Annotated in this window: 325 protein-coding genes, 9 tRNA genes, 1 rRNA gene, 1 other RNA gene, 6 pseudogenes and 4 riboswitches (2 of these 346 only partly in view); of the genes and pseudogenes, 241 read left to right on the top strand and 101 right to left on the bottom strand. The window is 46.2% G+C overall.

Features of this window, described 5'->3' with window-relative positions; genetic code table 11:
- From QFZ80_RS32695 to QFZ80_RS32655, 9 genes are all read left to right on the top strand, one after another.
- Positions 1–1,299, top strand: a 23S ribosomal RNA gene (locus QFZ80_RS32695) (it extends 1,619 nt beyond the left edge of the window).
- Between the two features lie 79 nt (positions 1,300–1,378).
- A tRNA-Ser gene (locus tag QFZ80_RS32690) sits at positions 1,379–1,470 on the top strand.
- Between the two features lie 27 nt (positions 1,471–1,497).
- Positions 1,498–1,571 (top strand) — tRNA-Met (locus QFZ80_RS32685).
- Positions 1,572–1,590: 19 nt separating this feature from the next.
- A tRNA-Val gene (locus tag QFZ80_RS32680) sits at positions 1,591–1,666 on the top strand.
- Between the two features lie 13 nt (positions 1,667–1,679).
- A tRNA-Thr gene (locus tag QFZ80_RS32675) sits at positions 1,680–1,755 on the top strand.
- A gap of 10 nt (positions 1,756–1,765) precedes the next feature.
- Positions 1,766–1,842: transfer RNA gene (locus QFZ80_RS32670), tRNA-Asp, on the top strand.
- A gap of 46 nt (positions 1,843–1,888) precedes the next feature.
- Positions 1,889–1,961, top strand: a tRNA-Phe gene (locus QFZ80_RS32665).
- 46 nt (positions 1,962–2,007) lie between these two features.
- Positions 2,008–2,089 (top strand) — tRNA-Tyr (locus tag QFZ80_RS32660).
- A gap of 9 nt (positions 2,090–2,098) precedes the next feature.
- Positions 2,099–2,171: transfer RNA gene (locus tag QFZ80_RS32655), tRNA-Lys, on the top strand.
- Between the two features lie 115 nt (positions 2,172–2,286).
- On the opposite strand, the gene QFZ80_RS32650 is transcribed toward QFZ80_RS32655, so the two are convergent.
- The 4 genes from QFZ80_RS32650 to QFZ80_RS32635 all read right to left on the bottom strand — a co-directional run bounded on the left by QFZ80_RS32650 (position 2,287) and on the right by QFZ80_RS32635 (position 5,237).
- Positions 2,287–2,589: an MTH1187 family thiamine-binding protein gene (locus QFZ80_RS32650; protein WP_307562914.1), complete on the bottom strand. Its 303-nt coding sequence runs from the start codon at positions 2,587–2,589 to the stop codon at positions 2,287–2,289.
- 93 nt (positions 2,590–2,682) lie between these two features.
- Positions 2,683–4,245, bottom strand: a complete 1,563-nt coding sequence (locus QFZ80_RS32645) for a GMC family oxidoreductase (protein WP_307551344.1) — start codon at positions 4,243–4,245, stop codon at positions 2,683–2,685.
- Entirely contained in the window at positions 4,242–4,838 is a 597-nt protein-coding gene (locus QFZ80_RS32640) for a gluconate 2-dehydrogenase subunit 3 family protein (protein WP_307551345.1), read from the bottom strand. Before QFZ80_RS32640 ends, QFZ80_RS32645 begins: the two co-directional genes overlap by 4 nt.
- Positions 4,839–4,844: 6 nt before the next feature.
- Positions 4,845–5,237: a hypothetical protein gene (locus QFZ80_RS32635; protein WP_307562912.1), complete on the bottom strand. Its 393-nt coding sequence runs from the start codon at positions 5,235–5,237 to the stop codon at positions 4,845–4,847.
- 265 nt (positions 5,238–5,502) lie between these two features.
- Between QFZ80_RS32635 and QFZ80_RS32630 the strand changes: the two genes are divergently transcribed.
- The 24 genes and pseudogenes from QFZ80_RS32630 (at position 5,503) to QFZ80_RS32515 (ending at position 29,851) form a co-directional block, all read left to right on the top strand.
- The gene (locus QFZ80_RS32630) at positions 5,503–6,354 is read left to right on the top strand and encodes an NlpC/P60 family protein (protein WP_307551347.1); all 852 of its coding nucleotides are present in this window, start codon (positions 5,503–5,505) and stop codon (positions 6,352–6,354) included.
- Between the two features lie 141 nt (positions 6,355–6,495).
- Entirely contained in the window at positions 6,496–7,611 is a 1,116-nt protein-coding gene (locus QFZ80_RS32625; RefSeq protein WP_307551348.1) for a PucR family transcriptional regulator, read from the top strand.
- 111 nt (positions 7,612–7,722) lie between these two features.
- Positions 7,723–8,853, top strand: coding sequence for an ABC transporter ATP-binding protein (locus QFZ80_RS32620; protein ID WP_307551349.1), 1,131 nt, complete (start codon positions 7,723–7,725; stop codon positions 8,851–8,853).
- Between the two features lie 172 nt (positions 8,854–9,025).
- A complete protein-coding gene (gene hprK, locus QFZ80_RS32615) occupies positions 9,026–9,967 on the top strand; it encodes an HPr(Ser) kinase/phosphatase (RefSeq protein WP_171641333.1) in 942 nt (313 codons plus the stop codon).
- 41 nt (positions 9,968–10,008) lie between these two features.
- Complete coding sequence (lgt, locus tag QFZ80_RS32610) at positions 10,009–10,983, top strand: prolipoprotein diacylglyceryl transferase (RefSeq protein WP_307562910.1); 975 nt, start codon at positions 10,009–10,011, stop codon at positions 10,981–10,983.
- Entirely contained in the window at positions 10,961–11,620 is a 660-nt protein-coding gene (gene ppaX, locus QFZ80_RS32605) for a pyrophosphatase PpaX (protein ID WP_307562908.1), read from the top strand. The genes lgt and ppaX overlap by 23 nt, the downstream gene beginning before the upstream one ends.
- Complete coding sequence (locus QFZ80_RS32600; RefSeq protein ID WP_171641338.1) at positions 11,617–12,111, top strand: acyltransferase; 495 nt, start codon at positions 11,617–11,619, stop codon at positions 12,109–12,111. Before ppaX ends, QFZ80_RS32600 begins: the two co-directional genes overlap by 4 nt.
- A 207-nt stretch (positions 12,112–12,318) precedes the next feature.
- On the top strand, positions 12,319–13,536 hold the full coding sequence (locus QFZ80_RS32595; RefSeq protein ID WP_307562906.1) for an ATP phosphoribosyltransferase regulatory subunit: 1,218 nt from the start codon (positions 12,319–12,321) through the stop codon (positions 13,534–13,536).
- A gap of 179 nt (positions 13,537–13,715) precedes the next feature.
- The gene (hisG, locus tag QFZ80_RS32590) at positions 13,716–14,351 is read left to right on the top strand and encodes an ATP phosphoribosyltransferase (protein ID WP_307551353.1); all 636 of its coding nucleotides are present in this window, start codon (positions 13,716–13,718) and stop codon (positions 14,349–14,351) included.
- A 39-nt stretch (positions 14,352–14,390) separates the two neighbouring features.
- The gene (gene hisD, locus QFZ80_RS32585) at positions 14,391–15,677 is read left to right on the top strand and encodes a histidinol dehydrogenase (RefSeq protein WP_307562903.1); all 1,287 of its coding nucleotides are present in this window, start codon (positions 14,391–14,393) and stop codon (positions 15,675–15,677) included.
- The gene (hisB, locus tag QFZ80_RS32580; protein WP_307551355.1) at positions 15,677–16,285 is read left to right on the top strand and encodes an imidazoleglycerol-phosphate dehydratase HisB; all 609 of its coding nucleotides are present in this window, start codon (positions 15,677–15,679) and stop codon (positions 16,283–16,285) included. The genes hisD and hisB overlap by 1 nt, the downstream gene beginning before the upstream one ends.
- 2 nt (positions 16,286–16,287) lie before the next feature.
- A complete protein-coding gene (gene hisH / locus QFZ80_RS32575; protein WP_307562901.1) occupies positions 16,288–16,893 on the top strand; it encodes an imidazole glycerol phosphate synthase subunit HisH in 606 nt (201 codons plus the stop codon).
- 48 nt (positions 16,894–16,941) lie between these two features.
- Entirely contained in the window at positions 16,942–17,700 is a 759-nt protein-coding gene (gene hisF / locus QFZ80_RS32570) for an imidazole glycerol phosphate synthase subunit HisF (protein WP_057302627.1), read from the top strand.
- Positions 17,697–18,359: a bifunctional phosphoribosyl-AMP cyclohydrolase/phosphoribosyl-ATP diphosphatase HisIE gene (hisIE, locus tag QFZ80_RS32565; protein ID WP_307551358.1), complete on the top strand. Its 663-nt coding sequence runs from the start codon at positions 17,697–17,699 to the stop codon at positions 18,357–18,359. The genes hisF and hisIE overlap by 4 nt, the downstream gene beginning before the upstream one ends.
- Positions 18,360–18,385: 26 nt before the next feature.
- Positions 18,386–19,192 carry a histidinol-phosphatase HisJ gene (gene hisJ / locus QFZ80_RS32560; protein ID WP_307562899.1) on the top strand — a complete coding sequence of 269 codons (807 nt, stop codon included), beginning with the start codon at positions 18,386–18,388 and terminating at the stop codon, positions 19,190–19,192.
- Between the two features lie 75 nt (positions 19,193–19,267).
- Entirely contained in the window at positions 19,268–20,218 is a 951-nt protein-coding gene (locus QFZ80_RS32555) for a ribose-phosphate diphosphokinase (protein ID WP_307551360.1), read from the top strand.
- 310 nt (positions 20,219–20,528) lie between these two features.
- The gene (locus QFZ80_RS32550) at positions 20,529–22,265 is read left to right on the top strand and encodes a tetratricopeptide repeat protein (RefSeq protein WP_171641352.1); all 1,737 of its coding nucleotides are present in this window, start codon (positions 20,529–20,531) and stop codon (positions 22,263–22,265) included.
- A gap of 143 nt (positions 22,266–22,408) precedes the next feature.
- Entirely contained in the window at positions 22,409–23,356 is a 948-nt protein-coding gene (gene trxB, locus QFZ80_RS32545; protein ID WP_307551363.1) for a thioredoxin-disulfide reductase, read from the top strand.
- A 230-nt stretch (positions 23,357–23,586) separates the two neighbouring features.
- Positions 23,587–24,534, top strand: a complete 948-nt coding sequence (locus QFZ80_RS32540) for an ROK family glucokinase (protein WP_307551365.1) — start codon at positions 23,587–23,589, stop codon at positions 24,532–24,534.
- A gap of 76 nt (positions 24,535–24,610) precedes the next feature.
- Positions 24,611–25,498, top strand: coding sequence for an RNase adapter RapZ (gene rapZ, locus QFZ80_RS32535; protein WP_171641358.1), 888 nt, complete (start codon positions 24,611–24,613; stop codon positions 25,496–25,498).
- Positions 25,499–25,529: 31 nt separating this feature from the next.
- A complete protein-coding gene (locus tag QFZ80_RS32530) occupies positions 25,530–26,513 on the top strand; it encodes a gluconeogenesis factor YvcK family protein (protein ID WP_057302620.1) in 984 nt (327 codons plus the stop codon).
- 5 nt (positions 26,514–26,518) lie between these two features.
- A pseudogene (gene whiA / locus QFZ80_RS32525) lies at positions 26,519–27,452 on the top strand (DNA-binding protein WhiA).
- A gap of 147 nt (positions 27,453–27,599) precedes the next feature.
- Positions 27,600–27,869, top strand: coding sequence for an HPr family phosphocarrier protein (locus tag QFZ80_RS32520; RefSeq protein ID WP_028555561.1), 270 nt, complete (start codon positions 27,600–27,602; stop codon positions 27,867–27,869).
- A 212-nt stretch (positions 27,870–28,081) separates the two neighbouring features.
- Complete coding sequence (locus QFZ80_RS32515) at positions 28,082–29,851, top strand: copper amine oxidase N-terminal domain-containing protein (RefSeq protein ID WP_307562897.1); 1,770 nt, start codon at positions 28,082–28,084, stop codon at positions 29,849–29,851.
- A gap of 200 nt (positions 29,852–30,051) precedes the next feature.
- Here QFZ80_RS32515 and clpP read toward each other — a convergent pair whose 3' ends face one another.
- Positions 30,052–30,633 carry an ATP-dependent Clp endopeptidase proteolytic subunit ClpP gene (gene clpP, locus QFZ80_RS32510; RefSeq protein ID WP_029195996.1) on the bottom strand — a complete coding sequence of 194 codons (582 nt, stop codon included), beginning with the start codon at positions 30,631–30,633 and terminating at the stop codon, positions 30,052–30,054.
- Positions 30,634–30,864: 231 nt separating this feature from the next.
- Positions 30,865–30,936, bottom strand: a tRNA-Arg gene (locus QFZ80_RS32505).
- 304 nt (positions 30,937–31,240) lie between these two features.
- Here QFZ80_RS32505 and QFZ80_RS32500 point away from each other — a divergent pair.
- The 13 genes from QFZ80_RS32500 to QFZ80_RS39225 all read left to right on the top strand — a co-directional run bounded on the left by QFZ80_RS32500 (position 31,241) and on the right by QFZ80_RS39225 (position 45,055).
- The gene (locus QFZ80_RS32500; protein WP_307551369.1) at positions 31,241–32,263 is read left to right on the top strand and encodes a sugar-binding transcriptional regulator; all 1,023 of its coding nucleotides are present in this window, start codon (positions 31,241–31,243) and stop codon (positions 32,261–32,263) included.
- 85 nt (positions 32,264–32,348) lie between these two features.
- Positions 32,349–33,356, top strand: coding sequence for a type I glyceraldehyde-3-phosphate dehydrogenase (gene gap / locus QFZ80_RS32495; RefSeq protein ID WP_171641362.1), 1,008 nt, complete (start codon positions 32,349–32,351; stop codon positions 33,354–33,356).
- A gap of 122 nt (positions 33,357–33,478) precedes the next feature.
- Positions 33,479–34,660 (top strand): phosphoglycerate kinase, encoded by a 1,182-nt coding sequence (locus QFZ80_RS32490; protein ID WP_307551370.1) that lies wholly within the window; start codon positions 33,479–33,481, stop codon positions 34,658–34,660.
- A gap of 70 nt (positions 34,661–34,730) precedes the next feature.
- Positions 34,731–35,483 (top strand): triose-phosphate isomerase, encoded by a 753-nt coding sequence (gene tpiA / locus QFZ80_RS32485; protein ID WP_307551371.1) that lies wholly within the window; start codon positions 34,731–34,733, stop codon positions 35,481–35,483.
- A 1-nt stretch (position 35,484) separates the two neighbouring features.
- Positions 35,485–37,023: a 2,3-bisphosphoglycerate-independent phosphoglycerate mutase gene (gene gpmI, locus QFZ80_RS32480; protein ID WP_307551372.1), complete on the top strand. Its 1,539-nt coding sequence runs from the start codon at positions 35,485–35,487 to the stop codon at positions 37,021–37,023.
- Positions 37,024–37,057: 34 nt separating this feature from the next.
- Positions 37,058–38,350, top strand: a complete 1,293-nt coding sequence (gene eno, locus QFZ80_RS32475) for a phosphopyruvate hydratase (RefSeq protein ID WP_171641369.1) — start codon at positions 37,058–37,060, stop codon at positions 38,348–38,350.
- A gap of 117 nt (positions 38,351–38,467) precedes the next feature.
- On the top strand, positions 38,468–39,178 hold the full coding sequence (locus QFZ80_RS32470; protein ID WP_307551374.1) for a M50 family metallopeptidase: 711 nt from the start codon (positions 38,468–38,470) through the stop codon (positions 39,176–39,178).
- 103 nt (positions 39,179–39,281) lie between these two features.
- Entirely contained in the window at positions 39,282–39,518 is a 237-nt protein-coding gene (gene secG, locus QFZ80_RS32465; protein WP_307551375.1) for a preprotein translocase subunit SecG, read from the top strand.
- Between the two features lie 76 nt (positions 39,519–39,594).
- A complete protein-coding gene (locus QFZ80_RS32460; RefSeq protein WP_307562894.1) occupies positions 39,595–40,398 on the top strand; it encodes an alpha/beta hydrolase in 804 nt (267 codons plus the stop codon).
- Positions 40,399–40,436: 38 nt separating this feature from the next.
- On the top strand, positions 40,437–43,334 hold the full coding sequence (gene rnr / locus QFZ80_RS32455) for a ribonuclease R (protein WP_307562892.1): 2,898 nt from the start codon (positions 40,437–40,439) through the stop codon (positions 43,332–43,334).
- Positions 43,335–43,429: 95 nt separating this feature from the next.
- Positions 43,430–43,912: an SsrA-binding protein SmpB gene (gene smpB / locus QFZ80_RS32450; RefSeq protein ID WP_307562890.1), complete on the top strand. Its 483-nt coding sequence runs from the start codon at positions 43,430–43,432 to the stop codon at positions 43,910–43,912.
- A 173-nt stretch (positions 43,913–44,085) separates the two neighbouring features.
- Positions 44,086–44,450, top strand: a transfer-messenger RNA (tmRNA) gene (gene ssrA / locus QFZ80_RS32445).
- A 389-nt stretch (positions 44,451–44,839) separates the two neighbouring features.
- Positions 44,840–45,055: a hypothetical protein gene (locus QFZ80_RS39225; RefSeq protein ID WP_373460223.1), complete on the top strand. Its 216-nt coding sequence runs from the start codon at positions 44,840–44,842 to the stop codon at positions 45,053–45,055.
- Here QFZ80_RS39225 and QFZ80_RS32440 read toward each other — a convergent pair.
- The 13 genes and pseudogenes from QFZ80_RS32440 to QFZ80_RS32380 all read right to left on the bottom strand — a co-directional run.
- Positions 44,948–45,970: pseudogene (locus QFZ80_RS32440) on the bottom strand (recombinase family protein); the annotation flags it as partial. The gene QFZ80_RS39225 and the pseudogene QFZ80_RS32440 sit on opposite strands and share 108 nt — an antisense overlap.
- A 62-nt stretch (positions 45,971–46,032) precedes the next feature.
- Positions 46,033–46,455: a recombinase family protein gene (locus QFZ80_RS32435; RefSeq protein ID WP_307562888.1), complete on the bottom strand. Its 423-nt coding sequence runs from the start codon at positions 46,453–46,455 to the stop codon at positions 46,033–46,035.
- A 61-nt stretch (positions 46,456–46,516) separates the two neighbouring features.
- Positions 46,517–46,693 (bottom strand): hypothetical protein, encoded by a 177-nt coding sequence (locus tag QFZ80_RS32430; protein WP_307562886.1) that lies wholly within the window; start codon positions 46,691–46,693, stop codon positions 46,517–46,519.
- 110 nt (positions 46,694–46,803) lie between these two features.
- Positions 46,804–47,118 carry a DUF960 family protein gene (locus tag QFZ80_RS32425; protein ID WP_307562883.1) on the bottom strand — a complete coding sequence of 105 codons (315 nt, stop codon included), beginning with the start codon at positions 47,116–47,118 and terminating at the stop codon, positions 46,804–46,806.
- Complete coding sequence (locus QFZ80_RS32420; RefSeq protein WP_307562881.1) at positions 47,118–47,588, bottom strand: JAB domain-containing protein; 471 nt, start codon at positions 47,586–47,588, stop codon at positions 47,118–47,120. Before QFZ80_RS32420 ends, QFZ80_RS32425 begins: the two co-directional genes overlap by 1 nt.
- Positions 47,585–48,010 (bottom strand): hypothetical protein, encoded by a 426-nt coding sequence (locus QFZ80_RS32415; RefSeq protein ID WP_307562879.1) that lies wholly within the window; start codon positions 48,008–48,010, stop codon positions 47,585–47,587. The genes QFZ80_RS32420 and QFZ80_RS32415 overlap by 4 nt, the downstream gene beginning before the upstream one ends.
- Positions 48,011–48,456: 446 nt before the next feature.
- Positions 48,457–50,592, bottom strand: coding sequence for a DNA primase family protein (locus tag QFZ80_RS32410; RefSeq protein WP_307562877.1), 2,136 nt, complete (start codon positions 50,590–50,592; stop codon positions 48,457–48,459).
- On the bottom strand, positions 50,556–51,137 hold the full coding sequence (locus QFZ80_RS32405) for a bifunctional DNA primase/polymerase (protein ID WP_307562874.1): 582 nt from the start codon (positions 51,135–51,137) through the stop codon (positions 50,556–50,558). Before QFZ80_RS32405 ends, QFZ80_RS32410 begins: the two co-directional genes overlap by 37 nt.
- Positions 51,130–51,903, bottom strand: coding sequence for a hypothetical protein (locus QFZ80_RS32400; protein ID WP_307562873.1), 774 nt, complete (start codon positions 51,901–51,903; stop codon positions 51,130–51,132). The genes QFZ80_RS32405 and QFZ80_RS32400 overlap by 8 nt, the downstream gene beginning before the upstream one ends.
- A gap of 211 nt (positions 51,904–52,114) precedes the next feature.
- Entirely contained in the window at positions 52,115–52,747 is a 633-nt protein-coding gene (locus QFZ80_RS32395) for a hypothetical protein (RefSeq protein ID WP_307562871.1), read from the bottom strand.
- Between the two features lie 205 nt (positions 52,748–52,952).
- Complete coding sequence (locus QFZ80_RS32390; protein WP_307562869.1) at positions 52,953–53,624, bottom strand: hypothetical protein; 672 nt, start codon at positions 53,622–53,624, stop codon at positions 52,953–52,955.
- A gap of 384 nt (positions 53,625–54,008) precedes the next feature.
- Positions 54,009–55,367, bottom strand: a complete 1,359-nt coding sequence (locus QFZ80_RS32385; RefSeq protein ID WP_307562867.1) for a copper amine oxidase N-terminal domain-containing protein — start codon at positions 55,365–55,367, stop codon at positions 54,009–54,011.
- A 68-nt stretch (positions 55,368–55,435) separates the two neighbouring features.
- Positions 55,436–56,056, bottom strand: coding sequence for an EcsC family protein (locus tag QFZ80_RS32380; RefSeq protein WP_307562866.1), 621 nt, complete (start codon positions 56,054–56,056; stop codon positions 55,436–55,438).
- 226 nt (positions 56,057–56,282) lie between these two features.
- On the opposite strand from QFZ80_RS32380, the gene QFZ80_RS32375 reads away from it, so the two are divergent.
- On the top strand, positions 56,283–56,654 hold the full coding sequence (locus QFZ80_RS32375; RefSeq protein WP_307562864.1) for a helix-turn-helix domain-containing protein: 372 nt from the start codon (positions 56,283–56,285) through the stop codon (positions 56,652–56,654).
- Between the two features lie 42 nt (positions 56,655–56,696).
- Here the strand turns inward: QFZ80_RS32375 and QFZ80_RS32370 are convergent, their stop codons facing one another.
- The 5 genes from QFZ80_RS32370 to QFZ80_RS32350 all read right to left on the bottom strand — a co-directional run bounded on the left by QFZ80_RS32370 (position 56,697) and on the right by QFZ80_RS32350 (position 60,768).
- Positions 56,697–57,257 carry a hypothetical protein gene (locus QFZ80_RS32370; protein ID WP_307562862.1) on the bottom strand — a complete coding sequence of 187 codons (561 nt, stop codon included), beginning with the start codon at positions 57,255–57,257 and terminating at the stop codon, positions 56,697–56,699.
- Positions 57,258–57,415: 158 nt separating this feature from the next.
- Positions 57,416–57,628: a hypothetical protein gene (locus QFZ80_RS32365; RefSeq protein WP_307562860.1), complete on the bottom strand. Its 213-nt coding sequence runs from the start codon at positions 57,626–57,628 to the stop codon at positions 57,416–57,418.
- 3 nt (positions 57,629–57,631) lie between these two features.
- Complete coding sequence (locus tag QFZ80_RS32360; RefSeq protein WP_307562858.1) at positions 57,632–58,663, bottom strand: hypothetical protein; 1,032 nt, start codon at positions 58,661–58,663, stop codon at positions 57,632–57,634.
- A 332-nt stretch (positions 58,664–58,995) separates the two neighbouring features.
- Positions 58,996–59,469, bottom strand: a complete 474-nt coding sequence (locus tag QFZ80_RS32355) for a hypothetical protein (protein ID WP_307562856.1) — start codon at positions 59,467–59,469, stop codon at positions 58,996–58,998.
- An 864-nt stretch (positions 59,470–60,333) separates the two neighbouring features.
- Entirely contained in the window at positions 60,334–60,768 is a 435-nt protein-coding gene (locus QFZ80_RS32350; protein WP_307562854.1) for a very short patch repair endonuclease, read from the bottom strand.
- Between the two features lie 205 nt (positions 60,769–60,973).
- On the opposite strand from QFZ80_RS32350, the gene QFZ80_RS32345 reads away from it, so the two are divergent.
- Entirely contained in the window at positions 60,974–61,864 is an 891-nt protein-coding gene (locus tag QFZ80_RS32345; RefSeq protein ID WP_307562852.1) for a hypothetical protein, read from the top strand.
- Positions 61,865–61,893: 29 nt separating this feature from the next.
- Here the strand turns inward: QFZ80_RS32345 and QFZ80_RS32340 are convergent, their stop codons facing one another.
- Complete coding sequence (locus tag QFZ80_RS32340; RefSeq protein ID WP_307562850.1) at positions 61,894–62,805, bottom strand: DNA cytosine methyltransferase; 912 nt, start codon at positions 62,803–62,805, stop codon at positions 61,894–61,896.
- Between the two features lie 372 nt (positions 62,806–63,177).
- On the opposite strand from QFZ80_RS32340, the gene QFZ80_RS32335 reads away from it, so the two are divergent.
- Together QFZ80_RS32335 and QFZ80_RS32330 are read left to right on the top strand one after the other, a co-directional pair.
- Positions 63,178–64,332, top strand: coding sequence for a hypothetical protein (locus QFZ80_RS32335; protein WP_307562847.1), 1,155 nt, complete (start codon positions 63,178–63,180; stop codon positions 64,330–64,332).
- A 2-nt stretch (positions 64,333–64,334) separates the two neighbouring features.
- Positions 64,335–65,288 (top strand): hypothetical protein, encoded by a 954-nt coding sequence (locus tag QFZ80_RS32330; protein ID WP_307562845.1) that lies wholly within the window; start codon positions 64,335–64,337, stop codon positions 65,286–65,288.
- A gap of 87 nt (positions 65,289–65,375) precedes the next feature.
- Here the strand turns inward: QFZ80_RS32330 and QFZ80_RS32325 are convergent, their stop codons facing one another.
- Positions 65,376–65,561, bottom strand: coding sequence for a hypothetical protein (locus tag QFZ80_RS32325; protein WP_307562843.1), 186 nt, complete (start codon positions 65,559–65,561; stop codon positions 65,376–65,378).
- A 289-nt stretch (positions 65,562–65,850) separates the two neighbouring features.
- Between QFZ80_RS32325 and QFZ80_RS32320 the strand changes: the two genes are divergently transcribed.
- The 4 genes from QFZ80_RS32320 (at position 65,851) to QFZ80_RS32305 (ending at position 70,781) form a co-directional block, all read left to right on the top strand.
- Complete coding sequence (locus QFZ80_RS32320; protein WP_307562841.1) at positions 65,851–67,665, top strand: ATP-dependent nuclease; 1,815 nt, start codon at positions 65,851–65,853, stop codon at positions 67,663–67,665.
- A 363-nt stretch (positions 67,666–68,028) separates the two neighbouring features.
- Positions 68,029–68,985 carry a ParA family protein gene (locus QFZ80_RS32315; protein ID WP_307562839.1) on the top strand — a complete coding sequence of 319 codons (957 nt, stop codon included), beginning with the start codon at positions 68,029–68,031 and terminating at the stop codon, positions 68,983–68,985.
- A gap of 4 nt (positions 68,986–68,989) precedes the next feature.
- Positions 68,990–69,409, top strand: a complete 420-nt coding sequence (locus QFZ80_RS32310) for a hypothetical protein (RefSeq protein WP_307562838.1) — start codon at positions 68,990–68,992, stop codon at positions 69,407–69,409.
- Positions 69,410–69,758: 349 nt separating this feature from the next.
- Positions 69,759–70,781: a DUF4365 domain-containing protein gene (locus QFZ80_RS32305; RefSeq protein ID WP_307562836.1), complete on the top strand. Its 1,023-nt coding sequence runs from the start codon at positions 69,759–69,761 to the stop codon at positions 70,779–70,781.
- Positions 70,782–70,991: 210 nt separating this feature from the next.
- Here the strand turns inward: QFZ80_RS32305 and QFZ80_RS32300 are convergent, their stop codons facing one another.
- A complete protein-coding gene (locus tag QFZ80_RS32300; RefSeq protein ID WP_307562834.1) occupies positions 70,992–71,630 on the bottom strand; it encodes a hypothetical protein in 639 nt (212 codons plus the stop codon).
- Between the two features lie 457 nt (positions 71,631–72,087).
- Between QFZ80_RS32300 and QFZ80_RS32295 the strand changes: the two genes are divergently transcribed.
- From QFZ80_RS32295 to QFZ80_RS32265, 7 genes are all read left to right on the top strand, one after another.
- Positions 72,088–72,960, top strand: coding sequence for a hypothetical protein (locus tag QFZ80_RS32295; RefSeq protein ID WP_307562832.1), 873 nt, complete (start codon positions 72,088–72,090; stop codon positions 72,958–72,960).
- A 204-nt stretch (positions 72,961–73,164) separates the two neighbouring features.
- Positions 73,165–74,031, top strand: a complete 867-nt coding sequence (locus QFZ80_RS32290; RefSeq protein ID WP_307562831.1) for a hypothetical protein — start codon at positions 73,165–73,167, stop codon at positions 74,029–74,031.
- A gap of 251 nt (positions 74,032–74,282) precedes the next feature.
- The gene (locus QFZ80_RS32285; protein WP_307562829.1) at positions 74,283–74,693 is read left to right on the top strand and encodes an HNH endonuclease; all 411 of its coding nucleotides are present in this window, start codon (positions 74,283–74,285) and stop codon (positions 74,691–74,693) included.
- A gap of 538 nt (positions 74,694–75,231) precedes the next feature.
- Positions 75,232–75,924 (top strand): phytanoyl-CoA dioxygenase family protein, encoded by a 693-nt coding sequence (locus QFZ80_RS32280; RefSeq protein WP_307562826.1) that lies wholly within the window; start codon positions 75,232–75,234, stop codon positions 75,922–75,924.
- 33 nt (positions 75,925–75,957) lie between these two features.
- Positions 75,958–76,803 carry an AraC family transcriptional regulator gene (locus QFZ80_RS32275; RefSeq protein WP_307562824.1) on the top strand — a complete coding sequence of 282 codons (846 nt, stop codon included), beginning with the start codon at positions 75,958–75,960 and terminating at the stop codon, positions 76,801–76,803.
- A 219-nt stretch (positions 76,804–77,022) separates the two neighbouring features.
- A complete protein-coding gene (locus tag QFZ80_RS32270) occupies positions 77,023–77,436 on the top strand; it encodes a hypothetical protein (protein WP_307562822.1) in 414 nt (137 codons plus the stop codon).
- Positions 77,366–78,103, top strand: a complete 738-nt coding sequence (locus QFZ80_RS32265) for a hypothetical protein (RefSeq protein WP_307562820.1) — start codon at positions 77,366–77,368, stop codon at positions 78,101–78,103. Before QFZ80_RS32270 ends, QFZ80_RS32265 begins: the two co-directional genes overlap by 71 nt.
- On the opposite strand, the gene QFZ80_RS32260 is transcribed toward QFZ80_RS32265, so the two are convergent.
- Entirely contained in the window at positions 78,100–78,750 is a 651-nt protein-coding gene (locus QFZ80_RS32260) for a transmembrane-type terpene cyclase (RefSeq protein ID WP_307562819.1), read from the bottom strand. The genes QFZ80_RS32265 and QFZ80_RS32260 overlap by 4 nt on opposite strands.
- Before the next feature lie 339 nt (positions 78,751–79,089).
- Here QFZ80_RS32260 and QFZ80_RS32255 point away from each other — a divergent pair, with 339 nt between their 5' ends.
- From QFZ80_RS32255 to QFZ80_RS32230, 6 genes are all read left to right on the top strand, one after another.
- The gene (locus tag QFZ80_RS32255) at positions 79,090–80,100 is read left to right on the top strand and encodes an ABC transporter substrate-binding protein (protein WP_307551385.1); all 1,011 of its coding nucleotides are present in this window, start codon (positions 79,090–79,092) and stop codon (positions 80,098–80,100) included.
- Between the two features lie 64 nt (positions 80,101–80,164).
- A complete protein-coding gene (locus tag QFZ80_RS32250) occupies positions 80,165–81,175 on the top strand; it encodes a FecCD family ABC transporter permease (RefSeq protein WP_307562817.1) in 1,011 nt (336 codons plus the stop codon).
- Positions 81,172–82,215, top strand: a complete 1,044-nt coding sequence (locus QFZ80_RS32245; RefSeq protein ID WP_307551388.1) for a FecCD family ABC transporter permease — start codon at positions 81,172–81,174, stop codon at positions 82,213–82,215. Before QFZ80_RS32250 ends, QFZ80_RS32245 begins: the two co-directional genes overlap by 4 nt.
- 11 nt (positions 82,216–82,226) lie before the next feature.
- On the top strand, positions 82,227–83,093 hold the full coding sequence (locus QFZ80_RS32240) for an ABC transporter ATP-binding protein (protein ID WP_307562815.1): 867 nt from the start codon (positions 82,227–82,229) through the stop codon (positions 83,091–83,093).
- Complete coding sequence (locus QFZ80_RS32235; RefSeq protein ID WP_307562814.1) at positions 83,074–83,658, top strand: nitroreductase family protein; 585 nt, start codon at positions 83,074–83,076, stop codon at positions 83,656–83,658. Before QFZ80_RS32240 ends, QFZ80_RS32235 begins: the two co-directional genes overlap by 20 nt.
- A gap of 101 nt (positions 83,659–83,759) precedes the next feature.
- Positions 83,760–85,337: a helix-turn-helix domain-containing protein gene (locus QFZ80_RS32230; RefSeq protein WP_307562812.1), complete on the top strand. Its 1,578-nt coding sequence runs from the start codon at positions 83,760–83,762 to the stop codon at positions 85,335–85,337.
- A gap of 103 nt (positions 85,338–85,440) precedes the next feature.
- On the opposite strand, the gene QFZ80_RS32225 is transcribed toward QFZ80_RS32230, so the two are convergent.
- The gene (locus QFZ80_RS32225; protein WP_307564298.1) at positions 85,441–85,842 is read right to left on the bottom strand and encodes a CHRD domain-containing protein; all 402 of its coding nucleotides are present in this window, start codon (positions 85,840–85,842) and stop codon (positions 85,441–85,443) included.
- Between the two features lie 194 nt (positions 85,843–86,036).
- Between QFZ80_RS32225 and nikA the strand changes: the two genes are divergently transcribed.
- The 11 genes from nikA to QFZ80_RS32170 all read left to right on the top strand — a co-directional run bounded on the left by nikA (position 86,037) and on the right by QFZ80_RS32170 (position 97,412).
- Complete coding sequence (gene nikA, locus QFZ80_RS32220; RefSeq protein WP_307551394.1) at positions 86,037–87,656, top strand: nickel ABC transporter substrate-binding protein; 1,620 nt, start codon at positions 86,037–86,039, stop codon at positions 87,654–87,656.
- A 19-nt stretch (positions 87,657–87,675) separates the two neighbouring features.
- Complete coding sequence (nikB, locus tag QFZ80_RS32215) at positions 87,676–88,620, top strand: nickel ABC transporter permease subunit NikB (RefSeq protein WP_307551396.1); 945 nt, start codon at positions 87,676–87,678, stop codon at positions 88,618–88,620.
- Positions 88,617–89,459 carry a nickel ABC transporter permease subunit NikC gene (gene nikC, locus QFZ80_RS32210; RefSeq protein ID WP_307551397.1) on the top strand — a complete coding sequence of 281 codons (843 nt, stop codon included), beginning with the start codon at positions 88,617–88,619 and terminating at the stop codon, positions 89,457–89,459. Before nikB ends, nikC begins: the two co-directional genes overlap by 4 nt.
- 59 nt (positions 89,460–89,518) lie before the next feature.
- Complete coding sequence (gene nikD / locus QFZ80_RS32205) at positions 89,519–90,310, top strand: nickel import ATP-binding protein NikD (protein WP_307555868.1); 792 nt, start codon at positions 89,519–89,521, stop codon at positions 90,308–90,310.
- Positions 90,307–91,518, top strand: a complete 1,212-nt coding sequence (cntE, locus tag QFZ80_RS32200; protein ID WP_307551399.1) for a staphylopine family metallophore export MFS transporter CntE — start codon at positions 90,307–90,309, stop codon at positions 91,516–91,518. The genes nikD and cntE overlap by 4 nt, the downstream gene beginning before the upstream one ends.
- On the top strand, positions 91,515–92,315 hold the full coding sequence (gene nikE / locus QFZ80_RS32195) for a nickel import ATP-binding protein NikE (RefSeq protein ID WP_307551401.1): 801 nt from the start codon (positions 91,515–91,517) through the stop codon (positions 92,313–92,315). Before cntE ends, nikE begins: the two co-directional genes overlap by 4 nt.
- Positions 92,316–92,671: 356 nt before the next feature.
- Positions 92,672–93,604 carry a DMT family transporter gene (locus QFZ80_RS32190; protein WP_307564296.1) on the top strand — a complete coding sequence of 311 codons (933 nt, stop codon included), beginning with the start codon at positions 92,672–92,674 and terminating at the stop codon, positions 93,602–93,604.
- A gap of 155 nt (positions 93,605–93,759) precedes the next feature.
- Positions 93,760–94,272 (top strand): acyl-CoA thioesterase, encoded by a 513-nt coding sequence (locus tag QFZ80_RS32185; protein ID WP_307555870.1) that lies wholly within the window; start codon positions 93,760–93,762, stop codon positions 94,270–94,272.
- Positions 94,273–94,455: 183 nt separating this feature from the next.
- Entirely contained in the window at positions 94,456–95,124 is a 669-nt protein-coding gene (locus tag QFZ80_RS32180) for a gluconate 2-dehydrogenase subunit 3 family protein (protein ID WP_307562810.1), read from the top strand.
- Positions 95,117–96,820, top strand: a complete 1,704-nt coding sequence (locus QFZ80_RS32175) for a GMC family oxidoreductase N-terminal domain-containing protein (RefSeq protein WP_307551407.1) — start codon at positions 95,117–95,119, stop codon at positions 96,818–96,820. The genes QFZ80_RS32180 and QFZ80_RS32175 overlap by 8 nt, the downstream gene beginning before the upstream one ends.
- A 64-nt stretch (positions 96,821–96,884) precedes the next feature.
- Positions 96,885–97,412, top strand: a complete 528-nt coding sequence (locus QFZ80_RS32170) for a DUF3231 family protein (RefSeq protein ID WP_307562808.1) — start codon at positions 96,885–96,887, stop codon at positions 97,410–97,412.
- A gap of 135 nt (positions 97,413–97,547) precedes the next feature.
- Here QFZ80_RS32170 and QFZ80_RS32165 read toward each other — a convergent pair whose 3' ends face one another.
- Together QFZ80_RS32165 and QFZ80_RS32160 are read right to left on the bottom strand one after the other, a co-directional pair.
- Positions 97,548–97,826 (bottom strand): type II toxin-antitoxin system death-on-curing family toxin, encoded by a 279-nt coding sequence (locus tag QFZ80_RS32165; RefSeq protein WP_307562806.1) that lies wholly within the window; start codon positions 97,824–97,826, stop codon positions 97,548–97,550.
- A 30-nt stretch (positions 97,827–97,856) separates the two neighbouring features.
- Positions 97,857–98,663 (bottom strand): hypothetical protein, encoded by an 807-nt coding sequence (locus QFZ80_RS32160; protein WP_307562805.1) that lies wholly within the window; start codon positions 98,661–98,663, stop codon positions 97,857–97,859.
- A gap of 247 nt (positions 98,664–98,910) precedes the next feature.
- Between QFZ80_RS32160 and QFZ80_RS32155 the strand changes: the two genes are divergently transcribed.
- The 3 genes from QFZ80_RS32155 to QFZ80_RS32145 all read left to right on the top strand — a co-directional run bounded on the left by QFZ80_RS32155 (position 98,911) and on the right by QFZ80_RS32145 (position 100,407).
- A complete protein-coding gene (locus QFZ80_RS32155) occupies positions 98,911–99,666 on the top strand; it encodes a GTP pyrophosphokinase (protein ID WP_307555872.1) in 756 nt (251 codons plus the stop codon).
- 76 nt (positions 99,667–99,742) lie between these two features.
- A complete protein-coding gene (locus QFZ80_RS32150) occupies positions 99,743–99,970 on the top strand; it encodes a DNA-binding protein (RefSeq protein WP_307562804.1) in 228 nt (75 codons plus the stop codon).
- On the top strand, positions 99,967–100,407 hold the full coding sequence (locus QFZ80_RS32145; RefSeq protein WP_307562802.1) for a DUF6526 family protein: 441 nt from the start codon (positions 99,967–99,969) through the stop codon (positions 100,405–100,407). The genes QFZ80_RS32150 and QFZ80_RS32145 overlap by 4 nt, the downstream gene beginning before the upstream one ends.
- A gap of 130 nt (positions 100,408–100,537) precedes the next feature.
- Here QFZ80_RS32145 and QFZ80_RS32140 read toward each other — a convergent pair whose 3' ends face one another.
- A complete protein-coding gene (locus QFZ80_RS32140; RefSeq protein WP_307562800.1) occupies positions 100,538–101,467 on the bottom strand; it encodes a DNA-binding domain-containing protein in 930 nt (309 codons plus the stop codon).
- A gap of 4 nt (positions 101,468–101,471) precedes the next feature.
- Positions 101,472–102,743, bottom strand: coding sequence for a sensor histidine kinase (locus QFZ80_RS32135; protein WP_307562798.1), 1,272 nt, complete (start codon positions 102,741–102,743; stop codon positions 101,472–101,474).
- Between the two features lie 231 nt (positions 102,744–102,974).
- Between QFZ80_RS32135 and QFZ80_RS32130 the strand changes: the two genes are divergently transcribed.
- The 4 genes from QFZ80_RS32130 (at position 102,975) to QFZ80_RS32115 (ending at position 110,973) form a co-directional block, all read left to right on the top strand.
- Entirely contained in the window at positions 102,975–104,240 is a 1,266-nt protein-coding gene (locus tag QFZ80_RS32130) for a cation:dicarboxylate symporter family transporter (RefSeq protein ID WP_307562796.1), read from the top strand.
- Between the two features lie 26 nt (positions 104,241–104,266).
- Complete coding sequence (aspA, locus tag QFZ80_RS32125; protein ID WP_307562794.1) at positions 104,267–105,694, top strand: aspartate ammonia-lyase; 1,428 nt, start codon at positions 104,267–104,269, stop codon at positions 105,692–105,694.
- A 54-nt stretch (positions 105,695–105,748) separates the two neighbouring features.
- A complete protein-coding gene (locus tag QFZ80_RS32120) occupies positions 105,749–107,176 on the top strand; it encodes an NAD-dependent malic enzyme (protein ID WP_307551425.1) in 1,428 nt (475 codons plus the stop codon).
- A gap of 239 nt (positions 107,177–107,415) precedes the next feature.
- Positions 107,416–110,973, top strand: a complete 3,558-nt coding sequence (locus QFZ80_RS32115) for an Npt1/Npt2 family nucleotide transporter (RefSeq protein ID WP_307562792.1) — start codon at positions 107,416–107,418, stop codon at positions 110,971–110,973.
- A 270-nt stretch (positions 110,974–111,243) separates the two neighbouring features.
- On the opposite strand, the gene QFZ80_RS32110 is transcribed toward QFZ80_RS32115, so the two are convergent.
- From QFZ80_RS32110 to QFZ80_RS32080, 7 genes are all read right to left on the bottom strand, one after another.
- A complete protein-coding gene (locus QFZ80_RS32110; protein ID WP_307562790.1) occupies positions 111,244–112,203 on the bottom strand; it encodes a FecCD family ABC transporter permease in 960 nt (319 codons plus the stop codon).
- 41 nt (positions 112,204–112,244) lie between these two features.
- Positions 112,245–113,258 (bottom strand): FecCD family ABC transporter permease, encoded by a 1,014-nt coding sequence (locus QFZ80_RS32105; protein WP_307562788.1) that lies wholly within the window; start codon positions 113,256–113,258, stop codon positions 112,245–112,247.
- Positions 113,259–113,262: 4 nt separating this feature from the next.
- Positions 113,263–114,234, bottom strand: coding sequence for an ABC transporter substrate-binding protein (locus QFZ80_RS32100; protein WP_307562786.1), 972 nt, complete (start codon positions 114,232–114,234; stop codon positions 113,263–113,265).
- A gap of 103 nt (positions 114,235–114,337) precedes the next feature.
- Positions 114,338–115,141 (bottom strand): helix-turn-helix domain-containing protein, encoded by an 804-nt coding sequence (locus tag QFZ80_RS32095; protein ID WP_307562784.1) that lies wholly within the window; start codon positions 115,139–115,141, stop codon positions 114,338–114,340.
- Positions 115,142–115,281: 140 nt separating this feature from the next.
- Positions 115,282–115,659: a hypothetical protein gene (locus tag QFZ80_RS32090; RefSeq protein WP_307551432.1), complete on the bottom strand. Its 378-nt coding sequence runs from the start codon at positions 115,657–115,659 to the stop codon at positions 115,282–115,284.
- A 41-nt stretch (positions 115,660–115,700) separates the two neighbouring features.
- The gene (locus QFZ80_RS32085) at positions 115,701–115,910 is read right to left on the bottom strand and encodes a hypothetical protein (RefSeq protein WP_307562782.1); all 210 of its coding nucleotides are present in this window, start codon (positions 115,908–115,910) and stop codon (positions 115,701–115,703) included.
- Between the two features lie 166 nt (positions 115,911–116,076).
- Complete coding sequence (locus QFZ80_RS32080; protein ID WP_307562779.1) at positions 116,077–116,484, bottom strand: DUF1761 domain-containing protein; 408 nt, start codon at positions 116,482–116,484, stop codon at positions 116,077–116,079.
- A gap of 174 nt (positions 116,485–116,658) precedes the next feature.
- Here QFZ80_RS32080 and QFZ80_RS32075 point away from each other — a divergent pair, with 174 nt between their 5' ends.
- From QFZ80_RS32075 to tpx, 6 genes are all read left to right on the top strand, one after another.
- Positions 116,659–116,898, top strand: a complete 240-nt coding sequence (locus QFZ80_RS32075; RefSeq protein ID WP_307562777.1) for an HD domain-containing phosphohydrolase — start codon at positions 116,659–116,661, stop codon at positions 116,896–116,898.
- Between the two features lie 38 nt (positions 116,899–116,936).
- Positions 116,937–117,077, top strand: coding sequence for a hypothetical protein (locus QFZ80_RS39220; protein ID WP_483874744.1), 141 nt, complete (start codon positions 116,937–116,939; stop codon positions 117,075–117,077).
- 139 nt (positions 117,078–117,216) lie between these two features.
- A complete protein-coding gene (gene pdaA / locus QFZ80_RS32070) occupies positions 117,217–117,978 on the top strand; it encodes a delta-lactam-biosynthetic de-N-acetylase (protein WP_307564293.1) in 762 nt (253 codons plus the stop codon).
- A 305-nt stretch (positions 117,979–118,283) separates the two neighbouring features.
- Positions 118,284–119,213, top strand: coding sequence for a thioredoxin-disulfide reductase (trxB, locus tag QFZ80_RS32065; protein WP_307551439.1), 930 nt, complete (start codon positions 118,284–118,286; stop codon positions 119,211–119,213).
- 37 nt (positions 119,214–119,250) lie between these two features.
- On the top strand, positions 119,251–119,562 hold the full coding sequence (gene trxA / locus QFZ80_RS32060) for a thioredoxin (protein WP_307551440.1): 312 nt from the start codon (positions 119,251–119,253) through the stop codon (positions 119,560–119,562).
- 54 nt (positions 119,563–119,616) lie between these two features.
- Positions 119,617–120,141 (top strand): thiol peroxidase, encoded by a 525-nt coding sequence (tpx, locus tag QFZ80_RS32055; RefSeq protein ID WP_307551442.1) that lies wholly within the window; start codon positions 119,617–119,619, stop codon positions 120,139–120,141.
- Between the two features lie 558 nt (positions 120,142–120,699).
- On the opposite strand, the gene QFZ80_RS32050 is transcribed toward tpx, so the two are convergent.
- Positions 120,700–123,030, bottom strand: coding sequence for a UvrD-helicase domain-containing protein (locus tag QFZ80_RS32050; protein WP_307562775.1), 2,331 nt, complete (start codon positions 123,028–123,030; stop codon positions 120,700–120,702).
- A gap of 60 nt (positions 123,031–123,090) precedes the next feature.
- Here QFZ80_RS32050 and QFZ80_RS32045 point away from each other — a divergent pair, with 60 nt between their 5' ends.
- The gene (locus QFZ80_RS32045; RefSeq protein WP_307562773.1) at positions 123,091–123,954 is read left to right on the top strand and encodes a YihY/virulence factor BrkB family protein; all 864 of its coding nucleotides are present in this window, start codon (positions 123,091–123,093) and stop codon (positions 123,952–123,954) included.
- Positions 123,955–123,980: 26 nt separating this feature from the next.
- Here QFZ80_RS32045 and uvsE read toward each other — a convergent pair whose 3' ends face one another.
- Together uvsE and pyk are read right to left on the bottom strand one after the other, a co-directional pair.
- Positions 123,981–124,928 carry a UV DNA damage repair endonuclease UvsE gene (gene uvsE, locus QFZ80_RS32040; protein WP_307562771.1) on the bottom strand — a complete coding sequence of 316 codons (948 nt, stop codon included), beginning with the start codon at positions 124,926–124,928 and terminating at the stop codon, positions 123,981–123,983.
- Between the two features lie 170 nt (positions 124,929–125,098).
- Positions 125,099–126,511 (bottom strand): pyruvate kinase, encoded by a 1,413-nt coding sequence (gene pyk, locus QFZ80_RS32035; protein WP_307551451.1) that lies wholly within the window; start codon positions 126,509–126,511, stop codon positions 125,099–125,101.
- Positions 126,512–126,634: 123 nt separating this feature from the next.
- Between pyk and QFZ80_RS32030 the strand changes: the two genes are divergently transcribed.
- Complete coding sequence (locus tag QFZ80_RS32030) at positions 126,635–127,417, top strand: AraC family transcriptional regulator (protein ID WP_307551452.1); 783 nt, start codon at positions 126,635–126,637, stop codon at positions 127,415–127,417.
- A 25-nt stretch (positions 127,418–127,442) separates the two neighbouring features.
- Here the strand turns inward: QFZ80_RS32030 and QFZ80_RS32025 are convergent, their stop codons facing one another.
- Positions 127,443–128,174: a DUF3105 domain-containing protein gene (locus QFZ80_RS32025; RefSeq protein WP_307551454.1), complete on the bottom strand. Its 732-nt coding sequence runs from the start codon at positions 128,172–128,174 to the stop codon at positions 127,443–127,445.
- Between the two features lie 571 nt (positions 128,175–128,745).
- Here QFZ80_RS32025 and QFZ80_RS32020 point away from each other — a divergent pair.
- The 3 genes from QFZ80_RS32020 to QFZ80_RS32010 are packed head-to-tail and all read left to right on the top strand — an operon-like array spanning position 128,746 to position 131,631.
- A complete protein-coding gene (locus QFZ80_RS32020) occupies positions 128,746–129,342 on the top strand; it encodes an ECF transporter S component (RefSeq protein ID WP_307551456.1) in 597 nt (198 codons plus the stop codon).
- A 4-nt stretch (positions 129,343–129,346) separates the two neighbouring features.
- Positions 129,347–130,846, top strand: a complete 1,500-nt coding sequence (locus QFZ80_RS32015; RefSeq protein ID WP_307551458.1) for an ABC transporter ATP-binding protein — start codon at positions 129,347–129,349, stop codon at positions 130,844–130,846.
- Positions 130,837–131,631: an energy-coupling factor transporter transmembrane component T family protein gene (locus tag QFZ80_RS32010; protein WP_307551460.1), complete on the top strand. Its 795-nt coding sequence runs from the start codon at positions 130,837–130,839 to the stop codon at positions 131,629–131,631. The genes QFZ80_RS32015 and QFZ80_RS32010 overlap by 10 nt, the downstream gene beginning before the upstream one ends.
- 59 nt (positions 131,632–131,690) lie before the next feature.
- Here QFZ80_RS32010 and QFZ80_RS32005 read toward each other — a convergent pair whose 3' ends face one another.
- On the bottom strand, positions 131,691–132,086 hold the full coding sequence (locus QFZ80_RS32005; protein ID WP_307551462.1) for a YuzC family spore coat inner layer protein: 396 nt from the start codon (positions 132,084–132,086) through the stop codon (positions 131,691–131,693).
- Between the two features lie 97 nt (positions 132,087–132,183).
- Positions 132,184–132,870, bottom strand: a complete 687-nt coding sequence (locus tag QFZ80_RS32000) for an ArsR/SmtB family transcription factor (protein ID WP_307551464.1) — start codon at positions 132,868–132,870, stop codon at positions 132,184–132,186.
- A gap of 170 nt (positions 132,871–133,040) precedes the next feature.
- Here QFZ80_RS32000 and QFZ80_RS31995 point away from each other — a divergent pair, with 170 nt between their 5' ends.
- The 7 genes from QFZ80_RS31995 (at position 133,041) to ptsP (ending at position 139,843) form a co-directional block, all read left to right on the top strand.
- Positions 133,041–133,925: a DMT family transporter gene (locus QFZ80_RS31995; RefSeq protein ID WP_307562769.1), complete on the top strand. Its 885-nt coding sequence runs from the start codon at positions 133,041–133,043 to the stop codon at positions 133,923–133,925.
- A gap of 210 nt (positions 133,926–134,135) precedes the next feature.
- Positions 134,136–134,921 (top strand): DeoR/GlpR family DNA-binding transcription regulator, encoded by a 786-nt coding sequence (locus tag QFZ80_RS31990; protein ID WP_307551468.1) that lies wholly within the window; start codon positions 134,136–134,138, stop codon positions 134,919–134,921.
- A complete protein-coding gene (gene pfkB, locus QFZ80_RS31985) occupies positions 134,918–135,874 on the top strand; it encodes a 1-phosphofructokinase (RefSeq protein WP_307562767.1) in 957 nt (318 codons plus the stop codon). The genes QFZ80_RS31990 and pfkB overlap by 4 nt, the downstream gene beginning before the upstream one ends.
- Positions 135,875–135,888: 14 nt before the next feature.
- A complete protein-coding gene (locus tag QFZ80_RS31980) occupies positions 135,889–137,262 on the top strand; it encodes a PTS fructose transporter subunit IIC (protein WP_307562765.1) in 1,374 nt (457 codons plus the stop codon).
- A 72-nt stretch (positions 137,263–137,334) separates the two neighbouring features.
- Entirely contained in the window at positions 137,335–137,787 is a 453-nt protein-coding gene (locus QFZ80_RS31975; RefSeq protein WP_307562763.1) for a PTS sugar transporter subunit IIA, read from the top strand.
- A gap of 16 nt (positions 137,788–137,803) precedes the next feature.
- A complete protein-coding gene (locus QFZ80_RS31970; RefSeq protein WP_307551475.1) occupies positions 137,804–138,082 on the top strand; it encodes an HPr family phosphocarrier protein in 279 nt (92 codons plus the stop codon).
- Between the two features lie 39 nt (positions 138,083–138,121).
- Positions 138,122–139,843 (top strand): phosphoenolpyruvate--protein phosphotransferase, encoded by a 1,722-nt coding sequence (gene ptsP / locus QFZ80_RS31965; RefSeq protein WP_307564291.1) that lies wholly within the window; start codon positions 138,122–138,124, stop codon positions 139,841–139,843.
- Positions 139,844–139,893: 50 nt separating this feature from the next.
- On the opposite strand, the gene QFZ80_RS31960 is transcribed toward ptsP, so the two are convergent.
- Complete coding sequence (locus tag QFZ80_RS31960; protein ID WP_307562760.1) at positions 139,894–141,492, bottom strand: S-layer homology domain-containing protein; 1,599 nt, start codon at positions 141,490–141,492, stop codon at positions 139,894–139,896.
- A gap of 835 nt (positions 141,493–142,327) precedes the next feature.
- Here QFZ80_RS31960 and QFZ80_RS31955 point away from each other — a divergent pair.
- Complete coding sequence (locus QFZ80_RS31955) at positions 142,328–142,903, top strand: nitroreductase family protein (RefSeq protein ID WP_307562758.1); 576 nt, start codon at positions 142,328–142,330, stop codon at positions 142,901–142,903.
- Between the two features lie 142 nt (positions 142,904–143,045).
- Here QFZ80_RS31955 and QFZ80_RS31950 read toward each other — a convergent pair whose 3' ends face one another.
- The 7 genes from QFZ80_RS31950 to QFZ80_RS31920 all read right to left on the bottom strand — a co-directional run bounded on the left by QFZ80_RS31950 (position 143,046) and on the right by QFZ80_RS31920 (position 152,726).
- Positions 143,046–143,960 carry a pseudouridine-5'-phosphate glycosidase gene (locus tag QFZ80_RS31950; protein ID WP_307551480.1) on the bottom strand — a complete coding sequence of 305 codons (915 nt, stop codon included), beginning with the start codon at positions 143,958–143,960 and terminating at the stop codon, positions 143,046–143,048.
- A gap of 8 nt (positions 143,961–143,968) precedes the next feature.
- Positions 143,969–145,072, bottom strand: a complete 1,104-nt coding sequence (locus QFZ80_RS31945; RefSeq protein ID WP_307562756.1) for a carbohydrate kinase — start codon at positions 145,070–145,072, stop codon at positions 143,969–143,971.
- Between the two features lie 160 nt (positions 145,073–145,232).
- Positions 145,233–145,619 carry a hypothetical protein gene (locus tag QFZ80_RS31940; RefSeq protein ID WP_307551483.1) on the bottom strand — a complete coding sequence of 129 codons (387 nt, stop codon included), beginning with the start codon at positions 145,617–145,619 and terminating at the stop codon, positions 145,233–145,235.
- A gap of 143 nt (positions 145,620–145,762) precedes the next feature.
- Entirely contained in the window at positions 145,763–148,366 is a 2,604-nt protein-coding gene (locus tag QFZ80_RS31935) for an Ig-like domain-containing protein (protein ID WP_307562754.1), read from the bottom strand.
- 373 nt (positions 148,367–148,739) lie between these two features.
- Positions 148,740–150,029: a glycoside hydrolase family 18 protein gene (locus tag QFZ80_RS31930; RefSeq protein ID WP_307551487.1), complete on the bottom strand. Its 1,290-nt coding sequence runs from the start codon at positions 150,027–150,029 to the stop codon at positions 148,740–148,742.
- A 179-nt stretch (positions 150,030–150,208) separates the two neighbouring features.
- Positions 150,209–152,083, bottom strand: a complete 1,875-nt coding sequence (locus QFZ80_RS31925) for an alpha/beta fold hydrolase (RefSeq protein ID WP_307551489.1) — start codon at positions 152,081–152,083, stop codon at positions 150,209–150,211.
- Between the two features lie 61 nt (positions 152,084–152,144).
- Positions 152,145–152,726 carry a TetR/AcrR family transcriptional regulator gene (locus QFZ80_RS31920; protein ID WP_307551491.1) on the bottom strand — a complete coding sequence of 194 codons (582 nt, stop codon included), beginning with the start codon at positions 152,724–152,726 and terminating at the stop codon, positions 152,145–152,147.
- Between the two features lie 109 nt (positions 152,727–152,835).
- Between QFZ80_RS31920 and QFZ80_RS31915 the strand changes: the two genes are divergently transcribed.
- The 35 genes and pseudogenes from QFZ80_RS31915 (at position 152,836) to QFZ80_RS31745 (ending at position 200,647) form a co-directional block, all read left to right on the top strand.
- The gene (locus tag QFZ80_RS31915; RefSeq protein ID WP_307551493.1) at positions 152,836–153,609 is read left to right on the top strand and encodes a hypothetical protein; all 774 of its coding nucleotides are present in this window, start codon (positions 152,836–152,838) and stop codon (positions 153,607–153,609) included.
- 10 nt (positions 153,610–153,619) lie between these two features.
- Positions 153,620–154,078 carry a hypothetical protein gene (locus QFZ80_RS31910; RefSeq protein WP_307562752.1) on the top strand — a complete coding sequence of 153 codons (459 nt, stop codon included), beginning with the start codon at positions 153,620–153,622 and terminating at the stop codon, positions 154,076–154,078.
- Positions 154,079–154,172: 94 nt separating this feature from the next.
- Positions 154,173–154,325, top strand: a complete 153-nt coding sequence (locus QFZ80_RS31905; RefSeq protein ID WP_307562750.1) for a hypothetical protein — start codon at positions 154,173–154,175, stop codon at positions 154,323–154,325.
- 93 nt (positions 154,326–154,418) lie between these two features.
- Positions 154,419–154,619 (top strand): annotated as a pseudogene (locus QFZ80_RS31900) (YiaA/YiaB family inner membrane protein); the annotation flags it as partial.
- On the top strand, positions 154,611–154,877 hold the full coding sequence (locus QFZ80_RS31895; protein ID WP_307564289.1) for a YiaA/YiaB family inner membrane protein: 267 nt from the start codon (positions 154,611–154,613) through the stop codon (positions 154,875–154,877). The pseudogene QFZ80_RS31900 and the gene QFZ80_RS31895, both read left to right, overlap by 9 nt.
- 348 nt (positions 154,878–155,225) lie before the next feature.
- On the top strand, positions 155,226–156,836 hold the full coding sequence (locus QFZ80_RS31890) for a sensor histidine kinase (protein ID WP_307562748.1): 1,611 nt from the start codon (positions 155,226–155,228) through the stop codon (positions 156,834–156,836).
- A complete protein-coding gene (locus QFZ80_RS31885) occupies positions 156,833–158,389 on the top strand; it encodes a response regulator transcription factor (RefSeq protein WP_307562746.1) in 1,557 nt (518 codons plus the stop codon). Before QFZ80_RS31890 ends, QFZ80_RS31885 begins: the two co-directional genes overlap by 4 nt.
- Before the next feature lie 164 nt (positions 158,390–158,553).
- Positions 158,554–160,419 carry a 3D-(3,5/4)-trihydroxycyclohexane-1,2-dione acylhydrolase (decyclizing) gene (gene iolD / locus QFZ80_RS31880; RefSeq protein ID WP_307551507.1) on the top strand — a complete coding sequence of 622 codons (1,866 nt, stop codon included), beginning with the start codon at positions 158,554–158,556 and terminating at the stop codon, positions 160,417–160,419.
- Between the two features lie 24 nt (positions 160,420–160,443).
- A complete protein-coding gene (iolE, locus tag QFZ80_RS31875; protein ID WP_307551509.1) occupies positions 160,444–161,352 on the top strand; it encodes a myo-inosose-2 dehydratase in 909 nt (302 codons plus the stop codon).
- Positions 161,353–161,359: 7 nt separating this feature from the next.
- Entirely contained in the window at positions 161,360–162,370 is a 1,011-nt protein-coding gene (gene iolC / locus QFZ80_RS31870) for a 5-dehydro-2-deoxygluconokinase (RefSeq protein WP_307562744.1), read from the top strand.
- Between the two features lie 30 nt (positions 162,371–162,400).
- Entirely contained in the window at positions 162,401–163,846 is a 1,446-nt protein-coding gene (locus tag QFZ80_RS31865) for a CoA-acylating methylmalonate-semialdehyde dehydrogenase (protein ID WP_307551511.1), read from the top strand.
- Positions 163,847–163,884: 38 nt separating this feature from the next.
- Complete coding sequence (gene fba / locus QFZ80_RS31860; RefSeq protein WP_307551513.1) at positions 163,885–164,763, top strand: class II fructose-1,6-bisphosphate aldolase; 879 nt, start codon at positions 163,885–163,887, stop codon at positions 164,761–164,763.
- Positions 164,760–165,803 carry an inositol 2-dehydrogenase gene (gene iolG, locus QFZ80_RS31855; RefSeq protein ID WP_307551515.1) on the top strand — a complete coding sequence of 348 codons (1,044 nt, stop codon included), beginning with the start codon at positions 164,760–164,762 and terminating at the stop codon, positions 165,801–165,803. Before fba ends, iolG begins: the two co-directional genes overlap by 4 nt.
- 17 nt (positions 165,804–165,820) lie before the next feature.
- On the top strand, positions 165,821–166,645 hold the full coding sequence (iolB, locus tag QFZ80_RS31850; RefSeq protein ID WP_307551516.1) for a 5-deoxy-glucuronate isomerase: 825 nt from the start codon (positions 165,821–165,823) through the stop codon (positions 166,643–166,645).
- 77 nt (positions 166,646–166,722) lie between these two features.
- The gene (locus QFZ80_RS31845) at positions 166,723–167,742 is read left to right on the top strand and encodes a LacI family DNA-binding transcriptional regulator (RefSeq protein ID WP_307551517.1); all 1,020 of its coding nucleotides are present in this window, start codon (positions 166,723–166,725) and stop codon (positions 167,740–167,742) included.
- Positions 167,743–168,208: 466 nt separating this feature from the next.
- Positions 168,209–170,848 (top strand): transglutaminase domain-containing protein, encoded by a 2,640-nt coding sequence (locus QFZ80_RS31840; RefSeq protein ID WP_307562742.1) that lies wholly within the window; start codon positions 168,209–168,211, stop codon positions 170,846–170,848.
- A gap of 83 nt (positions 170,849–170,931) precedes the next feature.
- On the top strand, positions 170,932–172,080 hold the full coding sequence (locus QFZ80_RS31835) for a GntR family transcriptional regulator (RefSeq protein WP_307562739.1): 1,149 nt from the start codon (positions 170,932–170,934) through the stop codon (positions 172,078–172,080).
- Positions 172,081–172,661: 581 nt separating this feature from the next.
- The gene (locus tag QFZ80_RS31830; RefSeq protein ID WP_307562736.1) at positions 172,662–174,053 is read left to right on the top strand and encodes an ABC transporter substrate-binding protein; all 1,392 of its coding nucleotides are present in this window, start codon (positions 172,662–172,664) and stop codon (positions 174,051–174,053) included.
- Between the two features lie 74 nt (positions 174,054–174,127).
- Positions 174,128–177,079 carry an extracellular solute-binding protein gene (locus tag QFZ80_RS31825; protein WP_307562734.1) on the top strand — a complete coding sequence of 984 codons (2,952 nt, stop codon included), beginning with the start codon at positions 174,128–174,130 and terminating at the stop codon, positions 177,077–177,079.
- A gap of 66 nt (positions 177,080–177,145) precedes the next feature.
- Positions 177,146–178,069 (top strand): carbohydrate ABC transporter permease, encoded by a 924-nt coding sequence (locus QFZ80_RS31820; RefSeq protein ID WP_307555882.1) that lies wholly within the window; start codon positions 177,146–177,148, stop codon positions 178,067–178,069.
- A gap of 5 nt (positions 178,070–178,074) precedes the next feature.
- Positions 178,075–178,947, top strand: coding sequence for a carbohydrate ABC transporter permease (locus QFZ80_RS31815; RefSeq protein WP_307551527.1), 873 nt, complete (start codon positions 178,075–178,077; stop codon positions 178,945–178,947).
- Positions 178,948–178,962: 15 nt separating this feature from the next.
- Positions 178,963–181,026 (top strand): YIP1 family protein, encoded by a 2,064-nt coding sequence (locus QFZ80_RS31810; protein WP_307562732.1) that lies wholly within the window; start codon positions 178,963–178,965, stop codon positions 181,024–181,026.
- A gap of 75 nt (positions 181,027–181,101) precedes the next feature.
- The gene (locus QFZ80_RS31805) at positions 181,102–183,687 is read left to right on the top strand and encodes a DUF5696 domain-containing protein (RefSeq protein WP_307562730.1); all 2,586 of its coding nucleotides are present in this window, start codon (positions 181,102–181,104) and stop codon (positions 183,685–183,687) included.
- 1 nt (position 183,688) lies between these two features.
- The gene (locus QFZ80_RS31800; RefSeq protein WP_307562729.1) at positions 183,689–184,579 is read left to right on the top strand and encodes a carbohydrate ABC transporter permease; all 891 of its coding nucleotides are present in this window, start codon (positions 183,689–183,691) and stop codon (positions 184,577–184,579) included.
- Between the two features lie 15 nt (positions 184,580–184,594).
- Positions 184,595–185,548: a carbohydrate ABC transporter permease gene (locus tag QFZ80_RS31795; RefSeq protein ID WP_307551532.1), complete on the top strand. Its 954-nt coding sequence runs from the start codon at positions 184,595–184,597 to the stop codon at positions 185,546–185,548.
- Positions 185,549–185,578: 30 nt separating this feature from the next.
- Complete coding sequence (locus tag QFZ80_RS31790) at positions 185,579–186,595, top strand: family 20 glycosylhydrolase (protein WP_307562727.1); 1,017 nt, start codon at positions 185,579–185,581, stop codon at positions 186,593–186,595.
- Positions 186,596–186,654: 59 nt separating this feature from the next.
- Positions 186,655–189,423: an alpha-mannosidase gene (locus QFZ80_RS31785; protein WP_307562725.1), complete on the top strand. Its 2,769-nt coding sequence runs from the start codon at positions 186,655–186,657 to the stop codon at positions 189,421–189,423.
- A gap of 416 nt (positions 189,424–189,839) precedes the next feature.
- On the top strand, positions 189,840–190,694 hold the full coding sequence (locus tag QFZ80_RS31780) for an ABC transporter permease (protein WP_307555885.1): 855 nt from the start codon (positions 189,840–189,842) through the stop codon (positions 190,692–190,694).
- Between the two features lie 20 nt (positions 190,695–190,714).
- On the top strand, positions 190,715–191,587 hold the full coding sequence (locus QFZ80_RS31775; RefSeq protein ID WP_307551539.1) for a carbohydrate ABC transporter permease: 873 nt from the start codon (positions 190,715–190,717) through the stop codon (positions 191,585–191,587).
- Between the two features lie 57 nt (positions 191,588–191,644).
- On the top strand, positions 191,645–193,324 hold the full coding sequence (locus QFZ80_RS31770) for a type 2 periplasmic-binding domain-containing protein (RefSeq protein WP_307562723.1): 1,680 nt from the start codon (positions 191,645–191,647) through the stop codon (positions 193,322–193,324).
- Between the two features lie 129 nt (positions 193,325–193,453).
- Complete coding sequence (locus QFZ80_RS31765) at positions 193,454–194,533, top strand: Gfo/Idh/MocA family protein (RefSeq protein ID WP_307562720.1); 1,080 nt, start codon at positions 193,454–193,456, stop codon at positions 194,531–194,533.
- Positions 194,534–194,560: 27 nt separating this feature from the next.
- On the top strand, positions 194,561–195,580 hold the full coding sequence (locus QFZ80_RS31760; protein WP_307562718.1) for a Gfo/Idh/MocA family protein: 1,020 nt from the start codon (positions 194,561–194,563) through the stop codon (positions 195,578–195,580).
- A 109-nt stretch (positions 195,581–195,689) separates the two neighbouring features.
- Entirely contained in the window at positions 195,690–196,637 is a 948-nt protein-coding gene (locus QFZ80_RS31755) for a sugar phosphate isomerase/epimerase family protein (RefSeq protein ID WP_307562716.1), read from the top strand.
- 12 nt (positions 196,638–196,649) lie between these two features.
- Positions 196,650–198,386 carry a hypothetical protein gene (locus QFZ80_RS31750; protein ID WP_307562714.1) on the top strand — a complete coding sequence of 579 codons (1,737 nt, stop codon included), beginning with the start codon at positions 196,650–196,652 and terminating at the stop codon, positions 198,384–198,386.
- 14 nt (positions 198,387–198,400) lie between these two features.
- Positions 198,401–200,647: a glycoside hydrolase family 88/105 protein gene (locus QFZ80_RS31745; protein WP_307562712.1), complete on the top strand. Its 2,247-nt coding sequence runs from the start codon at positions 198,401–198,403 to the stop codon at positions 200,645–200,647.
- Between the two features lie 178 nt (positions 200,648–200,825).
- Here QFZ80_RS31745 and xylA read toward each other — a convergent pair whose 3' ends face one another.
- Complete coding sequence (gene xylA, locus QFZ80_RS31740; RefSeq protein WP_307562710.1) at positions 200,826–202,145, bottom strand: xylose isomerase; 1,320 nt, start codon at positions 202,143–202,145, stop codon at positions 200,826–200,828.
- 172 nt (positions 202,146–202,317) lie between these two features.
- Here xylA and QFZ80_RS31735 point away from each other — a divergent pair, with 172 nt between their 5' ends.
- The 3 genes from QFZ80_RS31735 (at position 202,318) to QFZ80_RS31725 (ending at position 204,838) form a co-directional block, all read left to right on the top strand.
- Complete coding sequence (locus QFZ80_RS31735; RefSeq protein ID WP_307562709.1) at positions 202,318–203,496, top strand: ROK family transcriptional regulator; 1,179 nt, start codon at positions 202,318–202,320, stop codon at positions 203,494–203,496.
- Positions 203,497–203,605: 109 nt separating this feature from the next.
- Positions 203,606–204,100 (top strand): hypothetical protein, encoded by a 495-nt coding sequence (locus QFZ80_RS31730; RefSeq protein WP_307562707.1) that lies wholly within the window; start codon positions 203,606–203,608, stop codon positions 204,098–204,100.
- A 234-nt stretch (positions 204,101–204,334) separates the two neighbouring features.
- A complete protein-coding gene (locus QFZ80_RS31725) occupies positions 204,335–204,838 on the top strand; it encodes a Crp/Fnr family transcriptional regulator (protein WP_307562703.1) in 504 nt (167 codons plus the stop codon).
- Positions 204,839–204,864: 26 nt separating this feature from the next.
- Here QFZ80_RS31725 and hmpA read toward each other — a convergent pair whose 3' ends face one another.
- Positions 204,865–206,079 carry an NO-inducible flavohemoprotein gene (gene hmpA, locus QFZ80_RS31720; RefSeq protein ID WP_307562701.1) on the bottom strand — a complete coding sequence of 405 codons (1,215 nt, stop codon included), beginning with the start codon at positions 206,077–206,079 and terminating at the stop codon, positions 204,865–204,867.
- Positions 206,080–206,371: 292 nt separating this feature from the next.
- Between hmpA and QFZ80_RS31715 the strand changes: the two genes are divergently transcribed.
- Together QFZ80_RS31715 and QFZ80_RS31710 are read left to right on the top strand one after the other, a co-directional pair.
- Positions 206,372–208,210 carry a beta/alpha barrel domain-containing protein gene (locus QFZ80_RS31715; protein WP_307562699.1) on the top strand — a complete coding sequence of 613 codons (1,839 nt, stop codon included), beginning with the start codon at positions 206,372–206,374 and terminating at the stop codon, positions 208,208–208,210.
- Between the two features lie 19 nt (positions 208,211–208,229).
- Complete coding sequence (locus QFZ80_RS31710) at positions 208,230–208,967, top strand: metallophosphoesterase family protein (protein ID WP_307562697.1); 738 nt, start codon at positions 208,230–208,232, stop codon at positions 208,965–208,967.
- A gap of 49 nt (positions 208,968–209,016) precedes the next feature.
- Here QFZ80_RS31710 and QFZ80_RS31705 read toward each other — a convergent pair whose 3' ends face one another.
- Positions 209,017–209,652 carry an FMN-dependent NADH-azoreductase gene (locus QFZ80_RS31705; RefSeq protein WP_307551563.1) on the bottom strand — a complete coding sequence of 212 codons (636 nt, stop codon included), beginning with the start codon at positions 209,650–209,652 and terminating at the stop codon, positions 209,017–209,019.
- Positions 209,653–209,883: 231 nt separating this feature from the next.
- Here QFZ80_RS31705 and QFZ80_RS31700 point away from each other — a divergent pair, with 231 nt between their 5' ends.
- The 8 genes from QFZ80_RS31700 to QFZ80_RS31665 all read left to right on the top strand — a co-directional run bounded on the left by QFZ80_RS31700 (position 209,884) and on the right by QFZ80_RS31665 (position 220,097).
- Positions 209,884–210,918, top strand: a complete 1,035-nt coding sequence (locus QFZ80_RS31700) for an agmatine deiminase family protein (protein WP_307562695.1) — start codon at positions 209,884–209,886, stop codon at positions 210,916–210,918.
- Positions 210,919–210,923: 5 nt separating this feature from the next.
- Positions 210,924–211,799, top strand: a complete 876-nt coding sequence (aguB, locus tag QFZ80_RS31695; protein ID WP_307551568.1) for an N-carbamoylputrescine amidase — start codon at positions 210,924–210,926, stop codon at positions 211,797–211,799.
- Positions 211,800–212,383: 584 nt separating this feature from the next.
- On the top strand, positions 212,384–213,328 hold the full coding sequence (locus tag QFZ80_RS31690; protein WP_307551570.1) for a DUF1861 family protein: 945 nt from the start codon (positions 212,384–212,386) through the stop codon (positions 213,326–213,328).
- Between the two features lie 125 nt (positions 213,329–213,453).
- The gene (locus QFZ80_RS31685; RefSeq protein ID WP_307562693.1) at positions 213,454–215,748 is read left to right on the top strand and encodes a helix-turn-helix domain-containing protein; all 2,295 of its coding nucleotides are present in this window, start codon (positions 213,454–213,456) and stop codon (positions 215,746–215,748) included.
- Between the two features lie 169 nt (positions 215,749–215,917).
- The gene (locus tag QFZ80_RS31680; protein ID WP_307562691.1) at positions 215,918–216,883 is read left to right on the top strand and encodes an ABC transporter permease; all 966 of its coding nucleotides are present in this window, start codon (positions 215,918–215,920) and stop codon (positions 216,881–216,883) included.
- A gap of 1 nt (position 216,884) precedes the next feature.
- Entirely contained in the window at positions 216,885–217,763 is an 879-nt protein-coding gene (locus tag QFZ80_RS31675; protein ID WP_307562689.1) for a carbohydrate ABC transporter permease, read from the top strand.
- 52 nt (positions 217,764–217,815) lie between these two features.
- Complete coding sequence (locus QFZ80_RS31670; RefSeq protein ID WP_307562687.1) at positions 217,816–219,363, top strand: extracellular solute-binding protein; 1,548 nt, start codon at positions 217,816–217,818, stop codon at positions 219,361–219,363.
- 299 nt (positions 219,364–219,662) lie between these two features.
- A complete protein-coding gene (locus tag QFZ80_RS31665; protein WP_307562685.1) occupies positions 219,663–220,097 on the top strand; it encodes a YkvA family protein in 435 nt (144 codons plus the stop codon).
- A gap of 184 nt (positions 220,098–220,281) precedes the next feature.
- Here the strand turns inward: QFZ80_RS31665 and QFZ80_RS31660 are convergent, their stop codons facing one another.
- On the bottom strand, positions 220,282–221,352 hold the full coding sequence (locus QFZ80_RS31660) for a branched-chain amino acid aminotransferase (protein WP_307562683.1): 1,071 nt from the start codon (positions 221,350–221,352) through the stop codon (positions 220,282–220,284).
- 127 nt (positions 221,353–221,479) lie between these two features.
- Between QFZ80_RS31660 and QFZ80_RS31655 the strand changes: the two genes are divergently transcribed.
- Together QFZ80_RS31655 and QFZ80_RS31650 are read left to right on the top strand one after the other, a co-directional pair.
- Positions 221,480–222,388 (top strand): LysR family transcriptional regulator, encoded by a 909-nt coding sequence (locus QFZ80_RS31655; protein ID WP_307551581.1) that lies wholly within the window; start codon positions 221,480–221,482, stop codon positions 222,386–222,388.
- A 30-nt stretch (positions 222,389–222,418) separates the two neighbouring features.
- Positions 222,419–223,426 carry a TRM11 family SAM-dependent methyltransferase gene (locus QFZ80_RS31650; protein ID WP_307562681.1) on the top strand — a complete coding sequence of 336 codons (1,008 nt, stop codon included), beginning with the start codon at positions 222,419–222,421 and terminating at the stop codon, positions 223,424–223,426.
- A gap of 2 nt (positions 223,427–223,428) precedes the next feature.
- Here the strand turns inward: QFZ80_RS31650 and QFZ80_RS31645 are convergent, their stop codons facing one another.
- The gene (locus QFZ80_RS31645; RefSeq protein ID WP_307562679.1) at positions 223,429–224,037 is read right to left on the bottom strand and encodes a DUF3298 and DUF4163 domain-containing protein; all 609 of its coding nucleotides are present in this window, start codon (positions 224,035–224,037) and stop codon (positions 223,429–223,431) included.
- Between the two features lie 705 nt (positions 224,038–224,742).
- Positions 224,743–224,910 (bottom strand): hypothetical protein, encoded by a 168-nt coding sequence (locus QFZ80_RS31640; RefSeq protein ID WP_307551588.1) that lies wholly within the window; start codon positions 224,908–224,910, stop codon positions 224,743–224,745.
- Between the two features lie 295 nt (positions 224,911–225,205).
- Here QFZ80_RS31640 and QFZ80_RS31635 point away from each other — a divergent pair, with 295 nt between their 5' ends.
- The gene (locus QFZ80_RS31635) at positions 225,206–225,775 is read left to right on the top strand and encodes a pyridoxamine 5'-phosphate oxidase family protein (RefSeq protein WP_307551590.1); all 570 of its coding nucleotides are present in this window, start codon (positions 225,206–225,208) and stop codon (positions 225,773–225,775) included.
- Positions 225,776–225,787: 12 nt separating this feature from the next.
- Here the strand turns inward: QFZ80_RS31635 and QFZ80_RS31630 are convergent, their stop codons facing one another.
- Positions 225,788–226,180, bottom strand: a complete 393-nt coding sequence (locus QFZ80_RS31630) for an acyl-CoA thioesterase (protein WP_307551592.1) — start codon at positions 226,178–226,180, stop codon at positions 225,788–225,790.
- A 199-nt stretch (positions 226,181–226,379) separates the two neighbouring features.
- On the opposite strand from QFZ80_RS31630, the gene fumC reads away from it, so the two are divergent.
- The 7 genes from fumC to dgoD all read left to right on the top strand — a co-directional run bounded on the left by fumC (position 226,380) and on the right by dgoD (position 235,968).
- Complete coding sequence (gene fumC, locus QFZ80_RS31625) at positions 226,380–227,771, top strand: class II fumarate hydratase (protein ID WP_307562677.1); 1,392 nt, start codon at positions 226,380–226,382, stop codon at positions 227,769–227,771.
- Between the two features lie 351 nt (positions 227,772–228,122).
- Positions 228,123–229,463, top strand: a complete 1,341-nt coding sequence (locus QFZ80_RS31620; RefSeq protein WP_307551596.1) for an ABC transporter substrate-binding protein — start codon at positions 228,123–228,125, stop codon at positions 229,461–229,463.
- A 95-nt stretch (positions 229,464–229,558) separates the two neighbouring features.
- Complete coding sequence (locus QFZ80_RS31615) at positions 229,559–230,443, top strand: carbohydrate ABC transporter permease (RefSeq protein ID WP_307551598.1); 885 nt, start codon at positions 229,559–229,561, stop codon at positions 230,441–230,443.
- The gene (locus tag QFZ80_RS31610; RefSeq protein WP_307551600.1) at positions 230,440–231,255 is read left to right on the top strand and encodes a carbohydrate ABC transporter permease; all 816 of its coding nucleotides are present in this window, start codon (positions 230,440–230,442) and stop codon (positions 231,253–231,255) included. The genes QFZ80_RS31615 and QFZ80_RS31610 overlap by 4 nt, the downstream gene beginning before the upstream one ends.
- 115 nt (positions 231,256–231,370) lie before the next feature.
- On the top strand, positions 231,371–233,092 hold the full coding sequence (locus QFZ80_RS31605; protein ID WP_307562675.1) for a sensor histidine kinase: 1,722 nt from the start codon (positions 231,371–231,373) through the stop codon (positions 233,090–233,092).
- A 30-nt stretch (positions 233,093–233,122) separates the two neighbouring features.
- Positions 233,123–234,739 carry a response regulator gene (locus QFZ80_RS31600; protein WP_307551604.1) on the top strand — a complete coding sequence of 539 codons (1,617 nt, stop codon included), beginning with the start codon at positions 233,123–233,125 and terminating at the stop codon, positions 234,737–234,739.
- Between the two features lie 80 nt (positions 234,740–234,819).
- Positions 234,820–235,968, top strand: a complete 1,149-nt coding sequence (dgoD, locus tag QFZ80_RS31595; RefSeq protein WP_307562673.1) for a galactonate dehydratase — start codon at positions 234,820–234,822, stop codon at positions 235,966–235,968.
- A gap of 68 nt (positions 235,969–236,036) precedes the next feature.
- Here dgoD and QFZ80_RS31590 read toward each other — a convergent pair whose 3' ends face one another.
- Together QFZ80_RS31590 and QFZ80_RS31585 are read right to left on the bottom strand one after the other, a co-directional pair.
- Positions 236,037–236,447 (bottom strand): hypothetical protein, encoded by a 411-nt coding sequence (locus tag QFZ80_RS31590; RefSeq protein ID WP_307551607.1) that lies wholly within the window; start codon positions 236,445–236,447, stop codon positions 236,037–236,039.
- Positions 236,448–236,510: 63 nt separating this feature from the next.
- Positions 236,511–236,927: a YtxH domain-containing protein gene (locus tag QFZ80_RS31585; protein WP_307551608.1), complete on the bottom strand. Its 417-nt coding sequence runs from the start codon at positions 236,925–236,927 to the stop codon at positions 236,511–236,513.
- A 261-nt stretch (positions 236,928–237,188) separates the two neighbouring features.
- Here QFZ80_RS31585 and QFZ80_RS31580 point away from each other — a divergent pair, with 261 nt between their 5' ends.
- The 8 genes from QFZ80_RS31580 to QFZ80_RS31545 all read left to right on the top strand — a co-directional run bounded on the left by QFZ80_RS31580 (position 237,189) and on the right by QFZ80_RS31545 (position 246,155).
- Positions 237,189–238,322: a PP2C family protein-serine/threonine phosphatase gene (locus tag QFZ80_RS31580; protein ID WP_307562670.1), complete on the top strand. Its 1,134-nt coding sequence runs from the start codon at positions 237,189–237,191 to the stop codon at positions 238,320–238,322.
- A 174-nt stretch (positions 238,323–238,496) separates the two neighbouring features.
- A complete protein-coding gene (glgB, locus tag QFZ80_RS31575; RefSeq protein WP_307562668.1) occupies positions 238,497–240,401 on the top strand; it encodes a 1,4-alpha-glucan branching protein GlgB in 1,905 nt (634 codons plus the stop codon).
- Between the two features lie 7 nt (positions 240,402–240,408).
- Entirely contained in the window at positions 240,409–241,593 is a 1,185-nt protein-coding gene (locus tag QFZ80_RS31570; RefSeq protein WP_307551614.1) for a glucose-1-phosphate adenylyltransferase, read from the top strand.
- 100 nt (positions 241,594–241,693) lie between these two features.
- Positions 241,694–242,848, top strand: a complete 1,155-nt coding sequence (glgD, locus tag QFZ80_RS31565) for a glucose-1-phosphate adenylyltransferase subunit GlgD (protein ID WP_307562666.1) — start codon at positions 241,694–241,696, stop codon at positions 242,846–242,848.
- A gap of 30 nt (positions 242,849–242,878) precedes the next feature.
- On the top strand, positions 242,879–243,568 hold the full coding sequence (locus tag QFZ80_RS31560; protein WP_307551617.1) for a hypothetical protein: 690 nt from the start codon (positions 242,879–242,881) through the stop codon (positions 243,566–243,568).
- A gap of 135 nt (positions 243,569–243,703) precedes the next feature.
- Complete coding sequence (locus QFZ80_RS31555; protein WP_307551619.1) at positions 243,704–244,036, top strand: STAS domain-containing protein; 333 nt, start codon at positions 243,704–243,706, stop codon at positions 244,034–244,036.
- The gene (gene rsbW / locus QFZ80_RS31550; RefSeq protein ID WP_373460216.1) at positions 244,033–244,467 is read left to right on the top strand and encodes an anti-sigma B factor RsbW; all 435 of its coding nucleotides are present in this window, start codon (positions 244,033–244,035) and stop codon (positions 244,465–244,467) included. Before QFZ80_RS31555 ends, rsbW (QFZ80_RS31550) begins: the two co-directional genes overlap by 4 nt.
- A gap of 290 nt (positions 244,468–244,757) precedes the next feature.
- Positions 244,758–246,155, top strand: coding sequence for an IS1182 family transposase (locus QFZ80_RS31545; protein ID WP_307564255.1), 1,398 nt, complete (start codon positions 244,758–244,760; stop codon positions 246,153–246,155).
- 302 nt (positions 246,156–246,457) lie between these two features.
- Here QFZ80_RS31545 and QFZ80_RS31540 read toward each other — a convergent pair whose 3' ends face one another.
- Positions 246,458–246,916 carry a Dps family protein gene (locus QFZ80_RS31540; RefSeq protein WP_307551622.1) on the bottom strand — a complete coding sequence of 153 codons (459 nt, stop codon included), beginning with the start codon at positions 246,914–246,916 and terminating at the stop codon, positions 246,458–246,460.
- Positions 246,917–247,083: 167 nt separating this feature from the next.
- Between QFZ80_RS31540 and QFZ80_RS31535 the strand changes: the two genes are divergently transcribed.
- The 10 genes from QFZ80_RS31535 (at position 247,084) to QFZ80_RS31490 (ending at position 255,169) form a co-directional block, all read left to right on the top strand.
- Positions 247,084–247,539 carry a DUF948 domain-containing protein gene (locus QFZ80_RS31535; RefSeq protein WP_307562664.1) on the top strand — a complete coding sequence of 152 codons (456 nt, stop codon included), beginning with the start codon at positions 247,084–247,086 and terminating at the stop codon, positions 247,537–247,539.
- Between the two features lie 14 nt (positions 247,540–247,553).
- On the top strand, positions 247,554–247,925 hold the full coding sequence (locus QFZ80_RS31530; protein ID WP_057304436.1) for an STAS domain-containing protein: 372 nt from the start codon (positions 247,554–247,556) through the stop codon (positions 247,923–247,925).
- A complete protein-coding gene (rsbW, locus tag QFZ80_RS31525; protein WP_307551625.1) occupies positions 247,922–248,380 on the top strand; it encodes an anti-sigma B factor RsbW in 459 nt (152 codons plus the stop codon). The genes QFZ80_RS31530 and rsbW (QFZ80_RS31525) overlap by 4 nt, the downstream gene beginning before the upstream one ends.
- Complete coding sequence (locus QFZ80_RS31520; protein ID WP_307551627.1) at positions 248,377–249,144, top strand: sigma-70 family RNA polymerase sigma factor; 768 nt, start codon at positions 248,377–248,379, stop codon at positions 249,142–249,144. The genes rsbW (QFZ80_RS31525) and QFZ80_RS31520 overlap by 4 nt, the downstream gene beginning before the upstream one ends.
- Before the next feature lie 12 nt (positions 249,145–249,156).
- Positions 249,157–249,966: a PPK2 family polyphosphate kinase gene (locus QFZ80_RS31515; protein ID WP_307562662.1), complete on the top strand. Its 810-nt coding sequence runs from the start codon at positions 249,157–249,159 to the stop codon at positions 249,964–249,966.
- Positions 249,967–250,066: 100 nt separating this feature from the next.
- Complete coding sequence (locus QFZ80_RS31510) at positions 250,067–252,850, top strand: CHASE3 domain-containing protein (RefSeq protein WP_307562660.1); 2,784 nt, start codon at positions 250,067–250,069, stop codon at positions 252,848–252,850.
- Positions 252,820–253,710: a CheR family methyltransferase gene (locus tag QFZ80_RS31505; RefSeq protein WP_373460447.1), complete on the top strand. Its 891-nt coding sequence runs from the start codon at positions 252,820–252,822 to the stop codon at positions 253,708–253,710. The genes QFZ80_RS31510 and QFZ80_RS31505 overlap by 31 nt, the downstream gene beginning before the upstream one ends.
- Before the next feature lie 191 nt (positions 253,711–253,901).
- Entirely contained in the window at positions 253,902–254,465 is a 564-nt protein-coding gene (locus QFZ80_RS31500; protein ID WP_307551632.1) for a DUF1003 domain-containing protein, read from the top strand.
- A 103-nt stretch (positions 254,466–254,568) separates the two neighbouring features.
- Positions 254,569–254,733, top strand: coding sequence for a DUF1328 domain-containing protein (locus QFZ80_RS31495; RefSeq protein ID WP_307551634.1), 165 nt, complete (start codon positions 254,569–254,571; stop codon positions 254,731–254,733).
- A gap of 55 nt (positions 254,734–254,788) precedes the next feature.
- Positions 254,789–255,169 (top strand): YflT domain-containing protein, encoded by a 381-nt coding sequence (locus tag QFZ80_RS31490; RefSeq protein ID WP_307551636.1) that lies wholly within the window; start codon positions 254,789–254,791, stop codon positions 255,167–255,169.
- 225 nt (positions 255,170–255,394) lie between these two features.
- Here the strand turns inward: QFZ80_RS31490 and QFZ80_RS31485 are convergent, their stop codons facing one another.
- Positions 255,395–255,595, bottom strand: a complete 201-nt coding sequence (locus tag QFZ80_RS31485) for a cold-shock protein (protein ID WP_082562262.1) — start codon at positions 255,593–255,595, stop codon at positions 255,395–255,397.
- 65 nt (positions 255,596–255,660) lie between these two features.
- Positions 255,661–255,861 (bottom strand): cold-shock protein, encoded by a 201-nt coding sequence (locus QFZ80_RS31480; protein ID WP_029196201.1) that lies wholly within the window; start codon positions 255,859–255,861, stop codon positions 255,661–255,663.
- 227 nt (positions 255,862–256,088) lie between these two features.
- Positions 256,089–256,185, top strand: a riboswitch (purine riboswitch).
- A gap of 62 nt (positions 256,186–256,247) precedes the next feature.
- Here QFZ80_RS31480 and QFZ80_RS31475 point away from each other — a divergent pair.
- Positions 256,248–257,603 (top strand): 8-oxoguanine deaminase, encoded by a 1,356-nt coding sequence (locus tag QFZ80_RS31475; protein ID WP_307562658.1) that lies wholly within the window; start codon positions 256,248–256,250, stop codon positions 257,601–257,603.
- Positions 257,604–257,668: 65 nt separating this feature from the next.
- Here QFZ80_RS31475 and QFZ80_RS31470 read toward each other — a convergent pair whose 3' ends face one another.
- From QFZ80_RS31470 to QFZ80_RS31460, 3 genes are all read right to left on the bottom strand, one after another.
- On the bottom strand, positions 257,669–259,270 hold the full coding sequence (locus tag QFZ80_RS31470; RefSeq protein WP_307562656.1) for a copper amine oxidase N-terminal domain-containing protein: 1,602 nt from the start codon (positions 259,268–259,270) through the stop codon (positions 257,669–257,671).
- A 176-nt stretch (positions 259,271–259,446) separates the two neighbouring features.
- Complete coding sequence (locus QFZ80_RS31465; protein ID WP_307551642.1) at positions 259,447–259,785, bottom strand: hypothetical protein; 339 nt, start codon at positions 259,783–259,785, stop codon at positions 259,447–259,449.
- 122 nt (positions 259,786–259,907) lie between these two features.
- Positions 259,908–261,461: a copper amine oxidase N-terminal domain-containing protein gene (locus QFZ80_RS31460; RefSeq protein ID WP_307562654.1), complete on the bottom strand. Its 1,554-nt coding sequence runs from the start codon at positions 261,459–261,461 to the stop codon at positions 259,908–259,910.
- Positions 261,462–261,659: 198 nt separating this feature from the next.
- On the opposite strand from QFZ80_RS31460, the gene QFZ80_RS31455 reads away from it, so the two are divergent.
- The 10 genes from QFZ80_RS31455 (at position 261,660) to QFZ80_RS31410 (ending at position 275,198) form a co-directional block, all read left to right on the top strand.
- Positions 261,660–262,178, top strand: a complete 519-nt coding sequence (locus QFZ80_RS31455; RefSeq protein ID WP_307551646.1) for an NfeD family protein — start codon at positions 261,660–261,662, stop codon at positions 262,176–262,178.
- Positions 262,179–262,215: 37 nt separating this feature from the next.
- Positions 262,216–263,661: a flotillin family protein gene (locus QFZ80_RS31450; RefSeq protein ID WP_307551648.1), complete on the top strand. Its 1,446-nt coding sequence runs from the start codon at positions 262,216–262,218 to the stop codon at positions 263,659–263,661.
- A gap of 169 nt (positions 263,662–263,830) precedes the next feature.
- Positions 263,831–264,727, top strand: a complete 897-nt coding sequence (locus QFZ80_RS31445; protein ID WP_307562652.1) for a HAMP domain-containing protein — start codon at positions 263,831–263,833, stop codon at positions 264,725–264,727.
- Complete coding sequence (locus QFZ80_RS31440; protein ID WP_307562650.1) at positions 264,711–265,307, top strand: HD-GYP domain-containing protein; 597 nt, start codon at positions 264,711–264,713, stop codon at positions 265,305–265,307. Before QFZ80_RS31445 ends, QFZ80_RS31440 begins: the two co-directional genes overlap by 17 nt.
- Positions 265,308–265,995: 688 nt before the next feature.
- A complete protein-coding gene (gene nirB, locus QFZ80_RS31435) occupies positions 265,996–268,428 on the top strand; it encodes a nitrite reductase large subunit NirB (protein WP_307551652.1) in 2,433 nt (810 codons plus the stop codon).
- Positions 268,429–268,442: 14 nt separating this feature from the next.
- On the top strand, positions 268,443–268,775 hold the full coding sequence (nirD, locus tag QFZ80_RS31430) for a nitrite reductase small subunit NirD (RefSeq protein WP_307551654.1): 333 nt from the start codon (positions 268,443–268,445) through the stop codon (positions 268,773–268,775).
- A gap of 20 nt (positions 268,776–268,795) precedes the next feature.
- On the top strand, positions 268,796–269,974 hold the full coding sequence (locus tag QFZ80_RS31425) for an MFS transporter (protein ID WP_307551655.1): 1,179 nt from the start codon (positions 268,796–268,798) through the stop codon (positions 269,972–269,974).
- A 59-nt stretch (positions 269,975–270,033) separates the two neighbouring features.
- Positions 270,034–272,418 (top strand): nitrite reductase large subunit NirB, encoded by a 2,385-nt coding sequence (gene nirB / locus QFZ80_RS31420; RefSeq protein ID WP_307562648.1) that lies wholly within the window; start codon positions 270,034–270,036, stop codon positions 272,416–272,418.
- Between the two features lie 9 nt (positions 272,419–272,427).
- Positions 272,428–274,563: an assimilatory nitrate reductase catalytic subunit NasC gene (gene nasC, locus QFZ80_RS31415; protein WP_307562647.1), complete on the top strand. Its 2,136-nt coding sequence runs from the start codon at positions 272,428–272,430 to the stop codon at positions 274,561–274,563.
- A gap of 107 nt (positions 274,564–274,670) precedes the next feature.
- A complete protein-coding gene (locus QFZ80_RS31410) occupies positions 274,671–275,198 on the top strand; it encodes a YfiT family bacillithiol transferase (RefSeq protein ID WP_307562645.1) in 528 nt (175 codons plus the stop codon).
- A 28-nt stretch (positions 275,199–275,226) separates the two neighbouring features.
- On the opposite strand, the gene QFZ80_RS31405 is transcribed toward QFZ80_RS31410, so the two are convergent.
- A complete protein-coding gene (locus tag QFZ80_RS31405) occupies positions 275,227–276,543 on the bottom strand; it encodes a hypothetical protein (protein WP_307551663.1) in 1,317 nt (438 codons plus the stop codon).
- Positions 276,530–277,096, bottom strand: coding sequence for an RNA polymerase sigma factor (locus QFZ80_RS31400; protein ID WP_029196193.1), 567 nt, complete (start codon positions 277,094–277,096; stop codon positions 276,530–276,532). Before QFZ80_RS31400 ends, QFZ80_RS31405 begins: the two co-directional genes overlap by 14 nt.
- Positions 277,097–277,427: 331 nt before the next feature.
- On the opposite strand from QFZ80_RS31400, the gene QFZ80_RS31395 reads away from it, so the two are divergent.
- Positions 277,428–279,047 carry a methyl-accepting chemotaxis protein gene (locus tag QFZ80_RS31395; RefSeq protein ID WP_307562643.1) on the top strand — a complete coding sequence of 540 codons (1,620 nt, stop codon included), beginning with the start codon at positions 277,428–277,430 and terminating at the stop codon, positions 279,045–279,047.
- On the opposite strand, the gene QFZ80_RS31390 is transcribed toward QFZ80_RS31395, so the two are convergent.
- Complete coding sequence (locus QFZ80_RS31390; RefSeq protein ID WP_307562641.1) at positions 279,015–280,295, bottom strand: hypothetical protein; 1,281 nt, start codon at positions 280,293–280,295, stop codon at positions 279,015–279,017. The genes QFZ80_RS31395 and QFZ80_RS31390 overlap by 33 nt on opposite strands.
- A gap of 179 nt (positions 280,296–280,474) precedes the next feature.
- Here QFZ80_RS31390 and QFZ80_RS31385 point away from each other — a divergent pair, with 179 nt between their 5' ends.
- From QFZ80_RS31385 to QFZ80_RS31370, 4 genes and pseudogenes are all read left to right on the top strand, one after another.
- Positions 280,475–280,924 (top strand): hypothetical protein, encoded by a 450-nt coding sequence (locus QFZ80_RS31385; RefSeq protein ID WP_307551669.1) that lies wholly within the window; start codon positions 280,475–280,477, stop codon positions 280,922–280,924.
- 186 nt (positions 280,925–281,110) lie between these two features.
- The gene (locus QFZ80_RS31380) at positions 281,111–282,376 is read left to right on the top strand and encodes an S-layer homology domain-containing protein (protein WP_307562640.1); all 1,266 of its coding nucleotides are present in this window, start codon (positions 281,111–281,113) and stop codon (positions 282,374–282,376) included.
- Between the two features lie 41 nt (positions 282,377–282,417).
- Positions 282,418–282,528 (top strand): annotated as a pseudogene (gene araD / locus QFZ80_RS31375) (L-ribulose-5-phosphate 4-epimerase); the annotation flags it as partial.
- Positions 282,529–282,660: 132 nt separating this feature from the next.
- Positions 282,661–283,152, top strand: coding sequence for a GAF domain-containing protein (locus tag QFZ80_RS31370; protein ID WP_307551673.1), 492 nt, complete (start codon positions 282,661–282,663; stop codon positions 283,150–283,152).
- Here QFZ80_RS31370 and QFZ80_RS31365 read toward each other — a convergent pair.
- The 5 genes and pseudogenes from QFZ80_RS31365 to QFZ80_RS31345 all read right to left on the bottom strand — a co-directional run bounded on the left by QFZ80_RS31365 (position 283,145) and on the right by QFZ80_RS31345 (position 286,250).
- Positions 283,145–283,594, bottom strand: coding sequence for a PilZ domain-containing protein (locus QFZ80_RS31365; RefSeq protein ID WP_307562638.1), 450 nt, complete (start codon positions 283,592–283,594; stop codon positions 283,145–283,147). The genes QFZ80_RS31370 and QFZ80_RS31365 overlap by 8 nt on opposite strands.
- A 93-nt stretch (positions 283,595–283,687) precedes the next feature.
- Positions 283,688–284,743 (bottom strand): polysaccharide deacetylase family protein, encoded by a 1,056-nt coding sequence (locus QFZ80_RS31360; protein ID WP_307562636.1) that lies wholly within the window; start codon positions 284,741–284,743, stop codon positions 283,688–283,690.
- A 159-nt stretch (positions 284,744–284,902) separates the two neighbouring features.
- A pseudogene (locus QFZ80_RS31355) lies at positions 284,903–285,088 on the bottom strand (helix-turn-helix domain-containing protein); the annotation flags it as partial.
- 194 nt (positions 285,089–285,282) lie between these two features.
- Positions 285,283–285,924 (bottom strand): thiamine diphosphokinase, encoded by a 642-nt coding sequence (locus QFZ80_RS31350; RefSeq protein WP_307551681.1) that lies wholly within the window; start codon positions 285,922–285,924, stop codon positions 285,283–285,285.
- Positions 285,925–286,016: 92 nt separating this feature from the next.
- A complete protein-coding gene (locus QFZ80_RS31345) occupies positions 286,017–286,250 on the bottom strand; it encodes a hypothetical protein (RefSeq protein WP_307551683.1) in 234 nt (77 codons plus the stop codon).
- Positions 286,251–286,373: 123 nt separating this feature from the next.
- Here QFZ80_RS31345 and QFZ80_RS31340 point away from each other — a divergent pair, with 123 nt between their 5' ends.
- The gene (locus QFZ80_RS31340; protein WP_307562634.1) at positions 286,374–287,111 is read left to right on the top strand and encodes a DUF554 domain-containing protein; all 738 of its coding nucleotides are present in this window, start codon (positions 286,374–286,376) and stop codon (positions 287,109–287,111) included.
- Here QFZ80_RS31340 and QFZ80_RS31335 read toward each other — a convergent pair.
- Positions 287,108–287,809, bottom strand: coding sequence for a response regulator transcription factor (locus tag QFZ80_RS31335; RefSeq protein ID WP_056833708.1), 702 nt, complete (start codon positions 287,807–287,809; stop codon positions 287,108–287,110). The two genes, QFZ80_RS31340 and QFZ80_RS31335, sit on opposite strands and share 4 nt — an antisense overlap.
- Positions 287,810–288,129: 320 nt before the next feature.
- Between QFZ80_RS31335 and QFZ80_RS31330 the strand changes: the two genes are divergently transcribed.
- Both QFZ80_RS31330 and QFZ80_RS31325 read left to right on the top strand, forming a co-directional pair.
- Positions 288,130–289,044 carry a sensor domain-containing diguanylate cyclase gene (locus QFZ80_RS31330; protein ID WP_307551687.1) on the top strand — a complete coding sequence of 305 codons (915 nt, stop codon included), beginning with the start codon at positions 288,130–288,132 and terminating at the stop codon, positions 289,042–289,044.
- A 128-nt stretch (positions 289,045–289,172) separates the two neighbouring features.
- A complete protein-coding gene (locus QFZ80_RS31325) occupies positions 289,173–290,816 on the top strand; it encodes an S-layer homology domain-containing protein (protein WP_307562632.1) in 1,644 nt (547 codons plus the stop codon).
- A 577-nt stretch (positions 290,817–291,393) separates the two neighbouring features.
- On the opposite strand, the gene QFZ80_RS31320 is transcribed toward QFZ80_RS31325, so the two are convergent.
- From QFZ80_RS31320 to QFZ80_RS31300, 5 genes are all read right to left on the bottom strand, one after another.
- Positions 291,394–291,843, bottom strand: coding sequence for a spore germination protein GerPE (locus tag QFZ80_RS31320; RefSeq protein ID WP_307562630.1), 450 nt, complete (start codon positions 291,841–291,843; stop codon positions 291,394–291,396).
- Between the two features lie 3 nt (positions 291,844–291,846).
- Complete coding sequence (locus QFZ80_RS31315) at positions 291,847–292,026, bottom strand: spore gernimation protein GerPD (protein WP_307551693.1); 180 nt, start codon at positions 292,024–292,026, stop codon at positions 291,847–291,849.
- Between the two features lie 4 nt (positions 292,027–292,030).
- A complete protein-coding gene (gene gerPC / locus QFZ80_RS31310) occupies positions 292,031–292,807 on the bottom strand; it encodes a spore germination protein GerPC (RefSeq protein ID WP_307551695.1) in 777 nt (258 codons plus the stop codon).
- A gap of 68 nt (positions 292,808–292,875) precedes the next feature.
- Entirely contained in the window at positions 292,876–293,085 is a 210-nt protein-coding gene (locus tag QFZ80_RS31305) for a spore germination protein GerPB (protein ID WP_307551697.1), read from the bottom strand.
- Positions 293,086–293,124: 39 nt separating this feature from the next.
- On the bottom strand, positions 293,125–293,349 hold the full coding sequence (locus QFZ80_RS31300) for a spore germination protein (protein WP_307551699.1): 225 nt from the start codon (positions 293,347–293,349) through the stop codon (positions 293,125–293,127).
- Positions 293,350–293,478: 129 nt separating this feature from the next.
- Here QFZ80_RS31300 and QFZ80_RS31295 point away from each other — a divergent pair, with 129 nt between their 5' ends.
- Positions 293,479–293,937, top strand: a complete 459-nt coding sequence (locus tag QFZ80_RS31295; protein WP_307562628.1) for an Hsp20/alpha crystallin family protein — start codon at positions 293,479–293,481, stop codon at positions 293,935–293,937.
- Between the two features lie 93 nt (positions 293,938–294,030).
- On the opposite strand, the gene QFZ80_RS31290 is transcribed toward QFZ80_RS31295, so the two are convergent.
- The 3 genes from QFZ80_RS31290 to QFZ80_RS31280 form a co-directional block, all read right to left on the bottom strand.
- Positions 294,031–294,549, bottom strand: coding sequence for a C40 family peptidase (locus tag QFZ80_RS31290; protein ID WP_373460213.1), 519 nt, complete (start codon positions 294,547–294,549; stop codon positions 294,031–294,033).
- Between the two features lie 240 nt (positions 294,550–294,789).
- Positions 294,790–296,157: a sensor histidine kinase gene (locus QFZ80_RS31285; RefSeq protein WP_307562626.1), complete on the bottom strand. Its 1,368-nt coding sequence runs from the start codon at positions 296,155–296,157 to the stop codon at positions 294,790–294,792.
- Positions 296,154–296,918 (bottom strand): response regulator transcription factor, encoded by a 765-nt coding sequence (locus tag QFZ80_RS31280; RefSeq protein ID WP_307562624.1) that lies wholly within the window; start codon positions 296,916–296,918, stop codon positions 296,154–296,156. The genes QFZ80_RS31285 and QFZ80_RS31280 overlap by 4 nt, the downstream gene beginning before the upstream one ends.
- 203 nt (positions 296,919–297,121) lie before the next feature.
- Between QFZ80_RS31280 and QFZ80_RS31275 the strand changes: the two genes are divergently transcribed.
- Positions 297,122–297,445 carry a hypothetical protein gene (locus QFZ80_RS31275; protein WP_307551703.1) on the top strand — a complete coding sequence of 108 codons (324 nt, stop codon included), beginning with the start codon at positions 297,122–297,124 and terminating at the stop codon, positions 297,443–297,445.
- 97 nt (positions 297,446–297,542) lie between these two features.
- On the opposite strand, the gene QFZ80_RS31270 is transcribed toward QFZ80_RS31275, so the two are convergent.
- Positions 297,543–298,508, bottom strand: a complete 966-nt coding sequence (locus QFZ80_RS31270; protein ID WP_307551705.1) for an aldolase catalytic domain-containing protein — start codon at positions 298,506–298,508, stop codon at positions 297,543–297,545.
- A gap of 175 nt (positions 298,509–298,683) precedes the next feature.
- Between QFZ80_RS31270 and QFZ80_RS31265 the strand changes: the two genes are divergently transcribed.
- The 4 genes from QFZ80_RS31265 to QFZ80_RS31250 all read left to right on the top strand — a co-directional run bounded on the left by QFZ80_RS31265 (position 298,684) and on the right by QFZ80_RS31250 (position 302,856).
- Positions 298,684–299,556 carry an inositol monophosphatase family protein gene (locus QFZ80_RS31265; protein ID WP_307562622.1) on the top strand — a complete coding sequence of 291 codons (873 nt, stop codon included), beginning with the start codon at positions 298,684–298,686 and terminating at the stop codon, positions 299,554–299,556.
- A gap of 65 nt (positions 299,557–299,621) precedes the next feature.
- Positions 299,622–300,038: a hypothetical protein gene (locus QFZ80_RS31260; RefSeq protein WP_307551709.1), complete on the top strand. Its 417-nt coding sequence runs from the start codon at positions 299,622–299,624 to the stop codon at positions 300,036–300,038.
- A 512-nt stretch (positions 300,039–300,550) separates the two neighbouring features.
- Positions 300,551–301,327: a hypothetical protein gene (locus QFZ80_RS31255; protein WP_307562620.1), complete on the top strand. Its 777-nt coding sequence runs from the start codon at positions 300,551–300,553 to the stop codon at positions 301,325–301,327.
- Positions 301,328–301,500: 173 nt separating this feature from the next.
- A complete protein-coding gene (locus QFZ80_RS31250) occupies positions 301,501–302,856 on the top strand; it encodes a dicarboxylate/amino acid:cation symporter (protein ID WP_307562618.1) in 1,356 nt (451 codons plus the stop codon).
- 322 nt (positions 302,857–303,178) lie between these two features.
- Here the strand turns inward: QFZ80_RS31250 and QFZ80_RS31245 are convergent, their stop codons facing one another.
- Together QFZ80_RS31245 and QFZ80_RS31240 are read right to left on the bottom strand one after the other, a co-directional pair.
- Complete coding sequence (locus tag QFZ80_RS31245; protein ID WP_307562616.1) at positions 303,179–304,438, bottom strand: BaiN/RdsA family NAD(P)/FAD-dependent oxidoreductase; 1,260 nt, start codon at positions 304,436–304,438, stop codon at positions 303,179–303,181.
- Positions 304,439–304,493: 55 nt separating this feature from the next.
- A complete protein-coding gene (locus QFZ80_RS31240) occupies positions 304,494–305,570 on the bottom strand; it encodes a permease (protein WP_307551714.1) in 1,077 nt (358 codons plus the stop codon).
- A 127-nt stretch (positions 305,571–305,697) separates the two neighbouring features.
- On the opposite strand from QFZ80_RS31240, the gene mnmH reads away from it, so the two are divergent.
- Complete coding sequence (mnmH, locus tag QFZ80_RS31235) at positions 305,698–306,747, top strand: tRNA 2-selenouridine(34) synthase MnmH (protein ID WP_307562613.1); 1,050 nt, start codon at positions 305,698–305,700, stop codon at positions 306,745–306,747.
- 277 nt (positions 306,748–307,024) lie between these two features.
- On the opposite strand, the gene QFZ80_RS31230 is transcribed toward mnmH, so the two are convergent.
- Positions 307,025–307,921 (bottom strand): FAD:protein FMN transferase, encoded by an 897-nt coding sequence (locus tag QFZ80_RS31230; RefSeq protein WP_307562611.1) that lies wholly within the window; start codon positions 307,919–307,921, stop codon positions 307,025–307,027.
- Between the two features lie 249 nt (positions 307,922–308,170).
- Between QFZ80_RS31230 and QFZ80_RS31225 the strand changes: the two genes are divergently transcribed.
- From QFZ80_RS31225 to QFZ80_RS31195, 7 genes are all read left to right on the top strand, one after another.
- Positions 308,171–308,854 carry a response regulator transcription factor gene (locus tag QFZ80_RS31225; protein WP_171644367.1) on the top strand — a complete coding sequence of 228 codons (684 nt, stop codon included), beginning with the start codon at positions 308,171–308,173 and terminating at the stop codon, positions 308,852–308,854.
- Positions 308,851–310,353: a sensor histidine kinase gene (locus tag QFZ80_RS31220; RefSeq protein ID WP_307562609.1), complete on the top strand. Its 1,503-nt coding sequence runs from the start codon at positions 308,851–308,853 to the stop codon at positions 310,351–310,353. The genes QFZ80_RS31225 and QFZ80_RS31220 overlap by 4 nt, the downstream gene beginning before the upstream one ends.
- 597 nt (positions 310,354–310,950) lie before the next feature.
- Positions 310,951–312,039 (top strand): hypothetical protein, encoded by a 1,089-nt coding sequence (locus tag QFZ80_RS31215; RefSeq protein ID WP_307562607.1) that lies wholly within the window; start codon positions 310,951–310,953, stop codon positions 312,037–312,039.
- A gap of 428 nt (positions 312,040–312,467) precedes the next feature.
- The gene (locus tag QFZ80_RS31210) at positions 312,468–314,150 is read left to right on the top strand and encodes a permuted SH3 domain-containing protein (protein ID WP_307562605.1); all 1,683 of its coding nucleotides are present in this window, start codon (positions 312,468–312,470) and stop codon (positions 314,148–314,150) included.
- Positions 314,151–314,184: 34 nt separating this feature from the next.
- Positions 314,185–314,910: an ABC transporter ATP-binding protein gene (locus QFZ80_RS31205; protein WP_307564284.1), complete on the top strand. Its 726-nt coding sequence runs from the start codon at positions 314,185–314,187 to the stop codon at positions 314,908–314,910.
- Positions 314,907–316,085: an ABC transporter permease gene (locus QFZ80_RS31200; protein ID WP_307562603.1), complete on the top strand. Its 1,179-nt coding sequence runs from the start codon at positions 314,907–314,909 to the stop codon at positions 316,083–316,085. Before QFZ80_RS31205 ends, QFZ80_RS31200 begins: the two co-directional genes overlap by 4 nt.
- Positions 316,086–316,106: 21 nt before the next feature.
- Positions 316,107–318,305: a hypothetical protein gene (locus tag QFZ80_RS31195; protein ID WP_307562601.1), complete on the top strand. Its 2,199-nt coding sequence runs from the start codon at positions 316,107–316,109 to the stop codon at positions 318,303–318,305.
- Between the two features lie 65 nt (positions 318,306–318,370).
- Here the strand turns inward: QFZ80_RS31195 and QFZ80_RS31190 are convergent, their stop codons facing one another.
- A complete protein-coding gene (locus QFZ80_RS31190) occupies positions 318,371–318,640 on the bottom strand; it encodes a LysM peptidoglycan-binding domain-containing protein (protein WP_307551728.1) in 270 nt (89 codons plus the stop codon).
- 60 nt (positions 318,641–318,700) lie between these two features.
- On the bottom strand, positions 318,701–319,687 hold the full coding sequence (locus QFZ80_RS31185) for a metallophosphoesterase family protein (RefSeq protein WP_307562599.1): 987 nt from the start codon (positions 319,685–319,687) through the stop codon (positions 318,701–318,703).
- 754 nt (positions 319,688–320,441) lie between these two features.
- Here QFZ80_RS31185 and QFZ80_RS31180 point away from each other — a divergent pair.
- From QFZ80_RS31180 to QFZ80_RS31170, 3 genes are read left to right on the top strand one after another with little or no spacing between them, the layout of a single operon-like run.
- Positions 320,442–320,810 (top strand): GntR family transcriptional regulator, encoded by a 369-nt coding sequence (locus QFZ80_RS31180; protein ID WP_307435581.1) that lies wholly within the window; start codon positions 320,442–320,444, stop codon positions 320,808–320,810.
- Entirely contained in the window at positions 320,810–321,706 is an 897-nt protein-coding gene (locus QFZ80_RS31175; RefSeq protein ID WP_307562597.1) for an ABC transporter ATP-binding protein, read from the top strand. The genes QFZ80_RS31180 and QFZ80_RS31175 overlap by 1 nt, the downstream gene beginning before the upstream one ends.
- Entirely contained in the window at positions 321,706–322,389 is a 684-nt protein-coding gene (locus QFZ80_RS31170) for a hypothetical protein (protein ID WP_307562595.1), read from the top strand. The genes QFZ80_RS31175 and QFZ80_RS31170 overlap by 1 nt, the downstream gene beginning before the upstream one ends.
- Before the next feature lie 42 nt (positions 322,390–322,431).
- Here the strand turns inward: QFZ80_RS31170 and QFZ80_RS31165 are convergent, their stop codons facing one another.
- A complete protein-coding gene (locus tag QFZ80_RS31165; protein ID WP_307562593.1) occupies positions 322,432–323,058 on the bottom strand; it encodes a DUF5701 family protein in 627 nt (208 codons plus the stop codon).
- Between the two features lie 183 nt (positions 323,059–323,241).
- Here QFZ80_RS31165 and QFZ80_RS31160 point away from each other — a divergent pair, with 183 nt between their 5' ends.
- Positions 323,242–323,955, top strand: coding sequence for a MerR family DNA-binding transcriptional regulator (locus tag QFZ80_RS31160; protein ID WP_307562591.1), 714 nt, complete (start codon positions 323,242–323,244; stop codon positions 323,953–323,955).
- Positions 323,956–324,262: 307 nt separating this feature from the next.
- Here the strand turns inward: QFZ80_RS31160 and QFZ80_RS31155 are convergent, their stop codons facing one another.
- Both QFZ80_RS31155 and QFZ80_RS31150 read right to left on the bottom strand, forming a co-directional pair.
- Positions 324,263–324,796 carry an SRPBCC family protein gene (locus QFZ80_RS31155; protein WP_307562589.1) on the bottom strand — a complete coding sequence of 178 codons (534 nt, stop codon included), beginning with the start codon at positions 324,794–324,796 and terminating at the stop codon, positions 324,263–324,265.
- A 2-nt stretch (positions 324,797–324,798) separates the two neighbouring features.
- Positions 324,799–325,146 (bottom strand): ArsR/SmtB family transcription factor, encoded by a 348-nt coding sequence (locus QFZ80_RS31150; protein ID WP_307562587.1) that lies wholly within the window; start codon positions 325,144–325,146, stop codon positions 324,799–324,801.
- Positions 325,147–325,620: 474 nt separating this feature from the next.
- Between QFZ80_RS31150 and QFZ80_RS31145 the strand changes: the two genes are divergently transcribed.
- The 7 genes and pseudogenes from QFZ80_RS31145 (at position 325,621) to QFZ80_RS31120 (ending at position 333,709) form a co-directional block, all read left to right on the top strand.
- Complete coding sequence (locus QFZ80_RS31145) at positions 325,621–326,310, top strand: 3D domain-containing protein (protein ID WP_307562585.1); 690 nt, start codon at positions 325,621–325,623, stop codon at positions 326,308–326,310.
- A gap of 201 nt (positions 326,311–326,511) precedes the next feature.
- Positions 326,512–326,606: riboswitch (cyclic di-GMP riboswitch) on the top strand.
- A 220-nt stretch (positions 326,607–326,826) separates the two neighbouring features.
- Positions 326,827–326,911: riboswitch (cyclic di-GMP riboswitch) on the top strand.
- Positions 326,912–326,971: 60 nt separating this feature from the next.
- A complete protein-coding gene (locus QFZ80_RS31140; RefSeq protein ID WP_307562583.1) occupies positions 326,972–330,970 on the top strand; it encodes an S-layer homology domain-containing protein in 3,999 nt (1,332 codons plus the stop codon).
- Positions 330,971–331,364: 394 nt separating this feature from the next.
- A riboswitch (cyclic di-GMP riboswitch) is annotated at positions 331,365–331,459 on the top strand.
- A gap of 46 nt (positions 331,460–331,505) precedes the next feature.
- The gene (locus QFZ80_RS31135; RefSeq protein ID WP_060646862.1) at positions 331,506–331,748 is read left to right on the top strand and encodes a hypothetical protein; all 243 of its coding nucleotides are present in this window, start codon (positions 331,506–331,508) and stop codon (positions 331,746–331,748) included.
- 36 nt (positions 331,749–331,784) lie between these two features.
- Complete coding sequence (locus QFZ80_RS31130; RefSeq protein WP_307562580.1) at positions 331,785–332,297, top strand: hypothetical protein; 513 nt, start codon at positions 331,785–331,787, stop codon at positions 332,295–332,297.
- A gap of 208 nt (positions 332,298–332,505) precedes the next feature.
- Positions 332,506–332,592, top strand: a pseudogene (locus QFZ80_RS39215) (stalk domain-containing protein); the annotation flags it as partial.
- Positions 332,584–333,285: a DUF6612 family protein gene (locus QFZ80_RS31125; protein ID WP_373460446.1), complete on the top strand. Its 702-nt coding sequence runs from the start codon at positions 332,584–332,586 to the stop codon at positions 333,283–333,285. The pseudogene QFZ80_RS39215 and the gene QFZ80_RS31125, both read left to right, overlap by 9 nt.
- Before the next feature lie 19 nt (positions 333,286–333,304).
- Entirely contained in the window at positions 333,305–333,709 is a 405-nt protein-coding gene (locus tag QFZ80_RS31120) for a hypothetical protein (protein ID WP_307562576.1), read from the top strand.
- A 69-nt stretch (positions 333,710–333,778) separates the two neighbouring features.
- Here the strand turns inward: QFZ80_RS31120 and QFZ80_RS31115 are convergent, their stop codons facing one another.
- Complete coding sequence (locus tag QFZ80_RS31115; protein ID WP_307562575.1) at positions 333,779–334,906, bottom strand: metallophosphoesterase family protein; 1,128 nt, start codon at positions 334,904–334,906, stop codon at positions 333,779–333,781.
- Positions 334,907–335,153: 247 nt separating this feature from the next.
- Here QFZ80_RS31115 and QFZ80_RS31110 point away from each other — a divergent pair, with 247 nt between their 5' ends.
- The 14 genes from QFZ80_RS31110 to nadE all read left to right on the top strand — a co-directional run bounded on the left by QFZ80_RS31110 (position 335,154) and on the right by nadE (position 348,790).
- The gene (locus QFZ80_RS31110) at positions 335,154–335,450 is read left to right on the top strand and encodes a LiaF transmembrane domain-containing protein (RefSeq protein ID WP_307562573.1); all 297 of its coding nucleotides are present in this window, start codon (positions 335,154–335,156) and stop codon (positions 335,448–335,450) included.
- Between the two features lie 43 nt (positions 335,451–335,493).
- The gene (locus QFZ80_RS31105; RefSeq protein WP_307562571.1) at positions 335,494–336,156 is read left to right on the top strand and encodes a PspA/IM30 family protein; all 663 of its coding nucleotides are present in this window, start codon (positions 335,494–335,496) and stop codon (positions 336,154–336,156) included.
- A gap of 2 nt (positions 336,157–336,158) precedes the next feature.
- Positions 336,159–336,614, top strand: coding sequence for a PspC domain-containing protein (locus QFZ80_RS31100; protein ID WP_307562569.1), 456 nt, complete (start codon positions 336,159–336,161; stop codon positions 336,612–336,614).
- A gap of 3 nt (positions 336,615–336,617) precedes the next feature.
- Positions 336,618–337,304, top strand: a complete 687-nt coding sequence (locus QFZ80_RS31095; protein WP_307562567.1) for a PspA/IM30 family protein — start codon at positions 336,618–336,620, stop codon at positions 337,302–337,304.
- 295 nt (positions 337,305–337,599) lie between these two features.
- Positions 337,600–339,102, top strand: a complete 1,503-nt coding sequence (locus QFZ80_RS31090) for a sugar ABC transporter ATP-binding protein (protein ID WP_307562565.1) — start codon at positions 337,600–337,602, stop codon at positions 339,100–339,102.
- 20 nt (positions 339,103–339,122) lie between these two features.
- On the top strand, positions 339,123–340,127 hold the full coding sequence (locus QFZ80_RS31085; RefSeq protein ID WP_307562562.1) for an ABC transporter permease: 1,005 nt from the start codon (positions 339,123–339,125) through the stop codon (positions 340,125–340,127).
- A gap of 119 nt (positions 340,128–340,246) precedes the next feature.
- Positions 340,247–341,221 carry an ABC transporter substrate-binding protein gene (locus QFZ80_RS31080; protein WP_307555894.1) on the top strand — a complete coding sequence of 325 codons (975 nt, stop codon included), beginning with the start codon at positions 340,247–340,249 and terminating at the stop codon, positions 341,219–341,221.
- A 106-nt stretch (positions 341,222–341,327) separates the two neighbouring features.
- Positions 341,328–342,944 (top strand): response regulator, encoded by a 1,617-nt coding sequence (locus tag QFZ80_RS31075; protein ID WP_307562561.1) that lies wholly within the window; start codon positions 341,328–341,330, stop codon positions 342,942–342,944.
- A complete protein-coding gene (locus QFZ80_RS31070; RefSeq protein WP_307551763.1) occupies positions 342,941–344,737 on the top strand; it encodes a cache domain-containing sensor histidine kinase in 1,797 nt (598 codons plus the stop codon). Before QFZ80_RS31075 ends, QFZ80_RS31070 begins: the two co-directional genes overlap by 4 nt.
- A complete protein-coding gene (locus QFZ80_RS31065) occupies positions 344,734–345,720 on the top strand; it encodes a substrate-binding domain-containing protein (RefSeq protein ID WP_307562559.1) in 987 nt (328 codons plus the stop codon). The genes QFZ80_RS31070 and QFZ80_RS31065 overlap by 4 nt, the downstream gene beginning before the upstream one ends.
- 237 nt (positions 345,721–345,957) lie before the next feature.
- Positions 345,958–346,845 (top strand): prolipoprotein diacylglyceryl transferase family protein, encoded by an 888-nt coding sequence (locus QFZ80_RS31060; protein ID WP_307562558.1) that lies wholly within the window; start codon positions 345,958–345,960, stop codon positions 346,843–346,845.
- Positions 346,842–347,249: a DUF3905 domain-containing protein gene (locus QFZ80_RS31055; protein WP_373460211.1), complete on the top strand. Its 408-nt coding sequence runs from the start codon at positions 346,842–346,844 to the stop codon at positions 347,247–347,249. Before QFZ80_RS31060 ends, QFZ80_RS31055 begins: the two co-directional genes overlap by 4 nt.
- A 121-nt stretch (positions 347,250–347,370) precedes the next feature.
- Positions 347,371–347,808 carry a BrxA/BrxB family bacilliredoxin gene (locus tag QFZ80_RS31050; RefSeq protein WP_307562557.1) on the top strand — a complete coding sequence of 146 codons (438 nt, stop codon included), beginning with the start codon at positions 347,371–347,373 and terminating at the stop codon, positions 347,806–347,808.
- 172 nt (positions 347,809–347,980) lie between these two features.
- Complete coding sequence (nadE, locus tag QFZ80_RS31045; RefSeq protein ID WP_307551768.1) at positions 347,981–348,790, top strand: ammonia-dependent NAD(+) synthetase; 810 nt, start codon at positions 347,981–347,983, stop codon at positions 348,788–348,790.
- 70 nt (positions 348,791–348,860) lie between these two features.
- Here nadE and QFZ80_RS31040 read toward each other — a convergent pair whose 3' ends face one another.
- Positions 348,861–349,838, bottom strand: a complete 978-nt coding sequence (locus QFZ80_RS31040; protein WP_307562556.1) for an aldo/keto reductase — start codon at positions 349,836–349,838, stop codon at positions 348,861–348,863.
- A gap of 217 nt (positions 349,839–350,055) precedes the next feature.
- Here QFZ80_RS31040 and acpS point away from each other — a divergent pair, with 217 nt between their 5' ends.
- Complete coding sequence (gene acpS, locus QFZ80_RS31035) at positions 350,056–350,436, top strand: holo-ACP synthase (protein WP_307562555.1); 381 nt, start codon at positions 350,056–350,058, stop codon at positions 350,434–350,436.
- 8 nt (positions 350,437–350,444) lie between these two features.
- On the opposite strand, the gene QFZ80_RS31030 is transcribed toward acpS, so the two are convergent.
- Both QFZ80_RS31030 and QFZ80_RS31025 read right to left on the bottom strand, forming a co-directional pair.
- Positions 350,445–350,777: a c-type cytochrome gene (locus QFZ80_RS31030; RefSeq protein WP_307551770.1), complete on the bottom strand. Its 333-nt coding sequence runs from the start codon at positions 350,775–350,777 to the stop codon at positions 350,445–350,447.
- A gap of 243 nt (positions 350,778–351,020) precedes the next feature.
- On the bottom strand, positions 351,021–351,686 hold the full coding sequence (locus QFZ80_RS31025) for a hypothetical protein (RefSeq protein ID WP_307562554.1): 666 nt from the start codon (positions 351,684–351,686) through the stop codon (positions 351,021–351,023).
- Between the two features lie 99 nt (positions 351,687–351,785).
- Here QFZ80_RS31025 and mutY point away from each other — a divergent pair, with 99 nt between their 5' ends.
- The gene (gene mutY, locus QFZ80_RS31020; RefSeq protein WP_307562553.1) at positions 351,786–352,910 is read left to right on the top strand and encodes an A/G-specific adenine glycosylase; all 1,125 of its coding nucleotides are present in this window, start codon (positions 351,786–351,788) and stop codon (positions 352,908–352,910) included.
- 21 nt (positions 352,911–352,931) lie between these two features.
- Here mutY and QFZ80_RS31015 read toward each other — a convergent pair whose 3' ends face one another.
- Positions 352,932–353,588: a Crp/Fnr family transcriptional regulator gene (locus QFZ80_RS31015; RefSeq protein WP_307562552.1), complete on the bottom strand. Its 657-nt coding sequence runs from the start codon at positions 353,586–353,588 to the stop codon at positions 352,932–352,934.
- Positions 353,589–353,642: 54 nt separating this feature from the next.
- Positions 353,643–354,767, bottom strand: coding sequence for an HD-GYP domain-containing protein (locus QFZ80_RS31010; protein WP_307562551.1), 1,125 nt, complete (start codon positions 354,765–354,767; stop codon positions 353,643–353,645).
- Positions 354,768–355,090: 323 nt separating this feature from the next.
- On the opposite strand from QFZ80_RS31010, the gene QFZ80_RS31005 reads away from it, so the two are divergent.
- A protein-coding gene (locus tag QFZ80_RS31005) for a LysE family translocator (RefSeq protein ID WP_307562550.1) crosses the window boundary here: on the top strand, positions 355,091–355,668 show its 5' portion. 58 nt of this gene lie beyond the right edge of the window; 578 of the gene's 636 nt are visible here — the first part of the coding sequence; it begins with the start codon at positions 355,091–355,093; its stop codon lies beyond the right edge, outside the window.

Genomic DNA, 355,668 nt, shown 5'->3' with positions numbered 1-355,668 from the left:
GCCAGGCGAAGGTGCCCGTACCGCAAACCGACACAGGTGGGTGAGAAGAGAATTCTAAGGCGCGCGGAAGAACTCTCGTTAAGGAACTCGGCAAAATGACCCCGTAACTTCGGGAGAAGGGGTGCCTCGGTAGGGTGAATAGCCCGAGGGGGCCGCAGTGAAAAGGCCCAAGCGACTGTTTAGCAAAAACACAGGTCTGTGCGAAGCCGCAAGGCGAAGTATACGGGCTGACGCCTGCCCGGTGCTGGAAGGTTAAGAGGAGTGGTTAGGGACCTCGGTTCCGAAGCTATGAATTGAAGCCCCAGTAAACGGCGGCCGTAACTATAACGGTCCTAAGGTAGCGAAATTCCTTGTCAGGTAAATTCTGACCCGCACGAATGGCGTAACGACTTGGGCGCTGTCTCAACGAGAGATCCGGTGAAATTTTAATACCTGTGAAGATGCAGGTTACCCGCGACAAGACGGAAAGACCCCATGGAGCTTTACTGCAGCTTGATATTGGACTTTGGTACGATCTGTACAGGATAGGTGGGAGCCTTTGAAGCCTGAGCGCCAGCTTGGGTGGAGGCATCGTTGGGATACCACCCTGATCGTATCGGAGTTCTAACCTGGTACCGTGATCCGGTATGGGGACAGTGTCAGGTGGGCAGTTTGACTGGGGCGGTCGCCTCCTAAAATGTAACGGAGGCGTTTAAAGGTTCCCTCAGAATGGTTGGAAATCATTCGCAGAGTGCAAAGGCATAAGGGAGCTTGACTGCGAGACCTACAAGTCGAGCAGGGACGAAAGTCGGACTTAGTGATCCGGTGGTACCGAATGGAAGGGCCATCGCTCAACGGATAAAAGCTACCCTGGGGATAACAGGCTTATCTCCCCCAAGAGTCCACATCGACGGGGAGGTTTGGCACCTCGATGTCGGCTCATCGCATCCTGGGGCTGAAGTAGGTCCCAAGGGTTGGGCTGTTCGCCCATTAAAGCGGTACGCGAGCTGGGTTCAGAACGTCGTGAGACAGTTCGGTCCCTATCTGTCGCGGGCGTAGGAAATTTGAGAGGAGCTGTCCTTAGTACGAGAGGACCGGGATGGACGTACCGCTGGTGTACCAGTTGTCTCGCCAGAGGCATCGCTGGGTAGCTATGTACGGAGGGGATAAGCGCTGAAAGCATCTAAGCGCGAAGCCCCCCTCAAGATGAGATTTCCCAGTATGTAAGACCCCTTGTAGACGACGAGGTTGATAGGTTCGAGGTGGAAGTGCAGCAATGCATGCAGCTGACGAATACTAATCGGTCGAGGGCTTAACCAATAAACCTAAAATTCTAACTTTACGCAAGTTTCGTATCTAGTTTTCAGGGAATAATATTTCCTGAGTGTATATATATCTTGGAGAGATACCCAAGTGGCTATAAGGGGACCCTCTGCTAAGGGGTTAGACTGCGTAAGTGGTGCGAGGGTTCGAATCCCTCTCTCTCCGCCAGTTTCCAAATATATATACCTTTTGTGTGGCGGCGTAGCTCAGCTGGCTAGAGCGTACGGTTCATACCCGTAAGGTCGGGGGTTCGAGCCCCTCTGCCGCTATCATAAAACCAATCCAGTCGGAGGCTTAGCTCAGCTGGGAGAGCATCTGCCTTACAAGCAGAGGGTCGGCGGTTCGATCCCGTCAGCCTCCACCATTTTTATCTTTATGCCGTTGTAGCTCAACTGGTAGAGCAACTGACTTGTAATCAGTAGGTTGGGGGTTCAAGTCCTCTCGACGGCACCATTTATAGTTTGGAGCTGTGGTGTAGTGGCCTAACATGCCTGCCTGTCACGCAGGAGACCGCGGGTTCGAATCCCGTCAGCTCCGCCATTTATTTTTTTTAGTAAATTAGGACAAGCTAAAGACAATTACATAAGGCTCGGTAGCTCAGTCGGTAGAGCAGAGGACTGAAAATCCTCGTGTCGGCGGTTCGATTCCGTCCCGAGCCATTGAGATGGTTGTGCTGCAACAATGCAGCATGGTTATCTCTCATCTGGAGGCTTAGTGAAGTGGCTAAACACGGCAGACTGTAAATCTGCTCTCTTCGAGTTCGGTGGTTCGAATCCATCAGCCTCCATTTTACCTTGAGTCATTAGCTCAGTTGGTAGAGCACCTGACTTTTAATCAGGGTGTCGTAGGTTCGAATCCTACATGACTCACTTTTATAAGTAAACGTTGAAGGCCGTGAGGTCTTTTTTTGTTTTATATAATCTCCAAAAGGCAGAGTTCGCCCCTTACATAAAGAAAAAGCATCCATAAGCAGGATGCTTTTTTCTATTTCAACTTGTCTGCAACGGACTTCATTTTTTGCTTCATAGAGGCCGGTTTGTCACGGCGATCGTCGATTTTGATAGATGTCGAGACTCGCTCTGCACCATTCGTAAAAGGGACTTCGTGGGCGGCTCGAATGACTTCAAGCAATCGATCTATGGGACCCTCTAGAATGGTACCCATAGGTGTCATTTCAAAAGCGATATCGGAATGTTTCTCTAGTTCTTTGTGCAGATCTGCAACATAACCGCTAAGACTGGTGGTAGCTGTTCCTATAGGGATAATGGTGAATTCTGCGATAGCCATGGAGGTCACTTCTCCTTTCATTGTCTAAAGCTCTCTTCCATTGTAGATGAGTAACTACAGGCAATGCAATTCACCATGAAGCTAGCTTGCCAATTAAGAGCTAGCAAGTTCAATAATATAATCGGCAGTTCTAGCTGCAAGCGCCATGACCGTGTTGGTGGGATTCCCTCCACTGGAGGTTACGAAGAGACTCGCATCGCAAATGAACAAATTCGGGATGTCGTGGCTTTGACCGTAAGAATTGACGACGGAGGTAGCTGGATTATTCCCCATGCGGCAGCCGCCCATGAGATGCTGTGTATCAGATACCACGTAGGCAACCTCGCCTCCGGCTGCTTTGAGGATAAGTTTCATATTCTCTACTGCGTGATCGATTAATTTAAGATCGTTATCTCCATAATTGAAGGTCACGGAGGCACGAGGCATTCCGTTTTCATCTTTTTCAGCGGATAAGGAGATATGGTTGTCCCATTGTGGTAGCACTTCACCAACCATGGTTAAACGTCCATAATAGTTGTAATCCAGCATGATTTGCCTAAGCTGTGGCCCCCAGACGGGCTCGTGAGACGCTTTGCTGATCCCTTGAGCCATATCTATAGGTCTCGAGCCATGAGAATGAATCGTATAGCCACGTGCGAAGCCTCTGTGCGGATCAGTTTCATAGAAATCTTGTGTAGAGGCTAACACAGGTGTGCCTTTGTACAATCGAACCTCTTGCTCAAATTTGGCGTAGACATCATTACTGCTATGCGTCATAATCGAACGGCCTACCCAGCCGCTGGAATTCGCTAGACCGTCAGGAAATTGAGGAGTAGCTGAGTGAAGCAGCAGGCGAGGTGTCTCGACAACATGAGCGCATAAAATAACCGTTTTGGCACGTTGGCGGTAGGTGGTTCCCTGGTTAACAAAGAGAACACCATTGACATGTCCCTGTGTATCGACTTCAATTTGTGTAACCATACAATTAGGAAGAATTTCGGCCCCGGCTTGAACGGCCTTAGGAATATGAACGATCAAGGTACTAAACTTGGCATTCGGCATACAGCCTTCGATACAGAAGCCACGATTGGTACATGGAGGACGACCTTCAAAAGGAGCAGATAGAATAGCAAGCGGTGTAACCGCGGATTGAATACCAAGTGCTTCGCAGCCCTTTTGAAATAAATAAGCATTAGGACTTAGGGGGTCGCGCTCTGGATAAGGGTAAGGCCCATTGAAATTTCCCCAAGGGAAATGTTTCGGTCCGGAAACAGCTATTTCTTTTTCGATTCTACTATAGTAGGGCTCAAGATCTTTGTAGTGAATGGGCCAATCTTCACCTACGCCGTCAATGGACTTTGTTTTGAAATCTGATTCATGGAAGCGCAAAAAAACACCGGTAAAGTTCTGCGTCCCGCCGCCTATTCCCCTACCCGAATGGTGGCTCCCCATTCCAAATGGTTCTGTCCCATCAACAATACGAGTATCCTCCCATGCTAAACTCCGCATACTCAGCTCGTCACTAGCGAAATCCTTCTGAGGATCCCGCCAAGGGCCAGCATCGAGTACAACAACACTAAGGCCGGCTTCACTCAACTCTTTGGCTAGTACACCGCCTGCTGCACCTGCACCTACAATTACGATATCGACAGCATCATGTTCATGTCTCCACTTCATGGCTTCCTCACTGCCTCCCAAGGATCAAGTTGGCCAGGGTCTGCTCTCACATATCCACGAGGATAGGCAGGGCCGCCAAAACCGATCTCCGACCAAACTAAAGGATGTGAGTAATAGGCCTCTACACTTAATTGAAGGAGTTTATGAAACAGTGCTTTTTGTGGAATGCCCTCCCACGCTTCTGTTAGAGGGTAGCTAGCATCGCTGATTTGGCGCATGATTTGCTTTTGAGCAGCTTCGTCTAATTGGAAGAAAGGTCGGCTATCGGCTATCCATCCAGCCTCGTCAATAGCTTTAAGTCCCTGACGCAAGAGTTTTTGAAGAGGGGGGACATTGACCTTGCGCTGTCCTTCCCCTTTATTTTCTGCTAACGTTTGATCAATATGAGTAAGAATCGCTTGAATAATATCTCCTCGATGATCATCCATCAGCAAAGCGCACCAAACCCGTAATGTTTCCGCTTCTACTGGCGTTAAAAAACGGTGCGAATGTTCACGCTGAAGTCGGGAGGTCACAATAGACCGTGTATGGGAATCCCATTCCTTTTGTTCATCCATGACGTTGTAGGTCGGATAATAGGTATGATTCTTCATGGTAAGTCAACCTCCATAAATAGCTGTAAGACCAAAAATGCTAATGACTGAAAATAGTAAAGGCATCATCACTGGCGGCCCCGTAAGAAAATTACGTAATGCTAAGCCGCCTATCCGTTTCTGAACACCCTTGATGTGAAAAATAAAGCCGATTATTCCTTGAATGACACCAAGCCAGAAGCAGATATGGGTCACTATATACCAGCCTTTGCTATTTAGCAGTGTACTGATGATGGAGACGAAACTAATAACAAGAGCCAGGATAACCGGACCCCACATAAATTTGTTATGAAAGTTTTGTCGATAATGCGATAAGGTCACCTGGACCCATATGAAGAGATAGGTTACTCCTACCAAGAAAATGATGACACGATCTAACGACCACTGACTCCAAACCATTTGTCTGAACCTCCTATAGGATGAAATCACCCCAGTACAATTATTTCCAAATTAACAAAGATTATGAGTTTGTTTTAATTAACCAAATTTGCCAAGCTCCTCATGATCTAAATTAAACCAATGATATATTTGGCAAACTTACCAATGGTATGCCTGAAAGGAAATAATTTAGGAATGAAAGACTTTTCATTACCATGGTAACCTTGTACAAGGAAGTGAGAACTTTCCCATTTCTACAAATAACATGATGCTGGAGGAAATATTTATGATAAAGAGTCTTGCACACCGTACTTTGGGGCTTACAGCGGCGATAACCATTGCATTATCTGCTGTTACAGCAGTTTCTGCTTACGCGGCTAATGATGATATGGACGCGGTTTCCCTGGCAAAGAAAATGACGGGTGTTGATTATTCCAAAAGTAATGAATCGCCTTCGGCAGGTTTTGATTCTTCAGGCCTGATCTATTACGTCTTTCAAACTCTCAACTACTCGGTTCCTAGATCACTGGATGAGCAGTTTAAGATGAATAAAACGAAGATTACGAACATAGCAAAAGCAGAGCCTGGTGACGTCTTGTTCTTTGGTAGTGGTGGGAAGCCATCGTATGCTGGGATTTATGTCGGTCAAGGCAAAATGGTCATGGCATCTCAGAGCAAAGACGAAGTCGTCACTCGCAATGTAAATGATGTTAAGAAGGATTTCATAAGTGGCCGGAGCATTCTATCCGCCAAGGATCGTTTGAAAGCTGAACTTATTTTAACGGCTCAGAAATACTTAGGTACACCATACGTCTTTGGGGCAAAATATGGACAAACTAAAACGATGGATTGCTCTTCCTTTACAAAAACGGTTTTTGCTGAATATGGCATTATACTGCCGCGTGTTTCCCGTGATCAAGCGAAGGAAGGTACATTTGTTAGCAAAAGTAATTTGCAGACCGGAGATCTAGTTTTCTTCACAACTGTGGATTCCGGCAAAAATATCGGACATGTTGGTATCTATGTGGGTAACGGAAATATGATCCATACGTATGGTGAAGGTGGCGTGAAATTCACTTCCATCAATAAAGAATGGTGGGCGGATCATTATGTAACGGCTCGTCGAGTGTTAAACTAAATCACCTAACGAAACAGATCCCTTTTGCAGCAGCTGCAGGAGGGGTCTTTCATATTCACATGAGTGGGGGGACATATGTTACAATTAAGAAGATAGATGAAGATAGATATAGAAGATATATAGGAGTAAGGAGAGAGGCAGATGGATTGGGAGCGTGTAAAAGAGCGTTTGGAAGCGGTTTTACAGTCGCCTATGCAGATTAACTTGATACCCGAGGCAGATTGGGAGCATTTGGCGGAAGAGCAGGCAGAGAATCTTGAGAGCTTTAGTCGAAGTGTTGTGCGTGGTCAGGATGTACTTTTTTATTTATCCAAAGAACACAAAGATATTCGCATTCTGCAGGTTTCAGAAGCCAAACTAACATCTTCAGAGCGCAAGCTTGTCGAGTTAACGGTAGAGTCTAAGATGACACAAGAAAAAAAGCAGTGGGGAGTCTTTTTATCTGAAGATGAAAGAAAGGCGCACCAATTAAGAGATTGGCTGCTGCAACAGATGGAACGCGGTTCAACCCATGCTGAGCTGCCAGATGCGCTTGCTTCACAATCCTCTCTGTATTCAACGAAAATTCCGCTGTTGTTATATGGGGACTATTCTCAGAATCAGCGCGTTTCCTATGCGGAACTGAAGAAACTGTTGGAGTCCTTCTTTGAATCGGAGATTATCCTGATTCCTTTACTAGAAAAAGAGTGGCTGATCCTAGCACCCGAAGGTCTACTAACTAGTGGTAGCGAAGAGCGAGAAGGGGATGAGGAAGAAAGCGTAGAGCAGATACTCGACGCTCTCGGCTCAGGGCTGTATGAAATGCTCGCTAATGAGTGGGTTGGCGAATGCCACCTAGCCATTGATTATCCAGTAAAGCCTTCGAAATCGCTGTTTGCCACGATTCTCAAGCTGAGGGAGACGATCATGTTAGGGCGTTCCTTTCATGTAGGCAGCTTTATTCATCTTCGTTGGGAGCTTCGTTTGGAGAAGCTGCTGCACTTGATTGATGAAGAGGAAAAGGCAGAATTCCTAGAGCAGGTACTTCGCGGCATAGACCATGTACTGGATGCAGAGACCGTAATCACGCTGGAACATTTCTTCACACTAGACTGCAACGTTAGTGAAACAGCGAAGAAGTTATATATACATCGAAATACCTTGCTATATCGTTTGGACAAGTTTAAAAATGAGACCGGACTCGATGTGAGAACGTTCAATCATGCGGTATTAGTGAGACTTGCATTACTATTGTACAAAGTAACGAAAAGAAAGTGATTTTTTTGTAGGGATTGTGCATAGTCAGTCCGGTCTTCGTAAGGTAAGATGAGTATATTGAAAAGTTGATCAGCAAGCATATGATCGATAAATCGTAGGGGGAATGAAACCATGGCAGGCGTACGTTTAAATCATATCGTTAAGAGATATTCTGGTGCAGAAGAATCCACAGTTAAAGATTTCCATCTTGAAGTTGAAGATAAAGAGTTCGTTGTATTGGTTGGAGCATCCGGTTGCGGAAAATCCACAACTCTTCGTATGATCGCAGGATTAGAGGAAATTACTGAAGGTGAACTTTACATCGGCGACCGCCTTGTAAATGACGTAGCTCCAAAAGACCGCGATATCGCGATGGTTTTCCAATCTTACGCTCTTTACCCACATATGACTGTATATCAAAACATGGCATTCGGCTTGAAACTTCGTAAATTCAAAAAAGCAGATATCGATGCTCGCGTTCGTGAAGCAGCGAAAATCTTGGATATCGTTCATTTGCTTGATCGCAAACCAAAAGCTCTTTCCGGTGGTCAACGTCAACGTGTTGCCTTGGGTCGTGCGATTGTTCGTGAGCCACAAGTATTCTTAATGGATGAGCCGCTTTCCAACTTGGATGCGAAACTTCGTGTACAAATGCGTGCGGAAATCACAAAATTAACAAAACGTCTTGGTGTTACAACGATCTACGTAACGCATGACCAAATCGAAGCAATGACAATGGGCGATCGCATTGTTGTTATGGATAAAGGTATCATTCAACAAGCAGCTACACCTGAAGAAATCTACAACTTCCCAGTGAACATTTTCGTTGCGGGCTTCATCGGATCCCCATCCATGAACTTCATGACAGGTACATTGACGCAAGAAGGCAGCGGTATTTTCTTCAAAGCAGGTACTGTGAATGTTGAAGTTCCAGCTGGTAAAGCACAAGTACTGAAAGACAAAGGTTTCGTTGGTAAAGAAGTTATTTTGGGTGTTCGTCCAGAAGATATCCACGAAGAGCCAGTATTCTTGGAAGCATCCCCGAAAACAGTATTCAACGTTAACGTTGAATTGACAGAGAACTTGGGTCATGAAATGTACTTGTACCTGCAAGGTATCGGCGCTAACACAGTTATCGCGCGTGTTGACGGTCGTTCAGGAATCAAAGAAGGCACAAACGTTAAATTAGCACTTGATATGAACAAAGTTCATTTCTTCGATAAAGATACAACATTGTCCATCTTGGTTAACCCTAACCTATAAGCTTTAACAGAAAGGCCAGCCGTTATCGGCTGGCTTTTTTGTATATGATGGTGATTAACGAACACTTTAGTTGATTTCAACTAGCTATTCCTTTACCATGAAACTATTGGAATAATAGCAAATATGCAGAGAAGCACGTTTTGCGCAGGCAAAACTCGGAGGAGACAGGACGATGGCCAAAAAAGTGAAGGTTTCCGAATTGGTAGAGGTACTCCATATGGAGGTTCTTGCAGGTGAATCTGGACTGAAACGTCCAATAACAACCGGTGATCTGTACCGTCCGGGTCTTGAGATGGCGGGATACTTCAATTACCATCCACGAGAACGTATCCAAATGTTAGGGAAGACGGAAGTCACGTTCATGGAGATGTTGACAACAGGCGTTAGAAGGAATCGGGTAGAACAGCTATGTTCACCGGAGGAAACACCTTGTATTATCGTAACAAGAGGACTTGATGTTCCAATTGAACTTCTGGAAGAAGCGACAAAGCGTGATCTCCCGGTCCTTCGCAGCCAAATGTCTACGACGATCTTCGCAAGTCGGTTAACTGGGTTTCTAGAAAATAAATTAGCTCCAAGTACAACGATCCATGGCGTACTTGTAGATGTATACGGTATTGGTATGCTCATTACAGGGAGCAGCGGCATCGGGAAAAGTGAAACAGCGCTTGAGCTTGTAAAAAGAGGCCATCGGCTTATTGCTGATGATGCAGTAGAAATTCGTCAAAATGGCGATAAAGTGCTGACAGGAAATGCTCCTGAGCTTATTCGCCATTTGCTTGAAATTCGCGGTGTGGGTATCATTAATGTGATGACTTTATTCGGAGCTGGCGCCATCCGTAACGTGAAGAAAATTTCGGTTGTTGTTAAATTAGAAAATTGGCAGCAGGATAAGCAGTATGACCGATTGGGTCTTGATGAGGAATTAACACGCATCATTGATACGGATCTGCCGCTAGTCACGATTCCTGTTCGACCAGGACGAAACTTAGCGGTTATCGTGGAAGTGGCCGCGATGAACTATCGTTTAAAACGAATGGGATATAACGCGGCACTTCAGTTTACGAATAAACTGACAGAGTCGCTGAATGAAGATTTTGAGGATTTCGATTGATTAAGTAGCATCTAATGTAATGATAATGAAGGAGTGAAACTATGCTCGAAAGTGTTGCGTTTTCCTTAGGACCGATAGACGTCCGGTGGTATGGCATTATTTTAGGTACAGCCGCATTAATAGGTTTGTTACTGGCAATCCGAGAAGGGAAGCGATTCCGAATCATTCCTGACTTTTTCATGGATTTATTGTTAATTGGGGTACCATCAGCCATTGTTGGCGCTAGACTGTATTATGTAGCCTTTCAGTGGGACGATTATAAGGACAATTTAGCTGAAATTTTTATGATATGGCACGGCGGTATTGCCATTTATGGAGCGCTTATTGGTGCTATTATCGGTACTTTTTTCTACGTAAGGGCCAAAGGGTACTCGTTCTTGAGAATCGCGGATATTTGTGCACCAGGTTTAATTGTGGGACAAGCGATAGGACGTTGGGGTAACTTCATGAATCAGGAAGCCCACGGAGGCCCTGTTACGGAGTCATTCTTACGTGACTCTTTACACCTACCTAATTTTATCGTGAATCAAATGAACATTGAGGGTACGTTTTATCACCCGGCATTTCTGTATGAATCGGTCTGGAATTTCTTAGGCTTGCTAGTTCTACTCTGGCTTCGTCGCAGACCTTTCCTGCGGGCAGGAGAATTATTTTTCAGTTATTTTATCTGGTATTCCATTGGTCGTTTCTTTATCGAAGGTGTGCGTACAGATAGTCTTGATTTCACAGGGCCTACGTGGCTTGCGTCGCTTTTGAATGCATTGTGGTCACCAATGACAGTTGTATTTGAACCGGGCGTACTTACCTATGGTGGCAATGTGAGATTCTCGCAGCTGTTAGCGCTTCTGATCGTGATTGGGATGGTTATTGTTATTATCGTGAGAAGGAAAAAGGGATACGCAAATGTGCGCTATGCAGATACGATTGTTTCCACGAAAGCTGAAGAGAATAACAAAGTAATGAAAGATCAAGATGTAGATAAAGGAGCAGACTATGATTCAAACCGTACTGTTTGATCTGGATGGAACGATTGTTGATACGAACGAGCTTATTGTGCAATCTTTTTTGCATAGTTTGGAAGGCGAGACGGCAGAGCCTGTCAGTCGGGAACTCATCATTCCGAATATGGGGCGTCCGCTTGTGGAACAAATGGAATTTTTTACAGGCCGAAAAGAGGTTGAAGAAATCATTAAGAAGTATCGAACCTTCAACTTATCCAAGCATGATGAGCTGGTCAAAGAATTCCCGAATGTACATACAGCGATGGCAAAGCTGCACGCAAACGGGATTAAAATAGGAATCGTAACGAGCAAGATTCGGCAAACCACTTTGATGGGCTTAAAGCTCTACGGACTGGATGCTTTCGTGAGTACCATCGTGACCGTTGAAGATGTAAAGGAGCCGAAACCGCATCCGGAAGGCATAATTGCAGCGCTTAAGATGTTAGGAAGTACTGCGGACCAAGCGGTGATGGTTGGAGACAGCCATTATGACATTGAGGCAGCCCATAATGCGGGCGTTATATCTGTTGGCGTATCTTGGTCATGGAAAGGGCGCTCCTACTTAGAGCAGTACAACCCGGATCATCTGATCAACGATATGCTAGACCTGCTTCCTATTGTGGGGCTGACGTCGGATGTGGATGCTGTTTGAGAAAAACGGATAAGTATCCGGTAGATGGACCTAATGCTTTGTGGCAAATCTATCATACCGTTAGCAAATGGAAGGCGATGCGGAATTTCGTATTCATTCAAATAACGCGGTACTCGCCTTCACTGCGTATGAAAAATTGGATCTACAGACACGTACTGGGGATGAAGGTTGGTGAGCATACCGCTTTTGCTTTGATGGTGATGGTGGATGTCTTTTTTCCAGAGAAGATTCATATAGGGAGCAATACGATTATTGGGTACAACTCGACGATATTGGCTCATGAATATTTAACCAATGAATATAGACTCGGGGATGTAAATATTGGATCGCATGTGATGGTAGGTGCCAATACGACGATTCTGCCCGGTGTGACGATTGGAGACTATGCCATTATTGGAGCGGGTTCGGTTGTGCACAAGGATGTAGCGCCGTATAGCTTTGTGGCAGGAAATCCACTTCAGACGATTCGTGAAAGAATGAATGAGAAATGAGAGTTGTATGCTATAGAGCCGTACAGCTCTTTTTTTTGCGTACGAATGAGGATATCTAAGAGCTGATAATCAGGGGAAAGACGATTGACGGTCCTAAGCTTACGTGATAAAATAGCCGTACATTCTTTATTTTGGTAGTATGGTAGCACGTTACTGTGTTAAAGTAAATAAAAAGGAAATTGAATTCCTACATGTTGAGGTGAGACGGTGTCAAAGCCAAAAGTATTTGAAAAACCGTTAGGGGTTAAAGATTATTTGCCCGAAGCGGTTACGAAACTGCGAAATATTGAATTCCGTGTATTGGCCTGTATGGAACGCTGGGGTTATAACCAGATCATTACGCCTACACTCGAATATTACGATACCGTTGGTGTTGCGAGCTCCACAGAAGATAAGAAGCTGTTCAAGCTGCTCGACCGTAAGGGAAAGACGCTTGTTTTGCGGTCTGAATTGACAGCGCCTATAGCTCGAGTAGCTTCTTCCTTGCTCAAAGAACATGCGTTCCCATTGCGCTTATCTTATCATTCGAATGTTTTTCGTTCGATTGAAGAGGAAGCTGGGCGGGATTCAGAGTTTTTCCAGACGGGCGTCGAGCTTATTGGAGATGCTTCATCCGAAGCGGATGCTGAGGTTGTAGCGTTAGCGATTGCTTCGTTGCAGGCGGCTGGCGTAGGCGCGTTTAAGATTGCGCTCGGTCACGTAGGCTTCCTGAACGGTTTGTTCCAGGAAACACTGGAAGGGCGCAGTGATGAACAGCTAGCGCTGAAAGAGCATTTACTTAGTCGGGATTATGTGGGATACCGCGAAGCCATTAAGTCGTTGGCTCTTACACCTGAAGTGGAACGTGAATTGAATGGCGTGCTGCGGCTTAGAGGCGGAGATGAAATTTGCGAGCAAGCTCGCATGGTATCACAGCACCCTATCGCGATGGATGCGATTCGTCATTTATGCGAAGTCTGGGATGTATTGAAAGCCTATGGGGTTAGTGAGCATGTTGTGATTGATTTAACGATGATTGGAGATTTCTCCTACTATACAGGTATGACCTTTGAGGGATATGCGTCTGATTTAGGCTTCCCAGTTTGCAGTGGAGGCAGATATGATAATCTGCTGAGTCAGTTTGGACGTCCGGCTCCGGCGACGGGGTTTGCGCTCAAGACGAATCGAATCCTCGAGGTTACAGGAAAAGAGAACGTGGAGCAGCCAGGTCGTGTGCTGATTGCTTATGATGCTGAACATCGTGAAGAAGCGCTGCAGCTGGCGAAAGCTATGCGCAGCAGTGATGATGAGGTTATCATTATCACACAATTAGTGAGCGAGTATGAAGCTTGGTCGAACGAGTTGTTGAACAAGGGAGACGGCCAGTACGAGCTTCACGGAACGGTTTATAGTGATGTTATTACGATGATTGATGTAGCGGTTTGATTCGAGCAAGTGCAAGAGCAAGAGCAAGAACAAGAACAAGAACAAGAGCAAGTTTAAGAGCAAGTTTAAGAGCAAGTTCAAGAACAAGTGCAAGAGCCGCAAGTGCAGAAGCAAAAGCGAAATCAAAAGCATGAAGGGATCTCGCTCCGTTGGTTGGAAGTTTAAAGGAGGTTGGAACGTTGGATGATATTCTAAAAGTAGCGATGCCGAAAGGCCGTATTTATAAACAAGCAGCGAAGCTTTTTCATAAAGCGGGTCTGCCAATTCCGGAGGACCTGGAAGAAGGACGCCGGTTAATCATTCCTGTCTATGAGGCAAGAATGGAATTCATTTTGGCGAAACCGGTGGATGTTCCTACCTATGTCGAATATGGCGTAGCGGATATCGGGGTTGTCGGCAAGGATGTTCTGATGGAGGAGAACCGCAACGTGTACGAGCTTCTGGATCTGGGCATTGCACGGTGCCGGATGTCGGTTATTGGACTGCCGGATTGGAAGCAAGAGATTAATCCGCGCGTCGCGACGAAGTATCCGAACGTCGCTTCTCAGTATTTTCGCGAGCGAGGGCAGCAGGTTGAGGTTATCAAGCTAAACGGCTCTATCGAGCTTGCGCCGCTTATTGGTCTTGCTGACCGGATCGTGGATATGGTCGAAACAGGAGAGACGCTTCGGGAGAACGGACTTGTGGAGCAAGAGGAGATTTTTCAGATTACGAGCCGCTTAATTGCGAATCGGGTGAGTTACCGCATGAAGAATGATTCTATTCAGCGGTTATGTGATATGCTGCAGGCTGTTTTGCCTGTAATGAAGGTTTAGAGGGATTAGATAAGTAACACTCAAGAGAGGATGATGAAGATGCGGATACTTCCCGCCTCGGAATATCAATTGAACCGCGAGGTCGAATACGGCTCACCCGAGCAAAATGAGACCGTCCGCCGCATCATCGATGAGGTGCGGCAGGACGGAGATGCCGCGCTGCGACGCATGGCGCAGGAGTTCGACCGCGTCACCGTCGTTGAGCTTCGCGTCAGCGACGAGGAGATCCAAGCGGCGTACGCGCAGGTCGACGCCGAGTTCCTGGCGGCGCTGCGACAAGCCGCCGCTAACATTCGTGCGTTTCATGAGAAGCAGAAACGCACGTCGTGGATGGACCTGCAGGCGAACGGCAGCCTGCTGGGCCAAATCATCCGACCGCTGAAGCGGGTCGGATTGTACGTGCCCGGAGGGAAGGCGGCTTACCCTTCCTCCGTGCTCATGAACGCCATCCCCGCGATCGTCGCGGGGGTGCCGGAGATCGCGATGGTGACGCCTCCGGCCACCGCTGGGGAAGAGGGCATCAACCCGCATATCCTCGTGGCAGCGGCCGAAGCGGGTGTAAAAGAGATCTACCGCGTAGGCGGGGCGCAGGCGGTAGCCGCGCTGGCCTACGGCACGGAATCGATCCCGCCGGTCGATAAGATCGTCGGGCCAGGCAACATTTACGTCGCGCTGGCGAAACGCTTCGTGTTCGGCGTTGTCGATATCGATATGATCGCCGGACCAACCGACATCGTCGTGCTTGCTGATGAGCACGCCGATCCTGAATATGTCGCGGCCGATTTGCTGGCGCAGGCCGAGCATGACGAGATGTCACCGTCGATTCTGGTGACACCATCAAGAGAGCTTGCCGAAGCGGTTCGGCAAGAGCTGTGGCGGCAGCTGGATGTGCTGCCGAAGAAAGCCATCGCCTCTGTGTCCACAGCGACCAAAGGAGCTATACTCCTTGTGGATAACTTGGACGAGGGCGTTGACGTTGTCAATCGTTTGGCGCCGGAGCATTGCGAGCTGTTGGTACAGGAGCCTTTTAACCTGCTGCCTCGCATTGAGAATGCTGGAGCTATTTTCCTCGGCGCCTACAGCACGGAACCCGTCGGCGATTATTTCGCTGGACCTAACCATGTGCTGCCGACAAATGGCACAGCCCGCTTTTCATCGCCACTGAATGTGGACGATTTCCTCAAAAAATCAAGTGTTATTCACTATAGCAAGGAAGCACTGATCGCAAACGGCGAAATGATTATGACGCTTGCCCGTAACGAAGGGTTGGAAGGTCATGCAAGAGCGGTAGAGATTCGACTCAAGAAGGAAGGGAAGTTGACATAATGGCTGAACAAGATAAAGGGATCACTCGCTCAGCGCGTGTAGCCCGTAAAACGAATGAGACTGACATTACCCTCGCGTTTCAAGTAGATGGAACAGGGGTCTCTGAGATCCAAACTGATGTTCCTTTCTTGAACCATATGCTTGATTTGTTCACGAAACACGGACAGTTCGATCTAAACGTAGTCGCTAAAGGCGATATCGAGATCGATGATCATCATACGGTTGAAGATATCGGCATTTGTTTAGGTCAAACCCTTCGTGAAGCACTAGGCGATAAAAAAGGGATTAAACGCTATGCCAGCGTATTCGTCCCTATGGATGAAGCCCTTGCTCAAGTTGTCATCGACATTAGCAACCGACCGCATTTCGAATATCGCGCGCAGTATCCTTCACAAACGGTGGGCAGTTTTGATACGCAGCTTGTTCAAGAGTTTCTGTGGAAGTTTGCTCTGGAAGCCCGTATCACGCTGCATGTTATTATGCATTACGGACAAAACACGCATCACATGATTGAAGCAGTGTTTAAAGCTTTAGGCCGAGCGCTGGATGAAGCGACATCGATCGATCCTCGTGTGCAGGGGGTTCCTTCGACGAAGGGAGTGCTGTAAGAATGATCGCCATTATTGATTATGGAATGGGTAATTTGCACAGCGTAAGCAAGGCTGTCGAACGTCTAGGCTACGAAGCTGTTGTAACAGGGGATGCTGAGAAGATCCTAGCAGCTGAGGGTGCTATCCTGCCAGGTGTAGGAGCATTCGGGGATGCGATGGAGCAGCTGCGTGAGTCGGGGCTGAATGATGTCGTCATCCGTTATGCGGCATCGGGTAAGCCTCTGTTGGGTATTTGCCTTGGCATGCAGTTGTTGTTCGCCAGCAGCGAGGAGCACGGGGATCATGAGGGGCTTGCCCTTTTGCCTGGCTCGGTCGTTCGCTTTCGCGGCGACTACAAGGTACCGCACATGGGTTGGAATCGATTAGTCCACAAGCAAAATGACAGTCCGATTTTTCAAGGTATCGATGAAGGGCACGTGTACTTCGTCCACTCCTATCATGCGAAGCCGGAGCGCGAAGGCGACCTGCTGGCGGTAACGGATTACCATCAGCCAGTGACGGCCATTGTAGGCAGAGATAACATATACGGCATGCAGTTTCACCCCGAAAAAAGTGGGGATATCGGCATGCAATTGCTTAATAATTTTCTGAAAATGTGCAAATAGTTTGCTCTTTTGCTTTTAGATAATCAGGTAAGGAAGGAAGTGCCCATCATGTTAGCCAAAAGAATTATACCTTGTCTAGACGTCAAGGATGGCAGGGTGGTCAAGGGCGTTAATTTCGTTAATTTGCGCGATGCAGGCGACCCGGTGGAGTTGGCAGCGATTTACGATAAAGAGGGCGCGGATGAATTGGTGTTCCTCGATATTTCGGCATCGGTGGAAGGTCGGGCGACGATGGTGGAGGTTGTCCGTCAAACGGCAGGGGAGATTACGATCCCTTTCACCGTAGGCGGCGGCATCTCCAGTGTGGACGACATGAAACGGCTGCTTCGCGCCGGAGCTGATAAGATCGGTATCAACACTGCAGCGGTTCGCAATCCTCAGCTTGTTTCGGATGGAGCGAGGAAGTTCGGTTCCCAGTGTATTGTCGTTGCCATTGATGCGAAATTTAATGCAGAGTGGGGCGAGTGGGAAGTGTTCACGCATGGCGGACGCAACGCCACTGGCATCAAGACGTTGGAGTGGGCGAAGCGTATGGAAGAGCTTGGCGCGGGAGAAATTTTGCTTACTAGCATGGATGCAGACGGAACGAAGGATGGCTTTGATTTAAAGCTAACACGTGCCGTATCCGAGCTGCTCACGATTCCTGTTATTGCTTCCGGTGGAGCGGGCAAAGCGGAGCATTTCTACGATGTATTTACCGAAGGCAAAGCCGATGCAGGGCTGGCGGCAACCATTTTTCACTATAAAGAGTTAACGATTCAAGGGGTCAAAGATGACCTTAAAGGTAAAGGGGTTGAAATCCGATGACATTTTCAATAGATCAGATTACTTATGATGCACAGGGTCTTGTACCTGCCATCGTGCAGGACGCAGTCAGCAAAGAAGTGCTCATGCTTGCTTACATGAATAGCGAGTCATTGCAGCGTACGATACAAACAGGTGATACTTGGTTCTGGAGTCGTTCCCGTCAAGAGTTGTGGAACAAGGGGGCAACTTCCGGTCACACGCAAAAAGTAAAATCACTGCGCTACGACTGCGATGCAGACACGCTGCTAGTTCTCGTGGAACAAGTGGGACCTGCTTGCCACAATGGTACTTACACGTGCTTCACAGCTAACATTCCTCTGGGAGATGAAGGTTCTGTGCAAGAAGCCGTACCTGCTGCCTCTGTAGGTGATCGTTTCGCGATCCTTGGCGAGTTGGAAGCTGTGATTGCTTCGCGTGACGCTGAGCGTCCTGAGGGCGCTTATACCACGTATCTTTTCGAAAAAGGTGTCGATAAGATTCTCAAAAAAGTAGGCGAAGAAACAGCCGAAGTGATCATCGCAGCCAAAAACAAAGATAACGAAGAGCTTCGCTATGAAGCGAGTGATCTTATTTTTCACTTAATGGTCCTTTTACGTAATAATAAATTGCCTTTGGATGATATTATGAAAGAGCTGGCCAATCGGCACGTCAAAAAGTAAATAAAACGACCTGGAGTGAATTCACGATGTTGATTGATTATCATACACATCATGTACGCTGCGGTCACGCCTCTGGGGAACTGGAGGAATACGTCAAACGCGGCATCGAGATCGGACTCACACAGTTGGGGCTTTCGGATCATATGCCGCTTTTGCATGTGGACCCTGCGACTTATTGGCCGGAAATGGCCATGCCGATGGAAGAACTGCCTCGTTATGTCGAGGAGTGTCTGCATCTTAAAGAGAAGTACAAAGATCAGATTGATATCCGTGTCGGGCTAGAGGGCGATTATATCGAAGGCTTTGAGACGGAGATTGCCGCAATCGTCAAAGCGTACCCATGGGACTATGTTATCGGTTCTGTTCATTTCCTTGGCGAGTGGGATATTTCTGATTTTAGGCAGCTTGCGGGTTGGGATGGCAAGGATATTTATGCCGTTTATACCCAATACTACGAGGCAGTGAAGAAAGCAGTCCGAACTGGACTGTATGACTATATCGGTCATATAGATATGATTAAACGATTTGGTTACGTCCCGGATCGTGATCCGTGGGAGCTGGAGAAGGCGGCACTGGACACTGTGAAAGAATGTGGGCTTGCGATTGAGCTGAATGCTTCGGGCTTGCGCCACCCGTGTAAAGAGATGTTCCCGAGCCGCCGAATGCTGGAATATTGTCATAAGGTGGGAATTCCATTGACGATAGGTTCGGACGCGCACCAGCCGGATCGGTTGTCCCAATATTTGGACGAAGCTAGGGAACTCTTGAAATCCATTGGATTTAACGAAATAGCCACATTTTCTGCCCGAAAACGACATCTTGTGACTTTATAATTTCGACATGTTTCATGTATAATGAGTAGGAACTGTATAATCTATTTAATGAACCTTCGGAGGTAACCATTAACCATGCATAGCGACAATGTTAAAATCTTTTCCGGATCTTCGAATCCGAAGCTTGCGGAACGTATTTGTAAAGAGCTCGGCCAGCCGCTTGGACAAATTAAGCTTTCCCGTTTTAAAAGCGGAGAAATTTACTGTCTTTACGAAGAAACGATTCGTAACTGTGACGTATTCCTGGTACAAACTTTTTCCCATCCGATTAATGAGCACATGATGGAACTTCTGGTCATGATGGATGCGGCGAAAAGAGCTTCTGCAAGAACGATCAACCTTGTCATCCCTTACTATGGTTACTCTCGTCAAGAACGTAAAGCTGCTCCGCGTGAGCCGATTTCTGCTAAATTAGTAGCTGACTTGTTCAGTGCAGCAGGTGCAACTCGTGTTGTAACGATTGACCTTCATGCACCTGCGATTCAAGGCTTCTTCAATATTCCGGTGGATCATCTGACGGCTCTTGATCTTATCAGTGATTGCATCAAGAAGAAAAATTTACCTAACCCGATCATCGTATCTCCGGATGCGGGACGTGCGACAACTGCTGAAAAAATGGCGAACATTCTCGATGCGCCATTCGCGATGATGATTAAGAAGCGCCCAGAACACAATGAGTCTGTGATTACCCACGTCATTGGCGATGTTGCAGGACGTACACCGATCATTATCGAGGATCTGATTGATACCGGTACGACGATTGTCAACGTTGTTGAGAGTCTGAAGGAAAGAGGAGCGCATGACGTATATATTTGTGCGACACATCCTGTGTTCTCTGGACCAGCCCTGCAGCGTTTAGATCACCCTAGCATTAAGGAAGTTATCATTACGGACTCCATTGCGATTCCGGAAGGACATTCGGAAAAATTCAATGTGCTTTCAGTAGCTCCGCTGTTGTCTGATGCGATTCGCATTATTAATGAAGGTGGGTCCCTATCCTCCCTATTCAAATACGGTGGCGTTTAAGCGGAAGCTTAAAAAATCGCCTTTGAAAACGAAGGTTACTCTGGAAGTAGCTCGGCGTCGAATCTTGAACGAAATCCGGGAACTGCGGTACTCACGTAGGCTCACCTACGCTCCGTTCCTCGTTCCTCGGATTTCGTTCAACCTTCTCGGTTTTGAAAGCCGACTTTTTAAGCCTCGATTGAAATAGGATCTAAGGCAAAGTTCAAATGCAAAAATTCAAGACCAGATCTTACCTTCGGATTATGTTTTTGGCTTCCAAGCGATCTATGGTATAATTTGAGTGTAATCAAATTGCCGGAGGTGTCTTGCTATGGAAAAGATTAAGCGTGTGTCCGAAGCGCCAAAGCCTAAAGTTATCTCAATTAACATGGATGCCGCATTCTTTTTCGAGAGAGCGGTTCAATCTTTGGATCGGTTTCATTATGATAAGGCATTGAAATATTTCCGGCGAGCTGCAGAGTATGAGCAGGATAACCCTGTGAATCACTGCAATCTCGCAGGAGTTCTCTCCGAAATGGGCAATTATGACGAGTCGAACCAAATTCTGCAGCATGTCCTTGATACGATCGATCCCGAGATGACGGAATGTCACTTTTATATGGCAAACAACTATGCCAACATGGAAAATTTCGAGCAGGCCGAACAAGCGTTGGTTCGATATTTGGAAACTGACCCAACAGGTCAATTCATGGATGAATCCGAAGAAATGATGGAAATGCTGAGCTACGAGCTTGAACGTCCCGCCCCTCTCACTAGCATTAAGAGTCGAGAAGGGCTCTTCGAGCATGATAAAGCCCGTGCGCTTCTCGAAGAGGGGAAATTCGCCGAAGCTGTGAGGCAGTTAGAGAAATTGGTGAAGAATCAGCCTGATTTCACAGCTGCCCGCAACAATCTGGCACTTGCTTATTACTATATGGGGCAGTTTGAGAAGGCAATGGAAACGATTCGTGCGGTGCTCGATATCGATGCCGGAAATCTGCATGCGCTATGTAATATGGCCATTTTCCATCAGCATTTCGGTAACAAGGAGGAGTTAGCTGAGCTAACATCTCTACTTTGCAAGACATTTCCTTTTCAGCAGGATCATGTGTTCAAGCTTGCTACAACGATGGGTATCCTTTCTGAGCATGAGAAGGCATACCACTTGTTTAAGCGCCTGCTTAAAGCAGGAGACGGCACAGCAGACCCATGCCTCTATCATTATGCAGCGGTAGCAGCCAGCCATATCGGTCGATTCGGCGAGGCTTACCGCTATTGGAAGCAAGCTGAGAAGCTTGATCCCGGCGCCGAAATCTCCAAGTTTTACTTGGAGCAGCTGCGCTCACGCGAGAAGGTCGAAGGGCCGTTAACGTGGAGCTATCATTACCATCTGCCCTTTGAAGAGCAGTTTAGGGTGTTGGAGAAATCCACGCAAGGAATACCAGATCAATTGAAGAAAGATCCGTTGGTGCGATCCTCTTTCTTCTGGGCTTTGCGCCATGGTGATATCGAGACGAAGCTGCAGGTGATCCAAGCGTTCGGCTTGATTGCTGATAATGAAGTGAGAGATGCTTTGCAGGATTTCATCCTAGATCGTCAAGAAGATGACTATTTGAAACGGGTTGCGATTTTCGTGCTTCGCAGCATGGGGATCCGAGAGTCACTTCCTGCCTATCTTGAGAACCAAGAGATTACGGTAGAGGCCTCTCCTTACTCGCCGCATTTGCCCATTTGGGATGCCAAATGGCAGAGTGTGATGGAAACAGCGCTTTCCCATATGCACAAGCGCTACGATATGGTTCAACAGTATGATTTGGAAATACTATGGGTTGAATTTCTGACGAAGATCTACCCAGGCGTGCCTAAGATTCATAAATCCGAGGGCTGGGCGGCAGCGTTAGAATATTTGATCGCCAAAATGCATCGCCGAGCTATTTCCTATCAGGAAGTATCTACACGCTATGGTGTTACAGTCTCAACAGTAAGCCGCAATGTAAAGTTGATTGATGACACGTGCGGTTTGCGTGAGAAAATGGAAGCTATTTTTAACAAATTCACGAGTATTTGATAGCCAGTCTTTTGCCTTGTCGAAAGACCTGGCTTTCATACATAAATAAAGCGGAGCATACGAGGGCTGTCTTGCTGAAGCAAAACGCAGGCGATGCTTACGTAGATAGCTTTCCTGAGGAAAGCACCTAGGAGGGAAACCATATGTACAAATCAGTCGTTGTAGGAACAGGACCATCCGGTCTAACAGCAGCCATTTATTTAGCACGCGCCAACCTTAGCCCACTCGTTATTGAAGGGCCAGAGCCAGGCGGACAGCTAACCACTACTACCGAAGTAGAGAACTTCCCCGGCTTCCCTGAAGGGATTATGGGTCCTGAATTAATGGAGAATATGCGTAAGCAAGCAGAACGTTTCGGCGCCGAATTCAAAACCGGTTGGGTGAACTCTGTTGAGCTAACGAATCGTCCGTTTAAACTGCAAGTTGAAGGTCTTGGCGAGATCGAGACAGAAACACTGATTATCTCCACGGGTGCTTCTGCCAGATTGCTAGGAATTACCAATGAGAGAGAAAACATCGGACGCGGCGTAAGTACTTGCGCAACGTGTGACGGATTCTTCTTCCGCGGTAAAAAGATTGTTGTCGTTGGTGGCGGTGACTCCGCCATGGAAGAGGCGAATTTCCTTACTCGCTTTGCATCTGAAGTTCGCTTAGTCCACCGTCGCGATGAGCTTCGTGCTTCGAAGATTATGCAGGACCGTGCTCGCGGCAACGAAAAAGTGAAATGGGCACTGAATAATACACCGCTTGAAGTTATAGCTGGTGAAAAAGGTGTAACAGGCCTGAAGGTCAAAAATAACGTAACCGGTGAAGATGAAATCATCGAAACAGATGGTATCTTTGTAGCAATTGGCCATACACCGAATACGAAGTTCTTAGGTGGACAAATCGATACGGATGAGCAAGGCTATATTATTGTGAAGCCGGGCACGACGGAGACGAATATCCCTGGTGTATTTGCTTGTGGTGACGTGCAAGACACGAAGTATCGCCAAGCGATTACAGCGGCAGGAAGTGGATGCGCAGCTGCCCTGGAAGCTGAAAAGTTCCTAGAAGGCAACATCGTACACGATTGGAGCCAGTCGCTGTAAGTGGTCTGGAGTCTTTACAGCAAACGTGGAGGGCTAATCTCTCCACGTTTTCTCATTTCTTTGGGAGCTGTTGAATCTTGACCAGTTCACAGGCTTGACTTATAGTTGGAACAGGAGCATAAGTAAACCCCACAAAGTGACGCATAGCCTTCGAAGCATATTCCAATTACTTTGCGGGGACCCCGGAAAATATCCGAAAATTATATGAATATTCATGAGGTGACCTTGCAATGTCAGATCAGATTTATATCGGTGTAGATTTAGGCGGTACGAATATCAAAGTGGGTATCTGCGACGAGCAGGGGAAGCTGCTGCAAACGTTTGAAGGCCCTACAGGCGCGGAGAATGGTTCTGATTTTGTAATTGAGCGAATTGCGCAGTATGTACGCCAAGTTGTCGAAGAGTCTCCGTTTGAATGGGAGCAAGTGGCTGGTATTGGCGCAGGTTTAGCCGGATTCATGGATATTCCGGAAGGCTTCGTCAAATTCTCTCCAAATTTGCTATGGCATAATGTCCCTGCGAAGAAGATGTTGGAAGAATTTCTTGGTAAAACAGTTAAGATTGACAACGATGCCAATGTAGCTGCTTTAGGCGAAGCTTGGGCAGGCAGCGGAGCAGGAATTCCAAATGTGGTTTGCTATACGCTTGGAACAGGTGTTGGCGGTGGTATTATTATTAACGGGAAAATTTATCAAGGTTCTACGGGTATGGCTGGAGAGCTTGGTCATATGTCCGTTGTGCCCGACATTGAAGCGATTCAGTGTGGATGTGGACAAATGGGTTGTCTAGAAACAGTTTCGTCGGCAACAGGCATCGTTCGTATGGCCAATGAAGCGGTCGAACGCGGCGAGAAAACGTCATTAGCTCTTCATGAGAAGATTGAAGCGAAGCATGTCTTCGATGCAGCCAAAAGCGGAGATGAAGTATCTCTGCGCATCGTGAACCGTGCTGCATATTATATTGGACGTTCGATGGCTGCGATGGCTGTTATTGTTAACCCGAAACGATTCATTATCGGTGGTGGTGTTTCTAAAGCAGGGGAAATTTTATTCCAACCGATTCGCGAAACCTTTAAGAAATACACGCCAGAGACAGCCTCAGAAGGTGTTGAGATCGTTGCTGCAACGCTCGGTAACGACGCTGGTATCGTAGGCGCTGCTGGTTTGAATTTAAGATAGACGTAAAACGTACTGTTCGTATGGTTAGCGGATCTGAGTTGACCTGCGAGAAGCACTCCAAAGGAAGGTGTCATTCATGGAAGAAAACCACCCTTTAGCGAAACTGGTCATAATTACAGGAATGTCAGGTGCAGGTAAGACGATTGCCGTACAGAGTCTAGAGGATCTAGGATTCTTCTGCGTCGATAATTTACCTCCTGTGCTGATTCCTAAATTTGCTGAGTTGATCGAGCAGTCGATGGGGAAAATCGGCAAAGTGGCACTGGTGATTGATTTGCGAGGGCGTGAATTTTTCACTGCACTTCAGGAGTCGCTTCGTTATATTCAAGAGAATTACACGCTTAGTTATGAAATTCTATTCCTAGATGCTACCGATGCGACGCTAGTACAGCGTTATAAGGAAAGTCGCCGCCGTCACCCGCTAGCTCCCGATGGAGCGCCGCTTGAAGGTATTGGTCTTGAGCGTAAACTGCTGGAAGAGCTGAAAGGCCTAGCCACACAGGTTATTGACACAAGCACGCTTAAGCCGGTGCAGCTCAAAGAAAGAATTATTTCCCGGTTTACCAATTTGGAAACAAACCGCATATCTATAAATGTAATCTCCTTCGGATTTAAGTATGGTGTCCCTATTGATGCTGATTTAATCTTCGATGTTCGCTTCTTGCCAAATCCACACTATGTAGAACAGCTTCGTCCACAAACAGGTCAAGATCCTGATGTGTATGACTACGTGATGAAGTGGAGCGAAACGCAAGAGTTCCTGAATAAGCTGCTCGATATGCTAAATTTCTTAATGCCTCAATATAAAAAAGAAGGCAAGAGTCAGGTTGTTGTTGGCATAGGTTGCACTGGAGGTAAACATCGATCCGTCGCCATCACTGAATATCTCGGTAAGGTGATGGGGAACAGCGAAACCGAAACCGTGCGTCTGAGTCATCGAGATGCCGAGCGGGACCGTGTATAAGCAGTCCTACGATTAAGAGGGTGAAAGAAGTATGGAACATGTTGAATTACAACGCAAGCCCAGAATAGTCGTTATTGGCGGTGGAACAGGTCTTTCGGTTATGCTTAGAGGATTGAAGGAGAAGCCGGTTGATATTACAGCCATTGTGACGGTAGCCGATGATGGAGGAAGCTCTGGTATTCTCCGGAATGAATTGCAGATGCCGCCTCCAGGTGACATTCGCAGCGTGCTAACGGCCCTTGCTGATGTCGAGCCCTTGTTGTCGCTTATTTTGCAATATAGATTTCAGGTGGGTACAGGTTTAGCTGGACACAGTCTGGGAAATCTAATACTAGCAGCTCTTACGGATATTACAGGTGACTTTGTCACTGCGGTTCAGGAGATGAATCGGGTATTTGCTGTCAGAGGCCGGGTGCTTCCCGCATCGAATCAAGCTATCGTGTTGAAAGCGATCATGGAAGATGGTACCTTAGTCGTAGGCGAGTCCAAGATTCCAAAAGCGGATGGACGCATCAAGCGTGTATTCATCGAGCCGGCCAACGTGACACCGCTAGCTGAAGCCGTTCAAGCTATACGCGAAGCGGATGCTATATTATGCGGCCCCGGCAGTTTATATACCAGCTTGCTGCCGAATCTACTTGTCCCTGGGATCGCGGAAGAGATTGTGAAATCGAATGCTGTAAAGTTGTTCATCTGCAATGTGATGACACAGCCAGGCGAAACCGACGACTACTCAGTCAGCGATCATCTGGATGCCATTTATGATCACTTGGGCCAACATTTGTTTGACTATGTGATTGTGAATAATGGGGAAATCCCTCCGCAAGTCCAGGCGAGATATGCGGAAAAGGGTTCGAAAGCGGTTCATTTGGACCTAGAAGAAGTCACGAAGAGAGGGTATCGGATTATCGCTGATCGACTCGTGCTATTTCGTACCTACCTTCGTCATGATGCAGAGAAATTGAGTGACCATATTTATCAGCTCGTCGAAAGCTGGATGTTAAGGAAGAAGTGAGTCCCTTGTCCTTTGCGGCAACAACCAAAAAAGAATTGACGCTAATTACAGATGCAGGAAGCATGTTGTGAAAAAGCGGAGCTGTCGGCATTGATTCGAATGAATGGATCTGTGCAGTTAACCAGCCAACGCGTCGTACTTGATATTTCAACAGAAAATGCAGCTATTGCTAGACGGATATACACGCTCATCAAAAAGACGTACAAATTGCACACCGAGCTGCTCGTGCGTAAAAAAATGCGTTTGAAGAAGAATAACGTGTACATTGTTAGAGTTCCTGGTCAGGTCCAGGAACTGCTCAGTGATCTGAAAATTGTTTCCGAAGGCTTCATCTTCACCACGGGAATTAACAAAGAGATCATTCGAGGCAACTGCTGCAAACGGGCCTATCTTCGTGGGGCATTCATGGCTGGAGGCTCGGTAAATAACCCCGAGGGTTCTTCTTACCATCTCGAGATTGCCTCGATTTACGAGGAGCATTGCAAGGCGTTATCGCAGCTTGCGAACAAATTCGACTTGAATGCCCGCTGCATCGAACGCAAAAAAGGGTTCGTCTTGTATATCAAGGAAGGCGAGAAGATTATCGAATTTCTAAGTATCATTGGCGCACATCAAGCGCTTCTGCGCTTTGAAGATGTCCGAATTATGAAGGATATGCGTAACTCGGTAAATCGTATTGTCAATTGTGAAACAGCGAACCTCAACAAGACGATTGGTGCAGCTGTTAGACAGATCGAAAATATCCGTCTCCTGCAAAGGGAGGTCGGACTGGATAGTTTGCCTGAGAAGCTAAGAGAGGTTGCCGAGATTAGACTTCAGCATCCCGATCTGAATCTCAAGGAGGTTGGCGACATGCTTAAGGGCAGTGTAAGCAAATCTGGCGTCAATCATCGTCTACGAAAAATCGATGAATTGGCTGAAAAACAGCGGAATTCGTAGATAAGAAGGCCCTGTACAGTGCATCTATAAGTTTTTCTCATTTTTTCTAGTGTACTTCAGGGAAAAATGCTATAATGTTAAAACATAGGTAAAGCACTGTTATCAATAGTAATTCATATAAGCTCCATATTAGGGGGAATTAGTTCCATGTCCAGACGTCCAGTCGTTGTGAAGTTGAGAACAGGACTTCATGCCAGACCTGCGGCATTGTTTGTTCAAGAGGCGAATAAATTTTCATCTGAGATCTTTGTTGAGAAAGATGAAAAGAAAGTGAATGCGAAAAGCATCATGGGAATTATGAGTCTTGCGATCAGTACAGGGACCGAAGTCTTCATAAGTGCAGAAGGTTCGGACGCCGAGCAGGCTGTAAACGCTTTAGTCACATTAGTCAGCAAGGAAGAATTGGAAAACCAATAATCCTTCAAAAGCTTCCTTTCGAGGAGGCTTTTTTGCGAGTGAAGTGGCCGTACCGTACAGCGAAGTTTAATAAGTGTCAAATTTGTTAACAATTAGGGAAATTAGCAACCTTTTTCTCTTGTCGACGTCTAATGAACGTGGTCAACGAAGGAAAGGGCTATTTGCCATTTCCACCGTGCTGCATTCAAATGTTAAAGGAGCCAGAGAAGAGAATGAAATTGAATTCGCTAAAAAAAGAGGTTACCCTCCTGCTTGCGTTGATCGTGTTTCTTGCTAGTACGATCGTAGCACCGGCAGCTCATGCGGTATCGACAAGCTCGTCCTTCATTTTACTTTATATCGATAAGTCAGAAGCGTTCGTGAATGAGGAGCAAATCCATTTGGAGTCTCCGTCTACGATTATCAATGGCAGTACATTCGTACCTGCTAAGTTTCTTGGGGATACGATGGGTTTCAAGGTGGAGTGGAATGATGCTTCACGGACCATACAGATGACTCCTCCGGGTTACGACATTGTTCTCGATGTTGATCATAAGACGGTGACGACTAATGGGGTAGATACACCTTTCGACACGGTTGCTGCGATCGTAAATGGGAAGCTTCTGGTGAAGCTTACTTGGTTGGCAGACTATATGGGCGCAAAGTATAAATATAACAACGAACTCCGTCGAGTGGAAATCGTACACTTTAAGTCGCCTGAGGGCATCTACATTGACCAGGATAGCAATTCCAGACCGGTAGCCAAGTTTACAACAGCGAAGCCTACATACCGTCTTGGAGAGCCTGTGAAGTATCTTGATCTAAGCTATGATCCCGATGCGGAAGGTATTGCGTCCTATGATTGGGCAGGCAATCAGGAAGCTTTTTTCAAACCAGGTAAATATCCGGTTACTTTGACAGTTAAAGATCGTCACGGGCATGTAAGTAAATTGTTCAAGAGCTTTGTAACGGTAGTTAACGAACCCTATTTGACTGAAGTGGAATACCCGATTTATACGAAGCCGGTTGGTGGTTTCATCAAGTCGGACTGGGGCACGATTTGGGCTCATTTCAATGAGATGCCTCTTTTGCCTAAGAAAGTAACTGAGGTTCCAGGACGTACGCTTCTAGTGAGTGACAGTCCGGAAGAGTTTTTTGAGAGTGGTATTTTGTACCGCGACAACATCAATGGTAAGGCACGACTGTATGCCGATCACATCAATGGTACGAAGCAAAAGATGACCATGGCCATATTTGCAACGAATAACTCGGATAAACCGGTTAAAATCAAGACAACGAACAAAGGAGAGGTATATCCTTCCGTTTATGCGAATTTGATCGGTAGTGAAGCGTCTGTTGACTTCCTTTTAGGCAATGTATACACGGACGAACTGACGGTTCCTCCTCATGAGACTTACGTGTATGCGAAGCTTCCGGACTTTTATCCGGGGCAGGGTGTGAACTTATTTTACGATGTGGAAACAGACGGTGAGCTGCAAATCTCATTCGGTGTAACGGATCGCATGCTGACGCCAACGATTGCACAAGAGCTTCCGTTATTGGGCTTCACAGGCCATGTACGAGGGACGTTCCCGATATCGGAGATTAAATGGGATATAGACGCCACAAGCTTCACAAAAACGTCGGTACTAACGATCGGGGATAACAAGACAGATCCGTTCGTTAAAGGGTATGACGTGATGCGGAAGCAGAATGTCGAGAACGGCGGTAATTATGGCGTAGTCTATAAAATCCATGCGGATAAGCCGCGCAAAATGGCTGTAATGATTATGGCCAAAGGCGGCGTGTTCAAAGGACCGTTCAAAATAAACGGTGAGATCATTCCGGTACCATATTCCGGTGTCATCACAGCATTTGACGGAATGCAAGTGCTCGCTCGTACAACGGGTACGGAAGATGCGCTGGACATCGAGTTCACGCCTCCGGCAGGCTCGGCTTTCCCGATTGACCTGATTTTCTATCCGATGGAAGATAAAAAATAAAAAAAAGTTTGAAAAGATAGGAGCCTTCGGAGACTAGTTAATAACACTAGTACTTCGGGGGCTTTTATTTTTATGTTTATGAGTTTACGGCAGCTGTGAGGAGTGGAAAGTGACGAATAGGGTTCCATACGAGGCGTAAAAAAACCAGCCGCACGGCCGCTCGTTTGAGCAATCATGCAGGCTGGTTTTTATTCTACAAATTAGACGCGCTCGATGACTTTATCGATGAGTCCGTATTCGGCCGCTTCCGCAGCACTCATGAAATTGTCCCGGTCTGTATCCTTTTCAATGCGCTCGAAAGTTTGACCCGTGCGCTCTGCTAGGATTTTGTTCAGGTTGTCTCTCATTTTCAAAATACGCTTAGCGCGGATTTCGATGTCTGAGGCTTGACCTTCAGCACCACCTAGTGGTTGGTGAATCATGACTTCACTGTTTGGCAAAGCATAACGTTTGCCTTTGGCACCTGCTGTGAGGAGGAATGCCCCCATGGAAGCCGCCATACCAACGCAGATCGTGGATACGTCTGGCTTAATGAACTGCATCGTGTCAAAGATGGCCATACCGGCTGTAATGGAACCGCCAGGGCTGTTGATGTAAAGCGAGATATCTTTATCAGGATCTTGTGCGGCCAAGAAAAGTAGCTGAGCAATGATGGAATTCGCCACAACATCGTTGACACCCGTGCCTAAGAAAATAATGCGGTCCTTCAGCAAGCGAGAGTAGATGTCATACCCTCTTTCACCGCGCGCGTCCTGTTCGACGACCATAGGAATAAAACTCATGAGAATGACCTCCTTGGGGTGGGTACATGGTTTAAAAGATTGATGCTTGGAGTCAATGTCATCATTGAATTATGAAATTGATCTCCTTTGTACATACTGTTTACAGTATCTACAAGTATGATAACGAAAAAACCTCTGAAGGTCAAGAAAGGTCAAACTAACAACAAAAAAAATCAGCAACAATGCTGATTTTGGCCATTCTGATGCTGATTCTGCTGAAATTCTTATGAACGCGCCCGAAAGGAATCGAACCTTTATCTCAGGCTTCGGAGGCCTACGTCATATCCATTGGACCACGGGCGCATAAAAAGTTAAAAAGTGAAGCAAGGGTTATTATATGTCAGACGCCCAGAAAAAGCAAGACAGTAAGCCCTTTCAGCCCAGATTAGTGAAAAATGTTTGAACAAATGTTGAATCTGGAAAGATTATTGGTTATAATGAAAAAGTAAGTTATCAGAAAACATTCACGCTTAACAATCTTCAGTGAATTCAACTTTCTGATGTGTGAATTGTGCAAGGAACTTTTTTTTCGCCCGGGTGGGACGCAAAATGTATACCCGGGACATAAAACGTCCATCGACGGATCAGGAGCGTTATAAGTCGTCATATGAGAGAAATACTTGACATTCAGAAACAGCTCTTGCCGGATCTCATGGACATCATGAAGAAGCGGTACTCGATCCTACATCATATCTTAGTCTCAGGTGTTGTCGGACGTAGAACGTTAGCTTCTTCACTCGATATGACTGAACGCGTGCTGCGCGGGGAAGTTGATTTCCTTAAGGAGCTTGGACTTCTCGAATCGGATGCCACAGGGATGAAGATTACAGAGTCCGGCCGTCAATTGCTTGAAGACATGCAGCCCATCATTAAGATGGCTTTTGGATTGACGGACTTGGAGGAAAGCATTGCTAAGTCGTACAGCATCTCGCAAGTGATTGTTGTTCCGGGAGACTCCGACACTTCGGTATTTACGAAGAAGGAGCTAGGACGTGCAGGTGCAGCAGCACTCCGCAAGTATGTGTCCAAAGATGACATCATCGCTGTAACCGGCGGATCTACGATGGCGCAGATTGCCAATAACCTGGCGATATCCTCTTCCATGAAAGGCAGCTGGTTCGTACCTGCTCGCGGTGGACTTGGTGAGAGTGTGGATATGCAGGCGAATACCATTGCTTCTATTATGGCCAAGAAAACAGGCGGTAAATACCGATTGCTGCATGTACCGGATCATCTCGGGGAGGAAGCGTACCAATCGCTTATCCAAGATCCGCAAATTCAAGAAGTTGTTGACGCAGTTCGCAGTTGTCGCATCGTTGTACACGGTATCGGGGATGCTATGGTCATGGCACGCAGACGTAAGGTCGACGCGGAGACGACACGCAGTCTGGAAGCCGAAGGTGCTCTCGCAGAGGCGTTAGGGTACTATTTTGACCGCCAAGGCAATGTGGTTCACAAGATGCCAACCGTAGGACTTCGTCTGGAGGATCTTCAGCGTATTGAAGTCGTCATTGGTGTAGCCGGCGGGAAGAGTAAAGGGGAAGCAATAGCTTCCGTGCTTCGTCATGGACAGGAAGATGTTCTTGTGACCGATGAGGCAGCAGCTTTGGAAATTATGAAGCATGTTTAATGAAGACGAAAGACATCATAACGTATGCCTTCATCAGCTGCGTTTTGAAATATAATTATTTATTTAATCTTAGGAGGAATTGGCTATGACAACAAAAGTAGGTATTAACGGTTTCGGACGTATTGGTCGTAACGTATTTCGCGCAGCTTTGAACAACTCAGAAGTACAGATCGTTGCAGTAAACGATTTGACTGACGTTAAAACATTGGCTCATTTGCTCAAATATGACACAACTCACGGTAAACTAGACGCTACAGTTGAAGCTGGTGAAGGCGAATTGATCGTTAACGGTCGTTCCATCAAAGTTTTTGCTGAGCGTGACCCTGGGAACTTGCCTTGGGCATCTGTAGGCGCAGAAATCGTTATCGAATCTACTGGTATTTTCACAGCTAAAGAAAAAGCATCCCTTCACTTGAAAGGCGGAGCTAAGAAAGTTATCATTTCCGCTCCAGCTTCCGACGAAGATATCACAATCGTACTTGGTGTTAACGAAGATAAATACGATCCAGCAGCTCACACAATTATCTCCAACGCTTCTTGTACGACAAACTGTCTGGCTCCTTTCGCGAAAGTTATCAACGATAGCTTCGGTATCGTAAAAGGTATGATGACAACTGTTCACTCTTACACAAATGACCAATCCGTGCTTGACGTTCCTCATAAAGATCTTCGTCGTGCTCGCGCAGCAGCTGAGAACATCATTCCTTCCAGCACTGGTGCAGCAAAAGCAATCGGTCTTGTTCTTCCTGAACTTAAAGGCAAATTGAACGGTATGGCTATGCGTGTTCCTACACCTAACGTATCCGTTACTGATTTGGTAGTTGAATTGAAAGTTAACGTAACAGTTGACGAAGTAAACGCAGCTCTGAAACAAGCTTCCGAAGGCCCGCTTAAAGGCATTCTGAACTACACAGAAGATGCGCTAGTATCCAGCGACTTCAATGGTGACCCAGCTTCCTCCACAATCGATGCTCTTTCCACAATGGTAGTTGGCGACAACATGCTGAAAGTGGTTTCCTGGTACGATAACGAGTGGGGCTACTCCAACCGTGTTGTTGACTTGGTAGCTTTCATCGCTAAAAAAGGTCTGTAATTTCATAGACATCACATGAAAAACCACATGAAGGGGAGAAGAGATTCTCCTCTTTATGTGCGATTTACCCATATAAAAGCTTGGCCGCAAGTATACCCTACACGTTCAGGAGGCTTTGACCTATGAGTAAGAAAAGTGTTCGCGATGTTGAAGTAGCTGGTAAAAGAGTATTTGTTCGCGTTGATTTCAACGTACCTGTAGAGAATGGTCAAATCACCGACGAAACACGAATTAGAGAATCACTGCCTACGATTAAATTCTTAGTAGAAAAAGGCGCGAAAGTCATCCTTGCGAGTCATTTCGGACGTCCGAAAGGTCAAGTCGTGGAAGAATTGCGTTTGACGCCTGTAGCCGCAAAGTTGGCTGAATTACTTGGTCAATCCGTGATTAAAGCGGATGTATCGATTGGCGAAATCGTGAAGGCGCAAGTGGATGCTCTTGAAAATGGTGACGTTCTCTTGCTTGAAAACGTTCGTTTCAATGAAGGTGAAGAGAAAAATGATCCAGAACTCGCAAAAGCTTTTGCTGAGCTTGCAGACCTGTTCGTTAATGATGCATTCGGTGCTGCTCACCGTGCGCATGCTTCGACGGAAGGAATCGCACACTTCATTCCAGCAGTTTCCGGCTTATTGATGGAGAAAGAGCTTGATGTTCTAGGTAAAGCATTGAACAACCCAGAGCGTCCTTTCACAGCCATCGTTGGCGGATCCAAAGTGAAAGACAAGATCGCTGTCATTGAGAACCTCCTGAACATTGCAGATAACGTCCTTATTGGCGGTGGTCTGTCCTATACATTCCTGAAAGCACAAGGTCACGAAATCGGTAAATCCCTCGTGGATAACGAGAAACTAGACCTAGCGCTTAGCTTCATTGAGAAAGCCAAAGAAAAAGGCGTTAACTTCTTAATTCCAGTTGATATCGTTGTCGCTGATAAATTCAGCGCAGATGCGAACACACAAATCGTTGACGTTGACGGCATTCCTGCGGATTGGGAAGGCATTGACATCGGACCGAAAACGCGTGAGCTTTACGCAGACGTTATCGCGAAATCCAAGCTGGTTGTTTGGAACGGACCGATGGGCGTATTCGAAATCGAGCCTTTCTCCCACGGTACACGTGAAGTAGCACAAGCTTGTGCAACTACTGAGGGTTATACCGTTATCGGTGGTGGCGATTCCGCTGCAGCAACAGAGAAATTCCACTTGGCTGACCAAATGAACCATATGTCCACAGGCGGCGGAGCTTCCTTGGAATTCATGGAAGGCAAAGCATTGCCAGGCGTAGTAGCCTTGAACGATAAATAATGATTTTCACGAAAAAGCTTATGCTTACGCCGTCAGTTATTCTGACGAATAACTTTAAGGAGCCTATCCAATGAGTAGAAAACCGATTATCGCGGGTAACTGGAAAATGTTCAAAACTGTTTCCGAAGCAATTAGCTTCGTAAATGAAGTAAAAGGCAGCACAGTAGAAGGCGTTGAGAGCGTAATTTGCTCCCCATTCACGAATCTGCCTACTTTGGTTGAAGCTGTGAAAGGTACTGACGTTCACGTAGGTGCGCAAAACTTGCATTTCGAAGACAATGGCGCATACACAGGCGAAATCAGCGGCGTTATGCTGAAGGATCTTGGTGTGGAGTATGTTATTATCGGTCACTCCGAGCGTAGAGCTTACTTCGCTGAGACAGATGAAATCGTGAATAAGAAAGTCGTTGCAGCTTTCAAACACGGCCTAACTCCGATCCTTTGCGTAGGTGAAAAGTTGGAAGAGCGCGAAGCGGGTCAAACGAAAGATGTTTGTAAAGTGCAAACAGAAGCAGCTTTTGCTGGCCTTAGTGCAGAACAAGCAGCACAAGTTGTTATCGCTTATGAGCCAATCTGGGCTATTGGTACAGGTAAATCTTCCACTGCTGAAGATGCACAAGACGTCATCGGCTACATCCGTCAACTTGTGAGCGGTCTATACGGCGCGTCCGTAGCAGATGCAGTTCGCATTCAATATGGCGGCAGCGTGAAGCCGAACAACATTGCTGAGTACATGGCACAGCCTGACATTGATGGAGCACTTGTAGGCGGAGCGAGCTTAGAGCCAGCTTCCTACATCCAGCTTGTCCAGGGGGCGAAGTAACATGTCGAGACCGAAACCGGTAGCACTCATCATTCTCGATGGCTTCGGACTCCGCTCGGAAGAGCAGGGGAATGCGGTTGCTCATGCCAAAAAGCCTAACTACGACCGTTACTGGTCGAGTTATCCACATACAACCCTTACCGCTTGCGGTGAGGCCGTAGGTTTGCCAGAAGGCCAGATGGGGAATTCTGAAGTAGGACACCTGAACATTGGCGCAGGCCGTATCGTTTATCAGGATCTGACGCGGATTTCCAAATCGATTCGTGATGGTGAATTTTACGATAATGAAACGATTCTAGGCGCTTTTCGACATGCAAAAGCAAACGGAAAGAAGCTGCACCTCTACGGGCTGCTCTCCGATGGCGGCGTACATAGTCACATTCAGCATTTGTTCGCTTTGCTGGACTTGGCTAAGAAAGAACAATTTGATGATGTGTACATCCATGCTTTCCTAGATGGCCGCGACGTGGCTCCAGATTCCGCAAAGAGTTATATGGCCAGCCTGCAGCACAAAATCATGGAAGTCGGCGTAGGGCATATCGCAACCGTTCAAGGCCGCTATTATGCGATGGATCGCGATAAACGTTGGGAGCGGACGGAGAAATCCTACCGTGCCATGGTTTATGGCGAGGGGCCTGCTTACACAGATCCAATGAAAGCTATTGTTGAATCCTATGAGAAATCGATCTTCGACGAGTTCGTTATGCCAACGGTTATCGTCTCCGATGATGGCAAGCCGGTAGGTCTTGTAGAATCAGGGGATGCGGTTATCTTCTTCAACTTCCGCCCTGACCGTGCGATTCAGCTTTCGCAAGTCTTCACGAATGAAGATTTCCGCGGTTTTGACCGTGGTCCTAAAGTAGCTAAGAACCTGTACTACGTATGTCTGACACTGTTCAGTGAATCCGTAGACGGCTTCGTTGCCTACAAGCCTAAGGATCTCGACAATACCCTTGGCGAGGTGCTGGCTCAGAACGGTCTGAAGCAGCTTCGCGCAGCGGAAACAGAGAAATATCCACACGTGACGTTCTTCTTCAGTGGTGGTCGGGATGCTGAACTGCCAGGGGAAACGCGTCTTCTCATTCCTTCGCCGAAAGTAGCTACTTACGATTTGCAACCAGAAATGAGTGCATATGAGTTGGCAGCTGCTGTAGTTAAGGAAGTCGAAGCAGATCGTAATGACGTAATCGTCCTCAACTTCGCTAACCCTGACATGGTAGGTCACTCAGGTTTGTTGGAGCCTACGGTGAAAGCAATCGAAGCAACAGATGATTGTCTAGGTCAAGTTGTAGAAGCGATCCTCGCCAAAGGCGGCGTGGTGTGTATTACAGCAGATCACGGGAATGCAGATCTTGTTACGAATGCAGATGGATCACGCAACACAGCACATACAACGAATCCTGTGCCTTTTATTGTTACGGACAAATCTGTTACACTAAGAGACGGCGGAATTTTGGCAGATATTGCCCCAACGATGCTAGACTTCTTAGAGGTTACACAACCGGAACAGATGACCGGGACAACCATCATAAAGCGCTAATTAAAACATACTATTAAAGGAGTGTTTTCTAACAATGACGATTATTTCTGATGTTTATGCACGCGAAGTATTGGATTCCCGCGGTAACCCAACAGTTGAGGTAGAAGTATATCTAGAGTCCGGCGCTTTCGGCCGCGCTATCGTTCCTTCAGGCGCTTCCACAGGCGCATACGAGGCTGTTGAGCTTCGTGATGGTGACAAAGGTCGTTACCTTGGTAAAGGCGTTCTGAAAGCCGTTGAGAACGTGAACGAAATCATCGCTCCAGAAATCATCGGTCTTGACGCGCTTGATCAAGTTGGCATCGACCACAAAATGATCGAGCTTGACGGTACTCCTAACAAAGCAAAATTAGGCGCTAACGCAATCCTAGCTGTTTCCATGGCAGTAGCTCGCGCAGCAGCAGATGCTTTGGATGTTCCACTTTACGTATACCTTGGCGGATTCAACGCTAAGACGCTTCCAGTTCCTATGATGAACATCATCAACGGTGGGGCACATGCCGATAACAACGTTGACGTTCAAGAGTTCATGGTTCTGCCGGTAGGCGCGCCTACTTTCAAAGAAGCTCTTCGCATTGGCGCTGAGATTTTCCATAGCTTGAAATCCGTATTGAAAGAAAAAGGCCTTAACACTGCAGTTGGCGACGAAGGCGGATTCGCTCCTAACTTCACATCCAACGAAGAAGCAATCACGACGATCCTTACAGCAATCGAAAACGCTGGTTACAAACCAGGTGTTGACGTATTCTTGGGTATGGACGTTGCTTCCACAGAATTCTTCAAAGATGGTAAATACCACCTTGAAGGCGAAGGCAAATCCTTCACATCCGCTGAGTGGGTTGACTTCCTTGCTGCATGGGTTGATAAATACCCAATTATCACGGTTGAAGACGGTTGTTCCGAAGACGATTGGGAAGGTTGGAAATTGCTTACTGAGAAATTGGGTAACAAAGTTCAACTCGTTGGTGACGATCTATTCGTTACGAACACTGAGCGTCTTTCCAGAGGGATCGAAGAAAACATCGGTAACTCCATCTTGGTTAAAGTTAACCAAATCGGTACGCTTACTGAGACTTTTGATGCAATCGAAATGGCAAAACGCGCTGGTTACACAGCAGTAATCTCCCACCGGTCCGGTGAGAGCGAAGACAGCACAATCGCTGACATCGCTGTTGCTACCAACGCTGGTCAAATCAAAACAGGTGCTCCGTCCCGTACGGACCGTGTAGCGAAATACAACCAACTTCTTCGTATCGAAGACGAGTTATTCACTGTAGCTCAATACGCTGGTAAAAAAGCATTCTACAACTTGAGAAACTTCAAATAATTTCAGCCATAATATAGGGATGTTTGGGCGGAGCTCAAATTTTATATAGGGATCTTTGAACTAGTTCAAAGTCTCTCAGATATGATTAATTAATTAAATACCGAAGGGGTCTGCTGTATGAGCAACTGGGTGAAAACTATTTTATTTCTGATAGGTTCCGCGGTGCTCACGCACTGGATCCCTTCTTCTTTTTTTCGCAACATAGACACGATGGTTCATGAATTTGGGCATGCTGTGGTGACCTTGGCGCTATCGGGGAAAGTGATGTACATCGAGCTCTATGCCAATCATAGTGGTGTGACGTACTCAGCCATATCGAAACCGTGGGCGATCATTCCAGTGGCCTTAGCAGGTTATGTGACGGCGTCTCTCTTTGCTTGGTTCCTGTTCTCGGCTTATTCGAAAGGCAAGCAGCGTTTAGGTCTACAGGTGATGATCGCGCTTTCTGCTCTCTCGTTGGTATTGTTTGTCCGTAACGGATTCGGGATTATGTTCTTAGTCGGTTTCATTGCGCTGACGATCATTGTTATGGCGCTTACGCCAAAGTGGTTGCGTGATTTCTACTACTTACTGCTTGCTTTCTTATGCTTAGAAGAGTCTGTATTTGGCCCCTTCTCTTTGATCATCTATGCATGGGGGAATGCACGGCAAGCGGGTGATGCCTCCAATTTGGCGCAGCATACCGGCATTCCGGCTATGGTGTGGGCCGTCCTATTTACGCTTTTTGCTTTGTGGTGTGCTAAACAGGCCGTGCAAGCTTTTCTGGGGCGAAAAAAACGCGCTAAAAGTTGGGGTCAACAATCACCAACACCATCCTACCGCGACTAGAAGAGCACCACCAAAGTGGCCCTTTCTTGTATTCTAGGACGAACTGTGTTAAAATACTCATGCTAGTTGTATAAGGCAAAGAATAGGCAATTGGGGTGCTAACATGGTAATCTTTACGAAAATTTTGTTAATCATAGCTTCGGTTGGATTAATTGCGATTGTACTTTTACAAAAAGGCAAAAGCGCAGGTTTGTCCGGTGCCATTTCCGGTGGTGCAGAACACTTATTTGGTAAGCAAAAAGCACGCGGTTTGGAACTATTTTTGTCCCGTTTTACAATGGGGCTTGCTGCTGCATTTTTCATTCTTTCCATTGTCGTAGCATACGTAGTGAAGGCCTAACACACATAAAACGATAACAGCAGGGGAAATCTACTCCTGCTGTTTTTTCATTTTAAATGGGTGTTAGGAGTAGGAGTTGGTTACCATCGAGAGCAGAATTTACAAGTCGACAGAACCATTCTTTTGGTCAGGAAGTGGAGATAATCAAGAGACAGGCATACTGATGATCCATGGATTCACGGGGTCGCCCTCGGAGTTTAGACGGATTGGGTATGTGCTCAGAGATGAAGGCTACACCATCCAAGCTGTAAAGCTTCCAGGACATGGTACCTCACCCGAAGAAATGATACGAACCGGATGGACGGATTGGTATGGGCATGTGCTGGAGAGTTATGACGAGCTTGCAGCGAAATGCAAAAGCGTTGTTGTTATGGGACATTCAATGGGCGGACTGCTTGCCTTGAAGCTAGCTGTGGAACGTCGTACGGCTGGTGTTATTTCACTGGCTACGCCTATTTTTCTGAGATCAAGGAAGTCGGCGCTGGCCGCACTGCTGCAATATTTTATCAAATATGTAGCCAAGAAACCCAAACAAATCTCCACGTTATTAGATGAGTCATGTGCATATACCAAAACGCCGATTCGTTGCGTAGTAAGTTTACGTAAGCTGTTAAAACAAGTAAAAAGCTTGTTACCTCAAGTCGAAGTACCGATATGGATCGGTCAAGGGAGCAAGGATGGCGTGGTCCATCAGGAAAGCGCAGCGTTTTTACATAAGCGCATTAGTTCCCAAGTGAAAGAACTTCGTTATTACCCAGAGTCATCCCACGGAATGCTGCTGGATCAAGAGAGAGAGCTTATCTATGCCGATATCACTGCGTTTATCCTTTCTCTGAAAGTGGCATACTATGGAGTAAAGGAAACAAGTACGGCGAATTAGAAAGCTAGGCTCAACAACAACAAGAAGGTGAAGAGAGTATGATGACAGATAAAGAAATCATAAGTTTGATGCAAGAAGAGGCTTATAAGCCTATGTCCTATAAGGAACTTGAGAAGCATTTTGGGATTGAAAGTGCGAATGAGTTTAAGGATTTTATTAAATTGTTAAATCAATTAGAGGAAAGTGGTCACATTGTCAGAGGCGGAAATGACCGCTACGGCGTTCCTGAACGAATGAATTTGGTGAGAGGTAAGCTGCAAGCTCATGCGAAGGGCTTTGGTTTCTTAATTCCAGATGATCGGGACCACCCGGACGTATACATTAATGCACATGATCTAAATACCGCGATGAATGGCGACATTGTCTTCGTAAAGGTGACTGCGAGGAGTCAAGGCGGAGGCCGTCTGGAAGGCGAAGTCGTGCGAGTAATTACGCGTGCGAATACGCAAATTGTTGGCGTTTTTCAGAGTCAGGAGACATTTGGTTTCGTGATTGCGGATGATAAGCGTGTGTCTCGGGACATTTTCATCCCTCAGCATGCCTTCATGGGAGCTGTTACGGGGCAAAAAGTCGTTGTCAAGATTGTTAACTATCCAGAGGGCCGTTCTGCGGCTGAAGGGGAAGTTATCGAGATCCTTGGTCACAAAGATGATCCAGGCGTTGATATTTTGGCTATCGTACGCAAACACCAACTGCCAGAAGCTTTCCAAGAGGACGTGCTGGCGGAAGCAGATGCCGCACCGGATTCCATTACGGAAGAAGAAATTATTGGTCAAGGACGCCGCGATCTTCGTTCGAAGCGCATTGTAACGATTGATGGTGAAGATGCGAAGGACTTGGATGACGCGGTAAATGTGGAGCTTTTGGAAAACGGCAACCTTCGTTTGGGCGTGCATATTGCCGATGTTAGCTATTATGTGCGTGAAAGTACTGCTCTGGATATTGAAGCATATAATCGCGGCTGCTCCGTATATTTGACTGATCGTGTTATTCCGATGCTGCCTCATAGATTGTCTAACGGAATATGCTCGTTGAATCCTCGTGTAGATCGTTTAACCATGTCTTGTGAGATGGAGTTCGATGAGGATTTAAAACTGGTGAACCACGAAATTTTCACGAGTGTTATTAAAACTAGCGAACGCATGACATATACGAATGTGCGTAAACTTCTGAAAGGTGAAGCTGAGCCGGAAATTGTCGAGAAATATGCCTACTTGATGGAAGATTTCAAACGAATGGAAGAGTTGGCTGCAAGGCTGCGTTCTAGACGGATGAAGCGAGGGGCGATAGATTTTGACTTTGAGGAGTCTAAAATTATCGTTGATTCCGAAGGCAAACCTACGGATATCGTGAAAAGAGAACGTTCCGTCGCCGAAATGATGATCGAAGAGTTTATGTTAGCCGCTAATGAAACGGTTGCTGAGCATTTTTCATGGATGAAAGTGCCCTTCCTATACCGTGTTCATGAAGACCCTGATGCTGAGAAGCTGATGAATTTCATGGAGTTTGTGACGAACTTCGGGTACTCGGTTAAAGGTAAAGGGAATTCGGTACATCCACGGGCTTTGCAGGCGCTTTTGGAAGAGATTAAAGGGACTCCCGAAGAGACGGTTCTTAGTAAGATTATGCTTCGCTCCATGAAACAAGCTCGCTATGATGCGCAGAGTTTGGGGCATTTTGGTTTGGCGGCGGAATTTTATTCGCACTTTACATCGCCGATTCGTCGTTACCCCGATTTAATTATTCATCGGGTGATTCGCGAGGTGCTGGAAAGCGGCGGTACGTTATCCGATAAGCGTCATGAATATTTATCTTCGCGGATGAGTGATATTGCGCAGCAATCCTCAGAACGTGAGCGAGTTGCCGTTGATGCTGAACGTGAGACAGAAGCGCTGAAGAAAGCTCAATACATGCTGGATAAAGTCGGCGAGGAATTCGAAGGCATTATCTCCAGCGTTACCGGTTTCGGAATGTTCGTGGAGCTCGACAATACGGTTGAAGGCTTGATTCGCCTTAGCGATTTGACCGACGATTATTACAATTTCCATGAGAGACAGTTTGCTCTCATTGGTGAACGTACGTCCAAGATCTATCGAATCGGTGATGAGATCAAGATTCGCGTTGCTCGTGTCAATATGGATGAGCATACGATTGATTTTGAACTGCTCGATATGAAGCCTCGCAAAGAGGGCGGGTTTAGTCGCGGTGGAAAACCTCCATTTAAGGGTGCAGCTGGATTTAAAGGCTTCCGCGGGGGATCCGATAAAGGCAAACCTGAAAAGGGTAAAGGCGGATTCGCCGCCAAGGGTAAGGGCGGCTATGCGAAGGCTCAGGGCTCTGGTGCTGCTGGTGGAGAGCGCAGTAAGGAAAGAGCAGGAGTCGGAGGTACAGCTGAAGGCAAGGAAAGAGCTGAAAGAGTTGGTCAAGGGCGTGGCGGGGCTGGAGGCACAGGACGCGCTGCAGGTGGCGCTGCTCGCAGAATAGAAGCCGCAGCGCGAGTCGAAGGCGGAGCTGGGCAAGGGCGCGGTGAAGGCTCTGGGCGCGCAGAAGGTGGAGCAGGCCGTGCAGAGGGTGCCGCAGGGCAAGGCAAATCGCGCCGCGGTAAGTCTGGAAGCACGCCGTGGAGCGAGAAGCGCGGCAAAGGTGGAACTGGACGCAGCAAAGCGGGCAGTCCTAAGCTGAGCGAAGGCGGCAGCTTGAGCGCAAGGCTTGAATCTGTCGGCGCGGGGCGGACAGAGAGTGGTGCGGCTCGCAGCGAAAGCAAGCGCGGCCGCGGTGGGATTGCGCTTGGGAGCGAAGCCCAAGCGGGTGGTGGTTCGTCTGCTGCTCCGCGCAGCACAGGCGGCAGTGATTGGGCGAGCGGCGTGAACGCGCTAGCCAAGGGTGGTCGTCGTCGGAGTGACGACGGCGATGATAGCAAGAAGCGGCGGAGATAACGCCGCTTCTTGCTTTTCCGCCTTGATCTTGCTACAATAGGATGCACATTGTAGCAGTTTTTACCTGCATTGAACGTGCGGGAGGAGGATCTCACGTGGCAACGAAAAAGGCAGATGGCAAATTACTCGCCCAGAACAAAAAGGCTTCTCACGACTACTTTATTGAAGAAACGTATGAATGCGGTCTTGTCCTGACCGGCACGGAGATCAAATCCTTACGGGCAGGTAAAGCAAACATAGGCGATAGTTTTTCGACTATTCGCAATGGCGAAGCATTTGTGCACAACATGCATATAAGTCCTTTCGATCAAGGCAACCGAAGCAATCCGGAAGACCCAACACGGACGCGGAAGCTGCTCTTAAAAAAGGCGCAGATTGCCAAGATGCTAGGGCAGGCGAAGCAAGAAGGTTATACCCTCGTTCCATTGAAGGTGTATATCCGAAATGGTTACGCTAAGCTTTTGGTTGGCATAGGCAAAGGGAAAAAGCAGTACGACAAGCGTGAATCCGCAGCGAAAAAAGATGCACAGCGAGACATTCAACGTGCTCTGCGTGAGAAGCAGAAGATTGCCAGATAGTTGGCCAGCCCATACTGGAAGGCAACACCTCAACTTCCATGAACCTAGTCGTTCATTTTTCTGTAGCATGTGTTATACTAATTTAGCAGCAAAGATTTGAAAGCAATTTGGCTCAAATGATTATCCTGCTTTTCTTTTACCTTCACCGTCTATGACGGCAACGAAGGCAATCCGGGGGTGTTCTTGGATTCGACGGGGATAGTTTGGGCACGGGTTGCGGGTAGTGGGGCCGCGTCCACTATAAAACGCTAAAGCCTATTAAATGGCAAAACACAACAACCTTACGCTTTAGCAGCTTAATAACCTGTTAGCGTGCTCCTCCTCAGCATCGCCCATGTGACTGGGATAGGGGCTCAACTATAGTGGGATACGACGTTTGGTCTCCGCCTGGGGTCGGACGTAGGAAGACAATCAGGCTGACCCAACGCATAGCCGGTTACGGGGCGATGCTCGGGTGACATCAAAACTGTGACTACACCCGTAGATGCCTGTGTGGCGATATTTTCGGACAGGGGTTCGACTCCCCTCACCTCCATCAATCAAATCCACAACGGGGACCTTAAAGATAACTTCTACATGCTTTTCGTAGACGATTACCTTTTCCACATAGCTAGCGATGAACTTCTTGATCTCAGGAATGTCTCGCTTAGCGACGTAGTCCTCGAACTGAGAAAGCAGTTGTCGCAGAGTATCCTCTGTGATGGCTGCTTTTTCTGTTATGTCCTTAGTTGCAAGTAGCTTTTGCTCGAACTGCAGCTTTTGCGACTCCAGTTCCTCTAGTTTGCCTAGCAATGTGGCGTTGGAAGTGCCGCTGGCGATGGCATTGACGATGTTGGTGATCTGGCGCTCGATGCCTTCAAGGCTCTTGGCTAGGCGCTCTTTCTCATCTTTCACGCTGGATTCCTTAGAGTTCTGGTAGTCGTTCAGTTGTTTGGCAAGCAATGGAATAGCCTCCTCGTTAAAAATTTTCTCCTGCAATTGGGAAATGACGTAGCTTTCGATGTACTCTCGACGGAGTTCGGGGTTCTTACATTCCTTCGTCCGATCACGATTGCCGCAACGGTAAGTGACATATTTAATTTTGTTCCGACCGCTGAACTTGGTATTACCCATCAGGGCATACTGGGTGCCGACGTTTTTTAGGCACTCTCCGCAAACGATCAGGCCGCTCAGAAGGTACATCTCCTTTGCCTTATATGCTCCGGGCTGGCGCTTGTTGTCGTCCATCTTCTCCTGCGCTTGCTGGAATACTTCCTTCGAGATGAGGGTAGGCATTCCGCCTTCCACGCGAATCACGTCCTCGTCGGCTTTTTTTCGGTTGCCATTTCGCTTTCCCTCAAAATCTTTTCCGTCCGTGAGATTGAAAATGTAGGTTCCAGTGTACTTCTCGTTACGGAGAATGGTTCCTAAGGTTCCCTTGCTGACGGGCTTGCCGTACCGGGACTTGTAGCCCTTCTCGGCCAATTCTCGAATGATCTGATTGTAGCCGTGGCCTGCGAGAAACATAGAGAAAGTAGTCTCCACGATGCCGCGCTCATCTTCGTTAATGATGTATTTTTTCGTTATCGGATCAACCGAGTACCCGATAGGTGGGAGGCCACCAGTATGTTTCAACTGATACGCCGTCTCCCTCATTCCTTTCATTACCTCTCTTGATAAATTTTTGGAGTAGTATTCAGCCATACCTTCGAGAAGTGATTCCAGGATGACGCTCTCAGGTGAGCCGTCAAGGTTTTCAGTGACGCTGAGAAGTTTTACGCCATTCTTCTTTAGAATGCGTTTATACTTAGCGCTATCATACTTATCGCGACTGAAGCGATCCAACTTGTGAACCACGACTACATCAAATAGACCTTTCCCGCTATCCTCAATCATTTTTTGAAACTCAGGCCGTTTGTCTGAAGTTGCTGATTTAGCCCTATCAGGGTATACTCTGACAATTTCAAAATCGTTTCGTTTACAGTATCCCTCCATAGCTCTAACTTGTGCTTCTATCGACTCTTCGCGTTGATTATCACTGGAATATCTCGGGTATATAGCTGCGCGTGTGCTGGTCATGGTTAATTTTCTCCTCTCAATTTTTGTTACGGTATTTAAGGTGCAATTAACGTTTCATTGACCTAAGCGTACTTGTTCATCTCTTCTAAACGAGTGATTAAAGGACCGATGAGTAATTCGAGAATAGATTCTTGGATACGTTCTTCTGCGGATGCTTTCATCGTCTGTTCAGCTATCACAAGCTCTACACCGTTGTTCATTAGACGCTGCTTATAAATCGCTACATCCAGCATGTCGCGTCCGATGTTCTCTGCACGTTGGACGATTATTACATCAAAGAGCCCTTTCTTGCTATCCGAGAGGAGCTTTTGGAACATCGGCCTTTGAGTCAAAGTGGTGGAATGAGAGACGTCGCTGTAGATTTTCACGACTTTAAGCTGAATGGATTCTGCGTGATTTTCACAGGCGATTTTTTGCTGGTTGATAGCTTCTTCGATTTGAGATTGCTTTTCGATGCAAATGTAGATGGCTGCTCTTTTTGTCATAGTGTAGTTCTCTCCTTTAAGATTTATTACCCCTCCGCAGAGGGGAGGATGATGGATTTGATTAGTTGGATGAGTGCTTTTTCATTACGGCATCTAAAAGTATGACGGCGGGCTGGTAGTACGATTCGGGTGTCTCTCGGATTTGTTGGACAGATTCCCAACAGCTCGTGTCAGGGTCGATGCAGGATTGCTTGAGTTTCGTTCGGGAAATGCTTGTGAAGTAGCGTGAATGTTGCATGTTGTTTCCTCCTTAGTTATCAGCGTTTCTTGCGGTGTTCAATGATTTCGAGAATGAGCTGGGCGCTTGCCATGACGAATGAGATGATGGCTTTTTTCATACAAGCAGCCTCAGTATTCACTCGGCAACAGCATTGTGCAGTAAGTGCCGTTGTCGATGATCCAAACGATAATGTTGGATAAGGAATTAGATGAGCCTAAGATGTCGTGAACACGCTCGGTTTTTGGCTGCTCTTGCTGTTGTCGGATGCGTTGAATTACTTGCCCACGACTATGAACTACCGAAAGCGTAAATGTTTGTAAGTAGTCCAATTGCTTGTCTTCTTCCAAGTCTCGGTCGATGAGCGCCCACAGCGTGTTTTGCAGGCTTTCGGAAAGTGATTCCTCGATACCATGTGTTTTGTAACGTGTATGTTTTGGAAACATCACATCATCCCCCGTTCTTTCAAACTTACGAAGTTACCGTCGCCAAGAATGATGTGATCCAGTAGTTCAATGCCAAGTAATGTCCCGCTATCCCGAAGCCTCTCCGTGAGTTCTACATCCTCTGGGCTTGGGTCTGGCTGACCGGACGGATGGTTGTGGCAAGCAATGATAGAAGCTGAATTAGCCAGAATCGCTAGTTTAAAGGTTTCTCTTGGATGCACGATTGAGGCGTTTAATGACCCACTAGAAACCTGATGAATGGCGGTAGGCTCGTTCTTCGTATTCAGGCAAAGAATACAAAAGGACTCCCGGTCAAAATCACCTATGAACTGCTTGAAAAGGTCGGCAGCATCCTTAGGAGATCTAATGACTCGATTTGGGTAAAAAATGGACGTTCGTTCGCGCACCATACGGAGAGAGACGACTTCAACCCGTTTTCGTTTAGCTGGCTTTTTCATTTGGTCACTCATTGTAATCCCTCCGCCGCCGAGAGACCGGCCCGTTCCGCCAGCCATTGCCCCAGTTTCAGGTCTAAGGAATCATTTAAGATGTACATGAGTAGACAGCTTTCATTGTCGAACATGAAGCAGATTCGGTACATAGAAAGTTCGTTGGGTAGAGAGGTAAGCTCCACGTACTCAGGATTAGACTCTAGCAGATCAATTTGACTCGATCCAGGGCCGACGATCGGCAGACAGCGGAAGTTATCACTTGGCTCCAGCAGGACTATACAGTAGCCGTGTGAGTCCAGAGAAAGCGGCTTGTGATCGTCTTGGTGAAGCATAGTTTTTATTGTCTCGAACTGGGTAATGATGTAGTGTGAGGCGGCAGCTGGCAGTAGGCTGCTTTCTTGAAGCTGTTCAATATGAACGTGATTTGAAATGGTAAGCAAAGGACTTATCCCCCTTAGAATTTTACTGGAAAATTATGTATTCTAAGGAATAATATAAGCTCCAAGATTGTTTTCTTTCGTTCTGGCTGTCGCCGTGGCACGCTCTCCGTGGCAAGGGCCTGCCCCTGTTTCGGGGCCTTGCAACCCTTTGGACTCTTTACACCGTGAGATTCGCCCCGCATTTGGAGTGAACGATCCCAGTCCTGCCCGGTTTGCGAGGCGCAGAGCGACAGGCATGGCATCGAAATTTTTGTGCTGTTTAAGTGGGGCAGAGTGGGGGAGCGGAGCGGAACTTTTTCTCTCAGCACCTTTTTTTTCAACTCCCCCTCAAAAAAAATTCTGTCTCGCGAAAGTTCAGAAACCTCCACCACTTTCCGCCACTGTCAGCGAAAAAACTTGGGGCAACGCGGCTCGGGCGGCGCTTGGACCCAGCGTGGAAGGGGACGTCACTCTTCGTCATCCGGCTCCTCCTCGAAGACCTTCGACAGCGAGGAATCCTGTCGAAAGTATTTCTGTGGTCCGGTATTCTTCATGGAAATACCGACAAAACAATCGAGACCATTGCTTTTGGATTCGGTGTATTCGATCCGCTCCTCGTCCAGAACCTTGCGAAAAGCATCCCAAAACTTTTTGGTGGTCATTCCTGCAAGTCCGGTGTGCCCATTATCCCTGCACCAGTGCTGGAACTCTTCTCTCAGCCGGGTTCGCCCAACCCTTCCCGTGCCTGGGGTCGGCTCAATACAGTCCTTAACAAATGAAAGCATGGGGTTGATGGTCGCGCGGTACTCGGTCAGCATCTGTTCAGCCGCCTGAGAATGGCTGAACACGTAGTTTTGATCTCTCAGTCGCTTCAGGCCTTCCAAGGCGAAGTTCAGAATGCCAGGAAGTTCCGCTTCCAGCTTCTCGCGGAGATGTTTGTCAGCCGTCTTACTGCTGAATTTTGCACGGAACGGAAAGATGATCAGCCTGCGCGGGAATGCGTGAGACTTATCCCTGCTGTACGGCAGCCTGTTCGTGGCGAAGACCAGCTTGCAGACAGGCTCGTACATGAAGCCCTTGCCGTACTTTACGTCTACGTGAATGGGATCGCCGGAAACGATGGCCTTGAAATACTGCGTGTTCAGTCCTTTTTCGTCCACCTCGTTTTCCGCTGCGAGGTTCAATGTTTTTCCTACGATCTCATGCCTGGCGAACGCGTTTTCCAGTTCGGCAAGGGGTACGCTGCTCGTATTCTCCCTGCCGCAAAGCAGCTTCAGCACGTTAAGAAGGACGCTCTTACCATTGCTACCCTCTCCGAAGAGGACGAAGCATTTTTCCGCCCTAGTCTCAGCGGTCAGGCAGTAGCCGAACATTTCCTGCCCGACGCGAACCAGTTCTTGGTCTCCCAGAAAAACTTCATTCAGAAACTGCATGAACTGTGGGCACTTCGCGTCGGGAGTGTAGGGTATTCGGATTTGAATGGTCGAATGGTAACGGCGATCATGCGGCAGCAGTTCGAAGCTGCCTAGTGAAAGCATACCGTTCTGAAGGTTGATGTAGTCGCGTTGTCCGTCTATCTCATCCAGGTACTCGGCCTCGCGCAGAAGCGCCCCTACGTACTGTTCCTCTAGTTTCTCCGTCCAGAAGTCGGGTACCAGATCATGGAGATAATCTCGCAGCTTTCGCTTGATGGCTAGATCATTCAATTCTCCCCAAACCCCGTTTTCGTAAAGGTAAAAGCGCTCACCTTCCGCAACACCGAGAGCGAGCTGGGTCAGCACGTATCGAGCGTATTTGTTCTGGTTCATGCCGTTTGGCGTTCCACTTGCATCAAGGTAAAAACCCATTTCAGCAAGCGCACCGCCGACTGACTGTGTCTGGGCATACTTGTTTTGGGCGTCCTTGAGTGCCTGATTGAAGGTCCTCATTGGGACTTTGGCGGCGCGAAGCCGCTGTTCCAGCCGGGCGTATTCGGCGGGAGACTGGCTCCTCAACCTGAGAAATGATTGCAGGACTTCTGGCTCTAGATGAGCTCCATGGTCCCCGGATTCCACCAGTTTGAGAGCACTCTGCGCCACCTGCAGGGACTCGCTTGTTTGATCTGGCATCAGAAGTCTTGCGGGACTGTTCACCACGTCGTTTTCCGAGTTGCGCAGTACTTTTCCATGACAGCGTTCGATCTGCTCCAGCCCGCAGCCGAAGGTCGTGCAGCGGGTCGGGCCGTAGGACGCACTTTGACCTTCAGCAATCATTTGTCGGATGCGCTCCTCGCTGTGTGAGTCGTGTTTGGCGCTAAGCATGGAAAAGGCGAGAGCGGCTTCGGGATGTCCCGATCGGGCAAGCATCGATACGATTAAATGCCACGTCTGCTCATCACAGCCACCGCCAACCAGTTGGCAATTAGTGTGGATGCAGACTTTTTGGCACTTTTTTGTTAGCTTAACTAAGTCAGGATCGCTGTCTTCTATCGAACATGTTGATGCTTGTTCGATATGAGCTTCCCCGAAGTTGTTTTGAATTTCTGACGATTCCGCTTCTCTTGCTGGACTCAGAATCATACGTTTCATCATCCATATTGGCTGGGCTGGTAGTTTAATTCCCAAGGGCTACTTCCTCCTTTCCATTCGTAGAGGCCTCCGTTGGCGTGACGGGAAGGGGGAAGAACCGTTTGCTGGCCATCACCGAGCAAGGCACATTCCTCATGAGGTTTGCTCGGGTGGCTTTCCCCGCATTTCTTGGCTTTTACGCCGAGGGAAGCGGCATACATCAGCCGCCTTCCGCCTCCAGGGGTTGTAAACTCACACGTTTCGGGAAGATCGCCGTTGCTCCACTTCTGAAGTAACTCCTCGCCGTATTCCCCGTCTACGTCAATGGCGACGATGCCAGAACTGGAACCAAGAACAAGCCCAACGTTCAAGTTAGGCCATTGCTGCACCCATTTATTGATGGTTTCATTAGAAGGTACAGACCCTTGCGTCCAGTCTTTGATGAGCGGGACTTTCCCTGGCTTAGAGCAGTTGATTCGATGGTACTCACTCATCCCACTATGATCGCATGAACACAATGGAATGACGAACCAACCTAACGCTGCGTAGGCTTTCATTGCCTCTGCAATGTTGCTGTATGGAATCGATACATTGTCAGTCATCCAAGTCACCTGCCTTTAACAACTGCAACTGATCTATCTCATACAGGAATTCTTCTTTTTCATAAAGATCGTAGTAGGGACCGAAGTCATTTGAGCAATCTTGACCAGGATTCCAGAATACGCTACTCAACATTTCGTTGCTTGCAGCATCCTCCTGAAAGTGCCAAGTTACTTCAAGATGGTCTTTCGCTTCTGATATTGAGAAGGGAAGGGGTTCTCTTGTACGAATCCCCTCAATCATGTTATCTATCCAGATGCGCCGCATGTGTCGAGGCACGTCTCGTAAAAGAATGCCTTCGAACGAATCCACCTTAGCAGTGATGGTGGCTTGCCGCGCTCCCCAGGTATTGTGGAAAGCAGGGAGTGGATGCAAGAAATACGGTGTTTCCATTAGCACATCACTTTTATCAAACGCATGAAGTATTATTTCAAAATCACAATCGTGGAGACATAAACGATAGATTGCTGCCGAAAATAAATGGTGCCAACGAAGAATTGCTTGTTCATCCTCCACTTGAACTGGATTCACTACATCCCAGATAGCAGAGAAGAACTTAGCTCCAACACGTAAACTAAATGCTGAAGATATGGGACGGGAAGGCTCGGGCAGAATTTCGGACAGGAATTCTCCAAACTTCGATGCAGAGAATTCTTCAGAATAGCACCTAATTTCACAAGATTTGAGAACAGCATTCTTCTTATCAAGCGATTGGTAGAAATCGATGATGTCGCAATATTTTTCATTTAGCAATCGGAAGATTCGCAATTTATTACACTCCTTTAAAGTTAATTATAGGGCTAGTTGAGCAATGCCTAGCGTCTTTGCGGCTAAGGCTTAAACGAACTGCGTGGCTGTAAGGGCGAACAAGCAACTTACTAAATCCGTGTGGTTTCGGCCGTTGCCTCAACAAGGGTAAGGGATCGAATAGTTGGTTTACCAATCCAGCCACGCCCGACAAAATCAAAGTCCAGACGTGTTACTCGTCCAAATCTTGATCCTGATCTAGTTGTTGATGCTCCGTGACTTCAAGTTGCTCTTCCGCGTCGGCTTCTTCTGCGAAAGTGGAGGTGTCGTTGGATTCTTCTGGCTGCGCTTCGTGCTGCTCCGATTTGGTTTCAGGTTGACTCAATCGCTGGATCGGCACGAAAGCGACAGCCAATCCATGATTATCGAGGTATACAACTTCCTGAAAGGAAATGGTCGTTTTATTGCTAAAGTCAAGATTGAAAATCTCTATTAACTCGGAAATTAACGGAGTTGAGTACACCTTGCCTTTTTTCGAGTCCCTTTCTTTAACTGGGAAGGATTCGTCGCCGTCTGGCAAGTTCTTTCCGAAGGCGATCCCTTGGTCATTCACAGAAAACTGTAGAAAGTCCTCAACGCCGATATGGTCAAGCACTTCAGATTCGACTTCAATGCGCTTGCCGTCTTTCGCAAAGACAATGGAGCACTTGCTTCTCATTCCTGCTGTTCGGCTAGTGTGTTTGCTTTTTACTGGCTGAAAGCCGAGAGACGCGTAGCTGGCTCCGGTGGGCGCCGCTTCGGGGCGGATGCTTTCGGTGGGTTTCTGGACCTTATTTTCTAGTGCTTTCTTCATAATTGGTGGCATTTAGATTTCCTCTTTTCTTAGGTTTAGTTTTAGGAGTTCTCTGGATTTACTAAATCGCTGTTCGATATTGATACAGCTGTGATTGTATATTCAGTTTTCAAAGAGCAATTATAAAGTGCTTGATTATCTGTATAACTTCATTGGAGATTTAAGGTACCAGTGGAACACCTCCTTCAATTGATAGTGCTGATGTTGTTTACGAGACTTATCGTACGACAAAAAGCGTCTCGCAAAAATGCGAGACGCTTGACATGTAACTTTCTATTGACAATACCAGGTTAGTTGTGGTATTTACTTTCTCGTTAGTGGTGTTAGTCGTTTTTTCGACCCATGCATCTAAACCAGCATGAATGTCATTCAGCAGTTTCAAATGTTCAAAGTAGTTCAAGTTTAGTCCTGTCACTTGATCGGCAATTGCCTTGATTTTTTCCATCAAGTTTGTATTCAAATCATGAGCCTGCTTTCTGCTTAACAGGTCAATCAGATTGAGCCATCCCACTTTCATATCCTCGTGAGGTATATTTTCAGCAACAGTTACCATTCGTTCATGAAATTGTCTGGAATTTTCAATCACTTCAGCTGAATTTTTTCCAAGTTCTTTACTCGATGTAATTTTGATTAGATATGATTCGCCCATCTCTTTCAACAGCTGAAGTATCATTCCTCTTTCTTCTTCATAAAAGGATATTTCACCAGACTTGTCTTTGAGTTGGTCCATCTTCAGTCCGATATAGTCCATAAATTTCTTGAGGCGCTTGTACAGGACGTCGTATTCACAGAATAATGGATCACAAAAATCTTTCAGCTTTACTGGTTTTTCTGGCTTTTCAGTTTTTTCTGGCTTTGCGGTTTTTTTGGATTTTGTGGATTTTCCCAAATCTATCAGCGCCTTTTCTCGAAATATGACAATGACACTTATTCTATCACAAATTATTTTTGGAAGTCGATATCATCAAACATTGATTGGAGTGACAGGAGCGACGATTGCGGATATGCCACCGACATTTTCGTAACTTACAATTTAAACTAACCTAGCGATTGTAAGGCAAAAAAATAAAGCATTGCCCGACTGACGATGCCTCCCTGTAAAAACTATTGTTATTTCAATCGACTTGGAAGCCGATTTTCGAACAGAAAAGCCCCTATCCACAATTTCGAGGATAGGGGCAACATTCGAGTTTCATTTTAGGTTAGATTGCTTTATGGTGCCAGATCAAGCTTTATCTCAGGGCTGTCAGATTAAAGGATATACCCTCACTGTTTACTCAAAATCGACAAACTTGATAAACTCACCGTAATTGGTCGTAATCTTTACAAAGAATGAACCGGATTGAGCTGTCATCGACTTTCCTTTGCTGTCTTTAAATGAGTTCAAAGGAATGGTCAGACTGCCGGAAGGCAACACAGTCTTGCTTGTAGGCACATATTCGTAATCCTGAATTTGTGCTTTAGTGATCTCTAGTCCATAAGTATAGGTCCGGTCGTTGATAAGCAACCCATCCTTGTTTAACGTTACTAGTAACAGTCTTTCAATACGTTCTTGAGTTTCTTTGTCTAATGCCGACCAATCGATCGTGCCGCTTTTAGACTGCTCCACACGAATGTCGTAATCCTCAGAGGTGCTTAACATATTACCAGCCACAATGACATACATCGGGGGTGTTGACTTCACACCCAAGGGGTTGGTCAATTCAATGGTTGTCTCTCCGACCACTACGCCGTTAACCGTCGCAGAGTCGCCTTTTGTAAGGCCATTCTTGCCCAAGTAGAAGACTTGAAAATAAGTTCTATCCTCCACTGTCTCCGTTATCTGGTTGTATTTTCCTCCGGTGTGCCCGACCGCTCCTGTAAAAGTTTGGTCGTTGCCCATCAGCAGTTCGCGAATCGAATCGATCTCCATGAATGTAAGGTTGACGATGCTTCCTGCGTAACTGGACGGGGATTTCGCAATGTTACCAGGTAAAGCAGCCTTTGCGATCTTGTCAAGAGAGAGCTTGGAGCGGTCCGCTGAAAAGAACGCCTGCTCGTTCTGCTCAAGCACCTTGACGGTCGCGTTGCTGAGGCTGACTCCGTCCGTGTATTGCTTCAGGGCAGATTTCATGGTCTCGATGCCGATGCTGCTGCTTGCCGAGGTGGGCCCATTATCGAAGTCGTCCGCCTTCACTCCACCGCCAAACGGCACTTCTTGCACGAGGATGGTGCTCGACTCGGCATCGAAGCCGACGAAGTATCCAAGTGCTTCGGCTACTGCTCTGGCTGGAAGGAAGACTCTGCCGTTCACGTTTTGGGCAGGCACCTCCAGCGTCGCGTGTAATTTGCCGTTCAAGTAAATTTGCTTACTTCCTACGTAAAGAGTTACTTCTTTGCTGTCTTTCAAGATCGTAACGCTCTGAACCTTTTCGTTCCAGCGGATGTGTTCGTCGTCGTTTTTAACGCCGAGCGCGATAAGCAGATCGCGAAGGGGGAGCAGGCTGCTTCCGTTGTCTATGAATGGGGTGCCGTATTGGAACTGAACAGACGTATTGTTTACCTTCATGTTTAGGTCGGCAGCAAAAGAGACATTGGCGAATAACATGGAAGAAATAAGTGCGCTTGCTATAACTTTAGATAGTTTTTTCATGTGGATGTGCTCCTCATTATGATTTATGTAACTTAATAAAACTCAGTGGTCGTCTTAGTTATGTAACCTCATTCAACGAATAATCTCTTAGCAATCTTACCTATCCCACTTGTGGAAGCGCCGTCTACAACTGCCCCTGTGATCCCTCCAACAATCGGGATTGCTTTAGATAGGTTGATGATTCCTTTGCTGCCAAACTTCGTCAATAAGCGAAAGCCCACTTTTTGATTTATTTTCTTGATGACTTCATAGGAAAGTTTCTTTAGTCCTTGCTCAGCAAACTTCTTACCAACGGCAATGCCGACATCTTTCAGGATTTCCACTGCTGCATTCCCACACAGACATGCGTAAGCCATTGCTCTTACCTTATCGTCTTTCACGTCATGTCCGGCTAAGGTTGCGATTGTCGCGATCATCCTTAGCTGTATGTAGAGAACAGAAGCAAGATTTGCTGGAATTGCAACTGGTAGGGTCACAATCCCACCTAAGCCTGTAATAAACCCAGATGTTGCACTCTTTCCGCTCTGCCACCGAATGAGCGCGTCTACCTGCGTCTGCACGTCCCCTCCTTTTTTGGCGTACTCCTCTGCCAACTCGTAAGCGTCGCTTGTTCCTGGCAATCCCCCTGTGATTGCCTTCTCGTACGCCCAATCTAGTGCCTTGCTGATTGCCCCCTGTGTGATAGCCATTTGCCGTTCCCCTTCCCGAATTTCACTACTAACGAGCGTGAAGTAACACCGTTCGTCAAAAAGTGATTCGCAACTGAGTTCCCAAACCCTACTCTGCGCTTCCAAATAGTTCCTTTGACCTATCATGATTATACTAGACTAATAAGTACAAAAACAACAATAAATGAATGTTTGATGACCTTCTTCGTAAAGATTCCCTTCTCTACCATTAAAGAGAGAAGGACAGGTGAGATTAGTGGCGGAATTGAAGATATTAGTAGGGAAGCGTCTCCGTCAAATGCGGAAAGAGAGAGGACTCACGCAACTCACTGCGGCTGAGAGATGTGATATGGAAAATACGTATTTAGCTGGGGTGGAGAGAGGCGAGCGTAACATTTCTCTTGAGAGCTTAGAAAAAATTGTTACAGCGCTTGGTGCAGAGCCAATTGACGCATTTCGCTTTGGGGATTTGGAGATGGGCAAAGGCTTAGAGGGGAAGCGAGACGCAATCAGGATACTCGCGGCTTTTCTGGAGGAACGTAGCATGGAGGAGATAGAGCTTATTCGCAAAATGTCGAAAGACGTTATGGCAACGATTGATTCGGAGAAACGAAAGTAAAATTAAACGTACCCGGTTCCTTTCGGAATCAGGCATTTTGGATTATGCGCTTGGGTAGTGCTGGTTAAGGTACTCTTTGACTGCCGCATTCAGGAGGTTGGTAATCTTGTTGATCTCACCGCGCTGATGCAGATCGTGTACACGTCGAAACAGCGGCTTTTCCAGGTAGGTGGTGATCCGTTCGTACCTTTCTCCAAAAGGTGCTGCCTTTGCTTCAATGCGTTTACTTGTTAAGGTTAGACTATCCGTAGGATTAGGATAAGAGTGGTCTTGTTTTTCCGTTGCTCGTTCAGTCTGTTGGGGTTTAGGCTTTAGGACTGGTTTGGGTCGCAAAGGGTTTTCAAGAGGCTTGATTGCTGTCGAGTTTTTGACGGGAATGGCTTTTCGTAACCTTGGGGTTTCGGTATTAAAGTTCTGTTCGTCTTCGGGACTTGAAGAATTCGATACAGCAGTACCTTCGTCCTTATCCAAAACTTCCGTAGTGCTTAACTTATCTGGGTTTGGCTCAGAAGAGGAAGGAAGCTGCGGTTCAGAAGCCCAAAAGTTCAGTTGTACTTTCGCTTTTTCTGCTGTGTTTGCAAGTTTAAATGATCGCTGGCTCATGTAGAGTTAACTCCCTCGAGGATTATTGGGCGATGGTTTTTATCTATGCCGGTGACTACGTATACATCGACATTTATGTAGACGTCTACATCTACCCTAATGCTTTGTTCCTTGAGGGGGATCTTTTTTACTTAAGTAGCGAATTGTATGAGTTCCAATCATACATCCAACAGTTCATCCTCGATGCTTCGTTCTACTGTGCGCAAAGCAAGCAACATTTGCTTGGCGGTAGGAAAGTGAATCGGCTCTTCAGACGACCAGAATAATCTCCAAGATGCTGAAAGTAATTGCTGGTATGTGTCGATCTGCTCAAGAAGGGTATCTTCTCGCTCGATGAGAGAAGTTTGCTTCTTAATTCGGTTTTGTTCCATCCGTTACCCTTTCACTTTGACGTATTTGGGATTAATGGTTAGCGGCTCCAAAGCGTGCTTGAGGTAAAATTTCATGTCCCTCGTGGATTGATTGGCCTGTTCAGTGAAAGCCTCTCGCAGCGCTGGACTCTCCAGTTGGAAATAGTCTCTGCCTTTTTGGTTGCCGAAGAGGGCAATCATGGCGTAGTTGAAGCTGGCTGGATTGCAGATGCCTGCGGTGCCAATGGGGATATGCTCCCCAATCTGTCCGATGGTGAACTTTTCCCAGTCGCTATTCTGCTTCTCCAGGGATAGGAGGAGACAGGCGAACAGGACGTCGGCGTTGGAGCGCAAGGTGATCTTCTTGAGGTCAAAATGCTGGGCTTCGCAGTCGCTCCATGAGAAGTTGCGGATGGTAGGCTCTTTGGTTAGGTAGGTTTCTTTCACATTCTTGTATGCATGGCGGTTACCGTATACCTTGAGTAAGCGATCCAATTTGGTGCGTGAGTCTACTCCTGGGATCTTCTGGAGGATAGCACGGAAAAATGCGCTGTATCGTTCCAGATCTAATAGTGAGTAAGTTGGCATTTGGTCACTCTCTTGATGATTGATCTCTTTGAGAAATTCTGTCATTGCATGGATTCGATGCTGATCTGTAAGCTCAAAGCTGTCGGGGCGCAGAAGATGGAGCAGGAATGCCGCCGCGTTGAAGCCATGGTTCCAGTCCGGGAGCTTTTGCTCCCAAAAGCGAAGAGATTCTGCAGGATCGATCGAGACGTTTTCGGAAAATTCAGGCCATGCTTTGATGACAGCTGTGATTGTCCGCTTGTGGGCGCTGGCAATATCTTTCCGCTGCCAGCTACCGAAATGCCATCCGAGCGACTGTTTGAGCGTGTCGGCAGAAACAGCTTTTGGATCACAGAAAATCCGCTTCCACTCCTCATGTGGTTCAGTAGGGTATCTACTGTATGGGAATCGGGATAGGTGCTCTTCAAATCGCTCTTGGATGAGTGCCGCGATAGCTCGTTTTTCTTTTTCGTTGATGTTAAGACTCATGTTAAAAAACACTCCAATCATTAATATGTGAGAATGTAGCGTCATGATAATAGTCGCAACTGATGCAACTTTTGCAGTGGTTAATACCTTGAAATTTTTCGTAGGCTGATGCAGATGTTTAATCGTAGAGGAGGGATAATATGTTTTGGAGGAAGTTAATAGTCACCAGCGGAACTAAACCAGCCGCTCAGGAGTTTGTTGGTAAAGCTGCGGGGCTCATAATCAAAATCATCAAGAGCATTAAGTAGCTCTTCTTTGTTAATACGATAGTCGTATGTTGGTGGAGCTTTCCTGTTTGATGCACTTTTCGGGACTAGATCTACTTGTTGGTATCATGAAATCGAATGGTCAGGGATCATTTCCTTAACTTTTGGTAGAACGTAGTCCTCGTCCTCGTCGTTCAGTGCTATCCGCTGCTCCGGCGTCAGGAACGGGTCCTTGAGCTGGAGGTAGAAAGGCTCGGCAAGCTCCCGAACCCAAGCGAGAGCGGTGGGAACGGTGCCGCCATGAAAAAGGGGAGGACCATCTATCCAGAGGTCCTCCCTTGCAAACTCGACTTTTTTACTTTTTTCGTCTACGTATACGTAGACGTCAGTTCCATCGACGTATGGATTGGTGCCGCTCCTATCGGTGGTCCTTAAGACTAGCCTTAAAGTTATCGTCCCATCCTCCTGTATACCATCGGGTAACGCTGCCATTGCGACAGCCATCACCCAGACATTGGTTCCCTCCTGGTCGAGCAATATGTTTCCGTTGTGTTCGAACTCCTCTTTGAGCTTGTCTAAAATGAGATATGCTGCTTTCATTTAATCATCCCTTCCAAATGAGAATAACCCAAGGATGAGATCCTTGGGCTTCAATATTATAGTACTTGTTTATGATTCTAGACCTTACGCTTTCCGTGAAAATATTGGTTGGTAATAAGATTCTTGAGTTATTTTTTATATAGTTTCCTGGATAGACGTACTTCCTTTGTTATCCGTATAGCTTCACGCTTTTCCAACTCGTAATCGATCAAACGTTGAATGTACAGTACCGGTTTTATTCTTCCTATAAGTTTAGCTATGGTCTGAACTGTAAAAAGAGCAAAACAGCAAAAGAAGAAGATCAGGAAAATCGTTATTCCTGCTGATACTTTTGCGTTTATCAGCATTGTGATCAAAGCCGATATTATAGTTATCATCGAGAAAATATAACTTAGTTGCTTAGAATTCTCAATCCAAGCACTAAAGATTACCCTTAAATTTTTAAGCTGGGTATTATTAAAATTGGGAATTTCCTGAGCAGTAATTTTTATATCGGTTACAAGTCTAGAAACTTCCGCATCTGAAAATCCTAAAAATATGTCAGGTTCTTTTGTTTTCCGTCGAAATAAGATCAGAATCGCCTCCTCACTATTTTGTTCGACAAAAGAGTATTGGCCTCCTTTTAATCCGTCAATAATGCAATTAATAATTACGACCTTAGAATTGATGGATTTATTATGGAATTGAAAGCAGATAGATTTTGATCTTGTCCAAAACGAGATAAGCTGCTTTCATTGCATTCATCCTTCCAAATGAGAATAGCCCATGGACATTTGCAGGGAATCGCCAACAAAAGGAAACTGATGCAAACCCTCCTTTATGGACGTATTACATCGGTATTATTACTGAGCATTAATGTAACTATCATGTTGATCTATCTATCTCCTTTGCTTTCCAACTGAGTATGTAATCAGCGATCTTATCTATTGCCACTTCAAAATTTTGTTTTGCTTCATGCTCCCATACTCGTAAGACATGCCATCCTTTTTCTAGATAATAATTATTGACTTGAATATCTCTTTTCTTGTTTCTTTCGATTTTCTGTATCCAGTAATTTTCATTGCTGGTTGGGATCCTCCCGTGGATGTCACAATGATGCCAGAAACACGAATCAATGAAGATTACAATTTTGTACTTTTTAATGGAGATATCGGGCTTGCCAAAAAGACCAGGACTATTAGTCCTAAAACGAAAACCCAAATTCCAAAGTGCTTTGCTGATCCGTTTTTCGAGGGAAGAGACAGATTTTACGGATTTCATCATTTTGCTTCTAGTTTCTTTTGAAACCCTATCGGTCATATTATGCTATGCTCCTCAAAATAGAGTTATTTAGGGCTACAAACCATTTTTATCATGCCACACGGAGATGAAACTTAGAAGTTGAAATGCGTTTTTTGTTTCGGATGTTTTTACTGACAGTAAAGACAGACAGTATTGACAGACAGTGCTGGTATCCGATATTATGAAATAAATAGTTAAAAATTTCCTTTAGGAGTTGGTTTCAGTGGGAGTTAGCGTTGCGGAGTATCTTGGTCAAAGAACTGATATTGATTCCTACACAATTGAGCCTGCTGAAGCAGGAGCAATGTGCCCTTTTATGAATTCCTACTGTTCGAAACTTCAGCAAGGGTATGAACCAGTTTGTTCGGTACGCAAACGTACTGGAGAGATGTGGATTACTTGCAAAAACAGATTGTGTGCAACTTTGAAATCAGTAGAGCTACATCCTCACCAGATTGGTATGCTTACAAAAATTGCAGATGCAGTTTACGATCCTCACCATGTTGCGTCTAGTGACATTCTTGTGAAACGTGAGGAACCTTTGAAAGCAAGTAGTAAAGCCAACTATAACGCTGACTATGTGATGGTCCGAAAAGGTGATACAAAAAAGCTTGTTATGGAAATGCAAGGTGGTGGAGAGACATCGGGAACTGGGGCTATTACTAAACAGGTTCTTAAATGGCGTAACACTCCGAATAGATCTAATCGTATCTTACGCGAGGATGTGGCGAAAGCTGGAACAATTGAGACCAATGCTTGGCGTCGACAACAAGAGCAGTTTATTGTTAAAGGGAATGTCGCTCAGATGAGCGGTGGTGCGATCGTATTTGTGGTTGGAGCACCACTTTATGATTATTTAAGGTCAAAGCTAGATTGGGGACAGTTCAAAGAACTTCGCTATCACACATGGAGTTTGGCTATTATTGGTATTAGCGAAGATAAACAAAATATTCCGAACGAAGGTCCTGTTCCTTTAAAGGTAGATGAAGACCGGATCTTGTTTACAAATTATAGCTATTTCCTCCAAGCTCTAACTAACCAGGGCTACCCGACTCCTGGGGCGTTTACTGGGAATTTCTTGTCACTTGATGGCTCGGTAGAAGTTGTAAATTAATAAAAAAGCCAGGCCTTGTTGGCCTGGCTTCAATCTTCATTTTGCATTGGTAATGAGCTTTGTTCTACTTCAATTATTCGCTTGCCAATCCAATTAATTACTGGTACGGCAACAGCATTCCCTAAAGTTCGGAATCTACTTCCGTCCATCCCTCCGGAAAACCCTGCAGCTTCTCGTACTCCGAAGGCATCATCCGTCTGACAAACAGCGTCCGAGCTGCCTCTTGAGTCAAGCGTATAGGTTTCTCCATCATTTCGGTAGCCTTTAGCTTGGGGTCCTGCTGAAGCTTTTCTTCCAATTCCGGCATGTTGGATAGAGTAGAGATTTGAAGTTTGAATGCTCGCTCCAGGTCTGGATCTAGTGGTTTCCCTCTGTCCGAGGCCCTGTCTAGAAGCGATTGCAATTGTGCCTTGTTCAAAAAGTACTTCAGAGGCACGGTTGCTTCGATAACTTGCGACAATATAGACTCTTCGACGTCTTTGGGGTGTTCCAAAGTATTTTGCATCCAATACTCGCCATGCCACACCATACCCGAGTTTTTCCAATGTACTGATAACGACTCTGAAATCATCTCCGTTGTTACTGTTAAGGAGTCCGGGAACATTCTCGACAAGAACCCACTGAGGTCTTCCTTGTTCAATGAGTTCTGCATACTTATAGAAGTGTCCACTTCGTTCTCCTTCAAGGCCTTTCCTTTTTCCTTGGTTGGCAAGAGATACATCTTGGCAGGGGAATCCTCCGCACCAAACTTCTGCAGCTGGGACATCGTCGATTGTAACTTCATTTATATCACCCATTAATTTAACATTTGGCCAGTGTTTACGAAGAACTTTTTGACAAAAAGCATTCCATTCACACTGGAAAACAACTTCCATTCCTGATCTTTCGAGGCCAAGATCAAAACCACCTATACCACTAAAAAATGAAGCTACTTTTAACATTCAATCAACTCCAAATAGAACATTAGTTCTATATTCGTTACTTAATGAGAGTTTCCTTCTTTGAGAGAAAATTTTATTTTCAAAGATAAGTATAACATAGGCTTGTATAATTGGCCAGCAAAATGATATTTGTAAATATTTGAATATGCGTTAAAATAAAAGTGAGTTTGTACGATTGAGAAAACATGCGCTTTTATAAAACCTTTTTAAGGGAATAATTGTAATAGTCAATCTAGAATTCATGACTACTTAATTTAAGATTATTTAAAGCTTTTACTTAATTGTGGTTTTTTAATTGATATTATTAGCTGGATTTGATAAATAACAAATTTTTTGAGGTTGTTTATTACACCTGAATTAGGAGGAATCTCCATGGCGAAATTAGTATTCGTTAGTTTGGATAAACTGCATTTCGATCCTCAAAACCCGCGTTTACCCAAAACGTTAATTGGATCTGAGGATGAATTAAAAGTAATTGATTATTTGAACCGATACGGAAATATTGTAGAATTAATGCAATCAATTGGAGAAATAGGGTATTCGGAAGCAGAGCCTTTATTGGTGGTTCCTAAAATTGGATACCCAGAAAATTTTATTGTTGTAGAAGGAAATCGTAGGTTAGCAGCATTAAAATTATTATCAAATCCAGAATTGACAACACTGCGTAAGAAGTCAATTGCTGAAGCAAAAGATTTGGCTAAGAGTATCCCAACTGTTATACCTGTCATACTTTACAATAATAGGGAAGAGATTCTAGATTATTTGGGATATCGTCACATAACTGGAGTTAAGGATTGGGGTTCTTTAGAAAAAGCGAGATACCTTGATCAACTTTATGTATTACATATTAATGAGGTTGGGCAGGAACAAATTTATTCAGTGTTAGCAAAAATGATTGGAAGTCGCACAGACTATGTTGCTAAACTACATACTGCTTTAAAACTTTATGAAATGGCGAATAATGATGCATATTATGATGTGGATATTGAAGAAAAAGATTTTAACTTTTCATGGCTAACAACTGCATTATCTTATAGTGATACAATTGCTTATCTTGGTCTTTCTTCAGCAGGAGATTCTTCATTAACCAACCTCAATAAAGAACATTTTGCTCAATTATTTATATGGTTATTTGACCCAGTAAAAAGAAAAGTTGAAGATTCTCGTAATATATCTGAGTTAAATAAAATACTTGAATCTCGACCTGCATTAAAGAAGCTAGAGCAAGGGAGTACTATTTCTGAGGCCTTGCTTTATACTTCTGCTCCTAATGAAACCTTTCATTCTTTAATAGAAAAAGCCAGAACAAGTATGCAAAGTTCGAAAAATATGATCGAGCAATTAAGTATGTATCCTGAAAATACTATTGCTGTAATTGAAGATATTGAAAAGCTATGCAAATCTATAAAAGGTGCTATTAGTGAAAATTTTTCATCTAATGGGGGTGGCAAGTTGGCTGGGTTGGAGGATTTAACTCCAGACCAGTTACAAAAACTTTTGAGACTCATCGAAAAGCAAGGTGAATAGCAATGGCCCTTTCAGATAAAATCAAACAACTGCCTAAATGGTCGAGAAATGAAGCTAATAAGTGGGCGGATTTCATAGAGCTGTCTTGTATGAAAAGCGATGATAAATTCATGTCTATTGATGATATGCTGGATCATTATGCCGATGAAAATCCAGAAGAAATGGATCGCGGCAGCTGGGAACACTCATCAAAATATGATAAAATTTATTCAGATATAGAAGGATATTTTTCATTGATTGAATTTCGAGCAAGAACCCTCGGGAAATATTATCCATTTGAAATAACTAGTGATAAGTCTATAGCTCTTAAAAGCAATCAATTAAGGCATCATACATTTTATTTCTTTCTTCTATGCGCATCAAACCTTTCTTTTTTTGATAAATCAACAGGCTATTATTTGACGCATGCTTTTGAAGATATAAGTTGTTATATTTTACGTGCAATTTCTTCTCCCTACGCAAATACCCATGTATTTGGAACCTCAAGAAGCGATACAAACAACTACTACGAAGGTAATTTGAGGCAAAGAATAAGTACTTTAGCTAATAATTTATCTGCTATTACATCTAAGCCCTTCGATATGGATTCGAAGTATGATGTGCCAGCCGGTGATGGGGGACTCGATTTAGTTTCTTTTACTTCTTTTGACAATATGCCATTTATACCATTTTCATTTGGTCAGTGTGCTTGCAGTAATGAGGAGTGGGAGGAAAAACAAAGTTCCATAAAGCCTGATACGTGGCTTGCGAGGTTAAATAATATAGCGCCATATTTGCAATATACATTTGTTCCTTTTTACTGTCGACGTGCCAATGGTGAGTTTGAAAATGTTTCAGTTATTAATACATGTGTTATTGATAGACATCGAATCTTTAAGATTGCTAGAAGAGCGTTTTTCAAGAAATTCGCAAAACACTCTATTTTTAATAAAATAGAGGAATTAGTTAATAATTAGGTAGCCAATGGAGTTTTTATAACTTTTGGAGGTCAATTTTGACCAAAAGAAAAGTACTGTCATTCTTGTGACAGTACTTTTTTTGTCTTATGAATTGTTATTTAGTTTTTCGCGCCATTCAATTAAATCGTGTATGACTTCATTAAAGTCCTTATTGAAAGGATAGCCTTCTGATAACTTGTCTGAGTAGTTTGGTTCTATTAGTTCCCATTCCCTTGATAGTTCTGACCAAGAACTAATAGCTTGGTTCAATGCTTTCAAAAAAGGTTCCATTAAAATCCCTCCAATGTATTTTTTATTATATCAGATTTTTCATTGCACTTAAATTGCTGCCTTAAAGGCAAGCGTATTATTAGACTATCGAGTCTAAAATTTGCCTTACCATACCACAAGTGAGTGCCATCAGTGGCGTTATCGAGACGCTCTCTACCCTACCGTCGCTTTTTTTAGTCGGCACTTTGAGTACTAGAATCACTTCCATTAATTGAGAACTCTTGTTCCTATTAATTACTTATGATATGATCGAAATATCTTCAAATATTTGGAAAAAGGGGCGATTTTAGTGGCAAGAAAGCCAGCATCAGAAGTAGGAGAGGATTTGTCCAAATGGTTTGAATCAAGTCAGCCCAAATTAAGAAGAATGATTATTAGGAATTTCAGGTGTATTGGAAATAATCCAGTGACTATCGATTTGGATGACATAGTGGTTTTGGTTGGTCCAAATAATGCAGGGAAAAGTTCTATTCTCAAAGCATATGAAATTGTAATGAATCATGGATCGAATAAGTGTAAGTTAGCTGAAAGTGATTTTCCGAATGGGAAAATTAATACACTAGAACTACCTCAGATCGAATTACATACAATTGTTGATGGTGACACAACTCCAGCAAGACGATGGGTACAAGTGGAAGAAGGCAAAGCTATTGTCATGGAACGGTGGACTTGGCATGCAGCAAATGCTGACCCCAAGAGACAAGGATTTGACACTGATAAACAAGATTGGGATGATCAAGTACCATGGGGAGCTCCGGGAGTTGCTCAAGCAAAGCGTCCACAACCCCATTTAATTGAAGCTTTTGCTCAACCGCATGAACAGGAAAAGCAGGTTCTTGAATTACTTAATACAATAATTAAAGACCGAATTAAAGGAGTCCAATCCTCTGCACTCAAAGATGGGGAAGAGATATCTGATTATTCAAAGTTACTACAGCAAATAGCTGATTTACGAAAAAAGATTTTTAACGATTCTAAGGAAGAAATAGATTCAATTGAGACCGAGCTATCTTCCATAATATCAGGCATTTTTCCTGGGTATGTGATTAAGTTCGATCCCAGAGCTGAAGATGATATTGAGAATGATGTGTCGCTGTTTAAAAATTCAGCAAAATTGTTGATGGGACCAGGACAGGGATATCAGAGCGCTATCGATAAACAAGGAAGCGGGGCTCGAAGGACTCTGCTATGGTCTGCTTTAAGGCTGTTAGTTCAAAATAACGCGAGTAAAAAGGCAGGAAATGACCGACCACATGTTTTATTATTGGACGAGCCCGAGCTTTGTTTACATCCAAATGCTGTTCGGGAAGCTTGCAGGGTTTTGTATGATTTACCTAGACAAGGAAGTTGGCAAGTGATGGTAACCACTCATTCGCCTGCATTTATTGATTTGTCAAGAAACAATACAACAATTGTGAGGGTCGAAAGATCTGAACAGGGTGATATTTTTGGAACAACCGTTTTCCGTCCGGAGAAAGTTCAACTGGATGATGATGATCGTGAAAGGCTGAAATTATTGAACTTATTCGATCCACATGTTGCTGAGTTCTTTTTTGGTGGACAAACTATAATTGTTGAGGGTGACACCGAGTATACTGCCTTTAAATACATAATGTCCAAAGCATCTGATAGATATAAAAATATACATATCGTAAGGGCAAGAGGAAAGGCGACAATTATTTCTTTGTGTAAAATACTGAATCATTTTGGAAGTGGGTATTCAGTTTTGCATGATACGGATTCGCCTAGGGTTGAGAATAGTGGGAAAAAGAATCCAGCTTGGCCCCACAATGCAAATATACTTAAAGTAGTCAAGCAAGCAACCCATCCCCAGAAGATTCGACATTTATCATCCCTTCCTAATTTTGAAGCCGCTTATTTTGGGCAAACCATAAAATCAGGAAAACCATACAATGCATTGACATATCTAATGAATAACAATGAAGCTTTTGCAAGAGTTGAAAAATTGCTTCAGTGCTTATTAGATTCAAATAGAGAGTTCCCTGATGGATGCATTGTTTGGGGCGATGAGGAAGAATTACTTCAACTTGTGACGTCTTTGGCAGAAGTAGGCGTGGCAATAGAAGATCCTTCCGAGGATTAGGCTACCTCCCCAAACAATCTCAGCATCAAGCTGCGACGAATTGTGGATTGTACAGCCGCGGCTCGCTTTTAAGAACCCTTGTCCAGATAAAACCACATCAAAGAGTGCAGAGAGAGGGGTTCATCGTAAAATATTTAGAACAGGCGTATCCGTTCATGGATACGCCTGTTTTCAGTGCTTACTATCCATTTATTAACTAAATCTGATGGGTTAATCGTTTCATTATTTCAAAGAGGATATGATGTTGTTTATGTCAGCGGAGTGATAGTGATTTGAATACATAATAATAAGTCAAGCAAATAATGGTTAAATCTGGTATCCTTGTTATAAGGTACAGAATTCTCTTGCTTGATGAGGTGTAATATGGGGAAGGTTATTAGTGTTATCAATTGGAAAGGTGGAGTTGGAAAAACAACAATTACCCACCACATTGCAGTTGGTTTGCAAAAATTGGATCACAGTAAAGATTTAGGACTCGATAATGCCCCGAGAGTATTACTTTTAGATGCAGATGCTCAATGTAATCTTTCTATTGCATGCTTAGGTGATAATCAATTTGAAGATTTGACTTATAAAAGAGATACTCCCATTCCCACAATAAAAGATATATTTGAGCAATACTTAGATAACGGTGCATTTAATATTGAGAATAAAATAATTTTAAAAGAAAAGGTTCGGAGTCGTGAGCCTAACTATATTTTTAAGTATATTGATCTGGTGCCGTCCCACCCAGATTTAATTTATACAGATATGTTTATTGCTCAACATGATTCTAAGCCAAAGCCTAAGATAAAGCCCAATTTACTCCAAACTGATGTTTATAAATTTCAAATACTCGATACAATTTTAGAAAGTGTCCGTGATAAGTATGATTATATACTAATAGATTGTCCCCCTAATTTAAACTACATAACTCAAAATGCTCTTTATGCTAGTGACTATTATTTAATTCCAACAATTGCTGATAAATTGTCTTCATATGGTATAATGGCAGTGTCAAACGCAGTTAACAATTTGAATAATAATTTCGTGGCAGTTTCACAAGATTACAATGAAACTAAACTTTTAGGTATTGTATTAAACAACATTCGTGAATATAGAAGAAAGCCTAAAAAGTCACAGTTCAATATTATGCAATCGCTTCAACAACTTTTTAAAAATGATGTTTTTAGCCAATACTTAACTTATGGTGATGGAATCCCCAGAGCATCTGCAATGGCATATCCTGTTTTTGCACTAGAAGATAAGCTCGCCAATGCAAAAAGACAAAGTGATTTCTTGAGGGAAATAAGTATTGAATTTGTACAAAGGTGTAGGTGAGCCAATGAAAGTAAGAAATTTAATTAATCTGATTTCAGTCGTTTCTGATATCCTTGAAGTATATAAAGATAATACAGTAGATGAAATGTTGAAGGACATTCACTCAAAGGTTACAGGACAACCCGTAACTTTGAAAAGGGTCAAGCAAAAGAAACATTTTGATCTGGATGAGGTATTAGAATATCTAAAAACATCAAATCGTGACGATATTGTCACACACCTTAGCGGATATGAAAAGAAACAAATTGAATCGATTTGTACAGCATCTAATTTGGTTTTTGCACAAAAGGAAAATAAAGTGTCTCTGATTGACATGTTGGCAAATCACTATAATATGGTGAGTTTAAATAATAAAATGTCAGAGAGATATTCAAATCATTATTCTATAGAAGAGGTTGCTCAAAGTTCAGATCCCTATAAATGAAGTAATATTATGCCGCCTGTCCAAACATCCGAAGCATCACGCGGCGGCGAATTGTGGATTTAACAAGCCACGGCTCAGAAAATCGAACCCTTGTCCATACAAAACCACAATGGTTAATGTAGGACAGGGGTTCGTTACACTCTAAATCCCAATCCAGAATGTTTTTAAATTTGAAAGTACCGTCAGTTGCGTCTCGATAACGCTTTTGACGGTACTTTCGCTTTTTTGGATTCCTGCAGTCTTTAACTTCAATTATAAAAAGTCGATTTATCGCATTCTATATCTTACATTTGTCATATTTTATATAATAGACATTGAGAAATACGACTGCAGGATGGAGGCGGAAACCTTGACAGATTTACCACACTACAGTGGACCTACTGAAGAAATTGGACTTATGTTAGTTAACAATATTGTAACAACTCAAATCGGATGGATATTCCGTGAACAACCCAAGAAAGACTTTGGAATTGATGCTCACATTGAAATTGTAGGAGATAGCTTAGTAACGGGGAAATTAATAGCAGCACAAATAAAAACAGGTCAAAGCTATTTACGTGAAAGAACGAATAATGGATATTTATATCGTGGGAAAATGAAGCACTTGAATTATTGGAAAAACCATTCGCTACCTGTAATCCTAATATTATGTGATGATATTGAAGGGGAAAGTTATTGGGTACAGATAACTGATGACAATGCAATTGTTTTAGAAAACCACTGGGCAATACGCGTTCCATTTACACAGCAGTTGAATATTTCCTCAAAGAGGAAACTTGAACTGATTGCAGGGAATCAAACCGATTACGAGAAAAGACTTCACTCATTAGTCCTCGCTAGGCCCTGGATGGAAGAATTATCAAAAGGAAACTCTGTTATTCTTGAATCAGAAGAATGGGTAAATAAAACCTCAGGTCGAGGTTCCATAACTTTGAAAATTATAGACTCCCAAACCAATAAAGAAACGACGGCATTAAATTATCCTATGATATTTCTGGGGCTAGTTTCTTATGAGGAAGCCTTCAAGAAGCTATTCCCTTGGGCAATCATTTCTATTGATGAAGATTTTTATTTACAATACGATGAAGATGATTATTCGATGGAAGAGGAAGGTTGGGATAGTGAAGAAGATAGATTGCCGTTAATTAGACCATACGAGAATCCTTCAGGGGAAGTTGCACGGTATAGGTTAAAATTTAGCTTAAACCAGACCGGAAAAGCATTCCTGTTACTTGATGATTATTTAAAAAGTGGAATAATTAATGAGGAAGTTACTACGAGAGAAGATAATGAAAGATATTTTGATGAGGAAGAATGGGATGAGGTGGATAGGAGAATTGATCGGGAAGACCCGGATCGAAAAAACTACTGAATTTGTTAACGGAATTATCAAGCTATGCCACCTCCCCAAACATCTTCAGCATCACGCGGCGGCGAATTGTGGATTTGTAAAGCCACGGCTCAGATACTTGAACCCTTGTCCATACAAAACCACAATGATTAAATAGAGGCAGGAGTTCGATTTTCATAAAACAAACATATTCTCTTTCACCCTCAATAACATCTGATTCACATTTATCTATCATTTACCATTAATATTATTACTTTTTGAACTATCAGGGTTTGACCTTATATATCCATTAACTTGTGTCCCATCGCTACGAGTGTAGGGTCTTACATTATGATATCCTGACCCCCCTGTACCAATATCTTGATCGTAGTCATCACCAAAACTACTCATACACCAAGCGAAGGATGCTTCACTAGTAGCTTGACTTTCACATAAATCTGCTCTTGTTGTTCCTCGAGTATTCCTAGGATCATTTTCTGGGTCTTGCTTTGCTATATAAATTCCAACAGCAATAATTGGTCCTATTAGAAAGAGGAGACCAATCAAATTAAAAAATGATTCCGTTAATTTGGAATAAATTAACGAATTATTTTCTTTTTTTCTTTTTACAGAAAAATCTGTTTTACATTTAATACATTTATAAAAATGTATATTATCTTCCTTGATTTCGTTGACTGAATTACACTTTCTACATTCTAAATATACTCTGTACCTTGGTATTTCTAAATGAGAATAAATTTCGACAATATTCTTGTTGCAATTTGTACATTTGGTATATTTCGTTTCGACTAATTCATTGATATCGATATTGTTGGAAAAACTGCAGTTCCAACAAGTAGCATTATATAAATTTCTTGTAAGTTTCCCCATTCAATTTTTCCCTCCCCAGTTGTAAATACTTTATCATGTCAACAGTAATTTTTCACGAAATAATTATAAATTTTGGAATCTCTTTAAACCTTAGATACGATGCTAAAGAGAATTTTCAGCCTAAGCCACCTCCTCAAAAATCCTAATCATCACGCGGCGACGAATTGTGGATTTGTAAAGCCACGGCTCGCTTTTATGAACCCTTGTCCGTGCAAAACCACAACATTTAATGCTGGACAGGGGTTCAACACGTTTAAGTTACTATTTACCTAAAAGAGTATCGTTAGTTGCGTATCAGTGGCGCATTTGACGGTACTTTCACTTTTTTTGACTAAAACGGGAATTTACCTATGTTGGGAAGGTAATTGTTGAAAAATATCGAAATCATGTTGATGGTCATAGATAAGAGTAAATCCATAATTCGGAAATTCATATGGAGTATAGGGGATGATGTGAGTTGCCTGGAAGGCCTAATCTTATTCCAATACAGCAAAAGTTGGAGATTGAGAAGTTTTGTTCTGAATCGACCCTATCTGCGAAATTATTGAATGCCCACCCCCTTGTTCATGATACTTTGCAATATAAAAGAGCGAGGAAAGAGTCGACTCGTCCTGCTTCAGCGAATTGTCTCGATGTGAATACGTCAGATGAACAGTTCGAGAGGGCGTTGAAAATTTTTGATGCTGTTCTCAAAGCTATTGAAAAGTTTGGTGGGATAATAAAAAACAAGCAGCGTGAGACGAAAATTTGTGTGGGAAGAGAAGAAGTTAAGATAGGCATTAAAGAGAAAAGAAAACAAATGCTGCATGAGAAGACAAAAGAAGAGTTGAAGAGTGAAGCAAGGTCAGGTTATTCATGGGCTCCGAAATTCGACTATATTCAGACAGGTTACTTGCATTTTTTTATTGATGAATGGTACGCACCACGTAAAAATTGGAATGATATTGAAAATAAGAAAATTGAACAAAGCATCAGTGATATTGTAGTAGCTATCTTTGAGACGGCTGAGAAATTGAGACTTGTTCGAATAGAGCGAGAAGAGGCTGAAAATAGAAGGAGACAAGCAGAGTTAGAAAGAAGAAAGATTATTGAACTTAGAGAACAAGAACTATTAAGGATTCAAGACTTGGAAGACCGAGCAAATGATTACCAAAAGGCTGAATTAATAAGGAAGTATATACTTGCTTTATCCGTTAAGCAGCAGGGCATATTGGATCAGCAAGAAAGGGACGATTTAGAATGCTATATTTTATGGGCTCAACAGAAAGCAGCTTGGTTGGATCCTTTTATTAATAATGATGATCCGTTGCTTGGTAAGAGGCGAAAATAGCTATAAGTCAAAGGGAAATGGGGAAGCTAAGCCACCTCGCCAAACATCCGCAGCATCGCACGCCGACGAATTATGAATTTACTCAGGTTCGGGAAAAAGAGCCCTTGTTCCTTCAAACCACAATGGTTAAGATAGGACAGTTTCATAATGTTTATCTATAAACTATGAAGTATAATAGATTGCGAATAGTTTAGGAGGAATATTATGGATAAATTAGTGTTTGACCGGTTTAAATACTTTATGGAGCGTGAAACACCTGTTTTCAGGTCCTATGTAATGAAGAAGGCAAACGGTGAAATACTGGACATCGAAACTCTTCCTCCAGATGATTTGCAAGAGATGTTTATAGACGAAGTAATAACTGATGGTGTGATTGCTGATCTCTTTGATGTAGAGCAGAAAGTTGTAACAAGGAAGAGGTATAAGCACGGGATTAAACTCGGACAAACTTTATCCAGCAAATCAATTGAACTAATTGAAAATATGTCAAAATTAATTGAGACTAGAGATGTATCTGAAGGTATCGAACTTGTACTGATTCCAATTAACATAATTATTCATCCGGACGATGATCTTATTTTCGCCCCTTATCGTGCTTTTGAAAATGATGGAAGGCAGTATCCTTTTTACGATTATGAAGGTTTGAAAGAAGTTGATACTGAAGCTTTTTGTGTAAGGATTAGTCGGGTAAAGCGAGAGATCGTGAGCCTGCTGGATGAGATTATTGAATTTTTATGGGAATATGAATGGGAAACCGAAGTATATTTTGAACGAGAGAATGATAACAAGGTAAACGTATCAGCAATTCTTTTCGCGGATGAGGATCCCACTGCCGTTAAAATTAGCTTGGCGGTATCACTTCAGATTTCCGGTCTGCATAAGTCGGGAGATCTTATTTTTGATACGGAGTACAATTTGCGTACAGGCAGCCTTAGCTTTCAGACGGAAGGATGCGATTTTGAAATAGATGTTGACGATACTCGGGATTTATTTTTGGAATGCTGGAGCAATGTTGACCATTATGTTCAAATTCAGAATGAAATTGAATCGGAATTGGAAAATGAGAGTTAGCTTAAGCTACCTCCCCAAACAATCTGAGCATCACGCGGCGGCGAATTGTGGATTTGTACAGCCACGGCTCACCTCCATTACTGAAAACCTGCTCCCAGAGCGGGTTTTCGCCTTTTCAAGGAAGACATTTATTGGTCACGCTTTAGGCAGATATCCGATACTCGTCTCGTCTCCAATATACATAACCACGAATCAAATAATCAATTGGTCTGTGGTTATTATCTAACTTTAGCCTTAGGAGGCGATTGACTATGATAACAGTGTTCAATCTGGATGGCCAAAAACTAACCCCATGTTTGCTTCACCGGGCTTGGAGGGAAGTTGATCGAGCCCGTGCCGTCTGGATCGACGAGCAGACAATCCAATTACTTTACAACCCATTTGCATTTCGAGACTATCGAAATGCTGCATTAAAACGGGATCATTACAATTGTTTGTGGTGTGGGCGTCACGCAACGACAGTAGATCATATTGTTCCCTCAAGTAAAGGCGGTTCGGATCTTCCCCAAAACTTACTCGCTTCTTGCATGGAATGCAACACGAAACGAGGAAACCGTTCAGCATTCTCATATCTTATGGAAAAAGTACTTTCCGTGCCGAATCTTATTAAGCTCTGTTACCGCATTATTAAAGCTAAACATAATCATCGTCAAGCGAACTGACGTAAGTACTCATTCGGGGTTCGCCCGCGCGGACCGTAGCGTATGCGGAGGGAGCACGGCATTGAAATGTACCACTAAGGGAATCATCGATGAATGAACTTCGGAGCAATTTAAATGGACATTTCAATACTCCCCTCACCTCCATACAAAATGAAGAAGCACCTGAAAGAGTGCTTTTTTCATTTGTAGTCCGCGATAACAGAGTGTGAGCACTCGCCTCCACCAATACCATCAAAGGGGACACCTCAAGCGAACCTCAAGCGGTGTCTTTTTTGCTTTATATGGGGATGTCTTCCTATGTAGTGGTTGTAGGGAATTTGGAACAAACATTTGACTACCAACTTCAATTCTTATAGACGGGGTGCTGTCGGTGAACGTTTTTCGACCCAATCTTGGGCATTTTTCAGACCGTTTTCCGCTTTAATGCGATATCCGGAGACATCCGATTTGTCCAGATTGCTTATCGTATTTCTCCATGGCAGAGTCGTAAAGCCAAGTGCTACAATACAATCAAGCGATTAATAAGGGAGTGAATCAGGTGGGAAAATTGACGATAAAAGAGAAAAAACATTATGATGAGCTTGGCTATGTGGTCGTTTCGAATCTATTTTCGGCGGACGAACTAAGTGAGATTAACGAAGAACTTGATGGATGCGAAGAGCCAGTCCAAACGTCGGGGGAACACGAAGGATTTACGTACCAGCTGGCGATGTTGACCGACAAGACGAAACAATTCGCTCACGACGAGCGGATCCTGAACTTGATAGAGGACATCGTGAAGCCGGGCATTTCCATCTTTTCCTCAAAGCTGTTGACCAAGCTGCCGCACAGCGCATCTGTCTGTCACTGGCATCAGGACGACGCATACTATAACGAAGTAGTGAACAGCGATACTCGGATGTCGATCTGGGTACCGCTGCAGGATACCGACGAGCTGAACGGTTGCTTATGGATCGTTCCCGGAAGTCATAAGCAAGGGCAGCAGCCATATACCGTCAAAAATAACGGCACTTGTCGGAAGGCGCTGGACGAGGAGCAGGTCGACTTGTCCAAAGCCGAACCGGTGCGAATGAAGGCGGGCTCCATGCTGCTTTTTAACTCGTTGACTTGGCATTCCTCGAAAGGCAACGAAACGGATCAAGTTAGAAGGGCGTTCATCGTTTCGTATCAGGAGGCGACGGTGCCGATCGGGCGGGGGAAGCAGCACATCATTCTGCGTCCTGCGAACTGAGCACGTTCCTTATCTGCAAGGAGAGAGTAAGCATTGATAAACGCGACCCAACTGGCCGATTATCTTGATAAATCCGTGTTCTCGATTACTTTTGCTGGAAATACGATACTCCAGGCCGGTACGTATCAAGCGCCGTACGTTCATAACATTCATTCCATTCACTACATCGTAAGAGGCGCGGGTTACTACGTGATGAACAACGTGAAATATGCTCTGGAAGCGGGAGCCGTCATGATGTTCGTTCCCGAGACGACGTTCGAATGGTCGGTCTCGGAGGCAGAAGACGTTGAAATTTACCATGTCCGATTCGACTACCGAATTTGTTATAAAGAGAAGCAGGAGTGGATTTCACAGTCTTCCGACAGCTGGCTTGCCCCTTTGCGCGGCATGCTTAAGACGGTTCGGCCGGCTGAAGTTCGTAGATGCTTTAATAAGGTGTTTCAACTATGGAAAGCCTACGATCCCATATCGCAATATCGCTGCAATTTGGCGTTTCGGGAGCTATGGCTTTCCTTGATCGACAATATGTACGATCAACAGTACAGCAGTGATGCGGATTCGGCGATTCAGTTCACATACCGGTATATCGCGGACCATTTCCAGTCTCCTTTAACCGTTGAGCAGTTGGCCAAGAAGGCCGGGCTCAGCGCGGGCTATTACACCCGGCAGTTCAAGCGGCTCACCGGATTCGCGCCAAAGGACTATATCATTCGTCTGCGGGTTACTAAAGCGAAGGAACTGCTGGGACGCTCTGGGTTGACATTAACCGATATTTCTAAGCTCGTCGGCTACGAGGACGAATTTTACTTCAGTCGGATTTTCAAGAGGATTACCGGAATGACTCCTTCGTCCTATGCAAAACAATCGAAGAAGCTGTAAACTTTTGGCTTGCCATCACAGGTTCTAAAGGTACGTCGCGGGGGAGTACATTTCCCTCTCCTAGCCAAGCCTTCACCGTTTCAACTCTTTGCAGACTTTCTAGACAGCCACAAGCATTGTCGAAGACGATAGGGAAATTCACGAACTCCTAGTGACCTGTTACATAAAGAAAACTATCAAACTGTATCCGCGTATGATGGAGAAGCAGCGCTGCATCAGTTGAATCCCGGTCATCCAGAATGGTTTAAAGCTTTACTCGACATGAAACTTCAAACGGATAAGGTATCGGGAATCAAAGAGCTTTTGACCCACGACTCTATTCAAGGTTATGGTTGTGACGGGTTGTTTTTGGACACTTTGGATACTGCGGCACCAAACTCTTTTACCAATGCATCCAGTTCCAATCAAGGTCAATTTGAGTGGGTTCAGCCTGGGATGAAGCAATTAATTACGAACATTCGACAAGCATATCCGGATCGGTTTTTGTTAGCGAATCGCGGGCTTTTTTTCTATAATCCTGACTTGACAGCCTATGCGTTCACTTTACGAGGATTAGTTGATTTTGCTTTATTTGAAAGTTATCGGCTGGATAGCAGCCAGGCGCAGTGGTTTAACGAAGCTACATTTATTTAATGATAATAAGTATAATTATGTACAAAAGCTTTTAGCCGAATCGGATCGTACTGACGGATCTCGTGTTCTAAGCCTTGGTTATGCGGAAGGACCGAACGGTGATTTGATGAAAAAAGCGCTAAATGGAGAACAGAATGAAGCATCAAAAATGTTACTTGCTGATGTACAAGAAGCAAATGACTTAGGGATGGTTCATTACATATCCAATGCTCAGGTTGCAGCTATAGATACTTATGTCATTGATCATCGGGATGCTACGGCTAAACCGCCAATTTGGGGAAATACAATGACACCTCCGTTCGGTAAACCTTACTCTGAAGCGAGAGTAGGTATTCAGAATATAGATATCCGTGGGAAAAATGTTTTTGTTCAGTGGGATGTGGCACATTCTCAGGCTCGTCCTATTTCGTACATGCTTTATGTGAAAGAGGGTCAAGATTTTGATTTTAAACAGGACATGAAAAATCCAGAGATACAGGCTGTTCCACTGCATTTGGGCATTCCATTAGACTATGCTGGACGAGGTGATCGTACCAAACGATACCCCTACGAGGATAAGGTGGAAGGGTTAACATCCGGGAAAACCTATTATTTTCTCATTAGGGCTCGCAATGCGGCCGATCAATTTGACAACAACGAGAAATCAATGAAGATTATAGTCCCTTAATAGAAGGCACGGTGAGTTGTGGAGGATCTAGGAACGATCTTTACTGACTTGTTATAGACCAACAAGATGTAAACGACATCTAGAATAAATGTAAGTATGTACATTATATTTAACAAAATTGAATGTGGGTATAGGGAATAGCACCAAATAGATGCACACAGGGTACCGACCATTTTAGAGTAGGCGATGTAGATGGATTGGCCTTGTAAATCTTGTTTCAGCAGCATTTTTATAAATAGCATGGACATCATTAGATTGATTCCAAATGCGGAATACTTGCCTTCAGGATCCTGAAATTCGACAGCCATTCCGTAGTGAAGCAGCAGAGCAATGCCAAGTGAGGAGAAGACTATAGGTTTTATAGGCCATTTTGGAGAGAGGCTTTTTGAAAAATAGAAAAATTGAAACAGGATGATGCAGTCTAATAAAAACCATAGTAGTGTTACGATTTGCTGGAGCGGGTGGAAAGGCATGACGAAGGAAAACAGAAATTCCCAAGTGATATTTGCACATAGAGCGGCAATTGGCATTCCGTAGGTTCGATCCCGGAACCCTTTATAAATAATCCAAATATATGTGATTGTCCAAAAAAAGGCTACCCCAAACTGCAGAATAAGTTCTATTTGTAGTGGTAAAATGTGTTCCATAGGGAGTAAATCGCATCCTTCCAAGTAATCTCTCTCATAAATATGATTCACACAGCTCGTCTATACCAAATACACAATAAGCACTCTCGGAAAGGAATACTTTTCGCGAAGTGCTTGTTTCTATTTGTACAAGTACGTTATGTAAGAACAAAGGTAAGACAAATTAAGTGAATGAAACGGATAAAATTAGATATGTACAATGTAAATGATGAACCTTATAATTGAGACTGATAATTATTATCAATACAAAATATAAAGGGAGTTCAGCATCCGCATTCCAAATAGAGATGGCTTGATCATCAACTGTGTTTGCTTTGCTGTACAAGGAGGAAGAAACAGATGAGGGCTTTACAAATGATGATGGTACTGTTATTAACGCTTGCAGTTACTGCTTGCGGAGCATCGACAACAGGCGGAAATGTAAGCACCGGTAGTGCGACAACTTCGCCAGAAGCTGCAAAACCGAAAGATCAAGCTCAATCAACTGCTGCCGCTACTGGAGAGAAAACGATTAAGCATGCTATGGGTACAGCCACTTTGAAGAAAAAGCCGGAAAGGGTTGTCGTTCTATTCAACGGGATGACGGATATTGCTACCCACCTGGGAGTAAAGCCCGTTGGTTCTGTTGAGTCATGGGAAGAAAAGCCTTGGTACAACTATTTACGTGCCAATATGGAAGGTGTAAAAAGTCTTGGAGAAGAAACGCAGCCCAATGTGGAAGCCATTATTGCGTTAAAACCAGACTTGATCATCGGAACCAAAGCGCGTCACGAAAAAATCTATCCCCAACTGGCAAGCATTGCTCCCACGGTCATCACGGATGAGATTTTTGATTGGAAAGCGAACCTGAAGATTGCTGCTGATGCGCTATACAAACAGGATGAAGCAGCGAAAATTTTAAGCGATTGGGATAAACGTGTTGCTGAGTTTAAACAAAAGGCGGGCGATAAGCTGGCTAAATCCGAGGTATCGATTGTCCGGTTTGAGAAAGACGGCAGTGCGCGTTTTTACGCGACAGGGTTTGCCGGAACCATCTTCAAGGAACTTGGGTTACCGCGTCCAAAGGCTCAAATGGTGGAAGGTAAGGCTGTTGTCAATATAACCACCAAAGAACAAATGCCGCAGTTAGATGGGGATTATATTTTCGATATTACCCGGCTTAATCCTAATGATCCTACGGTAGAGAAATCTCTAACAGATTGGACCTCCCACCCGCTCTGGAAAAATTTGAAGGGTGTTAAGGCCGGCAAATATTATAAGGTGGATACGATTACTTGGAACTTAGCCGGAGGCTCCATGGCAGCTAAAGCCATGTTGGATGATCTGTACAAATATTTTGACATTAAATAAAAGGAATGCATAAAGGGATGAACGTTTCGTTCATTCCTTTGTAGATTACAAGGAGATTTTCACAATGAACCTTATAAATACGAGCTTATGGAGAGCTGCCGGGCTATTTGCTTTCGTCCTAATCCTACTTTGTAGCTTTGTCTCAAGCATACTTTTTGGTGCAACGCAGTATGATTGGCATACCGCATGGTCTTCCGTCTTTCATTATGATGAAAATGTGAGCGACCAAATTATTATTCGCACAACACGAGTGCCAAGAGCTTGTATTGCAGCTGCTATTGGAGCCAGCTTGGCTATCGCAGGTGCGCTGATGCAAACTCTGACACGCAATCCGCTTGCTTCACCAAGTGTACTTGGGGTCAACGCTGGAGCTACCTTTTTCGTTGTGCTTGCTGCAGTCGCCTTCTCTGTTTCATCTATGCAATTACTTATGTGGATATCTTTTCTGGGAGCTGCAATAGGGGCAGTCTTTGTCTATATTTTGGGCTCGCTTGGAAGAGATGGACTGACTCCGTTGAAAATTGTGTTGGCAGGTGCAGCTATGACTGCCCTGTTTTCTTCTTTTACACAAGGCATACTGGTGCTGAACAAACAAGGTCTCAGCACGGTGCTGTTCTGGTTGACAGGTACGATAGCAGGGCGCTCTCCTGAAATGATTATTTCTGTATTTCCTTATATGGCGGTAAGCTGGGTAGCCGCATGGTTCATCGCGAGAGATATGAATCTGCTCATGATGGGAGAGGATACAGCCAAAGGCTTGGGTCAAAAAACGATATGGGTAAAATCGGCTGCAGGCATTATCGTTGTCGTACTGGCGGGTTGCTCGGTGTCTGTTGCCGGTCCGATCGGATTTATCGGCATTGTGATCCCGCATATCTCACGGTTCTTCATTGGTATTGATCATCGTTGGGTGATTCCCTATTGTGCGGTGCTTGGCGCCATACTGCTGATTCTGGCTGATTTAATTGCCAGGTTTATTATGATTCCTGAGGAAATGCCGGTTGGTGTTATGACGGCTATTATAGGTGCCCCGTTCTTTATTTATATTGCTCGGAGGGGGCTGGTTAAATCATGAAGCTGCATGTTCCTATTCGATTCAAGCGCGGAGAAGTCTCTTTTTTAGTACATAAGAAAGCGGCAGCGATGACCGTGGTTTTACTAATTGTTTGCGCGGTCATTGCCATTGTAAGTACAGGGTTGGGAGAAATGTACATCTCTCCTACCGATGTAATTAGAGGCATTATGGGGATTGGGGCAGAAGATCATGCGATGGTCATTCAAAAACTGCGGCTCCCGCGCATTGTCGTTTCTATGCTAGTAGGTGCTTCACTGGCTGCAGCTGGAGCTATTTTGCAGGGGATTATTCGTAATCCATTGGCTTCACCCGATATGATGGGCATTACAGGGGGAGCTTCCGTTGCAGCAGTAACCTTCCTAACTTATTTCGCTGGCATAGTAAGCATTCGTTGGCTGCCTGTCACGGCGATGATTGGCGCAGCAGTCGTATCAGCTATTTTGTATTTGCTTGCCTGGAAAAGAGGGGTCACACCCATTCGGCTTATTTTGGTGGGAATCGGGATGTCATCTCTGATGTCTGCTGCTACAACGATGATGATTGTTTTTAGCCCAAGTTACGATCCAAGCCAAGCCTATTTATGGCTTACGGGGTCGGTCTACGCTTCTAACTGGGAAAATGTATTCACTGTACTACCTTGGACGGTTATTCTGATCCCACTCGCCTTTCTGTTAGCTCGCCATGTCAATATTGGACAACTGGGGGACGATATAGCGGCAAGCACAGGAAGCGCGGTCGAGGTTAATCGTTTATTGCTGCTGCTTATCAGTGTGGCATTAGCGGGTTCGGCAGTTTCTGTGGCGGGTGGCATTGGATTTATTGGTTTAATAGCACCGCATATGGCACGTAAGTTGGTCGGTTCGAGCTTCGAGAGTGTATTACCTGTATCTGCTTTGCTCGGGAGCGCTATTGTCATGCTGGCTGATCTGGCAGGGAGAACGTTTTTTTTACCATTGGATGTTCCGGTCGGGGTGTTCACATCAGCTGTAGGTGCACCTTTTTTCATCTATTTGCTGTACACGAAACGCAATTCAAGATAGGAGTGATCGTGGTGCAAACATTAGAGACAAGAAATCTAAATTTAACCTACGGAAACGAAAACATAATCGAACAGCTAAACCTGTCTATTCCAAAAGGGAAGATTACCGTATTTATCGGTTCAAATGGCTGCGGTAAATCAACGCTCCTTCGTGCGATGGCTCGTTTAATGAAGCCTGCAAAGGGAGAAATCATTCTGGATGGCAAGCATATCGCGGGTATTCCAACCAAGGAAATAGCTAAGAGTCTATCCATTTTGCCGCAGGGCCCGATTGCTCCGGAAGGGTTAACCGTGTTCCAGTTAGTTAAACAAGGACGGTATCCGTATCAGCATTGGTTAAAGCAGTGGTCAGATGAAGATGAGCGTCTTGTGAAAGAGGCCTTGCGCGTAACCAAAACAACAGAATTAGCTGAAATGTCAGTCGATTCCTTGTCAGGTGGACAACGGCAGCGGGCGTGGATAGCAATGACATTGGCTCAAGGGACACAAACGATATTGTTAGACGAACCGACAACGTATTTGGATATGGCCCACCAAGTCGATATTTTGGATTTGCTATTTGAGTTAAACGAACGAGAACAGAGAACAATTGTTATGGTTCTTCATGACCTTAATTTGGCTTGCCGGTATGCCCATCATCTGGTTGCTATTAAAGATAAAACCGTTTACGCGCAAGGGAAACCGGAGGATGTGATCAATTCGGAACTTGTCCGGCATGTGTTTGGAATGGAATGTGAAATTTTGTTGGATCCATTCTTTGCTACGCCAATGTGCATTCCCAAGGGTAAAGGAAGAAGGTCTGACAAGCTCGAATCGAAAGCAATCGAATTTATAAATGAAGCCAAGGAGGAATCGAAAAATGAACTCATTAGAATATAAAGAAGCTGGTACAATTGCACATTTAATTAAAGAAAGAAGAACCATCAGAGATTTCAAAAGTGATCCCGTATCCAATGAATTGCTGTTGGAATTATTGAATGTGGCGGTTTGGGCGCCAAATCATGGCAACAGACAGCCTTGGAGGTTCATTTTGTACAAAGGAGAGGGTCGGATTACATTAGCTGATGCAATGCTTCAGTCCTACTCTGCCGAAGAAAAGGAACGATATGGAAAGCCGAAATGGGATTATTTCATGAAGGTACCGGCTCATCTCGTCGTTATATTAAAGGAAGACCCACGTCAAAAGCAGTGGGATGAAGACTATGGAGCAGTCTGTGCCTTAATCCAAAATTTTCAGCTGGCTGCTTGGGAACAAGGACTGGGAGTTGTGTGGAAAACCAATAGTTATAACTATGCCCCTAAGTACCATCAAGCGGTGGGTGTGCAACCAGGGGAGAAGATCGCCGGCGTCCTGCACATCGGATATCCGGAAACGGTACCAGCCAAACAGCCGCGTAAAACAGCGGAAGAGATGCTGACTGTTATTGATTTTAAGTCGGAGTAACGAGCCATTTAAAAAAACCTTTTCAAGTGTATGGAAACAATTTATACTAAAATGAATGATAATGATAATCGTTATTACTTTAAGAGGGGGTGCAGCAGCATATGGTGCCGGTTTCTGGACACGAATATTCCCTATTACTGCTCTCTTCAATTCGCAAACGCAGATATCAAAAGTGGAATATATTGCAGACGAGGCATATTCCGGGAGATATGCTCTTTGTTGTGACTCAAGGTAACGGTCATCTTTGCATAGATAAGCAAGCTTTCCAAATCTACCCGCGCCAATCTTATTTCCTTACACAAGGAATGAGTATAGAAGTAATGTCAGAGTCTGAACTTATAGAATTTTATATCATGATCATTAAAAGGGTAACGATTTCAAAGCGGAAAGGCGGCTGGAGTCTTTCTAATGAGGGTGCTAGCCCCTCTTTATTACAGACTGGCAGAATTCAACTCAAAAATGCCAAACAAATGCTTGAAGTTGTCGAGCAGCTGTATGAGGAAAGCAGAAAAAAATGGGTAGATGATACCGATTTGCAATTAAAATTTCAAAGCCTTATCCATTGTATCGTACATGACCAGTCGGATCAGGGTGAAAAAGAGGAAGCATCTAAAGGGATCGATCAAAGCATCGGCTATATGCTCAAGCATTTTCGTCATAAAATTAAGCTAGAGACTTTGTCGGACATCGCTGGATTAACGCCAACCTCATATTCAAGGAGTTTCAAGAAAACAAAACGGATGTCTCCTGTTGAATATTTAAATCATATTAGGATTGATTCTTCTAAACAGTTGCTGCAGCAGCAGGAATTTTCTATCAAGGATGTTTCGACTTCTGTCGGTTTCGGTAATGAGTTTTATTTTAGCAGAACGTTTAAAAACACAGTGGGTATATCTCCAACGATGTATGTGAAGAGGAGACAGTTGAAGATAGCCGTTGCTTCCTGCTTCCGTTATAAGGATTGTTTGCACTCTTTAGGTGTAGATGCTCCTTTTGAAATGAATGGGTATAGACATTTGGAATTAGGTGTTGAAGAGAACAAGCGGCTCATTCAAGTTCAACTGACTGAATTGCGTAAATACCGTCCGGATTTAATTATTGCAGATTACAGACATCTTCCTTTCTATGAGCAGCTAAAACAGATTTCCCCAACAGTCATCATAAATTTCACGATGGATTGGCGCATCAATTATATGAGGATTGCAGAATTGGTCGGAAGGGAAGAAGAAGCACGGCAAAATTGTAGCCAACTGGAGTTAAGGGTGAAATATGCTCGTAATCTATTAACTCAAACGATTGGTAATAGAACGGTGTCAATAATAAGGCTTTACAGCGGGAAGATTCGCGTGCAGGGACTGGTGGACCACCCATTAAGTAACTTACTTTATTCAGAGCTTGGGTTGAAACCTGGAAGCTGCGTGCCCTTAAACGAAAGAACCAAGGAGTTCGCACTGGGGAGCTTGCCTCCGTTTGAAACGGACTATTTGTTTATTTATAAACATCCAATTCAGTCAGAGGAAACTGATATATTTTCGGGGGTACTGAAGGGCACTTCCTGGAATGCGATGAAAGCGGTAAGGAACAATCAGACACGAATGATTCCGAATTGGATTAGTATGAGCTGGGCACCAATCGGACAAAATCAAATTATCGATGATTTATTGCAATGGAAAGCATAAAAAAAGAGCCGTTGAGCTTTATCAACAGGCTGAAGCACCCGAGAGGGTGCTTTTATATTTGAATGTTAAATTTGAATGTTTAGGAAAATCTGCGGATAGTATGTTACCTTCTGATTTGCCCACGAATTTCTCCGTTTGGATTTTGAATGGTGTGTACATTAACGTAGGCGTTGCCGCTTTCGAACTCACGGATTAAATCTCTAAGCGTCTTGCCTTGCAGAGAACCGACTAAATCTTGATTAGTTAGAACACCTCGAACAACACCACGTCTAACTGATATGCCAAATTTCGACGGACCAAACAGGAAGGCAACAACGGGACCGTTTTGACCTATTCGTCCAAGATGAATATGGGCTTGCGTGACGCGAGAAATATTTCGGATGATAAGCACAAATCTTAATTGAGTTCCGCTGTTGTTTAGCTCGAATAACGCATTTCCAGAGGCTATAGTTCTTACAGGAGGTACCTCATTTCGACCTCTTAACAGTGCCCTGAATGTTTTGATAAGTCACCACTCTCCTACTCTAGTATTACTACTATGTATTCTTTGATAGAAAGAATGGTTTGTTGATTTACCTATTTAAGTGAAATTATTCTCAGAAGTAACAATTTTATTGACAGGAAAGTGCCTATCGTATAGTATTCATTGATAGTGATAATCATTATCATGGGTGGATGTCGAGAGGGGAAATTAATCTAATGTTTGAATCAAAAGGTAAAATACTAGTCATTATGCTGCTTATTTTGACTATTACACTTGTAGGCTGCTCCAAACCAAACGCAGCTCAGAACTCCGGTGCTGAAGTGGTTCAGAAGGATAAAACGATTACTGTCTCATTGCCAAGGGATATCGGACCGATGAACCCGCATGTTTATAATCCATCGCAATTAATTGCGCAATCAATGATTTACGAACCGTTGGTTAGCTATAAAGAGGGAGGCAAGCTTGAACCTCATCTGGCGGAATCGTGGATTATCTCACAGGATGGGAAAGAGTACACCTTCAAGCTCCGTCAAAATGTGAAATTCTCCGATGGAACGGTGTTTAACGCCGCTATCGTCAAAAAGAATTTCGATGCGGTGATGAAAAATTTTAAAAATCATAGCTGGCTAGGTTTTATTAATGTGCTTGACAAGACCGAAACCGTGGATGAGTATACATTTAAATTGACACTGAAGCAGGCCTATTATCCGACCATACAGGAGCTGGCAGTCGTCCGTCCGGTACGCTTCCTTGGGGAAGCCGGATTCCCGGATGATGGCGATACGTCCAAGAGTGTAAAGAACTCGGTCGGTACCGGACCGTGGATGCTGACGTCCTATAAGAAAGACGAATATGCGGAATTCACCCGTAATCCGAATTACTGGGGAGAAAAACCGAAAGTCAATAAAATGGTCATCAAAATTATTCCTGACGGAGAAACAAGCGTACTTGCCTTTGAGAAAAAGGAGCTCGACCTGATCTATGGAGAAGGCGTTATCAGTTTGGATGCCTTTAAGCAGCTGAAAGCTTCCGGTAAATATGAAACAAGCCTTTCCGAGCCTATCGCAACAAGAGAGGTGGTTATGAACACCACCAAGGATATACTTGCGGATTTGCGAGTGCGTCTGGCACTCCATCACGGCTTTAATAAACAGGCGATGGTGGATGGGATTACGGCTGGCCTTGAGGAAAAAGCAGATAATATTTTATCCAAAAACTTGCCGTACACGAACGTTGACGTTAAGCCGCTGGAATATAACGTGGACAAAGCCAAAGCATATTTGGAAGAAGCGGGCTGGAAGCTGCCTGCTGGGAAAACCGTTCGCGAGAAAGACGGAAAACCGCTTGAGCTGGAACTGTTGTATGAAAAGTCGGATCAGGTTCAAAAGCCGATGGCTGAAACGCTGCAGGCCGAATGGGGAGCGATCGGCGTCAAGCTGAACATTACAAGTCTGGAGCTCACTGCACAAATAAAACGCTTGCGGGCAGCGGATTTTGATTTGTACTTCTGGAGCAACTACGGAGCGCCGTATGATCCACACTCTTTCATTAATGTTGTAGCTACAAAGGGCTTCGGTATCTCAGAGTCGCTCTCAAGCTTACCGATGAAAAAAGAACTGGATCAACAAGTAAATGACACTGTCCTCTCAACCGATGAGAACAAGCGCCAACAACTGTACAGCTCTATTTTGAAGACACTGCATGAGCAGGCATCATTTTTGCCGATCTCTTATATTAAGAAAACGGCAGTTTATCAAAAAGACGTGAAGGGCTTCGTATTCCCGGCCAATCGGGATGACAACCCGTTCCTCGGGCTCGACACTGTGAAAAAGTAAATGGCAGGGAGGTTATGATTTGCGCAGCTATATCGGGAAACGGCTCCTTGCCATCATTCCCATCTTTCTCTTTGCCACCCTTCTTTCTTTTGTACTGATCCATCTCTCGCCCGTCGATCCGGCTGAAGTCTATCTGACTGTAGCCCATATTCACCCGACGGAAGAGCTGCTGGCCGAGGTAAGACATGAATTCGGTCTGGATCAGCCGCTGCTTGTCCAATATGTGGAGTCCCTTATGAAGATGTGCCGACTTGATTTCGGCACATCTTATGTTACGAAGGAACCGGTTTGGCAGGAGGTCGCGCATCGGATGCCTGCAACGCTCCAGCTTGCCTTCAGCAGCATTTGTCTGGCCGTGCTGATCAGCGTGCCCATCGGCTTTCTATCGGCGGTTTATAAAAACAGCGTGATCGACCATTTCAGTCGGCTGCTTGCTTTTTTTGGCGCTTCCATTCCGCAGTTTTGGCTCGGATATTTATTGATTTTTTTCTTATCCGTCAAGCTGGATCTATTTCCCGTACAAGGAAAGGGCACATGGGCGCATCTGTTTCTGCCGTCATTAACGCTTTCTTTGGGGTTGATCGCCATCTATACCCGCCTGTTGCGAACCAGTGTGCTTGAGCAGATGCAGGAGCCATATGTGCTATACGCCAGAACCAGAGGCATCAAAGAGAAGGTCATTATGGGTAAGCACGTGCTGAAAATTGCGATTTCGCCGATGATTACCGGTCTGGGTATGAATATAGGTAAATTGCTTTCCGGTACGATCATCGTGGAAGTCGTCTTTTCTTGGCCCGGATTCGGCCGTTATTTTGTTGAGGCGATTTTAAACCGGGATATACCGGTCATTCAATGCTATGTGTTCCTCGTTGCTTGTATATATATCGTGTGCAACCTGATCGTGGATCTTCTGCAAATGGTAATGGACCCGCGGATTTCTTGGAAAGGAAGAACCAGCCCATGATCGCGAGTATACGTACTGGCCTTAGGAGTCAGAAGACCGCTCTGGTATGTTTGGGTCTTTTGCTCACTCTCTTTATCCTTACCATCTTGGCTCCATGGATCGCTCCGCATGATCCGATTCATGTGAATTTGGCACTCAAGCTGCAGCCACCTTCGTTTGACTATCCATTGGGAACCGACCACTTGGGACGCTGCACGCTATCTCGCCTTCTATACGGTGCCCGCGTATCATTAGGCTTTGCATCCCTGATCTTCATTTCTTCTTTAGGAATTGGATTGTTCATCGGAGCGATTGCCGGTTACAAAGGTGGCTGGTTAGATTTTGTACTGATGCGGTTCTGCGAAGGGGTGATGTCCTTTCCGAATCTCGTGCTCATTCTTGGGCTGATAGGGATTTTCGGGCCTGGACTGACGCAGGTTATTTTGGCAATGATGCTGGTGCAGTGGGTGTATTACGCCCGGATGTTTCGAGGTATGGTTCTCAGTTTAAAGGAACGGAATTTCATCACCGCTGCCCGAATAAGCGGATCCTCGCAATGGAAGATTATCAGGCAGCATATTATCCCCAATGTGCTTCCCCCGATTGTTGTTATGGGAACACTGGAAATGGGTTGGGCTATTATGGATATCTCGGCCCTCTCATTCCTGGGGCTCGGTATTCAGCCGCCCGCGCCGGAGTGGGGCGCCATGATCCATGAAGGAAAATCGTTTATTCGCAGTAATCCGGAATTAATGATATATCCGGGGATTTTGATTTTGCTCGTAGTTGTTTCGTTTAATCTACTGGGCGAAGCTCTGTCGGAGCGGTTTGGCGTTAAGCGACGTTTTGAAAAGGAATGAGACCATTGAGAGAAGAATTGCGCAATGTGTTGCAGGTGAGCGGCCTGCACGTAAAGGTAATGACGGAGCAGGGAACGCTTTCCCTTGTTCACAATATCGATTTAGAGCTGAAACCTGGTCGTGTGCTTGGTCTTGTCGGAGAAAGCGGCAGCGGCAAATCAGTCACGTGTCTTTCCATCTTGCAGTTGCTGGACCAAAAAACAGCATGCATGGAAGGTAGTATCCGATTACACGGTCGCGAGTTGAATGGGCTCAGGGCCGAGGAGATGCGGTGTATTCGTGGGAAAGAGATCGCCCTCATTATGCAAAATCCGATGAATGCCTTCTCTCCTGTGTTTACGATCGGCGATCAATTCGTCGAAACGATCCGTACGCATACCGCTCTAACCAAAAAACAAGCGGTCGATTTGGCGGTCGACTCTTTACAGGATGTGAACTTGCCGGATCCTTTCGGGCTCATGCGGCGGTATCCGTTTCAATTGAGCGGGGGGATGCTGCAGCGGGTTATGATTGCTGTCGCGATGTGCCTGCGGCCCTCTGTCCTTATTGCTGATGAACCGACCACCGCACTGGATGTGACGAATCAACTGCAGGTGCTGCGTCAACTCAATCGCATTCGTTCCGAACATGGTACGTCAATTTTATTGATCTCTCATGATTTGGGGGTCATTGCGGAAATGGCTGACGATGTGGCCGTTATGCAGCATGGACGGATTGTTGAAAAAGCAGATGTCTACGAGCTATTTGATCATCCGCAGCATGCGTATACGAAGGAATTGCTCGATGCCAGACCCAAGCTGCAGATTAACCAACAGATCAACCAACCGACCAAGGAGTTTGTATTGTCATGAATGCTATGCAGCAATCTGAGATTGCTTCGCAGGGTAGTCCCTTTGGTGCGAAAGCGATGCAGATTTACCTCGTTACCGCCTTATTTTTCACTAGCAGCCATATCCTTCTGATTCTGCTGCCGCTTAGCTCGCACAAGCTTGGAGCAAGCCCGTCGCAGATCGGACTGATCATGGGTGCTTATATGTTTACTTCGATGTTTTTACGGCCCGTTGCCGGTAAAATTGTTGATAAACTCGGTGCAAAGCGGATACTCGCCGCAGCGTTAATTCTTAATGTAGTAGTCATCTCCATGTATCTTATTCAGGAGCTATGGGTTTACGCTCTGCTTCGAATTGCTCAGGGCGTGATTCTTGCTTTCTTCTCCATGGTATCGCACCTGATGATCATCGAGGCCTTATCGGAGAAAGCTCGCGGGCAGGGGCTCTCCCTTTTCTCACTCTCGTCGATGCTGCCTTACACGTACGGACCCTTTCTCGCTCTTTATTTTGCAGGAAAAGTTCCCATACCTTACATCTTAATGGCCTTGATTCCGATCAGTGTGATAACACTCCTCATTGGTATGAACGTCAAGCTGCCTGAGCGTCGAAATAATAAGCCTATCGGTTCGCAAGCTGCTGCGAATTTGCGAAGTGAGGAGCTTTATCAAGGATGGAAAGATCGGAAGCTGCTGCTTCCATCCCTATCGATGCTGCTAGCTTCGGCGATCATCGGAACGGTGGCGGCTTTTCTCCCGCTTTATCTAGAGAGACGCGAGTTGCCGTATGCAGGATATTATTTCATGACCGAAACCGCTGTTCTTATTACATTACGCTTCTTCGGCAGAAAACTCATTCCGACAAACGGTCGTTTTCCTGTTCGTGCAGCTGCTCTCCTCATATTCCTCATAACGGTCGCCGTGTGTTTGGTTCGAATGGCTGAATCGCTGCCTGTGATCCTGCTTGCCGCAGTTTGCAATGGAATAGCCTTGTCGATGCTGTATCCAACACTGCTGACCTATGTTTCGTTCATTGTGCCAGAACGGTTCAGAGGCAGGGGGATCGGGCTGTTCATCGCAGCCGCCGATTTCGGAACATCGGTAGGTATTTGGGGGATGAGTCTGATTGCGAATGCGTATTCGTACGAAGTCATGTTTTCCGGTTGTGTGGTTATCGGGGTGGCCGCCCTGCTGCTTATCCTACTAATGTCTAAACAGGAGGTGAAGAATTGAGTTTGCTTCAGGTGAAGGACGTTACTCATAGTTATGGAGCACCCCATCTGTTCTTTAAGGAGAAGAAGCGGGCAACAGTGCTTTCCGGCGTTACTCTTTCCATCGAACATGGCAAGTGCTTAAGCCTTCTCGGAACGAGCGGAGCAGGTAAAAGCACGCTGGGCAAGGTCATCTTGGGACTGGAAAAACCGCAGAAAGGGCAAGTTTTTTTTCAGGGGATTGATGTTTACAACACGGACTCGTCCACCCGCAGGAGACTTCGTCGAGATCTTCAAGTGGTTTTTCAAGATTGTTATTCGGCTGTTAATCCGCGAATGAATGCGGAACAAATTATCGGAGAGCCACTGCAAAACTACGAGACATTATCCCAGAAGGAGTACAAACGAACGGTCGGAGAGCTTCTGGAAACAGTCGGGTTGAAATCGGATGACAGGCACAAGTATCCTCATCAATTTAGCGGCGGACAACTGCAAAGAGTCAACATTGCGAGAGCGATTGCCTTAAAACCGAAGCTGATCGTACTCGATGAGGCGGTAAGCAGCCTGGACATGGTGAATCAAACGAAAATTTTGCAGCTTTTGAGCGACCTGAAATCGGCGTTTGGCCTCTCTTACCTATTTATCACTCATGACATTAAAGCAGCTTACTCTATTTCTGATGTTCTGGCCGTGATGGAGAAAGGGGAAGTGGTCGAGCTGTGCGAAGATAAATCGCAGTTTTTTCAATCGCCACACCCCAGTGTGAGGAGTTTGGTTAGCTCCATTCTTTCGGAGCATCCGCGTAATCGTTCCGTCTAACTTCCCACGAGACAACCTTCACGCCGTGACGAATTATGGTCGAACAAAGACACCCGAGAGGGTGTCTTTTGCTTTATGAGGTACTTAATTGGGAGGATAGGGTAGGATGTTTTCGCTATACAGAGAAGTTAGGACGCAGGAGCGAAATTTTGAAATGTATCATTGGAAATCTGATTATTAAAGATAAACAGTTTGGTTTGAGTGAACAAGAAAATAATTGTAATGATCTAATAGAATGGAAGCAAAGAGTGTAGTAAGATGATAGGTACTAGAAGACACCGTCTTAGGTGTCTTTTTGTGGTGTAATAAGATTATATTAGTTAATAATCGATAGAGAGTAGGCGTGCATCATCTTGGTGAAGTCGGAGAAAACCATTTATTTTATTTTAGCTATGGTGGTCATTTCGTGGGGTTTAAATATTGTAATGGTTAAATACCTTACACAGTTTATCTCTCCCATGCTTGTAGCTGCAATTAGGATGCCGCTCGCTGGAATTGTGTTGCTTCCGTTTGTATTTAAAAAATATGGATTCTATAAACCTAATGCAAAGCAGTGGGGACTTCTTTTTCTTATAGGGCTAACATCGATCTTCTTTCATCAGTTGTTTTTAGCTTATGGGGTTGTAACAACTACAGCTACAAATGCATCGCTGATCCTAGGATTAAATCCGCTAACTACCGCGCTGCTTGCATCCATTTTCATTGGGGAAAAATTCAGTATGAGATTGGGCCTCGGTATTCTGTTTGGATTTTCAGGGGTCGTTTTGGTTGTAACCTCCAAATCGGCAGATAGTTCGGTTGGTTTATCTGGATGGGGTGATGTCATCATGCTTCTATCCATGTTAGCTTATGTTGTTGGTGCATTGTTCATCAAGAAGTTGTCGACAACCTCCATGCCAACTTTAGTTGTCACTACCTATTCCACGCTAATTGGGGGAGTCATGCTAAATCTGGGTACAGTGACTTTCTTTGGGCCTTCGTCGTATGCACAGATTCATTTGCCAGCCATGGCTTGGGCCGTTATGTTGATGTCAGCTTGGATAGCATCTTCACTGGGTACACTAGGGTGGAATCAGGGTATTAAATTTCTAGGCGCCAATAAAACAGCTATGTTTCTAAACGGGCTGCCTTTTGCCAGTATGGTTGGGGGAATTATTTTTTTGGATGAAAAAATTGGCTGGATTCACGTTGTGGCTTTTATACTTACTACGGTTGGTATTGTGATAGGGACTTTAAAGAAAAGAGATAGCAGGCTTCCCTCTGTAGGTGGAAAATCTGTTAATACCTAAGCGAAAGCGGAGGGAGCATTACTCCATACAAAACAAATAAAACACTATCCATTTATATGAATTGGGTAGTGTTTTTTTATCAAAGCATAGCGGCATCATGAACGGGGAAAAATGTCCGAAGTGACTACATTTTGTAAGAAAGTTGTGTGAATATGTTGGAAAAGAAATATGTAAGAGAAACACGATGTTTTAAAATTTCCAGAGTTTTTCCAACGGATGTCAATAACCATAATACCTTGTTTGGAGGCAAGCTAATGTCTTATATCGACGATATTGCTTCAATATCTGCTACCAAATTATGTCGTGTGACAACTGTGACAGCTTCTACGGATTCCGTTGATTTCCTACACCCTATTAGGCCAACGGATTCTGTATCCTTAGAGTCTTTCGTCACATGGACGGGCAAGAGTTCAATTGAGGTATTTGTGAAAGTGATCAGGGAAGATTTAAGAAGTGGTGAGAGGAAGATCGCCGCGACCTCTTTTCTTACTTTTGTTGCCTTGGATGAGCAGAATAAGACGATACTTGTACCTCGTATAATACCTGAGACGGAAGAAGAAATAAAGCTGCATGAAACGGCTGAGCATAGAACGGAAATGAGGAAACACCGCCGTGAGGAAAGCAAGAAGTTCGCTGACTATTTGGTAACTCAGTATCCATGGGAGTAATATTTCTTAAGCTGCAAAAAGAGCTTTGCCAAGTGATCGTTGGCAGGCTCTTTTTATTGTGTTTGGCAACAAATAGGAATATTTCGATTTGCCTGCAGCTAATGTCTATTATTTTGACATAGTGAGCACAGATTCAAATATATGTAGATAGTAACGACTCGACTAAATGGGGTGGTGAGTTTAATGTCGCGTTCCAATGGAAGCACTGGCACAGGGGATATGAACATCAAAGCGACCTTTCAAGCGCTAGTAGATACGATTATTCCGCCTACCCTTCGACAGGCAGAAGCGATAGGAGCAATCCCTATAGCCGGGGCGGTTCAGCTTTGTGTGGATGAATTCGTGATGAACGAAATCGATCATTCGCAATTTGTTCCTATAAACGATGAGCATCGAATTCAGATTCCTCTTTCGAGGTTAACAGCTCAATTACTTGATATGGGGGCTGAGCAATTAATTCGGAGAGGGCTAGCTCAACATCCCTTAAGCCCTTGGATTTTCCCCGGAGGCGGACTGTTTTCCGCTCTGTCCCGCGATGATAGGCTGCAAACATTGGCTCTACTAGATCGGCTCGAGATCCCTCTCCACTTGATGCCTCCTCCTTATCAAAACAACCCCGGAATGATACAAACCATGATAGATTCGTTAACTCAATTAACGATGTTCGGTTACTATTCAGAATGGTTCGGGTATGGAACAACCCGTCTCTCTCCTCCGGCCTACCGACAGGTTGAGTTTTTTCCTCCGGGTTGGCGTATGATTGGTTATCCCGGGCCGGCATTCGGATACCGTGATTTTCGTGGATTTTTATTAAAATATCCGCATGCTAAGGGGGAATATTCGAATGACTGACCCTGATGTTATTGTGATCGGTTCGGGTGGCGGTGGAGCCGTGATTGCCAAAGAGCTTGGGGAAAAGGGCCTTCAGGTCTTGGTGTTGGAGGCAGGTCCCTGGTATGGGAATTCACAGTGGCCTGATCCGAATACGAACCGCGGAGCTCAAAGCAGCTCCAAACCGGATGATTTGAATATATTCCTTTTCAAGGAGCAGTACAACAAGAATGAAGATGAAATGAATGACTTGATCACAGGGAGACTTCGCTGGGGGCCTGCGGATAGAAATCGCCCTCCGTGGTTCCGGAGTGTAACGGAGCGAGGGTTTGTTTGGCAAAATTCCGGCGTAGGAGGGACGACGCAATCTTATCTTGCCAATTCGCCCCGCGCTTTTCCCGTGACGGTTGATCATGTTTGGCCGATTTCTTATCGCGAACTTATTCCTTATTATGAAAAAGTCGAAGCGACGCTGCCGGTTGAGTTTGCTCCAATGACTTCCAAAGAGGAGCTGTTTTTTTACGGTGCAAAAAAGGCCGGCTGGCAGCTGATTCCCACATTGAATGTGACAGTTCCTGGCTATCGCCCGCAGCCCAACGCCATTTTGCCTCCGAATAAGAACCTTACCAATCCAGATTATTCCGTTGAACAGTTGTCTTGGATGCAAGGTTGTACTCTTGCCGGTCATTGTATCAACGGATGCCCGCACGGGCCTTCTGTGGATAAAATTGCAAAGCGTTCAACCAACGTTAGCTATGTCCCGCTAGCCTTAAAGACAGGCCGTGTAACCATAAGGCCCAATGCCTTTGTCACCCAAATTTTGACGGAAACTCATCTGACGGAAGGCTTGCGAGCAATTGGCGTGCGCATACGGGAAACATGGACAGGGGAGACAGAAGAGATTAGAGCCGGAGTCGTGGTCATGGCTACGGGAACGATCGAAAGTCCCCGGCTTTGGCTAAATTCTGGTTTGCCCAGTAATCCATGGGTTGGACGGGGGCTGGTTAATCATTATTTTGACTGGGTCACGGGTATGTTCGATGAAAAAGATCTGGTCGCCATTCTGGGAAGTCCGGATATCAATCCCTTTGTTGGCCATACATCAGGGGGGAGGCTTGACTATCCTGGACTTGGATCCATTCAGGTTACAGGGATGAGCCCCGGACTAAGCGCCTCTATGAGCTATGGATTAAGTCAGTCTGGATACAGCTCCATGCAGCCGCCCCTTACCGGTATGCCATGGTATGCTAAAGGCCGAGTTATAGGGCCTGAGCTGCAGCAATGGATGGAAAACTATCGAAGAACGTTAAGCATAGTTATATTTGCAGACGATGAGGTTAATTATAGAAACGGGGTTACGGTTGATCCTGCAAATAAGGATGAAAATGGACCTGTCCCGAAGGTGAGCTATGTTCCCGGACAACGGGGGAGTTGGAACCGTAACGAACTGGTTAAAATCGCCGTGGAAATTTTGCGGAAAGCAGGAGCCAAGAAGGTGCTCCGGACCGACTGGCCGGCCTCTCTGATGATACATATGGAAAGCACCATGAGGATGGGGTTTGTCGTAGATGACAGCTGTGAATCCTATCAGACAAAGCGGTTATATATTGCTGATAATAGTGTGCATTTTAACGCATTGGGCGGGGCGAATCCAACGCTTACAACGCAAGCTCTCGCTACACGAACAGCTGACAAACTGGTTGAAAAATATTTTTAATGAATGAAATGAAATAAAAGCCAAACAAATGGGAACGCTAACTAGCAAAAAAGGAGCTGCGAACATGAATATCATGGAAGTACTCAATGATGCGATTAAGCCGTTTCTGGATGGTGAAAAACCGCCTTTAAACGTCGGAGAAGTCATGAATCTGTGGTTTTATTTGACTGCAACGGATCAAACAATGCGCGGTGAAAAGGTGTCTTTTAATATTGTAGAGGATCTAGAACTTAAGGAGAAGCTGAAAGAAGTCATTAACGATGTTCATGGTCCAATTTTTGCAGAGCTAACTGAGTTTTTAAAAGCAGAAGGCGTCCCGGTGCCCGAGGCAACGCCGGTTATACCGATTGGCGATTTTCGAAATATTCCGGAGGGCTCCAAACTGTCTGATGAGGAAGTAGCGAATCTTCTCAGCTTCAATATTGTACTGGGAATTTCTTATGCTTGCCGGGGCATGACAGAGGCAGTACGGCCGGATGTTGCGGCAATGTTCGCCAAATTTCAGATGAAGAAGTTTACATACGCGATAACGTTAAAAGATGTATTAATGAGAAAAGGGTGGTTTAAAGCACCTCCGTATTTCAAACCATAAGCCTTTGCAAGGTAGTTTAGGAAGCGTTAAGCAGTACTTTGCTAGTATAAGCATAAAAAGCACCTGAGAGGGTGCTTTTTTGAGTTGTATGGGTGTTAAAGCGAGGGGAGATGATGAACTTTTGGGGCAGCCTCATTAGTCAATGGGCACTGTATGTCTCCTGAATATCTCAGCTACGTCATCGAAAGAATATTGGTGGTTAACCATGTCTACTGTCAAATCTTCCGCAGCCTTGTTATCCATCGAGAAACGATAATCGTTGTAACGGAGAAAGGTGACTAGTGCAGTAAAGGCTGTACGTTTGTTCGCATTTTGAAAGGGGAGATGTTGTCCCAAGAATTCGAACAAAGCTGCTGCTTTTTGATAGATGCTTGGATAAGCAACATCTCCAAAGGCTGATGATTGCGGGGGCAATAAAGCAGACTCCTTATCAGCGACTCCAACCTACGGGATCTGAGCCTTAATCGCTGTGAGTGCATCACTTATCTTCGTTTCAAGCTTAAAGATGCTTTCTTTTTCTGCATTCATTTGACGGGATAGAGAAATCATGGAGGTGAGTGAGCTTTGAACAGCATTCGTATCTTCTTTTTTTGCTCCTTGTTTAAATGCGGTCCATATCGGGGAGAGGCTGTTTTGGATCGTTTTGATAGCACCTTGCTTAGCTTTGATTTGTACGTTTATGGGGTCAATGTCATTCAGGCTGCTGCGGATTTTTTTCGTCGCCTTGGATGCTTTGTCTTTAGCGGCTTGGGAAGCTTTTACCTTGGCGCTGATGTCGAGTCGAGCTAGTTGTACGGGTATTTTCATAGCAGCAGCTTGGAATCTTAGCAGTGCGCTCAAGCTCTTGCTTTTCAGCGCTCGGGCGGCTTCGATTTGTTTGTTTAGCGCGGCGTATTGAGATAATAAGGGCTGGTGCCGAGCTCTTGTTCGCGTGACCTCCTCCTCCAATTTCGCCAATTTGGCGGAATCGATATCTTTGGCCTGTTTGCTAAGCTCTGCCGATGTATCCTTATTTCTGCTATGCAGCGTATTGATCTTGGCTTCCCAGTCCTGTTCTTGCTTCTGAAGGTTGAGGAATTCGGTGTATAGCGAACTGATTTTACTAGCTTGGGTTTGAGGCGCGCCGGCAATCGTTTTGTCGAGAGAGGATTGAATCGTGGTTGTGATTTCGAATGAAGCGGCTGAAGCCAATTCGGCTGGAATGGCCGAGGCGAGGGCTAAAGCGGTGAGCAAAGCGGTGAAATTTTTCAATAGACAACCTCCTTCAAATTTGGAAATGGATATGAATACAACAAAAAAAGCACCTGCAAGAAAGGCCATCGGCCTTATCTTACGGGTGCTTCCGTCGTAAGTATTCACTCGAATATGATAGGAGTACTATACCAAGACGCCACAGAAGATGTCAATACGAACACCAAATTTGCACCAAGTGATACATGTGCATTACACTAGCTAGGACTGGTAAAATAACCACGACCAAAGGATGGAAACAACCATGATGAATCAACTTTCGATCAATGATTTAAAACGATTCAAGAACGAACTGACACGATTTATGATGACGTATAAGTTCGCACTGGATGAGATAGAGACCAGAATTGAAATTCTTGTGCAGGAGTTCGAAATGCTGCATGAATATAACCCGATTGAACATACTAAATCACGCTTGAAGTCCCCGGAAAGTATCTTTCACAAGCTCAATAGAAAGGGAGGCGATCTCTCGTTCTCAGGGATTAAGGAGAGTATTAAGGACATCGCAGGGATGCGGATTACGTGTTCGTTTGTCTCTGATATTTATGTCATAAGCCAGATGCTGAAGAGTCAAGGCGACCTTAAAGTACTAGATGAAAAGGATTATATTAAGAACCCAAAGCCTAATGGCTACCAAAGTCTTCATTTGATCATCGAAGTGCCTGTACATATGTCGGATCGACTAGAAAGTGTGTGCATCGAAGTTCAGATTCGAACGATTGCAATGGACTTTTGGGCAAGTTTGGAGCATAAAATCTATTATAAGTTCAATCAAGGCAATCAAGCTGTACCAGCGCGGCTTCTGGATGAATTAAAGCAAGCGGCTGCAGCCGCGTCAGCTTTGGATCTGCAAATGGAACGCTTGCATGCCGAAATTGAAGTCATTAAAGAAGAGCATTCGGAAACAATGGACGATAAGTTGAATCGAATTATTATTAACAATCAGCAATTTGCCCTGCCACAAGCGCTGCTGGAGCTTTTAAACGATGAGGATGTGAAGTAGTATCCGCTAATTGGATGATGCCTCTTTTAATTTCTGTGGTATAATTAAAGTAACGGAATTAGAAGGGTGCGAGCATATGAATACTTTTGAAGACTGGAATCAAAAAGTGAAGTCAACGTTCAACGCTACAAGTAATGAAGAAGTACTAACCGTTATGGAAGCGGGAGAATCATTAGGTCTTTCTAAAGATCAGATGAAACTGTATGTGGACAAAAACAAATTAACCAAAGTGCCAATTATGAGAAGTGTACATCGGTACCTTTTATTAAAAAGTGAGATTGATGAGATTGTGGGGAAATCATGAAGAACGACAATCAAAACTATGCGAATCATCGTAGAATACACCCGCTGTATCACTTTGTATTTACTTTGCTTTCGTTAGGATTGGTGATTTTATCCGTCACCCAGCTTATTAAGTCGGTGCAATCCGGGGATCAAGTGCTGCCCGCGATTCTTTTTCTACTCATTTCGATCAGTATAGTCATTGTACTTATAATTGTTCGTACCTATCCTTTAAAAGCGCAGGATCGCGCGATACGGGCAGAAGAAAATCTCAGGCATTATGTGTTGACCCAGAAGCTGCTGGATACCAAGCTCACGATGGGGCAAATTACAGCTTTGCGCTTTGCTTCCGATGAGGAGTTTCCTACACTTTGTAAGAAAGCTTCTGCTGAGCAGTTATCGCCTGACGCGATTAAGAAGTCGATCAAGAGCTGGAGAAGCGACAATTACCGAGTATAGTGCGGCTCCTTTATGTTAGAAAAGTAGAAAATGGTGGTGCAAGGTTTATTCTTGCTCCGCCATTTTTTTTTGCGATCGCATCGTTGACTCCCGGATTGAATATTCCGGGTCAAATGATACGGAACCTACCTCACAGCTGGCTAATCAATTTTTTGGCTTCCAAATAAAGCACCTGAATAAACTTTTTTGTATTTTGTCGGATGATACTTTGAGATTCATCTTCCTTATTCTCCAATTCCCTCATTCTTTTGCGGACATCGCTTAGATCAAAAAATTTGTTCGAGTATTCCTCAAACTTAGGATTCGAATAATCAAGCAATCCAAGGGAGGCTAGGTTTGTTAGCGCTTGGTTCACAGTCCGTCGTACCCGCTGCTCGGCTGCTTTGACTTCTTTTCTCAAATCGCTGTCGGAGGCTGAGGGAGTTAATTTTTTTTCGGCGACGTTTTGAAAAATTTCATGAAGCGGTGGAAAGTTAAGCGCGAGCGGTTGATTCATATCGGCACGATACAAATAATCTAGCATCTCCAATAAATCTTTGCAGCCGGATTCACCGATTAATCCAAGGTCCGATAAGACATAATTCCCGCTTGTTACTATTGTTTTTGCACTGGAAGTCGGATCTTTCTCCGTAAGGACGCCGTTCATGCCGATGGCGCTTAGTGATTTCTGAATGTTTCTTATGGATTGGTGCAGCCTAAGCAGCTCGGAAACCTTACGAATAACGGCGATCAATTCCAATCGGTTGATCGGTTTCGTGATATAATACTCAATTCCGCAGGAATAAGCCAACCCAATCATTTCCTTCGACTCTACTTGAGAAATCATGATGATTTTGCCTTCGAACTTACCGGAAATCTCACGAACGGTTTCTATACCGTCACGATCAGGCATCAATAAATCGATAAGAACGATATCCACTTGTTTGAGGGCAAGTAGATCGCTGTCAATGTGTGCCCCATCTGGGGCTTCACCTACGATACTTCCCAAATCCTCATCCTCGATAATTTGCTCCAGCATGTAACGTACGGCCGGATCGTCATCGATAATAAAAAAACGCATAAGGCTATTCCTCCTTTCCTATCTGGCTCACTGGCAATGTGATGATGAAATTAGCACCAACCCCATCACTGCCGGCTTGAACCCGTATGGTTCCATGAAGCAGCTCGACTTCTTGTTTCACGAAAGCGAGCCCTATACCCGTGGAAGGGTTGCCGGATTCATCGTATTTCGTAGTAAACCCTGGCATGAAGATCCGTTCATGATGCTTAGGCGCAATACCCGGACCGTTATCAATAACATTAATAACGATATCATCTCCGTTTCGTATCACGCTAATCCTGATACAGCCCGACTCCCGAATTGCTTCAACGGCATTAGTCACTAGGTTATTGAGCAAGGATAAGGTGGCATACACGTGACATAATGGGAATTCGCCATCGATCTGGAGTGAGAATGCAATCTTCTTGCTGAGGGATCTGGCATATTTCTCATTAGAACGTAAGACGATTCCGGCCAATTCATCCATGGGTAAGTAATCGCTATCATGTGAAATTAAACCGGACAACCCCGCATAAATCCGTTGATTATCTTTTTTGATTTCATGAACCTGACCGGCGATTCGGAGTGCTTTTTGCGACAAGTCATCGATCCCCTGTAGATGTACATCCTTTAAAGACCGATAGAGTTCATAGCTAACCCGCGTTATATATTCCGCATTGTGCAGCGTTTTCTTCAACTGAATAGATTCTTCATAAAGCTCGGAGATAAGCATGATCATCTTCTCGTTTTCTTTGCGCTGTTGCTCTTCGGCTGCCCTCGAATGTCGCAACTTCACGATATTGAAAATACCTAGCACGAAAAAACTGCGAAAAAAAGCAATTAATGCAATCTGATTCCAGGTGGTAAGAGAAGTCATCTCGGTGATGGATGTATATCGAAATAGTAGTTCCGCCGACGTCGCGGCGATTTCAATCGAAACGCCCAGAAAGCCGACTATAAGCGGCCGATTATGATACCGGTTCATACGAACGGCCGTGAAGACGATTCCATAGGTCAGGTAGTAGAAGAATACCGGATAATGATGATGAAAGGAAGCGGACCAGTTCCAATCTGAGTCAAGGAACGCCTGAAGCCCTGTGCGAAAGAGTGCAACGGATATCCCGACAAGAAGACCTGAGATAAGAGGGGATGGAGTCCGCAGCCACAACAGGAAAAGGAAGAAGGTGGGGGTGCCTAAGCTAACCCGAAACTCATCTCGAAACGGATAGAAATTCAACTCGCCTGCGATGGGAACCGAAATGATCATGAGTATGAGCAGGAACCATTTTTCCTTCAAAGTTCTTGTTTCCCTCCTTCTCACATGAAGTAAAAGTCATTCGACATAGTTTGCGTTATTCCTTCTATACCTATAGCTTACTTTTACACACGTATATTTTTTGAAAAAATAAAAAAGAGAAATTGTAGATTCGTCTAGCTTTCTGTAGATTCCCCACTAAGATGAAATCTATTAAAGCGTAACCAAAAGCTTTCATGAAAAAGAAAGCGCTTAATAAAAGGGGGAATCATAATGAAAAAATTCGGATTAGCATTTCAAATTTTGTTTGGTCTCATTTTGGGGATTATCGTAGGAGCTATATTTTTCGGAAACCCAACTGTTGAGAGCTACTTAAAGCCATTGGGCGATATTTTCATCCGTTTGATTAAAATGATTGTCGTTCCTATCGTCGTTTCTTCGCTTGTTGTCGGAGTAGCGGGCGTTGGGGATATGAAAAGGCTGGGCAAGCTTGGCGGAAAGACAATTCTTTATTTTGAAATCGTAACGACGATTGCCATTATTTTTGGATTAGTCGTGGCCAATATATTGAAGCCTGGAGCAGGCGTCAATATGTCTACGCTTGCCAAGACGGATATTAACAAATACGTCGAAGCGACGGAGAAGGTGACCAGCCACAGCTTCATTGATACGTTCGTCAATATCGTTCCAAGAAACGTGTTTGAATCTTTTGTTGCAGGGGATATGCTGGCAATTATTTTCTTCTCGGTATTTCTTGGCTTGGGCATTGCCGCAGTTGGTGAGAAAGGGAAACCGGTTTTATCATTCTTTCAGGGGCTCTCCGAATCGATGTTTTGGGTGACCAACCAAATTATGAAATTTGCACCTCTTGGTGTTTTCGGATTGATTGGTGTGACGGTATCCAAATTCGGGATAGGCTCCTTGGTTCCACTAGGTAAGTTGGTGCTTGCTGTGTACCTTGGAATGTTCCTGTTCGTGTTCGTCGTACTTGGCTTGATCGCAAAGCTTTGCGGCACCAGTGTAATGACCATTATTCGCATACTCAAAGATGAGCTGATCCTCGCTTTCTCTACAGCAAGCTCGGAAACGGCCATGCCTAAGATGATGGAGAAAATGGAAAAGTTCGGTGTACCGAAAGCCATCACCTCTTTTGTCATTCCTACGGGCTATTCATTCAACCTGGACGGATCTACGTTGTATCAAGCCATAGCTGCTCTATTTATTGCTCAAATGTATGGCATTGACATGTCGATCAGCGCTCAGATCACTTTGATGCTTGCTCTGATGCTCACTTCCAAAGGGATTGCTGGTGTGCCGGGTGCATCTTTTATCGTGCTGCTGGCTACCCTGGGATCGGTTGGGATTCCGCTCGAAGGACTTGCTTTTATCGCAGGAATTGACCGTATTCTGGATATGGCCCGTACGGCTGTCAATGTGATCGGCAATTCGATTGCCGCGGTTGTCATGGCGAAGTGGGAAGGGCAGTACGATAACAAAAAAGGAAAGCAATATGTAGAGTCTGTTAAGAAAGCTGCGTAATTGAAATCACTTTGGGGGATACGACAATGACAACAGCTCAGTTAAGGGTGGAAAAAGACTTTCTTGGTTCAAAGGAAGTACCTATAGATGCTTATTTCGGGATTCAAACACTGCGTGCAGTCGAAAACTTCCCGATAACAGGTTACCGCATTCATGAAGAATTAATTCGTGCTATGGCAACTGTGAAAAAAGCGGCAGCGGTGGCGAACATGGAGATCAGGCAGTTGAACCCTCGCATCGGGAATGCTGTCGTTCAAGCGGCACAGGAGATTATTGATGGTAAATGGCATGATCAATTCATCGTCGATCCGATACAAGGCGGAGCGGGTACATCCATCAACATGAATGCCAACGAGGTCATCGCCAATCGGGCTATCGAACTGCTCGGGGGTATAAAGGGAGATTATTTTGCAGTAAGTCCCAATACGCATGTGAATATGGCTCAGTCAACCAATGATGCGTTTCCAACCGCGATTCATATTGCCGCACTCTCTCAGATTGAGAAGCTGCTGGTGACGATGGAACAGCTGCTCGAGGCGTTTCGCAACAAAGCCGTTCAATTCGACAGTATTATCAAAATGGGCCGGACCCATCTGCAGGACGGCGTACCCATTCGACTGGGACAGGAGTTTGAGGCATACAGTCGGGTGCTGGCTCGCGATATGAAGCGGATTAAGCAAACACGTGATCATTTATATGAAGTCAACATGGGCGCAACAGCCGTTGGAACTGGTTTAAATGCAGACCCGCGCTACATTAAGCGGGTTGTAGAAGTGCTTGCTGAGCTGAGTGGACTGCCGCTTATCAATGCCGAACATCTGGTGGATGCGACGCAGAATACGGATGCTTACACCGAGGTGTCGTCTGCATTGAAGGTGTGCATGATCAATATGTCCAAGATTGCCAATGACTTGCGATTGCTCGCTTCAGGACCTCGCGCCGGTCTCGGGGAGATTCAGCTGCCTGCACGCCAACCGGGTTCTTCTATTATGCCTGGCAAGGTGAATCCAGTGATGGCGGAGGTCGTCAATCAAGTAGCCTTCCAGGTCATCGGCAACGATCACACGATATGTCTGGCGTCCGAGGCGGGACAGCTTGAGCTTAATGTGATGGAGCCTGTGCTGGTGTTCAATTTATTGCAGTCGCTTAGCATGATGAATCAAGTATTCCAAGCATTCCGCGTGTATTGTTTGGAAGGGATCGAAGCTAACGTGGAGCGCTGCAAACAATATGTGGAGCAAAGTGTAGGCGTGATTACGGCGCTTAACCCACATCTCGGCTATGAAGTGGTGGCGCGTATTGCGCGAGAAGCCATTTTAACAGGAAAGCCTGTTAGAGAGCTCTGTCTGATCTACAATGTTTTGACGGAAGAGGAACTGCAGATTATTCTTGATCCTTATGAGATGACAAACCCGGGGATCGCGGGAGCTGAGCTGCTGGAAGGCAAGCAATAATGCTGAAAGGAAAGGCTCGATTAGAGCAAAATTAAAGGGAGAGTGAACAGGAACATGTCAGTTCCAAGCGGTGCAACGACTTATATGATTTTTCGGCTTCAAATAGATAAAGAGTTAACCTCGCTCGGCGATATCGCTGCTACCATAGAAAAGACAGGGGGAGACATTGTAGGCATAGATGTCATTTCTTCCGGTCGCACGAGTACTGTCCGCGATATTACTGTGAATGTTTTCGATCAAACACATAGCCAGCTTATCGGCGAGTCTCTTCGAAGTCTAAGCGGTGTAAAGGTGATTCACGTATCGGACCGTACCTTCCTTGTCCACTTAGGTGGGAAGATTGAGATAAATTCGAAAATTCCAGTCAAAAACCGTGACGATTTGTCCCGGGTGTATACCCCTGGGGTCGCTCAAATTTGTACCGCCATTGCGGAAGAGCCAAGCAAAGCCTATTTGCTGACGATCAAACGGAATATGATCGCAGTGGTATCCGACGGTACGGCTGTACTTGGGCTTGGCGACATCGGACCGTTGGCCGCGATGCCAGTGATGGAAGGCAAAGCGATGCTGTTCAAACAATTCGCGGGCGTGGATGCATTCCCAATCTGCCTTGACACGAAGGATCCGGACGAAATCGTCAGCATCATCAAAGCGATAGCTCCAGCGTTTGGAGGCATCAATCTAGAGGACATATCGTCGCCTCGCTGCTTTGAGATCGAAGAACGGCTGAAGCGTGAACTCGATATTCCCGTGTTTCATGATGACCAACACGGGACGGCTGTCGTGCTGCTTGCCGGATTGTTGAATGCGCTGAAAATAACAGGCAAACAAATGTCGGACATTAAAGTTGTTGTTAACGGCATTGGGGCGGCAGGTATCGCTTGCTCTAAGATGCTGCTCGCCGCTGGCGTGCGTAACTTAATCGGAGTGGACCGCTATGGCGCGATTAACCGAAATACACAGTACGACAATGCGCATTGGACCGAGTTTGCCCAGATGACGAATCCGAACTTGGAAGCAGGGAGTTTGTCCGACGTTATCCAGCATGCGGATGTATTCATTGGCGTTTCCGCTCCTAACATTTTAACAGTAGATGATGTTCGATCCATGGCGAGGGACCCGATTGTCTTCGCGATGGCGAACCCCATGCCGGAGATCGATCCCGAGCTTGCCAAGCCCTATGTGAGAGTGATGGCTACAGGGAGATCTGATAAGCCGAATCAAATCAATAACGTTCTTTGCTTTCCCGGTATTTTCCGCGGCGCTTTGGATTGCAGGGCGAGTGAGATCAATGAGGAAATGAAGCTGGCGGCTGCTCAGGCTATTGCATCCGTAGTAACCGATGAAGAATTGAATGAGACTTATATTATCCCAAGCGTTTTTAACCAGAAAGTGGTGGAAAAGGTAAGGGAGGCAGTTGTTGAAGCAGCCTATCGTACAGGGGTGGCACGCAAGAGCATGAGAGATCCCAATAAGGAGTAGAACAGTCCCCAGTTCTTCGCCTTAAAAGAGAAGATCTGCAAGGAAATCGTCATAGCATAGAACCGTTCCATTGCTGGGGCGGTTTTTTTGCATTTTTTAGCTGATTTAATTCGGTTGAGTTTCGTAGTATTGTGACGGATTGTGTCTCTTTTTTTTAATAAATTAGTTATTTAATCCTAGGACTTCTGGTACAATTTCATTAGGCGTCTTTAAGCGTCGATTCTAAAATGAGGTGTATCATGAGCCGTATGATGTTTAGCAAAACTTATCAGATCTTTTTACATAAATTCGCTGAAGATAAGCAAGAGTATGGGAAAGTTTTTCTCTTATTCGCTTATTTATTTTGTGTCGTTTCAGCCTCAACCATCGGGAGAACCGCGGCAGATACGCTTTTTTTAAGCCGGTTTGATAATTCCTATTTATCTCTGATGTACTTGCCTCAGGCCCTGGTCATGATCATGGCGGGGATCCTTTTTCAGCGATACTCACCGAAGGTTCGGTTGGAAAGCCTCATGAAGATCCTAATTCCGCTAATCTCCGTACTGGTTCTAGTTTCTAGGTTTGGTGTGGGACTAGAGCTGCGTTGGGTGTTTCCTGTTATCTACATCGGCTATGACGTGTTTAATTTCCTGATGATTGTTTGTTTCTGGCAGTTCGCCACATCAGTGATGAATCAGAGGAAAGCCAAGCAGATGATTGGAATCGTAGGAAGCGGGGGGATTACGGGGGGGATTTTAAGCGGGTTTGGGCTAAAAGCACTCGTTCCGCTCGTAGGCACAGCGAATCTGATTTACTTTTATGCGGGTCTACAGCTGCTCGGTTTGGTGGCCGTTTATTTGATCTTAAGTTTCGCTAAGGAATCGATAGAAGCCAAACCGGCTCAGCCTAGGACAACAACGGCGAAGCAGGCCGTACGTCGGAAATCAGGTTTATTCGCGAGCGTTCCTCATCTGAAATATGTCGCCATTTTATCTGCAGCACTCGTATTATCTCTCACATTAATTGATTATCAATTCAAGGTGATCCTGAGAGGGACCTTACAGAATGAGGCCTTGGCTGGGTTTATGGGCAGCTTCTATGGGTTCTCCGGGTTGATTGCTTTATTTGTTCAATTGTTTATATCCAGTCGCATCTTGACGCGATTCGGCGTGATGACCGCCTTGCTTGTCTTCCCGATTACCTTAATTGCTGGCAGTTTTGGTATTTTAGTCCTGCCTGTACTGGCTATGGCTGTAATCGTGAAAGGAAGCGATAAAGTTGTCGGGGATACTCTCTACTCCTCAGTGAGCCAATTAGTGATGTTCCCTGTTCCACCGGAGTGGCGGGGCAGAGCGAAGAGCTTCCTAGATGGCATTGTCCGCAATGGGGCCAAGGGGTTGGCTGCCATTTGTTTACTTATCGTAACGCGGCTGCTTGCTCCTGAACAATTGAGTTATATCGTGCTGGTTTTGCTTGTGATTGGAATCGTTGCGGGGATAAAGGTCAAGAAAGCCTATCTGCATACCCTCTTATCTAATCTCAAAACAGGGGGAGACGATCTCCAGAAGGTTGAACTCAATCTAATGGACCCTGCTAGTCGGCAAATCCTGATTGATGCGCTATCCAGCTCAGATAAGCAGCAAGCTTTGTACGCCTTCGGTCTTTTACGAGAGATGGACTCCTTCGACCTAACGCCTCATCTAGACGGACTGCTGCATCATTCAATTCCTGAAATGTGTATGGAAGCCTTGGCCTATGTGGAGCAAAAGGTGCCGGACGGCTTCGAACCTATCTTGCAATTCTTGGTGGCAACCGAAAACAATCAGGTGAAAGCTAGGGCAATAATGGCGCTAGCAGCGTATGCCAATGAGGAATATGTAGATGAAATAACCGTTCATCTAGAAGATCAATCAGTGGAGGTACAAGCAGCTGCCATCGCTGGTTTGGTGAAATATTATAGTATTGAAGGTATGTTTCGAGCGGTCGGGAAATTGAAACAAATGATGGAAAGCGGGCATGAAGAAGAACGGATTGCGATGGCTGCCTTATTTGGACAAATTCGTGTGAAAAATTTCTATAAACCGCTAATTTCTCTCTTACAAGACAGCAGTCCGCAGGTTCGAATTCGCGCTTTAGAATCTGCCGCTATTCTGCATGTACCTCCGTTAATTGTACCGATAGTTGCGATGTTAAAAGACAGCCAAACCCGGCGCTACGCCACCCAGGCCCTCGCTGCTTATGATGAGCAGGATATTTTGCCACAGTTAGCGCCTTATTTGAACCAGAGAGAAATTGGCTTGTATTTACCAGCCGTATTCGAACGAATCGCTACGCAGAGAGCCTTCGATATGCTGTTCGACTGCTACGAGGCTGCCAACTACGACATGCGTGATCGCATTTTGGAATCGCTGCTTCGTATGCATAAGAGACTACCTTTTGTGGACAGCCACAAAGTAGAGACTTATATTCTCCGGGAATTAAAGCTGCATGGGCAGTTTGCTGAACATGGGGCGAGCATTGTTGGGATAGAGGGCTGCTCGGACATCAAGAATATCATAAGAGAAATTCGAACAGCGATCAGTCGACGCATCTTCCAGTTGTTATCGCTCATCTATGAAGAGAAAACGATGCAGGCCGTCTATATCGACTGGTCCGAAGGGGATTCCAGGCAGCAGGCCAATGCGGAGGAAGTGATCGATCAAACGCTTCGAGGAAGCCTGCGCACGGAAATGACGACATTTATGTCAGGCTCAAGCGTGGTGGTTAGGAATTCCGTAACGGACATGCCACTAAGCGAACAGTTGAACTGGTTATCCGCGCAAGGGGATGATTGGCTCAAGCAAGCGATACAGCATCTCACCATGGACAAGCCCAGAACTTCACCAAATGAGGATCTCTCGGATTTGATGCATCGCGTGCATTTGCTCCGCCATGTATCTTTGTTCCAAGGGATGATCAGCAGAGATCTCTCTGTTATTGCACGGCGACTACATAAACTGAGTGTTCAGAAGGGGGCAGTCATCATTCAGGAAGGGGATCTAGGAGATTCCCTGATGATTATGGATGGAGGTCGAGCCGGCGTATACCGAGGTGGGCAGCCGCTAGGCGAGCTGAAGCGGGGAGAATGCTTCGGTGAAATGGCGATTCTGACTCAGGGAGCCCGAACAGCAACCATTAAAGCCGAGGAGGATGTTCTTCTGTGGCGACTGGATTCCTCTGTTTTCTACGATATGATGTTCGATCAGACCAGCATTGCGGTTGAAATGATGAAGCTGCTGTCCCGCAGGTTGCGATCCGAATTGGAGCGGGGACAGACAGCGGTTAAGTCTGAACTGGAGCAAAGTCACGCAGAAGTCGCAGCCACCCTGCAATTGCCTGTAACCAAGACAGCAGAAGGCTTAACGAAGGACGAAGTCATTTTACGGCGGATTCTCGTGCTGCAAAAAGTAGATTTGTTCGTGCATCTAGCTCCTGAGGATTTCATTTGGCTCGCTCAAATGGTGGAAGAAGTTGCCTACGAACCTGGAGAAGTCATCTGCCGCGCAGGTGATTTCGGAGATACCATGTATGGCATTATCGAAGGAAGCATTCGTGTGCATAGAGGCAGTGAAGAGTACGCGGTTCTACAGGAAGGCGCGTTCTTCGGTGAGATGGCGATTATCGACAGCGGTCCTCGTTCGGCTGACTGTACGGCGAAGGAAGCTACCGTCCTGCTGCAGCTTCATCGGGATCTGGTGTTGACCTTTTGCTTCCAGAATATTGATGTTCTGCGAAGCATGATGAGAGTTATTGCGGATCGGCTGCGTGGTATGAGTTAAGGTAGACAGTAACCCGCAAAGGAATAGGGACCATATACGGCTTATGCTGATCTTTTGGATGAGAGCGCTAGTCCAGGTTGATGCGTAACATGCAAGGGATGACTCCTGGTCAAGGGGTTGTTGTATTTTTTACAACTTTAGGCCAGCTAATCCGCGTTTTCCCCAGGAATGTTGCAGTAAATACAACAATTTCTCCCCAAAGTATCTGACTTTACTCACCGGCAAAAAAGGATGCAAACCGTGAATCGGTTTTGCATCCTCTTTGGTGTATTACCCTCTACGCAGACGCTCCCTACGCAGCAAGTAGATAAAATAAGGTGCGCCGATGACGGCGGTCATGATGCCCACAGGCACTTCCCGCGGGAGGATAATGATGCGGCCGAGCAAGTCTCCCAGCAGCATCAAATCGGCGCCGATCAAGGCGGCTAGCGGGATCAGCCATTGATGCCGAGCGCCGACGATGCTCCGCGCGATATGGGGCGCGATCAGGCCAATGAAGCCGATCGCGCCAACGGCCGACACGGAGATGCCGGCGAGAGCAACGGCAAGCAGCAGCAGCCAGAAGCGCTGCTTCGCGATGTTCAGCCCGAGCGAGGTGGTGATATCGTCACCAAGCTGAAAAATATTCAGCTTCGCAGAGTTCGCCCACACGATAGGCAGGAGCCCGGCGATCCACGGCAGCAGCGTGTACACATCGTGCCAGCTTCGGCTCCATAAGCTTCCGGACAGCCAGAGCAGCGCCATGTTGATGTCGCTTGGGTGTCTGATAATCAAATACTGTGTGCCGGCTTGAAACACAGTCCCAATGGCAACGCCTACCAAGGCAAGAGAGGCCGGAGGGAGTGTTAATCGCCGACTTAACAGCAGTAGAAGAAGGAATGCAGAGAAGGCACCGACGAACGCAGCAATCGGCAAGAAGTAACTTGGCGATTTGGGAAAGAGAAAGATAACAGCCGCAGCCATGAATCCAGCCCCTTTGGTAATCCCAATAACATCAGGGCTGGCAAGCGGATTTCTCACCAAGCTCTGTAGAATAACGCCGCCAACCGCTAGACCAAATCCCGCTAAAATTGCAACCAAGATGCGTGGCAATCGAACCTGATGCACGATGAAATAAGACGGACTCTTCTCATCCATGAATCCTGCCCATACATCTCCAAGCGGGATCCGCACGGCGCCCACATGTGCATAGATGATAGCGAGCACTATCATAATTGCGCATGCTGACATCAGGGAAAAAACAGGTTTTCGCATTGTTCGTGCTATCCTCTTCACCGCGCACCTCCTTGCTTGCGAGCTAAGTAGATGAAGTATGGCGCGCCAATCGCAGCTGTCACAATGCCAACCGGTGATTCGAATGGAAAAGCGATAAAGCGGCTGAGGAAGTCGGCGTATAGAAGCAAAATCCCCCCAAGTAGAGCTGTAAACGGGCCAAGAATCGTTAAGTTCGGGCCGACCATGGCGCGAGCCATGTGCGGAACAAGGAGACAAACGAAACCAATCGGACCACATAAGGCTACTGCGGATCCGGCGAGTACGATGACGAGTAGAATACTGATTCCACGCACGAGGTTAACACGTTGGCCTAAACCTGCCGCAATGTCGTCATCCATTAGCAGCAGCTTGAATGAGGGGAGCATGAAGCTGAATAGCATCATGCCGCCTACAAAAAAAGGTAAAATGATGCGAACTTCCGTCCAAGCCGCTTGATTCAAGGAGCCAACAAGCCAGAAGATCATGCTGTCAGTGGCATGCTGATTCATGATAATGAAGCCTTCCGTCAGCGAAGACATGAGGAAGTGGATGGTTATCCCGGCTAGGGCTAAACGCACGTATTGCTGACGTCCCGTTCCTGCTAATGACCAAATGAGCAGCGCGCTTAGGGCTGCCCCTGCGAATGCGAAGCCAATTAGGCCTATATTGCCAAAGTGGGGTAAAACGACAAGTCCCACCACCACGGCCAAAGCCGCTCCGGCATTAATTCCGAAAATGTGTGGGGATGCTAGTGGGTTCTTGGTTGTTAGCTGTGTAAGCAATCCTGCTAAGGCTAACTGCATGCCTACGATACATGCCATGATGGCACGTGGTAAACGTAGTGTTTGGATGTAGAGGTGAGCTTTGTCATTGCCTTGGTAGGTCACGGCCTCGATCAAGGTGCGCCAGGAGACCTGAGCCTGGCCCCATTTCAAACTACAGATCACACCCATCATCATAATGAGAATAGAGATAGAAAAAAGGAAGAGCAGAGGCCATTTACGGCTCTGCTTCTCATATGTAGGATTCATTGGACTATTGCCCCAAATTCTTCACGATATCCTCGAGGATTTTCTCAGATCCGAGGAATCCACGCGATAGAGACCAGTCACGTCGTTCTACAGTGAACACTTTTTTGTTCGCTACAGCGTCAATTTTTTGCCATAACGGGTTTGTTTCCCATTGTTTGATGATGGTTTCTTTTTCCGTAGGCAGCAGGAACAGGACTTGCGGATTGGCTTCAACCAGTTGTTCTAGCGTGATCTGCGGATAAGCGGCAGTATTTTTAATAGGGTCCGTGTACCCTAGCATCGCTAGGAAGGAACCGCTATAAGCGTGATCAGAATGAGCGAAGAATCCTTTGGGATTCACAACTGCGGGAAGAACACGAAGATTCGTTGAACCTAGTTTCTTTTTCAAAGACTCAACCATTGTTTGATGCTCAGCTAGGCGTTTCTTGCCTTCTTCTTCTTTGCCAACGGCTTTAGCGATAATTGCAACGTTCTTGAGCATTTGATTGTAATCAGCTTGGAAATCATCTAACACCAGAACCGGAGCAATTCCTTTGAGCTGGGGAATGGCATTCTTGTGTTTGTTTACGTCGACAATGATCAAATCGGGTTTAAGTGAACTAATTAGCTCAATGTTTGGCTCATAGCGGGAACCAACAGATTTGTATGTTGTCAACTGACTTTTTACTGAGTCCATGAATAGATCAGGGCTGTTGTCGTCAGCAATACCAACAGGCTGTACGCCTAACGTGACGAGGATATCGGTGAACCCGAATTCCATCGTAATAATGCGTTCAGGTTTCTTAGGTAGTTCGACGGTTCCAACCGCATCTTGAACCGTAATTTTACCCTCGGATTGAGCACTAGGCTTCTGGCTTGCTGCAGCCGGTGTTGTTGCAGCTGATTCGGTATTCGTCGTTTTGCCACAAGCTGCAAGGCTTATTGCAAATACGCTGATCAGTGCGATAAGACAAAGACGAGCGATATGGTTTTTCATTTTCGGTTTCCCCCGTGACAATGATTATTATTCTCATTTGGAATCATACCGAATAATTCCGTTTTAGGACATGTCTAATATGTATAATGAACATGTCCTATTATTAGATTTTGTTTTGGCTTGCAAGGAATACGGAAGGAGAATAGCCTGTTTTTTTCTTGAAAACCTTGCTGAAATGAAAATAATCAACAAAACCGACGCGTCCTGCAACTTCTTTGGCAAGTAAATCGGTGTGGAGAAACATTTGTTTAGCTTTCTCAATACGCAGTGTGTACAAATAATTCATCATCGTAGCACCGGTATGCTTTTTGAATAGAACCGTAAAATAACCTACACTCATGCCTGCTCGTCTGGCCAACATCGGAAGTGAAAGCTCAACCATATAATGTTCATTCATATAGGAAAGAGTCTCTTCAATCGATTCGGCTGAAGACTTTTTCTCTTGGGTCAATTGAGATTCATATAAATAAATGAAGAGAATGCGCTCCAACATGATTCGCTTACGAAATATATGGGCAGCCTCTTCTTCAGCCGTGAGTGGATGAAGATCATGAGTTGTTCGGATAAGCTCATCCAGCATATAGTGAATTTTGATCTCGCTGAGTGTGGTAAGTGGGCCTTGTAACGTCCACGTGTTTTCGTCAGGGAGCATTCGGTAAGTGATGATAACGTACTCCACGGTTTTGGTTTTGGGAACTTGGATGGAATAGGTACCTTGATCCGGATGGCAGGCATAGGCTTGTGAACAAACCGTCGGTTCTTGATCTTGGCCAAGTATCGTGATGTGTCCACGGCGTACGATAATAAGCTGATACTTATTGGCCGGGCATTCGGCCGTAAGAGAGGAACTATTCGTCTCGATCTGTTCAATGAGAGGGACAAGCGGAATAAGTTGATGAAAGTTCATGATCAAGTCGTAATCCTTTCCTAATGAGCTTCTCTTCATTTGATAGTGACATAGTTGTGTGTTCACAACAAGTTAGTAACATAAAAAAACGCCCATGCGGGCGTTTTTTAGTTGTCCCTGAAGGACGACGTTGTCGTTTTTTACATGGCGTATACACTTTTGATAATAATTTCAGGTAATTCAGCACGTTGTGCTTCATATTGCTCAGGCGAAATGCTGCCGCTGGACAGCCGTAAATTTAATTGTTCGGTTAACTCTGCTAATTGAAGCTCAATGACTTTCTGAACATCAACTTTGTTGGCTTCGGCTATATCTGCAAGAGATAACCCATTATACTGGGCAATGTAAATGTCTTCCTCAGAGGATAGCCCCAGGACATGCAGCAGATCTTCTTTTATAGGAACAGTATTCTGTTTATTTGCAATTGGACTAGCTCTTAAAGGATCAATCCATGTGGTTCCCCCCATGCTTAAGGTAAGGGCCATTGTACTGATCAGGAGCATTTGCTTCCGGTTCATTGTATCCTCTTTTCTAGTGATTAAACATTTGGTCATCATACTTAACGCCGCACAAAGGTCATGTGCCAACTATCTGAACGACTCAAGGATCTCGAGTTCTTGGCTTTATTGTTAAACAAGAAGTTGATATCCCTCAAAATTAACTTTTGTTTACTTTTCACACGAATAAGTATTTGCTGCAGCAGTATCGTTTTTCCAGCGCCAACCGAGATTGGTGAGCTACCGCCAACGATTCCATTAAGTTGAAGCACTATCTCCACCCCCAAAGATCTTGTGCTCCAGTATATTCGAGTGAATGCCAAGTGGAATGGGGGGATATACCTGAATAAACGATTTAGACGATTTTGAAACACGTTAGAGGCAATAAAAAAAGAGCGTCTCCTGTGGAGGCGCTCTTGTTAGTCTATCCCGATGACATTAGGACTGCCAGGCTCCAATGATAATGCCAGCAATCAAATAGGATACCATGTGGTAGCCGATGGTGATGAAATACAACTGCAGCTTGCTATTCTCAAACAAATAATTCATCCCGATTTTCAGCGAAATGCTTAGGCCGATAAGTAGGCCAATCGTAAGCCCTGTCAACCAGGTTGTCTCATTGCCAAGCGTCAAAAGAAGTGCCAGGATAAAGGCGCCCCCTAATGCGGTTAGTGCCGTAAGGATGTAAGTGATGGGGCCTCCGCCTTTCATCTCTTCCATTTTCATATTTCGCAGCTTGACCCATGCATTTCCGAATAAGACCGGCGAATACCACAGGAAACCAAGTACCATGGTGCTTAATGTCGCAACAAGTACGGCCAGGTAGTTTACTTCTAATAAATTCAAGATTATAGCCCCCATTAATCGTGGATTAGGTGTGTATCTGGTACAAAAGTATACCATAGGACACTGCGAAAGTAGTAGGTATAAATTACTCTAAAGGACGAAGTCACGAATCGTATGGCGGGATACAATAGGTTTGTAAGCGAGATCAGAACAAGAAGGAGGCAGGGCAGCACGATGATTCGTTTGAAACGCAAAGTGATGATCGTTTCACTCAGCCTCTCCACTTTCCTCGTTATGGGTACGGCTTACGCCTACTCGGAGGGGCCGGATTATATGTTTGAAAAAGAAGGGAAATTGACAGAGTTTGAGTTCGAAGTGGTACAGGAGCACTGCTTCATGGCGAAGGAATTGTGCGAGGGTATCCCCGATTTTCAAGAAGTCGAGAAAGCGTTCCTTTATCATCATGAAAAGTAGATGGCACTGGCTATCCGTATCGTCTCACGGGCGATCAAATACCGCTGCTTTCGCAAATGCTCGGCTTAGTGGAAGTATTCCTCGCCATGACGACGCCGCGATCATACCGCCAAGCCACGTCGCCGAGAGAAGCGTACGCAGAAATTCAGAAGCTAGTCGGACACGCTTTTCGGGGCTGACATTGTGGATGCTTTTGGGAAAGTGATAGATTGAAAAAGAACACATAATCTCCGTCTAACATGTGGCATATTAGTAACAGTCTATGTAGGCTGTACCAATCCACAGAAGGCAAGGAGTGAATGTTTAACCGTGAAATACATGCGAATTCTGACGATCGTGCTCGCCATACTGTTCGGACAAGCGACGATGGCATCGGCCGACGGGTCTTATCATTTTGGGTTTAAGAAAAGCTCAAACGGACAAGCCCCGTCCATTGACCAAGAGGGCTTCAAAGCTCTGTTGAAGCAGCGAGGGGCTATTTTTACAGGAGATCCAGCTGTAAAGGAATTGTACTTAACCTTCGATAATGGTTATGAGCAGGGCTATACCGGTAAGATTTTGGACGTGCTAAAGGAGAAGCAAGTACCCGCGATCTTCTTCGTGACGGGGCATTATATCAGGACGGAGCCTGAACTGTTAAAGAGAATGGCACAGGAAGGCCATTTGATCGGCAACCATTCTTGGAGCCATCCGGATATGAGTCAAATATCGGCAGAACGCATTCAGAAAGAATTAAATCAAGTGAAAGATGAGGTCAGCACTCTTACTGTACAAAAGGAAATGCGCTATCTTCGCTCGCCGCGGGGGATATTTAATAGCCAATCGTTAGCAGTTAGTCAAGGGCTTGGCTATACGAACGTGTTTTGGTCCGTCGCTTACCGCGATTGGGAGCCAAAGCATCAGAAGGGCTGGGAGTATGCCTACAAAAATGTGATGGCGCAGCTGCATCCAGGTGCTGTCATTTTGCTTCATTCGGTGTCCAAAGATAACACGGAGGCACTGGCCAAAATCATTGACGATGCGAGAAGTCAGGGCTACCAGTTCAAGAGTCTCGATGAGATGAAAAGCCGGACGCCATAAGTAAGCTGTACAAAGTGAAAACTCCTTAGCTCAGTTAGTACAAGGCTAAGGAGTTTTTTATTCGATTCCAAAAGTCTTTGGATTTCACTTTCAAGGTTAAGCTGCGACAGCGTTTGTCGCGGCTTTTGCTCGTTTTTATGGACCAGATAAAGTTTTAAGTATTTGAATTTATATTGTATGCAAATTAATTGTTGACAATATTAAATGGAATTGGTATGATTCATTCATAAAGTTGTTTCAAATTAAATTGCTAACAAACAATACAAAATCATACAAATAACATGAAGCATCAAGGAGGCGTTCCTATGCATCACAAAGCGATCATTATCGGAACTGGACCAGCCGGGTTAACCGCAGCGATTTACCTGGCAAGGGCGAACATGTCGCCTTTAGTCATAGAAGGTATACAACCTGGAGGGCAGTTAACTACCACCACAGAAGTAGACAACTTCCCAGGGTTCCCGGATGGCATCACGGGGCCGGAGTTGATGGATAATATGCGTAAACAGGCCTTGCGTTTCGGTGCTACGATTCAGCCAGGTCGGGTCTCAGAAGTCGATATGTCCAAACGTCCATTCACCTTGTTTTTAGAGGATGGAGGTCAATTGACGGCGGATTCGCTAATCATTTCAACAGGGGCAACGGCCAAGAAACTGGGCATTCCCGGTGAATCCGATAATATTGGTAAAGGCGTTAGCACCTGTGCAACTTGCGATGGATTTTTCTTTAGAAACAAGAAGATTATCGTAATTGGCGGTGGGGATACCGCGATGGAAGAGGCACAGTTCTTGACTCGATTCGCTTCCGAAGTGCGCGTTGTGCATCGCCGTGACGATCTGAAAGCATCGAAAATCATGCAGGATCACGCCCGCAGCAATCAAAAAGTTGCCTGGAGTCTCAATCGGACACCGCTTGAAGTTGTAGCTGGCCCTCTTGGAGTGACCGGACTTATGGTGCTCAATAACGTAACTGGTGAGGAAGAACTGCTGGAGGCCGATGGAATTTTTCTTGCGATTGGACATACTCCGAATACAGGCTTCCTAGGCGGACAGCTGCCAACAGATGAACTCGGATATTTGCAGGTTATTCCCGGAACGTCACAAACGACTGTGCCTGGTGTATTCGCCTGTGGGGATGTGCAGGATCGCATTTATCGCCAAGCGATTACATCGGCAGGAAGCGGTTGTATGGCCGCACTAGATTGTGAACGATTTATTTCAGAACAGCATGCTTAATGCTTTTAATAATAAAAACCTTTAGGAGGAATTAGCCATGTCAGTTAAACAAATTTCCGATGCTACTTTTAACAATGAAATTGAAGCAGGTACTGTACTTGTAGATTTTTGGGCCCCTTGGTGCGGACCTTGTAAAATAATCGCTCCCATCCTAGATGAACTATCTGCTGAGATCGGCGATGCAGCCAAGATTGTAAAAATCAATGTGGATGATAACCCAGAATCCGCCTCCAAATATAACGTCATGAGTATCCCTACTCTGCTCGTTTTCAAGGATGGACAATTGGTTGATCAGATGGTTGGGGTACAACCTAAAGAGAAGCTTAAAGCAGTTATCGAGAAGGCATAACATACAACGAATCTAATTTGTTAAAACATATAAAATTACAGGAGGAATACGAATATGACACAGGTACAAGAACGCACAGGGGTAGCAACAGCAGGAGGGAATCCAATTACTTTGCTAGGACCGGAGATTAAGGTTGGGGATCAAGCGCCAGATTTCAAAGTGAATAAGGATTTAATGACAGAGGTCAGCCTATCGGATTATGCAGGCAAAGTGAAGCTGATTTCAGTCGTCCCTTCCGTGGATACGGGCACATGCGATGCACAGACGCGTCGTTTCAATGTGGAAGCAGATAAGCTAGGCGATAATGTCGTCATATTGACGATTTCCGTGGATCTTCCTTTTGCACTGAGTCGTTTCTGCGGGGCTGCAGGCATTGATAAAGTCGTAACCTTATCTGATTATAAAAGCCGTGCTTTCGGCCAAGCATATGGCGTTTTGATTAAAGAGATTCAGCTCGATCAGCGTGCGATATTCATCTTGGATGAGAACAATACGGTTCGTTATGTGGAGTATTTAACGGAGATGAAGGAGCATCCGAATTATGATGCGGCTTTAGATGCTTTGAAAGAACTTGTGTAACAGAAAAAAGAGCAGCATTCCCACTAGGGATTGCTGCTTTTATTTCTGTTATGGGGTAAGGTGAAGCTTACCCCTATTTAGCATGTTTAGCTATGGATTTGCCGCTGAGCTGAGTGAGATTGTAGATAAATGCATAATCATCGGCTCGGTAAGTGACTATTGGAAGATTAGGAAGGCAAGTTGTACAACGTACAACAATTTCCTTGATTTCTTCTGTGCAAGCTAAAGATTGTTGTATGTTGTACAACAATTCTATTTAGCCTCATCCCATGCTATAGAGCTACTTTTGGCTGTAATTGTTGTAATTTATGCAACAATCGCGTGGAAAATGGGGATTTGCTTGCCTAAAGTTGTACAATGTACAACTTTCACGGATGAGCAAGTGAATGTTTCAATACATTCGACTTGGGTGTACTTGATTTTATTGCATCAACATTGACAAACATTGTCGCCAAAGGACAGCATAAGCCGACAGCAGTAGAGTAGCCTAGGTAATCCCTCCAACAAATACGGGTGAATTCTACCCGTGTTAGAAGGGAGCATGTAGGCAATGCTCGGCTAACGCGTGAGCGAAACCATGCGGCTGCCCTTGACCATGGCTGTGCTGCACAAGGGGCACGCCTTCGCCGCAAGCTTCGCTTCCTGCGGCGAAGAGATGCGTGACCAGGCCTTGCAGCCGGCCTGCTCGCAGATCCACGCCGCGACCCGCTCAGTCGCGGCGGCGGGTTTCCCAGCGGCGGCCGGTCGCCGCGCCGCTGCTGTACCCACAGCCGCAGCGGGCTTGCGGCTGTCCACCGTGTCCGCGCCAGAGAACGCGGACAGTAGGAAGCGGGAAGGCTCCGCCTTCTTCCCGCGATAAAACGCCGGCGAGCTGATCAGCAGCTCGGCCTTGGCGCGCGTGACGGCGACGTAGGCGAGTCGCCGTTCTTCCTCCAGCGCGGCAGTTCCCTTGTCGCGCCCTGTAACACCAGCCATCTTCACATCGTCCAGATGGCTGGCATCGAGTGCCGAGCTATGCGGCATATTGCCCTCAATTGCACAGAGCAAGTACACGATCGGGAACTCCAGTCCCTTCGATTTATGAATCGTCATGAGCGAAATTTTATTCGCGAATTGTTCTTTTTGGAGCCGGCTCATTTCGATGCGTTTTTCCGCCACCTCATGGATAAAATAAAGAAATTGCTCCACCGTATCGAACCGCTTGGCCGAAGACTCCAGCTCGTCCAGCGTTTCCTTCAGCATCTCTCTGTGACTCGTCAGCTTGCTGCGCTTGTTCGTCTCCAGGAAAGCATCATAGAAATCCTTGCGAATCGCCTGAACGGCATCCAAAGGCTTCATTTCAGCAAGCGATTTAATGAGTCGGATGCGGTTCTTCAGCTTTTCTTTTTGAAAATCCTTCAGCTGCGGCAGACCGAGCAGGTGGATGAGCGGCCACTTTTTCGCCTGAATCGCTTCCTGATCTTGAATAATCCGCATGCCTTGGTCTCGTCCTATATATAATGAAGGGAGTACACCTTCTATGGCTTCGAAATTGCGGCGTTCATGGGCAAGCCTTAAGTGATCGATAATCGGCTTCACCATCCACTGATCGTAGAAGGAGTCATTGCTTCCGTAGTCCACAAAAGGCAAATTATGAAGAATTAACTGCTCGATAATCGCTCGGCTGTTGCTGGCTGTCCGATACAAAATAGCGAAATCGCCATACTCGCTGCCACCCTCGGCTACTTTAATCCGAAGATCGTTAACTAACCAATCGGCCTCGTCATCACTATTCATAGGTTTCACATATTGCGGCTTGGTCTCACTTTGTTTGGTTGCTAGAAGGGTCTTACATTTACGCTGCATGTTGTGTTTGATGATCGCATTCCCTAGACCGACGATACTTGAAGTAGAACGGTAATTAATATCAAGAGTAACCGTCTTCGCAGCAGGATACTTTTCATGGAACTGTAGAATAAATTCATTTCTCGCGCCATTAAACGAATAAATCGTCTGGTCATCATCACCAACAACCATCAAATTCCCGTGGTCCTTTGCAATCATTTGAATGATTTCGTATTGCACGGTATTCGTATCTTGGAACTCATCGACACTGATATAAGTGAATTTTCGCTGCAGCGAGCGCAAGACATCGGTATTTTGCTGCAATAGGTGGTAGGCTTTGATCAAAATATCATCAAAATCAATCTTTTGCTGTTCCATTTTCCACTGCTCATACTGCATGAAAATCCGCTTCACTTCTTTATCTTCTTCCGTTCCTTCAGGGAGGTCTTCGACCTCGATCAGCTGCATTTTATAAGAGGAAAGCAAGGAAATGAGCACTTCGGGTTGGTATGTATCCTGCAGCCCCATGCCCAGCATGATGCGCTTGAAGACAATTTGCTGATAGCGGCCATCACTCAGAATCTCTTGTTGTAACCCGTTCATTCGCAGTAATCTTAGGCAAAAAGCGTGAAATGTCCGAACTTGCATCGTATTGGTCATACTATGATCAAGACCCGGCATGGACGTGAGACGTTCCCGCATTTCTTCGGCGGCCTTTTTCGAAAAAGTAATCAATAACAAATTCGACGGATGGACCCGGTGGACACGCAGTAAATAAGCAACTCGGCACACCAGAACAGTTGTCTTCCCGGAACCGGCTCCCGCCAGGGTAAGTAGGGGACCTTTGAAATGGCGCACAGCCTGTACCTGCGCTTCATTCAGGAGAATCTGATGGCTTTCCAAGTCGCGGAAAAAGTAAGCGTCACGATCGCTATCTGACACAAAATCGGAACTATTCGTTAAAAGCGCCATACGCGCATGCGGGATAGGTCGCTCCGTGGTTTGTTTCGTACCTAATGGTGTAGGGTAAATAGAAAGAGAAGTCAAAATCATCACCTGTTTCATAGCAATACTGGACTACCTATTCTATCACATTTATAGACCGATGAAAGGACATATATGTACATGGGGATATCTTACTTAAAATTGCTTTGGAATCAGTTCGAAAAGCACGATGCCACAGGGCTTGCTGCCCAATGTGCCTACTATTTTCTGCTATCCCTGTTCCCCTTTCTGCTGTTTATTCTGAGTTTATTGGGGTATTTGCCGTTCTCCTCGGATGATGTCATCGGACTCATTAAAGAATATATTCCGGGGGCAGTCTCCGGGTGGATCGAGGAAACGCTTAGCAACCTGCTTGATGTGAAAAGAGGAGGCACACTTTCCTTCGGGTTAATATTGGCTTTGGTGAGTGCCAGCGCAGCGATGAATGCGATCGTCGTCGCGGTAAACAAAGCATATGGGCTGCCGGAGCGAAAAAGCTTTATACACTCGCGTTTTCTCGCTGTAATGCTGACCCTGGGCATGCTCATTGTCATCGCTTCAGCGTTGCTGCTTAGTGTGTTTGGTCATTGGATCGGGGACTGGACGCTTGCTAACATTTCCATTTCATCTAAACAAGTGGATCTGTGGAACAACCTACGCTGGATCGTGAACTTTGTGATCGTATTTGTCGTCTTCATCGGAATTTACTACATAGCGCCCAATACGTGTTTGACCTGCAAAAGTATCCTTCCTGGAGCGATATTTGCGGCAGCAGGGTGGCAATTAACATCCTTCGGATTTTCCTTCTATGTCAATCACTTCACGAATTATAGCGCCACTTACGGCAGTGTCGGGGGCATCATCGTGCTCATGACCTGGTTCTATATTTCTGCGCTCATCATTATCATTGGTGGTGAAATTAATGCGATAAAGCATGTGAAGAGCTACATTCATACGGTTTCATTGGATAAAAAGGATACGACAGCGAATAAAAACCGCTTCTGATTGTTGGTCAGAAACGGTTTTTTGTTCTACCACGTCAAAACGCCGCCATCCACTCGTTTCACGCCGCGAATTTTTCCAAGCTGCTCCGCGAGCCGGAACAAGGCTAGATCTTTCATTTTGGCTTCAATCATGACGTCGATACGGGGGAGGCCGACCTCCTTACAGCTCTTCAGAAAAGGGATGAGCTGATCGGGTTCAATGTAGTCGGAATGAGATCGGAACTCTTTCTCATCCTTTGGCGAGGAGACGTGAATTTTCATCGGAATGTCACCCCAGGTCTTAGCGATGTCTGGCAGTAGTTCGATGGGGGAGGTTGCGGATGGATTGCACCAATCATGGTGCAAATCCAGCATGCATGGGCGCTGCAGCCTTTCGCTCACGGCCAGCGTTTCCTCTAGCGTGTAAGTTTTGTCATCATTCTCAAAAGTAAGACGCCGCATAACATGTTCAGGCACATCCGGTATCTTAGCAAATAGCCGCTCTGTGGCGGCTGCTTTATCTCCGTACATACCGCCAACATGGATATTGATGATAGCTGACTCATCAAGTCTCATCCCATCCAAAATCGCCGCGTGATAGAACAAGTCCCTAATAGCGGCCTCCACAACCGAGTCACTCCCGTTTAGCAGCGTGAATTGATTAGGATGCATACTCAAGCGGATTCCCTGCGCGTACGCGAAGTCGCCGAGCTTTCGAAGCTCATCTTTATATTCGGTGGCCACATCAATCTGCACATCCGGATGAGTAGCGAGAGGAATGAGCGACGACGATAGTCGAAATAAGTGAATACCATGAGCGGCATTATAGTATAGGATCCGCTGAGTCGCTTCGAGATTTTTGCGTCCGATCTCAATGGCTCGCTGCAAAGCTTCCTCACGCGGACGCTGTGAGAACAGTTTGTATGTAAAGGTGGAGCTAGGGGTATTATTAAAAATCGCCATCGCCATAGACACGAATCCAAGTCGGATAATCATGGGGCCTCCGTTATTCCATCATCATTTAGCCAGATTAGTTTGCCCCAAAAGGGAGTAATGACTTTAGGCGAAATTCAGGGAAATTCCCAAGCCACCAAACAAAAAAAGACACCCAGAGGTGTCTTTGCTGAACATTTCGTATAAGTCTGGTGAAGGACACAGCAGACGGTCTAAACCCGCTCAACCTTCAACAGGTTAGTCGTTCCTGATTTCCCCACTGGGATACCGGCGGAGACGACAGTGATGTCACCCTTCTTCACGTAGCCGAGTGTCTCAGCTTGACCGATGGCAGAGCGGATCATCGCGTCAGTGGAGTCGCAGAATTCGCCAAGGATTGGGATAACGCCCTGCACCATGCTCAAGTAGTTGATCGCAGATTCATTGGACGTCACCGCGATAATCGGTGCTTCCGGGCGGTACTTCGCGATCATCCGAGCAGTGAAGCCGCTCTCCGTTGGCGTCAAGATCGCTGCAGCGTGCAGCTTGTTAGCGGATGATACAACCGCTTGACACAGCACCTCAGTCACTTCGTTGTTCGACTGAAGCTGCGCGTCGATCAAGGAGCTGCGCTCCATGGTTTGCTCTACGCGCTCAGCGATCGTCGCCATCATCGTTACGGACTCGATGGGATACTTGCCTGCAGCTGTCTCGCCGGAAAGCATGACAACGTCGCTTCCATCAAGCACCGCATTCGCCACGTCACTCACTTCTGCGCGTGTTGGGCGAGGGTTGCGCTGCATGGAATCCAGCATTTGCGTTGCCGTAATAACAGGCTTGCCAGCTAAATTACAAGCGCGAATCATGTCTTTCTGCGCAATCGGAACTTCCTCCGTCGGAATCTCGACGCCTAGATCGCCCCGCGCAACCATGATACCGTCGGAAGCTTCAAGGATCGAAGCGAAGTTCGTCATGCCTTCTTCGTTCTCAATCTTCGAAATAATCGGCGTAAACGCAGCGCCATGCTGTTCCAAAATCCCGCGAACTTCTCTAACATCGTTTCCGTTACGAACGAAAGACATCGCGATGATGGAAATATTCTCTTCAATTCCGAACTTAATATGCATCACATCGCGCTCAGTTACACCAGGCAGGGAGGTACGCACGCCCGGTAAATTAACACCTTTACGCTGCTTCAAGACACTTTGATTCAAGACGCTGCAAGTAACTTCGGTACCGTCAATCATTTCTACACGCAGCTCTATAGAGCCGTCATCGATAAGAATGAGATTCCCAGGCTTAACATCCTGCGGAAGACCAGGGTAATTGACGGAAACACGGCTAGAATCGCCGATAATTTGTTCAGTTGTGAGCACTATGTGATCGCCGCTTTGCAAATCGTAGGAAGCATCTTTCAATTGACCGATGCGGATTTCCGGACCTTTAATATCCATCAGAATAGGGATGATGACACCAAGCTCCCCAGCTGCTTGTCGTACGCGCTGAATGCGTACCCGATGCTCATCTAAATCGCCATGAGCCATATTCAATCTGGCGACGCTCATGCCCGCGTGAATTAATTCTTTAAGAGTAGGGACGGAATCACAAGCGGGTCCCATGGTACAAATGATTTTTGTTTTACGCATGGTGTTTAGGACTTCCTTTCAATAGTAACGAATGAATTTTGGCTTCATTATATGCCTAAATGAGCCGAAGTTCTATGAACTATAGTATGATATATGTACTATAGTATGCAGAGGGGTGCCGTTATGCAGGTGATAACCTTTACTTATGATAAGAGCAGCAATTGGTACAAGGAAGAGTTAGACGGGTGCCCCAATTGGACGCTTGTTCTCGTTACCTATGGCCGATGTGTGTATTGGATCAATGAAAAGAAGCAGGTAGCTGAGAAAGGGCAATGGCTGCTCATTCCGAGCAAAACTCCCTTTTATGGAAGAAGTGTACCGACCCAGATCCATGAAAAGTACGTGGTTCAATTCACCGCTGATGCAGCAGTTGAGCTGTTCCCACTCCTCCAGCTGCCGCATTATACTAGCCGATTAACGGGTAAATACGAGTTGATTGTCGATCGTTTGCGGCTTATCCATCAGCAGTGGCAAGACCAACAATCCTATTACCTAACGCTGTGTGAAGCGCTGCTCAAAGAGCTGTTTGTCTATCTCCATAGAGAGTGGGACCAAGATACGACAACGACCGCTACTGCGCAGCTAGTGGAGCAGATGAAAAGCTACATTCAAAACCATTACCGTGAACACGTTACCAAAGACGAGCTTGCCGCTTGTATAAGCCGATCTCCGAACTACACTGCGGTACTTTTTCGCAAAGTAACAGGTCAAACGATCAGCGAGTTCGTCCATGCTACAAGGATCAAAACGGCGATCTACATGCTTAGACATTCTGCGCTGTCAGTGACCGAGATCTCCGAGTTCATCGGGTACAATGATCCATCTTATTTTTACCGTGTATTCAGGCGTCTAACCGGCTTAGTACCAACGGATTTAGTATCCGACCGTGAAACGATTCGAAAGTAGTACAAGTAAAACCTATCAAACTCAATTACATGGTACCGCCGCCGCGACGTATTTCGGAAGGAATTTGTTCAGGTCCTTTATCAATGTTCTGGTAGATGAACGTTCCCACACTTGCTTCGTCAAACTTCGTAAGCTGCATCGTTTTCGTCCATGCGGTTACGACGACCTCCTGATCACTAGGTACATCTGGATTCGGTACAGCTAGTACACCAGCACCGGCTTTCTTGAAATGCGCCAAGTAGTCGAGTCGATCTAGCAGTTCTTTAGGAGCATCAGGGCGGTAGTGAATAATGATATCGCCGTGCTCTAAATTATGAACAAGCATTTCATAGGAGGGTCTGTCCTTATAAAAGCCGAACTTTAAGTCATGTGGACTATGTGTACCAGAGGTCGGGATTTTCATCTCATAGGATAGTGTGCCCTCAGCATGCCCTCGTCCATAATCTTTATCTGTCACGACCTGGATAGGAGCATTAAAATTCAGTTTTTCTACACTGTATTTGCTGGAATTTTGCTGAATAAGCGAGGTTCCCACACAGCATATCGCGATAATAACAAGGGTGTGAGAGAGAAGCAGCCAGGTCTTTTGCTTTTTTTTCAGAGCCTGTTTCTCTACTTTTTTCAATCGACTTGTGTTTTGTTTGTGCGCTTTCGCGGCCAACACATAGCCAATAATCGACAAAACAAAAATGGCCAAGCCTATGTAAAGCAAAATAGCCATAAAATCAGGTCCGTGCTGCATAGTTGAATGATCCATTATAAATGTCTCCTTTAGAATAAATTTTAAGTATGAACACTACGTATTGTAGTTTCATTATTAGCTAGAAGTCAATTTCTTCGTGAAGATTATCTCTTTATCATTCCAAATAGAGGGTTATTCATCCCTTTACTTGAATGATGTAATAAAATGTCATTTGATGTAGAAAAAAGGAGAGAAGTTCCAGTGTCAGAACAACGATTGGAATTGCACAGAAGAAATGGATTAATGGTGAGATATCGTAGACAGCATTCGCCAACTGAACGAATTGACGCATGATTTGCAGCATTTGATTGAAAAGTAGAGCGAATGCCCCAAAAAAAGGATTGCTAAAAAGTTGGCAATCCGCTACAGTTAAGCCAAATGAATAGCAACACGGGTGCTTGATGAAGTCAGGCTGAGATAGTGGCCCCATGCCACTGACCGTTAATCTGATCTGGGTAATGCCAGCGTAGAGAATGAAGTGCCTTTTTGCACTAATTTTATGCCTGCCGCTACCCGGTGGGCTTTTTTTTCGTGTTTGCCTATCTCATTTTACACATTTATATATGTAAAGGAGTCGAACAAACAGATGGCACAAAAAGAAACAGCAGCAAAGGGTTTGAAATTGACCGATATTTTGATCACCATTGTGATCGCAGCGGTGTTTGGTGTAATTTATCGCGTATGGGGGCCGATGTACGATGTTTTGAAACCATTCGGTCTTCACGCGGAGCAATTGAGCTATGGCATGTGGTTTATGGCAGCGACCTTCGCGTTTCTGGTTATTCGCAAACCCGGCGTTGCCTTATTGGCTGAAGTAGCGGCTGCCACGATTGAGGCGCTTTTTGGTGGCTCTTGGGGTGTATCAACGCTAGTATATGGGTTGCTGCAGGGGCTTGGTGCTGAACTCGTTTTTGCCCTTTTCCTTTACCGTCGTGCAAATGTTGGCGTGACCATCCTAGCCTCATTCGCATCCGCAGGGTTATCGTTGGTTGTGGATAATTACTATGGCTATATTGATCAACTCACGTTCTGGAACTACTGTTTGTTTATTGGACTTCGTCTACTGGGCAGCGCTTTGATCGCGGGCGTATTCGCTTACTATTTAGCGGGTGCATTGGCTCGTACCGGTGTGCTAAGTCTTGTTCGTCCTGTTTCGAAGAAAGATTACGACGTATTGGGGTAACGTGATGAGCGAAGGAATGAGCGTTACGAATTTAAGGTTAAAATATCCTGGAGAAGACGCCCCCCTGTTATTTCAGGGGGTTTCCTTTTCGATTGAGCTTGGAGAGAAGGTACTGCTTCTAGGGCCGAGCGGCTGCGGTAAATCAACCCTGCTTCAAGTGCTAAGCGGTATTGTGCCTGATATTGTAGAGATTCCGCTCAAAGCAGATGACATTCAAACTCCAAGCAGCTCTGGCTATGTCTTTCAAGATCCGGAGACGCAGTTCTGCATGCCTTATGTGGATGAGGAAATTGCTTTCGTCTTGGAAAATTTACAAGTCCCTCGTGAGGAGATGCCTGCTCGTATCGCGTATTATCTGGAGTTGGTGGGACTTCAACTTAGAGATACCCATACCCTGATTGGGAATCTGTCGCAAGGGATGAAACAGCGGCTGGCTATTGCGAGTGTGCTCGCACTAGAGCCGGAAGTGCTGTTCCTTGACGAGCCTACGGCGCTTCTGGATGAAGAAGGTACTGAGCAGGTATGGGAAACGATTCGAAGGATTAGTGCTGAGAAAACACTGGTTATCGTGGAGCATAAAATAAGCGGCATCCTAGGATTCATCGACCGCTTGATCGTCATGTCACCAGATGGAGGACTGCTTGCGGATGGCTCGCCTCAAGAGGTATTCGAAGCTTACAAACAGCAAATGATCGACTATGGGATCTGGTACCCTGGTGTTTGGGACGATAATGGGATGGAGCTAACGTCTGGGAACAAAACTGAGGACAAAAAGGCCTCCGTCATTCAGACTGCGGTGCCGGTCATGACCCTTCGCGATTTTGTAGGGTTACGCGGAGGGCAGATCAAGACCTCTGTGGATAACTTGAGCGTCTATCCGGGCGACTGGATTACCGTTGTCGGTGCCAACGGCGCTGGCAAAAGTTCGCTGCTGCTAGCGATCATGCGGCTCATTCCGACCCACGGCAGCTGCTGGATCGAGGGGGTTAAGGGCAGCAAAGTCGAGCAGCTTGCGGAGCAAGTCGGCTTTGTGTTCCAGAACCCCGAATTCCAATTCGTCACGAATTCGGTGGAGGAAGAGCTTGCCTACTCCTTGCCGGAGGCGGAGCAGGGGCAGGAGGTGCAGTGGGCGGCTATAGAACTGCTGCTTAGGGAATACGACCTGCTCGCGCTGCGCAAGAGGCATCCCTTTCAGTTGTCGATGGGCCAGAAGCGACGCTTAAGCGTGGCATCCGCGATGGTGCGCGGCCCCCGCATTCTGCTGCTGGATGAGCCCACCTTCGGGCTCGATGCGCGCGGTACGCTGCATATCTTGCAGCAGCTGGAGCGGCTGCGAGCGAGCGGAACTGTGATCGTGATGGTTACGCACGATCCGGAGATTGTGAAACGCTGCGCCACTCGCGTTTGGCAGGTTGAAGCAGGATATGTGGAGGAATGGCCAGCTGGGAAGCTGCCGGCCTCCGCCGCACATGCTCCGGAAGGAGCTCCGCTGCTATGCAAATAACATTCACGTATCGTGAAACCTGGCTGCACCGGGTGAATCCGGGTGTGAAGCTTATCCTGTCCATCCTTCTGTTTATTGTTGTCGTGTTCACGCATAATCTGAATGCCATGATGTATTTGACCTTGGGCGCACTGGTGCCGCTATTCTTGTTCTCAGGCCATCCAATGAAGCGCCTGCTGTTGTATGCTTCACCGTTCCTGCTTATCTTCCTATCCTCTTCCACGGGGATGATGATGTTCGGCAGCGGAGAAACGCTGTGGTACCAGCTGGGCTTCATCCGAATCACCGAAGAAAGCTTCTATCGCGGCATCCATCTGGGCTTTCGAGGCCTTCAGGTTGCCGCGGTCGGGCTGCTGTTCAGCTTGACCACACGGCCGGTTGCGCTGTTCTATGCCATGATGCAGCAGTGGAGAGTCGCGCCGAAATACGCCTACAGCTTCCTCGCTGCGATGCGCATGCTGCCGCTCATGCTCGAAGAGTTCCAAACTCTTCGCTATGCGCTGAAGGTGCGGGGGAAGAAGAAGCGTAATCCCATCACCGGTTGGTATACGACGCTGCGGATGTATGCCATTCCGCTGCTTGCTCAGAGTATTCGCCGCGCTCACCGGACGGCTGTGGCAATGGAAGCGAAACGTTTTTCAGCGCAAAAAAAACGAACTTATTATTACGTATCTTCCTATTCGATGTTAGATGTTTACTATATCTTTTATTGGACTATGCTAGTCATTCTAGCTGGTTGGCTGGGGAAGGTATGGCCATTCTTAAATGCAGCGGACGTCCGATAAGAACTATGCAGAGCAATCCAAGCCAACGAATAAGTTGGTTTAGATTGCTCTTAGTTTTGTCATTCGCCCCATTTAAGCGACAATACAATTTCACAGCACGGTTTCTCCGTGACACGAGGATCGATGGTGAAACGAACAGAGCTAGGTGAATAACTGGTCAAGATGATGGACTCAGTGCCGAAAGTGTGGACGATCCGATCCACTTCTTTCTGATTGCCGCTCTGGGCATTGGTCATCAATTGGCGGGCTATAGTTGGGTCAGCTAGCTTTTGGAGTAAGAGAGAGGCGTCTCTAAGAAGTTTTTGAGAGGATGCAAGCGAATGTGAGAGTATTTTCGTATCGACAGGAGGAAAATCACGATGCCAAGCCCAGTAAACAGGATAGTAAGCAGCAGGAATAGGGTAACGATCATAGGGTGAATAGGGAGATGTGTAATAGGTAGGAGGATAATTCATGGATGATCTCCTTAGAGTTTTTTGCCAGAAATAGGCTACACCAATATATGTGGCTGGTGGTTGGTGTGGTTCCTGAAATTTATGTATTCGTCAGGAGTCACAGCACGACACCGAATTCATCGCGAAGTCCTAACAGACCTTCAGGGGTGATGCGCACAGCCCGACTATCGGGCAGCCGTTCAATCCAGTGAAGTTCGAACAGCCGGCGTGTGAGCGCAGCGCCAAGCGTACCCGAGATATGATGGCGGCGCTCGCTCCAGTCGAGGCATTGCCGCGCATAATGGCGCCTGCGTTTGCGGTCTTCCTCGACCTCGACGCCGAATCGCTCCAGCCGCTGCTTACCCGCTGGGCTGAGGATGAAATCCTTGCCTGCCTCCTGCAGCAGGCCTAACTCAAGAAGCCGGTCCGTTAGGGCTACGCCAATCTGGCCGGCTATGTGATCATAGCAGGTGCGCGCATATCGAAGCGCCCTTAGTTGATCCGATTCGCGGAGTGAGCGAATCGGCTTCGGGGAGGCGATCGTTTGCAGCGCCTCCAGGGCGTAGGCCACCTCGGCGCTTGCCAGCCGGTAGTACTTGTGCCGTCCATACGACTCATGGACGAGCAGACCGCCTTCCACCATCTTCGATAGGTGGGAACTTGCTGTCTGAGGCGTAATGCGCGCGAATCGCGCGAGTTCGCTTGCGGGCAGCGACTTGCCGCCGAGAAGATTCAGCAGAATCGTGATACGTGATGGTTCGCCTATCAGTGAAGCCACTTCCACAATATTTGGATTTGTACACATCCATATCAGCCTCCGCTTCATACAATCATACTTCGATACAGAACGAAATCATTTCAGTTTATAATCGATATATACAACGATTAGTATTACAGTCATACTTCGATAATAAACGAAATTTGAGTGCGAAGACAACAGATCCTGAACGTATATGTGGCCAATGGGAGGGTAATATGAATCGCTATTTATTTGGATTAATAGTTGTTGTCACAACATCACTGATGGGATCTTCCTTTGCAATCGGTAAAATGGGTTTGACGTATTTCTCACCTCTTCTGTTGGTTGGCTGTCGCTTTACGCTTGCGGGACTAATTATGGCTCTGTTTGTGAGAAAAAGGCCGCGTCCAGGTGATCTTCGAGACTGGGGCAAAATCATGAGCGTGGGGCTGTTTCAAACAGCTGGCGTCATGGGCTGCATTTTTCTAAGCTTACGCACGATTACCGCTGGGGAGTCATCGATTTTGACTTTCACCAATCCACTGCTCGTCATCGTGCTGGGAACGCTGTTTCTAGGCGCAAAATACCGAATTTCCCAATGGATTGGAGTCATGATCGGCTGTGCTGGCGTGTTTATCACGCTAGGTGTTCACATGCAGTTGCAAACGGGTACGCTGCTTGGGATGGGATCTGCGGTTTCGTGGGCTATCTCCACACTGCTCGTTAAGAAATGGGGAGCCAGTTTCGATGTGTGGGTCCTTACCTCTTACCAAATGCTGTTCGGCGGTCTCCTTCTCCTTGTTATGAGTCTGACCATGGAAACTCCGAAGCTAATCCTAGGAGTATCTGCCGTGTTGATTCTATTATGGCTTGCAATCATGGCCTCTATCGTGCAATTCGCTTCATGGTTCTTCTTATTGAAACAAGGGGATCCTGGTAAAACGAGCGCCTTCTTATTCCTCGCCCCGTTCTTCGGGGTTGTATCAGGATGGCTGCTGCTTGGAGAAGTCATAGAATGGTTCGTATATGTAGGGGGATCACTCATCCTGATCGGTATTTTTTTCGTGAATTGGACGTTTTCAGCCCGAACTCGGAGAAAAGCGAAAGTGACCTCATCATAAAAGCTTCTAAAGCCCACCCCTTAGAGGGTGGGTTTTTCATGCTCGACAGCTTATTATGTTGTGATCAAATATGACTAGTATGAAAGATATTACCTCTGGAAAGCGCTTTACAAATAAATATCGATCACATATAATCATAAATGAGATCAAACGATCAAACGCATGACCGTATATGCGCAAATCTATGAAGTGGAATAGGGGGGGGTCGTGATGCTGTTTGAGGAAGAACGTCAGCAGAAGATCGCCGATTATGTTCAAGTAAAAGAGCGTGCGTCCGTTCAAGAGCTGGCTCAGCATTATCAGGTGTCTGAATCAACGGTCCGCAGAGATCTGAAGATCCTTGAGGAAGAAGGCAAGCTTCGCCGTACGCATGGAGGAGCTGTAGCTTTTGTCAGTGACAATTCAGAGCCTACGTTTGTGGAAAAAGAAGATCGCTATCGTTTACAAAAGGAGCTGATAGCCAAAGAAGCCGCTTCTATGGTTCGAGAAGGCGATTCCATCATACTCGATTCGGGAACTACAACTTATTATTTGGCTAAGGAATTGAAAACATTCAAAAAGCTTACAGTAGTAACCAATTCCGTTGCGGTAGCTCAAGAATTATCTGCCAACACAGGAATCGATTTGATTCTTACGGGCGGCACCTTACGTCATGAAACGTTGGCGATGGTAGGTCCGTTAGCTGAGAAAGCGCTGGAATCCGTACATGTCGATAAAGCCTTCGTGGCTATCAATGGTCTAGACCCTGTCATTGGATTGACAACGCCGAATATGTTGGAGGCTTCGACCAAACGGGCTTTTTTCCGTTCAACCAAGCAAGTGATTTTACTCATGGACCACAGCAAATACGGTAGAGTATCTTTTGCTAAGGTTGCGGCATTGTCCGAGATTGACCAACTGTTGACGGATGACGGTATATCGGACAACGCGCTGAAAGAGCTTGATACGGCTGGGGTTACCGTTACCGTCGTACAGACGGGTGGGAGGAAGTCATGAAGCCTGTCTTGACGATTACATTGAATCCAGCCTTGGACAAGACAGTAACGGTGGAAGATTTTGTTCTTGGCGGATTGAACAGAATTAAAGAATGGCGAATGGATGCTGGAGGAAAGGGTATCAATGTTGCCAAAGTACTGAAGAATTTTTCCCTTGAGGTGGCGGCTTGGGGCTTGTGTGCAGGGCGCCAGGGGAATGTGCTAACGGATACACTTTCGAGTCTAGGTATTCCGAATTGGTTTGTTCAAGCGAAGGGTGAAACGAGAACGAACCTGAAGTTGTATGTGGAACAAACCAGGGAAACAACGGAGTTGAATGAGCCAGGATTCACTGTAGATGATGACGTTTTAAGTCAATTTCTTGATCATTTCAGAACCGAGGTTCGTCATGTTTCGTTGGTTGCCCTGGGGGGGAGCTTGCCAAAGGGAATACCGAGTGATTTCTATAAGACACTTATTCAGATTGCGAATGAGGCAGGTGTTCGGACCGTATTGGATGCCGATGGCGAGCCTTTCGTCCATGGTATTGAGGCTGTTCCCTACGCGATCAAGCCGAATATTCATGAGCTGGAGTCGTTCTTCGGAGAGTCCTTCCGGACGGATGAAGAGATTATCGATGCGGCAAGAAGATTAATCGTTAAAGGAATTGCTTACGTGGCCGTTTCTTTAGGTGGAGAGGGATCGATTCTTGTAACGGAGACGGAGGCGATTCGCGCTAAGCCTGCTCCAATTAATCCGCTAAGTACAGTGGGGGCAGGGGACTCTATGGTAGCCGCGCTCATTTATTGCATGCTGCATGGCATGTCGCTGGAAGAAGCCGCGAGGTGGAGCTCAACGGCAGGAACTGTTACGGCTTTGAAACCAGGAACACAGGTTTGTACACTTGCTGAAGTGGAACAAAAACTAGGCAGTGTGAACATATGGTCTATACCAAAAACAATAAATTCGAATTGAAGGCGGGGGCGTCTATGAAAAAGATTCTTGCTGTTACTGCTTGTCCAACCGGTGTTGCACATACGTACATGGCTGCTGAATCCTTAGCAAAAGCTGCTAGAGAAAAGGGTATTACGATTAAAGTAGAAACCAGAGGAGCTGTCGGCGTAGAGAATGAGTTTACCGAGCAGGAGATTGCCGAAGCTCATGCCATTATCGTAGCTGCGGATACGGATGTGTTAGAATCCCGTTTTATTGGTAAGCCGGTTGTTAAAGTCCCTGTGGCGCAGGCAATCAAAAATCCAGCAGGCCTTCTCGATGAAGCGTTGAACAAAGAAGCGGCTTCTGCGGATGATTATCTAAAGCAAGTAGAGCAGTCGAAATCTCAGCGAAGCGCTTCACGAACAGGCGCGTATAAGCATTTGATGACTGGTGTTTCAAACATGCTTCCTTTGGTTGTTGCTGGCGGATTGCTCATTGCACTCTCTTTCATTTTCGGAATTGAGGCATTTAAAGAACAGGGTACATTTGCCGCAGCTTTAATGGACATTGGCGGCGGAGCAGCTTTTGCGCTAATGGTACCGATCTTGGCGGGATTCATCGCCTTCTCCATTGCGGAAAAGCCGGGCTTGGCGCCAGGTCTTGTTGGTGGGATGCTCGCATCAAAAATGGGAGCAGGTTTCCTTGGCGGAATCATTGCCGGATTTCTCGCGGGTTATGTCGCGAAGCTGTTGAAAGATTATATCAAGATGCCTAAGAATTTTGAAGGCTTGAAACCTATTCTAATCATTCCTTTATTGGCTACTGGAATTACTGGACTTTTAATGATATATGTCATTGGCGAACCCGTAAAAGCAATTATGGATGGTTTGACGGTATGGCTCAAATCGCTCGGATCCACGAATGCCGTATTGCTAGGTCTTCTGCTGGGAGCGATGATGGCCTTCGATATGGGCGGCCCTGTGAATAAAGCGGCATATACGTTCGCGGTGGGTTTGTTGGCCAGCAGTGTATACGGTCCGATGGCAGCAGTGATGGCTGCTGGTATGACACCTCCGCTTGGTTTGTGGTTGGCAACAATACTGGCTCCGAAGAAATTTACGAAGGAAGAGCGAGATGCCGGTAAAGCGGCTTCTGTTCTGGGAATTTCATTTATCACGGAAGGTGCCATTCCGTTTGCCGCAGGCGATCCGTTCCGCGTGATCCCTTCGATCATGGTTGGCTCTGCTTTAACAGGCGCTTTATCCATGCTGTTCGGCGCTACGTTGCGCGCTCCTCATGGAGGGATCTTCGTCCTGCCGATCCCGAATGCCGTCGGCCAACTGGCTATGTATGCTCTAGCTATCGTAGCAGGAACGCTTGTTACAGCCATCATGCTGAATATATTGAAGAAGCCTGTAAGAGACTAAAATTTTACACCAATTAACCGAGCACAGGGGGACTGAACATCTTTTCCCCTTTACATTTAGGAGGATACCCATATGAATATTAAAGAATTGCTGAATGAGCAAAGCATTTTAATTCCATTGGAAGCAGCAAGCAAAGAAGAATGTATGAAATCCATGATCGACGGACTTGCAGCCGCTGGCTGTATTACGGATAAAGCAGCATACCTGGAGGCGGTTTTGAAACGGGAAGAGACCGGTTCGACAGGTATAGGCTTTGGGGTCGCTATTCCTCACGGGAAGTCGAACGGAGTCAGCAAGCCGGGTGTTGCTTTTGCCAAGTTGACTGGGCCTCTTGATTGGAAATCGCTGGATGACCAGCCTGTTAGGATCGTCTTCATGATCGCTGTGCCGGAGGCGGCCGCAGGCAATGAGCATCTCCAAATTCTGATCGCGCTCTCCCGTAAGCTGATTAACGAGGAGTTCCGTGAAAGCTTGTTGAAAGTGACTGAAGCGCAGCAATTAATAACGATTTTAGAAACCATTTAAGAGGAGAACAAAAAACATGATTACGAAAGAACTTACAATCCGGAACGATTCCGGCTTTCATATTCGCCCTGCCCAACTGTTTACGGAAAAAGCGGGATCATTTCAATCAACTGTAAAGCTTGAATATAAGAGTGAACCTGATATCACGATCATAGACGGGAAAAGTATTCTAGGTCTTATGACGCTTGGGTTGGAGAAGGGTTCGGTCATTACCCTGACAACAGAAGGACCGGATGAACAAGCGGCATTGGATGCTTTGGCTGAATTGGTGGAAAGCGGCTTTGGAGAAGCATAAGAGCTGCCTATTGCAGCTTGAGGGATAGGAGGAACTATGATGACGGAGAGAGTACTGCAAGGGCTTGGGGTTTCCGCCGGCATTCGCACAGGCAGAGCATTCGTGTACGCCCCAGTGCGACTAACGGATGTAGAGAAAAAGAAAACCCAAGATGTCGATGCCGAGGTTGAACGGCTTCGGGAAGCCAAATCTGCTTGCCAGGCTGAACTGCAAGTTCTGATTGAGAAGGCGCAGCGTACGCTTGGGGAAGAAAAGGCTGTGATTCTGAAAGGGCAGATCAGCTTTCTGCAAGATCCAACCTTTTATCCACCCATGGAGAAATTAATCGTGGGCGAGCAGAGGACAGCGGAAAGCGCGATTCATCAAGTGGTCACGCAGATTGCTGCTTTGTTCGAAAGTATGAAGAATGAATATATGCGGGAACGCGCGGCAGATGTCCGCGATGTAGGAAACAGGATGTTCGCTCAGCTATGTGAACGCAAAGGAACACAACTGTCCGATATCGGGGAGCCTGTTATTCTCGTAGCTGATGATCTGACACCTTCCGATACAGTTCAATTGGACAAAAATTTGGTACTCGGCTTTGTCACTCGTATAGGTGGAAAGACTTCCCACACCGCTATTTTGGCCAATTCATTAGGAATCGCAGCGATCCTAGGATTAGGGGATGGGATTGATCAGATTCAGCATGGAGATGAGCTTCTTATTGATGGCTCGACCGGAAACTGTATCTTAAACCCATCGGCCCCAACCAAAGAATCCTACCACGTTCTCATACAGCGTGATGAAGCCGAGAAGGCTGAGCTGCTGGCGTATGTGGAACGAAATGCTGTCACAAAGGACGGCTTCCGTGTCGAATTGGCTGCAAACATCGGTACAGTGGAAGAATCGGCAAGCCTGCTGAACCAAGGGGCTGAAGCGGTAGGACTGTATCGTACAGAGTTTTTATTTATGGGACAATCTCAAATGCCAGACGAGGAAACCCAATATAAGGCTTACCGGGCCGTGACAGAAGCAATGAAAGGACGTCCTGTTGTTATTCGTACACTCGATATTGGCGGCGATAAGGAGCTTCCTTATCTGGATTTGCCGAAGGAGATGAATCCCTTTCTTGGCTACCGAGCCATTCGACTTTGTCTGGACCGTAAGGAGCTGCTTATTACCCAGCTTCGTGCGGTTTTGCGAGCAGGAGTTCACGGTGATGTGAAAATCATGTTTCCGATGATTTCGGGCATGGAAGAATGGCGTCAGGCGAAAGAAATCTATAAGCAGGCTCGCGAACAGCTCAGCCAAGAAGGAATCCCTTATGCGGATTCAATAGAATTGGGGATTATGATTGAAATTCCGTCAGCGGCCTTGCTTGCTTCCAGATTTGCTAAAGAAGTGGACTTCTTCAGTATCGGGACGAACGATCTTGTGCAGTACACGGTTGCTGTCGATCGTATGAATGAGAAGGTAGCTTATTTATACGATTATTTCCACCCCGCCGTCATTCGACTGATCAAGATGGTCATCGATGCTTCTGACGATGTAGGCAAATGGACCGGCATGTGCGGCAGTATGGCCGGTGACCCGATTGCTGCACCGCTTTTGCTCGGCTTAGGTCTGCATGAATGGAGCATGGCGGCTTCATCGCTTTCCAAGGTGAAGAAAGTGATTACGGATTTGAATCGCAGCGATTGCGAGGCGCTAGTTGAAAGGATTTTGGAGATGGACACGGCGGCCGAGGTTAGAGAAGCATTGCTGGCGTTTAAGCCATAATTTAAAAAGACCGTCAGGGTGCTATCCCTGACGGTCTTTCTTTGGTTCTACTATCGATTAAGCGTCACGTAGCTTGTTGCTTTTTCACCTGTTGAAGTTACTGCTGTTAATTCGAAAGAAGTCACATTACCAGTCACAGTAACTTTTCCGGCCGCGTCAACTGCTACGGTACCTGCAGCATCCCCCTTAATATCATTCGTGATGAAAAGGGTGCCTAGTGCGAAATTGTAGCCTTTAATGTCCGCACTTTTGTACTTAATGCCGTAGTTATCTGTGATGGAAAGATCCATTTCCGTAAAAGCATCGAAGGAGTAGACGCCACCTGTTACCGTCTTCTCGATGGAAGTTTGTCCTGCTTTTATTTCCTTGGCAGTGATCGCGTCGCTTTTAACCGTGACAGTAACGTGTAATTGCTTTGCGTCGCCATTTCCAATTTGAACAAGGACACTGATGTCTGCAGTTCCCGGCTTGTTGCCAAGAACGTATGCATGATGGTCTGAGGTAAGAGCAACTTTAGCAATGCTAGAATCAGAGGAATGAACGGATTGAACAACCCCAGGGATAGCAATGGGATCTCCACTTGCCGATGTCACCTTAATTTCAATTTCTTTAGCTAATTTACTTTGTGTTGGGTCTTCAGCTTTTGCTTTGTCAACGAGACCGTTTGATCCTGTTGCTGCATCTGTTAGACCGCTATCGAGCACACTTGCTAATGTGTAGGTGCCGACAATCGAAACGTTCCCTGTGCTAGGAGCTGTAACGCTAAAGCTCCCGGTTGCAGTTTGAACAGTAGAAGCATCGAGTCCACCGAGCGTAACCGTGTAATCGCCTGCTGCGAGCGCAATAGTAGTCGTTAATGTTACTGATTGACCATCACTAGCCCATTCAGTTGTCGTAGGTACGACAGTTGTGCCATTTTTCAAAGTGAGTGTTGCTTTGCTGGCATCCACTTTTTTATTGAAAGTAACTTGAACCTTCTTATTGTCGGAAGAAGAGGCTTGCGTTTTTGTAATCGATATGCGTGTTTGGTTCCCGAAAGCTTGCTGAGCTGTGTAGGAGCTTAAAACAAGGTCAGCGCGATTAGCAGACTGGTCGCCAGATTTATTAGTAGGGTGAATACCAAGCTCGGTTGCTTGTTTCACAGCATCTGCGTACCAAGGTGAGCCTGTCATGGAAATCTTTTTGCCTAAACCTTTAAGCAGTACGGTATCCAGCTGAGCTGTCGTTACAGAATCGCCGGGAACGAAAGTAGTATCTGTAACACCGTCTATGAGGCCTGCTTTTTTGGCTGCTTCAATATAAGGGATAGCCCAGCCATTTGCTGCATCATTGGCATTAACATCTGAGAAACTGGACACCTTAACAGTAGGATCAACGGTGATGTTATAAATCAATGTAGCTACTTTAGCAAATTGAGCACGGGTCATATTTTGCGTAATGCCAAATGTGCTGTCCGAGACACCTTCAAAAATACCAGCTGCAATCATCGCATCAATCTTAGCTTTAAGCGCGGCATCACTACCGGCCAAATCTGTAAAATCAGCACTTGTTTTGGCTGCAGCGGAAGCAGTGTGAGAAAGTGTAGCCGAAGTAAATAAGGAGAAAGCCATTGCGGCCGTCGCGATCATCGTGAGTTTAGTGGATTTCATAGTACCTCCAAGGGTTAATTATATAATTTGAAACTAGCAATCTATCGTGCTTGTTATGTTGCTATAACTATACCTTGCATGATGGAGTACGTCATTGTCAAATTCTTGGCAGTCTCGGTGGGAGAGTGCTAAGTGAGAATGATAATTAAACTCATTCACTAACTTTTATTTATTCGCTTTACAATTGTAAGTATAATGGATATAATTACCTCAGCACCACAAACAAGTGAGGAGGCTGAGAACATGGGTAAATGCGCATGTGGTAACACACAAAACACGGAAGGTAACTGCGATGGTTCACACGCTAAAAAAGATAAATAAGTCTTATAAATATAGGTGGAAAAGGACTTCCTCGAATGTTAATTCGATGAAGTCCTTTTTTTCGTGCAGCCTAGTGAGAGTTTGATTGAAATTAAAGCTAAGAAGTGTGGCATGCTGGAAGATCCTTGGTTCGATGCAGTGTCCAATGAAAACAATCTCATGATCCAGTGACTATTTTTCCTGGTGGTTTTGTTTGTTTTCTGCTTTTGAGAGGGGAAGAGGGAATTAGGAAGGCAAGTTGTACAGCGTACAACAATTTCCTGAATTTCTTCTGGGAAAGCTCAGGTTGTTGTATATTGTACAACAATGTAGCCGTTTTAGAGGCTTTAGAGCTACTGTTGGCTGAAATTGTTGTATTTTTTTCAACAATCGCGTGGAAAGCAAGGATTAGCTTACATAGTGTTGTACAAAGTACAACATCAGTATGAATAAGCTAGCGAATGTAGGTTTGCAGAGGGAGCTTGGGTCGTGTAACAATAGAGATAGAATAGCAAAAGGGAGAGGAATGGGATTCATGGATATAAACGAAGCGATTCGCCATCGCCGCAGTATCGGGAAGGTTAAACAGGATCCTGTCGACAAATCACTTATCGAAGAAATCCTTGAAGCGGGTACTTGGGCGCCTAACCATTGTCATACAGAGCCATGGAGGTTCTGGGTCATGACCGGTGAAGGCAGAAGATTGTTGGGCAAAGGCTACGGTGAGGTAGCCTTTGCGGAAGCGGATCCGACGCTTTCTGAGGAGGAGTTATCCAAGCTGAAAAGCGCTCAGGAGAAGAAAGCGTTCCGCGCTCCTGTTGTTATTGCTGTGGCCGTAACACCTTCAGTGAAGGCTATAGTTCCGGAGATCGAGGAATATGCGGCCGCGCATGCCGCAGTGCAAAATATGCTGCTAACAGCTCACGCATTAGGCCTAGGAACGATATGGCGGACGGGTGCACCTACCTATCATCCGAAGATGCGGGAGGCGTTCAGCCTAGTGGGAAAAGAGGAACTGGTTGGATTCATCTACATCGGCTACCCAGACATGGAACCACCGAAGGCAGCGCGGGTGCCGTTCGCTCAAAAGACAACATGGGTAAACGAGTAAGCGTAAAGATTTATCGAACCTAAATGAACCGTCAGGGGATAGGTGAAGTTACCCCTGTCAAGTAGATGGCGACATTCAAAAAACGAGCCGCCAGAACTTCTGGGGCTCGTTTTTTTGAGAAGTCGAGGTCAGATGGACTCGACTACTTGTTCTTAAGGGCAACTGCAACCTGCGCGGCCGTTTGCGCGTTGTGGTAAACGAGCGCGATGTTCGTCTCCAAGCTGCGACCTTCGGTCAGCTGTTTGATGCGCGCTAGCAGGAAAGGCGTGACCTTCTTGCCGGTCACGTTTTGATCTTTGGCCTCAGCCAGCGCCTGCTGGATGACGCCTTCGATCGCGAGATGGTCCATCGCGGATTCCGCGGGGACCGGATTGGCGATGATGGCGCCACCGGCGAGGCCCAGCTCCCACTTGGTGCGCAGCATAGCCGCCACCTCGGCTGCCTCATCGAGACGGAAATCAACGCCGTAGCCGCTTTCGCGGGCGTAGAAGGACGGGAACTCGCTCGTTTTGAAACCAACCACGGGTACGCCGTGGGTTTCCAAATACTCGAGCGTACGGCCAATATCGAGGATCGACTTCACGCCTGCGCAGACGACGGCGACGTTCGTTTGTGCCAGCTCCGTTAAGTCGGCGGAGACGTCCATCGTTACTTCACCTTCGCGGTGAACACCGCCGATACCGCCGGTAGCGAACACTTCGATGCCAGCAAGCGCCGCGCCGATCATCGTTGCCGCTACGGTCGTTGCGCCGATTTTGCCGGATGACAGGATGTAAGGGAAGTCACGACGGCTGACTTTTTCTACATTGGCCGTTGTCGCAAAAGCTTCTAACTCCTGCTCGTTTAAGCCGATTTTGATTTTGCCATCCATAATGCCAATCGTTGCTGGAACAGCGCCGTTGTCGCGGATGATTTGCTCAACCTTTTTAGCCATTTCAATGTTCTGCGGATAAGGCATCCCGTGGGAAATAATCGTTGTCTCCAAGGCTACGATTGGCTTATTGTTCGCCAGTGCATCTTTCACTTCGTCGGTAAATGTCAGGTAGGAAGTATTCATAATAGGGATCAGACTCCTTTAGTTATCGATTGTATGGTTTGTTGCAGTCGTTCTTCGGTTAGCTCACTAGCTACGGATTGATCGGTTTGAAGCGTAATCTGTGCCGCAGCGAGACCATAGGAGCAGGCGTCCATATAGGTATGTTGATGCATCACACCATAAGCGATTCCAGCGACGAGAGCATCGCCTGCTCCGGTTACTTCCACGACGTTGGTAGGAATAGGAGGGAAAAGCTGCTCGCCTTCTTCGCCAACATACATCACACCCGCGCTGCCGAGTGTAATGAATACGTGTTTCACGCCCCGTGCCTGAATAGCTCTAGCCAGCTTGTCGTAATCTTGATCTATTATTTCTATCGAGGCACCGGCAAGCTGACAGGCTTCCTCAAGGTTAGGGAAGATCGCTGTAACACCATGAAGCTCCTGCGGGAGCTTTTTCGCTTTTTCGGAAGAGACAGGATCTATGAATAGCGAGATGCCTTCGTCCTTACAGCGCTTAATTAATTCTTGGAGCGTACCTGCAGGCAAATTTGTATCGGCAATAACCAGCTGGGAAGCAGCAATATGGGACCATTTGTCCATCAAAAGCTGGGGGGTACATTTATCGTAAATTTCCATGTTGGCAAAAGCCAAAAACATCTCGCCCGTGGTATCGAGCACAGCCGTGTAGGTTCCCGTGCTCTCGCCCTGCAGGACAATCGTTTGGCTAACGTCGACACCGCGTTTTCGTGTTTCTTCAAGCACCCACTGGCCAGCCTTATCGTCACCGACAACCGTTAGGAGTGCTGTCCGGCAGGATAAACCAGCTAGTGTTTCTGCGATATTGCGCGCAACACCGCCGCAGGAATCGGTGACCGTGACCGGATTCGAGGAGCCCAGTCGAATGGTCTGCTTGCTGACCGCTTTGCTGTCGAGGTTCGCGCCGCCGATACACATGATTGTAAGTTCATCAGATGTGACATAGGCTCGGCCTCGGATCGTCCCTTTCTTGGTCAACGCAGCGATATAGCCGGCAACAGCAGAGCGTGAAATACCTATCATACTGGCTATTTCAATTTGGGAAATGAATGGATTTTGACGTATGAGTGCTAAAATTTGCTGTTCACGATCCATGAAAAGCTCCTTTCAAACGAAGAACTGCCTTTAGTTTAATGCAAACAAAAACAAATGTCTATGTAATAAACAAATGTCCGCAAACAATCTAACGGAACAGAAAAAAGCCTTCCCCTAAACCGGGAACAAGGCCTCTTTAACCAACCTTCAAATTTTCACATTAAGTCCGGGAACGTTTGCGGAGTCCGAGCAGTCCGAGTAAACCAAGCAGACCGAAGTAATTCCACCAGGGCGGAGCTTCGTCATTCGCTCCACTTGCTGCCTGGGCATGGACCGTTAAAGCCTTCATCGACGTTGGCGGTGTAAGTCCATATGCCGCTGCATGACTGTTCATGTTGTCCATTGTACGTAAATGAGCATCCGCGCCAGGCATGCCGAAAGGATTCGTTTCAAAGAAAGTTGGTGAGCCTTGTTTGGCTGCTTCCCAACTATCTGCTTGCGAAATCATTTGCTGGTCATGAGAATGCATACGATACTGATGAGCCCCAAGGAGGGCTGTGATTGACAAAAAAGATACTATCCCCAACTTCATAAATCTAGAAACCATGATCCATACCTCCAAGATTTGTTGAATGGGTTCTGTAAGTGTAGGTATGGATATATTCCCCTATGTGCAAGAACTTATGCTGCTTTCTGTAAAATTGAAAAAAACCGCTGTCCCCCAAATTGGGAACAACGGTTTCATTGGTATTACTTCGTAACTGTCACTTGTACGGTCGTTCTCATGTTGGAATACGTGACCGTAATTCTAGCAGTCCCTTTACCTGTTGCTCGGATGATACCATCCTTCACATCAGCAATCATGATGTTTGATGATGTCCATAATGCAGGCTTGGTTACATCTTCTTCAGACCCGTCTGTGTAGGTTGCCAAAGCCTCAATCTTAGCCGTTTTGCCTTCTTGCAGCTCGATTTTGACGACGTCGGTTTTCAAATATTTCAACGAATCGATTTCCACGGGAATAGCGACCATTTTACCGCCGAAGGACCCGGTGATCGTTGTTTTACCTGAAGCAGTTGCTGTGAAAAGCCCATCCGTAACGGTTCCTAGCTTATAGGCCATGACTTTCCAAGTTGCTGTTTCCGTGACATCTTTGGTCGTGCCATCCGCTAAAGTAGCGGTTAATTTCACTTGAACTTGATCACCGCGTTTGGTGACGATGAAAGTTTTATCAGCGACTAGTGTCTGAATCACGCCGATTTCAACCGGAATGGATACACTTTTACCGCCATAAGTTGCCGTTATGGTTGCTTTACCTCGGGAAACCGGTGTTACAACACCCTTGGATACTAGCGCGATCGAGCTGCTGCTTGATTTCCACTCAGCCTCATTGGTGACAGTGCGAGCTGCGCCGCTAGCATCTGTTGCTGTCAGCACGATAGATCTTGTTTCATTCATGTCAAAAACTAGATTGGCGACATTCGCCGATAGATCACTGGCCATATCCACTGTGACCGAGATTGTAACTGTCTTGCTATCTAGTTGAGCAGTGAGGGTCGATTCTCCAGAAGCTATAGCTTTTACTTTACCTCCGTCAACCGTGGCAACTTTGAGATTACTGCTTGTCCAGATGACATCTGCGGCTGCATTGCTATTTTTTGTATCATCGGTATAAATAGCTTCTGCTGTCAAAGTAACAGAGTCGCCTTTTTTCATCACTAGCTTTTCTTGACTGACTGTCAAACTTTTCAGTACGCCAACCGATACTTGAATGCTGGTTGTGCGTGTACCATATTTCCCTGTAATCGTTGCTGTGCCGGTAGAGATCCCTGTGATTTCACCGTTGCGGACTTCGGCGATATCTTTGGAACTGGTCGTCCATTCTGCCAGGGATGTGACATCCAATTCTCTGTTGTCTTTGAAATAAGCGGTCAACGTGACTTTATCGGACCCGCCTTTTTGTAAATTAACAGCTTTTTTATTTGCTTTGATGGTCGTAGGGATATCGACTTCGACTTTGGTTGTCGTTGTTTTGCCGCCGTATTTAGCGGTTACCGTGGCTTCACCGGATTTATAAGCTTTAACTAAACCTTTACTGACAAATGCAACGGCGTCGTTATCCACGCTCCAAGTCGCGCTATCTGCGATGGTATTGTCGCTTGTACCATCGGCATAAGTAGCAGTCAGAGTAAGGGCGGGAAGCACTTGACCTACTTGCATAGAGAGTAGGTCGGTACTAACGACTAAACGACGAGGAACTTCAACGTCAACGTTAGCTGTAACTACTTTATCACCGTATTTGGCATAAATCGTCGCCTCACCAATGGATATGGCAGTTAGCTTACCTTTGGTGACTTGGACGATATCTTCATCACTCGAAGCCCATTCGGCGCGATCTGTAAAGTCAACCGGTGTAGCGTTGTCGATGTAGGTAGCTTCTAATTTCAGATCTTTCATTGCATTTTTCTTCATTAAGACATTTGGTTGATCTAATGTGAGTTTCAAAGTACTGTCTACATCAACTTTAACCGTTGTCGACTTAGTACCGTATGTAGCAGTTAAATTAGCTGTACCTACACCGTAACCTTTAACTGATCCATTTATTACATCAGCAACGTTCGGTTTGTCAGTGGTCCATACTGCTTTAGCGGATACGTCAGCATTTGTACCATCTGGGTAGGTAGCGTTCAGTACGATTGGTTCCGTTCCATTAAGCAGTAAGGATATACTGGATTTCACAGCATCAATACGTCGTACAACTTCAACATCGACTGGCAATGTCAGGGATTGATTCATGTATTTGATCGTAATCGTTGCACTGCCGGGATTTTGTCCCTTCACTAAACCATTCGTTACCGTCACAATTGAGCTCGTATCGACGGTGTAATCAGCCTTGCTCGTTACATCTTCGGAAGTGCCGTCATCGTAAAAGGCTGTAATCATAACTTGCTCAGTCGCATTAAGGCGAAGAGCCATGGACTGTTTATCTTTGGTTAATGATTTCACCTTTTTGCTAACATCGACGTTCACGATTACGGTCTTACCCATATACGTGGCAGTTATCACGGCCTTGCCTTCTTTTTTGGCTGTTACCACACCCGCATAGACGGAGGCAACATCGGTAGAACCTGAATTCCAATCGGTTTTGACGGTCGCATTCTCGGTAGAGCCGCTTACGAAAATGGCGGTTGCCGTCAGATTGGCTGTATCTCCGACTTGCAAGGCAAGCTCGTTTTTATTTAGGACGAGTTTAGAAATCTCATCAGCTGCAAAAGCGGTTCCTGTTACTAAGGATTGCGTAGCTAGAATAAAGATAAATACCATGGATAACCACTTACTGTGTCTAGACTTCATTTCTCTCGTTCCCTCCATTGTTGTTCCTCTACGATTTAAAAATGTAAATTATGGAACGCTACTATTATCGGAAGCTAGGGGTTTAAAATGAATAGATGTCACAATAAATACCCAAATACATCCAATAGTTTTACTTCCATACTTACCAGCAAGTTTGTGCGTCACGCCCTTCCCATTTGGATGATCATAAGGATAACTGATAAAAATAAGTTCAATCTATGTAATTGGTAAAAATTACTTAAGCTTAGACGGGGGGCTGCGAATAAAGGTTGCAGCAAGTTGTTATTATTTACGGAGGCAGGCGAAGACTACAAAAAGGAGGGTCCACCAAGGGATCCTCCTTTCTTTATGAGTGCGTCGCTTCAATCCGATGCTAAGATCGCTTCACGACTTTGAAATTTTCCTCAAGGAGCAGCCAGTTTTGCGGAAATTTAAGACCAAGCTTCCAGTAACTAATCCCGCGTAAGCCGAGCTCTTTCATTAAACGGAATTTCGCTTGAATGGAGCGTGCGTCCTCGAACCAGACGGTGTGTTCCTTGCCAGCATCGTCCCAATAGTTGAAGTGCGGGGCTTGCGCCGTGTAATCATATAGGATCTGCGCATTATGCTTGCGAGCCAGGTCAATAGCCGCTTGCGGAGAAACAGCCTTAGCATAAGCACCCCCTGGGACAAAGGGCAGCGTCCAGTCGTAACCGTACAGATTTTGGCCCATCATAACTTTGGAAGCAGGCATCTCGCTTATGGCGTACTCTAGCACTTTGCGCACGGGGCCGATGGGGGAGACAGCCATAGGGGGGCCGCCGCTGTAGCCCCACTCGTAGGTCATGATGACGACGAAATCGGCGATTTGGCCATGCGCTCTGTAATCATGCGCAGTGTACCAGGCGCCGGTTTGAGCGGCGCTTGTTTTCGGCGCGAGCGCCGTAGACATCAAGTAGCCCTCTTGATGAATTTGTGCGGCTGCTTTCCGAAGGAAGCGCGTGTAGGCGTCGCGATCATCGGGGAACAGATGCTCAATGTCGAAATGGATATCGCGGAATCCATATTGTTTGGCGGTGCTTTTAATGGTCTGAAGCAGACGATTCTGAACGGTATCGTTGGTGAGGATGATATGCCCGAGCTCAGCGCTGAATTGGTCCTTTTCCAGATTGGTCACAACCATCATCAAGGTGACGCCATGCTGCGAGGCAATCCCACGAAGATCGTCCAGCGGTGGGGCTTGAAGGGTGCCATCCCGATTGATGCGGAAGCTGAATGGAGCTAAGTACGTAAGATGAGGAGCGGCTTCCTTGGCGGATTGAATGAGAACGGGCGATACGTCAGTCCCGCGAGGCTCTATATAAGCATTCACTTCTGCCTGCGTACGAGGCGTTGGCGGAATATAGAGGCGAAAGCCTACAGGTAAAGATTGATACAAGGTTAGTCTATTGACAGAGGCGAGGGTCTGCAGGTCGATTCCGAGCTTTCGGGCAATCAGATAGAGCCCTTCACCTGGCTGTACCCAGTAGTACGAGCCAACAATCGGAATGACCAATGCCTGTCCGATGACCAGGGATTGGCTGGGGGTCATCTCATTGGCTGCTGCGATTGTATCCACCGACACTCCGTACGTTTGCGAAATGCGGTATAACGACTGTCCCTTCTGGATAACGTGAATTTGCATAGGGGTTCCTCCCTTTCTTCGTAAGCAAAGGCGTTACATCCGAGCCTACTTTTTCTTTACCTTATTCCAAGGAAAGGAATTGGGTGTATGTCTACTTGAAAATGTCTACTGGAAAAGCAAAGAACCCTGACAACCATGCCGCGCTGCGGTAGGAAGAATCGAGTTCTTGTGATTAAAGATTATAGACCTTGCTGCCTCAGGAGCTGAGCGGTCAGCGCCGGATGCGAGATAGGGAAGTAGTGAGCAGTCGCTATCTCCGTCGTGCGCGCGGAGCGAAAGCGCTCCGGCAGGTGGTACGCCCGATCCTGGGTTCCCCACAGGATCGAGGGCTCACACTGCAGCGGCACACCCTGCTGCTGCAGTGTGAAGCTCTCTGCGCGCGTCAGCGCAGAGAGGGTCTCCGCAGTCGTCTTCCGCACACGCGGCGACTGCAGCTCGGCCAGGACATAAGTGACATACGCAGGCGATATGTCACTTATGTCCGTGAAGCAGCCTTGCGCGAGCAGCTGCTTCCGCAAGTTAGCCGCGCGCAGCATGCGCAGCGCGGCTTCGTTGATTCGCGCGCTGCGGAACCTCCGCGCAGCGCTGTGCAGTACAGGCTGCAGCAGATGCAGCCTGTGGATCTGTTCCGGTACGCGAGCATAGGCGTGGGCGGCAAGCAGTCCGCCCAGCGAGTGCCCCACGAGCGTAACCGGGGTCTTGAAAGACCGAATCGCCTGGACAAGCGATTCGGTATGCCCCTCTATCACGTCCGCACCGTGGTGATAGGGCGAACGACCGAAGCCTGGGAGATCGACCAGGCAGACGGAAGACTCAGGGAATTGTTCAGCTAGCGGGAGCAAGCAATCAGCTCCGCTTAGAGTGCCGTGAACGAACAAGATCGGAGGCTTCCCCTTGTCTGATCCCAGTCGTTCCAGTGTGGCCAAAGGCCCTCTTTTACCCCGTATATAGCCATCTGCCTGAGAGTGGGAATGAACGAGACGAAAGTCAAGATCCGAGATGGTATAGGGCATAATCGAGGCGTTTATCGCGTGCTCCAATCCGTACTTCCGCTGCATGTCTTGTGCGGCAGTTAGGGGATAAGCCTGATTGACGTTTACGATAAAATCGAGGGACTCCTTAGGGATTCCGATTTTCCGTCCAAGCGGACTCCCAAGAACCTTTGATAACCATTTAGGTGAGATTGCTCCCCATGGTTTACGGACACGCAGTTCCTTGGCTATGCCTGACACGAGCTCTGTCATCGAGGGACTTTGCTTCTTATCATCCAGTAAGTAGTAAGTTTGGCTAACGGGATTCGATTCCTTCGCCAGAGCGCTAATGAACTCGGCGGCGTGATTAACATGAACAAGTGGAAGCCAATGGGATTTACCGCCGGGTACGACGCTCATCAACCTACGCCCAGTGGCTCGTACGAGAATACCTAGTCCGCCTGTTTGCGGGGTGTCCCCGTGCTCGGAACTGCCAATGACAATGCTTGGATGGATGACAGATAGAGGAAAACTGAGCTGCTTCGCTCCTTGGCGAATGCGCAAATCAGCTAGAAATTTCATGGTCTCGTAAGGAGATTCCTGCTCTAAACTAGCGATGATAGGTGCTGGATCGTGGAAATTATCATCTGTAAAGGGACTTTTGAAGCCGACAAGATGGATGAAATGCTGCAAACCCTTGCGAGTTTGAATTTGCGAAGCCAAACTTAGCAATTCCTCGGCGGCTTGCAGGAAAACCGCACGGGCCTCGGACTCCCCGATCCGAATATCCATCGGTCCACCCGCGTGAATGATTACATCTGCCGTTAGCACTGACGCCATGTCAGGTGCGCTTAATCCAAGGCCGGGTAAGCTTAAATCTCCTATAACCGGGGAAAATCGCTCATTTCCCACGCTAGTTTCCCTCTGACCATCACGGCTGAGCCAACCTAATTGTTTGCGGATCTGCTCCCATCGAGCTTTGGAACGAACGAGCACCGAAACGGTATGATCCTCACGGGATAGCTGCTCTAATGTTTGTGTTCCTATGAACCCTGTACCGCCTGTGATGAAAATATGTGTCATTTTAATTGCCTGCCCTTCATTGTTAATTAGTACTCATCAGTACTAATTGTGATTAAAAAAATTACTTTAGCAACATGGCTAAAGTAGAAAGAGTTTGATCCAACATGGCTGGATCTTGGTTTGCATGCTGTAGGAACAGCCCGCCTTCAATCGTCGAAACGATCAATTGAGCGGTGGCTTTTGTCGGGAGGGTGGATGAAAACTCCTTGTTACGAACGCCCTCGACGAGCAGGGCTTCCACTGTAAGCATTTGTTCCCGAAAAAAAACGCTCACTTTATCCCGCAGTACGTCTGCATCCTGCGGCATCTGTGTATAGAGAGTGAGAAACGGGCACCCGCCTAATGAAGTCCATTCAAGTCCTGTCAGCACTTGTAGGAGAGCGGTGAAGCGCTCCTGCACACTTATTTCCGAACGTGACACGGTCTTCTGGATCATCTCGTTATAGGTGTGTATAAGCTGTTCAAGAATTGCTGCTAGCAGGTCTTCTTTACGTTTGAAATAATAATAAATATTCGTTTTGGATACTTTGCTCACTGCGACGATTTCGTCCATGCTGGTTGCTAAATAGCCTTTCGTCAAGAACAAGTCTGTTGCCACTTGAATCACAAGATCACGGTTGGTTAATTTCTTTTGTTTTTTCATAAATAGTACTATACGGTACTAAAAATCAATTGTCAAATCCGAAATGTATATCTTACATTTGAAAGAAGATAATAGCATTATTGGAAACTGATTCATAAGGATGCTGCACATGAGAACCAAGCCACGCCGTCAAATTGCTTTTGTCGGTTTATTAGGGATTACCCAGTTGCATTCACGCAATCCACTCATTATTGTATGGTGGTCCGCAGCCTTTCCGGGCTTTGGTCATTTACTGCTATCTAAGTACTTTCGCGGCTTTATCCTCATTGGATGGGAAATGTTCATTAATACCCAGATGCATTTGAACGAAGCGATCGTATACACCTTCACTGGTCAATTCGAGCAAGCGAATGAGGTGCTCAATATTCGGTGGATGTCACTTTATGCACCTGTTTATTTATTTGCGATCTACGACAGCTATCGAACTTCCGTGGATTTGAATCATCAATTTATTTTGGCCAAAAGGGAGAATGCCCCGATTAATTCTTTCAAAATGGCTGGTATGGAAATTAACTACCTAGATAAACGCTCGCCATGGTTAGCGATGGTCTGGTCTCTGTTAATGCCGGGAATGGGTCAGCTTTACTCCCATCGGATAATCAATGCTTTTTTTATACTGGGGACCTGGATTTTGCTTTCCTATTGGTCTCATTTGCTCGAAGGAATTCACTATTTACTCATGTGGGATTTAACGCAGTCGGGTCGTGTAGTGAATATGCATTGGATTATATTTTTACCCTCTCTTTACGGTTTTTCCGCCTATGATGCTTATGTAAATACGGTAGAATATAACAAGCTATTTGATCACGAACAGGTTTGCATGCTGCAAGAGGACTATCAGCATCCCCAATTTCCATTTCCTAAATCTTCGCTTCGAAAATGAGGGTGACACCATGCATGTAATCGCATCATTTGAACATTCGATCTATTTGGAGCTGGCGATAACGGCCCTTGAAGAGGCGGGTATCCCAAAGGAACACATTTATGCGGTTTCATTGCAGGGGAGACCCAATAAACCGAAGATGTTCGACACGATCCATCGCTCCGATGGCGTTAGTTTATTTGATGCCGGGACTGCCCTGGCAACGGCGCTTACTGTAATTGGCTCTTCCTATGGCTTTATTTTAAAAGGAGGGGCCATTCTTTGGGGCTTTATTGGCGCTGTTGTGGGTTTCACCATTGGAGTCTTAATTGATATTGCTCATAAAAAAAGGAAGAAAGCGAATCTTCTCCCATCCCGAGATAAAATGACGGAAGTTATTGTGCTTGTCGCCTGTGAGAAAGAGGAAACCAAGCACATTCAGGCTGTCTTCTGGGAGCATCATGCCTTTGGTGTAGCCATATGTGAATGAATTTTTGCTGGGAAAAAACCAGAAGAAAACCCGTGCTGAGTCAACACTCGAACGGGTTATTTTTGATATGTTGGGGTAGGGGGGAAGGCGGAAGTTGTACAACGTACAACATTACCCGGATAAGCCAGTGGATGCTTTCTACGTCTTGAGCGGCGTAACCTGCTTTGCATCAATCCTTACAAGCACTCTGCTCAAGAATGATGTAATTCGTGTCTTAGATGAAGCATTGGGTACTATTGGCAAATAGTACTATCTGGGAGGAGAGCTATCTCATATACTATGTAACAAGAGCAAGACACTAAAGCGTTGCGGCAGCAACCACAGGGGGCTTTCTGAGATGATGGATAATCGGAGACGGAATACGACAGCATTCACTTTTATGGCATGGGCATCATTCATTGGGGCATTCCTGGCGATGTTCATCGGGATTTATACATTGGAAGAATCACTGAGTGTCAAAGGTTATTTCGCCGTCTGCGCGTTATTTCTCACGATGTCGGCTTTTGTCTTACAGAAGGTCATTCGTGATAATTTGGAGGATGGCTACGGTTCACGCAAACGCAATACAGCGGCTTTCACCTTCTTGGCATGGAGCTCTTTCGCTCTAGCGCTTCTGGGTATGTTTATCGGCATAATTAATCTAGAGCAGCTGCTTTCTGTCAAAGGCTATTACGCTGTTACGGCCTTGTTCCTGACGATGTCTTCCTTTGTTCTCCAAAAAACGGTGCGTGACAATAACGATGATGAGCTCCTGCAGCCGATTGAAAATAAATCCGAAAATAAATTCGAAGAGCTGTAGCACACAGCACTTTACCAAGAAGTTTAGTTCATGATCGATGAACTAAACTTTTTTCAATTTCTTCCTTTGTGACTAAAAGGATGGCAGGAACACGAATGTTGTTGCTATAATGTCGTCAAGGGACTGGCCAATACTAAGATATAGGGGTTAATGAGATGAGATCATGGAGTCGACTTTTACTAAGCATTAACCGCCAGCTTCAGGGTAAAACTGATTCTGAGCCTATCCGTCATCATATTGCTGACCTTCGGTGTAACAGGCTATTTAACTTATCGCTATAACTTGTCACTGTTTGAAGAAGAAATCAGTAAGCAGTTCTCGAGTACGAACGAAGAGGCACTGGCGAAGATGGATCTAAAAGTGCAAGAGGTTGTACGGATCTCACAAACGGTTGTATTTAATCCTGAAATCGAAAAGGTTATTACACGGATCAATACAAGTGAAGATTCCGATCCATTTAATCTGTATTATAATAAAAGGCAAATCGAAGAACAGATTTTCCAGATTAAATCCGATGCGCCCTACATTACCGGTATGTACTTATATGACCTCAAAGGGAATCCTTCTTATTTCAGCTATACCACCTCGTCAATAAATGTGCCGGATGAGAATGTATTCAGCGTCATTCGTTCTAAAATCAACGAAACCTATGGGGATCTCGTATGGATGAGCATGCCGCTCTCATCTTCCGTTGAACCAAGCGGGTTCAGAAACACAATCATTGTGGCCCGATGGATGAAAAATAGTGATTTGAACACGTATGGTGTGCTCGTGATGGCTTTTGACGAGTCGTTTTTCTCAGGTTCTCTTAAGGAACTAACGAAGAATGGAGAGGGCGAAGTCTATTTGTTCAATAAGAATAATGAGCTGTTATTTAGCAATTCGCCGGAGAGTTCGGTAGATAAACGGGAACGGCTGAAAAATTTAAATGAAACTCAGACCATGGATCAGCATTTGTTCGTTCAAGGACAGTCGCAGGTGACTTCCTTCAAGCTGGTCAGCGGAACTTCGCTTGCGGCTATTCAAAGCAAGAATCGGGAATTATTTCAGAAAATCGTATACTCTGGTCTGATCAGCATTTTTCTAACCAGTGTGTTGATCGTACTCTCCACGGGCAATCTGCTGCGGCCGCTCAAGGATTTGCTGCAGGGTCTGCGCAAAGTAAGATCTGGCGATTTTGATACGCGCATTGAGATTCGAACCAAAGATGAGCTGGCTTATATCGGAGAGAGCTTTAACGCAATGGCCGAGCAAGTCGGCAGGCTAATTAAGGAAGTGTATTTGACGCAGTTAAGTGAGAAGGAAGCGGAGCTTAAAGCTCTTCAAGCCCAATTGAATCCACATTTTCTGCATAATATGTTTAACGAAATTTATTGGAAGCTTTATCTGCAAGACGAGACCGAAACAGCGGCCTTGATCGCGGCCATATCGGAGATGCTCAAGTATTCGTTGATGCCTGTGCGTACCCTAACTACTGTGAGGGAAGAACTTCAGCAGATCCGTAACTATTTGAAGGTGCAGAAGGAGCTCTTTGAAACGGACTTGGAGACGATTATTCAAGCGGATGATGATGTCCTAAATGGCCAGGTTATGCGTTCTCTTCTCCAACCCTTGGTAGAAAACGTGTTTATGCATGCCTTTCGCAACAAAGTGTCGCAAAAAGTGCTGTTGATTAAAGCGAGCAGTCGCGATGGCTTTCTTGAGATTGAAGTTACGGATAATGGCTGCGGTATGGACGGAGTGGACGTTTCGCAAATACTGGGCTTCCAGGGCTCCTCTTTGCCGCAGCGCTCAGATGGGCGAGAAAGTCTCGGGGTTCGCAGTGTTGTAAGGAGAATCGAGCTGGTGTATGGTACGCCTTATCGTTTGGAAATCAATAGTGTGATTGAAAGCGGTACCACCATGCGTCTTGTTCTGCCTTTTGTAAACAACGTCGAGACAGGAGGTTCAGTAGCATGAGAATCGGGAGAGTATTAATTGTGGAAGATCAGCCGAATTTTCGAAAAGGGCTGATGAAGATGTTAGAGGGCAGAGAATTGGGCTGGGAAGTGGTTGGCGAAGCTAGCAACGGGCAGGATGCATTGGCTCTGCTGGATGAGCTTAAGCCTGATTTGGTGTTGACCGATATCCGAATGCCCATCATGGACGGGATCGAATTCGTAGGGCATTTGCGACAGAACCATCCCGACATGCTTGTCATCATTTTGACGGGATACAAAAATTTTGAGTATGCACAAGCAGCCGTTCGACATGGTGCGCTGGATATTCTGATCAAACCATGCACGGAACAAGATGTTCGTCAGGTGATGAATAAGGCATCCGAGCGGTTCTATGTTAAGTATGCGCTGCAGCAGAAGCAGCAAGTGCAGCTGCGGCTCCAGCAAGATCAGGAGCTTCGAGCGGCTTTATTGGACTTGCCTTATGAGAAGAGCATAGCAGCAAGGCTCACTGATGGTCTGGCTGGTAAGGAGCTATGGCTTCTGCAAATGAACAGCGAGGATTTGGTAAATAAAGCGTATGGGAAAAGCGATATGAGCCTGCTGCAGTTTGCATTCTCCAATATCGTAGAGGAGCTGCTGAATGGAGCGGGGCTGGAGGCGCAGCTGCTTTTGGTAGAGCATGACAGCTTTGTATTGGTTTCGGCACAACATGATGTCGAAGAGAGCTTGCAAGAAGCCATTCAAAGTGCTTCCTTCGAGTATTTGAAAATTCGCTTACATATGGTTTCAATGGGGCTCGCTCCTTCTGCCAATGAGTTAGCGGATTTGTATAACTTGACTAAAGGGATTGTTTACGGACCTGTTGCCAGCCTTCCTGAGAGTGGAAGTGAGACAGGATCCGGGATTATGCTGTCGCTGAACCAGGCGAGGGTTAGAGAGATGGAAGTTCAACTGATGTCTGCCATTCTAATCGGACAGGAGGACAGCCTTCAGCTTCTTTTGGATCGGGTGCTTGCAGAACTGCCTTTTTCATCGCCAGAGGAAATGCGAATAGGGGCGTTATCTCTCTCCATTGCTATGCTTGGAACGATACAGAAGCAATTCGATCCCGATGATAACAATGCGCTAGCTAGGATCCCTAACGAAATGCCGCAGACGCATTGGACATCGGAGGAAGTCCTTCAATGGGCTGCCGAGCAAGTGAAGAACTTCTTGCAGCAATTTAACAACTGGCAGGCGGCCAAAAGTGACAATCTAATCGAGAGGGCCGTCAAGTACATTGAGGAGCACTACAATGAAGAATGCCGCTTGACCGATGTGGCATCGCATATTCATTTAAATCCAAGCTATTTCAGTGTCGTATTTAAGAAAGCTACAGGGGAAAGCTTTACGCGCTTCGTTACCCGTTTCCGTATGGATAAGGCAGCTTTGCTGCTCCGAAATACCGATATGAAAATATTCGAGATCGCTTCTGCCATCGGGTTTGATGAGCCGAATTATTTTACGAATGTCTTCAAACAGCAGTTCCAAATGTCACCTAAGGAATATAGGAATGGCAGAGCGTCATCATAAGGTTAAGAGCTATAGGATGACACTGTGCCATTGCCATTTCTTCGTCTATGAGTTTTTTTTTTGTAAAAGGCATTGCGGTCGAAATAAATATGTTGTACTATCGGATTAAGCGCTTAACCTCGAGAGATTAAGCGCTTAACCTTTATCGTGAAAGGAAGATGGTCATGAGTACGATTCGACTAACGATGGCACAAGCGCTGCTTCGGTTTCTGGACCAACAGTACGTGTCAGTGGATGGACAAGAGACCAAGTTTGTACGTGGTGTCATGGGGATTTTCGGTCATGGCAATGTGACAGGACTTGGAGAAGCCTTGGAACGGAGCGCAGGCGACCTTACTTATATACAAGGCAAGAACGAACAAGGGATGGTTCATGCAGCTGCGGCTTACGCCAAGCAGCAAAACCGTCGGCAAATCTATGCCTGCACCACATCGATTGGACCAGGTGCTCTGAATATGGTGACCGCCGCGGCAACAGCGACAGTCAACCGGATTCCGGTGCTGCTGCTGCCAGGAGACAATTTTGCCACAAGACAGCCGGATCCAGTGCTTCAGCAGCTTGAGGTTGTGGGCGATTATACGGTGTCGGCCACCGATCCTTTCAAATCAGTCAGTAAATATTGGGACCGGATTGTTCGCCCAGAGCAGTTGATGAGCGCGGCTGTACAGGCGATGCGCGTGTTAACTGACCCAGCAGAAACAGGAGCGGTTACGCTAGCTTTACCCCAAGATGTGCAAGCTGAGGCGTACGATTATCCGGAAGCCTTTTTCGATAAGAAAGTTCACTATCTAGATAGACGTCCACCAGCAAGAGAAGCAGTGAATCGTGCTGTGGCCTGCATGGTAGGCAAACAGCGTCCGTTGATTATTGCAGGCGGCGGAGTCCTTTATGCAGATGCGACGAAGGAATTAATGGAATTTGCAGCTGCCTTTGGGATTCCTGTAGCAGAAACGCAAGCAGGTAAAAGCTCGCTGCCTTGGAACCATCCGCTTAATGTTGGTGCGATTGGTGTTACGGGTGCACTCGCAGCGAATGTGCTGGCGAAGCAAGCAGACTTGATTATCGGCGTAGGTACGCGGTATTCCGACTTTACAACGGCATCTAAATCGGCTTTTGCAAATCCGAAGGTGCAGTTTATTAATATAAATGTCAGTGGGTTTGATTCTTCGAAATTGAGCGGAATTGGCATTACCGCTGATGCGAAGGAAGCGTTAAGTGCACTGAAAGATGCATTGACGACACAGCACTATGTTAGCGGTTACGAAAACGGTTACATAGGTTCTTTGAAGGCAGAGTGGGATAGCGAGGTTGACCGTTTGTACAATGCGGAATGTGAAGAGGGCTTTGCCCAAACTCGCGCGCTTGGTGTGATTAATCAAACGATTGATCCTTCAGCTGTTATCGTTTGTGCAGCAGGAAGCCTGCCGGGTGATTTACACCGCTTATGGCGATCATCGGAGCCTAAGACCTATCATATGGAATACGGCTTCTCCTGTATGGGTTATGAAGTTAGCGGCGCTTTCGGGGCAGCATTGGCTGAGCCGAATCGCGAGGTCTATGCTGTGGTCGGTGATGGAAGTTACCTGATGCTGCACTCCGAGATGGTTACAAGCCTCCAAGAGGGCCGGAAATTCACTGTGCTGCTGTTCGATAATCATGGCTTCCAATGCATCCATAACTTGCAAAGGGGTCACGGCAGCGACGGGTTCGGGAATGAGTTTCGATATCGTGAAGCCGCTACGGGCAAGTTGACAGGCGGATATATGCCAATTGATTTCGCAGCGCATGCTCGCAGCTTAGGTGCGAAGGCGTATAAAGCAAACACACCTGAAGAACTAAAGGAAGCGCTGCTTAAAGCGAAGGAAGAAACAGTCACGACGCTGATCGAGATTCCTGTTGTTCCTGGAACCAACACACAGGGTTATGAATCCTGGTGGCAGGTTGGTGTCCCTGAAGTTTCTGAGAGCGAGAAAGTGATTGCAGCGCACGAAGAGATGAAGAAAAACATACAAGCGGCGAGACCCATTTAACGATATAGGGGAGGGCACATATCTATGAAAGATCTGCCATTTAAGCTAGGTATTCATCCAATAAATTGGGTGGGAGAAGACGTCAAAGAACATGGCGCGGATACCACATATGAACAAATTCTAGATGATATTCAGGCGTTGGGTCTGAAAGGTACCGAGATGGGCCGCAAATATCCGACCGATATTGAGGTGCTGAAGCAGGAGCTGGATAAGCGGGGAATAAGCCTCGTGTCTCAGTGGAAATCCGTGCTATTCTCTGATCCTGCTTACCGGGACGAGGAACTGAAAGCCTACAGGAAGCATGCCCAGTTTCTCAAGGAAATGGGCAGTACGGTCATCAGCACAGCAGAAGTTGGGGGCTCGCTCCACTTCGACCCGCGCCGCTCCCCGAACGAGAAGGAAGTGCTGCGTCTGGACGAAGCTGGCTGGCAAAGCTTAGCCGAAGGACTGAACCTTGCGGGAGCAATCGCGCAGGAGTACGGCCTAAAGCTGACGTATCACCATCATGGTGGAACGGTTGTTGAAAGTCCGGAGGAAATCGATAAGCTGATGGAGCTCACGGATCCTTCTCTGGTATACCTACTCTTTGATACCGGTCATGCCTATTACGGAGGAGCGGACCCGCTCACTGTGCTGCGTAAGCATGAGAATCGGATTGCTTATATTCACTTAAAGGATATTCGCCAAGCCGTGTTAGATGAAGCGCGCGCCGAGAAGGTCGACTTCGTGACTTGTATCCGCAAAGGGGTGTTCACCGTTCCTGGTGACGGCTGTATCGACTTCGCTCCTATATTTGAGGAGCTGCTATCTCAAGGATATGCGGGTTGGGCGATGCTGGAAGGCGAGCAGGATCCGGCTGCACACAACCCTTATGAATACGCTAAGAAAGCACTTCAACATATAGAATCCCTTATTCCACAAGAAAGAAGGTAATGATCCTATGACCTATGTTTCCTTTCCACAGGCGAAGCCGCTGGATTTTGTAGCCATTGGTAGACTATGTATTGATTTGAATGCGAATGAAATTAATCGTCCCATGGAAGAGACCATGACCTTTACCAAATATGTAGGGGGTTCTCCCGCTAACATTACGATTGGCATGGCAAGACTGGGCATGAAAACTGCCTTTATTGGTAAAATCGCCAACGATCAAATGGGACGTTTCATCGCTGATTATTTAGGGCGTAACAACATCGAAACAACGAATGTCGTGACAGATAATACCGGCGCGGTTACAGGACTAGCCTTTACAGAAATCAAAAGCCCATCGGAATGCAGCATTCTTATGTACCGCGACAATGTGGCTGACCTGCTGCTAACACCAGCCGAAGTACAAGAATCACTGATCGCTGAAGCGAAGGTACTTCTAATCTCTGGTACAGCACTTGCGCAAAGCCCGTCCCGCGAAGCTGTCTTTCAGGCGTTAGAATACGCGAAGAAGCATGGGGTCGTTATCATTTTTGATCTGGATTACCGTCCATATACTTGGAAGACATCAGAAGAAACAGCCGTTTACTACAATCTGGCGGCCGAGAAATGTGACATTATTTTAGGTACCCGCGAAGAATTCGATATGATGGAACGCTTTGAGAACAATCCAGAGAAAAATGACCGGATCACGGCTGCTAAATGGTTCGACTACTCAGCGAAAATTGTCATTATTAAGCATGGCAAGGAAGGCTCTATCGCTTATACCCAAGATGGTGTTGGTCATCGTGCCAAGAGTTTTCCGGCTAAGGTGGTCAAGACGTTTGGTGCAGGCGATTCTTATGCAGCCGGCTTTATTTATGGCATCATGCAAGGTTGGACGATTGAGAAAAGTATGGAATACGGCAGTGCCGCAGCTTGTATCGTAATCTCCAGTCACAGCTGCTCTGATGCGATGCCGACAACCGATCAAGTAAATGACTATATCGAGCGCTGCAACCGCGGTGAAATTACAGCATCTTAACTAAATTGAACAACTAAGGAGAATCCACATATGACAACAACTTTGAAAAACTGGATCGGCGGCGAATGGGTCGCTTCAACATCCACACAAACAGAACCGGTGTATAACCCTGCAACAGAAGAAATTCTTGCTCATATTCCATTTTCAACGAAGGCAGATGTGGATCAGGCGGTTCGTACGGCTCAAGAGGCATTCCAGACCTGGAGCCGCACACCTGTACCACGGAGAGCCCGCATTTTGTTCAAATACCAACAGCTTCTGGTGGAGCATTGGGATGAGCTGGCGCGAATCGTTACGCAAGAAAACGGCAAAAGCTACAACGAAGCTTACGGAGAAGTACTTCGGGGCATTGAGTGTGTAGAATTCGCCGCTGGGGCTCCATCGTTGATGATGGGCAAACAGCTTCCAGACATTGCGTCCAATCTTGAATCCGGCATGTACCGTTATCCAATCGGTGTTATTGGTGGTATCACACCATTCAACTTCCCAATGATGGTGCCTTGCTGGATGTTCCCGCTTGCGATTGCCTGCGGCAATACTTTCGTGTTGAAGCCGTCTGAACGCACACCTCATCTTGCAAACCGCTTGGCTGAGCTGTTCCATGAAGCGGGCTTACCAGCTGGCGTGCTGAATATCGTTCATGGCGCGCATGATGTGGTTAATGGTCTTCTTGAGCATAAAGAAGTTAAAGCCATTTCGTTCGTTGGCTCCCAGCCGGTTGCCGAATATATTTACAAAACAGCTTCTGCCAATGGGAAACGCGTTCAAGCACTCGCTGGCGCTAAAAACCACTCGATCGTTATGCCGGATGCCGATTTGGACATTGCTGTGAAGGAAATCGTTAATGCAGCCTTCGGTTCTGCTGGCGAGCGTTGTATGGCTTGTTCTGTCGTGGTGGCAGTCGGAGAAGTGGGCGATACGCTTGTGGGCAAGCTGCTTGAAGCCGCTGATCGGATTACGATTGGCAATGGTTTGGAGGAAGGCATTTTCTTAGGGCCTGTTATCCGCGGTCAGCATAAAGAAAGAACGCTAAAATACATCGAAATCGGCGAAACCGAAGGAGCGCTTTTGGTCCGTGACGGACGTAAGGACGCTGCTTCTGAGCAACAAGGTTATTTCGTTGGACCTACGATCTTTGATCAAGTTGAGTGCGGTATGAAAATTTGGGAGGACGAGATTTTTGCTCCTGTTCTCTCCATCGTTAGGGTGGCTACTCTTGAAGAAGCGATCGAGCTTTCCAATCGCTCCGATTTTGCCAATGGCGCATGCCTCTTTACAAAGGATGGCAGCAATGTACGTCAATTCCGTGAAAATATCGATGCCGGTATGCTCGGCGTTAACCTAGGCGTTCCCGCACCGATGGCTTTCTTTCCTTTCTCTGGCTGGAAAAAATCGTTCTACGGCGATTTGCATGCGAATGGGACGGACGGCGTGGAGTTCTATACGCGTAAGAAAATGGTCACTGCTCGCTGGTAACAGCGGGTTAGACCTTATCGACAGGAGAGATGAACTTCATGACGCTCGTTTCAATGAAAGAGATGCTGCAGCAAGCTTTGGCAGGCAAATATGCTGTCGGTCAGTTTAATTTGAATAACTTAGAGTTTACACAAGCGATCTTACAGGCTGCTCAGCAGGAACAAGCACCTGTCATTCTAGGCGTGAGTGAAGCTTATATTCCTTATATGGGTGGATTGCCTTGTATTGTAGGAATGGTGAAATCGCTGATAGAGCACTATGGGATAACCGTCCCAGTAGCTCTTCATCTAGATCATGGAACTAGCTATGACCTATGTATTCGAGCGATCCATGCCGGTTTTACCTCTGTTATGATCGATGCTTCTCATCATACGCTGGAGCACAATATCGAGGTCACTCGTCAGGTGACACAAGCCGCACATGTGCTGGGTGTATCGGTGGAGTCCGAGCTGGGCCGGATCACCGGACGCGAGGATGACTTAGTCGTAGATGAAGCCGAAGGCATGTACGCTGTTGCTGAGGACTGCGTTCGTTTAGTAAGGGAGACGGGGATCGATTGTTTAGCTCCTGCCCTTGGATCCGTTCACGGTCCTTATCGGGGACAGCCTAAGCTCGGTTTCGATCGAATGGCGGAAATTAGAACACTGACTGAACTGCCGCTTGTGCTTCATGGCGGAAGCGGTCTGCCAGATGAAGAGATCCGTCAAGCGATCGCTTGCGGAACAGCAAAAATCAATGTAAATACAGATAATCAAATCGCTTGTACAACCGCTATCCGTTCGTTCTTGAATGAGCATCCGGAAGCATACGATCCAAGGAACTATTTAGTGCCGGCACGGGAAGCGATCATCGCCTCCGTTAGAGCCAAAATTCAATTATTCGGTTCAACAGGCAAAGCGGGAGGGAACGTAGGATGAATAAAATTAAAATCGGTATTATTGGTGCTGGCAGAATTGGTAAAATCCACGCAGATAATTTGCTGCGAATACCTCAAGTTGAAATCGTTGCGGTGAGTGATTTATTTGCAGGTCCTGAGTTAGAGGCATGGGCTGCTTCTCGTCAAATTCAGACGGTTACAAAAGACAGCCATGAGCTTATTGATAACCCAGACATCGACGCCATCTTTATTTGCTCATCCACGGATACGCATGTCCCGCTCATTCAACTGGCGGCACTGGCGGGTAAACATATTTTCTGCGAAAAACCAATCAGTATGGATATCACTCAAACTGAAGCGGCCATTGCTGCGGTTAATCAGGCAGGTGTGAAGCTGCAAATCGGCTTCAATCGCAGATTTGACCACAACTTCAAGCGCGTTCGCGAGGTTGTTCAAGGAGGAACAATTGGCGATCCGCATATCGTGAAAATCACGTCCCGTGATCCGAATCCACCACACGCTGATTACATCAAGGTGTCGGGCGGCATTTTCATGGATATGATGATCCATGACTTCGACATGGCTCGCTATGTAGCGGGAAGCGAGGTTGAGGAAGTGTATGCGCAGGGCAATGTGCTCATTAACCCGGTTTTCGCTGAGCACGGCGATGTCGATACCGCAATCGTAACACTGCGGTTCCAGAACGGTGCTCTCGGTGTCATCGATAACAGCCGTCAAGCGGTATACGGCTATGACCAACGAGTTGAGGTATTTGGCTCCAAAGGCAGTGTAGCGGTTGCCAACGATCACCCTACTACGGCCGTAGTTAGTACAGCGGATGCTATTGTTAGCGATAAGCCGCTGCATTTCTTCCTAGAACGCTATCAAGTTGCTTATATGGAAGAAACACAAATTTTCATCGATTGTCTATTGAATGATAAGCCTGTACCCGTGAGTGGCTATGACGGTATGCAGGCGGAGCGGATCGCTTTAGCCGCTAAGCTGTCTTCCCGTCTGGGCCGGCCGGTGAAAGTAAGCGAGGCGTTAGATTTGCTTAAACAGACCTCGGTAACTCAGTAAGGGAGGGAGACGTTAACATGAACAGGTCCAAACTGATTGTAACGCCGGCTTCCTCCCCGAATGAGGAAGGCAGCCTTTTGAAAGTGACTCCGGAGTCAGCAGGATGGAAGTATGTAGGTTTCGAAGTTGTACAGCTTGCAGAGGGGCAATCCTTGAGTCGCGAGACAGCTGGGCTGGAAGTTTGTCTGGTCCTGCTTAGCGGCAAAGCCGATGTGGCTACCAAGCAAGCGGAGTGGAAAAATATTGGGCAGCGGATGAACGTATTTGAGAAAATACCGCCATATTCCGTCTATGTACCTAATGATGATCGCTACGAGGTCACCGCGCTGACTGCAGTGGAGCTTGCTATTTGCACTGCTCCTGGTGCTGGCAACCATAAGGCACGTCTGATTGCACCTGATCAGGTGGGGGTAGAGACGCGTGGTTATGGCAATATAGAGCGCCAAATTCATAACATCTTGCCAGAGCAGGAGCCAGCGGATAGCTTGCTAGTGGTTGAAGTCTTCACACCGAATGGGCACTGGTCGAGCTATCCGCCTCATAAGCATGATCGCGATGCGCTTCCGGACGAATCGTTTCTGGAAGAAACGTATTATTATCGCGTCGATCCGGGGCACGGATTTGCGGTTCAACGTGTGTACACGGACGATCGGTCGCTCGATGAAACGTTGATTGTTAAGAATGGCGAAACCGTGCTCGTTCCGCGTGGTTATCACCCTGTTTCGGCCCCTCCAGGCTATGATGTGTATTACCTGAATGTTATGGCGGGACCTACCCGAACATGGAAGTTTCATAATGATCCGGAACATGCCTGGATCATGACGAAGCCGCGCGAAGCGTAAACCGGTTTGCAAGTTCCCGTCAGCCCCTTCATAATGGAAGAAAAAAAGTATCCTTCAAGAAAAATGGGGTAGTAGGAATGAAGGCAACCATCTATGATGTGGCTAGAGAGGCCGGTGTGTCCATTGCGGCGGTCTCGCAGGTCATGAACGGCAAAGGAAAAATAAGCGAAGAACGGCGCGGTGAAATCATAAAAATTATGGAGCGGCTCAATTATCAGCCTAGCGTGATCGCGTCAGCGCTGACTGGTAAAAAGACCTATACATTAGGTCTGCTTGTGCCCGATATTTCCAATCCTTTTTTTGCGGAAATTGCTCGAGCTGTAGAGGACCAAGGCCATCAAATGGGCTATAGTCTGGTTATTTGCAGCAGCGACAATAAAGATGAACGGGTAGAGCGATATCTGAATTTGCTTCAGCAAAAAAGTGTGGATGCCATGATTATTGGTACGGGGATGGACAATAAAGAGATGCTGACTCCATTGATGGAGAGAGCGATCCCCATTGCTATGATTGCAAGGGAAATGCCTGATATCGACGTTCATACTGTCGTGGTGGATGACTTTGTCGGAGGTGCGTTGTCAGCAACGCATCTGCTCGATTTGGGTCATCGGCGCATGGCCATCCTGGCTGAGCACTCGAAAGTAAGCAGCAGCCGTGAAAGGGTGCGGGGCTTCAAGAGCAAGCTGGAAGAAGCGGGAGTTCATCTGCCGGAAAACAACGTACGCAATTGCCACTACGTTGTAGCGGATGGAAAGCGTGAAGCGCTTGAACTGTTGGAACAATCGAACCCTGATCGGCCGACTGCACTGTTTTGCTGTAACGATTTGCTCGCAATCGGTGCGCTTCAGGCAGCTAAACAGCTTGGCTTGCGCGTGCCAGAGGATCTGTCTGTGATCGGTTTCGATAACACGATTCTGGCTTCAGTGACAGATCCGCCGCTTACGACAGTCGCTCAGCCGATCGAGCCGATGGGGAAAATGGTTGTCGATTTGCTGATCCAGGAACTGAAGAAAGAATCGAAAGCCAAGCAACGTGTTGTGATGCGTCCCGAGCTGATTGTTAGGCAATCCACTGCGGCTCCAACGGAATGTAATTAATATATGTGTAGCTATAACAGGCTGTTTCCCTTTGTGGGAAGCAGTTTTTTTGCATTTATAAGAACTCGTACTTTTTTGAGTTAGGGGGGGGGAGTATTTTTTGCAACAATCGCGTGGAAACCGTGGATTAGCTCGCCAAATGTTGTACAACGTACAACATTACATGGAGAAGCAAGCGAATGCTTCAACATATACGTCTTGAACGTACTTGTTTTTCAAGAACGGCGTAAGTCATTTTTCCGTATTATCAGGTATCCAGATATATCTACTTGGCTGCCACGTTCATGTAATAACCACGTTTGAGTTGGCAGAGTCACAGATCTCAGCAGCAGCACCTAAATAAACTACTGAGAGAGGTATTAAAAAATATATTTAAATTAGATATACTATATTGTAATATATAATTCAAAAGATATACCATTATGGATGTGACACTTAAAAAATTACTAAGGGAGTGGGCACAACGATGACGAATGTTTTTTCGTTAGACAGCACTACGATCACGAGAATCGAAGAAAAGATGCGATTCAAACGAGGGGTGGCGCAAGCGAGGGAGAAGGAGCTTTTTGCCATTTTTGAGAAGCCAATGAGTGAAGAAGAAGCATGGGCTCTTAAATTTTTATACGCGTACATGCCGCTGAATGATTTGGCGGATTATGAGGGATGTCTCTTTTTAAGCCACGTGCGAACAACTCTTGAAATCCGTGAAAATGTGCAATGGGGAAGTCGTGTGCCCGATCATGAATTTCTGCATTTTGTGCTTCCATACCGAGTAAACAATGAAAACATTGAGGACAGCAGGGGATGGTTCTTCGGACAATTAGTTGATCGGGTCAAGAACCTTTCGATGGAACAGGCCGTATTGGAAATCAATCACTGGTGTCATGAGAAAGCGACCTATGTCGGATGCGACCCGCGAACGGTTTCCCCACTGACGATGGTCCGCAATACGCTGGGAAGGTGCGGAGAACAGTCGACTCTATTGGTGGCAGCACTAAGGAGTTTGTGCATCCCTGCTCGCCAGTGCTATACACCGCGATGGGCACATTGTGATTCCAATCATGCTTGGGTGGAGGCCTGGGCCGATGGGAAATGGTATTTCCTTGGCGCATGCGAGCCGGAGCCTCGACTGAATGAGGGGTGGTTTCGTGGGCCGGCTAAGCGGGCGATGCTCGTCAATACTCGCGTTGCAGCCAACTATCCAGGTCCGGAGGAGCTTACATTAGCACATCCTTGGTACTCTGAAATCAATTTATTGAGCCCTTACGCTCCAAGCAAAAAGATTACAATCAGGGTTAGAGACGATAAGGGAAACCCGGTGCCTGGCGCCACTGTCATTTTCCAAGTATACAATTATGCTGATTTTTCACCTATTGCTACTATACCAGCAGATGAGCGAGGGGAAGCATTCTTAACCGCAGGCCTTGGTGATTTGTTGATTCATTCGGTCTCGGGAAATCTTTGGGGGACGAAAAAGATTAGTGTGAAGGATGCCGATGTATTTGACATTCAATTGTCCGATAAATTGCCGCAGAATGGGATCAGCGTCTTCGATATGGTTCCCCCGCAGGAACAAGCAGATGCCAATGAAGCCGCTATCACCGAAGCCGAAAAACAAGAGAATAACCGTCGTATTCAAGAGGGCGCGAGCATCAGGAAAAAATATGAAGCTTCCTTCATGGATGCCCTTCAGGCAGAAGTATTAGCGAAAAAGTTGTCTTTGCCCGCGAGCAGGGTCAGGGACATATTGGAGAAAGCGCGTGGTAACAGTCACGAAATCGCTGCTTTTATACAAGAATATACGCCGAAATACGGCGAATGGACGTTGAAACTGCTAGAGAGTTTGAATGTTAAAGACTTGACGGATACAATCGGGTCAACGCTTGCAGACCATCTTATCCAGTCCGCTATGTTTAAAGGAAAGTTTGATGAAGAAACGTTTATACGTTACATCCTTTGTCCAAGAGTTCATTTTGAAATGATACGGTCTTATAGGAAATTTTTTCTGGAACAATTCACAGATTCGGAGCAGCGAAGTTTCCGGGAGGATCCAATTAAGTTGGTTGGCTGGCTTTCGGAGCACTTTGAGATTGTGGAAGATTTGAATTATTATCAGGGAATGGCTACACCTATAGGGAGCTTTCGATTGCAAAAAGGCGACCGTTTGAGCCGCGATATTCTTTTCGTAGCGTTGGCACGAAGCCTAGGGATCCCTGCGCGTCTTGAACCGAGCGAACGGAGTCCTCAATTTCGGGCTGGTGAGTCGTGGAAGGACGTTGTATTTTTACACCAGGGCGACCAAGAACGGGTGGACTTAACGGATAACCAGGAAATAGGGAGCATAAGGTTCATCTCCAATGCCTCAGCCGATAATGATTTGGAATATTTCCGTAACTTTTCTTTGGCTCGCTTTGAAAATGGCCAGTACAAGACGCTTCAATTCACAGCTGGCCAAAAGGACTTCTATGAGGAGCCCCTTGTTGTGAAGTCCGGCAGTTACCGATTAACGACAGGTACGCGATTGCCGGATGGGACGGCTAGGGTCCAATTCGCGATGTTTACTGTATTACCAGATAAAACAACGGAAATAATACCTGCTTTTTCCAAGGAATCCGTTCAAGCACCTGTATTGGGATCGGTCGATCGAGATATGTCTTTCTCCTTTTTCAATGGTAAAAGAAGTACGCTAGGCGAATTGGCCGAACGTCGCGGTCTACTCATGGCTTGGATTGATCCGGATAGGGAACCTACGAAGCATTTAATTAGGGAACTCCGAGAGGTTTCTAAGGAGTATGATGATTGGGGTGGCTCCATTTGCCTAGTTGTTGAGGATGATAAAGTGACTGCTGCGTTTCAGCCGAACGCTTACGAAGGCTTACCTGCCAAAACAGGTTTTGCAGAAGACGTCTCCAGCGAAGGCCTGCAATTCGTGCTGTCTGGCATCCAGTCGGGGCTTCAACCCAATCATCCGCTTGTTTTTGTGGTAGACCGCGAGTGCCGCATCCGGTATCTGTCTGCCGGCTATAAGCTGGGTATCGGTAAAGAGGCGCTGCAAGTTGTAAGGCAGTCGGATGAAGAGTCGTTTGGGCCCAATAAGCACGCTTGATAATTTGGTATATTTAATTTACAATGTTGGTATATATTTTTATATCAAATAGTCTACGAGATGCATGGACAACTGGAAGTGATGTGTTGGAATTGGATACTAAACCGCTTTATATGAAAATTTTGAGCGATTTGAAAGAAAAGATTAGATCAGGGGAGTATGTGCCTGAACAGCAGCTTCCGACCGAAGTAGAGCTTGCGATGCAGTACGGCGTCAGCCGGATTACTTCCAAACGCGCCTTGATCGAGTTGGAGCGGGAAGGCATGATCTACCGCAAACGTGGCAGCGGAAGCTACGTGAAATATCCGGAAGAGGCTGTTGATACGGGTATTCCAAACGCAACGAACCCCATCATCGCAATGATTTTGCCTTATATGGCTACAAGTGAGCTTGATTATATCAAAGGTGCCCATGATTACTTGGACTCCAAAGGTTATTATTTGAGCATACACAACAGCAACTGGAGAAAAGAAAAAGAAAAAGAGATACTTGCTAAGGTGCCGAAAAGCGGCCTGAGCGGTATCATCTTGTATCCAATTAGCACCATCAGCAACATCGATGTGATCAATGCACTCTATTGGAACGATTATCCGATTGTGACGATCGATCAATATTTCGATAGCTTGCCTATCAGCAGTGTCGTATCCGACAACTTTGAAGGTGGGTATCTGACGGCCAAAAGATTGATTGAACTCGGGCACGAACGGATCGCTTTTGTTTCCAGTGTCAGCATTGAATACCGCAGTTCTGTAAGAGACAGGTACCTAGGTTATTGTAAAGCGCTAAAAGACCATAAGATGTCAATCGATTCTGATCTCGTGCTAACGGATTTCTATCGTGAGCTGAGTGGGGCAAACGCGAAAGGATTTTACAAATCGTTGATTGCGAAATTGAGGCATATGAAGGTTACCGCTCTTCAGGTCGAGCATGACCATCTTGCTGTCGAACTGCTCAAAACAGCTTTGGATATGGGGATTGGCGTTCCCGAACAGCTATCCATAGCAGGCTTTGACGACCATGAAATAGCCAGGCATGTCGAAGTTCCATTATCTTCGGTCGGCCAAGACTATTACTCGATTGGGCGCCAAGCGGCGGAAATCATCATTCGGAGGATTGAGAACGCCGATACCGAACAATACAAAATTAAAACTCCGGTACGATGGGTTGAACGCGAATCCACTGGGCCACGCCCGAATCCATATACGACGGATCTGCCAGCCATACAACTATAAACAGCGAACCTTCCCAGGTATCATGCCTTCCTATGGGAAGGTTTTATATTTACACGGCATTTTGGGGAGTAAGGTGACGTAAGGCAAGTTGTACAGCGTACAACAATTTCCTTGATTTCTTCTGGTAAAGTATAGATGTTGTATTTCATGCAACAATCGCGTGGAAAACGCGGATTAGCTTACCTAAAGTTGAACAAAGACAACTTTTACATGCTCAAGTAAGCATTAGGTCACTTAGGCATAGCTTGCTTTGCATCAGATAAACAAGCTCAACCAAGGATCGCGCAAGCCGGTTGTACAACGGACGAATTGAGTATAACCAAATTTATTGGTTTTAACAAAAGATATATTAACTATTTACAAAGATAGGTCATTTCGCTATAATCTTATTAAAGAACGAGGTTAAAGATATATCTAATTGTGTCGATTCTCCTGATTAAGGAGGATTAAACATCCATTGTACTATTTTAGTTGGCATACATAACTCGGGTGTTCACAATGGGATTCAACTTGTTCTTGTAAAGAGATCGTTTTGTAAGCGTTTTAATTTTTTCAAATCCAAAGGATAGTGAGGGGTTCGAATGAAAGCGTTTAAATTACTTGCAATTCCAGTAGCTCTTACGATGGTCGCGGGTGTAGTTGGTTGTTCACAGGGTACGGACAACAAGACATCATCGCCGACACCACAGCCAACTGCACAAACAACAGCGGCGCCGCAAAGTGCGAAACCAGACGAAAAGAAAGTCGATTTGAATGGTCAAAGCATTAAAATTGGTGTCTGGTATGACGGAGCCGACCCGAGAACAGCGAAAGAGAAAGGCCCGGCAGAAGAAGCGCAAATCAAATTAATTGAAGCTGCTGAAAAGAAATACAACTGCAAAATCGAGTTTGTTAAATTCGGGGATTACAACAAATACGTGGAGAATTTCACGACTACTTCTCTCTCCGGACAGCCGTTTGCGGATATCGTGCGCATGGAATTATTTTGGGCGTTCCCGCAGCTTGCGAATAAAGGATTTGTCCAGCCGATCGATCAATGGATCAAAGTATCTGATCCTAAGTATATCGATTGGATGAAAGCAGGCGGCAGCTACAACAAACATCAATACGGGTTGATTGATTCCGCACCGTCCCCGTACGGTATCTTCTATAATAAAACGTTGGTACAGAAGCTTGGTTTGGAAGATCCGTATGAACTGCAACAAAAAGGCCAATGGAATTGGGAGAAATTCCGCGAGTTCTCCAAAAAAGCGACACAGGACACGAATGGTGACGGTAAAACCGATGTATGGGGCATCACTGGCGCTTATGGCAAAGTGAAAGCATTCGCGGAGCAATTAGTTTACACGAACAAAGGGGCTGTGGATAAAGATTCGAGCGGAGCCATCAAGTTCTCTTTGAACAGTGAAAATGCCATACAAGCGCTGCAATACGCATCTGATCTATTCAACGTAGACAAATCAATCGAACAGCCGATTCCAGAAGATGCCAGCAAAGAGTTTGTAGCGGGCAAAGGCGTCATGTACGCGGGCTTCAGCTGGGAACTCGGTGGTTTGAAGGACAACATGAAGGGCCAAGAACTCGGCTATGTGTTCTTCCCGAAAGGTCCGAAGGCCGACAAGTATGTGTCCTACACGCCATTTGGCAACATGTGGATGGTATCTAAGTACTCGAAGAATGCGGAAGTTGCTTTGCATATTATGGACGAAATCAGCTTGAATGAAGAAGGCAGAAAGCTTTCCGAGCAATCTTGGCAGCAGTCCTACCCGAACAAAGAGTCCATGGATACACGTAAGCAAATGGATAAAAGCATTAATTACATTTCTTACTATGGGATTCCGGACGGAGAAAAATTGTTCGAAGGTATTGTGAAGGACATCACAGAAGGTAAAGTTTCTCCGGCAACGGCGGTAGACAAAGTGAAACCTCAATTCGAAGCGAAGATCAGTAAACTGCTCGAGGAAAGCAAATAAACAGTTATGATGCCATGCCCCTAATTCCATGCTAGCAGGGATTAGGGGCAAAGTTAAGAAAAGGGGGAAAACCCATGCGCCGAGCATTCGCCAAAGTGTTCCTCATATTCGTTTTGTTTTTTGCAACCGGGTTCGCAACGTATCAGTGGCTCGGCGGCGGTTCCCGCCAAATCGTTACAGCGGAAGAGAGTCCAATAAGCGGTACAGCGTTATCGGCATTGGCAGATACATATAAAAAAGGCAGCTATGCGGAATATTTGGCCAAGTACAAACAATCGGTGCGCCCAAGCGCTGAAACCGTCATTCCCACCGAACAATTCAGTTCGACCCAAGGCATGAGCGTTTCTGTTCTAGACAATTATCAAGGGGAAAACGGGAAGTCCATTCTGACTTCGGATGTGGGGTCCATTGAATGGCAATTTACAGTCGAGCAAGAGGGATTGTACAACATTGGCATCCATTACTACACAGTAAGCGGGAAAGATTCGGATATAGAAAGAGAATTGCGAATTGACGGTTCGGTACCATTTACCGAGGCGAAAAGCATGACGTTCCAACGAATATGGAAGAACGATAAAAATGAGTTCGAGCGTGACGAGCAGGGCAACGATTTGGTTCCATCGCAAGTGGAAGAACCGATGTGGCAGGCATCGTTATTAAAGGATGCGACCGGATTTAATGAAGATCCTTATTTGTTTTATTTTTCAAAAGGCAAGCACTCCATCATGTTTACTTCAGTAAGAGAACCGCTCATTATTCATTCACTTAGACTTACAAACTCGGCAACAACGCCTTCGTATGATACGTTGGCGAGCACGTATACGCAAAAAGGTTACCAGCTTGCGAAAGATGTGATGCTGCAAGTTCAAGGCGAACACGCCTTATATAAATCTTCTCCAACACTATTGCCTTATAATGATCGTTCCAGTCCTGCGGTAGAGCCGTATCACGTATCTAAATTGCGGAACAATGCAATGGGCGGGTGGGCTTGGAGGCTTCCTGGCCAATGGATCGAATGGGAACTGGATGTACCGGACGACGGATTGTATCAAATAGCGGTGAAAAATCATCAAAACTATTTGCGCGGGATGGCTTCGCTTCGAACGATGTACATCGACGGCAAAATGCCCTTTCAGGAGCTTCAGCATGTCGGCTTTCCGTTCAATAGCGAATGGCAGACGACGGTGATCGGCCAAGATGCTGAGCATCCGTACTTGTTTTATTTCACGAAGGGTAAACACAAAGTCCGGCTCGAAGTGACATTGGGGGATTTGGCCCCGATTCTGAATGCGGTGGAAACGAGCATTTTGGACTTAAATGCGCTGTATCGTAAAATTATTAGCTTTACGGGGACGGTGCCCGATTCGTTTCGGGATTATCAGCTCGAGCAAAGAATTCCCGAGATGGCTGGGGAGTTTCGCAAACAAAGCGACTTGCTCCAAAAAATTACGAAGTTGATTCAAGGACAGAATGGAAAGAACGATGAGCGTACCGCGATATTGAATACGCTGGCTTACCAGCTCAGTGATATGGCAGACAGACCGGATACGGTGCCATCTCGGATTGATCAGTTCAAAACCAATGTAGGGGGACTCGGGGCGTGGCTGCTTTCGGTGAATGAACAACCGCTCGCCATCGATTATCTGACGCTAAGCTCGCCGCAAGCCAAGCTGCCGAATCCGGAAGCGACTGCGTGGCAGAAATTCAAAAGCAGCTCAGCAGCTTTCTTTGCTTCCTTCTTTGAGAATTACGATCAGTTATCGCACACAAAAGAGGGAGCTGATTCAGTTTCGGTATGGGTGACCTCAGCACGTGACCAAGCGCAGACCATCAAGAAATTGATTGACGAAACCTTTACGCCAAAGACAGGAATAAAAATCAATTTGAAGTTGGTATCAGCAGACATTTTGCTGCCTTCTACGGTAGCAGGTAAAGGGCCGGATGTAGCGCTGCAAGCTCCCAACGATTTGCCTGTCAATTATGCAACCCGCAATGCGATGCAGGATCTATCGGTGTTTCCAGATTTCAACAGCGTGAAATCACGCTTTAACGAGAGTGCGATGGTTCCGTATGAGTTTTCAGGAAGCTATTACGCGCTGCCGGAAACGCAAACCTTCCCAGTTCTCTTCTATAGGAAAGACATTTTGGAAGATGAGCTAAAGATGAAGCCTCCGCAAACGTGGGAAGACGTGTATGATATGCTGCCTCCCCTACAGAAGCATAACTTGCAGTTCGGGCTGCCGCAAAAACCGTTGAACACATTTGGGAATGATTTGGAAACGACCAATATCATCACGCTTCCGCCGAACCCAGCTTTAGCCATGTTTTTATACCAGCATGATGGACAGTTTTATACTAATGACGGAGCCACCAGCGGTCTTGATTCGGAAACGGCGATCAAGGAGTTCAAGCAGTGGACCGATTTTTACGTGAATTATAAAATTCCGATCGCAGCGGATTTCGCCAACCGTTTCCGTACAGGGGAAATGCCTATTGGCATCGCAGACTATACGATGTACAACAAGCTGTCAGTTTTTGCCCCAGAGATTAAAGGATTGTGGGAATTTGCACCTGTTCCTGGAACAAAAAAGCCGGATGGCTCCCTTCGTCGCGATGTCGGCAGTGGGGGATCGGGCGTTGTCATGTTCAAACGTACGAAAAATAAAGATGCCGCATGGAAGTTTATGGAATGGTGGACCAGCAAAGAGACGCAAATTGCGTTTGGACGTCAAATGGAAATTCGCATGGGATCTTCGGCTAGGTATCCGACGGCCAACATGGAAGCTTTAGCTGCGCTGCCTTGGCCTTCTAGAGATTTCGACAGATTGAAGGAGCAGATGAAGTGGGTAAAAGGGATACCCGAGGTTCCGGGCGGTTATTTGACGGGACGCAACATTGATAATGCCTTTCGTAGAGTCGTCGTACAAGGCGACGATCCACGCGAAACGATGGATTATTACGTCCGTTATATCAACGACGAAATTGCTTTAAAACGGAAAGAGTTTAATCTTCCCTACGAGAAATGAGGGGGCGCCATGAAACAACAGCCTGCAGTGAACCCTAGCATGCCACGTGATACTGGAACATCCGCAATGAAAACCAACTCGGCGTTCCAAGGTAAATTCGGCCGATTGGGTAGTGATGTCAAAAAACATAAGCATGCCTATATGTTAATAGCGCCATACTTTCTTATTTTCCTTACATTTACGGTATTTCCTGTATTAATGTCCGTCTGTTTAAGTTTCACGAGCTACAATATGCTTGAACCGCCCAAATGGGTTGGCTGGCAAAATTTCGCCAGATTGTTCGTACAGGATGACATCTTTTTGATCGCACTCAAAAATACGCTCCTATTTGCATTAATTACGGGGCCGATCAGCTATATGGCTTGTTTCCTGTTCGCTTGGCTGATCAATGAGCTGCGGCCTAAGCTGCGCGCTGTGCTCACGCTAATCCTATATGCGCCTTCGATTTCGGGTAATACGTACCTGATCTGGCAAACCCTGTTTGCGAGTGATTCTTACGGGTATGCCAATTCATTCTTGATCAAATGGGGGATGATCCTGGAGCCGATCCAGTGGTTGCAGGATCCGAGGTTCGTTCTCGCGATTCTAATCCTCGTACAGCTGTGGCTCAGTTTGGGAACATCCTTTCTAGCCTTTATCGCTGGTCTGCAAAATGTAGATCGTACGCTGTATGAAGCCGGTGCCATCGATGGCGTACGTAATCGTTGGCAGGAGCTATGGTTTATCACACTGCCGGCCATGCGGCCACAGCTGCTGTTCGGCGCGGTTATTCAAATCACGCTCGCTTTCTCCGTGGCTGAAATTTCTATTTACATGATTGGCTTCCCGAGTGTAGATTACGCAGCACATACGATTGTGACCCACTTAGTCGACTATGGTTCGATCCGTTTCGAGATGGGGTACGCCTCCGCGATCGCGACTGTTTTGTTTACCATCATGTTTGTAACAAACCTCTTGACGCGTAAGCTGCTAGGAAAAGTGGGTGAATGACCGGAATGAAGCTGACATTAAAGATGCCAAAGCGTTTGAACCGTTCTTGGGCGGTTGATATTTTACTTTTCCTGCTGCTTGGCGGCATAGCCTTCTTTATGGCACTGCCGCTGGTTTTTACCATTAGCAATGCGTTTAAACCAATCGATGAAATATTCGTGTTTCCACCAAAGCTATTAGTGCGAAATCCTACATTCAAAAATTTTACCGATTTGGTGAACATTTTTTCCGATTCATGGGTGCCGTTCTCTCGCTATGTGTTCAATACGTTCTTTATTGCCATCGTAGGCACTGTGGGTCATGTCATCATCGCATCCGCTGCTGCTTATCCGCTGGCCAAAATCAAGTTCCCAGGCAGGAACATCCTGTTCAATATGGTCGTTATGTCGCTTATGTTTACGGCTTATGTGACACAGGTGCCCAATTACATGACCATTTCTTGGCTTCATCTAATTAATACCTATTGGGCGATCATCTTGCCGTCCTTCGGTATGACACTCGGATTATATCTGATGAAACAGTTTATGGAGCAAGTTCCAGACTCTCTTCTGGAAGCAGCGAAAATCGATGGGGCCAGCGAATATCGGATTTTTTGGCAGATCGTTATGCCAATCGTTAAGCCTGCGTGGCTGACGCTGGTCATTTTTTCGCTGCAAAATTTGTGGACGAATGGTTCCGTGACGAGCCATAAATATATTTACAGCGAGCAGTTGAAGACCGTTGATTATGTGTTCGGGCAAATAGCTAGCGGTGGATTGGTGCGAACGGGACCAGTGTCAGCCGTTACCCTGCTAATGATGGCCGTGCCGATTACCGTGTTTATTGTGACGCAAAGCAACATCATCCAAACCATGTCCACTTCTGGTCTGAAAGAGTAAACAGGGGGGAGCCACTTGAAAAGAATACTTATCATGATGTTCGCCGTTGTGCTTTTCATCGGTATGGCCGCTCCTGTGATTGCCGCACCTAACAACGATACGTACAATTATAATTTTTGGGGACAGAGCGTCCCGGCTCCGAGTCCTTATGAGCTGGAGCGGGTCATGTATGGAACAGACATGAAAACGGGCAATCTGTTGTCACCCCAGGATCTATTCATCGGCAGTGATCGTCGAATCTACATTGCGGATACCGGAAATGATCGAATCGTCGTATTGAATGATCAGTTTCGGGAAGTTCAGGTGATTTCCTGGTTCGAAAATAACGGAAGCAAAGAAACGTTCAACAAGCCGGAAGGCGTGTTCTACAACGGAACCGACGGTCATCTTCTTATCGCGGATACGCAAAACAAAAGGCTGGTGGAATTGAACGGTCAGGGAGCGTTGGTGCGTGTAATGGGGGAGCCGAAGTCTTCCCTGCTGCGCGAAGGATTTCAATACATGCCAACTAAGTTAGTTGTCGACAAGGCACAGCGGATCTATGTCATTAGTCGCGGATCCTACGAAGGAATTATGGAATTTGATACCGATGGCGAATTCAATGGGTTTATCGGCACGAATCGCGTGAAGTTCAATCCCGTAGATTTGTTTTGGAAACGGATCTCAACTAAAGCGCAGCGCGAGCAAATGCAGCTGTTCATTCCGCTTGAATTTAATAACTTGGACATGGATGAAGACGGTTTTATTTATACGACCACCTCAGAGGAAAAATCGGATCGCCCGATCAAACGGTTGAACCCGTCTGGTGTGGATATTTTAAGGGATAAAGGGTATTTCCCGCCTAAAGGGGATATCCAAACGCTGGAAGTCGGTAGCGCGCCTGGAAGCTCCATTTTCATCGATATTACTAAGGATGAAGGCGGCATGTACAGCGCAATGGATTTGAAAAGGGGCCGTATTTTCACTTATGACAAAGACGGCAATCTGCTGTACGAATTCGGCGGACTTGGCAGCGAACAGGGGAAATTCCGTACGCCTTCGGCGATTGCGATGCTCGGGGACAAGGTGCTGGTGCTCGATAAAGACAATAACCGTTTGTCTGTCTTCCAGCCTACACGTTACGGAAGCCTGATACGTGAAGCAGTTAAATCGCTCTATAACGGGATAACGGATGCATCTACCGCTTCATGGCAGCAAGTGCTTCAAATGAATGGCAACTTTGAGGTAGCCTACATCGGGATCGGTAAATCGTTATTGAAAAATGGCGATAACCGCGGGGCGATGAGCTATTTCAAATTAGGAAATAACCGTGACTATTATTCAGAAGCTTTCAAACGGTACCGGAAAGAAGTTGTGTTCGCACATTTTGGCACCATCGTATTCGGCTTTGCGCTTGTCTTCGGTCTTGGTTATACAGCTGTGAAGCTTGCTGGCAGAAGAATGCGTGGAAAGCATTATACGGAAATCGGTGTGTTGAAAAATCCTTTTTATACGATGCTGCATCCGTTCAACGGATTTTGGGAGATGAAGTACGAACAAAAAGGCAGGTTAAAGGTTGTGGTCATCTGCTTACTCCTCCTCGTGGTCTTCACCATTTTGAAACGACAGTACAGCGGGTTTGTTGTCAATATGAACAATCCACTCGAGCTGAACAGTCTCAATGAGCTGAAATTCATCGTTCTTCCGTTTCTGCTCTGGTGTATGGCGAATTGGTCATTGACTACTTTAATGGATGGGGAAGGCAAGTTTAAAGAAATCGTCATGGCAACAGGCTATGCGCTGATGCCGCTCATCCTGATCTATCTGCCGCAGACGCTTTACAGCAATGTGATTACTGGAAGTGAAAGCACGTTTTATTATTTGCTCGATGCGATTGCATACATCTGGTTCATCTGGCTGCTGTTTGTAGGCACCATGACGGTTCATCAATATTCAGCTTCCAAGACGGTGGTCACGATGATTCTGACGCTTGTTGTTATTGGTATCATCATCTTCCTCGGCGTATTGTTCTTCAGCATGCTGCAGCAAATGATCAATTTTATCACTTCCATTTACCGCGAACTCTCATTCAGATTTTAGCGGAACACGATAAATTAGCTAAGATTATGCTTACGAAGAAAGTTTTCCATTGGAAAACTCTAAGGAGGGATGAAGGTGTCCAGCAAGATGAAAATATCCCTTGGCATCCTGAGCGCCGGTTTGGTGGCCTGCAGTCTGACCGTGATCTACTCGCAGGATCAATCTATAAGTATGGCGGAAGCTCAATCCCAGGTCAAATCAGTCCTTTCAAATAATTCCGTAACTGCCGCAAGCGCGGAGGTTCGTGCTGCAAGTGGAGCGGTTGCAGTATCATCTAACACAGCGGAGGAGCAGAGGGCTCTTGAAGCCATGGAGCTAATAACCCAGAACGAATTTCTGATGCTCTACGTCAAACGCGAGACGGCCGAGGTTGCTGTCAAGGACAAAAGAGATGGCTATATTTGGTTCTCTAATCCAGTGGATCGAGAGAAAGATCCCAAGGCTTCTCCTTTGTATAAATCAGAACTATCGTCCCAACTGTTAGTTACCTATTACAACGAAAAAGGGCAGCTTAATACGTTCAACAGCTACGACGATAGCGTAAAAAAGAAACAATTTAAAATCAGCGGCGTGGATAAAGGCATCAAAATCGTATACCAGCTGGGAAATATTCCAAAAGATTACGGCAATATTCCTAAGGTAATCGGTAAACAGCGGTTTGAGGAGCGTATTCTGGGGAAGCTGCCGGACAAGGACACCCGTGAAGATGTCGCTTTCAAATTCCGATTGGACGAACAGAAGCAAGTATATGAAGTTCGAAAGCTGCAGGATTTTGTGGCGGAGGAACTGTCCCAAAAACTAGAGGCAATTGGTTACACAAACGAAGAAGCCGCTAAGGACAATAAGGACAATGGGGCGGGAAGCAGTGCCCAAGAGGAAGGTCCAAGGTTTACGGTTCCGCTGGAGATCACCTTGGATGGAGAGCATCTTGTTGTCAAGACAGCTGGCGAGGAGCTTCAGTATACAAATGCTTATCCGATTGCCATGCTGCAGCTGCTCAAATATTTCGGGGCTGCCGATGATAAAAAAGACGGTTACATGTTCGTCCCTGACGGGTCTGGCGCCTTGATTCATCTGAATAACAACAAAAAGAACGCGGAGGCATACAACCTTCCGGTTTACGGTTCCGATGGCACTTACGACGTCAAAGAAAAGATTCAAACGAATGAGACCACGAGACTGCCAGTCTTTGGCATAAAGCAGAATGATCACGCTATGCTTGGCATGATTGAAGGCGGAGACGCGATGGCCAATATCACGGCAGACATCTCCGGCAGAAACGATTCTTATAACACGGTTGGCGGGAAGTTTAAAGTCATGGACATGGACTTCTATACGTTAACGTCAGGAACCAAAACGAGCTCCGTACCGATGTTCGGGCAGAAGCCTTTTCAAGGGGATTATCAGATTCGATATGACTTTTTGTCAGGACCTTCATCCGACTATACGGCTATGGCAGGCAAATATAGAGAGTATTTGGTGAATAAATACGGTCTGAAAAAGCTGGAGCCAGCTAAGGCAAGTCCTTTCCTGCTTGAGGTGGAGGGGGCGTTCCAGAAACAAGCGTCTTTTGTCGGTGTTCCGTATCAATCAACGGAAGCGCTGACCACCTTTGCTGAAACGCAGTCAATGTTAACAGCTCTGAAAGAAAAAGGAGTCAAGGATATCGGGCTCCGCTATGTCGGTTGGTTTAATGACGGGATTCGGCATACGTCTCCATTGAACGTTGACGTAGTCGGTGAGTTAGGCGGTAAGAAGGGATTCCGCAAGCTGATCGATTATATGTCAAAGGAAAACATCCATCTATTCCCCGATGTAGCTTTTCTTGAGAAATATAAAGGAGCTTCAGACGCAGCTTCCTTTTTAGACAGACAGAAGGCCAAAATTTACAAGTATGACCCCGTGATGTATGTCAAAGATACAACGAAATTTTCACATTACTTATTATCGCCGTCTGCGCTGGCCAAAACAGTGGATGGATTTGCCTCCGACTACGCGAAGTTTGGCCTTACAGGCTTGTCTCTTAGGGATTTAGGGAATGAAGTGAACTCAGACTTTAACCCGGATCATCCTATTAACCGGCAGGAAGCATTACACATTGCCGTTGACGGAACCGGCAAGCTGAAGCAGCGGGCCAATAACTTAATGGTGAATGGCGGTAATGCCTACAGCCTGCCGTACGCCAATATCATTGTGAATGCTCCGACCAAGAGCAGTCGCTTGAATCTGACCGACGAAGACGTACCCTTTTATCAAATCGCACTTCATGGTTTTTATGATCTCGCTGGAGAGCCGTTTAATATGCAGAGCGTAACCAATTCACGCGTTTCCCTGCTGAAAGCGCTGGAGACTGGATCGAATATTTATTACCAGTGGTACTACAGCGATTCGTCAGCGGTTAAGGATTCGGATTATAACGAACTATATGCGCTGCATTACGGGGATTGGCTGGATCAAGCGGCCAGTTTCTACAAAGAGGCTGGCACTGTGCTGAATGAGGTTCGGTCATATGTGATTACCGATCATCGCAAATTGGCAGAGGGTGTGGTTCAAACGACCTTCGAGAATGGGAAGAAGATTGTTATCAATTATAACGCTACTACGGTACAGGTGAATAATAAACAGCTAGAGGCCATGAGCTACTGGGTAGGAGGTGAGTGATTTGCGGAAAAAAAGATTATCGTTGGAACAGACGAAAGCGTGGTACGGCGTATTGTTCGTATCTCCCCTCATCCTGGGGATGGTCATGCTTTTTCTGCTGCCGCTCATTCAGTCGTTCCGGTTCAGCTTAAGTACCATACAAATGGTAGAGGGCGGCTTTGCCGTACTGCCTACTGGATTTAGCAACTACGTCAGCTTATTTGCCTCCAATCCGGATTACCCCCGGTTATTGGTGGAAGGTGTCGTTAACATGGTTGTGAATGTGCCGATCATCATTATTTTCAGCTTGTTCGCAGCGGTGCTATTGAATCAAAAATTTAAAGGGCGCGCCCTTGCGCGCGCGATCTTCTTTTTGCCGGTCATTCTGGCGTCGAGCGCCCTCGCTAATCTAGATATCAGCAGCTTTGTGGGAGGTTCGGCTCTGAGTGGAAGCGGAGACGGTTCTAATATGCTGCAAAGCTTTGAACTCAAAAAAATGCTGCTGGATTCGGGCATGGCTCCTATCGTAGTCAATTACATCACGAGTGCTGTAGATCGGATTTATGAAATTATCAGCTCTTCTGGTGTGCAAATTTTGATTTTCTTGGCAGGGCTTCAATCGATCTCCCCTTCCTTGTACGAGGCATCCAAAATCGAAGGGGCAACGGGATACGAGATTTTTTGGAAAGTGACGTTTCCGATGATGTCCCCGCTCATATTAACGAACCTGGTCTATTCCATTATTGATTCCTTCAGCAGAAATAAAATCAATACGCTCATTTCGCAAACGGCGTTCAAAACCTTCGATTTCGGTTTAAGTGCGGCAATGTCTTGGGTGTACTTCGTTGTTGTGGCTATCATCCTTGTCATCTCCACTGCGCTTGTCTCAAGAAAAGTATTTTATTACGACTGATGGAGGGATAGGACTATGAAATCGCAGGCTGTACGTATGGACGGATGGATTAGCAGGCGCAATCCGCTGGAAAAGGCGAAAAATTGGACATGGCAGATCATACGCGCCATCTTGGTGATCGGCTTTTGTTATATTATTTTGTTTCCCATATTTTTAAGACTATCGGTTGCTTTTCGTGACAGAGTCGACATTTATGATCCAACTGTGCTGTGGATTCCCCGGCATTTTACACTCGAAAATTTGGAGATTGCCATCTCAGCAACAAACTATTTGTCAGCTTTATGGAACACGTTCCTTATCTCGTCTACGACAACGTTGATTCAGGTTTGTTCTTGCGCGTTGGCGGGATACGCTTTTGCGAGGTTGAAATTTAAAGGCAGCGGACTGTTGTTTGGTCTGGTCATTTTCACCATCGTCGTGCCGCCTCAAACGATCATGATTCCGCTCTATTTAACATACCGGTATTTTGATCTTTTCGGATTAGTTGGCCTATTTTCAGGGAAGAGCAGTATCAATCTGATCGACACGTTCTGGCCGTTCCTTATCTCGTCTGGCACAGCGATGGGGCTGAAAAACGGGCTTTACATTTATATTTTCCGTCAATTTTTCCGGGGTATTCCCAAAGAAATCGAAGAAGCCGCCCTCGCGGACGGAGCGGGAATTTTCAAAACCTTTTACAGGATTATGCTGCCTAACGCCATACCTGCTGTAGTCACTGTCGTTTTATTCTCGTTTGTATGGCAGTGGAACGATAGCTATTATGTATCCCTGTTTTTGAGTAAAGTGAAGGTGCTTTCGACACAGCTGACGGATATGGGGCCAGCTCTAGGCAAAGAGCCGGATCCGGTATACCAGTCTATGCTGCTCAACACAGGCGTACTGCTGATGATGGGACCTTTGATTGCGTTGTATTTGTTTGTTCAGCGTTATTTCGTGGAAAGCGTAGAGCGTACCGGTTTAGTAGGGTAATAAAGATAAAGACAGGGTGGAGGAGAAACAGTGAACAAAGATGGATGGCAGCTGAAAGGATTCCATATGCGCTTCGGATCGCATGAGGATGTCGGTAATCTAAAGCGAGTGATTGAGGAAGCGTTGGCGCCTATGGGTGTGAATGTTTTGATATTGGAATGCAACACTTCGTTTCAGTTCCAATCTCATCCGGAAGTATCGGGCGGCAGCTTGACGAAGGAAGATGCGAGGAAACTGTCCAGCTTATGTAAGCGGTACGGCATCCAGTTAATCCCTTTGTTTGATTGTTTGGGGCACCAAGGCTGGGGAGGAGCGAGGAATTCGTTCCTGCGGGCGTATCCGGAGTTCGACGAAACCCCGCATGTGCCGACGGATGCTAAGTGGCCTGAATTTTACTGCCCGAGCTGGTGTCCTACCCATCCGGACATTAATCCGATTGTGTTTGATCTAATGGATGAGCTGATCGATGCTTTTGAAGCGGATGCGCTGCACGTTGGCATGGACGAAGTGTTCGCCATCGCGGATGATGGGTGCCCTCGATGTCGTGGGAAAAATAAGGCGAAACTGTTTGCAAAAGCAACTACCGATTATTACGAGCATTTGGTCCGTAATCGTAAGGTGCAGATGCTCATGTGGGCTGATCGGTTGATTGACGCCAAAGGCATGGGGTATACAGAGTGGGATGGCGACATTTACGGCATTTGGCCGGCTGTGGATCTTATTCCGAAGGATATTATATTGTGCGATTGGCACTACGATAAATTGGATGCTTATCCATCTGTCGGGCATTTGCTCGACAAAGGATTTGAAGTGTGGCCCAGCTGCTGGAAAACACCAGAAGCGGCCCTTGATCTGCTCGAGCAGTCTATCCGCCAAGCGGAAGAGCGAGGGGCGATTGACCGCATGCCCGGCATGTTGGTGACCGGCTGGAATGCCAACGGCGCCAAGCTGGTGACAGCGCTGCTGGGAGATGGGGACTTAGGCGAAGATACGGACGATATTAAGGGCATTGCAGATACGCTGAAAACGGTCATGGAGGCGCTCTGACTACGGACAGAGCATCTTGAAGCAAAGAGTTGACATTACATAGAAATGGAGACAACGCCATGACACAGTCCAAAACCGTACATATCATTTCGCATACACATTGGGACAGGGAATGGTATTTGCCCTATGAAAAGCATCACGTATTGCTGATCAAGTTAATGGATACGCTGATTCAGACCCTCAGCCAGGATGACGGATACCGCAGCTTTCATCTGGACGGTCAAACGATCATCTTAGAGGATTATTTGCAGATACGGCCGGAAATGAAGGAGACGTTAGAGCAATTGATTCGCGGAGGGCGCATCCACATCGGCCCGTGGTATATACTGCAGGATGAATTTCTAACGAGCAGCGAAGCGAATGTGCGTAATCTGCTAATTGGGCACCGTGATGCTAAAGCTTATGGCGTCATTTCGAAGTTGGGTTATTTCCCGGATTCCTTCGGCAACATGGGGCAGGCGCCGCAGCTGCTGCGGCAAGCAGACATTGAGAACGCCGTGTTCGGACGCGGTGTGAAGCCGACGGGATTTAACAATGAAGTATCGGAATCTCAGGCATATGAATCACCGTACTCTGAGATGTTTTGGGAAGCGCCTGACGGCTCCAAGGTGCTGGGCATTTTATTTGCCAATTGGTACAGCAACGGGAATGAGATTCCTGTGAATCCAGAAGCGGCATCCAAGTATTGGGATCAAAAGCTAGCAGAAGTATCCCAATATGCTTCTACGCCGCATTGGTTGTTCATGAACGGCTGTGATCATCAGCCTGTGCAGACCGATCTCACGGATGCAATCGGAACAGCTGAGAAGCTGTATCCGGACATCCGATTCATCCACGCCAATTTTAAAGATTATTTAAGTGAAGTGAACCGGACGATCCCGAGTGACCTATCCGTCATCCGCGGAGAGCTGAGAAGCCAGCATACAGATGGCTGGTCTACGCTCGTAAATACGGCATCTTCCCGCGTTTATATCAAACAAAAAAATCAAGAAGGCCAGACACTCTTGGAAAAAGTGGCGGAGCCTTTGGCTGCCTTTGCTTACCAAGCAGGATGCCCATATCCCCATCATCTGTTTACCTATGCCTGGAAAACATTGATGCAGAACCATCCGCATGACAGTATTTGCGGGTGCAGTGTTGATGAAGTGCATGCCGAAATGATGACGCGTTTTGAGAAAAGCAAGCATGTAGCCGAATCTATCGTTCAGGATAGCCTGACTTGGTTGGCGGAACGAGTGGATACATCTGCGTTTTCCGGTTACGGCAAAGAGGCGGCGCCTTTTCTGGTAACGAATACGACAGGGTGGGAACGCAGTGGCACCGTAACTGTACAGCTGGAATTAAACAGGATCTATTTCCGTGATGGCAGGGATTTCCGGGATATGAGACAGGACTTGAAGCATAAGAACTTGGACGATTATGTGTTGGTTGATGTGGATGGGAAACCTATTCCTTTTGGATTAAAGGATATGGGAATTCACTTTGGGTACGATTTACCTGACGACAAGTTCAGGCAGCCTTATTTCGCGCGTGCCGTCCATGTGACCTTCGAAGCAGCTAATGTGCCTGCTTTGGGGTACAAAACGTATGCATTGACCCGTGATGCCTCATTAAAGCTTCTGCTTTCGCCGACTTCGTTAATCGTTGGTACACACGCGATGGAAAACGAATATTTGAGTGTCCAAGTCGCTGATGACGGCTCGTTTACGGTAACGGAGAAGCTTGAAGGAACGGTCTACAAAGGCTTGGGCGTTTATGAAAATACGGGAGATATCGGCAATGAGTATATGTACCGCCAAGCTTGCGGAGACACGGCTGTGACTACACGAGGTATACCGGCATCCATTCGTATTCAGGAAGATACGCCTTACCGAGCTAGCATAGAGATCGTTCACGAGTTAGAAATACCGGCATCTGCAGAGGAATTGCTGGAAATGGAAAGGAAGGAACTGGTCTGGTTTACTGGGCGCAAGTCGGCGCGATCTGATGCAAAGATTGTTTTGAAAATCACGACCGTGGTATCCTTGGATAAAAACGGAAAGCGCGTTGATATTGCGTCAACCTATAACAATCATGCCAAAGATCACCGTTTGCGAATGCTGTTTCCTACTGGATTGGAAGCAGAAACCCATTATGCTGATTCCATCTTTGAAGTGCCGGAGCGGAGCAATACAACGACAGCCGAATGGAAAAATCCGAGCAACTGCCAACACCAGCAAGCATTCGTAACCATTGCAGGTGCGCGGCAGGGGCTTACTATCGCCAACCGCGGTTTGAACGAATATGAGATCGTTCGAGAAGATAGCGGCCAAACCATCGCGGTCACACTGCTTCGAGCTGTAGGGGAATTAGGCGACTGGGGGTACTTCCCAACGCCAGAAGCACAGTGTATCGGCGAGCATACTGTGCACCTATCTGTTATCCCTTATGCGGTACCTATCGAAACGATGGAAGAAGATCCGCTAGTTCATGGCTCCGGTGCTATACAGGCTGCCCATCAATATCAAGTTCCTTGGTCTGTAAAGCAAACTGAGGTTCATCACGGAGAACTGCCACCGACATACGCTTTTGGGGGCTGGGAAGGTCAAGCTATGGTCTTCTCCACAATGAAAGTTTCCGAGGAGACAGGAGATTTGATTGCGCGTTGGTATAACATCTCTGCACAGGAGAGAGTTCTGAAGATGGACCTCCCTGAGAAGTTCCATAATGCGTATAAAAGCGATATTCTGGAACGGCGTTTGGATCGTCTGCAGCAGGAGGGATCGGGGCGATTGTCCGTATCCGTTCGTCCAGCAGAAATCGTTACGATTAGTTTTGAACGACTATGAAAATTGTAGAAAAAAGACTGTTTCAGAAGCGGATGACGAGTCCGTACATGAAATAGTCTTTTTTATATGAAAATTTTTTGGGTTAGGAGGTAAGGGGGATGCTTATTTACTATATTTTCCTGGTGTTTTGTGTTCAGGTTTTTGAGAGAATTGGAGAATTAGAACTAAGGATGGCGTAAGCTGTCTTTTTTTTATCTGGACACATACCCAATGAATTTATAGATTTTCCTATAATTTTTTAAGGGTTTTTTGGATCAAAACTTTTATTATAGGTTTATAACATTGAAGTAAGGAGTGAAGCAGCCTTGAACGGAAATACCAATGAAGCTCCTAGACTACCCATAACGACAATTGAGCATAAAGCTTTGCAGCTGAGACGAAGAAGAAGATTGAAACAAAACATTCCGCTTTTTATCATGCTTGTCCCTGTCTTTGCTTACTACATTCTGTTCAAATATTGGCCAATGGGCGGACTTATTATCGCTTTCAAAAGCTACAATTTTGCTGATGGTATTTTGCACAGTCCATGGGTTGGCCTGAAAAATTTTAAAGTTTTATTTTCCAGCTCCAGTACGCTCCAGATTATATGGAACACCTTTTGGCTCAGCTTTTTGAATTTGCTTGTCGGGTTCCCGGTACCCATCTTCCTCGCCATTCTGCTTAATGAAGTGAGGAAGACATGGTTCAAGAAATGGGTTCAAACGATCGTCTATCTGCCGCATTTTTTCTCTTGGGTCATCGTCGGAGGTCTCGTGTTATCCTTATTTGCAACCGATTACGGCTCGATCAACAAGGTACTCATGCTATTCAATATTGAACCTATAACCTTTCTTTACGAGTCAAAATCCTGGGTTGCCGTATTCGTTGGTTCGGGGGTTTGGAAGGAGATGGGGTTTAGCACAATTATTTATTTGGCCGCTCTAACGAACATAGATCCTGCCCTTTACGAGTCAGCAGGTATGGACGGCGCTTCGAAGTGGCGGCAAATTTGGCACATTACGATTCCGGGCATTCGTCACACGATCATCCTGCTGCTCATTTTGGCTATGGGTCAATTGATGGAGGTCGGCTTTGATCAGATATATAACCTTCAGAACTCAGCGGTTGCTGATGTGTCAGAGGTCATAAGTACTTATATTTATAAAATAGGTTTGGGAAATGCGCAATTTAGCGTAACTACGGCGATGGGGCTGTTCGAATCCGTCATTGGCTGTGCGCTCGTACTGGTAGCTAACAGGATCGCCCGCAAATTCGACCAAGCTTTATTCTGATAACGAGGAGGGGCGTCCGCATGAAAGCGACAAAAGGTGAAAGAATTTTCTACGCAGTCAATTATGTTATGCTCGGGGCAATTGCCTTAACCTGTATACTGCCATTTATTCATATTATAGCGCTATCGATGAGCGAGCGTTCGGCCGTAGATTCGGGACATGTTTTCTTCTGGCCGGTAGGCTTGGATTTTACGGCATATAAGGTTTTCTTCCTAACAACTCCGGCTTTCTCAGCATTTAAAAATAGCATTATCATTACGCTTGTCGGTGTTGCACTTAGTATGGCGGGGACGGTATTGGCAGCCTATCCGTTGTCGAGAAGCTATTTGATAGGACGACGCAAGTTTGTGCTTGCCATGGTGTTTACGATGTTGTTCTCAGGAGGGTTGATCCCTACTTATCTCGTCGTAAAGAACCTGTCTTTAATCGACTCCTATTGGTCTCTGTGGCTCACGGGGTTTATCAGTACCTATAATATGCTGCTCATGAAAAGCTACTTTGAGAATATTCCTCATGAAGTGGAAGAAGCAGCGCGAATTGACGGATGCAGCGACGTATCTCTCCTCATTCGAATCATATTGCCGCTATCGCTTCCGATGCTGGCCACTTTAGCCCTGTTCTATGGGATTAACTATTGGAATGCGTTTATGAGCGTTCTGATGTACATCAATAAGAGTGACATGCAGAATTTGACGGTCATTGTCCAAGCGATGCTGCAAAAAAACGACATCCTGAATTCACCTTCCCTAGCACCAGAGGAGCAGCTAATGGTTGCTACTGAAATGGTCAAATCTGTCGGCGTTGTCGTTATGGTGGTTCCGATGCTGGTCGTTTATCCGTTTCTGCAAAAATATTTTGTCAAAGGCGTTATGCTTGGTTCTGTAAAGGGTTAAACCAAATGGAGTTCCACGTTTACCAAAACTTTTCAATATAAACAGGAGGGTTTGCGCATGAAAAGAAAGTTGTGGATGGGTATGACAATTGGGGTCGTAGCATTAGGGGCAACGCTTGTTGGTTGCAGCAGCGACAAGAAAGAAGGAAAGGCAGCCGGTACCACGGCTACGAATGCTCCGAAGGAGACAGCGGCAGCCAAACGAGGAAATGTTACCGTTTCCATGTATGATCGAGGTGGTGTACCTGCGTCGGAGGGGAACTACGAAGAAAATCGTTGGACCAAATGGATCAATCAAAACGGTCCTGTGAATGTGAAATACGTTCCAGTCCTCCGAGGCGAGTCTACGAAAAAAATGAATGTTCTTTTTGCCTCTGGTTCTGCGCCTGATATTGTGAACGAGTACAACACGCCGTTCCGTAACAGTCTGTACGATCAGAAGCAGCTGCTTCCCATTGACGACATCTTAAAATTCATGCCTGAATACCAGAAGCTGCTGGACCAGTATCCTCAGTTGAAGAAAGCGGGGACGAAGCCGGACGGCAAGATGTATGAAGTCGGTAAAGTAAAAGAAGCTACAATACAGCACATGTTAATAATTCGTACCGACTGGTTGAAAAAGCTGAATTTGAGCATGCCGACAACAACGGAAGAGCTTATGAAAGTAGCCAAGGCATTTGCTGAACAAGATCCTGATGGCAACGGTAAGAAAGATACGTACGGGATGAACATGAGCTACTATTCTGAACAAGCCATCAACGAGATTTTCGGTGAAAATTCGTCCAAGGATTTGATTGCCTGGGGAACTAAGGATGGAAAAATAATCCCTCTGTGGGACAATCAGCTGGCCTCCCTGACCTTCAAGAAGAAGCTCTATGACGATGGCCTTATCGATAAAGATTATATCAATGATAAAGACGGCGCAAAGGCCAAACAAGACTTCCTGAACGGCAGAATCGGCATTTACGTTAAATTTTCCGGCGGCATGTTTGACTTTGTTATGAACGACTTTGCTACGCTGAAGAAAAATGTGGCAAGTGCGGAAATTGCTCCGTTAGGCTATCCGAAATCACCGCTGGGGACATTTACCGGTGTATTAGATAATCCAGTGCAAATGACGACTGTTGTGAACGCCAAGGCGAAGGAGCCGGAAGCTGTCGGTCGCTATCTGGACTTCATGATGAAACAGGAAACCGCTTCGAAGGTTATTAACGGAGACGAAGGGACACATTGGAAGAAGAGCGCTAATGGCTGCCGTGAGACCATCGATCCATTGAAATCGAAAAATGAAGTCGGCTACGCTTTAGACTATGAAATGTTCTACTCTACAGGAACAGATAAGTGTTTCTTTACTCTAAACGGATTTAATACTGCGGTACCTGAACAGAAAGCCGGTTCGGACATGTATAAAGAATTGCAGAAAATTTATTTCGATCCGCAAAGACAATACCCTGGATTGACCCATGGGGAACATATGCCGGTCTATCCTGCTGATCTCCAAACGATTAACGCAACAATTCTTAAAGAGCAAACCGACTTATTTGTTAAGGCCATCATCAGCGGTGCGAAATACAGCCCGGAACAAGCGATTAAAGACGCACAAGCGGCATGGGATAAAGGCGGCGGCAAGCAGCTTGATGACTTTATGAACAAATGGTATGCGGAAAATAAAGATAAAGCGTTCCTTGCTAAGGATATTATGACAATTGCTAGACAACAAATGGAGCAAGTGAAGTAACTGATTTTGAAGGAGGAGCTGGACATGGATATGCGATTGCCTGCCCTTGCAGACAACGCTTGGATGTCCAGCTTCTTTCTTTATTTGTATCATCAGATTGATGGATTTACATCATAGGAGGAAATAGGAATGAACAAGGTGAAAGTCGCCATCATTGGCTGCGGCGGTATTGCAACAGGTAAGCATTTACCCAGCTTAGCAAAGATAGAACAGGTCGAAATTGTTGGTTTTGTTGATGTCATGTTTGAACGTGCTCAGCAAGCTGCTGAGAAATTTGGCGCTCCTGGAGCGGTGGTGTTTGAAACCTATCAAGAGCTTCTTGCTGATACTTCGATTGACATTGTTCATATCTGTACCCCGAATGATTCGCATTCGGAGATTTCGATCGCAGCTATGGAAGCAGGCAAGCACGTCATGTGTGAAAAGCCGATGGCCAAAACAGCCGCCGATGCTCGGCGTATGGTTGAAGCCGCTAAGCGTACAGGTAAGAAGCTGACCATTGGCTACAATAATCGTTTCCGTGCGGATAGTCAGTATTTGAAGAAAGTGGTTGAAGACGGTGATCTAGGCGAGATTTATTTTGCCAAAGCGCACGCCATTCGCAGGCGTGGGGTTCCAACTTGGGGTGTATTTCTGGATGAAGACAAACAAGGCGGAGGTCCGCTGATTGACATCGGTACACATGCTCTCGATTTAACGCTGTGGATGATGAATAACTACGAACCTAAGGTGGTGCTTGGCACCGCTTATCATAAGCTTTCACGGAAAGAAAATGCCGCTAATTCCTGGGGTCCTTGGGATCCTGAGAAATTCAAAGTGGAAGACTCCGCATTTGCGATGATCGTGATGAAAAACGGCGCGACTGTGATGGTGGAGGCGAGTTGGGCCTTAAATACATTGGATACGAAGGAAGCAAAGTGTACGCTTTGCGGTACAGAAGGCGGAGCCGACATGCAGGATGGCTTACGCATAAATGGTGAAAACCACAGTCGTTTATACGTCAATCAGCTGCAGTTCGATGCCAAAGGCGCAGACTTCTACGAGGGTAAAAAAGAGAGCATGTCGGATAAAGAAATCCGTACATGGATTGATGCTGTAATGAACGATAAGCAGCCTATAGTAACGGCCGAGCAATCGTGTGTGGTTTCCGAAATTCTTGAGGCTATCTACGAATCCAATAGAACGGGAAAAGCGGTCTATTTTGACTAAAATAACCGGAAATGAGGCCATTCTTTCATGATTAGAGTAGCGATGTTGAGTTTTTGGCATGTTCATGCAAAGGATTATGCACGTCTGGCTGTCGAGCACCCGGGTACCGATATCGTGGCTGTATGGGATGAAGTTCCAGAACGAGGACGACAGAAAGCTGAGGAATACGGCATCAAGTTTTACGAAGATTTGCATGAACTTTTGGCAAAACCTGATATCGATGCGGTTATTGTGGATACTCCAACGAATAGGCATCGTGATGTCATTATCGCAGCGGCTGAAGCGGGGAAGCATATCTTCACTGAAAAAGTTATAGCTACCACGACGAAGGAATGTAAGGAGATATTGGCTGCTGTAGAGACTGCTGGGGTTAAATTAACCGTATCTCTGCCGCGTCTTTATATGGGATTTACGCAAGCTGCACAAAGCTTCATTCAGGAGGGGCTGCTTGGAACGATAACAACGGTTCGTATACGGCTTGCTCATAACGGTGCACTGCGAACAGAAAAACATCCAAATGGTTCGCTCCCATCCCATTTCTTCAACTTAGAGGAATGCGGGGGAGGAGCATTGATGGATCTTGGATGCCATCCGATGTACTTGACACGCTTATTTCTAGGTTTACCGGATAGTGTTAGTGCGAGCTTCGGTTATATCACGGAGCGAGAGGTAGAGGATAGTGCGGTAGCGACATTACGTTATCCAAATGGGGCGCTAGGCATAGTTGAAGCGGGATTTGTTAATAGCTATTCCCAATTTGATATGGAGGTGCAAGGAACCAAGGGCAGCCTGATATACACCAGAACAGATGATAAACTGTTGATACGCAGCACTAAGCTGGAAGGCGAGCAAGCAAAAGGGTGGCAAGAAGTGACGGATCTGCCAAGTCTGCCTTCGGCTTTTGAACAATGGGTCTCCCATATTACATATGGAACAACGGCTTCTGAAAATATACAAATAGCCCTTGATTTGACCCGTTTAATGGAAGCTTCGACTTTATCGGCACGCTCAGGTGCTGTATGTAGGCTGAGTGACCTTGCGGAATAAGGAACTTCCTTAAGGAAAGGCCAGATCATCCCCTGCAAAGAAATAAGGGTAATCTGGCTTTCCTTTATTTAAGGGATAGGCGACAACTAAGTTCTAAGGAGGAACAGACATGCTGGATAAAGGGGAATATTCATTTTCTACCTGCTGGAACATTAAGAAACACACGATTGGGCGGAACATGATAGAAGAGATCAAGGAGCTCGGCTTTCGTCAGGTGGAATTGAACTATAACGTGACGGAAGAGATGATGAAAACGATTGAGCCGATGATTGAAAAAGGGGAAATTGGCGTATCCAGTGTACACAATGTGTTCCCTTTCATCGATGATAAGGATTACGATACAGATTCCGTCATGCTTGGTTTCGATGATGAGGCAAAACGCAAGCGATCGGTGGAGCTGTTGATCCGGTCAATGGAATATGCGAACCGCTATGGAGCGAAGGCCGTTGTCGTGCATCCAGGTGAAGTGCCTTTCGAATATAACATTGATTTGGATTTGAAAAAGCTTTACAGGGATCACGGTAAGGACTCACCGGAGTATCAGAAGCTGTGGAAGGACATGTCCGAAAGACGGGAACGATTGAGTCCGCTCTATACCAAACGGATTCAAGACAGTCTGGAGGAAGTGAGCGAGCATGCAGCCAAACAAGGATGGTCTGTAGCCATTGGCATCGAAACACGCTCAAGATCGTACCAGATGCCGACCTTAATGGAAGCGAAGACCATTTGCGAAAATCTGAAGGGTGGTCCGGTTTATTTGTGGTACGATATCGGCCATGCCATGATGATGGATCGAATGGGCTTGTACGATAATCTCAAGGAACTGCAGGAAGTGAAACGCTACATTTATGGCGTACACATCCATGAAACACTAGAACTGTCTGATCATTGGTGTCCTTACGTACACAGTAAAGATCTGCAATATTTTGATCATTTTCTTGAAGCGATTGATTTCGCCAAAGTCAAAGTCTATGAGTTGAAGGCGGTATGCCAGCCGGACGAGATTGACGAAAGTCACAGACTTATTACAAGTAAAATTGCAGCTATGAAAGGTTAAAAGGTGATCAGCATGGACGCTACTTATAAACAGTTGGTACACATTTATGACGAACATTCAGCAGCTATGCTGCAGCGGCAGGTGCTGGATCCAACATCGAAATATGTTGGCGGCATTATTGATGAAACGGGCATCGCCCGTGTCAATCATCTAAGCACGCCGAGCGTTTTGGCCGTCTGGGCTTCCGCATTAGTTAATCCAGATTCACGTTACTACCATGATGGGACACTTTTGTCCGCTTTCGACAAAGCAGCGGATTTTATTTTGAACCGTCAGCATGCCGACGGCACGATATCGTTAGGTTCAACAAACTATAATTCCCCTCCAGATACAGCCTTTGTCGTAGGCGGAATTACGCAAGTTTACCAATTGCTTGAGGCGCATGACTGGGCGGCTGTGAAACCTGCTTCCGCCAAGCTGAAGGTCTTCCTGGAGCGTACGATCCCTGCCATGCTAACAGGCGGATGTCATACACCGAACCATCGCTGGGTTATCACAGCAGCACTCTCGCTGTTGTATGAGATTTTCCAAATGCCTGAGCTCATAGCTAGAGCGGATGAATGGTTGGCAGAAGGCATGGATATCACACAGGACGGCGAATGGACAGAACGCAGCAACGGCATCTATAATGCCGTCAGCGATATTGCTTTATACCATACAGGACGTGTGCTTAACCGTCCAGAGTTACTTGAATGTGTGCGTCGTAATCTGCGCATGATGGTGTATTTGATCCATCCATCCGGTGAGGTGGTAACCGATTATTCGGGACGCCAGGATTTCGGACAGACGTTTGATATGGCGACTTACTTCCTAATCTATCACTTAATGGCTGCACATGATAAAGATCCATTGTTCGCTGCGATGTCAGACTACGCTGGCACTTTTATTAAGCGTCCTGAGGCGGTAAATAACAATGCGCTCTTGGGTTTATTACTGTATCCCGAAGCAGATATTTCCGATTTGGAGCGTACTCCGCTTCCTGATCGTTATGTCCAAGTTATCAATGAGCACCATCCGATCAATGAGCATTTGGCGCAAATCGATGGCGTGGGCCACCATATGAAAATCGAGCATAGCAGCATGCACCTAGCTTTTGGTGCCCCGCTTGTACGCATACGGGAGCTTGATCAGAGCGTGACGATTATGCCACAGACACCGTCATTCTTCTCCCTTCGTCATGGCAAAGTAAGGCTGCTGGGCATTAAGCTGTCTACATCTTTCTCACCTGGGATTGTGAAGTTCGCACACCTAACTGCTGAGGAAGGTGTTTATAAACTAGGAGTTGTATTGGAAAAAGGATATAACGGACCGATTCCGCGTCAATTTTTGCCGGAGTCAGCGGATAGATCGACGCTCAGTCCATGGTACTTGCTTCCGCATCAGCATCGTCCGATGACACATCTGCAAACCCTTGAGTTTCAAGCGGAAATTAGGCAAGGAGACGGGGAATGGAAGATTCGTATCCTTTCCGATGAGCGAGAAGATGTTTTCACGCAGTTATCCTTTATTTTTGGAGATGAGGGTACGGTTAGCGGCAATGACCTCGCCCAAGCCGAAGAAGGAAAATATTTCTTGAAAAATGGATCTATGAAATATGCCGTGGATGAAGATGCGATTGAGATTTCAACAGGCGCCTACGAGCATTTGCTGCCCGTGCTTCGTGAAGATCAACATCCGACCGGCTGCAAATACGTCCATGTGAACCTGGTGACGCCGTTCGACCGAACATTTACGGTACGTCTACTGTAGAAAGGAAGGCCGAGATGACGACTTATTTTAACGAACAAGAGAGTATACAGTCCCGCTTAGGAGACGACGATAACCGAACATTGAAGGTGCTTGCGGACCGCTACATTGGTGCAAATCCGCCCGTCCCATTTGCTTACCGGGCCTTTTACCGATCTGGTATTTTGCAGAACGAGGAAGGGATGTTTGATTTGAATCTGGGACGGAGATTTCCCGAAGCAAGACCAGGCCAATTTTCATATGCCTATGGTTTAGTATGGAGCGATGGTGAACGAAACCTGGATGTGTTGTTCCGCTGTTTGGGGCCGATTGAGTTCTATTTCAATGATGAACGTGCCTATCGTTCTAACGTAATAGATGAAATTAAGCCAGATGCCAGCGTTAAGCTTAATCTGAACTTTGTGAAAGGCTGGAACCGACTTTTTATCAAAGCCAAGCATACGGCTGCGGGCTTCGGCTGCTTGTTCGGATCTGATGAAGCCAAAGTACGGATTCTGAATGTGCTTACTCCATTTGCCGAAAGGCAAGGACAGGCGGGATGGGTGTACTCTGCACCGACTGACACGGATATATTCGAGGGCAGTCCACTGCCTGATGGTTTGGCGTCAGAGAAAGAGTACGGGCTGCGCTGGCTGCCGACCTGTGAGTGGAGTGAAGGTGATCTTGCGAAGCCTGTTTGCGAGCGTTTATTCGGCTTACAGAATGGTAAGCAAGCGTACGCGTGGACGAAGCTGGACAAAGTGAGCTCAGGTGAAGAATCTTGTCTGCTGAAGGGCTATACGGCAAGCCCGTTGACCGTTTGGCTGGATGGGAGGCAGGTATTGGAGCTCGCGGAAGAAGGCGGCTTTCAGGTGGAAGTCCCGCTATCTTTTGGCAAACATGATCTGTTAATCCGCAGTATTTGTGGAAATAACGCTTGGGGTTTCACACTTCATGCTTATGTTAAGGGACAGGTTGTCCCATTAAGCGCTCCTCAGAAGGTTCACGGATCAGCTGAGCCGTGGTTCTATGTTGGACCACTGGATGCAAGTGTTGAGCTTGCATATGAGGAATTATTAAGAACCGATCGCATTTATGCTAAAGGTTCAGAGTCAGGTGCTACAGGTGACAAGACGTACTGGCAGTTAGACCGTCCTGACGCCTGGATACGTCCTTATTATGAGAATGCCATGCTGAGCAATAAATGGACTGTCGGCAATGTTACGAATTATGCCCGCTGGGATTATCCGCTTGGTGTGACCATTTATGGACTGCTGCAAGCAGGTCGGTTGCTGGAGCGGTCTGATATTATCGGTTACGCCCTTGGGCATGTTCAAAGCTGCACAGACATGTTCGACTACTCGCTATGGGATCGAGAGCAGTACGGGTTCCCTGCGATCAATCAACAATTGGTCATGATGAAAATGCTGGATAATTGCGGCTCCTTTGGCTCCGCGATGTTGGAAGCCTATCAGGAAGAGAAGGATCCGGGCTTCTTGCCGATTGCGCAGCGAATTGCCGACTTCATACTCACGCGGTTGGAGCGTAAGGAAGACGGGGCATTTTATCGGATATGTCAGGATGAATATTCGGAAAATACGATGTGGGCCGATGATTTATACATGAGCACGCCGTTTCTCTGCCGCTATGCGGGGATAACCGGCAGCAGCGAGGCACTGGATGAAGCAGCGAAGCAATTTCTGTTATTCCGCAAGTATTTGTACATGCCGGATCAGCGCATCATGTCGCATGTATTTGATTTCAAATACGGCATGGCTACCGGCATTCCTTGGGGACGTGGGAATGGTTGGACACTCTTCTCGCTGACAGAAGTGCTGGAGGTTCTACCTGCAGACCATGAAGCTCGCCCGGAGTTAGTACATTTCTTTAACGAACTTTGCACGGGATATGCCGATTTGCAAGCTGAAAGCGGGCTGTGGCATCAGGTGTTGAACGATTCTGACGCCTATCAGGAAGCCTCGTGTACGGCAATGTTTGCCTATGCCTTTGCGAGAGGCGTGCGATTCGGCTGGCTCAAGGAACCAAATCGGTTCGTCGATGCTTCGCTGAAAGCATGGGACGGTTTGACCCGTCTGGCCATCGACGCCCAGGGCAATGTGCATGGCGTTTGCAGCGGCTCGCGGTATGCCTTTACCGCTGATTATTATAAAAAGGACCTGCTCACCGTAACCAATGATAACCACGGGGTTGGCATTATGATGCTGGCTGGGACAGAAGTCGTGAAGCTGAAGCGTTGGCTGTCGCTCCCGGAGGAGCGGAGATAGCGAGCTTGGTGGTGGGGGTAAGCGTGTTTTAAAGCGCTAAGGAGGCAATTTTCCGTGTTCCCCATCTGTTAGCGATGAAAAACATTGTTACAGATGGAAGGGGCGTTATCCACAAATGCTAATAGACAAATAAAAAAATCCCGCTCACGCCTAATGGCTGGAGCGGGATTTTTGACGATTACGTGTTAATGAGGTATTGGTTAACTGTGGCTTTAATCAATTCCAAACGGCCGGATTGGTTCACGATGGTGCTGTTGTTCTCAAGTGCATAAGCTTCAAGCGACTTGAAATCCGCTTTGCCGGACACGATGTCAGCGCCGATGCCGGATTTGAAGGAAGCATAGCGCGTGTCGAGGATGTTGTCGAATACGCGGTCTTCGATCAATTTGGCAGCGACTTCTAAGCCGCGAGCGAAAGCGTCCATGCCTGCGATGTGGGAGTAGACGACATCGATAGGCTCGAAGGAAGTACGGCGAACCTTGGCGTCGAAATTCACGCCGCCGCGGCCGATGCCGCCTTCGTTCAAGAGGATTTCGTACATCGCGAGTGTCGTCGAGTACAGGTCTGTCGGGAACTCGTCGGTATCCCAGCCGAGCAGCAGATCGCCTTGGTTCGCATCGATGGAACCAAGAACACCGTTGATGCGCGCGACGCGAAGCTCGTGCTCAAAGGTATGACCAGCAAGCGTGGCATGGTTCGCTTCCAGGTTTAATTTGAAATACGGCAGCAAATCGTATTTTTGTAAGAAAGATAGCGTCGTTGCCGCATCGAAGTCGTATTGGTGCTTGGATGGCTCTTTTGGTTTAGGCTCGATCAGGAATTGACCGTCGTAGCCGATTTCTTTGGCATAATCAACCGCCATGTGCAGGAAGCGAGCAAGGTTATCAAGCTCCAAGCCGAGGTCCGTGTTCAGCAGAGTCTCGTAGCCTTCGCGTCCGCCCCAGAAAACGTAGTTTTCGGAGCCGAGCTCTTTGGCATGATCTAATGCTTTTTTCACTTGGGCAGCAGCGTAAGCAAATACGTCTGCATTGTTCGTCGTAGCGGCGCCGTGAACAAAGCGCGGGTTAGTGAACATATTAGCTGTGTTCCAGAGCAGTTTCTTGCCGCTGGATTTCATTTTGTCTTTGATCAGGGCAACGATCTCGTCGAGGTTCTTGTTCGTTTCTTGCAGCGTGCTGCCCTCAGGTGCGATATCGCGGTCATGGAAAGCGAAGTAGTCGACATCCAGAATGTTCAGCAGCTCGAAGCAAGCGTCAACGCGAGCTTTGGCCAGCTCAAGGCCGGAGTATTGATCCCAAGCGCGGATCGCTGTGCCACTGCCGAATGGATCGGAGCCATTAGCGGAAAAAGAATGCCAGTAAGCGATTGCAAAACGTAGATGTTCACGCATAGTTTTGCCTAAAATGACTTGATCGGGATTATAAAATTTAAAAGAAAGCGGGTTCGTCGATGTGCGGCCTTCGTACTTAATTGGTTGAATGTTGTCAAAGTAGCTCATGAATTCAGCCTCCATAAATTAAGGAATAATTGCTTATGCAGTCATCATAGCACCAAATGAATAGTTTGTAAATTCATTAAACAAACTTAGTTAATGCGTGAAAATGTCTTTCATGTTAAAATCAGTTCATTAGAAAAGAGCGACAAGCAATTAGAGCAGTGTGGGGGCAAACATGAAGCAAACAGGCGATTTGAATCTCGTTAAAAAAATAAATAAATCCATCGTACTACACCATATTCGCACGAATTCTCCAATATCCCGAGCACGGATTGCAGAAATTACAGGGCTGACAAAGGCGACAGTTTCGAGTCTTGTTAACGAATTGATCGAGAGCAGTGTCGTGGAAGAGATTGGCGTTGGTGAATCAAGCGGAGGGCGCAAGCCGATGATGCTGCTTTTTAATGGAACGGCTGGCTATGCCATTGGGGTCGATCTAGGGGTTACTGATATTCTCGCGGTGCTGACGGATTTAAGCGGTAAGAACATCCGGGAGATAAGAGTGCAGCATGACAATTCTTCCGTAGAAAAGGTTGTCCAGCTGTTGAAAACGACCATCCGCGGACTGATAGAAAACGCGCCGGAGAGCGTCTACGGTATTATAGGAATCGGCATCGGAGTGCCGGGTATTTGTGACGAGAGCGGCAATCTGCTGTTCGCGCCGAATCTTGGCTGGGAGAACGTGCCTTTGCAGCAGCAAATCGAGGAGACGTTCAACATTCCGGTTGTTATCGATAACGAAGCGAACGCCGGAGCTGTAGGGGAGAAGCAGTTCGGAGCCGGTAAAGACACGGCGAATCTGGTGTATGTGTCGATCGGCATCGGGATTGGTGCTGGGATCATCATTAAGGGCGAGCTGTACCGCGGGGCGACCGGCTTCTCTGGTGAGATCGGGCACATCTCGATCCAGCACGACGGGCCCAAGTGCAGCTGCGGCAGCTTAGGCTGTTGGGAGCTGTATGCGTCTGAGCATGCGCTCCTCACGCAGGCGCGCCGCGAGCTTAACGATGACGCTGCGGATCTGGAGGTTTTGCTGAGCAAAGCCGAAGCCGGAGATCCAACTGTGATAGCGCTTTTTGAGCGCCTTGGATATTATCTCGGTGTAGGCGTAGTTAATATTATCAACGGATACAATCCCGAATATATTATTCTCGGCGGCCGCTTAGCAAGTGCCGAGAGATGGTTGATGAAACCGCTGCTGGCCCTGCTCGAGAAGCGTTCCCTGCCGCATCCGCGAAAGCAGCTGAAAGTGGCGTTCAGCGAGCTGAGCGATCGGTCGACGGTGCTCGGGGCGGCATCTTTTGCGGTGGCCACATTCTTCGTGGAAACAACGGTTTCGGTAGAGCGGAACTAAATAAGAAAGTTCAGCCGCGATTTCGGCCATCTGGTTGACCAAAGGGTGCTCCCTTTTGTACAATGAGAAAAGTGTCTAAGAATAAGAGAATAAAGGACGGGAACCAACGATGTTTCTACGTTCACTAGTGATGTGCTGCTACCTCATGGGAGCTTATTGGGCTTCCTATCATTTCCCATCAATGAAGATGGTATTTTATCCGACGCTTGGGGCATTCAGTTTTCTTTTTATGCATCGGGTGGACCAAATTAAGGACATAGGACGTATCACGATGGGTGCCATCATTGCAGTGACAATTGGCAGTGTGATGTATGCGATTAGCCACGGTGCAATGTCATTTTTCATAACAGCTATTTTTACCATCACTCTCATTCAGTGGTTCAAATGGAACGCGGCCCCAATTCTCGCCGTTTCGTTCATTCCATATTTTGCGCATCCAGTCTCATTCTGGGCGCTGCCTGCAGCTGTCCTCGTTTCTCTCCTGGGACTGATGGGGTCGATTTGGCTCATTGGCAAGGTTGAGCAGTTGAATTGGGTTGCCAGATTGACACTGGCACTTACTCCGCTTCGTACGAAGCTGGAACCGTTAAAAAAAGAGATGTAGCTGGTCAGCAGCTAGCAATCATAAAAAAAGCGATCAGCAGGTGAATGCTGTCGCTTTTTTTTCACCACATAAGAAAGTATAAGTTTTTTCTAACAGAGAAAATTGACTTTCTTATTGGCGATAAAACCTAATATAGGGATCTTTGGTCGTAGACCAAAGTCTCTCCTCGTTAAACGCGGTCGCTCATCTTCGAAAGGCCTCGATAGAGGTTTTCTCATATGAAGGAGAATAAAAATGAAACTGCACAAAGGAGAAATACTATTCCGCCAAGGTGACACGGGACCGCTGTACCAGCTTCAAAGCGGTCTGTTGAAAATTGTTCGTGTCCATGAGGACGGGAATACGACACTCGTGAATATCATAGTGCCAGGCGAAACGATTCCACATCATTCGCTCATTAGTCCAAGTCCGTACTACGGAACTGCAATTGCGCTTATCACTTGTGACATAGAAGTGCTTCCTGCTGCGAAGTGGTACGAGGAGCTGGAGCGCAGCCCGGAGCATTTCCGCGTGATTGCGCGTCAATTGCAGGATAAACTGCGCATGATGCACCAGCGTATCGATCAACTGACGGAAGTGACTCCCGCTGCCAAGCTGATGAAGATGGAAAGCTGGTTCCAACACTACCTGGGAGCCTCGAAGTTGACAGACGTGCTGACGCAGGAGGAAATCGGTCAGTTCATCGGGCTTCGCCGGGAGACAGTGAATCGTCTACTGAGGGAGAACATAAAACTGTAAAAAGTAGAATCCAACCGCCCTTCCGTTTACAGGGTGCCCGCAGGACCAAAAAATTCATAATGGCGGTCCGAGTCGGGAACACCCCATTCACGGAGCGCTTGGTTCACTGCTTTCATAAACGGTACGGGTCCGCAGAAATAAAAGCTAGCTTCCACAGTCGGTACAACGCTTTGGATCCAAGGCAAATCGATATATCCCTTTTTATGAAAAGCTTGTTCCGCTGCATCGGCTTCTGTCGGCTGCTCATAGCACCAGGCAACAGTCAATTGCGGTTGCTGCTTGGAAAGTTCTTCCACTTCTCTGCGCAGCGCGTGATGCTGACCGTTCTGAGCCGCATGGATAAATGTAACCTGACGATTCGGCGACGTGGTTGCAAGGCTATGAAGCATGCTGACCATTGGTGTCAGCCCAACACCACCGCTGATAAGTACGACAGGCCGAGTATCCTTTTGATCCAGTGTAAAATCACCAGCTGGCGCGGACAACCAGAGCACATCGCCCTCTTGCACCTGGTTGTGCAGATAGACCGAAGCCTTGCCTGCAGGAATAGCAGGATTGTGATCCTCGCGTTTTACTGAGATCCGATAGTAAATCTCCCCGGGTGAATGCGAAAGGCTGTACTGCCGAATATGGGTATGATCTTCCCCTGGAATTTGAATTCGGATACTCACATACTGCCCTGGTTCAAATGCTGCGAGTGCGCCCCCATCTTGGGGTGCCAGATAGAAGGAAGTGATGACGTCGCTTTCTTTGTTTTTGCGTTCGACTCGGAAGGGTCTGAAATCCTTCCAACCACCGGGTTGTTGCGCAGACGTATCATACATCTCGGCTTCAATACTGATGAAAGCATCTGCTATGACCCCATAGGCTTCAGCCCAAGCTTGAAGAATTTCGTCAGTTGCTGCATCGCCAAGCACTTCTTTGATGGCTGCAAGCAAATGTTGGCCGACAATCGGATAATGCTCCGCTTTAACGCCTAGGCTGCGATGCTTATGGGCAATTTGTTTCACTGCAGGCAAAATGGCCTCGAGCCGATCAATATGGATGGCTGCCGCATACACAGCGTTGGCTAGAGCGGTTTGCTGCCGGCCTTGTTTTTGGTTCGCATGATTGAATAGATTCAGCAGCTCGGGATGAGCTGTGAACAACCTGTCATAGAAACGTTTAGTTATCGTTACACCGTGAACTTCCAGTACGGGGACTGTCGATTTAATAACTCGGATGGTTTGCTCGGTTAACATAAAGGATCGCCTCACATCACATAGATTAACTTGATGCCTTAAGTATAGTGAAAAGAGTGTGGAGACTGTGTGATTATAATCACAGGGAATAGTAACAATCTGTGACGTAGGCACGATGCCGAATACGCGGTATACTGGATAAAATAAACAAATACAGGAGTACATATCGATGCCTGATTGGTCTTATCACACGATATTTCGTCCGTTGTTATTTCGACTGCCGGGGCGCTTAGCCCGGAACATGACCCTACATGCAATAGGTGGATTAAGCCGTGTCCCAGGCGGAACATTCGTGATCAAAACAATGGGTCACATGGAGCTGTCGCCGATCCTCGAGGATAATCTGGCGGTGGTGCCGATTCTGTGTCCCATCGGCCTCAGCGGCACGCTTGATCCTCACGGCACTGCGCACAAGGCGCTAGCCCAGTTCGGGTTCGGCTTCATCGAGATCGGACCCGTGACGGTCCGAGAAGTGCATAACGACGCGCCGATCGAGCGTGACGTGATGCAGGAAGCCATCGTGTACCCCGATGGCTGCGTCAACGACGGCGCGGACGCAATCGTCCAGCGCCTGCGCAAGGGCACGGGGCATCGCCTGCCGCACTTCGTGCGGCTGCGGCCGATGCCGGGCAGTTCGCCGCGCGAGGCGCTGCTTGAGCAGCAGGAGCTGCTCTCGAAGCTGGCGCCGTACGCGGCGGGGTTCTACATCGATGGCCTCGCCGAAGGCTGGCCAGCGGAAGAAGCCCTGGCGTACCTCCGCGAGGTACGCCTTATAGCACTAGCAGCGGCCCCGGGGAAGCCGCTGCTGCTCTACCTGCCGCAGCCAACTCCCATCGGGATGCTGCGTGAACTCACCGACACCGCCAAGAGCTTCAGCGGTGTCGTCGTCGGCGAAGCGCTGCGCGAGCCGGGCACCCGCCGCGAACGCATCGGCGGCGGTGCGGAGGCGCTGGGGGCGCAGCTGAGCCAGGTTCGGCTGCTCCGCGAGTCGTTAGGCGAGCGGAGCACGATTGTTGCGGCCGGCGGCGTTCATCAGCCGCAGGATGCACTAGAGCTATTGGCAGCCGGAGCGAATAGCATCCAGCTGCATAGCGGGCTGGTGTACGCGGGGCCAGGGCTGCCCAAGCGTATCAACGAAGCGATCATTCATGATCGCATCAAGCAAACAGCTGAGCCCCAAACGCCTTCATTCTGGGCCAACTGGGGCTGGATGAGCCTGCTGGGTATCGGCATGATGATTGGTGGGGTACTCGCATGGTTTATTGCGTCCACAAGCGTCCTCTTGCCTTACGACGAAACTTTTCTTGGCGTGAGCCGAAGTGTCATAAATCGTTTTAATGGGCATATTATACATTTCATGTCCCACGACCGCATTACTTTAGCCGGAACGATGATTTCGATAGGGATCTTTTATTATCAACTGGCCCGTCATGGCTTGCGTTGCGGGCTTCACTGGGCGCGAACTGCGGTAGTTACTTCGTGTGCGGTGGGGTTCAGCAGCTTTTTCCTTTATCTCGGCTATGGTTATTTTGATCCTCTACATGCCGCAGCTGCTGCCGTGTTGCTGCCAATGTTGCTGCTGACCTTACGCGGATTGAAAGATCATCCCTCTCGGAAAAAGCCAGGCGTGTTGAATGATTCTGTTTGGCTCAGAGCGCAGTGGGGGCAATGCTGCTTCGTTGTACTCGGATTTGGTTTAGCAATCGGAGGCTTGACAATATCTTTCGTCGGTATCACTACCGTGTTCGTACCATCTGATTTAGCCTATCTCGGCCTGACAGTCCAGCAGCTTGATGCTTGGAACGATCACATCATTCCGCTCATTGCTCATGACCGAGCAGGATTCGGCGGAGCGCTCTTTTCATTAGCGGTAGCGATTACAGCCTCCGCTTTATGGGGGGTCAACCAAGGTGAGAGCTGGTTGTGGTGGACGTTTCTCTGGGGCGGTCTTCCTGGATTTACTGCCGGTCTTCTGATACATGTTCACATTGGCTATATGGACTTCATTCATTTGTTGCCTGTTTATATAGCAGTTTTGCTGTATGTGGTTGGATTGTATCTGATGTATCCGTTTTTGGTTGGCAGAGCGGGTGAGAGAGAAGCATCCATTTCACGTGTTCAAAAATATTAACATAAAGGCAGGTGGGTCGATGGAGAAACTAGCCATTATTTCAGATATCCATGGTAATTTGCCTGCATTCGAAGCGGTTATGAAGGATATTCAGCATCGGCATGTTACAGAGATCATTTGTCTAGGGGATTTAGTAGGAAAGGGACCCCATTCGGATCTCATTGTTGATCACGTGCGGGAAGTTTGCAACACGGTCATTATGGGAAACTGGGATGATTTCATCGGTAACCCTACCGAAGATCTGGTTTTACTTTGGCAACAGGCTAGGCTTGGGCGCGAACGGATGGCTTATTTGAAAGGGCTGCCTTTTTGCTATGAATTTTGGATGAGCGGGAAGTTCGTGAGGTTATTCCATGCTTCGCCAAGAAGCGTTTATGAACGTATTCAACCGTGGGACCAGATGGAAAGCCGAATGTCGATGTTCGAGTCCTCAGACTTGTGCGGGGAGCCTTTACAAGCCGACGTGGCAGGCTATGGTGATGTTCACAACGCCTATTTGCAGGTTCTTAGGGGTAAAATGCTTTTCAATACCGGAAGCGTAGGGAATCCGCTGGATTTAACACAAGCTTCCTATGTCCTTCTTGAGGGGAATTATCACAGCAAACAGCCTGCGACGTTCAATTTACAGCACGTGAGAGTGCCTTACGACATCGAACTCGCTGTACAGCAAGCGAAGGATGAGCGAATGCCGGATTCAGACGCCTATATCTTGGAATTGCGGACGGGTCAATATCGCGGGAAAAAGACGAAAGAGTAATAAAAAAGCTAAGTAGACCTTAAACGGTTTACTTAGCTTTTATCATTTGTTAGAACGTTTTAGCTAATGCTTGGGCACGGCTAATCGCTTCCTCTTTAATTTGCGGAGCCTTGTCCGGTGTCTGAGCCACACCCTCAACAAAAATTCCTTGGAAATCCGTAATGCCGAAGAACGCCATGATGATACCTAAATAACGATGTCCCATTTCCATAGAGGCAGCAGGTCCTTCCGAATAAACACCGCCGCTTGCTTGGATATGCAGTGCTTTTTTATCAGGTAACAAGCCTACGGGGCCGGTTTCTGTGTACTTAAAAGTCTTGCCAGCGATACAAATAGCATCGATATAGGCTTTCATAAGCGGAGGGAAAGAAAAATTCCACATTGGTGTTACGAATACATATTTATCCGCTGCTACAAACTGATCCGTTATTTCGCCGATTCGACCTACTTTTGTTTGTTCTTCCTTGCTCAAATCTGAGAATTGTTGACCGCCTCTTAATTTTCCCCATCCACTGAACACGTCGGCATCAATGTGCGGCAATTGAATGCTGTACAAGTCCAAAGGGATAACCTCATCATTAGGATTAGCTTCCCGATAGGTATCAATAAAGGCTTTTCCTACAGCCATACTGAATGATGTTTGGTGGTCATGGGGATGTGCTGTGATGTGTAAAACAGTTGCCAATGTGATCCGCCCTTTCATTTGGTTGCGTGGTAAAGCATATATAATGTTCATTAAAAGCAAGTAAAATATACGGGGCAGAAGAAATGGGTTTATAAACGATTGCTAAATTTGTAAACCTATGTACATTGAGCCTAAGCTCCTTTTGGTATATGATGAAAGACGGTGCATTTGACTTCAATATTTGCCCTTCATATGGCTGCCAACAAATTTATATAAAGTGAGATGGATGAGATGAAACCTAATGATTTACACTATAGAATGCCAGCAGAGTGGACAACACACGAACGTACCTTTATTTCTTGGCCTGTTCAATCTTCCATGGTTTATCCGGAGGATCATGCCGTTGTATCAAAAGGTTATGCTGATTTGGCCAAGGCCATTGCTGAGTTCGAGCCAGTGACCGTGATCGTGAACCCGGCGGATGCTGAGCAAGTTAAGGCAATGTTTGATGAGACGAACGTTGATTTTCTGATCATTCCGCATAACGATGCTTGGTTCCGTGATAACGGGCCGACGTTTTTGTTAAATGAGCAGCAGGAAATCGCAGCTGTGAATTGGAAATTCAACGCGTGGGGCGGCAAATATGCGCCTTGGGATCTAGATGATAACGTGGCTCCGCAAATTTTGGAGCATCACGGTGTGAAGCGTTTTGATGCTCCGCTCGTCATGGAAGGCGGCTCCATTCATGTGGATGGAGAAGGTACGCTTTTGACAACGGAGGAATGTCTCCTGAACACGAACCGCAATCCAGACCTAAGCCGTGAACAAATCGAAGAGTATGTGAAAAACTTCGTCAACGTCGAGAAAATCATCTGGCTGAACAAAGGGCTTGACGGCGATGAAACGGACGGTCATGTCGACAATATTGCTTGCTTCGCGGCTCCAGGTAAAATCATTTTGCAGGTTTGCAACGACCCAGAGGATGCGAACTACGCGATTACACAGGAGAATCTAGAAATTCTGCGCAATGCGGCGGATGCTAAAGGACGTTCTTTTGAAATTATCCAGATCGAGCAGCCTCCTTTAACGTTTTTTGAAGAGCAGCGTCTGACGCTGAGCTATTTGAACTTTTATTTCGTAAACGGCGGCATTATTTTGCCGGTGTTCGGCGGAACGGCAGAAGAGACAGATCGTAAGGCGGAAGAAGTGCTAAGCGCAGCTTTCCCAGATCGCAGAATCCGCACAATAAACGGCATGTCCATCATCAAAGAAGGCGGCAACGTCCATTGCACGACACAACAAATGCCAGCAAGCAAGAAAGGGTGATTCCATTGAGAAATGTCACAGTAGCAGCAACGCAAATGAGCTGTTCCGATAATATAGAAGAAAACATTCGCCAAGCAGAGACCTTGGTTCGCCAAGCAGCCGCGAAGGGCGCTCAAATTATTTTGATCCAAGAGCTGTTTGAGACACCGTATTTCTGCCAAAAAGAGAAGTCCGACTATTATCATTACGCGACGGAGCTGGAGAACAACAAAGCGATCAAACACTTTCGCGAAATTGCTAAAGAGCTTCAGGTCGTACTGCCGATAAGCTTTTATGAGAAAAAGAATTATGCGCGCTACAACTCGTTAGCAGTCATCGATGCAGATGGTGAAGTGCTTGGCCTTTATCGCAAAAGTCATATCCCTGATGGTCCGGGGTATGAAGAAAAGTTCTATTTTAACCCTGGTGATACCGGGTTCAAGGTTTGGAAAACACGTTATGCCAAAATTGGCGTAGGCGTTTGTTGGGATCAATGGTACCCGGAAGCTGCAAGGGTTATGGCATTGATGGGTGCGGAGCTGCTGTTCTACCCGACCGCTATCGGCTCCGAGCCGCAGGACGGTTCGATCGATTCTAAGGATCACTGGCAAATGTGCATGCGCGGCCACGCCGCGGCGAACTTGATGCCGGTTATCGCGTCGAATCGAATCGGTAAGGAAGAAGATGAAGAATCCAGCATCAACTTCTATGGTTCGTCTTTTATCGCAGGCCCGCAGGGCAATATGATTGAGGAAGCTGGCCGCAATGAGGAAACGGTGCTTGTTGCCGAATTTGACCTCGATCAGCTGGAAGTTCAGCGTATCGAGTGGGGCATTTTCCGTGATCGCCGTCCGGATCTTTACAAGAAAATTGCTACGTATGATGGTGAGCAGGTACTGTAATAACGATGCTCATTCCGTTGTTGAAGGGGATTTTACTGGGGCTTTCGATCACTGCACCGGTCGGGCCTATCGGTATTTTAACCATGTTTGGTTTGGTAGCAATTATAGGGCTGCTCCTTGGGGAGCAGCTCTTTTTTTGACTAGATTTTATGCCAAACCGAAAGCCTGCCTCCGATTTCATTGTCGAACAAAAGCGGTGGTTGGAGCCGCTCATTTAGGGAATGCTAGCAGGGCTCGAAAGCGGCAAACGGAATTACGATGTGCTATTTATCAAATTCCAGCTTTTTTGAGCGTAAAGGGGACCTGGACACCCTATTTTGCCATTTTTGACAGAAATATTGCCTTCGGAGGTGAAATAAGGGAGTGACGTGAAGCATTTAGATAAACGTACCCTGTGAAAGCATAGGGAAACGGCAGAGAATAGCTGGCTAGCTACGAGATGCTAAGGAAAGAGAAATAGTGATTTCCTATAAAAATCAACGATTGCAAATTCTCAATACTCATTCCTAAAAATCGAAATTTACATTTCTCTATGCCTACTTTATGATCAAAAACATCACAAATAGGAATGGGGAGAAGGTACATTGACACTTTCTTTGCGTAATGAAGTAAAGTCCTCCAAGCAGCTGCTGGAGGCATTCAACAAGAAAGCTTACGGTGCAGAAAAGCTTGTCTTCGCAGGCGTTGGCGATAAGGATGTTTATAATATTGCGGCTCCTTTTATGGACGGCGGAGAAATGGTTCTTGCTGGTCGTGTGGAGTCCCGTGATTCTGAACGTTCAGAGGTTATGTTTTTCGTGAATCGCGGCGGCACATGGATACCGAGGGCAGGGACCATTACCTTTGATTTACAGGATCCTTTTTTCACGTTTATTTCCGGAGAGTTAGTTTTCGGTGGTGTCGAGGTCGTCTTTGATACGGGGAATCCTAATCAGGTCAAAACATGGCGTACCTTGTTGTTTAAGGGGAAGGATATTCAAGATTTAACTTACTTTGCCTGCGGTCCTGATCACATGAAAGATATCCGTCTTATCGAATATGCAAACGGACGAATAGGTGTATTTACACGGCCATTTGGTGTTGAAGGAGCCCGGGCTGTCATTGGTTATACAGAGCTTGAAAAGCTCGAAGATTTGAATGAAGCTGTGATCGATGCAGCTCCTGTATTCACGGATCAGTTTCAGAAGGATGAATGGGGAGGCGTGAATGAAGCACACGTGTTAAAGAACGGGCTTGCGGGTGTTCTTGGTCATATTTCTTACATGGAAGAAGGCGAGATTCGCCATTACCATGCCATGACATTTGCTTTCGATCCGAAGACTTCGGAAAGAAGTCCAATTAAGATCATCGCCACGCGTGATCAATTTCCTCAAGGACCTGCCAAGAGAATCGATCTCATCGATGTCATTTTCAGCGGAGGTCTTCATCGCTTGGAGGATGGCAAGGCAATGTTGTATGCAGGTGTAAGTGATGCAGAGGCACATAGACTGCTTATTGATGATCCATTCGTGGAATATGAAAATAGATGAATACATGGCTCCACCTGATTGGTCTTCAGGCGGGGCTTTTTGCTGATTTTTGAAATTGAGTCATCTTTTTTAAGATACATTAGTGAAGATGAATAAGTTATGATGGAGTCAAGGAGGACTACATCATGGGATTTTTAAAGCGTATTCAACATTATCGCGTATATAGAAGACTAATATTGTCCTACTTATTTTTAATAATGGTGACGATCAGCTTATTATGCACCATCTTGTATTCGATGTTCTCGACTAGAGCCGTCAAAGAAATCGATCTCTCCTCTCGGGAAATGCTCTCGCAAGTGAGCTATACGGCGAATGTCGTTTTTGAACAAGTGCAGAACATTACGAACCAACTGATGAGTGATAACCAGATCATCACCTTCATGAATGCTAATGTGGATGATAAAGTTGCAAATTACAACGCTAATCTTCTATTAACGAAGATGCAAAGCGTTTATCCTTTCTTAGCCAATATCAGTATTTATAATTTCACCAATATGGCTTATGTTGATGTCGCTTCTCTGCCTGCAGACCCGCAAATGGCGGAAAGAAGACAGACCGGTTATCTTGGTTTTTATCCTCGTAAAGTTTTAGATGGAAATGGCCATTCGCTTCAACTACTAACGTTCAAGATTATTCCTGAACCTGTCTTTTCGGGGCCGACGAAGTCAGCCATCGTACTCGATTTAAAAGAGACATATATTCAAAATACGATGAGCAGTATTAGCAGTTCGTCCAGCGATACAAGTACTTTTGTTATGGACTCAAAAGGCACGGTGATCTCTCATTCGGATTCCGAACAATTTATGAAGAATTTCTCGGAAAACGATTATGTTCAACGCATTTTATCCGATGAGGGAAGTCAGGGCAGCTTTGTTCAATCACTTGAACATCATAAATTCCTCATTACTTATGTGAAGTCAGAAACACTGGATTGGGTGTTTGTTAGTGCTCGCCCTTACGATCAATTGCTTTCGAAACTTTATGAGCTTCGTAATTTGATGCTCCTTATTGCGCTATTTCTTTTCATTACAGGAGCTTGCATATCATTAATTGTCACTGGCAACCTGTATAACCCAATCAAGGCACTAGTAGATAAGGTGACGGAAAGTGGAACTTCTGAAACCAAACCTCTTCTTCGTTTGGATGAGTACAAGCTATTATCGGAAGCATTCTCTAACTCCATACAGGTGACCAAATCAATGGAAATGACGCTGTCACGGTCTTCTGATTTACTGAAAAACGGCTATATGTACAACATGCTGAAAGGACGTTCGCAGTCATCTGGCTATACGGGGGATATTGAACAGCAGTTACTTTCTCGTATGCAAGGTCCTTATTTTGCTGTTATTCAGTTTCAAATCGATCAATACCATAGTTTTAAGAACACGTACAGCGCTCTTGACAGGGAGCTCATTCGTTTCGCCATAAGCAATATTGCACAAGAGATGATTAGCAAGATCTATCGAAATGATGAGGTTATTCTCGAGGAAAATGAAATTACGATGATTGTTCAATGGGATCAGTCTGCACCGGACGAGCAGTTATATTTCATCCTGAACGAAATCCAGGCGGCTGTTAAAGACTATTACAAGACATCTATATCGGTAAGCATTGGTGATGTGGTTTCGGCTATAGGAGACATAGAGCGCTCGTATCGATCTACGCAACGGTATATGGCATTGAAGCTGTTTTGGGGGTACGGCAGTTTGCTTGATGCGACGAGATCTATCCTTCCTGACGAACATACGCGTTACCCAGCAGCAATGGAGCGCAAGATCATCGATGCCATCAAACTTTGTCAGCCCAGGACCATTCAAAAAGAGATCGCAGAATGGACGGCCTTATTATCCCGATGTGGTTCTCCGTCACTAACTTTACAGTATGCAAGCTTTTTACATCTGGCTATAACGAGAGAATTTGAAAGTATCGTGGAATGGTGGGATGCTGATCCCAAGGAGCTATATTTGGCTATGAATGAACTTCCACAGGCAGAAACGCTGGATGAAATTCAAACCATGATGAAGCTTTTTTGCTTTCGAATTGTAGATATGATCGAAGAAAATAAAACGAGTTTGGCCGCTTTGAAGAACTCCAAGGTGATTGAAGAGGTTAAGCAGTACTTAGAGCAGCATTACCACGACCCTAATCTCTCACTGGAGATCGTATCAGATCAGGTAGGATTAACTTCAGGATACATCGGTAAAATGTTCAAAAGTATGGTGGGTACGTCTTTTAATGATCATGTTACACATATTCGCATGGAGCATGCAAAATCGCTGCTTGCAGGAACGAGCGGTACCGTTGCTCAGATTGGCGAACAAGTCGGGATTTATAATGTCTCTTACTTTTCAACGGTATTTAAGAAAAAATACGGAGTTACGCCCTCCCGCTATCGAGAACAAAATCAAAAGAATGCGTAAAAATAAGGACGATTGGGGCCTCAATGGGCACTCAATCGTCTTTTTTGATAGCATTTCTTATTTTTAATAAGTCGCAACACGAATTATCGAAAGGAATACCAATACTCGAAATTTACAGCACCGCTGCAATCTCCTATGCTGAAGTCAACCCGAAAGTGAGAGGTGCTGCATGCAGACACGAACATGCTTAAAAAAAGAGAGCGTTTCCAAAGTCAAGAAGAAAACAGGAGTACTGCACGAGCTTTTCAGCAATCGGTTCTCCTACTTATTAATTGTCCCTGCCCTCCTATATGTTTTTATCTTCTCGTATGCCACTTACCCCTACCTGTTGATAGCCTTTCAACATTTTAATTATCAGAAGGGTGTGTTCGGCAGTGAGTGGATAGGCTTCAAAAACTTTGAATTCTTCTTTAAGACCAACGATGCGCTGTTAATTACCATAAACACGGTGAAGTTAAATGTCATGTTTCTCATTGCTGGCACAGTTAGCGCCGTATTCATCGCGATCTTATTTAACGAAATAAGAAGCCGTTTGTTTCAACGATTCGCACAGACAACGATGATATTTCCGAATTTTCTTTCGTGGATTATTGTCAGTTATATGATGTACGGACTTTTTTCTACCGATTTTGGCATGATCAATCAGATGCTTACGTTCTTCGGGATGGAAACGGTGAATTGGTACACCAAAGCGGAGGCCTGGCCATGGATTCTCGTGGCTATGAAGATTTGGAAAGAAGCGGGAATGGGCTCGATCATTTACTTGGCAGCGATAACGGGAATCGATCATTCGCTTTATGAATCTGCTGAAATCGATGGGGCTACGAGGTGGGACAAAATTTGGAGGATTACAATGCCTCTCTTGGCACCGACAATTGCCATATTGACCTTATTAAACTTAGGAAAAATCTTCTATGGGGACTTCGGCATGATCTATGCCATCATCGGCGATAATGGTGTGCTCTACCCGACGACGGATGTTATTGATACGTATGTGTTTCGATCGCTTCGGCAAATTGGAGATCCTTCCAATGCAGCGGCTGTAGGCTTATTCCAATCAACAGTAGGATTACTGCTCGTTTTCATTGCGAATTGGTTTATACGCAGATATTTCAAGGAAGGGGCGCTTTATTGAGATGAAGACACTGAAACGCTTCGATCCGGCGGGGATGTTGATCTATATCGTGCTGGCGATCTATGCCCTCCTATGTATTCTGCCTATGTTTCTTACGGTGATGGTATCCATCTCGGATGAAGACAGTATTATTCGGAACGGGTATCAGCTGATACCCGAGCATTTTTCACTAGAGGCTTATCGCACTTTACTCAACAATAAGACTGTATTGCTCAAGAGCTATATGGTGACGATCACGGTAACCGTAGCCGGCAGCCTAATCGCTGTGATTATCACGGCTATGGCCGCCTATACGCTCTCCAATCCAAAAGTGAAATACCGTGCAGGACTTAATTTATACTTTTTCATTACACTGCTTTTTAATGGCGGTTTGGTTCCATGGTATATCATGTGCAAAAAGCTAGGATTGGTAGACAATCTGTTTGCTCTTATTGTTCCTATGCTGTTATTCAATGCATTCAATATGTTTCTAGTACGCAACTTTATGGAAGCACTGCCGGGTGCGCTCAGGGAATCAGCCTATATGGACGGAGCTAATGATCTGCGAATTGCTTTTCAGATTTACTTGCCCTTATGTGTCCCTGTGTTAGCGACCATTCTTCTTTTCTATGCGCTGGCCTACTGGAATGATTGGTTCAATGCCATCATGTTAGTTGATAATAAAAGCTTATACCCTCTTCAGTACGTTTTATTTAAAATCCGGTCCAACATTGAAATGCTCAGCATGATTCCGGCAGGTGCAAGCAGTCCATATACCGCTCCTGCAGAATCCGCGAAGATGGCAACCGTAGTGATAACACTTGGCCCGATCGTGTTTTTATATCCATTTCTCCAGCGATATTTCGTTAAAGGACTTATCGTAGGTTCAGTTAAAGGTTGATATTTTCCTCGGAAGAGGTTTATATAAGATTAACTCAAAGGGAGAGGGTCACATGAAAAAGCTATCCATGGTTTCAATATCCAGTCTATTAGCAGTATCCTTTATTGCAGGCTGCGGAACAACAGATGAAAAGCCTGAAGCTTCTGCATCAATAAAACCAGAAGACAAGAGTGTCAAAGAATCAGCGAAACCGGCAGAAGTCGTCACTTTGAAATATGTTTTACCTGGTAATGAACCGAAAGAGTGGGCAGCCGTTAAAGATGCTGTTGATAAGAAACTGCAGGCTGACGGCGTGAATGTGAAAATCATCAAAGAATATATCGACTGGGGAGCCTGGGAACAGAAGCTGAACCTCAAGCTTTCAACGGGTGAAGCGTTTGATATGTTCCATGTCATGAATGACTGGATTTCTTTGGCCAATTATATTGGTCGCGGAGCTGTCAAAGATGTTGGACCCGAGGTTGCAAAATATGGGCCTGAATTAAAGAAAGCTATACCTGATTCAGTATGGAGCGGCGTACAAAAAGACGGGAAAACGTTCGGTATTCCATCCTATTGGTATGAACCTGCTGTTGACGGTTCCTTCACAGCAAATCGCATCTTATTGAATCAAGCAGGTGTCAAGGAAGTTCCTAAAACCCAGGAAGAAATGCTGGCAGCTATGGAAAAGGTAATGGCAACAGATCATGGAGCTTCCAAGCCGTACCTTCCTATTCGCGGCGGATTGCGTGATGCATCCGATGTGCTGCACCGTGCTTATGATTCGTATCCGTTTGCAGTGAAAGATAAAATTGCTTTCATTGATCAGGACGGCAAAGTGAAGAGCTGGGCAGAAACAGAGGAGTTTAAGAAGGATGCGGCATTCTTCCGTACGGCTTATCAGAAAAAACTTACGAATCCAGATATTCTCGTAATTAAGCAGGAGCAAATCGATAAGCAAATCAATAGTGGCATTTATCCGTTCTTATTCGGTACACCTAATAACATTAATGAAATGAAAAAGACGTATCCAAACATGAAAGACGAAGATTTCACCCTTCAGCGATTAAATCCTGATAAACCGCATTACAGAATGTTTAACGCGAAAAACGTAAATGCCGTAGCAGCAAACAGCAAACATCCTGAAGCCGCCGTAAAGTTCTTGAATTGGTTATACACCTCACAGGAAAATTATGATTTGTTCATGTATGGCATTGAAGGCAAAACGTACAAGAAAATCGGTGAACGCGGTATTGAATACCTAAAAGATGCAGATGGCAAGACAGATCTGTATAAGCAGGAAGACTGGATGATCGGGAACCTGAAGTTCATTCGTATCGATCCGAATACGTTAAGCGCTAACAAAGCATTATTCGTCGCGGATCCGAATGCGAAAACATTCTTCGCAGCAGACTTTTTCTTCGATCCAACCGCGGTGAAAGCCGAGATGTCCAATATTCAGGCTGTCTATACATCCGATGTGATGCCTATCTACGATGGTGTGCTGGATTATGACCAGAAGAGCAAGACAGCCATTGATAAGCTGAAAGCAGCTGGTATTGATAAAGTGATAGCTGAGTATCAAAAACAACTAGATGCTTATAAAGCATCCAAAAAATAATGAACTACGGTGGGCTACTCCAAGAAGAAAAACGGGAGTAGCTGCACGTCTTAGAACTAGGTCGGGGAGAAGTCGCTCTCCGGTCTAGTTCTTTTTTCCTTCAAGGACGCTTGCCAATGTCCTCACTTCTGTGACAAAATCAACATAGACTCACTGAATGAGAAGCAAGCTTGGAAACGGAGTTTCTTGGCGTTGGGGTGAGCACACTAACGGCATAACACATATGAGTATCATAAAGGGATGCTTGATCTCTGTTATATATGGGTTATATATAAATAAATGATTGGAGTGATCGTTCGATGGACTCTTCCAAATATCAGAAATATTTCTCTACCGACGACTTCTGGCTGAAGCTGAAAAAGGGCGCCAAAAAGGCAGGCAGCAAAGTCATTTACAGCGGACTGCTGCTCTTCTACGCCGTTGAAAGTCCGAAAACACCGCTTAGAGCAAAAGTTCAAATCTATGGCGCACTGGGTTATCTTATTTTGCCGCTGGATATCCTGCCCGATTTGCTGCCGATTGTTGGATATGTAGATGATTTAAGTGCTTTGGGGTTAGCGCTGGCATCTGTCGCAAGGAGTATCGATGACGATGTGAAGCGCAAAGCGAAGAACAAGCTGAGGAATTTTCTTGGTGATGATGTGATGAACAGCAAGGATATTATCGATATCGATGGGCAGCTTGTAGAGCAGAAAGAGAAGGATCCACAGAGTGACGAGCAAGGAGTAAAATAGGAGGATACGTCTGACTATTCGAGGGCCGTTTGCGAAGTGCTAGCTGCTCCAAGCAAGTAAGAGTGATACGAACTGACAATGCCTCTGCACGTTAGCATGCATACATGGTTATACATGTGAGAGCCTTAAGCCTGCATATGAGAAAAGACACCCATGAGGTGTCTTTTTTATCGAAAGCTGGAATTCAGCAAGAAATCGTCCACCCGCGAGAATCCTCGATCCTTCCGTACTGAATCCCGGTAATCGTATCGTAGAGCCTCCGAACCAGATCACCAATGTTACCTTGGTTAATTACCATGGGCGTACTGTTCCACAGGAGACTGCCAATAGGGGAAACGACGGCAGCCGTACCTGTACCGAAGGCCTCCTCCAGGGTTCCGTTCTCATAGGCTAGAACAATGTCATCGATCGGAATTTTCCGCTCTGTAACCGGAATGCCCCACTCCTTCAGCAGGTGAATGATGCTGTTTCGCGTGATGCCATCCAGAATACTGCCGCTAAGACTTGGGGTCACAACTTCCCCATTGATTTTGAAAAAGACATTCATGCTGCCTGCTTCTTCTATATAAATTTTCTCGATGGCATCCAGCCAGAGTACTTGAGCGCAGTTGTGTGCTTTGGCGAGGGCTTGTGCCTTGAGGGTTGCGGCGTAATTGCCAGCTGCTTTGGCACTGCCCGTACCACCTTGAACAGCCCTGGTATAATGGCTTTCTACAAGGATGTTGATGGGCTTAAGCCCTTCCTCATAGTAGGAGTCAACCGGCGACATAATGATAACGAACGAATAGCGAGATGAGGCACGAACGCCTAAGCCGGCTTCGGTAGCTATCACAAAAGGACGAATATATAAAGAGGACCCCTTCTTTCTGGGCACCCAATCGGCATCTACACGAACGAGGGCTTGAATGGCGCCAACGACGAAATTCTCATCCATTTGAGGCATTTGCAGCCGGTCGGAGGAACGATTTAGTCGCTGTGCATTTTGGTCAGGTCGAAATAGAACAATCTCATCCAATTCCGTACGAAAAGCCTTTAACCCCTCGAACACGGCTTGCCCATAATGAAATACCATCGCTGAGGGGTCATGGGAAATGGGTCCATAAGGAATAATACGCGGATCATGCCAACCCTTTCCTTCCTCGAAATCCATCATAAACATATGATCAGTAAAATGACGACCAAATCCTAAGTCCTCTTCAAACCGGGGCTTTGTTTTACAACTCAGATTGTGTTCGATTCGAATCTGTCCATACATCGCCATCAACCACCTTTTCGATAAGTTCTAACTTGTTATTGTTACTATAGATAAATAACAATCATTGATCAATTGCGAATAATCAATTACCATCATAGTTAATAACTATGATTGGAGGCATACCAAGATGGAGCATCGATTATTGGAATACTTTTTAGCGGTATGCGAAGAACTCCATTTCACGAAGGCAGCGGAAAAGCTTGGTATCAGCCAACCCACACTTAGCCAACAGATTCGTCTATTGGAGCATCGGGTAGGATCACCGCTTTTTCAGCGAATCGGAAAAAAGATTTACATCACAGAAGCAGGCGAGATCCTTCATAAACACAGCAGGAACATGTTCCATGAGTTGGATCAAGCGCAGGCGGCCATCAATGAGATCCAAGGCATGCAGCGGGGACGTCTGCGTATTGGCTGCTCCGGTAATCATTTGCTCACCGCGACGATTATTGCCTTCCATGCTCTTTACCCGAAAATCGAGCTATCCGTGACGGAACTCGCTACCGAGGAAACGAAGGAGCGTCTGCTGAGCAACCAGCTTGACATAGGCGTGGTTTTCCTGCCTGATGAAGATGAACAGTTTCATTACATCCCGATGTACAAGGAACAGCTGCGGCTTGTCATTTCGGACAAGCATCCGCTAGCCCAGGCGAAAGCCATTCGTTTGGCGGACTTGGCCCAGCTTCCAATCGCTATGCTCCAGAAAAAATTTTATGTTCGGCAAATGATGGATGATTGTTGTGAGCAGTCCGGCTTTGAATGGAAACCCGCGATAGAGCTCTCAACCTTGGAATCACTGCTTCAGATGGCCAAAAATAATGTAGGCGGAGCTATTTTGCCACAGTCCTATGTGGACAGTATCCGCAGCAGCGGCATCCGGAGTATCCCGATTATAGAGCCGATTCCCCAGAAGGACGTGGGCATTATTTATCGTAAGGATATGTTTTTATGTAAGACGATGGATATGTTTATGAAGCAGTTGATGCAGCAGATAGGTGCTGGAAAGAACGGGAATTTAAACGCAAAACAGATTTAGGCATTTAACATGTAAAATGAGGGATGATGTATGGAACATATATACGTATACGCCTGCCACGAAGACGAGCAGGCGCTGTGCCAGTTAGAACTGCGCACCTTGCTGGGCGCAGAGACAATGCTTGGCGCACGCTACGCAATTAGCGCGCGTCGTGTGGAGCCGAGCCGCAGCCCGTTTTTGAAGCTGCGGCTGGATGTGTTATTCGAGGCCGGCAGCTTGCCGGAGCTGGCCTCGAGGGTGGAGACGTTGACCGTACAGGGGTCAACGTTCAAGGTTGCGTTCGCGGAGACAGACGCTGCGGTCAGTACGGACCGCCAGCGCGAGGTCGCTCGCGAAATAGGCCGGCATCTTCGCGGCAAAGCCGAGATGCGGCGGCCGGAGCAATGGTTCGCCGTGACGGAGCTGGGAGGCCGATGGTTGTTCGGCCACTGCAGCTACGGCGAAGCCGTGTGGCTTCAGCATCAGCAGAAGCCGCAGAACTACTCCACCGCCCTGAGTACGCGCATAGCGCGGGCGGTGGTGAACATTGCCGTGCCCGACGTAGCGGGCACGAAGGCCATTGACCCGTGCTGCGGCATCGGCACGGTACTGGTGGAGGCGATGTCGATGGGGATCGACATCGTGGGCTGCGACATCAACCCGCTGGCGGTGCGCGGCGCGCGGGTGAATCTCGAACACTTCGGCATGCCGAATGTGGTCAGCATCGCGGATATGCGGACCCTAGGCTTGGTAGGTGAGCAGGTGAATTTGTCACCGACCAGCCTTGAACGCATAGGCGAGCAGGTGGCGGAGTCACCGACCAGCTCGCAGATCCGCTACGATGCGCTCATCCTAGACATGCCGTACAATCTCTGTTCGAAGCTGCCGGAGGACGAGCAGCTGCAAATGCTCCAAAGCGCACGCCGATTAGCGAAGCGCGCGGTCATCGTTACGACGGAGCAGATCGATCCACTCATCGCGAAAGCAGGATTTCGCATTTCAGAGCGCTGCACCGTCAATAAAGGTAATTTCAGCAGACAAATTATCGTCTGCGTCTAGCACTAATAAAGCATGTTACCGAGCGGTCCATCTTCAGCGATGATATCTTGGATGGCATACACAGAAATAGGAAAATACAAAAATCCGTAGACATAAGCGGCCAGCTCATACACTTGAAAATAAACCACCAAAGCCTTATCAGCGATATAAAAATCCTGATCTGGTCTAATACTATTAAATTCAACCAACAAAGGAATATCCCGTGTTTTAAGCTCAGCCTTAATGATGGCACTAAGCTTGGCAACGTAATCGCTGCCGGGCTTAAACAGATCTTTGAGCGTATAGGCCTTGCCTGATTCTGTGTTGAAGGTCAGTGCGTTTTGGATCGTTAGTCCATGAGCTCCGCCCGAAAAAGCATAATTCCATAAGGTTAAGCTAAGGATACCTCGTTCATTCGTCTTTAGCTCGTAATGAGCCGTCACATCTGTCTGCGGATTTTGCGGATAGCCTTGCTCGTGAAGCTGTTTATTAACCGCGTTAACAATCGCTGTGTTCATTGCAAGCTCTGCCGGGTAAGGCGTATGCTGCACAACTGCTGGGTACAGCAGGTTTAATTTATCACGAAGCACTCTATACGTCTGTATACTAACGGGTTCATGTAATCCGTTCATCTTCATCATCCACCCATACGTTTTTGCTACAATTTATTCCGTGGGTGGGCGTTTGGTTCAACGTTCTTGGGAATGTTTGTGGAATAAGAGTCTCCAAAGGCTCCTACTGCGGAAAAAAGCATTTCAAACAGAGGAATAGAAGCCTTCAAAGACTCCTATTTCCCCCATATACCCACTTAACCCCCCATTTTTTCGAGAATAAGAGTCTCCAAAGGCTTCTATTTGTATCATTAAGGATGAAATCGGAGAAATAGCAGTCTCTAGAGACTCTTATTACATTTAGCGGTAAAGAGGAAGTGGATGTGTGAAGTGTGAGGGAATGGAGCAGAGTAGAAAAGCAGTAGAGTGAAGGAATGATCGGCACAAGAGGGAGTAGAGAAGCAGCAGAGTAAAGGAATAGGTTGCACAAGAGGGATCGAAGAAGTAGGAGTGTCTAGAAGTGAGTAGTGCAAATTGGAGCAGAGCAGCAGAGATTTGGAGAAATGGAGCAGAGCAGCAGAGATTTGGAGAAATGGAGCAGCTTAAGCACTCTAATAGTCAAGGATTACTGCAGAACTTACCCAGCTCATCAGCCCAAAAATCCTATAATACCCAAAAAAGAGCTCTTCCTCGGTCTCGGTAGACCAGCAGGAAAAGCTCTTTTTGTTGTACTTTATAGTTATCTTATGGTGCTAATTCTTAATCATCTTAAATAATTTGCAGCAGTTACTCCTGTGATGACATATCTTCATTGGCGGTGGAGTTTGTTGCTGTACCTTGAAGCAAGGAGTTTAATTCCTCCACTTTTTGTTTTGATTCGCTATCTTCCGCGTTGGCCTGTGCGGCATTAATGCCATGGCTCACCACATCATCACTACTGTTGGTCGTTGACATTTGAAATCACCTCCTCTAAGTTTCAGTTGATCGGTAAGTATAAATAGGCAAGCTAACTTACTTTGTATCAACTCTGGCAAACGTAATTGTCCTTAAGGGACAGCGTAAGCCATTTATCTTTGACTAATTAAGTATGTCTCTATTTTCCAGTAAACATACAGTTTATTTATTTGATATTAGAATGCTCTAGCTCTAAATCATAGGTAATGACTATAAAGGATGTCTATTTTAACTATTTTACAAATATCGTAAGGGAGAGCATAATAGAACAAAATGGAAAGGTGATGATTGGCATATGGGGAAATCATTCGAAGCACTGCTGCCGGAACATGAGGCTTTTATCGCGAAGCAGCACATCTTTTTTGTGGGGTCGGCACCACTAACGGCGGAAGGGCACGTAAATCTTTCACCGAAGGGTCATGATGTACTGCGTATTTTATCAGCGAATGAAGTGGCCTATTTGGACTTAACCGGAAGCGGGAATGAGACAAGTGCGCATTTAGAGGAAAATGGACGAATTACATTGATGTTCACGGCTGTGGAAGGGCCACCTATGATACTGCGACTGTATGGGAAGGGGCGTGTTGTTCTGCCAGGGACCCCGGAGTGGGAGAAGTTATCTTCGCGTTTTACGCTGCTGCCTGGAGCTCGGCAAATCATCGTCGCCCACGTTCATGAGGTCAAAGCATCATGCGGCTACAGCGTCCCTTTTTATACCTATGAGGGAGAACGGAATACCCTGCAGAACTGGGCAGCGAAACAAGGAGAGCAAGGGTTGAATAACTATTGGCAAGAAAAAAACATGACGAGCATGGACGGACTGCAGACGACAATCGGTCAAAAGTTATCCACAGACACTGTGTAAGATCGCACTTTTTTATTCAAAATGTTTCCGCAACGCCTCCGGCGCTTCTCGGCTTTTACGCGTCGTGCTATCCATTGTTACGCTGGTGACAAGGGCGTCAGCACATAGGTCACCTTGCTTGTTGAAAATCTCTTGCTTCAGCATATAGCTGGAGCGCCCCATTTTTTCAGGGCGGCAGGTGACCGTTAAGTGATCTCCTTGTTTGCATTCTTTTTTATAATTGATGGTGATGTTCACCGTAACAGTTTGAATCCCCATCGTGCCAAAGGTTTCATAAGATAACTGGGACTGCTCATACCATTTCTCGCGCCCCCATTCTAGGTACTCCAAATATTTGGCATTATTGACGTGTCCGTTCACATCAATTTCCGTTGATCTGACGATAATATCCAGTTTGGATTCCATGAAAATGAGCTCCTTCTTTTACACCTGACATGGGCAGGTGTTTTTGTTCATTATAGCTCGTCTATGGGTGTGAAAACCAGTAAAAGGCTCATACTGCTCCACAATGTGGGCAAACTATGCCTTGCGTGTTTGATGATGTCACTAGATTGGTTAACTTATTTTATCTGCTTATAAAGCTAGGTCCAGGAGGCGGTACATAATGGCGCAAGATTATCGTATTGAAAAGGATACGATGGGTGAAATCAGAGTACCTGTGGATAAGTTGTGGGGGGCTCAGACGCAGCGCAGCTATGAGAATTTTAAGATTGGCACAGAACGGATGCCGGTGCGGTTGATTGGGGCTTTTGCCTTGTTGAAAAAGGCCGCCGCGCAGGTGAACCGAGAGCTAGCCGGATTAAATCCAGAGAAGGCGGAGGCGATTGCGCAGGCTGCTGATGAAATCGTGGAGGGCCGCTGGAACGACGAGTTCCCGCTCGTCGTTTGGCAGACGGGCAGCGGGACGCAGTCGAACATGAACGTCAATGAGGTGATTGCTCACCGAGGCAGCGAACTGCTGGGGGATGGCGTGGAACGCATACATCCCAACGATGATGTGAATCGTTCGCAAAGCTCGAACGATACGTTTCCAACGGCGATGCATGTCGCTGGAGTCATCGCTGTGGAGGAGGAGCTTTTGCCTGCGATGGAGCTTTTGCAGGCTACGCTCCACAGCAAGATGACGGCCTTCGCCGACATCGTGAAGATCGGCCGCACGCACCTGCAGGACGCCACCCCGCTGACGCTGGGGCAGGAAATCAGCGGCTGGTGGGCGATGCTGGAGCAGACGGCGCGCATGGTGCGCAGCAGCGTCGATACGATGCGCGAGCTGGCGATCGGCGGCACCGCCGTCGGCACCGGGCTGAACGCGCATCCCGAGTTCGGCGCGCGCGTCGCCGAAGCTCTGTCTCGCGAGACGGGCACGCGCTTCGTCTCGGCCGCGAACAAGTATCATGCGCTGACCAGCCATGATCAGATCGTTTACGCCCACGGAGCGCTGAAGGCGCTGGCGGCGAACTTGATGAAGATAGCCAACGATGTGCGGTGGCTATCGAGCGGTCCCCGCTGCGGGATCGGTGAAATCACGATCCCGGAGAACGAGCCCGGCAGCTCGATCATGCCGGGCAAGGTCAACCCCACGCAGAGCGAAGCGATGACGATGGTCGTTTGCCAGGTGATGGGCCACGATGCGGCCATCGGCTTCGCCGCCAGCCAGGGCAACTTCGAGCTGAACGTGTTCAAGCCCGTGATCATACACAATTTCCTGCAGTCCGTGCGGCTGCTGGCTGATAGTATGCGCTCGTTCAATGACAACTGTCTCGTTGGCATGGAGCCGAATCGCGAGGTCATTCAGCGCAACCTTGAGCAATCCCTCATGCTGGTTACAGCGCTCAACCCGTATATCGGGTATGAGAAAGCGGCCAGCATTGCGAAGCAAGCCCACAAAGAAGGGCTGACACTGAAGGAGTCAGCCGTGCGCAGCGGCTACTTAACGGCTGAGCAGTTTGACAGCTACGTGCGTCCGGAAGACATGGTGCATCCGAAGACAACGTGAATAGCTACGGGGACGGAGTGTCTCCACCACAAAAGAGGTTGGGCCGCAGTTAAAGACTGCAGCTCAACCTCTTTTTGTACCTGTCTACCCGCACCCAACTGCAAAAAGTGCAGCAAATTCGAGTGAATTTCTCACGTAATTAAGATGCAAAAGTACATCAATTTTAACCTGTAATTTGCATAGGTCTTCAGCTGTCTGTCACAGATAGTCCCATCAATGGACCTATCGACCTTTTCCCTTCACATGTAGTTATGCATGTTTAATTTTCGTTATATAACGGAATATAAGAATCAAGTACTCTTAGATATGTAAGCACATACATTTAAGATTACCTGGGAGGTCACATATCAGATGAAAAAATCATTGAAACAATGGGTCGGTGTTGGTACTACAGTTATCATGGCAGCAACGGTTGTTGCAGGATGCGGGAGCACGCCGGAGAACACGCAGCAGCCAACGCCTGCAGCGGGCGCAACGGCTAATGCAAAGCCTTTTGCAGGAAAGTCGATCAATTTAGTAGCAGCTAACCATCCTTGGGCGGATGCGATCAAGCCTTTGCTTCCTGACTTCGAGAAGGAAACGGGCATCAAAGTCAATGTTGAGAGCTTTTTCGAGGATCAGCTGACACAAAAATTAACCGTACAATTTACATCCGGTTCTGCAACACCAGACGTTTTCATGTACCGTCCGCTTCAAGAGGGTAAATTATTCTATAAAAACGGTTGGGTTCAACCGCTTGATGATTACGCTCAAAAAGCAAAGGATTATGATTTCGCCGATTTTGCTAAATCAGCTGTTGGTTCCACAACGGTTGATGCGAAGCTAGCTGGTATTCCGATTATTACCGAGCAAGAAATTTTGTACTATCGTAAAGATTTGTTGCAAAAGGCCGGTATCGCAGTACCGAAAACGTTAGATGAGCTGCAAGCAGCAGTTAAGAAGCTGCATGATCCGAAAAACGAAATGTACGGCTTTGTGGCTAGGGGCCAACGTTCACCGCTAGTTACGCAAGTTTCTTCCTTCTTATATTCAGAGGGTGCAGACTTCACGAGTGGCGATAAAGCAACGATTAACACGCCAGAAGCGATCAAAGCATTTACAACGTACGGCACTCTACTTAAGGATTATGCGCCTCCAGGCGTACTCAATATGTCTTGGCCGCAAGCTTTCGGTATTTTCGCTCAAGGGAAAGTTGCTTTCTTAACGGATGCGAACTCGCTCTACAAAAATGCGACAGATCCAGCGAAGTCCCAAATTGCCGATCAAGTTGGCTTTGCTGTCATGCCTGCGGGTAAAGCAGGTTCCAAACCGTATAGTATTACATCTTGGGGTCTTGCGATGAACGCCAAATCGGGAAATAAAGATGCAACTTGGGCATTCATCGAGTGGGCAACAAGCAAAGATGTCGTGTTGAAAACACAGCAAAAAGGGAACCCGGGCGCGCGCGCATCGGTTTGGGATAAACCAGAAGGTACGACAGGCTTCCCAGCGGATCTCGTTCCTATTATTAAAGAGAGTTCTAAAAACGGTGTAGACCACGACCGTCCAACGGTAATTAGCGTAGGTGAAGCTCGTGATGCCGTTGGTGAAATCGTACAAAAATGGATGACTGGTGAAACAAACATTCAGCCGGTAGCAGATAAAGCGAATGCAGCTCTGCAAGCGATTATGGATAAAGATAAAACGAAATAAATACAGCGCGATTGTTAGCAATGAGGGTCATCTCAAGTGGCCCTCTTCACCCTTTGCATAAGGGTACAATTTCATCAGGAAGGGTGAATGAAGTCATGCAATACAGTTGGTTTAACCGCAATTTAAAATGGATTTATACGCTTCCGGCGGTCATCTTCGTCCTGTTGATGATGCTGTTTCCAATCATTTATACATTCCGAATCAGCTTTTATGAGTGGAGCATGTCCGCGACAACACCGCCACTTTTTGTAGGGTTGTCGAATTATATTGCCTTATTCAAAGATGAGCGCTTTTGGCATGCAACAGGTTCAACGTTCTACTTCACGATCATGGCCCTTGGGCTTGAAGTTATCCTGGGGATCGCGATTGCCTTGCTGCTGTCGAGGGAATTCAAAGGAAAAAACATCGTAAAAACGGTATTCCTGCTGCCCATGGTAGCAACACCGGTAGCCATGGGCTTGGTGTGGATGCTTATCTACGAGCCAACGATTGGGGTAGCGAATATGATGCTCAAATCGATGGGCTTGCAGCCTTTGTTATGGCTAGCTTCGCCAAATCAGGTTATACCGTCATTGGTTATCGTAGACGTCTGGCAATGGACACCGATGATTGCTCTGATTATTATGGCAGGCTTAGCTACACTCCCAACCGATCCTTATGAGGCGGCGGATGTAGACGGTGCAACGGCATGGAGAAAATTCGTTTCCATTACGCTGCCCTTGCTGAAACCAACGATCATTGTAGCGGCGATGCTGCGCTTAATCGATGTGTTGAAGACGTTCGATATTATTTATGCGACAACACAAGGCGGACCTAATTTTGCTTCAGAGACATTGAACTTGTATGGGTATGTGCTTGGTTTCCAATACTTTAAGCTAGGTATGGCTTCATCGTTACTTGTTATCTTCTTTGCTCTGGTGATGGGACTGACTTTATTTATGATATGGATGCGTAAACGATTGGAGGGAACCTCATCATGAAGCCAAAGAAGGGCTTAAGATTTATACAAATGCTGCTAACGTTCCTAGTCCTAATCGCCTTTGGTTTTCCATTTGTTTGGATGTTACTGGCTTCTTTCAAGACACAGTCACAGATTTTATCGACAGGTGATATGTTCATCTTCAAACCAACTTTTCATAACTATGTCAGTGTGTTCAAAGAATACGACTTCCTGAAGTTTATTTGGAATAGTTTCCTTGTAGCAGCTGGTTCGACGCTTTTGTCCCTTGTTTTAGGGCTTCCGGCAGCTTATGCCATTGCAAGGCATCACCTTCACAAGCTTGGGCTTCTTATCTTAGTCGCGAGAATTATTCCGGGAATCACATTCTTGATTCCTTGGTTCATCCTGTTCTCCAAGATCCATTTGGTAGACACGTATACAGCGTTAATTCTAAGTCATATGCTTGTTGGATTACCGTTTATTATTTGGATAATGATTTCCTTTTTCGAGGCACTTCCAACGGAAATCGAAGAGTCTGGACTTATCGATGGATGTACGCATCATCAAGTGTTTCTGCGCATTATTTTGCCGATCTCAGGACCAGGTGTTATTACAGCTTCGTTACTCTCCTTCATATTTTCGTGGAACAATTTTATGTTCTCGGTTATCTTGGCAGGGGACAAAACAAAAACGTTACCGATCGCTGTGTTTAACTTTATGTCCTATTCCGAAATCAACTGGGGCGCGCTGATGGCTGCTGCCTGCATCATTACACTTCCGGTTCTCATCATTGCTTTAGTGTCTCAACGGTACGTGGTAAGCGGACTTTCTGCTGGTGCAGTGAAAGGCTAATAATGAAGACATAACGAATACGAGGGTAGTCGTCGCCTTTTCTTTGGATGACTTCTCTCGCAAACGTTAATTCTAAGTTAGAAAGCTTAGCAGAAGCATGGAAGGTGAACCCAGCGTGCCGTATAAACTTAATATTTTCAGCAAAATTCTCGTTCTATTAATTCTACTCCTTATCCCTATTGTACTGCTCTACAGCTATACGAATCGGATAACGAATAATGTTGTTCAAGACCAGATTCAGTCATCGAATTTAAACCAGCTGTCTTTCTTCATGCATCAATTGGATGCGGACGTAGAGCGATTAGCGATGTCTCCGGTCATTCTCGGCAGCGATCCTTACATAAGGGAATTTATCGACAGGAATGAGTCGCCCGATTATGACATGCTGAAAGAACAGTCGCGAATTATACAGAAGCTTAGCCTTCAAAGTGTCTCCAGCGGATGGGTCAATGAGCTGACGATTGCCATACCGAAAGGGAAGCAAGTGCTGTCCTCTAGTATATTTGTCAACGGAACGGATGCGTGGCCTTGGGATAGCCCGATTAAGCGAACGTGGACGTATGAGGAACGCAAGGGTGACAATGGGATAGGGTCGTTCAGTAGGGAAATTAGTGAGCCTATACGTGCCCAGGTTGCCGGTCAAGCTAATGTGCTGTATCAAGTAAGGTTCAGCGTGCAGAATATGATTCAACTGCTTGATGTGTACAAGCAAGATAAACGAAGTGATCCTTTTTTGGTTGATGGGCAAAATAGGGCGATTTTCAACAGCTCGTCGAATCCGTCGATTACGCATACAATTCATGAAAGATTGGCTGGTCAAGGTTTACCGCTTACCGGCCAAGTTCAATTTGAAATTGCAAATCAACAGTATTTGATCAGCTTTGTGAAGTCGGAACAGTTGGGTTGGTACTTAGTTGATTATGTGCCTGTGGAGAAGATACTTTCTCCTATTACGATGACGCGTAAATTGTTTTACGTTTCTATTGCTCTGCTGCTTGGGATGAGCATTCTGGCTTCTTTCTTGCTGTATCGCAACGTGCAAATTCCTATTGGCAAGATGATTCAAAGTGTGCAGCAAGTGAAGCGAGGCGATTTATCGGCTCGGATCGCGTATAGAGCCAAAAATGAATTTGATTTCCTCATCCAGCGATTTAATGAGATGGCCGAGCAAATTCAAGTGCTTGTAGAGGATGTTTATGCGGAGAAAATACGCTCACGTGAAGCAACCTTGAAACAGCTGCAATCGCAGATTCACCCGCATTTTCTGTATAACTCCTTGTTCTTCATTATCAATTCAGCAGAGATGGAAGATAAAGAATCAGTCGTGGCCATGTCGCAGAATTTAGCCGAGTTTTATCGCTACACCACTAGAGTGGAAAAACAAAGTGTGCGGTTGCAGGAAGAACTGGATTTGGTAGGTCATTATTTAACGATTCAGAATCTCCGCATACACCGGTTAAAGTACGAGATATCTGTGCCAGATGAGATGTTAGATGAGCGGGTTCCCCGACTTATTTTGCAGCCGCTTGTAGAGAATGCCATTGTCCACGGGATTGAGCGCAGCGCAGAGGGGGATTTAATCACGATTACAGGTGAGCAGAAAGATGGCTGGAACCGACTAATTGTTGAAGATAACGGCGGAGGGCTGGATGAAGCGGGATTAGATAAGCTGCTTAAACAGCTGGAGGCTCCAATGTCCGATGAGATTGGCTGTGGAACATGGAATGTCCACCACCGATTGTATTATCAGTTCGGGGAAGGCTCCGGACTTACTTTTGAGCGAGTAAATGACGGTGGTTTAAGAGCAGTGCTAACGTTGGAAACACAACTCCCATGAGAGTGATCTAGCCACCGAGGTGATTAAACGATGATTCAATTATTGATTGTCGATGATGAAGCGCATGTCGTGGATCGGCTTCAGTCTACGATTGACTGGGCATCTATCGGGATTGAGCAGGTGTTTAAGGCTTATTCCGGTAAAGAAGCGCTTGAGCTGCTCGAACAAATGTCGATTAATATCGTGATTACGGACATTCAGATGCCCGGTATCTCCGGTTTGCAATTAATTGCTGAGATCAACCGTCGCTGGGCGAAGACCAAATGTATTCTCTTATCTGGATACTCGGACTTCAACTATGCCAAAGAAGCGATTCTACAGGGTTCGGAGGATTATTTGCTCAAGCCCGTCACGGAACAAGCTTTATTAGCTACGGTCAGCCGGGTGATGGAGAAGCTGCAGAAGGAATGGGAGACCGTCATCTCTACGCAGCGTTTAACGTATACTCTCAAGGAAAATCTCCCTTTGCTTAGGGGGAATTTATTGAATGATTTACTTCAAGGTCATAAAATATCGGAGCATTCACTTCGAGAAAAAATGCAGATTCTAGAGCTCCCTGATTACCACGAGCATGCTTGCGTTTTGATGATGGTCCGGTTGGAATCGGATTTTCTGGAATATGATACCGGACATTTATCGTTAATAGAATATGCCATTAGCAACATGGCCGACGAATTATTTGCGGAGAAATTCGATAGCTGGCATACGAAGGATGCTCACGATTATTTGGTATTTGTGATGAAGCATAAGCAGGAAACACCCGACAAGGAAGATGCTGCTTGGCTGGAACGTACGGCTGCTGATCTCCAATCGGCCGTGAGCAATTATTTGAAAGGCAAAATCTCCATCCTTCTGAGCAGTTGGGGCGAGTTCCCGGCCGAAATAAATGCGCTGTACAATAGCTCGCTTAGCGCTTTTCGCAAACGTATCGGGAGTGAGCACGAGCTGTTCATGCGACTTGGCGATGAGTCTGTTCAGACCGAACTGTCAGCCTTGCAACGGCTATATGAGCCGCCAACGCTCAATCATCTATTGGAAGCAGCAAGATGGGAAGATACAGAGGAGAAGCTGTCCCTGATTTTTGATGAAATGGAAGTTAGATTTTCTGAATCTCAGGAACATCTATTAGAAGTTTATTTCTCGATCGCATCCGCTTTTGCTTATATTGCGCATAAGAATGGCCGACAGCTGCATCAGCTCATTGGCGGTGATTACGAACGAATGATGGAAGGTATACCTTTTCGTACGGTGAATCAGCTGCGTGAATGGTCGATTCGTTCTTTACAACGCATGAAGGAGGATATGGATCAAGAAAGGCAGGACAGCCGTGCAACGCTGATCAAGGATATTAGGTCTTTCATCGATCAGCATCTGGCTAGCGACGTCTCCTTACAATCGATTGCCGATCATGTGTACATGCATCCGGTTTATATATCGAAGATCTATAAACTTGAAACGGGTGAAAATTTAAGCGACTACATCAATCATGCCCGGATGGATAAAGCTGCGTATTTGCTGAAGAATGGTCAGGATAAGATTTATGAAATCGCCACACAGCTTGGCTATCAACGCCCACATTCCTTTAATCATGCGTTCAAGAAGCATTATGGCATGACTCCGCAAGAGTACCGAGATCAATATTCGTAGCGAACAAATCGTGCTGATTGGTGAGAGGAATTTGGACTTGCCCAGCGAATTTCAACAAGGGATAGAGGAGGACGATAATCATGAAAATTACGAAGTTGGAACTGTTTAAGGTGCCGCCAAGATGGTTATTTCTGAAAATCGAGACGGATGAAGGCATTACGGGATGGGGAGAGCCCGTCGTAGAGGGCAAGGCGGATACTGTTGCAGCAGCGGTGATGGAGATGAGCGATCAGATCATTGGCAAGGATCCGATGCGGATTGAGGATATGTTCCAAGTGCTGTACCGCGGCGGCTTCTACCGCGGAGGACCGATCTTGACCAGCGCAATCTCAGGCATTGAGCAAGCGCTCTGGGACATTAAGGGCAAATTCTACAATGCGCCGGTCTATGATCTACTTGGCGGTGCTTGCCGCGACAAGACGCGTGTCTATTCGTGGATCGGCGGGGACCGCCCGAGCGACGTAGGCCAAGCGGCCAAACAGCAGGTCGCAGCTGGATTTACGGCGGTGAAAATGAACGCCACCGAGGAAGTGCACTACATTGACTCCATCAGCAAAGTGGATGAAGCTATTGCGCGCATTGCCGCGGTACGCGAAGCCGTCGGCAAGGACGTTGGCATCGGCATCGATTTCCACGGCCGCGTGCACAAGTCGATGGCCAAAATCATCGTCAAGGAACTAGAGCCGTACCGGCCAATGTTCATTGAAGAGCCTGTTTTGCCTGAAAATAATGAAGCGCTTAAAGAGATCGCTCGTTACACCTCGTGTCCGATTGCCACGGGAGAGCGGATGTATACGCGCTGGGGCTTCAAAGAGCTGTTGGTCCAAGGAATCGTGGACATTATCCAACCCGATCTTTCCCATGCTGGAGGCATCTTGGAAACACGTAAAATCGCCGCGATGGCGGAAGCCTACGATATTGCAATTGCGCCGCACTGTCCGTTAGGCCCTATCGCCTTGGCAGCATGCCTGCAGTTGGATACGTGCTCTCCGAATGCCTTCATTCAGGAGCAAAGTCTCGGCATTCACTACAATCAAGGCAGTGATTTACTCGATTATTTGAAAGATCCTTCTGTGTTTAAGTATGAAGAAGGCTTCGTAGCCAATCTAACAGCTCCAGGTCTTGGCATCGAGATCAATGAAGATAAAGTAAGAGAAATGGCTGCAATTGGTCATAACTGGAAAAATCCAGTTTGGCGTCAAGCCGATGGTACAGTAGCCGAGTGGTAAGTGAAACAGCACGAAAGAGCCTCAATTCCATCTTCATGGAATTGAGGCTCTTTCGGTTTATCCTTGAGCTACTGAATCGGATCAGGAATCATATTCTTTTCCAGCAGTTCGCTATTCGTTTTCATATGTTTCATTTCATTACCCAGCTTCTTCATCTCATCCATATCCTGCGCCATGGAGCCATTGTTGGCTTCCATGGATTTGCCGGCTGAGCCGTTACAGATCCGCTCTAATTCAATTAATTTGTCCAGTGCCGTCCGGCGAACTTGCAGAGGAACGAATTCGTTTTCTTGAAAGTCGGCTTCATGGAAATGAACGGTTGTATTCCCGTGCTCAGAGGTGAATGTGGTTAACGTAAGTGGGTAGGCGGCTGATGTGGCATCGTGATAAATATCGAATTTATAGACCGATTTCTCCGTGTATTCGATACGATCTAACCCCAGATCGGTTAACTGTTGATGCAGAGTGCCTTTATCCATTGTAATTCCTCCATTCAAGCATACGTCAAAAGCGTACACCGTCCTTGCGAATCTATGTGATACTTAATGTTGATTATTTTGGTAATTCGTTTTGGCAGCCTGTAAAGACTCAGCTGCAAGCTGTTTGCTTTCTTTGGCCTTATCAGCGGCTTCTGAAGCTTGATGGCTAACGGAGCTGGCCATATCCTTTGTTTTCTCACTAACTGCTGAAGCAACTTCCTGCGTCTTCTCACTAACAGCTGATGCGATATCTTGTGTTTTGTCACTTACGGTTGAGACAATATCCTGTGTTTTCTGACCTACAGCGGAAGCCAATTGGCTTGTTTTATCATTGAACGTGCGGTACGTATTCGACAAGTCTTCACGCAGCTCCGACCCGGCTTTAGGGGCTAATAACAATGAGGTTACCGCGCCTACAGCGCCGCCGATTACTAAACCTAACAATAGTCCGCCTTTGTTTGTTCCGACTGCTTCACTCATGAGTCATCTCTCCTTTAGTTTGGGTGTTGTGGTGTTGCCATGCTTCATACTAGAATGTAACCTTCTTTCTTTTTTTTGAAACATAAAAAACCCATTTTTATTTCCGTTTCATTATAGAAGCGAGGAAGCCCGAGCAGCATTGTGATTGAATTTTTTTCAAATGGGTAGTAGATAAAATAAACGATCAACATGTTTGATAATAAATTATGTTAAACTACGATGAGGGTTTCCGTTATCTTTTACCCGAAAGGGGTTCGAGCAATGAGTATTGTGATAGTAGACGACAACGCGACGAATTTACTTATTATTGAAAAAATCCTGCTTAAAGCCGGTTACACCGATTTGGTTATGGTGTCTTCTGCCAGAGAGCTGTATCAATTATTGGATATGGATTCACCAAGCACGGTTGAAGTACCGGTTGATTTGATTTTGATGGATATGATGATGCCGGAAATTGATGGGGTGGAAGCTTGTCGAACAGTTCAAGCCGACGAAAGGTTCCGGGATATTCCGATTATTTTCGTGACGGCGATGGGGGATTCCAATAAACTGGCTGAAGCGCTGGATGCCGGGGCACTCGATTATGTGATGAAGCCGATCAATAAGGTGGAGCTGCTTGCGCGTATTCGTTCTACGCTCCGCTTGAAATATGAGAAGGATTGGCACAAAGAGCGGGACAAGCGGATTAAGTATGAGCTTGATTTGGCCAAGCAAGTCCAGCTTAGTGTACTGAGCAGCCCCCTTAAGGATGAGCATATCCAGATCTCAGCGGTCTATAAGCCTTCCTCTGAGCTTGCGGGTGACTTCTATGCCTGGTATTCGATCGGGCCGAATCGGCATGGGATCATTTTACTGGATATGATGGGGCATGGCATTTCGTCTTCGCTTGTTTGCATGTATATTTATTCCGCTTTGAAGGATACCATCACGAACATCTGTGATCCGGAAGGCGTGATGCGTGAGCTGAATGGGCGGATGAATCAGCTGCATCAATCAGATAACCTGATTAATTACTATTTTACAGCGATTTATATGGTCCTGGATACGGAACGGCGCACGATAGAGTATGTGAATGCCGGACATCCCGCAGGCATCGCGCTTCTAGACGGTGAAGTGAAATTGCTGACAGAAGGCTGTTGTGCCCTCGGCTTTTTTGAGGGGATTGAGATTACCAAAGGTGTTATTCCCTATGAGAAGGAAGCCCGAATTGTCTTGTTCACTGACGGTCTGTCGGAGTGGCTAGATGATGAACAAGAGGACGGCATCACCAAAATCATGGGAAGCTTGAAGGAGACGACGACGCACGATCCAGACGGCTTGGTTGAGCGCATTTATCCTTATGCCAAAACGGGTTCTCCGCAAGACGATATGTGCTTGGTTATGATAACAACGTAGTAGTTAGCGGCGAAAAATATCGTCTCCGATAGCAGATTGGCGAAAGTGGTTTATAACGTCACGGACGCACAAGTTTTATCCCAAATGGGGAATAAAACTTGTGCTTTTTTTGTTTCAATAGACCCGAAGGCGTGTAATAAGGAGTATTAGTCCAACACGTTGGGAGGAATTGGGATGACGACATTGGCATCGGAAGCCAGTCCAGACGCTTTGTATTTATTACATGAGGGGACGCAGTATCAAAGTTATCATTTTCTGGGTTCCCATGTGGAAGAGCGCAGTGGTCAGATGGGGGTTAACTTCGCAGTTTGGGCGCCAAATGCCAAACAGGTTAACGTTTCAGGCAGCTTCAATGGATGGAATGGCAGCAATCACGAGATGTCGCTAGCAGATGGCGTATGGACGCTGTTCATTCCGGAACTAGGTGAAGGCACACTATATAAATATGAAATCGTCACTTTGGACGATGAATGCTATCTAAAGTCAGATCCTTATGCGTTTCATTCCGAGCTTCGACCCGGAACGGCTTCTATTGTGACCTCACTGGAAGGTTATGAATGGCAGGACGAGGCGTGGTTGGCGAACAACACGTCAAACCAATTCCTACAACAGCCGCTCCTTATCTACGAGGTGCATTTGGGCAGTTGGAAGCGCAAGGAGGACGGCGGATTCTACAGTTATGTGGAATTAGCTGATGGGCTAGTCGATTATGTGCATGAACGGGGCTATACCCATATTGAGCTGATGCCGTTAGAGGAACATCCTCTGGATGCGTCTTGGGGCTATCAGGTAACCAGCTACTTCTCAGTGACTAGCCGATTTGGATCACCGAAGGACTTCATGTACTTCGTAGACCGCTGCCACCAGAAGGGAATTGGGGTCATTATGGATTGGGTGCCCGCACATTTTTGCAAGGACGCTCACGGCTTGACCCGATTCGATGGGACACCGCTTTATGAATATGCAGACAGCCGAAAAGGTGAACATCCTACTTGGGGGACGCAGGTATTCGATTACGCAAAGCCGGAAGTTCTTAGTTTCCTAATCTCTAATGCCCTATTTTGGATGGATGTCTATCATATTGATGGGTTAAGAGTGGATGCGGTTTATAGCATACTAACGCTGAATTTCGATCGAGAAGAAGAGGAGCGTATTGTGAATGAAAAGGGCGGCGATGAGAATCTCGAAGGAATTGCCTTCCTCCAGAAACTGAATGCCGTCGTATTCTCCAGGTATCCCAATGCACTGATGATGGCAGAGGATACGAGCTCTTATCCAGGCGTAACCGCTCCCGTCGAGAATGGCGGACTAGGCTTTAATTACAAATGGAACTTAGGCTTTACGTGGAACACGCTTACGTATATGAAGAAAAATCAGGAAGAACGCAGAAGTCAGGAAGATCAATTGACGAATTCGCTGCTAAATGCTTGGGATGAAAATTATATTCTCCCCTATGCGCATGATGAAGTGGTTCATTCCAACAAATCCCTTCTCGGTAAAATGTCAGGTGACGATAACTGGCAGCGTTTCGCTAATCTGCGAGTGCTGTACACCTATATGATGGGTCATCCGGGCAAAAAGCTGCTTTTTATGGGGAATGAATTCGGTCAGATCGATGATTGGAATTCGGAAGCTTCGCTGGAATGGGATTTATTGAAATTCGAAGAACATCAGCAATTTGAGCATTTTGTGAAAAATATGAATCACTTCTACATAGCGGAGAGAGCCTTATGGGAGTTGGATTATGAACCGATCGGCTTCGAACCGATTAACGCTGAGGATAAAAGCGATGGACTTGTGTCTTTCATTCGAAACTCGGAAAACGGCAATGAACAGCTCGTCATCATCTGTAATTTTAAGCCTGAGGCTCATGAGGGATATCGACTAGGGGTGATGAGGCCCGGGCGTTATCAGGAGGTCTTTAATAGTGATAAGCAAGAATTCGGTGGATCGGGCGTGACGAATGACAGAACGCTAGTCTCCGAAGAGTGGACATGCCAGGATTGTCCGCACAGCATAACGGTATCGATACCTCCCCTGGCAGCAATCGTACTCAAATATATTCCTTCGGAAGGATGAGATGACTATGAAAAAGCGGGAATGTGTAGCCATGTTATTAGCTGGCGGTGAAGGAACTAGATTGGGTCCTTTAACTAAAAATGTCGCTAAGCCGGCTGTTCATTTTGGCGGAAAATATAGAATTATCGACTTTACCTTGAGCAATTGCCGTAATTCCGGTATGGATACGGTCGGTGTGCTGACGCAGTACAAGCCAGCTGTTTTGCATGCCCATATTGGCAAAGGGGAAGTCTGGGGCATGGTGAATGAAAGCGGCGGCATCTCTATTCTGGAAAGGCAGGTTAGCGCTCCGAATGCTTATTCGGGAACAGCGGATGCCATCTATCAAAATATATCCTACCTTCGTGCACATGATCCAAGCTACGTGTTAATTATTTCTGGTGATCATATTTATCATATGGATTACAGAGCTATACTCGAGCATCATAAAGCTTCTGGTGCCGATGCAACGCTTTCGGTTATTCCAGTGAGATGGGAAGAAGCGAGCCGATTCGGCATTATGAATACGGACGAGCATCACCGGATTACCGGATTTGCTGAGAAACCACTCAAACCTGTTAGCAATCTGGCTTCCATGGGCGTTTATATATTTAATTGGGAAGTGCTGAAGGCATGCCTGGAACAAGATGCGAAAGATATGACATCGAGTCATGATTTTGGTCATGATATTATTCCTGGACTGTTGGCGGCAGGTGCCTATTTATCCGCTTATCCATTTAAAGGGTATTGGAAAGATGTCGGTACGATCGAAAGCCTATGGGAATCCCATATGGATTTACTTGGTTATACGCCAAGGCTGCATTTGGATCATGATACATGGCCTGTACTGACCCAAGAGCGTGATCTTCCGAAAAGCCATGTCGCCCTAGGTGCTAGAGTGAACAATGCAGTGATAGGAGACGGCGCAACCATTCATGGTCATGTGAATCATTCTGTTCTATTTGATGGTGTTAGAGTTGGAGAAAATAGTAGAGTGCTGAACAGTGTCATTATGCCAGGTGTACAGATTGGAAAAAATGCACTTATTCTTAATGCTGTTATTGGAGAAGGATCCATTATCAAAGATGGAGCTATTGTTGGTAAGCCAGGTGGTGCAGAGATTATTGCAGTAGGTGAGAAAACAGTGGTAGGACGTCATTATCCAGCTAAGATACCTGCTAAGCTGACGGATACGAGGCTGAATTTCGGTTAATTGAGGTAGTAAATGCTTACGATGCTAGTCTTGCTAAAGCAAGACTCAGTTAATGCTTACGAAGATAGCTTTGCTGAAGCAAAGCTCTAAGGAGGAGTGTATGATGAAAGATGTTCTTGGCATGATCAATCTCATGAATGAACAGGATGATTTATCAACGCTAACCCGAAATCGTTGTGTCGCTGCTGTGCCTTTTGCGGGTCAGTACCGACTAGTAGATTTTGCGCTTTCTAATATGAGCAATTCGGGCATTCAGAAAGTCGTCGTTTTGGCTAATTCGAAGGCGGATTCACTGCTTGAACATGTGGGTGACGGGCATCACTGGGGGTTAGATGCTTCGGATACAGGAGGGTTCTCTATTCTCCCGCCTTTCTCCCTGTGGATAGATCCCGCGAGTGATACACGAGATTTCGACCATGGCGATCTCCTTCATCTCTACAGTCATCTCGATTATTTAAGGTCGTGCACCGAAACCTATATTTTGCTTGCGCCTAGCAGCGTTATTTATCGTTCTAATTTCGAAAATATGGTCGATTTTCACCTCAGCAGTGATGCGGAAATTACGGTACTTTTTAAACATTTGACAGAGATTGACCGTCATGCTCATATTGGTCGCGCTTACAACTTGGAGATGAATGATCAAGGCCGCGTGATTAGCGCCTCTCAGACTTATCACGCACTGCCGAGCTTAACACCGCAAAATATCGATTTGGATACGATGGTTATGGAACGGAAGCTACTGATCGATCTCATTGAGAAGAGCTTGAAGCGCGGGAGCGAGATCTATCTGAAAGAGGTCATCTGGGCTCATCTGGCCGATATTCATGTACAAGGCTATGCCAATCATGGGTATATGGCGATTATGGATTCCGTGGACAGTTACTATGTGCACAGCATGGATCTCCTGCAACCGCAAGGTTGGAAGCAATTCATGATTAATCAAGAGTTTGTCTATACGCGAAAAGAGGTAGAACAAGCAACGGCCTGTAACCATGACGCGCTGATCCGTAATTCGTTCGTCGCTCATGGCTGCCGGATTGAAGGCTATGTGGAGAACAGCATCTTGTTTCCAGGTGTGACGGTAAGTAAAGGTGCCAGTGTTAAGAATAGTGTCATCATGCATGATTGTGCAATTGAAGCAAGCGTGTATTTGGACCGTGTTATTTTGGACAAGCAGGTCGTTGTAGAGCAAGGGGCCGTGTTATGCGGTCAGTACGCACATCCTTTTGTGGCTGAGAAAAGTGAAGTAATCTAATCCAAAGGTGCGAGAGTAGGAGGATCGGTTATGAACGTAATGTTACGTGACAAAGGTGCTAAGCTGCTAACACACATAACGGGTTACCGCAGCCGTGTCTATAAGCTAGCTTTGTTCTTTTTAGTCTTTATTCTAGCGATAATTGTCGTCAGATGGACAACTTCAGAACAAATCGGTGAACCGGAGATCATCCTTTCACCGGAGATCATCAGTCTGAATCCGGAAGGATCAGATGACACTTTCCTACCCGTTCTGCCGCCTACTCTTGCCGCTGCCCAAGCGGAGACTAGCAATGATATTAGTACTAGTATGCAGGCAGCTGAGGCTAATTCTTTGGTGCTTATACTCCATAGCTTAGAGGGAATATCACTATACGATGATACAGAGTCAGTCATTGCTAAGAAAGGGTATCCACTAACGATTGTCCAAGATCCCCGCTTTATTGGAGCCCTTACGTATGAATATCCGGATATGAATATTGGTTTCCAAGATGATATCGTGACTTTTGTTCAAATTCCAGTCAAGGCTGGGCACGTTCAAATCAATGATCAACGGATTCCATTGACGATAACAGATGTGAAGCGGCTGCTAGGGGAACCCGATTACGCAGCGGAGGATGGTATCGTCTTTCAGCGGAGAGAAGCACTGATTAAGCTTTTTATTGAATCAGAGACACAAGAACTGATATCCATCGATTATTATCATCTTTCAAGCACCTAATGTCTTCAGCTGGCCTCTGTGGTCAGCTTGAAGGCTTGTGTAGGGATATCTTCCTATTTTAGACAAAGCTTGTGTAAAAGGTAGAGGCTTGTTACTATTTAGAGAAAGAATAACGTAAGGGAGTGTGTGTGGCTAATGTCAACAGAGAAGTTCCAAGTTGATCAAGAAGAATTGGAGAAATCTATACAGCTTCGTATCAGTGGGGAGCTCGATTTGGCTGCGGCCTTAACGTTCCGTCATGCGCTCGAAGCGGTTGTTCATCGGGCGGATAAGGCGTTAATCCTCGATGTCGGGCAGTTGAGGTATATTGATAGCACGGGGATTGGCATTATGGTCTCAGCCTTGAAAATTCGGGATGAGTTGAAAGCGCCGTTCACGGTCAGTAATATCCCGGACGGCATTAAGAGGTTGTTTGATCTTACGGGAATCTCAGGATTCCTGAACGAAGGGATCGAAGGAAGCGCATGAATGTGATTCGTTTACAGATACCCGCGGCAGCGGAATACTTGGATATTGTAAGGCTCAGTCTCTATGGGGTTGCTACCAAGTTAGGTTTCACTTATGAAGATATCGAGGATATGAAGGTAGCGGTTTCGGAGGCTTGCAACAATGCTGTACTTCACGGGGAACCGCAGAGTGGCAGTGGGCAAATTGAAATTAGCTATGAGCCCGGAGACGACAGGTTGACTGTGAAAGTGAAAGATGATGGCACAGGTTTTAATTATCAAGAACGCCCCGAGCATACGGTGCCTTTGTCTGGGGCTTCGCCAAGTGAACTACAGTCTGGAGGCCTTGGCATTTATCTCATGCAAGCGCTGATGGATGAAGTTATCGTGAAAATAGACCGAGGAACCGAAGTCACGCTCGTCAAATATGTCCAAAACAAAACCACGGATTGACGGGAAACCGCCGATCCGTGGTTTTTTGCTAAGCGAAGTGAGGTTGTATATACAAGTACAATCTCTCAGTAAGAGACTATTTTCACCTACATTTTTGTTTTCTGGATTTGGGAAATGGACAATTAGAAAGCAAATTGTACAGGGTACAACAATTCCCTTGATTTCTTCTTAAAAAACTCAGGATGTTGTATGTTATCAACCTGTCGAAAAAGTACCTTATAGTATCATCATCAAATTAACGCGGTAATGTAGTATAATATAAGGAATAAAAAGAGAAAGCGGTGGTCGTATTGTTGCATAGCGATAAGGAAAATCCTCAGATGAGTTACGAAATGGTTTATCTGGATGAACTGGTACCAGATAACCATCTCGTTCGCTTGCTTCAGCGACATATTGACTTCTCTTTTATCACGGATAAAGTAAAGGATTACTATCATCCGACTCACGGGCGACCATCCATTGACCCAATTCGATTGTTTAAAATGATGCTGATCGGCTATCTATTTGGTGTTCGCTCGGAGCGGCAGCTAGAGCAGGATATCATAGTCAACAACGCCTATCGCTGGTTCCTCGGTCTTTCACTAAGAGATCCTGTTCCGCATCACAGCACCATTAGTTGGAACCGGCACCACCGCTTTCCGGGCAGTGTGTTTCAAGATGTGTTCGATGAAGTTGTTCGACTGGCAATTTCCCATCGTATGGTTGCAGGAAGACTGCTTGTAACAGACTCCACTCACATGCAGGCGAGTGCGAATATAAACAAGTACACGATGCAAGAACTCGCCAAAGCGCCCTCTGCTTATCTAGAAGAGCTGGAGCAGGCGGTAAATGAAGAACGCAAGAAACATGGGCAAAAAGAACTGGCACCGGACTCATCCGAACGGCCAAAGGAACGTCACATAGTAAGCAAAACGGATCCGGACAGTGGTTATATGAAACGTAAAGGAAAACCAGAAGGTTTCTTTTATTTGGAGCATCGGACGGTTGATGCTAAATTCAACATCATCACGGATTCGTTTGTCACCCCTGGAAATGTGAACGATTCTACGGTTTACATTGACCGATTACAGCGCCAGCAAGAAACGTTTGGCTGGCAGGAAAACATTGAAGCCGTCATACTAGATTCCGGATACAAGGGTGCGTACGTGTGCAAGAAATTAGAAGAGATGAGCATCATGGGTGTGATTGCGCCGCGTAAAATACCCGCTCGTAAAGGAATTTTTTCTAAAGAACAATTTACCTATGACGCTGACAAAGATGTCTATCGCTGTCCTGCAAACCAGGAGATGATCTATTACACGACGAAGCGAACAGGGGAGAAGATATATCACACGGAGGGGGAAACATGCAAGAACTGCCCACTCTTTGGCCAATGTACAGCTTCAGAAGAACGTCGAGAAATGGGACGACACGTATGGGAAGTGTACAAGGAACATGTGACCGCACACACACAAAGCGAGGTCGGCCGACAACTTTATGCTAAACGCAAGGAAACCATTGAGCGAAGTTTCGCAGAGTCCAAAGAACTCTACGGGCTTCGCCGTTGCCGGTTCCGGGGACGAAAAGGTGTGCAAGAGCAGACCTTGATGACAAGTGTCGCGCAGAACCTCAAACGAATAGCCAGGTACCTGGCTAGGCTAGGAGGGTGTATTTGTGCTGCCCCTTTTCGAACAAGATGCTCTGGATGAAACACCTTCGTTCCCTTTTGCAGCCAGTTCACATCTGATGAAAGCGCTTTTTTAGACGGTCTGATGTTATACAACAATTTAGCCCTTTTATAAGCAATTTAGCTACTTTAGGCTGGAATTGTTGTATTTGTTGCAACAATCGCTTGGAAAACGCGGATTAGCTTGCTTAATGTTGTACAAAGTACAACAAGTACGCGGGTAGCAAACGAATGAAGAACAATTACGTGTTGGGCAGCATAACTTGCGGCACCAACCGTTACCAACTCTCTCGAGCAAGGACGGCGTAAGAGTGCTTTTACAAACTATTTGCCAAGGTACGCATCCAGCATCCAGCTGTGCTTCTCGAGCGATGAGCGAATTCCGATGAGCAGATCGGCTGTCGGTTGATCTTTTTGCTCTTCAGCAAGTTCAATTCCCTCTGTCAGCTCCGAGCAAATGCGGGTAAAGTCACTCACCAGCTGCTTCACCATTTGCTCAGCCGTATCCTCATTCTTAGCTTCCTTAATGGACGCTGTGGCCAAATGTTCCTGCAAGGTAGCTGTCGGAATGGTACGAAGTGATAGCATTCTCTCCGCGATGACGTCTAGATGCAAGGCAGCCTCTGTATATAATTCTTCGAATTTGATATGTAGGGTAAAGAAATTCTCACCTTTCACATACCAATGATAGTTATGCAGCTTCATATAGAGAATCGAAAAGTTAGCGACCTGCTTGTCAAGAATCTCCGTAATCGGACTTGCTTTCGTTGCGGTTTTGACCATTATGAAATCCCTCCACTTAATTAGTATGGTTGTGCTTACGTATAAGTACCCTGTCATATTCCGCTTGAAACAGAAAGGAAAGTAAATCGAAAATTTCAGCATACATTGTTTCAGATGCCAAGAACGGGGGTAAGCAATAAGTAATTAAGCAGATAGGGGTGATTGAAATGTTAGTACAAATTAGTGCGATCATTGCAGCCGTTGCGTTTGTATTCCTTGTCTTCTATTTGATTCAAACTTTGAAATCACTGAAAAACTCATTAGATGAGATCACATTAACGATGGGCCAAATGAAGGATGAAGTCACACAGATCAGTTCGGAAGTACAGGACGTTATTCTCAATACCAATGAGATGGCCATAGATGTGCGTGTGAAGCTGTCGAAGCTTAATCATCTGTTCAGCTCGGTTAACGATGTAGGACAAGTGATTCACGAGTTAACATCGTCGGTGAAACAATCAGCCACGAGTTTAATCTCAGCCGTTAAACAAACGAATTTAACCCAACAAACTCAGCCGCTTAGTACGAAATGGAAGACGATCTTGCAAGGAGTTACCATCTCGTATGAGATGTTGCAAAAAATGAAAGCCAAGAAATCACCGCAAACCGGTGTTACGAAATAGAGAGGGGTCATCTTGTGAACGCTATACGTAAATTTACTGTCTACAAACAATCGAATGGGAAAGAAAATATCATATACTTAAGTGGAGAACTCGATTTATCTGCTGCATCGGAGCTGGCCACAGCGCTTGACTCGGTCGTTCATAAAGGAAATGAGATTCTAACGTTAGATTTAAAAGAGTTGCGTTATATTGACAGTACCGGAATTGGTATGATTGTTTCCGTGCTTAAAGTGAGAGCTGCGATGAAGGCAGCCTTCCGTATACATCACATCCCTGCCAAAATCCAGCGACTATTCGAACTAACTGGCATAGCCCGCTATTTGGTAGGTCGTGAAGACCAAAGTCAAAACAAAGGTGTAACAGAAAGGAAAGAAGAAATCATATGAGCCCATACATTGGCCTTACGATACCGGCAAAGGCAGAATATCTAGATATTGTTCGACTCACTTTATATGGCGTTGCCACCAAAGCGGGCTTTTCCTTCGAAGATATTGAAGATATGAAGGTTGCTGTGGCAGAAGCTTGCAATAATGCGATCCTGCATGCTTACTCTCATGACCAGTCAGGAACCGTGGAGGTTCAATTTGAACACAGCAGCGGATTTTTGAGGATTTCTGTGAAGGATGAAGGCAATAGCTTTAATTATGTTCAAACAGATGCCGACGCAGCCTCGCTGCACCATAAATCCATCAGTGAAGCGACGGTGGGGGGACTAGGTTTGTTCCTGATGCAAGCTTTAATGGATGATGTACAAGTACTGACGCATAACGGTAAAGGAACCGAGGTTATTCTGACGAAGCAACTGGCAAGCCAGCTGAATAGAAAAGAGGAAATGGTATGAATGCGAATGCATCATCCTCGAAACCGTTATATGAAATGTACTCGAAAATGAAGATCTATAAGGAAACCGCTTGTCAAGAGACGGCTACGGCGCTGCTACTGCATTATGAACCCATTGTTCGTATGGCCGTAGGCAAGATGTCGCGGAGCCGTCCTGATTTATATGAGGATTTATTTCAAGTTGGACAGATGTCGATGCTGCGGCTTTTTGTACAGTATGACAGCACCATGGAGATTCCGTTTGAAGCCTATGCCATGAAAAGCTTAATTGGTCATCTGAAAAATTATTTGCGTGACAAGTCATGGTACATACAGGTTCCAAGACGAATTAAGGAGAAAGGTTCGCTTGTCCAGCGTGCCCTGGATGAGCTAACTATGAAGTTTGAACGTTCGCCGAGTATCGATGAGATTGCGGCTTATTTGGAGCTGAGTCCGGAAGAAACGATTGAGATTCTGGCAGGCCGCGATTATTATAATTACACTTCACTGGATACTCCGCTCACGAGTGATGGGGATAGTGCGACGATTGGCGATATGATCGCTGGTCCAACGGATGACTATCAAACCCTCGAGAGACGTATGGATCTTGAAGAGGCGATGACTTGTTTGAAAGAGGAAGAACGCACTGTTATTGGTCTTATCTATCATGAAGGACAATCGCAACGGCACATTGCTGACCAATTAGGGATTTCTCAGATGAGTGTATCCCGGATTCAAAAGCGGGCGATTGATAAGCTGAAGACTGTCTTAAACCAGAGCACGTAAGGGGGCTACCGGATGCCGGGCAACCATTTTCAATTGGAATACGGGAAGAAAGTACGCTTAGAAAGCATTGATCCTAATGAAACTGGAGCCCTTCACGATCGGGGAGAGGCCGAACCGACTATCGAGTTTCTGAGTGAGCGATTAGAAACCTTGCAAAATATCCTGTACGCCGAGAAGAAGCAGTCTGTTCTTTTTGTGATTCAAGGCATGGATTGCAGCGGCAAAGATGGCGTCGTTAAGCGTGCGCTCGGAAGACTGCATCCACAGGGCTTTCAAGTAAGCAGCTTCAGAACGCCTACCGAAGAGGAAGCCGCTCATGATTTCTTGTGGCGCGCTCATAAGGTTGTGCCTGCGAAAGGAATGATCGGGGCTTTCATTCGGTCTTATTATGAGGATGTACTGATAACCCGAGTACACAACTCGATTACCGATTCAGAAGCGAAGAGTCGATTTAAGCACATTAACCGATTTGAGAAATTGCTGGAGAGCAGCGGTGTGAAAATCGTTAAGATTTTCCTGCATATCTCGAAGGATTTCCAACTTGCAAAGTTGCGGAATCGGCTAACGGATCCAACCAAACGTTGGAAATTCGACAAGAATGATCTCGTGGAGCGAGAATCTTGGGGCGAATACCAGAAGGCTTATGAAGATGTGTTTAAGCAGTGCAGCTCGGCTTCTGCTCCGTGGTATGTCGTGCCTGCTAATCATCGCTGGTACCGAGATTGGGCCGTTCTACAAATTGCTGTAGAAGCGTTGGAAAGCATGAATTTAGCTTATCCGGAATCCGATCCGGAGCTCGATCAGTTGCTGGATCAATTATAGAAGCAAGCGCAAACTATCTCTCTAGCTCTCTTAATGTGGTATAGTGAGAATAGTAGAATGTTAACATAACATTCGCTACGAACTGTACTAGGAGGCAAACATGTTTAAATCTATTCCTGTCAGCATAAAGGCTAAAATTACTTTAGGATATGTCTGTATTATTCTATGTTTAGGGGCAGCCCTTTTAGTTGTGAGTGATCGAATAACCTCTCTTCAGAAGGAAGTAGACTTCATATCCACGCATGACATTGAAGTACGCGATCTCCTAAACGTTATACAGAAAAATATGATCGATATGGAAACGGGGATGCGAGGCTACGTCATTACAGGGGATGAGCAGTACTTGGATCCCTATGAGGCCGGAAGCCGAGCATGGCTCGATAATTATAATAAGCTTCATCTTTTAATAAGTGAAAATCCTGCACAACAGAAAAGCTTGGAGCAGATTAAACCAACGATTCAGAACTGGATCCAGAATGCTGGCGAAAACGTTGTTAAGTTGAAAAAAGAAAACAATACAGCAGCCATTAATGATTTATTTAAACAAAATTCAGGAAGAAAATGGATGGATCAGCTGCGTACGCAGTTTGATTCCTTTCTTAGGGTTGAACAGCAGTTAACGGCTGCAAGAGTCGATCAACTAGCGAAAAGCAACTATAATCTTAGAGTTGTTCTTTTTATTGTTTTGGGTATTACTTCCATTTTCTCCGTTCTGGTGGCTTTATTTTTGTCCAATTCGATAACTAGCACGATCAATCGAGTCATTAAGACAATTCGAGATATTACAGCTTCTGAAGGAAATCTAGATGCTAGAATCGAAGTGACAACCAATGACGAGATTAGAGTGTTGGTGGAAGCAACGAATGATTTGCTGGCAAGCTTAGATAAGCAAAACTGGATTCAAACCAATATAACTGAAGTTTCGATCTTGTATCAGGGGATTAACGATATCACTGAATTGAGTGAAACCTTTGTGAGTAAGCTAGCTCCTATGCTGGATGCCGTCTATGGTGTTGTATACCTCCGTAATAACGTTGGGGGCGAGACTCGGTATGTGAAAATAGCAGGATATGCGGCATCCGGGGTAGATCCCTCATCTGCTAGCTTTCAACTAGGGGAAGGCTTAGTCGGTCAATGTGCCGTAGATAAGCGGATTTTCCTGATGGACAATCTCCCGGAGAACCATATTAAAGTAATGTCAGGCTTAGGCGTCTCCACACCTCAAAGCCTACTGGTTGCTCCTATCATTGTGGAGGGCAAAGCCGAGGCAGTTATTGAGTTAGCTTCTCTTCAGCCCTTCCAATCGAGGCATCTTACGTTGGTTGATTTGCTGCAAGAGAAATTCGGAACGGCGATTACGAGTGTGCGAAGCCGAATGGAAGTAGAGCGTCTGCTTTCGGAGTCACAGATGTTGACGGAAGAGCTGCAGTCACAATCGGAAGAACTGCAAACACAGTCAGAAGAGCTCCAGATGCAGCAAGAGCAGCTGCGGATGACGAATGAGTTCCTAGAGGAACAGAACCATTTCGCGGAGCAGAAAGCGTTAGAGTTAAAGAAAGCGAAAGATGAGCTGGAAGAGTTCTCGCTTAAGCTTCAGACAAGTTCGAGGTACAAATCAGATTTTCTTGCAAATATGTCCCATGAGCTGCGAACACCGCTCAATAGCATTATGATTTTGTCGCAAATGCTTGCGGAAAATAACGGGGAAATGCAAATGTCGGAGGTCGTGGATTATTCACGTGTCGTTTATGCTGCAGGCAATGATCTGCTCGCGCTGATTGACGATATTCTTGATTTATCCAAAGTCGAAGCGGGTAAAATAGAAATTATGACGGATGAGGTCAACGTGACCGAAATTCCGCAACAAATGAAGCTGATGTTTGATCCTGTAGCGGATAAGAAGGGGCTGGATTTCGAGGTCATTTTGGAGCCTAATGTGCCTAATGTGATTCTGACGGATGGCCAACGCCTGCAGCAAATCGTGAAGAATCTGTTATCTAACGCTTTTAAATTTACCGAGCAAGGCTCTGTAACCATGAAAATTGCGCTCGCTGACCCTTCTCGAGTCAAAGAGCTGCTTCATAGAGATCCGGAAGAAATCGTACTGGCTATTTCGATTACAGATACCGGAATAGGTATCCCAATCGATAAGCAGCAGGTTATTTTCGAAGCATTCCAACAGGTGGATGGTACAACGAACCGGCAATACGGCGGAACAGGACTTGGTTTATCGATATGCCGCGAGTTTACGCGTTTGCTTGGTGGGTCCATTGTCGTGAAAAGCGAGCTTCATAAGGGCAGCACGTTCACCCTCTATGTGCCTAATGCGTGTGAATCTGAGCCTGAGGTTCAAGAGAACGATTATCCGCGAGGGGAAATTGCAGCAGCTAGCGAGGAATTGAAACTCGATACCATGGTAACCGTTTCGACGGAACCTAGTTCCTTGATAGCGGAGCAGCAAATGGCTGAGCCCATAAGCTCAGATTCGCAATTGTTTCACGGTAAAAGGGTGCTTCTCGTAGACGATGATGCGCGTAATGTTTTCGCACTAGTCACAGCACTTGAGACGAAGGGAGTTACCGTGGAGATTGCTGATCATGGCAAGCATGCCCTGGAGCTTTTATCCGTAGATTCCGATTACGACCTTGTGTTAATGGACATTATGATGCCGGTCATGGGGGGCTATGATGCGATGAAAGCGATTCGCGGTCAGCTGCAGCTGCACGATTTACCCATCATTGCACTAACGGCGAAAGCAATGAAGAGTGAGAAAGAGAAATGTCTGGAGTCCGGCGCTTCCGACTATATCACCAAGCCGCTGAATATGGATCAACTATTCTCCCTTATGCGGGTATGGTTGACGAAGCAGGTGAAGAAACATTGATTCGCCAGTCCTTGGATCATTACACCGAATTAGAAGAACTGCCCCACGATGAGCTGCAAAATATCGAGATTAATCTGCTCTTGGAAGGCTTATATCAAATGTATGGTTTCGATTTCCGCCATTATGTGCGTTCATCCTTACGCAGGAGAATTCTCAATCGCATGAAAGCAGAGAAATTGCCATCCATCACAGCGCTGCTAGAGAAAGTCCTGCATAAACCTGGCTTCGTGGAACAATTATTGAACGACATGTCGATCCGAGTGACAGAAATGTTCAGAGATCCAAGCTTTTTCAGCGCTTTTCGAAGTCAGGTAGTTCCCGAGCTTAGGAAGTATCCTGAGATACGGATTTGGCATGCAGGCTGTGCCACCGGAGAAGAAGTGTACGCGATGGCGATCCTGATGCAGGAAGAAGGCTTGGCCGAAAGAACGAAGATATATGCGACGGATATGAATGAGAAAGCGATTGAGAGCGCGCAAAAAGGCGCTTTCCCACTGAAGCAGATGCAAGTCTATACGAAGAACTACTTGGAATCTGGCGGGACCAAAGCCTTCTCCGAGTACTATACAACAGACCATCAATATGCTTATTTTCAGCCGCTGATGAAAGAAAATCTGATGTTTGCGCAGCACAACCTCGTAACGGACGGCTCCTTTAATGAATTCCATGTCATCCTATGCCGCAATGTCATGATCTATTTCGATACGAAGCTGCAGCAGCAAGTGCACAGCCTATTTCATGGCAGTTTAATTCCAGGTGGGTATCTAGGCTTAGGAAAAAAAGAATCCATTCTTTTCGTGCCCGAAGGGGTGCAATATGATGATTTCGTACCACTGGAACGAATTTATCGTAAGAGATAATTTTGCTGGACACTCTCCCTTGGAGAGTGTTTTTTTTGTTTTGAATATGGGAGGAGGCGGCGAGTAGCCCAACCCAACCCACAATGCTAATTATGGATTTAAAGTTGTGAAAATAAGGGTTGTTTCATCCTCAGCGTGGAATGTTTAAATATAAAGTAGATTGTACTTTGACGCAGAAAGAAGGGAAGCCAATGGAAGAAGATATCGATGAAAAGAAATCTACAGGCGATTGTACACCTGAGAAGTTGTTTCAGGAACTGGACAACGATCCGAGTGCCAAACTAGATAATGACCAGTTAGATCGCATAACGGCCATGGTGAATGAATATCAAGGGAATATTAAGTCCCATTTGATTGAACAGCAGGAAAAGAAGTCTTCAAGGGCTGATCGCCTTGCTGATCATATTGCCTCTTTTGGCGGGAGTTGGACGTTTATTGTGTTGTTTTGTTCGTTTTTGGGGGTTTGGATGATCATTAATCTGATGAGCTTCGCATTTGATAAACCGCCATTCATCCTGCTTAATTTGATTCTATCTTGTATTTCGGCCTTGCAGGCTCCGGTCATTCTGATGAGTCAGAATCGTCAAGCGGCGCGAGATAAGCAGGAGGCGATCCTTGATTTCGCGATCAATTACCGAGCCGAACAAGAGAATATGGAGCTAAAGGCAATGCTCGAACGTCTGGATAAAAGGCTGGAAAGAATGGAACAGCAGGGCTTAACGCGGCAACTTGAGCAAGGGGATGCCAAGGGATGAATTCATATTTTTCAGCTGAAATGTGTTTCATTACTAGGCGATGTGGTTAATAGATGACATAGCAAGAACAACCAATATTCGATGATAAGAAAGGGTGTTTCCTATGTTAGGTTGGGCAATTATGTTTCTAATCATTGCACTTGTAGCCGGTGTTTTTGGATTTTTTGGGATTGTCTCGGCAGCGGTAGGGATTGCCAAAGTCTTATTCTTCGTATTCCTGATTATGTTCGTCGTATCCTTGATTTTCTCAAGACGAAGAGGCTTTTAGCAAAAGTTTAATCATGCACTAACCCAATAAATAATAGCCAAAGAGGAGGATTACCATGAATACTTATACCAGAGTGAGTGTGACATCGAATCTTCAAGAGGCACAGAATAAAGTGCAGCAATTGTACAGAGAAGGCTTTGAGCGAGAGCATATTTATGTGCTGACTCATAGTGCTGAGGGTACTGATTTCGTCGCTAACTATACGGGCGCTGAGCAGATCACCATGGCGGAGGAGGGTGTGCTGACGTCGATCGCTAATCTGTTCCGTTCTCGCGGCGATGAGCTGCGGGCGAAGATGAGAGCGCTCGGTGTGCCTGACGTGGAGGCAGGTCGTTTGGAAGGCGAGCTGGATAAAGGGAAAATCCTTGTTCTGGCTACCCCTTCAACGGAAGTTAGAGACTATGACGGCGCAGATTTTCAACGCACTATTTTATAAGAAAACGTTAAAAAGGGGACTCCTTCAAGGAGTCTCTTTTCTGTGTAGATAAGAAAGTATAAGTTTTATACTTTTGCATCGCATCTACCTTGACAAACGCGCTCGTCCCTAAGGACGACGGAGTCGTTTATCCTTGCCTCATGCAAAAATAAAAACAAAAACCCTGAACGCCTCCATTCGGAGACGCAAGGGTTTCTTGTGAAATCAATTGCTACCTTCTTGCATTCATCGCCTGCTGCTTGTGTTCGATAAGGTTGGGAGCATCTTTAAATCCTTGACCATGGATGAATTGCAAATTGGACATGCAGGACTATCAGCGAATGAAAAATTATCTCTCATCCAGCATGAGCACTGTTCTGTGCTGCAGGTCCAGATGCTGGTTTGCTCCTCGGGGACAGGTTCCAACGATTTCTTTGAAAAGTACAATCGAACTCCTCCTTGTCATAATAGACTCAGACTCGCAAGCAGTTAAAGCAATATGTGGTGAAGGACTACAGCTTGACTACATTTTCAGCTTGCGGTCCGCGGTTACCTTGAACAACTTCAAACTGTACGCTTTGGCCTTCATCCAAGCTTTTGAAGCCTTCCCCAGTAATAGCGCTGAAGTGAACGAAGACATCTTTGCCGCCTTCCATTTCAATGAAACCAAAACCTTTTTCTGCATTAAACCATTTAACCGTGCCTGTTTCCATGTATACAAAAACCTCCAAAAATAATTTGTGCCTGCGCTCCTGTTTCCGAAGATCACGTAGATCCCGATAGCTTGTTAACGCAGCTTTGATAATATATCCATTTATAGGGGAGCTTATTCCATTTTTACTAAAAATTCATTTATCGAAAAATTTATCACAAAGTCGTTGCGTCAATAAGTATTGACGTGCCGCCATTCTCTGCTCTATACTGGGGCTAATTATAAGCCGCAAGACACAACTTCATAGTTCGTATAACCTCGATAATTCGGTTCGGGGGCTCTACTGGGAACCTAAATCCTAACTACGAACACAATATATGCTCATATATTGTGTTTGTTGTTAGGATTTTTTTGGTTTCCTCATTTACGTTGAGGAGGAAGAAAAGGATGGGTTCATTGTTGATTTGCAATGCAAAAGCAATTGTAACGGTGGATGAGGAGGATCGTGTGCTGGAACAGGCGAATATCCTGATTGAAGACAATCGGATCGTGAAGATGGGGAAGGACCTGTATGAGGCAGATCAGGTTATTGATGCGTCTCAGATGTTCGTGTATCCCGGTCTCATTAACGTGCATCATCATTTGTATCAAACGTTCACGCGCAATCTGCCGCAGGTGCAGAAGCTGGAGTTATTCGACTGGCTGCGTTATCTCTACGAAATTTGGAAAGGAATTACGCCGGACGCCGTGTATCATAGCTCACTTACGGGGATTGCGGATCTGATGAAAAACGGTTGTACGACCGTTTTCGACCATCACTATGTGTTTCCACAGCAAAATAGTGCCCATTTTGTAGATAAACAGTTTGAAGCCGCGGAGCGTCTTGGTATCCGATTCGTTGCTTCGAGAGGATCCATGACGCTGGGCAACGATCAGGGAGGGCTGCCTCCCATGAGCGTTGTTCAGGACATAGATACGATTCTAGCCGATAGTGAGAGGCTAATTGATCTCTACCACGATGCCAGCACAGGCTCAATGCGGCAGGTAGTGCTTGCTCCGTGTTCACCGTTCAGCGTATCAGCGGATATCATGCTTGAATCGGCGATGCTCGCCAGGTCGAAGGGTGTGCGGCTGCACACGCATCTAGCTGAGACGAAGAACGAGGAAGCCTACACGCTCGAACGTTTCGGGATGAGGCCTTTGGCCTACATGGAGAGTCTGGGCTGGTTAGGCTCCGATGTGTGGTATGCGCATGGGATACATTTTAACGATGACGAAATGAAGCTGCTTGCACATACCAAAACAGGAGTCGCGCATTGCCCGATTTCGAACATGAAGCTGTCGTCCGGCATAGCCAGGGTTCCCGAGATGCTTGCGATGGGGATTCCCGTGGGCTTAGCTGTTGATGGCAGCGCATCAAACGATGGCTCGAATCTGCTAGAGGAACTCAGAGTCTCGTATCTCTTGCACAGACTTCAGTCTAGCAGTCAGGCGCCGACCGGATATGATCTCTTGAAGGTAGCAACCAGAGGCGGCGCAGAAATATTAGGAAGAAGCGACATTGGTTCGCTGGAGGTTGGTAAAGCAGCTGACCTGTTCATGGTACGTGTAGATCAAATTGACGCTGTGGGGACTCAGACTGATCCGAAGTCGTGGCTAGGGACGGTAGGGCTCAAACGTCCGGTTGATTATACGATTGTGAATGGGAAGGTTGTCGTCGAGAACGGCAAACTAGTTGCATCTGACGAGGAGAAATTAGCGAGAGAATGTCAGGATTCGTTCGAAAGATTCATTCAGCAATGAGAAAAGCTCGCTCCGCACCGGTCTTATAGACCGAATGAGAGCGAGCTTTTGGCTTAGGAGCAGGGCTATTCTCTTGTAATGGTTACACTACCAGTTTTATTATCGAAACCAACCTTACAGCCAAGCTGCTCGGCGATAAAACGAAGCGGTACGAAAGTGGAGCCATTCTTCAGGATCGGGGCGCTGTCCAATTGAACAGGGGATCCGTTAACGCTCGTTGTTTTACTGTTAAGGGTCAGAATAATCGTCTTGTCGTTAAGTTCGTCTTTCACAGTGATTTGCTCTGAGGCTGCGTTCCACTTCACTTCCGCGCCTAGCCTCTCCGAAATGAATCGAACTGGCACCATAGATACTTGATCCTCATTGATAAAAGGATGGGAGGAATCGAACTCGTATTCGTCATCGCTATCCTGATTCATCAGCAAGTGAATGTCTTTTTTGGCTATTTTCAAATCTTCTCTCAGAAATGAATAGAACTTAGAATCTTTGTTGAAATAGGTTAAGAAGGAATCGGTGTTGGCTGGTTCCTCACTTAGGTTCAATACCCCGCCAGAGGTATCAATTACACTAGCTGTAACAGGCTTATTGATATTCCATATTTCACTGGTGTAAGTAAATTTAAGCGCACTGACTCCAGCACTAACATCTGTGATGGGGAGTGTAAGCTCTGCATTTACTTTGCGAATCTGTTTATCGGTATCGATGAAGAAGTCTGTTTTAAGTATGGTTTTATCACTCAGTAATGCCTTCACTTGGGAGTCGGATACAGAAGAAAGAGTCTCCTGCATGTTCTCATCCCACTCGTCAAGAGCTTTCCGAAGAAATTGCTGAATGGTAGTGTAAACAAACTCAACAGCTAACGTTTTGTTATCAAAATAAGACATCATAAGGTCTGGCAATTCAGAACTGAACTCACTCTCGGAGGAGGAGGCTTTCATTTCTTCTTTGATAACAGGAACCAGTACATCATAGAGCTGACCAATCAATTCCTTCATTCCCTTTTCATCAGCGAGGATGTTCGTTAGGAATGTTTTCAGTAGGCCTACGAGTTCATTACCTTTCATCTCTATGTGAGCCTTTTGCATGGAAAGTATTTCACTATTCACAGGCTCGGACACGGAAGATACGGCGAAATGTTCCGGGTTAGGAGCATTGGTTAAGAAGAATTTGAGCAATGAAGGCCATAAATCTTCTGCTTTCTTGAGAAGCTGCTGCTGCATATCGGATGATAGCCCTGCAGAAGATGAGCCAGCCAAGCCAGCTTGCGCTCCCATCAGATCAAAGAAAAGCGGTTTCTTAGCACCTTCGATATGTATAGTGAATTTGGTCCCATTTACGTTGAGCTGGAAGGGGATAGACCCTTTGCTGTAAGTAAGAGCACCGTCTACAGAGATGTGTTGCTTATCTTGCATTTTAGCGCTCTTCAGCTCTAATTTTACATGATTCAAGACGTCAATTATCCGTTTCTCGTCAGCCGACAAGCCATCAGTGTTACCTGTGATAATGTCCATTTGAAGTGACCCTTTGGATTCGGCAGATTGAATGGTGGTACTATTTTGAATAGCTTGCCCCAAATCTAGCCCTTGAACAGCCTGACACCCGGTTAGTGCCAAAAGCATAATAACTAATGCAGTGGAAATCCACCAAGTAAATCTCTTTCTTTGCATCTACAAATCTACTCCTTAGATATAATAGCTAGTAAAAAATAGCAGTGATAGATTATACGCACGAAAAGAGGGAAAGATGCGCTTTGATTAGAAAATTTTTACAATGGTTTAATAGACACGAATAAAAAAGCTCGATTCTCAGAGGTCTTAAAGGCCTGATGAGAACGAGCTTTGTCTTAGGAAAGCAGTACGATAACCAATAGTTCGAAGAGGACAAGCGTCATGATTTGGTTGTATTGTGCTGGTGTATAGACGGGTCTATGCTGACCATGAGGATGCCCGTGCGGATTCACTTGAAGGTAAGCGTGATGTCCATCCACATTAACCAAAACACCTTCATGTGTATGCCCTTCTAACGTCGTGACACGAATGTTGCGACCGATATGCGGGTGGAGTTCACCTAAGATCGTATCTCTTTTCTGCTTGAGCATGTGCTGCCAATTTGGATCTGCCTGAAAGAGAACGAGAGGCCCTTGATGACCATGATGATGCGGTGGATTCGGATTCGTATACATATTGTTTCGCTCCTTTTTCGTGCGGCTGCACATAGCAGCAGGCTTTTTGCCTAGGTTTACTACTAGACTATTCAGCCGCCCAAAAAAGGTGCTATAGACCACTCGCGTCTAATTCAAACAGGTTAGTCGCGTTTAATCGTGACTACACGGGTATCGTCATTGAAGGAGACTTTGCCTCCGAGCTGCTCTGCGATGAATCGAATCGGCACGAAGGTGGATTCGTGATGGAGTGTAGCCGCACTTTCCAACTCGACAGAAGCGCCGTTCACACTTGCGGTTTTACTGTCTAGCTTCAGGATAACCGTCGCACCAGTTAATAAATCCTTGATGGTTACTTGCTGAAGATCTCCGTTCCAGCTAACCTCAGCCCCAAGCTTTTCAGAAATGAATCTCACAGGCACCATTGTTGTGCCATCTGAATTAATAAAAGGCTGCAGTTCATCGGAGGCGGATCCAGTCGTACTCAGATTGACTTCTTTTTTCGTCACTTTCAAATCTTCCTTGAGCAGCTTGTAAATGAGAGACTGCTTATCTAGGTTATTCAATAAGCTATAGATAGAAGAAGCTTCCAGACCTACATTTAGAGCACCGCCAGAAATGTTAATGGTATTCGCTGTGACCGGCTTATTAATATTCCACGTCTCACTTACGTAGGATAGCTTGAGAGCAGCAACGCCTGAGCTCGTATTCGTAAGAGGAACATTCCATGCAAGGCTTTGCTTGCGAACTTGCTTATCAGCATCAATGTAAATATCTGCTTGAAGGGTTGATTTGCTGTTAAATAAATCCTGAATCGGCAGAATGCCCTGTTCGTTGGAAGCATCTCCGGCAATCATTTTATCCAAGGACGCAGCTGTTTTCTTCAGGAAATCTTGAACAGGTGGATAGACAAGTCCAACGGCTAACTGTTTATTACTTAAAATCTTTAGAGAAAAGTCAGTAGATCCGCCCTTGATTTGCTCCTCAATTATGGGTGAAAGGGCATCGTACAATTGGCTGATCAGTTCTTTCAATCCAGCTTCATCAGCGAGAACATTGCTCAGCAGCTTTTTGATAAGGGAAGCCAGTTCCGTGCCGCTAAGCTCGATATGCGCTTTTTGCAGAGAGAGGGACTCGCCATTCACTTTGTCCGTAACAGGTGTAACGGATATGTTCGACGGATTAGGTGTATTAGCTAAAATAAGTCCAATAATCGCAGATTTAATATCCGCAATTTTGTTGCCGAACTGTTCTTGCACGGCTGCGGGTAACAGCTTCGTAAACGATAAATTAGAACCTCCTAAGACATCGAAAACAATCGGTTTCTTCGCGCCTTCGACACTCAAAATGAACTTAGTGCCCTCAGTTGCAAGTTTGAAAGGAATTGTGCCTCTACTGTATGTAATCGTACCATCTGCCGATAGGTGCTGTGCATCTTGTGCTTTTACATTGGTGAGTTCGATTTTCACGTTTTGCAGAGCGGTTAGTGCCTTCTGTTCCTCAGTGGATAGCTTAGAAGTGTTGCTGGGCACAAACTCGAGCTGCAGGGTACCTTTGGATTCTGAGGACTTCACGGCCCAGTCATTCTGAATGGCCCCAGCAAGGTCCAATCCTTGCGCAGCCTGGCAGCCTGATAAAGTAAACATCATTAGAACCATTGCGGCGGAGATCCACCAAGTCAATTTCTTTTTGTACATGTGATAATCTACTCCTTAGGTTTAATAAAAATAGTAAAAGACGTCCAATGATTATACGCGAAATAAAGCCGAAGGATTCGCTGTTAAGAGTAAATTTTTTTGAACGAAACCTTTTATTACCAAATTCGTCTATATTTATGAGGCGTACTGCGTACAAGGTAAATTTACTAAAGCAAAACTCTTAGGAGGTAATTGTCTATGATGACGTTGTTTGCCATATGTTTCTTTGTAGGCCTTGTACTTACGGTTCTTATTACGTTTTTTGGTGGCGAATTTCATGCGGATAACGGGGCTGCCCATGCCCATGGTGGACCGTCTTTTTTTAACTTATCCTCCATTTTAGCTAGTTTGACGGTGTTTGGCGGCATTGGTTATATGCTGAATCAAGTTGGGATGACAAGTGTGTTGCTCATTCTGCTTATCGCAATCGGTGCCGGTCTCTTCATTGGATGGCTCTTCTTCCTTCTCTACGCCAAAGTTATTTATAAGCATGACCACAGCATGAAAGAGAGCGATTTTGACCTGAGTGGTCAGTTAGGAAAGCTGTCTGTGCCGATTAATGGAAAGGGTATGGGCGAAATGATGTTTGTGATGCATGGCACTACGCGTTCTATCAGTGTTCGCTCTGAGAATGGGGAATCCATTCCGAAAGGGACGAAGGTCGTCGTTTTGTACATGAATAAAGGGATTGCGACGGTAACGGGGTTTAACCAATAATAGCAGCTGCAATTAACTACTGGGAGGTTATGCGTTTATGTTGGGAATTTTGTATACGGTTGTTGCGATTGTTGTTGTTGTTTTTATCTTACTGGCTTCTATTGTGAGAGCGTACAAGAAAGTGCCACCGAATGAAGCCATGATTGTGTATGGTTTAGGTGGTAAAAGGGTCGTACAAGGTGGAGGGACGTTCGTCATCCCTGGTTTTCAAAGTTTTAAAACGATCTCTATGATGCTCATGAGCTTTGATGTGAAGCCGGATCAACCTATGTTTTCCCAGCAGGGAATACGGCTCAAAATTGAGGCGGTGGCTCAGATCAAGATTCAAAGTGATCCAATCGCGATTGGCACAGCCTCGGAACAGTTTCTTGACCACACACTGCTGGAGCGGGAAATGATGATTTTGCATTCTGTAGAAGGGCATCTTCGCGGGTTGGTTGGGCAGCTTCCAGTTGAAGCTATTCTCAAGAACCCGGATGAACTCAACAGCAAGATGAGGGAAACTTGTTCGGAGGATTTGGATAAAATGGGGCTGAGCCTTATCTCCTTTGTACTCAAACGAGTGGCCGACGATCAAGGATACATTGAGAACCTGGGCGTGCCGGAAGTGGAGCGTATCCGCAAAAGTGCTAGTATTGCCAGAGCTGAAGTGGAGCGGGATATTCAAATTCGTCAGGCAGATACGGAGAAGGAATCCGCGATTCGTCGAGCGGAAGCCCATCAGTTAAAGATTGAGGCGGAGAGCGCTGCTTCGGCGAAGGAAGCGCAGTACCGCAAAGAGCTCAGTATGAAGGAAGCCGAGTTCAAGCAGGAAACGACGAGCCGGCAGGCTGAAGCGGATTTGGCCTATGAATTGAAGCAGAATCAAATTCAACAATCACTCGTGACTGAACAGGTGAAGATCAAGCAGATGGAAGCGGAGGCGAACAAGACAGTTCGCCAGATTGAAGTCGAGCTGAAGGAGAAAGAGCTCGAAGCGTCGGTCATTAAGCCAGCTGAAGCGGAAAAGCTAGCAGCTATTATGCGCGCCGAAGTCAATAAGCAGAGGCAAATTCTCGAAGCCGAGGCGGATGCCGAGTCGACGAGAAAACGCGGCGAAGCGACGGCCGAAGCGGAGCTCGCGAAAGGGAAAGCGAATGCGGAAGTCGTCCGCTTGGCGGGACTTGCGGAGGCTGAAGCGTTGGAGAAGAAAGCGGAGGCTTACAAGCAGTATACACAGGCGGCGGTTACAGTGGAGATTCTTCGCATACTGCCGGAATTGGCTGAGAAAATTGCGGCCCCGCTGAGCAATGTAGATAAAATTACGGTAATTTCGCAAGATGGAACGACGTCAGGCGTGAATCGGATTACAGGCGATATTGCCAAAATGATCGCGCAAGTACCGGAAATTACACAGACGCTAACAGGCAAAAGCGTGACGGATCTTGCGCGTGCATTCCTAGGCAAGGATAACGAACTTATTTTGAATAAGGAATCGGAATAACGTGAATGCGCAGTATTATTGAGCAATGTCCTCAGCTTCCAGGCTGGGGATTTTTTTATTAAAAGCGTTTTAGATTTAAAGCGAAAATGGTTGAATTGCTATACAATGAGAAAAACACAAGAATTAAGTGAAATGGTAGATAGCTTCAAAGAAATGAGGACCCTACATCGTGCAGATATACAGAAAGTTTCTATGGAATTTATTGTTAAATTATATAATGGGGTCTGGGATCGCTGTTGTTGTGGTTGGCGGAGTCATCATTTCTACAACTCTAACGATTTCGAATGCGGAAATGGTGCGAGTATTCTTCATTATGGTCACCTCGCTATGCGTGATGATGCTTGCTGAAATCGCGGTGTTTCGTAGGCATATGAAGCCTATTCGCGAGATGCTGGAGCAGGAGACTCCGGATCTGGCAACCATCCGAGAAGCCTATTTACAAACGCACCGATTTCCGGCGCTTTCGGTGATGCGGATCATGGGGCCGCACTTTCTTGGCTTATCGATCCCTGCTATGACGATGGCTAGCATCGGGATTGCGAGAGGTTGGTTATCTCTTCCGGTTTTTTACATAGGGCTTGCCGGTATTGGTGCAGTGCTTGTGGCGAGCATGCATGCTTTACTAGAGTTCTTCACAACAGCTCAGGCCATCAGGCCGGTGCTCATACATATTCGGAAATTGGGACAGCGCATCTACGGTGAAGATGTTTCCTTGGATGGAAGAGTCATCGTTTCGATTCAACGAAAGTTTCAGCTAAGTGCTTTCCTCATTGGAACTATGCCGCTCTTTCTGTTTAGTTTAGCAACTCAAATTCGTTTGATTTCGCAGTCCTCGGATATGACGGTCGATTATTGGAAATGGGCGGGTATCATTCTACTGCTTGGAGTCGGCTTTTCCTCCTTAGGGGCACGCATGCTGGCAAGAGACATCCAACAGCCAATTGGAGATTTATATAGGGCAATGAAAGAAGTTCAATCCGGCGATCTGCAGGTAAGAGCCTCAGATTTATTTTCGGATGAATTTTCGCGGCTAGTCTGGTTTCAACCACATGGTAAAGGGGCTTGAAACGCGTGAAAAGATGAACAACCAACTGCTGCAGAGCTACTATTCCACATTAGCGGCTGCACTCGATGCTCGGGATGCTTATACAGCAGGTCATTCGACGCGTGTCGCCAAGTATTCCTTGTTGATTGGACGAGCTGTAGATTTGAACGAACAGGAGCTCGATCTATTGAACAAGACCGCTCTATTGCATGATATCGGCAAAATCGGTGTGCGCGACGATGTGCTGCTGAAGGAAAGTCGGCTCACCGACGAGGAGTTCGAGCAGATCAAGCTGCACCCTGTGCTCGGCGAATCGATTTTGAAGCAAATCGAGCCGGCTGAGGCTATGGCGCCCCTGCTTCCAGGCGTGCGCTCGCATCATGAGCGCTTTGATGGCTGCGGGTATCCGGATGGCCTGAAGGGCCTGGATATTCCGGAGTTCGGCCGCATCATTGCGGTTGCCGATGCCTTCGATGCCATGACCTCCGATCGTCCCTATCGGAAAGGGATGCCGGTCGAGAAGGCACTGGCCATTCTCGCTGAAGGAAAGGGGACCCAGTGGGACCCAGTGGGATCCCTGGTTCGCTCAAAGGTTCATTGAAGTTCTATAAGGTTTAAAACGTATGAAGGAAAGGCCTTACAGCCGCGGAACTGCGGGTTGTGAGGCTTTTTTTGTTACCACAATAGAAAGAAAGTATAAGTTTTGGAATAGACGTTGAGGATTCCCACTTACTATGCACTCTCGCACCGCTAGCCCCAGCAAAACCTCACTGAGAAGCCCGATTCGGCCTTCTCAGATCTAAACCCCAGCCTATCGTGCGGAAAAGGCAGCTGAGGGTTCCTACTCGTCCTTCTCATGTAGTTAACAAAATCATGAGGATAATATGTTGGGGTACTTTGGATGTATAGATAGCAATTTGAAAAAGGTGAATGACTAGTACAACTAATTTCTATGTTATTTAATATAACATTAAAGCGTTTTCAATTATCGAAGTAATAAACTAATTGTTCGTATTTTCCACAATATAACTGTTATTAATTTGTAAAACCGAACAATTAATTGTAATTTACGTTAAATTGTTCGTGAAATAAAGAAACGTTTGTTGGTTTTACTAAGTGAAACTGCAAATTTTTGTTGAAAAATACGAATTTCTGAGTTACATTAGTAGTAATTATTCGTATGTTAGATAATTTGACGTAAAAATTTACAGTGTAACGGATATTAAAGAATTTATTAATTAACTAACATTCAATGTAAGAATATAACCGATACAGGAGCGTGAATCAAAATGAAGAAAAAAATTGTTATGGTAGGAAACGGAATGGCTGGAGTCAGTTGTATCGAGCAAATGCTAAAGCTTGCGCCGAACCGCTACGAAATTACAATCTTCGGAAGCGAACCGCACCCGAACTACAATCGCATCCTGCTTTCATCGGTTTTGGCAGGCGATGCCGATATGAAGGACATTGTTATCAACGACTGGTCCTGGTACGAAGAAAATCACATCACATTGTACACGGGACATACAGTCAACAAAATTGATACGGAACGCAAGCTCGTTAGAACTGACGGAGGTGTTAGCGTCCCTTACGATGAACTGATCATCGCAACAGGATCGCTGCCGTTCATGCTTCCGCTGCCTGGCGCGGACAAAGAAGGCGTCATCGCCTTCCGAGATATCAAAGATTGCGAAACGATGATTGAAGCCGCTAAGAAATACAAGAAAGCGGTCGTGATTGGCGGAGGGCTTCTCGGTCTGGAGGCAGCGCGTGGCCTGCTAAATCTGAATATGGAAGTATCGGTTGTACACATTAACGAATACTTGATGAATCTACAGCTCGATAGAACAGCTTCTCTATTGCTGCAGCAAGAATTGGAACGCCAAGGCATGAAGTTCTTGTTAAAGAAAAACAGCGAATCGATTCTCGGAAAAAAACGTGTTACGGGACTTCGTTTTACGGACGGATCGGAAATTGAAACGGACCTCGTGGTCATGGCCGTAGGGATTCGCCCTAACATTGCGCTTGCCAAAAGCAGCGGAATTGAGATCAATCGAGGTATTGTTGTCAATGACCTTCTCGAAACGAACGTGCCTAACATCTATTCCGTCGGCGAATGTGCCGAGCATCGCGGTGTAGCGTATGGCTTAGTCGCTCCGCTCTACGAGCAAGGCGGGGTGCTTGCCAAACGGCTCGCAGGCATAGAGACCGCTGGTTATCAAGGCTCCGTCGTATCGACCAAGCTGAAAGTATCGGGCGTGGACGTGTTCTCGGCAGGTGAATATGCAGATAAACCTGATACCCGTGCCGTACGCGTGCAGGACGATTTCGAAGGTATTTATAAGAAGGTCGTTATTAGAGACGGCAAAGTCATCGGTGCTGTTTTGTTCGGTGACATCAGTGACGGCTCTCGCCTGTTTGCGATGATTCGTAACGGAGAAGATGTAACTGGTAAAGAAAAGACGGTTCTGCTCGGTGAGGGTGGAGGTAAAGCGAAATCCGGCCTTGATTTGGTTGCGTCGATGAGCGATGACGAAATTGTTTGCGGCTGTAACGGTGTATCCAAAGGCGCGATCGTTCAGGCTGTTCAAGAGAAAGGCTGTTCCAGCATCAATGAGATAAAAGCTTGTACCAAAGCTTCCGCTTCCTGCGGCGGCTGTAAGCCTCTTGTAGCTGATGTGCTCACTTACGTACTCGGCGCAGACGGTGTGAAAACCGTAAAAGAAGGCATTTGCGGCTGTACGACACTTGGACGTGATGAAGTGGTGGAAGCGATCCGCGGTATGAGATTGACGACATCGAAGGAAGTCATGAATGTACTGGAATGGTCGAATACAGAAGGCTGCTCCAAATGTCGCCCGGCGCTCAACTATTATCTGGCCATGGTATGGCCGGAAGAGCATGAGGACGAAAGAGAGTCCCGCTTTGTGAACGAACGCAATCACGCGAATATCCAGAAGGATGGCACGTACTCGGTTGTTCCGAGAATGTATGGGGGTGTCACGACACCGAAGGATCTGAAAAAAATCGCGGAAATCGCAGAGAAATACGAAGTGCCGCTCGTGAAAGTAACAGGTGGTCAGCGTATTGACTTGCTCGGTGTGAAGAAGGAAGACTTGCCAGGCATGTGGGCTGATCTCGATATGCCTTCAGGCTACGCATATGGTAAGACACTGCGTACAGTGAAAACGTGTGTAGGTTCAACGTTCTGCCGCTTCGGTACGCAAGATGCTATCGGCATGGGTATTCAGCTAGAGAAGAAGTTTGAGCGTCTGGGCACGCCGGCAAAAGTTAAAATGGCCGTATCGGGCTGTCCACGGAACTGCGCGGAAGCCACGATCAAGGATTTTGGCGTTGTGGCGATTGACGGAGGCTGGGAGCTGCATGTCGGTGGTAACGGAGGAACAAAGCTTCGCGGAACCGATTTACTGTGCAAAGTGAAAACCGAAGAAGAAGTACTGGAATGGTCCGGCGCTTACTTGCAGTATTATCGCGAAACAGGGAAGTACAACGAACGAACTGCCGAGTGGGTAGAACGTGTCGGTTTAGATACGATCAAAGTGGCGTTGGAGAGTAAAGAAGACCGCACCGCTCTAATTGAGCGGATTGAGAAGGCGTTGGATCTGATGAAGGATCCTTGGAAAGAAATCATTGAACAGCAAGAGCTGCGCAAGACGTTCGTTCCGATGGAAGAGCAGTCGGCAGAGTCTATTTTGAAATAGAGGGGATGAAACATATGAAACGTATTCACGTTGGGAACATTTCGGAAATTGCGGAAAAAAGATCGAGGGTTGTCCGAATCGGAGCATTGGAAATCGCCGTGTTCAAGTTTTCAGGCGGTACGGTCAGAGCCATTGAGAATCGCTGCCCGCATAAAGCGGGTAAGCTTTCCGAAGGTATCGTGTGTGATCATCATGTATTTTGCCCGCTGCACGACTGGAAGATTAATTTGCACGATGGAGTCGTTCAAGCGCCGGACGAAGGCTGTGTAACAGCTTTCCAGGTGGAAGTGGATGAGAGCGGAGATATGTATCTGCACATCGAAGAGGAAAGTATCAGGGCATCCTAGCCTGAGGGAGAGTACGAGCGATGCGACAAAATGGATCCGCCCTTGCACTAGGGTTATCGACAATGGCTATGATGGCTTCGTTCATCATCTGGAGTGTATTCGCTCCGATTGCCGGACAAATTCAGGAACTATTTCATCTCAGTACCATTCAAAAAAGCGTGCTGATCGCCACGCCGGTTCTACTCGGATCGATCCTGCGAATCCCGATGGGGATTTATACGGATCGCTTCGGCGGTAAGCGAATATTTGCGGCAGTCATGCTGTTTCTTGTGATTCCTCTGCTGCTTGCTGGATGGGTCAAATCTTACTGGCTGCTGCTGCTGTGCGCGCTGTTTATCGGGATGGCTGGGACGACTTTTGCCGTTTCTCTGACGTATGTATCGAGATGGTTCCCGCCGGAGAGACAAGGTCTCGTATTAGGATTAGCGGGACTGGGCAACTTGGGTGGTGCGGCGGCAAGCTACACGTTGCCTTTTGTGTTTAATCGTTATGGTTTGCCGTGGGTATTTTGGAGCTTGGCGATCATGATTGTGATCGTGACTATTATTTTTTGGATCGGAACAAAGGAATTACCTGCACCTGCCAAGGTGAAGACGTTCAAACAATCAATGGTCGTACTTAAGGAACCGTCGACTTGGTATTTATCGGTCTTTTATTTTCTGACATTCGGCGGTTTCGTTGCTTTCAGCGTTTACTTGCCAACATTTCTCAAAGATTTATTTCAATTGTCGGCAACGGAAGCGGGCGTGAAAACAGCTGGGTTTGTCGTTATATCCACGCTCATTCGCCCTTTAGGCGGATATTTGGCGGACCGATTCGGTTCACGCATAGTTCTGGCGGCTGTGTTTGCAGGAATCATCGTCACTTCGCTCGCGATGGCGGCATCCTTGCATCAATTTACCGGGTTCAGTGTGAGCTGTCTGACTGCGGCCGCCTTACTTGGAGTAGGGAATGGGGCTGTGTTTAAAATGGTTCCGGAAGTTTCCTCGGGCAATACTGGAGCGGTAACGGGCATCGTTGGCGCCGCAGGTGGTGTGGGCGGTTTTTTTCCGCCGATCGTACTCGGCATTATTAAAGATTTGTCAGGCGCATACACACTTGGGTTCGTCATGCTTATGCTCTTTGCATGCGTTTGTCTATATATGAATCATGCGACTAAACGTATGGTGATCAACAAACAGGGCGCGACAGCAGTTTAGTAGGGAAAAACTTTTGGTGGGATGGAACTTCAGCATGGGAACGTGGAGGTCAAGCATATATGGGGAAACAAAAACTAGTCTTAATAGGTAACGGTATGGCCGGAGTACGCTGCGTGGAAGAAATTCTGGGGCTTGCTCCCGATCGTTTTGAGATTACGATTTTCGGCGGCGAGCCGCACCCGAACTATAACCGCATCATGCTGTCCAAGGTGCTTCAGGGCGACACAACGGTAAATGATATTACCATCAATGATTGGCAGTGGTATAAAGATAACGGCATAACGCTGTATGCAGGTGATCCGGTCGTCAGCATCGATACGGCAAAGCAGCAGGTAATCAGTGAAAAGGGGCGTACTGTCGAGTACGATCAACTCATCCTGGCCACTGGTTCATTGCCGTTCATGCTTCCGCTGCCCGGGGCGGATAAGCCGGGTGTGACAGCTTTCCGGGATATTAGCGATTGCAACAAAATGCTGGAAGCTTCCAAATCATATAAAAAAGCCGTCGTTATCGGAGGCGGTCTTCTTGGATTGGAAGCAGCGCGTGGTCTGCTCAATCTGGGCATGGAAGTCCATGTGGTGCATATTTTCAATTATTTAATGGAGCGCCAACTAACCCCGACGTCAGCGAGTATGCTGCGTAAGGAGCTGGAAAAGCAGGGTATGCGTTTTCTGCTTGAAAAGCAGACAGAAAAAATCATCGGTAAAAAACGGGTGGAAGGTCTGCAGTTCAAGGATGGAAGCAAAGTAGAGGCCGATCTTATCGTTATTGCGGTAGGTGTGCGTCCTAACATCAAGCTTGCAGCAGACAGCGGCATTGAGACGAATCGGGCGATTGTCGTTAATGATTTCATGGAGACGAATGTGCCTAACGTTTATGCTGTTGGGGAGTGTGCGGAGCACCGTGGAATGGTATACGGTCTCGTAGCACCATTATATGATCAGGGCAAAGTGCTGGCGAAGAGAATTTGCGGTGTTGATACGGAAGGCTATTCAGGCTCCATTTTGTATTCGCAGCTGAAGGTATCCGGGGTAGAAGTGTTTTCGGCCGGGGAGATCCGCGATGCCGAGATTACGACCTCGCTCAAAGTGATTGATGGCGTCAATAATACGTATAAAAAAATTGCGATTCGCGACAACAAAATTGTCGGAGCGGTATTGTTCGGAGACAGCAGTGAGGGCAACAAGCTGCTAGGTTACATCAAGCAGCAAGCAGACGTGTCCGTACTGGAGCAGGAAGTGGCAGGAGGAAGCGGTGCGGATGAAGCGTATGCGGCATCGCTATCTCCCAACGCGACCGTATGCTCCTGTAATGGTGTAACGAAGGGCGCGATCATGGATGCGGTTCGCGAGAATGGCTGCGAAAGCGTCGAAGACGTTCGTGCCTGTACGCGTGCATCGAGCACTTGCGGCGGATGTAAGCCGCTCGTGTCCGCGATGCTGCAGCTAGCACTGCAGAGCAAGGATGCGCCGGCAGCGCCGAAGGAGACGGTTTGCGGCTGCACAACGCACAGCCATGACGAGCTGCGCGCGGCTGTGCGCAGCGCAGGGTTTGCCACGGCGCACGAAGCGATGAGCGCGCTGGGTTGGAGCAAGGCGGACGGCTGCGCAGCTTGTCGTCCGGCCTTGCAGTACTACGTCGGCCAAGCGCTAGGCGCTGTGACCGGCGATGCGGGAGCTGGAGCGGCGGCTGAGGCAGCTCTGGCGGCGAGCCTGCTCAAAGGCGGCACGTACGCCGCACGGCCCCGTATGTACGGCGGCGTCACGAGCGCCGAGCAGCTAAGGCAAATCGCGGATGTGGTCGACAAGTTTAACATCCCGCTGGTGAAGCTGACCGGCGGTGCGCATCTGGATCTGCTGGGCATTGATGCAGAGCATGTACGCTCCGTCGGTGCGGAGCTCGGACAGCCAGATGCAGCGACTCCGGCCTATGGCAAAACCATCGCTTCCGTTGCAACATGCACTGGAATCGGATACGATCCCAGCGCTCTGCGGGATTCCATCGGGCTAGGCGCCAGCCTCGAATACAGATTGGAGCGCCTGCAAATGCCGGCTGTCGTGAGCGCAGCTGTCTCTGCAAGCCCTCTGCACCGCGCGGGGACGCTTGTCAAGGATCTTGGCGTCGTCGGCGTGCCGGGCGGCTGGGAAATCTACGTGGGCGGCAGCGGGGGGGCAAAGCTCCGTCAAGGAGAGCTGCTGTGTATGGAACCTTCGGAAGACGCGGTGCTAGAGCTGTCAGCGGCTTTCTTCCAGTGGTATCGTGAAGAGGCGAATTACGGTGAAACGACAGCGCATTGGATCGAGCGCATAGGTATTACACAGCTGCGAGAGGGATTGTTCAATCTCCTGTTCCGTGCTGAATTGATCGCGAGAATGAATGTGGAGCTCCAGGTTACGAAACAGAAGCAAATAAATCCGCAGCCGACGGCTGCTTTGATAAGGTGAGCTGAGCGTATGAATCAATTATTAGAACAAGAACAAGGTGGTACTGGTTCTCTTCGTGTAATGGATACCCAGTGCCCTTTCTGCAGCGTGCAGTGTAAAATGCAGGTGATAGAAGAACGGGGCGTCGATGATGGGCGTCCGACTTATTCCGTCGTTCCGAAACCGAATGCGGCTTCGGAAGGGCGACTTTGTATAAAAGGCATGAATGCTTACCAGCACGTACTTACAGGAGAGCGTATTCTTCATCCGATGATGAAGAAGGATGGTCAATTCGTCCGTATATCGTGGGAGGACGCGTATGAACAGATCGTGAGCAAGCTTACTGAGCTTCGCGGTCAGTACGGCAATCATACGGTTGGTCTTTACGGAGGGGGCTCTCTGACGAATGAATCCGCTTATTTGTTGGGGAAATTCGCTCGTGTTGCGCTTCAAACCAAATACATTGATTATAACGGCAGGTTTTGTATGTCGGCAGCAGCTTCGGCAGGTGTCAAGGTGTTTGGCATCGACCGTGGTTTGACGAATCAACTGTCGGACATTGAATTGGCTGATTGCATGATACTGGCAGGGACGAATATTGCGGAGTGTCAGCCGACACTTATGCCTTATTTTACAAGAGCAAAAGAAAAGGGCGCCTTTATCATAGCGATAGATCCGAGGGAAACCGGTACGACCCGTATCGCGGATCTACATTTGAGAGTGAAGCCGGGTATGGATGCGACATTGGCTAACGGTATGCTGAAGATCCTTCTAGAAGAAGGGTTGATTGATCGAGATTTCATCCAGCAGCGTACCAAAGGCTTTACAGAACTGCAATCTCACTTGGAATCGCTTGATCTCGCTGAGATTGTTGAGTTAACTGGTGTCTCCGCTGAGTTGATACGCAAAGCGGCGCTGGCTTACGGTAAAGCGGCCACAGGCATGGTGTTCACGGCAAGAGGCGTGGAGCAGCAAACCGACGGGCATATGGCGGTTCGCAACTTCCTAAACCTTGTTCTGCTGACAGGGAAAATCGGCAAACCGGGCTGTGGCTACGGCGCAGTCACCGGTCAAGGAAACGGTCAGGGCGGACGGGAGCATGGACAGAAGGCTGACCAGCTTCCGGGCTACCGCCTGATCGAGAACCCCGAGGATCGTGCTTATGTCGCGAGTGTTTGGGGGATTGATCCGAGTGAGCTGCCTGGCAAGGGTGTCTCCGCGTACGAGATGATGGAGAAAGTTCACGAGCAGGAGATTCGCGCCTTGTTCGTGATGGGCTCCAATCCGCTCGTCTCCAATCCGAACGCTAACTTCGTCGAAGAAGGGTTGAAGAAGCTTGATTTTCTTGTTGTAGCCGACTTCCTGATGTCTGAGACAGCGCTGCTCGCGGATCTAATTTTACCGGTATCTACTTATCTGGAGAACGCAGGAACACTGACCAACCTCGAAGGACGCGTTCTGCTGAGGGAAGCCGGCCGTCCTGCGCCGGGTGAAGCGAAGCATGACTGGCAGATTCTCTGTGATTTGGCTGATATGCTGGGCAAGGGTCAATACTTCAACTATGCAGATGTCGAAAATATCTTTGATGAGCTTCGCTTAGCCAGTCGCGGTGGTGCAGCGGATTACTACGGCATAACGTATGACCGCTTACGGAAGGAAGAGGGGGTATACTGGCCATGTCCGGAGCTGGAGCATCCCGGCGCGAAGCGGTTATTTGAATCATCGTTTCCGCTCCCGGAAGGCAAAGCGCTGCTAACTTCTGTGGAGAATCATCTTCCGAAGGAGCGAGTTTGCGAGGAGTTTCCGCTATACCTGACTACCGGTCGTGTGCTTACGCATTATTTGACTGGCGTGCAGACAAGAAGAAGTCATTCTTTGGCGGCGCATGACGTGGAGTCTTTCATGGAGATTCATCCGAAGACGGCCAAGAAGTACCGCATCGATGATGCCACTCTCGTCAAGTTGGAATCCAGACGCGGCACGATCTATGTTCGCAGCAGGTTCAGCAGCGACATTCGTGAAGACACCGTATTCGTGCCGATGCATTGGGGCGATACACAGAACGTCAATAAAATTACACATGACGCACTCGACCCGACCTGTAAAATGCCAGGTTTTAAAGTTTGTGCAGTAAATGTGAGTTCGTTAGTTTCGGAATATGCTTAATATCATGAAACCGATCCTGTTGGGGCTTAGTTAGCCTCCACAAGGGTCGGTTTTATCTTGTTCAAAACTCAGATATAATAGAAAAAAAGATGCAGGAGGCATGTCATATGGATGAGTTACGCTACCCTATTGGATTGTTTGCACACGATGGTGAAATTTCACGGGAGCAGCTGCAAGAGTGGATGGCTGACCTCGAGTCGACGCCAAGCAGGTTGCGTGAGGCGGTTGCTGGGCTGTCTGACGAGCAGCTGGATACGCCTTATCGCCCAGGAGGGTGGACGCTGCGACAAGTCGTGCATCACGTCGCAGACAGCCATATGAACAGCTACACAAGGTTTAAGCTGGCACTGACGGAAGAAGAGCCGACGATCAGACCCTATTACGAGGATCGCTGGGCTGAGCTCAGCGATGGTAATTCAGCTCCGGTGGAACTGTCGCTTACCTTGCTTGATGCTTTGCACAGCCGCTGGATGATCGTTCTGCATGCTATGCAGCATGAGCAGTTTGCACGTGCATTCGTACATCCAGAGTCAGGGAAGACGATTCGACTGGATTGGAACGTTGGCAATTACGCATGGCATGGTAATCATCATATTGCCCACATCACGAGCTTGCGCGCTCGCAGGGGCTGGTAAACAACGAAAACCCGTTAAGTCACAGGACTTAGCGGGTTTTGCTATATCTATCATTATCCGCTTCATGACTGAAGCTCGATTCAGCCTGATCATCGTTCAAATAGCGACCGACTTTATCGATCCACTCTTGTACGTAGTGATCGGTTGCCCACTGTGCCATAACGAGCTTCTCGCCGGGCTGTAGGTCCAAGGTTAGTTGTGGATCATTGCCAGGCGCCTGCCCGTAAGGGTAGAACTTGAGCTTGCCGTTCTCGAAAATGACGATCATATCATTCAACGGCGATGTTAACGCATCGGTTGCTAACGGCCACGAGGACTGGATAGAGCTCCATGAGCAGCAAAGATCATCATGATTGATGACTTTATCAGGCAGCTCGCGCGGGAAGTCGTGTAGAACGTAGTTGTCAGGTTTCGCTGCACTAATACGCGGCGTCTCAGCGACTTTGCCGACCCAGCGGCCTGGTTCACGCTGGACGGTCCAGCTTTGGCCTGTAATCTCACCGAGCAATTTGGTAGAGCTGCTCGGTATATTTGTAAGGATGCTGCTACTGCTACTGCCATATAAATCGGTGATCGAAATATGGTTCTTGTCCACCGGTTTGTTATAGAACTGCACAGTATGCCCTTCTTTTAATTGTGGGAGGGTACGAACCCAGATGCGTTCCGCTTGATAAGGGGCATTACCTCGCCAAGCCTCCTCCGATTCAGCGATGGAAACATATTGATTCCCGGCAAATAACAGGGTCTCTACGCGATTTAACTGTTCGTCAGCTTGATCGGGGAACACTTCTGGTTTCACAGGCTGATCAGCTAGATGAGCGGATAAATAGTGGAACTCGTCTGTTTTCGTTTTATGAACCAAGGAGTCGATTTTCCAAAAATTTTGCTTATAAGGCATGAGAATTCCCGTGCCCTCGGACGTCTTCTGCAGTTGACCGCGAACCGGCGCGATAAGCATTGTTCGATAGGTACTATAACGAATGGGGCCTAAAGCATGCTGTGCATCCGTATTGTTAGATTCACGTTCGGTCCTCAGCCCAATAAGCAGTGCGGTGCTTATTGGGGCAGGGGATGAGCTAGTGGACGCTGCAGTCGTAACAGAAGCATCCATTGCAGGAGCTGCATCACTTCGCGTATGGATTGTACTCCATGGAAAGAGTAATAACGCAGCAGCTATCGCACCGAGTCCGGCGAAACAGAGTAGGGGCTTTACCCTCGGCTTCGCTCGTTCCTTCCGCTCAATGGCTTCCTCGATGTCGCCCTGAAGCTTGGAAGTAAAGCCAGATTGCTTAAGCGGTCCTGATTCCAATTGCTTATGTAAATCATCCGGATCAGGAGTTTTCAAGCGCTTCACGCTCCTTCAAACTGATCACCTTGAGTCTGGCGTGGTGAAGTCGGGATTTAACGGTTCCCTCCGAGATGTTAAGGATGGCAGCCATTTCTTTCGTTGAGAGCTGATAATGGGCATGTAAAATTAAAATTTCTCTATATTTGGGAGACAGAGATATTACTTTTTTCCATATATCACTAGCATATAATTTCTCCATTGCTTCTGTTTCTGCTGATTGTGATGTGCCTGCAGATTGAATGAAGCCAACAAGTGTAACTTTGCGCCAAAATGCTTTACGTAGGTAGTCATACGCGGTATTGCGTGTAATGGTAAGCAGCCAGGTTTTGACCGAAGCTTCACCGCGGAATGTAGTAAGATTGCGATATACTTTTAAGAAAGCATCCTGCGTAATGTCATCAGCTAAATCGGAATTACGGCAAATGCTAAACGCATAATTCCATACATCATTACCATAAGTTTCCATTATATTGCGAAGAATCACTTTCTGATCCGTTGTTTCAGATACGTACTTTAAGTAATCAAATACATGGACACCGGTCGTCTCCATTCTCTCACCTCTCTGAATTAGACGTTACAAGTACAAAAAAGTTCGTCATTTTATAAAAAAAATCATGCCTTATAGGATTCGAAAGTGAACTGGCAGATGAGTCGGACTTCTACGTGTAGTTTGAAAAATAGCTATAGCTCGAAATCTGGAGGAGATTTGCTTCAAGGGAGAGAATCGAAGAGAGACATCTTTTTTTCAGCAGTAGACTACTATAAAACCCTTAAGGCGGTGGCTCATGGTTTCTTTTATGCATTCAATACGCTTTAAGTTTCTGATAAGTTTTGTCTCTCTGATCTTGCTTTTTATGATTTCAGCTGGACTATCCTATCGAATGGTACAATCAACTAAGCTCAGTGTAAATGAACAAACGACTAGTGTGACCAACGAAAAGATTGCCTTATCTTTAAAAAGTATGGTAGGCATTCTATACAGTAATCAAGCTGATTTGATCATCAACAACAATAAAGAGATTATTCAGGAATACCAAGAGAACACGAAGATATTTCTTGAAATGGTAGAAAGTATAAGTGCATCGGCTAGAACGGATGAAGAGCGCCAGTGGGCTGGGAGTGTTGTTAAGCAAAGCCAGCTGTACATCGCGATGTTCGATAAGGTGGTTGCAGTCTATAACAATCAAGATAAATACACAGCTCAACAGTTGAAAGCGGAATACAAGAAAGTAGACGATGAAACCGATGAAGCCAAAAATCAAATTTACGAGTTAACAGATAAGCTTGTGCTTGCTTATGACAAGAAGTATGCAGAAGCGCAAAGCAATTTAGATAATCATATGTCGCAATTGGTGAAGACTTTGATCATATCTAGCGTAGCTGTTGTTGTGATTGGTTTATTCCTAGCTTTTACATTAGAACGGATGATCACGAGGCCTATTACGAGAGCGGTAGGTTTCTTGCGTCGCGTAGCAAATGGCGACCTTACCTCGCGTCTGGATGGGAAGATGAGTAAGGACGAAACGGGGCAATTAATTGATGCTTGCAATAATATGGTCGGTCAGCTTCGCTCCCTTCTGCATGAAGCCGCAGTGAATGCGGACTCGGTTCAACAATCTGGGGGTCAGCTGGGGAACCACACGCGGCTTACCATACAAGCTACAAGTGAAATTGCTCTTTCGATTGATGTGGTTGCTGCGGGAAATGCGGCACAGGATCAAGGTGCATCCGAAAGCGCTAGAGCCATGGAAGAGATGGCAGTAGGGATTCAGCGTATGGCTGAATCCTCCTCTACAGTAGCGGCAGCCTCCTTAGATGCTAGGGAAGATGCGAAGCGAGGTCATGCGACCATTGCAGATTCCATTCAGCAAATGAATCGGATTGAGCAATCCGTGGAAACATCTACGCAAATTATTGATCGTGTAGGGGGAAGATCGCAGGAAATCCATCATATTGTGGATGTCATTACAGGCATTGCTTCACAGACGAATCTACTAGCGCTTAATGCATCGATTGAAGCCGCAAGAGCAGGGGAGAATGGCAGAGGCTTTGCTGTCGTGGCTGCGGAGGTAAGGAAATTGGCTGAGCAAGCGATCCAGTCTACGTCGCAAATCAACGATATCATTAAAGGGATAAAAGAAGACGCCTTGGCTTCCATGACTTCTATGCAGGAGGTGAAGGATGAGGTGAAGCACGGTGTGCAGCTGATTATACAATCGGGTGACATGTTTGGAGGGATCCTTCAAGCCATCGCCAACATCTCAGAACAGGTGCAGGATCTTTCCTCTGCCACGGAAGAAATGTCTGCTGGAACCCAGGAAGTGTCTGCTTCCATTGCGGAGATGGCTCATCTAGCCAAGCAATCGTCGCAGCAATCTCAAACCATTGTGTCACATACGAAGGAGCAATTGTACGCGATGGAAGCCATTGATAAATCGGTAATAAGTCTTAGCGAAACGGCGGAAGCCTTACAAAGCGTTGTTGGACGGTTTAAAGTGTAAAGGATGTATGGGTTTTTCTATTTTACCTACAGTTAAGGCTTTGTACTTCCAAAAAGTTTGCTTGATCAAGGCCTCATCTTCTGCAAGCTCATATTGGACAAGAACAGTCACTTCAGGCAATATATTCGGTTTATTGTAGAAGCGATGTTTGTTTTTTAAGACTAATCCAATACTAAAGCCTAATAAAAATCCACCTATTCCTGAGATAATACCCCAAATAATGGGACCCCATGCGAGGATGAAGCCTACACTAATGCCAAAAACACCGCATGCTGTAGCACTGGCTAATCCAATTTCGACGGCTTTGGCGGTTTTATCGAACCGCTGGTCTACAATGGAGAGAGACTTATCCGCATCAATGTCCATGAGGATAGGGATGATCCGACTGGAATGAATTCCACTATGCTCAATAATGCTTAACGCTTGCTCCAGTTCGGTTGAATGTTCAAAAGTACCTACAATCCACAAGGGATGATTACCTCCGGAAGTGACGTCATATACGCTGCTCCTCGCTAATCTGTAATAGTCGGTTAAATATTGGCGCTGTGAGATGCGGAATAATCGGTTCTGCTCAATTGCACTCGTATAAGAGTGATAGATGGCACCTCCGAGCACAGAAGGCATGAACAGCAACCACTGGGGATGTAGAATATTGGAAACTAACCGATTATGTCCCAAAATAAGAGCGAGAACAGCTTCGTAAAAGTGCGAGAACGTTACATAGACCCACCACCAGAATATGCCGTAAAAGCCAAGCCAAATATGTTTATTATAAAGCTGTCCAAGACCTGGGAAAAAGAATGAACATAAAGCGGCAGTGAGGGGGCTTTTCTTTTCAATAAATTGGATACCGGTTGCGCGCATCAATTGATTAGGAAAGCGTGCGTTCTCGAGAATGGCTAGTTCATAGTGCTTATTGGTCTCAAGAGCGCAGCGATAACTATCCCATATAGCAAAAAAATAAATAATCATATAGCCGTACACCCATAAAGGCTGTAAAACTTGCTTAGCCATTTCAAACTTACCGCAGAAAGAATACACCATGGCCAAATTGATGGAAGCTAGTGAATTAATCATAACCTCGGAAAGAGTTAATAAGACACCCATCGTATTTTTGTACATGAGCAGATGACCGAATCCTGGGAACGAAGCTGACCACCATGCGACTAGATAAGGGTTTCGTCGCTGTGCATAGATAATATCAAACCTTCTAACAGATGCCAACGACCATCGGGGAGTGGAATTCATATTCAAATAAATCCTTTCTCTTGGTGATATTTTTTTCATAGCATGGCAGTAATTGGTTATTTGTATGCGATAGGGGTAGGAATTCGTCATGATGTGTCTTGACAATAGAAGGCCTTAACACGCAATATGAAGAAAGGACATTGGATGAAAGATCAGGTCCTTCGGAGAGGGAGAACACCATGAATTTCGTTGAGTATATAGTGGATCATTTGCGGTCTGGACAAATCAAAAACTTTCCTCAGCCGATTGCTCTGAACTTGGGCTTAGCTTATACAGTTAAACTGGAAGACAGGAAGACGAATTTAATTTGGCTGCCTTTCGAATTTACAGGTCTCGCTTACATTGATATGGGGCAACAAGTGAACGTACATCCCTACTATCGAGGCGTTATTATTGAGGAAATCGAACTCTCGCGCGGAACGGATCTGCATAAGCCGCAAACGGAGGAAGCTTTCATTAAAACTATATTTCAGAAAAGCTGGGAGATGCATCAACTGCTGCAGCAGGAAAAGTATGCGAGTTTGCAGGGGAATGCGCCAGACTTCCTGACCAAAATGTTGTACATAACAGATTGGCTGCGCTATTATAATTCAGTTATAACAGTGGGTGCTGGGAAAAAGATCGGCTAAATGAACCATTTTTTCGATGGAAAGTAAGGACTGTGTTTTCTACATATGTAGAAGCATGGTCCTTTTTCATACCCATCCCTATGGCTATAGTCCCATGATGGATAGTTCTTGGCACCTTGGATCACTAGGCTTTAAGCCTGTTCTCAAAGCATTGTAGAAGGCTTATCCTAAAGACTGGTGTAAACGATGCCAAAAACTCATGGAGAAGCGGAGAGTAATAAGATGGTACAGCTCAAGAAATGGATTACGATTGCAACGGTATGTTGCGTAATGACAATAGGTGTCGAACAAGGGAAGAGTGAAGCAGCCGGTATGACGGACGTTCGGGGCCATTGGGCGGAGCAGACGATTAGTCAGATGGTGCAGCAAGGGCTGCTAGACGGCTTTCCTGATGGAACTTTTCGACCAGATGATTCTGTGACGGCTGATCAATTTGTGAAAATTGTCTTGCTCGCTTTTACAGATAAATATCCGAATGGTGAGCGCAAATGGAAATCAAACTTTCTACAAACGCTTAGCGCGAGCAACCAAAGTATTTTGCAGCAGGATTATCGGGATTTCACGTTCAAACCGAACACAGTCGGATATTGGGCAAAGCCTTATTTGGATTTGGCCAGTGATCTTCATTTTATAAGCAAAGGTCAGTTCAGTGACTACAAGGCAATGCTAAAACGCGAAGATGTGGCTGAAATTCTGTACTATTTACTTAAGGAAACCGAGTATTTGGAAGATGAAGTGTACAGTCTCAAAGCAGCTTCCCAATTCGGTGATCTTCAAAGTGCGACGGCCAGACAGCAGAAATTTATCGGCGAGGCCATGACGAAGGGAATCATGGAAGGCTACCCGAACGGTTACTTCGGCGTTGGACGAACGGTTACCCGAGCAGAAGCGCTGCAAATCATTGCTCGTTTGCAGACGAAGTCGAAGCGTATCAGTGTGAACAGCGGAAGTGAAGCGTTCATCAAAGTCGTGCCTACGAAGGATGGCAGCTATAAGAAGCTGGTATTCCCCGATCAGCGAATGCTGCAAGCTTACGATGTGATGGAAGAAGCGGGTAAGCTGCGAGGTACAAATTATGATCTTGAAGAAACAACGCTGCGTTTATTCCGAGATGCCGAGGCTAAAGGGCTGGCGATGAGCGGTGCGACCACCGAGGTGCGCAACAGCAATGAAGTGTCCTTATGGTTAGATCCGCAGTTTATAACCTATGGCGTGACTGTGCACCTAGAAGACGGGACACTAGCCCGTAATATGGAGAGCATCCGGAAGTTCACGGATTTCCTTTTTGGCTATGACGCAGACATCTTCTATCGCCATTTTACTGACGCTTGTGAACGCGCAGCGGCTAAAGGTGTTCTCGAAACCACAACGAAACAAATCGGCAGCTACTCTGTTGAAACACGGTTAGAAGCGGATGGGAAAACGATCATTTTTTCAATTATTCATTCCTAGATATACATACAATCAGTACAAGCTGTACATACAAGTTAATCGTCGCGAAGATTGCCTACCGGACTTACAACTTGAACCCCGCGGTAGAGCCAATGGACCAAACGCTGCTGGATCGCCAATTCCTAAGAAAGCACGGAGCAAACGCTTATTACGCGGTTTCTGAGCCTATTCTCCGAGCCTATACGGTTGAGACGAACTCGCCCTTTTTTTTGCATTTGGGTAGGAAGGTTATCTTTTGGTATGATAAGCAGGTAGGAATGATTTGGGAAAAGGGATGATGAGAGATGTTTGCGAAATCAAGTTATGAGGGAACAAGAGAACATAATTATGCCTTGCTGATTCAGCAAGTTGAAGCTTTGATACATGATGAACCAAATCGCATAGCGAATTTGGCTAACGCCGCTGCGCTGCTCGGACAGTTTCTGAGTGATGTGAATTGGGTGGGTTTTTATTTATTAGATGAGACAAGAGATAAGAAGGAGCTCGTACTGGGGCCGTTTCAAGGACTTCCGGCTTGTGTACGGATTCCACTGGGTAAAGGTGTTTGCGGTACATCAGCAGAACGCCGTGAAACGGTACTTGTTCCAGATGTGCATGCATTTCCAGGACACATCGCCTGCGATGCGGCATCACAATCGGAGATTGTGGTACCGATCCTTGTAAGCAATGAGCTCATCGGGGTGCTGGATATTGACAGTCCTATCAAGAGCCGATTTGATGACATAGATCAGCAGTACTTAGAACAATTTGTACAGAAGCTTGCAGCTGCTATGTAATCTCATAGGTGGTAGAGAAAATATCTGCTATATCTTCATCGGAACAGAAGCTGCAGCTGGCCAGCATGTTGTTATGTTTTAAACGAGCACCTAATAAGATCAGATGACTGGTAAGCTGCTGTTCCATGATTGGATCTGCGATGCTGAATTCAATCCCGTATTCATAAAGGGATGGCTTCAGCATCGTTTTTCGTGTGAGGACACCTAATACTTTGATCTCTTGATAAAAAAGATGAAAAGTGAATTCCAGCAGCAAGCTCATATCGATAGGAAGATTCAATGGGGTGTGAATGCGTATACCGCCTGAGCTAATATCTCTTATCATAATCTTAGAATGTTTGGTGTCAGCTGCCTTGTTTTTGATCCCAATGATTTTGAACATGGCTGATAAAGGAATTTGAAGATTGAGTCGGAAGCTGGAGCGCTTATTTGCTTGTGACATACGAATTGCTCCTCCTGGTTGATAGGCCTATTATACTATATCGATGATTAATTTGAACTATCTTTCATTTGATGAATTTGAAAATATTGCTCACTAATCGCGTGTGGAAAGCTTGCGAATGAATGATTTCAAGCCTTCTTCTCCGTTAATAAAATGTCTTTTGAGCAGATAAGGGGACTGCTGGTTTGTTGCATTGCCTTGTTCAATTGTAAAAGCATAACGAAATCCATGATCTTTAAGAAGCTTCAATGTTGTTTTGTTATATTCGCCATAAGGGTAGCAATATACATCGGCTTTGGTTCCGAGCTTTTCCTCGATTTGCTTTCTGGCTTCTAAGATTTCGAAGGCTTGTTGATCCGCTGAAAGCCGCGGGAGATGGGGATGTGTCATCCCATGAGGTTGAATGTCCCAGCCGGCTTCTTGCAGCTTCTTGATCTGTTCCCAGTTCAGGTAACCTTCCTGATTGTTCATACCTGGCGATATAAAGAGGGTAGCCGGGAAGGCATATTTGGCAAGAAGAGGCATCGCTTGCTCATAATTATCGATGTATCCGTCGTCAAAAGTCAGCAGTACGGGTTTCTCAGGAGCCGCCTCGACGTCTTCTCCTTCAATAAGGCTAATAAATGTAGCGAGAGAGACTGGGGTGTATCCATGATCGTGAAGATACGCCAGCTGCTCCGCCAGCTTGGCTGGGGAAATAACGACGACATTCCCGGGATCAATCGTGACACTGTGGTAGTTGAGGACGGGTATGCTAATTTTGGACGGCAGAGGTGTTGGTCTTGTTGTAGATTGAACTGCCCCTTTAACTGCGGAAGCAGTCGGAGGAGCGGGAAGGGGGACGTAAGTATTCAAGGTAACAGATGATGGCTCAGGCAATTTGGGTTCCTCTAGAAGAGGCGGAGCTGGAGTCAATTCTACGCTTAGAGCGGGCTTGTCCTCGACCAAAGGATAGACTTCGACCAGAGCTTGGGATGGAGATTCGACGATCTGAGCATCGACCTGATGAGGGATCAATGCCGGAGTTGGTGAGGATCCCTGTAATGGATACCCCGAGGAATTCAGACCGATGGATACGAGTAGGAGAAGTATAGTAAATAGACCTGCTAGCACCGAATAAAGAAGGATTCTCTTTCTTTGGTAGTTCATAGGCACACCAACCATTTCTAGAGGAATAATCTATTACTCTATTTGTAAGCAGAGGTTGGGAGAAATATACCTAAATTTAACCAGTTAGAGAGATTCTCTCATATAAAAAACGGCTATCCAAACTGTTTCCAGTTCGAATAGCCGTTTTTGGCGCGTGGGTTAAACCGCCTTGCTGATGATGGCAGCTAGAAGCTTGCGCATCGATCGAGTTCCAACTTTATCCATAATTTTATCAATATGGACTTTAACTGTTTTTTCGCTAATGTTGCAGTGATCAGCTATTTCTTTGTTACTGTAGCCGTGGAGCGCGATAAGACCTATTATTTCGGCTTCTCGGTTCGTAAGTAAATGTACGGCTGCAAATTAGGTTATGACGGATTGCACACTCTTATGATGAAGGTTCTTTACCGGATTCTCTTGCACATGCTGCATGCTTGAACGACCTCAATATCTTAATTAATATATGGCGTACAGCTTATTGTAACAGAGTAAACCTCTGTATGATTCATAGAAGATTGTCTAATTTTAAAATTTTTTGCTTAATCTTTACTTTGGATAACAAGTAATAAGCCTGTTTGGAGTTCGATGAGACCTTCCGATTCCTTAAGTACATTACTAATTCCAAGGGACTGTCCAATCTGAAGAGTCGCTTGCTGAAGCGGATATTGGAAACCGTGCAGCGTAATGCCGGTTACTTCCAAACTAAGCGGCAGCAGCGATATATGTGTATAGCTCCCCCGTAAGATACGAGTGGACTGATTAATGACAATGATTTGGTTGTTGGCATCCACAATGGAACAGGAGACTCCATGCTCAGTGCCTTTGCGAAGCAGATGTACGTTGGCTAACGAGTGATCAAAGCGTGTGCCGAGCGCGCCAAGTAGGACGATATGATCTGGCAGCTGAGCCAGTGCCCAGTTAAAGGCCATTTCGGTGTCGGTTAAATCCTTGAAGACCGGATCGCAATCGATGAAAGTGAGACTGGAAGAGCGAATACGGCTCAACTCTTCGGGAGTGACAGAATCGAAATCACCGAGTGAAATATGCGGCGTAAAGCCATGTTGAATCAGATAAAGGGCACCACGGTCCGACCCTACGAGAACGTCATCTTCATGAATGTCTCCAAGGGCCCAATCTCCGAGTGTCCCTCCGGTTACAATAATAATTCGTTTTCCGTTCATGCTTGTTCCCCCAACGCTTGATATATCATCCCCTTAGTATATCATACGCAGGCAAAAACCGAGCTGCATTTCATCGCAGCTCGGTTCTATGATTAGGTTCTCGCGTCCACACGCTTGCGCATAGGGTTAAGCTCAGACTGGTCGTGATCAATCACGGCTTCATCGGCGAAGCCCTTCAATTCCCAAGTCGTTCGTCCCAAAATAAGATCGGCGGGAAACTCGTCGCCGCGCTTGAGCGTAACCTCTCGTCCTGCTTCATTGGCATAAATACCATCCGTCTCCACCGTGTCGCCAGTCATAGGATCCATCGATTTGTCATTAGACATGCTGTATTCCTCCTTTCCTGTTGCTTATTCATACCATTTCCAACGATGGAGGAAATTATGAGCAGAATCATGTAGAATGAGAAGGTTGTCACAGATCAGAAGGCAGAAAGGGAATGAATTAGCATGGCTTTATGGGGGACGATTGTGAATGCAATCGCCATTATTATTGGGGGAATATTAGGAATGATGCTGCCCCGCATCTCAGAAGGCATAAAAAGCACAGTCATGCAAGGCCTTGGGCTTGCCATTACTGTGCTGGGCATTACTATGGCATTAAAATCGAATCAAATCGTACTGGTCATTATGAGTGTGGTTATTGGAGGGATCATTGGAGAGTTACTTCGAATCGAGTACAGACTTGGACAGTTAGGTGACTGGTTGCAGGCTGCACTACATAAAGGTGATACTGCTCATCGAACAAGCAGTATCTCGGAAGGCTTCGTGACATGCACCTTGGTATATTGCATTGGAGCTATGGCTATTCTGGGTCCACTGGATGGCGGCCTTAGGCATAATCATGATATTTTATATACCAAATCATTGCTGGACGGGTTCTTATCCATTATCTTCGCGTCTACCCTTGGGATAGGTGTGATCTTCTCGGCTGTATCCGTGTTCGTGATGCAAGGGGTCATCGCTCTGGCAGCGACGTTTATTGCCATGGCATTTAGCCAAGCTTCCTTAGATGCAATGATTGTCCAAATTACAGCCGTGGGTGGCGTCCTGGTTATCGGCGTAGGCCTCAACATTCTTCAAATTAAAAAAATGAATGTTGCCAACATGCTTCCGGCACTTGTCATAGCGGCAGCAGCGGTTCCTCTGCAGCATTATTTCATTGTATGGTTCAGCCGACTGTTCTAAACAGCCGAACCGTTAAATTTGTATCCGACACCACGAACCGTAATAATGTAGCGAGGTTCGGCTGGGTTAGATTCAATTTTCTTACGCAGATTACTAATATGTACAATGAGTGTTCTTGGATCGCCCATGCTATCCAGGCTCCATATAAGTTCAAACAGGTGCTCGATTTTGTACACTCGATTAGGGGTCTTAGCCATTAAGGAAAGCAAATCGAATTCTTTGGCCGATAACGATATGGTTTGTCCATTCACGCGAACGATGTGGCTGACCAGATCGATTTCGAGGCCAGGGAATTTCACCAACTGAGGATCATCCTGATGCTGCTCTCGAATGGAATTTCGACGCAAATGAGCTTTGACTCTAGCGACGAGCTGACTAGGGCTGAAAGGCTTCGTCATATAATCATCGCCACCCATGCTTAATCCGAGAATAATATCAATATCCTCACTCTTACAGGAGATGAACAGGATCGGCGTATTGCTCGTTTTGCGAAGCTGTCGGCAAACTTCTATACCATCAAGTCCTGGCAATAGAATGTCCAGAATAATAAGATCGGGCTTATGTTCCTTCACGATCTCAAATACATCGTGACCGTTATTGGCGCTGATGACTTTGTAGCCTTCCCGCGCTAGGTAGAGTTGAATCAATTGGACAATTTCTTGCTCGTCATCTACGACTAAAATAGTTTCTCCTGCCATACTAGAAATCCTCCTCAGTAACGGAACAGCTTGGTAGAGAGAACGGTATTCCCGCTCTAACCTGTTACCTTCATTATAGAACGATTCTCCTAGACATTTCTATCCTTTTATTGACAGATAAAGAGATTTGGTACGGTTCTTACTCCAAAGTAGGTAATTTGATCTGCTTCTCTATCCCGGTAAATGTAAAAAGTGTACAAAAAAAGTCATATTTCGACTTCAATTGACGAAAATTTTGGCTGAACTTAATTGAATCTTTATGTTCCCGTGCTAAGCTACCTAAGTCTCTATGTAAAAAGCACGAGAGGGGCTGCGAAGTAATGAGTCATAAGGCTGATTCGGATATTGCCAAACATTCATCGTTACAGAAGGATACATTCGTACGCCAATTCATCGAGCAAGCTTGGGATCTGTTTAGCACATTTGATGTTTATGGAAATTTGACCTACGCCTCTAAGAACTTTAGTGAAGTGATAGGATTTATACCTACTGACTTTCAGCAAATAGTGGGCTTTATCGATTCGGAATATGGTATGGATTTACATAAAATGTTTATCAAAACCTTGCAAACTTGCAGCAGCAGTAAGCTGGAATTCCGAGCGAAAGGTGCAAGTAAGAATATCATCTGGTTTGAGTGCACCGCGATTCCAATTCGTAACGACGAGGGTGTTCTAGCTGAGATTTCTTTCGTTCTAACGGATATCACGCTGCGCAAAAATCAAGAGAGCCGTCTTATTGCCATGGCTTTTCATGATCCTCTAACAGGATTGCCTAATCGGCGAATGTTTAAGGAGCATCTGCAGCAAATGCTTTTGCAAGCCAATCGAACGAAGAGACCGTTTGGACTTTTATACTTAGACATAGATGATTTCAAAGTGATAAATGATACGATGGGCCATGATGTAGGAGATGCCTTCTTGCAGGCTTTCACTCACCGCATCAAAGGGTGTCTCCGTGAGGTTGATATGTTCGCCCGCATGGGAGGCGACGAGTTCACCATTTTATTACCCGCGGTGAATTGTAAGGAACACGTGGAAAACGTCGCCCAGCGCATCATTCAGTGTTTTGAACAGCCGTGGGACATACAGGGGCAGCAGTTTCGCGCAACAGTGAGTATGGGGATTACGATGTACAGCTCGGATGAAAGCGATGCGACTAGTATGATGAAAGAAGTAGATATTGCTCTATACAAAGTAAAGGGCAAAGGCCGTAACCACTACCAGTTTTATTACTAACCGTTACTTGGAGCTGAACGCTCTAAAGTAACGGTTTTTTCGTATCCCCAATATTTACTCCTAGCACATTAGAATTCTTTCTAGCAAAATAGAGGAAGCAGCTAGATGCTAGAATTGGGAGGTGGCCGATGAATAAAACCAAAAATCGATGGTACAAGTTCGTGATATTACTAGCCGCGGCTGGGATTTTGACCATAGCAACAAACTCAGAACCTAGTGTTAAGGCTGAAGCTAGCTCGTCTCAAGGGAAATTTACGATGTCTTATCTCTTCTTTGGCAATTCGAATTCCTATACCTCGCAAGTGGATAAAAGCGGTCAAACACTCGATGTCGTTTCGCCTAGCTATTTTCATATAAATGCAGATGGTAGTTTGCAATTATCAGACTCGATACAGGATTCATTTATTACCGACATGCATAATCGAGGGAAGAAGGTTGTTCCTTTTCTTAGTAACGATTTCGATAGAACCCTAGGTGAGAAAGCGATTGATAATCGAGAAGCGCTTGTGAATCAAATTGTTGAAGCTATCAATGACCATAAGTTGGACGGCATCAATATGGATATCGAGAATGTGGATGCAGCTTACCGGGATAAATATACGGATATGGTTAAAATGCTGCGCGATAAACTCCCGAGCGGGAAGGAAGTATCAGTGGCTGTAGCAGCGAATCCTACAGGGGCTACTAAAAGCTGGATTGCTTTGTATGATTACAAGGCATTAGCCGCAGTAAGTGATTACTTAATGGTTATGGCTTATGATGAAAGCTATCCTGGAGATCCGACCCCAGGACCTGTGGCAAGTTTACCCTTTGTCGAGAAATCGATTCAATACGCAGTAGCCCAGGCACCAGCTGATAAAATAGTTCTAGGTGTTCCGTTCTACGGGCGGTACTGGAATCAAAATGCTGCCGCTAATGGCTCAGGTGTATCCGCTCAGATGCTAATTAAGCTGATTGACACCTATAAAGGGACTGTACGGTATGATGCTGCTAGCCAATCACCGGTAGCTACATTCACGATAAGTCCAACTGATGCAGCGTCTAGCGTATATGGCAATAAGCTCGGCCCCGGCGATTACACCGTGTGGTTTGAGAACGAACAGTCGCTCAAAGAAAAGCTGAAATTGGTAGGTAAGTATAACTTGAAAGGGACTGGAAGCTGGAGCTTGAATCAGGAAACGACTGATACTTGGAACTACTATAGCTTATGGTCGGATGGGTTTTATTTCGCCGATATGCAGAAGCATTGGGCGCAAGCTGACGTGCTTGCCGCGGCGAACCGAGGCTGGATGCTCGGCATAGCCTCTGACCGGTTCGCACCGGACGCGGCGCTCACGCGAGCTGAAGCCGCGACGATTATCGTGCGCGTGCTGGGCTTGAAGGGCGAGGCGTCATCAGTGCTCAGCGCCTCGTTCAGTGATGTCCCTGCCACCCACTGGGCGTGGCAGGATATCCGGCTCGCGAAGCAGAGCGGGCTGATCCAAGGGATCAGCAGCGATCGCTTCGCGCCGGATCAGACCATGACGCGGGAGCAGATGAGTGTGCTGCTGTCCCGCGCCTTGTACTTGACTTCGCAGGTTGGCGGCGTAGCCGCTGCGAAGGGCTTCACCGACGTGCCGGCAGGAAGCTGGTCGGCGGGGGCCATCGCTGCGATGAGCAGCAATGGCCTTGTCGACGGCTTTGCGGACGGCACGTTCCGCCCGGGCGCGTCACTGACGCGCGGGGAGATGGCGGCGCTGCTCAGCCGCGCACAGCCGCTGCTCACGAAGTGAGCCGGCTCTAGCAGAGAACCGCACCTACTCCGGCTTGCCGAGTGGGGTGCGGTTCTTTGTTTTGCTATCCGTAGCTGCTAGCGCTTAGGTTGCCTTGTCTTGCTCACGCCACTAATACTCGGCCGCCAACTATAATCGAGCATTATCCTAGATAATTTAAGCTGATAATGCCTTCAACGCTTGGACCAGCAAAGAAGCAGGTAATGCCTCTAGCGTCAGGACCAGCACTGAGCAAAGGAGGGCTTCCGTCAGATAACCAGCCATGAAGCAGTTACTGCCTCCAACGCCAAGTATCCAGCGTTCCCAGCAATACTGGCTCCCTGCAGCTCAGAACAAATTTAATTTAAAATCATTCGGATCTTTGTGAAAGATTATGGGTTATTGTGATTACCAATGTTGTAATTTCTACAACAATTCGCACGCCAAAAGGCTATTTGGCAAATTGAAGTTGCAGTTCATACAACATTTTGAACCCATTTGTGGCAAAATCGCCTTTACAGGCCCCAATTGTTGTACATTCTGCAACAACACCTCAATGTAGATCAAGTTTGCGATAATGAATCGACACTATCCTAAGTTATCGCTTGGGAGTTGCTTCGAAGAAACCGATGCCTTCTTCTTTGCCCAGTTGGACGAAGGTTGTCTTTTCTTTGGGGCCGGGTTTATCTGTGACGAATTGGCGGGTGTTTTTGATGTGGGCTTCGGCACTGGTGATACGATTACTGCCGATCTGCAGCACAGCGGATGAGGAAACGCCTAGAATACGGATATTCTGCACACGAATAAATGAGCCTAAGTTATCCACACACATTGTGAAGGGTTCCGGAGGCTGGGGGATGGGAAAGGGTCTTTGATAAAAGGGATAAGCCTTGAAGCTTCCCTCATTCCCGTAATAGAAGGGAACTTCTCGCTGGACAGCGAAAACTTTTGTTTTTAGGGCAGTGTTGATGTTATCGCCAACATGCACGACACTGCTCGAGCTTATGTCATTGATATCGACATTGCCGACGATGGATAAGCGAAACATGGGTCATTCCTCCGATGGAAGAGGTACGAATGGTGAAATGATGATTGATTCGGGAGGCGTGTCGAACATGGAGGACAATGAAATGACTTCTGTATCGCCAATGAGAAATATAGAAGAAATGGCTACCCCGATGATTCGCACGTCACCTACGAAAAGCTGCTTGTTTTCCACATGTAAGTTCATTATTTTAACCTTCCTTCCTTGGTAAACTGGATATGTAACTATCAATTGCACTGATTATATCTTTTTTTGTTTTCTCAAAGATGCTGGTTGTAACGGCCTCCATCGGTTCTTTGAAACCAACACCGCGGTACTGATTGACATAATGCTGAATGCGTGTGTCTAACTGTTTACGGATATCATCGATAATGAGGGCTTTGTAATCCTCGTCCAGTGGATATTGATATTTGTTCTCCAGATTTTGCATATCGGCATGAACACCATATTGCAAATATTGTTCGATCCCGCTAGAGATCTCCTGCTGAATGCCAAAAGCAGAAGTACTCCCTTGCCCCTGATCTTGTCCTTGATGCCCCGTCCCTTGCCCTTGCCCTTGCCCTTGCCTCTCTTCTTGCCCTTGTGGTCTCTGTCCTATTCCGTGCCATTGGCTTAGTCCTTGACCTTGCATTTGCCCTTTCATTTGCCCTTGCCCCTGAAAAAATGCATTCGCATCAGCACCAGCATATTTGCCCATCGAGGCACCATTCACTGATAAGTCATCGATATTATCAAGCGAGCTGGGGCTAATACCGATTGTTAGTGTCCCGTCTAGCTTTTCGACTTTGAGTTGATCGAAATTATATTCAATTTTATCAATGTGGACGCGTTTTTGATCTTTCAAGGCGTTAAGTTCCATTTGCAGTTTGGTTACGGTTTGTTCGAGCGTATCGATTCGCTGTTTCTGCATTTCAATATAGGCGGAGACCTGCTGGGCCCATTGCTGCCAAGTAATACAATTCTGCATCTAGGAAAGGCACCTCCTTCCGGCTTCAATCCGTTGTAACTTCGTGTTTCCTAATAACAAAGTCTATATCAAGTTGGTGGCGGTAAAGGAACCAGAGAGATTGGGTTCGTTGCGGTTGTTCCCATCTCTGGAGCGGATTCAACGAAGCCGCCTGTATTGTAAAGATTAGATAATGATCGGATAGATCCGGCGGTGCCAATTTGCAGAACGGAGGAGTTAGCTACGGAGTCCACTTTTAAATGCTGAATCATAATGGTTTGATGGATGGTCCAGTTCATTTTGGAGGAACACCTCGCTCAGGTTAATAAATGAATGGATTAAATGATTACTTTGTTGGCATTGTTTTCGATAAGGTCGGAATCGTTGGTTACGGTGGTGCTGTAGGCATTATAGATGCGAGGGAAATCCCCGGTATTAAATGAGCCTGCTCCGGCAAAAGTTTTGGCGGTGCTGTTAGGTGCGATGATAAAGGAATCGCCGAAGTGGACGACGGAACTCGACCCCACGCTGATGATTTTGACATTCCCTACGATAGATGGCATACTCGACCCCCTTGCGCTTACCACAACTATAGTATATGAGGGTATTCGCCTAGAGGTGCCCTGTTTTTCATTTGGGTGTCACATCAGGGAGTAGGCACATATACTGCTAGTGAAAATGAGGTGATGGGCTTGAGCGGGTTTAATCGCCATCCTTGGCTAAAGTGGGAGCAAGTTGAGAAGTTCCTTGGGCAAAAGCTGCCTTTCGGTGAAAAAGGGCAGACCTTTCTAGATAATATGACGTGGGCCGAGGGATATGTACAGGACATGCTGAAAAAAGCGATGCCGGGTTTAGATGCCAGTCTCTCTTCCCAAGGATATGCGGGCTCAGAAATCTTTGAGACGCATGAGCATGTCATTATTAAGGTGAAGATTGCCAAAGATGAAGATCCAAGAGCGCTGCAGGTGTTTGTGAAATCCAATCAGATTAAGCTGACCGGCTTTCTCAGCGGCAAGAACCGAATCATTAAGCTACCGACCCTTGTGCAGCCAAGGACGGCTAGAGTGAGCTACAAACAACGTCTGCTGCAGATCAAGGTGCGCAAGCGAGGCTTAAGGGAGAACTATGTTGAGGCGTATATCCGTTACTAGTGAGTCAGGAGGGCGGAATACATTTTGGCCTGCACACTCCTAGTGAAAAGCAAAAACCCTCAAGCCATATGGCTGAGGGTTATCCTTGTTGGACTATAGGACGCGGCGAGCGGTCATGTAACGGGAAGACCAAGTTCCGCTGTGAATGTTAGTAATACGGACTCCGCCTGCACCGTATGTTTGCAGCAGGTTGCCGTTACCCATATAAATGGCTACATGGTTAATGACGCCGGGTTTGCCCGGAATAGAGAAGAACACGAGATCGCCTGTGCGGAGGTTGCTTCTGGATACGTATCTTCCGACATGGGATTGCTGTTTGGAGGTCCTAGGCAGGTTTACGCCAACCCGCTTGAACACGTATTGTGTGAAGGAAGAGCAGTCAAATGTTCGCGTTTGCCCCGCTTTAGCACCGAATTGATAAGGTCTTCCCAAATAGTTTTTACCGATCGAAATCACTTGACTGGCACGAGAAGTTGCTGTGATTGAAGCATCAATGGCTTCCGCTGCCCCGGCTTGATGAGGCGCACTCACCATTCCTGCAGAAAGTCCTATGGAAACGGTCAATGCCGCTACGACTAGTTTCTTGTACCACGTTTGTTGTTGGTTTTTCATCTGGTTTGCCTCCTTAGATTTTTCGTAAGTAAACTTACGTCGTAAGCCTATGCTGAGTTTTCATAGAAAACTTGATTTGCATGACTCTTCTATTGAGCTAACTTGGGTGTTCGTCCTACCTAAGCCCAAGTATACCAGATGAAATTCCACCTAATATTTACCTTGCAACCTTGTGACCTGTGGTATCAAAGGTGTTCAGGCGAATTCTGAGAATATGATGAGAATCCCATTATAATGTTTTTATTGACACGTTTTTGGCAGCGTAATCAATGCGGTAGTACCTTGACCTAAGCGGCTTTTGAGCTGAATGGTCCCCTCATGCTTCTGAACGATATTTTGGGCAATAGCCAGTCCCAGACCCACTCCGCCTTGCTTGCGATTCCTTGCTTTATCCGTCCGATAGAAGCGGTCAAATAGGTGCGGTAAGTCACTTTCCGCGATGCCAATACCTTGATCAATGACTTCGATGTTGACCCATTTATTCTCTGTGGCGCCAATTTTCAACACGACTATTTGTTGGCTGTATTTGAGTGCATTATCTAATAAAATAATGAGAAGCTGCCTGATCTTATAAGGATCTCCGTTCATTTGAAGCTCTTTCAGGTCTTGCGCAATCAGCACGTCAATCTCTCTGCAAGAGGTGACCCTAAGCGAGGAGGCGGTTTGCTGGGCAATCGGAAGGAGGTCAAAGGTGCTCTTTTGTTCACAATCTTCTCGCTCTTTATCTGTTAGGGAAAGCAGATTTTGTGTGAGAATCTTCAGCTGAGCTGATTCGGAGATGATGGTTTCGAGCGCTTCCTCACGCAGCTTATCATCCCGGAAAGCCCATCTTCGCAATAAGCTAGCGTAGCTCTCAATGATCGTGAGCGGCGTACGCAGCTCGTGTGAGGCATCCGCAAGGAATTGCTCCTGCTTTTGAAACATTTCCTGCAGCCTATCAATCATTCGATTAAATGTTGCGCCAAGCATCGTTAACTCATCATTCGTGAGCTTGTCAGGCATGGGGATATGCCTAAATGAGCCGCTTTTCTCAATGTTTTGCATGATGGCAACTAACTGCTGAAGCGGACGAAAGAGCACATTCGTATAGAAATAACCCCCAAGGAGAGCTAATATCAGTGCACCTGTGGAAGTTAATAAAAGAATAGAGATGAGCATGCGTGAGTATTCGCCCAACCTCCGCAAATTGCGTCCAATTTCTAAAATAGCAACCTGATGGCCTTCTTTGAACACAGGCATTTTCACGAATATAAAAATTCCGTCAGGCGCTGTTTCTAAGATAACCGTTTCTTTGTCTACATAATTGGCAGAAAAGCTGAGCAGCTTGGGGTCGGAATATATTTGGTAAACAACCTTTGAATCGGGAGCAATATACCGCACCATTTCTTGCGGAATGAGGAGCTCTTCCATCTGTGAGTTATTCTGCCAATACTCAGGATGATTAGGTAAATCCTTCAGAATCAGCGTGCGTGCTTTTTCTTTCAGTAGATCGACTTCGCCCTTGGTTGTAACTCGAATGAACATGTAGTAGACAAAAGTGAAGCTGAAAAAAAGAATTAACATCAGCCCTGCAGAAACCCATAGTGTGATTTTCAGCTTAAGGCTCATGAGGGTGTTTGCCCATCTTTGGGGACAGCTTCATCTGCTGAATCGTCCGCCTCTTTGCTTGAGGAAGGTTCAACTTTCAGCAGGTAGCCGATACCGCGTATCGTCTGAATGAGCTTGGAGGAGAAGGGCTTGTCCACCTTTTGCCGCAAATATCGGATATACACGTCGACCACGTTCGTATCGCCAACGAAATCATATCCCCAAACCTCAGAAATGATCTGCTCCCGCGACATCACTTCGTCCTGGTGTTGAATCAGGAAGCGCAGTAAATCAAACTCCGTAAGCGTTAATTCGATCGGTGTACCTTCTCGGGTAACGGCTCTACTCTTTAAATCCATGCTCAGATCATCGACTTTTAGCAAATGAGGCCGCTCTGCTGACTGGTCCTGCAAGCTTCTTTGACGAAGTAGACTGCGAATACGGGCGAGCAGCTCGATCGTGGCGAATGGCTTCGTCACATAGTCGTTAGCGCCTTGGTCAAGTCCGCTGACTCGGTCCGGGACAGCATCGCGTGCTGTCAGCAGGATAATGGGAAGGGTAGCGTTTACCTGCCGTATGCGGCGAAGCACCTCTAGACCGCTCAACTCTGGCAGCATGACGTCAAGCAGGATAAGCTCCCAGTCCTCTGACTCGTCTAAGGCTGCATTCAGTCCAGAGCGTCCATCTGCTCTTGTATGTACCTCATAGCCTTCATGCTCCAGCTCCAGCTGAAGCACCCTGGCGATGCGTTCTTCGTCCTCAATTAGCAATATGCGGCTCATGGCGGATAGATTTCACTCCTAACGGCTCGCTGATGGTCAGCGGTGTCGATTCGTTCTTTATTTTCTCTATTCGCTACATTTACATACATATGTGAAAAGCCCAGTCTTTGGGGGAGTATCTCGTTAGCGTTCATTAGCCTAGTCCACGTTTACCCTTTATGACATAAAATAACGCATAGAAGACTGATGAAGGAGTAGGACAAATGAGTATATCTCCAAAAAAGAAGGTGCGAATCAAATCTAACCAGAAAGTAGCGATTTTACTGCAAGACCATGATGCTACCGCAAGAGTCTATGTGGAGATTCAAGGGGAGCTCAAATCGCGTGAGGTTATGGTTGAGGCGCTAAAACGTTTAGAAGACGGATTGATCTACGCAGACGAGAATTGTACCGAGTTAATCGAGAGTGAGTATATTGAGGTTTTTCGTAAAAAAAACCCGTATCGCCGAGAAGAAGAGGATTTCATCTTCCTCATTGACCGTGCATATGCAGAAGAGTACGTCGTATCCGCCAAAATCATCAAATAATGTGAAGGTTAAGGCATATGAAAAACCCCTTATCGATAGATCTGAAGGCCAAAGCCTTCGAGAACTGTCAATAAGGGGTCTTTTTCAATTGCGAATATTAGTTTTTATTAACAATTGGGGCTGTCTCTACGGAAGTCAAACGGTCATAGAAATCTACAAAGTTATTTCTTTCATCTGAGCTAAGCTGAGCCATAGCCGTACGAGGATGCTCATCAAGCGCTCCTACGATCATGTACGGAATGAGATAGCCCCAATCCCATTTTTGACGCATAGTAATCATGTGTTTCTCGATAATTTCCAGTACGGGACGAACGTCGTAACGTGCTCCTTTTAAATAGCTAAGAAGTAGTTCCGTCGTACAGTTCCCTGCCGCGCGGCCCATTCCATAAACGGAGGAATCAAGGAAAGTCACGCCTTTGGAAGCACCGGCAATTGTGTTTGCGAAAGCAAGCTGCAGGTTGTTGTGCATATGTAAACCAAGTTCTTTCTCAGGAAGCAGGCGTTGGAACTTCGTTACGAGGTAGTCAATGTCTTTATGATCCATGCTGCCGTAGGAGTCTACGATGTAGACAACGTCAACAGGGCTTTTATTGATTTCTTCGAAAGCTTCAACCAGTTCATTTTCCATTACGTGGGAAAGCGCCATAATGTTAAGTGACGTTTCGTAGCCCATGTTATTGAATTTTTGAACAAGCTCAAGACCTTTATCAACGTCTTTGATGTAACAAGCAACGCGGATCAGGTCAAGTAAGCTGTCTTCACGAGGTAAAATGTCGTTCTCATCGACACGGCCGATATCTACGAGAGCAGATAGCTTCGTATCGGTCTTTTTGGTAATAACGTCACGAAGGAAGGATTCATTCAAGAATCTCCAAGGACCGGATGCTCCGCCTTTAAGCAGTTTTTCCGAGTTTTTATAACCAATTTCCATATATTCTACACCGGCTGCGCTTAAGCCACGATACATGTCTTTGACAAATTCCACGCTAAAATCCCAATCGTTCACCAAACCGCCGTCCCGAATCGTACAATCCAAAATCTTGTGTTGATGCTGCTTAACCATACTCGTATTGCCCCTTTCGACTGCTTATATCGCTTCTGATTTTGCTATATTATCACTTATGTAGAGGCTGCTTGTCAATGTAGCAGTGTGCGTTTGTGACAACTTTTGCAGGGAACATATGGTAAAATATGAGGAGGAGTAACTAGATTAAGATTACTTGAAGGGACTTAAGTGGATGAATCGTAACGAGTGGTCATTAGCAAGAGAGGTTGCTGTTGAAGCGGCAACGAAAGCAGGAGAACTGGCAAGAGAGCGTTTCGGAGGTAAGCTGGCCATTCAGCATAAGGATGATCGTGGCGATTTGGTCACCGAAGTGGATGTGCAGGCGGATCGTTTGATTGTGGAAGACATCCTGGCGGTATTTCCGAGTCATCGTATATATAGTGAAGAAGCGGGTGAAGGAGGGGCAGCCAGCGATTGGGTATGGCATGTCGATCCGTTGGATGGAACGAATAATTTCGCCTTGGGCATACCGCTTTATGGCGTTTGTATCTCATTGAGCTATCAAGGACAAATTGTCCTGGGGGTAATCCGTGATTCGGCTTTGGGGCTAAATTACGTGGCTGTTAAGGATGAAGGTGCTTGGCAGGAGGATGTGAAGCTTGAGGCGAAGCCGAAAGGTCCGTTGATCAAGTCCACCATTTCATGGATTCAAGGCCATGGGGTTGGCAAAAACGAGCACAGAGCCTTGGAACTAAGGCATCATCTAGAGCATTCGGTTAAAAGAGTGCTGCGCTTGTGGGCACCGTCCTTGACCTGGGCGATGCTCGCCAGAGGCGACCTGCATGGTGTCGTGCTGTACAACTCCGAAGGTGAGGATTTGTACGCGGGCTTGCTGCTCGCGCAGGAGGCTGGCGTGAAGGTGACGGATTTCGCCGGTAATCCGGTAGCTATGCTTGGGGGCTCGGGTACAGGTACAAATGCAGGTGTAAGTACAAACTCAGTAGGGGGGACAGAGATGGCACATGCGGTTTACTTGGTGGCTGCTGTGCCGGAATATCATGCAGAGCTGCTGGCATTTGTGCAGGAAGCCATCAAAGTAGAATAATGTAGGAACAATATGCAAATGATAATGGCATACTTTGCATGTTGAGGAAGAAAGGATGCTATGCGATGAAGAGCTTTGTTCCTATATTTTTTGAATTTGATAAGGAGCGGGATGCGCTCCTTGCGCTTGATACGCTGGACGAGCTCGGCTACAAGCCGGAATTACTGGGCGGAGAGAGGTCCACAGTGCACATCCATCTTGATGCACAGGAGATAACGTCCGCGCTTGAAATCGCGCAGTCACACGGTGGGCGCTTAGTGGACCGCCCGCAGGCTGAGTCTGAGCCAGCGATCTACAGCATGGCGTACGATCTGGAGGGTTCCATCCGCATACCGGCCCACACCGTGAATGAGGATTGGTCCGAGAGCTACGCCGAGGCGAACGCATCACCTGTAGCCGACGCAGTACCGAGCGAGGAAGAAGCGGCCTTTGACCCGTCCACTGACGACTACAACCATTTCAGCGCCGGTATCCGGTTGTGAAATGGAGCGGGGGAGGCTGCGCGGAAGTGAAAGTGAACGAACTTCGCGCGAATGAGCGCCCGCGGCCGAGAAACCCCTCATAAGGATAAAAATTTGGTGGACCAGCTTCACCTACCCTCAAAATCCTACGTGTCCACTCATCCGTGGACGTTCCCGAGCACTAGCCCGAAGCGGGTTAGTGCTTTTTTGGTGGAAAATAGAAATGGAGAATTAGGAAGGCGAGTGGGAAAACGTGGATTACTTGTCTAATTTTGTACAACGTACAACATTACATGGATAAGCAAGCGAATGTTTACTCCTATTCGTCTTGGGTGCAATTTGCTTTGCATCAACCTTGCAAACACTCTCGCCCAAGGACTGAGTAAGCCGTTTTTTTTTAGTCTGTTTATTTCATCTTTCACTTCTTTCTAGGCATACGCCTTTTTATTGTAGATACCTCAGAATTCGTAACCTTTACCATCATTACTGCGTCTGGTGAAATAAGGAAGTAAATTTGTGGAGGAGTGATTCGGATGAGACGCATGATGGGGATCGTTTTGATGGTAGCAACAATAAGTGTGATGACCGGATGCATAGATGAGCAAACAAAAGGTGCCACGGGCACAAGCAGCAGCAGCCCACAACCGACATCAATTGTCCCTCCTACAGCATCCCCAACACAATCGACGCCAATCTCCCCAACACCGGCACTAACGCCAGCTCCAACTATACAGGTGCCTCGCCCTACTGCTACGCCTAGTATCAAACCAAGTCCAACTTCGTACGCCAAAGAAGCCGACGCGAAAAAAGCAATCGAAAGCCGAGCCAAAGAAACGATACAAGCGCTGAAGAAGCAGGATCTGAAAAAGCTCGCGGAGCTGATCCATCCGAAGAAAGGTGTACAATTCTCGCCGTACTCCTATATTCATGTGTCGAGTGATGTCCAGGTTCTAGGCAGCGGGCTTACAGCCCTTTGGGCAAATACCAGCACGACACATTGGGGCGATTACGACGGTTCAGGTGACCCCATTGATCTCACTTTTCCTGACTACTGGGATAAATTCGTATATAACGAAGATTTTGCAGCCGCACCACAAATCAGCTATAACATTATTCTTGGCAAAGGGAATATGATTAATAATGTATTTAGTGTATATCCGACGACTTCAGCGATTACAGTGGAGTATCATTATCCCGGTCTAGATCCGCAATTTCAGGGGATGGATTGGACCAGTCTGCGGCTTGTTTACGAGAATTCAGGTACTCAGTGGTATTTAGTTGCAATTGTGCATGACCAGCATACGATGTAGTTCGGTTTTTCAATTTAGTAAACGTCTAAAAGCCGTATTAAACCTCGATTTTTTCGTGGAATAGTTCGGTTTTTTCATTTTTTTTTAAATAAATCATTGACAGGTTCCGTCTAATGTCATATTCTTATCCCATAAAACCGAGTAACATCGTAGGAATTAAGGAGATGATTCTAGTGAATAACAACCTAGTGACTGCATTTCAATCCAACTGGGTCAGCCTAGTCGTATCAATTATCATTATCGGGGTCCTCGTCTTATTGGCGAAAAAAAGAGTAAGCTTTGGTAACCGTGTTTTCATTGGTTTAGGACTTGGTTTAGTAGCAGGGATAGCTTTTAATCAATTGGGGCTCCAATTTAAAAGTGTTAGTACGATCGGAACGATCTATGTCAATTTGATCAAAATGCTCGTTATGCCTTTAGTACTTATTCTAGTCATAAACAGTATTTCATCGTTATCCAGTCTAGGCCAGCTGCGTAAACTGGGTTTGAAAACGATCGGTTGGTTCTTGCTAACAACAGGAATCGCGGCACTGATCGGTTTGGTTGTCGCCTTGGTGATTGATCCGGGTAACGGAATTGCACAGGCTGTACCGAAAGATTTTAAAGTAAGAGAAATTCCTACGTTTTCACAGGTTATTTTGGACTTGGTACCTTCCAATCCAATTAACGATATGGCAACTGGGAAAGTAGTACCGGTTCTGATCTTCGCGATTTTTGTTGCCGTAGCGATTGTACACGTAGGCTCTAAAAAGCCGGAAAGTGTAGCAGCCGTTAAATCTTTTATTACATCAGCGACAGCTGTGATCCACCAAGTCGTTAAGTATGTTATTCGTTTGACACCTTATGGGGTGTACGCGCTAATCGCAGGTATGGCTGCCAGATATGGTTTGGAAACACTTGCTCCTTTGGCTAAAATTATCGTTACTTCTTATGTAGCATTGATCATTCACTTCGTGTTGATCTTCGGTGGTTTGGTTCTTTTCGTGGCAAAAGTAAACCCAATCAAATTCTTCAAAAAAGCTTATCCGACCATTGCTGTCGCATTCACAACACGAAGCAGCTATGCAACGCTGCCTGTGAATTTGGAAGTAATCACGAAGCGCCTTCGCGTATCACCGCGTATTGCAAGCTTCGTGGCACCGCTCGGGGCAACAATGAACTTCAACGGCTGCGGCGGGGTTTGGCCGGCGGTTGTGGCTATTTTCGTAGCGAAGGTTTACAATCTTCCGCTTGGCATTCCTGAATACTTTATTCTTATCTTGGTAAGTGTGGTTTCCTCCATTGGTGTGGCTGGCGTTCCAGGTCCAGCTGCAATTTCGACAACAGTTGTACTAACAGCTTTAGGCTTACCATTGGAAGGTATGGGTCTTGTACTTGGTGTTGAAGCACTAATTGACATGGGTCGTACAGCGGTAAATGCTACAGGAACAACAGTTACGGCATTGCTCGTAGCTGAGTCTGAGGGAGAATTTGATCGTGCAGCGTTTGATCGTGACGAAGAAGATGACCTCGATGCGGCTACTGCTTAATCGAATGTAAAAATAAAGAACCTCCAAAACCACAATGATCGTGGTTTTGGAGGTTCTTTATTGTACTAAGCCGTAATCTTCAAAAGATTACTTAATGTAGCATCATTCTAGCTAGCTAATTAGATGGAAATCCTCCTGCTAACTTTACTCAGATGAGTAGGGCTAGTCTACTTAACTGGAATTCCTCCAGTCCCTTTGTTTAAGGAAAAGAGAGGGATTTAACTGGAGGGAATACCGTTATATGGAAGGAAATAATGAAATGCTGAAATCAGCAGGATTTTTTCCATTTAATTGTGACGAAACCTTGTGACAAAGCCCCTTTTCATGCCTGCTGAGCAGCATTTTTACCAGCCATATAGCCTGTAGAAAATGCCGCGGTAATGTTATAACCGCCTGTATAGCCGTGAATATCGAGAATCTCACCGCAGAAATAAAGCCCGTTAACCAGCTTAGACTGCATCGTGCTCGGATCGATTTCCTTAAGCTGAACGCCGCCGCCTGTGACGAAAGCTTCCTCTATAGAGAGTGTTCCTTTGACGATAACAGGGAAGGCTTTCATCAGTTTGCAGAGCTCGAGCCATTTTTGCTTCGGGATGTTGTCGTACGTTAGCTGATCATCTAAGCCAGACTTTTCGAGCATGATCGGGATTAATCGATCGGACAAAAGAGTCTTAAGCACGTTTTTGATCGCTTTCTTGGCGTCATCTCTGGCGAGAGCCATGCTTTGGTTGTAAACTTCATCTGTGCTTTGATCCGGGAAGAGATCTACGGTTACGAGTACTTCTTTGCGCTCTGATTTGGCGAGTTCTTTTACGACGAATTGACTGCAGCGCAGCGCAATCGGCCCTGACAAGCCAAAATGAGTAAATAACATATCGCCGCGATGTGAAATGATCGACTTCCCTTTGGCGTTCCACACGCTGAGTGTCACGTCCCGCAAGGAAAGTCCTTGCAGCTCACGGCTGCGGATAAAAGACTCCTTCGAGGTTAACGGAACCTCGGTCGGGAAGAGCTGCGTGATGGTGTGCCCACCAGCTTCAGCCCAAGCATAACCGTCTCCTGTCGAGCCGGTATGCGGCACAGAGCATCCGCCGGAGGCAATGATGACAGCTTTGCTGTTCATCGTTTCGCCGGAATGCAGACGAACGCCTTGGACGCTGCCGTCCTTATACAAGACCTGCTTGACCGGACTATTCGTCCGGATCTCGACACCCTGTCTGCGAACTTGGCCGATCAACGCGTCTACGACGGTTTTGGCCTTGTCGCTGATGGGAAACATTCGACCGTTGTCTTCTTCCTTCAGGCGGATGCCGAGATTTTCAAAGAAATCAATGATGTCCTTGTTGCTGAATTGGGTTAAAGCACTATATAAGAAGCGCCCGTTACCCGGAATATGCTTGATTAATTCATCCATGTCTTTGTTGTTCGTAACGTTGCATCTGCCGCCGCCGGATATGCCGAGCTTGCGCCCCAGTTTGTCCCCTTTATCCACCAAAAGTACCTTCGCGCCATCCATACTCGCGGCAATACTGGCCATGAGACCAGCTGAACCGCCGCCAATTACAATTACATCATATGTCATTCGAATAAAGCCCCTACATCGCATATTTTGACACCATCATAGCATGCAAGGCGTCTTAAAGAAAAATAACACCTGCTATGCCGCTTAATATACCAAGCGCTACTACTGAAACGGTAACAAACAGAATGACTTTCTTAGGAAATGATTTCGAAATCATTAGCAAAGAAGGTAAACTGACGGAAGGCAGCGTAAGCAGTAATGCAGCTGCGGGACCTGTCCCAAGGCCAAAGGTCATTAAAGATTGGATAATCGGTATCTCTGCCGCTGTAGGGATTACGAATAGCATACCTGCAATAGCAAAAGCAATAATAAGAAGAATGCTATTTCCGGCAGTTTCTCCGACTGCAGGAAATAACCACGCTCTGCTTGCTCCTAATAAAAGTACCGCGATGATGTAGGCTGGAACAATATGAAGAATCATCGACCAAATACTTTTCAGCCATCTTTGTAGGAATGAGCCAGATTGTTCTTCTTTTATTTCCTCAGGTTTAACAGTTAGATTCTCTGGAAGTTTCGTTTTTCCCGCAAAAAGGTTGGCATAATAGCTTACACCAAAGGTTAATATTAAACCAAATACGAGTCGGATTAAGGTGAACTTCCAAGACAAAACAAAGGTCATAAACACTAAGGTTGCCGGGTTAATGGTCGGGTTTCCAAGCCAAAAAGCTAGGCTTGCGCCTACGGATACATTCTTTTTACGTAATCCTACTGCGAGAGGCGCTGCGCAGCAGGTGCACATCATACCTGGTATGGAGGAAAACCCTCCGATTAAAGTACTTCTGAAAGAAGTTTTACCAAGCACCCTTAGAAGCCATGTAGACGGTAGAAGTACCTGTAACAATGAACCAAGGACAATGCCTAGTAGCGCGGCCTTCCAAACTGATTTGTAGTAAGTCAGCGCATAATCCCATGCAGCTTGCCAAGAAGGGGCGGGGGCTGTAGGATTTTTACCGGAAATTATGGACGACCCTATAGAATGTTTAGTCGCAGCATCGAATGCTTTATGATAGTAAGGCCACCATTTCACGTACGTTAAGCCAACAATAGCAATTATTAAAAAAACGATAACATATAGTACAACCCTTTTGTTGATCGGTTCTACATGAGGTGATGAATTACTGGTATGTGTCATTTTATTCTCCAGGCATTAGATTTTGACAAGTTAAATAGGTTATCATTATAACATATCCAAAAAATGAGAATGACACATATTTTTTTGTATACGAGTCGCTGGCGTAATTTAAAGGAGCGAAACCCCATTGTTTCAAGATATCACCATAGAAGAGTTGTTATCCCTTAGAGACAAGAAAGAGATTGTGATGATAGATGTTCGTTCACCCTCGGAGTATCAGGACTCTACAATTCCAGGAAGCCTTAATATCCCATTATTTGATGATGTCGAACGTGCAGAAATTGGTACCAACTATAAGCAAGTTAGTGTTCAGGTCGCCAAGGATAGAGGGCTTGAAATCGTGTCGGCAAAATTGCCGGCTTTTGTGAAGACTTTTGAGCAGATTAAGGAGAAAAAGGCACTTTTCTGTTGGCGCGGTGGAATGCGTAGTAAAACGACTGCGACAGTTCTATCGTTAATGGGCATCCGGACTTACCGCTTAACAGGAGGCTTTCGTGCCTATCGTAAATGGGTAGTCGCTACACTTGAGAAGATGGATTTCAAACCTCGGGTATGTGTAATTTCTGGTAATACCGGAGCTGGGAAAACAGCTATTCTAAGGCGCCTCCATAAAGATGGATACCCGGTATTGGACTTAGAAGCAATGGCTGGGCATCGGGGATCTATTTTCGGACATGTCGGGCTTCAAGCAAACAATCAGAAAACATTCGAAGCCCTTCTTGTCACTAACCTTCTGAAGTTGGAGGATTCACCCTATATTCTGATAGAGGGAGAAAGCAAACGAATTGGAAAATCAGTCATTCCTGAGTTCATTGTTAGCAAAAAGGATTCCGGTACACAACTTTTTATTGAAATGCCCATTGATGAACGTGCTCGTCATATTATTGAGGATTACCGACCTTGGGAAAACAAGCAAGAATTGCTTCAAGCTTATAGTCATATCAAGGATCGAATCCACACCCCAATCGCCAAAAGTATCGAAATAGCTCTTAAGGAAGAACAATTTGAGCATGCTGTTAGCCTCTTGTTAGAGCACTACTATGATCCACGCTATGAACATGCTATGAATAAATACGAACAAGAAATAATTAATATTAAAGCAAATACGATCGAAGAAGCCGTTAAGGCTGTAAAGGAATATTTAATATCGGTAGAAGCAGAGTGTTTAAAGGTTTAAATGAAACGTATTTTCAATTGATGCGTTGATTGCGGATATTACGAACGGACATGCTCGAACATTGATTACCACTACATCGCATATTTCTCACCATCAAATATAGGTTTTAACAAGGGAATACAGAAAAGATGCACACAGGCTGTGGATAACATGTTGATAAAATGCACTTTTTTGTGAATAAATTGTAAGAGTTCTGTGGATAAAGTGTAGTCGAATGTGGACAAAGGTCGAAATTCGAAAAAAGTAATGGCTAAGACCTGTGTTTAATCGTAACTCTTCAAGACACCATGTCCTGAAAGTGGTAATGGTCAATGTGCATGTCCAGCCATCTTCTATTAAGAGATGCCTTTTTCCCAAAGTAGTGCAGCTCCTGATTCGTGGAGAGCACAATTGCTTCGCAAACGGAGGTGTGCTTGGCAAGCAGTGCCAGCCCTTCTTCGACGCCGAGTGTACACAGTATTCTTGCCCACACTTGGCACTCAACCATATCTTGGCCAGCAACGGTGCACTGCACGATATTGCTGCTGGGGGTGGACGTTTTATCCTCAAATGGACTGTAAGTGGACAGGGAGCCCTCCGGCATGGCGATGGCGCCCAGTTTGGTGTTCGTGTTCCAAGGGTTTTGAATGCCAATGACCCAAGGATCAAGTTTCTGAGAATTGCGGCCCCAAACCGTTATATCCCCACCAGCGATGATTAGGCCTTGATCAAGCGACATGTTCTTTTGCATATATTCAGCTAGGCGTTTTATTGACCAGCTTTGTTCTATCCCTCGTAAATCGATGTTTGTATGATTAGGAAGCTTAATTGATTTCATAGCTGGATCTACTTCCCATTCTAATGTGGCAGGAGCTTTCTTAAGGCCCGTTGGTGCACCTTTTTGCTGGAGAGGCATATAGTTCCCATCTGTTATTGCTTGATAAGCCTCAGCTAGAAAAAGCACCTCTAACATCGTAGTAGAAATCCTGCAATTTTCACCGGCTAATGTATTCAGAAGACTGATTTCACTGTCGACGAGATAAGGGTTGAAACGCTTTTCCACACTTCGAAACCAATCTATGGCCAGCTTCTTAATGAGAGCACTATCGTTCTCTTCACAGAGGAGCAGCAGTTCGACATCAAATTCCCTAGTTTGGAAGTGAAACGGATGCAAGGATTGTTTGATTTGCTCCATAAGGTTTTCCTCTCTTCTATATGTCCTTAAGAATATAAACCCTATTATAGAAGTGTTAACTGAGATTCAATTGATAATTGGCTGAAAGATTGCTGAAAAATCAAGTCAGGAGCTGCTGGCGTATCTGAATATTCTTTTGGAAGTCGAACATTCAGCAACCTTTCAGCAACTGCTCAGATTGCTTTTAGGGAGGATATGGGATACTGACTGTAGAAAACGTGTACAATGAACTTCGGGGGGACTAAAACTATGCGCCAATTAAAAGGTATCAAAATTCTGCTTGTCGATGACGAGCCTCATATTTTAGAATTTCTGGAGTTAGGCTTGACGAATGAAGGGTTTGAGGTCATGACGGCTCAAGATGGGATTAGTGCGATAACTGCATGCAATAAATTTCAGCCGCATATTGCTATTCTGGATGTGATGATGCCGGGGATGGATGGATTCGAAGTTTGTCGAATGATTAAGAAAACAGAAAATGTCGCCGTTATCATGCTGACGGCTAAGGATGAAGTCGATGACAGGGTCAAGGGACTCACACTTGGGGCCGATGATTATATGATTAAGCCTTTCAGCTTTGAGGAGCTGCTTGCCCGCATCTATGCGCGAATTCGCAATCATTTCCCGAACTTGTTCGGTGAAGTGATCATTGGACCGCTTCGCATGGATGATCGACGTAAAGAGATTAGCTTAAATGATAAGGTTCTGGAGCTTTCCCCAACGGAATACGAATTGCTCAAATTTATGTCGATTAACCACGGACTTGTTTTAAGCAAATCGATGATTCTCGATAAGGTGTGGGGCTATGACTTCGGTGGCGAAGAGAACATCGTCGAGGTGTACATTCGATCCTTGCGCGATAAGCTAGGCGATAAAGAACATAAGCTGATCCGTACGATTCGCGGCGCCGGCTATCGGATGGATTTAACATGAAAAGGCGGGGCCGGTTTGCCGAGCATTTTGTTACCGGTTCGCTAAAATTCCAGTTACTTTCGCGATCTCTATTGGTGATGTCTGTGTTACTGCTGCTAATTGGTGTTTTTCAATATATTTTCATGCAGCAATTTCTATATAAGAACAAGGCGGAAACGATTCGCAACCAGCTTGCGACGTTACCTCTCAATACGTGGCTGCGGGCAGGGGAATTTCCGGATCGAGGCCAGAATCCTTTTATGCCCAGACGAGACACTAACGGTGGTAACCGTTCGGACAATACAGGAGGAGAGTTTCCCCGAATTTTCGTTCCTGATTTATCCATTGCTTTGATCGATAGTGAAGGGACTTACAAGCAGTTGTCTTCAGAAAGTGGATCCTCGCCTTTGCAGCTTTCGAAGGAGGAATATCAGGAATTATTGAAAATGAAAGAGAAGCTGGATTACCGAATCGTGAAGGATAAGGATGGCAATGAGCAGTTGATTGTCTTTCATCAAATTCGAGAGAGATCCCAAGGCGTACAAGGACTTGTTCAAGCGAATACGAATACAGGACCGATTAAAGATTTGCTGCTCCGTCAGTTGTTCACCTTTCTACTATTGTCCATGACAGCATTGGTTGTAGGGCTGCTTGGGTTTCTGCCCGTGCTAAGGCGGACGTTAGTGCCACTTTCTAATATGGTAGATACAGTGAAACAAATCGATTCAGGTAATCTGGGCGAGCGGTTTCCTGCTCATCAGGGGCAGGTGGAGATTGACCGGTTATCGACTTCTTTCAATAGTATGTTAGAGAGACTAGAGTTTTCTTTTGAGGCGGAAAAAGAGGCAAAAGAACAAATGCGCCGCTTCGCTGCGGATGCCTCGCACGAGCTTCGTACACCGCTGACTTCGATTCATGGCTTTCTGGAAGTGCTGCTTCGCGGAGCGTATCAACAACCGGAGCCATTGCTGAAAGCGCTGAAGAGTATGCACGGCGAATCCGTGCGCATTAATAAGCTAGTTGAAGACCTTCTGCTGCTTGCTCGGCTAGATCGCACGCCATCTTTTCAGAAGTCGGAAGGTCTGCTCGATGAGATGCTGCATGAGATGGAGCCCCAGCTTCGTCTACTGGCAGGAGACAGAACGGTTACATTTACGCTGGAGCCCAGGATCCGATGTCTGTATGATCCAGATAAAATCAAGCAGGTCGTTCTCAACTTGTTTCACAACGCCGTCCAGCATACGCATCCGTTGACCGGTGAACTAGGGCTTTCGTTAGCAAAGACCGACGCAGGTGTCGAAATTGCTGTTCATGACAATGGGCCAGGTATTGCACCTGAACATCTCCCGCATTTGTTTGATCGGTTCTACCGAATCGACTCCTCCAGGGCGCGCAGGAGCGGCGGTGCAGGATTGGGATTATCCATTACCCGTTCCATTGTGGAGCTGCATGGGGGAACGATAGTTGTTTATAGTACGGTAGGTGAAGGTAGTACATTTAAAGTGCTGCTGCTTCCATAGAATGAGAGGGGCCTTATCTTGACGTGATGTCGGGGTAGGGCTTTTTTTAATTTATAAGAATGTAAAATAAGAGCTCCCAGAAGCTTCTATTTCGCCAAAAGGAGGCTAATGGTGAGGAATAAGAGTCTTCATAGACTCTTATTTGGTGCTGAATGAAGTTAGACTAAACATGGCATGTTTGGATTATTCCGCTCAAATAAGAGTCCCTAGAAGCTTCTATTTCGACAAAAGGTGGCTAATGGTGGGAAATAAGAGTCTCCAGAGACTCTTATTTGGTGCTGAACACGCCGTGTGGGGAATATTCCGCTCAAATAAGAGTCCCTAGAAGCTTCTATTTCGCCAAAAGGTGGCTAATGGTGGGGAATAAGAGTCTATAGAGACTCTTATTTGGTTTCGGGGTAAGCGAGGGTTAGCCGTTCGATGACAACAAGGCAAACTACATCTACGAGCCACCTTATAGGCGTTTCCTCTTCAGCTAACCCTCAGAAACCTCTCAACCAATCTTCAGTTTACACTCAGATGAGATTCAGGTTAGGCGTCTATACTTGGTTTTGTAAGGAAGAAACAAAAAAATAAAGAAAAAGGTGGAAACAAATTATGAAAAACATCGGCAGAAAAATTCTTACAGGTTCATTGGTAGCTTCTTTTGTACTCGGAGTTGGTTTTGTTGGAGCCTTACATAATCAAGCGTTTGCAGATACGGTGACTGGCACGTCAACGAGCACATCAACTCAAAATGCAGGACCGGGAGGCAAAGGTCGTGGAGATTTCGGAGATCGCGGTGGCTTCAAGAGTGCAAACGTAGTAAAAGAAACAGCAACAATCTTGGGCGTTGAGGAAAGCGTCGTACAAGACGCATTGAAAGCGGGCAAAACATTGGCAGCTTTAGCAGAGGAAAAAGGACTAGCGAAAGCAGACTTTTTGCAAAAGCTAGTCGCAGCAGAGACCGCTTCGATTACAGCTAATGTAACAGCGGGTAAAATGAAACAAGAACATGCGGATAGTGCTCTCAAAGGTCTAACTGATCAATTGACGAAGCGTATTGAAGCAACCGGGTTTAAAGGTGGAGAAGGCGGTCGCGGTGGCATGGGCAAAAGTCATGGCAGCAATCTGGTAGCGCAAACAGCAACAATTCTTAGCGTGGAGCAAAGTGTTGTGCAGGATGCTTTGAAAGCTGGCAAAACATTATCTGCTTTTGCAGTGGAAAAAGGTTTAACGGAAGCCGACTATGTAGCTAAGCTTGTTGCAGCAGAAACCACTTCCATTAATGCTGAAGTTACAGCTGGAAAACTTACGCAAGCACAAGCAGACCAAATGTTGTCGGGCTTATCTGACCGATTGACGAAACAAGTGCAAAGCACGCGTCCTGAAGGTGGTCGGGAAGGTAGAGGCGGCGGTCATGGCGGCCCTGGTGGTGGGCTTTTCGGGAACCCTGAGGTTTTAACACAAATTCTGGGCATCACGCAAGATGAGCTGAGAACGGAACTAGAAGCGGGCAAATCGATCTTGGATGTTGCTACAGCTAAAGGTATCAGTGAAGATGATCTCGTTAGCAAAATCAAAGACGGAATGACGGATTCCATTAAGAAGCATGTTCAGCAAAAAGGAACTGATCGTAAGCGCCCAGTAGGCACACCGTCAACAAATACTACAACACCAGCACCAGCTCCTGCTGCAACGAGCTAAAAATGAAATAATTGGAGGAAGCTGCTCGCTATGCGGGCGGCTTTTTTGCCGTCCCAGTGAGATAGCCAATGAGTATGATTTCAGCGCCGAAGTGATGATTTTCATCGCTAAAGTATGCGGGTGGCGGTAGATTGACTCGTTAGCGATGTAAAACATGCTTAAGTGATGAGGAAACTGCCCGAGTAGCCCGATTTCCGTGCTGTAGTTCGCTCACACCGCCTTTGTCAAGTCACCGACCACCAATTCTCCCGGCCGTCACTCATCCCACGCGCGACCCAATCTTTTTCAGCAAACGCTCAGCTTGTGTTCAACTTATATTCAGCCTACGCTCAGACAGGTTTCAGCCATCCCAATTACACTAAGTCCAGTAGGGGTTGTTATGGCCTGGGCAGTGGATAGTCTGGGTAACTGGGAGAGGGGCATAAAGGATGAAATTAGGTCGGAAGAAGAGATGGGTCATTGTGGCCCTAGCTGCCATTTTATGTGGAGCGGGAACTTACTATTATGTACATAACAAGGCGAAGCCAGCGTCTGCAGCAACACAGCAAACAACGATGAAAGCGACTAAAGGAGCGATATCCTCGACGGTATCAGGAACTTCTCAGCTGGATGCCAAGGACAAGCAAAATATTGTGATTCCGATTGAAGGTATCATCAAAACAATGAATTTGACGCAAAATCAGGCGGTCAAGAAAGGCGATGTGCTAGTCGAGCTGTCGGTGCCTTCAACGGAAACAACTCTCAAGGAAGCTCAAGTCAGCTTGCAGCAGCTCGAGAAGGAGCTTGCAGAGCTGCAGGACCAACAAAATCATATGAGTGTTACAGCTTTAATGTCTGGCAAGATTACATTAGCTGCCAATCTGGATGTAGGCAGTCAAGTCAATAAAGCAACGAAGATCGGCACGATTTCAGATACATCGCAGTTTAAAGTGAAGCTGCCATTCTCTTTGCAAGAAGCTGTGCAGCTGAAAAAAGGCGACCCTGTAGAGCTTAGTATCGACGGTTATTTACTCTCCAAAGTCGGAGCCGTGGATACGATAGGCCGTGAAATTAAAGCGGATGCTAACGGGAATAAAGTGGTTACTGTGGAGGTTCTGGTTAGCAATGATGGAACGCTTTCGGCAGGTCTTAAGGTAAAGGGCAGCATCGGCAGCGGTGATGGTAAAATCGACTCCTCCGAGCAGGTGGCGCTTGAGTATGTGCGCACATCTCCTATTTTCGCCGAGGCAAGCGGAACGATAAAAAGCATGAAATTTAAAGAAGGCGAAGCGGTGAAACAGGGCGAATTTATCGCCACCTTGTTCAATGACGATCTTCCAAACAATATCATTAGCAAGCAATCAGCCATCGAAAGTCAGAAAATCCGTGTGAACGATGCGGAGCAGAAAGTAAATCAATTGACGATTAAAGCGCCGTTCGATGGCGTGTTCTCGGCTGATTTTGCCAATAGTAAAAGCAATGTGCTTCGTAATTATCCTGTAGGCGCGCAAATTAATGCGAATACAACGCTAGGAGCCGTAGCGAGTCTAAGTACGATGCAGCTGGCTATTGCCGTAGATGAGCTCGATTTAACAAGCATCAAGGTAGGGCAGAAGGTGACCGTGAAGGTTGATGCTATCTCTGGCAAGACGTTCCAAGGTGAAGTGACTTCCGTATCCAATGTTGGAACAACGACAAATGGGGTCACAACGTATGATGCAGTGGTAGCGATTCCGAATACCGATCAGAATGATTTGAAATATGCGATGACGGCGACGGCTGAAATTTTTATACAAGATAAGAAAGATATTCTCGTGCTTCCGATCCAAGTGGTGACCACAACCAGAGGGAAATCAACCGTTTCGCTAAAAAAAGCGGACGGAACCGTCGAAGAGCAGCACGAAATCAAAGTGGGTATTCGCAGCAAGACGCAGGTTGAGGTGTTAAGCGGTTTGAACGAAGGCGACGAGGTCGTAATGCCGGTACGCAGAGCGACAACGACGAATCAACAGCAGCAAGGTTTCCCTGGGGGTGCAGGTGGTTTTCCGGGTGGCGCAGGAGGCAACTTCCCTGGCGGAGCTGGCGGCACAGGCGGTGGCGGAACGCAAAATGGTGGAGGCGGGGCCCGCTAGCAGTGAGCCAGCCCCTACGGAGAGGAGCGATTCGATGAATATCATTGAACTGAATGAGGTAACGAAGAGTTATGCTCGAGGTGCAGAAGAATTGCAAATTTTGCGCGGCATTACCCTGCATATTGCGGAAGGAGATTTTGTTGCCATCATTGGTCCCAGTGGATCGGGAAAGTCAACGTTAATGAATACAATCGGGCTTCTGGATAGTCCTACTTCCGGCTCCTATACGCTAGACGGCGTAGCGACCGAGAAGATGTCAGACAACGGACTTGCTGAGCTGCGCAATCGGAAAATCGGCTTTATTTTTCAACAGTTCAACCTGCTGCCCAGACTTACTGCGATGGAAAATGTAGAGCTGCCGATGATATATGCAGGCATTTCTACCAAACAGCGAAGAGAACAGGCGCAGCGGATGCTGGAGAAGCTTGGGATGGGTGAGCGAGGACATCACAAGCCAAGTGAACTGTCTGGCGGGCAGCAGCAGCGGGTAGCCATCGCCAGAGCTTTAGCCATATCACCGTCATTAATTCTAGCAGATGAGCCGACTGGCGCGCTGGATTCGAAGACGGGCATTGAGGTGCTGGAATTGATTAAGGAGCTGAATCGGCAAGGCAACACCATTGTTTTGATCACCCATGATCATCACATTGCAGACAATGCCAAACGCGTCGTGACGCTGCGTGACGGAGAAATCATTAGCGATCAGAGAAACGAAATGCTGTCAACAACTGAACGTAAGTTAGAGGGGGCGCTTTCATGAGAATCTGGGAGCTTTTCCAAATGGCGCTGGCCACAGTGCGTTCGAATCCGCTTCGTACGGTGTTGACCATGCTTGGCGTTATCATTGGCGTTAGCTCAGTTATTACGCTAGTTTCGATAGGTCAAGGTACGTCCAAGGCGATTGAAAAGCAGTATGAAGGGCTGGGAACGAACCTGTTGACAGTTAATCTGGGGGGCAACGGACGCGCCACACAGCTGAATTATGATGAGATTATGCAGCTTGAGAATACATCGGGAATCAGTGCAATTGCGCCAACGATGACTAGAAATAGTACCAGTATCAAATACGACCGGACAACAGAGACTTTCAATGTCATTGGAACTAATGACCGATATCTCAGTTTGCAAAAGGGGACGGTCGCCAGCGGCCGCTTCTTGGCTCAAGCCGATCTGGACTTCCGCAATCACGTTGCGGTCATAGGCAGTGATGTGGCCAAGCAGTTTTTCGGTACGGATGACCCGATTGACGAAGAAATTAATGTGAACGGATATATGTACACGATTATCGGTGTGCTCCAAACAAAAGGCTCCAATACGAACGGAACGTCGCTCGATAGCTCGGTTTTCGTACCTCTCCCTACCATGAGCAGGGATTTCAAATTGGGTAACATTCGGACGGCTTATGTTGAAGCAGCTTCTGGCGATCAGGTGACCCGAGTACAAACAACGTTAGAGATGTATTTATTTAATAAATTTAAAAGTACAACGGGATATACCATTTTGAATTCATCCGAATTAATTAGCGCCAGACAGACGGCTTCCAGCACATTGACCAATCAATTAGTCGCGGTAGCGGCGATATCCCTCCTGGTAGGCGGGATTGGGATCATGAACATCATGCTCGTAACCGTGAGTGAGCGCACCCGGGAAATTGGGATTCGTAAATCGATTGGCGCGAAGCGGAGAAATATTTTGCTGCAGTTCCTGGTTGAAGCTACGCTGATTAGCGGTATGGGCGGGTTGATCGGATTGATCTTGGGGATCGGCTTATCGCTAGCGTGGCCTTATATCAACCCTAGTCAACAAACGAGTTTATCCATAAATATAGGACTATACGCATTCTTATTCTCGGCCTTGGTTGGTGTTATTTTCGGATTATATCCAGCGAATAAAGCATCGAAATTAAAACCTATCGACGCACTGCGTTTTGATTAGGTCAACAGGAGGTATGAAAACATGATTCGCAAATTATCAGCAATTTCACTCAAACATGCAAGTCTCGCCCTGGTATTGACTGGCAGCTTTGCAGCTGCATCGTGGATGGCTCCTGCTGCTCATGCGGCTTCCGAAGCGATTTATATCTCGAATTCCTCCTATTTTACATTAAACCAAGCGGCGCTTTCGTCCTCTTCGCTTCAGTTTTCCGTTCTTTTACATAACGGGGAAAGCCAATCGATAGATTTTAACCAATATGGGGTACGGGTTACAGATCAAGCAGGACATAGCTACACGGCGAAATTAAGTGAGAAAAAGAGTGCGAGTGTCCTCCCGGGGCAGGATCAAAGCTTCCGATTCTACGCTAACCTGCCGGCAGGTGAAACAGCCGCTCAACTAAAAGTTGATGTGTTCCGCTGGGATTTCGGCAAAGCCGATTTCATGAATCATCTAGGCGAACTTCCTGTTTCCTCGGTTGTGCAGGAGGGACAAGTAAAGGTGCCTGAGCAAATTATTAATTTGCATGCACTCGACGGTACGCTCTCAAATGACGCCTCCATTGCTTTTCAATTGGGCCAAAGCGTTCGTGTAACAGAGAATGGGAAATGGTACATGTATACGCAAGTTTCAGCAAAAAACCTAGGCTCGAGCAGCGTTAAGCTGCCATCAGGTTTGCAAGTTAGACTCGTGGATGCTAATGGATTGAAATATACCTCTACGGTTGCTAGCGGTTCTGATACAACATTCCTACCGAATCAATCGGATACGATGACGCTCAAAACACTCGTTTCCCGACAAATGCCGACCAGTGGCCTCACGCTGGAATATTATTACTTGAATCAAAGTGAGGATGTCTCGCTTGGTACGCTAAGTCTGAACGCTTCGCTTCAAACAGCAGCGTTTGGTACCAAACAAGTCTATGCTGGGCAGCAGGAAGGTGAGCTGGTCACCGTGAAGGCGAATACGTCGACGTATTCGATTCAAGCAGACGGTGTTCATGTGCAGACCGTTGTCACGCTCAGCAATGACGGCGAGGCAATCGCCACCGTGCCATCCTTCTCTGCTTCTTATCAGTTCGGTGACGCCGGCACGTCCGTGACATCGACCGATAACTCCGCCCGCAGCGGCTACTTGGCTCCTAAGGAGACGGCTTCGTATTACTTCAACGCTACTCTGCCAACGGGGGTTGATCCGAATGCGGCTCAGCTGGTGCTTTGGCAGACGGCTAGCGCAGGTAGTTCGGGTAGCTCGGCATCTGGCTCGACTGCAAGTACATCGAGCGGAGGCACAGGTTCTGGATCTACAGGCGCAGTGGCGGGGTCCGCTGTCAGTTCGACGTCTACAGCTAGCAGCAGTGGAGCTGCAGTGACCGGTCAAATGCCTGTTGCCGTCTTCCTGCTTAAAGGGGCAAGTGAAGCGCAAAGCGGCTTTACTACAGCTGTGAACTATGAGCTTGGCAGCAAGCTGATTTTCAACAACAGCTCTGTTGTTAACAAAAATCTAGACGTCGCCCTAGTTGAGCTGCATGCTCACGAGAATGACGATCTAGGCTACAAAACAGCCGTAGCCAAATACAAGATCACGAACAACGGAACAAGCACCATCGCCCTTCCTGAGCTTCAAAATGAGCTGATCGACAGCAAAGGGAATACCTACACGGGATCTCGCCAAAGTGCAGTTGCGACACAAATTACACCGGGAAGTTCTTATGTCGTGAGCTATTCCTACCTGCTTCCGAATAAAACACAATCGGATGATGAAACATTCGCATTGAACGTTTATGACGATAAGTCTGTATCTGTGGGCAATGTGTCTGTCGGAACCTATCGGGTAGCGCTGCAAAAAGAGACGGAAAGCGATACGCTCGCTTTATATCCTTTCTCACTCAAAGTGAATGACAGCTCGATAAGCTGGCTTTATAGCAGCGGGACTTACTCCTACCAGCTTAATCTGGATTTGGACATTGCTCATGAAGATCAGGTGATTATCGATTCGAACTTCTCCAAAATTGAATTCGATATGGTCGATTCCCTTGGCCGTATTGTTGGCACTCAAACAGCAACGCTGACGGGTACCGGAAAATTAACCAGCGGCAAGCAAAAAGTCGTCGTCACCGGTTTGAAAAATGAGCAGGTTGATTCCGGCGTGGTCGTCAATATGTACGAAGTAATAGAGACACCGAATGGGACGGCTAAGCGCCTTATTAAGCAATTTCATTAGTTATAGGGAAAGAAATTAATATAAAAGGGATTAAATCAAAAAGACTGCCAGACATCGGGCTATTCCTAGCCTCGTCGGGCAGTCTTTTTGGTTTGTTTTTTAATAGAGGCAGAAGTGGCTTGGGTTTGCCCTCCAGTTTGGAGACTGAGAACCGGAATATAGAGGATTTCTCCTGGATAAATCGTTGTTAAGCCGTTTAATTGATCATTAAATGTAAGCAGATCGGCGACATTCACCCCGAAGCGGTGCGAAACGGTGTAGAGGGAATCTCCGAACTGAACGATATAAAAACGGCCTTTCACCTGCAAGGCTCCCTTGTTCGTTATGACACGCATGTTGAAGGCACCTCCGCTACTAGCATACGCGGGGAGGGCGGCTGCGGAGACGGCAGATGCCTATTTCACGTCGTATCCTTTGGCGATGGATGGTTCGATCCATCGCTTTTTGAAGTGTTCGCGGCGCATGATCACCACGCGGTCCTTGTAGACGTCCACGACGAGACTTTGGCTGATTGCCTGCGTCTCAGGCACGTTACGGGCGCTCCATACCTCCCGGATGGAGGCACTGGAGGCGGCAAGAAACTTCAGCTGCTTCACTTGTCTGGTCGTTTCCAGGTTCCAGTGGGTATGGCCACTGAACAGAATGACGTTCGGGTGCGCATCGAGAAGCGCCCGCAGCTCCTCGTGCTGGACGACGCCCAGCTCCAGATCCGTGCCATCCAGCGTCTGCGGCAGCGGCTGGTGGAGGAACACGAACACGGGCTTGCCGGCATCCGCCGAGCCCGCTGCCGTAAGCCGCTCGCGCAGCCAGCTGAGCTGCTCAGGCGAGAGGAACGCATCCTCACCGTAGGATGCGTTCACGTCCCTGTACGCTTCCCCGCTAAGGAAGAGGAAGCGGTAGCCCTCCACGATAAGCTCGTGATACGGCTTATCGTAGCCCATCATGCGGTCGAATAACGCGACCGCTTGCTTGCTCGACCATGTTGGATTCATCTTCGATGTATCCAACCCACCCTCCGTCGTGCGCCACACGCCGTAGTAATCGTGGTTGCCCATGGTCGCATGCACAGGGGCATGGCGCTGGCGGCCGAGCAGCGCCAGCAAGCTGCGATAATCAGCCTCACTCCCATTCGTGAGGTCGCCATTCAAGACCAGCAGCTTGCTGTCTGGGCGCAGCGAGTGATGATCTGCCAGCGCTTGGCTCAGCCTCAGCTGAGCGACTTGGTCATAGGACGTGATGTGAACATCGCTCATCACAGAGAACGAAAACAAAGGTGCAGCCAGTGGCTGCTCGACCTTGTCGCTAGCAAAGGTTGTGCTTCGCAACGGGGTCAAGAATAGAAGAAAACTAAGAATAAGTATTCGCAGCTTTAATGATTTCATTTCATATGCACCTTCCAATTAGACTTATCGTTTGCCCTTATTTAGCTTGCTTATCGATAGATTTTGCTGATGGAGAGTGTGAAAACATTCATGCTCGCCTAGTGAATGATTTTCTTTCTGGTAAGGTTTCTGGTTCCGATTTCTGTTTAGGAGTGAACGAATAGAATCCCAAATCAGGGTACCTGTCTTCCTCTGTCTTTCCCCGACTTTTAGGAGGGGAAGTTGTACTACGTACAACATTTTTGTCCATTTTTTCTCACCAAGCTGTAACTGTTGTAGTTTGTACAACAATATAGCTTTATTTCTCGTTATGGGGCTGTTTTTGGGCTAAAATGTTGTATTTTCTACATCAATCGCCGAGATATCGCGGATTCGCTCACTCAAAGTTGTACAAAGTACACCTTTGCTAACCGTGAGGGTCAGATGGGGACGCTCAGAGCAAGAAACCTTTTCTGGTTGATTTACAAATCTGCGAAGCATATCTTGTGCAGCATTTCGCTTGAAAGCTTTGCTTAGACACTTGGCTTGAAACACTTCGCTTTGTCACTTTACATTGACGCTCTGCTTTGCCGCTATACTTAAACGCTTTGCTTCCCGAAAGATACACAGACACGCACCTTAGTGGTATTCCCAGTTCCAAGGGAATTTATTTATTTTGCAGCCTAGCCCAAATGTCGGTTTAGATGTTGACTTTTAAGTGAGTTGGTTGTATGGTTAATTACATGAGTAACTAACTAATGTGGTGGTGAGAGAAATGGGACTAATGATGGACGATAGCCGCCCGATTTTTGTGCAAATCGCAGAACGTATTGAAGACGACATTATAGAAGCAAGAATGCCGGAAGAATCACAAGTGCCTTCTACGAATCAGTTTGCATCCTTTTATCAAATTAATCCGGCGACAGCAGCGAAAGGTGTTAATTTGTTGGTAGACCAAGGGATTTTGTATAAGAAACGAGGGATTGGCATGTTTGTAGCAGAGGGAGCGCGAACGAAGCTGATGGAGAAGCGGAAAGAACTATTTTATGAGCAATATGTGGTGACGATGGTGAAAGAAGCCGAGAAGCTCGGAATTACCGTAGAGCAATTGACGGAAATGGTGCGTAGAGGGGAGAAAGCGTGATGACCAACATTGTGGAAGTGAAAGGATTAACTAAGTCGTATGGCCAAGTGACGGCAGTGGATCATGTTAGTTTCACGATTGAAGCGAATAAAATCTATGGCTTGCTAGGCAGAAACGGTGCAGGCAAAACAACGATCATGCATATGATCTCGTCCCAGCAGTTCGCTACAAGCGGCGAGTTGAAGGTATTTGGGGAAGACCCTTACGAGAATAGTCGTGTTCTCAATCAAATTTGTTTCATTAAAGAAAGCCAGAAGTACCCAGATAGCTTCCGTGTCGTAGATGTAATTGAGGTTGCGAGATCACTTTTCCCGAACTGGGATCATGCTTATGCGCACGCTTTGATTGAAGATTTTCGTCTGCCTTTGAAAAGAAAAATAAAGAAGCTATCCAGAGGGATGCTTTCTTCCGTCGGTATTGTGGTTGGTCTGGCTAGTCGAGCGCCATTAACCATCTTTGATGAACCTTATTTGGGTCTGGATGCTGTGGCAAGAATCCTATTCTATGATCGCCTTCTTGAAGACTATGCCGAGTTTCCGCGGACGGTTATCCTCTCTACGCATCTCATCGACGAAGTTAGCCGCTTGCTCGAGCACGTGCTGGTTATCGATAACGGCAAATTGATTATGAATGAAGATGCGGATGCTCTTCGCGGTCGTGCTTGCACGGTTTCCGGTCTAGCGACAGCTGTGGATTCTTTCACGCGGGGCAAAGAGCTGCTTGAACGCACGGCGATTGGTGCGGCTGCATCAGCTACAATTCTAGGTGTTCTAAGTGAGCGGGATCGGAAGGAAGCAGAGGCGTTAGGACTTGAATTCACACCGGTATCTATGCAGCAGCTTATCGTTCATCTAACACGCACACCATCGATCGCGGGAAAGGGGACTGAGGAATAATGAATCAAGTTAACCAGGTAGTAAAACTCCACTTGAGGAACAAAATGGCATCGTGGACTATCCCGTGGATCATTATTGGGGCAAACTTTTTTATAAATTTGCTCATAGCGCTGTCGCTGGACGTAGGTGAATCTATAAATACAGGGGCGATCGCTTCGATTTTCATCTACACCTTTGTAGCAGGAACGATCACGATTAAAGAAACCTTCCCATTTGCCTTGGGACTGAGTATTCGTAGGAAAGATTATTTCTTTGGAACGGCTGTGACAGCTATTATTGTTAATGTTAGTTCAGCCCTAGGACTTGCCATTCTGTCTGTGATTGAAGAGGCAACCAATGGGTGGTGGGTGCGATTACACCTTTTTAAACTCCAATTTCTAAACGATCTTTCGCTGATAGGCACGTTGGGTATTTATCTGATTATACTTCTTCATATGTATTTCCTCGGGTTTGCCATATCCAGTTTACACCGTCGGTTCGGCAGCGCTTCAATGTATATCTTTTTTACATGCCTGCTTTTGATTGGTACGGTAGGTTCCTATATCTTCACGCACTTTGGACTGTGGGGCGGTCTCTTGGATTGGATCGTTCACAGTTATATGGATATATTCTGGTGGATGGTACCTTTGGTTGTCGTGTACTTGGTGGCAGCTTATAGTTTGCTTCGTAGAGCGACTATTTAGAACTAAGAATAAGTCTACTGCAGCTGCAGTAGGCTTATTTTGTTAGTTTCCTGATCGAGATCCGCAAGAGGCGGAACCGAGCCACGTATGCGGGTTACCTGCCCAGCACCAGCCTAGCTTCGGCTTGCCGGCACTAATCCATAAAGCGGTCACTCTGCGGTCGCCGCAGCGGGAACCGAGCAGAGAAAAGCCGTTATTTTTCTGTAAAATATCTGGGAAATGAGTAATCAAGGCAATGCCTTCCTCGAGGGTGAGAGGGGTGCGATGTACATGCATAATAGTTTTGATCGCTTCATTTGGAGTGATATTAAGCGTTTCTTTGCCTATATCAATATCCACCGCCAGATAGGCGATACCTTTAGGAAGTTCAATACCCTCTATAGGTATAAATCTCTTGATATCAGCTGCATCCATGACACTAAAGCCCATTTTGTTATTCCGCTTCACAAGCTGCATCGCTTTTTCACCATCTATCCAGTCGCTCTTAACAACGATGACAAATGGGACATATCCTGCTCGTGGTTCTATGTTTAGCTTTTTGAGCTCCTTGATTCTATCTCTGAGCGGCTCGAGATGCTGCTTGAATGCTTTTTTGGTTACACCAGCAATGTCAGGGTAGCCTTTATCCACTAGGTTTTCGACTTGTCGATCGAACTCATCATTTAACAAGCGATTCAGCTCCTTCGTTATTTGTCTAACAATCTTTCTTTTTTATAAAATCATTTTACAACATTCGTGCGAATGGTAAACTAACTGAAGGATTGGCCTTTAGTAGAGGGCGGTTCGTTGAAAAAACTTTATAAGTTAGCTTTAATCTTAATAAAAAAGTGAAGATCAACCAGAGGTGAATACATGAACTTGCGGCCAATTGATATTGCCAGAAAACTTAAGCTAAGTACAAGTGCCTTAAGGAATTATGAAACGAATGGACTTGTTCCTCCTACGCAGCGTTCATCCAGCGGTTATCGGATTTACACCGAAGAACATATTGCTTATTTCGAGTGTATTCAAGCTATGGCACCAGGGTTTGGAATGGATGTAACATCCGAGGTTCTTCGGAAAATTCAATTAAAAGAAGTAGATGCTGCCCTTTGGTTGGTAAACGACAGACAGGCCGGTCTCCATCGCGATAAAACGTTGGCAGAGAGGAATATTCAAATTCTAGAGACCCAGGAACCTGACACCAGCCTCGATTCAAACGCAAAGAAAGAATGGATGACCATCGGAGAAGTTTCAGCGGAAACGTCCATCCCAAGCTCAGCCATCCGACACTGGGAAAAGGTGGGGCTCATTACCTCATCACGAGATCCAGAAAATGGCTACCGCCTATTTAGTCGATCTCAAATGCGTAAAATTTTGCTGCTTCGCGCTTTACGACCAGCCGTTTATTCAGTAGATCTTGTTGATCTCAAGCAAGCCATTGCTGAGATGGATGTTCATGATGTGGAACATGCCAAAAAGATCGCTCAGGATTCCTTAAACTATTTAGTCAAAATCAACAAAGAGCAGCTTCGCGGCATGTCCTATTTATATCGGCTGTGCCGATTGTTGAATTTGCTCGATTAAAAAAGGCTTTGACTGAGATAAGCGCTTCTTCTGAGCCTATCCGCTAATACTCCATTGCTCTTTACTGGTTTAAGCGCGGAAACCGACTTCTCAGCCTACACATTTCAGCGTCACCGAACTTTGACTTACTACAGACTCGGAAACCAAACCTATTCCAGTCTGTTTCAGCTATAGCTCAGAAACCAAGTAATCCCCTTTGGCGTATGCTCGCGTACACATCAAGCAAAAACGCCACCCTAGCGGCATGCCCGGATCGGCAAGTGCTACTAGAGTGGCGCAAAAACATCCTTTAAACCGTGAAAAACTCTTATACCACTTTGGCTAAGTAGGCATCGAGCTGATCGAACGTTCCGCCGAAGCCTTGTTTCATGGAATCATACATACCCTCAAAGAACTTATGTTCTTCCTCAGTTGCATTGATAGGGCCTCCACGCATGATCAGTGTGGTTTTTCCTTCATTTTCAGTAAAAGATAACTTATTCATTATTTCCAGCGGAAAGTTTTCGCTGAATGGTGCTCGGATAATGTTAGCCTCTGCATCGGAAAAGGAATTTACGTAGACAAGTTTCTCAGGAGAATTAATTTCATGGTAGACAAACTTACCCCACATTTCAAAGCCTTCAGCCGATTTCATAGAATAGTGGAAGCTGCCGCCTGTGCGAAGATCTAAGGTGTGTACACTTAATTCGAAGCCTGTTGGTCCCCACCAGTGAGCTAAATGTTCAGCCTCAGTCCAAGCTTTGAAAACGAGTTCGCGTGGGGCATTGAAGATACGAGTAAGAACCAACTCGCCTCCTTCTAAAGTTACATCGTAGTTATTCCCTGATTTTTCTTGTGTCATGTCTAATCCTCCAATTCAAATTGTTTTTTCTTTTCCTTCTCTAACATTTGCTGCAAATAATCGTCCAAGCGATCGAATCTCTCTTCCCACATACGGCGAAAAGAGTCTAGCCAGCCATCCAGCTCTTTGAATGACTGAAACTGCAACTTATAGATTCTTTTATTCGCTGACGGTTGTACCTCGACAAGCTCTGCATCACTAAGCACGCGGAGATGCTTGGATACTTGCTGCTGCTGGAGCTCAAGCCGATCCGCTATTTCCCCGACGGTAAGAGGGCCGTCACGCAGAAGCTTGACAATGTGCAAGCGGTTTGGCTCGGCAAGAGCACTGAAAGTCTTATTTATAAACATAATATACCCCATATGGAATATTCCTGTCAAGGAATATTTAATAAATGAAATCGCTGCTTCGTGAAAAAACAAGAAAGACTATCATACCGGCATTCTTTCACATATAAACGTTTGTTAGTATATTCCAAGATTCATTTTGTATGCGATTCAAGCTTTTCTTATTTCTTTACCCATTTTATCTTGCTTATTTTTTGGCACTCTGTCCGCCTTGTTCATCATTCTTTTTGCCATCAATGCCGCTTCTTCCGTTTCCTTTTGCAAACTGTGAATGTTTATTTGCACGCCTGCTGCCGTTAACTGAACATGAATATCATCATTGTAAATAGCGTACTATACGTTTCTCTCATAAGGGTGAGTTTATCGTTATTCACATCCTATCAAAATGAGGAAATTTAATACGAGACGTATATAAATCATAGAATTGGTCGAATCTAGTAGCTATAACTCTATTATTTTTTATGAGGAGGAAATACTATGTTTCGTAAAATTCTTTATGTTACTTTGACGCTTCCGTTGCTGCTTTGTTTGTGGCAGGTGCAACCCGCCTATTCGTACCCTGAAAGTGAAGATGGGGGGGGATTACCTCCTACGTATAGTATGGCAAGAAATGCAGGTCCTATGGAAGAAGCCGCTCAAGCTGAGCTTGTTCAGCCTAAGACGCAGTATCAAGTGGACCGAGGAGATACACTGTACAAAATTGCTCGGGATTTTGGCATATCAGTAGATGCCCTTATTAGCTCTAACGATATTCAAAATCCGAACCAGTTAACGATTGGTCAAAGTTTAACGATTCCGATGGGTGATGCAGAGATTGGTTTACCTAATGGTCAAAAGAAAATCATCAAAAAAGTATTGAACACAACCCTCACAGCTTATACGGCTGGTGTTGAATCAACAGGTAAAAAGGCCTCCCATCCCATGTACGGCATCACATTTAGTGGTCTAAAAGCAAAAGAAGGACGCACGATCGCCGTGGATCCTGCTGTAATCCCTTTAGGATCTACAGTGTTCATTGATGGCATCGGCATTCGCAAAGCGGAGGATATTGGTTCTGCTATTCGCGGTTCGAGAATTGATGTATTCATGAATGATTTAAGTGAAGCACAAGAATTCGGCGTAAAGAAGAATGTGAAAGTCTATTTACTAGACAAAGAGAATGTTTAAATCGATAGGCAATTTAATAGGGCTTAGGGTCAACCGGAATATCCGGTTGGCCTTTTTTGTGTGAAAGCACACACTTTGCGTAGGTATTTCCTCTTTTTTGTAGAAAAGTGTTGAATTATGAAATAATGTGGATTAATATGGAAAACAGTCAGTTCTAAAAGACTAGTTATAATGAGTAAAAATACCTAATAACCAAGCGATAATGAACAAAGGCAAATCCATCGAAAGGTGGAGACGCAAAGCCACGGGTCTAAGCCATGAGTCACAACTCATGGGATGATAGCCGGGTTGCTCTATTGAGCTTGGTTTTTTGTGTTATTTAACATGGAGATTGAGAAGGAGCGAGTGCGTGTGAGGTTTATAGGATAAACTTCGAAGGAGATTTCGTAGAAGGAAAGATGGGTAAAGGCACTTACTATGATAGGAATGGTAAGGTAATTGTCCAGGGGCAGTAAGTTTGACGTGATGAGTCTAAATGACTAGTAGTAAAGTAAATCTACCTAAGTACCAAGCAATAATGAACAAAGGCAAATCCGTCCGAAAGGCGGAGACGCAAAGCCACGGGTCTAAGCAAGGGCACTTCCTTGTACGGGCTACCTACATTCCTTTTGGAGTGGCTTTTTTATTGCCTTTATATCAAAGTAAAAGAGAGGAAGATTGTATGTTGGCGAGGTTAATAGGAAAAGTTGCATTTATCGTTATGTTTTTGACCGTTCAATTCGTATCTTTCTCAGGTTTAGCGCAAGCAGAAAACCAACCATCCTTACGTGACATTAATGGATATTGGGCAGAGGATGCCATAAACGAATGGATCGGTAATGGATTGATTTCGGGCTATGCCGATCAAACCTTTCAACCCGATAAAGTCATTACCAGGGCGGAATTCATATCGCTTGTCAACAAGGCGTTTGAGTATCTCCATAAGGATGACCAAACCTTCAAAGATGTTTCTCAGGAGAATTGGTTCTATAACGATGTAGCCAAAGCAAAATATGCCGGCTATATTTCTGGGTTCGATGACGGCACCTTCCGTCCAGATCAACCGATTAGCAGAGAACAGGCTGCCAAAATCATCTATCCACTTATGCAATTAGAAGATGTGTTACCAAAGAGCGATACGCGAACGTTTCACGATGAGCAGCAAATGTCTGACTGGAGCAAGCCTTATATAAAAGCAGTCGCCTCGGAGGGTTATCTTAAAGGGTATCCTGATCAGAGCTTCCGTCCTCAGAAATCCATTACAAGAGCAGAAGCCGTAGTGATGCTAGATAATGCCGTAGGGCAGCTGATCCATGAGCCTGGAACTTATACTCCAAAAGCTGATGTTGAAGGAAATATGACAGTCAACAGCGGCGGTGTCACTATAAAAAATGCTGTGATCAAAGGCGACCTCATCTTGGCAGCGGGGATAGGGGAGGGGGAAGTGTTCCTTGATCACGTGACAGTAAAAGGAAGAACGATTGTGAATGGGGGCGGAGAAAACAGCATTGAAATTCAAGATTCGACCCTCAATCAGATGGTGGTTCAAAAGGACTTCAGCAGAGTCAGAGTTTTTGCTAAAGGCTCTACGAGTATAAGTCATACCATTATAAAATCGGGTGCGAAATTAGAACAAGAGCAAGGAAACGAAGGCTTCCAATCCATTTCCGTGCAAGGAACGACTGTGAATGATGTCGTTCAATTAGTAGGGACATTTGTGAAAGTTGACCTGAAGTCGATGGTAACCGTCGAGATTTCCAGTCAATCCGTTGTCACCTTGCTTGAAACGCAAGCAGGTTCGGAAGGCTCAGGAATCAAGATGCTGGGCAATGCCATATTGGAGCAGATCATTTTGCAAGCAGCCGCGAAGGTGACGGGAGAAGGATCAATCCTTAATGCGGTGATTAATGTGGAAGGCGTAAGCTTTGAACAAATTGTAAAGAAATATACACTTGCCGATCTGGTGAAGCTCGTCGTAATTGGCGGGAAGGAAGTAACAGGAAACTCTCCTGTTCCGAATGAGGACAACCCGAGAGAAGATGTACCTCCTGGACAGCCACCGGCTACTGAGCCGGGTAATGTAGTGGATATTAATGCTGCCTTTATCATACAGGACAAGGTATACACACTGTACCCATCCATCGCAGATTATTCGACGGTTCAATGGGACGTTTCGAACACGGTTACACAGGATACATACCAGACCGAATATACCGGGACGTTAGAAGACGTAGGGATCTACAGCATTATAGGCGGATCGGTTTCTCCAGCTCCGTATAACGTAACCAATCGAAATTCAACACAGCATTATTCCGGGCTTCTGTTATCCAGCATTGCGGTTAGCGAAAGCGTGTATGCTCAGGTTTATTATGGTGGCAACGAGATGATTTCTTATCAAATCAATGACAGTTACACGGTCCATGATCTAGGTAATCAGCTGCCGGGACAAGCGGTGCCACTCACTGCAGGGGATAACCTTACGCTCGTTTACGGAAGTCAGTATCTTGTTTTTGCAACATGGAACGGAAGCGACTGGGAACTTGATGGGATTTATGATCAACTAGAGTCGCCAATTGGTCTAAAGGCATCGACAGTATCGAATAGGGAGATCGCTTTGGAATGGAATCCAGTTACGAATGCAACCCAGTATCATATTTATTACAGCGCAACTGCTGATGGCGAGTTTGTGCCCTTGGAGGATCAAAACGGTCAACCGATTACGGTAACCGGAACGACCTATGTCGATAGCACGAATCTTCCACATACGACAAGATATTATGTCGTTACATCAGCAATTGATGAAATTGGCGTGGAATCCGGACCAAGCAGCATTGCTTTTGCTACAACTTATTATAATGCACACATAGCTCTGGATTTTGAGATTACGGATACGTGGCAACATCCGTCGGAGCCAATCCTCTATATCACAGATAAAACGAACAAGAAGCTTTACCGCGTCAATTACGAAACAGGCGATAAAGCCTCCATTTCCTTTGACCTTGAACCGGAGAGTCTCACATATGCAGATGGTAAAATCTACGTTTCCTTGCTAAAAGCGGAACATTCTTCCTATACGTATATTTTACAGCAACAAGGTGCAATTGCGGTTGTGAATGCGGCCACCTTTATGCTGGAAGGTACACATAATATTGCGATTGACCCCTATGATGTCGCAGTCGTTTCCGGTTATCTCTACGTGTCATCCGGTTCAGGGCAGTGGACGAAGATCAAGTCATATGATTTGAACACCTTTGCGGAGGTGGGTTCAAGCGATATTCGGCAAGCGAGTTATATCCAAACGCATCCTTTATGGAATAAGCTCTATACGATCACAACGGATTCGTCACCGAGAGACCTTAGCGCATATAATGTAACGAACGGACAATACGTCGAGCCATCCTATCCAGGCGGTTACGATTCGCCGTACCATGGCGATTACGCAATGTCGACGAACTTCACCATTTCTCCGGACGGTGCCTACATCTTTAACGGTTCCGGCAACGTATTTATGGCAACAAGCAATAAGTACGACGATATGAAATATGTATACGGACTTGGACAAGCATATGACGGTATTACCTTTGATCAGTCGAACAAGAATTTCTACACAGCTAAGAACAATGCGGTACAAGTCTATGATTACAGCAATTTTAATAAAAGCGGGCTCTATCACTTGGATGGTACAGCCAAGAATGTATTTAATGGTACCGATCGATTGATTGCTGTATCTACGCTAGCCGGAAAGAATATCGTCGAAATCGTAGAAAAGAATTCAATCGAAGCGATTGCCCCTGTTGCGGTGCCTGGTGTCCAGTTGGACGGCAGAGTTGTCGACATTGCTTACGATTCCGTAAATAAGAAAGCTTATGCCATCGACGAAGCGTTCCGCAATCTATATGTGGTTGATCTTCAAACACAGAAGATTGTAAACACGGTCAAGCTTCCATATCGTCCGGCCGGACTTACTATATCGGAAAACGGTTCAAGTCTCTTTATCGTGAATGATGATCTAAATAAGCTCATAACGGAAGTGCGCCTATCTGATTTAGAAGTTGCAAGGCACTTGACTTACACGTCAACTGTTGATTCCGGTGACATCGCTCATAGACATATCTACCATAAATCTGGGATTCTGTATGTTGTGATGGGTGATTGGGAGCCGACGCTGCTGGCGTTCAATTCGACTTCCTTTGCAGCCGTAAACTACGGAACTGTGATCAAAGGGGTTGGCGATCTGGCTTTCTCCAGCGATAAGAGTACATTCTTTACATGGTATCAGTCTGGCTGGAATGCAGGAAATGCCGGCTCCAACGTATTGGCATATTCCGTTAGTGGCAATAGCGTAACCAAATCGGGCCAATCCAGCCTAAGTTACCCTAACTTCTTGAGAGATCCCTTGGATACTCCGGTTCTATTGTTGAAAGGTCAAGGGAAGCTGGTCGTAAAGAATAAGGTCCTTGATCTTAATAATGTTACGCAGGTAATCAGTACATTGCCAGAACCGATTTATGCAGCGAGTGCTACTGGAGAGCTGCTGGTTGGTAAAAATGGAATATACAGTGCAGTGACCTATCAGAAGGTTGATACTTTGGCGCTGGGGACAGCAACGGAAATCTTCTTTGATCAGAACGGAATGCTGTATTATTACGTAAATGGTGCGTTATTGTCTATACAGAAGTAAAGTAATAATGACTCGTGCGTGTATCTGTCCAGTTCGAGTAATTGTGAAAATTCCAGTTAATCTGTTTATTCAACTAAACTGATTGTTATATGGGATCATCCAGTTATAACTGGTTGATCCTCTGGAATAACTGGTTTACAGCGGCCTCTTCGGCATTTTATCGAAGTGTTGCAGCAACGGGGCAGGAAGTAAGATTATAGAAATATTATGTTGTTCTCTTAGGTCAACCAGTACTCTGGTTGGCCTTTTTTGTGTGAAATCACACACATTGTGTACGGAGTACCTATTTTTTTGTAGAAATATGTTGAATTTCATTATTTTATGGAATACCATGGAAATAGTTAGTTCTTTACGACTAGCAATAATGAGTGAAACACACCTAATATCAAGCAATAATGAACAAAGGCAAATCCATCGAAAGGTGGAGACGCAAAGCCACGGGTCTAAGCCATGAGTCACATGTCATGGGACGATAGCCGGGTTACTCTTTAGAGGCTTGTTTTTTTATTGCCAAAAAAGAAAGGAGGGTCCCATAATGGCAACATATCTTATGCTTATTAAAGTGTTCGACGATGCCGAAAAGGTCATTTACAAATTTGGTCCAACAGAAGAAAGTTTGGGTGAAATTGAATTTAATTTAGTTCATGAAGAATTTCGGCAGCTAGAGAGAGTTCCAGGTACTACCAAAGACCATATGTTCATGAAGGCTGCTTCTGCTATTGCAAGATGTTATGCAGAGGGAGACGGTTTTCCGGATAAAACTTTTTTTGCTTCATAAAAATTGTCTCAATCTTGATAAAAGAGGAGCGGCAGCATGAGCGAATTCAGTGAAAGTTTCCATTTATATACGCAAAAGCGAGAATCAGCGGTGGATTTGATTAAACATTCAGAGAATAAAGGTTACGTATTTAATGAGGTTAATGGTTGGGTAACTTTTGTTGTTCCGTACAGAGGACGGAATGTTACGGCGTCCATATTGGATTGGAATCCAGGACTGCTGGTTCATTATAGATACTATCAAGATCATGGCTGGGAATTAGTCATTTACAACAAAGATGACACGGTATTTGAGTATAAATGTGACTGGACAGATGATCTCCAAATTGAAAAGAACGTCTATGATCTTGATTTAATAATAGAACTGATTCTCAAGCAAGGTAACACTATTGAGGGCATTGATTCTTTATTTGATTTAAAAGGATATACATTTGATCAACCACCAGCCTATAGGTTAGCTGGGAAGCTTGGCCTTACTTATTATGAATGGCTGTCAGCAGACAATATTGAAGACCAATTGGATGATCAAGATATTCTAGTTGTAGATTAAAATGAAATCGTTTATTGAAGATAGGAGATCGTATGAAATCTTTTTTCTCTGGCATCATCGCATGAATATTCATTTGTATTTTCTTTGTGGTAGGAGGCTCTGCCTACGCTGAGGGTAGTTCCAAGGTCGATGTTTTTTTTCGAAATATAAAAATTATGTTTGATGGCGTGGAAAAGAAATCGGATGAGGGAAGGTCTTCGTATACGAGAATTTGACGTATGTTCCTTTACGATTTGTTAGTGAATCGCTCGGGAAGGAAGTTGGTTGGAATGAGGAGACGCAGACCATCTGGATCGGGACTCAGGAATCGAACAACAAGGAGCAAGCGGAACAGGCGACAAAGATTATCAAGCATGGTTTGGAAAATGCAGATAAGCTTCAGAGCTACTCGATGAAAGTCAAAAGCTCTATTCTTGTCGGAAATGAAGGATTTAAGATGGGGCTGGATACGGGTTTGGATGCCAACGTTATAAGAATGCCGCAGATGATAATTTCGGGTGAACGGACCGCCTCCATATTCGGAGATCCGATTTCTAGAAGGTATTATACTGCCAATGATACGTTGTACACCTTATTAAATAATAAGTGGTCTAAAAACAATGAATCCGCATCTACGATCTTTCCGCACGATACATTCGACCCGCAGCAGGTATTAAAAGGATTTTTATCATCGCCTGAACCTATTCGGATTGAATCAACTCCTGAAGGTAAGGTGCTGCAAATCGGTGGCTCCGGTGAGAATTGGAAGTCTTATGCTCTAGACTTTTTCTCGGATCCAGATAAACCTGCTGAAGAAGAACTTTCGGTTCGTCAGATGACTTTTAAGCTTCTGGTTGATGGGGAAACATCGCTTCCGGTTCGACTAGAGATTGTTTTTGATATTATGGATCTTGATGATTGTGAACCGCGGGATATTAAAAGCACGGTTATCGTTTCTTATAACCAACTAAATAAGATTCAGAGTATTCCTGTTCCGGAAGGGCTGTAAAAGAAGAGGTGGAACAAAAATGATATTTATAAGAGATGCGAATATCAAAGCCATTTCTATAGGCTTATTCATCTATATAGTCTGCCTTTTCGCATTTCCCCTTCTATTGGCCTTATTATTTGTAGGGATTAATGACATGAATGATTTTGAAACGCAAACATTTAAGGAAATTGATCTCATTACGGAAGAGGCGGTATGGTACTTATCTGCACTTACTGCAGGTTATGCTGCTTCATTAAATTCAAAACAGGCCCGAATAAGAGATGCTCTGATTACAGGAATTATTATTTTCCTTTTTAATCTTTTTGGAACCATAATAGAGATGTTTAAATTAATTGACTATAAGATATTATATGATTTCTTTAGTGAATTACTTATCGTGCCACTTTGCTTAATTGGTGCAAAAATCCAATGGGAAAAGTGATAATTAATTAATAGGCGATCTATTCTCAATTAGATGTGCAAAAAAGCTAAGATTGCCTCTCGGCTAGACTTAGCTTTTATTGCGTTGTCCGACCATAATCGCTTGGATGCCTTTATTATTCCCCCCATAACGCTTCACAAATGCCGGCTCAATCCACCTCTTCTCCGAATGCTCACGCCCCTGAATCACGATACGGTCCATATAAACGTCCACAACGATGCTCTGGCTAGCCGCGCTGCCTTCAGGCTCATTATTTGCATTCCATATTTCCTGTACTGAGGCGCTGGATACGGCTAGGAACTCCAACTGTTTTATCTGCTTAGTCGTCTCCAAATTCCAGTGGGTATGTCCACTGAAGAACACAATATTCGGATATGCATTCACAATCGCCCTAAGCTCTTCATGCTGTACAACCCCAAGCTCTTGATCCGAGCCGTCCACGGTATGAACGAGTGGTTGATGCAGAAACACGAAGATAGGCTTGTCCGGCGCTGCAGCCGCAGCTGCCTTCAATTTTTCCTGAAACCAAGTAAGTTGTTCAGTGGATAAATAGGCATCCTCTTTCACGTTAGGATCCACATCGCGATAGAATTCACCACCAAGAAATAGAAAGTGATAGTCCTCCATGACGAGCTTATGGTAGGGCTTTTCATAGTTAAACATCTGATGGAATAGGTCAATTGCTTTTTGGCTTGTCCATTTCGGATTCAGCTTGCTGGTATCCTGACCGCCATTCTCCGTTTGCCACATCCCATAATACTCATGATTACCCATCGTAGCATGAACGGGAGGTAAGGTTTGTTCGCTCATAATGCCGACTAGACTCCGATTATCCTCTTCGTTACCATTGCTGAGGTCACCATTGAGTACCATAAGTTTGCTGTCAGGTCGAATGAGGCGATGATCGGCTAAAGCCACACGGAAGCGCTTTTGTGAATCTTCGTCTTCTGCACCCACATGTACGTCGCTCAGAACGGAAAAAGAAAAGAGTGGTTCATTACTTGCTGTGGATGTTTTTTTAGGAATGGTACGAAAAAGTTTTACCATAGGCAGTGGCTCTTTACTAAGAATATCCGCCATAAATGATTTCGAAACAGGCGCTATCGCCGTTGCTTCCCAAGCATAGGTAGGGAGTAATAGAAGGAATAAAGCGGATAACAGGATGCGTATAGTTAACGTTTGTAATCGTTGTTTCATATAAGTAAAACCTTCCTTTTCCCAGGATAAAAGCGCGGGTTACCAAGTTTGTTAAGTATTTAACCAATATGTCTGTCGTATAAACACTGTTTTTGACTGACACAGGTCTTAGATGCGCCCCGACTAAGGTCTAGGAACAAATACCGTCGTTAGTCCGTTTTGGAAAGCTTCGTTTTTACCTAAAATAAAGACATGAACAAGAGCACAGCAAACAACACAGCAAACAACGAAAGGCGGTGACGAAACGATGAAAAGAAATACGGGCTTAGCCGCTCTGCTAATCGCATTCGGTGCACTGATTCTGTTAAATAAGCTTGGCATTCACATGGGACCCTTTATTGGCTCGGTGATGGGATACTTGATTCCAATAGGAATGGTTGGCCTTGGTTATGTAGGCATACAGAACGGCAGTAAAATCGGGTGGGTAATCGCTGGAATCGGCGGTATCATCCTGATTAGTAAATTAGCAGGCTGGGTTATTATTCTTCTGGCGATTGGGTTGATTGGTTACGGAATTTCGATGTTGACACGTAGAACCGCGTAATGGAATGAAACGAATACAGAGAGTGAAAAAGGTGGTATGAGAGATGAGCCTATTTAGGCGAATGAGAGACATTACCGTAGCAACACTGAATGAACATCTGGAGCGATCGGAAGACCCGGTCCGCTTGATTGACCAGTACTTAGCAGCGCAGCGTGAGCAGCTTCAACAGTCCGAGAGACTGTATCAGCAATGCGTCAGCCATGCAGCGTCCCTCCGTCAGCAATATCTGACGGCGCTGGAAACCAAAGAGAAGCGCGAGCATCAAGCGCTGCTTGCTCTGAAGGCCGGCGAAGAACATATGGCAAGGATCGTGCTTCAAGAGAAGCTGCAAGCCGAAGAGAAAAGCGAGCAGTATCATGAATTGTACGAGCAAGCGAAGCAGTCCATCCTTGATCTGGATGAAGAGCTGCAGCAGTTCAAAGCCGATTACAAAGAAGTGGCAGACAAACGCAGCTACTACTTAGCGCGAATGGAGTCCGCTCGGTTGCAGCAAAGACTACACGCTCGCAGCAGTGTGGCGCAGGATGCAACACCACGGATGTTCGGTCGCTTGGAAGAGCGCGTATCCGATATGGAGCTTCATGCCAGAACGCTCCGCGATGTAAGACGAATGGGGCGCGAAAGCTACTACAGCGGGGGCAACCCGGCAGTAGATGCTGAAATGGAAGCTCTTAGAAACAGACTGCAGCAGGAGGGAGCCAAATAATCATGAGCAAATTATATCGCTCACGAAGAGATAAGAAAGTTACTGGCCTATGCGGCGGACTCGCCGAGGCCATGAATGTAGATGCAACGCTATTACGTTTGTTAGTGGTTATCACCACAATCTTCACCGGTGGAACGGTCATTTTCATCTACTTTGTAGCTGCACTTGTCATTCCGAAGGAACCTGGGTACGATCAGCCTCCATTTGATCCCTATGCCAGCTCATATGGCCGTCAAGGCTATAATGGCGGGGCTTGGAACGCTCACAAGCCGCACCCAACCCATGCGCCACAACATACGGGCTACAATGCTCCATACGACGCAGGGAAAACCAACAACATCGATGAGATGATGAAAGACATCGAAAAGAAAGCTCTGCAAAGAGAAGTAGAAGAATTGAAAGCCAAAGTCGCTCGCTTCGAACAACAACCAATTGATATTAAAAAAGGAGACGTGTAAACCATGGGAGTATTTACAAGAATGAAAGATATGACAAAAGCATCCATTCACGAGGTATTGGATAAAATTGAGGATCCGATCGTTATGTTGAATCAATATTTGCGGGATATGGAGCAAGAAATCGCGCAAGCTGAAGTTACCGTTGCTAGACAAATCGCCAATGAGCGCAAGCTGAAGCAGCGTTTGGAAGAGTCCGTTCGTCTCGTGGCTGACCGTGAAGCTAAGGCTTCCGCAGCAATCAAAAATGGCCAAGAGGCTATCGCTCGCCAAGCTGTTGAAGAAAAATTGTATCACGAAGATAAAATTGTTGAGCTCACAGATCTATATGCCGCTTCCAAAGCACATGCTGATGAGCTAACACAGCAGTTGCACGAAATGAAAGACGAGTTCTACAAACTGCGTAACAAACGTAACGAGCTTGTGTCCCGCGCTCAACTGGCTAAAGCCAAAAAACAAATGGCACAAGTATCCTACAATGGCGTCATCGAGAGCGGTAACGCATCCCGCGGCTTCCAACGTATGGAAGAGAAAATTATCCAACTGGAAGTTGAAGCGGAAATCGCCCGCAAGCCTTACGTACCAGCTGGTTCAGTAGGCAGCTACACACCCGTTGATGTTGCAAAACAAGCGAAAGTTGATGAGCAGTTGAATCTGCTGAAAGAGAAATTAAACGTTAAAGAAGCCGAGTAACGAACAGTGCTTTATTGAGATGCCCCTCCTTGTGAGGGGCTTTTTTGTGTACCATGGGCCTAGAGGGTTAGAGAGGGTGGGGAGGTTAGCGGGTATCACACGGATTTGGCTGCATAGTGTTGCACAAAATACAACACTATTTGGAACAAGCTTTTTTGTTTCTGATCGTTTATGGTTTTCAAAATCATAAGATTTTCAACTTTTTTGAAGAGATTTATCCACTCTTATTTCGGCCAATTGCAGATAGAATAAGCACATAAGCACGAAATGTTAAAACGAAATACGAGGTGAGGTCATGAGTGAAGCTCTAGTCCGGATGGAAGGAATTGAGAAGCATTTTCCTGGTGTGCACGCCCTCCATCAATGTCGTCTGGAGTTGGCAGCCGGTGAAGTGCATGCGCTTGTTGGCGAGAACGGCGCCGGAAAATCCACGTTAATGAAAATCGCCACGGGTGTCTACCAGAAAGATGAAGGCAGAATCATCCTAAAAGGCAAGGAAGTGAACATTCCCAATACGAGAGCAGCTCAGCAGCTTGGCATCTCGATGATTCATCAAGAGCTAAACTTAATGCCGGACTTGACGATAGCCCAAAATATATTTATTGGGCGCGAGCCGAGGAAGGGAATCAAGCTGTTCGTCGATGATAGGAAGCTGAACGATCAGGCACAGCAACTGCTGAGCGAAATGAATCTCCAGCTCGATCCGCGGACGAAGGTGTCGGAGCTAACAGTGGCCAAGCAGCAAATGGTGGAAATTGCTAAGGCTTTGTCGTTTCAATCCGAAGTGCTCATCATGGATGAGCCAACGGCGGCACTCACTAACGCGGAAATCGAAGAGCTGTTTCGGATCATTGAACAGCTGCGTGGGCGTGGGGTGGGCATCGTCTATATTTCCCACCGGATGGAAGAGTTGAAGCGAATTACCGATCGCATCACCGTCATGCGTGACGGTCGTTATATCGATACGGTACAGACGAAAGATACGACCATCGATCAGATCATTGCGATGATGGTTGGTCGCGAACTCTATGTCAGTACGCAGCAGATTGCCGTCGAGGCTTCAGAGACAAGAGTGTTCGAAGTTACGAATTTGAACCGCGGTTCTTCGGTGAAAGACGTCTCCTTTCATTTGGCAAAAGGTGAGATTCTTGGCTTCGCAGGTCTTATGGGAGCCGGTCGTACCGAAGTGGCGAGGGCCATTTTCGGCGCAGATGCAATTGACTCAGGCGACATACGCATCCACGGGCATAAGGTCCAGATCAAAGCCCCGCATGATGCCGTGAAGCATGGAATCGGTTATTTATCCGAGGATCGTAAACGTTATGGGCTCATGGTGGATATGGACGTGAAGACGAATATCGCCGTTGCCTCTTACCGCAAAGCGAGACGTCTGTTCGGGTGGATGCATGACGGCAAAATTGAACAGTCAGCCTCCCACTATGTGGAAGCGCTTCAAATTAAGACGCCGAGCATTCATCAGCAAGTTAAATTTCTTTCAGGCGGCAATCAACAGAAGGTCGTTATCGGTAAATGGCTGCTGCGGGACTGCGATATTCTCATCTTCGATGAGCCCACGCGAGGTATCGATGTTGGCGCGAAGACGGAGATTTATAAGCTGCTGGATGAGCTAGCCGCACAGGGGAAATCGATCATTATGATATCATCCGAACTGCCCGAAATATTACGCATGAGCCATCGCATCATGGTCATGTGCGAAGGGCGAATTACCGGCGAGCTGCGTCAGCAGGACGCCACCCAGGAAGCGATTATGAAATATGCCACGATGCGAATCAGTTAGCGGATGTCTTAGGAGGAATCATGATGTCAACATGGCTTGTACGTAAAAAAATAGTGCCCACGATGTCGAGTCAAAATGGCGCTGCACAGAAGCTGCTTGCATTCGCCAGCTTGATTATGCTAGTTATCATCTTCTCGTTGTCTTCCAGTAATTTCTTTCAATTCAATAACTTTGTAGCTATTATGCTCTCAACAGCCGTTATCGGCGTGCTTGCTCTAGGTTCAACGTTCGTTATCATCACTTCTGGTATTGATCTGTCCGTTGGAACCGTGATGACATTCTCGTCGGTGATGGCGGGAGTTATTATCACAACCTGGGATTTACCAATGCCGCTTGGTATTATCGGGGGCATTGCCACCGGAGCCATTTGCGGTCTCATCAGCGGGCTTCTCGTTGCGAAGATGAAAATTCCGCCATTCATTGCAACACTAGCTATGATGATGGTGACCAAAGGACTTTCTCTCGTCATCTCTGGGACGAAGCCGATCTATTTTAACGATACGCCGGCATTCTCGCAGATTTCGATGGGGTCCATTCTTAATTCAATCATTCCTGGCTTCGAAATTCCGAACGCCATTCTCGTCTTCTTCGGCGCTGCCATCATTGCCAGCATTATTTTATCGAGGACGATCATTGGACGCTATAACTTTGCCCTAGGAAGCAATGAAGAATCAACGAGGCTTTCTGGCGTTAATGTAGACTATTGGAAAATTGTCATCTACTCGTTGACTGGCGTGTTCAGCGGTATCGCCGGCATTATGATGGCCTCCCGCCTCAATTCCGCTCAGCCCGCGCTCGGCTCTGGCTATGAGTTGGAAGCGATCGCTGCAGTGGTCATCGGCGGCACTTCTTTAAGCGGAGGCAAAGGATCCATTCTCGGAACCGTCATCGGTGCCCTTATCATGAGCGTACTCACGAACGGGCTGCGTATCTTATCTGTTAAACAAGAATGGCAGACGGTTATTGTAGGTGTTGTCGTTGTACTAGCGGTCTACGCTGATATGATGCGACGTCGAAAAAAATAAAGTCGGTATTCACTCCAAGTCGGAGTCACATACAACAAATTAAACGTAAGGGGAGATCAAGATTGCATACACGGAATAAGAGATTTGCGGTAGTTTCATCCCTTTTATTGGTAACGACGATGGTTTTAGGGGCATGCGGTTCCAAAACGACAGATACGAAAACAGCGGCGACAACGGCTGCGCCAGCAGCATCAACAGCGGCGCCAGCGGCGGCCAAATCGGATAAAATTTATATTCCGGTCATCTCAAAAGGCTTCCAGCACCAATTCTGGCAAGCTGTCAAACAAGGGGCTGAGAAAGCCGCCAAAGAATTTAATGTAGAAATTACCTTTGAAGGTCCGGAAACGGAGACACAAGTGGATAAGCAAATTGAAATGCTGCAGGCAGCACTAGGCAAAAAGCCAGCAGCCATCGCTTTCGCCGCGTTGGACAGCAAAGCTGCTACTCCACTGTTAGAGAAGGCAAAAGCAGGCAAAATCCCCGTCATCGGCTTTGACTCCGGAGTCGACAGCGACATTCCGGTGACGACGGCCGCCACCGATAACAAAGCTGCCGCCGCGTTGGCAGCAGACAAAATGGCAGCGCTCATCGGAAACGAGGGTGAGATCGCCCTTGTCGTACATGACCAAACGAGCCGTACGGGCATTGATCGCCGGGATGGCTTCACGAATCGGATTAAAGAGAAATATCCGAAAATCAAAATTGTTGATACGCAGTACGGCGGAGGTGATCAACTCAAGTCCACAGATTTGGCCAAAGCAATTATCCAAGCTCATCCGAGTATTAAAGGCTTCTTCGGCGCAAACGAGGGATCCGCAATCGGTGTTATCAATGCCGTGACAGAGCTGAAAAAAGACGGCAAAATCACCGTCGTCGGCTACGATTCCGGCAAGCAGCAAATGGATGCGATCCGGAGCGGCAAGATGGCTGGTGCCATTACACAAGATCCGATCGGCATCGGCTACTGGTCAGTGAAAGCAGCGGTCCAATCGATTAAAGGTGAGACTGTTCCTAAATCGATCGATACAGGCTTCCACTGGTACGACAAAACGAACATTGATGCTGCTGACATCAAGCCGCTGCTCTACGAATAGGAAAAAAGAGGCTGTGCCATTATGGGCAGCCTCTATTGTTATTTTATGAACCTGCTGTGTACAATACACATAGAGCTTAATTCGATTTCGCCAGAGGTGACCCATAATGTACAAAATCATCATGATAGACGATGAAGATGAAGTCAGAGAAGGCATCAAGCGGAAGACGAATTGGGAGGCCTGCGGCTTCCAACTGGTTGGAGATTTCGATAATGGCAGAGATGCCTATGAGGCGCTGGAGACTCTGCAGCCTGATGCCGTTATTACAGATATTTGCATGCCGTTCATGGACGGCCTTCAACTGACAGAGCTAATTGCCGCGAATTACCGGGATGTTAAAGTTATTATTGTAACCGGTTACGAGGATTTCGATTATGCGAAGCAGGCGATCAAACTCAAGGTCAAAGATTATTTGCTGAAACCGATCAACTCCGTAGAGTTTACCGAATTTCTTCATAAGTTAAGGTTAGAACTGGATGAAGAGCGTATACAGAGGGAAGATGTCACCTTTCTCCGTCATCAGTTTAACGAGAGCATGCCGCTTCTTCGAGAGCGATTTCTTGAACGGTTAGTTACTTCCTGCATGAGAAGAGATGAAATTGATCGCAAGTTCCAGATGTTTGGACTTTCTATGAGAGGTCCTAGTTTTACGGTACTTGCTCTTGATATTGATGAGTTTCACCGTGAGTTCTACAATGACCAAGTAGCTGAGGAGGAGCTGTTACGCTTTGCGGCCTACAACATTTTTCATGAAATCATGGAGAAGGAGCAAGGTGGCATCGTATTTCGAACGCGTGATGATAAGCTTGTCGCACTGCTCTCTGGCGATCCGGAAAGGATCGAATTGACCTGTCAAACGCTTGCCGAACATGTAAGGTACAGCATCGAGAAATATTTGAGCATGACGGTAACGATGGGAATTGGGCGCACTTGCAGCGATCTGCCAGACCTGCCAAAAGCATTTCAAGAAGCACTTTCTGCGCTGGATTACCGCTTTTTGCTTGGGAAGAACCGAATCATTTCAATTGGGGATATGGAATTTGGGAGCAGCCAGGACAATCTGAGTTACATCCATATGGAGAAGATAGTGATTTCCGCTATTAAAACAGGTGAAAAGATGATCGTAACGCTTACGCTGCAGGATTGGATCAATGAAATGAAGAAGGGCACCTGCTCGATGGATAAATGCTACGGAAAACTGAATAAACTGCTCGTCGCTTTAATGAACGTGTTGGTGGAGACCGGTTTCGAAGAAGCTGCGGTGCTCGGCGATCATTCTTTCATGGAGTTATATGCCAGGAAAACCTTAGATGATGTGCGGCTCTGGCTAGAGGGAATTTGTCTAGCGCTCGTGGACTTGCTGGCTGAGAAACGAACCACGGTGTCTCAAGCTCAGATGGAAGCCGCGGTCGCCTACATTCATGCACATTATGCGGACGAACAGCTCTCGCTTCAGCAGGTGTGCAATCATATTTATATGAGCATGAGCTACTTCAGCGCTTTGTTCAAACCGCATACCGGCGAGACTTTCGTCGAGTACGTGACCCGATACCGTTTGGATAAAGCCAAAGAAATGCTCGCTGCTTCGCAGCTGAAAACCTATGAGTTGGCTGCTAAGGTTGGCTACAGTGACCCACAATATTTCAGCGTTATTTTCAAAAGAAATACAGGCATGACCCCCAAAGAATTCCGAGCAGCGCACAAAGGTCAGATGAGCCTATGAGAAGTTGGCGGCGTCCTATTCAATTCAAAAGCATCCATACGAAGATTGCCCTGGCGTTTTCATGCTTAATTCTTTGCACAACCATCATCCTAAGCTACAGCGCTTACCGCCTCTCTACGGTGGCCGTTACGGATACTTCATTGGAATATACCAAGCAGCTTATCGAGCAAGTAAACAAAAATATCCAAACTTACATCGGCAACATGGAGAGTATATCTGCTCTATCCCTGAGCAATGCCGATCTGAAACGATACTTGGCGTTGAAAAACCCGGAGGGAACAGAGGGGGTGCAGCTAGCGAGTCAGATCAGCAGTTATTTTCATGCCATTGTTGCTTCACGGAATGATATCGCTTCCATCGTATTTGCGGGCTCCAATGGTGCCGTCGTATCGGAACGCATGGATGCAAATTTCAAATCATATGCCGAGTTAATTACGCAAGAATGGTACAGCAAGGCTAGTAGAAACAATGACGACGTGGCCATTTCTCCCTCACACATTCAACACATATATAAGGATGAGTACAAATGGGTCGTATCGATCAGTAAACAAATGCCAAATCCGTTGCCTGGAGCGGCAAGCGGTGTTCTATTGGTCGATCTGAATTATAACGTCATTAATGATCTATGCAACCAAATTCAACTGGGGCAAAGAGGGTATGTGTTCATACTCGACCAAGCAGGCGATCTGATTTATCATCCGCAGCAGCAGCTTATCTACTCAGGGCTGAAATCAGAGGATATTCCTACTCTTTTGCAGGCAAAGGACAGCACCTTCCATACGCAAGAAAAAGAGCAAAGCAAAATCTACACCGTCCGTACAACGAAATTTGGCTGGAAAATTGTTGGGGTTACCTACGCTGGGGATCTAAGCGGAAATAAGAAGGACATGCAGCTAACTTCTGCGATGTGGGGAGGCATCTCGTTAATCATTGCCTTAGCGATTTCCATTTTGCTATCGGTCACTCTAACCAAGCCGATTAAACAACTGGAAGTGCATATGAAGCAGGTGGAAAAAGGCAACTTCGACATTCGCGTCGATGTAGAGGGTGCGAATGAGATCAGTAAACTATCACGTACCTTCAATCTAATGATCAGCAAAATCAAAGAGCTCATGAACCAAACTTTGAAAGATCAGGAAGTCAAACGAATCAGTGAGCTGAAGGCGCTGCAGGCGCAGATTCAGCCCCATTTTCTGTACAATACACTGGATTCTATCATTTGGATGGCCGAAATGGGCAAAGTGGATGAAGTGGTTACAATGACTTCGGCCTTGTCCAAACTGCTTCGTTCGAGCATTAGCAAAGGGGAAGAACTCATTCCAATTGCGGTTGAGCTGGAACACATTCAGAACTATTTGACGATTCAGAACATCCGTTATCGGAATAAATTTACGTACGCAGTCGAAGTGGAATCGGACATTCTCAGCTGTCGAATATTGAAAATAATTTTGCAGCCCTTGGTTGAAAATGCCATCTACCATGGAATGAAGCATCTACCGGACCGCGGTCATATACGAATCACGGGACGTAGGATCGAAGGAGATATTGAGCTCAAGGTCATGGATAACGGTGTGGGAATGAGCGAGGAGAAATTGAAAACGTTGATGCTCAAGACACGTCAAACGGAGTCAGGCAAAGGTTTCGGCTTGCACAACGTGAATCACCGCATCCAGCTTTATTTCGGGGAGCTGTACGGATTGCAATTTGAGAGTGAGCTGGAAGAGGGCACGACGGTAACCGTACGTATTCCGGCAATACCCCCAATCCATAACGATAGTGAGAATGAGGTGTGAGGTTGAAAATTAGAGCAAGCTACGTAGCGATTGCAATCATAATCGTCCTGCTCATGACGACTGCGTATCTCATCGTGTCAAAAGGCATGGAGGCAAAGGACAGGTCGATTATCCTCATTCCCAAGACGATTGACCCTCATGTGGAATTTTGGCGGGTTTTGAATCAAGGAGTGACTGCGGCGGCCAAAGAGTACAATACAGAGGTGAAAGTGATGGGTACGCCGTCCGAATCAGACATCGACGAGCAGATAAAGTTGGTGGAAGAGGCGATCGCATTGAAGCCGAAAGCCATCATTTTGGCGGCAACGGATTATAACCGGTTGGTGCCTGTTGCTCAAAGAATAATCAGCTCCGGCATTACGCTAATTACTGTGGATTCCGGTCTTGAAGGCGGCATTTCAACCAGTTTCATTGCAACGGATAACTATGAAGCAGGGCGCAAAGCAGTGGAAACGATGAGACGCTACGTTCAGGGACCTGCTAAGTATGCGATCGTCAGCTTTGTTAAAACTTCCACGACCCAGTTAGATAGGGAAAACGGGGTGCGAGACAACTTGAAGAATGATCCTTCTGTACAGATTTTAGACACATTATATAGTAACGGTTATGAGGACAAGGCATATGAACAAACGAAAAAGCTCCTTGCCGAACATTCGGATATTCGCGGCATTTTCGGATTGAATGAAGTTTCTACGATAGGGGCTGCGCGGGCGTTGAAAGAGCTTGATCCTGAGCATAGCATTAAGCTGGTCGGCTTCGACAGCTCGATGAATGAAATAGCTTTTCTGGAAGCGGGGATCCTGCAAGCAACCATTGTGCAAAAACCTTTTAACATGGGATATTTAGCGGTGAAAACAGCGCTTCAGGTTTATAATGGAGAAAAAGTTAAAGCATCCATAGATACTGGCTCGGAGGTTATCACAAAAGAAAATATGTACACCAGAGAAAACCAAAAGCTGCTGTTTCCATTCGTTGAGAAATAGTAGAGTTGCGTCTAGCCGATCTGTTTTATCAAGAAGCTCCTCCTTGTGGGGAGCTTCTTCGTGTTATTTAGACGAAGAATACACCACTTCTACAAATTTCCCGGGAAATAGTGGATTTTAATGTCGAAAGCAAAGGAATCCTCATTCGCGTTTCAATTTTTGGAACTTTAATAGTTGCAGTTGACTCTTACTTTGACTACGATAAAGATAGTCGAAAGAGAGAGGCTGGCGTTATCTATGCCTGATGTGTTACAGATTGGACCGTTTCAACTGCAAGGAAGATTACTAGCGCTGCTGCTGGCGTGTGCTTTGGGACTATGGTTAATCCGCAGGGTATCGCAGCGTTTGTTGAATCATACCCATACCGTAACTGCCAAGCCTATTGAGGATCTTATTTTTAACGGTGCCGTTATCGTTTTGTTGACCTGGAAGCTAGGGGTCATTGTGACGCAGCCATCCCTATTGTGGAACAATCCGTTGAAGCTGCTTATGGTGTCTGGCTCGGGCACGGAGATTGCATTAGGTATGCTGATTGCTTGTATCTATATGTACTATCAAATTCGTAAAAATCGAATTCCACTCTTACTTGTACTGGATGTTTTCGCGCTGGGAATAACCGCTGCTGCGTTTTTATACTGCGTACTGATTCCCGCATATGGACTGCCTACAACAGTACCTTGGGGCATTGGAGTCGAAGGTACGGTATCTCGTTTCCATCCTTATCACGCTTATTTTTCGCTGCTTCTTGTGCCGCTGCTTATCTGGCAGCATTTGATTGAGCTGCGTAAGAAGATGCTTGGACAAGTCGTATTGCTAAAATATTCGCTGTTGTTTGGGGGCGCGGCAGGGATGCTGGCCAGCTTTTTTGCTGCTGCTAAACCAACTCTGCTGTATCTCAGTTCAGCGCAGTTATTGTTTCTATTCATGCTTATCATTGGAATGCTTCTCCCCGTTTTGACACATAATACTAGCAGAAAGGAGCTGAGTGAATTGAGTCAAAACGATTCCAAGACGCAAGTCCAGCAAGAACAGCAAAACCTAGAGCGCGAGAAGTCCGCAAAACCAGCAGGGAAAGAGGGCTTCGTTGATAAGAAACTGGACGGTCCAAACCGACCTTCCACATGAGTCCAGACAAGAATAAGATGGCCAAATCAGCTCAGGACCAGAGCAATCAAAATCAAAGCGATCTGGATCCATTCGAGATTGAATTTCTCCCTCAATTTGAGCAGGGGCGCGGCCCGCGAGAAGCTTTTGTGAATGAGCATGGCGTTGTTATCGGCGATCATGATTATGAATCCGATAATTCACCGCTTATGAATTGGACGGTGGAGACTGACCCAGAGGTCATGGCTGGAGACGAATGGGTTCATCCTTTTAAGGATATTGGGTTCCAAAGTGCCGAGAATCGAGATTATTTTGAAAAAGGCATCGTGCCGCAAAGCGGTATCTTTATGCACCCGGATAAAGATGTTTCCTACGATCCGTACAAGGAATCGACAACGAAGAAGGAAGATGAAGCGGAAGCGTAAAAGCTTTCGCTTTATTTCTATTTGAGACATTGGACTTTGCTTTCACGGCTATCGGATGTATAATATAACTAATAACGATTACGTTTTGAGAGTAACTAATAAATCCTAAGGGGTGGCACATATGGCAATGTCTTTTGATTCTTACATGAAAGATATGGTTAAACCGATGAGAGAAGATTTGACTCGTCTGGGTATTACAGAGCTTCTTACACCAGAGCAAGTAGAAGAAGCGATTGAAAAATCGAAGGATGGTACGATGCTGTTAGTCGTTAATTCCGTTTGTGGTTGCGCAGCCGGCCAATGTCGTCCAGGTGTGGCCAAAGCACTTCAAAACGATACATTGCCAACGTACACATACACCGTGTTCGCTGGACAAGAGAAGGATGCAACAGCGAAAGTGCGTGAATTCTTGGCGCCATACCCGCCATCATCCCCTTCCATCGCATTATTCAAGAATGGTGAACTTGCACACTTCATTCAACGTCACCAAATCGAAGACCGCTCCGCAGATATGATTGCTGGCGACTTAATTAATGCCTTCAATGAATTCTGCAAATAATAAATAGCATTAATTATACAGAATAGGGTCCACCTTGCCGTAGTTGCAAAGGTGGCCTTTTCTTTTTTGGACTCCTGACCGATGGATTTTCCTTTGAAATTTCAGGAATGAAAGTCTATACTAATGCTTAAAGAATGAATGGTTTCAAACTATAGAAAAGGTGGAGAGATGCATGAGTTTGCAAACGGAAATTATCGCAAAGCTCGGCGTTAAGCCGGAGATTGATGTGGATGAAGAAATCCGCAAACGTGTGGACTTTCTGAAAAACTATGTGCTGGGTGCGAATGCAAACGGCCTGCTGATTGCCATCAGCGGCGGCATCGATAGTGCTGTAGCTACGGGTTTATGCAAGCAAGCGACGGACGAGCTGACGGCCGAAAAGGGCAAAGAGTACAAAACCGTCGGTGTGTTTCAGCCATACGGTCAGCAAGTAGATATCGAGGACAGCTACGCAGTAGCCAAAGCCTTCGATTTGAAATATCAAATCGAGAATAATATTGAAGAAGCTGTCGACGAAATCGCTATTGAAGTCGAGTATGGTCTCAAGCATATCGGCGTCCACCAGCATGTGAGCCGAGGCGGTAAAGGCAACATCAAAGCGCGGACACGCATGGTTATGCAGTATGCGCTTGCTTTTGAACTGGGACTGATCGTTGTAGGGACAGACCATGCATCTGAAGCAATAACTGGCTTCTTCACCAAATATGGCGACGGTGCAGTTGACATTACGCCGCTGAGCACGCTGAACAAGCGTCAAGTGCGTTCACTTGCCTCGAAGCTTGGCGTACCGCAAAGCGTGCTGGTTAAAGCTCCGTCAGCTGGACTCTGGGACGGCCAAACGGACGAGAACGAGCTGGGTATTACATACGGAGATAACAGTGACTACCTCGAAGGCAAGCAAATTGATGCTGCTGTACAGGAGAAGCTGGAGAAGCAATATTTGAAAACGGAACATAAACGAATCCCGATTCCGGGTATTTAGGCTCTACAGAGACATAACAACACCCCCCGGCCAAAGAGGTCGGGGGGTGTTGTCGTGAATATAAGTAAACCTATGGCATGCGAGTCCCGCGGGAGCTTTCGAGGAGAGTGTACCACTCTTCGCGAGTCATAATTTCGGAAATTCGTACAGCATCTTGGCAAGCTAGAACGCGCTCTGCAGAAGATGTGCCGATAACCGGCTGAATACGAGCTGGGTGTTTCATTAACCAGCCCAGTACGATGGATTCTGGCGTCGATTCTTTCTCATTGGCCATTTTTTGTACGAGTGCAGCTGTATTTTTGATCGTATCCGGTGCATCCTCCACAACTCTGCCGGAGAATTTACCTTGAGCAAGAGGTCCCCAAGCTTGAATTTGGATGTCTGCCATTTGGCAATGCTCGAGAATACCATCGGCGAAATTGATGCCAACGCCAGCCTTTTGGTTGACCAAGATGCCTTGCTCAACCCAGTCTAAGCGTGCTAAGCTCATCTCCAGTTGGTTAACTACAAGCGGCTCTGGAAGGGAATTTTGAATGAAACGCATTTGAGCGGAAGTCATGTTGGATACGCCGAAATGACGCACTTTTCCAGCTGATCTCAATTGGTTGAACGCTTCTGCGATCTCTTCCGGTTCCATGAGCGGATCTGGACGATGAAGAAGTAGGACATCCAAATGTTCCACACCAAGGCGCTGAAGAATGCCATCAACCGAACTCAGGATGTGGCCTTTGCTAAAGTCAAAACGCTGTGGATTTACATCGTCCTGAAAGCGAATCCCACATTTGGATTGAAGAATGATTTGGTCGCGCAGATCGGGTCTTTTTTTGAGGATTTCTCCGAAAATAGACTCGGATTTACCTCTTTTATAAATATCAGCATGATCGAACATCGTAATGCCTATCGACAATGCAGCTTCTACAGCTTTCTCAGCGATGATGTAATCTTCCTTTGTATAAGGAGTCGAATTCCATTCCCCGCCAATTCCCATACATCCAAAAACGATTCTGCTGTTCGATATTCCACGTTTCTCAAGTGGCATGATTCTCATTATGTTGGCCTCCCAGCTTTTAAATCTATACCCAGTATAACCCTAGTCAAGGCTCGGCAGAAGAACTGAAAATAGTGTAACTTACTTACCTCGAAGTAAGCATGGGGGGGAGGGACAAGTACAGATAAGCCCTTCCTCCCCTTGACCGCGAGCTAGGAATCATGTAAATTGTACGCACAACGCTGCAAGAAAAGTGGGGCTCAGATGTCTATGATTATTGGGGTCGGAAACGGATTTAGTTGAAATTGCACGGCTTCGCAAAATGCTAGAGGGTTCTACGGGCGAAAGATTTCTGGAGCGAATTCTGACGCCACAGGAGAGAGAGCTGGCGCAGAGACGGCGAGGTCGACTCGCTGAGTTTGCTTCAGGCCGGTTTGCAGCTAAGGAGGCCATTGTTAAAGCGATTGGCTGCGGAATTGGCAAGCAAATTGGCTTTCAAGACGTCGAGGTGCTTCCGGATGAATTAGGCAAACCGGTATGCCGTGTGAACGAGGCAGCGCTGCTGCGGGCAGGCTTAATAGGCAACCACCGCATCCATATTAGCATTACACATACGGAATCGATGGCTGCCGCCTACGCAATCGTGGAGAAGCTCTAAAGCGGCGACTACTTCTTCGAATGGAGCCACTCGGCTAGAAGCCCGATTTCTTCTTCGGAAATCGTGGTTTTATAGACTGGCATGCCGCCTCCGCCATTCTTGATCTTATTCGCGATTTGCTCGCTGCTCAGTCTGCTGCCGACCTTTTGCAAATTCGTCTTAGGGCCGACTTTGCCAGCAAGATCAACGCCGTGGCAGCTGATGCACTTGTTCGTTGTGAAGAGCTCCTGCGCCTTCACGAACGCAGGGTTGCTCTCGGCTGCCGCGGTTGCTGCCGGTGTCTTCGTGGTGGCGCTGCCACCCGAAGTACCACCGCCGCACGCGGCCAGCACTAGAACCATCGGCGCAATAACGAGCGCGCCGATCCATCTAGACCGCCGTACTGCGTGCAGCGGCGGTCTGGGTGCTAGGCCGGATTGCTTATCCTCCGGCATCCGATATTTGTTCAGGCTTGCGCGATCGCAAGCCTTTTTGCTTTGTTCCATAGCGAGCTTCCTCCTATGCTGGGGTTAATTCAAACGATCTTAGCTAAGCCAGAATTTGATTCGCATTTTACATCATTTCTGCTTTTTTGCTTATCCCACTTACCGTCCCCAAATGCGCAGCATATACCCGCTTAGAATAAGGCTAATGCCGCCCATTCCTTCCAGTACAACACCGGAGTAACCTAAATACCACACGCCCATCAGCGCAGACAGGGCGAACAGCCACAAGCCAAGGTAAACAAGCGGTTTACCTAGCAGGAGTCCAACCTGCACGAACCCGATGGCGAGAATGAACGCTCGCAGCACTGGCGCGAAGAGCGGGCTGACAGCGCCAATGGCCTCGAGCAGAGCAACGGCTGCAATGAGCATCGCTCCAGGCAGCACCAGAAGCGCTGGATGTCCCCAGTCACGCTCACCAGCACTTGACCTTGCGCCTGCATGTCCACCCGAGCCAGCTGATCTTTCACGTGCACCTTCAGCAGAGTCAGCGCTAAATTCCTTACGCAGGCTCCATATCTGAACCAAGCTGGCCACAACCGCCGTTATAAAAGCCGCCTGCTTCAGCCAATCCAAGTCGCGCCAATAGATCGCAACATCGACAAGCGCGCTGAACATCCATTCCGCGCCCCAAATGAACAGAAGCGGGATTAATGCGTTAGCTTGACCGATCCAGGCTTTTCTTTTATTCTCCAAATCCTGCCTCTTGTTATTCTCCAAGTCCTGCCGATTCGTATTTGCCAGATCTGTTTGTTTTGAGTTTTGCATACATTCACCTCTAGTTTTATGTTCCACACTTCTCGTATAATGGAAACATGTCCATTCATTCATTATAACTGGAACGTGCCCCATAGAGAAGGAGAGCTCATGTACAGCGAAGAAAAGAAAGATTATTTTTCCAAAAATCTATTGGATTGGTACCAAACGCATAAACGGGATTTACCATGGCGAAGAAGCAAAAACCCTTATTATATATGGATTTCCGAAGTCATGCTGCAGCAAACCCGGGTGGATACGGTGATTCCGTATTTCCATCGATTCGTCGAGCAATTTCCAACTGTTGAAGCATTGGCAACTGCACCAGAGGAGAACGTGCTCAAAGCGTGGGAAGGGCTCGGCTATTACTCGCGTGCAAGAAATCTTCAAACGGCTGTCAGAGAAGTTCACGAGCGCTATGACGGTATCGTCCCCCAAAATAAAGAGGAGATTTCCTCGCTCAAAGGCGTCGGTCCATACACATCAGGAGCGATCCTCAGCATCGCCTATAATAAACCTGAACCTGCTGTGGACGGCAATGTTATGCGAGTCCTTTCGCGCTATTTTCTAATTGAAGAAGATATTATGAAGCCCGCAACACGGACCAAAATGGAGAAGCTGGCACGCGAACTCATCCTGGAAGGTACGGCAAGTGATTTCAATCAAGCATTGATGGAGCTTGGGGCTATGGTATGTACGCCTCGTTCACCGCACTGTTTAACATGCCCTGTTATGGCGCATTGCTCCGCGCGGGAAGCTGGTATGGAAGAAGCCCTGCCTATCAAAAAGAAAGCCAAACCCCCGCGTCCAGAACTGCGTGCAGTGGCATTAATAGAAGGTACGGGTGAGAACGAAGGGAAATGGTTGATTAGGCAGCGCCCTCAAGAGGGGTTGCTAGCTCGTATGTGGGAGCTGCCGCATGTGGCCTGGAAGTCTGAGGGGTGGAATTCAGATGAGGTTAATAGGAGTGAGCTCCGTCAAGCCCTTGTGGATCAGGAACAAATCAGTATCCAACCTACCGATTGGTTCATGGATACTGAACATATTTTCAGTCATATCGTTTGGAAAATGAAAGTATACCGTGCTAAGCTAAGTAACGTGAACCGCTCAAGTCACGGGGGAGAATGGATCCCTTTTCATTATCGCTGGGTAGGCCCGGAAGAGCTCGATCAATACGCTTTTCCGAACGTTTTTATACGGATTATGAAAGAGTGGCAGGAGAGAAACGAGGAGTAATTTCCTCGGTTTTCTCTTTTTTTATCGAATCTCGTTCTTAATGGCATCCACATTTCTTAATGTGATTAACTTTTTATCAATTTGTATAAGCTCGTCATCGAGGAGCTCTTGCAGCACCTTGGTTACGGACTCCCGCACAGTGCCTACCATGTTAGCTAGCTGCTGATGTGTAAGTTTTACATTAATCAGAAGACCTTCCGGTGTAGGGATACCATGCTGCTCGGATAGACGGATAATGGTCTTCATGATACGAGAGCGAACCCCTAAGAACGTAAGGTCATAGATTTGATCATTGGCCAGACGCAGTCGTCCCATCGTGGTCTCTAGGAGCTTTAAACATAGTTTAGGGCTCTTCTCCATGAACTGAGTGAATACCGTACGTTTGAGGATATAGAGTGTACAAGACTCCATTGTTTCAGCGGTTGCGGACCGAGTATGACCGCTGCCTATCAAGGACATTTCACCGAAAAAATCCCCATCACGAAACAAAGCTAGAATAATTTCCTTGGCTTCATCCAAGCGATATATTTTCACGACACCTGATTTAATAAGAAATAATTCCTCACCTTCATCACCCTCGAGAAAAAGAATTCCGCCCTTTTTTGCTTTTTTTTCTATGAATAAAGGAGCAATTGTCTGTAAATCTTCTTCCGAAAGACTCTTGAAACAAGGGGACATTTCGAAGTAAAGAAACGATTGTTTTCATCAGGCATTCATCTCATTTCGGCCATATTAAACGACCAGCTGTTCTCCGATTTCTGCAATCATCACATTCAAGGCTCTTGATAAATCAATCTCGTAGGGCTCTTTAAGCTCAATTCCTGAAGCAGTTCTAAGTATACGGACAATGGGGCGCTGCATACTGTGGGTGTTTAAGCGGGAGACGATGCCGGATTCACCTGTATTCAGGGAAACACCGAGGCCTAGTGGGTAGATTGCGACGTTATTGCGGAACAGCTTGACCATGTCTATATCGTACAGCTTTCCGGCGTTTGCGTAAAGAGCTTCAAGCGCATGATGTGGGGGGATGGCCTTGCGGTAGTTACGATTGTGAATCATGGCGTCGTACGAGTCCAGCAAACCAATCAAGCGGGCGTAAGGATGAATCTGATTCCCTTTCAAGTTGAACGGATATCCGCTGCCGTCTATTCGTTCGTGATGCTGCAGAGCACACTGTGCGGACAGAAGAGGGATGCCAGCTTCATCTTTTAACATTTGGAAGCCATAGAGCGAATGTTTTTGTATTTCCAGGTATTCATTTGGTGTTAGGCTTGCTTGTTTCTGCAGCAGCTGTAGTGGAATTTGCACACTCCCAACATCGTGCAGGAGAGCGCCGAGCCCAATAGTCATGAGCTCATCTCGTGAATAAGTACCTTGCTGCATAGCCAGTTTAGTCGCATAGATGCATACATTCATAGCATTCTGGCAAAAATGCTGCTCCATATTCGTGGCAGGCACCATATTAAGAGTAGTTAACATGACGGCTTCGTGTCGGTGGTACTGAAGATCATCGATGACGCGAGACATGCCTTCAAGGAAAAGTTTACTGAGTGGTGTGGTGCTGCGTGTTGGATACGTTGAGCTAAAGCTTGATGTGGGGCTGAATCTTTCAAATATCTTGCCAAGCGAAGTGCGAAGAAGCAGTCTTGTATCTTCCTGTATGGGATCTTCAATTTGAACGTCATGGGTTCGCGGATCCTCAATATATAAATGATCGATACCTATCTGGCTGAGCTTTTTCAGCATCGAAAACGTGAGTTCCACCTGATAACCCACAAGCACCTGACCTTCCTCGGTGAAAATTGCCTTACCTAGCCGCATCCCCGGCTGACACATCATGGTTGGAATAATTCGCATAGTTAAATTCCTACTTTCACTTTCATTAAGCACAATTATAAAAATGAGACCTAGGACTCATGAAATAATCGCAATGAATTGTATTTTGGTACTACGATGATCATTATGGCATATCTAATGAAAGGAATTCTGTGAAAAAGGTAACAGATTCAGGGTAAAATTTCGGCAAAGGTTTAATAAAGGTTTGATGAAGTTTTATAGATTAAGCTCTCTTTTTATCTCATTTGCCGTGTAAGTCATTATTAAAAAAATTAAAAATCCTTTTTTATTTATACAACTTGCTTTAATGTGATAAAATCGTAAAAAAATAGGGGGGTACGAATATGTATGGAATAATTAATTATGAGGTATTTTTACTAACTGGCATTCTATTGAATCTTATTCCTGGTGCAGATACGATGTATATTGTGGGAAGAAGTATTTCCCAGGGGAGAAATGCGGGTATTTATTCGGTTTATGGCATTATAAGTGGCTCTTTAATCCACACCTTACTAGTTGCTTTTGGTTTATCAATCATACTTACCAAATCACTTCTCCTATTCAATATCATTAAAATAGTGGGAGTCATCTATTTAGTTTATCTCGGAATTCGAATGTTACTTGATAAAACAAATGTAGATTTTAGTGCTGTTTCTGAGCCCAAGAAACAAAACATAAGAAAAATATTTGTGCAAGGGCTTATGACAAGTCTTACGAACCCAAAAGTTTCTTTATTTTTCATTGCCTTTCTCCCGCAATTTATTGACAAAAAGGCTTCTGGTCCTATCCCTTTTATCATTCTAGGGCTTACATTTACGTTCACTGGATTGCTATGGTGTCTTTTTATTGCCTATTTTTCTTCGCACATGACAAAAAAAGTAAGAGGAAGCGCAAAAATTGGCACGGTTTTAAACAAAATAAC

It is taken from the genome of Paenibacillus sp. V4I7, assembly GCF_030817275.1.
GTDB lineage: Bacteria > Bacillota > Bacilli > Paenibacillales > NBRC-103111 > Paenibacillus_E.
Note: the sequence above shows the minus strand (reverse complement) of the source record. Positions and strands in the feature narration are given on the sequence as shown.

Excerpts from the sequence above, each read along its gene's own strand:
- QFZ80_RS32650 (WP_307562914.1), bottom strand. The coding sequence starts at position 2,589 with ATGGCTATCGCAGAATTCACCATTATCCCTATAGGAACAGCTACCACC.
- QFZ80_RS32645 (WP_307551344.1), bottom strand. The coding sequence starts at position 4,245 with ATGAAGTGGAGACATGAACATGATGCTGTCGATATCGTAATTGTAGGT.
- QFZ80_RS32640 (WP_307551345.1), bottom strand. The coding sequence starts at position 4,838 with ATGAAGAATCATACCTATTATCCGACCTACAACGTCATGGATGAACAA.
- QFZ80_RS32635 (WP_307562912.1), bottom strand. The coding sequence starts at position 5,237 with ATGGTTTGGAGTCAGTGGTCGTTAGATCGTGTCATCATTTTCTTGGTA.
- QFZ80_RS32630 (WP_307551347.1), top strand. The coding sequence starts at position 5,503 with ATGATAAAGAGTCTTGCACACCGTACTTTGGGGCTTACAGCGGCGATA.
- QFZ80_RS32625 (WP_307551348.1), top strand. The coding sequence starts at position 6,496 with ATGGATTGGGAGCGTGTAAAAGAGCGTTTGGAAGCGGTTTTACAGTCG.
- QFZ80_RS32620 (WP_307551349.1), top strand. The coding sequence starts at position 7,723 with ATGGCAGGCGTACGTTTAAATCATATCGTTAAGAGATATTCTGGTGCA.
- hprK (WP_171641333.1), top strand. The coding sequence starts at position 9,026 with ATGGCCAAAAAAGTGAAGGTTTCCGAATTGGTAGAGGTACTCCATATG.
- lgt (WP_307562910.1), top strand. The coding sequence starts at position 10,009 with ATGCTCGAAAGTGTTGCGTTTTCCTTAGGACCGATAGACGTCCGGTGG.
- ppaX (WP_307562908.1), top strand. The coding sequence starts at position 10,961 with ATGATTCAAACCGTACTGTTTGATCTGGATGGAACGATTGTTGATACG.
- hisD (WP_307562903.1), top strand. The coding sequence starts at position 14,391 with ATGCGGATACTTCCCGCCTCGGAATATCAATTGAACCGCGAGGTCGAA.
- hisB (WP_307551355.1), top strand. The coding sequence starts at position 15,677 with ATGGCTGAACAAGATAAAGGGATCACTCGCTCAGCGCGTGTAGCCCGT.
- hisH (WP_307562901.1), top strand. The coding sequence starts at position 16,288 with ATGATCGCCATTATTGATTATGGAATGGGTAATTTGCACAGCGTAAGC.
- hisF (WP_057302627.1), top strand. The coding sequence starts at position 16,942 with ATGTTAGCCAAAAGAATTATACCTTGTCTAGACGTCAAGGATGGCAGG.
- hisIE (WP_307551358.1), top strand. The coding sequence starts at position 17,697 with ATGACATTTTCAATAGATCAGATTACTTATGATGCACAGGGTCTTGTA.
- hisJ (WP_307562899.1), top strand. The coding sequence starts at position 18,386 with ATGTTGATTGATTATCATACACATCATGTACGCTGCGGTCACGCCTCT.
- QFZ80_RS32555 (WP_307551360.1), top strand. The coding sequence starts at position 19,268 with ATGCATAGCGACAATGTTAAAATCTTTTCCGGATCTTCGAATCCGAAG.
- QFZ80_RS32550 (WP_171641352.1), top strand. The coding sequence starts at position 20,529 with ATGGAAAAGATTAAGCGTGTGTCCGAAGCGCCAAAGCCTAAAGTTATC.
- trxB (WP_307551363.1), top strand. The coding sequence starts at position 22,409 with ATGTACAAATCAGTCGTTGTAGGAACAGGACCATCCGGTCTAACAGCA.
- QFZ80_RS32540 (WP_307551365.1), top strand. The coding sequence starts at position 23,587 with ATGTCAGATCAGATTTATATCGGTGTAGATTTAGGCGGTACGAATATC.
- rapZ (WP_171641358.1), top strand. The coding sequence starts at position 24,611 with ATGGAAGAAAACCACCCTTTAGCGAAACTGGTCATAATTACAGGAATG.
- QFZ80_RS32530 (WP_057302620.1), top strand. The coding sequence starts at position 25,530 with ATGGAACATGTTGAATTACAACGCAAGCCCAGAATAGTCGTTATTGGC.
- QFZ80_RS32520 (WP_028555561.1), top strand. The coding sequence starts at position 27,600 with ATGTCCAGACGTCCAGTCGTTGTGAAGTTGAGAACAGGACTTCATGCC.
- QFZ80_RS32515 (WP_307562897.1), top strand. The coding sequence starts at position 28,082 with ATGAAATTGAATTCGCTAAAAAAAGAGGTTACCCTCCTGCTTGCGTTG.
- clpP (WP_029195996.1), bottom strand. The coding sequence starts at position 30,633 with ATGAGTTTTATTCCTATGGTCGTCGAACAGGACGCGCGCGGTGAAAGA.
- QFZ80_RS32500 (WP_307551369.1), top strand. The coding sequence starts at position 31,241 with ATGAGAGAAATACTTGACATTCAGAAACAGCTCTTGCCGGATCTCATG.
- gap (WP_171641362.1), top strand. The coding sequence starts at position 32,349 with ATGACAACAAAAGTAGGTATTAACGGTTTCGGACGTATTGGTCGTAAC.
- QFZ80_RS32490 (WP_307551370.1), top strand. The coding sequence starts at position 33,479 with ATGAGTAAGAAAAGTGTTCGCGATGTTGAAGTAGCTGGTAAAAGAGTA.
- tpiA (WP_307551371.1), top strand. The coding sequence starts at position 34,731 with ATGAGTAGAAAACCGATTATCGCGGGTAACTGGAAAATGTTCAAAACT.
- gpmI (WP_307551372.1), top strand. The coding sequence starts at position 35,485 with ATGTCGAGACCGAAACCGGTAGCACTCATCATTCTCGATGGCTTCGGA.
- eno (WP_171641369.1), top strand. The coding sequence starts at position 37,058 with ATGACGATTATTTCTGATGTTTATGCACGCGAAGTATTGGATTCCCGC.
- QFZ80_RS32470 (WP_307551374.1), top strand. The coding sequence starts at position 38,468 with ATGAGCAACTGGGTGAAAACTATTTTATTTCTGATAGGTTCCGCGGTG.
- secG (WP_307551375.1), top strand. The coding sequence starts at position 39,282 with ATGGTAATCTTTACGAAAATTTTGTTAATCATAGCTTCGGTTGGATTA.
- rnr (WP_307562892.1), top strand. The coding sequence starts at position 40,437 with ATGATGACAGATAAAGAAATCATAAGTTTGATGCAAGAAGAGGCTTAT.
- QFZ80_RS32435 (WP_307562888.1), bottom strand. The coding sequence starts at position 46,455 with ATGACAAAAAGAGCAGCCATCTACATTTGCATCGAAAAGCAATCTCAA.
- QFZ80_RS32430 (WP_307562886.1), bottom strand. The coding sequence starts at position 46,693 with ATGCAACATTCACGCTACTTCACAAGCATTTCCCGAACGAAACTCAAG.
- QFZ80_RS32425 (WP_307562883.1), bottom strand. The coding sequence starts at position 47,118 with ATGTTTCCAAAACATACACGTTACAAAACACATGGTATCGAGGAATCA.
- QFZ80_RS32420 (WP_307562881.1), bottom strand. The coding sequence starts at position 47,588 with ATGAGTGACCAAATGAAAAAGCCAGCTAAACGAAAACGGGTTGAAGTC.
- QFZ80_RS32405 (WP_307562874.1), bottom strand. The coding sequence starts at position 51,137 with ATGACTGACAATGTATCGATTCCATACAGCAACATTGCAGAGGCAATG.
- QFZ80_RS32395 (WP_307562871.1), bottom strand. The coding sequence starts at position 52,747 with ATGCCACCAATTATGAAGAAAGCACTAGAAAATAAGGTCCAGAAACCC.
- QFZ80_RS32385 (WP_307562867.1), bottom strand. The coding sequence starts at position 55,367 with ATGAAAAAACTATCTAAAGTTATAGCAAGCGCACTTATTTCTTCCATG.
- QFZ80_RS32380 (WP_307562866.1), bottom strand. The coding sequence starts at position 56,056 with ATGGCTATCACACAGGGGGCAATCAGCAAGGCACTAGATTGGGCGTAC.
- QFZ80_RS32370 (WP_307562862.1), bottom strand. The coding sequence starts at position 57,257 with ATGAGCCAGCGATCATTTAAACTTGCAAACACAGCAGAAAAAGCGAAA.
- QFZ80_RS32365 (WP_307562860.1), bottom strand. The coding sequence starts at position 57,628 with ATGGAACAAAACCGAATTAAGAAGCAAACTTCTCTCATCGAGCGAGAA.
- QFZ80_RS32360 (WP_307562858.1), bottom strand. The coding sequence starts at position 58,663 with ATGAGTCTTAACATCAACGAAAAAGAAAAACGAGCTATCGCGGCACTC.
- QFZ80_RS32355 (WP_307562856.1), bottom strand. The coding sequence starts at position 59,469 with ATGAAAGCAGCATATCTCATTTTAGACAAGCTCAAAGAGGAGTTCGAA.
- QFZ80_RS32350 (WP_307562854.1), bottom strand. The coding sequence starts at position 60,768 with ATGACCGATAGGGTTTCAAAAGAAACTAGAAGCAAAATGATGAAATCC.
- QFZ80_RS32340 (WP_307562850.1), bottom strand. The coding sequence starts at position 62,805 with ATGTTAAAAGTAGCTTCATTTTTTAGTGGTATAGGTGGTTTTGATCTT.
- QFZ80_RS32335 (WP_307562847.1), top strand. The coding sequence starts at position 63,178 with ATGGCGAAATTAGTATTCGTTAGTTTGGATAAACTGCATTTCGATCCT.
- QFZ80_RS32330 (WP_307562845.1), top strand. The coding sequence starts at position 64,335 with ATGGCCCTTTCAGATAAAATCAAACAACTGCCTAAATGGTCGAGAAAT.
- QFZ80_RS32325 (WP_307562843.1), bottom strand. The coding sequence starts at position 65,561 with ATGGAACCTTTTTTGAAAGCATTGAACCAAGCTATTAGTTCTTGGTCA.
- QFZ80_RS32315 (WP_307562839.1), top strand. The coding sequence starts at position 68,029 with ATGGGGAAGGTTATTAGTGTTATCAATTGGAAAGGTGGAGTTGGAAAA.
- QFZ80_RS32310 (WP_307562838.1), top strand. The coding sequence starts at position 68,990 with ATGAAAGTAAGAAATTTAATTAATCTGATTTCAGTCGTTTCTGATATC.
- QFZ80_RS32300 (WP_307562834.1), bottom strand. The coding sequence starts at position 71,630 with ATGGGGAAACTTACAAGAAATTTATATAATGCTACTTGTTGGAACTGC.
- QFZ80_RS32290 (WP_307562831.1), top strand. The coding sequence starts at position 73,165 with ATGGATAAATTAGTGTTTGACCGGTTTAAATACTTTATGGAGCGTGAA.
- QFZ80_RS32285 (WP_307562829.1), top strand. The coding sequence starts at position 74,283 with ATGATAACAGTGTTCAATCTGGATGGCCAAAAACTAACCCCATGTTTG.
- QFZ80_RS32260 (WP_307562819.1), bottom strand. The coding sequence starts at position 78,750 with ATGGAACACATTTTACCACTACAAATAGAACTTATTCTGCAGTTTGGG.
- QFZ80_RS32255 (WP_307551385.1), top strand. The coding sequence starts at position 79,090 with ATGAGGGCTTTACAAATGATGATGGTACTGTTATTAACGCTTGCAGTT.
- QFZ80_RS32250 (WP_307562817.1), top strand. The coding sequence starts at position 80,165 with ATGAACCTTATAAATACGAGCTTATGGAGAGCTGCCGGGCTATTTGCT.
- QFZ80_RS32245 (WP_307551388.1), top strand. The coding sequence starts at position 81,172 with ATGAAGCTGCATGTTCCTATTCGATTCAAGCGCGGAGAAGTCTCTTTT.
- QFZ80_RS32235 (WP_307562814.1), top strand. The coding sequence starts at position 83,074 with ATGAACTCATTAGAATATAAAGAAGCTGGTACAATTGCACATTTAATT.
- QFZ80_RS32230 (WP_307562812.1), top strand. The coding sequence starts at position 83,760 with ATGGTGCCGGTTTCTGGACACGAATATTCCCTATTACTGCTCTCTTCA.
- nikA (WP_307551394.1), top strand. The coding sequence starts at position 86,037 with ATGTTTGAATCAAAAGGTAAAATACTAGTCATTATGCTGCTTATTTTG.
- nikC (WP_307551397.1), top strand. The coding sequence starts at position 88,617 with ATGATCGCGAGTATACGTACTGGCCTTAGGAGTCAGAAGACCGCTCTG.
- nikD (WP_307555868.1), top strand. The coding sequence starts at position 89,519 with ATGACGGAGCAGGGAACGCTTTCCCTTGTTCACAATATCGATTTAGAG.
- cntE (WP_307551399.1), top strand. The coding sequence starts at position 90,307 with ATGAATGCTATGCAGCAATCTGAGATTGCTTCGCAGGGTAGTCCCTTT.
- QFZ80_RS32180 (WP_307562810.1), top strand. The coding sequence starts at position 94,456 with ATGTCGCGTTCCAATGGAAGCACTGGCACAGGGGATATGAACATCAAA.
- QFZ80_RS32175 (WP_307551407.1), top strand. The coding sequence starts at position 95,117 with ATGACTGACCCTGATGTTATTGTGATCGGTTCGGGTGGCGGTGGAGCC.
- QFZ80_RS32170 (WP_307562808.1), top strand. The coding sequence starts at position 96,885 with ATGAATATCATGGAAGTACTCAATGATGCGATTAAGCCGTTTCTGGAT.
- QFZ80_RS32155 (WP_307555872.1), top strand. The coding sequence starts at position 98,911 with ATGAATCAACTTTCGATCAATGATTTAAAACGATTCAAGAACGAACTG.
- QFZ80_RS32150 (WP_307562804.1), top strand. The coding sequence starts at position 99,743 with ATGAATACTTTTGAAGACTGGAATCAAAAAGTGAAGTCAACGTTCAAC.
- QFZ80_RS32145 (WP_307562802.1), top strand. The coding sequence starts at position 99,967 with ATGAAGAACGACAATCAAAACTATGCGAATCATCGTAGAATACACCCG.
- QFZ80_RS32140 (WP_307562800.1), bottom strand. The coding sequence starts at position 101,467 with ATGCGTTTTTTTATTATCGATGACGATCCGGCCGTACGTTACATGCTG.
- QFZ80_RS32130 (WP_307562796.1), top strand. The coding sequence starts at position 102,975 with ATGAAAAAATTCGGATTAGCATTTCAAATTTTGTTTGGTCTCATTTTG.
- aspA (WP_307562794.1), top strand. The coding sequence starts at position 104,267 with ATGACAACAGCTCAGTTAAGGGTGGAAAAAGACTTTCTTGGTTCAAAG.
- QFZ80_RS32120 (WP_307551425.1), top strand. The coding sequence starts at position 105,749 with ATGTCAGTTCCAAGCGGTGCAACGACTTATATGATTTTTCGGCTTCAA.
- QFZ80_RS32115 (WP_307562792.1), top strand. The coding sequence starts at position 107,416 with ATGAGCCGTATGATGTTTAGCAAAACTTATCAGATCTTTTTACATAAA.
- QFZ80_RS32110 (WP_307562790.1), bottom strand. The coding sequence starts at position 112,203 with ATGTCAGCATGCGCAATTATGATAGTGCTCGCTATCATCTATGCACAT.
- QFZ80_RS32105 (WP_307562788.1), bottom strand. The coding sequence starts at position 113,258 with ATGAATCCTACATATGAGAAGCAGAGCCGTAAATGGCCTCTGCTCTTC.
- QFZ80_RS32100 (WP_307562786.1), bottom strand. The coding sequence starts at position 114,234 with ATGAAAAACCATATCGCTCGTCTTTGTCTTATCGCACTGATCAGCGTA.
- QFZ80_RS32095 (WP_307562784.1), bottom strand. The coding sequence starts at position 115,141 with ATGAACTTTCATCAACTTATTCCGCTTGTCCCTCTCATTGAACAGATC.
- QFZ80_RS32090 (WP_307551432.1), bottom strand. The coding sequence starts at position 115,659 with ATGAACCGGAAGCAAATGCTCCTGATCAGTACAATGGCCCTTACCTTA.
- QFZ80_RS32075 (WP_307562777.1), top strand. The coding sequence starts at position 116,659 with ATGATTCGTTTGAAACGCAAAGTGATGATCGTTTCACTCAGCCTCTCC.
- pdaA (WP_307564293.1), top strand. The coding sequence starts at position 117,217 with ATGCGAATTCTGACGATCGTGCTCGCCATACTGTTCGGACAAGCGACG.
- trxB (WP_307551439.1), top strand. The coding sequence starts at position 118,284 with ATGCATCACAAAGCGATCATTATCGGAACTGGACCAGCCGGGTTAACC.
- trxA (WP_307551440.1), top strand. The coding sequence starts at position 119,251 with ATGTCAGTTAAACAAATTTCCGATGCTACTTTTAACAATGAAATTGAA.
- tpx (WP_307551442.1), top strand. The coding sequence starts at position 119,617 with ATGACACAGGTACAAGAACGCACAGGGGTAGCAACAGCAGGAGGGAAT.
- QFZ80_RS32050 (WP_307562775.1), bottom strand. The coding sequence starts at position 123,030 with ATGAAACAGGTGATGATTTTGACTTCTCTTTCTATTTACCCTACACCA.
- QFZ80_RS32045 (WP_307562773.1), top strand. The coding sequence starts at position 123,091 with ATGGGGATATCTTACTTAAAATTGCTTTGGAATCAGTTCGAAAAGCAC.
- uvsE (WP_307562771.1), bottom strand. The coding sequence starts at position 124,928 with ATGATTATCCGACTTGGATTCGTGTCTATGGCGATGGCGATTTTTAAT.
- pyk (WP_307551451.1), bottom strand. The coding sequence starts at position 126,511 with ATGCGTAAAACAAAAATCATTTGTACCATGGGACCCGCTTGTGATTCC.
- QFZ80_RS32030 (WP_307551452.1), top strand. The coding sequence starts at position 126,635 with ATGCAGGTGATAACCTTTACTTATGATAAGAGCAGCAATTGGTACAAG.
- QFZ80_RS32025 (WP_307551454.1), bottom strand. The coding sequence starts at position 128,174 with ATGGATCATTCAACTATGCAGCACGGACCTGATTTTATGGCTATTTTG.
- QFZ80_RS32020 (WP_307551456.1), top strand. The coding sequence starts at position 128,746 with ATGGCACAAAAAGAAACAGCAGCAAAGGGTTTGAAATTGACCGATATT.
- QFZ80_RS32015 (WP_307551458.1), top strand. The coding sequence starts at position 129,347 with ATGAGCGAAGGAATGAGCGTTACGAATTTAAGGTTAAAATATCCTGGA.
- QFZ80_RS32010 (WP_307551460.1), top strand. The coding sequence starts at position 130,837 with ATGCAAATAACATTCACGTATCGTGAAACCTGGCTGCACCGGGTGAAT.
- QFZ80_RS32005 (WP_307551462.1), bottom strand. The coding sequence starts at position 132,086 with ATGAATTATCCTCCTACCTATTACACATCTCCCTATTCACCCTATGAT.
- QFZ80_RS32000 (WP_307551464.1), bottom strand. The coding sequence starts at position 132,870 with ATGTGTACAAATCCAAATATTGTGGAAGTGGCTTCACTGATAGGCGAA.
- QFZ80_RS31995 (WP_307562769.1), top strand. The coding sequence starts at position 133,041 with ATGAATCGCTATTTATTTGGATTAATAGTTGTTGTCACAACATCACTG.
- QFZ80_RS31990 (WP_307551468.1), top strand. The coding sequence starts at position 134,136 with ATGCTGTTTGAGGAAGAACGTCAGCAGAAGATCGCCGATTATGTTCAA.
- pfkB (WP_307562767.1), top strand. The coding sequence starts at position 134,918 with ATGAAGCCTGTCTTGACGATTACATTGAATCCAGCCTTGGACAAGACA.
- QFZ80_RS31980 (WP_307562765.1), top strand. The coding sequence starts at position 135,889 with ATGAAAAAGATTCTTGCTGTTACTGCTTGTCCAACCGGTGTTGCACAT.
- QFZ80_RS31975 (WP_307562763.1), top strand. The coding sequence starts at position 137,335 with ATGAATATTAAAGAATTGCTGAATGAGCAAAGCATTTTAATTCCATTG.
- QFZ80_RS31970 (WP_307551475.1), top strand. The coding sequence starts at position 137,804 with ATGATTACGAAAGAACTTACAATCCGGAACGATTCCGGCTTTCATATT.
- ptsP (WP_307564291.1), top strand. The coding sequence starts at position 138,122 with ATGACGGAGAGAGTACTGCAAGGGCTTGGGGTTTCCGCCGGCATTCGC.
- QFZ80_RS31960 (WP_307562760.1), bottom strand. The coding sequence starts at position 141,492 with ATGAAATCCACTAAACTCACGATGATCGCGACGGCCGCAATGGCTTTC.
- QFZ80_RS31955 (WP_307562758.1), top strand. The coding sequence starts at position 142,328 with ATGGATATAAACGAAGCGATTCGCCATCGCCGCAGTATCGGGAAGGTT.
- QFZ80_RS31950 (WP_307551480.1), bottom strand. The coding sequence starts at position 143,960 with ATGAATACTTCCTACCTGACATTTACCGACGAAGTGAAAGATGCACTG.
- QFZ80_RS31945 (WP_307562756.1), bottom strand. The coding sequence starts at position 145,072 with ATGGATCGTGAACAGCAAATTTTAGCACTCATACGTCAAAATCCATTC.
- QFZ80_RS31940 (WP_307551483.1), bottom strand. The coding sequence starts at position 145,619 with ATGGTTTCTAGATTTATGAAGTTGGGGATAGTATCTTTTTTGTCAATC.
- QFZ80_RS31935 (WP_307562754.1), bottom strand. The coding sequence starts at position 148,366 with ATGAAGTCTAGACACAGTAAGTGGTTATCCATGGTATTTATCTTTATT.
- QFZ80_RS31930 (WP_307551487.1), bottom strand. The coding sequence starts at position 150,029 with ATGCAAATTCACGTTATCCAGAAGGGACAGTCGTTATACCGCATTTCG.
- QFZ80_RS31925 (WP_307551489.1), bottom strand. The coding sequence starts at position 152,083 with ATGACACATATTTTCATCACAGGCGGTACAGGGTTCATAGGAACACAA.
- QFZ80_RS31920 (WP_307551491.1), bottom strand. The coding sequence starts at position 152,726 with ATGAAAAAACAAAAGAAATTAACCAACCGTGATCTTGTGATTCAAGTG.
- QFZ80_RS31915 (WP_307551493.1), top strand. The coding sequence starts at position 152,836 with ATGAGAACCAAGCCACGCCGTCAAATTGCTTTTGTCGGTTTATTAGGG.
- QFZ80_RS31910 (WP_307562752.1), top strand. The coding sequence starts at position 153,620 with ATGCATGTAATCGCATCATTTGAACATTCGATCTATTTGGAGCTGGCG.
- QFZ80_RS31890 (WP_307562748.1), top strand. The coding sequence starts at position 155,226 with ATGGATCTAAAAGTGCAAGAGGTTGTACGGATCTCACAAACGGTTGTA.
- QFZ80_RS31885 (WP_307562746.1), top strand. The coding sequence starts at position 156,833 with ATGAGAATCGGGAGAGTATTAATTGTGGAAGATCAGCCGAATTTTCGA.
- iolD (WP_307551507.1), top strand. The coding sequence starts at position 158,554 with ATGAGTACGATTCGACTAACGATGGCACAAGCGCTGCTTCGGTTTCTG.
- iolE (WP_307551509.1), top strand. The coding sequence starts at position 160,444 with ATGAAAGATCTGCCATTTAAGCTAGGTATTCATCCAATAAATTGGGTG.
- iolC (WP_307562744.1), top strand. The coding sequence starts at position 161,360 with ATGACCTATGTTTCCTTTCCACAGGCGAAGCCGCTGGATTTTGTAGCC.
- QFZ80_RS31865 (WP_307551511.1), top strand. The coding sequence starts at position 162,401 with ATGACAACAACTTTGAAAAACTGGATCGGCGGCGAATGGGTCGCTTCA.
- fba (WP_307551513.1), top strand. The coding sequence starts at position 163,885 with ATGACGCTCGTTTCAATGAAAGAGATGCTGCAGCAAGCTTTGGCAGGC.
- iolG (WP_307551515.1), top strand. The coding sequence starts at position 164,760 with ATGAATAAAATTAAAATCGGTATTATTGGTGCTGGCAGAATTGGTAAA.
- iolB (WP_307551516.1), top strand. The coding sequence starts at position 165,821 with ATGAACAGGTCCAAACTGATTGTAACGCCGGCTTCCTCCCCGAATGAG.
- QFZ80_RS31845 (WP_307551517.1), top strand. The coding sequence starts at position 166,723 with ATGAAGGCAACCATCTATGATGTGGCTAGAGAGGCCGGTGTGTCCATT.
- QFZ80_RS31840 (WP_307562742.1), top strand. The coding sequence starts at position 168,209 with ATGACGAATGTTTTTTCGTTAGACAGCACTACGATCACGAGAATCGAA.
- QFZ80_RS31830 (WP_307562736.1), top strand. The coding sequence starts at position 172,662 with ATGAAAGCGTTTAAATTACTTGCAATTCCAGTAGCTCTTACGATGGTC.
- QFZ80_RS31825 (WP_307562734.1), top strand. The coding sequence starts at position 174,128 with ATGCGCCGAGCATTCGCCAAAGTGTTCCTCATATTCGTTTTGTTTTTT.
- QFZ80_RS31820 (WP_307555882.1), top strand. The coding sequence starts at position 177,146 with ATGAAAACCAACTCGGCGTTCCAAGGTAAATTCGGCCGATTGGGTAGT.
- QFZ80_RS31815 (WP_307551527.1), top strand. The coding sequence starts at position 178,075 with ATGAAGCTGACATTAAAGATGCCAAAGCGTTTGAACCGTTCTTGGGCG.
- QFZ80_RS31795 (WP_307551532.1), top strand. The coding sequence starts at position 184,595 with ATGAAATCGCAGGCTGTACGTATGGACGGATGGATTAGCAGGCGCAAT.
- QFZ80_RS31785 (WP_307562725.1), top strand. The coding sequence starts at position 186,655 with ATGACACAGTCCAAAACCGTACATATCATTTCGCATACACATTGGGAC.
- QFZ80_RS31780 (WP_307555885.1), top strand. The coding sequence starts at position 189,840 with ATGCTTGTCCCTGTCTTTGCTTACTACATTCTGTTCAAATATTGGCCA.
- QFZ80_RS31775 (WP_307551539.1), top strand. The coding sequence starts at position 190,715 with ATGAAAGCGACAAAAGGTGAAAGAATTTTCTACGCAGTCAATTATGTT.
- QFZ80_RS31770 (WP_307562723.1), top strand. The coding sequence starts at position 191,645 with ATGAAAAGAAAGTTGTGGATGGGTATGACAATTGGGGTCGTAGCATTA.
- QFZ80_RS31765 (WP_307562720.1), top strand. The coding sequence starts at position 193,454 with ATGAACAAGGTGAAAGTCGCCATCATTGGCTGCGGCGGTATTGCAACA.
- QFZ80_RS31760 (WP_307562718.1), top strand. The coding sequence starts at position 194,561 with ATGATTAGAGTAGCGATGTTGAGTTTTTGGCATGTTCATGCAAAGGAT.
- QFZ80_RS31755 (WP_307562716.1), top strand. The coding sequence starts at position 195,690 with ATGCTGGATAAAGGGGAATATTCATTTTCTACCTGCTGGAACATTAAG.
- QFZ80_RS31750 (WP_307562714.1), top strand. The coding sequence starts at position 196,650 with ATGGACGCTACTTATAAACAGTTGGTACACATTTATGACGAACATTCA.
- QFZ80_RS31745 (WP_307562712.1), top strand. The coding sequence starts at position 198,401 with ATGACGACTTATTTTAACGAACAAGAGAGTATACAGTCCCGCTTAGGA.
- xylA (WP_307562710.1), bottom strand. The coding sequence starts at position 202,145 with ATGAGCTACTTTGACAACATTCAACCAATTAAGTACGAAGGCCGCACA.
- QFZ80_RS31735 (WP_307562709.1), top strand. The coding sequence starts at position 202,318 with ATGAAGCAAACAGGCGATTTGAATCTCGTTAAAAAAATAAATAAATCC.
- QFZ80_RS31730 (WP_307562707.1), top strand. The coding sequence starts at position 203,606 with ATGTTTCTACGTTCACTAGTGATGTGCTGCTACCTCATGGGAGCTTAT.
- QFZ80_RS31725 (WP_307562703.1), top strand. The coding sequence starts at position 204,335 with ATGAAACTGCACAAAGGAGAAATACTATTCCGCCAAGGTGACACGGGA.
- hmpA (WP_307562701.1), bottom strand. The coding sequence starts at position 206,079 with ATGTTAACCGAGCAAACCATCCGAGTTATTAAATCGACAGTCCCCGTA.
- QFZ80_RS31710 (WP_307562697.1), top strand. The coding sequence starts at position 208,230 with ATGGAGAAACTAGCCATTATTTCAGATATCCATGGTAATTTGCCTGCA.
- QFZ80_RS31700 (WP_307562695.1), top strand. The coding sequence starts at position 209,884 with ATGAAACCTAATGATTTACACTATAGAATGCCAGCAGAGTGGACAACA.
- QFZ80_RS31685 (WP_307562693.1), top strand. The coding sequence starts at position 213,454 with ATGGGATTTTTAAAGCGTATTCAACATTATCGCGTATATAGAAGACTA.
- QFZ80_RS31680 (WP_307562691.1), top strand. The coding sequence starts at position 215,918 with ATGCAGACACGAACATGCTTAAAAAAAGAGAGCGTTTCCAAAGTCAAG.
- QFZ80_RS31675 (WP_307562689.1), top strand. The coding sequence starts at position 216,885 with ATGAAGACACTGAAACGCTTCGATCCGGCGGGGATGTTGATCTATATC.
- QFZ80_RS31670 (WP_307562687.1), top strand. The coding sequence starts at position 217,816 with ATGAAAAAGCTATCCATGGTTTCAATATCCAGTCTATTAGCAGTATCC.
- QFZ80_RS31665 (WP_307562685.1), top strand. The coding sequence starts at position 219,663 with ATGGACTCTTCCAAATATCAGAAATATTTCTCTACCGACGACTTCTGG.
- QFZ80_RS31660 (WP_307562683.1), bottom strand. The coding sequence starts at position 221,352 with ATGTATGGACAGATTCGAATCGAACACAATCTGAGTTGTAAAACAAAG.
- QFZ80_RS31655 (WP_307551581.1), top strand. The coding sequence starts at position 221,480 with ATGGAGCATCGATTATTGGAATACTTTTTAGCGGTATGCGAAGAACTC.
- QFZ80_RS31650 (WP_307562681.1), top strand. The coding sequence starts at position 222,419 with ATGGAACATATATACGTATACGCCTGCCACGAAGACGAGCAGGCGCTG.
- QFZ80_RS31645 (WP_307562679.1), bottom strand. The coding sequence starts at position 224,037 with ATGAACGGATTACATGAACCCGTTAGTATACAGACGTATAGAGTGCTT.
- QFZ80_RS31640 (WP_307551588.1), bottom strand. The coding sequence starts at position 224,910 with ATGTCAACGACCAACAGTAGTGATGATGTGGTGAGCCATGGCATTAAT.
- QFZ80_RS31635 (WP_307551590.1), top strand. The coding sequence starts at position 225,206 with ATGGGGAAATCATTCGAAGCACTGCTGCCGGAACATGAGGCTTTTATC.
- QFZ80_RS31630 (WP_307551592.1), bottom strand. The coding sequence starts at position 226,180 with ATGGAATCCAAACTGGATATTATCGTCAGATCAACGGAAATTGATGTG.
- fumC (WP_307562677.1), top strand. The coding sequence starts at position 226,380 with ATGGCGCAAGATTATCGTATTGAAAAGGATACGATGGGTGAAATCAGA.
- QFZ80_RS31620 (WP_307551596.1), top strand. The coding sequence starts at position 228,123 with ATGAAAAAATCATTGAAACAATGGGTCGGTGTTGGTACTACAGTTATC.
- QFZ80_RS31615 (WP_307551598.1), top strand. The coding sequence starts at position 229,559 with ATGCAATACAGTTGGTTTAACCGCAATTTAAAATGGATTTATACGCTT.
- QFZ80_RS31610 (WP_307551600.1), top strand. The coding sequence starts at position 230,440 with ATGAAGCCAAAGAAGGGCTTAAGATTTATACAAATGCTGCTAACGTTC.
- QFZ80_RS31600 (WP_307551604.1), top strand. The coding sequence starts at position 233,123 with ATGATTCAATTATTGATTGTCGATGATGAAGCGCATGTCGTGGATCGG.
- dgoD (WP_307562673.1), top strand. The coding sequence starts at position 234,820 with ATGAAAATTACGAAGTTGGAACTGTTTAAGGTGCCGCCAAGATGGTTA.
- QFZ80_RS31590 (WP_307551607.1), bottom strand. The coding sequence starts at position 236,447 with ATGGATAAAGGCACTCTGCATCAACAGTTAACCGATCTGGGGTTAGAT.
- QFZ80_RS31585 (WP_307551608.1), bottom strand. The coding sequence starts at position 236,927 with ATGAGTGAAGCAGTCGGAACAAACAAAGGCGGACTATTGTTAGGTTTA.
- QFZ80_RS31580 (WP_307562670.1), top strand. The coding sequence starts at position 237,189 with ATGAGTATTGTGATAGTAGACGACAACGCGACGAATTTACTTATTATT.
- glgB (WP_307562668.1), top strand. The coding sequence starts at position 238,497 with ATGACGACATTGGCATCGGAAGCCAGTCCAGACGCTTTGTATTTATTA.
- QFZ80_RS31570 (WP_307551614.1), top strand. The coding sequence starts at position 240,409 with ATGAAAAAGCGGGAATGTGTAGCCATGTTATTAGCTGGCGGTGAAGGA.
- glgD (WP_307562666.1), top strand. The coding sequence starts at position 241,694 with ATGATGAAAGATGTTCTTGGCATGATCAATCTCATGAATGAACAGGAT.
- QFZ80_RS31560 (WP_307551617.1), top strand. The coding sequence starts at position 242,879 with ATGAACGTAATGTTACGTGACAAAGGTGCTAAGCTGCTAACACACATA.
- QFZ80_RS31555 (WP_307551619.1), top strand. The coding sequence starts at position 243,704 with ATGTCAACAGAGAAGTTCCAAGTTGATCAAGAAGAATTGGAGAAATCT.
- rsbW (WP_373460216.1), top strand. The coding sequence starts at position 244,033 with ATGAATGTGATTCGTTTACAGATACCCGCGGCAGCGGAATACTTGGAT.
- QFZ80_RS31540 (WP_307551622.1), bottom strand. The coding sequence starts at position 246,916 with ATGGTCAAAACCGCAACGAAAGCAAGTCCGATTACGGAGATTCTTGAC.
- QFZ80_RS31535 (WP_307562664.1), top strand. The coding sequence starts at position 247,084 with ATGTTAGTACAAATTAGTGCGATCATTGCAGCCGTTGCGTTTGTATTC.
- rsbW (WP_307551625.1), top strand. The coding sequence starts at position 247,922 with ATGAGCCCATACATTGGCCTTACGATACCGGCAAAGGCAGAATATCTA.
- QFZ80_RS31520 (WP_307551627.1), top strand. The coding sequence starts at position 248,377 with ATGAATGCGAATGCATCATCCTCGAAACCGTTATATGAAATGTACTCG.
- QFZ80_RS31515 (WP_307562662.1), top strand. The coding sequence starts at position 249,157 with ATGCCGGGCAACCATTTTCAATTGGAATACGGGAAGAAAGTACGCTTA.
- QFZ80_RS31510 (WP_307562660.1), top strand. The coding sequence starts at position 250,067 with ATGTTTAAATCTATTCCTGTCAGCATAAAGGCTAAAATTACTTTAGGA.
- QFZ80_RS31505 (WP_373460447.1), top strand. The coding sequence starts at position 252,820 with ATGGTTGACGAAGCAGGTGAAGAAACATTGATTCGCCAGTCCTTGGAT.
- QFZ80_RS31500 (WP_307551632.1), top strand. The coding sequence starts at position 253,902 with ATGGAAGAAGATATCGATGAAAAGAAATCTACAGGCGATTGTACACCT.
- QFZ80_RS31495 (WP_307551634.1), top strand. The coding sequence starts at position 254,569 with ATGTTAGGTTGGGCAATTATGTTTCTAATCATTGCACTTGTAGCCGGT.
- QFZ80_RS31490 (WP_307551636.1), top strand. The coding sequence starts at position 254,789 with ATGAATACTTATACCAGAGTGAGTGTGACATCGAATCTTCAAGAGGCA.
- QFZ80_RS31480 (WP_029196201.1), bottom strand. The coding sequence starts at position 255,861 with ATGGAAACAGGCACGGTTAAATGGTTTAATGCAGAAAAAGGTTTTGGT.
- QFZ80_RS31475 (WP_307562658.1), top strand. The coding sequence starts at position 256,248 with ATGGGTTCATTGTTGATTTGCAATGCAAAAGCAATTGTAACGGTGGAT.
- QFZ80_RS31470 (WP_307562656.1), bottom strand. The coding sequence starts at position 259,270 with ATGCAAAGAAAGAGATTTACTTGGTGGATTTCCACTGCATTAGTTATT.
- QFZ80_RS31465 (WP_307551642.1), bottom strand. The coding sequence starts at position 259,785 with ATGTATACGAATCCGAATCCACCGCATCATCATGGTCATCAAGGGCCT.
- QFZ80_RS31460 (WP_307562654.1), bottom strand. The coding sequence starts at position 261,461 with ATGTACAAAAAGAAATTGACTTGGTGGATCTCCGCCGCAATGGTTCTA.
- QFZ80_RS31455 (WP_307551646.1), top strand. The coding sequence starts at position 261,660 with ATGATGACGTTGTTTGCCATATGTTTCTTTGTAGGCCTTGTACTTACG.
- QFZ80_RS31450 (WP_307551648.1), top strand. The coding sequence starts at position 262,216 with ATGTTGGGAATTTTGTATACGGTTGTTGCGATTGTTGTTGTTGTTTTT.
- QFZ80_RS31440 (WP_307562650.1), top strand. The coding sequence starts at position 264,711 with ATGGTAAAGGGGCTTGAAACGCGTGAAAAGATGAACAACCAACTGCTG.
- nirB (WP_307551652.1), top strand. The coding sequence starts at position 265,996 with ATGAAGAAAAAAATTGTTATGGTAGGAAACGGAATGGCTGGAGTCAGT.
- nirD (WP_307551654.1), top strand. The coding sequence starts at position 268,443 with ATGAAACGTATTCACGTTGGGAACATTTCGGAAATTGCGGAAAAAAGA.
- QFZ80_RS31425 (WP_307551655.1), top strand. The coding sequence starts at position 268,796 with ATGCGACAAAATGGATCCGCCCTTGCACTAGGGTTATCGACAATGGCT.
- nirB (WP_307562648.1), top strand. The coding sequence starts at position 270,034 with ATGGGGAAACAAAAACTAGTCTTAATAGGTAACGGTATGGCCGGAGTA.
- nasC (WP_307562647.1), top strand. The coding sequence starts at position 272,428 with ATGAATCAATTATTAGAACAAGAACAAGGTGGTACTGGTTCTCTTCGT.
- QFZ80_RS31410 (WP_307562645.1), top strand. The coding sequence starts at position 274,671 with ATGGATGAGTTACGCTACCCTATTGGATTGTTTGCACACGATGGTGAA.
- QFZ80_RS31400 (WP_029196193.1), bottom strand. The coding sequence starts at position 277,096 with ATGGAGACGACCGGTGTCCATGTATTTGATTACTTAAAGTACGTATCT.
- QFZ80_RS31395 (WP_307562643.1), top strand. The coding sequence starts at position 277,428 with ATGGTACAATCAACTAAGCTCAGTGTAAATGAACAAACGACTAGTGTG.
- QFZ80_RS31390 (WP_307562641.1), bottom strand. The coding sequence starts at position 280,295 with ATGAATTCCACTCCCCGATGGTCGTTGGCATCTGTTAGAAGGTTTGAT.
- QFZ80_RS31385 (WP_307551669.1), top strand. The coding sequence starts at position 280,475 with ATGAATTTCGTTGAGTATATAGTGGATCATTTGCGGTCTGGACAAATC.
- QFZ80_RS31380 (WP_307562640.1), top strand. The coding sequence starts at position 281,111 with ATGCCAAAAACTCATGGAGAAGCGGAGAGTAATAAGATGGTACAGCTC.
- QFZ80_RS31370 (WP_307551673.1), top strand. The coding sequence starts at position 282,661 with ATGTTTGCGAAATCAAGTTATGAGGGAACAAGAGAACATAATTATGCC.
- QFZ80_RS31365 (WP_307562638.1), bottom strand. The coding sequence starts at position 283,594 with ATGTCACAAGCAAATAAGCGCTCCAGCTTCCGACTCAATCTTCAAATT.
- QFZ80_RS31360 (WP_307562636.1), bottom strand. The coding sequence starts at position 284,743 with ATGAACTACCAAAGAAAGAGAATCCTTCTTTATTCGGTGCTAGCAGGT.
- QFZ80_RS31350 (WP_307551681.1), bottom strand. The coding sequence starts at position 285,924 with ATGAACGGAAAACGAATTATTATTGTAACCGGAGGGACACTCGGAGAT.
- QFZ80_RS31345 (WP_307551683.1), bottom strand. The coding sequence starts at position 286,250 with ATGTCTAATGACAAATCGATGGATCCTATGACTGGCGACACGGTGGAG.
- QFZ80_RS31340 (WP_307562634.1), top strand. The coding sequence starts at position 286,374 with ATGGCTTTATGGGGGACGATTGTGAATGCAATCGCCATTATTATTGGG.
- QFZ80_RS31335 (WP_056833708.1), bottom strand. The coding sequence starts at position 287,809 with ATGGCAGGAGAAACTATTTTAGTCGTAGATGACGAGCAAGAAATTGTC.
- QFZ80_RS31330 (WP_307551687.1), top strand. The coding sequence starts at position 288,130 with ATGAGTCATAAGGCTGATTCGGATATTGCCAAACATTCATCGTTACAG.
- QFZ80_RS31325 (WP_307562632.1), top strand. The coding sequence starts at position 289,173 with ATGAATAAAACCAAAAATCGATGGTACAAGTTCGTGATATTACTAGCC.
- QFZ80_RS31320 (WP_307562630.1), bottom strand. The coding sequence starts at position 291,843 with ATGTTTCGCTTATCCATCGTCGGCAATGTCGATATCAATGACATAAGC.
- QFZ80_RS31315 (WP_307551693.1), bottom strand. The coding sequence starts at position 292,026 with ATGAACTTACATGTGGAAAACAAGCAGCTTTTCGTAGGTGACGTGCGA.
- gerPC (WP_307551695.1), bottom strand. The coding sequence starts at position 292,807 with ATGCAGAATTGTATTACTTGGCAGCAATGGGCCCAGCAGGTCTCCGCC.
- QFZ80_RS31305 (WP_307551697.1), bottom strand. The coding sequence starts at position 293,085 with ATGAACTGGACCATCCATCAAACCATTATGATTCAGCATTTAAAAGTG.
- QFZ80_RS31300 (WP_307551699.1), bottom strand. The coding sequence starts at position 293,349 with ATGCCATCTATCGTAGGGAATGTCAAAATCATCAGCGTGGGGTCGAGT.
- QFZ80_RS31290 (WP_373460213.1), bottom strand. The coding sequence starts at position 294,549 with ATGAAAAACCAACAACAAACGTGGTACAAGAAACTAGTCGTAGCGGCA.
- QFZ80_RS31285 (WP_307562626.1), bottom strand. The coding sequence starts at position 296,157 with ATGAGCCTTAAGCTGAAAATCACACTATGGGTTTCTGCAGGGCTGATG.
- QFZ80_RS31280 (WP_307562624.1), bottom strand. The coding sequence starts at position 296,918 with ATGAGCCGCATATTGCTAATTGAGGACGAAGAACGCATCGCCAGGGTG.
- QFZ80_RS31275 (WP_307551703.1), top strand. The coding sequence starts at position 297,122 with ATGAGTATATCTCCAAAAAAGAAGGTGCGAATCAAATCTAACCAGAAA.
- QFZ80_RS31270 (WP_307551705.1), bottom strand. The coding sequence starts at position 298,508 with ATGGTTAAGCAGCATCAACACAAGATTTTGGATTGTACGATTCGGGAC.
- QFZ80_RS31265 (WP_307562622.1), top strand. The coding sequence starts at position 298,684 with ATGAATCGTAACGAGTGGTCATTAGCAAGAGAGGTTGCTGTTGAAGCG.
- QFZ80_RS31260 (WP_307551709.1), top strand. The coding sequence starts at position 299,622 with ATGAAGAGCTTTGTTCCTATATTTTTTGAATTTGATAAGGAGCGGGAT.
- QFZ80_RS31255 (WP_307562620.1), top strand. The coding sequence starts at position 300,551 with ATGAGACGCATGATGGGGATCGTTTTGATGGTAGCAACAATAAGTGTG.
- QFZ80_RS31245 (WP_307562616.1), bottom strand. The coding sequence starts at position 304,438 with ATGACATATGATGTAATTGTAATTGGCGGCGGTTCAGCTGGTCTCATG.
- QFZ80_RS31240 (WP_307551714.1), bottom strand. The coding sequence starts at position 305,570 with ATGACACATACCAGTAATTCATCACCTCATGTAGAACCGATCAACAAA.
- QFZ80_RS31230 (WP_307562611.1), bottom strand. The coding sequence starts at position 307,921 with ATGGAGCAAATCAAACAATCCTTGCATCCGTTTCACTTCCAAACTAGG.
- QFZ80_RS31225 (WP_171644367.1), top strand. The coding sequence starts at position 308,171 with ATGCGCCAATTAAAAGGTATCAAAATTCTGCTTGTCGATGACGAGCCT.
- QFZ80_RS31220 (WP_307562609.1), top strand. The coding sequence starts at position 308,851 with ATGAAAAGGCGGGGCCGGTTTGCCGAGCATTTTGTTACCGGTTCGCTA.
- QFZ80_RS31215 (WP_307562607.1), top strand. The coding sequence starts at position 310,951 with ATGAAAAACATCGGCAGAAAAATTCTTACAGGTTCATTGGTAGCTTCT.
- QFZ80_RS31210 (WP_307562605.1), top strand. The coding sequence starts at position 312,468 with ATGAAATTAGGTCGGAAGAAGAGATGGGTCATTGTGGCCCTAGCTGCC.
- QFZ80_RS31205 (WP_307564284.1), top strand. The coding sequence starts at position 314,185 with ATGAATATCATTGAACTGAATGAGGTAACGAAGAGTTATGCTCGAGGT.
- QFZ80_RS31200 (WP_307562603.1), top strand. The coding sequence starts at position 314,907 with ATGAGAATCTGGGAGCTTTTCCAAATGGCGCTGGCCACAGTGCGTTCG.
- QFZ80_RS31195 (WP_307562601.1), top strand. The coding sequence starts at position 316,107 with ATGATTCGCAAATTATCAGCAATTTCACTCAAACATGCAAGTCTCGCC.
- QFZ80_RS31190 (WP_307551728.1), bottom strand. The coding sequence starts at position 318,640 with ATGCGTGTCATAACGAACAAGGGAGCCTTGCAGGTGAAAGGCCGTTTT.
- QFZ80_RS31185 (WP_307562599.1), bottom strand. The coding sequence starts at position 319,687 with ATGAAATCATTAAAGCTGCGAATACTTATTCTTAGTTTTCTTCTATTC.
- QFZ80_RS31180 (WP_307435581.1), top strand. The coding sequence starts at position 320,442 with ATGGGACTAATGATGGACGATAGCCGCCCGATTTTTGTGCAAATCGCA.
- QFZ80_RS31175 (WP_307562597.1), top strand. The coding sequence starts at position 320,810 with ATGACCAACATTGTGGAAGTGAAAGGATTAACTAAGTCGTATGGCCAA.
- QFZ80_RS31170 (WP_307562595.1), top strand. The coding sequence starts at position 321,706 with ATGAATCAAGTTAACCAGGTAGTAAAACTCCACTTGAGGAACAAAATG.
- QFZ80_RS31160 (WP_307562591.1), top strand. The coding sequence starts at position 323,242 with ATGAACTTGCGGCCAATTGATATTGCCAGAAAACTTAAGCTAAGTACA.
- QFZ80_RS31155 (WP_307562589.1), bottom strand. The coding sequence starts at position 324,796 with ATGACACAAGAAAAATCAGGGAATAACTACGATGTAACTTTAGAAGGA.
- QFZ80_RS31150 (WP_307562587.1), bottom strand. The coding sequence starts at position 325,146 with ATGTTTATAAATAAGACTTTCAGTGCTCTTGCCGAGCCAAACCGCTTG.
- QFZ80_RS31145 (WP_307562585.1), top strand. The coding sequence starts at position 325,621 with ATGTTTCGTAAAATTCTTTATGTTACTTTGACGCTTCCGTTGCTGCTT.
- QFZ80_RS31140 (WP_307562583.1), top strand. The coding sequence starts at position 326,972 with ATGTTGGCGAGGTTAATAGGAAAAGTTGCATTTATCGTTATGTTTTTG.
- QFZ80_RS31135 (WP_060646862.1), top strand. The coding sequence starts at position 331,506 with ATGGCAACATATCTTATGCTTATTAAAGTGTTCGACGATGCCGAAAAG.
- QFZ80_RS31130 (WP_307562580.1), top strand. The coding sequence starts at position 331,785 with ATGAGCGAATTCAGTGAAAGTTTCCATTTATATACGCAAAAGCGAGAA.
- QFZ80_RS31120 (WP_307562576.1), top strand. The coding sequence starts at position 333,305 with ATGATATTTATAAGAGATGCGAATATCAAAGCCATTTCTATAGGCTTA.
- QFZ80_RS31115 (WP_307562575.1), bottom strand. The coding sequence starts at position 334,906 with ATGAAACAACGATTACAAACGTTAACTATACGCATCCTGTTATCCGCT.
- QFZ80_RS31110 (WP_307562573.1), top strand. The coding sequence starts at position 335,154 with ATGAAAAGAAATACGGGCTTAGCCGCTCTGCTAATCGCATTCGGTGCA.
- QFZ80_RS31105 (WP_307562571.1), top strand. The coding sequence starts at position 335,494 with ATGAGCCTATTTAGGCGAATGAGAGACATTACCGTAGCAACACTGAAT.
- QFZ80_RS31100 (WP_307562569.1), top strand. The coding sequence starts at position 336,159 with ATGAGCAAATTATATCGCTCACGAAGAGATAAGAAAGTTACTGGCCTA.
- QFZ80_RS31095 (WP_307562567.1), top strand. The coding sequence starts at position 336,618 with ATGGGAGTATTTACAAGAATGAAAGATATGACAAAAGCATCCATTCAC.
- QFZ80_RS31090 (WP_307562565.1), top strand. The coding sequence starts at position 337,600 with ATGAGTGAAGCTCTAGTCCGGATGGAAGGAATTGAGAAGCATTTTCCT.
- QFZ80_RS31085 (WP_307562562.1), top strand. The coding sequence starts at position 339,123 with ATGATGTCAACATGGCTTGTACGTAAAAAAATAGTGCCCACGATGTCG.
- QFZ80_RS31080 (WP_307555894.1), top strand. The coding sequence starts at position 340,247 with ATGGTTTTAGGGGCATGCGGTTCCAAAACGACAGATACGAAAACAGCG.
- QFZ80_RS31075 (WP_307562561.1), top strand. The coding sequence starts at position 341,328 with ATGTACAAAATCATCATGATAGACGATGAAGATGAAGTCAGAGAAGGC.
- QFZ80_RS31070 (WP_307551763.1), top strand. The coding sequence starts at position 342,941 with ATGAGAAGTTGGCGGCGTCCTATTCAATTCAAAAGCATCCATACGAAG.
- QFZ80_RS31060 (WP_307562558.1), top strand. The coding sequence starts at position 345,958 with ATGCCTGATGTGTTACAGATTGGACCGTTTCAACTGCAAGGAAGATTA.
- QFZ80_RS31055 (WP_373460211.1), top strand. The coding sequence starts at position 346,842 with ATGAGTCCAGACAAGAATAAGATGGCCAAATCAGCTCAGGACCAGAGC.
- QFZ80_RS31050 (WP_307562557.1), top strand. The coding sequence starts at position 347,371 with ATGGCAATGTCTTTTGATTCTTACATGAAAGATATGGTTAAACCGATG.
- nadE (WP_307551768.1), top strand. The coding sequence starts at position 347,981 with ATGAGTTTGCAAACGGAAATTATCGCAAAGCTCGGCGTTAAGCCGGAG.
- QFZ80_RS31040 (WP_307562556.1), bottom strand. The coding sequence starts at position 349,838 with ATGAGAATCATGCCACTTGAGAAACGTGGAATATCGAACAGCAGAATC.
- QFZ80_RS31030 (WP_307551770.1), bottom strand. The coding sequence starts at position 350,777 with ATGGTTCTAGTGCTGGCCGCGTGCGGCGGTGGTACTTCGGGTGGCAGC.
- QFZ80_RS31025 (WP_307562554.1), bottom strand. The coding sequence starts at position 351,686 with ATGCAAAACTCAAAACAAACAGATCTGGCAAATACGAATCGGCAGGAC.
- mutY (WP_307562553.1), top strand. The coding sequence starts at position 351,786 with ATGTACAGCGAAGAAAAGAAAGATTATTTTTCCAAAAATCTATTGGAT.
- QFZ80_RS31015 (WP_307562552.1), bottom strand. The coding sequence starts at position 353,588 with ATGTCCCCTTGTTTCAAGAGTCTTTCGGAAGAAGATTTACAGACAATT.
- QFZ80_RS31010 (WP_307562551.1), bottom strand. The coding sequence starts at position 354,767 with ATGCGAATTATTCCAACCATGATGTGTCAGCCGGGGATGCGGCTAGGT.